417 protein-coding genes, 7 tRNA genes, 3 rRNA genes, 1 other RNA gene, 1 pseudogene and 1 riboswitch (1 of these 430 running past the window's edge) are annotated in these 449286 nt (G+C 60.5%); of the genes and pseudogenes, 241 read left to right on the top strand and 188 right to left on the bottom strand.

Translation table 11 applies throughout. The features are described from left to right. Positions 1 to 431 carry the 5' portion of a TIGR02444 family protein gene (locus tag ABWL43_RS28205; protein ID WP_404485889.1) on the bottom strand. The gene continues 34 nt to the left of window position 1, outside the view, so only the first 431 of its 465 coding nucleotides appear in the window; its start codon is at positions 429 to 431; the stop codon falls past the left edge of the window. A gap of 50 nt (positions 432 to 481) precedes the next feature. Here ABWL43_RS28205 and ABWL43_RS28200 point away from each other — a divergent pair, with 50 nt between their 5' ends. The 3 genes from ABWL43_RS28200 to ABWL43_RS28190 all read left to right on the top strand — a co-directional run bounded on the left by ABWL43_RS28200 (position 482) and on the right by ABWL43_RS28190 (position 3686). Beyond that, entirely contained in the window at positions 482 to 2392 is a 1911-nt protein-coding gene (locus tag ABWL43_RS28200; protein WP_404485886.1) for an ATP-binding cassette domain-containing protein, read from the top strand. Continuing rightward, positions 2392 to 2964, top strand: a complete 573-nt coding sequence (locus tag ABWL43_RS28195) for a mechanosensitive ion channel family protein (protein ID WP_145158036.1) — start codon at positions 2392 to 2394, stop codon at positions 2962 to 2964. Before ABWL43_RS28200 ends, ABWL43_RS28195 begins: the two co-directional genes overlap by 1 nt. Positions 2965 to 3053: 89 nt before the next feature. Further along, positions 3054 to 3686, top strand: a complete 633-nt coding sequence (locus ABWL43_RS28190; protein WP_404485883.1) for a LysE family transporter — start codon at positions 3054 to 3056, stop codon at positions 3684 to 3686. A gap of 154 nt (positions 3687 to 3840) precedes the next feature. On the opposite strand, the gene ABWL43_RS28185 is transcribed toward ABWL43_RS28190, so the two are convergent. The 4 genes from ABWL43_RS28185 to ABWL43_RS28170 are packed head-to-tail and all read right to left on the bottom strand — an operon-like array spanning position 3841 to position 6984. Beyond that, complete coding sequence (locus ABWL43_RS28185) at positions 3841 to 4581, bottom strand: penicillin-binding protein activator LpoB (protein ID WP_145158030.1); 741 nt, start codon at positions 4579 to 4581, stop codon at positions 3841 to 3843. A gap of 3 nt (positions 4582 to 4584) precedes the next feature. Beyond that, on the bottom strand, positions 4585 to 5172 hold the full coding sequence (lpoB, locus tag ABWL43_RS28180; protein WP_106575805.1) for a penicillin-binding protein activator LpoB: 588 nt from the start codon (positions 5170 to 5172) through the stop codon (positions 4585 to 4587). 35 nt (positions 5173 to 5207) lie between these two features. After that, entirely contained in the window at positions 5208 to 5579 is a 372-nt protein-coding gene (locus ABWL43_RS28175; RefSeq protein ID WP_106575804.1) for a YcfL family protein, read from the bottom strand. Positions 5580 to 5589: 10 nt separating this feature from the next. After that, positions 5590 to 6984: a COG3014 family protein gene (locus ABWL43_RS28170; protein WP_404485879.1), complete on the bottom strand. Its 1395-nt coding sequence runs from the start codon at positions 6982 to 6984 to the stop codon at positions 5590 to 5592. 256 nt (positions 6985 to 7240) lie between these two features. Between ABWL43_RS28170 and ABWL43_RS28165 the strand changes: the two genes are divergently transcribed. Beyond that, complete coding sequence (locus ABWL43_RS28165; RefSeq protein ID WP_404485876.1) at positions 7241 to 9136, top strand: FTR1 family protein; 1896 nt, start codon at positions 7241 to 7243, stop codon at positions 9134 to 9136. Between the two features lie 2 nt (positions 9137 to 9138). Next, a complete protein-coding gene (locus ABWL43_RS28160; RefSeq protein ID WP_369301896.1) occupies positions 9139 to 9594 on the top strand; it encodes a YaiI/YqxD family protein in 456 nt (151 codons plus the stop codon). Between the two features lie 229 nt (positions 9595 to 9823). Here ABWL43_RS28160 and elbB read toward each other — a convergent pair whose 3' ends face one another. Further along, positions 9824 to 10489, bottom strand: a complete 666-nt coding sequence (gene elbB / locus ABWL43_RS28155; RefSeq protein WP_145158018.1) for an isoprenoid biosynthesis glyoxalase ElbB — start codon at positions 10487 to 10489, stop codon at positions 9824 to 9826. Positions 10490 to 10605: 116 nt separating this feature from the next. On the opposite strand from elbB, the gene ABWL43_RS28150 reads away from it, so the two are divergent. Beyond that, positions 10606 to 11841: a sterol desaturase family protein gene (locus ABWL43_RS28150; protein WP_404485872.1), complete on the top strand. Its 1236-nt coding sequence runs from the start codon at positions 10606 to 10608 to the stop codon at positions 11839 to 11841. Here ABWL43_RS28150 and ABWL43_RS28145 read toward each other — a convergent pair. Beyond that, a complete protein-coding gene (locus ABWL43_RS28145) occupies positions 11822 to 12469 on the bottom strand; it encodes a DedA family protein (protein ID WP_404488501.1) in 648 nt (215 codons plus the stop codon). The two genes, ABWL43_RS28150 and ABWL43_RS28145, sit on opposite strands and share 20 nt — an antisense overlap. A 208-nt stretch (positions 12470 to 12677) precedes the next feature. Between ABWL43_RS28145 and hemB the strand changes: the two genes are divergently transcribed. Both hemB and ppk1 read left to right on the top strand, forming a co-directional pair. Then, a complete protein-coding gene (hemB, locus tag ABWL43_RS28140) occupies positions 12678 to 13691 on the top strand; it encodes a porphobilinogen synthase (RefSeq protein ID WP_404485870.1) in 1014 nt (337 codons plus the stop codon). Between the two features lie 18 nt (positions 13692 to 13709). Beyond that, positions 13710 to 15932: a polyphosphate kinase 1 gene (gene ppk1, locus ABWL43_RS28135; protein ID WP_106575798.1), complete on the top strand. Its 2223-nt coding sequence runs from the start codon at positions 13710 to 13712 to the stop codon at positions 15930 to 15932. A 138-nt stretch (positions 15933 to 16070) separates the two neighbouring features. On the opposite strand, the gene ppx is transcribed toward ppk1, so the two are convergent. Then, positions 16071 to 17573: an exopolyphosphatase gene (gene ppx / locus ABWL43_RS28130; RefSeq protein WP_106576072.1), complete on the bottom strand. Its 1503-nt coding sequence runs from the start codon at positions 17571 to 17573 to the stop codon at positions 16071 to 16073. A 483-nt stretch (positions 17574 to 18056) separates the two neighbouring features. On the opposite strand from ppx, the gene ABWL43_RS28125 reads away from it, so the two are divergent. From ABWL43_RS28125 to ABWL43_RS28110, 4 genes are all read left to right on the top strand, one after another. Beyond that, positions 18057 to 18704 carry a DUF1120 domain-containing protein gene (locus ABWL43_RS28125; RefSeq protein WP_404485867.1) on the top strand — a complete coding sequence of 216 codons (648 nt, stop codon included), beginning with the start codon at positions 18057 to 18059 and terminating at the stop codon, positions 18702 to 18704. Between the two features lie 123 nt (positions 18705 to 18827). Continuing rightward, a complete protein-coding gene (locus ABWL43_RS28120; RefSeq protein WP_404488499.1) occupies positions 18828 to 19526 on the top strand; it encodes a fimbria/pilus chaperone family protein in 699 nt (232 codons plus the stop codon). Between the two features lie 70 nt (positions 19527 to 19596). Beyond that, positions 19597 to 22035, top strand: coding sequence for a fimbria/pilus outer membrane usher protein (locus tag ABWL43_RS28115; RefSeq protein WP_404485864.1), 2439 nt, complete (start codon positions 19597 to 19599; stop codon positions 22033 to 22035). Continuing rightward, positions 22025 to 22576, top strand: a complete 552-nt coding sequence (locus ABWL43_RS28110; protein WP_404485861.1) for a hypothetical protein — start codon at positions 22025 to 22027, stop codon at positions 22574 to 22576. Before ABWL43_RS28115 ends, ABWL43_RS28110 begins: the two co-directional genes overlap by 11 nt. On the opposite strand, the gene ABWL43_RS28105 is transcribed toward ABWL43_RS28110, so the two are convergent. Genes ABWL43_RS28105 through ABWL43_RS28090 form a run of 4 tightly spaced genes read right to left on the bottom strand, consistent with a single transcriptional unit; the run spans position 22548 to position 25390 of the window. Next, entirely contained in the window at positions 22548 to 23285 is a 738-nt protein-coding gene (locus ABWL43_RS28105; RefSeq protein ID WP_242199663.1) for an amino acid ABC transporter ATP-binding protein, read from the bottom strand. The two genes, ABWL43_RS28110 and ABWL43_RS28105, sit on opposite strands and share 29 nt — an antisense overlap. Continuing rightward, positions 23272 to 23922: an amino acid ABC transporter permease gene (locus tag ABWL43_RS28100; RefSeq protein WP_262207159.1), complete on the bottom strand. Its 651-nt coding sequence runs from the start codon at positions 23920 to 23922 to the stop codon at positions 23272 to 23274. The genes ABWL43_RS28105 and ABWL43_RS28100 overlap by 14 nt, the downstream gene beginning before the upstream one ends. Next, positions 23919 to 24587 carry an amino acid ABC transporter permease gene (locus tag ABWL43_RS28095; RefSeq protein WP_064454658.1) on the bottom strand — a complete coding sequence of 223 codons (669 nt, stop codon included), beginning with the start codon at positions 24585 to 24587 and terminating at the stop codon, positions 23919 to 23921. Before ABWL43_RS28095 ends, ABWL43_RS28100 begins: the two co-directional genes overlap by 4 nt. Positions 24588 to 24604: 17 nt before the next feature. After that, positions 24605 to 25390, bottom strand: a complete 786-nt coding sequence (locus ABWL43_RS28090) for a transporter substrate-binding domain-containing protein (RefSeq protein ID WP_106575791.1) — start codon at positions 25388 to 25390, stop codon at positions 24605 to 24607. Between the two features lie 255 nt (positions 25391 to 25645). On the opposite strand from ABWL43_RS28090, the gene ABWL43_RS28085 reads away from it, so the two are divergent. The 6 genes from ABWL43_RS28085 (at position 25646) to ABWL43_RS28060 (ending at position 32939) form a co-directional block, all read left to right on the top strand. Beyond that, complete coding sequence (locus ABWL43_RS28085; protein WP_404485855.1) at positions 25646 to 26341, top strand: FadR/GntR family transcriptional regulator; 696 nt, start codon at positions 25646 to 25648, stop codon at positions 26339 to 26341. Between the two features lie 121 nt (positions 26342 to 26462). Beyond that, positions 26463 to 26792 (top strand): thioredoxin TrxA, encoded by a 330-nt coding sequence (trxA, locus tag ABWL43_RS28080; RefSeq protein WP_106575789.1) that lies wholly within the window; start codon positions 26463 to 26465, stop codon positions 26790 to 26792. 234 nt (positions 26793 to 27026) lie between these two features. Beyond that, entirely contained in the window at positions 27027 to 28286 is a 1260-nt protein-coding gene (gene rho, locus ABWL43_RS28075; protein WP_003176825.1) for a transcription termination factor Rho, read from the top strand. Positions 28287 to 28441: 155 nt separating this feature from the next. Then, entirely contained in the window at positions 28442 to 30445 is a 2004-nt protein-coding gene (locus ABWL43_RS28070) for an acyltransferase family protein (RefSeq protein WP_404485850.1), read from the top strand. 59 nt (positions 30446 to 30504) lie between these two features. Continuing rightward, positions 30505 to 31971, top strand: a complete 1467-nt coding sequence (gene ubiD / locus ABWL43_RS28065) for a 4-hydroxy-3-polyprenylbenzoate decarboxylase (protein WP_145157988.1) — start codon at positions 30505 to 30507, stop codon at positions 31969 to 31971. After that, the gene (locus ABWL43_RS28060; protein WP_404485847.1) at positions 31971 to 32939 is read left to right on the top strand and encodes a CDP-6-deoxy-delta-3,4-glucoseen reductase; all 969 of its coding nucleotides are present in this window, start codon (positions 31971 to 31973) and stop codon (positions 32937 to 32939) included. The genes ubiD and ABWL43_RS28060 overlap by 1 nt, the downstream gene beginning before the upstream one ends. Here the strand turns inward: ABWL43_RS28060 and ABWL43_RS28055 are convergent. Next, positions 32936 to 33418, bottom strand: coding sequence for a sn-glycerol-3-phosphate transporter (locus tag ABWL43_RS28055; RefSeq protein ID WP_404485844.1), 483 nt, complete (start codon positions 33416 to 33418; stop codon positions 32936 to 32938). The genes ABWL43_RS28060 and ABWL43_RS28055 overlap by 4 nt on opposite strands. 322 nt (positions 33419 to 33740) lie before the next feature. Between ABWL43_RS28055 and ABWL43_RS28050 the strand changes: the two genes are divergently transcribed. Both ABWL43_RS28050 and ABWL43_RS28045 read left to right on the top strand, forming a co-directional pair. Then, complete coding sequence (locus ABWL43_RS28050) at positions 33741 to 36128, top strand: TonB-dependent receptor plug domain-containing protein (protein WP_404485841.1); 2388 nt, start codon at positions 33741 to 33743, stop codon at positions 36126 to 36128. A gap of 40 nt (positions 36129 to 36168) precedes the next feature. Continuing rightward, a complete protein-coding gene (locus ABWL43_RS28045; RefSeq protein ID WP_145157976.1) occupies positions 36169 to 36822 on the top strand; it encodes a gamma-glutamylcyclotransferase in 654 nt (217 codons plus the stop codon). On the opposite strand, the gene glpT is transcribed toward ABWL43_RS28045, so the two are convergent. Beyond that, complete coding sequence (gene glpT, locus ABWL43_RS28040; protein WP_145157973.1) at positions 36819 to 38156, bottom strand: glycerol-3-phosphate transporter; 1338 nt, start codon at positions 38154 to 38156, stop codon at positions 36819 to 36821. The genes ABWL43_RS28045 and glpT overlap by 4 nt on opposite strands. A 293-nt stretch (positions 38157 to 38449) precedes the next feature. Beyond that, on the bottom strand, positions 38450 to 39427 hold the full coding sequence (locus ABWL43_RS28035) for an NADPH:quinone oxidoreductase family protein (protein ID WP_404485838.1): 978 nt from the start codon (positions 39425 to 39427) through the stop codon (positions 38450 to 38452). A 150-nt stretch (positions 39428 to 39577) separates the two neighbouring features. Between ABWL43_RS28035 and ABWL43_RS28030 the strand changes: the two genes are divergently transcribed. Beyond that, positions 39578 to 39985 (top strand): flagellar basal body-associated protein FliL, encoded by a 408-nt coding sequence (locus tag ABWL43_RS28030; protein WP_106575780.1) that lies wholly within the window; start codon positions 39578 to 39580, stop codon positions 39983 to 39985. Positions 39986 to 40167: 182 nt separating this feature from the next. On the opposite strand, the gene ABWL43_RS28025 is transcribed toward ABWL43_RS28030, so the two are convergent. The 4 genes from ABWL43_RS28025 to ABWL43_RS28010 all read right to left on the bottom strand — a co-directional run bounded on the left by ABWL43_RS28025 (position 40168) and on the right by ABWL43_RS28010 (position 45556). Continuing rightward, entirely contained in the window at positions 40168 to 41286 is a 1119-nt protein-coding gene (locus ABWL43_RS28025; RefSeq protein WP_404485835.1) for an ABC transporter permease, read from the bottom strand. Beyond that, on the bottom strand, positions 41286 to 44003 hold the full coding sequence (gene rbbA / locus ABWL43_RS28020) for a ribosome-associated ATPase/putative transporter RbbA (protein WP_404485832.1): 2718 nt from the start codon (positions 44001 to 44003) through the stop codon (positions 41286 to 41288). Before rbbA ends, ABWL43_RS28025 begins: the two co-directional genes overlap by 1 nt. Further along, positions 44000 to 44965, bottom strand: coding sequence for an HlyD family secretion protein (locus tag ABWL43_RS28015; RefSeq protein WP_404485829.1), 966 nt, complete (start codon positions 44963 to 44965; stop codon positions 44000 to 44002). Before ABWL43_RS28015 ends, rbbA begins: the two co-directional genes overlap by 4 nt. Before the next feature lie 141 nt (positions 44966 to 45106). Then, the gene (locus ABWL43_RS28010; RefSeq protein ID WP_404485826.1) at positions 45107 to 45556 is read right to left on the bottom strand and encodes an EVE domain-containing protein; all 450 of its coding nucleotides are present in this window, start codon (positions 45554 to 45556) and stop codon (positions 45107 to 45109) included. 194 nt (positions 45557 to 45750) lie between these two features. On the opposite strand from ABWL43_RS28010, the gene ABWL43_RS28005 reads away from it, so the two are divergent. Next, complete coding sequence (locus tag ABWL43_RS28005) at positions 45751 to 45900, top strand: hypothetical protein (protein WP_242199722.1); 150 nt, start codon at positions 45751 to 45753, stop codon at positions 45898 to 45900. A gap of 6 nt (positions 45901 to 45906) precedes the next feature. Here ABWL43_RS28005 and ABWL43_RS28000 read toward each other — a convergent pair whose 3' ends face one another. From ABWL43_RS28000 to ABWL43_RS27985, 4 genes are all read right to left on the bottom strand, one after another. Continuing rightward, positions 45907 to 46536: a 5-formyltetrahydrofolate cyclo-ligase gene (locus ABWL43_RS28000; RefSeq protein ID WP_145158576.1), complete on the bottom strand. Its 630-nt coding sequence runs from the start codon at positions 46534 to 46536 to the stop codon at positions 45907 to 45909. A gap of 57 nt (positions 46537 to 46593) precedes the next feature. Further along, positions 46594 to 46772: non-coding RNA, 6S RNA (gene ssrS / locus ABWL43_RS27995), on the bottom strand. A gap of 30 nt (positions 46773 to 46802) precedes the next feature. Further along, positions 46803 to 47120, bottom strand: a complete 318-nt coding sequence (locus ABWL43_RS27990; protein ID WP_003213956.1) for a cell division protein ZapA — start codon at positions 47118 to 47120, stop codon at positions 46803 to 46805. Continuing rightward, positions 47117 to 47326: a TIGR02449 family protein gene (locus ABWL43_RS27985; RefSeq protein ID WP_003177365.1), complete on the bottom strand. Its 210-nt coding sequence runs from the start codon at positions 47324 to 47326 to the stop codon at positions 47117 to 47119. The genes ABWL43_RS27990 and ABWL43_RS27985 overlap by 4 nt, the downstream gene beginning before the upstream one ends. A gap of 138 nt (positions 47327 to 47464) precedes the next feature. On the opposite strand from ABWL43_RS27985, the gene ABWL43_RS27980 reads away from it, so the two are divergent. The 9 genes from ABWL43_RS27980 (at position 47465) to gcvH (ending at position 56886) form a co-directional block, all read left to right on the top strand. Next, a complete protein-coding gene (locus ABWL43_RS27980; RefSeq protein ID WP_106575774.1) occupies positions 47465 to 48022 on the top strand; it encodes a YecA family protein in 558 nt (185 codons plus the stop codon). Between the two features lie 20 nt (positions 48023 to 48042). Beyond that, on the top strand, positions 48043 to 49365 hold the full coding sequence (pepP, locus tag ABWL43_RS27975) for a Xaa-Pro aminopeptidase (RefSeq protein ID WP_106575773.1): 1323 nt from the start codon (positions 48043 to 48045) through the stop codon (positions 49363 to 49365). After that, a complete protein-coding gene (gene ubiH, locus ABWL43_RS27970) occupies positions 49362 to 50549 on the top strand; it encodes a 2-octaprenyl-6-methoxyphenyl hydroxylase (protein WP_262207138.1) in 1188 nt (395 codons plus the stop codon). The genes pepP and ubiH overlap by 4 nt, the downstream gene beginning before the upstream one ends. Further along, positions 50542 to 51027, top strand: coding sequence for a DUF4442 domain-containing protein (locus ABWL43_RS27965; protein WP_145157949.1), 486 nt, complete (start codon positions 50542 to 50544; stop codon positions 51025 to 51027). Before ubiH ends, ABWL43_RS27965 begins: the two co-directional genes overlap by 8 nt. 9 nt (positions 51028 to 51036) lie before the next feature. Next, complete coding sequence (locus ABWL43_RS27960) at positions 51037 to 52254, top strand: 2-octaprenyl-3-methyl-6-methoxy-1,4-benzoquinol hydroxylase (protein ID WP_262207257.1); 1218 nt, start codon at positions 51037 to 51039, stop codon at positions 52252 to 52254. Between the two features lie 159 nt (positions 52255 to 52413). Further along, positions 52414 to 53418, top strand: coding sequence for an extracellular solute-binding protein (locus ABWL43_RS27955; protein ID WP_404485819.1), 1005 nt, complete (start codon positions 52414 to 52416; stop codon positions 53416 to 53418). A gap of 176 nt (positions 53419 to 53594) precedes the next feature. After that, positions 53595 to 55211: an iron ABC transporter permease gene (locus ABWL43_RS27950; RefSeq protein ID WP_145157942.1), complete on the top strand. Its 1617-nt coding sequence runs from the start codon at positions 53595 to 53597 to the stop codon at positions 55209 to 55211. A gap of 156 nt (positions 55212 to 55367) precedes the next feature. Further along, a complete protein-coding gene (gcvT, locus tag ABWL43_RS27945; protein WP_262207136.1) occupies positions 55368 to 56450 on the top strand; it encodes a glycine cleavage system aminomethyltransferase GcvT in 1083 nt (360 codons plus the stop codon). A gap of 52 nt (positions 56451 to 56502) precedes the next feature. Next, the gene (gcvH, locus tag ABWL43_RS27940; protein WP_262207134.1) at positions 56503 to 56886 is read left to right on the top strand and encodes a glycine cleavage system protein GcvH; all 384 of its coding nucleotides are present in this window, start codon (positions 56503 to 56505) and stop codon (positions 56884 to 56886) included. Between the two features lie 145 nt (positions 56887 to 57031). On the opposite strand, the gene ABWL43_RS27935 is transcribed toward gcvH, so the two are convergent. From ABWL43_RS27935 to ABWL43_RS27905, 7 genes are all read right to left on the bottom strand, one after another. After that, positions 57032 to 58174 (bottom strand): DegT/DnrJ/EryC1/StrS aminotransferase family protein, encoded by a 1143-nt coding sequence (locus ABWL43_RS27935; RefSeq protein ID WP_145157933.1) that lies wholly within the window; start codon positions 58172 to 58174, stop codon positions 57032 to 57034. 156 nt (positions 58175 to 58330) lie between these two features. Continuing rightward, on the bottom strand, positions 58331 to 58996 hold the full coding sequence (locus ABWL43_RS27930; RefSeq protein WP_404485814.1) for an outer membrane protein: 666 nt from the start codon (positions 58994 to 58996) through the stop codon (positions 58331 to 58333). 176 nt (positions 58997 to 59172) lie between these two features. Further along, positions 59173 to 59487 carry a DUF2388 domain-containing protein gene (locus tag ABWL43_RS27925; protein WP_003176799.1) on the bottom strand — a complete coding sequence of 105 codons (315 nt, stop codon included), beginning with the start codon at positions 59485 to 59487 and terminating at the stop codon, positions 59173 to 59175. A gap of 69 nt (positions 59488 to 59556) precedes the next feature. After that, entirely contained in the window at positions 59557 to 60003 is a 447-nt protein-coding gene (locus ABWL43_RS27920; protein ID WP_242199742.1) for an NfeD family protein, read from the bottom strand. Positions 60004 to 60013: 10 nt separating this feature from the next. Next, the gene (locus tag ABWL43_RS27915) at positions 60014 to 60934 is read right to left on the bottom strand and encodes an SPFH domain-containing protein (protein WP_024077991.1); all 921 of its coding nucleotides are present in this window, start codon (positions 60932 to 60934) and stop codon (positions 60014 to 60016) included. A 77-nt stretch (positions 60935 to 61011) separates the two neighbouring features. Continuing rightward, positions 61012 to 62709 carry a GspE/PulE family protein gene (locus ABWL43_RS27910; protein WP_404485809.1) on the bottom strand — a complete coding sequence of 566 codons (1698 nt, stop codon included), beginning with the start codon at positions 62707 to 62709 and terminating at the stop codon, positions 61012 to 61014. 82 nt (positions 62710 to 62791) lie between these two features. Continuing rightward, a complete protein-coding gene (locus tag ABWL43_RS27905; protein WP_404485806.1) occupies positions 62792 to 63130 on the bottom strand; it encodes a hypothetical protein in 339 nt (112 codons plus the stop codon). 127 nt (positions 63131 to 63257) lie between these two features. On the opposite strand from ABWL43_RS27905, the gene ABWL43_RS27900 reads away from it, so the two are divergent. After that, positions 63258 to 63728 carry an Lrp/AsnC family transcriptional regulator gene (locus ABWL43_RS27900; protein WP_145157919.1) on the top strand — a complete coding sequence of 157 codons (471 nt, stop codon included), beginning with the start codon at positions 63258 to 63260 and terminating at the stop codon, positions 63726 to 63728. A 49-nt stretch (positions 63729 to 63777) separates the two neighbouring features. Here the strand turns inward: ABWL43_RS27900 and ABWL43_RS27895 are convergent, their stop codons facing one another. Beyond that, on the bottom strand, positions 63778 to 65145 hold the full coding sequence (locus ABWL43_RS27895) for an inorganic triphosphatase (protein ID WP_242199752.1): 1368 nt from the start codon (positions 65143 to 65145) through the stop codon (positions 63778 to 63780). Between the two features lie 158 nt (positions 65146 to 65303). Here ABWL43_RS27895 and argE point away from each other — a divergent pair, with 158 nt between their 5' ends. Together argE and argA are read left to right on the top strand one after the other, a co-directional pair. Further along, positions 65304 to 66452, top strand: a complete 1149-nt coding sequence (gene argE / locus ABWL43_RS27890) for an acetylornithine deacetylase (protein WP_404485802.1) — start codon at positions 65304 to 65306, stop codon at positions 66450 to 66452. A gap of 133 nt (positions 66453 to 66585) precedes the next feature. Beyond that, the gene (gene argA / locus ABWL43_RS27885; RefSeq protein WP_119737335.1) at positions 66586 to 67884 is read left to right on the top strand and encodes an amino-acid N-acetyltransferase; all 1299 of its coding nucleotides are present in this window, start codon (positions 66586 to 66588) and stop codon (positions 67882 to 67884) included. A 131-nt stretch (positions 67885 to 68015) separates the two neighbouring features. Here argA and tauA read toward each other — a convergent pair whose 3' ends face one another. Then, a complete protein-coding gene (tauA, locus tag ABWL43_RS27880) occupies positions 68016 to 69002 on the bottom strand; it encodes a taurine ABC transporter substrate-binding protein (protein ID WP_404485799.1) in 987 nt (328 codons plus the stop codon). Between the two features lie 369 nt (positions 69003 to 69371). Here tauA and ABWL43_RS27875 point away from each other — a divergent pair, with 369 nt between their 5' ends. The 8 genes from ABWL43_RS27875 (at position 69372) to ABWL43_RS27840 (ending at position 76624) form a co-directional block, all read left to right on the top strand. Then, entirely contained in the window at positions 69372 to 70730 is a 1359-nt protein-coding gene (locus tag ABWL43_RS27875; protein ID WP_404485796.1) for an OprD family porin, read from the top strand. A 273-nt stretch (positions 70731 to 71003) separates the two neighbouring features. After that, the gene (locus ABWL43_RS27870) at positions 71004 to 71642 is read left to right on the top strand and encodes a peroxiredoxin (protein WP_003195267.1); all 639 of its coding nucleotides are present in this window, start codon (positions 71004 to 71006) and stop codon (positions 71640 to 71642) included. Positions 71643 to 71958: 316 nt separating this feature from the next. Next, positions 71959 to 72552: an NADPH-dependent FMN reductase gene (ssuE, locus tag ABWL43_RS27865; RefSeq protein WP_106575754.1), complete on the top strand. Its 594-nt coding sequence runs from the start codon at positions 71959 to 71961 to the stop codon at positions 72550 to 72552. A 93-nt stretch (positions 72553 to 72645) separates the two neighbouring features. After that, positions 72646 to 73614 (top strand): sulfonate ABC transporter substrate-binding protein, encoded by a 969-nt coding sequence (locus ABWL43_RS27860; protein ID WP_119737339.1) that lies wholly within the window; start codon positions 72646 to 72648, stop codon positions 73612 to 73614. A 25-nt stretch (positions 73615 to 73639) separates the two neighbouring features. Further along, positions 73640 to 74788: an FMNH2-dependent alkanesulfonate monooxygenase gene (ssuD, locus tag ABWL43_RS27855; RefSeq protein ID WP_369301919.1), complete on the top strand. Its 1149-nt coding sequence runs from the start codon at positions 73640 to 73642 to the stop codon at positions 74786 to 74788. Positions 74789 to 74797: 9 nt separating this feature from the next. Next, the gene (gene ssuC / locus ABWL43_RS27850) at positions 74798 to 75586 is read left to right on the top strand and encodes an aliphatic sulfonate ABC transporter permease SsuC (protein ID WP_145157904.1); all 789 of its coding nucleotides are present in this window, start codon (positions 74798 to 74800) and stop codon (positions 75584 to 75586) included. Beyond that, complete coding sequence (gene ssuB, locus ABWL43_RS27845) at positions 75583 to 76389, top strand: aliphatic sulfonates ABC transporter ATP-binding protein (RefSeq protein WP_106575750.1); 807 nt, start codon at positions 75583 to 75585, stop codon at positions 76387 to 76389. Before ssuC ends, ssuB begins: the two co-directional genes overlap by 4 nt. A gap of 19 nt (positions 76390 to 76408) precedes the next feature. Continuing rightward, positions 76409 to 76624 (top strand): molybdopterin-binding protein, encoded by a 216-nt coding sequence (locus tag ABWL43_RS27840; protein WP_003213899.1) that lies wholly within the window; start codon positions 76409 to 76411, stop codon positions 76622 to 76624. A gap of 130 nt (positions 76625 to 76754) precedes the next feature. On the opposite strand, the gene ABWL43_RS27835 is transcribed toward ABWL43_RS27840, so the two are convergent. Further along, on the bottom strand, positions 76755 to 77384 hold the full coding sequence (locus ABWL43_RS27835; protein WP_404485789.1) for a TetR/AcrR family transcriptional regulator: 630 nt from the start codon (positions 77382 to 77384) through the stop codon (positions 76755 to 76757). Between the two features lie 259 nt (positions 77385 to 77643). Beyond that, a complete protein-coding gene (locus ABWL43_RS27830; RefSeq protein WP_145157896.1) occupies positions 77644 to 79020 on the bottom strand; it encodes a glutamine synthetase family protein in 1377 nt (458 codons plus the stop codon). A 278-nt stretch (positions 79021 to 79298) separates the two neighbouring features. Between ABWL43_RS27830 and ABWL43_RS27825 the strand changes: the two genes are divergently transcribed. The 8 genes from ABWL43_RS27825 to ABWL43_RS27790 all read left to right on the top strand — a co-directional run bounded on the left by ABWL43_RS27825 (position 79299) and on the right by ABWL43_RS27790 (position 88551). Then, complete coding sequence (locus tag ABWL43_RS27825; protein ID WP_145157893.1) at positions 79299 to 80078, top strand: gamma-glutamyl-gamma-aminobutyrate hydrolase family protein; 780 nt, start codon at positions 79299 to 79301, stop codon at positions 80076 to 80078. Positions 80079 to 80117: 39 nt separating this feature from the next. Further along, positions 80118 to 81476, top strand: a complete 1359-nt coding sequence (locus ABWL43_RS27820) for a glutamine synthetase family protein (protein WP_017139534.1) — start codon at positions 80118 to 80120, stop codon at positions 81474 to 81476. 59 nt (positions 81477 to 81535) lie between these two features. Then, positions 81536 to 82900, top strand: coding sequence for an aspartate aminotransferase family protein (locus tag ABWL43_RS27815; RefSeq protein WP_404485784.1), 1365 nt, complete (start codon positions 81536 to 81538; stop codon positions 82898 to 82900). A gap of 206 nt (positions 82901 to 83106) precedes the next feature. Next, on the top strand, positions 83107 to 84201 hold the full coding sequence (locus ABWL43_RS27810) for a polyamine ABC transporter substrate-binding protein (protein WP_106576071.1): 1095 nt from the start codon (positions 83107 to 83109) through the stop codon (positions 84199 to 84201). Positions 84202 to 84443: 242 nt separating this feature from the next. Continuing rightward, positions 84444 to 85538 (top strand): polyamine ABC transporter substrate-binding protein, encoded by a 1095-nt coding sequence (locus ABWL43_RS27805; protein ID WP_145157887.1) that lies wholly within the window; start codon positions 84444 to 84446, stop codon positions 85536 to 85538. Positions 85539 to 85610: 72 nt separating this feature from the next. Continuing rightward, positions 85611 to 86753 (top strand): ABC transporter ATP-binding protein, encoded by a 1143-nt coding sequence (locus tag ABWL43_RS27800; protein ID WP_065893882.1) that lies wholly within the window; start codon positions 85611 to 85613, stop codon positions 86751 to 86753. Then, a complete protein-coding gene (locus ABWL43_RS27795; RefSeq protein ID WP_145157884.1) occupies positions 86750 to 87670 on the top strand; it encodes an ABC transporter permease subunit in 921 nt (306 codons plus the stop codon). The genes ABWL43_RS27800 and ABWL43_RS27795 overlap by 4 nt, the downstream gene beginning before the upstream one ends. Continuing rightward, positions 87667 to 88551, top strand: coding sequence for an ABC transporter permease subunit (locus ABWL43_RS27790; protein ID WP_106575745.1), 885 nt, complete (start codon positions 87667 to 87669; stop codon positions 88549 to 88551). Before ABWL43_RS27795 ends, ABWL43_RS27790 begins: the two co-directional genes overlap by 4 nt. Positions 88552 to 88692: 141 nt before the next feature. On the opposite strand, the gene ABWL43_RS27785 is transcribed toward ABWL43_RS27790, so the two are convergent. Further along, positions 88693 to 89334, bottom strand: coding sequence for an HD domain-containing protein (locus tag ABWL43_RS27785; RefSeq protein WP_404485778.1), 642 nt, complete (start codon positions 89332 to 89334; stop codon positions 88693 to 88695). Positions 89335 to 89600: 266 nt separating this feature from the next. Here ABWL43_RS27785 and ABWL43_RS27780 point away from each other — a divergent pair, with 266 nt between their 5' ends. Then, positions 89601 to 90566, top strand: coding sequence for a GlxA family transcriptional regulator (locus tag ABWL43_RS27780; RefSeq protein WP_242199772.1), 966 nt, complete (start codon positions 89601 to 89603; stop codon positions 90564 to 90566). A gap of 137 nt (positions 90567 to 90703) precedes the next feature. Here ABWL43_RS27780 and ABWL43_RS27775 read toward each other — a convergent pair whose 3' ends face one another. Then, the gene (locus ABWL43_RS27775; RefSeq protein ID WP_404485774.1) at positions 90704 to 93058 is read right to left on the bottom strand and encodes a penicillin acylase family protein; all 2355 of its coding nucleotides are present in this window, start codon (positions 93056 to 93058) and stop codon (positions 90704 to 90706) included. A gap of 159 nt (positions 93059 to 93217) precedes the next feature. Here ABWL43_RS27775 and ABWL43_RS27770 point away from each other — a divergent pair, with 159 nt between their 5' ends. Next, the gene (locus ABWL43_RS27770; RefSeq protein WP_242199776.1) at positions 93218 to 94324 is read left to right on the top strand and encodes a GNAT family N-acetyltransferase; all 1107 of its coding nucleotides are present in this window, start codon (positions 93218 to 93220) and stop codon (positions 94322 to 94324) included. After that, positions 94321 to 95199 (top strand): hypothetical protein, encoded by an 879-nt coding sequence (locus ABWL43_RS27765; RefSeq protein ID WP_242199778.1) that lies wholly within the window; start codon positions 94321 to 94323, stop codon positions 95197 to 95199. Before ABWL43_RS27770 ends, ABWL43_RS27765 begins: the two co-directional genes overlap by 4 nt. Here the strand turns inward: ABWL43_RS27765 and ABWL43_RS27760 are convergent. The 6 genes from ABWL43_RS27760 to ABWL43_RS27735 all read right to left on the bottom strand — a co-directional run bounded on the left by ABWL43_RS27760 (position 95177) and on the right by ABWL43_RS27735 (position 100172). Continuing rightward, entirely contained in the window at positions 95177 to 96400 is a 1224-nt protein-coding gene (locus ABWL43_RS27760; protein ID WP_404485771.1) for a DegT/DnrJ/EryC1/StrS family aminotransferase, read from the bottom strand. The two genes, ABWL43_RS27765 and ABWL43_RS27760, sit on opposite strands and share 23 nt — an antisense overlap. Beyond that, positions 96400 to 96810 carry a multidrug efflux SMR transporter gene (locus tag ABWL43_RS27755; RefSeq protein ID WP_145157862.1) on the bottom strand — a complete coding sequence of 137 codons (411 nt, stop codon included), beginning with the start codon at positions 96808 to 96810 and terminating at the stop codon, positions 96400 to 96402. Before ABWL43_RS27755 ends, ABWL43_RS27760 begins: the two co-directional genes overlap by 1 nt. Then, positions 96810 to 97166 (bottom strand): EamA family transporter, encoded by a 357-nt coding sequence (locus tag ABWL43_RS27750; protein ID WP_145157859.1) that lies wholly within the window; start codon positions 97164 to 97166, stop codon positions 96810 to 96812. Before ABWL43_RS27750 ends, ABWL43_RS27755 begins: the two co-directional genes overlap by 1 nt. Positions 97167 to 97444: 278 nt before the next feature. Continuing rightward, positions 97445 to 97717, bottom strand: a complete 273-nt coding sequence (locus tag ABWL43_RS27745) for a colicin immunity domain-containing protein (RefSeq protein WP_404485767.1) — start codon at positions 97715 to 97717, stop codon at positions 97445 to 97447. Then, positions 97714 to 99372, bottom strand: a complete 1659-nt coding sequence (locus ABWL43_RS27740; RefSeq protein WP_404485764.1) for an S-type pyocin domain-containing protein — start codon at positions 99370 to 99372, stop codon at positions 97714 to 97716. The genes ABWL43_RS27745 and ABWL43_RS27740 overlap by 4 nt, the downstream gene beginning before the upstream one ends. 215 nt (positions 99373 to 99587) lie before the next feature. Beyond that, the gene (locus tag ABWL43_RS27735; RefSeq protein WP_404485762.1) at positions 99588 to 100172 is read right to left on the bottom strand and encodes a DUF6436 domain-containing protein; all 585 of its coding nucleotides are present in this window, start codon (positions 100170 to 100172) and stop codon (positions 99588 to 99590) included. A 99-nt stretch (positions 100173 to 100271) separates the two neighbouring features. Here ABWL43_RS27735 and ABWL43_RS27730 point away from each other — a divergent pair, with 99 nt between their 5' ends. Further along, positions 100272 to 101213 (top strand): alpha/beta hydrolase, encoded by a 942-nt coding sequence (locus ABWL43_RS27730; protein ID WP_404488498.1) that lies wholly within the window; start codon positions 100272 to 100274, stop codon positions 101211 to 101213. Positions 101214 to 101317: 104 nt separating this feature from the next. On the opposite strand, the gene ABWL43_RS27725 is transcribed toward ABWL43_RS27730, so the two are convergent. After that, positions 101318 to 102070, bottom strand: a complete 753-nt coding sequence (locus tag ABWL43_RS27725) for a DUF2059 domain-containing protein (RefSeq protein ID WP_106575734.1) — start codon at positions 102068 to 102070, stop codon at positions 101318 to 101320. A 131-nt stretch (positions 102071 to 102201) separates the two neighbouring features. Between ABWL43_RS27725 and ABWL43_RS27720 the strand changes: the two genes are divergently transcribed. Together ABWL43_RS27720 and ABWL43_RS27715 are read left to right on the top strand one after the other, a co-directional pair. Then, positions 102202 to 102834, top strand: a complete 633-nt coding sequence (locus ABWL43_RS27720; RefSeq protein ID WP_145158572.1) for a 2OG-Fe(II) oxygenase — start codon at positions 102202 to 102204, stop codon at positions 102832 to 102834. A 2-nt stretch (positions 102835 to 102836) separates the two neighbouring features. Continuing rightward, positions 102837 to 103319, top strand: coding sequence for a DUF523 domain-containing protein (locus ABWL43_RS27715; protein ID WP_404485759.1), 483 nt, complete (start codon positions 102837 to 102839; stop codon positions 103317 to 103319). Positions 103320 to 103433: 114 nt separating this feature from the next. Here ABWL43_RS27715 and ABWL43_RS27710 read toward each other — a convergent pair whose 3' ends face one another. Further along, positions 103434 to 103928, bottom strand: coding sequence for a transporter substrate-binding domain-containing protein (locus ABWL43_RS27710; RefSeq protein WP_404485756.1), 495 nt, complete (start codon positions 103926 to 103928; stop codon positions 103434 to 103436). A gap of 134 nt (positions 103929 to 104062) precedes the next feature. On the opposite strand from ABWL43_RS27710, the gene ABWL43_RS27705 reads away from it, so the two are divergent. Beyond that, positions 104063 to 104503, top strand: a complete 441-nt coding sequence (locus tag ABWL43_RS27705) for a DUF4399 domain-containing protein (RefSeq protein ID WP_106575730.1) — start codon at positions 104063 to 104065, stop codon at positions 104501 to 104503. Positions 104504 to 104566: 63 nt separating this feature from the next. Here the strand turns inward: ABWL43_RS27705 and serA are convergent, their stop codons facing one another. Continuing rightward, positions 104567 to 105796: a phosphoglycerate dehydrogenase gene (gene serA / locus ABWL43_RS27700; RefSeq protein ID WP_010167810.1), complete on the bottom strand. Its 1230-nt coding sequence runs from the start codon at positions 105794 to 105796 to the stop codon at positions 104567 to 104569. 205 nt (positions 105797 to 106001) lie between these two features. Between serA and ABWL43_RS27695 the strand changes: the two genes are divergently transcribed. The 4 genes from ABWL43_RS27695 (at position 106002) to ABWL43_RS27680 (ending at position 110275) form a co-directional block, all read left to right on the top strand. Further along, positions 106002 to 107396 carry an FAD-binding oxidoreductase gene (locus ABWL43_RS27695; RefSeq protein WP_145157839.1) on the top strand — a complete coding sequence of 465 codons (1395 nt, stop codon included), beginning with the start codon at positions 106002 to 106004 and terminating at the stop codon, positions 107394 to 107396. 22 nt (positions 107397 to 107418) lie between these two features. Further along, positions 107419 to 108084 carry a fumarylacetoacetate hydrolase family protein gene (locus ABWL43_RS27690; RefSeq protein WP_404485753.1) on the top strand — a complete coding sequence of 222 codons (666 nt, stop codon included), beginning with the start codon at positions 107419 to 107421 and terminating at the stop codon, positions 108082 to 108084. Positions 108085 to 108322: 238 nt separating this feature from the next. After that, a complete protein-coding gene (locus tag ABWL43_RS27685) occupies positions 108323 to 109246 on the top strand; it encodes an SdiA-regulated domain-containing protein (RefSeq protein WP_242199792.1) in 924 nt (307 codons plus the stop codon). Positions 109247 to 109366: 120 nt separating this feature from the next. Beyond that, a complete protein-coding gene (locus ABWL43_RS27680; protein WP_404485750.1) occupies positions 109367 to 110275 on the top strand; it encodes an SdiA-regulated domain-containing protein in 909 nt (302 codons plus the stop codon). Here the strand turns inward: ABWL43_RS27680 and ABWL43_RS27675 are convergent, their stop codons facing one another. Then, positions 110276 to 112222, bottom strand: coding sequence for an autotransporter domain-containing protein (locus ABWL43_RS27675; protein ID WP_404485747.1), 1947 nt, complete (start codon positions 112220 to 112222; stop codon positions 110276 to 110278). 367 nt (positions 112223 to 112589) lie between these two features. Continuing rightward, positions 112590 to 113261, bottom strand: coding sequence for a ribose-5-phosphate isomerase RpiA (gene rpiA / locus ABWL43_RS27670; RefSeq protein WP_138813421.1), 672 nt, complete (start codon positions 113259 to 113261; stop codon positions 112590 to 112592). 137 nt (positions 113262 to 113398) lie between these two features. Here rpiA and ilvA point away from each other — a divergent pair, with 137 nt between their 5' ends. Both ilvA and ABWL43_RS27660 read left to right on the top strand, forming a co-directional pair. After that, on the top strand, positions 113399 to 114913 hold the full coding sequence (ilvA, locus tag ABWL43_RS27665) for a threonine ammonia-lyase, biosynthetic (RefSeq protein WP_145157825.1): 1515 nt from the start codon (positions 113399 to 113401) through the stop codon (positions 114911 to 114913). 40 nt (positions 114914 to 114953) lie between these two features. Next, entirely contained in the window at positions 114954 to 115367 is a 414-nt protein-coding gene (locus ABWL43_RS27660) for a DUF2269 family protein (protein ID WP_242199795.1), read from the top strand. A 111-nt stretch (positions 115368 to 115478) separates the two neighbouring features. Here ABWL43_RS27660 and ABWL43_RS27655 read toward each other — a convergent pair whose 3' ends face one another. Then, a complete protein-coding gene (locus tag ABWL43_RS27655) occupies positions 115479 to 116135 on the bottom strand; it encodes an HAD family phosphatase (protein ID WP_145157820.1) in 657 nt (218 codons plus the stop codon). A gap of 143 nt (positions 116136 to 116278) precedes the next feature. On the opposite strand from ABWL43_RS27655, the gene ABWL43_RS27650 reads away from it, so the two are divergent. Then, positions 116279 to 116758 carry an RNA pyrophosphohydrolase gene (locus tag ABWL43_RS27650; RefSeq protein ID WP_003176750.1) on the top strand — a complete coding sequence of 160 codons (480 nt, stop codon included), beginning with the start codon at positions 116279 to 116281 and terminating at the stop codon, positions 116756 to 116758. A gap of 22 nt (positions 116759 to 116780) precedes the next feature. Further along, positions 116781 to 119060 carry a phosphoenolpyruvate--protein phosphotransferase gene (ptsP, locus tag ABWL43_RS27645; RefSeq protein ID WP_145157818.1) on the top strand — a complete coding sequence of 760 codons (2280 nt, stop codon included), beginning with the start codon at positions 116781 to 116783 and terminating at the stop codon, positions 119058 to 119060. Positions 119061 to 119160: 100 nt separating this feature from the next. Here the strand turns inward: ptsP and ABWL43_RS27640 are convergent, their stop codons facing one another. Then, entirely contained in the window at positions 119161 to 119907 is a 747-nt protein-coding gene (locus ABWL43_RS27640) for an NRDE family protein (RefSeq protein ID WP_262206609.1), read from the bottom strand. A 214-nt stretch (positions 119908 to 120121) separates the two neighbouring features. Here ABWL43_RS27640 and lgt point away from each other — a divergent pair, with 214 nt between their 5' ends. Then, positions 120122 to 120934: a prolipoprotein diacylglyceryl transferase gene (gene lgt, locus ABWL43_RS27635; RefSeq protein WP_056857664.1), complete on the top strand. Its 813-nt coding sequence runs from the start codon at positions 120122 to 120124 to the stop codon at positions 120932 to 120934. 54 nt (positions 120935 to 120988) lie between these two features. Continuing rightward, complete coding sequence (locus ABWL43_RS27630) at positions 120989 to 121822, top strand: thymidylate synthase (RefSeq protein ID WP_106575719.1); 834 nt, start codon at positions 120989 to 120991, stop codon at positions 121820 to 121822. Positions 121823 to 121960: 138 nt separating this feature from the next. Here ABWL43_RS27630 and cadR read toward each other — a convergent pair whose 3' ends face one another. After that, positions 121961 to 122410: a Cd(II)/Pb(II)-responsive transcriptional regulator gene (gene cadR / locus ABWL43_RS27625; protein ID WP_145157813.1), complete on the bottom strand. Its 450-nt coding sequence runs from the start codon at positions 122408 to 122410 to the stop codon at positions 121961 to 121963. 85 nt (positions 122411 to 122495) lie between these two features. Here cadR and ABWL43_RS27620 point away from each other — a divergent pair, with 85 nt between their 5' ends. From ABWL43_RS27620 to ABWL43_RS27590, 7 genes are all read left to right on the top strand, one after another. Beyond that, complete coding sequence (locus tag ABWL43_RS27620; protein ID WP_404485741.1) at positions 122496 to 124778, top strand: heavy metal translocating P-type ATPase; 2283 nt, start codon at positions 122496 to 122498, stop codon at positions 124776 to 124778. A 16-nt stretch (positions 124779 to 124794) separates the two neighbouring features. Continuing rightward, on the top strand, positions 124795 to 125658 hold the full coding sequence (locus ABWL43_RS27615) for a LysR family transcriptional regulator (RefSeq protein ID WP_404485739.1): 864 nt from the start codon (positions 124795 to 124797) through the stop codon (positions 125656 to 125658). 237 nt (positions 125659 to 125895) lie between these two features. Next, the gene (locus tag ABWL43_RS27610; protein ID WP_404485736.1) at positions 125896 to 126960 is read left to right on the top strand and encodes a putative 2-aminoethylphosphonate ABC transporter ATP-binding protein; all 1065 of its coding nucleotides are present in this window, start codon (positions 125896 to 125898) and stop codon (positions 126958 to 126960) included. A gap of 1 nt (position 126961) precedes the next feature. Then, a complete protein-coding gene (locus ABWL43_RS27605) occupies positions 126962 to 128668 on the top strand; it encodes a putative 2-aminoethylphosphonate ABC transporter permease subunit (RefSeq protein WP_404485733.1) in 1707 nt (568 codons plus the stop codon). 22 nt (positions 128669 to 128690) lie between these two features. Further along, entirely contained in the window at positions 128691 to 129713 is a 1023-nt protein-coding gene (locus ABWL43_RS27600; RefSeq protein WP_145157799.1) for a putative 2-aminoethylphosphonate ABC transporter substrate-binding protein, read from the top strand. 125 nt (positions 129714 to 129838) lie between these two features. Continuing rightward, a complete protein-coding gene (locus ABWL43_RS27595) occupies positions 129839 to 130972 on the top strand; it encodes a TIGR03364 family FAD-dependent oxidoreductase (protein WP_404485730.1) in 1134 nt (377 codons plus the stop codon). Then, a complete protein-coding gene (locus ABWL43_RS27590; RefSeq protein WP_404485728.1) occupies positions 130972 to 131526 on the top strand; it encodes a phosphonate degradation HD-domain oxygenase in 555 nt (184 codons plus the stop codon). The genes ABWL43_RS27595 and ABWL43_RS27590 overlap by 1 nt, the downstream gene beginning before the upstream one ends. Here the strand turns inward: ABWL43_RS27590 and ABWL43_RS27585 are convergent. Together ABWL43_RS27585 and ABWL43_RS27580 are read right to left on the bottom strand one after the other, a co-directional pair. Continuing rightward, on the bottom strand, positions 131523 to 132890 hold the full coding sequence (locus tag ABWL43_RS27585) for a GTPase/DUF3482 domain-containing protein (protein WP_404485726.1): 1368 nt from the start codon (positions 132888 to 132890) through the stop codon (positions 131523 to 131525). The genes ABWL43_RS27590 and ABWL43_RS27585 overlap by 4 nt on opposite strands. Then, positions 132883 to 134262, bottom strand: coding sequence for a DUF2868 domain-containing protein (locus tag ABWL43_RS27580; protein WP_404485723.1), 1380 nt, complete (start codon positions 134260 to 134262; stop codon positions 132883 to 132885). Before ABWL43_RS27580 ends, ABWL43_RS27585 begins: the two co-directional genes overlap by 8 nt. A gap of 69 nt (positions 134263 to 134331) precedes the next feature. Here ABWL43_RS27580 and ABWL43_RS27575 point away from each other — a divergent pair, with 69 nt between their 5' ends. Then, positions 134332 to 134844: a dihydrofolate reductase gene (locus ABWL43_RS27575; protein ID WP_404485721.1), complete on the top strand. Its 513-nt coding sequence runs from the start codon at positions 134332 to 134334 to the stop codon at positions 134842 to 134844. A gap of 85 nt (positions 134845 to 134929) precedes the next feature. Here the strand turns inward: ABWL43_RS27575 and ABWL43_RS27570 are convergent, their stop codons facing one another. Continuing rightward, positions 134930 to 136321, bottom strand: coding sequence for an L-cystine transporter (locus ABWL43_RS27570; protein WP_145157785.1), 1392 nt, complete (start codon positions 136319 to 136321; stop codon positions 134930 to 134932). A 241-nt stretch (positions 136322 to 136562) separates the two neighbouring features. Between ABWL43_RS27570 and ABWL43_RS27565 the strand changes: the two genes are divergently transcribed. After that, a complete protein-coding gene (locus tag ABWL43_RS27565; protein WP_145157782.1) occupies positions 136563 to 137621 on the top strand; it encodes a haloacid dehalogenase-like hydrolase in 1059 nt (352 codons plus the stop codon). A gap of 759 nt (positions 137622 to 138380) precedes the next feature. Here the strand turns inward: ABWL43_RS27565 and ilvD are convergent. The 3 genes from ilvD to ABWL43_RS27550 form a co-directional block, all read right to left on the bottom strand. Continuing rightward, the gene (gene ilvD / locus ABWL43_RS27560; RefSeq protein WP_124418674.1) at positions 138381 to 140222 is read right to left on the bottom strand and encodes a dihydroxy-acid dehydratase; all 1842 of its coding nucleotides are present in this window, start codon (positions 140220 to 140222) and stop codon (positions 138381 to 138383) included. Positions 140223 to 140481: 259 nt separating this feature from the next. Further along, positions 140482 to 141642, bottom strand: coding sequence for an MFS transporter (locus tag ABWL43_RS27555; RefSeq protein ID WP_145157776.1), 1161 nt, complete (start codon positions 141640 to 141642; stop codon positions 140482 to 140484). A 248-nt stretch (positions 141643 to 141890) separates the two neighbouring features. After that, positions 141891 to 143087: a class I SAM-dependent rRNA methyltransferase gene (locus ABWL43_RS27550; protein WP_003213799.1), complete on the bottom strand. Its 1197-nt coding sequence runs from the start codon at positions 143085 to 143087 to the stop codon at positions 141891 to 141893. Positions 143088 to 143383: 296 nt separating this feature from the next. Between ABWL43_RS27550 and ABWL43_RS27545 the strand changes: the two genes are divergently transcribed. Next, a complete protein-coding gene (locus ABWL43_RS27545) occupies positions 143384 to 144196 on the top strand; it encodes an HDOD domain-containing protein (protein WP_262206628.1) in 813 nt (270 codons plus the stop codon). Positions 144197 to 144217: 21 nt separating this feature from the next. Then, positions 144218 to 145030: a bifunctional DNA-formamidopyrimidine glycosylase/DNA-(apurinic or apyrimidinic site) lyase gene (gene mutM, locus ABWL43_RS27540; RefSeq protein WP_145157771.1), complete on the top strand. Its 813-nt coding sequence runs from the start codon at positions 144218 to 144220 to the stop codon at positions 145028 to 145030. A 123-nt stretch (positions 145031 to 145153) separates the two neighbouring features. Here the strand turns inward: mutM and ABWL43_RS27535 are convergent, their stop codons facing one another. The 5 genes from ABWL43_RS27535 to ABWL43_RS27515 all read right to left on the bottom strand — a co-directional run bounded on the left by ABWL43_RS27535 (position 145154) and on the right by ABWL43_RS27515 (position 150129). Further along, on the bottom strand, positions 145154 to 145405 hold the full coding sequence (locus ABWL43_RS27535) for a YfhL family 4Fe-4S dicluster ferredoxin (RefSeq protein ID WP_003195146.1): 252 nt from the start codon (positions 145403 to 145405) through the stop codon (positions 145154 to 145156). 380 nt (positions 145406 to 145785) lie between these two features. Then, a complete protein-coding gene (gene coaD, locus ABWL43_RS27530; protein WP_003176711.1) occupies positions 145786 to 146265 on the bottom strand; it encodes a pantetheine-phosphate adenylyltransferase in 480 nt (159 codons plus the stop codon). A gap of 114 nt (positions 146266 to 146379) precedes the next feature. After that, positions 146380 to 147975 (bottom strand): GMC family oxidoreductase N-terminal domain-containing protein, encoded by a 1596-nt coding sequence (locus ABWL43_RS27525; protein ID WP_404485713.1) that lies wholly within the window; start codon positions 147973 to 147975, stop codon positions 146380 to 146382. A gap of 152 nt (positions 147976 to 148127) precedes the next feature. After that, on the bottom strand, positions 148128 to 148673 hold the full coding sequence (locus ABWL43_RS27520; RefSeq protein WP_145157765.1) for a twin-arginine translocation pathway signal protein: 546 nt from the start codon (positions 148671 to 148673) through the stop codon (positions 148128 to 148130). 28 nt (positions 148674 to 148701) lie between these two features. Then, positions 148702 to 150129, bottom strand: a complete 1428-nt coding sequence (locus tag ABWL43_RS27515; protein ID WP_404485709.1) for a coniferyl aldehyde dehydrogenase — start codon at positions 150127 to 150129, stop codon at positions 148702 to 148704. Between the two features lie 146 nt (positions 150130 to 150275). Here ABWL43_RS27515 and ABWL43_RS27510 point away from each other — a divergent pair, with 146 nt between their 5' ends. Beyond that, positions 150276 to 150947, top strand: coding sequence for a TetR/AcrR family transcriptional regulator (locus tag ABWL43_RS27510; RefSeq protein WP_025859550.1), 672 nt, complete (start codon positions 150276 to 150278; stop codon positions 150945 to 150947). A 33-nt stretch (positions 150948 to 150980) separates the two neighbouring features. After that, positions 150981 to 151835 (top strand): sulfurtransferase, encoded by an 855-nt coding sequence (locus ABWL43_RS27505; protein WP_404485705.1) that lies wholly within the window; start codon positions 150981 to 150983, stop codon positions 151833 to 151835. Between the two features lie 121 nt (positions 151836 to 151956). Here the strand turns inward: ABWL43_RS27505 and ABWL43_RS27500 are convergent, their stop codons facing one another. The 4 genes from ABWL43_RS27500 to ABWL43_RS27485 all read right to left on the bottom strand — a co-directional run bounded on the left by ABWL43_RS27500 (position 151957) and on the right by ABWL43_RS27485 (position 156588). Further along, the gene (locus tag ABWL43_RS27500) at positions 151957 to 152952 is read right to left on the bottom strand and encodes a hydrolase (RefSeq protein WP_404485702.1); all 996 of its coding nucleotides are present in this window, start codon (positions 152950 to 152952) and stop codon (positions 151957 to 151959) included. Between the two features lie 180 nt (positions 152953 to 153132). Further along, positions 153133 to 153750 (bottom strand): 16S rRNA (guanine(966)-N(2))-methyltransferase RsmD, encoded by a 618-nt coding sequence (gene rsmD, locus ABWL43_RS27495; RefSeq protein ID WP_242199815.1) that lies wholly within the window; start codon positions 153748 to 153750, stop codon positions 153133 to 153135. Then, positions 153750 to 155240 carry a pitrilysin family protein gene (locus ABWL43_RS27490; RefSeq protein ID WP_145157752.1) on the bottom strand — a complete coding sequence of 497 codons (1491 nt, stop codon included), beginning with the start codon at positions 155238 to 155240 and terminating at the stop codon, positions 153750 to 153752. The genes rsmD and ABWL43_RS27490 overlap by 1 nt, the downstream gene beginning before the upstream one ends. Beyond that, the gene (locus ABWL43_RS27485; protein WP_145157749.1) at positions 155233 to 156588 is read right to left on the bottom strand and encodes a pitrilysin family protein; all 1356 of its coding nucleotides are present in this window, start codon (positions 156586 to 156588) and stop codon (positions 155233 to 155235) included. The genes ABWL43_RS27490 and ABWL43_RS27485 overlap by 8 nt, the downstream gene beginning before the upstream one ends. A 338-nt stretch (positions 156589 to 156926) precedes the next feature. Here ABWL43_RS27485 and ftsY point away from each other — a divergent pair, with 338 nt between their 5' ends. The 4 genes from ftsY (at position 156927) to rpoH (ending at position 161034) form a co-directional block, all read left to right on the top strand. Further along, positions 156927 to 158363 (top strand): signal recognition particle-docking protein FtsY, encoded by a 1437-nt coding sequence (gene ftsY, locus ABWL43_RS27480; protein WP_404485697.1) that lies wholly within the window; start codon positions 156927 to 156929, stop codon positions 158361 to 158363. Beyond that, positions 158360 to 159031: a cell division ATP-binding protein FtsE gene (gene ftsE, locus ABWL43_RS27475; protein WP_003213784.1), complete on the top strand. Its 672-nt coding sequence runs from the start codon at positions 158360 to 158362 to the stop codon at positions 159029 to 159031. Before ftsY ends, ftsE begins: the two co-directional genes overlap by 4 nt. Further along, on the top strand, positions 159028 to 160050 hold the full coding sequence (ftsX, locus tag ABWL43_RS27470; protein WP_404485694.1) for a permease-like cell division protein FtsX: 1023 nt from the start codon (positions 159028 to 159030) through the stop codon (positions 160048 to 160050). Before ftsE ends, ftsX begins: the two co-directional genes overlap by 4 nt. A 129-nt stretch (positions 160051 to 160179) precedes the next feature. Beyond that, the gene (rpoH, locus tag ABWL43_RS27465) at positions 160180 to 161034 is read left to right on the top strand and encodes an RNA polymerase sigma factor RpoH (protein ID WP_003176698.1); all 855 of its coding nucleotides are present in this window, start codon (positions 160180 to 160182) and stop codon (positions 161032 to 161034) included. Positions 161035 to 161226: 192 nt separating this feature from the next. Here the strand turns inward: rpoH and mtgA are convergent, their stop codons facing one another. Beyond that, a complete protein-coding gene (mtgA, locus tag ABWL43_RS27460) occupies positions 161227 to 161949 on the bottom strand; it encodes a monofunctional biosynthetic peptidoglycan transglycosylase (protein ID WP_145157741.1) in 723 nt (240 codons plus the stop codon). A gap of 74 nt (positions 161950 to 162023) precedes the next feature. On the opposite strand from mtgA, the gene ABWL43_RS27455 reads away from it, so the two are divergent. From ABWL43_RS27455 to trmB, 4 genes are all read left to right on the top strand, one after another. After that, positions 162024 to 162401 carry a DUF423 domain-containing protein gene (locus ABWL43_RS27455; RefSeq protein WP_106575688.1) on the top strand — a complete coding sequence of 126 codons (378 nt, stop codon included), beginning with the start codon at positions 162024 to 162026 and terminating at the stop codon, positions 162399 to 162401. Positions 162402 to 162472: 71 nt separating this feature from the next. Continuing rightward, positions 162473 to 162673, top strand: coding sequence for a sulfur carrier protein ThiS (gene thiS / locus ABWL43_RS27450; protein WP_015886354.1), 201 nt, complete (start codon positions 162473 to 162475; stop codon positions 162671 to 162673). 65 nt (positions 162674 to 162738) lie between these two features. Beyond that, positions 162739 to 163533, top strand: coding sequence for a thiazole synthase (locus ABWL43_RS27445; RefSeq protein WP_017530960.1), 795 nt, complete (start codon positions 162739 to 162741; stop codon positions 163531 to 163533). Between the two features lie 9 nt (positions 163534 to 163542). After that, positions 163543 to 164268 carry a tRNA (guanosine(46)-N7)-methyltransferase TrmB gene (gene trmB / locus ABWL43_RS27440; protein WP_060753471.1) on the top strand — a complete coding sequence of 242 codons (726 nt, stop codon included), beginning with the start codon at positions 163543 to 163545 and terminating at the stop codon, positions 164266 to 164268. A gap of 139 nt (positions 164269 to 164407) precedes the next feature. Here trmB and ABWL43_RS27435 read toward each other — a convergent pair whose 3' ends face one another. From ABWL43_RS27435 to ABWL43_RS27395, 9 genes are all read right to left on the bottom strand, one after another. After that, entirely contained in the window at positions 164408 to 164731 is a 324-nt protein-coding gene (locus tag ABWL43_RS27435; RefSeq protein WP_016972961.1) for a DUF3392 domain-containing protein, read from the bottom strand. A gap of 17 nt (positions 164732 to 164748) precedes the next feature. Next, positions 164749 to 165951, bottom strand: coding sequence for a radical SAM family heme chaperone HemW (gene hemW / locus ABWL43_RS27430; RefSeq protein ID WP_262206625.1), 1203 nt, complete (start codon positions 165949 to 165951; stop codon positions 164749 to 164751). Continuing rightward, complete coding sequence (gene rdgB, locus ABWL43_RS27425) at positions 165948 to 166544, bottom strand: RdgB/HAM1 family non-canonical purine NTP pyrophosphatase (RefSeq protein ID WP_049711104.1); 597 nt, start codon at positions 166542 to 166544, stop codon at positions 165948 to 165950. The genes hemW and rdgB overlap by 4 nt, the downstream gene beginning before the upstream one ends. Continuing rightward, positions 166541 to 166975 (bottom strand): DUF4426 domain-containing protein, encoded by a 435-nt coding sequence (locus tag ABWL43_RS27420; RefSeq protein ID WP_106575685.1) that lies wholly within the window; start codon positions 166973 to 166975, stop codon positions 166541 to 166543. Before ABWL43_RS27420 ends, rdgB begins: the two co-directional genes overlap by 4 nt. A gap of 21 nt (positions 166976 to 166996) precedes the next feature. Then, the gene (gene metW / locus ABWL43_RS27415; protein ID WP_003213768.1) at positions 166997 to 167617 is read right to left on the bottom strand and encodes a methionine biosynthesis protein MetW; all 621 of its coding nucleotides are present in this window, start codon (positions 167615 to 167617) and stop codon (positions 166997 to 166999) included. 7 nt (positions 167618 to 167624) lie between these two features. Next, positions 167625 to 168764 (bottom strand): homoserine O-acetyltransferase, encoded by a 1140-nt coding sequence (locus ABWL43_RS27410; protein ID WP_145157735.1) that lies wholly within the window; start codon positions 168762 to 168764, stop codon positions 167625 to 167627. A gap of 202 nt (positions 168765 to 168966) precedes the next feature. Then, complete coding sequence (locus ABWL43_RS27405; RefSeq protein WP_145157732.1) at positions 168967 to 169554, bottom strand: YggT family protein; 588 nt, start codon at positions 169552 to 169554, stop codon at positions 168967 to 168969. A gap of 35 nt (positions 169555 to 169589) precedes the next feature. Further along, positions 169590 to 170408, bottom strand: a complete 819-nt coding sequence (gene proC, locus ABWL43_RS27400; RefSeq protein WP_404485687.1) for a pyrroline-5-carboxylate reductase — start codon at positions 170406 to 170408, stop codon at positions 169590 to 169592. A gap of 33 nt (positions 170409 to 170441) precedes the next feature. Then, positions 170442 to 171128, bottom strand: coding sequence for a YggS family pyridoxal phosphate-dependent enzyme (locus ABWL43_RS27395; protein WP_404485684.1), 687 nt, complete (start codon positions 171126 to 171128; stop codon positions 170442 to 170444). A 57-nt stretch (positions 171129 to 171185) separates the two neighbouring features. On the opposite strand from ABWL43_RS27395, the gene ABWL43_RS27390 reads away from it, so the two are divergent. Next, complete coding sequence (locus ABWL43_RS27390; RefSeq protein ID WP_404485681.1) at positions 171186 to 172220, top strand: type IV pilus twitching motility protein PilT; 1035 nt, start codon at positions 171186 to 171188, stop codon at positions 172218 to 172220. A 140-nt stretch (positions 172221 to 172360) separates the two neighbouring features. Here ABWL43_RS27390 and ABWL43_RS27385 read toward each other — a convergent pair whose 3' ends face one another. Continuing rightward, complete coding sequence (locus tag ABWL43_RS27385; RefSeq protein WP_404485678.1) at positions 172361 to 173002, bottom strand: C40 family peptidase; 642 nt, start codon at positions 173000 to 173002, stop codon at positions 172361 to 172363. A gap of 249 nt (positions 173003 to 173251) precedes the next feature. On the opposite strand from ABWL43_RS27385, the gene ABWL43_RS27380 reads away from it, so the two are divergent. After that, complete coding sequence (locus ABWL43_RS27380) at positions 173252 to 173680, top strand: NINE protein (protein WP_404485674.1); 429 nt, start codon at positions 173252 to 173254, stop codon at positions 173678 to 173680. 152 nt (positions 173681 to 173832) lie between these two features. Here ABWL43_RS27380 and ABWL43_RS27375 read toward each other — a convergent pair whose 3' ends face one another. From ABWL43_RS27375 to gshB, 7 genes are all read right to left on the bottom strand, one after another. Continuing rightward, positions 173833 to 175104, bottom strand: a complete 1272-nt coding sequence (locus tag ABWL43_RS27375) for a dihydroorotase (protein ID WP_145157722.1) — start codon at positions 175102 to 175104, stop codon at positions 173833 to 173835. After that, positions 175101 to 176105, bottom strand: a complete 1005-nt coding sequence (locus ABWL43_RS27370; protein ID WP_404485671.1) for an aspartate carbamoyltransferase catalytic subunit — start codon at positions 176103 to 176105, stop codon at positions 175101 to 175103. Before ABWL43_RS27370 ends, ABWL43_RS27375 begins: the two co-directional genes overlap by 4 nt. 24 nt (positions 176106 to 176129) lie before the next feature. Beyond that, positions 176130 to 176636, bottom strand: a complete 507-nt coding sequence (pyrR, locus tag ABWL43_RS27365) for a bifunctional pyr operon transcriptional regulator/uracil phosphoribosyltransferase PyrR (RefSeq protein WP_106575674.1) — start codon at positions 176634 to 176636, stop codon at positions 176130 to 176132. Positions 176637 to 176708: 72 nt separating this feature from the next. Further along, positions 176709 to 177146 carry a Holliday junction resolvase RuvX gene (ruvX, locus tag ABWL43_RS27360; protein ID WP_003195067.1) on the bottom strand — a complete coding sequence of 146 codons (438 nt, stop codon included), beginning with the start codon at positions 177144 to 177146 and terminating at the stop codon, positions 176709 to 176711. Then, entirely contained in the window at positions 177146 to 177715 is a 570-nt protein-coding gene (locus ABWL43_RS27355; protein WP_106575672.1) for a YqgE/AlgH family protein, read from the bottom strand. Before ABWL43_RS27355 ends, ruvX begins: the two co-directional genes overlap by 1 nt. A 260-nt stretch (positions 177716 to 177975) precedes the next feature. Beyond that, entirely contained in the window at positions 177976 to 178881 is a 906-nt protein-coding gene (locus tag ABWL43_RS27350) for an energy transducer TonB (protein WP_106575671.1), read from the bottom strand. A gap of 77 nt (positions 178882 to 178958) precedes the next feature. Next, positions 178959 to 179912, bottom strand: coding sequence for a glutathione synthase (gene gshB / locus ABWL43_RS27345; RefSeq protein ID WP_099550340.1), 954 nt, complete (start codon positions 179910 to 179912; stop codon positions 178959 to 178961). 239 nt (positions 179913 to 180151) lie between these two features. On the opposite strand from gshB, the gene pilG reads away from it, so the two are divergent. The 18 genes from pilG (at position 180152) to madM (ending at position 199436) form a co-directional block, all read left to right on the top strand. Then, positions 180152 to 180559 carry a twitching motility response regulator PilG gene (pilG, locus tag ABWL43_RS27340; protein WP_106575669.1) on the top strand — a complete coding sequence of 136 codons (408 nt, stop codon included), beginning with the start codon at positions 180152 to 180154 and terminating at the stop codon, positions 180557 to 180559. A 46-nt stretch (positions 180560 to 180605) separates the two neighbouring features. Beyond that, positions 180606 to 180971 carry a twitching motility response regulator PilH gene (gene pilH / locus ABWL43_RS27335; protein ID WP_014720320.1) on the top strand — a complete coding sequence of 122 codons (366 nt, stop codon included), beginning with the start codon at positions 180606 to 180608 and terminating at the stop codon, positions 180969 to 180971. Positions 180972 to 180983: 12 nt separating this feature from the next. Then, positions 180984 to 181508, top strand: coding sequence for a chemotaxis protein CheW (locus ABWL43_RS27330; protein ID WP_119737459.1), 525 nt, complete (start codon positions 180984 to 180986; stop codon positions 181506 to 181508). Then, positions 181505 to 183556 (top strand): methyl-accepting chemotaxis protein, encoded by a 2052-nt coding sequence (locus ABWL43_RS27325; RefSeq protein ID WP_404485662.1) that lies wholly within the window; start codon positions 181505 to 181507, stop codon positions 183554 to 183556. Before ABWL43_RS27330 ends, ABWL43_RS27325 begins: the two co-directional genes overlap by 4 nt. 177 nt (positions 183557 to 183733) lie before the next feature. Next, positions 183734 to 189550 carry an Hpt domain-containing protein gene (locus ABWL43_RS27320; protein WP_404485659.1) on the top strand — a complete coding sequence of 1939 codons (5817 nt, stop codon included), beginning with the start codon at positions 183734 to 183736 and terminating at the stop codon, positions 189548 to 189550. Beyond that, entirely contained in the window at positions 189543 to 189998 is a 456-nt protein-coding gene (locus ABWL43_RS27315; RefSeq protein ID WP_053258465.1) for a chemotaxis protein CheW, read from the top strand. The genes ABWL43_RS27320 and ABWL43_RS27315 overlap by 8 nt, the downstream gene beginning before the upstream one ends. Positions 189999 to 190505: 507 nt before the next feature. Beyond that, the gene (locus ABWL43_RS27310; protein ID WP_145157709.1) at positions 190506 to 190754 is read left to right on the top strand and encodes a DUF6124 family protein; all 249 of its coding nucleotides are present in this window, start codon (positions 190506 to 190508) and stop codon (positions 190752 to 190754) included. A gap of 265 nt (positions 190755 to 191019) precedes the next feature. Continuing rightward, positions 191020 to 191649 carry a nucleotidyltransferase domain-containing protein gene (locus tag ABWL43_RS27305; RefSeq protein WP_404485655.1) on the top strand — a complete coding sequence of 210 codons (630 nt, stop codon included), beginning with the start codon at positions 191020 to 191022 and terminating at the stop codon, positions 191647 to 191649. Next, positions 191612 to 192046 (top strand): hypothetical protein, encoded by a 435-nt coding sequence (locus tag ABWL43_RS27300; protein WP_404485652.1) that lies wholly within the window; start codon positions 191612 to 191614, stop codon positions 192044 to 192046. The genes ABWL43_RS27305 and ABWL43_RS27300 overlap by 38 nt, the downstream gene beginning before the upstream one ends. A 260-nt stretch (positions 192047 to 192306) precedes the next feature. Further along, the gene (gene mdcA / locus ABWL43_RS27295) at positions 192307 to 193977 is read left to right on the top strand and encodes a malonate decarboxylase subunit alpha (RefSeq protein ID WP_145157701.1); all 1671 of its coding nucleotides are present in this window, start codon (positions 192307 to 192309) and stop codon (positions 193975 to 193977) included. Beyond that, a complete protein-coding gene (locus ABWL43_RS27290) occupies positions 193978 to 194811 on the top strand; it encodes a triphosphoribosyl-dephospho-CoA synthase (protein WP_404485649.1) in 834 nt (277 codons plus the stop codon). It abuts the gene before it with no gap. Continuing rightward, the gene (locus ABWL43_RS27285) at positions 194811 to 195110 is read left to right on the top strand and encodes a malonate decarboxylase subunit delta (protein WP_056857713.1); all 300 of its coding nucleotides are present in this window, start codon (positions 194811 to 194813) and stop codon (positions 195108 to 195110) included. Before ABWL43_RS27290 ends, ABWL43_RS27285 begins: the two co-directional genes overlap by 1 nt. Further along, positions 195103 to 195945 (top strand): biotin-independent malonate decarboxylase subunit beta, encoded by an 843-nt coding sequence (locus ABWL43_RS27280; protein ID WP_404485645.1) that lies wholly within the window; start codon positions 195103 to 195105, stop codon positions 195943 to 195945. The genes ABWL43_RS27285 and ABWL43_RS27280 overlap by 8 nt, the downstream gene beginning before the upstream one ends. Continuing rightward, positions 195942 to 196712 carry a biotin-independent malonate decarboxylase subunit gamma gene (gene mdcE / locus ABWL43_RS27275; RefSeq protein WP_404485642.1) on the top strand — a complete coding sequence of 257 codons (771 nt, stop codon included), beginning with the start codon at positions 195942 to 195944 and terminating at the stop codon, positions 196710 to 196712. The genes ABWL43_RS27280 and mdcE overlap by 4 nt, the downstream gene beginning before the upstream one ends. After that, positions 196706 to 197302, top strand: a complete 597-nt coding sequence (locus ABWL43_RS27270) for a malonate decarboxylase holo-ACP synthase (protein WP_404485640.1) — start codon at positions 196706 to 196708, stop codon at positions 197300 to 197302. Before mdcE ends, ABWL43_RS27270 begins: the two co-directional genes overlap by 7 nt. Next, positions 197299 to 198198 (top strand): malonate decarboxylase subunit epsilon, encoded by a 900-nt coding sequence (gene mdcH, locus ABWL43_RS27265; protein ID WP_404485638.1) that lies wholly within the window; start codon positions 197299 to 197301, stop codon positions 198196 to 198198. The genes ABWL43_RS27270 and mdcH overlap by 4 nt, the downstream gene beginning before the upstream one ends. Positions 198199 to 198265: 67 nt before the next feature. Next, positions 198266 to 198670, top strand: coding sequence for a malonate transporter subunit MadL (gene madL / locus ABWL43_RS27260; RefSeq protein ID WP_106575654.1), 405 nt, complete (start codon positions 198266 to 198268; stop codon positions 198668 to 198670). A gap of 1 nt (position 198671) precedes the next feature. Then, a complete protein-coding gene (gene madM, locus ABWL43_RS27255; RefSeq protein WP_145157686.1) occupies positions 198672 to 199436 on the top strand; it encodes a malonate transporter subunit MadM in 765 nt (254 codons plus the stop codon). A gap of 102 nt (positions 199437 to 199538) precedes the next feature. On the opposite strand, the gene ABWL43_RS27250 is transcribed toward madM, so the two are convergent. The 3 genes from ABWL43_RS27250 to ABWL43_RS27240 are packed head-to-tail and all read right to left on the bottom strand — an operon-like array spanning position 199539 to position 201599. After that, a complete protein-coding gene (locus ABWL43_RS27250) occupies positions 199539 to 200453 on the bottom strand; it encodes a LysR substrate-binding domain-containing protein (RefSeq protein WP_242199842.1) in 915 nt (304 codons plus the stop codon). A 37-nt stretch (positions 200454 to 200490) separates the two neighbouring features. Next, positions 200491 to 201033: a chromate transporter gene (locus ABWL43_RS27245; protein WP_145157682.1), complete on the bottom strand. Its 543-nt coding sequence runs from the start codon at positions 201031 to 201033 to the stop codon at positions 200491 to 200493. Next, the gene (locus ABWL43_RS27240; RefSeq protein ID WP_404485634.1) at positions 201033 to 201599 is read right to left on the bottom strand and encodes a chromate transporter; all 567 of its coding nucleotides are present in this window, start codon (positions 201597 to 201599) and stop codon (positions 201033 to 201035) included. The genes ABWL43_RS27245 and ABWL43_RS27240 overlap by 1 nt, the downstream gene beginning before the upstream one ends. Before the next feature lie 175 nt (positions 201600 to 201774). On the opposite strand from ABWL43_RS27240, the gene ABWL43_RS27235 reads away from it, so the two are divergent. Beyond that, positions 201775 to 202392 carry a hemolysin III family protein gene (locus ABWL43_RS27235; RefSeq protein WP_124418644.1) on the top strand — a complete coding sequence of 206 codons (618 nt, stop codon included), beginning with the start codon at positions 201775 to 201777 and terminating at the stop codon, positions 202390 to 202392. An 89-nt stretch (positions 202393 to 202481) separates the two neighbouring features. Here ABWL43_RS27235 and ABWL43_RS27230 read toward each other — a convergent pair whose 3' ends face one another. Beyond that, on the bottom strand, positions 202482 to 203384 hold the full coding sequence (locus tag ABWL43_RS27230) for a LysR family transcriptional regulator (protein ID WP_404485631.1): 903 nt from the start codon (positions 203382 to 203384) through the stop codon (positions 202482 to 202484). A 108-nt stretch (positions 203385 to 203492) separates the two neighbouring features. Between ABWL43_RS27230 and ABWL43_RS27225 the strand changes: the two genes are divergently transcribed. Both ABWL43_RS27225 and ABWL43_RS27220 read left to right on the top strand, forming a co-directional pair. Continuing rightward, a complete protein-coding gene (locus tag ABWL43_RS27225) occupies positions 203493 to 204734 on the top strand; it encodes a D-amino acid dehydrogenase (protein WP_404485628.1) in 1242 nt (413 codons plus the stop codon). Positions 204735 to 204762: 28 nt separating this feature from the next. Then, complete coding sequence (locus ABWL43_RS27220) at positions 204763 to 205665, top strand: transporter substrate-binding domain-containing protein (protein ID WP_404485626.1); 903 nt, start codon at positions 204763 to 204765, stop codon at positions 205663 to 205665. A 130-nt stretch (positions 205666 to 205795) separates the two neighbouring features. Here the strand turns inward: ABWL43_RS27220 and ABWL43_RS27215 are convergent, their stop codons facing one another. Continuing rightward, complete coding sequence (locus ABWL43_RS27215; RefSeq protein WP_404485623.1) at positions 205796 to 206515, bottom strand: 16S rRNA (uracil(1498)-N(3))-methyltransferase; 720 nt, start codon at positions 206513 to 206515, stop codon at positions 205796 to 205798. A 32-nt stretch (positions 206516 to 206547) separates the two neighbouring features. Further along, positions 206548 to 207954, bottom strand: coding sequence for an adenosylmethionine--8-amino-7-oxononanoate transaminase (locus ABWL43_RS27210; protein ID WP_145157666.1), 1407 nt, complete (start codon positions 207952 to 207954; stop codon positions 206548 to 206550). 273 nt (positions 207955 to 208227) lie between these two features. Between ABWL43_RS27210 and ABWL43_RS27205 the strand changes: the two genes are divergently transcribed. After that, complete coding sequence (locus ABWL43_RS27205; protein WP_106575643.1) at positions 208228 to 208779, top strand: cytochrome b; 552 nt, start codon at positions 208228 to 208230, stop codon at positions 208777 to 208779. A gap of 32 nt (positions 208780 to 208811) precedes the next feature. Next, positions 208812 to 209408 carry a YceI family protein gene (locus ABWL43_RS27200; RefSeq protein ID WP_106575642.1) on the top strand — a complete coding sequence of 199 codons (597 nt, stop codon included), beginning with the start codon at positions 208812 to 208814 and terminating at the stop codon, positions 209406 to 209408. A 69-nt stretch (positions 209409 to 209477) separates the two neighbouring features. On the opposite strand, the gene ABWL43_RS27195 is transcribed toward ABWL43_RS27200, so the two are convergent. The 4 genes from ABWL43_RS27195 to ahcY form a co-directional block, all read right to left on the bottom strand. Then, positions 209478 to 211364, bottom strand: a complete 1887-nt coding sequence (locus ABWL43_RS27195) for a DEAD/DEAH box helicase (protein WP_145157662.1) — start codon at positions 211362 to 211364, stop codon at positions 209478 to 209480. Between the two features lie 221 nt (positions 211365 to 211585). Next, the gene (locus tag ABWL43_RS27190; RefSeq protein WP_404485617.1) at positions 211586 to 212377 is read right to left on the bottom strand and encodes a substrate-binding periplasmic protein; all 792 of its coding nucleotides are present in this window, start codon (positions 212375 to 212377) and stop codon (positions 211586 to 211588) included. Between the two features lie 130 nt (positions 212378 to 212507). Beyond that, positions 212508 to 213353: a methylenetetrahydrofolate reductase [NAD(P)H] gene (gene metF, locus ABWL43_RS27185; RefSeq protein ID WP_106575639.1), complete on the bottom strand. Its 846-nt coding sequence runs from the start codon at positions 213351 to 213353 to the stop codon at positions 212508 to 212510. Positions 213354 to 213530: 177 nt separating this feature from the next. After that, positions 213531 to 214940: an adenosylhomocysteinase gene (ahcY, locus tag ABWL43_RS27180; RefSeq protein ID WP_145157652.1), complete on the bottom strand. Its 1410-nt coding sequence runs from the start codon at positions 214938 to 214940 to the stop codon at positions 213531 to 213533. Between the two features lie 21 nt (positions 214941 to 214961). Next, positions 214962 to 215068, bottom strand: a riboswitch (S-adenosyl-L-homocysteine riboswitch). Between the two features lie 198 nt (positions 215069 to 215266). Here ahcY and ABWL43_RS27175 point away from each other — a divergent pair. Together ABWL43_RS27175 and ABWL43_RS27170 are read left to right on the top strand one after the other, a co-directional pair. Next, a complete protein-coding gene (locus ABWL43_RS27175) occupies positions 215267 to 215671 on the top strand; it encodes an acyl-CoA thioesterase (protein ID WP_064454506.1) in 405 nt (134 codons plus the stop codon). Between the two features lie 76 nt (positions 215672 to 215747). After that, the gene (locus ABWL43_RS27170; protein ID WP_404485612.1) at positions 215748 to 216632 is read left to right on the top strand and encodes a formate/nitrite transporter family protein; all 885 of its coding nucleotides are present in this window, start codon (positions 215748 to 215750) and stop codon (positions 216630 to 216632) included. An 84-nt stretch (positions 216633 to 216716) separates the two neighbouring features. Here the strand turns inward: ABWL43_RS27170 and ABWL43_RS27165 are convergent, their stop codons facing one another. Together ABWL43_RS27165 and ABWL43_RS27160 are read right to left on the bottom strand one after the other, a co-directional pair. Further along, on the bottom strand, positions 216717 to 217076 hold the full coding sequence (locus tag ABWL43_RS27165) for a hypothetical protein (protein WP_404485609.1): 360 nt from the start codon (positions 217074 to 217076) through the stop codon (positions 216717 to 216719). Then, entirely contained in the window at positions 217076 to 218335 is a 1260-nt protein-coding gene (locus tag ABWL43_RS27160; protein ID WP_242199849.1) for a sodium:proton antiporter, read from the bottom strand. Before ABWL43_RS27160 ends, ABWL43_RS27165 begins: the two co-directional genes overlap by 1 nt. A gap of 195 nt (positions 218336 to 218530) precedes the next feature. On the opposite strand from ABWL43_RS27160, the gene ABWL43_RS27155 reads away from it, so the two are divergent. Further along, the gene (locus tag ABWL43_RS27155) at positions 218531 to 218917 is read left to right on the top strand and encodes an MAPEG family protein (RefSeq protein WP_404485605.1); all 387 of its coding nucleotides are present in this window, start codon (positions 218531 to 218533) and stop codon (positions 218915 to 218917) included. 260 nt (positions 218918 to 219177) lie between these two features. Here ABWL43_RS27155 and ABWL43_RS27150 read toward each other — a convergent pair whose 3' ends face one another. After that, complete coding sequence (locus tag ABWL43_RS27150) at positions 219178 to 220362, bottom strand: murein transglycosylase A (RefSeq protein WP_262206946.1); 1185 nt, start codon at positions 220360 to 220362, stop codon at positions 219178 to 219180. A gap of 127 nt (positions 220363 to 220489) precedes the next feature. Between ABWL43_RS27150 and ABWL43_RS27145 the strand changes: the two genes are divergently transcribed. Continuing rightward, the gene (locus ABWL43_RS27145; protein WP_145157640.1) at positions 220490 to 220939 is read left to right on the top strand and encodes a cytochrome c; all 450 of its coding nucleotides are present in this window, start codon (positions 220490 to 220492) and stop codon (positions 220937 to 220939) included. Positions 220940 to 220945: 6 nt separating this feature from the next. On the opposite strand, the gene ABWL43_RS27140 is transcribed toward ABWL43_RS27145, so the two are convergent. From ABWL43_RS27140 to ABWL43_RS27125, 4 genes are all read right to left on the bottom strand, one after another. Next, positions 220946 to 221341 (bottom strand): DUF1090 domain-containing protein, encoded by a 396-nt coding sequence (locus ABWL43_RS27140; protein WP_145157637.1) that lies wholly within the window; start codon positions 221339 to 221341, stop codon positions 220946 to 220948. Between the two features lie 68 nt (positions 221342 to 221409). After that, complete coding sequence (ligB, locus tag ABWL43_RS27135) at positions 221410 to 223074, bottom strand: NAD-dependent DNA ligase LigB (protein WP_404485600.1); 1665 nt, start codon at positions 223072 to 223074, stop codon at positions 221410 to 221412. Positions 223075 to 223470: 396 nt separating this feature from the next. Then, positions 223471 to 224661 (bottom strand): methionine adenosyltransferase, encoded by a 1191-nt coding sequence (gene metK / locus ABWL43_RS27130; RefSeq protein ID WP_099234792.1) that lies wholly within the window; start codon positions 224659 to 224661, stop codon positions 223471 to 223473. A gap of 19 nt (positions 224662 to 224680) precedes the next feature. Further along, positions 224681 to 225676, bottom strand: coding sequence for an ArsR/SmtB family transcription factor (locus ABWL43_RS27125; RefSeq protein ID WP_404485596.1), 996 nt, complete (start codon positions 225674 to 225676; stop codon positions 224681 to 224683). Between the two features lie 257 nt (positions 225677 to 225933). On the opposite strand from ABWL43_RS27125, the gene tkt reads away from it, so the two are divergent. The 6 genes from tkt (at position 225934) to fba (ending at position 232305) form a co-directional block, all read left to right on the top strand. Then, on the top strand, positions 225934 to 227931 hold the full coding sequence (tkt, locus tag ABWL43_RS27120; RefSeq protein WP_124418633.1) for a transketolase: 1998 nt from the start codon (positions 225934 to 225936) through the stop codon (positions 227929 to 227931). A gap of 137 nt (positions 227932 to 228068) precedes the next feature. Next, on the top strand, positions 228069 to 229124 hold the full coding sequence (epd, locus tag ABWL43_RS27115) for an erythrose-4-phosphate dehydrogenase (RefSeq protein ID WP_145157628.1): 1056 nt from the start codon (positions 228069 to 228071) through the stop codon (positions 229122 to 229124). Positions 229125 to 229141: 17 nt separating this feature from the next. Then, a complete protein-coding gene (locus ABWL43_RS27110; protein WP_106575625.1) occupies positions 229142 to 230305 on the top strand; it encodes a phosphoglycerate kinase in 1164 nt (387 codons plus the stop codon). A 29-nt stretch (positions 230306 to 230334) separates the two neighbouring features. Next, positions 230335 to 230562 carry a hypothetical protein gene (locus ABWL43_RS27105; RefSeq protein ID WP_404485591.1) on the top strand — a complete coding sequence of 76 codons (228 nt, stop codon included), beginning with the start codon at positions 230335 to 230337 and terminating at the stop codon, positions 230560 to 230562. A 62-nt stretch (positions 230563 to 230624) separates the two neighbouring features. Next, positions 230625 to 230957, top strand: coding sequence for an MliC family protein (locus ABWL43_RS27100; protein ID WP_119737525.1), 333 nt, complete (start codon positions 230625 to 230627; stop codon positions 230955 to 230957). 283 nt (positions 230958 to 231240) lie between these two features. After that, a complete protein-coding gene (gene fba, locus ABWL43_RS27095; RefSeq protein WP_003177554.1) occupies positions 231241 to 232305 on the top strand; it encodes a class II fructose-bisphosphate aldolase in 1065 nt (354 codons plus the stop codon). A gap of 226 nt (positions 232306 to 232531) precedes the next feature. Here the strand turns inward: fba and ABWL43_RS27090 are convergent, their stop codons facing one another. Further along, positions 232532 to 233197: a polysaccharide lyase family 7 protein gene (locus ABWL43_RS27090; RefSeq protein ID WP_242200602.1), complete on the bottom strand. Its 666-nt coding sequence runs from the start codon at positions 233195 to 233197 to the stop codon at positions 232532 to 232534. Between the two features lie 309 nt (positions 233198 to 233506). Between ABWL43_RS27090 and ABWL43_RS27085 the strand changes: the two genes are divergently transcribed. From ABWL43_RS27085 to ABWL43_RS27075, 3 genes are read left to right on the top strand one after another with little or no spacing between them, the layout of a single operon-like run. Beyond that, positions 233507 to 235612 carry a putative bifunctional diguanylate cyclase/phosphodiesterase gene (locus ABWL43_RS27085; protein ID WP_404485587.1) on the top strand — a complete coding sequence of 702 codons (2106 nt, stop codon included), beginning with the start codon at positions 233507 to 233509 and terminating at the stop codon, positions 235610 to 235612. Between the two features lie 42 nt (positions 235613 to 235654). Further along, positions 235655 to 236155: a M48 family metallopeptidase gene (locus ABWL43_RS27080; protein WP_094949103.1), complete on the top strand. Its 501-nt coding sequence runs from the start codon at positions 235655 to 235657 to the stop codon at positions 236153 to 236155. 19 nt (positions 236156 to 236174) lie between these two features. After that, positions 236175 to 236471, top strand: a complete 297-nt coding sequence (locus tag ABWL43_RS27075) for a helix-turn-helix domain-containing protein (protein ID WP_106575620.1) — start codon at positions 236175 to 236177, stop codon at positions 236469 to 236471. A 105-nt stretch (positions 236472 to 236576) separates the two neighbouring features. On the opposite strand, the gene ABWL43_RS27070 is transcribed toward ABWL43_RS27075, so the two are convergent. Then, positions 236577 to 237029 carry a GNAT family N-acetyltransferase gene (locus ABWL43_RS27070; RefSeq protein WP_145157608.1) on the bottom strand — a complete coding sequence of 151 codons (453 nt, stop codon included), beginning with the start codon at positions 237027 to 237029 and terminating at the stop codon, positions 236577 to 236579. Between the two features lie 198 nt (positions 237030 to 237227). Here ABWL43_RS27070 and ABWL43_RS27065 point away from each other — a divergent pair, with 198 nt between their 5' ends. Then, positions 237228 to 237965: an ABC transporter substrate-binding protein gene (locus ABWL43_RS27065; RefSeq protein ID WP_242200609.1), complete on the top strand. Its 738-nt coding sequence runs from the start codon at positions 237228 to 237230 to the stop codon at positions 237963 to 237965. A gap of 241 nt (positions 237966 to 238206) precedes the next feature. Here the strand turns inward: ABWL43_RS27065 and yccS are convergent, their stop codons facing one another. The 10 genes from yccS to betI form a co-directional block, all read right to left on the bottom strand. Beyond that, entirely contained in the window at positions 238207 to 240390 is a 2184-nt protein-coding gene (gene yccS / locus ABWL43_RS27060; RefSeq protein ID WP_145157603.1) for a YccS family putative transporter, read from the bottom strand. A gap of 215 nt (positions 240391 to 240605) precedes the next feature. Further along, entirely contained in the window at positions 240606 to 241784 is a 1179-nt protein-coding gene (locus tag ABWL43_RS27055) for an NAD(P)/FAD-dependent oxidoreductase (protein WP_404485582.1), read from the bottom strand. 180 nt (positions 241785 to 241964) lie between these two features. After that, positions 241965 to 243302 carry an ATP-dependent RNA helicase DbpA gene (dbpA, locus tag ABWL43_RS27050; RefSeq protein WP_232626477.1) on the bottom strand — a complete coding sequence of 446 codons (1338 nt, stop codon included), beginning with the start codon at positions 243300 to 243302 and terminating at the stop codon, positions 241965 to 241967. Positions 243303 to 243500: 198 nt separating this feature from the next. Continuing rightward, on the bottom strand, positions 243501 to 244928 hold the full coding sequence (gene mdtD / locus ABWL43_RS27045; RefSeq protein ID WP_404485579.1) for a multidrug transporter subunit MdtD: 1428 nt from the start codon (positions 244926 to 244928) through the stop codon (positions 243501 to 243503). 36 nt (positions 244929 to 244964) lie between these two features. Beyond that, positions 244965 to 245855, bottom strand: coding sequence for an alpha/beta fold hydrolase (locus ABWL43_RS27040; RefSeq protein WP_404485576.1), 891 nt, complete (start codon positions 245853 to 245855; stop codon positions 244965 to 244967). Between the two features lie 297 nt (positions 245856 to 246152). Further along, complete coding sequence (locus tag ABWL43_RS27035) at positions 246153 to 247469, bottom strand: TldD/PmbA family protein (RefSeq protein ID WP_404485574.1); 1317 nt, start codon at positions 247467 to 247469, stop codon at positions 246153 to 246155. Then, on the bottom strand, positions 247469 to 248911 hold the full coding sequence (locus tag ABWL43_RS27030) for a TldD/PmbA family protein (RefSeq protein WP_404485571.1): 1443 nt from the start codon (positions 248909 to 248911) through the stop codon (positions 247469 to 247471). Before ABWL43_RS27030 ends, ABWL43_RS27035 begins: the two co-directional genes overlap by 1 nt. A 195-nt stretch (positions 248912 to 249106) precedes the next feature. After that, positions 249107 to 250810, bottom strand: coding sequence for a choline dehydrogenase (gene betA / locus ABWL43_RS27025; RefSeq protein WP_404485568.1), 1704 nt, complete (start codon positions 250808 to 250810; stop codon positions 249107 to 249109). A 141-nt stretch (positions 250811 to 250951) separates the two neighbouring features. After that, positions 250952 to 252424 (bottom strand): betaine-aldehyde dehydrogenase, encoded by a 1473-nt coding sequence (gene betB, locus ABWL43_RS27020; RefSeq protein ID WP_106575609.1) that lies wholly within the window; start codon positions 252422 to 252424, stop codon positions 250952 to 250954. Positions 252425 to 252534: 110 nt separating this feature from the next. Further along, the gene (gene betI / locus ABWL43_RS27015) at positions 252535 to 253128 is read right to left on the bottom strand and encodes a transcriptional regulator BetI (RefSeq protein ID WP_145157581.1); all 594 of its coding nucleotides are present in this window, start codon (positions 253126 to 253128) and stop codon (positions 252535 to 252537) included. A 334-nt stretch (positions 253129 to 253462) separates the two neighbouring features. Between betI and betT the strand changes: the two genes are divergently transcribed. Next, positions 253463 to 255454: a choline BCCT transporter BetT gene (gene betT, locus ABWL43_RS27010; protein WP_145157579.1), complete on the top strand. Its 1992-nt coding sequence runs from the start codon at positions 253463 to 253465 to the stop codon at positions 255452 to 255454. Positions 255455 to 255642: 188 nt separating this feature from the next. Here betT and choV read toward each other — a convergent pair whose 3' ends face one another. The 3 genes from choV to ABWL43_RS26995 form a co-directional block, all read right to left on the bottom strand. Further along, on the bottom strand, positions 255643 to 256821 hold the full coding sequence (choV, locus tag ABWL43_RS27005) for a choline ABC transporter ATP-binding protein (RefSeq protein WP_106575606.1): 1179 nt from the start codon (positions 256819 to 256821) through the stop codon (positions 255643 to 255645). Next, positions 256818 to 257663, bottom strand: a complete 846-nt coding sequence (choW, locus tag ABWL43_RS27000; protein ID WP_076017809.1) for a choline ABC transporter permease subunit — start codon at positions 257661 to 257663, stop codon at positions 256818 to 256820. The genes choV and choW overlap by 4 nt, the downstream gene beginning before the upstream one ends. Before the next feature lie 66 nt (positions 257664 to 257729). Beyond that, positions 257730 to 258677: a choline ABC transporter substrate-binding protein gene (locus ABWL43_RS26995; RefSeq protein ID WP_145157577.1), complete on the bottom strand. Its 948-nt coding sequence runs from the start codon at positions 258675 to 258677 to the stop codon at positions 257730 to 257732. A gap of 210 nt (positions 258678 to 258887) precedes the next feature. Here ABWL43_RS26995 and ABWL43_RS26990 point away from each other — a divergent pair, with 210 nt between their 5' ends. The 5 genes from ABWL43_RS26990 (at position 258888) to ABWL43_RS26970 (ending at position 263325) form a co-directional block, all read left to right on the top strand. Then, entirely contained in the window at positions 258888 to 259040 is a 153-nt protein-coding gene (locus ABWL43_RS26990; RefSeq protein ID WP_178119641.1) for a hypothetical protein, read from the top strand. A gap of 51 nt (positions 259041 to 259091) precedes the next feature. Continuing rightward, on the top strand, positions 259092 to 260468 hold the full coding sequence (locus tag ABWL43_RS26985; RefSeq protein WP_404485562.1) for an L-serine ammonia-lyase: 1377 nt from the start codon (positions 259092 to 259094) through the stop codon (positions 260466 to 260468). A gap of 100 nt (positions 260469 to 260568) precedes the next feature. Continuing rightward, positions 260569 to 260871 (top strand): transposase, encoded by a 303-nt coding sequence (locus tag ABWL43_RS26980; protein ID WP_014717988.1) that lies wholly within the window; start codon positions 260569 to 260571, stop codon positions 260869 to 260871. Continuing rightward, positions 260868 to 261704, top strand: coding sequence for an IS3 family transposase (locus ABWL43_RS26975; protein ID WP_404488370.1), 837 nt, complete (start codon positions 260868 to 260870; stop codon positions 261702 to 261704). The genes ABWL43_RS26980 and ABWL43_RS26975 overlap by 4 nt, the downstream gene beginning before the upstream one ends. 517 nt (positions 261705 to 262221) lie before the next feature. After that, complete coding sequence (locus tag ABWL43_RS26970) at positions 262222 to 263325, top strand: GlxA family transcriptional regulator (protein WP_005792167.1); 1104 nt, start codon at positions 262222 to 262224, stop codon at positions 263323 to 263325. 95 nt (positions 263326 to 263420) lie between these two features. Here the strand turns inward: ABWL43_RS26970 and ABWL43_RS26965 are convergent, their stop codons facing one another. From ABWL43_RS26965 to ABWL43_RS26940, 6 genes are all read right to left on the bottom strand, one after another. After that, entirely contained in the window at positions 263421 to 263684 is a 264-nt protein-coding gene (locus ABWL43_RS26965) for a hypothetical protein (protein WP_106575603.1), read from the bottom strand. A gap of 367 nt (positions 263685 to 264051) precedes the next feature. Beyond that, positions 264052 to 265212 carry a gamma-butyrobetaine dioxygenase gene (locus ABWL43_RS26960; RefSeq protein WP_404485559.1) on the bottom strand — a complete coding sequence of 387 codons (1161 nt, stop codon included), beginning with the start codon at positions 265210 to 265212 and terminating at the stop codon, positions 264052 to 264054. Positions 265213 to 265221: 9 nt separating this feature from the next. Beyond that, the gene (locus tag ABWL43_RS26955; protein ID WP_404485556.1) at positions 265222 to 265701 is read right to left on the bottom strand and encodes a thioesterase family protein; all 480 of its coding nucleotides are present in this window, start codon (positions 265699 to 265701) and stop codon (positions 265222 to 265224) included. Positions 265702 to 265818: 117 nt separating this feature from the next. After that, on the bottom strand, positions 265819 to 266784 hold the full coding sequence (locus tag ABWL43_RS26950) for an L-carnitine dehydrogenase (protein WP_404485554.1): 966 nt from the start codon (positions 266782 to 266784) through the stop codon (positions 265819 to 265821). A 144-nt stretch (positions 266785 to 266928) separates the two neighbouring features. Then, the gene (locus tag ABWL43_RS26945; RefSeq protein WP_119737554.1) at positions 266929 to 267816 is read right to left on the bottom strand and encodes a 3-keto-5-aminohexanoate cleavage protein; all 888 of its coding nucleotides are present in this window, start codon (positions 267814 to 267816) and stop codon (positions 266929 to 266931) included. Between the two features lie 77 nt (positions 267817 to 267893). Continuing rightward, the gene (locus ABWL43_RS26940; RefSeq protein ID WP_404485551.1) at positions 267894 to 268838 is read right to left on the bottom strand and encodes a choline ABC transporter substrate-binding protein; all 945 of its coding nucleotides are present in this window, start codon (positions 268836 to 268838) and stop codon (positions 267894 to 267896) included. A 194-nt stretch (positions 268839 to 269032) separates the two neighbouring features. On the opposite strand from ABWL43_RS26940, the gene ABWL43_RS26935 reads away from it, so the two are divergent. Then, the gene (locus tag ABWL43_RS26935; RefSeq protein ID WP_106575597.1) at positions 269033 to 269977 is read left to right on the top strand and encodes a GlxA family transcriptional regulator; all 945 of its coding nucleotides are present in this window, start codon (positions 269033 to 269035) and stop codon (positions 269975 to 269977) included. Positions 269978 to 270045: 68 nt separating this feature from the next. Beyond that, on the top strand, positions 270046 to 271212 hold the full coding sequence (locus ABWL43_RS26930; RefSeq protein ID WP_145157558.1) for an AAA family ATPase: 1167 nt from the start codon (positions 270046 to 270048) through the stop codon (positions 271210 to 271212). A 124-nt stretch (positions 271213 to 271336) separates the two neighbouring features. Here ABWL43_RS26930 and ABWL43_RS26925 read toward each other — a convergent pair whose 3' ends face one another. Continuing rightward, entirely contained in the window at positions 271337 to 271753 is a 417-nt protein-coding gene (locus ABWL43_RS26925) for a DUF3010 family protein (protein WP_404485547.1), read from the bottom strand. A gap of 40 nt (positions 271754 to 271793) precedes the next feature. Next, complete coding sequence (locus ABWL43_RS26920) at positions 271794 to 272195, bottom strand: lysozyme inhibitor LprI family protein (protein ID WP_119737558.1); 402 nt, start codon at positions 272193 to 272195, stop codon at positions 271794 to 271796. A gap of 218 nt (positions 272196 to 272413) precedes the next feature. On the opposite strand from ABWL43_RS26920, the gene ABWL43_RS26915 reads away from it, so the two are divergent. The 6 genes from ABWL43_RS26915 to ABWL43_RS26890 all read left to right on the top strand — a co-directional run bounded on the left by ABWL43_RS26915 (position 272414) and on the right by ABWL43_RS26890 (position 280172). Beyond that, positions 272414 to 273391, top strand: a complete 978-nt coding sequence (locus ABWL43_RS26915) for a dipeptidase (RefSeq protein ID WP_404485544.1) — start codon at positions 272414 to 272416, stop codon at positions 273389 to 273391. A 70-nt stretch (positions 273392 to 273461) separates the two neighbouring features. Continuing rightward, positions 273462 to 273992, top strand: a complete 531-nt coding sequence (locus ABWL43_RS26910; RefSeq protein WP_034116150.1) for a DUF5943 domain-containing protein — start codon at positions 273462 to 273464, stop codon at positions 273990 to 273992. Positions 273993 to 274008: 16 nt separating this feature from the next. After that, positions 274009 to 276069, top strand: a complete 2061-nt coding sequence (gene dgcA, locus ABWL43_RS26905; protein ID WP_404485541.1) for a dimethylglycine demethylation protein DgcA — start codon at positions 274009 to 274011, stop codon at positions 276067 to 276069. A gap of 158 nt (positions 276070 to 276227) precedes the next feature. After that, a complete protein-coding gene (gene dgcB / locus ABWL43_RS26900; protein ID WP_404485538.1) occupies positions 276228 to 278171 on the top strand; it encodes a dimethylglycine demethylation protein DgcB in 1944 nt (647 codons plus the stop codon). Beyond that, the gene (locus ABWL43_RS26895; RefSeq protein ID WP_404485536.1) at positions 278171 to 279391 is read left to right on the top strand and encodes an electron transfer flavoprotein subunit alpha/FixB family protein; all 1221 of its coding nucleotides are present in this window, start codon (positions 278171 to 278173) and stop codon (positions 279389 to 279391) included. The genes dgcB and ABWL43_RS26895 overlap by 1 nt, the downstream gene beginning before the upstream one ends. A gap of 10 nt (positions 279392 to 279401) precedes the next feature. Continuing rightward, complete coding sequence (locus ABWL43_RS26890) at positions 279402 to 280172, top strand: electron transfer flavoprotein subunit beta (protein WP_242200652.1); 771 nt, start codon at positions 279402 to 279404, stop codon at positions 280170 to 280172. An 863-nt stretch (positions 280173 to 281035) separates the two neighbouring features. On the opposite strand, the gene gbcA is transcribed toward ABWL43_RS26890, so the two are convergent. Next, positions 281036 to 282331, bottom strand: a complete 1296-nt coding sequence (gbcA, locus tag ABWL43_RS26885) for a glycine-betaine demethylase subunit GbcA (RefSeq protein WP_145157545.1) — start codon at positions 282329 to 282331, stop codon at positions 281036 to 281038. A gap of 283 nt (positions 282332 to 282614) precedes the next feature. On the opposite strand from gbcA, the gene gbcB reads away from it, so the two are divergent. After that, positions 282615 to 283715 carry a glycine-betaine demethylase subunit GbcB gene (gene gbcB / locus ABWL43_RS26880; protein ID WP_106575585.1) on the top strand — a complete coding sequence of 367 codons (1101 nt, stop codon included), beginning with the start codon at positions 282615 to 282617 and terminating at the stop codon, positions 283713 to 283715. A gap of 77 nt (positions 283716 to 283792) precedes the next feature. Here the strand turns inward: gbcB and ABWL43_RS26875 are convergent, their stop codons facing one another. Beyond that, entirely contained in the window at positions 283793 to 284833 is a 1041-nt protein-coding gene (locus tag ABWL43_RS26875) for a low specificity L-threonine aldolase (protein WP_106575584.1), read from the bottom strand. Positions 284834 to 284923: 90 nt separating this feature from the next. On the opposite strand from ABWL43_RS26875, the gene ABWL43_RS26870 reads away from it, so the two are divergent. The 8 genes from ABWL43_RS26870 to fdhA all read left to right on the top strand — a co-directional run bounded on the left by ABWL43_RS26870 (position 284924) and on the right by fdhA (position 294757). Next, complete coding sequence (locus ABWL43_RS26870) at positions 284924 to 285652, top strand: TraX family protein (protein WP_404485531.1); 729 nt, start codon at positions 284924 to 284926, stop codon at positions 285650 to 285652. Between the two features lie 236 nt (positions 285653 to 285888). Continuing rightward, positions 285889 to 287142 (top strand): serine hydroxymethyltransferase, encoded by a 1254-nt coding sequence (glyA, locus tag ABWL43_RS26865; protein WP_404485528.1) that lies wholly within the window; start codon positions 285889 to 285891, stop codon positions 287140 to 287142. Positions 287143 to 287164: 22 nt separating this feature from the next. Further along, on the top strand, positions 287165 to 288415 hold the full coding sequence (locus tag ABWL43_RS26860; protein ID WP_010207084.1) for a sarcosine oxidase subunit beta: 1251 nt from the start codon (positions 287165 to 287167) through the stop codon (positions 288413 to 288415). 14 nt (positions 288416 to 288429) lie between these two features. Continuing rightward, positions 288430 to 288732: a sarcosine oxidase subunit delta gene (locus ABWL43_RS26855; protein WP_074847785.1), complete on the top strand. Its 303-nt coding sequence runs from the start codon at positions 288430 to 288432 to the stop codon at positions 288730 to 288732. Continuing rightward, a complete protein-coding gene (locus tag ABWL43_RS26850) occupies positions 288729 to 291746 on the top strand; it encodes a sarcosine oxidase subunit alpha (protein ID WP_404485525.1) in 3018 nt (1005 codons plus the stop codon). The genes ABWL43_RS26855 and ABWL43_RS26850 overlap by 4 nt, the downstream gene beginning before the upstream one ends. 123 nt (positions 291747 to 291869) lie before the next feature. Further along, the gene (locus tag ABWL43_RS26845) at positions 291870 to 292502 is read left to right on the top strand and encodes a sarcosine oxidase subunit gamma (protein WP_404485522.1); all 633 of its coding nucleotides are present in this window, start codon (positions 291870 to 291872) and stop codon (positions 292500 to 292502) included. Positions 292503 to 292515: 13 nt separating this feature from the next. Then, positions 292516 to 293373 (top strand): formyltetrahydrofolate deformylase, encoded by an 858-nt coding sequence (gene purU, locus ABWL43_RS26840; protein ID WP_242200662.1) that lies wholly within the window; start codon positions 292516 to 292518, stop codon positions 293371 to 293373. 184 nt (positions 293374 to 293557) lie between these two features. Further along, positions 293558 to 294757 carry a formaldehyde dehydrogenase, glutathione-independent gene (gene fdhA / locus ABWL43_RS26835; RefSeq protein ID WP_242200664.1) on the top strand — a complete coding sequence of 400 codons (1200 nt, stop codon included), beginning with the start codon at positions 293558 to 293560 and terminating at the stop codon, positions 294755 to 294757. Between the two features lie 49 nt (positions 294758 to 294806). Here fdhA and ABWL43_RS26830 read toward each other — a convergent pair whose 3' ends face one another. The 7 genes from ABWL43_RS26830 to ABWL43_RS26800 form a co-directional block, all read right to left on the bottom strand. Next, positions 294807 to 295169, bottom strand: a complete 363-nt coding sequence (locus ABWL43_RS26830; protein ID WP_242200667.1) for a hypothetical protein — start codon at positions 295167 to 295169, stop codon at positions 294807 to 294809. After that, complete coding sequence (locus ABWL43_RS26825) at positions 295170 to 296144, bottom strand: hypothetical protein (protein ID WP_242200668.1); 975 nt, start codon at positions 296142 to 296144, stop codon at positions 295170 to 295172. It lies immediately after the preceding gene. Positions 296145 to 296277: 133 nt separating this feature from the next. After that, positions 296278 to 296631 carry a hypothetical protein gene (locus ABWL43_RS26820; protein WP_242200670.1) on the bottom strand — a complete coding sequence of 118 codons (354 nt, stop codon included), beginning with the start codon at positions 296629 to 296631 and terminating at the stop codon, positions 296278 to 296280. Positions 296632 to 296768: 137 nt separating this feature from the next. After that, the gene (locus ABWL43_RS26815; protein ID WP_237235701.1) at positions 296769 to 297029 is read right to left on the bottom strand and encodes a hypothetical protein; all 261 of its coding nucleotides are present in this window, start codon (positions 297027 to 297029) and stop codon (positions 296769 to 296771) included. 297 nt (positions 297030 to 297326) lie between these two features. Further along, positions 297327 to 297728 (bottom strand): DUF3757 domain-containing protein, encoded by a 402-nt coding sequence (locus ABWL43_RS26810; protein ID WP_262209394.1) that lies wholly within the window; start codon positions 297726 to 297728, stop codon positions 297327 to 297329. Positions 297729 to 297975: 247 nt separating this feature from the next. Continuing rightward, positions 297976 to 298653, bottom strand: a complete 678-nt coding sequence (locus ABWL43_RS26805) for an anti-sigma factor domain-containing protein (RefSeq protein ID WP_404485516.1) — start codon at positions 298651 to 298653, stop codon at positions 297976 to 297978. After that, positions 298650 to 299276: a sigma-70 family RNA polymerase sigma factor gene (locus ABWL43_RS26800; protein WP_404485513.1), complete on the bottom strand. Its 627-nt coding sequence runs from the start codon at positions 299274 to 299276 to the stop codon at positions 298650 to 298652. Before ABWL43_RS26800 ends, ABWL43_RS26805 begins: the two co-directional genes overlap by 4 nt. 151 nt (positions 299277 to 299427) lie before the next feature. Here ABWL43_RS26800 and ABWL43_RS26795 point away from each other — a divergent pair, with 151 nt between their 5' ends. Then, positions 299428 to 300000 carry a DUF2780 domain-containing protein gene (locus tag ABWL43_RS26795; RefSeq protein WP_145157529.1) on the top strand — a complete coding sequence of 191 codons (573 nt, stop codon included), beginning with the start codon at positions 299428 to 299430 and terminating at the stop codon, positions 299998 to 300000. On the opposite strand, the gene ABWL43_RS26790 is transcribed toward ABWL43_RS26795, so the two are convergent. Next, positions 299997 to 300884, bottom strand: a complete 888-nt coding sequence (locus tag ABWL43_RS26790) for an acyltransferase (protein WP_404485510.1) — start codon at positions 300882 to 300884, stop codon at positions 299997 to 299999. The genes ABWL43_RS26795 and ABWL43_RS26790 overlap by 4 nt on opposite strands. A gap of 170 nt (positions 300885 to 301054) precedes the next feature. Here ABWL43_RS26790 and ABWL43_RS26785 point away from each other — a divergent pair, with 170 nt between their 5' ends. From ABWL43_RS26785 to creD, 4 genes are read left to right on the top strand one after another with little or no spacing between them, the layout of a single operon-like run. Beyond that, the gene (locus ABWL43_RS26785; protein ID WP_145157525.1) at positions 301055 to 301570 is read left to right on the top strand and encodes an ATP-dependent zinc protease; all 516 of its coding nucleotides are present in this window, start codon (positions 301055 to 301057) and stop codon (positions 301568 to 301570) included. Positions 301571 to 301579: 9 nt separating this feature from the next. Next, complete coding sequence (gene creB / locus ABWL43_RS26780) at positions 301580 to 302248, top strand: two-component system response regulator CreB (protein ID WP_242200680.1); 669 nt, start codon at positions 301580 to 301582, stop codon at positions 302246 to 302248. Continuing rightward, the gene (gene creC, locus ABWL43_RS26775) at positions 302248 to 303687 is read left to right on the top strand and encodes a two-component system sensor histidine kinase CreC (protein WP_404485507.1); all 1440 of its coding nucleotides are present in this window, start codon (positions 302248 to 302250) and stop codon (positions 303685 to 303687) included. The genes creB and creC overlap by 1 nt, the downstream gene beginning before the upstream one ends. 51 nt (positions 303688 to 303738) lie before the next feature. Beyond that, the gene (gene creD / locus ABWL43_RS26770; RefSeq protein ID WP_404485504.1) at positions 303739 to 305112 is read left to right on the top strand and encodes a cell envelope integrity protein CreD; all 1374 of its coding nucleotides are present in this window, start codon (positions 303739 to 303741) and stop codon (positions 305110 to 305112) included. Positions 305113 to 305361: 249 nt separating this feature from the next. On the opposite strand, the gene ABWL43_RS26765 is transcribed toward creD, so the two are convergent. From ABWL43_RS26765 to ABWL43_RS26725, 9 genes are all read right to left on the bottom strand, one after another. Then, a complete protein-coding gene (locus ABWL43_RS26765) occupies positions 305362 to 305991 on the bottom strand; it encodes a glutathione S-transferase (RefSeq protein ID WP_145157517.1) in 630 nt (209 codons plus the stop codon). Positions 305992 to 306147: 156 nt separating this feature from the next. Further along, entirely contained in the window at positions 306148 to 306330 is a 183-nt protein-coding gene (locus ABWL43_RS26760; protein WP_119737602.1) for a hypothetical protein, read from the bottom strand. Continuing rightward, on the bottom strand, positions 306327 to 307430 hold the full coding sequence (locus ABWL43_RS26755; RefSeq protein ID WP_262209374.1) for a PepSY domain-containing protein: 1104 nt from the start codon (positions 307428 to 307430) through the stop codon (positions 306327 to 306329). Before ABWL43_RS26755 ends, ABWL43_RS26760 begins: the two co-directional genes overlap by 4 nt. Before the next feature lie 62 nt (positions 307431 to 307492). After that, a complete protein-coding gene (locus tag ABWL43_RS26750; RefSeq protein WP_404485500.1) occupies positions 307493 to 309922 on the bottom strand; it encodes a TonB-dependent siderophore receptor in 2430 nt (809 codons plus the stop codon). 146 nt (positions 309923 to 310068) lie between these two features. Then, positions 310069 to 312894, bottom strand: a complete 2826-nt coding sequence (locus ABWL43_RS26745; RefSeq protein ID WP_404485497.1) for an acyltransferase domain-containing protein — start codon at positions 312892 to 312894, stop codon at positions 310069 to 310071. Between the two features lie 140 nt (positions 312895 to 313034). After that, complete coding sequence (locus tag ABWL43_RS26740) at positions 313035 to 314030, bottom strand: FecR domain-containing protein (RefSeq protein ID WP_404485494.1); 996 nt, start codon at positions 314028 to 314030, stop codon at positions 313035 to 313037. After that, positions 314027 to 314545, bottom strand: coding sequence for an RNA polymerase sigma factor (locus ABWL43_RS26735; protein ID WP_124418608.1), 519 nt, complete (start codon positions 314543 to 314545; stop codon positions 314027 to 314029). The genes ABWL43_RS26740 and ABWL43_RS26735 overlap by 4 nt, the downstream gene beginning before the upstream one ends. A 100-nt stretch (positions 314546 to 314645) precedes the next feature. Beyond that, complete coding sequence (locus ABWL43_RS26730) at positions 314646 to 315353, bottom strand: PolC-type DNA polymerase III (RefSeq protein ID WP_262209368.1); 708 nt, start codon at positions 315351 to 315353, stop codon at positions 314646 to 314648. Continuing rightward, on the bottom strand, positions 315350 to 317284 hold the full coding sequence (locus tag ABWL43_RS26725; protein ID WP_404485490.1) for a putative nucleotidyltransferase substrate binding domain-containing protein: 1935 nt from the start codon (positions 317282 to 317284) through the stop codon (positions 315350 to 315352). The genes ABWL43_RS26730 and ABWL43_RS26725 overlap by 4 nt, the downstream gene beginning before the upstream one ends. A gap of 246 nt (positions 317285 to 317530) precedes the next feature. On the opposite strand from ABWL43_RS26725, the gene ABWL43_RS26720 reads away from it, so the two are divergent. Then, complete coding sequence (locus tag ABWL43_RS26720; RefSeq protein ID WP_145157501.1) at positions 317531 to 317977, top strand: response regulator; 447 nt, start codon at positions 317531 to 317533, stop codon at positions 317975 to 317977. A gap of 131 nt (positions 317978 to 318108) precedes the next feature. Continuing rightward, positions 318109 to 318477 carry a hypothetical protein gene (locus tag ABWL43_RS26715; protein ID WP_242200702.1) on the top strand — a complete coding sequence of 123 codons (369 nt, stop codon included), beginning with the start codon at positions 318109 to 318111 and terminating at the stop codon, positions 318475 to 318477. A gap of 61 nt (positions 318478 to 318538) precedes the next feature. On the opposite strand, the gene ABWL43_RS26710 is transcribed toward ABWL43_RS26715, so the two are convergent. Next, on the bottom strand, positions 318539 to 320716 hold the full coding sequence (locus ABWL43_RS26710) for a malate synthase G (RefSeq protein ID WP_242200703.1): 2178 nt from the start codon (positions 320714 to 320716) through the stop codon (positions 318539 to 318541). A gap of 388 nt (positions 320717 to 321104) precedes the next feature. Here ABWL43_RS26710 and ABWL43_RS26705 point away from each other — a divergent pair, with 388 nt between their 5' ends. Then, positions 321105 to 321617 (top strand): glycine cleavage system protein R, encoded by a 513-nt coding sequence (locus tag ABWL43_RS26705; RefSeq protein WP_145157496.1) that lies wholly within the window; start codon positions 321105 to 321107, stop codon positions 321615 to 321617. A 222-nt stretch (positions 321618 to 321839) separates the two neighbouring features. Here the strand turns inward: ABWL43_RS26705 and rarD are convergent, their stop codons facing one another. The 5 genes from rarD to ABWL43_RS26680 form a co-directional block, all read right to left on the bottom strand. Next, entirely contained in the window at positions 321840 to 322724 is an 885-nt protein-coding gene (rarD, locus tag ABWL43_RS26700) for an EamA family transporter RarD (RefSeq protein WP_145157495.1), read from the bottom strand. A gap of 194 nt (positions 322725 to 322918) precedes the next feature. Next, complete coding sequence (locus ABWL43_RS26695) at positions 322919 to 323893, bottom strand: serine/threonine protein kinase (protein WP_106575556.1); 975 nt, start codon at positions 323891 to 323893, stop codon at positions 322919 to 322921. 178 nt (positions 323894 to 324071) lie between these two features. Then, a complete protein-coding gene (locus tag ABWL43_RS26690) occupies positions 324072 to 325970 on the bottom strand; it encodes a PhoX family protein (RefSeq protein WP_404485484.1) in 1899 nt (632 codons plus the stop codon). Positions 325971 to 326049: 79 nt separating this feature from the next. After that, positions 326050 to 326814 (bottom strand): TOBE domain-containing protein, encoded by a 765-nt coding sequence (locus ABWL43_RS26685; protein WP_242200711.1) that lies wholly within the window; start codon positions 326812 to 326814, stop codon positions 326050 to 326052. A 57-nt stretch (positions 326815 to 326871) separates the two neighbouring features. Continuing rightward, positions 326872 to 327609, bottom strand: coding sequence for a ComF family protein (locus ABWL43_RS26680; protein ID WP_262209361.1), 738 nt, complete (start codon positions 327607 to 327609; stop codon positions 326872 to 326874). Between the two features lie 92 nt (positions 327610 to 327701). Here ABWL43_RS26680 and bioB point away from each other — a divergent pair, with 92 nt between their 5' ends. The 7 genes from bioB (at position 327702) to ABWL43_RS26645 (ending at position 334833) form a co-directional block, all read left to right on the top strand. Further along, a complete protein-coding gene (gene bioB / locus ABWL43_RS26675) occupies positions 327702 to 328757 on the top strand; it encodes a biotin synthase BioB (protein WP_145157491.1) in 1056 nt (351 codons plus the stop codon). 157 nt (positions 328758 to 328914) lie between these two features. Further along, positions 328915 to 330096 carry an 8-amino-7-oxononanoate synthase gene (gene bioF / locus ABWL43_RS26670; protein WP_404485479.1) on the top strand — a complete coding sequence of 394 codons (1182 nt, stop codon included), beginning with the start codon at positions 328915 to 328917 and terminating at the stop codon, positions 330094 to 330096. Further along, entirely contained in the window at positions 330089 to 330820 is a 732-nt protein-coding gene (locus tag ABWL43_RS26665) for an alpha/beta fold hydrolase (RefSeq protein ID WP_404485475.1), read from the top strand. The genes bioF and ABWL43_RS26665 overlap by 8 nt, the downstream gene beginning before the upstream one ends. Further along, on the top strand, positions 330813 to 331625 hold the full coding sequence (gene bioC, locus ABWL43_RS26660) for a malonyl-ACP O-methyltransferase BioC (protein WP_242200721.1): 813 nt from the start codon (positions 330813 to 330815) through the stop codon (positions 331623 to 331625). The genes ABWL43_RS26665 and bioC overlap by 8 nt, the downstream gene beginning before the upstream one ends. Next, the gene (gene bioD / locus ABWL43_RS26655) at positions 331622 to 332302 is read left to right on the top strand and encodes a dethiobiotin synthase (protein WP_106575548.1); all 681 of its coding nucleotides are present in this window, start codon (positions 331622 to 331624) and stop codon (positions 332300 to 332302) included. The genes bioC and bioD overlap by 4 nt, the downstream gene beginning before the upstream one ends. A gap of 106 nt (positions 332303 to 332408) precedes the next feature. Next, the gene (locus tag ABWL43_RS26650; protein WP_404485471.1) at positions 332409 to 332690 is read left to right on the top strand and encodes a pyrroloquinoline quinone biosynthesis protein PqqE; all 282 of its coding nucleotides are present in this window, start codon (positions 332409 to 332411) and stop codon (positions 332688 to 332690) included. A gap of 337 nt (positions 332691 to 333027) precedes the next feature. Then, complete coding sequence (locus ABWL43_RS26645; protein ID WP_145157486.1) at positions 333028 to 334833, top strand: phenylacyl-CoA dehydrogenase; 1806 nt, start codon at positions 333028 to 333030, stop codon at positions 334831 to 334833. Between the two features lie 76 nt (positions 334834 to 334909). Here the strand turns inward: ABWL43_RS26645 and ABWL43_RS26640 are convergent, their stop codons facing one another. Then, the gene (locus ABWL43_RS26640; RefSeq protein ID WP_404485468.1) at positions 334910 to 336505 is read right to left on the bottom strand and encodes a hypothetical protein; all 1596 of its coding nucleotides are present in this window, start codon (positions 336503 to 336505) and stop codon (positions 334910 to 334912) included. A 314-nt stretch (positions 336506 to 336819) separates the two neighbouring features. Here ABWL43_RS26640 and ABWL43_RS26635 point away from each other — a divergent pair, with 314 nt between their 5' ends. From ABWL43_RS26635 to ABWL43_RS26625, 3 genes are all read left to right on the top strand, one after another. Further along, positions 336820 to 338109 carry a diguanylate cyclase gene (locus ABWL43_RS26635; protein ID WP_262209351.1) on the top strand — a complete coding sequence of 430 codons (1290 nt, stop codon included), beginning with the start codon at positions 336820 to 336822 and terminating at the stop codon, positions 338107 to 338109. Positions 338110 to 338199: 90 nt separating this feature from the next. Continuing rightward, entirely contained in the window at positions 338200 to 339969 is a 1770-nt protein-coding gene (locus ABWL43_RS26630; RefSeq protein ID WP_404485465.1) for an acyl-CoA dehydrogenase C-terminal domain-containing protein, read from the top strand. 259 nt (positions 339970 to 340228) lie between these two features. Beyond that, positions 340229 to 342007, top strand: coding sequence for an acyl-CoA dehydrogenase C-terminal domain-containing protein (locus ABWL43_RS26625; protein ID WP_404485462.1), 1779 nt, complete (start codon positions 340229 to 340231; stop codon positions 342005 to 342007). Positions 342008 to 342233: 226 nt separating this feature from the next. Here ABWL43_RS26625 and ABWL43_RS26620 read toward each other — a convergent pair whose 3' ends face one another. Continuing rightward, complete coding sequence (locus ABWL43_RS26620) at positions 342234 to 343133, bottom strand: LysR family transcriptional regulator (RefSeq protein WP_145157477.1); 900 nt, start codon at positions 343131 to 343133, stop codon at positions 342234 to 342236. 209 nt (positions 343134 to 343342) lie between these two features. On the opposite strand from ABWL43_RS26620, the gene ABWL43_RS26615 reads away from it, so the two are divergent. Together ABWL43_RS26615 and ABWL43_RS26610 are read left to right on the top strand one after the other, a co-directional pair. Continuing rightward, positions 343343 to 344605 carry an aspartate aminotransferase family protein gene (locus ABWL43_RS26615; protein ID WP_404485460.1) on the top strand — a complete coding sequence of 421 codons (1263 nt, stop codon included), beginning with the start codon at positions 343343 to 343345 and terminating at the stop codon, positions 344603 to 344605. A 181-nt stretch (positions 344606 to 344786) separates the two neighbouring features. Beyond that, complete coding sequence (locus tag ABWL43_RS26610) at positions 344787 to 344945, top strand: YqaE/Pmp3 family membrane protein (RefSeq protein WP_010207008.1); 159 nt, start codon at positions 344787 to 344789, stop codon at positions 344943 to 344945. 5 nt (positions 344946 to 344950) lie between these two features. Here the strand turns inward: ABWL43_RS26610 and pqqE are convergent, their stop codons facing one another. The 15 genes from pqqE to rpsU form a co-directional block, all read right to left on the bottom strand. Beyond that, entirely contained in the window at positions 344951 to 346102 is a 1152-nt protein-coding gene (pqqE, locus tag ABWL43_RS26605; protein WP_404485456.1) for a pyrroloquinoline quinone biosynthesis protein PqqE, read from the bottom strand. Further along, a complete protein-coding gene (pqqD, locus tag ABWL43_RS26600; protein WP_017138041.1) occupies positions 346074 to 346349 on the bottom strand; it encodes a pyrroloquinoline quinone biosynthesis peptide chaperone PqqD in 276 nt (91 codons plus the stop codon). The genes pqqE and pqqD overlap by 29 nt, the downstream gene beginning before the upstream one ends. Further along, positions 346346 to 347098, bottom strand: coding sequence for a pyrroloquinoline-quinone synthase PqqC (gene pqqC / locus ABWL43_RS26595; RefSeq protein ID WP_145157473.1), 753 nt, complete (start codon positions 347096 to 347098; stop codon positions 346346 to 346348). Before pqqC ends, pqqD begins: the two co-directional genes overlap by 4 nt. Before the next feature lie 11 nt (positions 347099 to 347109). After that, positions 347110 to 348021 carry a pyrroloquinoline quinone biosynthesis protein PqqB gene (pqqB, locus tag ABWL43_RS26590; protein ID WP_106575537.1) on the bottom strand — a complete coding sequence of 304 codons (912 nt, stop codon included), beginning with the start codon at positions 348019 to 348021 and terminating at the stop codon, positions 347110 to 347112. A 71-nt stretch (positions 348022 to 348092) separates the two neighbouring features. Continuing rightward, positions 348093 to 348167 (bottom strand): pyrroloquinoline quinone precursor peptide PqqA, encoded by a 75-nt coding sequence (gene pqqA, locus ABWL43_RS26585; RefSeq protein ID WP_003194766.1) that lies wholly within the window; start codon positions 348165 to 348167, stop codon positions 348093 to 348095. A gap of 155 nt (positions 348168 to 348322) precedes the next feature. Next, positions 348323 to 350698 carry a pyrroloquinoline quinone biosynthesis protein PqqF gene (gene pqqF / locus ABWL43_RS26580; protein WP_404488495.1) on the bottom strand — a complete coding sequence of 792 codons (2376 nt, stop codon included), beginning with the start codon at positions 350696 to 350698 and terminating at the stop codon, positions 348323 to 348325. 59 nt (positions 350699 to 350757) lie between these two features. Further along, on the bottom strand, positions 350758 to 351552 hold the full coding sequence (locus ABWL43_RS26575; RefSeq protein WP_404485451.1) for a carbon-nitrogen hydrolase family protein: 795 nt from the start codon (positions 351550 to 351552) through the stop codon (positions 350758 to 350760). Between the two features lie 10 nt (positions 351553 to 351562). Next, positions 351563 to 353245 carry an NAD(P)/FAD-dependent oxidoreductase gene (locus tag ABWL43_RS26570; protein WP_119737718.1) on the bottom strand — a complete coding sequence of 561 codons (1683 nt, stop codon included), beginning with the start codon at positions 353243 to 353245 and terminating at the stop codon, positions 351563 to 351565. Positions 353246 to 353412: 167 nt separating this feature from the next. After that, positions 353413 to 353859, bottom strand: a complete 447-nt coding sequence (locus ABWL43_RS26565) for an Lrp/AsnC family transcriptional regulator (protein ID WP_106575534.1) — start codon at positions 353857 to 353859, stop codon at positions 353413 to 353415. Positions 353860 to 353938: 79 nt separating this feature from the next. Further along, the gene (locus tag ABWL43_RS26560; protein WP_404485449.1) at positions 353939 to 354448 is read right to left on the bottom strand and encodes a cupin domain-containing protein; all 510 of its coding nucleotides are present in this window, start codon (positions 354446 to 354448) and stop codon (positions 353939 to 353941) included. Between the two features lie 163 nt (positions 354449 to 354611). Continuing rightward, positions 354612 to 354688 (bottom strand) — tRNA-Ile (locus ABWL43_RS26555). 17 nt (positions 354689 to 354705) lie between these two features. Next, entirely contained in the window at positions 354706 to 358449 is a 3744-nt protein-coding gene (locus tag ABWL43_RS26550) for an EAL domain-containing protein (RefSeq protein ID WP_404485446.1), read from the bottom strand. Positions 358450 to 358584: 135 nt separating this feature from the next. After that, positions 358585 to 360435: an RNA polymerase sigma factor RpoD gene (rpoD, locus tag ABWL43_RS26545; protein ID WP_106575532.1), complete on the bottom strand. Its 1851-nt coding sequence runs from the start codon at positions 360433 to 360435 to the stop codon at positions 358585 to 358587. A 67-nt stretch (positions 360436 to 360502) separates the two neighbouring features. Further along, complete coding sequence (dnaG, locus tag ABWL43_RS26540; RefSeq protein ID WP_262209338.1) at positions 360503 to 362473, bottom strand: DNA primase; 1971 nt, start codon at positions 362471 to 362473, stop codon at positions 360503 to 360505. A 443-nt stretch (positions 362474 to 362916) separates the two neighbouring features. Next, a complete protein-coding gene (gene rpsU, locus ABWL43_RS26535) occupies positions 362917 to 363132 on the bottom strand; it encodes a 30S ribosomal protein S21 (RefSeq protein WP_002551877.1) in 216 nt (71 codons plus the stop codon). 203 nt (positions 363133 to 363335) lie between these two features. Between rpsU and tsaD the strand changes: the two genes are divergently transcribed. Continuing rightward, positions 363336 to 364361, top strand: a complete 1026-nt coding sequence (tsaD, locus tag ABWL43_RS26530; RefSeq protein WP_106575530.1) for a tRNA (adenosine(37)-N6)-threonylcarbamoyltransferase complex transferase subunit TsaD — start codon at positions 363336 to 363338, stop codon at positions 364359 to 364361. 32 nt (positions 364362 to 364393) lie between these two features. On the opposite strand, the gene plsY is transcribed toward tsaD, so the two are convergent. Continuing rightward, the gene (plsY, locus tag ABWL43_RS26525) at positions 364394 to 364963 is read right to left on the bottom strand and encodes a glycerol-3-phosphate 1-O-acyltransferase PlsY (RefSeq protein ID WP_094951989.1); all 570 of its coding nucleotides are present in this window, start codon (positions 364961 to 364963) and stop codon (positions 364394 to 364396) included. A 72-nt stretch (positions 364964 to 365035) separates the two neighbouring features. Between plsY and folB the strand changes: the two genes are divergently transcribed. Both folB and folK read left to right on the top strand, forming a co-directional pair. Further along, a complete protein-coding gene (folB, locus tag ABWL43_RS26520) occupies positions 365036 to 365389 on the top strand; it encodes a dihydroneopterin aldolase (protein ID WP_106575528.1) in 354 nt (117 codons plus the stop codon). After that, positions 365380 to 365898, top strand: a complete 519-nt coding sequence (gene folK, locus ABWL43_RS26515; protein ID WP_145157463.1) for a 2-amino-4-hydroxy-6-hydroxymethyldihydropteridine diphosphokinase — start codon at positions 365380 to 365382, stop codon at positions 365896 to 365898. Before folB ends, folK begins: the two co-directional genes overlap by 10 nt. A 191-nt stretch (positions 365899 to 366089) precedes the next feature. Here folK and ABWL43_RS26510 read toward each other — a convergent pair whose 3' ends face one another. From ABWL43_RS26510 to ABWL43_RS26460, 11 genes are all read right to left on the bottom strand, one after another. After that, positions 366090 to 367319, bottom strand: coding sequence for a multifunctional CCA addition/repair protein (locus ABWL43_RS26510; RefSeq protein ID WP_404485439.1), 1230 nt, complete (start codon positions 367317 to 367319; stop codon positions 366090 to 366092). Positions 367320 to 367382: 63 nt separating this feature from the next. Next, a complete protein-coding gene (locus ABWL43_RS26505; protein ID WP_404485436.1) occupies positions 367383 to 368948 on the bottom strand; it encodes a SpoVR family protein in 1566 nt (521 codons plus the stop codon). Further along, a complete protein-coding gene (locus ABWL43_RS26500) occupies positions 368945 to 370216 on the bottom strand; it encodes a YeaH/YhbH family protein (protein WP_106575524.1) in 1272 nt (423 codons plus the stop codon). The genes ABWL43_RS26505 and ABWL43_RS26500 overlap by 4 nt, the downstream gene beginning before the upstream one ends. 113 nt (positions 370217 to 370329) lie before the next feature. Further along, positions 370330 to 372252: a PrkA family serine protein kinase gene (locus ABWL43_RS26495; protein ID WP_003194732.1), complete on the bottom strand. Its 1923-nt coding sequence runs from the start codon at positions 372250 to 372252 to the stop codon at positions 370330 to 370332. A 285-nt stretch (positions 372253 to 372537) separates the two neighbouring features. Further along, a complete protein-coding gene (gene glpE, locus ABWL43_RS26490; RefSeq protein ID WP_106575523.1) occupies positions 372538 to 372867 on the bottom strand; it encodes a thiosulfate sulfurtransferase GlpE in 330 nt (109 codons plus the stop codon). A 9-nt stretch (positions 372868 to 372876) separates the two neighbouring features. Then, positions 372877 to 373725 (bottom strand): symmetrical bis(5'-nucleosyl)-tetraphosphatase, encoded by an 849-nt coding sequence (locus ABWL43_RS26485; RefSeq protein WP_124418588.1) that lies wholly within the window; start codon positions 373723 to 373725, stop codon positions 372877 to 372879. After that, positions 373725 to 374105, bottom strand: a complete 381-nt coding sequence (apaG, locus tag ABWL43_RS26480; protein WP_106575521.1) for a Co2+/Mg2+ efflux protein ApaG — start codon at positions 374103 to 374105, stop codon at positions 373725 to 373727. Before apaG ends, ABWL43_RS26485 begins: the two co-directional genes overlap by 1 nt. Before the next feature lie 231 nt (positions 374106 to 374336). Continuing rightward, positions 374337 to 375149, bottom strand: coding sequence for a 16S rRNA (adenine(1518)-N(6)/adenine(1519)-N(6))-dimethyltransferase RsmA (gene rsmA, locus ABWL43_RS26475; protein ID WP_145157458.1), 813 nt, complete (start codon positions 375147 to 375149; stop codon positions 374337 to 374339). Continuing rightward, positions 375146 to 376135, bottom strand: a complete 990-nt coding sequence (gene pdxA, locus ABWL43_RS26470; RefSeq protein ID WP_404485429.1) for a 4-hydroxythreonine-4-phosphate dehydrogenase PdxA — start codon at positions 376133 to 376135, stop codon at positions 375146 to 375148. Before pdxA ends, rsmA begins: the two co-directional genes overlap by 4 nt. Next, positions 376132 to 377472 carry a peptidylprolyl isomerase gene (locus ABWL43_RS26465; protein ID WP_119737679.1) on the bottom strand — a complete coding sequence of 447 codons (1341 nt, stop codon included), beginning with the start codon at positions 377470 to 377472 and terminating at the stop codon, positions 376132 to 376134. The genes pdxA and ABWL43_RS26465 overlap by 4 nt, the downstream gene beginning before the upstream one ends. Next, complete coding sequence (locus ABWL43_RS26460) at positions 377447 to 380260, bottom strand: LPS-assembly protein LptD (protein ID WP_404485426.1); 2814 nt, start codon at positions 380258 to 380260, stop codon at positions 377447 to 377449. The genes ABWL43_RS26465 and ABWL43_RS26460 overlap by 26 nt, the downstream gene beginning before the upstream one ends. A 130-nt stretch (positions 380261 to 380390) precedes the next feature. Between ABWL43_RS26460 and ABWL43_RS26455 the strand changes: the two genes are divergently transcribed. The 3 genes from ABWL43_RS26455 to ABWL43_RS26445 are packed head-to-tail and all read left to right on the top strand — an operon-like array spanning position 380391 to position 382856. Further along, complete coding sequence (locus ABWL43_RS26455) at positions 380391 to 381416, top strand: aminoglycoside phosphotransferase family protein (RefSeq protein ID WP_404485423.1); 1026 nt, start codon at positions 380391 to 380393, stop codon at positions 381414 to 381416. Further along, positions 381413 to 382087 (top strand): N-acetylmuramate alpha-1-phosphate uridylyltransferase MurU, encoded by a 675-nt coding sequence (murU, locus tag ABWL43_RS26450; protein ID WP_404485420.1) that lies wholly within the window; start codon positions 381413 to 381415, stop codon positions 382085 to 382087. The genes ABWL43_RS26455 and murU overlap by 4 nt, the downstream gene beginning before the upstream one ends. A 1-nt stretch (position 382088) precedes the next feature. After that, complete coding sequence (locus ABWL43_RS26445; protein WP_404485417.1) at positions 382089 to 382856, top strand: TerB family tellurite resistance protein; 768 nt, start codon at positions 382089 to 382091, stop codon at positions 382854 to 382856. A 56-nt stretch (positions 382857 to 382912) separates the two neighbouring features. Here the strand turns inward: ABWL43_RS26445 and ABWL43_RS26440 are convergent, their stop codons facing one another. Beyond that, complete coding sequence (locus ABWL43_RS26440) at positions 382913 to 383887, bottom strand: alpha/beta hydrolase family protein (RefSeq protein WP_404485414.1); 975 nt, start codon at positions 383885 to 383887, stop codon at positions 382913 to 382915. A 77-nt stretch (positions 383888 to 383964) separates the two neighbouring features. On the opposite strand from ABWL43_RS26440, the gene ABWL43_RS26435 reads away from it, so the two are divergent. From ABWL43_RS26435 to trpE, 10 genes and pseudogenes are all read left to right on the top strand, one after another. After that, positions 383965 to 385959, top strand: coding sequence for an ATP-binding protein (locus ABWL43_RS26435; protein ID WP_404485411.1), 1995 nt, complete (start codon positions 383965 to 383967; stop codon positions 385957 to 385959). Between the two features lie 18 nt (positions 385960 to 385977). Then, the gene (locus tag ABWL43_RS26430) at positions 385978 to 386607 is read left to right on the top strand and encodes a response regulator transcription factor (RefSeq protein ID WP_106575511.1); all 630 of its coding nucleotides are present in this window, start codon (positions 385978 to 385980) and stop codon (positions 386605 to 386607) included. 230 nt (positions 386608 to 386837) lie between these two features. After that, the gene (locus tag ABWL43_RS26425) at positions 386838 to 387950 is read left to right on the top strand and encodes an ABC transporter ATP-binding protein (protein ID WP_404485409.1); all 1113 of its coding nucleotides are present in this window, start codon (positions 386838 to 386840) and stop codon (positions 387948 to 387950) included. A 43-nt stretch (positions 387951 to 387993) separates the two neighbouring features. Then, positions 387994 to 389034: an ABC transporter substrate-binding protein gene (locus ABWL43_RS26420; protein ID WP_106575509.1), complete on the top strand. Its 1041-nt coding sequence runs from the start codon at positions 387994 to 387996 to the stop codon at positions 389032 to 389034. A 213-nt stretch (positions 389035 to 389247) separates the two neighbouring features. Next, positions 389248 to 390495 (top strand): ABC transporter permease, encoded by a 1248-nt coding sequence (locus ABWL43_RS26415; protein ID WP_242201933.1) that lies wholly within the window; start codon positions 389248 to 389250, stop codon positions 390493 to 390495. A gap of 12 nt (positions 390496 to 390507) precedes the next feature. Then, positions 390508 to 391332, top strand: a complete 825-nt coding sequence (locus tag ABWL43_RS26410; protein WP_028618151.1) for an ABC transporter permease — start codon at positions 390508 to 390510, stop codon at positions 391330 to 391332. 196 nt (positions 391333 to 391528) lie between these two features. After that, a pseudogene (locus tag ABWL43_RS26405) lies at positions 391529 to 392676 on the top strand (iron-containing alcohol dehydrogenase). An 84-nt stretch (positions 392677 to 392760) separates the two neighbouring features. Beyond that, the gene (gene rpe, locus ABWL43_RS26400) at positions 392761 to 393435 is read left to right on the top strand and encodes a ribulose-phosphate 3-epimerase (RefSeq protein ID WP_032895049.1); all 675 of its coding nucleotides are present in this window, start codon (positions 392761 to 392763) and stop codon (positions 393433 to 393435) included. After that, positions 393432 to 394250, top strand: coding sequence for a phosphoglycolate phosphatase (locus ABWL43_RS26395; RefSeq protein ID WP_145157430.1), 819 nt, complete (start codon positions 393432 to 393434; stop codon positions 394248 to 394250). The genes rpe and ABWL43_RS26395 overlap by 4 nt, the downstream gene beginning before the upstream one ends. Before the next feature lie 68 nt (positions 394251 to 394318). Further along, positions 394319 to 395800 carry an anthranilate synthase component I gene (gene trpE, locus ABWL43_RS26390; RefSeq protein ID WP_404485402.1) on the top strand — a complete coding sequence of 494 codons (1482 nt, stop codon included), beginning with the start codon at positions 394319 to 394321 and terminating at the stop codon, positions 395798 to 395800. A 134-nt stretch (positions 395801 to 395934) separates the two neighbouring features. On the opposite strand, the gene estP is transcribed toward trpE, so the two are convergent. Then, positions 395935 to 397857 carry an esterase EstP gene (gene estP, locus ABWL43_RS26385; protein WP_404485399.1) on the bottom strand — a complete coding sequence of 641 codons (1923 nt, stop codon included), beginning with the start codon at positions 397855 to 397857 and terminating at the stop codon, positions 395935 to 395937. Between the two features lie 421 nt (positions 397858 to 398278). Here estP and ABWL43_RS26380 point away from each other — a divergent pair, with 421 nt between their 5' ends. The 4 genes from ABWL43_RS26380 (at position 398279) to ABWL43_RS26365 (ending at position 401617) form a co-directional block, all read left to right on the top strand. Next, on the top strand, positions 398279 to 398872 hold the full coding sequence (locus ABWL43_RS26380; protein WP_094951420.1) for an aminodeoxychorismate/anthranilate synthase component II: 594 nt from the start codon (positions 398279 to 398281) through the stop codon (positions 398870 to 398872). A 9-nt stretch (positions 398873 to 398881) separates the two neighbouring features. Beyond that, complete coding sequence (gene trpD / locus ABWL43_RS26375) at positions 398882 to 399931, top strand: anthranilate phosphoribosyltransferase (protein WP_010206948.1); 1050 nt, start codon at positions 398882 to 398884, stop codon at positions 399929 to 399931. Then, a complete protein-coding gene (gene trpC, locus ABWL43_RS26370; RefSeq protein WP_145157423.1) occupies positions 399928 to 400764 on the top strand; it encodes an indole-3-glycerol phosphate synthase TrpC in 837 nt (278 codons plus the stop codon). The genes trpD and trpC overlap by 4 nt, the downstream gene beginning before the upstream one ends. Before the next feature lie 157 nt (positions 400765 to 400921). Then, positions 400922 to 401617 (top strand): biotin/lipoate A/B protein ligase family protein, encoded by a 696-nt coding sequence (locus ABWL43_RS26365; RefSeq protein ID WP_404485395.1) that lies wholly within the window; start codon positions 400922 to 400924, stop codon positions 401615 to 401617. Here the strand turns inward: ABWL43_RS26365 and crp are convergent. Next, entirely contained in the window at positions 401614 to 402258 is a 645-nt protein-coding gene (crp, locus tag ABWL43_RS26360) for a cAMP-activated global transcriptional regulator CRP (protein ID WP_106575498.1), read from the bottom strand. The two genes, ABWL43_RS26365 and crp, sit on opposite strands and share 4 nt — an antisense overlap. A 250-nt stretch (positions 402259 to 402508) precedes the next feature. Between crp and ABWL43_RS26355 the strand changes: the two genes are divergently transcribed. Beyond that, positions 402509 to 402931, top strand: a complete 423-nt coding sequence (locus ABWL43_RS26355; protein WP_005792019.1) for an OsmC family protein — start codon at positions 402509 to 402511, stop codon at positions 402929 to 402931. Positions 402932 to 402997: 66 nt separating this feature from the next. Here ABWL43_RS26355 and coq7 read toward each other — a convergent pair whose 3' ends face one another. From coq7 to hemJ, 6 genes are all read right to left on the bottom strand, one after another. Next, on the bottom strand, positions 402998 to 403645 hold the full coding sequence (gene coq7, locus ABWL43_RS26350) for a 2-polyprenyl-3-methyl-6-methoxy-1,4-benzoquinone monooxygenase (protein WP_262209304.1): 648 nt from the start codon (positions 403643 to 403645) through the stop codon (positions 402998 to 403000). A gap of 117 nt (positions 403646 to 403762) precedes the next feature. Next, positions 403763 to 404101: a histidine triad nucleotide-binding protein gene (locus ABWL43_RS26345; protein WP_106575496.1), complete on the bottom strand. Its 339-nt coding sequence runs from the start codon at positions 404099 to 404101 to the stop codon at positions 403763 to 403765. 45 nt (positions 404102 to 404146) lie between these two features. After that, positions 404147 to 404935: an SDR family oxidoreductase gene (locus ABWL43_RS26340; protein ID WP_145157415.1), complete on the bottom strand. Its 789-nt coding sequence runs from the start codon at positions 404933 to 404935 to the stop codon at positions 404147 to 404149. Positions 404936 to 404997: 62 nt separating this feature from the next. Then, positions 404998 to 405963, bottom strand: coding sequence for a DUF805 domain-containing protein (locus ABWL43_RS26335; protein ID WP_404485390.1), 966 nt, complete (start codon positions 405961 to 405963; stop codon positions 404998 to 405000). A 71-nt stretch (positions 405964 to 406034) separates the two neighbouring features. Beyond that, positions 406035 to 406997, bottom strand: a complete 963-nt coding sequence (locus ABWL43_RS26330) for a nitronate monooxygenase family protein (protein WP_169367715.1) — start codon at positions 406995 to 406997, stop codon at positions 406035 to 406037. 24 nt (positions 406998 to 407021) lie between these two features. Continuing rightward, entirely contained in the window at positions 407022 to 407450 is a 429-nt protein-coding gene (gene hemJ, locus ABWL43_RS26325; RefSeq protein ID WP_119737710.1) for a protoporphyrinogen oxidase HemJ, read from the bottom strand. 136 nt (positions 407451 to 407586) lie between these two features. On the opposite strand from hemJ, the gene argC reads away from it, so the two are divergent. Continuing rightward, positions 407587 to 408621: an N-acetyl-gamma-glutamyl-phosphate reductase gene (argC, locus tag ABWL43_RS26320; RefSeq protein WP_145157408.1), complete on the top strand. Its 1035-nt coding sequence runs from the start codon at positions 407587 to 407589 to the stop codon at positions 408619 to 408621. Between the two features lie 165 nt (positions 408622 to 408786). Further along, positions 408787 to 409137 (top strand): iron-sulfur cluster insertion protein ErpA, encoded by a 351-nt coding sequence (erpA, locus tag ABWL43_RS26315; protein WP_003176443.1) that lies wholly within the window; start codon positions 408787 to 408789, stop codon positions 409135 to 409137. Between the two features lie 63 nt (positions 409138 to 409200). On the opposite strand, the gene ABWL43_RS26310 is transcribed toward erpA, so the two are convergent. After that, positions 409201 to 410292 (bottom strand): anhydro-N-acetylmuramic acid kinase, encoded by a 1092-nt coding sequence (locus ABWL43_RS26310; protein WP_404485386.1) that lies wholly within the window; start codon positions 410290 to 410292, stop codon positions 409201 to 409203. 3 nt (positions 410293 to 410295) lie between these two features. Beyond that, positions 410296 to 411708: a peptidoglycan DD-metalloendopeptidase family protein gene (locus ABWL43_RS26305; RefSeq protein WP_404485383.1), complete on the bottom strand. Its 1413-nt coding sequence runs from the start codon at positions 411706 to 411708 to the stop codon at positions 410296 to 410298. A 209-nt stretch (positions 411709 to 411917) separates the two neighbouring features. Between ABWL43_RS26305 and tyrS the strand changes: the two genes are divergently transcribed. The 48 genes from tyrS (at position 411918) to rpmJ (ending at position 449255) form a co-directional block, all read left to right on the top strand. Beyond that, positions 411918 to 413117 carry a tyrosine--tRNA ligase gene (gene tyrS, locus ABWL43_RS26300; protein WP_404485380.1) on the top strand — a complete coding sequence of 400 codons (1200 nt, stop codon included), beginning with the start codon at positions 411918 to 411920 and terminating at the stop codon, positions 413115 to 413117. A 553-nt stretch (positions 413118 to 413670) separates the two neighbouring features. Further along, positions 413671 to 415207: ribosomal RNA gene (locus ABWL43_RS26295) — 16S ribosomal RNA — on the top strand. Between the two features lie 82 nt (positions 415208 to 415289). Beyond that, positions 415290 to 415366: transfer RNA gene (locus ABWL43_RS26290), tRNA-Ile, on the top strand. A gap of 30 nt (positions 415367 to 415396) precedes the next feature. Then, positions 415397 to 415472, top strand: a tRNA-Ala gene (locus ABWL43_RS26285). A gap of 251 nt (positions 415473 to 415723) precedes the next feature. After that, a 23S ribosomal RNA gene (locus tag ABWL43_RS26280) occupies positions 415724 to 418615 on the top strand. Between the two features lie 170 nt (positions 418616 to 418785). Then, positions 418786 to 418901 (top strand): 5S ribosomal RNA (gene rrf, locus ABWL43_RS26275). The 16S, 23S and 5S rRNA genes sit together here with 2 tRNA genes alongside, the layout of an rRNA operon. Before the next feature lie 232 nt (positions 418902 to 419133). Continuing rightward, complete coding sequence (birA, locus tag ABWL43_RS26270) at positions 419134 to 420093, top strand: bifunctional biotin--[acetyl-CoA-carboxylase] ligase/biotin operon repressor BirA (RefSeq protein ID WP_145162707.1); 960 nt, start codon at positions 419134 to 419136, stop codon at positions 420091 to 420093. After that, positions 420083 to 420832 (top strand): pantothenate kinase, encoded by a 750-nt coding sequence (locus ABWL43_RS26265; RefSeq protein ID WP_404485376.1) that lies wholly within the window; start codon positions 420083 to 420085, stop codon positions 420830 to 420832. Before birA ends, ABWL43_RS26265 begins: the two co-directional genes overlap by 11 nt. Before the next feature lie 8 nt (positions 420833 to 420840). Further along, positions 420841 to 421287, top strand: coding sequence for a hypothetical protein (locus ABWL43_RS26260; RefSeq protein WP_404485373.1), 447 nt, complete (start codon positions 420841 to 420843; stop codon positions 421285 to 421287). Between the two features lie 142 nt (positions 421288 to 421429). Further along, positions 421430 to 421514, top strand: a tRNA-Tyr gene (locus ABWL43_RS26255). Positions 421515 to 421538: 24 nt separating this feature from the next. After that, positions 421539 to 421612 (top strand) — tRNA-Gly (locus tag ABWL43_RS26250). A gap of 26 nt (positions 421613 to 421638) precedes the next feature. Beyond that, positions 421639 to 421714 (top strand) — tRNA-Thr (locus ABWL43_RS26245). A 161-nt stretch (positions 421715 to 421875) separates the two neighbouring features. Next, a tRNA-Trp gene (locus tag ABWL43_RS26240) sits at positions 421876 to 421951 on the top strand. A gap of 45 nt (positions 421952 to 421996) precedes the next feature. Beyond that, the gene (secE, locus tag ABWL43_RS26235; protein WP_003194658.1) at positions 421997 to 422365 is read left to right on the top strand and encodes a preprotein translocase subunit SecE; all 369 of its coding nucleotides are present in this window, start codon (positions 421997 to 421999) and stop codon (positions 422363 to 422365) included. Between the two features lie 9 nt (positions 422366 to 422374). After that, on the top strand, positions 422375 to 422908 hold the full coding sequence (gene nusG / locus ABWL43_RS26230; protein WP_003176436.1) for a transcription termination/antitermination protein NusG: 534 nt from the start codon (positions 422375 to 422377) through the stop codon (positions 422906 to 422908). Between the two features lie 117 nt (positions 422909 to 423025). Further along, positions 423026 to 423457, top strand: coding sequence for a 50S ribosomal protein L11 (gene rplK, locus ABWL43_RS26225; RefSeq protein ID WP_003176435.1), 432 nt, complete (start codon positions 423026 to 423028; stop codon positions 423455 to 423457). Then, the gene (gene rplA, locus ABWL43_RS26220; RefSeq protein ID WP_003232403.1) at positions 423457 to 424152 is read left to right on the top strand and encodes a 50S ribosomal protein L1; all 696 of its coding nucleotides are present in this window, start codon (positions 423457 to 423459) and stop codon (positions 424150 to 424152) included. The genes rplK and rplA overlap by 1 nt, the downstream gene beginning before the upstream one ends. A gap of 199 nt (positions 424153 to 424351) precedes the next feature. After that, positions 424352 to 424852, top strand: coding sequence for a 50S ribosomal protein L10 (gene rplJ, locus ABWL43_RS26215; RefSeq protein WP_010174464.1), 501 nt, complete (start codon positions 424352 to 424354; stop codon positions 424850 to 424852). Positions 424853 to 424930: 78 nt separating this feature from the next. Next, positions 424931 to 425296 carry a 50S ribosomal protein L7/L12 gene (gene rplL / locus ABWL43_RS26210; protein WP_010566858.1) on the top strand — a complete coding sequence of 122 codons (366 nt, stop codon included), beginning with the start codon at positions 424931 to 424933 and terminating at the stop codon, positions 425294 to 425296. A 220-nt stretch (positions 425297 to 425516) separates the two neighbouring features. Continuing rightward, on the top strand, positions 425517 to 429590 hold the full coding sequence (gene rpoB, locus ABWL43_RS26205; RefSeq protein ID WP_053258275.1) for a DNA-directed RNA polymerase subunit beta: 4074 nt from the start codon (positions 425517 to 425519) through the stop codon (positions 429588 to 429590). Positions 429591 to 429654: 64 nt separating this feature from the next. Beyond that, positions 429655 to 433854: a DNA-directed RNA polymerase subunit beta' gene (rpoC, locus tag ABWL43_RS26200; RefSeq protein WP_015886137.1), complete on the top strand. Its 4200-nt coding sequence runs from the start codon at positions 429655 to 429657 to the stop codon at positions 433852 to 433854. A gap of 216 nt (positions 433855 to 434070) precedes the next feature. Beyond that, a complete protein-coding gene (rpsL, locus tag ABWL43_RS26195) occupies positions 434071 to 434442 on the top strand; it encodes a 30S ribosomal protein S12 (RefSeq protein ID WP_002555494.1) in 372 nt (123 codons plus the stop codon). A gap of 118 nt (positions 434443 to 434560) precedes the next feature. Next, entirely contained in the window at positions 434561 to 435031 is a 471-nt protein-coding gene (rpsG, locus tag ABWL43_RS26190) for a 30S ribosomal protein S7 (RefSeq protein WP_002555493.1), read from the top strand. Positions 435032 to 435061: 30 nt separating this feature from the next. After that, the gene (fusA, locus tag ABWL43_RS26185) at positions 435062 to 437167 is read left to right on the top strand and encodes an elongation factor G (RefSeq protein WP_106580215.1); all 2106 of its coding nucleotides are present in this window, start codon (positions 435062 to 435064) and stop codon (positions 437165 to 437167) included. Between the two features lie 30 nt (positions 437168 to 437197). After that, positions 437198 to 438391: an elongation factor Tu gene (gene tuf / locus ABWL43_RS26180; protein WP_003176426.1), complete on the top strand. Its 1194-nt coding sequence runs from the start codon at positions 437198 to 437200 to the stop codon at positions 438389 to 438391. A 159-nt stretch (positions 438392 to 438550) separates the two neighbouring features. Then, a complete protein-coding gene (gene rpsJ, locus ABWL43_RS26175) occupies positions 438551 to 438862 on the top strand; it encodes a 30S ribosomal protein S10 (protein ID WP_003186070.1) in 312 nt (103 codons plus the stop codon). Positions 438863 to 438943: 81 nt separating this feature from the next. After that, positions 438944 to 439579, top strand: coding sequence for a 50S ribosomal protein L3 (rplC, locus tag ABWL43_RS26170; protein ID WP_003194649.1), 636 nt, complete (start codon positions 438944 to 438946; stop codon positions 439577 to 439579). 12 nt (positions 439580 to 439591) lie between these two features. Continuing rightward, positions 439592 to 440194, top strand: a complete 603-nt coding sequence (gene rplD, locus ABWL43_RS26165) for a 50S ribosomal protein L4 (RefSeq protein WP_017135963.1) — start codon at positions 439592 to 439594, stop codon at positions 440192 to 440194. Then, entirely contained in the window at positions 440191 to 440490 is a 300-nt protein-coding gene (rplW, locus tag ABWL43_RS26160; RefSeq protein WP_002555488.1) for a 50S ribosomal protein L23, read from the top strand. Before rplD ends, rplW begins: the two co-directional genes overlap by 4 nt. A gap of 14 nt (positions 440491 to 440504) precedes the next feature. After that, positions 440505 to 441329, top strand: coding sequence for a 50S ribosomal protein L2 (gene rplB, locus ABWL43_RS26155; RefSeq protein ID WP_003210080.1), 825 nt, complete (start codon positions 440505 to 440507; stop codon positions 441327 to 441329). 16 nt (positions 441330 to 441345) lie between these two features. Continuing rightward, the gene (rpsS, locus tag ABWL43_RS26150) at positions 441346 to 441621 is read left to right on the top strand and encodes a 30S ribosomal protein S19 (RefSeq protein WP_002555486.1); all 276 of its coding nucleotides are present in this window, start codon (positions 441346 to 441348) and stop codon (positions 441619 to 441621) included. Between the two features lie 11 nt (positions 441622 to 441632). Continuing rightward, entirely contained in the window at positions 441633 to 441965 is a 333-nt protein-coding gene (rplV, locus tag ABWL43_RS26145; protein ID WP_342125676.1) for a 50S ribosomal protein L22, read from the top strand. Positions 441966 to 441978: 13 nt separating this feature from the next. Further along, a complete protein-coding gene (gene rpsC, locus ABWL43_RS26140) occupies positions 441979 to 442665 on the top strand; it encodes a 30S ribosomal protein S3 (protein ID WP_003176422.1) in 687 nt (228 codons plus the stop codon). A 12-nt stretch (positions 442666 to 442677) separates the two neighbouring features. Continuing rightward, on the top strand, positions 442678 to 443091 hold the full coding sequence (rplP, locus tag ABWL43_RS26135; RefSeq protein WP_003232424.1) for a 50S ribosomal protein L16: 414 nt from the start codon (positions 442678 to 442680) through the stop codon (positions 443089 to 443091). Continuing rightward, entirely contained in the window at positions 443091 to 443282 is a 192-nt protein-coding gene (gene rpmC / locus ABWL43_RS26130) for a 50S ribosomal protein L29 (RefSeq protein WP_002555481.1), read from the top strand. Before rplP ends, rpmC begins: the two co-directional genes overlap by 1 nt. A gap of 2 nt (positions 443283 to 443284) precedes the next feature. Then, positions 443285 to 443551, top strand: a complete 267-nt coding sequence (gene rpsQ, locus ABWL43_RS26125; RefSeq protein ID WP_003176419.1) for a 30S ribosomal protein S17 — start codon at positions 443285 to 443287, stop codon at positions 443549 to 443551. Positions 443552 to 443574: 23 nt separating this feature from the next. Further along, positions 443575 to 443943 (top strand): 50S ribosomal protein L14, encoded by a 369-nt coding sequence (rplN, locus tag ABWL43_RS26120; RefSeq protein WP_002555479.1) that lies wholly within the window; start codon positions 443575 to 443577, stop codon positions 443941 to 443943. Between the two features lie 11 nt (positions 443944 to 443954). Then, positions 443955 to 444269: a 50S ribosomal protein L24 gene (rplX, locus tag ABWL43_RS26115; RefSeq protein ID WP_007896770.1), complete on the top strand. Its 315-nt coding sequence runs from the start codon at positions 443955 to 443957 to the stop codon at positions 444267 to 444269. 22 nt (positions 444270 to 444291) lie between these two features. Further along, on the top strand, positions 444292 to 444831 hold the full coding sequence (rplE, locus tag ABWL43_RS26110) for a 50S ribosomal protein L5 (RefSeq protein WP_003194642.1): 540 nt from the start codon (positions 444292 to 444294) through the stop codon (positions 444829 to 444831). Between the two features lie 13 nt (positions 444832 to 444844). Further along, positions 444845 to 445150 carry a 30S ribosomal protein S14 gene (gene rpsN / locus ABWL43_RS26105; protein WP_003176414.1) on the top strand — a complete coding sequence of 102 codons (306 nt, stop codon included), beginning with the start codon at positions 444845 to 444847 and terminating at the stop codon, positions 445148 to 445150. Positions 445151 to 445358: 208 nt separating this feature from the next. Continuing rightward, the gene (gene rpsH / locus ABWL43_RS26100; protein WP_010566853.1) at positions 445359 to 445751 is read left to right on the top strand and encodes a 30S ribosomal protein S8; all 393 of its coding nucleotides are present in this window, start codon (positions 445359 to 445361) and stop codon (positions 445749 to 445751) included. A 12-nt stretch (positions 445752 to 445763) separates the two neighbouring features. After that, entirely contained in the window at positions 445764 to 446297 is a 534-nt protein-coding gene (rplF, locus tag ABWL43_RS26095) for a 50S ribosomal protein L6 (protein ID WP_003176412.1), read from the top strand. Between the two features lie 10 nt (positions 446298 to 446307). Continuing rightward, the gene (gene rplR / locus ABWL43_RS26090) at positions 446308 to 446658 is read left to right on the top strand and encodes a 50S ribosomal protein L18 (RefSeq protein WP_003186037.1); all 351 of its coding nucleotides are present in this window, start codon (positions 446308 to 446310) and stop codon (positions 446656 to 446658) included. A gap of 3 nt (positions 446659 to 446661) precedes the next feature. Further along, the gene (gene rpsE / locus ABWL43_RS26085) at positions 446662 to 447162 is read left to right on the top strand and encodes a 30S ribosomal protein S5 (RefSeq protein ID WP_003176409.1); all 501 of its coding nucleotides are present in this window, start codon (positions 446662 to 446664) and stop codon (positions 447160 to 447162) included. 2 nt (positions 447163 to 447164) lie between these two features. Next, entirely contained in the window at positions 447165 to 447341 is a 177-nt protein-coding gene (gene rpmD, locus ABWL43_RS26080; RefSeq protein ID WP_003176408.1) for a 50S ribosomal protein L30, read from the top strand. Between the two features lie 3 nt (positions 447342 to 447344). Next, positions 447345 to 447782 (top strand): 50S ribosomal protein L15, encoded by a 438-nt coding sequence (gene rplO / locus ABWL43_RS26075; RefSeq protein WP_003176407.1) that lies wholly within the window; start codon positions 447345 to 447347, stop codon positions 447780 to 447782. After that, on the top strand, positions 447783 to 449111 hold the full coding sequence (gene secY, locus ABWL43_RS26070) for a preprotein translocase subunit SecY (protein ID WP_016969470.1): 1329 nt from the start codon (positions 447783 to 447785) through the stop codon (positions 449109 to 449111). A 27-nt stretch (positions 449112 to 449138) separates the two neighbouring features. Next, positions 449139 to 449255, top strand: coding sequence for a 50S ribosomal protein L36 (gene rpmJ, locus ABWL43_RS26065; RefSeq protein WP_002555468.1), 117 nt, complete (start codon positions 449139 to 449141; stop codon positions 449253 to 449255). Positions 449256 to 449286: the final 31 nt, after the last annotated feature.

Raw genomic sequence — 449286 nt, 5'->3', positions numbered from 1 at the left:
AGCGCGTCGTGGCCAAGGTTGGCGGCTCCGGTCGCCAAGCCTTCAAGCCATCTCGATTGACCCCCTTTCTCGCCAGTCGGCCATGTTTGCGCCAGCACTTGCAGGCGCGTCAGCAACTGCCGTTCAGCTTCCAGCTCCAGGGCCTTGACCCGTTCGCGCAGCGTCGCCAATTGCGCATCCTGCTGCGCCATGGCTCGCCATTGCACGCGTACCTGTCGCAAGGGTTCGACCACGTCTTGCTGCCACGGCTGCGCAATCTGGCGCAACGCCTGCATGCGTTCGGCGGTCGGTGCAACACCGCGCTGCTCCAGCCAGGCGCCGCAGAGCAACAGGCACACATCCGCGCCTTGTGCCTGCAAGCGCAAGCAAGCAGCTTCAATGCCCGGGTGGGCATACGTCGAGAGGGCAAAGCTCCACAGGTCAGCGCACATATTTACACTCAAGCCAGCGGCCAACGAAGCTGGTAGACTCCGCCGCCATTATGATCCGACTTCAAAGCCTAACATTACAGCGTGGCCCGCAACGTCTTCTTGAAGACGCCGAGCTGACCCTGCACGCCGGTCACAAAGCCGGCCTGATCGGTGCCAACGGCGCCGGCAAATCCACGTTGTTCGCCCTGTTGCTCGGTGAGCTGACCCCGGATTCCGGGAACTGCCTGCTGCCGGCCGACTGGCGCATCGCCCATATGCGCCAGGAGATCGACACCCTGGACCGCATCGCGATCGACTACGTGCTCGATGGCGACCTGCGCCTGCGTCAGGTGCAACACGACCTGGCCGAGGCCGAGAAAGCCCAGGATGGCGCCGCCCAGGCCCGTCTGCACTCGGAACTCGACAGTGCCGACGGCTACACCGCCGACGCTCGCGCCCGCAAGATGCTGGCCGGCCTTGGTTTTACCAATGAACAGATGGACCGCCCGGTCGCCGACTTCTCCGGCGGCTGGCGCATGCGCCTGAACCTGGCCCAGGCGCTGATGTGCCCGTCCGACCTGCTGCTGCTCGACGAACCGACCAACCACTTGGACCTCGATGCGATCCTGTGGCTGGAGGATTTCCTCAAGAGCTACCCGGGCACCTTGCTGCTGATTTCCCACGACCGGGATTTCCTCGACGCCGTAGTCGACAATATCGCCCACGTCGAACAGAAGAAAATCACGCTCTACCGTGGCGGCTACACCGCATTCGAACGCGCCCGCGCCGAACGCCTGGCTCAGCAGCAGCAAGCCTTCGAGAAGCAGCAAGCGCAACGTGCGCACATGGAAAGCTACATCGCCCGGTTCAAGGCCCAGGCCACCAAGGCCCGTCAGGCCCAGAGCCGGATCAAGGCATTGGAGCGCATGGAAGAGCTGTCGGCGGCCCACGTCGATTCGCCGTTCGACTTCGTGTTCCGTGAGTCGGTGAAGATCTCCAGCCCGTTGTTGGACCTCTCGGATGCACGCCTGGGTTATGGCGACAAAACCATTCTGGAGAAGGTCAAGCTGCAGCTCACGCCAGGCGCGCGTATCGGTTTGCTCGGCCCCAACGGCGCAGGCAAGTCGACGCTGATCAAGAACCTGTCGGGTGAACTGCAACCCCTGGCCGGCCGCCTGACGCGTGGCGAGAACCTGGTGGTGGGCTACTTCGCTCAGCATCAGCTGGATTCCCTCGATTCCAAGGCCAGCCCGCTGCTGCACCTGCAGCGTCTGGCGCCGACCGAACGTGAGCAAACCTTGCGTGATTTTCTCGGTGGCTTCGACTTCCGTGGCGCACGCATCGATGAGCCGGTGTTGAATTTCTCCGGCGGCGAAAAAGCCCGCCTGGCCTTGGCCCTGATCGCCTGGGACCGGCCAAACCTGCTGCTGCTCGACGAACCGACCAACCACCTGGACCTGGAAATGCGCCTGGCGCTGACCATGGCCCTGCAGGAATTCAGTGGTGCGGTACTGGTGGTGTCTCACGATCGCCACTTGCTCAAGAGCACCACCGACAACTTCCTGCTGGTGGCTGACGGCAAAGTCGAAGAGTTCGACGGCGACCTGGACGATTACGCGCGTTGGCTGACGGACTACCGTCTGCGCAACGCGCCGGCCAGCACTACGCCGGTCAACCCGGACAAGACCGACAAGAAGGCCCAGCGCCAGGCCGCCGCCGCCCTGCGTCAGCAGCTGGCGCCGCACAAGCGCGAAGCCGACAAGCTGGAAGCCGAGCTGGGCAAGGTGCATGAGCGCCTGGCCAGGATCGAAACCAGCCTGGGCGACAGCGCCGTGTACGAGGCGGCGCGCAAGGACGAGTTGCGCGACTTGTTGGCCGAACAAGCCAAACTCAAGGTGCGTGAAGGTCAGTTGGAGGAAACCTGGATGGAAGCCCTCGAACTGCTGGAAACCCTGCAAGCGGAGCTGGAGGCGCTGTCCTGATGGAAGCGCTGCAATTGCCATTGCCGACGCAGTGGGTCGAACCGGTCTGGATCGGTGTGCAAATCCTGCTGATCCTGCTGGCGGGTTACCTCGCCCAGCGCTTCGTCGCCAAGGGCCTGAATCGTCTGGGAGAGCGTTACCCGTTCCCGCCACAACTGCTGATGCCCCTGCGTGGCGGCCTGCGCTGGCTGATCATGGGCAGCGCGTTAATCTTCGTGCTGGGCCGTCTCGGCGTGTCAGCCACGGTGCTGTGGACGGCGCTGTCGGGGTTTGTCGCGGTGGCCGCCGTGGCGTTTTTCGCCATGTGGTCGGTGCTGTCCAACCTGCTGTGCGCGATCTTGATTTTCACCGTCGGGCCGTTCCGCCTGGGTGACATTGTCGAGTTGGTGGATACCGTCGACAAACCGGGCGTCAAAGGCCGGGTCGTGGCGATCAACCTGCTCTACACCACGCTGATCGAAGTGCAGGACGCCGGCACCGACAGTGCGATGGTGCAAGTGCCTAACAGCTTGTTCTTCCAGCGCTCGGTGCGGCGTTGGCCAGGCACCCATGTGTTCCCTGGCGACCGCTAGTATTTACATCCTGTAAAAATATCTAGCCAGCCTTTGCTCGGCGGAGTTAGTTTTAGGCTCAATCGCTAACTCTCCCTCTGAGGTGTGTAATGGCACTCGACACATGGCTGGCCTTTTTTGTGGCCAGCTGGATCATTTCCCTGTCCCCCGGCGCTGGCGCCATCGCGTCGATGTCCAGCGGCCTGCAATACGGTTTCCTGCGCGGCTATTGGAATGCCATTGGCCTGCAACTGGGCCTGGCGATGCAGATTGCCGTGGTCGCGGGCGGCCTGGGTGCCATTCTGGCGGCGTCCTCGAACGCGTTTTATGCGATCAAATGGTTTGGCGTGGCGTACCTGGTGTACCTCGCGGTCAAGCAATGGCGCGCGCTGCCCATGGACATGAGCGAAGACTCGGCCATACGCCCGATCGGCAAGCCGCTGGCGATGATGTTCCGTGGCTTCCTGGTCAATGCCAGCAACCCCAAGGCCCTGGTGTTCATGCTGGCGGTGCTGCCGCAGTTCGTGAACCCGCAGGCGCCACTGCTGATTCAGTACCTGATCCTGGGCGCGACCATGATCAGCGTCGATATGATCGTGATGGCGGGCTATACGGGGCTGGCGTCGAAGGTCTTGCGCCTGCTGCGCACGCCTAAACAGCAAAGACGCATGAACCGCACCTTTGCCGGGTTGTTTGTGGGGGCTGCGGGTTTCCTGGCCAGCTTGCATCGCGCAACGACCTAAACCGCGATTCAACTGAAGGACCCCAATCAAAAATGTGGGAGCGGGCTTGCTCGCGAAAGCGGAGTGTCAGTCACAGGATGTATTGACTGATCTACCGAATTCGCGAGCAAGCCCGCTCCCACAGTGGTTTTGCGTCGTCTGTGAACGCTTTGGCTCAGCGCAGAATCTTCGGCGCTTCATCCCTGGGCAGGTTGTTGCGCAGCGCAGGCTTGCCGGGGTCTTGATACCCGCCGCCCAGTTGCTCTGCCAGTTGCCTGGCCACATCCTCACCCAAGGCTTTCGACACGTCCCTTACCACCCGCGGCCGATTCAGGCTCACGCGCACATCACGGCTGTTCACCAGCTTGGTGTCCTGGCCTTCGCCCATCGCGGTAAACGCCGAGGTGATCTCGAAGGTGCGCGTGTTGATCAGGCTGAAATCCGCCACCAGCGTCAGGCCCAGCACGGCCGAGTAGCTGTTGGTGTGGTCCAGGGCGTTGATGTCCTGGGTGAAGTCGATGTCTGACAGGGTGCCGAACAGCACGTAGTCGGCGCCCTTGAAGTTGCCGGCCTTGATGCGCTTGATCACGTCATACACATCGCCCTTGGCGTCGGCGGTGTAAGGCGTGCCCTGTACCAGTTGGAACTGGTGCGACTTGAGAATCTCGCCCTTGATATCTCCGCTGAATTTACGCAGCTCGGCCTGTTCGATGTAGCTGGTGCGGCTCTCATACTCGCTGTAGCTCGACGCACCGCTGGCCTGATAGGCGCTGGCCTGGAAGTTATTGCTGGCCGAGACCGCGTGGATGTACTCCTCGACGCGCGCCTCGTAGGCAAGGTCAGTCACCGCGATCTTCGGGGCGGCCGAGGCGCCAAAGGCGCACAGCAGGCCGATCATGCCGATCCATGCACGCATTGCTCAGCGCTCCGTGGTTTTGCGGATTTCTTTCTCGTCCATCCATTCGGCCAGGCCGCTCTCGACGTCGATCAGCTGAAGGCTGAATTTGTAGAAGACGTCTTTGTAGTCCGAGCTGCGCTTGACGATGGAGCTGATGGAGCCTTCCAGGCGGTACTTGGCGGCGACCATATTGCCGGTCTTGCTGACGGTGGCTTTTTTGTACAGGCCGCTCTGGTTTTGCAGCTTGAGCTGGTCAACCTGGCTCTGCATATCGGTGTTGTCGCTGGCGAAGCGCGCAGTGCCGGTCTTCATCAGCTGGGTCTTGATCGACGTGGTGATCTCACGGGTGTCGATGTACTCGCTGGTCTTGTTCTTCACGTCATACACCTGCACGACCGGACGGCCCTGCAAGATGCCGGACTGGGCCAGGGAGCGGGTCATGCTTTCGGCGATCATCTGCAGGTCGGTCGAGCCGAACTCGTTGGTGACCAATTCCACGGCCTTAGAGTCGCCGTAGCTGATGTTCTTGCCGCCAAGGACCGGCGAGGTGTTGGAGCAACCGCTGGCCAACAGGGCAACCACGGCGAGAATCGAGACGCGTGCAAACATGGGGAAATCTCTCTGAAAACTGATAGGTGAAGGCTTCAAGGCGTTTTCACTTCAAGACGAAAGTCCGCCGCCTGAGGCAGGTTGGCGATGGCCGGCAGGAAGGTGGCCTGGTTGGCGTACAGGTTCAGCACTTTCCAGGTTTCTTCATCGCCCACCGGGAAACCGTCGGCGCCCAGCCAGGCAAAGCGGTAATACATCATCTGGTTGCTGCTGGTGATGTTGCTCAGCTGCACCTTGGCCGTGAGAAAGCCATTTTCACGGGCCACACGAATGGCACCGACGGCGATGCCTTTGAACGTGCCCATCACCACGATTTTGCTGGCGGCGCTGCCAGGCTCCGGCGGCGGCGGGGTGGCGCAGCCGGCGAGCAGGACCAGCGCCAGGGCGCCGAGAATGAAATGACGCATAGCGTGCTCCTTAAGGTTGTTTGAGGGCGATGGCCTGGTTGGCAGCACTCGGCACCACATGGGCCGCGAGGCCACCGGCGAATACCTGGTTGCCGACCACGCGCAGGGTGATCACCTGATAGCGCTGGTCGGCCTTGACCGTCACCAGCGTGCCGCCCAGGGCGTTGGGCAGGCTGACCTGGTGGTCGCCGTGCTTGAGGCGCAGTCGCGTCACTTGGGTCAGATCCGGCAGCGTGCGCCAGGTGCGCGTGTCGGCGCCTTCGGTCACGGCCGAGGCGATGCCCAGCACCAGGCCCGCCATGGGGTTGGTCTTGTTCAGGTTGTTCTGCGCCACGCCACGGCTGACCGCACGCACGGTGGTGCGCAGAATGATCCCCGGCATGTCGTCACGCAGGGCGCGGCGCGACATGGCCGTGGTGCTGTTGAGTGCGGTGAGGTTCTGTTGCTTGCCGTCCACGCCGATCTGGGCAAAGGTCGCGGTGGAGTTGTCGGCCTTGATCACCGGGAACGACAGCGGGGTGATCACCAGGTTGCCATTGATCGGGATCGGCAATGGCAGGCGGATCGAATCACGCGCCGGTGCCAGGCCGCTCTGGACCACGATCAGCACGTCGGTCTCATCGGCGCCGACCTTGGACTTGTCCAGCTCAAGCAACGCCTGCTCCAGCAGCGGCGTGTTGGGGCGCAGTTCGGCGGCCTTGCGGTAGCCGGGCGCAGCCAGGTCTTTTTCGCCGAGCGCTTCGTAGACAAAGCCTGCCAGGTAATGGCTGAACGCACTCTGGTAGCTGTTTTTCAGGCCGACCACTTCCGGCGCGTCCAGTGCTTCCACCGGGTAGCCGCGCAAGTCTTTGATCTGAGTGGTGACGCCTTGGCGCTCGGCTTCGTTTTCGCGCTTGAGGTATTCCTTGTCGCGCAGGTCGGCGATCACCGCTTCGCGTTCGTGGGTCTTCTTGATCTCGGTGCGGGCACCGTCGAAGTCGTTCACGGCCAGCAGGTTCAAGGCCATCTGGGTGGTGAGCATGACTTTTTCGTAGTCATAACCTTCGTAGCGACGCACTTTGTCGTTGACCAGGAAACTGCCGAACTGGGCGAGGTACTTTTCGCTGTCGAATTTGACCGACTCTTCCCACTTGTAGACTTGCAGGTCGGCGCTGCGCCAGGCGGTCTGGCTGCCGGTGAGGTCGCCCTTGGCGCGCAACAGCTCGCCCTTTTCGAAGAAATAGAGCAGGTCTTTGTCGTCGCCGGTATTGTTTTTTTCCAGCAGGGTCAGGGCACCGTCGACATTGCCGGTGGCCAGCTTCTGGTTGGTGGCTTGCAGCTCCGTGTCGTAGCTGCGAAACATCGAACAACCGGACAGCAAGGTCACCGCCGCGAGTGCGAGCGGGGTTAAGGCGCGAAATGCCATACAAACTTCTTCCCTGAAAATAATCAGCCGATGTGCCTATTCCTCATAAAAACGAGGAATTAAATTCCCTTTCGCAATAACAGGGCGCGGCATTATAAGCGCCATTAATGGCAAAACAATGGCTTTTTGCTCCGTTTTTTGTGCGATTGCCATCATGTCGACGGCGATATTTCCATCTCCTTATCACTGACGTCTTGAGTCAAACCCCTTAACGTTAAACAATGTGTTACTTCGCATTTCCCTTTGAGATTCATTCATGACTGCCCTTTACCGTTTTCTCGCCTGGCTGCTGCTGCCGGCGCTGATGTCGTGCAGCTTTAATCTGTTGGCGGCAACTGCCGAGGGCGCGCCTCAAGCCTTGCATCTGCTCGATTACATCGGTGCCGACTACCCGCCATCGGTGGACGCGGGCACGGTCGTGGATGAATCCGAATACCGCGAACAGGTGGAATTTCTTGGGGTATTGCAGGGCCTGGTAGCGGATTTACCCGAGAAACCCGAACGCGCCGATTTGATAAAGGGCGTCAATGAATTGCTGGCGGCGGTGACCGCGCGTGAAGAGGGCGCGACCGTCGCCCACCAGGCCCGTCAATTGGGTGCCAAGTTGGCAGTGGCGTACGAGGTCAGCCAGGCTCCGGCGATCACCCCAGACCCCACGCGTGGCGCACCGCTCTATGCCCAGCACTGCTCGGTATGCCACGGCACTGCGGGCGCCGGTGATGGCCCGGCCAGCACGGGCATGACGCCGCCGCCCGCAAATCTGCGCGACGCCGCGCGCCTGGACCGCCTGAGCCTCTACGCGATCTACAACACACTCGGTCTGGGCGTCGAGGGCACTGACATGCCGTCTTTCGCTGACCAACTGGATGACCGTCAACGCTGGGACCTGGCGACCTACATCGCCGGTTTCACCGCTGACCCGGCTGCGGCAAGCAGCGAACAACCCTTCAACCTTGCCGACCTAGCCCGCCAGACCCCCAATGAAGTGCTCGCCGCAAACGGCCCGGCCGCCGCTGCGACGTTCCGCGCCCAGCGTGCGCAGCCGCCGCAGGTCAAGCGTGGCCCGGCGCAGTTGCTCGATTACACCGCGACCACGCTGGACAAGAGCCTCGCCGCGTTCCGCAACGGTGATCACGAACAGGCCTACGACTTGTCGGTAGCCGCCTACCTGGAAGGGTTTGAGCTGGTGGAAAGCTCGCTGGACAACGTCGACGCCAACGTGCGCAAGGACACCGAGAAAGCCCTGATGGCCTACCGGCAGTCATTGCAGGACGGCCTGCCGATCGAGCAGGTGCAGCAGCGTCTGGACGTGGCCAAGGGCAAACTCACTGAATCTGCCGGCTTGCTGGGCAGCGATGGCTTGAGCTGGTCGTTGAGTTACATCTCCGGCCTCCTGATTCTGTTGCGTGAAGGTCTGGAAGCGATCCTGGTGCTGGCGGCGATTCTGGCTTTCCTGCGTAACACCGGCCAGCAATCGGCGGTGCGCAGCGTCAACGTCGGTTGGGGCCTGGCGCTGTTGGCCGGCCTGGCGACGTGGGCATTGGCGGCGTATGTGATTGACGTCAGCGGCGCCCAGCGCGAATTGCTTGAAGGCTGCACGGCACTGTTCGCCAGTGTGATGGTGCTGTGGCTTGGCGTGTGGATGCACGACCGACGCCACGCGGCGGCCTGGCAGGATTACATCAAGAGCAGCCTGGTGGGCGGCGGCGGGCGCTTCGGGTTTGCCATGCTGGCGTTCTTCTCGGTGTACCGCGAGCTGTTCGAAGTGATCCTGTTCTACGAAACCCTGTGGCTGCAAGCCGGCCCCGCCGGGCACAACGCGGTGCTGGCCGGTGGCGCCACGGCGCTGGTGCTGCTGGTGGGCCTGGCGTGGGTGATCCTACGCGGCTCGGCGAAGCTGCCCTTGGCGTTGTTCTTCGGCATCAACGCGGCGCTGCTGTGTGCGCTGTCGGTGGTGTTCGCCGGGCATGGCGTGAAGGCCTTGCAGGAAGCCGGCATCTTTGGCACACGGCCGGTGGCGTTCTTTGACTTCGACTGGCTGGGCATCCACGCCGACGCGTATTCGTTGAGTGCGCAGGCCGTGGCGATCCTGGCGATTGTGGTGCTGTACGGCCGCAGCCGCCTGGCAGAAAAACGCCGCGTGGCAGCCTGACCATGCGCGTGTGGATCGATGCAGATGCTTGCCCACGGGCGGCCAAGGACCAGGTGGTGAAATTCGCCCTCAAGCGCCAGTTCGAGGTGGTATTGGTGGCGGGGCAAAGCCAGATCAAACCGAGCTTTGCTTGTGTGAAGTTGATCGTGGTGCCCAGCGGCCCGGATGCGGCGGATGACTACCTGGTGGAGCACGCCGTGCCCGGTGAGCTGGTGATTTGCAGCGATGTGCCCTTGGCCGACCGGCTGGTGAAGAAGGGCATCACGGCCCTTGACCCTCGCGGCAAGGAATTCAGCCCGGCCAACATGAGCGAACGGCTGGCGGTGCGTAACCTGTTCACGGATCTGCGCGAGCAGGGCCAGATGGGCGGAGGCCCGCCGCCCCATGGGGAAAAGGATAAGCAGGCGTTTGCCAATGCGCTGGACAGGATATTGACCAAGTTGATGCGCGAGGCCTGACGTTGGCGAGCGGTGTTCTTGTGGCGAGCGGGCTTGCCCCGCGTTGGGGGGGCGAAGCCGCCCCAAAACTTCACGCCGCAGATTAACTGATTGACCGCGTTGTCTGGATTGGGGCTGCTGCGCAGCCCAACGCGGGGCAAGCCTGCTCGCCACAACAAGCCCTGCTCGCCACGAAGAGACTGCCCGCCACGAAGGGTGGGATAACCACCCTTAAGTGTTCGGGACGCTCTCAATCATTTTCGTGGGTCAATTCCAGCACCCGATCCACGAGTTTGTTGATACCTGAGGCCACCTCACTGATGTTCTTGCCGAGCATGTAGGCCGGGGTGCTCACCAGTTTGCGCGGGGTGTCCTCGACGATGTCTTCCACTGTGCAGTCGCGGTGGGTGGCGCCCATCTTGTCGAGGGCAGCGGCGGTGTCGGCGTCGTTGCCGATGGTGCACGTCACGCCGGGGCCGTAGATTTTCGCGGCCAGTGCCGGCGAAATGCAGATCAGCCCCACCGGCTTGCTCGCTTCGGCGAAGGCTTCCGCCAGCGCCAGCACCTGCGGGTTGACGCTGCAACCCGCACCTTCCACGGCAAAGTTCGACAGGTTCTTCGCCGCGCCAAACCCGCCGGGCACGATCAGCGCATCGAAGTCTTCGGCGCGGGCCTCACGGATATCTTTCACGTCACCCCGAGCAATCCGCGCCGACTCCACCAGCACGTTACGCGACTCGGGCATCTCTTCGCCGGTGAGGTGGTTGATCACGTGATGTTGCGCGATATCCGGCGCAAAACATTGGACCTGGGCGCCTCGCTGGTCCAGGCGCAGCAAGGTGATCACGCTTTCGTGGATCTCTGCGCCGTCGTACACGCCACAGCCGGAAAGGATCACTGCAATCTTTTTGCTCATGAGTATTTCTCCCTATTTCATGGCGTTAAATGTCTACTAATTTGTCATCTGTTGCCAATGGGATCTCGCGCCGCTACACCTAATCTTGATCTAACAAAAACAGACCGGACTAGCCCATGGACTTCGTGCCTTACGCGGTACCGTTTTTCATTGCCTTGATCGTGGTTGAACTGCTGGCCGACCGCTGGCGCGGCGCGCGCAACTATCGGGTGGCCGACGCCATCAACAGCCTCAGCACGGGTGTGCTGTCCACCACCACGGGCTTGCTGACCAAGGGGGTCGGGCTGCTGACTTACGCCTTCGCCCTCAAGCACCTGGCGTTGGTCGAGCTGTCGGCCCAGAGTGTGTGGACCTGGGTGTTCGCCTTTGTGTTCTACGACTTCTGCTACTACTGGCTGCATCGCTGCGGCCATGAGCGCAACATCCTGTGGGCCGCGCACTCGGTGCATCACCAGAGTGAGGACTACAACCTCACCACCGCCTTGCGCCAGACCAGCACCGGCTTCTTGCTGAGCTGGATTTTCTACCTGCCCCTGGCTGTGGTGGGCGTGCCGCTGGTGGTGTTTATCAGCGTGGCCTCGCTCAATCTGCTGTATCAATTCTGGGTGCACACCCGCCACGTGCCCAAGCTTGGCTGGTTCGAATGGTTCTTCGTCACACCGTCCAATCATCGGGCTCACCATGCACAGAACGCTCTTTACATGGATCGCAACTATGGCGGCGTGTTCATTATTTGGGACCGGCTGTTCGGCAGCTTCCAGGAAGAAGACGACAACGAACCGGTGATCTTTGGCGTGACCACGCCCTTGGCCAGTTGGAACCCGCTGTGGGCCAACCTGCAGTTTTATGCACAGTTGTGGAGTGATGCGCGGCGTACCGAGCGCGGGTGGGACAAGCTGCGCATCTGGTTCATGCGCACCGGCTGGCGCCCGGCGGACGTGAAGGCCAAGTACCCGCTGGCCAAGCCCGATTTGAGCCAGTTCCGCAAATTCGAAGTGCCATTGGACGCACGCCAGCAGGTCTACGTTGCCCTGCAATTTGCGGCGTATGTGGGGTTTGGCAGCTATCTGATGAATGCAGGCGAAGGGCTGCCCACGGCGGCGTTGATCCTGGGCTGGAGCGCGATGGCGTTAGGGTTGTTCACGCTGGGCGTGGCGTTGGAGAATCGCCCCTGGGCCCTGAAGGCTGAGCTGGTGCGCCTGGGGCTGAATGTACCGTTGGTATGGCTGGCGCCGCTGGTCGGGCTGTGGCCGGCCAGCAATTTGGGCTGGCTGGGCCTGGTGAGTTACAGCTTGCTCAGCGTGATCGGTCTCTACTGCTGCAGAAACCGGCTTACTCGATTGGCGTCTTAGGCGCGTCGACCTTGGTGGGCTCGGCAAGTCGCTCTGCGGCCAGCCGGGCCTTGGCATCTTCGCAGGCCTGGCGGGCAATGCGCGCGTTCTTGAAGCGGCGACGCAGCCACAGGCCCAAGCCCAGCAACAGCAGTGCGCCCAACACCCACAGCTCATATTTCTTGATGCTGCCGAGCATGCCTTCCAGCACCGCGCCAAAATGATAAGCCGCAGCGCCCAGCGCCGCCGCCCACACCGCAGCGCCAATGCCGTTGAGCAGCAAGTAACGCAAAGGCGGGTAACCGGACAAGCCAATCGCCACCGGCATCACGGTGCGCAGCCCGTAGACGAACCGAAAGCTCAACACCCAGATATCCGGATGCTTGCGGATATGTTCCAGCGCTTTGTCGCCCATCAATTGCCAGCGCGGCTTGCGCGCCAACAGTTTGCGGCCATGCTTGCGCCCCAGGAAGTACCACAGCTGGTCACCGGCATAGCTGCCAAAGAAGGCAACGACCACCACCAGGTTGATATCCATGTATCCACGGAACGCCAGGAAGCCTGCGAGAACCAGAATGGTTTCGCCTTCGAAGAACGTGCCCAGGAAGAGCGCAAAGTAGCCGAAGTCATGCAGAAATTGTTGAAGCATGGTCTGGGGTGCTGGCGAAATGAACGCGCAGCCTACGCCTTCGTGGACATTCATGAAAGTATCGAGATGTGTCACGAAGTGAACAATTCCTACATATGCGACGAATGCGACTGCAGGTCGCATCGATAAGCACAACTGTCATTCCTTCGTCATAATGGCCGCTTATAACTGCAACGCTCGCCCGTAAACACGGGCTCAGGAGTCTGTCGTGAGCTTTACCCCTGCCAATCGCCTGTTCCCTGCTACCCGCCTGCGCCGCAATCGCCGTGATGATTTTTCTCGTCGTCTGGTGCGTGAAAACGTGCTGACGACGAACGATCTGATCTTGCCGGTGTTTGTGCTGGACGGTGAAAACCGTCGGGAAGCAGTGGCATCGATGCCGGGTGTGGAGCGCTTGACCATTGATCAGCTGCTGATCGAAGCGGCGAACTGGGTGGAACTCGGGATTCCGGCGCTGGCGCTGTTTCCAGTGACGCCCTCTGCACTCAAGTCGCTTGACGCTAGCGAAGCCTGGAACCCGCAAGGCATTGCCCAGCGTGCTACCCGCGCGCTGCGCGAGCGTTTCCCGGAGCTGGGTGTGATCACCGACGTGGCGCTGGATCCGTTCACCACCCACGGCCAGGATGGCATTCTTGACGAAGACGGCTATGTTCAAAACGACATTACCGTCGATGCGCTGGTCAAACAGGCGCTGTCCCACGCAGCCGCTGGCGCCCAGGTCGTCGCACCGTCGGACATGATGGACGGTCGCATCCAGGCGATTCGCGAAGCCCTGGAACTGGCCGGCCACGTCAATGTGCGAATCATGGCCTACTCGGCCAAGTACGCCAGCGCCTATTACGGGCCTTTCCGCGATGCGGTGGGCTCGGCACTGAACCTGGGCAAGGCCAACAAGGCCTCGTACCAGATGGACCCGGCCAACAGCCAGGAAGCCCTGCACGAAGTGGCGGCGGATCTGGCTGAAGGCGCCGACATGGTGATGGTCAAGCCAGGGATGCCGTACCTGGACATCCTTTGTCGGGTCAAAGAGGAATTCAAGGTGCCGACCTTTGTCTATCAGGTCAGCGGTGAATACGCGATGCACATGGCCGCGATCCAGAATGGTTGGTTGAGTGAAGCGGTGATCCTCGAATCCCTGACTGCCTTTAAACGTGCCGGCGCTGATGGCATTCTGACCTACTTCGCCGCCCGCGCCGCCCAATTGCTTAGAGAGCAACAATAGCCCTCACAGGAACACTCAATGAATACCGAAGGACTCTCAGAAGTTGCCGTAAAAGACGCTCACCCGGTGGTGGAACAAGTCACCGAAACCCCGCCGGAGCTGGAGCCCGCACCGCCTGCCGTGGTGGCCGAAGCGCCCGCGCCGGCCCCGGTGGTCGCGGTCACCAACCTGGATGACAGCAGCCTGTACATCCACCGCGAGCTGTCACAACTGCAATTCAACATCCGCGTGCTCGAGCAGGCGCTGGATGAGTCCTACCCGCTGCTGGAGCGGCTGAAATTCCTGCTGATTTTCTCCAGCAACCTGGACGAGTTCTTCGAGATCCGCGTCGCCGGCCTCAAGAAACAAATCACCTTCGCCCGCGAACAAGCCGGTGCCGACGGCCTGCAGCCGCATCAGGCCCTGGCGCGCATCAGCGAGCTGGTGCACGGTCATGTCGACCGCCAATACGCGATCCTCAACGACATCCTGTTGCCGGAGCTGGAAAAACATCAGGTCCGCTTCATCCGTCGCCGGCACTGGACCACCAAGATCAAGACCTGGGTGCGCCGTTACTTCCGTGACGAGATTTCACCGATCATCACCCCGATTGGTCTGGACCCGACGCACCCGTTCCCGCTGCTGGTGAACAAGAGCCTGAACTTCATCGTCGAACTGGAAGGCATCGACGCCTTCGGCCGCGATTCAGGCCTGGCGATCATCCCGGCGCCGCGTCTGTTGCCACGGATCATCAAGGTACCGGAAGAGGTGGGGGGTGCTGGCGACAACTATGTATTCCTGTCGTCGATGATCCACGCGCATGCCGATGACCTGTTCCAGGGCATGAAGGTAAAGGGCTGCTACCAGTTCCGCCTGACCCGTAACGCCGACCTGGCGCTGGATTCCGAAGACGTCGAAGACTTGGCCCGCGCCCTGCGCGGTGAGCTGTTCTCGCGCCGCTACGGCGACGCGGTGCGCCTGGAAGTGGCCGACACTTGCCCTAAACACCTGTCGGACTACCTGCTCAAGCAGTTCAACCTGGCCGAGTCCGAGTTGTACCAGGTCAATGGCCCGGTGAACCTGACGCGCCTGTTCAGCATCACCGGTCTTGACAGCCACCCGGAGCTGCAATACACGCCGTTCACTCCGCAGATCCCGAAACTGCTGCAAAACAGCGAGAACATCTTCAGCGTGGTGAGCAAGCAGGACATTCTGCTGCTGCACCCGTTCGAGTCCTTCACCCCGGTGGTCGACCTGCTGCGCCAGGCCGCCAAGGACCCGCATGTTCTGGCTGTGCGCCAGACGCTGTACCGCTCCGGCGCCAACTCGGAAATCGTCGACGCACTGGTAGACGCCGCGCGAAACGGCAAGGAAGTCACCGCGGTGATCGAGTTGCGTGCGCGCTTCGACGAAGAGTCCAACCTGCAACTGGCCAGCCGCCTGCAAGCGGCCGGTGCGGTGGTGATCTACGGCGTGGTCGGTTTCAAGACCCACGCCAAGATGATGCTGATCCTGCGCCGCGAAGCCGGCGAGATTGTGCGTTACGCGCACTTGGGCACTGGCAACTACCACGCCGGCAACGCCAAGCTCTACACCGACTACAGCCTGCTGACCTCCGACGACGCCTTGTGTGAAGACGTCGGCAAGTTGTTCAGCCAGCTGATCGGCATGGGCAAGACCTTGCGCATGAAGAAGCTGCTGCACGCGCCGTTCACGCTCAAAAAGGGCATGCTCGACATGATTGCCCGCGAGACCCAGTTCGCCCTCGACGGCAAACCGGCGCACATCATCGCCAAGTTCAACTCGCTGACCGATCCGAAGATCATCCGCGCGCTGTACAAGGCCAGCCAGTCCGGTGTGCGCATCGACTTGGTGGTGCGTGGCATGTGCTGCCTGCGTCCGGGCATCGCCGGGGTCTCGCATAACATCCACGTGCGATCGATCATCGGCCGCTTCCTGGAGCACACGCGGGTGTTCTACTTCCTCAACGGCGGCGAAGAGCAGATGTTCCTCTCCAGTGCCGACTGGATGGAGCGCAACCTCGATAAGCGTGTGGAGACCTGCTTCCCGGTGGAAGGCAAGAAGCTGATCATGCGCGTTAAGAAAGAGCTGGAAAGCTACCTCACTGACAACACGCACAGCTGGAGCCTGCAGTCGGACGGCCGCTACGTGCGCAACACGCCGACCGGCAACCAGAACCCGCGCAGTGCGCAAGCGACATTGCTGGAGAAGCTGGGTAGCCCGATTCTTGCGGTGAACTAAAGCCAACGCGCTCTGAACATGTGGGAGGGGGCTTGCCCCCGATGAAGGAGTTTCAGTCAACAGATTCATTGACTGGTCCACCGCCATCGGGGGCAAGCCCCCTCCCACATGTGTTTTTGCAGTGTTCTTTAGATCGGCTCAGCGCAGGTTCAGGCTGAACCCCACCCGCGTCAGCCATTCCGCTTCCTGGGCGAAGTCCGCCTGGGTCAGCTGGTTTTCATCCAGCCAGCCTTTGGGGAACACCACGTCCAGGCTGTCGCCGTGGGCGCGCAGGGTTACCTGGGGCATTTCCTGGGTGCCGCGGATGTGGTGGAACAGGATCGCAAAGCGCAGCAGCACGCACAGGCGAATCAGCTTGCTGCCTTCGCTGCCGAAGTCGGCAAACTTGTCCTTGGGAATGTTGCGGCGATGGCCGCGCACCAGCAGGGCGAGCATCTGTTGGTCTTCGCGCGAGAAACCGGCGAGGTCCGAGTGCTCGATCAGGTAGGCGCCATGCTTGTGGTAATGGTAGTGGGCGATGTCCAGGCCCACTTCGTGCACCTTGGCAGCCCAGCCGAGCAGCTCGCGCCACACGCCGTCTGCCAGGTCCCAGTCCTCGGCCACCTGGTCGAAGGCATGCAGGGCCTTGCGCTCCACGCGCGCGGCTTGTTCGAGGTCGACGTGATAACGCTCCATCAACGAGCTGAGGGTGCGTTCACGCACGTCTTCATGGTGATGGCGGCCCAGCAGGTCATAGAGCACGCCTTCGCGCAGGGCGCCGTCGCAGTGGTCCATGCGCTGCAGTTCGAGGGCGTCGAAAATCGCCTCGAGAATCGCTAGGCCGGCCGGGAAAATGGTGCGCCGATCAGGCTTGATGCCGTCGAAGTCGATTTTCTCTGCGTCGCCCAGCTTGAACAGCTTGCGCTTGAGCCAGGCCAGGCCTTCGGCGTTGACCTCACCGGTGCCATGGCCGCCGGCTTTGAGGGCCAGGCCGATGGCGCGGATGGTGCCGGATGAGCCGATGGCTTCATCCCAGGTCAAGCGATGCAGGGCGTGTTCGATGCTCATGATTTCCAGGCGCGCCGCGGTGTAGGCCTGGGCATAGCGCGCCGGGGTGATCTTGCCGTCCTTGAAATAACGCTGGGTATAACTGACGCAACCCATCTGCAGGCTTTCGCGCAGCAGCGGTTCGAAACGCTGGCCGATGATGAATTCGGTGCTGCCGCCGCCGATGTCCGCTACCAAGCGTTTGCCGGGGGTGTCGGCCAGGGTGTGAGAGACGCCGAGGTAGATCAGGCGCGCTTCTTCGCGGCCGGAAATGACTTCTACCGGGTGCCCGAGGATGGCTTCAGCGCGGCGGATGAATTCGCCGCGGTTGCGGGCTTCACGCAAGGCGTTGGTGCCAACGATGCGCACAGCGCCCAAGGGCATGCCGTTGATCAGTTGGGCAAAGCGCTTGAGGCAATCGAGCCCGCGCTGCATGGATTCTTCATTGAGCTGGCGCTCGTCGTCGATCCCGGCAGCCAGTTGCACTTTTTCGCCGAGCCGCTCGAGGATGCGGATTTCGCCGTTCTGGGCCTTGGCCACGACCATGTGAAAGCTGTTGGAGCCCAGGTCGATAGCGGCGATCAAGGACAGATTCTTGGCTTGGGATTGCGGCATGGTTTGGGGGTCTCGGTCGATAACCTGACCATCGTGCCACGATCGAACGCTGGCGCCAACGCGTTGTGCTTCAGTAATTTGCCTGATGCTGTCTGTGGGGAATTCATGTGGGAAATGTAGGCCGGTTTTGTAAGCATGCGACGAATAAGTCAGTCGATGATGTAGGCATTTTGGCTTTTGTAGTGTTTAAGGCGGATTTTGAATTTGCCTACAATGGTTGAGTCGCTGTTCTCTTAGTTTGTTTTGTTATGGACTACCTTGTTATTAACTGAGAGCCACTGTTTATTTTCATCACTCCGACAATAACTGATGTGTTGTCCGATTTTTTAATGAGGTACCAAAGCGACAGACTGTCACTCGGCAATGTTGCCTGGGTGTTATTTATTTATCGTTATGTATGTCCGGGAAGATAAGTGGTTGGGCGATGGATTCGCCAGAACGCGAATAAACAGCGCCTGTTAACTTCGTAGTGACAGGACAAAAATGAAAACAATTGTTGGTTTGACTCTCGGTATCGCCTGCCTGGCTGCAACCCTGACCGCTCAGGCGACCACCAGCGCCCAGCTGGTCGTCAGGGGCACGATTACACCCGCCGCCTGTAACCTCAGCCTGGCCGGCAGCGGCATCATTGATTACGGCACGATTCGTTCCGGCGAATTATCCCAGACCGCGTTCAACACGCGCGAAGAGAAGACCACTTCCCTGGTGGTCAATTGCGGTACAACGCCGGCGAGGTTCGGTCTCTCCTTCACCGACTTGCAGGCGGGCAGCAAAGTGCCAGGTGTCCTGGGCCCAGGCTTTACCGAGGCGCAGAATTTTGGTCTGGGTTCCGTAGGCGCTCGGCGAACCGGTGGCTATTCGGTCACGCTCAGGGATCTGCGTTCTGCCGGTGTGGCGCTGTATCCCATCCTGCGTAATGGCGCCGGCGTTTGGCTGAGCAGCGATGGCAAAGTTGCTCAAGCGCCTGCCCAGTATTCGTGGCGCAATAGCACCACCTTTACGCCGGCCTCTATTAACCAGTTGACCGGCACGCTTGCGGTGAAGGCGGTCATCAACCGGGCGCAGGATCTGGACTTGAGTCGCGATGTCTCCCTTGATGGGCGCGCCACACTGGTATTGAGTTACATCTAAACAGCGCAAAACAGCCAATCAAGAAACTGACACTTTCTGGTTGGCTGTTTTTTTGTGGGCGTTTAACTGCCCATTGTCAACTTTGTCGGTTGTGGGGGACGTCGAGTGCGTGGGTTTTCAATCATAAGTTTTATAGTGTTTTGGAGTGCAAGTGCCTGTGGTTTTTTTACCGGTGTTGCACAGGCGGACGGCATGCTGCCGGAAACAACAGTGGTGATGCTTTATGAGGAAGAGGGCGAAGCCACAATAAACATCAAGAACACCGATGCAGGGCCGGCGTTGCTTCATTCGGTGGTGGAGAACGTGCCCGAGGACCAGCAACTGCTGTTGATCGTCACCCCGCCCATTACGCGAGTGGAAGCGGGCGACACGCAGCTGGTGCGTTTTATCAGCACCCAGAGTGAGCCGCTCAAGACCCAACGCCTCAAGCGCGTGTCGTTCGAGGGCATCCCCCAGGCGCGCACGGCGGGCGGTGCGACCATCGGTATCACCCTTCGGCAGAATTTGCCGCTGATCCTGCACCCCAAAGGTTTGCCTCGGCACTCAACACCCTGGGAGCTGCTGAAGTGGAGGCGGACCGGGCAGGGCCTCACGGTCCATAACGACAGTGCCTATGTGGTGCGCCTGGCGCCGGAGGTGCGGCTGCTTCCACAAGGCGCCCCGGCCACGTTGCCGCGCGTCTACCTTTTGCCCGGTGAAGCATTGACCGCACAGGTTGATGGCCCACTGGACGGTATGGCCGAGGTCGAGATCCAGCCCGCCACGGTCTATGGGTTTTCGGTAGAAAACTACCGCGCCCCGATCCACACCGATGAGGGTTGATCGGCCGATGATGAACCCTTCGAGTCACCGCATTGCGGCATTTTTCGGGCCCGGCAGGCCCACGTTGATCATGGGGTTTGCAGCCCTTTGGAGCTTGCCCGGCGTTGTTTCTGCGCTGGAGCTGGGAGAGGGCTTTGACCTTGCGGCACTGACAACCCACGGTATTGACCCAAAGGTCTCCGACTACTTTCGCAGTGCAGCGCGCTTTCGTGAAGGTGCCCATGTGGTGGGCCTGCGGGTCAATGGAAACCCGCTTGGGCTGGTGGATGCACGTTTCGATCACGAGGGGCGATTGTGTTTTACGCCTGGGCTGCTGGAAAAAGCCGGGCTGGTAAAGCCGCGCGAAATCCTCCACGAAGGCGCTACACCGGACGCGACCTGTCATGACTTTCTCGCTGCTTTCCCGACCACAATGCTGAGGCTGCGTCCCGGTACCGAGGAAGTGACGCTGGTTGTGCCGACCCAGTCATTGCGTGCGCCGCAGTGGGAGGCCGGGCCCTTTTCCACGGGCGGCGCAGCAGCGCTGTTCAACTATGACGTGCTGGGTTTGGACAGCCATTCGCGCAGTGGGCCCAGCCGGTTCATCTCGGCCTACACCGAGGCAGGCTTCAACCTTGAGGATTGGGTGGTTCGCAGTCGCCAGTTCTATGTGTCCGACAACGGCAAGACCCGTACCGAACACCTTTACGCTTTTGCCCAACGGGATGTGACCGCGTTGCAGTCGACTTTCCAGGTCGGCCAGATTTCCAGCCATAACCCGTTGTTTGGCGGGGTCCAGTTGTCCGGGCTGCAGTTTTACCCCGATGGCCAATCCCGTGCCGCTGCGGGCGGCAACAATGCGGTGGTCGAAGGCCTCGCCCAGAGCCAGTCGCGGGTTGAAGTGCGCCAGTCCGGCGCGTTGATCCACAGCACGTTGGTGCCCGAAGGCCCGTTCAGGCTTGCGGGGTTGCCTTTGCTCAATGCCACCAGTGACCTGGACGTCAGCGTGATCGATGTGCGCGGAGTCAGGCGCAGCTTCGTGGTGCCGGCGGCTTCGTTCGCCGGGGCTGGCCCGGCGGCGCCTGGATATTATTTTTCGGTTGGCAAACTGCGCAAAAACACCCTCGAAGAGGGGCCGTCACCGCGGGTCGCCATGGCCAGCGGCACTTGGGGGCTGGGGCGCGATTCGTCGGCGGGCTTTGGTTTGTTGAGCGCCGATGACTATGGGTCGGCGGGCGGCACCCTGAGCAGCGTGTTCATGCAGCGGGTTTCCGTGGGGGCACGTCACAACCTGTCGCGAGACAGCAAAAACGCAGTGTCCGGGTCGCGCAGCAGCGTCTCCGTGAGCAGCCCGGTGCTGGCCAATGTTGACGTCAACCTCAGTGCGACCACCCAGACCCAGGGTTATCGTGAGGTCACTGAAGCCGGCCGCGTCGCCCGGCCCGACGAATTGGGTTCGCGCTTCAAGAACCAGTACACGGCAGGCATGAGCTGGGCCGACCCCATGCTGGGTGTGTTCTCGCTGGGCTATACCCGCAGCGCTCAATTTGACGGGCGAACGAGCGAGCATGTGTTTACCTCGTGGAACAAGTCATTCAGCCGCGCCGATGTCGCGTTGATTGCCGATTCGCAAGTGGGCGGCACGCGGTCGGATCGTGACGTCACGCGTGCAGGCAACCGACGCGAACGGGCGCTGGACAACGACCTGTCCGTGCGGTTGCAGGTCAGCGTGCCATTGGGTGGGGACCGTCGTGTGCACAGTTACACCAGTCGTCGCGGTGATCAGTTAACCGCCGGTACATCGCTCAGCGAGCGGGTCAACGAGTATGTGAATTACGAAGTGGGCGTCGAGCGCGACCTCAAGGCCCGGCAGGCATCGGTGCGCGGGCAGGTGGACCTGCTGCCCCGTTATACCCGGGTCGGCCTGGGTGTCAGCCGCGACCCGCAGGGCACCAGTTACACCGGGCAGTTGCAAGGCGGCGTGGTGGCTCACGCAGGCGGGCTGACCTTTTCGCCTTACCCCGTGCAGGACACCTTCGGCATCGTCTCTGTGGGGGATATCGGCGCGGCAAAAGTCGAGACCCCCCAAGGCCCGGTGTGGACCGATTTCAGCGGGCAAGCCGTGATCGCAGGCCTGCCGGCCTACACCAACAGCCGGGTCGAGGTGCAGACCCCGTCCTTGCCCAGGCGCGTCGACCTGAAAAACGGCACGCAGGTGCTCACGGCGGGCCGTGGATCCTTCAATGCCGTGGATTTCGATGTGGTGAAAGTGCGCCGTATTTTGCTCACTGCAAAGGATCAGCAGGGCCGGCCATTGCCCCAGGGTGCCTCGGTGTTCGGCAGAGGCGATCGCTTCCTGACCAGCGTGGTGGGCGAGGGCATGGTGTTCCTCAATGACGTCAATGAGGCGCAAAGCCTGCGTGTTTCATTGCCGGACGCTTCCACCTGCCTGCTACGCATTGACCTCAAGAGCCAACCCGACAATGACAAGTTCTATGAAACCACCTCGGCGGTGTGCCATGGCCGTTAAGCTTAAAAGCGTGCCCTGGGTCATGCTCTGCGCACTGCTCGCGACGCCTGATGCCCGGGCTGAAAATTGCCGGTTATCGGTGAGCCAGCCGCGCATAGACTACGGCGTTATTCGCAGGGAGGCGCTCGTTGAAAGCCCTTCCATGGCGCTCGGCACTCGCTCGTTGAGCGTGAATGTACTGTGTGCTGAGCCCGCGGCAATCGCGTTGCGTTTTATCGGCGTGGCTACCGATGGCGAGGGCTTTCGTTTTGGGCGCCAGGGGCGTTTGCGCCTGAACCTCAAACACGCCCGTTTAGATGGGCAGGCCGTCGGCTGGGCGCTCGCGCACTCACCCGGCGAGACGGTCAGCGGGCACCTGTTGCCCGGTCAGACGTTGATAGCGCGAGTGGCCGGGGGGCCGAGGGCAGGACGTCAATTCACGGCCCAGGTCGATATCGACACCGACCTGGCTGCCGACGCCTTCCAGGTGCGTAGCGAAACACACCTTGAGGCGCAGGGCAGTTTCGAACTGGTCAGCTCGGCTGTTCCACCGAGCCAATGAAGTTGGCGAATTCCGGCGTTTTGGGGTTGGCGAACAATGTCTTGGGGTCGCCCACCTCATGCACTTTGCCTTGGTGCATGAACACCAGTTTGTCGCCGACTTCCCGGGCGAAGCGCATTTCGTGGGTCACCATGATCAGGGTCATGCCGTCGTTGGCCAGTTGACGCACCACGCTGAGCACTTCATTGACCAGTTCAGGGTCCAGGGCCGAGGTGATTTCGTCGCACAGCAGCACCTTGGGTGACATGGCCAGTGCGCGCGCAATGGCGACGCGTTGCTGCTGGCCACCGGACAGGCGATCCGGAAAGGCGTCGAACTTTTCCCCCAGCCCGACGCGCTCCAGCATCTGCCTGGCGAGCTGTGCGGCTTTGGCCTTGGGCACTTTCTGCACCACTTGCGGCGCGAGCATGACGTTCTCGCCCACCGTCAGGTGCGGGAACAGGTTGAACTGCTGGAACACCATGCCGACTTTCTGCCGCAGGCTGCGCAGGTCGGCGCGCGCGGCATCGAGGTACTCGCCATCGACTTCGATCACACCGTCGTTGATCGATTCCAGGCCATTGAGGGTACGCAGCAAGGTGGACTTGCCCGAGCCGCTGCGGCCGATGATCGCCACCACCTGGCCTTCTTCGACTGTCAGGTCGATGCCCTTGAGTACGTGGTGATCGCCGTAATACTTATGCAGGGCGGAAATTCTAAGCAGAGGCATGCAGTCTCCTTTCCAGGTAGCGGGCACTGAGGGACAAGGGGTAGCAGAGCAGGAAGTAACCGAGGGCCACCAAGCCGTAGACCATGAAGGGTTCGAAGGTGGCGTTGGCGAGCATGCCGCCGGTCTTGGTCAGTTCGGTAAAGCCAATGATCGAGGTCACGGCGGTGCCTTTGACCACCTGCACCGAGAAACCCACGGTGGGTGCCACGGCAATCCGCAGCGCTTGGGGCAGGATCACGTAGCGCAGTTGTTCAAGCGGGTTGAGTGCCAGGCTGGCCGACGCTTCCCATTGCCCGTGGGCGATGGATTCGACGCAGCCGCGCCAGATCTCGGCCAGGTAGGCGCTGGTAAACAGGGTCAGGGCAATGGCCGCCGCCAGCCAGGGCGAAATATCCACGCCCAACAGGGCGATGCCGAAAAACACCAGGAACAGCTGCATCAACAGCGGCGTGCCCTGAAACAGTTCGATATAGGTGCGCGCAATATTGCGCGCGAAGGCTTTGCGGCTGATGCGCATGGTCATCACCAGCAGACCGATCAGGCCGCCGCCGACAAACGCCACCAACGACAGCAACAGGGTCCATTGCAGGCCAACCGCCAGGTTGCGCACGATGTCCCAGAACGAAAAATCACTCATCGGCTGTTCCTCATCACAAACCGCCGGCCGATCCAGTTGAGCAACTGGCGAATCATCAACGCCATGCACAGGTACACCAGCGTGGTCAGCGCGTAGGTTTCAAATGCGCGGAAGTTGCGCGACTGAATAAAGTTGGCGGCAAAGCTCAGCTCTTCGGTGGCGATCTGCGAACACACGGCCGAGCCGAGCATCACGATGATGATCTGGCTGCTCAGGGCCGGCCACACCTTGCCCAGCGCCGGCAGCAGCACCACGTGGCGGAACGCCTCGAAACGCGTCATTGCCAGTGCGGCAGCGGCTTCCAGCTGGCCGCGAGGGATGGCCTGGATGCCGGCGCGGATGATCTCGGTGGAGTAGGCCCCCAGGTTGATCACCATCGCCAGCACGGCGGCTTGCCATTCGGTGATTTTCAGCCCCAGCGAGGGCAGGCCGAAGAAGATGAAGAACAACTGCACCAGAAACGGCGTGTTGCGGATCAACTCGACATACACACCGAAGAACCACGCAAACGGCTGGATCTTCCAGGCCCGCACCACGGCGCCGACGGTGCCCAGGGCCACCCCGAGAATCGCGCCGATGGCCGTCAGCTCAAGCGTGAACAGCGCGCCGCGCAACAGCAGGTCGGTGTTGGCGAGCACAGGCATAAAGTCAAATTGATACGCCATGAATCAGCTCCGTCGCTTCAAAGGTCGGCGGGCAGCGGCTCTTTAAGCCACTGCATCGCATTTTTCTCCAGGCTGCCGTCGGCTTTGGCCGCTACCAGGATCTGGTTGACCTTCTCCAGCAGCGCCGGCTCGTTCTTGTTCACGCCCACGTAGACCGGCGAGTCCTTGAGTTTCACTTTCAGCGCCGGCACGCGTTTCGGGTTGCGCTCGCTGATTGCCACCATCACCACGTTGCCACTGGCGATCAGGTCGACCTGGCCGGCCAGGTAGGCGGCGATGGTCGAGTTGTTGTCTTCGAAGCGCTTGATCGTGGCTTCCTTGGGCGCAACGGCGGTCAACTCGATGTCTTCGATGGCGCCGCGGGTCACGCTGATGGTCTTGCCCTTGAGGTCGTCGGTGGTGCTGATCGGCGCGTCAGGCGGACCAAACACCGCCAGGTAGAAAGGGGCATAGGCCTTGGAGAAATCGATGACTTTTTCCCGCTCGGCGTTCTTGCCCAGGCTGGAAATCACCAGGTCGACCTTGCCGGTGGTGAGGAAAGGAATGCGGTTGGTGCTGTTGACCGGCGTCAGCTCCAGTTTGACCTTGAGCTGGTCAGCCAGCAGCTTGGCGGTGTCGATGTCCAGGCCGCGGGGCTTCATGTCGGGGCCGACCGAGCCGAACGGCGGGAAGTCTTGAGGCACGGCGACCTTGAGGGTGCCACGGGCGACGATGTCGTCCAGACCATTGGCCTGGGCGGGTGCCTGGCTCAGCATCAGGCTGGCAAACAGGGCAGTGAGCAGGGCGCTGTAGCGCTTGGTCATGGCAACTCTCCGAAAAGGGCGAAGGGATTTTCTGATTTTGCTCAGTGCACAGCCCATGCCATCACTGCTGGTATCGCCTGCAGGGCCGGGATTTATTGAGGTGCGGTGGTCTTACTGGTCTGAACAGTGCTTGCGCTTTTCGCACCTTTTTCGAGCGCTGGTAAAAGCCCGCGAGCCCCTTTGGGGCGTGGCTTGCCGCCGGCTGCGAATAGCTTTACAACTAGCGGCTCAGTTGTCTGGAACTATGAGTTTTTTATGAATTCCATCGCCCAAGCCGTACCGGAAGCGGCCCTGCAGGCCATCCGCAAACTGATCAAGGAGCAGGGCTTTGCAGCGGGCGATGCGTTGCCCTCACAGCGCGACCTGGCGGTGCAGTTGGGCGTGAGTCGGGCATCGCTGCGCGAGGCGTTGTCGTCATTGAGTGCCCTGGGCGTGGTCAGCGTGCAGCCGGGCAAGGGTGTGTTTGTGCAAGAGGTGCAGGAGGCGCCGGGTTTTGCCTGGCCTTTCGCCGCCCAGGCCACACCGCTGGATATCTTCCAGCTGCGCTATGCGCTGGAGGGTTTTGCCGCCGGGCTGGCGGCCGTAACGTTGAGCATCGATGAGTTGGACAGCCTGGAAGACAATGTCGAGGCGATGCGCAAGGTGCTCAAGGCCGGCGATTTTGAAGCCGCTGCACGGCTCGACTTCGAATTTCACCAGCGGATTCTGCTGGCCAGTGGTAACCAGGCGATGGTGAGCATTCTGAGTGCCAGAGCCGAGGTGTTTTTGGAGAGCCAGAAACTACCGTTCATCCGGCCGGAACGAGCCATGGAAACCTGGCAGGAGCACCGCAAGATACTGCGTGCACTGGCTCGGCGCGCCAGTGCGCAAGCACAGAAAACCATGCAGGAACACGTACGCAATGCGGCATTGCGCACTGGCATTGCCTTCGTGACTCCCGTGACACCGTAAGTTGAGCTATACCCAAACTCATGCGTCACCATAGCAAGAGTCAATCAGAGGCGGCTTCCTGAACGGGGGAAGGGCGGCTATGATGGGCCACGTTTTTTTTGCTTACAATCCGGAGACATCCATGAGCAACGATCTTATCAAGCACGTCACCGACGCGAACTTTGAGGAACAAGTACTCAAGGCTCAAGGCCCGGTCCTGGTTGACTACTGGGCTGAATGGTGCGGCCCTTGCAAAATGATCGCCCCTGTTCTGGACGACATTGCAACCACCTACGACGGCAAGCTGACCATCGCCAAGCTGAACATCGACGATAACCAGGAGACTCCGGCCAAGCACGGCGTGCGTGGTATCCCGACCCTGATGCTGTTCAAGAACGGCAACGTCGAAGCCACTAAAGTAGGCGCGCTGTCCAAGTCCCAGCTGCAAGCTTTCCTCGACGCGAACATTTAATCGTCGCCAAAAAAGCCCCGCAAATTGCGGGGCTTTTTCGTGAAACAGGGCTAGACGCTCCGAAATTCAGGTGGTACATTCGGCCCCGCACTGGTTTCTCCACTGCCCCCTGCAAGCCGTCGCCGACGCATTCCTTTTCGATTAGTACGCGATCCTGTCGCCTTCTCTGCGGCGCGGCCTCATTAAGCCAAAAGCTTAATTTCCCCCCTCCATAAATGATTACGTCATTCCTATATGAATCTGACTGAACTCAAGCAAAAGCCGATTACCGACCTGCTCCAATTGGCCGAAGAAATGGGCATAGAAAATATGGCCCGTTCGCGCAAGCAGGACGTGATTTTCTCCCTGCTCAAAAAGCACGCGAAAAGCGGCGAGGAAATCTCCGGTGATGGCGTGCTGGAGATTCTCCAGGACGGCTTCGGCTTCCTCCGCTCTGCAGACGCTTCCTATCTTGCCGGCCCAGACGACATCTATGTCTCGCCGAGCCAGATCCGTCGCTTCAACTTGCGCACCGGTGACACCATCGTTGGCAAGATCCGCCCTCCTAAGGAAGGCGAGCGTTATTTCGCCCTGCTCAAGGTCGACACGATCAACTTCGACCGTCCCGAGAACGCGAAAAACAAGATTCTCTTCGAGAACCTGACCCCGCTGTTCCCGACTGTGCGCATGAAGATGGAAGCCGGTAACGGTTCCACCGAAGACTTGACCGGTCGTGTCATCGACCTGTGCGCCCCGATCGGTAAAGGCCAGCGCGGTCTGATCGTCGCACCGCCGAAAGCCGGTAAGACCATCATGCTGCAGAACATTGCAGCGAACATCGCTCGTAACAACCCGGAAGTTCACCTGATCGTGTTGCTGATCGATGAGCGTCCGGAAGAAGTAACCGAAATGCAGCGCACTGTGCGCGGCGAAGTGGTTGCCTCCACGTTCGATGAGCCGCCAACCCGCCACGTGCAGGTTGCCGAAATGGTGATCGAGAAGGCCAAGCGCCTGGTCGAACACAAGAAAGACGTGGTGATCCTGCTCGACTCCATCACCCGTCTGGCCCGTGCCTACAACACCGTGATCCCGAGCTCCGGCAAGGTCCTCACCGGTGGTGTCGATGCCCACGCCCTGGAGAAACCAAAGCGTTTCTTCGGTGCTGCGCGGAACATCGAAGAAGGCGGCTCGCTGACCATTATCGCCACCGCGCTGGTTGAAACCGGCTCGAAAATGGACGAAGTGATCTACGAAGAGTTCAAGGGTACCGGCAACATGGAACTGCCTCTTGACCGTCGTATCGCTGAGAAGCGTGTGTTCCCTGCGATCAACATCAACCGCTCCGGCACCCGCCGCGAAGAGTTGCTGACTGCCGACGACGAACTGCAGCGCATGTGGATCCTGCGCAAGCTGCTGCACCCGATGGACGAAGTAGCCGCCATCGAGTTCCTGATCGACAAGCTGAAAACCACCAAGACCAACGACGAGTTCTTCCTGTCGATGAAGCGTAAGTAACACGACGCTCCAGGTCTGAAAAAATGGCGCCCTTCGGGGCGCCTTTTTTTTGTGTCGAGAAAGGGAGCTTTGCAGGACAATAGTGTCAGTTAAGAAACAAATAGACTGAGTGCGGCTACGCTCATCCCCATTCGAATCAGGCTGACCTACGATTTATGACCGCTCTTGCTTACCGAAGGGACGTTGACGGCCTGCGTGCCATCGCTGTCCTGGCTGTTGTGCTGTTCCATTTTGGAGTTCCAGGCGTCACTGGCGGCTTTGTTGGCGTTGACGTGTTCTTTGTGATTTCAGGGTTCCTGATCACTTCGATCATCTGGCGCGAGCGTGAGGCCGGGCGTTTCAGTTTTCTCGATTTCTGGGCTCGCCGGGCCCGGCGCATCCTGCCGGCACTGGTCGTCATGATGTTCGTGTCATTGGTGGTTGGCTGGTTTTTGATGGCGCCCAAGGACTATTCAGAGCTGGGACGCTCGATTCACAACCAAGTGATCTTCATCTCCAACCTCTTCTTTATGCGTCAGGACGGCTACTTCGATACAGCCTCCGATATGAAGCCGATGCTGCACACGTGGTCGCTTTCGGTTGAAGAGCAGTTCTACATCGGTTTCCCACTCTTGCTGGCGCTGCTGTCGAGCCGGCTCAAGCAATGGCGTGGTGCCTTGTTTGTGCTGATGCTCGCGTCATTTGCTGCCAGCGTATGGGCGGTGTCCCGAGAGCCGGACAAGGCCTTTTTCCTGTTACCAATGCGGGCCTGGGAGTTGCTGGCGGGCTCCATGTTGGCCGTTATGCCGGCGCGGGCGCAGCGCGCAAGCCCGATGCTGGCGCAGACCGTCAGCTTGATCGGCCTGGGAATGATTCTGGTGGCGGTATTGGGCTATGACGCCAGCACCGCCTTTCCAGGGGTTGCAGCGCTGTTGCCGGTAGTGGGTGTGGTGGGGCTTATTTGGGCCAACGGCCAGCACGCCACACTGGTAGGCCGGTTGTTGGGCAGCCGTGTGCTGGTAGGCGTGGGGCTGATTTCCTATTCCTGGTACCTGTGGCACTGGCCGGTGCTGGTGTTTGGCAAGTACGCCAGTATTTTCGGCCTGGCGCCTGTGGAGATTGCGGGGCTGTTTTTCCTGAGCCTGTTGCTGGGCTATGGGTCCTGGCGATTCGTTGAGGGGCCCTTTCGCGAGCGGCGTCTGTTGGCGGGCAATCGGGCAATCCTGGCCGCGGGCGTCATGGCGCTCGTCAGCCTCGGCCTGATCGGCAAGAGCCTGGTGTGGTCGGATGGTTTTGCGTGGCGGCTGCCGCCTCAGGCGCTGCAATTTGCCCAGGCTTACACCTGGAGTCCCACGCTTATGAACTGCTTGTCGGACGACAAGAAAAACAAGCACCGTGAGTTGTGCCATTTCGGTCCGCAGGCGGCCACGGTCAAGGCGCTGGTCTGGGGCGACAGCCATGCCTCGGCGTTGATTCCGGCGTTGAGCGATGCTTCAAAACAGTACGACTTCAGCATCACCCAGGCGGGCTACGCCGGTTGCCTGCCGTTCTACCGCAAAGAAAACACTCCAGGGTGCGGGGCGTTCAACGAGCGCGTTACGCAGTTGCTCAAGCGCGAGCCCTTCAGTGATGTGGTGCTGGTGGCGCGCTGGAGTCTCTACGTGTATGGGCAGCGCTCCGGTGATACCGGTGCGTCGATCCATGACCCGGCGACCGGGAAATATGACCGCGCCGTGGCTGAGCAGCTATTCAGCGACGGTTTGAATACCTTGGTGCAGCAATTACGCGCCGGTGGTCATCGGGTATGGCTGGTCAAGGAAGTGCCGCTGCAGGAATTCAATGTGCCGTACCGGCTTAGCCGTTTGGCCATGTTGGGGCGCCCGACCGACCGCGAAGGCTTGCCCCTGGCCGAACACCAGCAGCGTCAAACCTTTATCAGCAGTGTCTTTGAGCAGATCGCAGCGGCCGATTCAGGTGTTCAACTCCTGGACCCGGCGCCGAAGCTGTGCGACACCAACGGGTGGTGTCGCGTCGAACTCGGCGGCCAGTCGCTGTATACCGATGACAACCACCTCTCAAGCGTGGGCACGCGGTATGTGGAAGGGTTCCTGGAGCCGTTCTTCCGCACCCTTCGCCAGGCCTCGGTGCGAACAGATGTAAGCCGCAATGATGTGCAATAAGCTGCCAGCGCTCGTAAGAGCAGGTAGGATGTACGCCTATTTTACGGGTGGCATGGTTAATGAAATTCAAGGATCTTCGGGATTTCGTGCAGCAGCTTGAGCAGCGCGGAGAGTTGAAACGTATCCAGATGCCGATTTCCCCGGTGCTGGAAATGACTGAGATTTGCGACCGTACCCTGCGTAACAAGGGCCCGGCGCTGCTGTTCGAAAACCCGACCGGCTTTGATATCCCGGTGCTCGGCAACCTGTTCGGCACGCCCGACCGTGTTGCCTTTGGCATGGGCGCCGAGTCGGTCAGCGAGCTGCGCGAGATCGGCAAGCTGCTGGCCTTCCTCAAGGAGCCCGAGCCACCCAAGGGCCTCAAGGATGCCTGGTCGAAGCTGCCGATCTTCCGCAAGATCATCGCCATGGCGCCCAAGGTGGTCAAAGACGCCGTGTGCCAGGAAGTGGTCATCGAAGGCGATGACGTCGACCTCGGCATGCTGCCCGTGCAGACCTGCTGGCCCGGCGACGTCGGCCCGCTGATCACCTGGGGCCTGACCGTCACCAAAGGCCCGAACAAAGACCGCCAGAACCTCGGCATCTACCGTCAGCAAGTGATCGGCCGCAACAAGGTGATCATGCGCTGGCTGAGCCACCGTGGCGGCGCACTGGACTTTCGTGAGTGGTGCGAAAAACACCCCGGCAAGCCGTTCCCGGTTTCCGTGGCCCTGGGCGCTGACCCGGCGACCATTCTCGGCGCCGTCACGCCGGTGCCCGACAGCCTGTCCGAATACGCGTTCGCCGGCCTGCTGCGCGGTAACCGTACCGAACTGGTGAAGTGCCGCGGCAACGACCTGCAAGTGCCGGCCACCGCCGAAATCATCCTTGAAGGCGTGATTCATCCAGGCGAAATGGCCGATGAAGGCCCTTACGGCGACCATACCGGCTACTACAACGAAGTCGACAGCTTCCCGGTGTTCACCGTCGAGCGCATTACCCACCGCATCAAACCGATCTACCACAGCACCTATACCGGCCGGCCGCCGGATGAGCCGGCCATTCTGGGCGTGGCGCTCAACGAAGTGTTTGTGCCGATCCTGCAGAAGCAATTCCCGGAAATCACCGACTTCTACCTGCCGCCGGAAGGCTGCTCGTACCGCATGGCCATCGTGACGATGAAGAAGTCGTACCCGGGCCACGCCAAGCGGGTAATGCTCGGCGTGTGGTCGTTTTTGCGACAGTTCATGTACACCAAGTTCGTTATTGTCACCGACGACGACATCAATGCGCGGGACTGGAACGACGTGATCTGGGCCATCACCACGCGCATGGACCCCAAGCGCGACACGGTGATGATCGACAACACGCCGATCGACTACCTCGACTTCGCATCACCAGTGTCAGGCCTGGGCTCGAAAATGGGCCTGGATGCCACCCACAAATGGCCGGGTGAAACGACGCGCGAATGGGGCCGGGTAATTGTCAAGGATGACGCCGTGACTGCGCGTGTCGATGCAATCTGGAAAGAATTGGGAATAGATTGATGCGTGTAACCCTGCAACCTTCCGGCGCTGTACTGGAACTGGTCCCTGGCGAGCGGATCCTCGAAGGTGCACGCCGCCTGGGCTACGAGTGCCCGCAGGCCTGTCGCAATGGCGTGTGCCATGTGTGCGCGGCGCTGCTGGTGGAAGGGCGGGTGCAGCAAGCCGGCGAGGTGCGCGACCATGGTGAGTTCTACACCTGCATCGCCGAGCCGCTGGAAGATTGCGTTGTGTTGTGGGATGGCGTGCTGGCGCCGGGAGAGTTGCCGTTGCGCAAGTTGTCGTGCCAATTGAGTGAGTGTGTGGAAGTCGGTGGCGATGTATGGCGCGTGCGCCTGCGAGCTCCGGCCGGCAAGCCGGTGCGTTACCACGCCGGGCAATACCTGATGATCGAGCGGGAGAATGGCGAGAAATCGGCGTTTTCTTTGGCCTCGGCGCCCCATGCCGGGCGTGAGCTGGAATTGCATGTGCTGGCCCGTGAGGACAGCGCGCGTAACCTGCTCGAACAGTTGCAGCGTAATCAGATGGCTCGCATCCAATTGCCGTTTGGCGACACTCACCTGGCTGAACTGCCGGACGGGCCGCTGGTACTGATCGCCGCCGGCACCGGCATGGCGCAGATGCACAGCCTGATCGAGCATTGCCGCGCCTCTGGCTTCAAGCACCCGGTACACCTGTACTGGGGCGTGCGTCGCCCGGAAGACTTCTACGAAATCGAGCATTGGGACCAGTGGCTGAAACTGCCCAACCTGTTCCTGCACAAAGTGGTCAGCGACCTCTGTGGCTGGGAAGGCCGTTGCGGGCTCCTGCATGAAGCGGTGTGTGAAGACATCAGCGACCTCAAGGCCGTGCATGTCTACGCCAGTGGCTCGCCGGCGATGATCTACGGCACGCTGGATGCGCTGGTTGAAGCGGGTATGGATGCGCACCAGATGCGCGCCGATGTGTTCGCCTACGCACCGCGCCCTTAAAAGCGCAGGCCGGTGGTGACCATCGCGGCATTAAAGCCCAGTAACACCAGCTCTGCTGCTACCGGCCCATAGTGGGCCCCCACGGACGGGATGATCACCGGCGCAACGCCGAAACGGTTCAACGGGATCTTGTCGCGGTACTCGCCGCGATAGCCCTGCAATAACCCGCCCGTGAGTTTCACATACACCGGATAGTCGGCCATGTCATAGCGCTTGCCTGCATAGGCGTAGTAAGAGCGTTGGCTGAACGAATTGCGAAATGTCGCCGCGCCATACACAAAGCCTGACGCTTCATTGCGCTCCAGGCCGATCAGGTCCTGGTTGTTGTTGTGCTTTGGGTCGGGCGCGAAATGCCGGTTGTAGACGCTGGTCTGCGCGTACCAGAACCCCTTGTTGTCATCAGCCGGCGGTACTTCGGCCGCCAGTGCGGTGGTGGCCTGGGCCAGGAACAACAGGCTGGGCAATCGAAACTTCTTCATGGGTGCGACCTCGATAGGCGGTTGGACGGCTAAGTGGGTCGTGCTGTGCGCTATTTTGAGGGTTTGGCGCGTTGTCAGGCTGAACCGCGGCTGAAATTACCGGGATTGCCGGCCCCAATCCTGATGAACAGGTGCGGCGCTTATGCTTTTGCTTATGCTTTAAAGGTATTTAATTTGTTACATAGATATCATTAAGCTATATCTCAACGGACTACCGACTATCTGCCAATAACCAATAACTGACCGCCACCGCCCGCCAGCCGGATCGATCGTAGGAACTCAGAGCATTGACGTTCTGAAGTTTGATTCTGAGGGGAGCGGTATGGGGAGCTACAAGAAGCACGCGCTGTACACAGCAATTTTGTCGGCCAATTTGCTGACTGCTGTGGGATTCAATCCCGTCATGGCCGCGCAGACAGCGGCCACCGATGCACCAAAACTCGACACCGTCATCGTCACCGGCACTCGCGCCCAAGAGCGCACGGCCAGTGCTTCGCTGTCGCCCATTGATGTGATTTCCGGCGATACCCTGCGCAGCACCGGCTCCGATGAGCTGGGCGCGGTGTTAGCGCGCCTGATTCCGTCGATCAACTTCCCGCGTCCGAGCCTGGTGGACGGCGCCGAACTGGTGCGCCCTGCGCAACTGCGCGGGCTGTCGCCGGATCAGGTGCTGGTGCTGGTCAATGGCAAGCGCCGCCACACCAGCGCCTTCGTCAACCTTGGCGGGGCGGTGGGGCGTGGCTCGGCCCCGGCGGATTTGAATGCGATACCGTTGTCGGCAGTCGACCACATCGAAGTGCTGCGTGACGGCGCGTCAGCGCGTTATGGCTCTGACGCGATCGCCGGCGTGATCAACGTGATCCTCAAGCACGACGACCACGGCGGTTCGATCTCGACCAAGTTCGGCGAGTACAAAAAGGGTGATGGCATCCAGCGCAATGTCAGCGGCAATACCGGGTTTGCCTTGGGCGACAACGGCTTTATCAATGTATCGGGCGAAGGTGCCGACAACGATTACACCAACCGCGCCGGCGACGACTTGCGCCCTGGCAGCATCGGTTCCACCACGTATGGCCAGCGTGTGTTCCGTCAGGGCGAACCGGCCACCAATGAAGGCAAATTCCAGTTCAACTCGGAATATTCCTTCAACGATGCAGCCCAGTTCTACACCTTCGGCGGCTACAGCAAGCGTCGCGGCGAGACGGCGGCGTTCTACCGGGCAAGCAATGCGTCCAATAACATCCCGGCGCTGAACCCTAATGGTTATCTGCCGTTGATCAAAGGCAACCTGGAAGACACCTCATTGGTCGTCGGCCTGCGCGGCTTGCTGGCTTACGACTGGCATTACGACCTGTCGGCCAACTACGGCAAGAACCAGTACGCGCTGAGCACCGAAACCATCAACACCTCACTGGGCCTGGCCACGCCGCGCAAGTTCGATAACGGCACCCTGAGCAATGACCAGAAGCAAGTCAGCCTGGACCTGTCGCGCGAATTCGACGTGGGCTTTCTGCCGTATCCGGTGTCGGTGGCGTTTGGCGGCGAATACCTGCGCCAGGGCTATGAAATCGAAGCCGGAGAGCCCGCGTCCTACTACCAGAGCGGCAGCTCGGGCCTGGGTGGTTTCCGTGATGCCGACGCCGGCAGCAGCGCGCGGCATAGCTGGGCCCAGTACCTGGACCTGGAAACCAACTTCACCGAAAAGCTCAGCGCCTCGGCCGCCGTGCGTCATGAGGACTACAGCGACTTTGGTTCCAACGTCAGCGGTTCGCTGTCGGCCCGTTATGATTTCACCCCGCAAGTGGCCTTGCGTGGCAGCGTCTCGAATGGTTTTCGCGCGCCTTCCCTGGCCCAGCAGAACTTTGCCTACACCTCGTCCCAGTTGATCGGTAACACCATTCAGGAAGCCGGCACGTTCCCGGCCAACACCCAGGTGGCCCGCCTGCTCGGCGCTGAAGACCTGAAAGCCGAGAAGTCGCGCAACTACAGCCTTGGCCTGGTGCTGGAACCTGCCGATGACTTGACCGTGACGCTCGACGTGTACCGGATCGACATCCGTGATCGCATCAGCCTGTCCTCCAACCTCAATCTCAACCCGGCCACCATCGCCTACCTGCAAGCCAATGGGGTTGGCAACATCAACTACACCAGCGCCCGTTACTTCACCAACGCCACCGACACCAGCACCAACGGCGTCGATCTGGTGGCCAACTATCGCTACCAGTTCGATAACGGCATCCGCTGGAACAGCACCGTGGGCTACAACTACAACCACACCAAAGTGACCGACGTGAAGCCTAACCCGGCGATTCTGGACAGCCTGGGCGCCAACCTGGTGCGGGTGGACCGTCGTGAGCGCATCGGTTTGCTCGGCGACACCACGCCTGAGCACAAACTGAGCCTGGGTAACGATTTCACCTATGGCCATTGGGCCCTGCACAGCAACCTGGTTCGCTACGGTGAATTCACCAGTTATCAGGCGGACAAGATCAACGACCAGACCTTCAAGGCTGCCTGGGTGTTGGACCTGTCGGCGGACTACAAGCTCAAGAACTGGACCTTCACCCTGGGCGGCGACAACGTCACCGATAAATACCCGGAAAAGGTCAACGCTTACGCCAGCAGTGGCGGCAACCTCGCCTATAGCACTTTTTCGCCGTACGGTTACAGCGGCGCGTTTTATTACGGTAAAGTTGCTTACAACTGGTAACAGCTTATTTGAGTGATAAAGGAGACCTAAGCGATCCGCCATGACCGTTATTGAAACCGATCTTTTGCAATTGGCTTACCCTCCGCGGCTCGATCTGGGGCCGCAACTGACTCACGAGCAATTAATGAGTTCGATGCAGGCCACCATGGCCAAGCACAAGGGTGGGCCGGTCTGGCTGTTCGCTTATGGTTCGCTGATCTGGCGCCCCGAATGCTCGTCGACCCAGCGCATGCGCGCGCGGGTTCACGGCTATCACCGGGGCTTGTACCTGTGGTCGCACGAGCATCGGGGGACGCCGGAGTTGCCGGGGTTGGTGTTCGGTCTGGATCGCGGCGGCTCATGCAGCGGGTTTGCCTACCGCTTGCCGGAGGATCAGCTGGAGGCCTCGCTTTACGCCTTGTGGCAACGCGAGATGCCTTACCCTTCGTACCGGCCGCACTGGCTCAGCTGCCGTCTAGAAGATGGCAGTCAGGTACAAGCGTTGGGGTTTGTGTTGGAGCGGCATTTGCCCAGCTACGCCGGCAACTTGCCCGATATCGTGCTCAATCACGTGCTGCAAAGCGCTTGCGGGCGTTACGGCACCACGCGCGATTATGTCGAGCAGACCGTTAACGCCCTGCGTAGCCACGCCATGCCAGATAAAAATCTGGAGGCGCGGCTCAAGCGTTGTGCAAAGGATTGCTCAGGCGATTAACGCGCTGCGCTGACGCTGTTGGTGTGCCACAGCGTTGGGATCAGGAATGCAATCGCCAACAGGCACGCGCCCACCAGCAACACAAAACCACCGTCCCAGCCGAAATGGTCCACGGTGTAGCCCATGGCCGCACTCGCTGCCACTGAACCGCCCAGGTAACCAAACAAGCCCGTGAAACCCGCAGCGGTGCCCGCGGCTTTTTTCGGCGCCAGTTCCAGCGCCTGCAGGCCGATCAGCATCACCGGGCCGTAAATCAGGAAGCCGATGGAGAACAGCGCGATCATGTCGATCATCGGGTTGCCTGGCGGGTTGAGCCAGTAAACCAGGGTCGCCACGGTGACCAACGCCATGAACACGATGCCGGTCAGACCGCGGTTGCCACGGAAGATCTTGTCCGACATCCAGCCGCACAGCAGCGTGCCCGGAATACCCGCCCACTCATAGAAGAAGTACGCCCACGAGGTTTTATCCACGTCGAAGTGCTTGGCTTCCTTGAGGTACGTCGGCGCCCAGTCCAATACGCCGTAGCGCAGCAGGTAGACGAACACGTTGGCGAAGGCGATGTACCACAGCATTTTGTTGCGCAGCACGTACTTGACGAAGATTTCCTTGGCGCTGAATTCGTCTTCGTGGCTGGCGTCGTAGCCTTCCGGGTAGTCGTTCTTGTATTCCTCGATTGGCGGCAGGCCGACCGATTGCGGGGTGTCACGCATGGTGATGAAGGCAAACGCCGCCACCAGCAACGCCACGGTCGCCGGCACATAGAACGCCGCGTGCCAGTCGTTGAACCAGGCCATGCCCAGCAGGAACAGCGGGCCGATCAGGCCACCGCCGACGTTGTGCGCCACGTTCCAGACCGACACCACGCCGCCGCGTTCTTTCTGCGACCACCAGTGCACCATGGTGCGTCCGCTCGGCGGCCAGCCCATGCCCTGGGCCCAGCCGTTGATGAACAGCAAAATGAACATCATGGTCACGCTGGACGTTGCCCAAGGCGCGAAACCGAAAATGAACATCACCCCGGCCGATATCAGCAGGCCGAAGGGCAGGAAATAGCGTGGGTTGGAGCGGTCGGACACCAGGCCCATGAGGAACTTGGACAAGCCGTAGGCAATCGCAATCGCCGACATCGCCAGGCCCAGCTCACCACGGGTGTAACCCTCGTCGATCAGGTACGGCATGGCCAGCGAGAAGTTTTTGCGCAGCAGGTAATAACCGGCGTAACCAAAGAAAATACCGGCGAAGATCTGCCAGCGCAGCCGTCGGTAGGTACTGTCTATTTTTTCTTCAGGCAGGGGCGCCTGGTGTGCGGCAGGACGAAAGAAAGCAAACATTCAAGAGCTCCAAATTTCTTGTTTTGACTGCGGATGCGAATGTTACAGTTTCGTTACCGAAAATAGCATCGCCTCTTATCCGCAAACACAGGAAATCGGAGTGATTGCATGTTCTCTTATGAACATGTCGCTAATAGGCAAGTGTGGGTCGTGATTGCGTTCTTCAGAACGATGGGAATCCAAATGTGGGAGCGGGCTTGCTCGCGAAAGCGCTGGGTCAGTCAGAACATTTGTTGATGACAGGCCGCTTTCGCGAGCAAGCCCGCTCCCACATTGACCGCGTTTCAGATCAATCAGCGGGTCTGAACGACGACCTTGCCCACTGCCTTGCGCTGCCCCAGATCATTGATCGCCTGGGCAGCCTGCTCCAGCGGATACACCTGCGACACCAGCGGCTTCAACTTGCCCTCGGCGTACCAGGTGAACAGTTGCTGGAAATTCGCCGCATTGTCCTGCGGCTGGCGCTGGGCAAACGAACCCCAGAACACCCCGACCACCGACGCACCTTTGAGCAGCGCCAGGTTCACCGGCAGCTCGGGAATACGCCCGCTGGCAAAACCCACCACCAACAGGCGGCCGTTCCAGGCGATGCCACGAACGGCCTGGTCAAACAGATCGCCGCCCACCGGGTCGTAGATCACATCGACACCGTTGCCGTCGGTCAGGTGCTTGATCTCATCCTTGAGGCTGGCTTCGCTGTAGTTGATCAACTCGTCTGCACCGGCTGCCTTGGCCACGGCGAGTTTGTCGGCGCTGCTGGCGGCGGCGATCACGCGGGCACCCATGGCCTTGCCGATTTCCACGGCGGCCAGGCCCACGCCGCCAGAGGCGCCGAGCACCAGCAGGGTTTCGCCAGGCTGCAGATTGGCCCGTTGTTTCAAGGCATGCATCGAGGTGCCGTAGGTCATGCTGAATGCGGCGGCGACGTTGAAATCCATGCTCGGCGGGATCGGCAGCACGTTGTAGCCGGGGACCGCGACCTGTTCGGCAAAGCTGCCCCAGCCGGTCAGCGCCATGACCCGGTCGCCGACTTTCAAATGGCTGACCTTCTCGCCCACTTCACTGATCACGCCCGCCGCTTCGCCACCCGGCGAGAACGGGAAGGGCGGCTTGAACTGGTATTTGCCCTCGATGATCAAGGTGTCCGGGAAATTCACCCCGGCCGCGTGCACGTCCAGCAGGATTTCGTTCTTCTTGATCGCCGGGCTTGCGATCTCTTCCAGCACCAGGGTTTCGGCGGGGCCGAAGGCTTTGCACAGCACAGCTTTCATCGGACTATTCCTTTTGGCGTCATGGCCGATAAGTGTAGGAGGGTACGCCCGTGGGTCAACGAGCATGCCCAGGCCTGATAAGTCGCCATAAGCTTGTGCTCAGCCTTGCTAGCGTTATGCTACCCGGCAACCGAATTTGAGGAATGAACTGTGAAAGCGTGGATCCTGTTGATGCTTGCCCTGACCTTGCCGATGGCAGCCCAGGCCGAAGAAGCGAAAGAAGGCGAGGCACCGAAGGTCAGCTATATCAGCCTGACGCCGCCGTTCGTGGGCAACTATGGCCTGGACGGCTCCGCAAAACTCAAGGTGTTCAAGGCCGACATCGCCCTGCGCGTGACCGGGCCTGAAGCCGCCGCTGCGGTCAAAGCCAACGATGCGTTGATCCGGAATCAGTTGGTGGCGTTGTTTACTCAGCAGACCAATGAGGCCATGAGTACCGTTGAGGGCAAAGAAAAGCTGCGCCAGGAAGCCCTCAAGCAAACCCAGCAAGTGATGAACGACGAGACCGGCAAGCCGGTGGTGGAAGACCTGTTGTTCAACAACCTGATCATCCAGTAACGGTTCCATGTGGCGAGCGGGCGTGTCGTGGCGAGCGGGCTTGCCCCGCGTTGGGTGGCGAAGCCGCCCCAATACCATACGCCGCGGTACACCTGAAACAATGTGGTGAATCTGGGGATGGGGCTGCTGCGCAGCCCAACGCGGGGCAAGCCCGCTCGCCACAACAAGCCCGCTCGCCACAATTAAGAGGCCAGGCTCTTTCTGAACCGAGCCAGTGCCACTGCAAAAAACACTAACCCAATCCCCGCCAGCGCCAGCACATCCGGCCACACCACGCTCACGCCTGCGTCCCTGAACAGAATCGCCGCGCTCAAACTCACAAAGTGTGTGGACGGCGATCCCTGCATCACCCATTGCAACCACTCGGGCATGCTGTCCAGCGGCGTGCTGCCGCCCGACAGCAACAGCATCGGGATGATCACCGGAATCGCTAGCAGCCCGAACTGCGGCGTCGAGCGGGCGAGCGTGGCGAGGAATATCCCCAACGCGGTGCTCGCAAACAAATACAGCGCGGTCACAAACAGAAACAGGCTCAAGGAGCCGGCCAACGGCACGCCAAGCAGGCCTTTGACCACCAGTTCCAGCGACAGCCACGTGCACAGCACCACCACCAGCATGTTGCTCCAGATTTTTGCCAGCATGATTTCCAGCGCGGTCAGCGGCAGCACCAGCAAATGGTCGAGGGTGCCGTGCTCGCGTTCGCGCAGCAGCGCGGTGCCGGTCAGCACAATCGCGAGGATGGTGATGTTGTTGACGATCTGGATCACCGCCAGAAACCAGCCGCCTTCCAGGTTGGTATTGAACAGCGCGCGGGTAGTCAGCAGCGCAGGCGCCTTTTGGCTGGCGTCGGTTTGGCCGCTGTAGTTGAGCAATTCGCGCTGGAAAATCCTGCCGATGTAACCTGCGCCCATAAACGCCTGGCTCATCGCCGTGGCATCCACGTTGACCTGCACACCCGGCTGGCGCCCGGCCAGCAGGTCGGCCTGGAAATTGGCCGGCACGTTGATCACGAACGTGTACTCGCCGCTGTCCATGACCCTGTCCAGTTGGTCGTAGGCCAGCGGTGCAGGCGGCTGGAATTCGGGCGGTTGCAACGCCTCGGCCATTTGCCGCGAGAGCGCGCTGTGGTCTTCATCAACAAAGGCCAAGCTGGCGTTGTGCACGCCAATCACCGAACCGGCGGCGGGCATGTAGATCGCGACGGTGAAGGCGTAGGCCAGAAACAGCAGCAATACGCTGTCATGGCGCAGGCTGGTCAATTCCTTGAGGCCCAGGCGCAGGATATGAGCGAGCTTGTGCATCACGCCTCCTGCTTCTTGAGCATGATCAGGCTCAGGCCGGTGAACCCGACGAAAAACCCGAACAGCGCCAGGCATTGCGGCCACAACTGGCGCAGGTCGAGGGCCTTGGTGAAGGTGCCCACGGCGATGTCGAGAAAATGCCCGGCGGGAAACAGCATGCCCATCAGCGCGGCGGCGCCTTCCAGGGATGAGCGCGGCACGATCAGCCCGGAGAACTGGATGGTCGGCAGGCTGGTGATGATCATGGTGCCCAGGATTGCCGCGATCTGCGTGCGTGTGAACGCCGAAATCAGCAAGCCCATGCTGGTGGTGGACAACACATACAACAGGCCGCCGAATGCCAGCGCCAGGCCGCTGCCCTTGAATGGCACGCCGAACAACCAACGGTTCATGACCACCAGCAACGCCAGGTTGACCAGGCTAACGGCCAGGTACGGCGCCTGCTTGCCCAGCAGAAATTCCAGGCGGGTCAGGGGCGTGGCATAGAAGTTGGTGATCGAGCCCAGCTCTTTTTCGCGCACGATGCCCAGTGCGGTGAGCATCGCCGGGATAAACGCCAGGATCAGCGCCATCACGCCGGGGCCGATGGCATTCACGCTGACCACGTCCTGGTTGTAGCGAAAGCGCGTTTCCAGCTTGGCGGCAGCTTGAGTGCTGCGGGGCAGGCTGCTCAGTTCGGCGAGTTGCTGAAGGTTGCCTTGATGGACGGCTTCCACATAGTTACGGCTGGTTTCCGCGCGAAACGGCATGCCGCCGTCGATCCATGCGGCCACGGTGGGTTGGCGGCCGGCGTACAGGTCGCGGCCAAAACCCGGCGGGATTTCCAGGGCCAATTTGATTTCCGAGCGTTGCAGGCGCCGGTGCAGTTCGCTCGCATCGCGAATCGGCGCCTGCTCGGCGAAGTAGCGCGAACTGCGGAAGGCTTCGAGGTAGGCGCGGCTTTGCGGGGTCTGGTCCTGGTCGTAGACGGCGAAGGCGAGGTTTTCCACGTCCAGGGAAATGCCGTAGCCGAAGATCACCATCATGAACATCGCCCCGAGCAGGGCAAAGGCCATGCGCACTTTGTCGCGCAGCAGCTCCTTGCCTTCGCGGCTGGCCACGGCCAATAGCCGAGAAAGACTGAAACCACGCTTGCTCACGGGCGGCGCACTGGTTTCGCTGACGGTGCTGCTCGGTGCTGCGGGTTCGGGAGCGCCTTGAGCTTGCTCCAGGCAGGTGACGAACGCGGCTTCCAGGGTGTCGCCGTGAAATTGCTGTTGCAGGGCGTCGGGTGTGTCGCACGCCAGCACTTTACCCGCGTGCATCAGAGAGATGCGGTCGCAGCGCTGGGCTTCGTTCATGAAATGGGTGGACAGGAAGATCGTCACGCCTTGTTCGCGGGACAGCTCGATCAGCAGCCGCCAGAAGTCATCCCGCGCTGCCGGGTCGACGCCCGAGGTGGGCTCATCGAGGATCAGCACTTCCGGGCGATGCAGCACCGCCACGGCCAATGACAGGCGTTGGCGCAGGCCAAGGGGCAATTCGCCGGAAGGCTGCTCGGCCACCTCGCCGAGGTCGAAGCGCTGAATCAACTCATCGATACGCGGGCCGCTGTCGGCCTTGGGCAAATCGAACAGCTGCGCGTGCAACACCAGGTTCTGGCGCACGCTGAGTTCGCCGTACAGCGAGAAACTTTGCGACATGAACCCAACGCGCTTGCGGGTCGCCAGGTCCTTGGCGTTCACCGGGTTGCCGAGCAGCGTGGCACTGCCCTCGGTGGCCGGCATCAGCCCGGTGAGGACCTTCATCGTGGTGGTTTTGCCGCAGCCGTTGGAACCGAGAAAGCCGAAAATCTCACCGCGGCCAATGGCGAAACTGACCTTGTTTACCGCCGTGAAATCGCCAAATCGCAGGGTCAGCTCGTGGGCTTCGATGGCGATATCGGTGTTGGCGCTTTCGCGCGGCGGGATCACCAACGGCTGATTGTTGTGGGCGCTGTCGCCCTGGAAGTGAGTAAAGGCTTCATCGAGTTTGCCGCTGGGTGTCGCGGCTGCCAATTCGCGGCTCAGGCCATCGGCGATGAGTGTGCCGCGATCGAGCATCAGGCAATGTTCGAACTGCTCGGCTTCTTCCATGTAGGCCGTTGCCACCAGCAGCGTCAGTTGCGGGCGCTCGCGGCGTACGCTGTCGACCAGTTCCCAAAAACGTCGGCGCGACAGCGGGTCGACGCCGGTGGTGGGCTCGTCGAGGATCAACAGGTCCGGGTCGTGGATCAGTGCACAGCACAGGCCGAGTTTCTGTTTCATGCCGCCGGACAACTTGCCGGCCGGGCGCTCGGCGAAGCGTGCAAGGTCGGTGGCCAGCAGCAGGTTATGCATGCGCTGTTCGCAATCGGCTTTCGACAGACCGAACAGCGTGGCGAAGAAGCGGATGTTCTCGCTGATGGACAATTCCGGATACAGGTTGCCGCCCAGGCCTTGGGGCATGAAGGCAATACGCGGGTACAGGCTGTTGCGGTGGCGGCGATCCTCGATGGAGCCGCCGAGCACTTCCAGCTGGCCGTCTTGAAGTTTTTTAACCCCGGCGATCAACCCCAGCAAGCTCGATTTGCCCGCGCCATCCGGACCGATCAGCCCGCAGCGCGTGCCGGCGGGCAGGCTGAAGGCAATGTCGATCAGTGCCTGTTGCTTGCCGTAGCGATGGTTGATGCCCGTGGCGTGCAGCGCCAGGCCGGTCATTGCAGGTTGGCCGGCCAGTCGATATCTGCCGTGCGCACGTAGCCGGCGCCGGGCATGCCCGGTTTGGCTTGCGGTACGGCACTGGGTTGGGTCAGACGCAGCTTGACGCGAAACACCAGCTTCTGGCGTTCGTCGCGGGTTTCCACTTCCTTGGGCGTGAACTGCGATTTAGCCGCGACAAAGCTGATTTTGGCCGGCAGCGGTTGTTGGGGCAGGGCGTCGAGCAGGATGCGCGCGTCACTGCCGACGGTCAGGCGACCGGTGACGGAGGCGGGCAGGTAGAGGTTCATGTACTGGTCGTTCGGATCAATCAGCAGCAACACGCGACCGCCGGCGCCGAGCACTTCACCTGGCTCGGCCAGGCGCAATTGGATAATGCCGTCGATGGGCGCGCGCAGGCTGCTGTCGTCGATTTCGCTGGTGAGCTGCGCAACCTGGGCCTGTGCGGCGCCGATGGCAGCCTTCACCGAGTTGACCTGGGCTTGCGCGGCGATCACCGCGGCATTACCGGTGTTTTGGCGTGCTTGCTGTTGGTCAATCAACTGGCTGCTGGCGAAGCCGCGCTTGTACAGCTCCTGGGTGCGCTTGAGTTCCTGATTGGCCAGCAACTGCTCGCTTTGGCGCAACTGCACATTGGCCTCGGCGGCGGCGAAGTTTTCCCTGGCGCGCAGCACCTCGGCTTCGGCCTGGGCGCGCTGGGCTTCGAGGGTGCGGGTGTCCATGCGCGCGAGCAATTGGCCCTTGAGCACTTTGTCGCCTTCATCCACGCGCACTTCGGCCAGGCGCCCGGGGATCTTCGCGGCGATCTGTACTTCGGTGGATTCCAGGCGGCCATTGCCCATGTTCAAACCTTCGGGCAGGCGGTCCTGGGTTGATCGCCAGTAACCGAAGCCGCCTGCGCCCAGTAACAGGACGATCAGGGCAACGGCGAAAAGGCGCGACATATGATGGTTCGTAGACATGGCTGCATCCTGCGGCATTAGCGTCCTAGTTTGACCGATAGCGCCGGAGCGGCCGTTGATACCGGTCAAATGAAGCGCAAGCCTAACCCGCATGGCACGCAGATGCATGCGCCAGAAGTGTGACCGCAGGGTTCTGCCCTTTCAGCGCAGTGCCAGCACCGCCGCCCACTGCTCGGCGGTCACCGGCATCACCGACAGTCGGCTGCCTTTTTGCACCAAAGGCAATTCGGCGAGGGCGCTTTGTTGTTTCAGATAGCCCAGGCCCAGCACTTTTGCGAAGGTCTCGACGTGGGCCACGTTGATTGCACTCCACGGGTTTTTCTCCGGGCTGGCCTTGGCGTCGAAATAGTGGCTTTGCGGCTCCAGCGCTGTCGGGTCCGGGTAGGCTGCCTCGACGATCTTGCCGATCCCGGCAATGCCGGGCTCGGGGCAGCTGGAATGGTAAAAGAAAAACTCGTCACCGACGGCCATGGCGCGCAGGAAGTTGCGTGCCTGGTAATTGCGCACGCCGTCCCAGCGAGCTTCGCCGAGCGTTTCCAGGCCCTTGATGGACAGTTCGTCGGGCTCGGATTTCATCAGCCAGTAGGCCATTGTTGGGCTCCTGAAAAAGGCATTGGGCAAGTTGTCGGGCAATTCCATGACAAACCGACAGTCGGTTGGCGCCAAGGTTTGCGTGTTGGTTCACGTTACCGCAGAATGCGCGCTTTTAAGCTTGGCGCAGCTGCAACGGACTACTTTGGAACGTTGTTGTCATCGTGTACGAGGTGCCTGAAGGGGGGCAATCGATGCAACGTAAACCGGATTTACTATGGATTTTGGTTATTTTGTTTGGTCTGGGCGTCGTGACCACCGGGTATGCCCAGAGCTTGTGGTCGAACAAGACCGATTCGCCGGTTGAGCTGGCTCAGCAGCAGCCGCAACCGTTCAAGCGTTAATACTGTTTAAGGCGTCGCTGGTTCCAGCGACGTTTGTGCGACATACCACTGCTTATCCGTGACGGTGCCCGCCAGCGGCACATCCCAGCTTGCCTGCGCCAGGCGCTCGACTTTCTGACATTCATGGGCCAGCCCCAGCAGCGCTGGCGCGCGCCAACTCTGGCGCCTGGCGAGGTAGGCCAGGCTGCGGTCGTAAAACCCACCGCCCATGCCCAGACGCCCACCCACATCATCGAACCCCACCAGCGGCAGCAACACCAGGTCGAGTGCCCAGACGCGGCGCTGGCGATTGGCATTCACTTGCGGCTCCAGGATACGAAAACGGTTGGGCGACAACTTATCCCCAGGCCGCACGCGCTGGAACACCATCTTGGTTCGCGGCCAGGCACTGAGCACTGGCAGGTAAGTGGCCTTGCCCCGGCGCTGAGCGGCGCGCAGCAGCAGGCGCGGATCGATTTCACCGTCCGTCGGTAGATATAAGGAAATATGTTTGGCCCGGCGAAACAGCGGGTGCTGTGCCAGTTGCCGATACAGGCCAAGGGCGGCCTTGCGCTGCTCGCTCGGCGTCAGTTCGCGGCGGGCTTTGCGCAACATGCGTCGAAGTTGCGGACGGGAAAGCGGCGCAGGTTCGGTCATGGTTTTTCGGCTCATAAAACAATGCCAGTCCGAGGACTGGCATTGAGTTTGGAATTCAGGCTCCCCGACAGAGCCGCTGTCGACTTAGCCCTTGAACCCGAAAGTTCAAGGTGGAAGATGCAGTAGGCTTTAAGGCTTTCCGTCTAGCGGACATGCACACCAGCCCAACGTGCAACTTCCAGGGTAGTGCGAATCGGCTCAGGGACATCGCCGACTGGCAAACACGCCAGGGAGTGGGGCGAGTATACCTTAAACAGACTCGGCAATCAGCCCTTGGGTGGCTCTGGATCGGTAGAAAGTACCAGATCAACCCGTTCCAGCAGGTCGCGCACTTGCTCGCGCGTCGAACCACTGGCCTGCACGTCAGGCCGTTCCTGCTTATGCAACAAATCGTGGGTAATGTTCAGCGCGGCCATCACGGCGATACGATCGGCGCCGATGACTTTGCCGCTGCTGCGGATTTCACGCATCTTGCCATCCAGGTAGCGGGCAGCACTCACCAGGTTGCTGCGTTCTTCCTGGGGGCAGATGATCGAATATTCTTTGTCGAGGATCTGCACGGTAACGCTATTGCTTGAACTCATGAGTCTTGCTCCAGGGCCTTCAGGCGCGAAATCATCGATTCGACCTTACGCCGGGCGATTTCGTTTTTTTCAATGAGGTGAGCGCGTTCCTCGCGCCAGGTCTTTTCCTGAGCTAATAGGAGTCCGTTTTGACTCTTAAGTTGCTCGACCCGATCAATTAGCAATTCGAGTCTGGCCATCAGCGCTTGCAGGTCGGTGTCTTCCATTGGGTTCCACTGGATTTGTCTGATGAATGGCAACTGCAGGATAAACGATCTGACGCCCTCGATAGTCTTGGTACGTCTGCCGGTGCTAGGATACAGCGCTTCATTCTAGACATTGCGCCGTCTGGCGCCTAGCTCACCATGCCTATTCAGAACTCCCCGTACGACGCTTTTTCCAAACTGCTGAGCACCAGCGGTCATCCTTGCTCGCCTGCCGAACTGCACGGCGTACTGTTGGGCCGCAGCTGCACCGGTGTTGGCTTTGATGCCGACAATTGGCTGGCTGATGTGGCCGAGCTGCTGGAAACCGAGCCGACCGAGAACGTGCGTAACGCGCTGATCGGCCTGCAAGAGATGGTCAAAGGCGAGCTGACCGGTGATGACGTCACCGTGGTCCTGCTGCTGCCGACCGACGACGCGCCGCTCACCGAGCGCGCCGCCGCGCTGGGCCAATGGTGCCAGGGTTTCCTCCACGGTTTCGGCGTGAACGCCGGCGGCCTGGAACTGAGCACCGACGCCAAGGAAGTGCTGCAGGACCTGGCGGCCATTTCCCAGGTGCAAGACGCCCTGGAAGAGTCCGAAGACGGCGAAGGCGATTACATGGAAGTCATGGAATACCTGCGCGTCGCGCCGCTGCTGCTGTTCACCGAGACCAAGAAAGCCGCTGAGCCAGCCGCACCCAAGCCGTCGCTGCACTAAGAAAGGAAGCCCATCTGCCCATGATCCATATCCCGAAAGCGGAATACACCCGTCGCCGCAAGGCGCTCATGGCGCAGATGGAACCCAACAGCATCGCAATTCTGCCGGCCGCCGCCGTGGCGATCCGCAACCGTGATGTCGAGCATGTTTACCGCCAGGACAGCGACTTTCAGTACCTGAGCGGCTTCCCTGAACCGGAAGCGGTGATCGTGCTGATGCCCGGTCGCCAGCACGGCGAGTACGTGCTGTTCTGCCGCGAGCGCAATGCCGAGCGCGAATTGTGGGACGGCCTGCGTGCGGGCACCGAAGGCGCGATCCGTGACTTTGGCGCCGACGATGCCTTCCCCATCACTGACATCGACGACATCCTGCCCGGCCTGATCGAAGGCCGTGACCGGGTGTATTCGGCCATGGGCAGCAACGCCGAATTCGACCGGCACGTGATGGAGTGGATCAACGTGATCCGCTCTAAAGCGCACCTGGGCGCCCAGCCACCGAACGAGTTTGTTGCCCTGGATCACCTGCTTCACGACATGCGCCTGTATAAATCGGCGGCAGAAGTGAAGGTGATGCGCGAGGCCGCGCGAATTTCCTGTGCGGCGCACGTCAAGGCGATGCAGGCCAGCCGCGCCGGGTTATATGAGTTCAGCCTCGAAGCCGAGTTGGATTACGAATTCCGCAAGGGCGGCGCGAAAATGCCGGCCTATGGCTCCATCGTCGCTGCCGGGCGTAACAGCTGCATCCTGCATTACCAGCAGAATGACGCCGTGCTCAAGGACGGCGACCTGGTGCTGATCGACGCCGGTTGCGAGATCGACTGCTACGCCAGCGACATCACCCGCACCTGGCCGGTCAACGGCAGGTTTTCGCCCGAGCAAAAGGCGATCTACGAGATTGTGCTGGCCTCCCAGGAAGCCGCCTTTGCCGAGATCGCGCCGAACAAACATTGGAACCAGGCCCACGAGGCAACGGTGCGCGTCATCACCGCCGGGCTGGTAAAACTGGGACTGCTGCAAGGCGACGTCGACGAGTTGATCGCCAGCGAAGCCTACCGCGCTTTTTATATGCACCGCGCCGGCCATTGGCTGGGCATGGACGTGCATGATGTGGGCGAATACAAAGTGGGCGGCGAATGGCGGGTGCTGGAAGTCGGCATGGCCTTGACCGTGGAACCCGGCATCTATATTTCGCCGGACAACCAGAACGTGGCGAAGAAATGGCGTGGCATTGGCGTACGCATCGAGGACGACGTGGTAGTGACCAAGCAAGGCTGTGAAATTCTGACCGGCGGCGTGCCCAAGACCGTCGCCGACATCGAAGCGCTGATGGCGGCTGCCCGATGAGCCGGGTCAATCTGGCCATCATCGGCGGCGGACTGGTAGGCGCCAGCCTGGCGTTGGCCTTGCAGGCGGGTGCCAAGGCGCGGGGTTGGAAAATCGTGCTGATCGAACCGTTTGCGCCAGGCGACAGTTACCAACCGAGCTACGACGCGCGTTCTTCGGCGCTGTCCTATGGCGCTCGGCAGATTTATCAGCGTTTGGGCCTGTGGCAGGCCATTTCCCGCCGCGCCGAGCCGATCAAACAGATTCACGTGTCGGACCGAGGCCGCTTCTCCACTGCGCGCTTGTCCGCCATGGAGGAGGGCGTGCCGGCCCTCGGCTACGTGGTGGAGAACGCCTGGCTCGGCCAGTGCCTGTGGCAAGGTTTGGACAAAGAAGTGGTCAGTTGGCGCTGCCCGGCCGAAGTCACCCGCATGGAGCCACTGCCCGACGGTTATCGCCTGACGCTCAACGACGAAACCGTGCTGGAATGCGACCTTGCGGTATTGGCCGATGGCGGCCGCTCCGGTTTGCGCGAGCAATTGGGCATCGGCGTCAAAACCCGGCCCTACAACCAGAGCGCGCTGATCGCCAACATCACCCCAAGCGAAGCGCACAACGGCGAGGCGTTCGAGCGCTTTACCGACGAAGGCCCAATGGCCTTGCTGCCGCTGCCGGACAACCGTTGCGCGCTGGTGTGGACGCGCATCGGCATGGACGCCCAGCGCCTGGCCAACCTTGATGAACGCAGTTTCCTGAGTGAATTGCAGGGCGTGTTCGGCTACCGCCTGGGCACGCTGAAACAAGTCGGCGCCCGCCATTTGTACCCGCTGACGCTGGTGGAGGCCGAAGAGCAAGTGCGCTCGCATCTGGCGATCCTCGGTAATGCCGCCCACAGCCTGCACCCGATTGCCGGGCAGGGTTTCAACCTGTCCCTGCGCGACGCGAACGCCTTGGCCGAGGCCTTGCTGGCCGGGCCGGCAGTGCCGGGCGACCTGGCAACGTTGCAGCGCTATCGCGAGCGCCAGCGCCAGGACCAGCAACTGACCGTAGGTTTTTCCGATCAAGTGACCCGACTGTTTGGCAGCGCGCAACCGTTAGTGGCATTGGGCCGTAACCTGGGCCTGCTGGGCCTGGATTTGTTACCGCCCGCCAAACGCTGGTTCGCCCGTCAGGCCATGGGCCTGGGCACACGCCCTGATGCTTAACTGGCTGACCCGGCGCCTGGGCAAGGCGCGGCTGTTGCGCTGGGTGCTGTCCCTGTACCCGCCGTACCTGGGCGCGGGAATTCGGGTGCAGGCACTCAGCGCCGATTTTCGCCACGCCAAGGTGCGCATGGGCCTGGGCTGGTACAACCGCAATTACGTCGGTACGCAATTTGGCGGCAGCCTGTATTCGATGGTCGATCCGTTCTACATGTTGCTGTTGATGGAGAACCTGGGGCGCGACTACATCGTCTGGGACAAAGCTGCGAGCATCGACTTCGTGTCGCCGGGCAAAGGCCCGGTCTACGCTGAGTTTTCCATCGACGAGGCCTTGCTGGACGAGATTCGCCGGCAAACCGAAGGCGGCGAGAAGTATTTGCCCCTCCTCAAAGTACAGATTCATGACGGCTCCGGCACTCTGGTGGCGCGGGTCGACAAAACCCTTTACGTGCGGCGCAAGCCGCCAGCAAAGCAGGCTTAAAGCATGGACATGCGCGCAGATGTGCTGATTGTCGGGGCCGGAATGGTCGGAAGCGCCCTGGCGCTGGCGTTGCAGGGCAGTGGCCTGCAGGTGCTGCTGCTCGATGGCAGCCCGCTGAGCGTCAAACCGTTCGACCAGGATGCGGCCTTCGAACCCCGCGTGAGCGCCTTGTCGGCCGCCAGCCAGCGCATTCTGGAGCGCCTTGGCGTGTGGGATGGCATCGTCGAACGGCGCGCCAGCCCTTACGGTGAAATGCAGGTGTGGGACGGCAGCGGCACCGGGCAGATCCATTTTTCGGCAGCCAGTGTGCATGCCCAAGTGCTCGGGCATATCGTCGAGAACCGGGTGGTTCAGGATGCCTTGCTCGACCGCCTGCACGACTGCGACCTGGGCCTGCTGGCCAACGCGCGCCTGGAGCAGATGCGTCGCTCCGGCGATGACTGGCTGCTGACCCTGGCCGACGGTCGCAAATTGCGTGCGCCGCTGGTGGTGGCCGCCGACGGCGCCAATTCCGCCGTGCGCCGCCTGACCGGCACTGCCACGCGTGAATGGGATTACCTGCACAACGCCATCGTCACCAGCGTGCGCAGCAACCAGCCGCACCAGCGCACGGCGTGGCAACGCTTTACCGATACCGGCCCGCTGGCGTTTTTGCCGCTGGTGCGCGATGGGCAAGAGGATTGGTGCTCGATCGTCTGGTCGACCACGCCGACGGAGTCCGAACGCTTGATGGCGCTGGACGACGAAAGCTTCTGCCGTGAACTGGAGCGCGCGTTTGAAGGGCGCTTGGGCAATGTGATCAGCGCCGACCCGCGCGTATGCGTACCGCTGCGCCAGCGCCATGCCAAGCGCTACGTGGCCGAAGGCCTGGCGTTGATTGGCGATGCCGCCCATGTGATCCATCCATTGGCCGGGCAGGGCGTGAACCTGGGTTTTCTTGACGCGGCGGTGCTGGCCGAGGTGCTGTTGGCTGCGACCGAGCGCGGCGAACGCTTGGCGGATGTGAAGGTGCTGAGCCGCTACGAGCGTAGACGCATGCCGCATAACCTGGCACTGATGGCGGCGATGGAGGGCTTTGAACGCTTGTTCCAGGCTGACCAACTGCCATTGCGCTGGTTGCGTAATGCAGGCTTGAAACTGGTCGACCAGATGCCCGAAGCCAAGGCCGTGTTTGTGCGCCAGGCCCTCGGGCTGACGGGCGACCTGCCAGACCTCGCAAAGCCCTGAATTGAAATATGCCCCCTGTGGGAGGGGGCTTGCCCCCGATGAGGCCAGCCCATTCGGCGCAAATCCCAACTATGCAACATCTGGTAACGCCTCCAGCAAGCGCTACCAAATGTGAGTCCTTATCATTTGCCCTCTTTTTGCAAATGAGAGACCGCACCCATGTTGGCACCCAAACGCCTCCTGACTGCCCTGGCACTCACCCTCATCGGCAGCACCACCGTGCAGGCAGCCGACGAAGTCGTGGTCTACTCCTCGCGCATCGATGAACTGATCAAACCGGTGTTCGACGCCTACACCCAGAAGACCGGCGTGCGGGTGAAGTTCATCACCGACAAGGAAGCGCCCTTGATGCAGCGGATCAAGGCCGAAGGCGAAAACGCCACGGCTGACCTGCTGCTCACCGTTGATGCCGGCAACCTCTGGCAAGCCGAACAAATGGGCATCCTGCAGCCGTTCACCTCTGCGGTGATCGACAAGAATATTCCCCTGCAGTACCGCTCTTCCAACCATGCGTGGACCGGCTTGAGCCTGCGCGCGCGGACCATTGCCTATTCCACCGACCGGGTAAAACCCGGTGACCTGACCACCTACGAAGCGCTGGCCGACAAGCAATGGGAAGGGCGTCTGTGCCTGCGTACGGCGAAGAAGGTCTACAACCAGTCGCTGACCGCCACGCTGATCGAAACCCATGGCGCGGCCAAGACCGAAGAAATCGTCAAGGGCTGGGTCAACAACCTGTCTACCGACGTGTTCTCCGATGACATCGCCGTGCTCGAAGCGATCAACGCCGGGCAGTGCGACGTGGGCATCGTCAACACCTACTACTACGGCCGCCTGCACAAGCAGAAACCGGACCTTGCGGTGAAGCTGTTCTGGCCGAACCAGGGCGACCGCGGCGTGCATGTGAACCTGTCGGGCATCGGCCTGACCAAACATGCGCCGCACCCGGAAGCCGCCAAGGCCTTGGTGGAATGGATGACCACGCCTGAGGCGCAGAAGATCTTTGCCGATGTGAACCAGGAGTTTCCAGCCAACCCCGCCGTGCCGCCATCGGCGGAAGTCGCGACCTGGGGCAAGTTCGTGGCCGATACCCTGCCGGTGGAAGTGGCCGGTAAACGTCAGGCTGAGGCTATTCGCCTGATGGATCGCGCTGGCTGGAACTGAGTAAAGATCTAACTGTGGGAGCGACCTTGTGTGGGAGCTGGCTTGCCTGCGATAGCATCACCTCGGTGTGACTGACACACCGAGGTGCCTGCATTGCGGGCAAGCCCGGCCCCACACAACCCTCTCCCACAGTGTTAGCCGCGACTTCAAAACCATCATTTCCAGAGAGCTTTTCCTTGGCCCACCCCGCCCAACGTCGCTGGTACCTGCCGGTTTTCACCGTCGCCGCCCTGGTGCTGCTGCCGCTGAGCGTGTTGTTGCTGTCCTGGCAGAGCATTGACCAGCAAATCTGGTCGCACCTGTGGGAAACCCAGATGCCCCGCCTGCTGGGCAACACCCTGACCCTGGTGCTGGGCGTTGGTACCGGCGTGACGCTGTTGGGCGTAAGCCTGGCCTGGCTGACCAGCCTCTGCGAATTCCCGGGGCGGCGCTGGCTCGACTGGGCGTTGATGCTGCCCTTCGCAATTCCGGCCTACGTGCTGGCCTTTGTGTTTGTAGGCCTGCTGGATTTCGCGGGGCCGGTGCAAACCCTGCTGCGCGAAGGGTTCGGCAACGGCTTGCGCCTGCCACGCGTGCGCTCTACCAGCGGCGTGATCATCGTGCTGGTGCTGGTGTTCTATCCCTACGTCTACCTGTTGGCGCGTACTGCATTTTTGGCGCAGGGCAAAGGCCTGATGGAAGCGGCGCGGGTGCTCGGTCAATCGCCATGGCAAGCGTTCTGGCGTGTCGCATTGCCCATGGCGCGGCCGGCGATTGGTGCCGGCGTCGCCTTGGCATTGATGGAAACCCTGGCGGACTTCGGCGCTGTCTCGGTGTTCAACTTCGACACCTTCACCACGGCCATCTACAAGACCTGGTACGGCTTTTTCAGCCTTTCCAGCGCCGCCCAACTGGCCAGCCTGTTGCTTCTGGTGGTGATGCTGGTGCTGTACGGCGAACGACGCGCCCGAGGCGCCAGCCGCCCGAGTAATGAGCGGCCACGCGGCAAGGCGTTGTACCACCTGCGCGGTTTCAAGGCGGCGGCAGCCAGCACGTGGTGTGGCTTGGTGTTCGCCTGCGCCTTTGTCATCCCGATGCTGCAACTGGTCGCCTGGTTCTGGCAACGTGGCCGGTTCGACCTGGATGAGCGCTACAGCGGCTTGATCATCCATACCCTCTACCTGGGTGGCATCGCGGCACTGATTACAGTCAGCGTGGCGTTGATATTGGCCTTTGCCAATCGCCTGGCGCCCACGCGGGCGATCCGCTCCGGGATCAGCCTGGGCAATGTCGGCTATGCCTTGCCGGGTTCGGTGCTGGCGGTGTCGATCATGCTGGCGTTCAGCTACCTGGACCGTGAGCTGGTGGTTCCTTTGTCGAGTTGGCTCGGCGGCGCGGGCAAGCCCCTGTTGCTGGGCAGCCTGTCGGCGTTGGTGCTGGCGTATCTGGTGCGTTTCCTGGCAGTGGCCTACGGGCCGTTGGAAAACAGCCTGGCGCGAATCCGTCCCTCGTTGCCGGAAGCAGCGCGCAGCCTCGGCGTGAGTGGACCGCGACTGTTTTGCAAAGTGTATCTGCCGCTGTTGCTGCCGGGGACGTTGAGCGCGGCGCTGCTGGTGTTTGTCGATGTGCTCAAGGAAATGCCTGCGACCCTGCTGATGCGCCCGTTTGGCTGGGACACCCTGGCCGTACGAATTTTTGAAATGACCAGCGAAGGGGAATGGGCGCGAGCCTCATTACCCGCACTCACGTTGGTGTTGGTGGGCCTGTTGCCGGTGATCGGCCTGATTCGACGCTCCGCTCGGCAAATCGGTTAGGTGCCAGTCCTACGGCTTGCGGCTACAATGCGCGGCATTCGGTGCGCTCCGTCCTTCGGATCGAGTCGCTGTATGTCGCTGCAGGCCTTGTAGTCAGAGGTGTTGAGCGCAAACAGCAGCTCTGTGCATCTTCGCCAATCCCGGAAGGAGAAACCCATGGGACAGCGTACGCCTCTGTATGACCTGCATCTCGCCCTCGGCGCGAAAATGGTCGATTTTGGCGGTTGGGATATGCCTCTGCACTACGGCTCGCAAGTTGAAGAACACCATCAGGTGCGACGCGACTGCGGGGTGTTTGACGTATCTCATATGACCGTGATCGATGTCACAGGCCTTCAGGCCAAGGAATGGCTCCAGCACCTGCTGGCCAATGATGTCGATCGTTTGCATGGCTGCGGCCGTGCGCTTTACAGCGCCATGCTCAACGAGCAGGGCGGCGTGGTGGACGACATGATCGTTTACCGCACCGAGACCGGTTATCGGCTGGTGGTCAACGCCGCTACGCGTGATCAGGACATGGCCTGGATGCAAGCACAGCTGGGCGACTACGCGGCGCAGCTGCATGAGCGGCCAGAATTGGCCATGCTCGCCATTCAAGGCCCGCACGCCCGGCAGAAAATCGCCGAGCTGGTCACGCAGGCCCGCGGCACGCTTATCCACCAGCTCAAGCCCTTTGAAGGCCAGGCCGATGGCGATTGGTTTATCGCCCGCACGGGTTACACCGGCGAAGACGGTCTGGAAATTGTCCTGCCGGCCGAGCAGGCTCCGGGCTTTTTCAACGATCTGGTAGGGGCCGGTATTTCACCCATCGGCCTTGGCGCCCGCGATACGCTGCGCCTCGAAGCCGGCATGAACCTGTACGGCCAGGATATTCACCAGGACGTTTCGCCTCTGGCGGCCAATATGGCCTGGAGCATCGCCTGGGAACCGGCTGAGCGTCAGTTCATCGGCCGCACTGCCCTTGAGGCGGAAAAGACCGCAGGTGTGCAGTTCAAATTGGTCGGGCTGGTACTGGAAGAGCGTGGTGTTTTACGCGCTCATCAGGTGGTTCGTATCGCCAATGTTGGCGAAGGGGAGATAACCAGTGGTAGTTTCTCTCCTACGCTGAGCAAATCCATTGCCCTGGCGCGCGTACCGACGGCCACCGCCGATCGGGCCGAAGTGGAAATCCGCGGCAAGTGGTACCCGGTTCGAGTGGTCAAACCGACCTTCGTGCGCCATGGCAAAACCTTGATCTAACTATTTCCGGCAGGCCTGAGGCCGCTGACATTTCTTCTTGAGGACACAGACTATGAGCGATATCCCTGCCGACCTGCGTTTTGCCGAAAGTCACGAGTGGGCCCGTCTGGAAGCCGACGGCACCGTGACCGTCGGTATCTCCGACCATGCTCAGGAAGCTTTGGGTGATGTGGTGTTTGTTGAGTTGGCCGAAGTCGGCGCCAAGTTTGACGCTGAAGGCCAGGCTGGTGTGGTTGAGTCTGTGAAAGCCGCTTCGGATATCTACTCACCGGTTGCTGGCGAAGTGATCGCCGTTAACGAGGAACTGAGTGGCAGCCCTGAACTGCTGAACTCCGACCCGTATGGCGCCTGGATCTTCAAGCTCAAGCCAAGCAACCCGGCTGACCTGGAAAAACTGCTTGATGCTGCTGGCTACAAAGCGGCCATCGGCGAGTAAACGCGAGCCGTTGGAACAGCACAAATCAATGTGGGAGCTGGCTTGCCTGCGATAGCATCACTGCGGTGTGGTTGAATCACCGCGGTGCCGGCATCGCAGGCAAGCCAGCTCCCACAGTTGATTGCGGATAGGTGGCAGTTTGTTTTCAGCTCGCTTTCAGTACCGCTTTTACCGCCGCAACCGACCGCTCGACATCCGCCTCTGTCATCGCCGTGAACATCGGCAACGACACGATCAAACGCCCAACACGCTCAGCCACCGGGAACATGCCCTCCTTGAAACCCTGTGCCCGGTACAAGCTCAGCAGGTGGATTGGCGGGTAGTGATAGCCAATGCCGACGCCGTGGGCCTGCATCTGTTCCATGAACGTAGCGCGGGCAGGCAGACCATCCTGACGCTCCGGCAATACCAGCTGGAACAGGTGCCAGTTGCTGTTTTCGAAATCCGCTGGCGGCAGTTGCGCGCCGTATTGCGCTTCAAAATCGCTGCCGAAGCACTTGAAGTAATGGCGTGCCAGTTTCTGGCGATGCGCAGTGATTTTCTCGATATGCGCGAATTGCCCCAGGCCGATGGCTGCGGCTATGTCGGTCATGTTGAATTTGCCACCCAGCACATCCACGTCCAGGCCGTCGAAGCCGGTGCGGGTAACACCTTGCAGGCGATACTTTTCAGCCAGACGGGCTTCCTCGGCGTTGTTCAACACCAGGCAACCGCCTTCGGAAGACGTGATGTTCTTGTTCGCCTGGAAGCTGAACGAGACGAAGTCGCCGGTCGCGCCGATACGCTCGCCATCCCAGCTGGAGCCCAACGCCTGGGCGGCGTCTTCGACAATGCGCAGGTTGTACTTGTTGGCCAGCGCGTAGAGCATCGGCATATCCAGGGGCAGGCCCGCCAGGTACACCGGAATGATCGCCTTGGTGCGTGGGGTGATCGCGGCTTCTACCTGAGCCAGGTCGATATTGCGGGTGACCGGGTCGATATCCGCAAATACCGGCGTGGCCCCTACTTCCAGAATCACGTTTGCCGTGGCGACCCAGGAAATCGGCGTGGTGATCACTTCATCGCCAGGCCCGATGCCGGCGATGCGCAACGCGATCTCCATGGTGCAGGTGCCGGAATTGAAGGTCCGCACCGGACGGCCGCCAAAGTATTCCGAAAGCTGTGCTTCGAACGCCTGCACTTTCGGCCCGCTGGTGATCCAGCCCGAGCGCAGTACATCGCCGACCGCCGAGATGGTCGCTTCATCAATGGTAGGTTTGGAAAACGGCAGAAAGGGCTGTTGGCTCATAACGACGAAGGCATCCGTTTCAGATAGGCGATGAGTAATAGAGGTATCAGTACCGCATGGTTGCACGGCTCGACTGAATATAGCCTGTCGTCGGTGAACGAATTGTCATGTTGCGCATAAAAAATGCCGCTTATCAGCGGCATTTTCTGTTGCAGGTCAGAATGAAACGCGCGCTTCAAGAAACACATTCTGCTCTTTGAGTTTGCCCTTGAGCTGTTCATCGCGGGCGTTTATCCGGTTAGCGAAGGTGTTGTAGCCGGTTTCGACCTTGCCCATGTCCACGTAACGCCAACCTGTGCCCAAAGTGACCTTTTCGCTGACCTTGGCCTCCAGGCCCAAGCCTGCGCTGTAGGCAAAGTTGTAGTGGCGGTTACTGGCGAACTGGCGAGTCGCATTGCTCTGGTACCCCGCGGCATCGATTTGCGCCATGCCGATACCGGCCATTGCGTAGAACGACAGCCAGTCATTGACCGGGATATTTTTATAGCCGTTGAGCATCACGCGCTGGCTGTCGACCTCCAGGCGGTTAACGTTGGAATTGAAGGGGGCCCAATAGGAGTTGAACGTCGAGCTGCTGCGCGTGGTGTATTCCCCTTCCAGGCGCCAGCCATCGGCAAAGGCGTAACCTAAAGCCAATGACCCAGTGAACGCCTTGTTACTGTCAGGGGCCTCCACGCGATCAGTGACGCGTGGGCTGGTCAATTGCGCACTGGAGAGGTTCTGACGGGCACTGTTGAGTTTTGCCGACCCGTACCAGTTTTCTGCTTGAGCCAAGGGTGCAGCTAACGCAGAGAGAGCCAAAGCGTAAGCAAGTTTTTGCATGGGAGAGGATTCACTTTAACTAAGAGAATCTCAGTGTGGCGCTTGTTACTTTTGTGTTCGGCAGGAGTTTTCCGCTTTCAACGGGAAAAAGCAGAAGGTCTGGGCGGCGGCGGCGATCGTAGAGAAACAGGCATAAAAAATGCCGCTTAAAAAGCGGCATTTTTTATGGGCAGGTATTACTCGGTCACAGCATTTTTCGCGAGGATGGCGTTGGCCAACTCCATGTCCGTGGCCTGCAGGCCAGGGTTGTCGGCGCGAACTTTCTGCATGGCAGCTTCCAGGTACGGGCCGCGGATGCCGCCGTCGCTGGCGACGAAGCTACCGGCGTCGTCTTGGGCGGCGACCACCAGCTTGTGGTCCTTGAAGGTCAGGTACGTCGAGCCAGTCGTGGCGCCCGACGAGATGACATTGCGCCAGAAGCTGTCGGCCATGGCTGAACCGACAGGTAGGGAAAGCACAGCGAGGGTCGCGACAGCATATTTGAGACGCATGGTGGGTGACTCCGGGTGGGTTATCTGAACAGTTTGATTGTAGATAACCCAGGCGAGTTCCATCACTGACTAAACAGTTTCGACCTGTAAAACCACGCCATCCTGACCAATGACACGTACTTGAGCGCCCACGGGGCTGTCCGGCCCGGTTGCCATCCACACGCCATCGCCGACTTTTATCTTGCCTCGGCCATCGACGATAGCTTGATGCACCACAAAGGTGCGCCCTATCAATTCCGAGCCGCGCATATTCAGCCCCGGCTGATCGCTGACTTTGGCGCTGCTGCGCTGGCGCTTCCACCAGTACACCGCTGTGAGGATCGACAACACGGCGAATAGCAGCAGCTGCCATTCCAGCCCGAGCGGTGGGATCAAAAACTTGATCACGCCCACAGCAGCGGCAGCGATCCCCATCCACAGCAGGTAGCCACCGGCGCCGAATACTTCAAGAATCAACAGCACCGTACCCAGTGCCAACCAATCCCAGAACGACAGATGCTGCAGGAAATCCCACATGGCGATCGCCTCAGCCTTTCTTGTTGTCGAACGTTGCCTTGACGATTTCGCCGATCCCACCCACGGCGCCAATCACCTGGCTGGCTTCCAGCGGCATCAGGATGACTTTGCTGTTGTTGGCCGACGCCAGCTTGCCCAATGCATCGATGTATTTCTGCGCCACGAAGTAATTGATGGCCTGCACGTTACCGGTGGCGATTGCTTCGGAAACCACCTGGGTCGCACGGGCCTCTGCTTCTGCCTGGCGTTCACGCGCTTCGGATTCGAGGAAGGCTGCCTGGCGTCCACCTTCGGCTTCAAGGATCTGCGCCTGCTTCTTGCCTTCGGCGGTCAGGATCGCCGATGCCCGCAGGCCTTCGGCCTCCAGGATCTGCGCACGCTTGATCCGCTCGGCTTTCATCTGGCCGGACATGGCGGCCATCAGGTCGGCGGGTGGGCTGATGTCCTTGATCTCGATCCGGGTGATCTTGATGCCCCACGGCGCCGTGGCTTCGTCCACGGTGCGCAGCAGCTTTTCGTTGATGCCGTCACGCTGGCTAAGCATCGCGTCCAGCTCCATGGAGCCGAGCACGGTACGGATATTGGTTTGCAGCAGGTTACGGATGGCATGCTCGAGGTTATTGACCTCGTAGGCGGCCTGGGCGGTGTTGACCACCTGGAAGAAGCACACGGCGTCGATCTGCACGGTGGCGTTGTCGGCGGTGATCACTTCCTGGGGCGGGATATCCAGCACGCTTTCCATCACGTTGATCTTGCGACCGATGCGGTCCATGACCGGGATGATGATGTTGAGGCCAGGTTTAAGGGTGTTGGTGTAGCGGCCGAAACGCTCGACCGTCCACTGGTAACCCTGAGGCACCACCTTGAAGCCCATGAAAAGGATGGCCACGGCCAACCCGACGAAAAGAAGCAGTACGGTTCCGATCTGCATAGCGATTCCCTATCTGATGGTGTCAGTGAAGCGACGTGCGGCCGATTGTAACGGTCTGGTCACGGATAAGGACGGTTTCAGCGGGCAACAAGCAAATCATTTGTTTCTGAATCCCCAGGCGTTACTCGTAATACTTCTGCCATCGTTGTCAGCCCGGCATTCACTTTGTCGATGCCGCTCATCCGCAGGCTACGCATGCCTTGGCTCCGCGATGCGCGACGTAAGGCCTGCACGTCGGCGCCCGGTGTGATCAGCGCCTTGAGCTTCTCGTCCATCACCATGATTTCGTAGAGCCCGGCGCGGCCTCGATAACCGCTATCACGGCAGTCCGCGCAGCCGACCGCTTCATGGGTATTGCCGTGCCCAGTCACCCCACGTTTGCAGTGAGGGCACAAAAGCCGCACCAAGCGCTGCGCCATCACACCTATCAGCGTAGCTTTGATCAAATAATGAGCAATGCCAAGTTCCTGCAAACGGCTGATAGCGCTGGATGCATCGTTGGTGTGCAGGGTCGATAGCACCAGGTGCCCGGTGAGCGCAGCCTGGATGGCCATTTCTGCAGTTTCCTGATCGCGAATCTCACCGATCATGATGATGTCCGGGTCCTGGCGCAGCAGTGCGCGAACACCGCTGGCGAAGGTCAGGTCGATGTTGTGCTGCACCTGCATCTGGTTAAAGGCAGGTTCCACCATCTCTATCGGGTCTTCCACCGTGCACAGGTTGACCTCGCGGGTCGCCAGGTGCTTGAGCGTGGTGTAGAGCGTGCTGGTCTTGCCTGAACCGGTAGGCCCGGTGACCAGGATGATGCCATTGGCCTGGCCGGCCATGGCATGCCAGCGTTGCTGATCATCGGCAGACAAACCCAACTGGTCGAAATCCTTGAGCAAGACGTGCGGGTCGAAAATCCGCATCACCAGTTTTTCGCCAAACGCTGTCGGCAGTGTTGAGAGGCGCAACTCCACTTCGATGCCCGCCGGGCTCTTGGTCTTGACCCGGCCGTCCTGGGGTTTGCGTTTTTCCGCCACATTCATACGGCCCAGACTTTTCAGGCGGCTGACCACCGCCATGGTGACCTGGGGTGGAAACTGATAGACGTCATGCAGCAGCCCGTCGATGCGGAAACGCACGCGGCCCTGGTCGCGACAGGGTTCGATATGGATGTCACTGGCTCGCTGGCCGAAGGCGTACTGCAACAGCCAGTCGACGATGTTGACGATATGCGCGTCATTGGCGTCCGGCTCCTGATCACCGGCGCCGAGGTTGAGCAGTTCGAAGTTGCCAGACACCGCAACTTTTTGATCGGCACCGCTGACGGACTTGGCCAGCCGGTAGAAGTCACCGATACAGCGCTGAATCTCTCGGGGGTTGGCGACCACGCGCCTGATCGAGCGCTTGAGCACCTGTGCCAAACCGGCCTCCCATCCACGGATATGCGGCTGGGCGCTGGCGACGGTGACGGTCTGCGCATCCACCGCCACCGCGACCGCGAGGATGGCGTGGCGTTGCGCGAACGCGTGGGACATCAACGGCACCACCGCCGCCACGTCGATCTTCAGCGGGTCGATACGCAGATAAGGTTGCCCGACATGCCCGGCAAGCCATTGAGTCAACGTTTCGAGGCAAGGCCCTTCAGCCGCGATGCTTTCCAACGGATGTCGAGTGGCGGGTGCTTTCGCTGCCCTTTGGGCCTCGTCCGCTGTAATCAGCCCCTGCTCGACCAATGCAGGTAACAGTTGATGCAGTTCCAATCGATGATCGTGCAAGGCGGCGAGCATGAAGAATTCCTGAGTGACGGCGGGCCTAATCTCAGGCTAGCCATCCTCTGAACGCCCACCGCTCAGGGTGTATTGCAGGTTTTTACTGATTGGCCGCCGCCACCGCTTGAGGCCGCACGGAATCAGCCTGCCACACCTCCAGCGAGCACACGCTGATCAGGTTTCGAATCTTTTCACCGATCACCTGGGCGCGATGCCAGCTCAGGCCGTTCATCACGATATCAATGTTCAGCAGGTCGTCGTCACGGCGCACATTGACCTGTTGCGGCGTCAGGAACTGCAGCGCGAAGTAATTCAGTACCCGGCACAGCAGGTCCGGTTCTGCCTCGGCGGTGATCTGATAATGCGCTTGGCAGTGGGCGCTGTTGACGGCCCATGCATCGAGACGCGTAGCGGGGCAGGTGGTTTCGACGGCGTGCATGCTGACTCTCCAGATTCGACTGGAGAAATTTTTACATTCGCACGCGGAGATTTCTTATCTAAGATGCACCCTATTGGTGAAAAAACGACTCAAGTAATTCAGGCTTAGCGCCTTCATAGGTATTTTTATGCACAGTGAGTTGGACGCCTACGACCGCCGCATTCTGGCCCTGCTGCAAGAGGACGCCTCGCTTTCCAGCGCGCAGATCGCCGAGCAGGTGGGTCTCTCGCAATCGCCATGCTGGCGGCGTATTCAAAGGCTTAAAGAGGAGGGTGTGATTCGCGCGCAGGTCACGCTGCTGGACCGCAAGAAGATCGGCCTCAACACGCAGATTTTTGCCGAGGTCAAGCTCAATGCTCACGGACGGTCCAACTTCACTGAATTCACCGAAGCGATTCGCGGGTTTCCGGAAGTCCTGGAGTGCTATGTGCTGATGGGGGCGGTGGATTTTCTGCTGCGCATCGTTACCTCTGACATCGAGGCGTATGAGCGGTTTTTCTTCGAGAAACTGTCGATGGTGCCGGGGATTCAGGAGGTGAACTCGATTGTGGCCCTGTCGGAGATCAAGTCCACCACCAGCCTGCCAGTGTTGCGCTGACTGTGGGAGCGGGCAAGCCCGCTCCCACATTTGACCGAGTTGCCTGGTATTACAGGCGCAGCAACGTCTTCCATGCACGGTTCTGATACACCGCAATCGCCTGATGCATACGCGCATCCAGCGACTCGTCGGTAATCGGCTGATTAGCCAGTACCGCCAGCTTGTTCAGCTCGCCGTACAAGCGGTCCAGTTCCGGAATATCCACCACCTGACGCGCGTGGTGCAGCCAGGCCTGGATGCGTTCAATGCGCGGCAGCTGCTCGGCCAGGTCTTCCGGTTGTTGCTGGTAACGTTGCAGTTGCAGGGCAACGGCGTCGTCAGCCAACAGGCGCGGCAGCCAGTTGGTGATTTGCGCAGCGCCCTGGCGGTTGCCACGCACGTTGCGGTCGGCGGTCCAGGTGCGGGCCAGCAGCCAGCGCGAGGTGTTCAGCGAGAACAAGCCCCAGCGCACGTCTTGCAGTTCTTCAACAAACTGTTCAGGTGCGGCTTTGCGGATGTCTTCATCGTCGTCACCGGCCTGCACCAGTGGGCGCCAGTCTTCCAGCAATGCATCGAGTGCGCTGCGCAGCTCGCTGGTGGATTGACGCGGGGCGGCCTGACCTAGGCTGCCGATCAGCGCGCGCAGTTCACCGAGGTTTTCGACCCAGTCCTGCAGCAAGCGCCAGTGGCCATTGAAGCGATATTGCTCGGCCAGGCGCTGGCTGCTGCCCAACAGGTGCCACATGATCGCGGCGAAGGCGTCGTCCAGCGGCATTTCGGCGTGGATCTGCGGCGCCGGCAGGCTCAGCGAGTAGCTGCTGGCGTCATACAGACGGTAGCCGCGCTCGGCCTTGCTGATATCGCACGGCATCAGCGCCAGGGTGGCGGCCAGTTCGGCGGCCAGTTCCAGCAGGGCGGCCGGTTCACCTTCGCGCAGTTCCAGTTCCAGCTCGCAGATTTCTTCTTTCTGCTTGCCGACCACGACGTGGCCCAGGTCCAGAGCGGCTTCGATCACGACCTTGGCCTTGCCACGGCCCCAGGCGATTTCGGCACGTTCGCGCACAAAATCGGTGGTGAAAATCGGCTTGAGGGTCTTTTTGTCCAACTCGGCCAGTTGCTCGGGCCAGCATTCGCCGTCGAGCTTCTTCACGTCGAGCTTGGCTTTGGGCAGGTCCCAGTTGTACTCGTTGCGTTCCGACAAGCCGGCGACGCTTTGGCCACGGGTCTTGAGGGTCTGGATGATTTCGTCACCGTCCTTGCGCAAACGCAGGGCGACTTTGGCCTGAGCCAGGTCGCGCTCGGGGGTGTCGAAGTATTGGTTCATCAACTCACGGCGTTCCCAGCCACTTTTGTTGCGTTTTTTCAGTAGCGGGTGCTCACGCAGCGCGGCGAGTGTTTCGCGGCTGACGCGGAGCTTGATTTCGGTTTCTTTCTGCATGGCCGGAAAATCCAGGATCGGGAGCGCAGCCGGGGAAAAGAGTGGCTGCCAAGGTCGTGCAGTGTACAGGACTGAGCCCGGCAACGCGCCGCAACGGTTTATTGTGGCGTGCAGATGGTTCTATAGTGGGGCTCATCCGGGAAGTTGAGAGGCCGCGCATGCCGTTACCGTCCATGAAAGAGCAATTCGCCGCATTGATTGCCGCGCCGTCGGTCAGTTGCACCCAAGCGTCTCTCGACCAGACCAACCGCCCGGTGATCGATCTGCTCGCCGGGTGGCTGGGCGATCTGGGTTTTGCCATCGACATCCAGCAAGTCAGCCCGGGCAAGTTCAACCTGCTCGCCAGCTTCGGCAGTGGCCCTGGAGGTCTGGTGCTGGCCGGGCATAGCGATACCGTTCCCTACGACGCCGCGCTGTGGAAGACCGATCCGCTCAAGTTGACGGAAGTTGACGGCCGTTGGGTAGGACTGGGCAGCTGCGACATGAAAGGCTTTTTTGCGCTGATCATCGAAGCCGTGCTGCCGTTGCTGGACCAGCCGTTCAAACAACCGCTGCTGATCCTCGCCACGTGCGATGAAGAAAGCTCGATGTCCGGCGCCCGCGCACTGGCCGAGGCCGGGCGCCCGTTGGGCCGCGCGGCGGTGATCGGCGAACCGACAGGCCTCAAGCCGATCCGCCTGCACAAAGGCGTGATGATGGAACGCATCGACATCCTTGGGCAAAGCGGCCATTCGTCGGACCCAAGCCTGGGCCACAGTGCTCTGGAAGCCATGCACGATGCCATTGGTGAACTGCGCGGCCTGCGGCTGGCCTGGCAGCGCGAGTACCGCAACCCGCAATTCAGCGTGCCGCAACCGACCATGAACTTCGGTTGTATCCACGGCGGCGACAACCCCAACCGTATCTGCGGCCAATGTTCCCTGGAGTTCGACCTGCGGCCCCTGCCGGGCATGGACCCCAAGGTGCTGCGCGACGCTATCCGGCAAAAGCTCGAACCCCTGGCCGAGCGTCATAAAGTCAAGATCGACTACGCGCCGTTGTTCCCCGAAGTGCCGCCGTTCGAGCAGGCCGAAGACGCCGAGTTGGTGCGGGTGGCGGAACGATTGACCGGTCATCGTGCCGAAGCAGTAGCGTTCGGCACCGAAGCGCCTTATCTTCAGCGCCTTGGTTGTGAAACCCTGGTGCTTGGCCCTGGCGATATTGCCTGCGCCCACCAGCCGGGCGAGTACCTCGAAATGTCACGCTTGACGCCTACAGTGCGTCTATTGCGGGAACTGATCGAGCATTACTGCCTGAAACCTGCATAAATTAACCCCTGCCCATTCGTACATAAGGAGAGCGAGCGTGTCGCCAAGCCTGTTCCGACGATAACCATCAGCCCGCTGTGCGCTTTTATGTTTCATCCTTTTTTGGCTGCTTTTTATTACAGGCCCAGGTTTTATGCCCGAATACGTCAATTGGCTTCGTCACGCTTCGCCCTACATCAACGCTCACCGCGACTGCACCTTTGTGGTCATGCTGCCCGGCGATGGTGTGGAACATCCCAACTTCGGCAACATCGTCCACGACCTGGTGCTGCTCCATAGCCTGGGCGTGCGGTTGGTATTGGTTCACGGGTCGCGCCCACAAATCGAAGCGCGCCTTGAAGCGCGTGGCCTCACCCCGGCTTACCACGAAGGCCTGCGCATCACGGATGCCGCGACGCTGGAGTGCGTGATCGATGCGGTCGGCCACCTGCGCATTGCTATCGAAGCACGCCTGTCGATGGACATGGCCTCCTCGCCGATGCAGGGCTCGCGCCTGCGCGTCGCCAGCGGCAACCTGGTTACGGCACGGCCGATCGGAGTGCTTGAAGGCGTGGATTACCACCACACCGGCGAAGTGCGCCGGGTCGACCGCAAGGGCATCAACCGCCTGCTGGACGAGCGCTCCATCGTGCTGCTGTCGCCGTTGGGTTACTCGCCGACCGGCGAAATCTTCAACCTGGCCTGCGAAGACGTCGCCACCCGTGCCGCCATCGACCTGGGCGCCGACAAGCTGCTGCTGTTTGGCGCCGATCTGGGCCTGATCGACGAACATGGTCGCCTGGTCCGCGAGCTGCGTCCGCAGCAAGTGCCGGCGCACCTGCAGCGCCTGGGCAGCAACTATCAAGCTGAACTGTTGGACGCCGCCGCCGAAGCGTGTCGGGGCGGAGTAGGGCGCAGCCATATCGTCAGCTACGCCGAAGACGGCGCGTTGCTCACCGAGCTGTTCACCCGGGACGGCGGCGGTACGCTGGTGGCCCAGGAGCAATTCGAACAGGTGCGCGAGGCGGCGATTGAGGATGTGGGCGGTTTGCTCGACCTGATCAGCCCGCTAGAAGAGCAGGGTATTCTGGTGCGGCGTTCGCGGGAAGTGCTGGAGCGCGAGATCGAGCAGTTCAGCGTGGTTGAGCGCGAAGGCATGATCATCGCCTGTGCGGCGCTGTATCAGATCGCGGATTCGGATGCAGGGGAACTGGCGTGTCTGGCGGTCAACCCGGAGTATCGTCACGGCGCACGCGGCGACGTGTTGCTGGAGCGCATCGAGACCCGTGCGCGGGCGCAGGGTTTGAAGACGCTGTTTGTGCTCACCACGCGAACCGCACACTGGTTCCGTGAGCGCGGGTTTGTGCCGAGCAGCGTCGACCGCCTGCCGTCAGCGCGGGCGTCGCTGTACAACTATCAGCGTAACTCGAAGATTTTCGAGAAGGCGCTGTAAGCCTGGTCTTCCTGCCTGATAAAGAGCTGGCTCATGTGGGAGCTGGCTTGCCTGCGATGCAGACGACTCGGTTTTTCAGATAAACCGAGGTGATGCTATCGCAGGCAAGCCAGCTCCCACATTTGATTACCTTATTGGCTGATGAATTTATCGGTCACAAAGGCCGAGTAGTCCGGCAACACCGTCTCAACCTTCCCCTGTTCCTTCAAAAACTTCGCCGTTTCCCCAATCGCTTTCGCCGTGCCCCCTTTAAGCAGGGCATCGGTTTGTTGCGCCTGGGCGTCCGGGAAGGTGCTGCCGGCCAACAGCTCAGGAATATCGGCCGCATTTGAACCTGTCAGTTTGGCGATTTTCTGCACCGGCTCCGAATCCACTGTCCAGCCGTCTTTATGGGCGGCGTAGTCGGCGAATGCATCCAGCGTGACCTTGGCAAACTTGGCCACTGCGTCAGGATGTTTTTCCGCGAAATCCTTGCGCGCTACCCACACCTCAAACGTCGGCGCCCCCCACTGGCCCACCTGGGCTGCGTCTGTCAGGGTTTTTCCGGTCTTGCGGATTTCTCCCAGCGCCGGTGACCACACGAACGCGCCGTCGATATCGCCACGTTTCCACGCGGCCGCAATTTCCGCAGGCTGCAGGTTCACTACTTTGACTTGTTTGGTGTCCAGTCCCCAATGTTTCAGCGCGCCGAGCAGGCTGTAATGAGAGGTTGAGACGAAGGGCGTAGCGATGGTTTTACCGATCAGGTCCTGCGGTTTGTCGATGCCACTGCCATTGCGCACAACCAGGGCTTCAGAAGCATTGATCTGCGCCGATACGATAAAGGTCACGATGGGTAGATTGCGTGAAGCCGCCGCTGCGAGGGGGCTGGAACCGAGGTTGCCGATTTGCACATCGCCGGACGCAATCGCGGTTACAACGTCGGGCCCACTGTTGAAACGGCGCCAGGCAATCTTCTCGCCGAGGGCTTTTTCGTAGAGGCCGTCGGCCTGTGGGACTTTGCTGGGGTCGATGCCGGTTTGGTAGCCGATGGTTAAATCGGCCGCTTTGACACCAAAAGAAAGTATTAGTGACACAAAAACTGTAACAAATTGACGGGAGGATGTGCCTTTGGCCATGATGGCGTCGCCTTTTTGATCGTGGGTGACGTATGCAACAGTACGGCCACACTAATCGATCTAAAAAAAGGCTGGTAAATACCCTTTAGGAATTAGCTTATGGAGCGGTTGGTCTACGCTGATCGGCTCGCCTCATGGAAAGGCTTATTCCTGGATCGTATGAAAAAGAATGAAACAATTCTTTTTGGGTGTATGAAAAACTCATTACCCTGCAGGGACCAAATTAACTGCGGTTAGACGAAGGTAGTAGACATACAAAGTTACGATTGACTTGGTAGTCACTATCTGGCGCTAATCGCGCATCTGTGGATCCGGGGCGTCAGACCCAGGACCTAGAAATACAAAAATTAGAAATGAGAGGAGCGGTACATGAAGAAGTCAACATTGGCGTTGGCCGTGGCTGTCGCTGCGATTGCCCAACAGGCAAACTCCGCCGGTTTCATCGATGACAGCAAAGTAACACTGGGTCTGCGTAACTTTTACATCAACACCGACAACCGTGATTTGAAGCCTTCGGCGACCTCGAACACCCGCAGCAAGAACGCTGAATGGGGCCAAGGTTTTGACCTGCGTTTCATCTCCGGCTTCACCGAAGGGACCGTTGGTTTCGGTCTTGACGCTATCGGCCTGTACGGCGTACGTCTGGATTCCAGCCGTGCCGATCACGGTAACTACACTGGCACCGCGTCTGGCGGCACCGTGTTCCCAAGCGATGACAACAAAGCGGTCAACGATTTCGCCAGCCTGGGTGTGACCGGCAAGGTCAAGGTTTCCCAGACCGTGCTGAAAATCGGCACCCTGCAGCCAAACAACCCGGTTATCAAAACCAACGACGGTCGTCTGCTGCCGCAAACGTTCCAAGGTGGCGAGATCTCCTCGAACGAGATCAAGGACCTGACCCTGACTGCCGGTCAGATCGAGCACTCCAAGGGCCGTAACTCCAGCAACAACGAAGGCCTGTCGCTGGCGGGTGCCAACGGTGGCTCGAACTATGACGCTGGCAACTTCGTCAACAAGTTCTACTACGCCGGTGCTGACTACAAAATCACCAAAGATCTGACCGCTTCGTACTACTACGGCGAGCTGAAAGACTTCTACGCGCAGAACTTCCTGGGCTTGGTCCACAACTGGGCTATCGGTCCTGGCGTGTTGAAAAGTGACCTGCGTTACTACCGCAGCCGCGACAACGGCGCCAACGGCAACGAAGCGGGCTACTACACTTCGGGTTACTACTCGGATCACCCGACCAACGCCACCAAGGTTAAAGGCAAGGTCGACAACGATCTGTACAGCTACCTGGCGTTGTACTCGGTTGCCGGTCACACCTTCGGCGGTGGCTACCAGTACACCAAGGGCGACAGCGACTTCCCTTGGCTGAACCAAGGTGATGGCTCTTCGAACAGCACCACCACCGACATGCAAATCCAGAAGTTTGCCCGTGCCGGCGAACGCACCTGGCAAGCTCGCTACGCGTATGACTTCGCCAAGGTTGGCCTGCCAGGCCTGACTGCTGGTGTTGTCTACCTCAAAGGCAGCAACATCCAGACCACCGCCGGTGATAAAACCGAGTGGGAACGCGACCTGACTCTGGCTTACGTTGTTCCAGAAGGCCCGCTGAAAAACCTCGGCGTCGCCTGGAAAAACGCTATGTGGCGTACCGACTTGGTTAACACCCGTGCCCAGGACGAAAACCGCGTAATCGTTAGCTACAGCTACGCGTTCAAGTAAGAGCGTAAAACCTTGCCCGGCGCAACGCCGGGCAGGGTGCTTTACTTTCAAGTCGGGCTCAACCCCCGCAAGCCCTTCCTGAATCCCTTCTTTGTACAGCGTCTCAAGGCCTTCTCGAACCTTGTGACGGATGTTGATCCTCGGTCTTTCCCGCGTCCAATGAATTGATTTTTAATATTCGTTTATCGTCTAAATAAATCGATATTTATTCTTTTTAAATAATCTTCAACCCATGCACAGTGGGCTCCATAAGCACTCACCAGGAGCCACACCATGAGCCTAAGACTGGGCGACATCGCCCCCGACTTCGAACAGGATTCCAGCGCCGGCAAGATTCGTTTCCACGAATGGTTGGGCGATAGCTGGGGCGTGCTGTTTTCCCATCCGGCGGACTTCACCCCGGTGTGCACCACCGAGCTTGGCTTTACCGCCAAGCTCAAGGACGAATTCGCCAAGCGCGGCGTCAAGGCCATTGCCCTGTCGGTCGACCCGGTGGACTCGCACCACAAATGGATCGAAGACATCAACGAAACCCAGAACACGGTCGTCAACTTCCCGATCCTCGCCGACGCCGATCGCAAAGTCTCGGACCTGTATGACCTGATCCACCCGAACGCCAGTGACACCCTCACCGTGCGCTCCTTGTTCGTGATCGACCCGAACAAGAAGATCCGCCTGACGATTACCTACCCGGCCAGCACCGGCCGCAACTTCCACGAAATCCTGCGGGTCATCGACTCGCTGCAGCTGACCGACAACCACAAGGTAGCCACGCCCGCCAACTGGCAGGACGGTGATGAGGTGGTGATCGTGCCGTCGCTCAAGGATGAGGAAGAGATCAAGAAGCGCTTTCCCAAGGGCTATCGCGCCGTGAAGCCGTACCTGCGCCTCACCCCACAGCCCAACCGTTAACACACAACCCAATGTGGGAGCGGGCTTGCTCGCGAAAGCGGTGTGTCATTCAAAGATGCATCAACTGAAAGTCAGCATTCGCGAGCAAGCCCGCTCCCACATTTGAACGCATTTCCAGTCTCACATAGCAGGGGTTTTCAGGCCGTTTCGACGGCCTTTTTTTTCGCCCCAGGATTTATAAAGTGCATATGCATTTATAGAATAAACAAATGAAAAAATAAGATTTATAGATATATAAATCACCTGATATGGTCTGTCCCATCTTGGCGCCATCGCCACACAGCGAACCGCCGACACTTGCTCAAGGAATACCTGCATGCTGGTCGTAACACTTGGAGGCAGTCCCAGCCAGCGTTCCCGCTCCGGGGTCTTGCTGGAAAAAACCCGTCAGTGGCTGCAAGACAAAGGCGTGGAAGTGGTGAGTTATCAGATACGGGACTTCCCGGCCGAAGACTTGCTGCATGCGCGCTTCGACAGCCCAAAGGTCATCGACCTGCTGCAACAGGTCGCCAACGCCGACGGCCTGGTCATTGCCACGCCGGTGTACAAAGCCTCGTTCTCCGGCGCGCTGAAAACCGTGCTGGATCTGCTGCCCGAACGCGCCCTGGCGCACAAGATCGTATTGCCCATGGCCACGGGCGGCAGCATCGCGCACATGCTGGCGGTGGACTACGCACTGAAGCCCGTGCTGTCGGCCCTCAAGGCCCAGGAATTGCTCCACGGCATTTTTGCCGAGGACAGCCAGATCGCTTATGCCGAAGGCAGCGCCCAGGCGCAGCTGGTGCCCGTGCTTGAACAGCGTTTGCACGAGGCCCTGGAGACGTTCTATAGCGCCATGGCCCGTCGCCCGAAACCGCTGGACCCCAATGTGTTGAATGAACGTTTGTTGAGTGCTCGCTGGAGCATTTAAGCCTCACCGGATTTTGTAGTACTCACCTTACTCAGCCGCCAACGGCCAAGCAGGTGCAGCCAACCCCCTCATCGCATTTTTGGAGAGAGCGCCATGCGCACTGTCATCTTGCGTCGTGGTCTGGTCGCACTGTTTGTTGCGGCTGTGTCCTTCGGCGCCATGGTTCAAGCCCAAGCCGCCGAAACCCTGCGGATCGGCTATCAGAAGTACGGCACGCTGGTGCTGCTCAAAGCCAAGGGCACCCTGGAAAAACGCCTGGCCGCCCAAGGCGTGCAGGTGCAATGGACTGAATTCCCCGGTGGCCCGCAACTGCTCGAAGGCCTGAACGTCGGCTCCATCGACTTCGGCGTTACCGGCGAAACCCCGCCGGTCTTCGCCCAGGCGGCCGGTGCCGATCTGCTCTACGTGGCTTACGAGCCGCCGGCGCCGACCAGCGAAGCGATCCTGGTGCCGAAAGACTCGCCGATCAAATCCGTGGCCGAGCTCAAGGGCAAGAAAATCGTGCTCAATAAAGGCTCCAACGTGCACTACCTGCTGGTGCGTGCGCTGGAAGATGCCGGCCTGAAATACACCGACGTGCAGACCGTGTTCCTGCCGCCCGCCGATGCCCGCGCCGCGTTCGAGCGTGGCAGCGTCGACGCCTGGGTGATCTGGGACCCGTACCAGGCTGCCGCCGAGAAACAACTGCAGGCGCGCACCCTGCGTGACGGCACCGGCATCGCCGACAACCACCAGTTCTACCTGGCCACCAAGCCGTACGCCACGCAGCACCCTGAAGTGATCAAGGCGCTGGTGGAAGAAGTGCGCGCAGTGGGCGAATGGTCCAAGGCCAACCCGCAGGAAGTCACCGAGCAAGTCGCACCGCTGCTTGGCCTGCCGGCTGACATCACCCTGACCTCGGTGAAGCGCCAGGGCTACGGCGCGCTGTTCCTGACTCCGGACGTGGTCGCCGCCCAGCAGAAAATCGCCGACAGCTTCTACCAGCTCAAACTGATCCCCAAACCCTTGAACATCAAGGACGTGATCTGGACGCCACCCGCCGCCGTTGCCACAGCGCCGTAATCCGATTTCTTCAGGAGACAACTCCATGAGCCTCAATATTTTCTGGTTCCTGCCTACCCACGGCGACGGCCATTACCTTGGCACCGCCGAAGGCGCTCGCGCCGTCGATCACGGTTATCTGCAGCAAGTGGCCCAAGCCGCTGACCGGCTGGGTTTTGGCGGTGTGCTGATTCCCACCGGCCGCTCCTGCGAAGACTCGTGGCTGGTGGCCGCCTCGCTGATCCCGGTGACTCAGCGTTTGAAATTCCTTGTCGCACTGCGCCCCGGGATCATTTCCCCGACGGTGGCCGCGCGTCAGGCCGCGACCCTGGATCGCCTGTCCGGCGGTCGTGCGCTGTTCAACCTGGTCACCGGCGGTGATCCGGAAGAACTGGCCGGCGACGGCTTGTTCCTCAGCCACGAAGAGCGCTACCAGGCCTCGGTGGAATTCACGCGCATCTGGCGCCGCGTGCTCGAAGGCGAAACCGTGGACTACGACGGCGAGCACATCAGCGTTAAAGGTGCCAAATTGCTCTACCCGCCGATCCAGCAACCGCGTCCGCCGCTGTACTTCGGCGGTTCTTCCGAAGCGGCCCAGGACCTGGCAGCCGAACAGGTTGAAATGGTCCTGACCTGGGGCGAACCACCGGCGGCGGTCGCGGAAAAAATCGAACAGGTGCGCGCCAAGGCCGCGAAGCTCGGGCGCACCGTGCGCTTTGGCATTCGCCTGCATGTGATCGTGCGCGAGACCAACGAGGAAGCATGGAAAGCCGCGGACAAACTGATCTCCCATGTGGATGACGAGACCATCGCCCGTGCCCAGGCTTCTCTCGCACGCTTCGACTCCGTGGGCCAGCAGCGCATGGCCGCCTTGCACGGCGGCAACCGCGACAACCTCGAAGTCAGCCCCAACCTGTGGGCCGGCGTTGGCCTGGTACGCGGCGGCGCAGGCACCGCGCTGGTGGGCGATGGTCCGACCGTCGCGGCACGCGTCAATGAATACGCTGCGTTGGGCATCGACACGTTCATCTTCTCCGGTTATCCACACCTGGAAGAGTCGTATCGGGTTGCCGAACTGCTGTTCCCGCACTTGGATATCGAACGTCCCGAGCTGCCGAAAAGCGCCGGTTACGTCAGCCCGTTCGGCGAGATGGTCGCCAACGACATCCTTCCCAAAGCGGCGTCGCAGAGCTGAGGCGTAGTCATGAACTATGAAAAATTAAGCCATCGTGTCGCGCCTTGGGTGCTGCCGATTCTGTTGCTGGCGGTGTGGCAGCTGTCGGTATCGGCGGGCTGGTTGTCGACGCGCATTCTGCCGGCGCCGAGCGCTGTGATCGAAGCCGGGGTCAACCTGGTGCGCACCGGTGAAATCTGGAAACACCTGGCCATCAGCGGCTGGCGTGCCGGCCTGGGTTTTGTGATCGGTGGCAGCATCGGTCTGGCCCTGGGCTTTATCACCGGCCTGTCGAAATGGGGCGAGCGCCTGCTGGACAGCTCGGTGCAGATGATCCGCAACGTGCCGCACCTGGCACTGATTCCGCTGGTGATCCTGTGGTTTGGCATTGACGAGACCGCGAAGATTTTCCTGGTCGCCCTCGGCACGCTGTTCCCGATTTACCTGAACACCTATCACGGCATCCGCAACGTCGACCCGGCGCTGGTAGAAATGTCGCGCAGCTACGGCTTGTCCGGCTTCAGCCTGTTCCGTCAGGTGATCCTGCCGGGCGCGCTGCCGTCGATCCTGGTGGGCGTGCGCTTCGCCCTGGGCTTTATGTGGTTGACGCTGATCGTGGCGGAAACCATCTCGGCCAGCTCCGGCATCGGTTACCTGGCGATGAATGCGCGTGAATTTCTGCAAACCGACGTGGTGGTGTTGGCCATCGTCATGTACGCCATCCTCGGCAAGCTGGCCGACCTGGCCGCGCGTGGCCTGGAGCGTGTGTGGCTGCGCTGGCACCCGGCCTATCAAGTGAATAAAGGAGGTGCGGCATGACGGCTCAACAACCTCCGCGCCTGCTCAAGGGCATCCCGCTGGCGGTGCGCAAATTGCGCAAGGCCTTTGGTGCGCGGGAAGTACTTAAAGAGATTGATCTGCACATTCCCGCTGGCCAGTTCGTGGCGGTGGTGGGGCGCAGCGGCTGCGGCAAAAGTACCTTGCTGCGCTTGCTGGCTGGCCTGGACAAAGCCAGCGGCGGTGAGCTGCTGGCGGGCTCCGCGCCACTCGGCGATGCAATTGAAGACACGCGGTTGATGTTCCAGGAAGCGCGCCTGCTGCCGTGGAAAAAAATCATCGACAACGTGGGTCTGGGTCTGAAGGGCAACTGGCGTCCCAAGGCGCTTGAAGCGCTGGAAGCGGTTGGCCTGGCCGAGCGTGCCAACGAGTGGCCGGCGGCCTTGTCCGGTGGCCAGAAGCAGCGTGTGGCGCTGGCCCGCGCGTTGATTCACCAGCCGCGCCTGCTGCTGCTGGATGAGCCGCTGGGTGCGCTGGATGCCCTGACCCGTATCGAGATGCAGCAACTGATCGAAAACCTGTGGCAGAAGCACGGCTTCACCGTGTTGCTGGTGACCCACGACGTCAGCGAAGCCGTGGCGATTGCCGACCGGGTGATTCTGATCGAGGACGGCGAGATCGGTCTCGACCTGATCGTCGACCTGCCGCGCCCACGCGCCCGGGGCTCACATCGCCTGGCGGCGCTGGAAGCCGAAGTGCTCAACCGTGTGCTGTCGTTGCCCGGCACGCCGCCGGAACCCGAACCTGTTTCACCGCTGCCTACGCAATTGCGTTGGGCCCAATAACTCATAGAGGAAAACCATCATGACTATCAAAGCCATCAACGTACGTAACCAGTTCAAGGGCACTATCAAGGAAATCGTCGAAGGCGACGTGTTGTCGGAAATCGACGTGCAGACGGCGTCCGGCATCGTGACCTCCGTGATCACTACCCGCTCGGTCAAAGAGCTGGAGTTGGTGATTGGCAGCGAAGTGATTGCCTTTGTTAAGTCCACCGAGGTGTCGATCGCCAAGTTGTGATTGTCGTCGCTCTGGAGGCCGCCTTCGCGAGCAAGCCCGCTCCCACATTTGAATGCATTCCAGCGTTGGAACTCGGTCAAGTGTGGGAGCGGGCTTGCTCGCGAAGAGGCCGGGCCAGTCACCACGAGCCTTACCGCTTGGGTAAATACGCCGGCAAATAAAGCCCGACATACGCATCAAACACCCGCATTCCTTCCTCGGCCATGCGCGGCGTAATCTGCCCGTGCTGATGCACCGAGCGCGCGTAAACGCGGTCGCTCAGTTCCAGCGCCAGGGCAAACACATCCACATCGGTGGGCAACGTCGGCACTTGGAAGTGACGATTGAACACCTCCAGCATCAAATCCCCCAATTCCAGATCATGCTGACGGTCCGCCTGGGTCACTTCGGTCAGCCCGTGCTGGGCCAGGATCAATTGGCGTGCGGCGGCGTCACGGTCGTAGATGCTGAGCATGCGTTGCTCGACGATGCAGGACAGGTCACGCCAATGCTTGAGTAGCTCGTGCTCGATGGGCGCCTGGATCGCCGCCCGGAACGCCGCGTGCACATCGGCGGTCAGGGCTTCCAGCAACGCCGGCACGCTGGCAAAGAAGTGGTACACCGACGACGGTGGAATCTGCGCGCGCTCGGCCACGCTGTAGATCGACAGACTGGCCACGCCTTGGGTCGCCAGCAAGGTGCGGGCGGCGTCGAGGATCGCATCGATCCGGGCCTGGCTGCGGGCGCGGGGTTTGCGAGGAGCGGCGGGGCGGGTAGTCATGGAAGTCTCCTACAAGGCAGAGCGCATTGTACGCAGAGCCAGTGGATGATCCATACCTGGGATGAGGTGGGGGCTGGGGATCAGTCTTGTTGTGGCGAGCAGGCTTGCCCTGCGCTGGGCTGCGAAGCAGCCCCAATAGAAACGCCGAGTTCCTTCAGCAAGAACTCGGCGTCCGGTTTTAGGGCCGCTTCGCAGCCCAACGCAGGGCAAGCCTGCTCGCCACAGAAAGCTTGCCCACCGCATTGAATACCGCAACCGCTTACACGGTATGCAAGTACCAGTTGTACTCAAGGTCGGAGATGGAGTGTTCAAACTCCTCCAGCTCACTTTCCTTACAGGCAACGAAGATATCGATGTACTTGGGATCGATGTACTTGGCCATCACCTCGCTGTCGTCCAACTCGCGCAGGGCATCGCGCAGGTTGTTCGGCAGGCTTTGTTCGTTCTGCTCGTAGCTGTTGCCTTCCACGGGTGCGCTCGGTTCGATCTTGTTGGTCAGACCGTGGTGCACGCCTGCCAGGACCGAAGCCATCAGCAGGTAAGGGTTGGCGTCGGCGCCGGCCACGCGGTGTTCGATACGTACGGCATCGGACGAGCCGGTCGGTACGCGGATCGCCACGGTGCGGTTATCCAGGCCCCAGCACGGCGAGTTCGGCACGTAGAACTGTGCGCCGAAACGACGGTAGGAGTTGACGTTAGGGCACAGGAACGCCATTTGGGCGGGTAGGGTCTCGAGCACACCGCCGATCGCGTGACGCAATGCGGCGTTCTGCTCGGGATCCTCGCTGGCAAAGATGTTCTTGCCGTCCTTGTCCAGGATCGAAATGTGTACGTGTAAGCCGTTGCCTGCCTGGCCCGGGTAAGGCTTGGCCATGAAGGTGGTGTCCATCTCATGGTCGTAGGCGATGTTCTTGATCAGGCGCTTGAGCAGAACTGCGTAGTCGCAGGCCTTGATCGGGTCGGCCACGTGGTGCAGGTTCACTTCGAACTGCGCCGGGGCACTTTCCTTGACGATGGCGTCGGCAGGGATGCCTTGCTCTTTGGCCCCTTCCAGAATGTCCTGGAGGCAGTCGACGTATTCGTCGAGGTCGTCGATCAGGTAGACCTGGGTCGAGTGCGGGCGTTTGCCGGAGATCGGCGAGCGGGGCGGTTGGGGGCGGCCGTTCACGTTCTCCTGGTCGATCAGGTAGAACTCAAGCTCGAAGGCGGCGCAGATGGTCAGACCGAGGTCGTCGAATTTGCTGACAACTTGGCGGAGTACTTCGCGAGGATCGGCGAAGAAAGGTTCACCTTCAAGTTCGTGCATGGTCATCAGCAGTTGCGCGGTGGGGCGCTTTTGCCAGGGTTCATTGCACAGGGTGTCGGGGATCGGATAACAGATTCGGTCAGCATCACCGATGTCCAGACCCAGGCCGGTGCTTTCCACCGTCGAGCCGTTGATATCCAGGGCAAATAAAGAGGCAGGCAGGTTAATGCCCTTCTCGTAAACCTTGTGGAGGCTGGTGCGTTCGATGCGCTTGCCGCGCACCACACCATTCATATCCGCAATTAGAAGGTCTACGTACAGAACCTCAGGATGATCCTTAAGGAACGCGTTCGCTTCGTTAAGCTGAACGGCACGCGGGGGTACCGACATGATGCAACACCTTTGTTGTTAAAAATATCAATCATTGATCTTTTCTGGTTTCAGTCAACCCGAACGGCATGCCGAAGTCAAGCGAGGCCTTTTTTGCCCTAAAAAAGCGCCTTGAGGCCTTTTTTGGGGCTTTTTGGGGCGGTTTTTTGGGTTTGGAGGGCTTGGGACTAGCAGGCTTGAGCGGGCCGTGTTGTATTTTTTACGGGGGTGTTGTGTAAAAAAATGAACAAGGCTAAGCTCGATTCAAACCCATAACAGCAATAATACCGGGGTGCTTCATGTCTCGCCTGCCGTTAATCGGCGTCACCGCCTGCTCCAAACAGGTCGGTCTGCATGCTTATCACATCAGTGGCGACAAATACGTCCGTGCAGTGGCCACCGCTGCCAAGGGCTTGCCATTGATCATTCCATCCTTGGGCGATCTGCTCGACCCGGCCAATATTTTTGACGGCCTGGATGGCATTCTATTTACCGGCTCTCCTTCCAATATCGAACCCTTTCATTACGACGGTCCGGCCAGCGCGCCCGGGACTGCTCATGATTCTGCACGCGACCAGACCACTTTGCCGTTGCTGCGTGCCGCGATTGCGGCAGGCGTGCCGGTGCTGGGCATCTGCCGTGGGTTTCAGGAAATGAACGTGGCATTTGGCGGCAGCCTGCACCAGAAGGTTCATGAAGTGCCGGGCATGATGGATCACCGCGAAGACGACACTCAGCCGCTGGACGTTCAGTACGGCCCGGCGCACGCCGTGGCGATCTCCCCGAATGGGGTATTGGCAAGCCTGGGTTTGCCGCAGACGATCCAGGTCAACTCGATTCACAGCCAGGGCGTTGACCGCCTGGCGCCCGGTTTGCAGGTCGAAGCCACTGCGCCTGATGGGTTGATCGAAGCTTTTTCTTACACCGCGGGCAAGGCTTTTGCTTTAGGAGTGCAATGGCACCCCGAATGGCAGGTAAGCTCTAACCCGCACTACCTCGCGATCTTCCAGGCCTTTGGTTCGGCCTGTCGACAGCGGGCGATGCAACGCGACGCGGATGCTGCGTCAACTTACGCCTGACCTTTAATGGATGTCAGGAAACACAGCCCAGAGGCATTTATGAGTAACAACCTCGACCAGCTCACCGATTGGTTGAAAGACCACAAGATCACAGAAGTCGAATGCATGATTGGCGACCTCACCGGCATCACCCGGGGCAAGATCTCGCCGACCAACAAGTTCATCGCCGAAAAAGGCATGCGCCTGCCCGAGAGCGTTCTGTTGCAGACCGTGACCGGCGACTATGTCGAAGACGACATCTATTACGAATTGCTCGACCCGGCCGACATCGACATGATCTGCCGCCCGGACCAGAACGCCGTGTTCCTGGTGCCCTGGGCCATCGAGCCCACCGCCCAGGTGATTCACGACACCTACGACAAGCAAGGCAACCCGATCGAGCTGTCGCCGCGCAACGTGCTCAAGAAAGTCCTCAAGTTGTACTCCGACAGAGGCTGGCAGCCCATCGTGGCGCCGGAGATGGAGTTCTACCTGACCAAACGCTGCGAAGACCCGGACTTCCCGCTGCAACCGCCGATCGGCCGTTCCGGGCGCCCGGAGACCGGTCGCCAATCCTTCTCTATAGAAGCAGCCAACGAATTCGACCCATTGTTCGAAGACGTCTACGACTGGTGCGAGCTGCAGGAGCTGGACCTCGACACGCTGATCCACGAGGACGGCACGGCGCAGATGGAAATCAACTTCCGTCACGGCGATGCCCTGTCCCTGGCCGACCAGATCCTGGTGTTCAAGCGCACCATGCGTGAAGCCGCGCTCAAGCACAACGTGGCCGCCACCTTCATGGCCAAGCCGATGACCGGTGAGCCCGGCAGCGCGATGCACTTGCACCAGAGCATCATCGACATCGCCACCGGCAAGAACGTCTTCTCCAATGAAGACGGGACCATGAGCCAGCTGTTCCTTAACCACATTGGCGGCCTGCAAAAATTCATCCCTGAATTGCTGCCGCTGTTTGCCCCCAACGTGAACTCGTTCCGCCGCTTCCTGCCCGACACCTCGGCGCCGGTGAACGTGGAGTGGGGCGAAGAGAACCGCACCGTGGGCCTGCGCGTGCCGGATGCCGGCCCGCAGAACCGTCGCGTCGAAAACCGCCTGCCGGGCGCCGACGCCAACCCGTACCTGGCGATTGCCGCCAGCCTGTTGTGCGGCTACATCGGCATGGTCGAAGGCCATAACCCGAGCGCGCCTGTGGTGGGTCGTGGCTACGAGCGGCGCAACCTGCGCCTGCCGTTGACCATCGAAGACGCCCTGGAACGCATGGAAAACAGCAAGACCATCGAGAAATACCTGGGTCAAAAATTCATCACAGGCTACGTCGCGGTCAAGCGGGCCGAGCATGAAAACTTCAAGCGCGTGATCAGTTCATGGGAGCGGGAATTCCTGCTCTTCGCCGTCTGATGCGCCGGGCGCGCCGCAGGATTGGCGCGCCCTCACCTGAAAAAGTCTAGGAGATTGGTATGTCCAGCAACAACCCGCAAACCCGTGAATGGCAAGCCTTGAGCAACGATCACCACCTGGCGCCGTTCAGTGACTTCAAGCAATTGAAAGTGAAAGGCCCACGGATCATCACCAAAGCCCACGGCGTTTACCTGTGGGACAGCGAAGGCAACAAGATCCTCGACGGCATGGCCGGCCTGTGGTGCGTGGCGATCGGTTACGGTCGCGATGAACTGGCTGACGCCGCCGCCAAGCAGATGAAAGAACTGCCGTATTACAACCTGTTCTTCCAGACCGCTCACCCGCCGGTGCTGGAACTGGCCAAAGTGATTTCCGAGATCGCACCGGCCGGCATGAACCACGTGTTCTTTACCGGCTCCGGCTCCGAAGGCAACGACACCATGTTGCGCATGGTCCGTCACTATTGGGCGGTCAAAGGCCAGCCGAACAAGAAGACCATCATCAGCCGCAAGAATGGCTACCACGGTTCCACCGTGGCCGGCGCCAGCCTGGGCGGCATGACCTATATGCATGAACAGGGCGACTTGCCGATTCCGGGCATCACCCACATCGCCCAGCCTTACTGGTATGGCGAAGGCGGCGACATGAGCCCTGAAGCGTTCGGGGTATGGGCCGCCAACCAGTTGGAAGAGAAGATTCTGGAAGTGGGCGTGGACAACGTCGGTGCCTTTATTGCCGAGCCGATCCAGGGCGCCGGTGGCGTGATCGTGCCGCCAGCAACCTACTGGCCGCGCATCAAGGAAATCCTCGCCAAGTACGACATCCTGTTTGTTGCTGACGAAGTGATCTGCGGTTTTGGCCGTACCGGTGAGTGGTTCGGCAGCGACTTCTACGACCTCAAGCCGCACATGATGACCATCGCCAAGGGCCTGACCTCGGGTTACATCCCCATGGGCGGCCTGATCGTGCACGACGACGTGGTCGCCGTGCTCAATGAAGGCGGCGATTTCAACCACGGTTTCACCTATTCCGGTCACCCGGTAGCGGCAGCTGTGGCGCTGGAAAACATCCGCATCCTGCGCGATGAAAAAATCGTTAACCGTGTGCACGAAGAAACGGCACCGTATTTGCAGAAACGTCTGAGGGAACTGGCTGATCACCCGTTGGTGGGTGAAGTTCGCGGAGTCGGCATGCTCGGGGCGATTGAGCTGGTGCAGGACAAGGCCACGCGCAAACGTTACGAAGGCCGTGGTGTGGGCATGATCTGCCGCACGTTCTGCTTCGATAACGGCCTGATCATGCGCGCCGTGGGCGACACCATGATCATTTCGCCGTCGCTGGTGATCAGCAAGGCGGAAATCGACGAACTGGTCACCAAGGCTCGCCAGTGCCTGGACCTGACTTTGGCGGCATTGCAGGGCTAAGTGCTAGGCTCAGGGCGCAGCGGCTTCGGGCGCTGCGTCCGGGCAGTTACAAAAACGCAGTAATAAGGGTGCTTTGGTTGAAAGCCGGCCCCTGAACTTGCCAGACTGTCGCCCTGTTTTGTTGCCCTTTGGAAGGGCCGCTGAACGTGTAAAAAATGTGGCCCAAAAAAGAAAAATTGGAGCATCACCAAATGAAGGCATTAGGTTTGAAGAACGCTGGCAAGACCCTCCTCGCCTTGTCCCTGTTGGGCGCAATGGCGGGCGCGGCCCAGGCAGACGATAAAGTGCTGCACGTCTATAACTGGTCCGACTACATTGCACCGGACACCATCGCCAACTTTGAAAAAGAGTCGGGCATTAAAGTGGTGTACGACGTTTTCGACAGCAACGAGACGCTGGAAGCCAAGTTGTTGGCAGGCAAGTCCGGTTACGACATTGTCGTACCGTCGAACAACTTCCTCGCCAAGCAGATCAAGGCCGGTGTCTATCAGGAGCTGGACAAGTCCAAGCTGTCCAACTACGACAACCTGAACAAATCCCTGCTCAAGGCCGTGTCGGTCAGCGACCCGGACAACAAGCACGCCTTCCCGTACATGTGGGGCTCGATCGGTATCGGCTACAACCCGGAGAAGGTCAAGGCTGCACTGGGCATCGACAAGATCGAATCCTGGGACACCATCCTCAAGCCGGAGAACCTCGCCAAGCTGAAAGGCTGCGGCGTGAGCTTCCTGGATTCGCCAACCGAAATGCTGCCGGTGGCGCTGCATTACCTGGGCCTGCCGACCGACACCCAGAAAAAGGCCGACCTCAAGCAAGCCGAGGACCTGTTCCTCAAGCTGCGCCCATCGATCGGCTACTTCCACTCGTCCAAGTACATCTCGGACCTGGCCAACGGCAACATCTGCGTAGCCGTGGGCTACTCGGGTGACATCCAGCAGGCCAAATCCCGCGCAGCTGAAGCCGGTGGCAAGGTCAAGGTGGCCTACGACATTCCGAAAGAAGGCGCCGGCAGTTTCTATGACATGGTCGCCATCCCTAAAGATGCCGAAAACGTCGACGCTGCCTACAAGTTCATGAACTACCTGCTGGAGCCGAAAGTCATGGCTGCCATCACCAACAGCGTACGTTTCCCGAACGGTAACGAGAAAGCGACCCCACTGGTCGACAAAGACATCACCAGCGACCCGGGCATCTACCCGTCCGCCGATGTGCAAGCCAAGCTCTACGCCATTGCTGACTTGCCGGCTGCAACTCAGCGTGAAATGACCCGCAGCTGGACCAAAATCAAATCGGGTAAATAAGCCTTAAACCCTGTGGGAGGGGGCTTGTGTGGGAGCGGGCTTGCTCGCGAAGGCGGTGTATCAGTTGATACACCTGCTGGCTGACACATCGCCTTCGCGAGCAAGCCCGCTCCCACCTAGACCGACTCCCACAAATTAAATGACAGAAAGTTTTGCCGGATCGGTTTATCGAGGGTAAGTTGCGCGCCGGTTTTGTTGCCGGGCAACAACTTTAAGGCCCAACTATTTAAGAGGACCTCCACTTGCCAATTTCTTTATTTCGCAAAGCCGTGCTGGTGGGTGCAGGTATCACGCTGGCTGTCAGCGTGCAGGCCGCGCCGACTGTGCATATTTATAACTGGTCGGACTACATCGGTCCCGACACCCTGGCCAACTTTGAAAAGGCCAGCGGCATCAAACCCGTGTATGACGTGTTTGATTCCAATGAAACCCTGGAAGGCAAGTTGCTCGCCGGGCGTACCGGTTACGACGTGGTCGTGCCGTCGAACCACTTCCTCGGCAAGCAGATCAAGGCCGGGGCGTTCCAGAAGCTCGACAAGTCATTGCTGACTAATTATGCAAACCTCGACCCGGCGCTGCTCAAGCGTCTGGAAAAGAACGATCCGGGTAACCAGTACGCCGTGCCGTATCTGTGGGGCACCAACGGCATCGGTTACAACGTCGACAAAGTCAAAGAAGTACTGGGCGTCGACCATATCGATTCCTGGGCCGTGCTGTTCGAGCCGGAGAACATGAAGAAGCTGGCCACCTGTGGCGTCTCGTTCATGGACTCGGCCGATGAAATGCTGCCGGCGGTGCTCAACTACATGGGCCTGAACCCCAACAGTACCAACCCGGCCGACTATAAAAAGGCCGAAGAGAAACTGCTGAAAGTGCGTCCTTACGTGACTTACTTCCACTCGTCCAAGTACATCTCGGACCTGGCCAACGGCAACATCTGCGTGGCGGCAGGCTTCTCCGGTGATGTGTTCCAGGCCAAGGCCCGCGCGGCCGAGGCGGGCAAGGGCGTGAAGATCGCCTACGCGATTCCGAAAGAAGGCGGCAACCTGTGGTTTGACGTGCTGGCGATTCCGGCGGACGCGACCAACGTTAAAGAGGCCCACGCCTACATCAACTATTTACTGCAACCTGAGGTGATCGCTCAGGTCAGTGATTACGTCGGTTACGCCAACCCTAACCCCGGGGCGGACAAACTGATGGAGCAATCGATACGCACCGACGCAGCGGTTTACCCACCGCAGGCGGTTCTCGACCGGACGTTTGTCAACTTCGAGTTACCCCCGAACGTGCAGCGTTTAATGACCCGTAGCTGGACCAAGGTCAAGACGGGCAAGTAAGGCTTAAAGCTCAAACTATCCAAGGTTTCGCCCGTATTGGGCGAACCTCAAATTTTGTTGGGAGTTTCGTAAATGGCAGTTGCCTCCGGCGCCTATAAGAAAGCCCTCGAGGGCGACCAGACACCGAAAAAGGTGTTGGTCAAAATCGACCGGGTCACGAAGAAGTTCGACGAGACGATTGCCGTGGACGATGTGTCCCTGGAAATCAAGAAAGGCGAGATCTTCGCCTTGCTCGGCGGTTCGGGTTCGGGCAAATCCACCTTGCTGCGCATGCTCGCAGGCTTCGAGCGCCCAACCGAAGGTCGCATTTACCTCGACGGTGTGGACATCACCGACATGCCGCCGTACGAGCGGCCGATCAACATGATGTTCCAGTCCTACGCCTTGTTCCCGCACATGACGGTCGCGCAGAACATCGCGTTCGGCCTGCAGCAGGACAAGATCCCCAAGGCTGAAGTCGACGCGCGCGTGGCCGAGATGCTCAAGCTGGTGCAGATGAGCCAGTACGCCAAGCGCAAGCCGCATCAACTGTCGGGTGGTCAGCGTCAGCGTGTGGCACTGGCTCGCTCGCTGGCCAAGCGCCCGAAACTGCTGCTGCTCGATGAGCCGATGGGCGCCCTCGACAAGAAGCTGCGTTCGCAGATGCAACTGGAGTTGGTGGAGATCATCGAGCGCGTGGGCGTGACCTGCGTGATGGTGACCCACGACCAGGAAGAGGCCATGACCATGGCCGAGCGCATTGCGATCATGCACCTGGGCTGGATCGCGCAGATCGGCAGCCCGATCGACATCTACGAAACGCCAACCAGCCGCCTGGTGTGCGAGTTCATCGGCAACGTAAACATCTTCGATACCCAAGTGGTGGACGACGCCGAAGGCCACGCGGTGCTCAAGTGCCCGGACCTGGACCGCGACATCTACGTGGGTTACGGCATCGCGACTGCCGTGGAAGACAAGTCGGTGACCTACGCCATCCGCCCTGAAAAGCTGCTGGTGACCACCCAAATGCCGACCTGCGAACACAACTGGTCCAGCGGCAAGGTGCACGACATCGCCTACCTGGGCGGCCACTCGGTGTTCTACGTCGAGCTGCCGAGCGGCAAGCTGGTGCAGTCCTTTGTCGCCAACGCCGAGCGCCGTGGTCAGCGCCCAACCTGGGGTGACCAGGTGTACGTGTGGTGGGAAGACGACAGCGGCGTGGTGCTTCGCTCATGAATATGAAGAAGTTCAAACGCCAGCTGCAACGAATAACACCCGGTGGCCGGCATGTGGTCATCGGGATCCCTTTCCTCTGGCTGTTCCTGTTTTTCGCGCTGCCGTTCTTCATCGTCTTGAAGATCAGCTTTGCCGAAGCCGACGTAGCGATCCCGCCTTACACCGAGATCTACACCTTCGTTGAACAAAAGCTGCAACTGGTGCTCAACCTGGGCAACTACGCGATGCTCGGCGACGACGAGTTGTACATCGCCGCGTACCTGGGCTCGCTGAAGATGGCGTTTTTCAGCACGATTTTGTGCCTGTTGATCGGCTATCCGATGGCCTACGCCATTGCCAGCGCACGCAAAGAGATGCAGACCGTGCTGGTGCTGCTGATCATGATGCCGACCTGGACCGCGATTCTGATCCGCGTGTATGCGTGGATGGGCATCCTCAGCAACAACGGCTTGCTCAACGGTTTCCTGATGTCCATGGGGCTGATCAACGAACCGCTGCAGATCCTCAACACCAACATCGCGGTGTACATCGGCGTGGTCTATTCGTACCTGCCGTTCATGATCCTGCCGCTGTACGCCAACCTGGTCAAACACGACCAGAGCCTGCTGGAAGCCGCGTCCGACCTGGGCTCGAGCACCTTCAACAGCTTCTGGAAAATCACCGTGCCGCTGTCCAAGAACGGCATCATCGCCGGCTGCATGCTGGTGTTCATTCCGGTGGTGGGCGAGTTCGTGATCCCGGAGCTGCTCGGCGGCCCGGAAACGCTGATGATCGGTAAAGTGCTGTGGCAAGAATTCTTCAACAACCGTGACTGGCCGGTGGCGTCTGCCCTGGCGGTGGTGATGCTGGCGATCCTGATCGTGCCGATCATCCTGTTTAACCGCAGCCAAGCCAAAGAGATGGAGGGCAAGATATGAAGCGCTTCAGTTTCTCGAGTTTCATGCTGGTGGCGGGGTTGCTGTTCATCTACCTGCCGATGCTGATCCTGGTGATCTACTCGTTCAACGAATCCAAGCTGGTGACGGTGTGGGGCGGTTGGTCGATCAAGTGGTACGTGGGCCTGCTGGACAACACCCAGTTGATGGGCTCGGTGGCACGCTCCCTGGAAATCGCCTGCTATACGGCGGTGGCCGCCGTGGCGCTGGGTACGTTGGCGGCGTTCGTGCTGACGCGCATCAGCCACTTCAAGGGCCGCACGCTGTTTGGCGGCCTGGTGACGGCGCCGCTGGTCATGCCCGAGGTGATCACCGGTCTGTCGCTGTTGCTGCTGTTCGTGGCCATGGCGCAGATGATCGGCTGGCCCCAGGAGCGTGGCATCGTCACCATCTGGATCGCCCACACCACGTTCTGTGCGGCGTATGTGGCGGTGGTGGTGTCGGCGCGCTTGCGTGAGCTGGACCTGTCGATTGAAGAAGCGGCGATGGACCTGGGGGCGCGGCCCTGGAAGGTGTTCTTTCTGATCACCATCCCGATGATCGCGCCGTCGTTGGCGGCGGGCGGCATGATGTCGTTCGCGCTGTCGCTGGATGACCTGGTACTGGCCAGCTTCGTGTCGGGCCCCGGCTCGACCACCTTGCCGATGGAAGTGTTCTCGGCCGTGCGCCTTGGGGTTAAACCCGAGATCAACGCCGTGGCCAGCCTGATTCTGTTGGCGGTGTCGCTGGTGACCTTCCTGGTGTGGTTCTTCAGCCGCCGTGCCGAAGAGCACCGCAAGAAAGCCATTCAGCAAGCGATTGAAGAAGCGGCAGCGGACGGCTGGCAGCAGCCGGACAAGCGCCGGGCGCCTGCGCCGGTCTAACTGGCGCAGTGGAGTAAAAAATGTGGGAGCTGGCTTGCCTGCGATAGCGGTGTGTCAGTCGACAGATGAGTCGACTGACAGGGCCTCATCGCAGGCAAGCCAGCTCCCACAGTCGTTTTGCAGTGTTTGTAAAATTGGGTTTCAGGCAACCCACGGCGACTTACGAATCACCTCGACAAAATTCATCGGCTTGAACCCCGGCTCCTGATCCACCAGCACGTCGGTCTTCACGTTGCCGAACGTGGTCTGCGGGCGATGGCGCAAGCCGTCGGCAAACGCGCAGATAATGCACTCCTTGAACCCTTCACCGCGTGGATGCGCATGCACCACGGCTTCGCGCTGCACGCTGGAAAACGCGGCGTAGTCCATGCCCAGTACGTCCATCTCGACACCGGCAGTCACCAGCGCCACGGTCGGGCGCAGGTGCTGCGGCACGCCCGGCGTGGTGTGCAGGGCGATGGACAGCCACACCTGCTCGATATCGTCATCGCTCAGCCCGTACGGCTTGAGAAACACGGCGGCGGCGTTGGCGCCGTCCACTTCGAAACGCTCGTTGTCGCTGCGATGGCCTTCAACCAGGCCCAGGTCATGGAACATGGCGCCGACGTAAAGCAGCTCCGGGTTGTAGGCCAGCTGCTTGCGCTCACCGCTCAAGGCGCCGAACAGGAACACGCGGCGAGAGTGGTGGTAGAGCAGGTCGGATTCGACGTCGCGGATGTACTCGGTGGTGGCCTTGGCCAAGGCGCTGTCCGGGATCCGGATGCCGGCGATGGTAGTGCTCATGGTCGTTCTCCTCAACAAAGCGCCGGGGGTGGCGCCGATGAGTCCAGTCTGGTCGCGCCTGCGCGAGGGGGCTATCGCGGTGAGGATGCGATGTCGGCCAAAGTGGCGCTACATCGTGCCAAGGCTGTACACGGTCAACTGTGGGAGCTGGCTTGCCTGCGATGCTGGCGACTCGGTCTGTCAGTTAGACTGAGGTGATGCCATCGCAGGCAAGCCAGCTCCCACAGGGCTTTTGCATTTATTCAGTTAGAAAAGGTGTTTGCAGCATGGGCAAAACCGTCGCCATCCTGATCTTCCCCGGCGTCCAGTCACTGGACGTGACCGGCCCCATGGATGTGTTCTGCGAGGCCAACCGTTTTCTGCCGCCGCAAGACCACTACCAGCTTGAAGTGCTCGGCCTGGGCCACGGCACCCTGGCCGCCTCCAATGGCTTGTCGCTGCAGGCCCACCGGCATTACAGCGAAGCCGTGCAAGGCTACGACTTGCTGCTGGTCGCCGGTGGCCCGCAATTGCCCTTCGAGGATTTCGGTGCGCAGTTTGATGACTGGCTACGCGCCGCCGCCGCCCGGGCGCAGCGTTTCGGCTCGATCTGCAACGGCGCCTTCATGCTGGCGCGAGCCGGATTGCTGGACGGCAAAACCGTCACCACCCACTGGAACGATGCCGCCGACCTGGCGCGCCTGTGCCCCTCGGCCCAGGTCGACGCCGACCGCCTCTACGTGCAGGACGGCAACCTCTACACCTCGGCCGGGGTCACGGCGGGCATCGACTTGTCGCTGTTTCTGCTGGCCCAGGACCACGGTCCGGAAGTCGCGCTGAGCGTGGCCAAACGCCTGGTGGTGTTTACCCAGCGCTCGGGCGGGCAGTCGCAGTTCAGTCCATTCCTGACGCCCCACGCCGAAAGCACTTCGGCGGTGGCGTTGGTGCAGTTGTACGTGCTGGCGAACCTGACCGGTGATTTGACCATCGCCGACCTGGCCAAGGCGGCCAATATGAGCGCGCGCAATTTCTCGCGGGTGTTTGCCCGTGAGGCGCGCATCACCCCGGCCGAGTTCGTCGAGCGGGCACGGGTGGACGCGGCGCGGGTGATGCTCGAAAGCAGCCCTGCGCCGCTGAAGACCGTGGCCTATCAATGCGGGTTTCGCGACGCCCAGCACATGCGCAGCGTGTTCAACCGCCGGCTGGGCGTAACGCCGCAACAGTTCCGACTTAACTTTGCGGCGCCGGTTTGAGTGTGTCGTAGGCTGGCGCAGGCTTGTGTGGGAGCTGGCTTGCCTGCGATAGCATCACCGCCGTCTATCAGTAACACCGAGCGGCTTGCATCGCAGGCAAGCCAGCGCCCACAAAAACCAGCCCACAGTGATCGGTATTACCGCGCTGGCAACAGCTTCAACGTACCCCGGGTATTCGCCGTCACTTCCTCATCGCTGAAATGCGCCTGTTCGTAGCCGCCTTCGATGTAGGTTTGCGCCTGGTCGTCATAGTGCGAGTCAAACGGCACGCCGCTTTGCCCCACCGGGTTGATGGTCAGGGCGTGAGCCGGGTCGGCGAAGTCGATCAGGCGCCGGGTCGATGGGCCGTACGTCACTGGCCAGGGTGCCGGGCCAATCATGGCGGACTGGTTGTTCGGCACTTCGTGGGTGCCGGGTGCGGGGAGCGGGCCGACGTTGAAGATTTTATCCAACGGTTTTTGCTGCCCCAGCGGGTGGCCCTGGGTCAGGGTATGCGCCTTGCCCCATTGCCACTGTGTTGGGTCATCGCCGAAAGTGGCCTTGAGGTGCGCCAGGCTGTTGTCCCAGGCGAGCTTGACGGTGTCCGCACGCGAGCCGTTCCACCATGGCGAGTCCGGCGAGGCGGCCAGGCGTGGCAATGCCGCATCGATCACGCGCGTAGTGAGCAGGGTCTTGAACATGCCGTCGCCGAGTTTCGGGTGAAACGCCGCGTCCGTGAGGTTGAACAGGAACTGGTTGAACAGCGTGGCGCTGGTGGACTCCAGCGGGTAATCACCTTTCCAGGCGGCCAGTTGCTCCACCAGTTGCAACTGCGCCGGGTCTTTGACCACCTCACGCAGCACCGGCAAAAGTGGCGCCAGCAAGCGTGGGCCATAGGCGGTGGTGGTGCCCAGTTGCAAGGCCTGGCTGTTGGTCACGTCCCATTTCACGCTCTTGTCGCTCAACTGCGTGTTCAACTGCTGGCCACGGTCGGCCAGGTTGTAATAACCGGGAATCTCCATACCGGTGGGCGACACTGGCTGGGCATTGGCCGACACCACATAACCGCGCGCCGGGTTTTCCTCCTGCGGGTTGGCGCTGAACGGGTAAAAGCCCAGCTTGTCGGCCTGGGCGGTGCTGCCGTCGAGGATAAACCCGGCATTCACGCCAGCCGGGCGCACCGGCAGTTGCGCCGCCGCCCACCAGCCGATATCGCCTTTGGCGTTGGCCCACACGATATTCAGGCCGGGTGCAGAAACCAGCGCCGCCGCCGCGCGCGCCTTGGCCAGCGTGTCGGCGCGGTTGAGTTGGTAGAAGCCCTCGAGAATCGGGTTTTCGGTGTCCAGGAATGCCCACCACATGGCAATCGGCGTCTTGCCGGCATTTTCGCCGAGCACGTCATTGATGATCGGGCCGTGGGGCGACTGGCGCAGGGTGAGGGTCACCGGTGCCTCGCCCTTCACCGCAATCTGCTGCTCGCTGCTGGTCATGTTGACCCATTGGCCGTGGTACCAGACTTGATTGGGGTTGTCCGGGTTGACCTTTTCGGCGATCAGGTCGAGGTCATCGTTCTGGAACATGGTCAGGCTCCAGCCGAAATCCAGGTTGTGGCCCAGGAACGCCACCGGCACCAGCGCGTTGTGATAACCGTACAGCTCAAAGCCCGGCGCCGACAGCTGCGCCTCGTACCACACCGACGGCACCGAGAAACGAATATGCGGGTCACCCGCCAGCAAGGGCTTGCCACTTTTGGTACGGCTGCCACTGATGGCCCAGGCGTTGCTGCCTTCGAACTGTGGCAGGCCATTGTCGGCCAGGGCTTGCTCGCTCAACGAGGCGATTGCGCCGAGGGTGTTCCAGTCGCTGGCGGCAAGGTTGAGCGCGCCTTTGGGCTGCCAGTCCAGGTCGAAGACTTTCAGGTAGTCGCTGCCCAGCTGGTCGCGTACGTAAGTCAGCAGCGGCTCGGTACGAAACGCGGCGGCAAAGCTGTAGGCCATGTACCCGGCAACGCTGATGGTGTCCTCGGCAGTGAACGGCCGCTTGGCGATGCCCAGCACGTCGAACTCCATCGGGCTGGCGTGGCTGTCCTGATACTGGTTGATGCCGTCCAGGTAGGCTTGCAAGGCCTTCCATGCCTTCGAGTCGTGGTCGATGTGCTCCACGTAACTCAAGGCGCGTTCGCGAATACGCAGGCTGCGGAACAACTTGTCGGTGTCCAGCAGCTTGGGCCCGAGCACCTCGGCCAGTTCGCCTCGGGCCAGGCGCCGCATGATCTCCATCTGGAACAGCCGGTCCTGGGCATGCACGTAACCCAGGGCGCGGTAGAGGTCGGTTTCGTTCTCGGCGCGAATGTGCGGCACACCCCGGTCGTCGTAGCGCACGGTGACTGTGCTTTGCAGGTTGGCCAGCGTTTCGGTGCCCTGGCGGGTGGGTTGCTTGCTGTAGACATACCCGCCAGCGCCGGCCATGAGGGCGGCAATCAGCAGAGCGAGCACGGTCAGGCTGCGTTTCATGGACGGTCCTTGGTCATTCACCTTTCAAGTCAGCGGAGTCTAATAGGTTTTTGACGGGTGCTGAGGGAAATGCTGATGTGCCTTGCCGACAGCCGAGGTTCAAGTGGAGAACACCCCATAGGCAGTATTATCCCACCTGTCATCTTTGAGCTTTTTGTCATGACTTGCGCCACGCAACCACTGTCAGACTCCAGCCGCCCCGAGGCTACCTACGCGTGCTGCCTGGAGGCGCCATCGCTGATCGGGCGCTTTTTGCAGCACCCGCCAGTGGGCTTTGACGTGCACCTGTCCGAACAGGGCCTGCCGTACTTCTTCACCCCCTTCGACCTGCTGACCACCGCCGACGACGCGTTCGTGAAGCGTGTGCGCAACTGGCCTGGTTATACGCTCTGGAATGCGTGGCTGCGGATCGACAGCTGCTTTGTCGGCACCACGGTCAGCGAATACTCGCCGTTCCCCCAGGCCGTTTCGCCTCAGGCTCTGGCGCAGTGGCTGCAACATGAGTGCGCACCCCAGCGCAGACTCACCGTCATCAAAGACGTGCCCTGCAACTCGCCGCTGCTCAGCGACGCGGACAACCGCTACGCGCAGGCTCTGATCGATGACTGCACCCGACGCGGCTTCATCAGCCTGGAAGGCCAGGCGCTGGCGTATGTACCGATCAACTTCAGCACGGTCGACGAATACCTCGCGCGCTTGTCCCACAGCCGTCGGCGCAATATCCGCCGCAAACTGCGCAGCCGTGAGGCGATGCACGTGGAAATCCTGGAAACCGGCGATGAGCGTTTCGACGATGACGCCTGGCTCGCGCAGTTGTACGCGCTGTACCGGGCCGTCTACGACCAGAGCGAGATCCATTTTGACCTGCTCACGCCGGAGTTCTTCCGTGGCGTGCTGCGGGACGCCAGCAGCAGCGGGCGGGTGTTCTGTTACTGGCACTGCGACGAACTGATCGGCTACAACCTGTGCTACGTGGAGGGCGACAAGCTGCTCGACAAGTACATCGGCCTCAACTACCCGCAAGCGCTGGAGTTCAACCTGTACTTTGTCAGCTGGTTTGTGAACCTGGAGTACGCGGTGGCCAATGGGCTGAAGTTTTACGTGGCCGGCTGGACCGACCCACAGGTCAAGGCCAGCCTCGGCGCCGACTTCACCTTCACCCGCCACCTGGTCTGGGTGCGTAACCCGCTGTTGCGCAAACTGGGCAACCGGTTCCGCCATCACTTTGAAAGCGATGCCCAGTGGCAACAGGAGTACACTTCATGAGCCAGGATCGACCGCCGCTGATTCTGGATTTCGACGGCGCCGTCAGTGACATTCCCGGCGCACTGACCCTGCCACTGCAGGCCTGGCAGGAAAAAATCCGCTTCGGCTGCCGTTGGGCGCAGTTCCGGGAGCTGGAGACGGCCCTGCACGCACAGATGCCCGGCGACTATGGCTGTGTGTTTACCGGCAGCGGCGACTATCACCACCTCAGCCAGTTGTTGCTGAACCGACTGCCCAGCCAGCAGAAGTTCCAGCTGATCATTTGCGACAACCATCCGGACAACATGCGCTATCCATTCGGCATTCACTGCGGTTCGTGGGTCTACTGGGCCAGCCGGTTGCCGCAGGTCGAGCACGTGCATGTGCTGGGTATCGGCTCGCAGGATATCGGCCTGGGCCATGCCTGGGAGAATCACTGGTCGCCGCTGCTCAAGCGCAAATTGACCTACTGGAATATCAACGTCGACACGCGCTGGATGAACTGGGTCGGCGCCGGTCGCAGCAATCGCGCGTTCAGTCATCCGGATGAATTGATGCGCGCGTTCCTGGCGCAGTTTGACCGTTCGCTGCCGGTGTACCTGTCGATCGACAAAGACGTGTTGAGCCCCGAGGTGGTCAACACCAATTGGGATCAGGGTGAGTTTCTGGAGCAACACTTGAACGAGCTGATCGACGCCTGCGAGGGGCGGATCATCGGCGCGGACATTACCGGCGATGTGTCGGCCTATCACTATGAAAGCAAGTTCAAGCGCTGGCTAAGCGCCTCCGATGGTCAGGAAGCGTTGCCTGAGGCGCAGGTGCAGATCTGGCAACAGCAGCAGAACGCGTTGAACAGCCGGTTGGTGGCGCGCATCAATCAAGGCTGGCGACGATAGCCTTCAGTTGGGTCAGTATCTTTTCGAAGTGTGCGTCGGTCAGCCAATGGCTGTTGCTGATCGACAGCGTGCGCGTGGCGAAGGCTTGGGCCTGGGTCATGTCGCTGCCAGACTGTAACAGCGGGGCCACGGCCGGGTAGTCCGGCAAGGTGTGGATAAACAGGCGGGTCACACCCAGCCCTGAGGTCCACAGCTGCGTCATCGCCGCATCACGCATGTGTGCCGACGGCATCATCACCATCAGAAACGGCCAGGTGCCTTGCTGCCCCGGCCGGTCCATTACGACTGAGACACCGGGCAAGGCATTCAAGCGTGCGGCGCGTTGCAGTGCCCGGTTGCGGCCTTGTTGCAGGTGATCGGGCAAACGAGCCAGCGCGGCGGCGCCGACCTTCTGGCGATAGGCGCCTAGGCGGTGTAGCGGGATGTCATTGACCGAAAAGTCGTCGCCCACGGCGGCCACTTCATCGCCTTGCGCCAGCGCCGCACGCAACCCTTTGCCGTACACGTAGTACAAACCGCGCGGCTGATAGGCCAGGGCGTAACCCCACAGTTCAGCGGTGCGTTGCAGCTCCCAGCGCAGGCTGAATGGCAGGTCCTGCCGGCATTGCCGGTGCAGCGCCTGATGCAGCACCGGGTCGCGGCTGAACAGCACGCCACCTTCGGCCGTCGTCAGGCCTTTGCCCAGCGCCATGCTGAAAAACCCCACATCACCTTTGAGCCCAACGCTGTGGCCACCGTCGAGCGCGCCCATGGCTTGCGCAGCGTCCTCGATGACCGCCGCGCCGACAGCCCCGGCAATGCGCTTGGCGGTATCGACATCGGCCACACGTCCTGCCAAGTGAGTGACCACCACGGCCAGGGTGTTCTCGTCGCACAACTGCGTCAGTTGCTGTTCATCCAGGTCAATGCTGTCGGGCTGTAGATCGCAAGGCACCACACGCAATGGCGGGCAGTAATAGGCGGCCAGTGCCACCAGCGGGCAGGTGTAGGCGGGCACGATAAGTTGGGTGCGGCCGGGCATGCGTTGCTGCAAGGTGCGCAGCGCGATGATCAGCGCCGCCGTGCCGGAGCAGGGCAGTGCTGGCAGTGGGATAGAGAATTGGCGGGCCAGCAATTCGGCCAGGTTGCCCGAGCGTGCGAGTAAATCTTGCCAGCGCAAAGGAAGCCCCGCAGTTGGCGGGATTTCCCAATGGCGGCTCATCACGCCGGGGCCTGCGACGGCTCGACCTCAAGCTGCTTGCTCTCTTTGTCTTCGCTGCGCGCCAGGCAGAGAATGCCCGCAATAATCAACGCGCCGCCAATGATTTTAGGCAGTGTCAGGGTGTCATCGAACAGCCACACGGAGATCAGCGTCACGCTGATCAGCTCCAGGTGGGAGGCGGCAAACGCCGGGCCCACCGGTGCGTATTTGAGCAGCGTCATCCAGGTGAAGAACGCGCCGATATAGCCGACGAAGGCGCCGTAGATCCACGGCGCGCCGAACACGCGAATCAGCCAGGCTGCATCCATCGTCAGGGGCTCGGCATGCACCGAGGCGAATTTGAAGCTGACCTGCGCCAACGTGTCGAAAATGATCAGCGCGAGAAAACCCAGGATATAGAAACGTTTCATCATTCAAACCCTACGACAGTCACGCCACAGGCGATCAGCATGATGCCGATCAGGCGCCATTTGCTCAGGCGCTCTTTGAACAGAAAACGCCCGGCAATCATGATCACGACAATATTGATCGAACCCAGCATCACACCCACCGACAGCGGCACGAGTGTCAGGAACGCCAGCCACAACACGAATTCGAAGACATAACAGATCACGCCGAGCCAGATCCACGGACGCTTGAGCATGTGCTTCCAGTGAGCCAGCCCGTCATGTTCGGCGCTGGCCGAGGCGGCGGCTTTAAAGGCCAGTTGGCCGGACGTGTCAACGATAACGTTGAGCATCCAGAGGATGATGGTTAACTGGCTCATGTATTCCTATGCTTACAAACTCTGCGAAATCCTACGATACAACAGGCTGTTGATCGGGTGATTGGAGTTTGCCAGTTGAACAGCCTGTGTTCAGTTTGGGGTAGGGCCGCGTAGCCGTGACTGACTATGAGGTTTGGGCCCAGTACGGCGTCTTAGGGATTCTGGAGGAGGTAGGCGGGCGCGGTAGAGTACAAGTCCCAGGACTGGGCCTTGTACTCTTGCGCAGTGATAACTGCTAACCCAAGGGGCCGAGTTGTTTTCTTCAGTGTTAATGGGCGTTATTGAAGATTGAATTCCGCCAGAGTGTTTTTTATTTTTTTGCGAAGTTGCAGCTCATCCAGTTCGTACTCATCGCGGTCACTCTCTGGGTTGTAGCAATCAGCCAATGAAAAAATGGTGGATGATGCCTCGTCGACTTTCTCTCCGTCAGTCGTTAGTAGACCCGCATCTCGCTCTCCTTTCCACATCGTCATGTATGAGGCGGCGAAGGTATCTGCATCTATTGCCGAGTTGACAAAATGCTTGGCGAATTCAATTAAGCTTTTGCTCATCTCAAATTTCCTTTCTCAACATAGTTTATAAATTGTTGGGTGCCTGGCTCAATTTTCCATCCAGATAAAAAATTACCATTTTTATCAAGTATTACGACATTATTAGTTTTAGGGTTGAAATATACCGACGAGCCTTCTGCTAGTAGATAAGTTCCTTTGGGAACAGTTTCCTGGTCCTCCAGATGCCTGTTAATGGCGTCCCTGAATTTGGTCAAGGTATCACTGTTCTTCCTAGTGTCATCAATGCCAAAGTCAGACGCGTGTTTTAGATACTTTTTGTCCAGCTGTTTTCGGGTGAAACGGCCTGCGTCGAGCGATTCACTGAATACGAGATATACAGGCGCAATACCCGACCCCGCAGGAAACACATAAATTGCATCGCGAATATCCAGCGGGTCAACCTCTGGCAGCACTTCGGTCGTCGCCGCAATCGGTGTCAACGTAACACCTGAATAGGCAGGCACATCCATTGGTTGGGCGGGGGATGTGGTCGAGCTGTTGCCGGGTGCCGCAATGGGAAACACCAGTGTTCGAGGTGGTGTGTCGGCTGAGGTGAAGGTGTAGGCGTTGAGCGAAGGGTCCAGTGTCAGCGCTCTTACGGGCACCTTTGCTGCAGCTCGATCGCCGACAGGGGGTGCGATCAGGGAATACTGGGTGCGGTCTCCGTAAATACGATACGGCATATCCACAGTCCCGCCAGCGGCGGCGATTTCCGGTAAGTTGCCCGGCAGTTGCGGTGCCAATCCTGCGGCGGGAATGCTCATTGCCGTTGGGTAAAGGTCGCTGTTACCCAGTGCCGGTGAATACAGCAGTAAGCCAATGCCCACTCCCGTTGCCCGGTCCAGTGCGGTCGCGGCAAGCCCTCTCAGGGCCTGGATCGCCGCTTGAATGGCTGTATCCAGCGTTAGCGAAGAGCCAGCAGTCAATGCAATTGAGCCTGCTGTGGTACTGAGTTGCGCACCTACTGGCAGCGCGGAAACCCTGAACGTGTTTGCCGCCCGGAGGGTCTGTGCCTGTGCTAAAAGTTGAGCTTGCTCGGCAGCTTCAGCAGCCTTGGCTTGTTCGACTTGAGCTGTCAGCCACGCGATCTGTTGCGTCAGGTACGTGATTTCATCATTCAGGAGTTTGGCAGCATAGGCGGCGTGTAAGGAGTTTTGCCAATTTTGGAAGTTTTTGTCTGGGTTGGCAAAAATCATGCTGTCGGAGGTAGCTATTCTCATGAAGTCGCTGACGCGCCGGCTAAAGAAGTTGGAGCGGTAATAGCTGTTTGCAGTGGCTATCTGCGTTGTTATCGCTGCTGATTTTTCAGCAAGCAGTGTTTCTCTGATTGATCGTTCCTGATTTAATGCCTCGATAGCCGTTAAGGCAGTATTCGCCATCTTTTCCCTGATGGCAGAAAGACTGTTATCTATGGATGTGGCCAAAGCCCCCAGTTTGGTTGAATAGAGGGTTTCTTGATTTCTTACTGCGGCCGCTACGAGCGGTGGAAACTTTTCCAGAATGTAGTTACGGGTTGCGGAGCCGATTCTTCGTGCTTCTAGGCTGCCTGAGAAATCGTCATATCCTCCTCCGTTATTTGGGCCAAATGTTTGCTCTCTATAAGCAGTTATTCTTGTTTCTCCTAGGAAAACAGTATCCCCGGGTCTATATGGCATTGATGCATTCCCTCATTTGACGTGCCAGCACGAGCCATTCCATGCTCGTGTGTATAAAGTTAGTTGTTCGCTCTTTAAGAGATGAGCATCTGCACTGTAGTGCAGCCAAGTTTTGAATGCGTCGAGTAATTGTGTGGAGGCGTTTCTATTAACTTTCGTGCGTAGGCCGAGGCGGGGAAGAGGGTTAGTGGATGAATGGCCGGTCGCGTTAAGTCTTAGGGGGCAGAGGGCGCCGCACGCCACTCGCAATAGCAGCCCACCGCCAACGTATGGGTGGCATCGACCTCGCGGCCGGCTTCAAGGGCTTGCAGGATCGGCTCGATAAAACTGTTGCTGGAATTGCACGTGAGCCCTTCGCTGTACGGCCCGAAATACGCAAGTTTGCCGCTTTGGTCCCAGATTCCGACGGCAGGCGTGGCCGGTATCTGCTCGGCACCGGACAGGGCATCGAGGGGTTTCATCTTGCGCAGGTTGTCGGGCAGTTGGCCGTGGCTGCCGGCCTTTTGCAGGGCGTAGAACTCGACGCCTTGGGGCGCGTAGTGCTCGATCAACTCGCCCAGGTGTTGCTGGTTGCCAACGTTGCACGGGCAGGCCGGGTCCCAGAAGTGCACCAGGCGAATCGGGCCTGGGCCGGCAAGTTCGGCGGGCAGGCGCAGTGCGTCGCCGGAAAACACCGCCGTGTGCTCACTGAATGCGCGCAGGTAGCGACCCTGGAACCAGTCATACGCCGCCCACAGCACGCCGGCGCAGATGACCAGGATCAGGCTGGCGAACAAGGCGGAACGGTAGGGCTGTCGCATTCAGATCAATCCTCGAAGGTCGCGTAGCTTGCCATGCTTGTCCTGACAGATGAATATCGCAGCTCGATATTCATCTTCACCGTCAGTCTGGAACCCTTTATGCCTGTGAGCTTTGACCCCGATCATCTGCGCGAAAGCTTGCGGCCACTTGTGGATGCGCAACCGCTCAGCGCCGAGGCGCGGGTCTACCAGCGCTTCTACGGGCTGGACCTGGCCGCGCGCAAAGTACCGGCGGTGAGCCGCCTGGGGCGTTTCGATGTGGATGGCTTCCAAGTGGTGGCGCAGGTGTGGTGGCCACCTCAGCCCGTGGCAACCATGTTCGTGTTCCACGGCTTCTACGACCATATGGGTCTGTACCGCCATGTGGTGGACTGGGCGCTGGACCAAGGCTGCGTGGTGATTGCCTGCGATCTGCCCGGCCATGGCCTGTCCAGCGGCGCACGCGCCAGCATCGATGATTTTGCGGTGTACCAGAACGTGGTGCAGGCGCTGTTTGCCCAGGCCACGGCGCTGCAACTGCCCCAGCCCTGGCATCTGTTCGGGCAAAGCACCGGCGGCGCAGTGGTGGTGGACCATGTGCTCCATCACGGCGCCGACACCCCGGCGCAGGGCAAGACCTTCCTGCTGTCACCCTTGGTGCGCCCGCGTGCGTGGGGTTGGTCGCAGGTCAGCTATTACCTGCTGCGGCCCTTCGTCAAAGGCATCGCGCGGCGGTTCAGCGAGAACACCAACGACCCTGCGTTCAAACCGTTCCTGGAGGCTGACCCGCTGCAGCCGCGCCACTTGCCGACCGCCTGGGTGGGCGCGCTGGCACGCTGGATCAAGCGCATCGAAGCCGCACCGCGCAGCCCACGGCGGCCGGTGATTGTGCAGGGTGAGGAAGACATGACGGTGGACTGGCAGCACAACTTGCAGGTGCTGCGGGGCAAGTTTGATCAGCCTGAAGTGTTGATGATCCCGCGTGGCAGGCATCATTTGGCGAATGAGATTGCGCCGATTCGCGAAGAGTATTTCAGCTTTCTCACGGACCGCCTGAAGTAACACAATCCAAATGTGGGAGCGGGCTTGCCCGCGATAGCGATCTGTCAGTTAGCCTTTGAGGTGCTGTCCCACCGCTATCGCAGGCAAGCCAGCTCCCACAGTTTTTACTGCGACAGGCTTGAGGTGCTCTGGCCGACGGCAAGCCCTGCGCGAATGGCTGCCAACGCCGCCTTGTAATACGCCCGACCTTCCGGCGACTCGGCAAACGTGGCGAATTCTTCCAGTTCCGGGTCAGACAAATCCCGATAGACGTACAGCAACGTATTGTTCAGGTCGTTGCCGATCTGCTGCATCAGCCGCTCACGCTGCCCATTCAACATGCCCTGAGCCTGCCCACCGCCCAACAAACCCGGAATCATCTGGCTCAAGCTGTCGGCGGCCACACCGGCAATCGCCAGGCTGACTTCCGCACCGGCTTCACGGGCAGGCAGCGCCTGGGCCAGGTGGCCGATGATCAGGCTGCGAGTGGCATCGGCTTCGATGTGCGGCAGGCCTTGGGCGTTTTTCGCCAACTGGTCGCGGCGCGTGGCCAGCAACTCGGCGGCGACAATCTTGCGGCCCAATGGTGATTGAAAAAACGCCAGGGCGGGCTTCGGGTCCGCCAGGTTCTTGCGCAATTGCGCCTCGGCACGCTGGTCCACGGCCTGGGCAGCAAAGCGTTTATTGCTGTTGTCCACCAGTGCCTGGTACACCGCCGGCGGCAGGCTGTTGCGGTAGCGTTGCTGAGCGGCACTCAGAGCGTCATTGAAATGCGCACGCTGTTCGGCCCAGCCGGCGACCTTGTACAACTGGTCATGGCCGTCTGCCCAAGCGGGCAAAACGCAGAACATCAGCACGGAAAAAAACAAACGACGCATATGGACTCCTGTCAGTCGGCCACTATTGTCCGTGTCGGGCGTAGGATTTGTCGAGAAATCCTATCGGTCACCTGACTAAAGTGTATTCAGACGCTCGGCGGCTCTGTCGGATTCACAGGCGTATGGATACTATGCGCGCCATGCAAATACCCCTCGATCATCCCCTGCTGCAACGCATTGTCGACGACCTGGCTGAAAAAGGCTGGTCGCAGCAGAACGGCTTCCTGCCCCAGGCTCTGACCCTGGAACTGGCGGCTGAGTGCCGTAAACGTGCGGCTGAGGGGGAATTGGCACCCGCAGCCGTAGGGCGCGGGCCGGCCCAGGAGATTCGCGAGGGTATTCGCGGTGACCGTATCCAATGGTTGGAAGAGGGTGATGCAGCGGTCTGCGAGACCTACATGGGCGTGATGGACAGCCTGCGGTCGGCCATGAACCGCGGGCTGTTCCTGGGCCTGGAAGATTTCGAAAGCCACTTTGCGATGTACCCCCCGGGTGCGTTTTACCTCAAGCACCTGGACCGCTTTCGCGATGATGACCGGCGCATGGTCTCGGCAGTGGTCTACTTGAACGACGCCTGGCTGCCCGAACATGGCGGCCAGCTGCGCATGTACCTCAAGGGCGGCGTCGAATACGACGTGGTGCCCACCGGCGGTAGCCTGGTGGTGTTCCTGTCCGGGGAGGTGCCCCACGAAGTCCTGCCCGCCACGCGCGAACGCCTGTCCCTGACCGGCTGGTTTCGCCGGCGGGGTAACGAGCCGTTTTAAACATGGAAAAGATTCTGATCAGTCGCTGCCTGCTCGGGCACAAAGTGCGCTACGACGGCGGCGCCAGTGGCCCGTTCGATCAATTGGCGGCGTGGCAGGCTGAAGGCCGTGTGGTGGCGATCTGCCCGGAGGTCTCGGGCGGTTTGCCGACGCCCCGGCCCTCTGCCGAAATCCCGGGCGGGCAGGGCATCGATGTGTGGGAGGGCCGTGCCCAGGTGCTGACCGCTGAAGGTGAAGACTTCAGCGCCGCCTTTCTCGATGGCGCCCGCCAAGCCCTGGCGCTGGTGCAACGCCACAATATCCGCGTCGCCATTCTCAAGGCCAATAGCCCGTCCTGCGGCAACGTGCTGACCTATGACGGCACGTTCACTGGCGTAAAGGTCAGCGGCGAAGGCGTGACGGCGGCGTTGCTCAAGCGCCACGGCGTGTTGGTGTTCAGTGAGCTGGAGCTGCCTGAGGCGGCTGCGGCCTTGGCCCAACGCTAAACCCTCCCTTGAATCAACATGTGGGAGCGGGCTTGCTCGCGAAGGCGGTGCGTCAGTCACCGTTTCTGGTACTGACACTCCGTCTTCGCGGGCAAGCCCGCTCCCACAATTGATCTAGGGTGTCTTGAGGACCGGTGTGTCGCCTTCAAACCACTTCTGCGTCAGCGCCTTCAAGCGACCATCCGCTTTCACCTGCTGCAACGCCTTGTCCAGGCTGTTTTTGAACGCCGGGTTGCCCTTTTGGAAGGGAATGGTCAGCTCAGGTGTTTCCTTATAAGGATCGCTGAAGTCGAAACGATCCTGCAGCTCGGCAGTCATAGCGATATGGTTGATGGCTACGTCGTACTTGCCGGTTTCAACGCCTGGCAGCAGGTCGGCGTCATCGGTGGTGATGAATGAGGGGCGCACATCCATTTCCTTCGCCAGCTGCTCGCCCAGTTCCACTTCAAAGCCGGTGAGCTTGTCGCCGTCCTTGAAGTTGAACGGCGGCGTGTTGGCCTCCAGGGCGATGCGCAGTTCGCCACGATCAAACACATCATCAATCAATTCGGCGTGAGCCAAAGGGCTCAGAAGGGGCAGCAAAAGTACAAGGCCAGGCGAAAAGCGCATGGTCGCTCCTGATGAATTCGTCTACGCGAGGGGCCGTTCAGCATCGCTTTGCTATGGTGTTGAGTGCCTTGGACAGCAATTTGTCGCGAAGTTGTCATAACCCTACAGATTTCATAGAAAAACTGGAGAAGCGAATGAAAGCCTTTTTGTCCCGTGCCACCCTGGCCAGCGTTCTGCTGGGTGCTTCGATGTTGGCTACCGCTGCTGACGGTATCCCACGCAGCGCGCCGCCTGAAGGCGCCAAAGTCTTTATCGTGTCGCCAAAAGACGGCGCCACTGTCGATAAAACCTTCACCGTCAAATTCGGCATGGAAGGCCTGAAACTGGCCCCGGCCACCAGCCAGGACCCAGGCACTGGCCACCACCACCTGCTGATCGACCAGAAAGAGCTGCCTGACGCCAGCGTGCCGATCCCGGCCACCGACACCGTGATCCACTACGGCAAGGCCCAGACCGAAACCGAGCTGACCCTCACCCCTGGCAAGCACACCTTGCAGCTGGTAGCCGGCGACAAACTGCACATGCAGTTCAACCCGACTGTAGCCTCGAAAGTCATCACGGTTAACGTCAAGTAAGATTTGTTCAGATGTGAAAAAGGGAGCCCCGAGGGGCTCCCTTTTTTGTGCTGCGTTGAAACCTTAGAACAACACGCGGCTACGAATCGTGCCGTTGATGTGCTGCAGCTTCTCTTGCGCCAGGTCCGAGTACTCGGCGTCGACGTCGATGACCACGTAGCCGACTTTCTCGTTGGTCTGCAGGAACTGACCGGAGATGTTGATGCCGTTTTCTGCGAAGACCTTGTTGATCTCCATCATCACGCCAGGGATGTTCTGGTGGATGTGCAGCAGACGGTGCTTGCCAGGGTGAGCCGGCAGCGCCACTTCCGGGAAGTTGACCGAAGACACCGAGGTACCGTTGTCGCTGTACTTGACCAGTTTCTCCGACACTTCCAGGCCGATGTTGGCTTGGGCTTCAGCGGTGGAACCGCCGATGTGCGGGGTCAGGATCACGTTGTCCAGGCCACGCAGCGGGCTTTCGAAGATGTCGTCGTTGGAGCGTGGCTCCACCGGGAACACGTCGATCGCGGCGCCGATCAGGTGCTTGTCCTTGATCGCGTCAGCCAGGGCGTCCAGCTCAACCACGGTGCCACGTGCTGCGTTGATCAGGATGCCGCCTTTCTTGATGGCGCGGATTTCCTTCTCGCCGATCATCCACTGGGTCTCAGCGGTTTCCGGTACGTGCAGGGTGACGATGTCGGACATGCCCAGCAGCTCGGTCAGGCTCGACACTTGAGTGGCGTTGCCCAGCGGCAGCTTGGTCAGGGTGTCGTAGAAGAACACCTGCATGCCCAGGCCTTCGGCCAGAACCGACAACTGCGTGCCGATCGAGCCATAGCCGACGATACCCAGCTTCTTGCCGCGGATTTCGAAGGAGTTGGCCGCGCTTTTGATCCAGCCGCCACGGTGGCAGGAAGCGTTCTTCTCAGGGATGCCGCGCAGCAACAGGATGGCCTCGGCCAATACCAGCTCCGCAACGGAACGGGTGTTGGAGTACGGTGCGTTGAACACCGCGATGCCGCGCTCGCGCGCTGCGTTGAGGTCGACCTGGTTGGTGCCGATGCAGAAACAGCCGACAGCCACGAGTTTCTTGGCGTGGTCGAAGATCTCTTCGGTCAGCTGAGTGCGGGAGCGAATGCCGATAAAGTGCGCGTCGGCGATCTTTTCCTTTAACTGGGCTTCCGGCAGAGAACTGGTGATGTACTCAATGCTGGAGTACCCAGCGGCCTTCAGTACGTCGACAGCCGATGGGTGGACGCCTTCCAGAAGAAGGAACTTGATCTTGCTCTTATCGAGAGAAGTCTTGCTCATCTGCGTAAACCTGTATCCCGGAGAAAAATGGCAGGGAATCGAGCAGCGCAAGCTGACCCGGACGGCAGGAAAGCCGTCACCGCAGAAACGCCCTTGGGCTCTGTCCTGCGGGGGCGGTATGCTAGCATACGTGCCCCGCTAAACACCCATTCCTGCGACGTGAAGCGTTCTCAGGATGACCATGAATTGTTCGAGAGTTCTGTCGATGACCCATCCTGCCCTGATTGATGAGCTGAAGACCCTGGTTGAGCCTGGCAAAGTGCTGACCGATGCAGACTCCCTGGAGGCTTACGGCAAGGATTGGACCAAGCACTTCGCACCCGCGCCTAGCGCCATTGTGTTCCCCAAGACCACCGAGCAAGTGCAAGCCATCGTGCGTTGGGCCAACGAACACAAGGTTGCGCTGGTGCCTTCCGGCGGCCGCACTGGCCTGTCGGCTGCGGCGGTGGCGGCGAATGGCGAAGTGGTGGTGTCGTTCGACTACATGAACCAGATTCTCGAAGTGAACCTCACCGACCGCACCGCCGTGTGCCAGCCGGGTGTGGTCACTAAGCAATTGCAGAACGTCGCTGAAGAAAAAGGTCTTTATTACCCGGTGGACTTCGCGTCGTCCGGTTCGAGCCAGATTGGCGGCAATATCGGCACCAATGCCGGCGGGATCAAGGTCATTCGCTACGGCATGACCCGTAACTGGGTGGCCGGCATGAAAGTGGTCACCGGCAAGGGTGATGTGCTGGAACTGAACCGCGACCTGATCAAGAACGCCACCGGCTACGACATGCGCCAGCTGTTTATCGGCGCTGAAGGCACTTTGGGCTTTGTGGTTGAAGCCACCATGCGCCTGGACCGTGCGCCGAAAAACCTCACCGCCATGGTGCTCGGTACCACGGATTTCGACTCGATCATGCCGGTGCTGCACGCGTTCCAGAGCAAGCTGGACCTGACCGCCTTCGAATTCTTCTCCGACAAAGCCTTGGCCAAGGTCATGGGCCGTGGCGACGTGCCGGCACCGTTCGAAACCGACTGCCCGTTCTACGCGCTGCTGGAATTCGAAGCCACCACCGAAGAAGTCGCCAACCACGCCCTGGAAACCTTTGAGCATTGCGTCGAGCAAGGCTGGGTACTGGACGGCGTGATGAGCCAGAGCGAAACCCAACTGCACAACCTGTGGAAGCTGCGCGAGTACATCTCCGAGACCATTTCCCACTGGACGCCCTACAAGAACGACATCTCGGTGACTGTCTCCAAAGTGCCGGCGTTTTTGAAAGAAATCGACGCGATCGTCGGCGAACACTATCCCGACTTCGAAATCGTCTGGTTCGGCCATATTGGCGACGGCAACCTGCACCTGAACATCCTCAAGCCGGAAAACCTGAGCAAGGACGAGTTCTTCGCCAAGTGCGCCACCGTCAACAAGTGGGTGTTCGAAACCGTCGAGAAGTACAACGGCTCGATCTCCGCCGAACACGGCGTGGGCATGACCAAGCGTGATTACCTGACATACAGCCGCTCGCCGGTTGAAATCGAATACATGAAGGCAGTCAAAGCGGTGTTCGACCCTAACGGGATCATGAACCCTGGCAAGATCTTCGCTGTTTAATCGCCCCTGTAGGAGTCGTTTCATGAGCTACCAGCACAAGTACGTCGACGGCACCAACATCCACTTTCCCCTGGGCAAAGTGGTGTGCATCGGGCGTAACTACGCCGAACATGCCAAGGAACTGGACAACCCAGTGCCCACCGAACCGTTGCTGTTCATCAAGCCGGGTAGCTGCGTGGTCGCGCTGGAAGGCGGTTTCGCCATCCCGACCGACCGCGGTTCGGTGCACTACGAGGCGGAAATCGCGGTGTTGATCGGCAAGCCCCTGTCGAACAAACCCAGCCGTGAAGAAGTACTCGACGCCATTTCCGGCTTCGCGCCGGCCCTGGATTTGACCTTGCGCGACAAACAGGCCGAGCTGAAAGCCAAAGGCCTGCCCTGGGAAATCGCCAAGTCGTTCGATGGCGCGGCGGTGATTGCACCGTTCGTGGTGGGCAGCACGTTCCCGGACGTGACCGATATCGGTATTCGCCTGACCATCAATGGCGAAGTGCGCCAGGACGGCAACAGCTCGCAGATGCTCAACCCGATTATCCCGATGATCCAGCACATGGCTGGCTGCTTCTCGCTGCAGGCCGGTGACGTGATTCTCACCGGCACGCCGGCCGGTGTGGGGCCGCTGAATGTGGGGGATGAGCTGGTGCTGGAGTTGACGGGTGTGAGCCGTTTCGAAAGCAGCGTTCGCTAAAGACGGCATGCCTTCAAATGTGGGAGCTGGCTTGCCTGCGATAGCATCACCTCAGTGTCACTGACACACCGAGGTGCCTGCATCGCAGGCAAGCCAGCTCCCACATTGGTCTGAGTGGTCCGAAACATCTGGCTTTTGCATTTTTTTCACACACCATCCGGATAATCCACAGCCTCCTGCGCGCGGGCCCGCTGATCCTGTGCTATCACCTAACGCTGACTTTCCGGAAAAGCGCTCAATGGCCGTGACTTTGCCCTCCGCTGCACCCAAGCCCCGTTCCCGTTTTGCCCTGCGCTGGTATTCCTGGCTGTTCCTCGCCGGGGCGATTGTGTATGGCGTTGCCTGGCTCATGCATTGGGATGATCGTGGCGTGCTGTGGGTGGCGGAACGCTTTGAAACGCCGGCTGAGCAGCAGGCCAGCGTCTGGCTGCCGGACTACCATGCGGTCATCGACGGCAAGTTGCTGCCCGGCATGGAGAAGGATGAGGCTTCGGATCTTTCCTACAATCCGCAGACCAAAACCCTGTTTTCCGTGATGGGCAAAAACCCGTTCCTGGTTGAGTTGAGCCTGCAAGGCGATGTGCTGCGCAAGATGCCACTCAACGGCTGGAACAACCCGGAAGGCCTGACGATGATGGAGAACGGCTTGATGGCCATTGTCGATGAGCGCATGCACACGCTCACCGTGGTGAAAGTCGATGCCGGCACCCAGCAACTGAATATCGCTGACTTCAAGAGCTACGACCTGGGCCCGTCCAAGGATCAGAACAAAGCCTTCGAAGGCATCACCTGGGACAAGCGCAATCAACAGCTCGTGCTGGGCGAGGAGCGCCCACCGGCGCTGTTCACCTGGAAAAGCGATGGCACCACGCTGACGGGTGACAAGCAAAAAGTTGCCAGCACCGAGCTGGACATGCGCAACCTTTCGGCCCTTGCCGTCGATCCGCGTACCGGCCACTTGCTGGCATTGTCGGCCGACTCCCACCTGTTGCTGGAGCTGGATGAAAAGGGCGAGCAAGTCAGCTTCATGACCTTGCTCGGCGGCTTCAACGGCCTCAAACGCACCATTCCGCGTGCCGAAGGCGTGACCATGGACGAGAGCGGCACGTTGTACATGGTCAGTGAGCCGAACCTCTTCTACCGTTTCGAGAAACAGAAATAACCCGCGATTACGTCGGACATTTCCCCAATAGCGGCATTCGCCAGACATCCGGCAGCGTTTAAGTTTAAATTCAGACAGGCGTGATATTCATTCGCCACTTTTTGACTTCGAGCTGCCCTGATGCGTCGATTCGCCCGCCCCAAACCCGCGTTTTTTACTGTGCTGCTGATCGCCCTGGTGGCCGCCGGTGTGGTTGCACAGCAATTGCGTCTGTTCGAGCGCGCTTGGTTTAACTGGCAGGCCTGGCGCCAGCCTGCCGATGAGCGCTCCATCGGCCTGGCCGATTATCGCGTCAGCCTGGAAGCCAAGGTGATCGAAGGCCTCGACGATGATGTTTCGGCCCTCACCTATGACCCGGTGCGCAAAAGCCTGTTTACCGTCACCAATAAAAACGCCGAGCTGGTCGAACTGTCCCTGGACGGCAAGATTTTGCGGCGCATTCCACTGGTGGGCTTTGGCGATGCCGAAGCGGTGGAGTTCATCAGCGACAACATCTACGTGATCAGCGATGAGCGTCAGCAGCGGCTGATCAAAGTGCACGTGAACGACGACACCCAGTTCCTCGACGCCGCCGACGCGGAGCAGATGACATTGGGCGTACACATGGGCGGCAACAAGGGTTTCGAGGGCCTGGCCTACGACTCGGTCGGCAAGCGCCTGTTTGTGGCCAAGGAACGTGACCCGATGCTGATTTACGAGGTGCACGGTTTCCCTCATTTCAAGCCGGAAAAAACCTACTCGGTGCACGTCATCAACAACCCCAAGCGCGATGCCGGACTGTTTGTGCGCGATTTGTCGAGCTTGCAATACGACGAGCGCAGCGGCCATCTGCTGGCGCTGTCGGATGAGTCGTTTCTGGTGCTGGAGCTGGACATCGACGGTCGCCCGCTAAGCAGCCTTTCTCTGCTTAACGGGCGCCATGGCCTGCAAAAACGTGTGCCTCAGGCCGAGGGCATCGCCATGGACGACGAAGGCAGCTTGTACCTGGTCAGCGAGCCCAACCTGTTTTACGTGTTCAAGAAACCCTGATCAAAACATCCACTGCACACCCAGCGAATAGCCGGTCTGGCTGCCTTCGGCATGCCCCAGGCGGCTGTTTACCTCGGCGTAAACGCCCAGCTGCGGGGTGATCTCCAGCTGGCTGCCGACTTGGGCGCGGCCAAAGCTTTTGTCCACGGCACCCAGTTTGGCGGTGCGCGCCCGGCCGTCGGCGTGGGCGGTCAATTGCAGGTCGTCGAGACGCCCGTCAGCCAATTCCTTGACCCAGGCGATGTCGCCGTAAGGCAGCAGGCTCAAGCCATAGGGCAGGGCGACGGCACCGCGTACGCGCCAACCGAGGCTGGCTTCCAGGGAGTCGAAGGATTGCTCCTGGTACTCAAGTGCCGTGCGCAGGTTCTGTTTCTCGTGGAATTTATCGATGCGCGCGTGACTGTAATCCAGACCGGCAAACGGCCCACTCTTGACCGCGCCGAAGTCGAAGTCGTAGCCGCCCAGGACGCGCGCGCCCAAGGACAGAGCGTCGGTGTTGCCGCTCAGTTGCTGATTGAGCAAGATCGGGCCGCCATTGGCCTGGATCAACAGGTTGCGCTTGGAATCAAAGCGTGTACGACCGACGCTCAGGTCGCCGGCCAGCCAGCTCGGCCCGCCGTCGTTGAGCAAGGCGTAGACCGCCGCCTGCCAGGTGTCGCTGTCGAGTTTGCCGCGGTGTTCGAGGGTGTCGCGCCCGTTGAGGTAGCTCAGGCTGGCGCCGATGTTCAGGCTGGACGTGAGTTGGTAGTCGCCCAGCGCATGCACGCCCAGGCGCCGCGCCTCGGGGTTGAGCGGGCTGTCGAAGCCGCTGTCCGGGCTGTATTCGCCGTCCACGCCAATTTCGCCATCAAAGCTGCCGGCCTCGCGGCTGGCGGACTGCAAGGTCAGCCAGCGCCGATCATGCAGCCGCACCATGGCCTGGTGCTGGCGCTGCAAATTGTCTTGCATGTTGCGCGCAACGGCGCCGCCCGAGGCGGTCGAGGCCATCAGGTCGGCGTTGGTCAACTCCAGTACCAGGCGGCTGAGCAGGCGCGAATAGTCGCGCAGGCGCTGGTCGATGCGCGCCTGGCCGAAGGCATCGGTGAGCACGGCTTTGTTGTCCTCGGCCGGGTCATGCCAGGTGGAGCCACCCGGAATTTTCGGGTTGTTGGTCTGGGTGTAGCCGTCCAGGTCGCCCAGCTCCCAGTTGGTGGCTTCGATATACAGAATCGGGATGTTCAGCGGCTCGAACGGCTCGCCATCGCTGCAACAGCCGGTGCCCTTGGGGTATTGCGGGTCCAGGCCAGGGTTGGTGAACAGTGGGATGTTCAATTCCTTGGCGATCTGGAATGTGTGTTCACGCAGCGAGGCCAGGGCGGGGTTGGCCGTGCTGTTCTGGCCAGCGTGGGCGTACATCATGTCGCCGGTGATCAGGCTGTCGAGGTTGATCATCGCCAGCATGTTCGCGCGCTGGCTGGCGCTGAGTGAGTCGACAAATGCCTTGGAGCCGCGCAGGCCTTCTTCTTCGGCGCCGAAGCCGACGATTTGCAGGCCGTTTTCCAGTTGTAGGCCGCCCAGGTTCTTCGCCACTTCGGTCAGCACGCTGGCGCCGGAGCCATTGTCGTCCAGGCCTTGCAGGGTCGGGCGGCCGAAGTAGGTGTCAAAATGCGCGCCAATCACCACGTATTGCGCCGTAGTGCCGGCGGCGTAGGCCACCACGTTTTGCGAGGCGCGAGTGCCGTTGTTCCAGGTGAAGTTCTGGCGACTGAGGCTGTAGGCCGAGCCCATCTGGCTTTGCATCCAATCTGCTGCGCCGGCGAAATTGGCGGTGCCGCGATACCGGCCGGGGTAATCGTTGATCAGCTTTTCCAGGGTGGTGTTGGCGTGCTGGCCGTAATCGTAGGCCTGGGTATGTGTCGACAGCAGGCTGCCGACCACGCTGATCGCGAGGGCTAGGGGCTTTATCACAAGGTCGTCCTTGAGGTGATGGGGAAGGTCAAGCCCAGACCCATTGCACAATGCGCGCCTCATTCCTTGAGCGACTGCAAAGTGGCGCATTGTTAAACGCGTGGGTCGCCTGGCTGTAATTTGTAACTGATTTGATACTGAGGAAGGTGCGACATGCCTTGGGGTTGCGCACGATTTTGGCGAGAGGATGCAGCGAAAAGTAGCATTCTTGTTACATAAATATCGAGGTCAGCACATAGCAAATGTGGGAGCGGGCTTGCTCGCGAAGACGGTGTGTCAGGCAACTGATCCAGCGACTGACACACCGCATTCGCGAGCAAGCCCGCTCCCACACAAACCCGGCTCCCACAGGGGGGGTCGCGGTTTTTTAAGCCTTCAGGGTTTTCACGCCTTCAGAGGTGCCCAGCAGCAACACATCAGCCGGACGCGCGGCGAACAACCCATTGGTTACCACGCCGACGATCGCATTGATCTGCGTCTCCAGCTGCACCGGGTTGGTGATCTGCATGTTGAACACATCAATGATGATGTTGCCGTTGTCGGTCAACACGCCTTCGCGGTACACCGGGTCGCCGCCCAGCTTGACCAGCTCGCGGGCCACGTGGCTGCGGGCCATCGGGATCACTTCCACCGGCAGCGGGAATGCGCCGAGTACCGGGACCAGCTTGCTGGCGTCCGCGATGCAGATAAAGGTCTTGGCCACGGCCGCGACGATCTTCTCGCGGGTCAGGGCGGCGCCGCCGCCTTTGATCAGGTTCAGGTGTTCGTCGCTTTCATCGGCGCCGTCGACATAGAACTCCAGGTCGCTCACGGTGTTGAGCTCGTACACCGGAATGCCATGGCCCTTGAGGCGTGCGGCGGTGGCTTCGGAGCTGGCCACGGCGCCGTCGAACGCACCTTTGTGCTGGGCCAGCGCATCGATAAAGCAGTTGGCGGTGGAGCCGGTGCCGACACCGACGATGCTCTTGTCGTCGAGTTTAGGAAGGATTAAATCGACGGCGGCCTGGGCCACTGCCTGTTTGAGTTGATCCTGGGTCATGCGGGCTCCGGAACGGGCGGGGAGTTATCGAGGGCGGCGAGTATAACCCAACAAAACCTCGGGATTCGTGTGGTCGCCCGGCCAAAAGCCGGGTTAGACTCCTTGGCCCTGCCCAACCTGCTCAGTGATTCCCGCCGATGCTTGAACAGTACGTCAAAAAGATCCTCACCTCGCGCGTCTATGACGTTGCCGTAGAAACCCCTTTGCAGACCGCCCGCCAGCTCTCCGAGCGGCTGGGCAACAAGGTCTGGCTCAAGCGTGAAGACTTGCAGCCGGTGTTCTCGTTCAAGATTCGCGGCGCCTACAACAAGTTGACCCAACTGAGCAGCGAGGAACGTGCGCGCGGCGTGGTCACCGCGTCTGCCGGCAACCACGCCCAGGGCCTGGCCCTGGCGGCCAAGGTGCTGGGGGTCAAGGCCACCATCGTGATGCCCAAGACCACCCCGGAAATCAAAGTTGAAGGCGTGCGTTCGCGTGGCGGCAAAGTGGTGCTGCACGGCGATTCCTTCCCGGAAGCCCTGGCCTACTCGCTCAAACTGGTCGACGAAAAAGGCTACGTCTACATTCACCCCTACGATGATCCGCACACCATTGCCGGGCAGGGCACCGTGGCGATGGAGATTCTGCGTCAGCACCCTGGGCCGCTGGACGCGATTTTCGTACCGGTGGGCGGCGGCGGGCTGATCGCCGGTATTGCGGCGTACGTGAAATACCTGCGCCCTGAAATCAAGATCATCGGTGTCGAGCCGGATGACTCCAACTGCCTGCAGGCTGCCATGGCGGCGGGCGAGCGTGTGGTGCTGCCAACCGTCGGCATCTTCGCCGATGGCGTGGCGGTGGCGCAGATCGGCCAGCACACCTTCGACATCTGCAAAGACTATGTGGACGAAGTGATCACCGTCAGCACCGATGAAATCTGCGCGGCGATCAAGGACATCTACGACGACACGCGCTCCATCACCGAGCCTGCTGGCGCGCTTGGCGTGGCGGGTATCAAGAAATACGTGGAAACGCGGGGCATCACCGGGCAAACCCTGGTGGCCATCGACTCCGGCGCCAACGTCAACTTCGACCGCCTGCGCCACGTGGCCGAACGCGCCGAGCTGGGTGAAGGCCGCGAAGCCATCATCGCGGTGACCATTCCCGAGCAACCGGGCAGCTTCAAGGCGTTCTGCGAGGCCGTGGGCAAGCGCCAGATCACCGAATTCAACTACCGCTACCACTCCGGCCGCGAGGCGCACATCTTCGTCGGCGTACAGACGCACCCGGAAAACGACCCGCGCAGCGCGCTGATCGCCAGCCTCACCAGTCAGGGTTTCCCGGTGCTGGACCTGACCGAGAACGAACTGGCCAAGTTGCATATCCGCCACATGGTCGGCGGGCACGCGGCCAAAGTCAGCGATGAGCTGGTGTTCCGTTTCGAGTTCCCGGAGCGTCCGGGCGCGCTGTTCAACTTTCTTAACAAACTGGGCGGGCGCTGGAACATCTCGATGTTCCACTACCGCAACCACGGCGCGGCCGATGGCCGTGTGGTCGCAGGCCTGCAAGTGCCGGCGGACGAGCGCCATCTGGTGCCGGCGGCCTTGGCGCAAATCGGCTACCCGTACTGGGATGAAAGCGAAAACCCGGCCTACCAGCTGTTCCTCGGTTAAGCGACTACGCTGACTGAGCGGCCTTCAAGGAATCAAGACCATGGAAACGCTGACCACCCTCAAGGTGATCCACATCACCGCCACTGTGTTACTGCTGCTCAGCGGCCTGGGCCTTGCGGTACTGGCCTGGCGCAAACGCAGCGTCGGTCCGACCGCTACCGTGCAACGTCCGTGGGCGTTTGTGTGGTTGCTGATGGGGGTGTGCATGGTCAGCATGCCGTTTACCGGCTGGTGGCTGGTGCATATGACCGGCTGGCCGCTGGGGCAAACCTGGATTCTGGGCTCCAGCATCCTCTACACCGTGGCGGCGCTGGCCTGGTTCTGGCTGGTGGCGCGGCTTAATCGCCTGCGTAAAGGCGAGGGCGGTAGCCTGAATTTCACGTTGGTGCTGGCGGTGGTCAGCCTGGTGGGGTTTGTGGCGATTGCCGGGTTGATGGGTGCCAAGCCGGTTTAAGGCTTGAGACCGCGTCGGCTGCATCGGGGGCAAGCCCCCTCCCACACTCGACCGCATTCCAAAGGATCTACTCGGTTAAATGTGGGAGGGGGCTTGCCCCCGATAGGGCCATCAGCTACGCAGCGTAATCACCGGCCAGCCACGCTTCTGGGCCTCAGCCCGCAAATTCGGGTCCGGATCCACCGCCACCGGGTGGGTCACTTGCTCCAGCAACGGCAAATCGTTCATCGAGTCGCTGTAGAAGTAGCTGTCTTCCAGGCTGTACCCGGTTTCTTCCAGCCAACGATTCAGGCGCGTCACCTTGCCTTCACGGAAGCACGGCACATCGGTGCTGCGCCCGGTGTAGCGGCCATTTTCCATCTCGCATTCAGTGGCGATCAGGGTTTCAACGCCCAGGCGTGCGGCAATCGGCGCGGTGACGAAGCGGTTGGTGGCGGTGATGATCACCAGCTTATCGCCCGCAGCGCGGTGTTTGGCCAGCAGTTCCACGGCCTTGGGCAGCATGATCGGCTCGATGCAGTCGCGCATGTAATCGTTGTGCCATTCGTTCAACTGGGCCATCTCGGTGCGGCCGAGGATTTCCAGGCAAAAATTCAGGTACTCGGCGTTATCCAGCGTGCCGGCCAGGTAGTCCTGGTAGAACTCGTCGTTGCGGGCCTTGTAGGCCACCGCGTCGAGAATCCCGCGTTCGCAGAGGTAATCGCCCCAGGCGTGATCGCTGTCACCGCCCAGAAGCGTGTTGTCCAAGTCGAATAAAGCCAGGCGCATTGCAGTTACTCGCTGAAAAGTCTGTAAAAAGGCGTCCAGAATACGGTCTTTTCACAAGAGTGCACATAAGGTAAGAAGCCTCGTTGCCGCTGGAACAACCTTTGTGGAACAATGCGGCGACATGCGTTTGCGAGGTTGTTGCCGTGATCGACCCCGATGGTTTCCGTCCTAATGTCGGGATTATTCTTACGAATGATGCCGGACAGGTGCTATGGGCTCGCCGAATCAACCAAGATGCCTGGCAGTTTCCTCAAGGTGGAATCAACCCCGACGAAACCCCTGAAGACGCCTTGTACCGTGAGTTGAATGAAGAAGTCGGCCTTGAGCGCGAAGATGTGCAAATTCTGGCCTGTACCCGTGGCTGGTTGCGCTATCGTTTGCCGCAACGCCTGGTGCGTACCCACAGCCAACCGCTGTGCATCGGCCAGAAGCAGAAATGGTTTCTCCTGCGCCTGATCTCCAACGAGCAGCGGGTGCGGATGGATTTGACCGGTAAACCGGAGTTCGATGGCTGGCGTTGGGTCAGCTATTGGTACCCGTTGGGCCAGGTGGTGACATTCAAGCGCGAGGTTTATCGTCGCGCTCTCAAAGAGCTTGCCCCGCGCCTTTTAGCGCGCGACTGACGACGGAGTTCGACCCCGAGCCATGCTCAATACGCTGCGCAAGATCGTCCAGGAAGTTAACTCCGCCAAGGATCTCAAGGCGGCGTTGGGGATTATTGTGTTGCGCGTCAAGGAAGCCATGGGCAGCCAGGTCTGCTCGGTTTACCTGCTGGACCCCGAGACCAACCGTTTTGTGCTGATGGCCACCGAGGGCCTGAACAAGCGCTCCATCGGCAAGGTCAGCATGGCGCCCAATGAAGGTCTGGTGGGCTTGGTGGGGACGCGTGAAGAACCCCTGAACCTCGAAAACGCGGCCGATCACCCGCGTTACCGCTACTTTGCCGAAACCGGCGAAGAGCGCTACGCCTCGTTCCTCGGCGCACCGATCATTCACCACCGCCGCGTTGTCGGCGTGTTGGTCATCCAGCAAAAAGAGCGTCGCCAGTTCGACGAAGGTGAAGAAGCCTTCCTCGTGACTATGAGCGCGCAGCTTGCCGGGGTTATTGCCCACGCCGAGGCGACGGGCTCGATTCGCGGCCTGGGCCGTCAGGGCAAGGGCATCCAGGAAGCCAAGTTCGTCGGCGTGCCGGGTTCGCCGGGTGCTGCCGTTGGTACGGCGGTGGTCATGCTGCCACCGGCCGACCTCGATGTGGTGCCGGACAAGACCGTCCACGACATCGACGCCGAAATCAAACTGTTCAAGACCGCCCTGGAAGGCGTGCGCGCCGACATGCGCAACCTGTCGACCAAGCTGGCCACGCAACTGCGTCCCGAAGAGCGCGCGCTGTTCGACGTGTACCAGATGATGCTCGACGACGCGTCGCTGGGTAATGAAGTCAAAACCGTGATCAAGACCGGCCAGTGGGCCCAGGGCGCGCTGCGCCAAGTGGTCACCGATCACGTCAACCGTTTCGAGTTGATGGACGACGCTTACCTGCGCGAGCGTGCCTCGGATGTGCGTGACCTTGGTCGCCGTCTGTTGGCCTACCTGCAGGAAGACCGCACCACCAACCTGGTCTACCCCGACAACACCATCCTGATCAGTGAAGAGCTGACCGCCACCATGCTCGGCGAAGTGCCGGAAGGCAAACTGGTGGGCCTGGTTTCGGTGCTGGGTTCGGGTAACTCCCACGTCGCGATCCTGGCCCGGGCCATGGGCATTCCGACGGTCATGGGCCTGGTGGACCTGCCGTATTCCAAGGTCGACGGCATCGACATGATCGTCGATGGCCATCGCGGCGAAGTCTTCACCAACCCCAGCGAGCTTTTGCGCAAGCAATATGCCGAGGTGGTGGAAGAAGAGAAACAACTGGCGCTGGGCCTGGATTCGCTGCGCGAACTGCCGTGCGTGACCCTTGACGGCCACCGCGTGCCGCTGCTGGTCAACACCGGCCTGCTCGCCGATGTGGCCCGCGCGCAACAGCGCGGCGCCGAAGGGGTAGGGCTGTACCGCACCGAAGTGCCGTTCATGATCAACCAACGGTTCCCGAGCGAGAAGGAGCAGCTGGCGATTTATCGCGAGCAACTGCAAGCCTTCCACCCGTTGCCGGTGACGATGCGCAGCCTGGACATCGGCGGCGATAAGTCACTGTCCTACTTCCCGATCAAGGAGGACAACCCCTTCCTTGGCTGGCGCGGCATTCGCGTGACCCTCGACCACCCTGAAATTTTCCTCGTACAGACCCGCGCCATGCTCAAGGCCAGCGAAGGCCTGAACAACCTGCGCATCCTGTTGCCGATGATCTCCGGCACCCATGAGCTGGAAGAGGCTCTGCATTTGATTCACCGCGCCTGGGGCGAAGTCCGTGACGAGGGCGCCGACGTGCCGATGCCGCCGATTGGCGTGATGATCGAAATTCCAGCGGCGGTGTACCAGGCTAAAGAGCTGGCGCGGCAGGTGGACTTCCTTTCGGTCGGCTCCAACGACTTGACCCAATACCTGCTCGCTGTGGACCGCAACAACCCGCGGGTGGCCGACCTCTACGACTACCTGCACCCAGCCGTGCTGCAAGCCCTGCAACACGTGGTGCGCGACGCCCATGCCGAAGGCAAGCCGGTGAGCATCTGCGGTGAAATGGCCGGCGACCCGGCCGCAGCGGTGCTGTTGATGGCGATGGGCTTTGACAGCCTGTCGATGAACGCCACCAACTTGCCGAAGGTGAAGTGGATGCTGCGCCAGGTGAACCTGAACATGGCCAAGGAATTGCTCGCCGAGCTGATGACCATCGACAACCCGCAAGTTATCCACAGCTCGCTGCAGTTGGCGCTGAAGAACCTGGGGCTGACGCGGATGATCAACCCGGCTTCTGCAAAAACCCTCTAAACCGAGGGGCCGCCATCGCGGGCAAGCCCGGCTCCCACAGGGGAATGCATTCCACACTGTGGGAGCTGGCTTGCCTGCGATGAGGCCGGCCCAAGCACCGCTAAATCCTGAGTTCCACCTCGCCCAGCCTGCCACCCAGCGGCCCAAAGCTGCGCTCGACCATCTGCCGCGTCCCGTCGGCATTCACAATCAATGCCGTGCTCGCCCGCGTCCCATAACTGGGGCTGGCGATGAACACGCTCGACAGCAGACTTTCGGTCGCCAACCCCACGCCGGTGTCCGGCAAGTCGGCAAACGGCGCGGTTTGCGGGTCGCTCAAGATGTCCAGCAAAGCCTCCGGCTGCGGGTTTTCCAGTAATTCGCTAAACGCCGCCTTGGCCTTGAGCAGCTTCGGCCATGGCGTATCCAGCCCGGCGTTGGACAACCCATAAACCCCGGCCTTCAGTTGTGTCGGTGCAGTCTCATTGGCGTTGTAATGCCACAGTTCGTTCTGCGTGCCCACTAACAGGTTAAATCCGGCATATTCAATCGAACGGCCGTTAACGTCGGCTAAGTAGTCGTCAATTGACAGAGAACCGGCGAGGAATCGCGCCACAAGCTCCCCGCGCGACTTACGTGACGGCGGCTGGTGCGGGTCGCGGATATTGGTCAGGGCCGCAAAACGCCCCTCGGCGTTCACCCCAAGCCAGGTGCCACCTGCTTCCTGGTCGCGGCCGGCGTAAATGTGCGGCGCATCCGGCCATTGGGCCAGCGGCAGGCTGGGGCGGGCGTAGAACTCATCACGGTTGGCCGCGACGATCAGCGGCTGGGCGTGGCCCGGCCGCCAGGCGAAAACTATCAGGCACATCAGGCGATCCCTTTTGTGTTTTCCCTCACTCTACCCACACAACGGCGGGCGTTCCATCGTATCGAAGTTGGGCCGCACGCCTTCCATCCGTTAACATGCGTGGCTATTGGGCGCGTGTGAACTTCTTAATTTGAAATAGCGGCTGTAACGCAGGCTTAATCGCACACCGGCATGGTCCGGTGCGTCATGACTAATGATTTAACGAGGAGTCGCAATGCTGCCTTACCCGCAGATCAACCCGGTGGCCGTGGCTATCGGTCCGCTGCAAATCCATTGGTACGGGTTGATGTACCTGATCGGCATCGGCGGTGCCTGGCTGCTGGCTTCCCGGCGCCTGAACCGTTTCGACCCGACCTGGACCAAGGAGAAGCTCTCCGACATGGTGTTCTGGATGTCGATGGGCGTAATCGTCGGCGGGCGGCTCGGGTATGTGCTGTTTTACGACCTGCCAGCCTATATCGCCAACCCGACGCTGATTTTCGAAGTGTGGAAGGGCGGCATGGCGTTCCACGGTGGGTTTGTCGGCGTGATGATCGCCGCGTGGTGGTTTGGCCGCCGCAACGGCAAGTCGTTCTTCCAGCTGATGGACTTCGTCGCGCCGTTCGTGCCGATTGGCCTGGGTGCCGGGCGTATCGGTAACTTCATCAACGCCGAGCTGTGGGGCAAGCCGACCGACGTGCCGTGGGCCATGGTGTTCCCGCCATTCAGCGACCCGGCGCAGTTGCCGCGCCATCCGTCGCAGCTCTACCAGTTCGCCCTGGAAGGTGTGGCACTGTTCCTGATTCTGTACATCTTCTCGCGCAAGCCACGCCCAACCATGGCCGTGTCGGGGATGTTCGCGCTGTTCTACGGGATCTTCCGCTTTATCGTCGAGTTCGTGCGCGTGCCGGATGCACAGCTGGGCTACCTGGCATGGGGCTGGTTGACCATGGGTCAGATTCTCAGCATGCCGATGATTCTGGCGGGCCTGGGCCTGCTGTGGTGGGCTTACAACCGTCCGCAGGGCATCAAGAACGCCGCGCTTTAAATTCGAATGCCGAGGCTTTTGCGTAGCCTCGGCTTCAACGATACGGGTAAAAACATGAAGCAATATCTCGAACTACTGAACGACGTCGTGACCAATGGATTGACCAAGGGCGATCGCACCGGCACCGGCACCAAGGCTGTGTTCGCCCGTCAGTATCGGCATAACTTGGCCGACGGCTTCCCGCTGCTGACCACCAAGAAGCTTCATTTCAAGAGCATCGCCAACGAACTGATCTGGATGTTGAGTGGCAACACCAACATCAAGTGGCTCAACGAAAACGGCGTGAAAATCTGGGACGAATGGGCCACCGAAGACGGCGACCTGGGCCCGGTGTACGGCGAGCAGTGGACCGCCTGGCCGACCAAGGACGGCGGCAAGATCAACCAGATCGACTACATGGTCGACACGTTGAAGAACAACCCCAACAGCCGTCGCATCCTGTTCCACGGCTGGAACGTCGAATACCTGCCGGACGAAACCAAGAGCCCGCAGGAAAACGCGCGCAACGGTAAGCAAGCGCTGCCGCCGTGCCACCTGCTGTACCAGGCGTTTGTGCATGACGGCCATCTGTCGATGCAGTTGTACATCCGCAGCTCCGACGTTTTCCTCGGCCTGCCGTACAACACCGCGGCGCTGGCGTTGCTCACCCACATGCTGGCCCAGCAATGCGACCTGATCCCGCACGAGATCATCGTCACCACTGGCGACACCCACGCGTACAGCAACCACATGGAACAGATCCGCACTCAGCTGGCACGCACGCCGAAAAAGCTGCCGGAACTGGTGATCAAGCGCAAACCTGCGTCGATCTACGACTATAAGTTCGAAGACTTTGAAATCGTCGGCTACGACGCCGACCCAAGCATCAAGGCTGACGTGGCTATTTAAAGACCGCCCTGGTCTTAAAGGATGGGCTTGTGTGGGAGGGGGCTTGCCCCCGATAGCAGTGGTTCAGTCACCCGGTTAGTGACTGACAGACTGCCAGGGGGCAAGCCCCCTCCCACATTAGAACCCTGTTCACTAGAGTTAATGGCCGTGGCTTCTGCCCACATGCGAAGGCTCCGCCTCGCTGGCTGCCACACTCCCGCTGACCTCCAGCCGCTGCAAAATCGCGCATTGATCCATTCCCGGCCCACCGCCGCAGCGTTGGCGCAGGTCCAGCAATTGCTCCTGTAACGCCAGCAGCCCATCGATCCGCGCTTTCACGTGGTGGATATGCTCATCAATCAACGCATTCACGCTTTCGCATTGGTCCTGAGGACTGTCGCGTAGGCCGAGCAGGCTGCGGATTTCTTCGAGGGTCATGTCCAGGCTGCGGCAGTTGCGGATAAAGATCAGCCGCTCGGTGTGCGCCTGGGTGTACACGCGGTAGTTGGCATCGGTGCGCGCCGGGGGCGGCAGCAAGCCTTCCTTCTCGTAATAACGGATGGTTTCCACCTGACAGTCGGTCAGTTTGGCCAATTCACCGATCTTCATCGCAGCAATCTCCAAATGGGTGCTTGACCCTATAGTGGCTACAGGGTCTTTACTTGGCAACAGGCACCTTTACGGACGCGACAGAATGAGCGACTCCATCCACACCCCAAAAAAGCATGATCACAAGCACGATCATGACCATGACCATAGCCACGACCACGGCGCCAAACTGACGCCGGTCAAAAAGCACGACCACGCCAGCCACGGCGACACTTGCTGCTCCAGCAAGGCAGCGCCCGCCGTGGTCACATTGAGCGAAGCGCCGACCGCCGGCTCGCACCTGAGCACCTTTCGCATCGAAGCCATGGACTGCCCCACCGAGCAGACGCTGATCCAGAACAAACTGGGCAAGCTCGCTGGCGTGCAGCAGCTGGAATTCAACCTGATCAACCGTATCCTCGGCGTCACCCATGACCTGCCGAGCACTGCGCCGATCATCGACGCGATCAAATCCATCGGCATGCAGGCCGACCCGATCGAAGAAGGCGCCCCCGCCGCCGCACCGCCGGCCAAGAAACACTGGTGGCCGCTGGCGCTGTCCGGCGTCGGTGCATTGGGCGCTGAAGTGCTGCATTTCACCGGCGTAGCCCCGACGTGGGTGATTGCACTGGTGGCGTTGGTGTCGATTCTCAGCGGCGGCCTCACCACCTACAAAAAAGGCTGGATCGCGCTCAAGAACCTCAATCTGAACATCAACGCGCTGATGAGCATCGCAGTCACCGGCGCGATCCTGATCGGCCAATGGCCGGAAGCAGCGATGGTGATGTTCCTGTTCACCGTCGCCGAGTTGATCGAGGCCAAGTCCCTGGACCGAGCGCGCAATGCCATCAGTGGCCTGATGCAGATGACCCCGGAACAAGCCACGGTGCAGCAAGCCGACGGTGGGTGGGTTGAACAAGAAGTCAAAAGCATCGAACTTGGCGCCATCGTGCGGGTCAAGCCCGGCGAGCGCATCGGCCTGGACGGTGAAGTCACCGCTGGCCAATCCACCATCGACCAAGCGCCGATCACCGGCGAAAGCCTGCCGATTGAAAAGGGCGTGGGCGATAAAGTCTTCGCCGGCACCATCAACCAGGCCGGTTCGCTGGAATACAAAGTCACCGCCGCCGCTAACAACTCAACGCTGGCGCGCATCATTCACGCCGTGGAACAGGCCCAAGGCGCTCGGGCGCCCACCCAGCGCTTTGTCGATACCTTCGCCAAGGTTTACACCCCGGCGGTGTTCTTGTTTGCCCTGGGTGTGGCGATTATCCCGCCACTGTTCATGGCGGGCGTCTGGTTCGACTGGATCTACCGCGCCCTGGTGCTGTTGGTAGTCGCGTGCCCCTGTGCATTGGTGATCTCCACCCCCGTGACCATCGTCAGCGGCCTGGCCGCGGCAGCGCGTAAAGGCATCCTGATCAAAGGCGGTGTGTACCTGGAAGGCGGTTACAAGCTCGACTACCTCGCCCTCGACAAAACCGGCACGATCACCCACGGCAAGCCGGTGCAAACCGATTACCTGGCGCTGTTTCCCAATCTCGAAGACAGTGCGCCGGCCCTGGCTGCCAGCCTGGCCGGGCGCTCCGACCACCCGGTGTCGCTGGCCATCGCCAATGCGGCTGTGGATAAAAACCTGCAGAGCCACGTTGTGGATAACTTCGAGGCCCTGGCCGGGCGTGGTGTGCGCGGCGATATCAACGGCGAAACCTATCACTTGGGTAACCACCGCCTGGTGGAAGACCTTGGCCTGTGTTCACCCGAGCTTGAAGAAAAGCTCTTCGCGCTGGAGAAACAAGGCAAGTCCGTGGTGTTGCTGCTCGACAAGTCCGGCCCGCTGGCGTTGTTCGCCGTGGCCGATACGGTCAAGGACAGCAGCCGCGAAGCCATCCAGCAACTGCACGACCTGGGCATCAAGACCCTGATGCTCACGGGCGACAACACCCACACCGCCCAGGCGATTGCGGCCCAGGTCGGCATCGACCAGGCCCAGGGCGACCTGTTGCCCACCGACAAACTGCAAGCCATCGAAACCCTCTACGGCCAAGGCCACCGCGTGGGCATGGTCGGCGACGGCATCAACGATGCCCCTGCGCTGGCCCGCGCCGAGATCGGTTTTGCCATGGCCGCCGCCGGTACCGACACCGCCATCGAGACCGCCGACGTGGCCTTGATGGACGATGATTTGCGCAAGATCCCGGCTTTCATTCGGCTCTCCCGGCAAACGTCGAGTATCCTCAAGCAGAACATCGCCCTGGCGCTGGTGATCAAGGCGATCTTCCTCGCAGTCACCTTCCTCGGCATGGCGACCATGTGGATGGCGGTGTTCGCCGACATGGGCGTCAGCCTGCTGGTGGTGTTCAATGGCCTGCGCCTGTTGCGCAAATAATTGATGTGAGGGTGGTGTGCTGAGTGCCGAGTTAAAGGCGTTTTTTATGGTCGCCCGCCTGGGCAGCATTACCCAGGCGGCGAAAAAACTCGGGCTGAGCCAGCCCACGGTGACTACCCAGATTCGCAACCTGGAAAGCCAATACGGCGTTGAGCTGTTCTACCGTGGCGGGCGCCGCCTTACCGTCAGCGACGACGGCGCGCGCCTGCTGCCGATGGTCAAGGCGCTGTTGCAGCAGGAAGCCGACATCGAGTTCTTTCTGCGCAACAACGGACAGGTCCAGGGCACGTTACGGATTGCCGCAACGGCGCCGTATTACATCCTCGACCTGGTCAAAGCCTTTCGCGAACGCCTGCCGCAAGTGGAGGTGTCGGTGGAAATCGGCAACTCCCAGCAGGTGCTCGAAGCGCTCGACGATTACCGCGTCGATGTCGCCGCGTCGTCCCAACTGCTGGAAGACCCCCGCCTGATTCGCCGCGTGCTGGGCACCGATCCTTTGGTGTTGGCGGTGCACCGCAATCATCCCCTGGCCACGCTCGATCACGTGCCGCTCAATGCGTTGGCCGGGCATACCTTGCTGATGCGTGAGGCGGGCTCTACCACGCGGCGGCTGACCGAAGAAATGCTGCAGGGCGCCGGTGTGAGTTACGGGCCGTTGCTGGAGATTGGCAGCCGTGAGTCGATCCGCGAGGCGGTGCTGCGCAACATCGGCATCAGCATCATCGCTCGTCAGGAAGTGCCTCATGACCCGCAGTTGCGCGTGCTGACCATCGAGAGCGCGCCGCAGATTGCGGAGTATTTGTACTGCCTCAAGGAACGAAAGTCGGCGCGCCTGCCGGCGGCGTTTCTTGGGTTGGCGCAGGAAATGTCGCCACTCTGAACCTTGCTTGGTGGCCTTTGAATCGCCATCGCAGGCAAGCCAGCTCCCACCTTTGAATGCGTTCACACATCAAAATGTGGGAGCGGGCTTGCCCGCGATGGCGTCAGCCCTGACGACACAGTCTCCAAATCCTACCCAAATCCACCAATACCACTATCACCGCATTTTGCCTTCCTGCCACATCAGGTACGCATTGCCCACCTAGCATGGCCTTCATCCGTTTGATGAGGTGCCTCCATGAACACAGCCCTGACCCACCCCGGCGCGCCGATGACGGTGCGCGGTATCCAGAAACGCTTCGGTGCCTTTACGGCGCTGGACAATGTGTCCCTGGACGTCGCCGCCGGCGAGCTGGTGTGCCTGCTGGGCCCGTCCGGTTGCGGCAAGACCACCTTGCTGCGCTGCATCGCTGGCCTTGAACGCCAGGACAGCGGTGAGCTGCGCCTGGGCAACCGCGACGTTTCCCTACTGCCGCCGCAGGCGCGGGACTACGGCATTCTGTTTCAGTCCTACGCACTGTTTCCCAACCTCACCGTCGAGGCGAATATCGGCTACGGCCTCACCGGCAGCGGCCGCGATGAGGTGCGCAAGCGTGTCGGCCAGATGCTCGAACTGGTCGGCCTGCTGGGCAGCGAAAAGAAATACCCCGGCCAGCTTTCCGGCGGCCAGCAACAACGCGTCGCCCTGGCCCGTGCCCTGGCACCGGCGCCCTCGCTGTTGCTGCTCGACGAACCCATGTCCGCCCTCGACGCCCGCGTGCGCGAGCATTTATGCACCGAGCTGCGTCAGCTGCAGCGGCGCCTGGGTATCACCACGCTGATGGTCACCCACAATCAGGACGAGGCCATGCTGATGGCCGACCGCATTGCCGTGATGAACAACGGCAAGGTCGAGCAATACGCCACGCCCCAGGAAATCTACGACCGCCCGGCCACGCCGTTTGTGGCGGAGTTTGTCGGCCAGGGTAACTGGCTGCCGTTCAGCCGCAACAGTGCAAGCCATGCCCAGGTCGGCGGGCTGAACATGCGCCTGGCCGACGATGCAGGCGTGGCGAAATCCGGGCGCTTGTTCTGCCGCCCGGAAGCCATCAGCGTCAACCCGCCGGTGCATGAAGAAAACCTGTTCCCGGCCAAGGTTCGCGAGATCACGTTTCTTGGCAACCGCTGCCGCATGCGTTTTGAACTGGAACAAGTGCCCGGCCACGCGCTGCTGGCTGAGTTGGCCCCGGAAGCCATGCCACGCCTGGGTGCCCAGGACATCTGGGTCGCCTTGCCACCGCGCAGCCTGCAGGTGTTTGCCTGAGATGGCGGCTGTGATGACCCTGCCGCGCCAGGTATCGCGCGCCGAAAACGGCGACCGTATTTTTGTGCTCGGCGGCAAACTGCTGTGGCTGGTGCTGCTGGGTGTCGCCGTATTGCTGCCATTGCTGGCAATCTTCTGGCGCGGTTTCAGCAGCGAAGCCGGGCAGGGCGGCGGTCTTGCTGCGGCGCGGGAAATGCTCACCAGCGCTAACTTCCACTGGCTGCTGGGCAATAGCCTGAAAGTCTCCCTCAGCGTGGCGGCCATCGTCGTACCGCTGGCCTATCTGTTTGCCTACGCCCTGCAACGCACGCTGATTCCCGGCAAAGCGATGTGGCGTGGCCTGTCACTGCTGCCGTTGATGGCGCCGTCGATGCTGCCGGGGATTGCGCTGGTGTACCTGTTCGGCAACCAAGGCCTGTTGCGCGGTGTGCTCTCGGACAATATCTACGGCTTCTGGGGCATTGTTCTCGGCGAGGTGATCTACACCTTCCCACACGCTTTGATGATCCTGCTGTCAGCACTGTCGCTGGCGGATGCGCGGCTTTTCGATGCGGCATCAAGCATGGGCGCCAGCCCCGCGCGGGCGTTTCGCAGCATCACCTGGCCGGCCACGCGCCAAGCCGTGTTCGCCGCGTTTTGCCTGGTGTTCACCCTGACCATTACCGACTTCGGTGTGCCCGTTGTGGTCGGCGGCGATTATCAGGTGCTGGCGCTGGAAGCCTACAAGGCGGTGGTCGGCCAGCAACAGTTCGGTCGCGGCGCGTTGATCGGCATGGTGTTGCTGCTGCCGGCGCTGTTCAGCTTTGGCGTCGATGCCTGGCTGCGCCGTCGGCAGGGCGATGCCATGAGCGGCCGCGCCCAGGTGTTCCAGCCGGCACCCTCGCGGCTGCGCGATGGTTGCTACCTGGCCATTGTGTTGCTGATCTGCGCGGTGTTGCTGCTGGTATTCGGCATGGCGGTGTATTCCTCGCTGGTGAAGTTCTGGCCGTACAACCTGTCGTTGTCGCTCAACCACTACCAGTTCGAAGACACGGCCGGCGGCGGTTGGCTGGCTTACCGCAACAGCCTGACCATGGCGCTGTGCACGGCGCTGATCGGCAGCGTGTTGATCTTCACCGGCGCCTACCTGATGGAAAAGACCAAAAGCCAGAAGGGCCTGAACCTGGCCCTGCGCATGCTCAGCTTTGTGCCGATGGCCGTGCCGGGCCTGGTGTTGGGCCTGGGCTATGTGTTCTTTTTCAACCTGGGCGGCAACCCGCTGCATGTGTTCTACGGGACGATGACCCTGCTGGTGGTGTGCACAATTGCGCACTATTTGACCACCGCGCAGATGACCGCGACCACGGCGCTGCGCCAGCTCGACTGCGAATTCGAAGCCGCCGCGCTGTCCCTCAAGGCGCCGCTGTACCGCCACTACCTGCGTGTCACCGTGCCGATCTGCCTGCCGGCGCTGCTGGACATCGTGCGCTACCTGTTTGTGTCGGCGATGACCACCGTGTCGGCCGCAATTTTCCTTTACAGCCCCGACACCATCCTCGCCGCCGTCGCCGTATTGAACATGGACGACGCCGGCAACGTGGGCGGTGCGGCGGCCATGTCGACCTTGATTCTGTTCACCTCGGCCGGCGTCTCGCTGCTGCTGGCGTGGGCCTCACGTGGCGCACTGCGTCGCTCTCAAGCCTGGCGCCAGACCGCGCCCGGCCAATAACCATCCTTGAAGGAGGTGCTCCATGTTCAAGCCCCTGGCGCTGGTCGCTGCCGTACTCACCGCATTCAGCCTGAATGCCTTCGCCAAGACCGAGCTGACCGTGTACACGGCCCTAGAAGCCGAGCAGTTGAAGACCTACAAGCAGGCCTTCGAAAAAGCCAATCCCGACGTCGAGATCAAATGGGTGCGCGACTCCACCGGCATCATCACCGCCAAGCTTCTGGCCGAGAAAGACCGCCCGCAAGCCGACGTGGTCTGGGGCCTGGCGGCCTCTAGCCTGGCGATTCTCGATCAGCAAGGCATGCTGGATAACTATGCGCCGAAGGGCCTGGACAAAATCGGCAAAAACTACCGCGACGCTGCCAACCCGCCGGCGTGGGTCGGCATGGACGTGTGGGCCGCAACCATCTGCTTTAACACCATCGAAGCCCAGAAGCAGGGCCTGACCAAGCCGGTGAGCTGGCAAGACCTGACCAAGCCTGAGTACAAGGGCAAGATCGTGATGCCCAACCCGGCCTCCTCCGGCACCGGCTTTTTGGATGTCAGTGCCTGGCTGCAAACCTTCGGCGAGAAGCAGGGCTGGCAGTACATGGACGACCTGCACCAGAACATCGGCCAGTACGTTCACTCCGGTTCCAAGCCGTGCAAGCTGGCGGCCTCTGGTGAATTCCCGATTGGTATTTCCTTCGAGTACCCCGCCGTTCAACTGAAACGCCAGGGCGCACCGCTGGACATCATCCTGCCCAAAGAAGGCCTGGGCTGGGACATTGAAGCGACTGCCGTGATCAAAGGCACCGCCCACGCCGATGCAGCTAAAAAGCTCGCTGACTTCTCCGCCAGTGCAGCGGCGATGGACCTGTACAAAGATAACTTTGCTGTACTTGCTCAGCCCGGTATCGCCAAGCCGCAGACCGAATTGCCGGCCGATTATGAGCAGCGCCTGATCAAGAACGACTTTGCGTGGGCCTCGAAAAACCGCGACAGCATCCTGACTGAATGGCGCAAGCGCTATGACGGCAAGTCGGAGAAGGTGGCCGGTCAGTAAGGTTTTCGTTAGGGCTTATGGCCTCATCGCAGGCAAGCCAGCTCCCACATTTGACGGTGTTCACAAATCAAAATGTGGGAGCTGGCTTGCCGGCGATAACGGCTTCGAATTCAGGACATTTCTTCATGACACAACGCAGCGACCTGCTCATCATCGGCGCCGGCATCCTCGGCCTGTCCCACGCCTACGCCGCCGCCAAACGCGGCCTCAAGGTCAAGGTATTCGAGCGCAGCGCCACGCCGCTGGGCGCCTCTGTGCGCAACTTTGGCCAGGCGCTGGTCACCGGCCAACCGCCGGGGCCGATGCTCGACCTGGCCCTGCAAAGCCGTGATATCTGGGGGCATTGGGCGCAGGTCGCCGGCCTGCAGCTCAAGCGCAAGGGCTCATACCTGTTTGCGCGTACAGAGGCGGAAGAACAGCTGTTGGAAGCTTTTTGCGCCGGTCGTGCGCAGGCTTACGGCTACAACGTCGAACTGCTGCAAGGCGCGGCGATGAAAGATCTATATGGCGGCCAGTTCCGCCATCACCGCGCCGCGCTGCATGGCAAGGACGATCAGCAGTTGTATTCGCGCGAAGCGATTCCGGCGCTGATCAACTACCTTCGCAGCGAATTGAAGGTGGAGTTTCATTTCTCCACGCTGGTGCGCGACGTTGAGCCTGGCCACGTGCACACCACGGCGGGGAGCTTTCGTGGCGAGCAGGTCATCGTGTGCTCCGGCCACGACTACCAAACCCTGCTGGCGGAATCGATCGCCGAACTCAACCCGAGCGTCTGTCGCCTGCAAATGCTGCGCGCCCGCCCAGCCGTCAACCTGAACCTGCAACACGCGTTGCTCACAGGCCTCAGTTGTGTGCATTACGGCGCCTTCGCCGATTTGCCGGAAGCGGCGCCCGTGCAGGCGCAAATCCTGCGCGATGCACCGCATTTGCATGAACACGGCATTCACTTGCTGATCAGCCCGACGCCTTATGGCGAACTGATCATCGGTGATTCCCATGACTACGGCCGCGATGCCTCGCCGTTCAATACCGAGCAGGTCGATGACTGGATGATCGAACTGGCGCAGCAGACCCTGGGTTGCAAGGTTCAGGTGGTGGAGCGCTGGCAGGGCGTGTATGGCGCGCGTGGACCGGGGCCGTTTTCGTTCCTGCGCGTAGCACCGGGCGTGAGCGCGGCGTTGATGCACACCGGCGTGGGCATGAGCGTCGGGCCGGCGATGGCCGAACGAAACATCAGCACAGTGTGGGGTGAGGCGTGATGAACCCGGAACAGGCGATTGCCGAACTCTTCGGCTTGTACGAGCAGCATGGCACGGCGGACTACATCGGCGAGCCGGTGTCGCAGATCGAACACATGTCCCAGGCCGCACAGTTGGCCATGGCTGAGGGCTTTGACGATGAAGTGGTGCTGGCGGCGTTTTTCCACGACATCGGGCACCTCTGTGGCCAGGGCGGCGCGAACATGGGCGGTTACGGCGTGGTCAGCCACGAGCGGCTGGGCGCGGATTATTTGCGCCGCGCAGGGTTCAGCGAACGCGTGGCCAGGCTGGTGGAGTATCACGTGCAGGCCAAGCGTTACCTGACCTTCAGCCAGCCGGCCTATTACGCCCGCTTAAGCGAAGCCAGCCGCCGCACCCTGGGTTACCAGGGCGGCATGATGAGCGCCGAAGAAGCCCAGGCGTTCGAGCAGGACCCGCTTTGTTCGGTGAGCCTGCGCATGCGCCACTGGGATGAGCAGGCCAAAAACATGCACGTGCCGGTGCTGGACCTTGAGATATTGAAGGCCAAGGCCCGGCAACTGCTTGCGGCTTAGCGTTCATCCAGGCGCAGGGCCAGCGCCTCGACCTGTTCCTGGCGCTCGGCCTGGCTGAGTTTGGCGTGAGGGTTGAGGGACGACCATTGCGGGTGAGCGCGGGCTTTATGCAGCGCGTCCGGCAGCTTGCCCTCGCGCCAGGTTTTGTCCTGAGGCGTGTCGACCTTGATGCTGTGCATCGCCGCATGGCCACGCAGGTTCAGGGCCTTGAGCAATTGGCGCTGGCGCAAGGCGAGCAGGCGCAGCACGCTGTCGTCGACGGTCAGCTCGCGATGGCCCTTGATCTTGCCCAGCAGACGGCTGCCGTAGCTGCGCGCGGTTTGCAGCGCACCGCCGGCAATCGCACCGGCAATCGCGGCGACGCCCAGGGTCAGGCCGCCAACCAGCAAATCCACGCCGGCCCCGGCGGCCGCGCCTGCGGCAATCCCGCCGCCGACGCGCACGCCAAGTTGCTTGAGGGTTTCGGGGTTGAACAGGTCATCGCCCCAACGGCCGTCGAGCAGCGGCAAGTCGCTGGCGGTGGCGTCCTGCGGGCGAAAGCCGAAAAGTTTGAGCAGGGCTTCCACGCATTTTTGTTCGCGCTGGCGCACGGCCTTGCGTAAATCGCCGATGGCTTGCTGTTCATCCTCGGTGACCACGCTGCGCCGGCACGCGGCGCAGTCGATCAACAACTCGGCGATCAACCGCGCGGCGCTCTGCTGGCGGGCCTGGCGCTGGGCTTGCTGATCGAGGATCAGCCGTTCCAGCTGCGGCCGCGCATTCTCCAGCAGCAGGGCCAGGCTTTCATACAGGCGGCGCTCCCCGTCTTCCGGCGGCGCGACGCTGTCGAACCGCACCAGCGCATGCAGGCCCAAGCGGGCCAGGGCTTCGCGCCAGTCGGGTTCGCGGTGGTCGCTGCTGCTGACGAAGTTGAGCACCGGCAGCAGCGGCTTGCCGCAACTGGCCAGCACTTGCAGCTCGTCGCGGTACTTGGCCAGCACCGGCTCGCGAGCGTCGATCACATACAGGCCGGCGTCGCAGGCCAGCAGTTGGCGCAAAACCTTGGCCTCCTGTTCGAAACGCTGGCGCGCCTCGCTGCCTTCCAGGAAACGCGCCAGGCGTGCCGGGCCGTCCAAGCGCTCGCCGGGGCGATCCAGGCGCTCCAGGTAGTCGAGCAGGGCGATCGAGTCTTCCAGGCCGGGCGTGTCGTACAGCTCCAGCAAGGCTTCGCCGTCGACCGACAACCGCGCGCCTTCCACATGCCGCGTGGTGCTGGGGCGATGAGAGACTTCGCCGAAGCCGACGTCACGGGTCAGCGTGCGCAAAAGCGACGTCTTGCCGACGTTGGTGTGGCCGACCACGGCCAGTTTCAGCGGTTTAGTCATGACCGGTCTCCAGCCATGTGAGCGGCGCGCAGTCGGCGAAGGGCAGTTCGAGTTGGTGCAACGCGGCGTGCCAATCGCCAAGGCGTTCGGCGTCCAGCGCCTGGCCGGGCGGTGCCTGCAGCAGCCACACGCGGGTGGCCGTGGCGCTGCGTGCCAGTTCGGCGATCAGCGCCAGGCTGCCACGGTCAGGCGAGCGACGAGGGTCGCAGGCGATGGCCAGGCGTGCGGCTGGGAAGCGCGTGAGCTGTTCCAGCAGTTTGTTGCGCGATTCGCGGCTGTCCAGAATGCCGGCGTTTTTGATGCTCGCCGGTAATTTGGGCGGCCAAGGGTGCTGATCGTCGAGTTCGATGGCCACCAGCAGGGCGCCGTCGCTCTGCAGTTCGCTGACGCCACCGCTGACCTGGTGCAGCTGTTCGGGCGCTGCATCGTTGACACCGAGCCGCTCGCTGCTTGGCATCAGGCGTTCGCGCAACGGGCTGTAGCCGGGCAGGTTGAGGTCCAGGCGCAGGGCGGCGCGCCCGCGTTTCCAGCGCCACAGGCACAGCAGCGCGAGGATCAACCGCGGCAGCAGGCCGTAGACCAGCAGCACGCCCACCAGCCAGGCGGCCCAGGCTTGGCGTGCGCTTTCGATATTCAGGGCGGAGTCGCCGCTGGCGCGGATCATGTCGACGGTCGGCACGTTAAAGCCCAGCAGCGCGGGCAGGCTGCCGAGGGCTTGGGTGACGGCGACAAAGGTGTCGGCGCCCAGGATGGTGGTTTCCCACACAAAACCGTAGCGCCGGGTGGCCAGCAGTGTCAGCAAAATCACCATGGCACTGAGCAATGCCAGCAACCACAGGCTGTTGACCAGCACACCCACTGCCCAGCGATTGAGTTTGTGGCGTTGCAGCAACAGCAGCAGTGCCGGCGCCAGCTGAGCCGCCTTGGCATCACGCGCGAGTTTTTCGCTGAGCCACAGCCACAGGCGGCCGAGGCTGGCGCTGTGCTCGCCGGCAAACGCCAGGCCCAAGGCCCAGCTCAGCAGCAGAATCAGGTTCAAGCCGAGCAGACTGCCCAGCGCCCAGAACACATTCACCGGGGTCAGGCCGTTACCCAGCGCGGCAAACGCCAGGCCGGCGCCACTGATCACCGCGACCACGGCCAACAGCACCAGCGCCAAACGGGCGCCTTGCAGCCAGCGGGTGAGGGCGGCGGTCAATCCGTCGCGTTCGGCCAAGTGCAGGGCGCGCGCCTGGATGCGCGTCGGCAAGTCGCCACCGGCCGTGCGGGCCAAGCGGTTGGCTTCCAAGTCTTCGAGTGGGCCGGCGTGTTCTTCACGCAGGCGCACGGTTTCTGTCAGCCAAAGGGTGTGCAGGGGATTCAGAGCAGTCACGCGCCGTCCTGTTGAGCAAGTGAGGTTGGAGCATAACCGCTGACTCGCAGCTCTGGTATTCTCGTCGCCATGAAAAAAACTCTCCCTTTAAGCCTGATCGCAGCCCTCGGTGAAAACCGCGTGATCGGCGTCGACAACAGCATGCCCTGGCATTTGCCGGGGGATTTCAAATATTTCAAGGCCACCACGCTCGGCAAGCCGATCATCATGGGGCGCAAGACCTGGGATTCGCTGGGCCGACCGCTGCCGGGGCGCTTGAATATCGTGGTCAGCCGTCAGACCGATCTGACGCTTGAAGGTGCGGAAGTTTTTCCGTCACTGGCTGCGGCGGTGGAACGGGCCGAGGCCTGGGCGCTGGAGCAGGGCGTGGATGAGCTGATGCTGATCGGCGGTGCGCAGTTGTATGCGCAAGGGTTGGAGCAGGCGGATCGCCTGTATCTGACGCGGGTTGCGTTGAGCCCGGACGGGGACGCGTGGTTTCCCGAGTTTGATCTGAACCAGTGGAAGCTGGTGTCGAATGTCGAGAACCCGGCCGAGGGCGATAAGCCCGCCTACAACTTCGAAGTCTGGGAAAAAGCCTAAAAGCATCGGGGGCAAGCCCCCTCCCACAGTTGACCGAGTGAACGCGATCAAGTGTGGGAGGGGGCTTGCCCCCGATAGCGGTCTATCAGGCTTGCGCTAACTCCGCATGCTCATCGGCATTGAGCAACGCTTTATCCGTCTGCCCCATGATCTGGCTGGTAATCGCACCCGCCGTCATCGAACCGTTCACGTTCAGCGCCGTACGGCCCATGTCGATCAGCGGCTCCACGGAAATCAGCAGCGCCACCAGTGACACCGGCAAGCCCATCGCCGGCAGTACGATCAGCGCGGCAAAGGTCGCGCCGCCGCCAACACCGGCTACACCTGCCGAACTCAAGGTCACGATTGCGACCAGCGTCGCGATCCACAGCGGGTCGAGCGGGTTGATGCCCACGGTCGGTGCAACCATCACCGCGAGCATGGCCGGGTAGAGACCGGCGCAACCGTTCTGGCCGATGGTCGCGCCAAACGAGGCGGCGAAACCGGCAATCGATTGCGGGATACCCAGGCGGCGGGTCTGCGCTTCAATGCTCAGCGGGATGGCGGCTGCGCTGGAGCGGCTGGTGAAGGCAAAGGTCAGCACTGGCCACACCTTGCGGAAGAAGCGCAGCGGGTTGACCCCGGCCAGCGACAGCAGCAGGCCGTGCACCACAAACATCAGGCCCAGCGCCAGGTACGACACCACCACAAAACTGCCGAGTTTGATGATGTCTTGCAGGTTGGAGCCGGCGACCACTTTGGTCATCAGCGCCAGCACGCCGTAGGGCGTCAGCTTCATCACCAGGCGCACCAGGCGCATCACCCAGGCTTGCAGGGTGTCGATGGCGTTGAGCACTTTCTGGCCTTTTTCCACGTCGTCCTTGAGCAGTTGCAGTGCGGCAACCCCGAGAAACGCAGCAAAAATCACCACGCTGATGATCGACGTCGGCTTGGCCCGGGCCAGGTCGGCAAACGGATTGGCTGGCACGAACGACAGCAGCAGCTGCGGGATATTCAGGTCGGCGACCTTGCCTGCGTAATCACTCTGGATCACTTGCAGGCGCGCCATTTCCTGGGTGCCGGCCACCAGGCCTTCGGCGGTAAGGCCGAACAGGTTGGTCAGGCCGATACCGATCAGCGCCGCAATTGCCGTGGTGAACAGCAGCGTACCGATGGTCAGGAAGCTGATCTTGCCCAGGGACGAGGCGTTATGCAGACGCGCCACGGCGCTGAGGATCGAGGCGAATACCAGCGGGATCACGATCATTTGCAGCAACTGCACGTAACCATTGCCGACCAGATCAAACCAGCTGATCGAGGCTTTGAGCACCGGGTTGCCGTCGCCATAAATCGTGTGCAACGCCGCGCCGAACAGCACGCCGAGCACCAGCGCGAACAGGACCTTCTTGGCGAGGCTCCAGTGTGTGCGGCGGGTTTGTGCCAGGCCCAAAAGCAGGGCCACGAACACCAGTACGTTGAGAATCAGGGGCAGATTCATTGAAGCTCCGTTGAGAAGGCAGCCAATCGCGTGAGCCTGCGATTGCGAACCGGAAAGCCTAACAGCTTGAAATATATTGATTTAATACCGATATGGAATGGTGACTGTCGTTTTTGGAATAAGCCTTTGACGCTCAGGCACACGCCCTTGGCGCAATCACGACGCAAGCGGTCGTGCTCGGGCGATAACTGTCACACAGATTTGTTAGCGTCGATGTCTTTCACTCAGGGAGAAATCGCTTATGAAGTTCGCGCCAACACTACTGGCCGCCGCCTTCTGCTTGGGCCTCGCCAGCCAGGCATTTGCCGCCACCGAGTTGAAGCACTGGCCGGCGCCTGCCGCCGAGCAGTTGAACAAGATGATCGCCGCCAACGCCAACAAGGGTAACTTCGCGGTGTTCGACATGGACAACACCAGTTACCGCTACGACCTCGAAGAGTCCCTGCTGCCGTACCTTGAGAACAAAGGCCTGATCACCCGCGACACCATGGACCCGTCCCTCAAGCTGATTCCGTTCAAAGACACCGCCGACCACAAGGAAAGCCTGTTCAGCTACTACTACCGACTCTGCGAAGTGGACGACATGGTCTGCTACCCGTGGGTTGCGCAGATTTTCTCCGGCTTCACCCTCAAGGAACTCAAGGGCTACGTCGACGAGATGATGGCGTCGGGCAAGCCGGTGCCGGTCACCTATTACGACGGTGACGTGGTCAAGACCATGGACGTGCAGCCGCCGAAAGTCTTCACCGGCCAGGCTGAGCTGTTCAACAAACTGATGGAAAACGGCATCGAGGTGTATGTGATGACCGCCGCGTCCGAGGAGTTGGTGCGCATGGTCGCCGCCGATCCGAAGTACGGCTACAACGTCAAACCCGAGAACGTCATCGGCGTGAGCACCTTGCTCAAGGATCGCAAGACCGGCGAGCTGACCACCGCGCGTAAGCAGATCGCCGCCGGCAAGTATGACGAGAAGGCCAACCTCGGCCTGGAACTGACCCCGTACCTGTGGACCCCGGCGACCTGGATGGCCGGCAAGCACGCAGCGATCCTCACCTACATCGATGAGTGGAAAAAACCGGTGATCGTCGGCGGCGACACCCCCACCAGCGACGGCTACATGTTGTTTCACGATGTGGACGTGGCCAAGGGGGGCGTCCACCTGTGGATCAACCGCAAGGATAAATACATGACCCAACTCAACGGCATGATGGCCAAACACGCGGCGGCCCAGGCCAAGGAAGGGCTGCCGGTGACGGCGGACAAGAACTGGGTGATCGTCAAGCCGGACGAGATTCAGTAAGACCGAGCCGCCTGCTTCGCGAGCAAGCCCGCTCCCACATTTTGACCGCATGCTCATGGTGGAACCCGGTCACCTGTGGGAGCGGGCTTGCCCGCGATAGCGGTGTGTCAGGCAGTACAAGAGTCGGCTGGCCCACCGCTATCGCAGGCAAGCCAGCTCCCACATTCGACCGCATTCTTAAGTTGGAACCCGATCCACTGTGGGAGCGGGCTTGCCCGCGAAGGCGGTGCGTCAGGCAGTACATGAGTTGGCGGGCCCACCGCTATCGCAGGCAAGCCAGCTCCCACATTCGACCGCATGCTTAAGTTGGAACCCGATCAACTGTGGGAGCGGGCTTGCCCGCGAAGGCGGTGTGTCAGGCAGTACATGAGTCGTTCGGCCCACCGCTATCGCAGGCAAGCCAGCTCCCACATTCGACCGCATGCTCAGGTTGGAACCCGGCCAACTGTGGGAGCGGGCTTGCCCGCGAAGGCGGTGCGTCAGGCAGTGCATGAGTCGTCGGGCCCACCGCTATCGCAGGCAAGCCAGCTCCCCCATTCGACCGCATGCTTAAGTTGGAGCCCGATCCACTGTGGGAGCGGGCTTGCTCGCGAAGGCGGTGTGTCAGGCAGTACATGAGTCGGCTGGCCCACCGCTATCGCAGGCAAGCCAGCTCCCACATTCGACCGCATGCTCATGTTGGAACTCGGCTTACTGCTGAAGGGTTTACCCAGACAAAAAAATGCCCCGCACGTGGCGGGGCATTTTTATGCGCGGGGCTTACAGGCCGTCGAGCATCGCTTTGTTACGCACAGCGCCTTTGTCGGCGCTGGTGGCCAGCAAGGCGTAAGCCTTCAACGCAGTGGTGACCTTGCGCGGACGCTTCTCGACCGGTTTCCAGCCTTTCTTGTCCTGCTCAACCCGGCGCGCGGCCAGTTCTTCGTCGCTGATCAACAGGTTGATCGAGCGGTTCGGAATGTCGATCAGCACTTTGTCGCCGTCCTGCACCAGGCCAATCGCGCCGCCGGCAGCGGCTTCTGGCGAAGCGTGGCCGATGGACAGGCCCGAGGTGCCGCCGGAGAAACGGCCGTCGGTGAGCAGGGCGCAGGCTTTGCCCAGGCCTTTGGATTTCAGGTACGACGTCGGATAGAGCATCTCTTGCATGCCCGGGCCGCCTTTCGGGCCTTCGTAGCGGATGATCACGATGTCGCCGGCCTTTACTTCGTCGGCGAGGATGCCGCGCACGGCGCTGTCCTGGCTTTCGAAGATCTTGGCGTTGCCTTCGAACACGTGGATCGACTCATCCACACCGGCGGTTTTCACCACGCAGCCATCCAGTGCGATGTTGCCGTACAGCACGGCCAGGCCGCCTTCTTGCGAGTAGGCGTGCTCGACACTGCGGATGCAGCCGTTTTCACGGTCGTCATCGAGGGTGTCCCAGCGGGTGGACTGGCTGAACGCCGTTTGCGTCGGGATGCCGGCCGGGCCTGCCTTGAAGAAGTGATGCACGGCTTCGTCGGTGGTCTGGGTGATGTCCCACTTGGCGATGCCTTCGGCCATGCTCGTGCTGTGCACGGTCGGCAGGTCGGTGTGCAGCAGGCCGCCACGGGCCAGCGAGCCGAGGATCGAGAAGATCCCGCCGGCGCGGTGCACGTCTTCCATGTGGTACTTCTGGATGTTCGGCGCGACCTTGCACAGCTGCGGCACGTGTCGGGACAGACGGTCGATGTCGCGCAGGTCGAAATCGATCTCGGCTTCCTGGGCGGCGGCCAGCAAGTGCAGGATGGTGTTGGTGGAACCGCCCATGGCGATGTCCAGGGTCATGGCGTTTTCGAACGCCTTGAAGTTGGCGATATTGCGCGGCAGCACCGACTCATCGTTGTCGGTGTAGTAACGCTTGCACAGCTCGACGATGGTGCGGCCGGCCTGCAGGAACAGCTGCTCGCGGTCGCTGTGGGTGGCCAGCGTGGAACCGTTGCCCGGCAAGGCCAGGCCCAGGGCTTCGACCAGGCAGTTCATCGAGTTGGCGGTGAACATGCCGGAGCACGAACCGCAGGTAGGGCAGGCGCTGCGCTCGTATTCCGCGACTTTCTCGTCAGACGCGCTGGAATCGGCGGCGATGACCATAGCGTCCACCAGGTCAAGGCCGTGGGAGGCGAGCTTGGTCTTGCCGGCTTCCATCGGGCCGCCGGAGACGAAGATCACCGGGATGTTCAGGCGCAGGGAGGCCATCAGCATGCCGGGAGTGATTTTGTCGCAGTTGGAGATGCACACGATGGCGTCGGCGCAGTGGGCGTTGACCATGTATTCCACGGAGTCGGCGATGATCTCGCGGCTCGGCAGCGAATACAGCATGCCGTCATGGCCCATGGCGATGCCGTCATCCACGGCGATGGTGTTGAATTCTTTGGCCACGCCGCCGGCGCGTTCGATCTCGCGGGCGACCAGTTGGCCCAGGTCCTTGAGGTGGACGTGGCCGGGTACGAACTGGGTGAACGAGTTGGCAATCGCGATGATCGGCTTTTTGAAGTCGTCATCTTTCATCCCCGTGGCACGCCACAGTGCGCGCGCGCCGGCCATGTTGCGGCCGTGGGTGGATGTTTTCGAGCGGTAATCAGGCATGGAGCACTCCGGGCGGCTAATCAAGTACTAAAGGGAAGTGAGCTTCTATTGACGTCTGGAACACTCAGAAAATGGCCGTGTGTCCAAACGTTGCCACTCGCGTCGCGGGATCGCCGCGTGCTTGGGCCTCGAGCTCATAAACCCGCCGGGGGATGACTGGCGATGAATAGCGTCGATTCTACACCGCTGGCGGCCGGAGGGAATGGCCGCCAGCGTGTAGATAGCGCTTACGAGACGTGTGGGTGTGCAAGTTTCATGGTCAGCGGCCGACCCGCGCGTTCGTCATCACGCCCCAAACGCTGAGCACGATGAAGCTGATGGCGATGGTCATCAGCAGGTTGGCCCCGGCTTGGGCGAGGGCGGCGCTGCTGACGGCAGCGGTGATGAACATGATGCTGTTGCCGGCCGAGGCGGCGGTGCCGGCGCTGCTGGAGAACAGCAACATGGCGGCGGAAATCGCGGCGGGGCGAACCAGAGTTACGGCCAGGGCGCTGATCAGCATCGGGATCAGCAGGGTGATGGTGGTGATGGCTCCAAGACCGACGATCAGCATCAGAAGCACGCCTGCGATAAGCAGCAATCCAAGGCCGATGTTGATTTGCCGGGACAGCGAGATGCGTTTTTGAAGATACGACGCCGCCAAACCGCCGAGCAGATAGGCCACGCCATACACCATGAGTACCAGTGCGTACTGGTATTCGGAGAGTTTCAACGAGTCCATGAAAATCAACGGTGTCACGCTGATCAAGGCGAAGTAGCAGGCGAACACCAACGCGGCGATCCACCAGTAACGCAGGAAGTCGCGATTGGTCGCGACATCTTTCAGCGTGCCGATGATCGACACCGGCGTGCGGTGCGGGCTGGCGGACTTGGAGGGCAGTATGCAGAACGCATGGATCAACATCCCCAACGCCATCAGTGCGAATCCATAGAAACTACCCTGCCAATCGAAGGTGGTTTGCAACCAGGAGCCGATCAGCGGTGACAAGGCGACGAACGAGCCGCTCAGGGTCATGTAGTAGAGGCGCACACGGGCTCGATCCTGTTCTTCGAACAGGTCTTCCACTAACGCGTGGCCCAGTACGAAGAAGCCGCAACCCATGGCCTGGACCGAGCGAAACAGCAGGAAGCTCAGGTAGTCCGTCGATAATGCGCAACCTATCGCACCCAGGATCGACAGCGTGATGCAACCGAGCAGGACTTCCTTGCGGCCCCATTTATCCGACAGCGGGCCGGCAACCAATTGGGACACTGAAAACACCAGCGTGAACAGACTGATCGACAGTGCGATTTCTGCGGTAGGTGTGTCGAACCTGGCAGCCAGTGCGGGAAACGAGGGCAGCAGAATGTTGATAGGGAAAAAGCTGATCAGGGAAATGCAGGTGATGAGGATGAAGCGGGAGAGGTAGGGCCCAGACATTGTTTTTGTTTTCCGGAGTAATTCCAGAAACCGATACTAGTCTGCGAAATGTGGAATTCAATCAAAACCGTTGAAGGACGGTTCCCGAATTGTTGTGGTTTGCGGTGATAGGAAAGTTGCCCTGACACACCACAAACCAAAATGTGGGAGCGGGCTTGCTCGCGAATACGTAGTGTCAGTCAACTCATTCATCGACTGACTTGCCGCTTTCGCGAGCAAGCCCGCTCCCACATTTAGCCCGCGTTCAATCAGCTATTGGGCAACAACCGGCACGTAATGCTCTTGATGTAGCGCGTTTCGGCAATCGCCGGGTGCACCGGGTGATCCGGGCCCTGGCCGCCGCGCTCGAGCATCTGGATATTGCGGTCCAGGTGACGGGCGCTGGTCAGCAGGATGTTTTGCAGGTCGTCTTCCGGCAAGTGCATCGAGCAGGATGCGCTGACCAGGATGCCGTCCTTGCTGAGCAGGCGCATGGCTTGCTCGTTCAGGCGGCGATAGGCGCCTTCGCCGTTTTTCATGTCTTTTTTGCGTTTGATGAAAGCCGGTGGGTCGGCCACGATCACGTCGAAGCGTTCTTCGCTGGCTTTCAGCTCTTTGAGGGCTTCGAACACATCGCCTTCGATGCAGGTCATCTTCTCGGCAACGCCGTTCAGCGCAGCGTTGCGTTCCACGCCGTCGAGGGCGAAGGCGGAGGCGTCGACGCAGAACACTTCACTGGCGCCGAAGGCTGCGGCCTGCACGCCCCAGCCACCGATGTAGCTGTAAAGGTCCAGCACGCGTTTGCCTTTGGCATACGGCGCCAGGCGGGCGCGGTTCATGCGGTGGTCGTAGAACCAGCCGGTCTTCTGGCCCTGGATTACCGGGGCTTCGAATTTCACGCCGTTCTCTTCCAGCGCGACCCACTCCGGCACCAGGCCGAACACGGTTTCAACGTAGCGGTTGAGGCCTTCGGCATCGCGCGCGGCGGAGTCGTTCTTGAACAGGATGCCGCTTGGCTTGAGCACTTGGGTCAGGGCGGCGATCACGTCTTCTTTGTGGGCTTCCATGGTCGCCGAAGCGATCTGGACGACCAGGATGTCACCGAAACGGTCAACCACCAGGCCCGGCAGCAGGTCGGAGTCGCCGTACACCAGGCGGTAGAACGGCTTGTCGAACAGGCGGTCACGCAGCGACAGGGCCACATTGATACGGTGCACCAGCAGCGACTTGTCCAATGGCAACTTGATGTCGCGCGACAGCAGACGGGCACAGATCAGGTTGTTCGGGCTCATGGCCACGATGCCCAGGGTCTTGCCGCCGGCCGCTTCCAGGATAGCCTGGTCGCCTGCCTGGAAGCCGTGAAGTGGGGTGGCGGCCACGTCGATTTCGTTGCTGTAGACCCACAGGTGGCCGTTGCGCAAACGACGATCGGCGTTGGCTTTGAGACGCAGGCTTGGCAGGGACATGACGTCGCTCCGGAAAAAAGAGCGGGAGTATACCGTGTTGTGCATGAATTCGCGGCGCCGCCGGACATGTGGGAGCGGGCTTGCTCGCGAAAGCGGTGGATCAGCCACTGTATTCGGTGACTGACACCGAGCGTTCGCGAGCAAGCCCGCTCCCACATTTGATCCGGTTTCAGTTCGGCATTTGGGTGTCGGTCAAGTCTTCATAAGGGTTAGAATCGCCGCCTAGCCCAGAGTGTGTACTTATGTCCCAAGAGCTTTCCGCCGAACAGATCCAACAGGCCCTGCAAGGCATCAGCGTGCCGCCTCAACCGCAAATCATGGTGGATTTGCAGATGGAGCAGTACATGCCCGACCCGGACCTGGAAGTGATCGCGCGGTTGATCTCCCAGGATCCGGGCCTGTCCGGCGCATTGCTGAAGATCGTCAACTCGCCGTATTACGGCCTGAGCAACAAGATTGCCTCGATCCAGCGTGCGGTGAACCTGCTGGGCAGCCGTTCGATCATCAACTTGATCAACGCACAGTCGATCAAAGGCGAGATGAGCGACGACACCATTGTCACCCTCAACCGCTTCTGGGACACCGCCCAGGATGTGGCCATGACCTGCCTGACCCTGGCCAAGCGCACCGGCTCGCAGGCGGTGGACGAGGCTTATGCCCTGGGGCTGTTCCACGATTGCGGCGTGCCGTTGATGCTCAAGCGGTTCCCCAATTACATGACGGTGCTGGAGCAGGCCTACGCCAATGCCGGGCCCGATTGCCGCGTGGTCGACACCGAGAACAACGCGTTCAACACCAACCATGCCGTGGTCGGCTACTACACCGCCAAATCCTGGCGCCTGCCGGAGCATGTGACCGACGCGATCGCCAACCACCACAACGCGTTGGCGATTTTCAGCGATGAGTCGTCGCGCACGCCGCAACTTAAAAACCTGCTGGCCATCCTGAAAATGGCTGAGCACATCTGTTCGTCCTGTCGCGTGCTGGGTAACCAGGCCGTGGACCATGAGTGGAATGCCATCGGCCATCTGGTGCTGGATTACGTGGGCCTGTCGGACTACGACTTCGAAAGCATGAAGTTGTCGATCCGCGAACTGGGCGCGCACTGACCCTTTTTTCACGAGGTACACATGCCCGAGTTACCAGAAGTCGAAACCACCCGGCGCGGGATTGCGCCGCACCTGGAAGGCCAGCGCGTCAGCCGTGTGGTGGTGCGTGAGCGGCGCCTGCGCTGGCCGATCCCGGAAGACCTGGATGTGCGCCTGTCCGGGCAGCGCATCGTGCTGGTGGAGCGGCGGGCCAAGTACCTGTTGATCAATGCCGAAGTGGGCACCTTGATCAGCCACTTGGGCATGTCGGGCAATCTGCGGCTGGTGGAAGCCGGTTCGCCCGCGCTCAAGCATGAGCATGTGGACATCGAGCTGGAGTCGGGAATGGCGCTGCGCTACACCGACCCACGGCGCTTCGGCGCGATGCTCTGGAGCCAGGACCCGCACAACCACGAATTGCTAATTCGCCTGGGGCCGGAGCCGTTGACTGACCTGTTTGACGGCGAGCGGTTGTTCCAGCTGTCCCGCGGCAAGTCCGTGGCGGTGAAGCCGTTCATCATGGACAACGCGGTGGTGGTGGGCGTGGGCAATATCTATGCGACCGAAGCGCTGTTTGCCGCCGGGATTGATCCGCGTCGCGCCGCCGGTGGCATTTCACGCGGGCGTTACTTGAAGCTGGCAATTGAGATCAAGCGTGTGCTGGCCGCCGCCATCGAGCGTGGCGGCACCACATTGCGGGACTTTATCGGCGGTGACGGGCAGCCGGGGTATTTTCAGCAGGAACTGTTCGTCTACGGCCGGGGCGGCGAGGCGTGCAAGGTCTGCGGCAGCGAGTTGCGCAATGTGGTGTTGGGGCAGCGGGCGAGTGTGTTTTGCCCTAAGTGCCAGAGCTGAGTGTTGTGTGAGGGCTGATGCCGCCATCGCAGGCGAGCCAGCTTCCACACTTGACCGTATTCACACGTTTAAATGTGGGAGCTGGCTTGCCTGCGATGAGGTCCGGATGGGCGCCACAGAGTCTCAGGCCTTACCGGTAATCTTCCGGTACTTCTCCATCAACTGCTCTTCAGTCTCAGGGTGTGCTTCATCCAGCGGAATACAATCTACCGGGCACACTTGCTGGCACTGAGGCTCGTCGTAGTGGCCGACGCATTGGGTGCACAGGTTGGGGTCGATCACGTAGATCTCTTCACCCTGGGAAATCGCAGCGTTCGGGCACTCAGGTTCGCAGACGTCGCAGTTGATGCAATCGTCGGTGATGATCAGGGACATGGAAACTCCTGCCAGGGCTGTCAGCCAGGGCATCTGAAAACGAATGCGCGCAATTGTGCCGCATTGGCGCCCGCAGTGCGAGCTGTGGCGATCGCTGGGCTTGTTGTAGGGAGCGCCGCGCCTATTGTGGCGAGCTCCGTGCCTGTTGTGGCGAGCGGGCTTGCCCCGCGTTGGGCTGCGAAGCGGCCCTGAAAACAGGCGGCCGAGTTTTGACTGAAACTGCGCGGTGGCTTTATTGGGGCTGCTTCGCAGCCCAACGCGGGGCAAGCCCGCTCGCCACAATAAGCCCGCTCAGCACAGATAAGCCAGGCTCAGCACAGACAAACCGGGCTCAGCATGAACAAGTCAGGCTCAGCACAGACAAGCCCGCGCTTCAGAAATTATTTCTTGAAGCGCAGTGTCAGCGCATCCGCCACAGCCGGGTGTACGAACTTGGTGATATCTCCGCCCAAAGCGGCGATTTCACGGACCAACGTCGAGGAAATGAACGAGTAACGCTCCGACGGCGTGAGGAACAGGCTTTCCACGTCCGGCGCCAATTGGCGGTTCATGTTGGCCAGCTGGAATTCGTATTCGAAGTCCGACACCGCGCGCAGGCCACGCAGGAACACATTGGCGTTCTGCTCTTTGGCGAAGTGTGCCAGCAGCGTCGAAAAACCCACCACTTCCACGTTAGGCAGATGTTTGGTGACCTCACGCGCCAGCTCCACGCGCTGTTCCAGGGGAAACAGCGGGTTTTTCTTGGGGCTGGCAGCGACCGCGATGATCACATGGTCGAACAGGCGAGAGGCGCGTTCGACCAGATCGCCATGGCCTTTGGTAATCGGGTCGAAGGTACCTGGGTACAACACTCGGTTCATCGCGTCGTCCTGGCGGAGTCCGTTGGGGAACCGGATGGTATCGCAGCCATCCCGGTCGGCCAAGTCAACTTATGCAGAAGAAAGCACTATAGACACCGCGAATAACCTGTTTTTTCACGCTGTTTTCAGACGTTCGGCCAACGCTGTCGCCAGTTGCGCGGTTAATCCATACACCGACAATTGCGGGTTAGCCCCAATGCTGGTGGGGAATAACGAGCCATCGTGGATCGACAGATTGCGCAACTGGTGATGGCGACCGAGGCTGTCAGCCACGGCGTTTTTCGGGTCTTCGCCCATGGCGCAACCGCCCATCACGTGGGCGCTGCCCAGGGTGGTTCGATGCAGTTCCAGGCTCAGGCCGTCGATCAGGCTGCGTGCCTCGGCCAGGGTGCTGACGTAACGCGCGTCGTGATGCAACGGCTTGACCGACTTGGCGCCCGCCGCGAACTGGATCTCGGCCATGCTGTGGAAGGCTCGGCGCAGGCCGTCCCAGGCGTAGGGCGATACTGCGTAATCGAGAACCGGCGTACCGTCACCGCGTAATTCCACCGTGCCGCCAGGGCTGTCGGGATGAAAGCCATCACGTAAAAGGGCAAGCATGGCGTGGGTATGGGGCAACTGGCTCATATCCAGCGCGTTGCCGGTGCCGTAACCGCCGAATAGTGTGCTGGCCAACCCAGGGTGCAAGGGCGGTGCCTCCAGCTTGTAGGACATTTTGCCGGTGGTGCCGTCCAGCCACTGGAAGTGATCGGAATAAATTGACTGCGGCGCGCCGTAGAACGGGTTGATCACCTCGTCAAACTGCCCGGCAGAGAAATTCACCAGATGCAGGAACGTGCGCTTGCCCACGCGCGAATGCGGGTCGGGCGCGTCCGAACGCATCAGCAGCGCCGGGCTGTTGATGCCGCCGCCCGACAGCACGTAATGCCTGGCCTTGACGGTTATCTTGCGACCGGTGGGCGCGACGCAACGCTCGTCCATGGCCATGCATTCCAGGCTGCTGATGGTGTCGCCGCTGTACTTGAGCCGTTCTGCGCGGGCGAGATACAGCAGTTCGCCGCCCTTTTCCAGGGTGGACGGAATGGTAGTCACCAGCATCGACTGCTTGGCGTTGACCGGGCAACCCATGCCGCAATACCCCAGGTTGAAACAGCCGCGCACGTTGCGTGGGATCACGTGCCAGCTGTAACCGAGCTTTTCGCAGCCTTTGCGGATCACATCATTGTTGGCATTCGGTGGCATGGCCCACGGGGCGATGCCCAGGCGCTGTTCCATCTTCTCGAACCACGGCGCCATCTCGGCGCTGCTGTGGCCTTTTACCGCGTACTCACTGGCCCAGTGGGTGAGGGTGGCGTCCGGCGTTCGGAAGCTGGAGGTCCAGTTGATCAATGTGGTGCCGCCCACCGCCCGGCCCTGCAGGATGGTTATCGCGCCGTCTTTGCTCATGCGGCCAATGCCTTCCTGGTACAGGCTGGCGTAGGCCTCGTCTTCGAGCAGCTTGAAGTCGCTGCTGGTCTTGAGCGGGCCCTCTTCGATCAGCAGCACCTTGTAGCCGGCGGCGCTGAGGATTTCGGCAGTGGTGCCACCGCCGGCACCGCTGCCGATGATCACCACATCGGCTTCCAGCGTCAGGTCGCTGTCGAGTGCGGCGCCATTGTGGGTTTTCCAGCCGCGGGCCAGGCCGTCGCGGAACAGATCGGGTACGGGCATAGGTGTGCACTCTTATTTTTTTTGTACGAAGTTGCGACCAGTGTGGGAGCTGGCTTGCCTGCGCTAGCGGTTTGCCTGCCGATCAATTCATCGCTGATACACCGCCATCGCAGGCAAGCCAGCTCCCACATTTTCTAATCGGGTTGTCAGGTTTAGATCTTCGGCGGGCCGGGGTAGCCGCAATGGGCCCAGGATTGCGGGCGGAAGTACCACGCCATGATCACCAGCTTTAGCAGCGAGCCCTGGCCCATGCGCAGCAGGTTCAGGTAGCTGTTTTCCCAGCGGTGCAGGAAGTTGCGGATCTGTTCACTGCTGGCATTTTCCCAACTGCCCCAGATCCCCGTCAGCGGGCCGCGGGTGATGCCCATGCCCAGCACGTCGAACAGTTGCTGGGTCAGCTTGAACATCTCCGGCGACAGGTGCTGCAGGCTGTAGTCGAGTTTTTTCAGGGTGTCTTCAATCCCGGCGACCACGTCCTGGGCGCTGGCCACGCCCTCGAGCAGCACAGGGATCACCGCGCGCAAGAACGGCAAGTCACTGCTGCGCAGCATTGCAAAGCCGCTGGCCGGGGTGCTGCTGGAACAGCCGCTGAGGCTGGCGCCCAGCCCGGCAGTGGCTAGGAACGCGCTGGCACACAGGCCGATTTTCAAGACGCCGCGCCGCGACAGCGCAGGTGTTTCAGTCAGGCTAGGGTTCATTATTATTGTTGTCCCGAGAGTGGCGGAATCAGCGTACAAACAACTTCTGAATCAACTTCTGGATCGACTTGCCATAGGGCGGGTAGATCAATTTCGCCGCGTTCAGGCGCTGTTTCACCAGTACGCCCTTGGCCTTGCTGAATGTGAGGAACCCTTCGTGGCCGTGGTAGTGGCCCATGCCGGAAGGTCCGATGCCGCCGAAGGGCATGTCATCCTGGGCCACATGCAGCAGGGTGTCGTTCAGGCACACGCCGCCGGAGTGGGTTTCATGCAGCACGCGGTTCTGCTCGCCCTTGTTGTAGCCGAAGTAATACAGGGCCAGCGGACGGGGGCGCTGGTTGACGTAGGCAAAGGCCTGATCAATGCCGCGATACGGCACGATCGGCAGCACCGGGCCGAAGATTTCGTCCTGCATCACAGTCATCTCATCGCTGACATTCAACAACAGGCTGTGGGACATGCGCCGTGCCTGGCCTTGGTCGTACAAGGCGATCAGGGTGGCGCCTTTGTCGGTGGCGTCTTTGACGTAGGCATTCAGCCTGGCCTGTTGCCGATCATTAATGATGGCGGTGTAGTCCGGGTTGTCGGTCAGGGTCGGGTAAAACCCGCGAACTGCCTTGCTGTAAGCCTCGACGAACCCCTCGATGCGATCTTCGGGCACCAGCACGTAGTCCGGCGCCACGCAGGTTTGCCCGGCATTCAGGCATTTGCCGAAGGCAATGCGCTCGGCGGCGTCCTTGAGCGGCACATCGGCGGAGACTATTGCCGGCGACTTGCCGCCCAGCTCCAGCGTCACCGGGGTCAGGTGTTCAGCCGCCGCACGCATCACGTGCTTGCCGATGCTGGTGGCGCCGGTGAACAGCAGGTGATCGAAGCGCAATTTGGAAAACGCCATGCCCACTTCGGCCTCGCCCAGCACCACGCACACCAGGTCTTCGGGGAAGATTTTCGCCAGCAGCGCCTTGAGCAGTTCACCCGTAGCGGGCGTGGATTCGCTGAGCTTGAGCATCACCCGGTTACCGGCCGCCAACGCGCCGACCAACGGGCCGATGGCCAAATACAACGGGTAGTTCCACGGCACGATCACGCCGACCACGCCCAGTGGTTGATAGATGACCTTGGCGGATGCCGGTTGGAAGGCGATGCCTACAGCGCGGCGGGAAGGTTTCATCCAGCCTTTGAGGTGTTTGCTGGCGTAGTGAATGCCATGCAGGCTCGGCATCAATTCGGCGAACAGGGTTTCGTCTGCGCTACGGTGGCTGAAGTCCTGGCTGATCGCGTCGATCAGGGCCTGGCGTTCGTCGCTGAGCACATCGCGCAATGCCTTGAGCCATTGTTGGCGCTGCGCCGCCGGTGGCATCGGGTTGGCGGCATAGGCGCGGCGCTGGGCGTCGAAAAGGTCCTGGAGTTGATCCAGCGCCTGGGAATCTTGCAGGTAGGCAACGTTGGCAGACATGGCGCAGTTCCCGATTGTTATAGGTCTGCCTGGATTTTTAGAGTCATTGCTCTAAATTGTCAAATATCATTGCAGCAACATGCGGATTTATCCAGACAAGGATAGGCCGTAAGATGCCCCATCACGTGTTTAGAAGCTGATCCCCTATGGCACCACGAGTAAAGACCAGCGAGCGAATTGTGCAAACCAGCCTGGAGCTTTTTAACCAGCAGGGCGAGCGCAGTGTCAGCACCAACCACATTGCCGCCCACATGGAAATTTCCCCGGGCAACCTGTACTACCACTTCCCCAACAAGCAGGCGATCATCGCCGTGCTGTTTCGCGAATACGAAGCCCTTGTGGACAGTTTCCTGCGCCCGCCCCAGGGCCGCGCCGTCACCGTCGAAGACAAGCGTTTTTACCTGCAGGCCGTGCTGGCGGGCATGTGGCGCTATCGCTTCCTGCACCGCGACCTGGAACACCTGCTGGAAAGCGACCCGGAACTGGCCACCGGCTACCGGCGCTTTTCCCAGCGTTGCCTGATCCAGGGCGGCGCTATCTATCAAGGGTTTGTCGATGCCGGCATCCTCAATATGGACCCGGTGCAAACCGAGGCGCTGACCCTCAATGCCTGGATCATCCTCACCTCGTGGGTGCGATTTCTGTGCACCACCAATGAAAATTCCGCTCACTTGAGCGCCGAGGCGATCAAGCGTGGGGTGTACCAGGTGCTGGTGCTGGAGGCGGGGTTTGTCACGCCCCAGGCCAAAGAGGCGGTAGACGCTTTGTTCAAAGAGTTTTACGTGCCGTTGAATCAGGCACTGGAAGAAGTGAAGTAGGACCTTTCCCGAATCTGTTCACAGGAGTCCGTCATGCCGCTTGCCCAACTGATCAGCCCCCAGCAACTCGCCGAGCGCCAGAAGGCGGCCGGGCTGGTGATCCTGGATTGCCGCTTTGCCCTGGAAGACCCGGACTACGGGCTTTGCAGCTATGCCGAAGGGCATATCGAAGGTGCGCAATATGCCGACCTGGAACGCCACCTCAGCGGTGCGGTGACAAAGGGCGTGACCGGGCGTCATCCGTTGCCGGCGGCGGACACCTTGGCCGCGCAACTGCGGGCCTGGGGCATCAATGCCGACACGGACATCGTGCTGTATGACGACGGCCCCGGCGCCTATGCCGCCCGCGCGTGGTGGTTGCTGGCCTGGCTGGGCAAACGCGATGGCGTGTTTATTCTGGACGCAGGCCTCAAGGCCTGGCACGCGGCCGGTTTCCCGCTGAGCCTGGACGCGCCCGTGGTTGAGCCGGGGACGTTTGCCGGTTCGCCGGACAATCACTTGGTGCTGGACGCCGAACACCTGCAAAAACGCCTCGGCGAACCGGGCATGACCTTGATCGATGCCCGCGCCCAAGCGCGTTTTCGCGGCGACGTGGAGCCTATCGACCCGATTGCCGGGCACATTCCGGGCGCCCAATGTGCGGCGTTCAGCGAAAACCTGGGCAGTGACGGTCGCTTCCTGCCAACTGAGCAGCTCAAACAGCGTTTCGCCGCGCAGTTGCAGGGCCGTTCGCCGGATGAGCTGGTGGCGTATTGCGGTTCGGGTGTGACCGCGTGCCATAACCTGTTCGCCCTGAGCCTGGCGGGTTACCCGCTGGGCAAGCTGTATGCGGGGTCGTGGAGCGAGTGGATTACCGATCCGGCGCGGCAAATCGCAACCGGCGACTAAGCCGCCAGCCCTGCAAACCCAATCAAAATGTGGGAGCGGGCTTGCTCGCGAATGCAGAGTGTCAGTCGATAGATTTGTGACTGATACACCGCCTTCGCGAGCAAGCCCGCTCCCACATTTTTTAACCGCGTTGTGTCAGTAGCCATTGCGGGATTCGGCGTTCGAGGTAGTAACTCGGGCGTCTGAGAGAACCATCGACAAACCCCACATGCCCACCCTTGGCCAGCAGCTCAAACTCGGTGCAGTCCGACAGTTCGCTGGCCTCCGGCAGGCTGTGGGCGAACACAAACGGGTCATCGGCGGCGTGGATGATCAGAGTGGGTGTGCGAATGTCACCCAAGTAATACCGGCTCGACGCGCGACGGTAATAGTCCTCGGCGCTGAGGAAACCGTGCAGCGGCGCCGTCACCCGCCCGTCGAAATCCCAGAACGTACGCATCTTCTCTAGAGAACCCAGTGACTCCAGGGTTTTCAGCCCGTCCGCACGGCCATCCTGTAAAAAGCGCCGTTGCTTGACGCGGATATACGCCAGCATCTCGCGCATAAAGTGCTTCTGATACACCCGCGAAAAGCCCAGCCCGATGCGGTCCGCACACTGATCCAGGCGAAACGGCACCGACACCGCGGCCGCGCCATGCAGCCCCGACGCTTCGCCGGTTTCGCCCAAGTGCTTGAGCAGCACATTGCCGCCCAGCGAATAACCCACGGCATACAGCGGCGCCAACGGTCGCTTGGCGCGCAGATGCGCAATCGCTGCTGCCAGGTCTTCGCTGGCGCCCGAGTGGTAACTGCGCGCCAGCAGGTTGGGCTCACCCGAGCACCCGCGCCAGTTCAACGCGGCGCTTGCCCAGCCCTGGGCGGCGAGGACTTTTTGCAAGCCGGCCACGTAGGGCGAATTGGACGAGCCGGTCAGCCCGTGCAGCACCAGCACCAATGGCGCTTGCGCGTCATGGGGGCCATGCCAGTCAAGATCGAGGAAGTCGCCGTCGTCCAGCCACAAGCGTTCGCGTTGGCGTTCGATATGCGTGGTGGGACGCCACAACGGCCCCCACAGCGTTTGCAGGTGTGGGTTGCCGAGGCCGAAAGCGGGTTTGAACAGGTCGACGGAAGGAGTCATGGACATCTCTGTGCGAGCAGGCTTGTTGTGGCAAGCGAGGCTTCACGTGGCGAGCAGGCTTGCCCTGCGTTGGGCTGCGCAGCAGCCCCGGCTCAGTCACCGCGATCCGACAGAGTGAATGCGGTGACTGTTTTGGGGCCGCTTCGCAGCCCAACGCGGGGCAAGCCCGCTTGCCACACATCAGGCGGCGTTTTCGACCAGGCGGTGCCACAACGCGTAATACACCCGGCCGGACTTCTGCTCGCGGTGCAGGCGCCAGGCGCCCGGCAGGCCGAGGGTAGACGGCGCGGTTTCACTTTCAGTGTAGATCCACGCATCCGCCGCCAGCCACTGACGCTCTTCCAGCAGCGCACACACGGTCGGCAACAGGTTCTGATTGAACGGCGGGTCGAGAAACACCACGTCGTATTCAGTCGCCGCCTGGGTTTCCAGGTAGCGCAGCGCGTCGGCGGTCTGGACCTGGCCGGTGGTGCAGCGCAGGGTGCCCAGGTGTTCCTTGAGGCTGGACACCGCCACATTGCTGGCGTCCAGCGCCTGACCCTGGGCCGCGCCACGGGACAGCGCCTCCAGGAACAGCGCGCCGCTGCCAGCGAACGGGTCCAGCACCTTGGCGCCGCCGATGTACGGCGCAAGCCAGTTGAACAGGGTTTCACGCACGCGATCCGGCGTCGGGCGCAGGCCTACGACGTCGGGGAAGCTCAGCTTGCGGCTGCCCCATTCACCGCCAATGATGCGCAGTTGGCCCACACCGTTATGCACGTTGTGGACGGGTTTTTTCGGGCGAGATGAACTGGCCATTAATGCTCCGGAACCCCGAGCGGCTGCTCGGCAGGTTTATCAGTGGGGGGCGGTAGTGGCTTTTGCGCAATCGTCGGGCCGGCGGTCACGATGACCATCTTGTCGGCGCTCAAGTGTTTATTCATTGCAGCCTTGACCTGCTCTACGGTCAGGGCCTGGGATTGTTTCATGAAATCCTCAAGATAGCTCAGCGGCAGGTTGTAGAAACCCATGGCGCCCAGCTGACCGACGATATCGGCGTTGCTAGCGGTGGACAGCGGGAAGCTGCCGGCCAGCTCACGCTTGGCGTCATCCAGTTCCTTTTGCGTCGGGCCGGTCTTGAGGTAGTCGGCCAGCACGTCTTCAACCAGGCGCAATGTGCCGCCGCTCATTTCGGCGCGGGTCTGCAGGTTGATCATGAACGGGCCGCGCACCTGCATCGGCGAGAAGCCGGAGTACACACCGTAGGTCAGGCCGCGCTTTTCACGCACTTCGCTCATCAAGCGGGTGCCGAAACCACCGCCGCCCAGAATCTGGTTGCCCAGCGACAAGGCCGCGTAGTCCGGATCGGCGCGGTCGATGCCCAATTGCGCGAACAGCAGGTGGGTCTGCTTGGACGGGAATTCGATATGGCTCAAGCCGGCTTGCGGTTCGCTCGGCTGGGCGATCTTCGCCAGGGCCGGGCCTTTAGGCAACGACGCGGAGACCTTGGCCGTCATGGCTTCGGCCTCGGCACGCGTCAGGTCACCGACCACTGCAATCACCGCATTGCCCGCCGCATACGCCTTGGCGTGGAACGCCTGCAATTGCGCGAGGTTAATTTTCGCAATGCTGTCGGGCGTGCCTTCGCTTGGGTGGGCGTAAGGATGGTCACCGTACAGGCGCTTGAACAGCTCAAGGCTGGCCAGCTTGGCCGGGTTCTGCTTCTGGTATTCAAAGCCTGCGAGGATCTGGTTTTTGATCCGCGCCAGGGAATCGGCAGGAAAGGTCGGCTTGCCGATCACATCGTCGAACAGCGCCAGGGCCGCGTCGCGCTTGTCGCTGTCGCTCAGGCTGCGCAGCGAAACCAGCGCCATGTCGCGGTAAGCACCATTGCCGAAGTCGGCGCCCAGGCCTTCAAAGCCGCTGGCGATCTGGCTGACATCCTTGCCCGGTACACCTTCGTTGAGCATCGCATTGGTCAGCAGTGCCAGGCCGGGCGTGTCGCCGTCCTGGCTGCTGCCGGCGGCGAACAGGATGCGCATGTCGAACATCGGCAATTCGTGGGCTTCGACGAACAGCACCTTGGCGCCTTCAGCGGTGGTCCAGGTTTGCACGTCGAGCTTGCGGTTGGTCGGCGCCTTGCCATCCAGTTCCGCCAGCGATTGCAGTTTGTTCGCCGATTCAGCTTTATCCAGGGCCTGGCTGGCGACGGATTCGCTTGGGCGCAGGAAGTACACGGCACTGGCGGCGATCAGGGTGACGACGACCAGGCCAGGAAAGATCAGGCGGCTGCTTTTACGATCACTCATGAGCGGTCTCCTCAGGCAAAACATGGGCGACGCTCAAACGCTCGCGGGTGAAATAAGTCTGTGCAGCTTTCTGGATATCTTCCGGCGTCACGCTTTGCAGGTCGGCCAGTTCGGTGTCCATCAGTTTCCAGGACAGGCCGACGGTTTCCAGGGAGCCGATAGCCGTTGCCTGGCTGGTGATGGAGTCACGCTGGTAAACCACGCCTGCAATCACTTGAGCGCGGATACGCTCCAGTTCTTCGCTGGTCGGCGGCTTGGCTTTCAACTCGTCCAGCAGGCGCCACAGGCCGGCTTCGGCTTGGGCAATGGTCTTTTTCTTCTGCTGGTTCGGCGTGGCGGTCAGGGTGAACAGGCTGTCACCCCGGGTGTAGGCGTCGTAGCTGGTCGAGGCGGCGGACACCAACTCTTCACCACGTTCCAGTTGCTCCGAGATACGCGCGCTGTAGCCGCCGTCGAGCAGGGCCGAGAGCAGGCGCAGGGCTTGTACCGAGCGTTTGTCTTCGGCGGTGGCCAGGCCCGGCACGTTGAAACCAAGGATCACGCTCGGCAGTTGGGTCTGCACGTGCATCGTCAGCAGGCGTTCGCCGGGTTCGGCGAGTTCCAGCGGGATTTTCGCGGGTGGCACGTCACGCTTGGGGATAGGGCCGAAATAACGCTGGGCAAGGTTCTTGACCTCATCCGGGGTCACATCACCGACCACTACCAGCGTGGCGTTGTTTGGCACATACCAGGATTGATACCAGTGACGCAGCTCTTCGACTTTCATGCGTTCCAGGTCCGCCATCCAGCCGATGGTCGGCGTGTGGTAGCCGCTGGCCGGGTAGGCCATGGCCTTGAAGCGCTCGTAGGCCTTGGACATCGGGTTATCGTCGGTGCGCAGGCGGCGCTCTTCCTTGATCACCTCGATCTCGCGGCTGAACTCGTCGGCCGGCAGGCGCAGGCTGGCCATGCGGTCGGCTTCCAGCTCGAAGGCAACGCCCAGGCGATCACGGGCCAGCACTTGGTAGTAGGCGGTGTAGTCGTCGCTGGTGAAGGCGTTTTCTTCGGCGCCCAGGTCGCGCAGGATCAGCGAGGCTTCGCCGGGGCCGACCTTGGCGCTGCCCTTGAACATCATGTGTTCCAGGGCGTGGGACAACCCGGTCTGGCCGGGTGTTTCGTAGCTCGAACCAACCTTGTACCAAACCTGTGAAACCACCACCGGCGCGCGATGATCTTCGCGCACGACCACTTTGAGGCCGTTATCCAGGGTGAATTCGTGGGTGGGTTGTGGGTCGGCAGCCAAGGCTGAAAGGGGCAGACAAACTGTGCTGAGCAGCAGGCCTGCAGCGCGGCGGGCTAGAGCATTCATTCGTTTTTAAACCTGTTGGGCTGCCCGCTTGGTCTTAGCGTCGGCGGGCGAGGAGGTGCTAGGATACTGATCCGATTTAGGGACGGCCACTGCGGCGGCCATCTTGTCCCGGATCCAGTCGTAGAAATGTTGGAATAGAGGGTGGTTTTCCCCGATGATCTTCCACTTTTCGCCGATTTTATCGCTTCAGTCCTTTATTGAAACGATTTGTTGAGGCCTTTATTTACGCCTTGCAGAATGTTGCGCATGAACAAGCGAGCGTTAAAGCAGTCTGTTCTGCATCGAATTTATTTACCGAGGCGCCCTGGCGCATCGCTACTTTGAGATAGCCGTCCTCCATGTTTGGTTCCAACGACGACAAGAAGAGCCCAGCTGCGGCTGGCGAGAAAAAAGGCCTGTTCGGATGGCTGCGCAAAAAGCCGCAGGAAACCGTCGTCGAACAGCCACAGGTTCAGCCTGAGCCGATTCCCGAACCTATAGTTGACGCCGAACCGGTCGCTGAAATCCCGGCACCGGTGGTGTTGCCGATGGCCGAGCCGGTGTTGCAGCCGGTGGTTGAGGAGGTGCCGGAACCCGAGCCTGAGCCTGAACACAAGCCGTGGCTTGAGCTGCCGGTTGCCGAGGAGCCTGTGGCACTGGTCGAGGATGTGCAGGCTGAGCACGTGACGCCGCCGATTCCGGTCGTGGTCGAGCCGGTGGCCGTTGTGGTCGAGGCGCCAGCCGTCATCCAAACGCCTGCGCCGGCAGTGGTTGAGCCAGCGCCAGCTCCTGTCGTCGTTGCCGCGCCTGCCGTGATCGAGCCACCCGTTGCACCGGAGCCCGTCGCCCCTGCCGCTGAAACCAGCAAAACCGGCTTCTTTGCCCGCCTCAAGCAGGGTCTGAGCAAAACCAGCGCGAGCATCGGCGAAGGCATGGCCAGCCTGTTCCTGGGCAAGAAGGTCATCGATGACGAGTTGCTGGAAGATATCGAAACCCGCCTGTTGACCGCCGACGTGGGCGTCGAAGCCACTGCGGTGATCATCCAGAGCCTGACGCAGAAGGTTGCGCGCAAACAGCTGACCGACGCAGACGCGCTCTACAAATCGCTGCAGGCTGAACTGGCTGCGATGCTCAAACCCGTGGAAGCGCCGCTGGTGATCACGCCGAACAAGCCGTTCGTGATCCTGGTGGTCGGTGTCAACGGCGCCGGCAAAACTACTACCATCGGCAAGTTGGCCAAGAAGCTGCAGTCGGAAGGCAAGAAAGTCATGCTCGCCGCCGGCGACACCTTCCGCGCCGCCGCCGTGGAGCAGCTGCAGGTTTGGGGTGAGCGCAACAAAATTCCGGTCATCGCCCAGCACACCGGCGCCGACTCCGCGTCCGTCATCTTCGATGCCGTGCAAGCCGCCAAGGCCCGTAACATCGACGTATTGATTGCCGATACCGCCGGTCGTCTGCACACCAAAGACAACTTGATGGAAGAGTTGAAAAAGGTCCGCCGCGTCATCAGCAAGCTCGATGCCGATGCGCCGCACGAGGTGTTGCTGGTGCTTGACGCCGGCACCGGCCAGAACGCCATCAGCCAGGCCAAACAATTCAACCAGACGGTGCAGCTCACCGGCCTGGCATTGACTAAGCTCGACGGCACGGCCAAGGGCGGCGTGATCTTTGCTCTGGCCAAACAGTTCGGGTTGCCGATTCGTTACATCGGCGTCGGTGAAGGCATCGACGACCTGCGCACCTTTGAAGCCGAACCCTTTGTACAGGCACTTTTCGCCGAGCGGGAGCGTTCATGATTCGATTCGAACAGGTCGGTAAACGCTACGCCAACGGGCATGTGGGCTTGCATGAGCTGAGCTTTCGAGTGCGTCGAGGCGAATTCTTGTTTGTAACCGGTCATTCGGGCGCGGGCAAAAGTACGCTGCTGCGACTGCTGCTGGCCATGGAGCGCCCGACCACCGGCAAGTTGCTGCTGGCGGGCCAGGACCTGGCCACCATCAGCAATGCACAGATTCCGTTCCTGCGCCGTCAGATTGGCGTGGTGTTCCAGAATCACCAGTTGCTGTTTGATCGCACCGTGTTCAACAACATTGCGCTGCCGTTGCAGATTCTCGGGCTGTCCAAGGCCGAAATCGTCAAGCGGGTGGACTCGGCCCTTGAGCGCGTGGCGCTGTCGGACAAGACCGACCTGTATCCGGGCGACCTGTCCACCGGCCAGCAACAGCGCGTCGGCATCGCCCGCGCCATTGTTCACCGCCCGGCCTTGCTGTTGGCGGACGAACCTACCGGTAACCTCGACCCGCGCCTGGCGGCCGAGATCATGGGTGTATTCGAAGATATCAATCGCCTGGGCACCAGCGTGCTGATCGCCAGTCACGACCTGGCGCTGATCGCGCGCATGCGCCACCGCATGTTGACCCTGCAACGCGGCCGCCTGATCGGCGATGGGGAGGCCGGCGTATGAGTGCAACACGCAGCCCTAAAGTGTCCGAGCGTGTGGCGCCTAAAGCCGCCGACCCGCAGCCGCAGAAGAAAAAACGCGACGAAGACGATGGCCCGGATTTCAGCACGCTGCTGCGCGCCTGGATCGAAAGCCATCGCGCCAGCCTGTTCGACAGCCTGCGCCGCCTGGGCAAGCAGCCCATCGGCAGCTTTTTCACCTGCCTGGTGATGGCCGTGGCTCTGAGCCTGCCGATGGGTTTGTCGCTGCTGCTTAATAATGTCGAGCGCCTGGGCGGTTCCTGGCAGCGTGCGGCGCAGATTTCGCTGTACCTGAACCTCGACGCCAGCGCCAAAGACGGCGAGAACTTGCGCGACGACATCAAGAACCTGCCGGGTGTGGCGGACGCCGAGTACATCAGCCGCGATCAGGCCCTTGAGGAGTTCCAGCAGCAATCCGGCCTGGGCGAGGCGCTTAAAGAGTTGCCGCAAAACCCGCTGCCGGGCGTGGTGCTGGTGACGCCTAATGAAGTCGACAAGCCGGCGCTGGAGGCCTTGCGACAAAAACTCGCAGAGATGCCGAAGGTACAACAGGCGCAACTTGATCTAGTCTGGGTAGAGCGCCTTGCCGCGATCCTCAAGCTGGGTGACCGCTTTGTGTTCGGCCTGACGGTGCTGTTGGTGTCTGCATTACTCTTGGTGATAGGTAATACCATTCGTCTTCATATTGAAAACCGTCGCACCGAGATAGAAGTGATTAAACTGGTCGGCGGCACGGACAGCTATGTGCGTCGTCCTTTTCTGTACATGGGCGCGCTTTATGGCTTTGGTGCCGGGATTTTGTCCTGGGGCGTGCTGGCTTTTGGCCTTGACTGGCTGAACGACGCGGTAGTCGGGCTTGCCGGCTTGTACGGCAGCGATTTTGCCCTGGCCGGCGTGCCGGTCGCCGATGGCCTGTCACTCTTGCTTGGCGCGGTATTGTTGGGGTATATCGGTGCGTGGATTGCGGTCGCTCGTCACTTACGTGAGCTGGCGCCGAAGTAGTTAATGTCAGATTAATGTGGTTTCGTTTGTATTGACCGTATCAGTGGTTTAGGGAACTTGTCCTACGGTTCCCGGTCAATTTTCGCAGTGCTGAACTGCACGAGTTATGTGAGTCGGAGGTTTTTTCGTATGACCACTTCTTTGCAACCTGCTTATGCTCTGGTCCCGGGTGCGAACCTGGAGGCCTATGTGCACACGGTCAACAGCATTCCTTTGCTGACGCCCGAGCAGGAGCGTGAACTGGCCGAGAGTCTCTACTATGAGCAGGATTTGGGGGCGGCTCGGCAGATGGTGCTCGCCCACCTGCGTTTTGTCGTACATATCGCCCGTAGCTATAGCGGCTACGGTCTGGCCCAGGCTGACCTGATCCAGGAAGGCAACGTTGGTCTGATGAAGGCTGTAAAACGCTTTAACCCGGAAATGGGTGTGCGTCTGGTGTCGTTTGCTGTGCACTGGATCAAGGCGGAAATTCACGAGTTCATCCTGCGCAACTGGCGCATCGTGAAAGTCGCGACCACCAAGGCCCAGCGCAAGCTGTTCTTCAACCTGCGCAGCCAGAAGAAACGCCTGGCGTGGCTGAACAACGAGGAAGTCCACCGTGTGGCCGAAAGCCTCGGTGTGGAGCCCCGTGAAGTGCGCGAGATGGAAAGCCGCCTGACCGGCCATGACATGGCGTTCGACCCGGCCGCCGAAGCGGACGACGACAGCGCCTTCCAGTCGCCGGCCAACTACCTGGAAGACCACCGGTATGACCCGGCGCGTCAACTGGAAGATGCCGACTGGAGCGACAACTCCAACCATAACCTGCATGAAGCGCTGGAAGTGTTGGACGACCGTAGCCGTGACATCCTCTACCAGCGCTGGCTGGCAGAAGAAAAAGCCACGCTGCACGACCTGGCGCAGAAGTACAACGTGTCGGCCGAGCGGATTCGGCAGCTTGAGAAAAGCGCGATGAACAAGCTGAAACTGTCCATCGCCGCCTAAACGCTGCGAAAGGGCAAAAAAATGCCCCGATCGAGAGATCGGGGCATTTTTGTTTGGAGTCGAAAATCCGATATCCAGTGCGGTTCTCTGTGGGAGCTGGCTTGCCTGCGATGAGGCCCTGTCAGCCAGCCTCTCTGCAAACTGACATTCCGCTATCGCAGGCAAGCCAGCTCCCGCAGGGGTTGTGTTGTGTCAGTCAGCCCAGGGTGCCTTGCGCGAATTGTTCAGTTCGACCAGATAACTATCGCCACCCAACTGGCTCATCTGCTGGCGAATCCACGCCGCCCGTCGCGCCACATAGGCGGTTGGATGACTGGCGCTCCACACCCGAGGGTTGGGCAACACCGCCGCCAAGTAACTGGCCTGCTGGCGGGAAAGCCCCTTGGCGCTCACGCCAAAGTGATGCCGGGCCGCCGCTTCGGCGCCAAACACACCTTCATCCCATTCGACGCTGTTGAGGTACACCTCAAGAATTCGCTGCTTGGGCCACAGCACCTCAGTCAGCGCGGTAAACCAGGCCTCCAGGCCTTTGCGCAAATAGCTGCGGCCGGTCCACAGAAACAGGTTTTTCGACACTTGCTGGCTCAGCGTGCTGGCGCCGCGAATCGAGCCGCCGCGCTCGTTGTGCAGCAGCGCCGCTTGAATCGCGTCAAAGTCAAAGCCCCAATGCTGCGGGAAGCGCTGGTCTTCACCGGCCATCACCGCCACTTTAAGGTCGTCGGAGATCTCGTCCCACGCCACCCACGTGCGTTGCAGGTCAATCGGCTCGCCGTCGACCCAGGACTCGACCTTGCGCTCCACCATCAATGCGGTGAACGGTGGCGGCACGACACGAAACAGCAACACCAGCAGCACACTGCCGATGGCAAACCATTTCACGACTTTGAGAAAACGCTTGAAGAGGAGACGCAGCATAGAGATGGCTTGGCCGAACCCGTTGAGCGGGCCATTATACAGACCCGGCCCTTTGAGTCTGACTGGAGTTCCTCATGCTGCGTAGCTTTCTGATGCTGGCTGCCTTTTTCGGCTTCACCGGCGTTGCCCTCGGTGCTTTTGCGGCTCATGCCCTGAAAAACCGCTTGAGCGCCGAGTACCTGGCGATCTTCCATACCGGCGTGACGTACCAACTGGTGCACGCCCTGGCGCTGTTCGGCGTGGCGCTGCTGGCCGCGCACATTCCTGGCCGGCTGGTCAGCTGGGCGGGCATCTCGTTTACCGTCGGTATCCTGCTGTTTTCCGGCAGCTTGTATGCGCTGACCCTGACCGGTATCAGCAAACTCGGCATCATTACGCCGTTTGGCGGGCTGGCATTCCTGTTGGGCTGGTTCTTTCTTGGCCTGACCGCATGGCGCCTGCAGGTCATCTGACCGAGGGGCTTGGGCCGACAACGCCAATCGGGCTAGAATGCTGGCCCCTAAAAACGATGGCGGCCCGTGGCATGCGCATTCAGTTGAATGGCGAATCCTTTGAACTGCCCGACGGTGAAACCGTTGCGGCCCTGCTGACCCGTCTGGACTTGACCGGGCGTCGCGTCGCAGTGGAGCTCAACCTGGATATCGTCCCGCGTAGCCTGCACGCCGAGACCGCGCTCACCGAAGGTGATCAGGTCGAAGTGGTCCATGCCATCGGCGGCGGCTAGTCGCCCGGCGCGCCAGCGCGCCAACCCGCATTCTGCAGAACCTCATCCCACCTCGAGGATTTCCCATGAGCATCGTTCGTAGCGACAAGCCCTTCGTTCTGGCCGGTCGTACCTACCAGTCCCGTCTGCTGGTCGGCACCGGCAAGTACCGCGACATGGAAGAAACCCGCCTGGCCATCGAAGCCTCGGGCGCCGAGATCGTTACCTTCGCCGTGCGCCGCACCAACCTCGGGCAGATCGAGGGCGAGCCGAACCTGCTCGAAGTGCTGTCGCCGGACCGCTACACCTTCTTGCCGAACACCGCCGGGTGCTACGACGCGATTGAAGCGGTGCGCACGTGCCGACTGGCTCGCGAGCTGCTCGACGGCCACAACCTGGTGAAGCTGGAAGTGCTGGCCGACCAGAAGACCCTGTTCCCCAACGTGATCGAAACCCTGAAAGCCGCCGAAACGCTGGTCAAGGAAGGCTTCGACGTAATGGTTTACACCAGCGATGACCCGATCATTGCCCGCCAGCTGGCAGAAATCGGCTGCATTGCGGTGATGCCGCTGGCCGGTCTGATCGGTTCCGGCCTGGGTATCTGCAACCCGTACAACCTGCAGATCATCCTCGAAGAAGCCAAGATTCCGGTGCTGGTGGACGCGGGCGTAGGCACGGCCTCCGACGCCACCATTGCCATGGAGCTGGGTTGCGATGCGGTGCTGATGAACTCGGCCATCGCGCATGCCCAGCAGCCGATCATGATGGCGCAAGCCATGAACCATGCGATCGTCGCGGGCCGCCTGGCCTACCTCGCCGGCCGTATGCCGAAAAAACTCTATGCCAGCGCCTCTTCGCCGCTGGATGGTCTGATCAAGTAAGAGCTATTGATGACTGAATCAAACGAAACGCCGAACACTGTGGAAGAGGGCGACGAGTCCAAGCACCGCCGTATCAAGAGCTTTGTGATGCGCGCGGGCCGTATGACCGAAGGCCAGCAAAAGGGCCTGGAGCAGGGCACGCCGCTGTTCGTCTTGCCATTGGCCGACGCGCCAGTGGACTACGACCAGGTGTTTGGCCGTTCGGCCCCGCGTTCCCTGGAAATCGGTTTCGGCATGGGCCACTCCCTGCTGGAAATGGCGGCGGCCTCGCCGGAGCAGGACTTCATCGGTGTGGAAGTACACCGTCCGGGTGTCGGCGCGTTGCTCAACGGCGTGCTGACCCAAGGCCTGACCAACCTGCGGGTCTACGACTGCGACGCGATTGAAGTGCTCAACCGCTGCATCGCCGACAACAGCCTCGATCGCCTGATGCTGTTCTTCCCGGACCCGTGGCACAAAGCCCGTCACCACAAGCGTCGCATCGTCCAGGCTTCGTTCGCGGAGCTGGTGCGCAGCAAGCTTAAGGTCGGCGGCATCCTGCACATGGCGACCGACTGGGAACCGTACGCCGAGTACATGCTGGAAGTGATGAACGTCGCCCCTGGCTATCGCAACCTGGCCGAAGACGGCAAATGCGTGCCTCGCCCGGCTGAGCGTCCGATCACCAAGTTCGAACGCCGCGGCGAGCGGTTGGGGCATGGCGTTTGGGATTTGAAGTTCGAGAAGCTGGCTTAATTAGCTGCACATCTGAAATGCAATCCAATGTGGGAGCTGGCTTGCCTGCGATAGCATCACCTAGGTATCACTGATACACCGAGGTGTGTGCATCGCAGGCAAGCCAGCTCCCACATTTGGTTTTGTGTTGGGTTCGGGTTCAGCGACGGTCTGCCACAACCCCAATCAACACCAGCACCACCACCAGCACCGGCGCCAGGCTGTAGTTATTGAACTGGCTCAACCCCCGCACAATCCATGGCGTGGCGTAGATCAACGCCGCACCGCTGCCGATCATGCACACCAGCGCCATCAAGGGGACGCGCAATGCGCCCGCGATGCTGCCCAGGCGGGCCTCGACCCAGCCTTTGATATCGGCGCCGAACAACACCAGCAAGCAGCCGACAAGAGCCAGAGAGATTTCCGACAGGTTGCTACGGCTCCAGCGGGATACGGTGGCGAGCAGGTCGAGTACCAAATCCATTCGAATTCCTTAGAGCGTCAGCTCAAAAACTTCTGCAACAGGTCATTGAGAAAGAGTTGCCCGCGGTCAGTCGCCGCCAGGCGTGACGGTTCGACCTGCATTAAGCCACTTTGTTCTGCCTCACGGCGGCCCTCGTCAAGGCTCGCCAGATCAAGGCCGGTGCGTTCGGCGTAGAGCCTGGCGTCGACGCCTTCGGTGAGCCGCAGCGCGTTCATGAGGAACTCGAATGGAAGCTCTTCATGGGTCAGTTCTTTCGCCCCGGCCTGAAAGCTTTTGGCCGGGTTGAGGTAGTCCTTGGGTGCTCGCGTCTTCCAGGTGCGCACGATGCGCCCGTCCGGGTGGCTGAGCTTGCCGTGGGCGCCGGCGCCGATGCCGATAAAATCGCCAAAGCTCCAGTAATTCAGATTGTGCCGCGCCGGGCGGCCCGGTTGGGCATACGCCGAGACTTCATATTGCGCGTAACCGTGTTCGGCCAGCAGCGCCTGACCGGCCTCCTGAATGTCCCACAGCGTGTCGTCTTCCGGCAGCACGGGCGGCTGGTTCCAGAACACGGTGTTGGGTTCCAGGGTCAGCTGGTACCACGACAAGTGCGTCGGCTTGAGGGCGATGGCCTGGCGCAAGTCGCTCAGGGCGTCGTCCAGGGATTGATCGGGCAAGCCATGCATCAGGTCCAGGTTGAAGTTATCAAACCCGGCCTGGCGCGCCATGCCGGCGGCGCGCACGGCTTCGTCACCGTTGTGAATGCGGCCCAGGGCTTCGAGCTTCTCCTGCTGGAAACTCTGGATGCCGATGGACAGGCGATTGATGCCCAGCGCGCGGTAGGCCACGAACTTCTCTTGCTCGAAGGTCCCGGGGTTGGCTTCCAGGGTGATTTCGATGTCGCCGGCAAACGGGATGCGTGCTTCCACGCCCTTGAGCAAACGGCCCAGTGCAGCGGCGCTGAACAGGCTGGGCGTGCCGCCACCGAAGAAGATCGAGCTGAGTTCACGGCCGTAAACCGCGTGCAGGTCTTGATCAAGGTCAGCCAGCAACGCGTCTACATACTCTTCTTCCGGCAGCACCTTGCTGGCGGTGTGGGAGTTGAAGTCGCAATACGGGCATTTGCGCACACACCACGGAATGTGGATGTACAGCGCCAAGGGCGGCAGGTGCGGCAGGGCCGCCCGAGGCGTTTGCGCGCCGCCGTGGATCAGCGGCTGCGCGGAGGTGTTCTGGGTCATTTCAGGCTCAGGCGTTGGCGCAGCAAATCCATTGCGCGGGCGCGGTGGCTGATCTGGTTCTTGTCGGCCGGGCTCAGTTCGGCGCTGGAAACATTACGCTCCGGCACCCAGAACAGCGGATCGTAGCCAAACCCGTGCTCGCCACTGGCCGCATGCAGGATGCGCCCGTGCCACAGGCCTTCGCAGAGGATCGGCAGCGGGTCATCGGCATGCCGCACCAGCGCCAGCACACAGACGAACTGCGCACCGCGCATCGCGTCCGGCACATCCTTGAGGGCGTCCAGCAACTTGGCGTTGTTGGCCGCGTCGCCCTTGCCGTCGGCATACCGCGCCGAGTAAATGCCAGGTGCTCCGCCCAGGAAGTCCACCGCCAGGCCCGAATCATCCGCCAACGCCGGCAAGCCGGAGATACGCGCGGCGTTGCGGGCTTTGAGGATCGCGTTTTCAACAAACGACAGGCCGGTTTCTTCCGGCTCGACCTGGCTGAACTCGCCGATCGAGCGCAGTTGCACGGAATCACCGAGCATCGCCTGGAGTTCTTTGAGTTTGCCGGCGTTATGGCTGGCCAGTACGAGTTGTGTGAGGTTCATCAGTCGGCCGGAAACAGTTCTTGGTTGAATTGGAAGCCGTGGGCTTTGCCGCCGGTTTCAACATTGATGGTGAAAATCTTGGTTTCCTGCTGTGGCACCGCGTACTGGGCAACGTACAGCGTGGAGCCGTTCTGGATGATTTTCTTGAACGTGAGCATTTCGCTCTTGCCGCCCAGGTCTTTGATCGTGCCGGTGACGGTTGCGTCGATCGGTTCGACACCCTTGTTCACGAACACATTGATCATGCCCAGCTCTTTGCTGCGTACGATCCCGGCTTCCTGAGCCATTTCCGGCGTCAGGAAACTCGTGGTCAGGGTGTTGTAATGCACCGTGATATCGCCGAATTCTTTCTGGCGATTACCATCGATGGCATCCGCTGCCATGGCGCTGACGCCCAGGCACGCGGTGAGTAGAAATACAGCCAAACGACTCATGTTCGTCCTCCTTGAAAATGGTTAGACGGCAATTTGATGGTCTGTGAGGCCAGGACTGCTGACGCGGTAGATCCCGATTTCGCCCAACAGATTGGGCCATAGCTTACTCGCCCAGCCGTGGCGATGCTGTTGATCGACGGCAAGGCGGTTGATGACTTTGGCCTCACGCTCTCCGCACAAGGCTTCGAAGTCTTCGAAGGTGCAGAAGTGGATGTTCGGGGTGTTGTACCACGTGTACGGCAGGAAGTCCGACACCGGCATCCGGCCCTTGGTGGCCAGGTACCAGCGGCAGCGCCAGTGGCCGAAGTTGGGAAAGGTGATGATGCATTGGCGGCCCACACGCAGCATTTCGTCGAGAATGCGGTCCGGGTAGTGCACGGCTTGCAGGGCCTGGGTCATCACCACGATGTCGAAGCTGTTGCTGGCAAAGTTACCCAGGCCCTTGTCCAGGTCCTGCTCGATCACGTTGATGCCCTTGGCCACGCACTGGGCAATGTTGTCCGGGTCATTTTCCAGGCCGTAGCCGGTGACTTGCTTGTTGTCGCGCAGCCAGCTCAGCAGTTCGCCATCACCGCAACCGAGGTCGAGCACGCGGCTGCCGGCGGGGATCCAGTCTTGGATGATTTCCAGGTCGGCTCTCATGGCGTTCTCACAGAGTTATGCGGTTCATGTAATTGCTGAAAGCCTGCAGGTAGCGCGGGATCGGAATCAGGAAGGCGTCATGGCCTTGCGGAGCATCGATCTCCAGGTAGCAGACATCTTTCTTGGCGGCCATCAGCGCATCCACCAGTTCACGGGAGCGGGCCGGCGAGAAGCGCCAGTCGGTGGTGAACGACATCACGCAGAACTTGGCGGTGGCGCCTTCAAAGGTTTTCGCCAGGTCGTCGTTGAAGTTGGCGGCCGGGTCGAAGTAGTCCAGCGCCTTGGTCATCAGCAGGTAAGTGTTGGCGTCGAAACGCCCGGAAAACTCTTCGCCCTGATAGCGCAGGTAACTTTCGACCTGGAACTCGACGCTGTGGAAGTCGTAGTTGAGCTTTTCGCTCTTGAGGCCACGGCCGAATTTCTCGCCCATGGAGTCATCGGACAGGTAAGTGATGTGCCCGACCATCCGTGCCAGCATCAAGCCACGCTTGGGGATCACGCCTGCTTCCTGGAACGAACCGCCGTGGAACTCGGGGTCGGTGAGGATGGCCTGGCGGGCCACTTCGTTGAAGGCAATGTTCTGCGCCGACAGTTTCGGCGCCGAGGCGATGGCCAGGCAATGGCGCACGCGGTCCGGGTAGGTGATGGTCCATTGCAGCGCTTGCATGCCGCCCAGGCTGCCGCCGATCACCGCGGCCCATTGGCCGATGCCCAGCAGGTCCGCCAGACGCGCCTGGCTGTGCACCCAGTCTTCCACGGTCAGCACCGGGAAATCCGCGCCGAACGGTTTGCCGGTTTCCGGGTTGAGGCTGCTCGGGCCGGTGGAACCGTTGCAGCCGCCGAGGTTGTTCAGGCTGACCACAAAGAATTTGTTGGTGTCGATGGGCTTGCCGGGGCCGATGCAGCTGTCCCACCAGCCGGGCTTGCGCTCGTCGGCACTGTGGAAACCGGCGGCGTGATGATGGCCGGACAAGGCGTGGCAGATCAGCACGGCGTTGCTCGCCGTGGCGTTCAGTTGGCCGTAGGTTTCGTAGATCAGGTCATAGGCCGGCAGCGAACGGCCGCAGGCCAGGGCCAGCGGTTCGCTGAAGTGCGCCACTTGGGGCACGACCAGTCCAACAGAATCGGGGGGGAAGGCAGCTGGCATCGACCCTGCTCTCGTTTAAATGAGGCGTAAGTCTAAAGACCGCTGCACCCAGCGGCAAGCAAAGGCCTGCACGGAGTCAATTCAGTACGCGGATACAAAATGTGGGAGCGGGCTTGCTTGCGAATACGGTGTGTCAGTCAGCGAAAATATCGACTGATCGACTGCATTCGCGAGCAAGCCCGCTCCCACACTTATCCGCGTTTCAAATCAGGCCGAACAGTTCTTTAGGCATGAACGCGTAGTAGGCCAGGCGCGGGATCACCCAGCTTTGCAGCAGCTGGATCGCGATAAACGCGAAGATCGGCGAGATATCCAGGCCGCCCAGGTTCGGGATCAACCGACGGAACGGTGCCAGCACCGGCTCGGTGATCTGGGCCACCAGCTCCGCGCCAGGGCTACGGCTGCCGGGTGCGACCCACGAGAGGATCACGCTGATGATCATCGACCAGAAGATGATCTTCAAAAACAGCGAGAAGATACCGATCAGGCCCCATGGCAACAGCAGCGGGGTGAAGGCCTGATAGCCGTTGAGCATCAGGATCACCATAAACAGCAAAATCTGCAGCAGCAGCGCCAGCACCAGCGACGACATGTCCAGGCCGAACAGGCTTGGGATCACGCGGCGCAGCGGTTTGAGCAGCGGTTGGGTGGCTTTCACCACGAACTGGCAGAGCGGGTTGTAGAAGTTCGCCCGCACCAGTTGCAGGATAAAGCGCATCAGCACGATCAGCAGATACAGGCTGCCCAAGGTCTGGATGATGAAAATGGCAGCGTCATTGATTCCGAGCATGTTTGTTTCCTATCGGGTCCAGTTGCAGGGGACGACTATTTGCCCAGTTGCTCGGCCATCTCGGCCGAACGATGTGCCGCAGCACCCAGGGCTTTTTCCACCAGGGCTTCAAAGCCACCGGCCTGGAACGATTCAATGGCCGCTTGCGTGGTGCCACCCGGCGACGTTACGCGGCGGCGCAGTTCGGCGGCGTCCACGTCGCTGTCGACGGCCATGTTCGCGGCGCCCAGCGCGGTTTGCTCAGCCAGTTGCTCAGCCACTTCGTGGGGCAGGCCCAGCTTCACGCCGGCGGCGGTCATGGCTTCGATCAGCAGGAAGAAGTAGGCCGGGCCGCTGCCGGAGACGGCGGTCACCGCATCCAGTTGCTGTTCCTGTTCCAGCCACAGGGCGATGCCCACCGCAGACAGCAGCTCTTGAGCCTGGTCACGTTGTTGGGCGGTTACTTCGGATGTCGCGTACAGGCCGCTCACGCCCTTGCGCAGCAGCGCCGGGGTGTTGGGCATGCAGCGCACGATTGGCTGTTCACCGAGCCAGTTGTTCATGCTGGCGCAGGTGATGCCGGCGGCGATGGAGACCACCAGTTGGTGTGGCTGCAGGCTCGGGCGCAGGCTTTCGCACACGGCCTTCATGGCCTGCGGTTTCACCGCCAGCACGATCACGTCGACGCCCTGGATGGCCTCGGCGTTATCGGCAAAGGTTTCAATGCCGTGCTCGCTGCTGACGCGAGCGCGGGTGTCGGCGCCCGGGTCGCTGGCGCGGATCTGCTGGGCTTGCAGGCCCTTGGCCCGCAGGCCGCCGATCAGACTGGCCGCCATGTTACCGGCGCCGATAAAGGCAATACGCGTGTTGCTCATGACAGGTCCTTATTCAGAGGAAAGTCAGCCATTTCACGGCTGGCCGTAGTCGCGGGCGCCAAACAGGGCGGTACCGATCCGCACCCAGGTGGCACCTTGGGCGATGGCCGACTCGAGGTCGTGGCTCATGCCCATGGAAAGTGTGTCCAGCGCCAGATTCAGGCTGGCTTGCAGGTCTCTCACCGCTGCGAATGCCGCATCTTGCGCGGCGCGATCTTCAGTCGGCTCGGGAATCGCCATCAAGCCGCGCAGTTTCAGGCGCGGCAAGGCGCTGATCGCATGGGCCAAGGCCGGCAAGTCGGCGGGCGTACAGCCGGATTTGCTGGCTTCGCCACTGACGTTGACCTGAATGCAGATGTTCAGCGGCGGTAGGTCGGCCGGGCGTTGTTCGGACAGGCGTTGAGCGATTTTCAAGCGATCCACGGAATGTACCCAAGCGAAGTTCTCGGCGATCGCACGAGTCTTGTTCGATTGAATGGGGCCAATGAAGTGCCAACTCAAGGGCAGGTCGGTTAATTGCGCCTGTTTGCCCAAGGCTTCCTGCAGGTAGTTCTCGCCAAAATCGTGCATCCCGGCGGCGTAGGCCTCGCGCACGGCTTGCGCGGGTTTGGTCTTGCTCACGGCCAGCAGGTGGATGCTGTTTTCGTCACGTTGCACGGCGTGGGCCGCGGCACGGATCCGCTCGCTAACCAGGCCAATGTTGTCTGCTATCGTCGACATTCAAGATGCACCCGTGGATATGGAGTCCGCGGCATTCTACTGGAAATGGAAAGCCCTATGGATATCACTGAATTGCTGACGGCCAGCGTGCGCCGTGGCGCCTCCGACCTGCATTTGTCGGCCGGCCTGGCACCGATGCTGCGTGTCGATGGCGAGGTCTGGCCGCTGGAGGGCCCGGTGCTCACGCCCCCGCAAGTTGCGGAGTTATTGAGCCCTTTGCTCAACCGCTACCAACAAAAGGATTTCGAAACATCTCTTGAAACCGATTTTGCCTTCGAGCTGCCGAGCGTGGCGCGGTTCCGGGTGAATGTATTTCAACAGGATCGCGGCATGGGGGCGGTGTTTCGCACCATTCCCGCCGAGGTGCAGAGCCTTGAAAGCCTCGGGCTGGGGGCGGTGTTCCAGCGTATCGCGCAACTGCCGCGCGGCCTGGTGCTGGTCACCGGGCCGACCGGGTCGGGCAAATCCACCACGCTGGCGGCGATGATCGACTACCTCAACGGCCATCGGCGCCAGCACATCCTCACCCTCGAAGACCCCATCGAATTTATCCACAGGCCGAAAATGGCCTTGATCAACCAGCGTCAGGTGCACCGCGATACCCACAGCTTTTCGGCGGCGCTGCGTTCGGCGCTGCGTGAAGACCCGGATGTGATTCTGGTGGGCGAATTGCGCGACCTTGAGACCATCCGCCTGGCGCTGACCGCCGCTGAGACCGGGCACCTGGTATTTGGCACCTTGCACACCACCTCGGCCGCAAAGAGCGTGGATCGGCTGGTAGACGTGTTCCCGGCAGCGGAAAAGCCCATGGTGCGCTCGATGCTGTCGGAGTCGTTGCAGGCGGTGGTGTCGCAAGTGCTGGTCAAGAAGATTGGCGGTGGGCGGGTGGCGGCTCACGAAATCATGCTGGGTACACCGGCTATTCGTAACCTGATCCGTGAAGACAAAGTGGCGCAGATGGTCTCGGCGATCCAGACAGGTGGCGCGCTGGGGATGAAAACGTTGGACATGAGCTTGAAGGCGTTGGTCAGCGAGGGGCTGATCAGCCGGGAAAATGCGCGGGGGCAGGCGAGGGTGCCTGGGGACATCTGAGGTCTTGCGGGCAATGAAAATCAAATGTGGGAGCGGGCTTGCTCGCGAATGCGCAGTGTCAGTCACCCTCTTAGTTGACTGATCTAACGCATTCGCGAGCAAGCCCGCTCCCACACTGGTTACCGCATATCAGACTGAAATCAGCGCTGCACAACCCGCAGGTTGTTGTTCTGTTCTTTCGGCAGAACCCGTTTGGCAATCACGTAGTTCTTGTCCCAGAACGGCTTTTTCAACGTGTCGATGCTGACCGACTTGCCACGACGCGGTGCGTGGATAAAGCGGTCGTTGCCCAGGTAGATGGCAACGTGATTGACCTGGCGGCTCTTCAACTTGAAGAACAACAGGTCGCCCGGTTTCAGGTCTTTACGATCAACCTTCAGCCCGTGACCGGCGGCCATGGCGTTGGAGGTGCGTGGCAAATCCACCGCTATGACGTCATTAAACGCATATTTCACCAGACCACTGCAGTCGAACCCTTTACTTGGGCTGCTGCCGCCCCAACGATAAGGAGTACCGAGCACATTAACCGCGCGGCTGAGGACGTTGCTGCTTTGTTTGGTGTTAACTGCCATCAGGCCGGGCGTTACTTTACCGTGGTGGGCCTTGCTCAGTTGAGTCGGGCGGTTGACGGTCAGTTTTACCGATTTGGCGGTGCCTGGTGTGCTGTGAACTTTAGGGGTGAAACCGTTAACGTTAGGAAGACGTTGCTCACGATTGGTGGCGTGGGCGGCCAGTGGCATTAATAGGCAGATGGTTAGCCATGTCTTGAAAAATGGTCGCATTAGGCGTGGCTCTTTTAGGTTTGCGCGCAACTTTATAACAGCTTTTTGTGTCGTTCTTAGGCCGTTTGTCGACTGAACCCTGGGGTCAAATTCAGGAAAAGCGCGACGAATTGCCGCTATCGTCCTGCAGAGGTCAGGTGGCATAAGGCTTTGCGGGAGGGAAGATACCATTTGCCGTGTGTCGGGCGCCCGTAAAAAAGTCACAAAGAAAATGAAAAAATTTATCTATCGAGGCAAAAGAGGTACTCCATGAACACCTATCAACAGGATGTGATGCAGCAGGACACCCACAGCAAGGTGATCGGTTACCTGCTGTGGATTTTCGGTTTTACCGGGGCGCACCGCTTCTATTACGGCAAGCCTGTGACCGGGACGATCTGGTTTTTCACCTTTGGTCTTTTCGGGATCGGCTGGCTGATCGACTTGTTCCTGATCCCTGCCATGGACCGTGAAGCAGACCTGCGTTTCACCGCCGGGCCGATCGAATACAACGTGGCCTGGATACTGTTGGCGTTCCTGGGCGTGTTCGGGCTGCACCGCATGTATCAGGGCAAATGGATCACCGGCCTGATCTACCTGCTGACTGGCGGTTTGTTCCTGGTGGGCATGCTGTATGACTTCTGGACGCTGAATACGCAGGTTTCGATCCGCAATGCCGAGCGCAATAGCGGACGCTGAGCGCGCATATAAGTCAATGTGAGCACGGTCAATGTGGGAGCCGGGCTTGCCCGCGATGCAGGCACCTCGGTCTGGCTGAACAACCGAGGTGCCTGCATCGCAGGCAAGCCAGCTCCCACATGTACTGTGCCCATTCCAGGTTTTGCGACTTATCAGGCCTGGTAGCTGATCCGCCCATCGACCAAGGTGTACCGCACCGTCGCCGGCAGGCTATGGCCGATGAACGGGCAGTTTTCGCCCTTGGACAGCCAGTGTTCCCCGGCAACCGTGGAGCTGGCCGGATCAAACAGCACCAGGTCTGCCGCTGAACCCACCGCCACTTTGCCCGCCGGCAGGCGCAAGGCCTCAGCCGGGCCGGCACTCAGGCGCGCCAACAGCGTTGGCAGGTCGAGTAGACCGTCTTGCACCAGGGTCATCGCCAGCGGCAGCAACAGCTCGACACTGCTGATGCCCGGCTCGGTCGCGCCAAACGGCGCCAGCTTGGCATCACGCTCGTGCGGTTGGTGATGGCTGGAGATTGCCGAGACCACACCCGACTTCACGGCCGCGCGCAAACCATCGCGGTCGGCCAACGTGCGCAGGGGTGGCTGCACGTGGTAAAGGCTGGAGAAATCGATCAGCGCTTCATCGGTCAGAATCAGCTGGTACAACGCCACGTCCGCCGTCACCGGCAGGCCGCGCGCTTGCGCCTGGGCGATCAAGGCCACGCCGCGCGCGCTGGTCAACTGGCTGAAGTGCGCCCGCACACCGCTTTGCTCTACCAGCAGCAGATCACGGGCCAGGGCCACGGTTTCAGCGGTTTCGGGAATGCCCGGCAGGCCGAGGAAACTGGCGACGGCGCCTTCATGGGCCAGGCCGCCTTCGGCCAGGTCGCGGTCCTGGGAGTGGAAGATCACCGTCAGGTCGAAGGTGGCTGCGTATTCCAGGGCGCGGCACAGCGTGCGCGTGCTGCGAAAACTGTCCAGCCCGTTGCCGAATGCCACGCAACCGGCGTCGCGCAGGGCAATCAGCTCGGCGAGTTGTTCGCCTTCCAGGCCTTTGCTCAGCGCGCCGATGGGGAACACTTTGCAATTGCCGGCTTCGCGGGCGCGGTCCAGGATCAGCTCGGTCACTGCCGAGGTGTCGAGCACCGGCTTGGTGTGCGGCGGACAGCACAGGCTGGTGACGCCACCGGCAGCGGCGGCGCGGGTTTCACTGGCGATGGTGCCTTTGCGGCTGTAACCCGGTTCGCGCAGGGCGACGTTCAGGTCGACCAAACCAGGCGCGGCCACCAGGCCTTTGGCGTCGATCGTCTCGCTGGCGTTGAAGCCCGCAGGCGCAGCGCCAATGGCGAGGATTTTGCCGGCTTCCAGGTGAAGATCGGTAACTTGATCCAGGCCACTGGCCGGATCGATGACTCGGGCGCCGAGAATGCTGAGCTTCACTGGGCGTTCTCCTGCTCGAATTGACGTTGCGCGGTTTGCCCGCTCATGGCCATGGACAACACCGCCATGCGCACGGCGATGCCGTAGGTCACTTGGTTGAGGATCACCGATTGGCTGCCGTCGGCCACCGCCGACTCAATCTCAACCCCACGGTTGATCGGCCCTGGGTGCATGACGATCGCATCCGGCTTGGCGCCGCCCAACCGCGCAGTGGTCAGGCCGAACAGGCGGTAGAACTCACCTTCGCTCGGCAGCAGGCCACCGGCCATGCGCTCGCGTTGCAGGCGCAACATGATCACCACGTCCACGTCCTTGAGGCCTTCGGTCATGTCGGTGTAGACCTTCACGCCGTACTGCTCGATGCCGATCGGCAGCAGGGTTTTCGGCGCGATCACGCGGATGTCCGGGCAACCCAGGGCTTTGAGCGCCAGCATGTTCGAGCGCGCGACCCGCGAGTGCAGGATGTCGCCGACGATGGCCACCGAGAGGTTTTCAAAACCGCCCTTGTGCCGACGGATCGTCAGCATGTCGAGCATGCCTTGGGTCGGGTGCGCGTGGCGGCCGTCGCCGCCGTTGATGATTGCCACGTTCGGGCACACATGCTCGGCGATGAAATGCGCAGCGCCGGAGTCGCCGTGGCGCACCACGAACATGTCGGCGGCCATGGCTTCAAGGTTGCGCAGGGTGTCGAGCAGGGTCTCGCCCTTGCTCGCCGACGAGGTCGACACGTTCAGTGTGATCACGTCGGCCGACAGCCGCTGGGCCGCCAGTTCAAAGGTGGTGCGGGTGCGGGTGGAGTTCTCGAAGAACACATTGCAGATGGTCTTGCCGCGCAGCAGCGGGACCTTCTTCACCGCGCGGCCACCGACTTCGAGGAACGAGTCGGCGGTGTCGAGGATTTCAGTCAGCAGTTCGCGGGGCAAACCGTCGAGGGACAAGAAGTGTTGCAACTGGCCCTGAGCATTGAGCTGCAGCGGGCGCTTGGCATCTAGAGGCGTCATCGCGGGGACTCTGTACAAGGCGGTTTAAAGGGCAAGGTCTTGCAGTTCGAGTTCGAGCGGCGTGGGACCGGACAATTTTACCCGCTGGTGGGCCTCCAGCGACAGGGTGGCTCCGACCACATCCGGGCTGATCGGCAATTCGCCAGCGTCCAGGTCGAGCAGGCACACCAGCGTCACGCTGGCCGGGCGGCCGTAATCGAACAACTCGTTCATGGCGGCGCGGATGGTGCGACCGCTCATCAGCACGTCGTCGATCAGCACCAGGTGCTGGCCTTCAATCTCGAACGGCAGCGCGGACGGGCGCACTTGTGGGTGCAGGCCGTTCTGGCTGAAGTCGTCGCGGTAGAAAGACACGTCCAGCGTGCCCAGCGGCGAATCGCTGCCCAGTTCTTCCAGCAACGCTTGGGCCACCCACACACCACCGGTGCGAATGCCGATAAAGCGCGGTTCGCTGATGGCACGGTGTTGCAGGTGCGCCTTGAGGCGAATCGCCATCTGGCTGATCAGGTCGGCGGGATTGGGCAGGCTCATGGTGGCTCCTTCAAGGCCTCGCGCAGGCAAGGTCCGGGCTCAAACGTAAAAAGACGCGGCAAGCCGCGTCAGTCAGGATTCAAATAAAGCGGTGTTTTCATCCAGCCAACCCTGCAACAGCAGGGCGGCCGCGATGGCGTCCACCGGGTTGTCGCGGTAGCTGCCTTTCTGCCCGCCACGGTCACGGCGCTCACCCTTGGCTTCAAAGGTGGTCAGGCGCTCGTCGTGGGTATAGAAGGGCAGGTTGTAGCGGCCATTGAGGCGGCGGGCGAACTTTTCGGCGCGCAGGCACATGTCGCTGGGGGTGCCGTCCATGTTCAAGGGCAGGCCGACCACGACGGCGTCGGGCTTCCACTCCTTGATCAGGGCTTCAACCTGGTTCCAGTCCGGCACGCCGTTCTGGGCTTTCAAGGTGCACAGCTCGCGGGCCTGGCCGGTAATCACCTGGCCGACCGCTACGCCGATCTGTTTGGTGCCGTAGTCAAAACCGAGGATCAAACGCAAGGCCATCAGGCGTGCCCCGCCTGGCTGGTCAGCAGGTTGAGGTTGACCCGCAACTTGGCTGCCGCCGCTTCCAGGCGCAGTTCACTGGCTGTGTTGAACAGAATGTCGGCATCGAACGGGCAAGTCAGCCAGGCATTGCTGGCCAGTTCGGCTTCCAGTTGCCCGGCTTCCCAACCGGCGTAGCCGAGGGTGATCACGCTTTGCTCAGGCCCTACGCCGTCGGCGATGGCGAACAACACGTCCTGGGAGGTGGACAACGACACGCCTTCCAGGTCGACCGTGGCCTGGAACTTCGGCCCGGTGGGGTGCAGCACAAAACCGCGATCGGTTTGCACCGGCCCGCCGATGTAGATCGGTACATTTTGGCAGCGCGCCGGCGGGTCGATCTCCGGGCGCAGTTGCTCAAGAATATCGGCCAGGTTCAGCTCTTGCGGGCGGTTCACCACCAACCCCATGGCACCATTGGCCGTGTGCTCGACGATGTAGGTCAAGGTCTGCGCAAAGTTCGGGTCGGCCATATGGGGCATGGCGATCAGGAATTGGTGCTTGAGGTAGGTCGGGCTGACATTTTTCATGTCCGCTAGTGTGGCGTCGGAGGGGCGAACTGACAAGCCGCGGCGGACGCTAATTGTGGCGAGCGGGGCTGTTGTGGCGAGGCGGCTTGTCGTGGCGAGCGGGCTTGCCCCGCGTTGGGGTGCGAAGCGGCCCTGAAATCTGGCGCTGTGGTTTTACAGGCAGAACGCGGTGGCCCTGTTGGGGCCGCTTCGCAGCCCAACGCGGGGCAAGCCCGCTCGCCACGACAAGCCCCGCTGCCGTTGGCAGAGTGCAGGAGCGATCAGTTACTGGACAGCCGATCACCCCGGGCAAACTTCCAGGTGCGGATGATTTCCAGGCGGTCTATGTCGTTCAAGTCGCCGGTAAACGGCGCGAAGGGCGCTGCCAGGCGCACGATGCGCTGGGCGGCCTGGTCCAGCAACGGTTGGCCGGACGACTCCAGCACCTGCACTTCATATAACGAACCGTCGCGGTTGATCGACACCAGTAAGCGCAAATTGCCATAGATCTGCTGGCGCCGGGCTTCGTCCGGGTAGTTGAGGTTACCGATGCGTTCAACCTTCTTGCGCCATTCGTCCTTATACCAGGCGCCTTTGTCGCGCATGGTCGAGGCAGCGTTCAGGCGATAGATGCGCGGGCGCTTGGCGTACAGCTGTTGTTCGTTGGCCAGTTCGGCTTCGAGGCTGGAAATCTGGTCGGAGAGCTGCGAGCTGTCGAAGGTCGGCGCTGGCTTGACTGGCTCAGGCTGCGGCTCGGTCTTGGTTTTCTCGCGCTGGGTCGGGGCTTTTTGCGGTTTCGGCGCAACAGTGGTCACAGCGGCCTTGGGCGCGGCCTGCTTGACCTCAGGCTTGGGCGTCGGCGGCGGGGTGACTTTATTCACCTTGTTGTCCTGGAACGGCGCCACTTCGGTGGTCTTGGGCACGGCCTTTTTGTCGAGCGTGCCGCTGCCTTGCTGATTGTCCTGGGCCAGAAAGTCAGCCTTTTCAGGCTTTTTTTCGCTTTTGAACGTGGCGAGGGTGATTTCCAGGGTTTTGGTGATCTGCTTGGGTTCGGCAAAGGTGAAACCCAGGCCGAGTAACAAAGCGAGGTGGATCAGCGCTGCCAGAAACAGGGTAAATCCGAGCCGATCAGCCGGGCGCACGCCGCTATGGGAGAGTTCGGGGGGCAGATCGGGCGGGAGCGTCATGACAAAAAAACCAACATCGCGCGTTTCACAGGTGCCGCATGATAACGCAATGTTGGTGTGTGTCCGGCTGTTCTATGTCACTTGGCTTGCAGCTTGCGCTCGATGGCCGCCATCAGCATTTCGCCGATGTTCGTGCCAAATGCGTTGTCGATCTCGCGAATGCAGGTCGGGCTGGTGACGTTGATTTCGGTGAGATTCTCACCAATTACGTCCAGTCCTACGAACAGCAGGCCTTTTTCGCGCAGGGTTGGGCCGACTTGGGAAGCGATCCAACGGTCTTTGTCCGACAGTGGACGCGCTTCACCGCGACCGCCGGCTGCCAGGTTACCACGGGTTTCGCCTGCGGCCGGGATACGCGCCAGGCAGTAATCCACCGGCTCACCGTCGATCATCAGGATGCGTTTGTCGCCGTCCTTGATCGCCGGAATGTAAGCCTGGCCCATGATCTGCTGGGTGCCCAGCGCGGTCAGGGTTTCCAGGATCACCGACAGGTTAGGGTCGCCGGCGCGGTGGCGGAAGATCGACGTGCCGCCCATGCCGTCCAGCGGCTTGAGGATCACGTCGCCGTGCTTGGCGGCGAATTCACGCAACACATCGGCGCGGCGGCTCACCACGGTAGGCGGGGTGCACTGCGGGAACAGGGTGGCGAACAGCTTTTCATTGCAATCGCGCAGGCTTTGCGGCTTGTTGACGATCAGCACGCCAGCGCGCTCGGCCTGTTCCAGCAAGTAAGTGGAGTAAACGAATTCCATGTCGAACGGCGGGTCCTTGCGCATCAGGATCACGTCCAGATCGCTCAAGGGGCTGTCGATTTCATCCGCAAGCTCGAACCACTTTTCAGGGTTGGCAAACACCTGCAGCGGGCGCATGCGTGCGCGGGCTTCGCCGTCGCCTTGGTAAAGATCGCGCTGCTCCATATAGAACAGGGTCCAGCCGCGGGCCTGGGCGGCCAGGAGCATGGCCAGCGAGCTGTCCTTTTTATAGGAAATGCTGGCAATAGGGTCCATGACAATGCCGACGCGAACGCTCATGGGGGATTTCCTCTAGCAAATTAGGGCGCATAAAAGTGGCGTCAGAGTGGCGCTGCGGCTGTTGTGGGTCAAGGAAAAACCACCTGGCCGGTTGCTCGATAGATTGCGCCCGGAGACTGTGCTAAAAAGACTCCCACGGTGCAGCAGCCCTTGAATTCCAAGGCTTGCAGCGCTCATCCTGTGCAACATCAGGCAGTACACACCGAAAACCGATTCGCTGTGGCGATGGTAGAGCAGATATGGAACAGCATTCCAACGCCTTGAGAGTGATGGTGATCGACGATTCGAAAACGATCCGCCGCACCGCCGAGACCCTGTTGAAGAACGTGGGGTGCGAAGTCATCACGGCCATCGACGGTTTCGATGCACTGGCCCGGATTGTTGATCATCACCCGCACATTATCTTTGTCGACATCATGATGCCGCGCCTGGATGGCTATCAAACCTGCGCGCTGGTGAAGAACAACCCGGCGTTCAAGTCGATTCCGGTGATCATGCTGTCCTCCAAGGACGGCCTGTTCGACAAGGCCAAGGGGCGCATCGTGGGTGTCGATCAGTTTTTGACCAAGCCTTTCAGCAAGGAAGAACTGCTGAGCGCGATCAAGGCCTACGTGCCCGGCTTCGCCGCAGTAGAACAAGCACACTGACACCGCCTCACAAGGGCCGGCGTCCACCAATGTAGTGGGGAAAACCATGGCACGTGTTCTGATCGTCGACGATTCGCCGACCGAAATGTACAAACTGACCGGCATGCTGGAAAAGCACGGCCACCAGGTCCTCAAAGCCGAAAACGGCGCAGACGGCGTGGCCCTGGCCCGCCAGGAAAAACCCGACGCCGTGCTGATGGACATCGTGATGCCGGGCCTCAATGGCTTCCAGGCTACCCGCCAGCTGTCCAAGGAGCCGGAAACCAACGGCATCCCGATCATCATCATCACCACCAAGGATCAGGAAACCGACAAAATCTGGGGCGCACGCCAGGGCGCCAAGGATTACCTGACCAAACCCGTGGACGAAGAAACCCTGATCGCCACCCTGAACAAGGTGTTGGCCGGCTGACGGCACGCCATCATGACCGAGTCACAAACCGCCTTCGAGCTGCTGCTGGACATCGACCGCCGCTGCCGCCTGCTGGCCGCCGACCTGCCGTCCCAGGAAACCCGCCTGCAACGTTGGAGCGGGATCGGTTTTCGCCTGGGGCCGTATTGGTACGTGGCGCCGATGGGCGAAGTCGCCGAGGTGTTGCATGAACCGCGCTGCACCTTGATGCCCGGGGTCAAGCCCTGGGTCAAAGGCGTGGCCAACCTGCGCGGGCGTTTGCTGCCGGTGATGGACCTGGGCGGGTTCCTCGACCTCGGGCTGTCCAGGGCCCGCAAGCAACGGCGAGTGCTGGTGGTGGAATTCAACGACTTGTTTGTCGGGCTGCTGGTGGACGAGGTGGTGGGCATGCAGCATTTCGCACAAGACGCACTGTTGGCGAGCACCGCGCCCACCGCGCCGTTTATTCAGGGCCAATTCGACAGTGACCAGCTGTGGCAGGTCTTCAGCCCCTTCGCTTTGGCCCAGGCCCCAGGCTTCATGGATGTTGCCGCATGACCACCGCTACCACGCCCAAACCGCAAGCCGCATCGCGCAGCCGTTCGCAGATCATCGTGCTGTTTATCGCGCTGATCGTGTTCATCATGCTGTTGTTCGCCAACTTCGCGTACCTCAATACCCAGTCCACGTACGACAAGCAGTACATCGGCCACGCCGGTGAGCTGCGCGTGCTGTCCCAGCGCATCGCCAAAAACGCCACGGAAGCCGCCGCCGGGAAGGCGGCCGCGTTCAAGCTGCTGGGCGATGCACGCAACGACTTCGCCCAGCGCTGGGGCTATCTGAAAAAAGGCGATACAGAGACCGGCCTGCCGGCTGCACCCAACGCGGTACGCGCCGAAATGCGCGCGGTGCAGACCGATTGGGAAGCACTGCTGAAAAATACCGACGCGATTCTCGCCAGCGAACAGACCGTGTTGTCGTTGCACCAAGTGGCCGCGACGCTTGCCGAAACCGTGCCGCAATTGCAGATGGAATCGGAAAAGGTCGTCGACATTCTGCTGCAACGCGGCGCCCCGGCCAGCCAGGTGGTGTTGGCCCAGCGCCAATCATTGCTGGCCGAACGTATCCTGGGCGCAGTCAACACCGTGTTGGCCGGCGACGAAACCTCGGTGCAGGCCGCCGATGCCTTTGGCCGCGACGCCAACCGTTTTGGCCAAGTGCTTAACGGCATGCTCCAGGGCAACGCCGGCCTGCGCATTGCTCAGGTTGAAGACCACGACGCCCGCGCGCGGTTGGCGGAAATCGCCGAGCTGTTTGAGTTTGTCTCCGGCTCCGTGGATGAAATCCTCGAAACCTCGCCGCAGCTGTTCCAGGTACGCGCCTCGGCGAGCAATATTTTCAACCTGTCGCAAACCCTGCTCGATGAAGCCTCGCACCTGGCCACCGGGTTTGAAAACCTCGCCAGCGGGCGCAGCTTTGACACCATCGGCGGCTACGTATTGGGCTTGTTGGCGCTGACCTCGATCATCCTGATTGGCCTGGTGATGGTGCGCGAGACCAACCGCCAGTTGCATGAAACCGCCGAGAAAAACGAGCGCAACCAGAACGCGATCATGCGTCTGCTCGATGAAATCGAGGACCTGGCCGATGGTGACCTGACGGTGACCGCCTCGGTCACCGAAGACTTCACCGGCACCATCGCCGACTCGATCAATTATTCGGTGGACCAGCTGCGCGATCTGGTAGCGACCATCAACCTCACGGCCGGGCAAGTGGCCGGTGCGGTGCAGGAAACTCAGGCCACCGCCATGCACCTGGCCCAGGCCTCGGAGCATCAGGCCCAGCAAATCGCCGAGGCCTCTACTGCGATCAATCAGATGGCCCAATCCATCGACCAGGTGTCGGCCAACGCCGCCGAGTCCTCGGCGGTGGCGGAGCGCTCGGTGGAAATTGCCAACAAGGGCAATGAGGTGGTGCACAACACCATCCACGGCATGGACAACATTCGCGAGCAGATCCAGGACACCGCCAAGCGCATCAAACGCCTGGGCGAGTCGTCCCAGGAGATTGGCGACATCGTCAGCCTGATCGACGACATTGCCGACCAGACCAACATCCTTGCCCTCAACGCCGCGATCCAGGCGAGCATGGCCGGTGACGCCGGGCGCGGGTTTGCCGTGGTGGCCGACGAAGTGCAGCGGTTGGCCGAGCGCTCATCCGCCGCCACACGCCAAATTGAAACACTGGTGCGGGCGATCCAGACCGACACCAATGAAGCGGTTATTTCCATGGAACAGACCACCACCGAAGTGGTGCGTGGCGCGCGGCTGGCGCAAGACGCCGGGGTGGCGCTGGAAGAGATCGAAGGCGTGTCGAAAACCCTGGCGGCGTTGATCCAGAGTATTTCCAATGCGGCGCAGCAACAGACCTCGTCGGCGGGGCAGATTTCCCTGACGATGAACGTGATCCAGCAGATCACCACGCAAACGTCATCGGGCTCGACCGCCACGGCGGAGAGCATCGGCAACCTGGCGAAGATGGCCAGCCAGTTGCGCCGGTCGGTGTCGGGTTTCACCCTGCCACCGCCAAAACCGGTAGACGATTGAAATGCACGCTAGACAACACCCCAGTCCAACTGTGGGAGCTGGCTTGCCTGCGATAGCGGACTGTCAGTTGATCCATCTGAGGCTGACCCACCGCCATCGCAGGCAAGCCAGCTCCCACAGTGGATCTCCATTGTTCATGGCAACACCAGCAATTCACGAATTCTAAGCGGAGCAGTTATGGTTGATCGGCACGACTACGTGGCCCTCGAATGGGTCAAGGGCGACATTGCCGAAACCCTGAAACAGGCCCGTTCGGCGCTGGACGCGTTTGTCGAAACCCGCGACAGCGACGCCATTGCCGAGTGCCTGGCCGGTATCCACCAAGTGCATGGCGCGCTGCAGATGGTCGAGTTCTACGGCGCAGCGCTGCTGGCCGAAGAGATCGAAGCGCTGGCCCTGGCCCTGCAAGCCGAGCGCGTCAGCCAGCGCGATGAAAGCATCCGCCTGCTGCAACAGGCCCTCGGGCAACTGCCGCTGTACCTCGACCGCGTGCACAGCGCCCGCCGCGACCTGCCGCTGGTGGTGTTGCCGCTGCTCAACGACCTGCGCAGTGCGCGCGGTGAAAGCCTGCTGTCGGAGACCAGCCTGTTCAGCCCGCAGCTGTTGTCGATTGCGCCGTTGCCCGACGAGGCCTTGGCCCAACGCACACTGCCGGACCTTCACGAGCAACTGCGCCAGTGGCATCAACTGCTGCAACAGGCCCTGGCCGGTCTGTTGCGCGAGGACCACGGCCCCAGCAACCTGGAAGACATGGCGCGGGTGTTCGCGCGCCTCGAAGCGTTGTGCCAGGGTGCGCCCTTGCTGCCGTTGTGGCAAGTCACCTCGGCGCTGGTCGAGGGCATGCTCACCGGCGTGATCGCCAACAGCCCGGCGCTGCGCAGCCTGCTCAAGGCCAGCGACAAGCAACTCAAGCGTCTGCTGGTCCAGGGCATCGGCGGCATCAACCAGCCCGCGCCGGATGAACTGCTAAAAAGCTTGCTGTTCTACGTGGCCAAGGTCACCCGGCCGACGCCGCGCATGCAAAGCCTCAAGGAACGCTACGGGCTGGATGAAGCCTTGCCCGACAGCGCCGTGGTCGATGCCGAGCGTGCGCGTTTGGCCGGACCGGACCGCAATGCCATGGGCTCGGTGCTTGGCGCCTTGTGCGAGGAACTGGTGCGGGTCAAGGAGCGCCTCGACCTGTTCGTGCGCAGCGACCGCCAACACACCAACGACCTCGATGCCCTGCTGGCGCCACTGCGCCAGATCGCCGACACCTTGGCGGTGCTGGGCTTTGGCCAGCCGCGTAAGGTCATCATCGATCAACTGGCGGTGGTGCTGAGCCTGGTGCAGGGCCAGCGCGAGCCCAATGACGCGGTGTTGATGGATGTTGCCGGCGCCTTGCTCTACGTCGAGGCCACGCTGGCGGGCATGGCCGGCACCGTCGAGCCGGAGAGCCGCGAAGAAAGCCGCCTGCCCACCACCGACCTGACCCAGATTCATCAATTGGTGATCCGCGAATCCTGCCAATGCCTGCGCCAGGCCAAAGAGCTGGTGATCGATTGCCTTGAGGCCGATTGGGACCGCCAGCGCCTGGAGTCGCTGCCCGAGCTGCTCAGCCAGGTGCGCGGCGCGTTGGCGATGATTCCGCTGCCGCGTGCGGCGAGCCTGATGCGTGGTTGCACCGATTATGTCGATGAACAGTTGATGACCGGCGCTGCGCCACCGCCCGAGGCGCAGCTGGCGCATTTCGCCGACGTGGTCAGCAGCCTGGAATACTACCTGGAACGCATGCTCCAGGACCCCGACGCCGCCGGCGAACGCGTGCTGGAGCTGGCCACCCAAGGCCTGGCTGCACTCGGCTATCTGCCGGTCGAAAAGCCTTGGCGCCAGGCCCTGGCCGCGCCGGATGGCGCCCTGTCGACAGAGATCGCACCGAGCCAGTCCCAATTCGATGCGTTGGCCAACCCCACGTCACGCCTGAATCCGCCTGCCCTGCACCGTCCGGGCAGCCTCTTGCCGCCGCCCGTTGGCGAAGAACCTGTCGACGATGAACTGCGCGAAGTCTTCCTCGAAGAAACCGATGAAGTCCTTGAAGTGCTGCACCGCTACTTGCCCAACAGCGCCGAAAAAACCGCGCAAAGCGAGATGCGGCGTGCCTTCCACACGCTCAAAGGCAGCGGCCGGATGGTCCGCGCCCTGGTACTGGCCGAGCTGGCCTGGGCCGTGGAAAACCTGCTTAACCGTGTGCTCGAACGCAGCGTGGCGCTCGACGCTGACGTGCAACAGGTGCTGGATGAGGCCGTGGCCCTGCTGCCGGAGCTGATCGCCGACTTTGCGGCCGACGACCAACGCCAGCGCGATGAAGTCGACGCCCTGGCGGCCCGTGCCCATGCCTTGGCCAGCGGCACTCAACCGGCCGCAGAGCCCCATGACCCGATGTTGCTGGAGATCTTTCGCAACGAAGCCCAGAGCCACCTGGAAAGCCTCAACCACTTTCTGCAACAGGCCGCCGAGCATATGCCGCTGCAAGTCAGCGATGAACTGCAACGTGCCCTGCACACCCTCAAGGGCAGCGCCTACATGGCCGGCGTGTTGCCGATGGCCGAACTGGCGCGACCGCTCGATCACCTGACCCGCGAATACAAGGCCCACCGTCTGCCGCTGGACCTGGATGAAGTGGAACTGCTGCTGGAAGCCGAAGGCCTGTTCCAGCGCGGGTTGCGTCAGCTGGACAGTGATCCGCTGGTGCCGATCAAGGGCGCGGCAGAGTTGATCAGCCGCACGCAAAGCCTGCTCGACCAGCAGCTGCAAGCCTTGCTCGACGCGCCCAACACCGGGCTGCGCATCAAGCGCGACGCGCAGCTGATCAGCAACTTCCTGGCCCAGGGCATGGACATCCTGCTGGATGCCGAAAGCCTGCTGCGCCGCTGGCAGCAACACCCCGGCGAACGCCAGGAACTGACCGCGCTGCTGGACGAGTTGACCACCCTGGGCGAGGGCGCGCACATCGCCGACCTGCACGCCATCGACGAACTCTGCGAAGCCTTGCTCGACCTCTATGGCGCTGTGGAAGAGAGCAGTCTGGCGGTCAGCGAACGGTTTTTCCATGAGGCCGAACAGGCCCATGAAGCGCTGATCAACATGCTCGACCAACTGGCGGCCGGCCAGGAAATCAGCCCGGCGCCGGCGCGGGTAGACGCCTTGCGCGAGCTGCTGGATGAAGCCCTCGACCCGTCCGCCACCGGCCTGATCAAAAGCGACGGCGGGCGCGCCCCAAGCATCTCCGAACTGGGCGCCGCCACGGCCCGGTTGGGCCAGGACACGGCGATGGACGACGAGATCGTCGAGATTTTCCTGGAAGAGGCAGTGGACATCCTCGACAGCGCCGGGCAGTCGCTGAAACGCTGGCTGCTGGAGCCGGACAGCGCGGCGCCGTTGTCGTCGTTGCAGCGGGATTTGCACACCCTCAAGGGCGGCGCGCGCATGGCCGAAATCGGCCCGATTGGCGACCTCGCCCATGAGCTGGAATGCCTGTACGAAGGCCTGGTGGACCGCCGCTACAGTTACTCGACCGAACTGTCCCAAGTATTGATGGCCAGCCATGAGCGGCTGGCCGTGCAGCTCGATCAACTGCAAGACCACCAACCCCTGAGCGACTCCAGTGACTTGATCGCGCAGTTGCGCGCGTTGCGCCAGAACAACGCGCCTGCCACTGCGCCCACAGAACCTGAAACCGCAGCGGCTGATCCCGAGTTGCTGGATATCTTCCTCGAAGAAGCCGCCGATATTCTCGACAGTTCAAGCAGCGCGTTGCTGCGCTGGCAGGCCGAGCCGAGCAATCGTCAGGAGGTGGAAACCTTGCTGCGCGACTTGCACACCCTCAAGGGCGGCGCGCGCATGGTCGAAATCGGGCCGATTGGCGATTTGGCCCATGAGCTGGAGTTTCTCTACGAAGGCCTGTCTGCCGGTTTGCTTGCGCCGTCGCCGGAATTGTTCGCGTTGCTGCAAGGCTGCCATGACCGCCTGGCGCAGATGATCGACGCGGTGGCGGGCGGTTTGCCGGTGGGGTCGGTGGATAAACTCATCAAGCGCATCAGAAGCCTGGTGCACCCCGGTGATGAGCCGCTGGCGCCCGTAGCCTTGCCGGCCGGCAAGGCCGAAGCGGCGGTGGACCCCGGCGCCGACATGGTGAAAATTTCCGCTGACTTGCTTGATGATCTGGTCAACCTGGCCGGTGAAACCTCAATCTTCCGTGGCCGTATCGAGCAGCAAGTCAACGACGCGCGTATCGCGCTCAACGAAGTCGAAACCACCATCGAGCGCATGCGTGACCAACTGCGCCGCCTCGACACCGAAACCCAGGGCCGCATTCTCAGTCGTCAGCAGGCCGAGGCCGAGCGCCTGGGCTATGAAGAATTCGACCCGCTGGAAATGGACCGTCATTCGCAGCTGCAGCAGTTGTCGCGCGCGCTGTCCGAATCGGCCTCCGACCTGCTGGACCTCAAGGAAACCCTCGACCGTCGCAACGGGGATGCACACAACCTGTTGCAGCAACAGGCACGCATCAACACCGAGCTGCAAGAAGGCCTGATGCGCACGCGCATGGTGCCGTTCGAACGCATGCTGCCGCGCCTCAAGCGCATCGTGCGTCAGGTGGCGGAGGAGTTGGGCAAGGACGTTGAATTCGTGGTCGGCAATGCCGAAGGCGAGATGGACCGCAACGTGCTGGAGCGCATGGTGGCGCCGCTGGAACATATGCTGCGCAATGCCGTCGACCATGGCCTGGAGTCCCGCGAGGCGCGCGTGTTGGCCGGTAAACCCGAGAAGGGCCGTATCAGCCTGGACCTGACCCACGAAGGCGGCGACATCGTCTTCGACATGCGCGACGACGGTGCCGGTGTGCCCCTGGACGCGGTGCGGCGCAAGGCGATCAAGCGCGGCCTGCTCGCGCCTGATCAAGACATGAGCGACCGCGACGTGTTGCAGTTCATCCTGCAGCCGGGCTTTTCCACCGCCGAAAAAATCACCCAGATTTCCGGGCGCGGCGTGGGCATGGACGTGGTGCACGAAGAAGTGCGCCAGCTCGGTGGCTCGATGTTCATCGACTCGACGCCGGGCGCGGGCGTGCACTTTCGCATTCGCCTGCCGTTTACCGTGTCGGTCAATCGCGCGCTGATGGTGCAATGCGCGGACGACCAATATGCGATCCCGCTCAACACCATTGAAGGCCTGGTGCGCGTGTTGCCCCATGAGCTGGCCGGGCACTATCAGCAAGATCCGCCGCGTTACGAATACGCCGGCCAGCGTTATGAATTGTTCTATTTGGGCGACCTGCTGCACACCGTCGCCCGGCCCAGACTGCTCGGCCAATACCAGCCCGTGCCGGTGCTGCTGGTGCAATGCAACGAGCGGCGCGTGGCAGTGCACGTGGACGCCATGGCCGGTACGCGCGAGATCGTGGTCAAGGGCCTGGGGCCACAGTTTGCCGGCGTGCAGGGTTTGTCCGGGGCGACCATTCTGGGCGATGGTCGCGTGGTGCTGATTATCGACTTGCTGGCGCACATCCGCGCCCGCCAACCGGCGTTGCCGGCCCAGTCGGTGGACGCGCCGCTGATCCTCAACGACCCGCTGAAAAAACGCCCGCTGCTGGTGCTGGTGGTAGACGACTCGGTCACCGTGCGCAAAGTCACCAGCCGCCTGCTGGAGCGCAACGGCATGAACGTGCTCACCGCCAAAGACGGCATCGACGCCATCGCGTTGCTCGAAGAACACACCCCGGACCTGATGCTGCTCGACATCGAAATGCCGCGCATGGACGGCTTCGAAGTGGCGATCCAGGTGCGCAACGACCCCCGGCTGATGCGCCTGCCGATCATCATGATCACCTCGCGCACCGGCCAGAAACATCGCGACCGCGCCATGGCCATCGGCGTCAACGACTACCTCGGCAAGCCGTACCAAGAGTCGGTGCTGCTGGAAAGCATCGCCTACTGGAGCAAGTCCCATGCTTGACCACCGCACCAGCCAACTCACCGGCCTGCTGCTGCCCCTGGCCGACCGCCACCTGGTGCTGCCCAACGTCGCCATCGCCGAACTGATCGACTTCCAGCGCGGCGAACCGGCCAGCGACGCACCGCCGTGGTACCTGCGGCAAGTCACATGGCGCGACCGGCAGTTGCCGTTGATCAGCTTTGAAGCCGTGTGCGGCGAGGCCAGCGTGACCGGCGAGCGCTCGCGGATTGTGGTGCTGAACGCGCTGGGCGGGCGGCCGACGTTGAAGTTTATTGCGATGGTGATTCAGGGCATTCCGCGTTCGTACAAGCTGGATAGCCAGTTGAGTTACGTGGACGTGCCGCTGTGCCCGCTGGAACTGGCGGCGGTGCAAGTGGGGGAACATGTGGCGAAGGTGCCTGACCTTATGGGGCTTGAAGCCTTGTTGGTCGAATCCGGCCTGGCCTGACCCTTGTGGCTTGCACCATTTTTCGTGGCGAGCGGGCTTGCCCCGCGTTGGGCTGCGCAGCAGCCCCAAACCTGCCGTCTCTATAAACCTGACACACTGCGTTTACCTTAATGGGGCCGCTTCGCAGCCCAACGCGGGGCAAGCCCGCTCGCCACGGGAAGCGCTTTTGCTTTGAGATTTGTAGGAGGGCCTCGGATTTTTCCCGCAAGATTTCGGGCTGTGCGTGAACTTGTTGTGGGTAGTCATGGAGGCTAGTCTTCGCTCCGTCATCGAAAAAAACGGTGACACGGACGTGCAAGTCCGACGAAACTGTTTAGGCGTAAAAACGCCCAGCCAACCACGGGCGTTTTTTGTGCTCGCTGCTTTATGGCGGCTGCGCGCAGGAGGTCTTCGGACCTGCTGGGTGTCCTAAACAGGCCCGGTCTTGCACACCTGCGCACGGTCGCCACCCTCATTCGCGTGCAAGCGAACGGTGGCGCTCCTTACTGACTGTTTAGGAGTTTCATCATGGTCAAACCTACCCCCAATCCACCTGCTTCCAAGCTTTTCACCGTAGACCCCCATCAGAACACTGAAACCCTGCTGGTCAACGCCAGCGAAACTTTGTCCTCGCTAAACGCCATGACCTGCAATCTGGCCTTCAACCTGGACACCTCCCAGCGCGCAATCATGCTCGGCATTCAGCAAATGGCCGAGTTGAGTCAGTTACTGGTTGATAGAGCGCTGGAACACGTCAGCCCTGCGCCGGTAGGTTGAAGCGGTCCCAAACAGGGACCGATTTTTAACAGACACCACCGAACAAATGTGGGAGCTGGCTTGCCAGCGATGGCGGCGTGTCAGTCGACATCTTAATAGCTGACCCACCGCTATCGCAGGCAAGCCAGCTCCCACCTTTCGATCTTCATTCGGCTCAAATCCAGTATTTGCTGATTGATCATTTCCAATATCCCATCCCCTTAAAACTTGATCGTTCCCAAAAAGGGACCTATCGTTCCCTTTTTGGGACTCTTTGGCCGCTGCCATGCAAACCTTGCCGCTCAGCACTGCACTCTTCACCAACACTCAGCAGAAAGTGCTGGGCCTGCTTTTCGGCAAGCCCGATCAAAGTTTTTTCACCAATGAAATCGCGCGTTGGGCCCAGGTGGGCAAGGGCAGCCTTACCCGCGAGCTGGAGCGTTTGCAGTTGGCGGGTATCTTGAGCATGACGCGCCAAGGCAATCAGACCCATTACCAGGCCAACCCCCAATGCCCGATTTACTCGGAGTTGTTGGCCATCGTGCGCAAGACCCTGAGCCTGGATGAACCCGTGCGCAATGCATTGGCACCGTTCGCCGAGCAGATAACCTGGGCCTTTATCTACGGCTCCATCGCCAAGGGTGAGGCGCACTCATCCAGTGACATAGATCTGATGCTGATCGGCCAAAGCCTCAACTACAGTGAAGTCATGGAGCAGCTCATACCGCTGGAAGAGCAACTGGGTCGCACCATCAACCCAACGCTTTACACCCCTGAAGACTGGATCGGCAAATGGAATGCCGGGAACAGTTTTGTGCAGCGGGTCGTGCAGCAGGACAAGATCAATCTGATCGGGGGCAACCCCCTGGAATCCATGGATGGACAGCAAGGCAAATCTGGAAAATCTGCAACGTAGCGGTGGCTTGAAGGCTGAGCCGCCGGATCGCAAGGAGTGTGACGGGCTGATGCGCTCGGCGCGGGATCGGTTAAGGGATGCGGGTAACCCACAGCTATCGTTCGCCAGTCGTTTCGACTTGGCCTACAACGCCGCCCACGCCATCGCGCTCACGGCCTTGCGCCTGCAAGGGTATCGTTCTGACAAACGCTATCTGGTCTTTCGATGTCTGATTCACTCCGCCGACGTGAGCAGGGTGCAGGTGAGGTTACTGGCGTTATGTCATGAGCGCCGAAACCTGGCGGAATATGAAGGGTATATGGATGAGGATGAGGCATTGCTTGGGCAGTTGATGGATGGCGCGATGTCTCTGCTGAATAGAGTGGAAGATGTGTTGGCTGTGCGTCAGTGGCAATGACGTGATTCTTCGCAACACCGCCAATCAAATGTGGGAGCTGGCTTGCCTGCGATAGCGGTAGATCAGCTGCAGATATGTCGACTGACAGTCCGCAATCGCAGGCAAGCCAGCTCCCCCATTTTTAATCTTTGTTCGGCTTGAGTCCGCGATTGCTGACGATCCGTTACTCCAACCGTAACGATCCGCCGTTGGGCTTGATTGATACCCCCCACGTTCACTCCTAAGGTACAGCCCACGACAGCAAACCCCGTGGAGCGACCATGACAACAACCATCACCCCCGACTCGCGCTGGACGCGGCGGCGCGACGAGAAGCAGCGGCGCCTCGGGCTGGTCAAAAAATACGCAGACGGGGCGGTGTTGCCCAGTGACAGAATCGTCGAGGCCCTGGAGGCGCTGATCCTCCCTGGCGACCGCGTGGTGCTGGAAGGCAACAACCAGAAGCAGGCCGACTTCCTCTCGCGCTCCCTGGCCAAGGCCGACCCGGCCAAGCTCCACGATTTGCACATGATCATGCCCAGTGTCGGCCGTTCCGAGCACTTGGACCTGTTTGAAAAGGGCATCGCCCGCAAGCTCGACTTCTCTTTCGCCGGCACCCAATCCCTGCGCATCAGCCAGCTGCTGGAAGACGGCCTGCTGGAAATCGGCGCGATCCACACCTACATCGAACTCTACGCGCGGCTGGTGGTGGACCTGATTCCCAACGTCGTGCTCTCGGCCGGTTTCATGGCCGACCGCGCCGGTAACATTTACACCGGCGCCAGCACCGAAGACACCCCGGCGTTGATCGAGCCTGCCGCGTTCAGCGATGGCATCGTCATCGTGCAGGTCAACCAGTTGGTGGATGACGTTACCGATTTGCCCCGCGTCGACATCCCCGCAAGCTGGGTGGATTTTGTGGTGGTGGCCGACAAGCCGTTCTACATCGAGCCGCTGTTCACCCGCGACCCGCGCCATATCAAGCCGGTGCATGTGCTGATGGCGATGATGGCGATCCGTGGCATCTACGAAAAACACAATGTGCAGTCGCTCAACCACGGCATTGGGTTCAACACCGCCGCCATCGAATTGATCCTGCCGACTTACGGCGAATCCCTCGGCCTTAAAGGCAAAATCTGCCGCAACTGGACCCTCAACCCACACCCAACCTTGATCCCTGCCATCGAAAGCGGCTGGGTGGAAAGCGTGCATTGCTTTGGCACCGAACTGGGCATGGAAAACTACATCGCCGCGCGGCCTGATGTGTTCTTCACCGGCCGCGACGGCTCGATGCGCTCCAACCGGATGTTCTGCCAGCTCGCCGGCCAATACGCCGTGGACCTGTTTATCGGCGCCACCCTGCAAGTGGATGGCGACGGGCATTCCTCCACCGTGACCCGTGGCCGCCTCGCCGGTTTTGGCGGCGCGCCGAACATGGGCCACGACCCGCGCGGCCGTCGGCATGGCACCCCGGCCTGGCTGGACATGCGCCACGATGACGCGCCGCAAGCCCTGCTCGAACGCGGCAAAAAACTCGTGGTGCAGATGGTCGAAACCTTCCAGGAAGGCGGCAAACCCACTTTCGTCGAGACCCTCGACGCCGTCGAAGTGGCGCGCAAAAGCGGCATGCCGCTGGCGCCGATCATGATCTACGGCGACGACGTCACCCACCTGCTCACCGAAGAAGGCATCGCCTACCTGTACAAGGCGCGCTCGCTGGAAGAGCGCCAAGCGATGATCGCCGCCGTCGCTGGCGTCACCGCCATCGGCCTGCGCCACAACCCCAAGGACACCGCGCGCATGCGCCGCGAAGGCTTGATCGCCTTGCCCGAAGACCTCGGCATTCGCCGCACCGACGCCACCCGCGAGCTGTTGGCCGCCAAGAGCGTGGCCGACCTGGTGGAGTGGTCCGGTGGCTTGTACAACCCGCCCGCCAAATTCAGGAGCTGGTAAATGCGCGCGCTCAAACTGCATGAACTGAGCCTGGCTGATCGCCTGGCAGACATGGCCGTCGACGCGCTGATCGATGAGGCGGACCTGTCGCCCAAACCGGCCTTGGTGGACCGCCGCGGTAACGGTGCCCATAGCGATTTGCACCTGGGCCTGATGCACGCTTCGGCACTGTCGCTGTGGCCGATGTTCAAGGAGATGGCGGAAGCCGCGCTTGAGTTCGGCGAAGTGGGTTTGCCTTTGCGCGAAGCCCTCGGGCGTATCGGCCGGGAAGGCGAGCAGGCGATGCTCACCACCACCAATGGCGTGAACACCCATCGCGGCGCGATCTGGGCGCTCGGTTTGCTCACTGCTGCTGCGGCGCTGGAGCCACGCAGCGTCACGCTGACGGCGGCCAAGTTGGCCCTGCTCAACGACCGCTACGCCCCGCAGCCGCTGAGCCACGGCGCCCAGGTTGCTCAACGCTACGGCGCGCGCGGCGCCCGTGAAGAAGCACAACTGGGCTTCCCGTCCGTGACGCAACGTGGCCTGCCGCAACTGCACAAGAGCCGCCAGCAAAACGCCGGTGAGCAGAACGCACGCCTGGATGCCTTGCTCGCGATCATGACTGACCTGGCCGACACCTGCGTGCTCTACCGCGCCGGCACCGAAGGCCTGCACGCCATGCAACGCGGCGCCCAAGCGGTGCTGGACGCAGGCGGCAGCGCGACCCTCGCCGGTCGCCGCCAATTGCACGAACTCGACGACCAACTGCTGGCCCTGAATGCCTCCCCCGGCGGCGCCGCTGACCTGTTGGCCGCCTGCCTGTTTATCGACCGCCTCGACGGAGCGTTTTGATGGAAACCTTATCCTTTGAATTCCCCGCCGGGCAGCCGCCCAAAGGCCGTGCGCTGGTGGGTTGCGTCGGCTCCGGCGACCTGGAAGTGCTGCTGGAACCTGGCACGCCCGGCACGCTGACCATCCAGGTGCAGACCTCGGTGAATGGCGCCGAACAGCGCTGGCAGCATCTGTTCGAGCGGATCTTTCAGGAGCACACGCCGCCGGCGTTGAAGATCGATATCCACGACTTCGGCGCCACGCCCGGCGTGGTGCGTTTGCGCCTGGAGCAAGGCTTCGAGGAGATCGGCCATGACTGACTTGCTCAACAAACACAGCTTCGTTGAATTGGGTGCCCGGCAGCGGGCCAAGGCCTTGCTCGACGCCGGCACGTACCGCGAACTGATCGACCCCTTCCAACGCGTGATGTCGCCCTGGCTCAGCCGTCAAGGCGTGGTGCCCCAGGCCGATGACGGCGTGGTGATCGCCAAAGGCAGCCTCGCCGGAAAGCCGGTGGTGGTGGCCGCTATCGAAGGCAACTTTCAGGGCGGCAGCCTCGGTGAAGTGGGCGGTGCAAAAATTGCCGGTGCGCTGGAATTGGCGGCTGAAGACAACCGCAAGGGCATCCCGACCGGCGCGGTGCTGTTGCTGGAAACCGGCGGCGTGCGCTTGCAGGAAGCCAACCTCGGCCTGGCGGCGATTGCCGATATCCACGCGGCGATTGTCGACCTGCGTCAGTACCAGCCGGTGATCGGCGTGGTGGCCGGCAGTGTCGGTTGCTTTGGCGGCATGTCCATCGCCGCTGGGCTGTGCAGCTACCTTGTGGTCACTCGCGAAGCACGCCTGGGCCTGAATGGCCCGCAAGTGATCGAGCAGGAGGCAGGCCTGGAAGAATACGACTCCCGCGACCGCCCGTTTATCTGGAGCCTCACCGGCGGCGAGCAACGCTTCAACAGCGGCCTGGCTGACCGTTACGTGGCGGACGATGTGGCGCAGATCCAACAGACGGTTACCGCGCTGTTGCAACAAGGTATGCCCGAACACCCGCGCAGCCGTCAGGTCGATTTCTACCTGACGCGCCTGACCGAGCTGGACGCCACGCCGCAAATTGACGCGGCGACGGTGCGCGACCTGTACCAAGGAGATCGCTCATGAGAGGCCTGCAGTGGTTCAACGCATTGAGTGCCGGCGCCACACCTGTGGACGGTTTGCCGGCCTCGCTGAAAGTCGCCGACGGCGTATTGGGTGAGCAAGCCGTGCGCTTCATCGCCGTGGTCACCGACGCGCACAACCGTTTCCCGCGGGCGCGCAATGGCGAAGTCGGCCTGCTCGAAGGCTGGGGCCTGGCCAAAGCCGTGGACGATGCCATCGCCCGTGGCGACAAGCGCCCGATCATCGCCATCGTCGATGTGCCCAGCCAAGCCTATGGCCGTCGCGAAGAAGCCTTGGGCATCCATCAAGCCCTGGCCGCCGCCGCCGACAGCTACGCCCGCGCTCGGTTGGCCGGGCACCCGGTGATCGCGCTGCTGGTGGGCAAGGCCATGTCCGGCGCGTTCCTCGCCCACGGCTACCAGGCCAACCGCCTGATTGCTCTGCGCGATCCCGGCGTGATGGTGCATGCGATGGGCAAGGCGTCGGCGGCGCGGGTGACCCTGCGCAGTGTCGAAGAGCTGGAAGCCCTGGCCGCCAGCGTGCCGCCGATGGCCTACGACATCGACAGTTATGCCAGCCTTGGTTTGCTCTGGGAGACGCTGTCGGTCAGTCAGATTGAACACCCCACGGCGGACGATGTGGTGCGCGTCAGTGATTGCCTGCTGCACGCCATCGACGATGTCGCGGGCCCCGATTTAAAAGGACGCCTGGGCGCCACCAACCGTGCCGCTTCCAGCCACGTACGCCAACTGCTGCGGGAGCAATGGTGAACGCTCACGATTTGCTCTGGGGCATGGCCCCGGCGCATCTGCCCGCCGACGCGCCGGCTTGGGCGGTGGACGCGATCAACGCCGGCCACCCGGTGGTGGTGCGTCGCGCCATCGCCGAGCCGGGCCGGGTGGCCGTCGGCGTACGCGGGCGTTTGCGTGAGCAGCGGTTTGCGGCCGTGATGCCCATCGCGGCGGTGCAACGGCGAGTAGTGCCCGAGGCGCTGCGCGGTGTGACCTCACCACGGGATTTACCGGCGTTGCGCGCGCTCGATCTATTGCGGCCAGTGTTAGCGCAGGAGACGTGGGGCGTCACGGGCAGCGCGGGTTTTGAGTTGGCCAGTGGAGTTGAAGCACTGCATGCGCAGAGCGACCTGGATTTGATCCTGCGCACGCCCCAGCGTTTGGAGCGCGGTGATGCCGAGGACCTGCTCGCGATATTGGACACGGCGCCGTGTGCCGTGGACCTGCAACTGCAAACCCCGTTTGGCGCCGTCGCCTTGCGCGAGTGGGCGGGAGGCTCGCGCCGAGTACTGCTGAAAACCGTCAGCGGCGCGCACTTGGTAGTTGACCCGTGGCAGGCGGTGGCATGAGCAGCCTTCTGGTATTTCCGGGGCAGGGCGCCCAGCGTACGGGCATGCTCCGCGCGCTGGCGGCCGACGTTCTGGATGAAGCCAGTGATGCCTTGGGTGAAGACGTTCGCCTGCTCGATTCGGCGCAAGCCTTGGTGAGTACGCGTGCTGTTCAACTGTGCCTGCTGATTGTCGGCGTGGCCCATGCCCGTCAGCTGCAACACACGCCGGATTACGTGGCGGGCCTGTCCATCGGCGCCTACCCGGCGGCAGTTATCGCGGGCGCCCTGGCGTTTGCCGACGCGGTAAAACTGGTCAGCTTGCGCGGCGAGCTGATGCAAAACGCTTATCCACAAGGCTTTGGGATGACCGCGCTGATCGGCCCTGAGTTATCCACAGTCGAAAACATACTGAGCGACATCCATAGCCCGCAAACGCCGGTGTATTTGGCCAACATCAACGCCGATAACCAAACCGTGATTGCTGGCAGCGATGCGGCGATGAAGCTCGTCGCAGCGCGCATCAAGGGCAACGGCGTCGCCAAGCGCCTGGCGGTCAGCGTGCCGTCGCATTGCGCGCTGCTGGAGGCGCCTGCCCAGGCGCTGGCGCAAGCATTCGTCACGCTCAAGGCGCCGCGCATTACCTACCTGAGCAGCACCCGCGCGCGGCCGATTCACAACCCCGAGCAACTGCGCGACGACCTGGCCTTCAACATGTGCCGCATCGTCGATTGGCGCGGCACCGTGCAAAGCGCCTACGAGCGTGGTGTGCGCCTGCAAATCGAACTGCCGCCGGGCGCGGTGCTCACTGGCCTGTCACGCCGCGTGTTTGAGCAGGGCACGGTGATTGCCTGCGAAGGCGCGCGCCTGGACACCCTGCAGGCCCTGCTGCAAGAGGAGGAACGCCGCCACCGATAAAGCTCCACCCAAGGCTTTCGAAGCACAAAAACAACAATTTCGATGAAGCACTTTGAGGACAACAACGATGATTATTTATGGTGTGGCCTTGCTGGCGATCTGCATGTTGGCGGGAGTGATCCTTGGCGACATGCTCGGTGTGTTGCTGGGCGTCAAATCCAATGTGGGCGGCGTCGGGATCGCCATGATCCTGTTGATCTGCGCGCGCTTGTGGATGCAAAAACACGGTGGCATGACCAAGGACTGCGAAATGGGCGTGGGCTTTTGGGGCGCCATGTACATTCCGGTGGTGGTGGCGATGGCCGCACAACAAAACGTGGTGACCGCGCTGCACGGCGGCCCGGTCGCTGTGCTGGCCGCCATCGGTTCGGTGGTGGTCTGCGGTTGCACCATTGCTCTGATCAGCCGCACGCACAAGGGTGAACCCTTGCCCGCCGAAGAGCCGCTGATCGCTGCTGCGGGAGGTCGCTGATATGTGGCCTCTGATTGAAAAAGGTTTGGAAAATAACAGCCTGGTCACCGCGTTTGCCTTCGTCGGTGTGGTGATGTGGGTTTCCGTGGTGCTGTCCAAGCGCCTGACGTTCGGGCGCATTCATGGCTCGGCGATTGCCATCGTGATCGGGCTGGTGTTGGCCTGGGTCGGCGGCACACTCACCGGCGGGCAAAAAGGCCTGGCGGACATGGCGCTGTTCTCCGGCATTGGCTTGATGGGCGGCGCGATGCTGCGCGATTTCGCCATTGTTGCCACCGCGTTTGAAGTGCAGGCCACCGAGGCGCGTAAAGCCGGGCTGATCGGTGTGATTGCGTTGCTGCTGGGCACCATCCTGCCGTTTATTGTCGGCGCGAGCATGGCCTGGGCGTTTGGGTATCGCGATGCGATCAGCATGACCACCATCGGCGCGGGCGCCGTGACTTACATCGTTGGCCCTGTGACCGGTGCGGCGATTGGCGCGACCTCGGATGTGATGGCGCTGTCGATTGCGACAGGGTTGATCAAGGCGATTCTGGTGATGGTCGGCACGCCCGTGGCGGCGCGCTGGATGGGCCTGGATAACCCGCGCTCGGCGATGGTGTTTGGTGGGCTGGCCGGCACGGTGAGTGGGGTGACGGCGGGGCTGGCGGCGACGGATCGGCGGTTGGTGCCGTATGGCGCGCTGACTGCCACTTTCCATACCGGGCTTGGGTGTTTGCTTGGGCCGTCGTTGCTGTACTTCATCGTGCGCGGTTTAGTCGGCTAATTGCTGTTGGTGTTGAGGGCCTCATCGCGGGCAAGCCCGCTCCCACATTTTGATGTGTGAATACAGTCAACTGTGGGAGCTGGCTTGCCTGCGATGGCGGTCTCAAGGCTGCCGATTGGCATACATCCGACACTCTGCCAGCAACGCCAGCAAATTCGGGTCGCGCTCCTTGGCCTTTAAAAACACCACGCCAATGTGCTGCTGCAACCGATACCTGGGTTGCAGCGGTATCAGCTTCACGCGGTTCTCATACACCGCCGCAATCCGCCCCGGCAGCAGGGCATAACCCACGCCCGAACTGACCATGCTCAACAGCGTGAAGATGTCATTGACCTGCATCGCCACCTTCGGCTCAAACCCCGCCTGGTTGAACACCCGGTTGCCGTCCTGATGCGTGGCGAAGCCTTGGGTGAGGGTGATGAAGGTCGCGTCGCGCACATCGGCCAGGTCGATTTCCTGCTCGCGGTCCAAGGGTGAGTCGGCCGGGGTGGCGAGGAAGATGTCGTCGGTGAACAGCGCGATCTGTTCGCAGTCCGGGTCGTTGGCACGTTCGTCGAGGGAGATCAGGATCGCGTCTACTTCCATGTTCTTGAGCTTGTAGAGCAGGTCGAAGTTGGAGCCCAGGATCAGGTCGATATTGAGTTCGCTGCGCCTGATTTTCAGGCCCATGATCAGCTGCGGTACGGTTTTGACCGTCAGCGAATACAGCGAGCCGAGCTTGAAGCGCTCAGCCGAGAAACCCGCGGCTTCGCGAGTCAAGCGCACGCTGTCGACCACGTCGGCCACCAGCTTTTGCGCGCGCTCTTCCAGCACGTAGGCGCTTTCCAGCGGGGTGAGGTTGCGCCCTTCGTGTTTGAACAGCGGGCAGCGCAGCGCGTTTTCCAGCGAGTGGATGGCGCGGTGCACGCTGACGTTGCTGGTTTGCAACTCGGCGGCGGCGCGGGCCAGGTTGCCGGTGCGCATGAACGCCAGGAAGATCTCGAGCTTCTTGAGGGTGAATTCTTCGTCGATCAGCATGGCCGTGGCTCTTAGTCGAATGCGGTCGATTGTGCCTCTAAAAGCAGTTCACTCCCAGCCATGCACTGCCCAGGCCCAGCAGCACGCCGCCGATGATCAGCCAGATCGCGTTGAGCCGCGTGTAATACACCACGGCGGCGCTGGCCAGGGTCAGCACCAGGCTGGTCGCGTTGTTTTCCAGGCTGTTCATCAGGATGTAGGTTGAGGCGAGAATCAGGCCGATGGAGATCGGCAGCAGGCTGCGTTTAACCCGTTGCACCCACGGCGTTCGGGTGTGCCGTTCCAGCCAGCCGGCGCCCAGGTAAGCCAGCACCGAACAGGGCACCAGCTTGGCCAACAACGCCACCAGCGCGCCAGGCAAGCCCGCCGCCTGCTGGCCGATAAACACCAGAAACATGCCGTTGGGCCCAGGCAGCGCCTGGGACAAGGCGAAGAAGGCGACAAATTGCGCGTCGGTGATCCAGTGCATATCGACCACGGTGTAGCGATGGATATCGCCGATGGCCACCGTGTTGCCGCCAATCGCCATCAGCGACCACAGCGCGCATTGAATCATCAGGTGCAACAGGACGGTTTGCATCAGCCGGCCACCTTGTTCGAACCGATAAAGCTCAAGGCCAGGGAGCTGGGAATGCAGATCAGCAAGACCATCCACAGCGGCAACACAAAGACGGCCATCAATACGAAGGTCAACACGAAGGCGCAGTAGTTGGCGAGCGTGCGGGGCATGGCCTTGAGCAGGCGCAGCGTGGTGCCGAGCATCAAACCCGTGGCAATCGGCATCACCGCGCCGAAGATCTGCTGCACCACGTCGTGGCTCCACCACTTGGCATAGGCAAATCCGGCAAGCACGGTGATCAACGAGGGGAACAGGTACAGCCCGCACACGGTCACAACCGCACCGGGCAAGCCATGCAGGCGCCGGCCGTAGATGATGCCGACGTTGGCGATATTGGGGCCGGGGAAGAACTGGCCGGTGGTCAGCAGCTCATTGAAGCTTTGCTCACTGACCCAGCGGCGACGGTCGACCATCATCTGCCGCGCCCAGGGCATCACGCCGCCAAAGCCGAACAGACCGACCATGGCAAAATTGTAAAACAGCTGCCATAGGCTGGGGTGAGGCGTGGCGGGTTCTAGCTCGGGCATGGCAATTACCGATAGGACGCTTTTACGTGGGAGCTGGCTTGCCTGCTCCCACAGGATGAAGCGAATCATCTATGGACGCGTGTATTTGGGCAAATGAAGAAAGGGTGTTACCTGATATCGGTAGGGTGGCGTCAGAATGCTCAAGGTGGTAACGGTTATTCGAGGTGAGTGACACATGTATCACGGGGAACGATTTAACGCCTGGAGCCATTTGGTCGGGGCTGTTGCAGCTTTTGTTGGCGCAGTGTGGATGTTGGTGGTGGCAAGCCTGGACGGCAGCCCCTGGAAGATCGTCAGCGTGGCGATTTATGGTTTTACGCTGCTGGTGCTGTACAGCGCGTCCACCGTGTACCACAGCGTGCGCGGGCGACGAAAAGAGATCATGCAGAAGGTCGACCACTTTTCGATCTACCTGTTGATCGCCGGCAGCTACACGCCGTTTTGCCTGGTAACGCTGCGCGGGCCGTGGGGTTGGACACTGTTCGGAATCGTGTGGGGGCTGGCGGTGATCGGCATCCTGCAAGAGATCAAGCCGCGCTCCGAGGCGCGCATTCTGTCGATTGTGATTTACGCGGTGATGGGCTGGATCGTGCTGGTGGCGGTCAAGCCGCTGATTGCTGCGCTGGGCACGGCGGGGTTTGTATGGCTGGCCTCGGGCGGGGTGTTGTACACCGTCGGGATTATTTTTTTTGCCCTGGAAGATCGCCTGCGCCACTCCCATGGGATCTGGCACTTGTTCGTGATCGGCGGCAGCCTGCTGCACTTTGTGGCGATCATGCATTACGTGCTTTGACCTGTGGGAGCTGGCTTGCCTGCGATACAGGCGACTCGGTCTATCAGTTAGACCGAGGCGATGCTATCGCAGGCAAGCCAGCTCCCACATCACAAGCGTTCCAGCAGTTCACACGCGCGCTTGCCGAAAATCTGCAGCAGGTTCGCCAGCATATGCGGCGGCGGTTCATCGGCGCGGGTCAGCGCGTACAGGGTGATTGGCAGCGGCGGGGTGAGCGTGCGGATGCAGGTGGTGGCCGTCGATGCGCCGAGGGCGGTGAAGGGATCGATCACGGTCAGGCCGGCGCCGGACTCCACCATGGCCCGGGCCAGGGAATAGGTCTGGACAGAAATGGTCACTCGTGGCGGCGGGTCGACATTTTCCAGGTAGCTGTCGAGCTTTGCCGCCAAGGGGTCGGCACTGGACAGGCCAATCAACGGCGCACCCGCCAGGTCAGTCAGTGGCAACGGTTTGCTCATTTGGGCCTCAGGCCAGTAACCCTTGGAAGCCAACGCCACCAGCCCCCCATTGGCCAACACTTGCGTGGTCAAACCCGGATGGCCGGAGAAGTTAAGCGTCAGCGCCAGGTCGATCTCACGCATCAACAGCTTCTGCACCAGCTCCCGGCTATGGTCGCTGGACAGCTCGCAGGCGATGTCCGGGTAGGCGCGCCTCCACTCCAGAATCGAAGGCGGTAGCAGTGACAATGCCAGGGCTGGGATCGCACCGATGCGCACACTCTGGCCCGGCTCGCGGCGCAAGCTCTTGGCCAGCCGCCGCACACCTTGCAGGCTCTCGGTAACTTTCTCGACTTCGCTTTCCAGCGCCAGGGCTTCCGGGGTGGGCTGCAGTTTGCCGCGCACGCGCAGAAACAGCGGGAAACCCAGTTGCAGCTCGGCATGCTGCAATACTTTGGTCACCGCCGGTTGCGAGACATGCAGCAACTGCGCGGCGGCGCTGACGGAGCCGGTCTGGCGGATGGCCTGGAAGATTTCGATATGACGCAAGCGCATGGCACGTCCATAACCTTTATTTATAGGTGAGCCATCTTTATTCATTGTCGGTGGCCTGTCACCTGCCCCTAGGCTTGAGGCCTGTCAATTCAATTGCGGGTGAGGGGAATGGCCAAGCGGGTTTGCATCATCGGTGGCGGTGTCATCGGTCTGGCGAGTGCATACGCTTTGGTGCGCGCAGGCCATGAAGTCACGGTGATCGACGCGCGCGACAGCCTGGGCAGCGAAACCAGTTTTGCCAACGGCGGGCAACTGTCTTACCGCTATGTCGCGCCGCTCGCCGACGCCGGCGTGCCCCTGCAAGCGCTGGGCTGGCTGCTGCGTGGGGACTCGCCGTTGACACTGCGCCCGCGTCTCGATCCCCGACAATGGCGCTGGATGGCGTCCTTCCTGGGCGCCTGCCGGGGTTCGGTGAACAAGCGTAACGCCGCTCACCTGCTGCGCCTGGCGTCTTTGAGCCAGGCCACCTTGCAGCAATGGCGCGAGGATGATCGCCTGGACGGCTTCGACTGGCGGCGCAACGGCAAGCTGGTGACCTTTCGCAGTACCCGCACCTTTGAGCTTGCGCGCAGCAAGGTCACCGATTTTCTGCAACAACAGGTGCTGTCGGCCGCCGATTGCGCGCGCCTGGAGCCGGCGCTGGTGGGGGATGGCTTTGTCGGCGGTATTTACACGCCAAATGAAGAGGTCGCAGATTGCCATGCCTTCTGCCAACGACTGGCCGCGCGGCTTGAGGCCTCCGGGCGCTGCTCGTTTTTGCTTGGCCGCAAAGTCACGGGGCTACGTCACGGCGACGGTGCGGTGCAGGCCATCGATTTAGGCGATGAAACGATGCCGGTCGACCAGCTTGTAATCGCTGCCGGGCATCGCAGCGCCGAGTTAGCGTTGCCGGGCCTGGCCCTTGCGCTGTATCCGCTCAAAGGCTACAGCCTGAGCGTGCCGATTGGCGCGCAGCACCAGGCGCCGAATGTGAGCATCACCGACTACGACCGCAAGATCGTCTACGCGCGGATCGGCGAGCAGCTGCGTGTGGCCGCGATGGTCGACATTGTCGGCTTTGACGCCCGCCTTGAGCCCAAGCGCCTGGCGCTGATCAAACGCCAGGCGCTGGAGACCTTTCCCCATGGCGGCGATTACGCCCACGCCGTCGAATGGGCCGGTATGCGCCCGGCCACGCCGACGGGTGTGCCGCTGATTGGCGCGAGTGCTTATCGCAATCTGTGGCTGAACCTGGGCCACGGCGCGCTCGGCTTTACCTTGGCCTGTGGCAGCGGCCAACTGCTGGCCGAGCTGATCGGCCAGCTTGCGCCTTCCATTGATATGCAGGGCCTGGCGCCCCGCGCGGCTTGATTCGTCACACCACCAACGGAGGATAACAATGAAAAAAATCCTGTTGACCGGCTGCACCCTGGGGCTTTTGTTGGGCGCTCAGGTTCAAGCGACTGAAGCACCTCTGGACGGCACGTTGGGCAAGATCGCTAGCGCCAAGTCCATCACGCTGGGCTACCGCGATGCGTCTGTGCCGTTTTCCTACGTAGGTGACCACAGCGGCCAACCCATGGGTTATTCAGTGGAGTTGGCGAGCAAGATCGTCGAGCGCATCCAGCAGAAAACCGGCGTGCCCAACCTTGGCGTGAAGTACACCCTGGTGACGTCCCAGACCCGCATCCCGCTGGTGCAGAACGGCACTGTGGACCTGGAATGCGGCTCCACCGGGGTGACCGCCGAGCGCCAGAAACAGGTGGCGTTTTCGTACGGGTTTATTTACGTGAAGGGCCAGTTGCTGACCGCCAAGGACAGCGGCATCAACGGGTTTGACGACCTCAAGGGCAAGAACGTGGTGACCACCGCCGGCACCACCAATGAGCGGTACCTCAAGCACTACAACGCCGAACACAAAAGCAACCTGTCGGTGATCAGTGCCAAGGACCACGGCGAAGCCTTCAAGATGCTCGAGACCGGCCGCGCGGCGGCGTTTTACATGGACGATGCGCTGCTCTACGGCGAGCGCGCCAAGGCCCGCGACCCGCACCGCTGGGTGGTGGTGGGCAAGGAGCAGTCGCGGGAGATCTACAGCTGCATGGTGCGCAAGGACGACCCGCAGTTTCTGGCGGTGGTCAACGAGACGCTGGCTGACCTTTACCGCTCCGGGGAAATCAACGGGATTTACCAGCGCTGGTTTGAACAGCCGATCCCGCCCAAGGGCTTGAACCTGGAGTTCCCGATGACGGCTGAGTTGAAGGCGATTATTGCCAAGCCGGTCAGTGACCCGGTGGACTGACAACCCAATCCAAAATGTGGGAGCGGGCTTGCTCGCGAATGCGGTGGATCAGTCAGCCTATTTATCAACTGACACACTGCCTTCGCGAGCAAGCCCGCTCCCACATTGGGTTTGGGTTTGCGCAGTGGGGTTAGAAGTCGCCCCACAGTTGCTGGGCGACGGCCAGCGCCACCACTGGCGCCGTCTCAGTGCGCAGCACGCGCGGGCCGAGGCGGGCGGCGTGGAAGCCGGCGCTTTGGGCGGTGTCGACTTCGTTATCGGTCAAGCCACCTTCAGGCCCGATCAAAAACGCCAGGCTGGCAGGCTTGGCATGGCTGATCATCGGCGCGGCCACCGGGTGCAGCACCAGCTTCAACTCCGCCTCGGCCTGCTTCAACCAGTCGGCCAGCAGCAGCGGCGGATGAATCACCGGCACCGTCGAACGCCCGCATTGCTCGCATGCGCTGATCGCCACCTGGCGCCAGTGCAGCAGGCGTTTGTCGGCGCGCTCGTCTTTGAGGCGCACTTCGCAGCGGTCGCTGAAAATCGGCGTGATTGCATTCACGCCCAGCTCGGTGGCTTTCTGAATCGCCCAGTCCATACGCTCGCCCCGAGACAAGCCCTGGCCGAGGTGAATGTGCAGCGGCGATTCGCTCTGGCCTGCGAAGCTTTGCGTGAGCTGCACGCTGACGCGTTTTTTACCGACCTCCAGCAACGTGCCCAAAAACTCCTGGCCGGAGCCGTCGAACAGTTGCACGGCATCGCCTTCGCCCATGCGCAATACACGGCTGATGTAGTGGGCCTGGGCTTCGGGCAGTTCGTGCTCGCCGAGGCTCAGCGGGGTGTCGGTGAAAAAGCGGGACAGTCTCATTTCTGTTCTCTGGAAAATTTAAGTAGGTGCTATCAGCCCGGATCACGGAAGCCTGGGTGGAAGTCTTTTGGCACCGCAACGCTGACTTTATCGTTGGTGGCGATATCGATGCCTTCACTGGCCACTTGCGCCAAAAAGTCGATCTGCTCCGGCGTGATCACATACGGCGGCAGGAAATACACCACGCTGCCCAACGGCCGCAACAGCGCGCCGCGCTCCAGGGCATGTTCGAAGACTTTCAGGCCACGGCGTTCCTGCCACGGGTAGGCAGTCTTGGTGGCTTTGTCCTGGACCATCTCGATGGCCAGCACCATGCCGGTCTGGCGCACTTCGGACACGTGCGGGTGGTCCGCCAGGTGCGCGGTGGCGGTGGCCATGCGCTGGGCCAGCGCCTTGTTGTTTTCGATGACGTTGTCTTCTTCGAAAATATCCAGGGTCGCCAGGGCCGCCGCGCAGGCCAGCGGGTTGCCGGTGTAGCTGTGGGAGTGCAGGAAGGCGCGCAGGGTCGGGTAGTCGTCGTAGAAGGCGTCGTAGACGTCGTCGGTGGTGACCACGGCGGCCAACGGCAGGTAGCCGCCGGTGAGGGCCTTGGACAGGCACAGGAAGTCCGGACGGATGCCGGCCTGCTCACAGGCGAACATCGTGCCGGTACGGCCGAAGCCCACGGCGATTTCGTCGTGGATCAGGTGCACGCCGTAGCGGTCGCAGGCCTCGCGCAGCAGCTTGAGGTACACCGGATGGTACATGCGCATGCCGCCGGCGCCCTGGATCAGCGGTTCGACGATCACGGCGGCCACGGTGTCGTGGTTTTCAGCGAGGGTCTGTTCCATGGCCAGGAACATGTTCCGGGAATGTTCTTCCCAGCTCATGCCTTCGGGGCGCAGGTAGCAGTCCGGGCTCGGCACCTTAATGGTGTCCAGCAGCAAGGCCTTGTAGGTCTCGGTAAACAACGGCACATCGCCCACCGACATCGCGGCGATGGTTTCGCCGTGGTAGCTGTTGGTGAGGGTCACGAAGCGCTTTTTGTTCGGCAGGCCGCGGTTGAGCCAGTAGTGAAAGCTCATCTTCAGCGCCACTTCGATGCACGACGAACCGTTATCGGCGTAGAAGCAGCGGGTCAGGCCTTCGGGCGTCATTTTGACCAGGCGTTCGGACAGCTCGATCACCGGCTGGTGGCTGAACCCGGCGAGGATCACGTGTTCCAGTTGGTCGACCTGATCCTTGATGCGCTGGTTGATGCGCGGGTTGGCGTGGCCGAATACGTTGACCCACCAGGAACTGACCGCATCGAGGTAGCGCTTGCCTTCGAAGTCTTCCAGCCACACGCCTTCACCGCGCTTGATCGGGATCAGCGGCAGTTGCTGGTGGTCTTTCATTTGGGTGCAGGGATGCCAGAGCACCGCGAGGTCGCGTTGCATCCACTGGTTATTCAAGCCCATCGGTTATCTCCTCGAAGCGGTCCTGCGGCCGGCGCAGGCGTAACAATCGCGCAAGCCTATGCAATGCCAGGCGGTGTCACAACCCATTACGGATGAATTGGCAGTAAACGCGGGACGGTCTGTCACGTTTCTCAGGAATAGTCCTTAATCCATTGTTAACGTACTGTGCATAACCTCTTGATCGTATTTCTCGATATTTCAAAGCGAAATTTTCCGCTTTAATTCGATAGGTAAATCGCTAGTCTTGGGCACAGTTCTTACGGGATTTGGGACATGCAGCTACGTAATTCACCGGCCCGCTATGGTTGGGTCAGCATGGTTTTGCACTGGGGCGTGGCCCTGGTGGTGTTTGGTTTGTTCGCGCTGGGCCTGTGGATGGTCGGTCTCGACTACTACAGCGCCTGGCGCAAAGACGCGCCCGACCTGCACAAGAGCATCGGCATCACGCTGTTCGCCATCATGCTCGTGCGCATCGTCTGGCGTTTGGTCAGCCCGCCACCACCGCCGCTGGCCAGCTACAGTCGTTTGACCCGTTTGGGTGCTGCGTTTGGCCATGCGTTCCTGTATCTCGGGCTGTTTGCCGTGATGATTGCCGGTTACCTGATTTCCACCGCAGACGGTGTCGGTATCCCGGTGTTTGGCCTGTTTGAGATTCCTGCCGTGGTTTCCGGGCTACCGGACCAGGCAGACACCGCCGGTGTGGTGCACTTGTACCTTGCCTGGGTGTTGGTGGTCTTTGCCGGTTTGCACGGCGTGGCTGCATTGAAACACCACTTTATCGATCGTGATGCGACCCTCCTGCGAATGCTGGGGCGCAAAGCCTGATGTTCAACCTCGACTCACAAGGAATAGAAAGCATGTTGAAAAAGACACTCGCCGCTCTGGCAATCGGTTCTGCTCTGCTGTCCGCCGGTTCAGCGATGGCCGCTGACTACGTGATCGACAAAGAAGGCCAGCACGCCTTCGTCGACTTCAAGATCAGCCACTTGGGCTACAGCTACATCACCGGTACCTTCAAGGACCTGGACGGCAAGTTCAGCTTCGACGCTGCCAAGCCTGAAGATGCCAAGATCGAAGTGAACGTGCGCACCGCCAGCGTGTTCACCAACCACGCCGAACGTGACAAGCACATCGCCAGCAAAGACTTCCTGGACGTTGCCAAGTTTGCCGACGCCAAGTTCGTGTCCACCAAGGTCACGCCAACCGGCAAGAATGCTGATGGCAAAGTCACTGCTGACGTAGCCGGCGACCTGACCCTGCTGGGCGTGACCAAGCCAGTAGTGGTCAAGGCCACGTTCCTGGGTGAAGGCAAGGATCCATGGGGCGGCTACCGTGCCGGCTTCGAAGGCACCACCACCATCAATCGCCAGGACTTCGGCAAGCAGATGGACCTGGGCCCAGCGTCCAACTCGGTTGAGTTGTACGTGACGTTTGAAGGTGTGAAAGCGAAGTAATTTTCGCCTCGCACACAAAAAATGCCCCGCATCCTTGGATGCGGGGCATTTTTTATGGCGCGTTGAAAATCAGCGGTTGCGGGTCAGCAACGCTGGTTTTTCACCACGAGGACGGCCTGGCAGTTGATCCAACTGCTCGGGTGTCGGGAAGCGGTCAGCCTTCGACTCCTTGTGGATGATTTTCGGCGCCGGGCCACCGCGCGGGTTCTGCACGGCAGGTTCGGACGAGCGTGGCTGGTCGTCACGGGCCGGGCGGCGGTTGTTGCTGCGCGAGTCTTCGCGACGGGCTTGACCGTCACGCGGTGCGCCATTGCGCGGGCCGCTGCGTTTGGCAGGCGGCGTGCCGGTGGTGCCGCCGCTGCTGTTGCGCGGACCATTCTGACGGCCGCCCTGCGGCTGGCCGCCACGTGGAGCACCTGCGCCTGCACCCTGTGCCGGTGCACCTGGACGACGGCCACGGCCCTGGGCCGGTTTGGCCTGAGGCACGTAGTCGACGCGGTTACCGAAGTTATCCACGTCGTCGTCGAGGAACTCGTCCGGGGCGCGGTCGGCGGCGGCGCGTGGCGGCTGGCTTGGCTGGCGCTGTTCGCGGGCCGGGGTGCCTTCACGGGGCTTTTGCTCACGGGCTGGGCGTTCGCCACGGCCGTTGGTGGGCGCTTTTTCCTTGCCGCCCTTGTCCTTGCCTTTGTCGCGACGGCCACCGCCACCACCGCCGCCGTTCGGGCCATCGCCCTTCGGACCGCGCGGGTTGCGTGGGTTACGCACATCCGGACGCTCGCGCACTTCAGGCTTTTCAGCCTCTACGGCGCTGGCATCGAAGCCCATCAGGTCGCCGTCGGCGATTTTCTGCTTGGTCATGCGCTCGATGCTTTTCAGCAGTTTTTCTTCGTCCGGGGCGACCAACGAAATGGCCTCGCCCGAGCGACCGGCACGGCCAGTACGGCCGATACGGTGCACATAGTCTTCGTCAACGTTTGGCAGCTCGAAGTTGACCACGTGTGGCAGTTGGTCGATATCCAGGCCGCGCGCGGCGATGTCGGTGGCGACCAGGATGCGCACTTCACCGGCCTTGAAATCGGCCAGGGCTTTGGTGCGCGCGTTCTGGCTCTTGTTGCCGTGGATGGCGACGGCGGTAAGGCCGTGCTTGTCCAGGTACTCGGCCAGGCGGTTGGCGCCGTGCTTGGTGCGGGTAAACACCAGCACTTGTTCCCAGGCGCCGGCGGTGATCAGGTGGGCCAGCAGCGCACGCTTGTGGCTGGCAGCCAGGCGGAATACGCGTTGCTCGATCCGCTCGACCGTGGTGTTCGGCGGCGTGACTTCGATGCGTTCCGGGTTGTGCAGCAGCTTGCCGGCCAGGGCGGTGATGTCCTGGGAGAACGTTGCCGAGAACAGCAGGTTCTGACGTTTGGCCGGCAGGCGGGCGAGGACCTTTTTCACGTCATGGACAAAGCCCATGTCGAGCATGCGGTCGGCTTCGTCCAGCACGAGGATTTCCACGTGGGACAAGTCAACGCTGCCTTGGCCGCACAGGTCGAGCAAACGACCCGGGCAGGCGACCAGCACGTCAACACCGCGGGACATGGCCTGAACCTGTGGGTTCATGCCGACGCCGCCGAAGATGCAGGCGCTGACGAACTTCAAGTCGCGGGCATACAGCTTGAAGCTGTCGTGCACTTGGGCGGCGAGTTCGCGGGTAGGGGTCAGGACCAGTACGCGCGGTTGGCGCGGGCCGTGACGCTGGGATTTGTCCGGGTGACCGTTGGGGAACAAGCGCTCCAGAATCGGGAGGGCGAAACCACCGGTTTTACCAGTACCTGTCTGAGCCGCAACCATCAGGTCGCGACCTTGCAACACGGCGGGAATGGCCCGCTGTTGCACCGGAGTAGGCTCGGTATAGCCCGCTGCCTCGATGGCGCGGACTAAAGCCTCGGAGAGACCGAGGGAAGCAAAGGACATGAGTAATCCTGTTTTAGTTAGGGCTTGGCCCAAAGGGATAATCTTGCCGGGCGTGAATGGCGCTTAGGGGAGCGCAACCCCGTCCGGTCCTGCTGCGTCTGGCGGGCACTCCACCGGCTCGCGCGGGCTGAAAGCTGCGCAGTAGCTGGGTTAGGTGCCTTTTTCAAGACCTCAGCGGCCGGGCGTGAGCCTGGCGGAAAGGCCGGAGTATAACAGAGCAATCACGGCGCGCTGCTTTCCTGCTGCTCAACGGTGTGTTCAGAGGCCGTAATGGCCTGGATTCCACCGTATTTTGCGCTCAAGGCGGCGTAAGCCGGCTCTTGTTTGAAGCGCTTGAGCTCGGCGGCGAAGCGCTGCACCAGCAAATCCATGCCGGCGCCACGGCGCACCGCGAGAAACTGCGGCTGGCGGCTGACCACCACGGGCGCCTGGCTGACCTTGCCTTCCAGGCCCATGGCCTTGATCACATGCTGGCCCACTCGGCGGTCCGTAATGACCAGATCGATGCGCCCCAGCGACAGCTTGCCGAAGTTGGCCTCATGGCTGGGCGCCGGCTCGCGGTTGAACAAGGTCGACTCGCTGAAATCTTCGCCGTAGAGGTAGCCCGGGGATGTACCGACGGTGAGCCCGCGCAAATCATCGAGGGTTTCGGCCGGATGAGGGCGGTCGTTGGCGTAGAACAGCACGAACTCGACATCCGACAGCGGCTCGCTGGGGTAAAGCAGCAAGGCGTCGCGCTCATGGCTGTGAAAGATGTCCAGCGCGCCATCGGCATTGCCCTGGTCGAGCATCGCCAGGCAGCGCTTCCAGGGCAGGAATTGCCATTGCACGTCCACGCCCAGGCGTTGGAACACGGTCACCGTGGTTTCGTAATCCAGCCCGCGCATGCTGCCCTTGTCGTCGTAGACGTAGGGGGCCCAGGGCTCGGTGACAATGCGCAGTTTCTCACCGAAAGCGGTGAGGCTCAGGCAAGTAAAAAACACAGCAGTCAACAACTTGAGAATGACAGGCATGCCCTGAGGTTACGACGCTCTTGCGCTAAAGAGAAGCGCTGGCACACGCATTCGCGGCCACGTTGATGTAGCGCATTTAAAACAAAAAGGCCCTCGTATTGACGAGGGCCTTTGAGTCACGGAGCAAGCCTCAGCGTGGCAGCTTGAGGTTGTTCCAGATGGCCAGGCTCGGTTCGGCCTGGTTCAGGGTGTAGAAGTGCAACCCTGGCGCGCCACCTTGCAGCAGTTGTTCGCACATCTGGGTGATGACCTGCTCGCCAAACGCCTGGATGCTCTTGACGTCGTCGCCGTAGGCTTCCAGTTGCTTGCGCACCCAGCGCGGAATTTCAGCGCCGCAAGCGTCGGAGAAACGCGCCAGCTTGCTGTAGTTGGTGATCGGCATGATGCCCGGCACGATCGGGATGTTCACACCCATGGCCCGAACACGCTCGACGAAGTAGAAGTAGCTGTCGGCGTTGAAGAAGTACTGGGTGATCGCGCTGTCGGCGCCGGCGTTGGCCTTGCGCACGAAGTTTTGCAGATCGTCTTCGAAATTGCGCGCCTGGGGATGCATCTCCGGGTACGCCGCCACTTCGATATGGAAGTGATCGCCGCTTTCTTCACGGATGAAACTCACCAGGTCATTGGCGTAGCGCAGCTCACCGCTGGCCATGCCCATGCCGGACGGCAAATCGCCACGCAGGGCGACGATGCGCTTGATGCCGGCTTGCTTGTACTGGGTCAGCAGGCCGCGCAGGTCGGCTTTGCTGTCGCCCACGCACGACAAGTGCGGAGCGGCGGGAACTTTGACTTCGCTTTCCAGCTGCAACACGGTGTTGATCGTGCGATCACGGGTCGAACCGCCGGCGCCGTAGGTGCAGGAGAAGAAGTCGGGGTTGTAGCTGGCCAACTGCTTGGCAGTCGCCATCAGTTTTTCATGCCCAGCATCGGTCTTGGTCGGGAAGAACTCGAAGCTGTAGCGACGGTCTTGGGACATGGTAATACCCTTGGAAACTCATAGAACCGGGAAATGTACGCCGTCAATGTGGGAGGGGGCTTGCCCCCGATGACGATGTATCAGTCGACATAGTTGTTAACTGACATTCCGCTATCGGGGGCAAGCCCCCTCCCACATTAGAAGCCCGCTCCACAGGGGGAGCGGGCAGCAGGCATATCAGTAGCGGTAAGCGTGCGGCTTGAACGGACCTTCAACCGTCACGCCGATGTAGTCGGCCTGGGTCTTGGTCAGTTGAGTCACCACGCCGCCGAAGCCGCGGACCATTTCCAGGGCCACTTCTTCGTCGAGTTTCTTGGGCAGTACTTCCACGGTCAGGCGCTCGGCTTTCTGGGCTGGCGACAGGTCGGCGTACTTCTGGCCGAACAGGAAAATCTGCGCCAGAACCTGGTTGGCGAACGAGCCGTCCATGATGCGGCTTGGGTGGCCAGTGGCGTTGCCCAGGTTAACCAGACGGCCTTCAGCCAGCAGGATCAGGTAGTCGTCGTTCTGCGGGTCGAAGTCACCGGCGCCGGTACGGTGAACCTTGTGTACCTGCGGCTTCACTTCTTCCCATGCCCAGTTCTTGCGCATGAAAGCGGTGTCGATTTCGTTGTCAAAGTGACCGATGTTGCACACCACAGCGCGCTTTTTCAGGGCTTTGAGCATGTTCGCGTCGCACACATTCACGTTACCGGTGGTGGTCACGATCAGGTCGATCTTGCCCAGCAGGGCCTTATCGATGCTCGCTTCGGTGCCGTCGTTCTGGCCGTTGATGAACGGCGAAACCACTTCGAAACCGTCCATGCACGCTTGCATGGCGCAGATCGGGTCAACTTCGGAGACTTTAACGATCATGCCTTCCTGACGCAGGGACTGGGACGAACCCTTGCCCACGTCGCCGTAGCCGATCACCAGGGCTTGCTTGCCCGACAGCAGGTGGTCGGTGCCGCGCTTGATGGCATCGTTCAGGCTGTGACGGCAGCCGTACTTGTTGTCGTTCTTGCTCTTGGTCACCGAGTCGTTGACGTTGATGGCCGGGATTTTCAGCTCGCCCTTGGCCAGCATGTCCAGCAGGCGGTGCACGCCGGTGGTGGTTTCTTCGGTCACGCCGTGGACGCGGTCGAGGATCTGCGGGTATTTCTTGTGCAGCAGCTCAGTCAGGTCGCCGCCGTCGTCGAGGATCATGTTGGCGTCCCATGGCTTGCCATCTTTGAGGATGGTTTGCTCCAGGCACCACTCGTACTCTTCTTCGGTTTCGCCTTTCCAGGCATAAACCGCGATGCCGGCAGCAGCGATAGCAGCAGCGGCCTGGTCTTGAGTCGAGAAAATGTTGCAGGACGACCAACGCACTTCGGCACCCAGGGCAACCAGGGTTTCGATCAGCACGGCAGTCTGAATGGTCATGTGGATGCAGCCGAGAATCTTCGCGCCTTTGAGCGGTTGCTCAGCGGCGTATTTGCGACGCAGACCCATCAGGGCAGGCATTTCGGATTCAGCGATAAAGGTTTCGCGACGGCCCCAGGCAGCGAGGGACATGTCGGCGACTTTGTAGTCGGTAAAACCTGCAGGCGAGATTACAGCGCTCATGAAGAGCCTCCATTCGTAGTGTGCGAATGGGCGCCGTTGTGCGTTTAGTATCAAACCCGATAAACCAGGCCTGACAACGCCCCATCCGAGCCTGACAGGTCGAGCCTGCTGCAGCGCCCCTCGGACAGGTGGCGGGAGAACGGTATCAATTACAGATGACCGTTTTGAAGCGGTGGCGATTATAGCTGTGTGCGCCAGACTTCCCAAGCCTTTCTGTCGGGCATATGAAGATCGCTCATGGGCTTGATAGGCAATGGCTCATAGAGCTTGGGCCCGGGCTCTGCCATGATGTTGCCCATCATTTCGCAACGCGCTTTGGAGTGAACATGAACTTCCACACCCGCAAATGGGTAAAACCCGAAGACCTCAACCCCAACGGCACCCTGTTCGGCGGCAGCCTGCTGCGCTGGATCGACGAAGAAGCGGCCATCTACGCGATTGTGCAATTGGGCAACCAGCGGGTGGTGACCAAGTACATCTCCGAAATCAACTTCGTCAGCGCCTCGCGCCAGGGCGACATCATCGAGCTGGGCATCACCGCCACCGAGTTCGGCCGCACCTCGATCACCCTGACCTGCGAAGTGCGCAACAAGATCACGCGCAAAAGCATCCTGACCGTAGAAAAAATGGTCTTCGTCAACCTCGGCGAAGACGGCTTGCCGGCGCCCCACGGTCGCACAGAGATCAAGTACGTGAAGGACCAGTTCCAGGAAGACGGCATCAAGGACTAATCCTGTCGCTGGCCAGTGAACGCTATTGATAGGTCAAAGGTCGTACCTGAACAACGCCCCCCGTTCAGGTATCACCATGGCTACGCAAGCAGACGGCAAGACCCCTAACCTGTCGCAGGAAGAACAGCACGACGTCGACAAGAATCAGCCGCCCCGCGCGGCGGTTCTGCATGAAATCATCCGCACCCAGGGCGATCAGGAACTGGAACGCACCGTGGCCGCATTGTGGTGGTCGGCGCTGGCCGCCGGCTTGACGATGGGCCTGTCGTTGATGGGCATGGGCCTGCTCAATTCGCGGCTACCGGACGGCGAAGGGTTCAAAGTGATCGCCAGTTTCGGGTACTGCGCAGGTTTCCTGGCGGTAATCCTCGCCCGTCAGCAGTTGTTTACCGAAAACACCCTGACGGCCGTGCTGCCGGTGATGAGCAAGCCAACCCTGGCCAACGCCGCACGATTGTTGCGCCTGTGGGCAGTGGTGCTGGTGGGCAACCTGTGCGGCACCTTGCTGGTGGCGTATGTGATGCTGCATTTGCCGATCTTCGACACCAAGACTGACATGGCCTTCCTCGAAATCGGTCGCAAAGTCATGGAAAACGACACCGGTCAGATGTTCGCCAAGGGCATTATTTCCGGCTGGATGATCGCCACCATGGTGTGGATGATCCCGTCCATGGAAAGCGCGAAAATGTTCATCATCATCCTGATCACCTACCTGATGGCGCTGGGTGACTTCACCCATATCGTCGTCGGTTCGGCGGAAGTCTCGTACCTGGTGTTTGCGGGCGAACTGCCGTGGAAGGATTTTTGGCTGGTGTTCGCCGGCCCGACACTGGCCGGCAACATCATCGGCGGCAGTTTCATCTTTGCGCTGATCAGCCACGCACAGATTCGCAGCGAAAACAGTTTACCGGGCGAGACCGCAGACCCGCACCACCCCCAGCAGGTCAACAAAGAGCGGTAAGCCGATTCGTCATAAATGAATGGCAAAGTCGCTGCGCGGCTTTCCATTCATGAAAGAAGGATCTTTATGCGGGCTTCCCCTTTTTTACGGGTGCGCAATGGGTGCGCGCTGATCGTGGCGCTGGGCGTGTTCGGCATGGCGCAGGCCAGGAACGATGCGGCGGATCGCTCGGTGACCATCGAAAAGAATACTCAAGGTGCCCAAGACCGTTTCGCTTAAGGGGCGGATGTTACCTACGACGCCCGTTACGAGCGCAGCGGCAACACCGTACTGGTTTTTCGCGCCCTGGCGTTCAGTCATCCCGAGGCGGTGTGCAGCCCTGCGTAGTTCAAGGCGATGCAGCCGATGATCGAGGCGATGTTCAATGACCTGAAAAGCCAGATCATTCTGCAGACCCTCTGACGGTAATGCGGGCGGCGAAGTCAGTTCGCCGCCCGCGTCCATCAGTGGGTATCGGTCTGCGGAGCCGGTTCATCTTTGGTCACGTGTTTGACCAGCTTGCCGATACTCAAACCCTGCAGCAGGATCGACGACAGCACCACGATGTAGGTGATGCTCAGCAACAAGTCACGCTCCGGCCCCAACGGCAAGGCCAATGCCAGTGCCACCGACACCCCGCCACGCAAGCCGCCCCAGGTAAGGATGCGGATAGTGCCGCGCGGTACCGTGCGCCAGCGGCGCAGCAACAGGATCGCCGGGGCCACGGTCAGCAGGCGTGAAAGCAGGATCGCCACCGCCAGCAAACTGGCTGCCAATACGTGCAGCCAGTTGAACGGCAACAGCAACAGCTCCATGCCGATCAACGCGAACAGCAGGGCGTTGAGCATGTCATCGAGCAATTCCCAGAAACCGTCCAGGTAGCGTCGGGTCATGTCGTTCATCGCCAGCTTGCGGCCCAGGTTGCCGATGATCAGGCCGGCAACCACCATCGCAATCGGTGCCGAGACGTGCAGTTCGGTGGCCAACGCCGAGCCGCCGATCACCAGCGCCAAGGTCAGCATCACTTCAATCTGGTGCTGCTCGATGCTTTTGATCATCAAGTACACCAGGTAGCCGATCAGCCCGCCGAACACCACCCCGCCAATCGCTTCATGAGCGAACAGCATGGCCGTAGCGCCGACGGTTGGCGTTTCACCCAACTGCGCGATGCCCAGCAGCACGGTAAACACCACGACCGCCGTGCCGTCATTGAACAGCGACTCGCCGACAATGGTGGTTTTCAGCGGTTTCGATGCGTTGGCCGTTCGCAGCACGCCCAACACCGCAATCGGGTCGGTGGGCGAGATCAGCGCGCCGAACAGCAGGCAGTAGAGGAAGCTCACGTGCCAGCCGAACAGGGCAAAGATGTAGAACGCCAGGCTGCCGATGACCACGGTGGCAATCAACACGCCGAAGGTTGCCAACAGGCCGATGGGCCAGCGATAACTGCGCAAGTCATTCAGGTTGACGTGCAAGGCGCCGGCGAACAGCAGGAACGAAAGCATCCAGTTCATCAGCAGATCGCCAAAGTCGATCTGGCCGATCAATTGCTGAATACGCTCCTCCAGGCCTGGGTAGCCGATGAAGCTCAGGCCTTGCAGAATCAGTGAGAACAGCAGGGCGGTGACCATCACGCCAATGGTGGGCGGCAGGCCGATAAAACGGAAGTTCACATACGTGAGCAGGGTAGTGAGGCAAATGAAGGCGGCGACAAGTTCAAGCATCCGGGGTCCTTGGAAGGTGAAGTGAGCGTTGGTTAATGGGTGGATGGACCGCAGCAGTGGCGGGATGTTGCAGACCATAGGGCAAAAGGCCGGTAGAACCTTTGGCGGTGGCGCGGTTCATAGCGGTTAAGTGCGGTGTGGCATTTTTAGTGCTAAAACTCTAACCGCTGGCTAAAACTACAAAAGGAATCGGTGATGACGGTGGCTTTCTGGTGTGTGTTGATCGCAATTTTCCTGCCTTATCTGTGCACGGGTGTGGCCAAGTTCAGCGGCGGCAAGTTCGGGCCTCGGCAGAACCATGACCCTCGGGCTTTCCTGGACACCCTCGATGGGTTCGCCAAACGCGCTCACAGTGCGCAACTCAACAGCTTTGAAGTGACGCCGGCATTTGCGGCGGCAGTAATCGTTGCGCACTTGGCCGGCACGGCATCACTGGTGACCATCAATGTGCTGGCGGTGCTGTTTATCACCAGTCGGCTGCTGTACATCATTTGCTACCTGGCAGACTGGGCGATGCTGCGTTCGCTGGTCTGGGCATTGGGCATGGCATTGATCGCGAGTTTCTTTTTTGTCTCGATCTAAGGCCTGATGCGATTTCATCGTGTGAGCTGGCTTGTTGTGGCGAGCGGGCTTGCCCCGCGTTGGGGTGCGAAGCGGCCCTAAAATCGGACACCCAGTTCTTCCTGAAAGAGCTCGGCGCTTCTATTGGGGCTGCTTCGCAGCCCAACGCGGGGCAAGCCCGCTCGCCACACCAAGCCCGCTTGGCCACAAGTCTGCTGGCCGCAAGTCTGCTCGCCACACGGGCCTGTTCAACACCATGAATCGCGTCTATCAGAAAGCACTCAGGTGCCGGCAGGCGCATCCGGCACCTGCGGCAACGCTGCGCCTTTAGGCCACAGCATCCAGATCTGGCCCTGCTGTTTCATATTCCCCGCCAACTCACCCGCTGCATCACCGGTGCCCCAGAACAGGTCTGCGCGCACTTCGCCGGTGATTGCACCGCCGGTGTCCTGTGCGGCCACGGGCCGGGCAATGGGCGAGCCGTCAGGTTGGGTGGTCGACAGCCATAACAGGCTGCCCAGCGGAATCACCTTGCGATCCACCGCCACGCTGTAGCCAGCCGTCAGCGGCACATTCAGTGAGCCGCGCGGGCCTTCATTGCTGTCCGGGCGAGCGCTGAAAAACACGTAGCTGGGGTTGCTCGCCAGCAGTTGTGGAATGCGTTGCGGGTTAGCCTTGGCCCAGGCGCTGATGGCGCCCATGGTCACGTCTTCTTTTTTCAGCTCGCCTTGCTCCACCAGCCAACGCCCGATCGGGCGGTACGGGTAGCCGTTCTGGTCGCCATACCCCACACGCAGTTGGCGCCCGCCGGCGAGTTGAATGCGGCCCGAGCCCTGGATCTGCAAGAACTGCAGGTCCATCGGGTTGGTCAGCCAGGCGATCGGCTTGGCAGTGGAGCCTTGGCCGTTGATGGTGCTGGCGTCGTCATAAGGCTTGAGCACGCGCCCTTCGAGGCGGCCGCGCAGGCGCTTGCCCTTGAGTTCCGGGTAGATGCTTTCCAGGTTGACGATGATCAGGTCATCCGGCACGCCGTACACCGGCACATGGGCGGTGGCGGTTTCGGTCAGGCTGCCGGGGTAGACCGGTTCGTAGTAGCCGGTGATCAGGCCGTTCGGCGTGTTGTCGGCCGAGCGCAGGCCGAACACGTCCAGGCGCTCCTTGAGAAAGCTGCGCACCGCCGGGGCGTTGCCCGGCACGCTGGTCGCTGCTGCGCAGGTCGCGCCCCAGATCGGGTCGGCCTTCAGGCGTTGGCAGGCGCTGCGCCAGGATTCAAACCCGGCGAGCAGGTCGCTGTCGGAAACAGCCGGCAGCGCTTCCCACGGTGCACTCACATACGTGGCGACGGCATGGGGTTTTACGGTTTCATCTTTGCCGGCGTCTTTGTTGCCATCGCAGCCGGCCAGCAGTGCAATGATCGGCAGAGCCCACGCCAGGCGGCGGCTCCAGGGTTTCAAGGTGACATTCATACAAACACTTCCTGAAGCGATTGCCCGCGCCGCAGCACGTTTGGGCAACCCTTATTATTAATAGGGCTATTGGTCTTTACGGGCGGGGCGAGGATACTGGCCGCCGTACCCGTGACCTGAAGCCATCATGACTTTTAAAACACTGACCGTTGTATTGCTGGCCTGCCTGACGTTATCCGCCTGTGGCGGTGTTGATCCGAATTCACCTCTGGGTCAGCGCAAGGCAATCTTCAAGCAAATGCTCAAGACCGGTGAAGACCTGGGCGGCATGTTGCGTGGGCGCATCCCTTTCGATGGCGCGAAGTTCGCCGAAGGCGCGGTCAAGCTTGACGCGTTGTCCCACGAACCGTGGAAGCATTTCCCGAGCGTGCGAGAAGAAGATCACACCAGCGCCAAGGACAGCGTGTGGCAACAGCAGGCACGGTTCCAGGCGTTGGCCCGAAACCTTGAAACGGCCACCGGTGAACTGGTGATCGCCAGCCAGGTGCAGCCTTACAAAGCCAGCAACCTGGGGCCTGCGGTGCAGAAAGTCGAAGATGCTTGCACGGCTTGCCATAAGCAGTTTCGGGATCACTGACCGGGTTTACTGGTCGAGTTCTTCAACAGCGTCCTGCAGCTCTTTGCGTGACTGCGCCAACTTGTCTTTACGCTTGTTGATCTTGTCCGCGTCACCCTTTTTCATCGCCTTGTCGAGGTCGGCCTGACGGCGGCTGACTTCGTGCTTGGCGTCGAGCACCTTGTTTTCGCGTTCTTTTCTCAGGGATGCATCGGTGCAGTTGGCGGTGACTTCGCTCAGGGCTTTTTCAAGGCCAGCCTGTTGTTCGCTGTTGCCGTGTGCCTTGGCTTGCTCGATCTGAGTGCTGATGGCTTGGCGCTTGGCGGCGCAGCCGGTGAGTTCCGGCACCTCTTCGGCGGCCAGCAGCGGTGTCGCCATGAAGCTTGCAACCGTTAACAAGGCAAAAGGGGCAAGAAATTTCATAAAGGCTCCAGGGTGCAATCAAATGGCAGGATGAATTCTGCCGTTGGTTAAAAAGTGGTCGGGCCAGGTTAAAACCCGTCTATCCCCGCCTCGCGGAGTGTCTGAGCCAACGCCTGTACCTGCGGGTCGCGAAAAAAGGCGCTCAATTGCGCTGCGCGGCCCGGGCCGATGCCATCGGTGGCCAGCCAGGCCTGGGTGTCTCTGGCGGCCAGGGTCTGCCAGCCGCCGTCCAGGTCGTTACGTGCCGAGGGCGGTACACCCAAGGCTTTGAGCCATTGTGCAAAGGGACGTTGCCGAGCGTTTTGAATGCTTTCGAGCACCCGCGCGCGGCTGCGTTCGCCTAAGCCGTCAATGTTAGCAAGCTCTGCCGCATCCAGGGTCAACCAATCGAGAATGCCGGCGATTAGACCGGCCTGGATCAATATGTTCCAGGTTTCGCGGCCAATATGCGGCATGGCCAGGCCTTGATTGCCGCTCAGCCAGGTCAGGCGGGCCAGCAATTGCTCCTCGCAACCGGGGTCCAGTTGCCAGCAGCTCAAGGCGTGAAAGTCTCGGGCATCGGGCGCTCGTACTTCCACCCTGTTTTCGTTGCGCAGGATCACGTGCTCCAACCGGGGGATCACATGGCCGGCAAGGCTGATGGACACCTGATCGCCGGGGCGGATATCCAGCACCTGCCAGCGTTTCAGGGAGCCGACGCTCACGCGGTGAATGTGCCGGTCATCCAGTCGCACCGGTTCCAGCTCAAGAATGGGCGTAATGCGCCCGGTGCGGCCGATGTTGAACCGCACATTACGCACCAGCGCGAGCGCCTTGGCGGCCGGGTATTTCCAGGCGACCGCCCAGTAGGGAGCACTGGCTTGCCAGCGTTTGGCGGGCGCATGCACAGCCTGGTGCAATACCACGCCATCGCTGGCAAAAGGCAGCGGGTGGTTGTACCAGTGACTGCGCCAGTGTGAGGCTTCAGCGATGTTTTGAATGCGCTGGCTGTAGCGATGGCTATCGGTGAAGCCCCAGCGTGCCAGGGTGTTCAGGCGCTCGTTGAAGTCGGTCGGGCCGTCGGGCCAGGCCCAGACAAAAAGCCCGATCCCCGCGGCATCGGTGTCGCTCAACTGAAGGCGGTTCATCAGCCCGGCTATCTTGCTGCGAGCATTCAGCCCGCCCTGTGTCGCCTGCACATGAGCGTCGAGGCGCCAATAGAGTTCGCCTTGCAGCACCAGGTCGATGGGCTCCGGCAGTTGCTGGACAATGCCGGGGATCCGGCGTGCGGCAGTCGACCAATCCTGGCCGAGGCGTCCGTCACCTCGGCTGATAAGCCGGCTCAACCTGCCCTGACGATAGACCAGCGTCACCGCAACACCATCGACCTTGGGTTGAATCCATACGTCTTGCCGGGTCCTGAGCCAGTCATCGACCGCCCGCTCATCCAATAACTTTTCAAGGCCGGTATGCGCGACCGGGTGAGGCCGTGTGCCCCGCGAGCTGGCGAGTGGCTTGTCAGCCGTCAGGCTGTTGTTGGGGAAACACGTTCGCCAGTGGTCCAGGCGGTGGCGCGCCTGATCGTAGAGTTCATCGCTGACCGGGGATTGGCCGAGCCGGTGGTAGCTGTCATCCCACAGCGTGATCTGCCTGGCCAGCGCGCCGACCTGTGACCGGGCGTCCTCGGGACAGTCTTCCGCCCACACCAGAAAGGGCAAGGCACTGAGTAACAGAGCAATCAATAAACGCATCATGAGCATCCTTGCTCGGAAGGGGCGCCCAGCCTAAGTGATCCAGGCGGCCACAAAAAAGCCCCGACAGTGCGGGGCTTTTTACCGGGTGTTTCGAATTGCTTGAACAGGCCGCCCAACGCTTTCACTGCGTCGTTTTTATCCATCCTGGCTTCCTGTGTTTGCTGCCTGGCGTCGACTTTGGCTTGGGCGTCGGCCAGTTTGTTACAACTTTTGACCTGCTCTTGTGCGGCGTTAAAAGCCTACACGCTCAGCAAGTCGTTGTTGGCTTGCGGCTGGCAGTCGCCGGGTTTGCCTCCCGGTTGAGTGCTCAGGGCGCCAGACGTGTGATGCCTGTCGCGCAGGCAATAAAAAAGCCCCGCCGGGCGAACCCGGCGGGGCTTTTGGGGGAGCGCGTGCTTACAGGCCGGCGGCAGTGCGCAGGTCGTTGGCGCGGTCGGTTTTTTCCCAGGTGAACGTGGTGAAGGTGTCGTCGCCGACAGTCTTCTGCGCAGGGGTACGGCCGAAGTGGCCGTAGGCTGCGGTTTCCTGGTACATCGGGTGCAGCAGGTCAAGCATGGTGGTGATCGCGTAAGGGCGCAGGTCGAAGATCTCGCGCACCAGCTTGACGATTTTGTCGTCGCTGATCTTGCCGGTGCCAAAGGTGTTCAGCGAGATCGACGTAGGCTGGGCCACACCGATAGCGTAGGAAACCTGAATCTCGCAACGCTCGGCCAAGCCGGCCGCGACGATGTTCTTGGCCACATAACGACCGGCGTAGGCCGCCGAACGGTCAACCTTGGATGGGTCTTTACCCGAGAACGCGCCACCGCCGTGACGGGCCATGCCGCCGTAGCTGTCGACGATGATCTTGCGGCCGGTCAGGCCGCAGTCGCCCACCGGGCCACCGATGATGAACTGGCCAGTCGGGTTGATGTGGAACTGGGTGTCCTTGGTCAGCAGTTCGGCCGGCAGCACGTGCTTGACGATCAGCTCCATCACGCCTTCGCGCAGGTCGGCGTAGGACACGTCCGGGTTGTGCTGGGTCGACAGTACAACGGCGTCGATACCCACCACCTTGCCGCCTTCGTAACGGCAGGTCACCTGGGATTTGGCATCCGGACGCAGCCACGGCAGCAGGCCGTTTTTGCGAGCCTCGGCCTGACGTTGCACGAGCTGGTGCGAGAAGGTGATCGGCGCCGGCATCAGCACCTCGGTTTCGTTGCTGGCGTAGCCGAACATCAGGCCCTGGTCGCCAGCGCCCTGATCTTCAGGCTTGGCGCGGTCCACGCCCTGGTTGATGTCGGGCGACTGCTTGCCGATGATGTTCATCACGCCGCAGGTCGCGCCGTCGAAGCCGACGTCGGAACTGTTGTAGCCAATCTTGGTGATGACGTCACGGACGATCTGTTCCAGATCGACCCACGCGGTGGTGGTGACTTCACCGGCGATGATCGCCACGCCCGTTTTCACCAGAGTCTCGCACGCCACACGGGCGAACTTGTCTTCAGCAATGATGGCGTCCAGCACCGCATCAGAAATCTGGTCGGCGATTTTGTCCGGATGCCCTTCAGACACGGACTCGGAGGTGAAAAGGGAGTATTCGCTCATCTCGATGTTTTCCTGATATTTACCGATGGTGAGTGTCGCCAGCCGGCCGCTGAAAATGGCGGACCTGAATCTGGAAACCATTACGTAAACCTACATAGAGGCTTTCCCCGGGAACGAGTCCCGCAGCGGTGGCCCAACGGGCCAGATCGTCCTGTTCAAAACCCAACCAGAGATCACCGCAGGCCTCCCTGGCCCAATTCTGGTTGTGGCTGCATAAATCTGTGACCAGCAGGCTACCGCCGGGTTGCAGCAAGTTTGCCATCTGCTTGAGGGCGTCGGCGGGGGCGGCGAAATGGTGCAGGACCATGTTCAACACCACGCAATCGGCCCGCAGGGTTGTGTCATTCAACGCGTCCGCCAGCTGCAGGCTGACATTGCCCAGCGCCTCGCGCTCGCACAACTGGCGCGCCAGTTCGAGCATCGCCGGGCTGTTGTCCAGCGCCGTCACCTGCTTGAAGCGGCGCGCCAGCTCCGGCAGGAAACCGCCATCGCCAGGGCCCACTTCCAGCGCCGTGGCCGAATGACTGAAGCCCAGTTTGTCCAACAGCGCCAGTACACTTTCGCGGTATTGCGGCAAGCCGGCGATCAGGTCCTGTTGGGCACGAAACTTCTCGGCGACCCGTGAGAAAAAATCCTGACTGGCGGCGGCGCGTTGCCCGTGAACTTGGCTGATGCGCGACTGCACGTCGCCGGGCAGGCACAAATTGTCCACCTCTTCCAGCAACGCGGCGTGCAGTTTGCCGCCGAGCAGCTCGGTGTGGGGCAGGGCGCGACGGTAAAAAATCGCATTACCTTCGCGGCGGGTGGCCACCAGGTCAGCCTGGGCCAGGACCTTCAGATGGTGGCTCATGCCGGACTGGCCAATGGCGAAGATTTGCGCCAGTTCCAGTACGCCGAAAGAATCGTTGGCCAGCGCGCGCAACACGTTCAGACGTAACGGATCACCAGCGGCCTTGCATAAGGCTGCCAGGTCGTCGCCGTCGTCAGGACGCAGGGAGGGCACAGGTAGGTTCATAAGGCCAGCAGTCTAGTGACGGGTGGATATCCCCGCAAGGCCAATATCAAAAAGTTTTGATATTGGTCGATAATCGGTAGTTATAAGCACCCGCTATAACCTTTAGACGAAGCAGTCAGGCTTTTCTGCAAGCGATTGGCGGGCAAAGCGCAGGAAAAACACCTCAAGTGACTATCTGTGATTGCCCGCAGGCGGTGGCTGAGGGAAAATGCCGATCCTTTTTTCCGTTTCTTTTAAGCAACCCCAGGAGATCAGCGATGCCCAGCCGTCGTGAGCGTGCCAACGCCATTCGTGCCCTCAGCATGGATGCCGTGCAAAAAGCCAACAGCGGCCATCCCGGTGCCCCGATGGGCATGGCGGATATCGCCGAGGTACTTTGGCGTGACTACCTGAAACACAACCCGAGCAACCCGTCGTTCGCCGACCGTGACCGCTTTGTGCTGTCCAACGGCCACGGCTCGATGCTGATCTATTCGCTGCTGCACCTGACCGGCTACGACGTCACCATCGATGACCTCAAGAGCTTCCGCCAGCTGCACAGCCGCACCCCGGGTCACCCGGAATTCGGCTACACCCCAGGCGTCGAGACCACCACCGGTCCCCTGGGCCAAGGCCTGGCCAATGCTGTTGGCTTCGCACTGGCTGAAAAAGTCCTGGGCGCGCAGTTCAACCGCCCTGGTCACAACATCGTCGACCACCACACCTATGTGTTCCTGGGTGATGGCTGCATGATGGAAGGCATTTCCCATGAAGTGGCGTCCCTGGCCGGTACCCTGGGCCTGGGCAAGCTGATTGCCTTCTACGATGACAACGGCATCTCCATCGACGGCGAAGTCGAAGGCTGGTTCACCGATGACACCCCGAAGCGTTTCGAAGCCTACAACTGGCAAGTGATCCGCAACGTCGACGGCCACGATCCGGAAGAGATCAAGACCGCCATCGACACCGCGCGCAAGAGCGAGCAGCCGACCCTCATCTGTTGCAAGACCACCATCGGTTTCGGCTCGCCGAACAAGCAAGGTAAAGAAGACTGCCACGGCGCCCCACTGGGTGACGCGGAAATCGCCCTGACCCGTGAAGCGCTGAAGTGGAACCACGGCCCGTTCGAAATCCCGGCTGACATCTATGCCGAGTGGAACGCCAAGGAAAAAGGCCTGGCGACCGAAGCCGAGTGGGACCAGCGTTTTGCGGCCTACTCCGCCGAATTCCCAGAGTTGGCCAACGAACTGGTGCGTCGCCTGGCCGGTGACCTGCCTGCCGACTTCTCGGAAAAAGCCTCGGCCTACATCGCCGAAGTGGCGGCCAAGGGCGAGACCATCGCCAGCCGTAAAGCCAGCCAGAACACCCTGAACGCCTTTGGCCCGTTGCTGCCGGAGATTCTCGGCGGTTCGGCTGACCTGGCCGGTTCCAACCTGACCCTGTGGAAAGGTTGCAAAGGTGTCTCGGCCGAAGACGCCAGCGGCAACTACATGTACTACGGCGTGCGCGAGTTCGGCATGAGCGCCATCATGAACGGCGTGTCCCTGCACGGCGGCCTGGTGCCTTACGGCGCGACCTTCCTGATGTTCATGGAATACGCGCGCAACGCCGTACGTATGGCCGCGCTGATGAAGAAGCGCGTGATCCATGTGTACACCCACGACTCCATCGGCCTGGGCGAAGACGGCCCGACGCACCAGCCGGTCGAGCAACTGACCAGCCTGCGTACCACGCCGAACCTGGATTGCTGGCGCCCAGCCGACGCGGTCGAATCCGCCGTGGCCTGGAAGCACGCCATCGAGCGTAAGGACGGCCCTTCGGCGCTGATCTTCTCGCGTCAGAACCTGCAGCACCAAGTGCGTACCGACGCGCAGATCGCTGCGATCAGCCGTGGTGGCTACGTGCTCAAGGACTGCGTTGGCGAGCCGGAACTGATCCTGATCTCCACCGGTTCCGAAGTCGGCCTAACCGTTCAGGCCTACGACAAGCTGACTGCCCAGGGCCGCAACGTGCGCGTTGTGTCCATGCCGTGCACCAGCCTGTTCGAAGCCCAGGACGCCGACTACAAGCAATCGGTTCTGCCGTTGCAGGTCAGCGCGCGTATCGCTATCGAAGCGGCTCACGCCGACTACTGGTACAAGTACGTGGGCCTGGAAGGCCGCGTGATCGGCATGACCACCTACGGTGAGTCGGCGCCGGCGCCAGCGTTGTTCGAAGAGTTCGGTTTCACCCTGGAAAACATCCTGGGTCAGGCTGAAGAACTGCTGGAAGACTAAGTCAGTCTGCGTTGTCTGTACTGGCGCTATCGCGGGCAAGCCCGCTCCCACATTCGATCTCGGTCTAAGGTGGGAGCGGGCTTGCCCGCGATGGCGTCAGAACATTCAACACCGAACTAACATTGATCGAGAACCCCATGCCCCAACCGCGTCCCTACAAAGTTGCACTCAACGGCTACGGCCGCATTGGTCGTTGCGTCTTGCGTGCTCTGTTTGAGCGAGGGGCGGCGGCAGGGTTTGAAATTGTTGCGATCAACGATTTGGCCGACATGGCCAGCATCGAATACCTGACACGCTTTGACTCCACCCACGGCCGGTTTCCCGGCGAAGTGCGCGTAGACGGCGACTGTCTGCATATCAATGGCGACTGCGTGAAAGTCCTGCGCAGTGCCACTCCCGAGGGCATCGACTGGGCGGCGCTGGGCGTCGACCTGGTGTTGGAATGCTCCGGTGCTTACCACACCCGTGCCGATGGCCAGCGTTTTCTCGACGCCGGCGCACCGCGTGTGCTGTTTTCCCAGCCGATGGCCAGCGAGGCGGATGTCGACGCCACCATCGTCTATGGCATCAACCAGGATTGCCTGACCGGCAACGAGCTGCTGGTGTCCAACGCCTCCTGCACCACCAACTGCAGCGTGCCGCTGTTGCGCCTGCTGGATCAGGCGATTGGCCTGGATTACGTGTCGATCACCACGATTCACTCGGCGATGAACGACCAGCCGGTCATCGACGCCTATCACCACGAAGACCTGCGCCGCACGCGTTCGGCCTTCCAGTCAGTGATTCCGGTGTCTACCGGCCTGGCGCGAGGTATCGAAAGATTGTTACCGGAACTTGCCGGGCGAATTCAAGCCAAAGCCGTACGGGTGCCGACGGTGAACGTGTCTTGCCTGGACATCACCATGCAGACTGTCAGCGACACTGACGCGACGGAGGTCAACCGGATTCTGCGCGACGCCGCCACCAGCGGCCCGCTCAAGGGTTTGCTGGCCTACACCGAGTTGCCGCATGCCAGTTGCGATTTCAACCATGACCCGCATTCGGCGATTGTCGATGCCAGCCAGACCCGCGTTTCCGGCCCCAGGCTGGTGAACATCCTGGCCTGGTTCGACAACGAATGGGGGTTTGCCAACCGAATGCTGGATGTTGCCGAACATTATCTGCACATCGCCTCCACACAACCTCAACAGTAATTCAGGAACTGCGACCCATGACCGTGTTGAAGATGACCGACCTCGATCTGCAAGGTAAGCGCGTACTGATTCGCGAAGACCTCAACGTCCCAGTCAAGGACGGTGTTGTCACCAGCGATGCGCGAATCCTGGCCTCGCTGCCGACCATCAAGCTGGCCCTGGAAAAAGGCGCGGCCGTGATGGTCTGCTCCCACCTGGGTCGTCCGACCGAAGGTGAGTTCTCCGCCGAAAACAGCCTCAAGCCGGTAGCCGACTACCTGAGCAAGGCCCTGGGCCGCGACGTGCCGCTGGTGGCTGACTACCTGGGCGGCGTTGACGTCAAGCCAGGCGATATCGTGCTGTTCGAAAACGTGCGCTTCAACAAAGGCGAGAAAAAGAACAGCGACGAACTGGCTCAGCAATACGCGGCCCTGTGCGACGTGTTCGTGATGGACGCCTTCGGCACCGCGCACCGTGCCGAGGGTTCGACCCACGGCGTGGCCAAGTTCGCCAAAGTCGCCGCCGCCGGCCCGCTGCTGGCCGCAGAACTGGATGCACTGGGCAAGGCCCTGGGTGCTCCGGCGCAGCCAATGGCGGCCATCGTGGCCGGTTCCAAAGTCTCCACCAAGCTCGACGTGCTCAACAGCCTGAGTCAGATCTGCAACCAGTTGATCGTCGGCGGCGGCATTGCCAACACCTTCCTGGCCGCCGCCGGCCACCCGGTGGGCAAGTCCCTGTACGAGCCGGACCTGCTCGACACCGCGCGTGCCATCGCGGCCAAAGTCAGCGTGCCGCTGCCGGTGGACGTGGTGGTTGCCAAGGAATTCGCTGAGAGCGCCGAAGCCACCGTCAAGCTCATCGCCGATGTGGCAGCCGACGACATGATCCTGGACATCGGCCCGCAAACCGCGGCCAACTTCGCTGAACTGCTGAAGTCGTCCAAGACCATTTTGTGGAACGGTCCGGTTGGCGTGTTCGAGTTCGACCAGTTCGGCAACGGCACCAAAGTACTGGCCCACGCCATTGCTGAAAGCTCGGCTTTCTCCATTGCCGGGGGTGGCGACACCCTGGCGGCCATCGATAAATATGGCGTTGCTGACCAGATCTCCTACATTTCTACCGGTGGCGGCGCGTTCCTCGAATTCGTCGAAGGCAAAGTGCTGCCGGCCGTTGAAGTGCTGGAAACTCGAGCCAAAGGCTAAGGCTCGTGATCCGGAAAAGGAGTATTCCCATGATCAAGTTGTTGGCACTGGTGATCGCAGCGGGCCTGTTGGCCGGCTGCGGCAGCACGCCAAGCGCGAAGCCTGCCGCTGCAGAGCCTGCGCCTACGCAGAAAAAAAGCTGCTACCAGGCTGACTGGCAAGCCGAAACCATGCCGGTGATCAACAAGCGCATCGGCAACGAGCGGCTGGAGCAATACGACGCCGCGCCCAACGGTCAGGAACAGGGTTGCCCTTGACGGGTCTGATCAACTAACCGACAGCTTTGGCGGCCTTTTGGGTCGCCGTTCGAGGATTGGCAATGAAAGGCGTTTTCGCCCTGGCAGCCCTGGCCTTGTTGGCCGGCTGCAGCAGCATGAACATGTTCAACAAGGCAGAGCCGGCCGACAAGTGGACCACCTGGACGTGCGACAGCAAGGCCGAGGTCAACTGGCGCTTTGCCAACCAGGCACGTTCCGAGGTGGATGTACGCCTCGGCGGTTCGGACCAGGTTTATCGTCTTAAGCAGGACGTTGCTGCCTCGGGCGTGCTGTACAGCAACGACCAGTTGGCGTTTCACCAAAAAGGTGAGGAAGGCCTGATCTACTGGGTCGCCACCGATGATTTGATTGGGCGAGGCTGCAAGGCCCAGTAACACAGAACGCGATCTCTCATGTGATGAGATCCAAATGTGGGAGCGGGCTTGCTCGCGAAAGCGGTGGGTCAGGTAAGCATCAGGTAGCTGATACACCGCCTTCGCGAGCAAGCCCGCTCCCACAGTAGATCCGGTTCCAAAGTGACATGGATTTTGAATCGGACACTGCAATAACGATTCAGCAGGCCAAGCCTTAACCCCTTGATCTGCAATAACTTGAATAGCAGCCGCCGCTACGGCAGGCTTGCACGATTAACGACCCACGATCGGGAGAGACAACACAATGGCACTTATCAGCATGCGTCAAATGCTGGACCACGCAGCCGAGTTCGGCTACGGCGTCCCAGCCTTTAACGTCAACAACCTTGAGCAGATGCGCGCCATCATGGAAGCCGCTGACAAGACCGACTCCCCAGTGATCGTTCAGGCTTCGGCCGGTGCCCGCAAATACGCCGGTGCCCCCTTCCTGCGTCACCTGATCCTGGCCGCCATCGAAGAATTCCCGCACATCCCGGTGTGCATGCACCAGGACCACGGCACCAGCCCTGACGTGTGCCAGCGCTCCATCCAACTGGGCTTCAGCTCGGTGATGATGGACGGCTCCCTCGGCGAAGATGGCAAGACCCCAACCGACTACGAGTACAACGTACGCGTGACCCAACAAACCGTGGCCATGGCTCACGCCTGCGGCGTTTCGGTTGAAGGCGAGTTGGGCTGCCTGGGTTCGTTGGAAACCGGCATGGCCGGCGAAGAAGACGGCATCGGCGCCGAAGGCGTGCTGGATCACAGCCAGATGCTGACCGACCCGGAAGAAGCCGCTGACTTCGTGAAAAAGACCCAAGTTGACGCCCTGGCCATCGCCATCGGCACCAGCCACGGCGCTTACAAGTTCACCAAGCCGCCTACCGGCGACGTGCTGGCCATCGACCGCATCAAGGAAATCCACAAACGCATCCCGAACACCCACCTGGTGATGCACGGTTCTTCCTCGGTGCCGCAAGAGTGGCTGGCGATCATCAACCAGTACGGTGGCGACATCAAAGAAACCTACGGCGTGCCGGTTGAAGAAATCGTCGAAGGCATCAAGTACGGCGTGCGCAAGGTCAACATCGACACCGACCTGCGCCTGGCGTCCACCGGCGCAATGCGTCGCCTGATGGCCACCAACCCGAGCGAATTTGACCCACGTAAATTCTTCGGTGCCACCGTGACCGCGATGCGCGACGTGTGTATCGCTCGTTACGAAGCGTTCGGTACGGCCGGTAATGCTTCGAAGATCAAGCCGATCTCCCTCGAAGCGATGTACCAGCGTTACCTGAAAGGTGAGTTGAACGCCAAGGTGAACTGAACCTCACGCGTTTAAACAAAAGCCCGCAGCGATGCGGGCTTTTTTGTGGCCAGGATTTGACCCTTGTGCGTTGCGCCGGGCTTGCTGCGCCATGTCAGTGGCTGAATGGGTTGGCTGACAGTCCGCCATCGCGGGCAAGCCCGGCTCCCACAGGGATCAGCGGCGGGTTTAAACGCGAATTATCCTTGGAGTCGTAGTGCCAGGCCTGCTTGAAATCAGGCGGCGCTCATTCGTGATCAATATCCAGCTTCGCAAACGTCACCCGTGCGCCTTCCTTGCTGTTGCCACTGTTGTCCTGCACATACGCGCCGGCCTTGAAATACAGCGGTTTAGCGCCCCACGCGGCACCAATGCGCTCATTCCACTGGCCGTCAGCGGCCTCGACGGTCAACAGCCCGGCTTTATTGAGGTTGATCACGTAGGTGAAACTCTTCTCCAGCGGCACATTGGAGGCCACGATAATCACGCGGCCGTCATCCTCGTCCGGGCGCATGCGCACTTTGGCGACAATATTGCCGGTCTGGGTCTTTTCCTTGAATTGATATTCGAGCTTGATCAGGGGTTTCTGGCTGTCATAGGCGTGGATCTGACCGATGACCACCTTGCCGCTGGAGGGCACCTGGTTGACGGCCAGGGTGGCGCGCAGAAAGTTGTCGGCGTCGGGGTAGGTCCAGTTGCGCAGACGCCCGTCGGCGTAGGTTTCGCGCAATTCGCTGCGCGGGTAGACGGCGTTTTCTGTGCGCGTGCCGGTCACGGGTGTCCAGAATTGCACGTCGCTGCCTTCGGCCTGGAAATATTGGTCCTTGAAGCCGCTAAGCAGTTTCGGGGTGTCGATGGTCGTGGGCGGCGAGCCGACCGGAATGCTCAGGTTCCAGGTGGAAAGGTCGATCATGGTGTTGGCCTTTTTACAGAGGTGAGGCTTTGGCCCGGGGGCCATTCAGGTTCTTTATAGGCGGTGATCGTCCGGTTGTTAAACAATTGCTGGCAATTTATTGGCGTCAGAGGAATGCCAAAAAGCCATGTTTCCCATGGGGCGCGGGCTGTAGCGCTTGACCGTTAGTCGGCTTCCTGAGCTTTGGCGCAATGATGGCACCCGGGTCACTTCTGCTTTTTTAGAACCGGGGCTAGAGTGAGGCCTCAGTGTTTGTCCGGTTTTTATATCAGAAGTGACCGGTACAGCCCTTCAAGGAAGAGACGTAGCATGGATTGCGCTCCACACCCCGGCGACGGCAGTTCGGTTCTTCTGGTGGTTGATGACTACCCGGAAAACCTTATCAGCATGCGTGCGCTTTTGCAGCGTGAAGATTGGCACGTGATGACCGCCGCTTCCGGGCTGGAAGCGTTGGAGTTACTGCTCGCACACGAAGTCGACCTGGTCTTGCTGGATGTGCGCATGCCCGGCATGGATGGCTTTGAGGTTGCGCGCCTGATGCGTGGCAGCCAACGCACGCGCATGACGCCGATTATCTTCCTGACCGCCCATGCCCAGTCGCCTGCCTCCGTATTGGAAGGCTATGCCAGCGGCGCCATTGATTACCTGTTCAAACCCTTCGACCCACACATTCTCAAGCCCAAGGTGCAGGCGTTGCTGGAACACCAGCGCAACCGCCGTGCCTTGCAGCGCCTGAGCCATGACCTGGAATCCGCGCGCGCCTTTAACGCCTCGGTGCTCGACAACGCCGCCGAGGGCATCCTGGTGGTGGGCGAGGGCAGTGTGATCGAGTACGCCAACCCGGCCATTTCTCGGCTGCTGAATGCGACGATGGCCGAGTTGCAGGGCGAAAGCTTTTTGAGCTTTCTGCAAAAGCCCCATGTGCCGGCCTGGCTGGGGTTTGCGATGTACGAGGCGTATCGCAAGGGTGAGACATGGCGCCAGCACGACGCCATTTTACGCACCAGTCGCGGCCAGCAGGTGCCGGTGGCATTGTCCTGCGCGCCGTTGCCCGCCGAGCAGAAGGCCATGGTCGTGACGGTGCTGGACATGTCCGAGGTGCGCCATCTGCACCAGCAACTGGAGTTCCAGGCGGTGACCGACCCGTTGACCGGCCTGCTGAACCGACGCGGCTTTCACCAGGCAGTGGAAAACACGTTGCTGCGCAGCGAGCGAAACGAGCAGTCGCTGGTGCTGCTCTACCTGGACCTCGACGGCTTCAAGCGGGTCAACGATTCGTTGGGCCACGACGCCGGAGATCGGGTGCTGCGTTGGGTCTCTGAACAAATGCAGGCGTGTCTGCGTTCCTACGACATTCTTGGGCGCATGGGCGGGGATGAGTTCACCGCATTGGTGGAGCTGGAATTCCCGGAACAGGCGGCGAAGATTTCGGAAAAACTGATCGAGCGCGTGTCGGTGTGTCAGCAGGTCGACGGTTTGGATGTGATGCTCGGCGTCAGCATTGGCATTGCGACTTTCCCGGACTGCGGCTCTGACCTCAATGGCCTGCTGCGCGCGGCCGACATCGCCATGTACGAAGCCAAGCGTGCGGGGCGTCAGCAATATCGCTATTACGATCAGGAAATGAACGGCCGCGCCCGCTCGCGTCTGATGCTTGAAGACAGCGTGCGTACCGCGATTCAAAACAAGGATTTCACCTTGGTGTACCAGCCCCAGGTCTCGCTGGAGGACGGGCGCTTGCGTGGCGTCGAAGCGCTGTTGCGCTGGCAGCACCCGAGCGTCGGCGATGTGCCGCCGGGCTTGTTTTTACCGTTGCTCGAAGAGGCGCGGCTGATCAGCCAGTTGAGCGCCTGGATCTACCAGCAGGTCGCCGCCCAACGTCAGGCCTGGCAAACCAGCTTCGATGAAGAACTGGTGCTGAGCGTGAGCCTGAGCAGCAGTCAGTTCAACATGCCCAACCTGGCCGGCCAGCTGCAGCAGGTACTCGAGCGACATGGGTTGCAGGCGCGGCAGCTGGAGGTGGAAATCAGTGAAGACAGCCTGATGAGCAACCTTGATGAAACCAACAAGCAGCTCAGGTTGCTGCGGCGGATCGGCGTGCGTATCGCTCTGGATGACTTTGGCTTGGGCCAGTGTTCCCTGGCCCATCTGCGTGACCTGGAGTTCGACACGTTGAAGCTTGACCCGCAATTGGTGGCGCGTCTGCCGGGTTCGGTGCGGGACGCCGCGATGGCCCGCAGCATCATCCAGTTGTGCGGGCATTTTGATGTGTTGGTGATCGCCGAAGGCGTGGAAACACTCGAGCAGGCGCAGTGGCTGAAGGCCAATGGTTGCTCGTTCGTCCAAGGAGCATGGGCGGCTCAGCCCCTGATTGCTGAGGAAGTGGCCGATTGGTCTCACCCCCGTCTGCTTTGAATTCGCTACACTGGCGCCCATTCGAACCCTGTTGCAGACCCCATGACCGCGCTGAAATACCTCCAGGCTTACCCCGCAGCGCTCCAGGAGCAAGTGCGCCAGATGATCGCCAAGGATCAGTTGGGCGCCTACCTGGAGCAACGCTACCCCGAGCGCCATGCGGTGCAAAGTGACAAGGCGTTGTACAGCTATGCCCTGGCCTTGAAGCAGGAACACCTGCGTAACGCGCCGGCCATCGACAAAGTGCTGTTCGACAACCGCCTGGACCTGACCCACCGCGCCTTGGGCCTGCACACCACGATTTCACGGGTGCAGGGCGGCAATCTCAAATCCAAGAAAGAGATTCGCATCGCGGCGTTGTTCAAAGAGGCGGCGCCGGAATTTCTGCGCATGATCGTGGTGCACGAGCTGGCACACTTTAAGGAATCGGACCACAACAAGGCGTTCTACAAACTCTGCGAATACATGATGCCCGGCTACCATCAGGTGGAATTCGACCTGCGGGTGTACCTCACGTATCGCGACTTGCAGGGCAAGCCCTAACCTCACCAGGCGACCAAGCATGGACGTGAGCAAGACCAAAAGCAGTTTCTACCGCCGCCTGTACGTGGCGTACCTGATCGACAGCGGGCTGGCCAGCAGCGTCCCGGCGTTGACCGACGCCACCGGCATGCCGCGGCGCACGGCGCAGGACACGATTGCGGCATTGGCCGACCTGGATATCCTGTGTGAGTTCGAGCAGGAAGACGGCGCGCGCAATCATGCCGGGCGCTATCGGATTCGTAGCTGGGGGGCGATTGACCGCAAGTGGATCGAGGCGAATCTGGGGGCGATCAAGCAGGTGTTGGGTTATCCCTGACACCTGCTGGTGGTTGGTCTGGCCTCATCGTGGGCAAGCCAGCTCCCACCTGTTGAGTTGTGAACGCTGCCAAAGGTGGGAGCTGGCTTGCCTGCGATGGCGCCCTCACTGACGCCGCATACCAATGTGCGGAATATCGTCCTCCAGGTATTCCTCACCCTCAGCCACAAACCCGTACCGCCCGTAATACCCCTGCAAATGCGCCTGGGCTGACAGAAAGATCGGCGTTTCAGGCCAGATGTCGTCAATGCGCTTGAGGGCTTCTTCCATCATTTGATGGCCCAGCCCGGTGCCGCGTGCCACTGGCGCGACGATCACTCGGCCAATCACCACGTCACCGCCCTGGGATTGCGGGTCCAGCAGCCGCAGGTAGGCCACCAGCTCGTCATCTTTCCAGGCCATCAGGTGGTGGGTATCACCCGAAAGGTCCTGCCCGTCGAGGTCCGGATACACGCACTGCTGTTCAACGACAAAGACCTCGCTGCGCAGGCGCAGAAGGGCGTAGAGCTGGTCCTTGCCCAAGTCTTCCTGGTGTTTGCAGACCCAACTAACCGTCATGGTGTGTTCTCTTGTTAATGGCTGGAGCCGATAATAAGCGTGACGGTCAGAACTGTCTAAATTCAGCATTTTTGTGAATGGCGTCAATTTGCCATCATTCCGTGCGCGCGCGGCCCGGTTCTTTGTGTAATCTGCAATGCAGGCTCATTGATGAGCTACTGTTATCAAGCCACTGCCTGCCCGCCAAGGACTTTAAGCATGCCGCGATTTTCTCGTGCCGTTGCTTTGATAGGAGTGTTGTTGCTGACCACGCCAGCGGTCGCACAACGTCTGCGTTTGGTGGCGGACGCCTGGCCACCGTTTACTGATTCGACATTGATCAACGGTGGGTTGGCCACCGACATTGTCAGCACGGCCCTGGCGCGCGCCGGCTACGCCAGTGATTTTGAGCAGGTACCTTGGGCACGCGCGTTGATGGGCGTGGGTGATGGCCGCTATGACGTGTTGATCAATGCCTGGTACGACGAGGCGCGCACGCAACTGGGGCAGTTTTCCGCTGAGTACCTGCTCAACCGCGTGCGGTTTATCAAGCGCCGGGACGACCCCATTGAGTATCAGAACCTTGAACAGCTGCACGGTGAGCCCATCGCCGTGGTGCGCGGGTATGCCTATTCGGCGGCGTTCGACCAGGATGCGCAGTTGCAGAAAGTGCCGGTGCATAACTTCGCCATGGCCGTGCGCATGCTCGCGGCGCAACGCGTGAGGCTGACGCTGGAAGACGAATATGTCGCCCGCTATTACCTGGCGCGCGAGTCGCCACGGGTGCGCAATGCGGTGGAGTTTTTACCCCAGGCGTTGAGCGAAAACAGCCTGCATATTCTGGTCAGCCTGAAGAACCCCGAGCATGCGCAGATTGTTGCCGGTTTCGACCGGGAAATTGCCAAGATGAAGGTTGATGGCAGTTATGCACGGCTGATGAAGGCGCATGGGATGTGAGTGGGGTGAACGCTTTATTGTGCCAAGCAGGCTTCTCGTGGCAAGCGGTCTTCCTGTAGCAAGCGGGCTTCTTGTGGCGAGCGGGCTTGCCGCGCGTTGGGCTGCGCAGCAGCCCCAATACCTGACACCTTGATTTACCTGATGCACCGTGGCGGTCTTTTCTGGGGCCGCTTCGCGCCCCAACGCGGGGCAAGCCCGCTCGCCACAGGAAGCCCACCCGCCACAGGAAGCACCGCAGCCATTAAGCCGCGCGGGTGTCCTTGATCAGGTGCGCCGCCAGCGTGCGCAAAGGCCCCAGCTGCCGGCAGATCAACGCCAACTGCGTCTGCACCAACCGCTGCCCCTCATCGATCTCATCCGGCATCTGCTCCAGGTCCGCTGCCAGGGCTTCTTCGGCGTCGCTTTGAATTGCGATCGGCTGCTTGTTGGCCAGCCCCGTGGCAATCTCGTCGATGCTCGCTGCCAGGCTGTTGCCGGCGCCGTCGATCAAGTGCTCACGCACTTCGGCCGGCAGCTGGGTTTCGCGGTGTGCGCCCAGCCCCGACAGGTAACTGAGCAAGGTGTGCGACAGCACCAAAAAGCGGAAGCCTACGTCAGCTTCTTTGCGAAAGTGCCCAGGCTCCATCAGCATGTTCGCCAGCGTGGTGGACAGCGCCGCATCGGCGTTGTGCGCGTTGCGCCGGGCCAGGCGGTAGGCCAGGTCGTCGCTCTTGCCGGCGGCGTATTGCTGCATGATCTGGCGCAGGTAGATGCTGTTGCAGGTCAGGGTGTTGGCCAGCACTTTGTTCAGGCGCCGGCCCTGCCAGTCCGGCAGGAACAGGAATACCGCCAGGCCCGCGATCAGGCTGCCAATCAGCGTATCGAACAGCCGTGGCAGGAACAGCCCGTAGCCATCACCCACCTGGTTGAAGCAGAACAACACCATCAAGGTGATTGCCGCCGTGGCCAGGGTGTAGCGGGTAGTGCGGTTGATAAAGAACACCAGGCCGGCGGCGATGGCGAACAGCGACTGCACCAGCGGGCTTGGGAACAGGTCGAACAGTGCCCAGGCCACGGTCAGGCCGATGGCCGTGCCGATGATCCGTTGGCCGAGTTTGCGCCGGGTGGCGCCGTAGTTGGGCTGGCACACGAACAGGGTGGTGAGGATGATCCAATAACCCTGGGAGGCGTGAATCGCATGCAGGGTGCCGTAGCCAATGGTCAGCGCCAGGGCCAGGCGCAAGGCATGGCGGAACAGCAGCGAGGTCGGCGTCAGTTGCGTGCGCAGGCGCGTCCACATTTCCTTGAGGTTGCGTGGCGCACGGTCCAGCAGGTTGCTGTCGGTGGCGTCCGCGAGGGCGTCGGGGTTGCTGGCGTCGCCGAGCAAGCGGTCGAGGGTCGACAGGTTGGCTGCCAGGGCGCGCAACGAGCGCAGCAGACCGCGCCAGGCCGGGTTGCTCTGAATGCGCAGGTGTTCCAGCGAGGCATTCAGGTCGCCCAGCGCTTCTGCAAAGCTGTCGTCATAAATGAACGGCTGGCGCAGCTGGATCGACTCGCCCAGGGTCTGGCAGGCCTTGCCTTGCTGGCGCAGCAGGCGCTGACAGCGGAACAGCACGTCGCTGTGGAAAAAGGCGTCGGCCAGAGCGTTGTACGGGTAATGCGAGGAGCTGGCGCGTTCGTGGATGTCCTGGGCGAGGAAGTACAGCTTCAAGTAGCGGCTGACCTTCGAGCCGGGCCGACCATTGCCCACGCGGTGCAGGATGATTTCCTTCGCCGCATTCAGCGCTGCCACAACGCGCCCGTTTTGCTGGGCGAGTTCCAGGCGGCGCGCTTCCACGTCCAACTGCCGAATCGGTTCGAACAGCGACGATTTGAGCTTGAGATAACGCCCCAACTCGCGAAACAGCCGCGCCAGGCTTTGCTGCACCGGCTGGTTGGAAAACAGCACCTGCCACAGCACCGAGAGCACGCCATACCAGGCAGCACCGGCCACCAGCAGCAGCGGCTCATGCCAGAAATCAGAGACGGCGCCACCGCGCTGGTCCACACCAATCATGGTGTACACCGACAGAATCAGCGTCGCCGAAGCAATCGCGCCATAGCGTTCGCCCAGCGCACCCAGCATGGTCAGGCAGAAACTGGCCAGGGCCAGGGCGATTGCGAACATCCACGGGTAAGGGAACAGCAGTTCCACCGACAGCGCGGCGATGCTGAAGCACACCAGCGTCACCGCCAGAGCGTTGAGGCGGCCTTGCCAACTGTCATCGGTCTCGGCCAGGGCGCTGGCGATAATCCCCAGGAACAGCGGGATCAGCAGCGTCATTTCGTCCTGATACCAGCACAGCGCCATGCTGCCGGTGAGGGCGATGAACACCCGTACGCTGTAGCTGAATTTATCCAGCGCCCACAGGCGCCGCATGGACTGCTTGAACGAGGTCGATGACATGAAGTCTGGAGTCTTCCGGGACGATGCCGCTAAATTGAGCTATCAAGGACGCCACGGCAAGCGTAGCGATCACATCGATGCGCAAAATAACTTCCAGGCACACCACAAGACACATGTGGGAGCTGGCTTGCCTGCGATAGCGATGTTGGATTCACCACCGCTATCGCAGGCAAGCCAGCTCCCACAGGGTTTTGCATTTCAAGGTTTAAGCGGCGTCAGGCGTATTGCGCGGCGGCGTAGCCCGACGCCCAGGCCCACTGGAAGTTGAACCCGCCCAGGTGACCGGTCACATCCAGCACTTCGCCGATGAAGTACAGCCCCGGGCTTTTCAGCGATTCCATGGTCTTGGACGACACTTCGCGCGTGTCAACGCCACCCAGCGTTACCTCGGCCGTGCGATAGCCTTCAGTGCCCGCCGGCACCAGTTGCCAGCTCGACAGCTTTTGCGCGATGTCGGCGATTTCGGCGTGGGTGTACTGCTTCATCGGTTTGGATGCAAACCAGGTGTCGGCCAGCAGGTTGGCCATCTTCTTGGTGAAGATCTCACCCAGCAGGGTTTTCAACTCGCTGTTGGGGCGCTCGACCTGTTGCTGTTGCAGCCAGGCGTGGGCGTCGTGGTCGGGCAGCAGGTTGATTTCCACTGTGTCGCCGGTTTCCCAGTACGAGGAAATCTGCAGGATCGCCGGCCCGCTCAGGCCGCGGTGAGTAAACAGGATGTTCTCGCGAAAACTCTGGTCGTTGCAGCTGACCAGGCAGTCCACCGAGGTGCCGGACAGCTCGGCGCACAAGTCCTTGAGCTGGTCGGTAATGGTAAACGGCACCAACCCAGCGCGGGTCGGCAGCAGTTCGTGGCCGAACTGCTTGGCTACTTGATAACCGAACCCGGTAGCGCCCAGGGTCGGAATCGACAGGCCGCCCGTGGCGATCACCAGGGATTCGCAGCGCAGCTCACCCAGAGTGGTTTGCAACTGATAACCGGCTTCAAGCTTGGCAATCTCCTGAACCGACGTGTCCAGGTGCATGCTCACGCCGGCTTGAATGCATTCATCGAGCAGCATGCCGAGGATGTCGCTGGACTTGTTATCGCAGAACAACTGGCCGAGCTTTTTCTCGTGGTACGGCACGCCGTGCTTGGCCACCAGACCGATGAAGTCCCACTGGGTGTAGCGGGCCAGCGCAGACTTGCAGAAGTGCGCGTTGTGCGAGAGGAAGTTGGCCGGCTCGGTGTACATGTTGGTGAAATTGCAGCGGCCACCGCCGGACATCAGGATCTTTTTGCCGGCCTTGTTCGCGTGGTCGATCAACATCACCTTGCGCCCACGCCCGGCGGCCGTCAGCGCGCACATCAAGCCTGCGGCGCCGGCGCCAATGATCACAACTTCGGTCGAGCGCACAGCAATGTCCTCACAAAAAAATTGATCTGAAATGCAATCAAATGTGGGAGCTGGCTTCTGTGGGAGCCGGGCTTGCCCGCGATGCAGGCACCTCGGTATATCAGTTACACCGAAGTGATGCTATCGCAGGCGAGCCAGCTCCCACATTGATTCGGTTCCCACAGTGGCTACGCGGTGCTGTTACAGGATGCGCACGCGCAACGAACGGCCTTTGATCTTGCCGTCATTCAAACGCTGCAGCGCCTGCTTGGCGATCCCGCGTTCCACGGCCACAAAGGCCTGGAAGTCGAAGATCGCGATCTTGCCGACCTGGGCACCGGGGATGCCGGCGTCACCGGTCAATGCGCCGAGGATGTCGCCCGGGCGAACCTTGTCTTTACGGCCGGCGGCGATGCACAGGGTGCTCATCTGCGGCAGCAACGGGCCGCCGCTTTGTGGCTTGAGGTTGTCCAGCTGGTCCCAGTTCAGCGGCGACTTCTGCAGTTGCTCGATGGCCTGGGCGCGGTGCGCTTCGGACGGCGCCACCAGGCTGATGGCGATGCCGGTTTCGCCAGCGCGGCCGGTACGGCCTACACGGTGAATGTGGATTTCCGAGTCGCGGGCCAATTCGACGTTGATCACCATGTCCAGCGAGTCAATGTCCAGGCCACGCGCGGCCACGTCGGTGGCGACCAGCACCGAGGTGCTGCGGTTGGCGAACATCGCCAGTACCTGGTCACGGTCGCGCTGTTCCAGGTCGCCATGCAGGCCGACGGCGGAAATGCCCTTGGCCGTCAGGTGATCCACGGTTTCCTGCACTTGCTGCTTGGTAAAGCAGAACGCCACGCACGAGGCCGGGCGGAAATGCGCCAGCACCTTGGTCACGGCGTCCATGCGCTCTTCCGGCGAGATCTCGTAGAAACGCTGCTCGATCTGGTCGTCGGAGTGGAACGCTTCGGCCTTCACTTGCTGCGGCGCGCGCATGAACTTGGAGGCCAGCTGCTTGATGCTCACCGGGTAGGTGGCCGAGAACAGCAGGGTCTGGCGGCGTGGCGGGGTCTTGCTGATGATGTCTTCGATGGCGTCGTAGAAGCCCATGTCGAGCATGCGGTCAGCTTCGTCGAGAATCAGTGTGTTCAAACCGTCCAGCACCAGCGAACCCTTGCGCAGGTGCTGCTGGATACGGCCCGGGGTGCCGACGATCACGTGGGCGCCGTGTTCCAGCGAGGCAATCTGCGGGCCGAGGGACACGCCGCCGCACAGGGTCAGCACCTTGATGTTGTCTTCGGCACGCGCCAGGCGACGGATTTCCTTGGCCACCTGGTCGGCCAGCTCACGCGTCGGGCACATCACCAGCGCCTGGCAGCCGAAGTAGCGCGGGTTGATCGGGTTCAACAGACCGATGCCGAAGGCGGCAGTTTTGCCGCTGCCGGTCTTGGCCTGGGCAATCAGGTCCAGCCCCTTGAGGATCACCGGCAAGCTTTGCGCCTGGATCTGCGTCATCTCGACATAACCCAGCGAGTCGAGGTTAGCCAGCATGGCGGCGGAGAGCGGCAAAGTATTAAAAGCGGTGGCGATGGTAGTCACGGGACTGGCTCTGCAAAACAAAATGTCGCGCAGTGTAACAGCCCGCTACGGATTTCTTCGCAAGTTCTAGACGAGGGGAGGCGGGCAGCGGCAAGTTACGCGCTGCAAGCCGCAGGCTTGAGGCTTCCAGCTTGAAGCGTGCCGCTGCTGCTAATGCTCAATGTCGTGCTCGGGGCTGACCACGCGTTTGCCGTCTTTTGGCGACAGTTGCAGGAAGATCGCCGCCGCCAGCATCGCCATGATGCCCACGGTGAGAAAGGTCAGCTGGAACGCGCCGAGCACGCTTTCCACCCCGTCGTTGCCCGCTTCGGCAGTAAAACCGCCGAGCAGCGCACCGGCGCACGCTACCCCAAGGCTCAGGGACAGTTGCGCCACCACCGAAAGCAAACTGTTGCCGCTGCTGGCCTGGGCGTCATCGAGGTCGATCAGGGTGACGGTGTTCATCGCGGTGAACTGCAAGGAGTTGATCGCGCCCAGCACCGCCAGCATTCCCAGTAGAAGCGGATAGGGCGTCTGCTCGCTGACCAGGCCCATGCTCGCCAGCATGATGCCCAGCGCCAGGGTGTTGCCGGTCAGCACGATGCGATAGCCCAGGCGCTCGATCAACGGCCGGGCGATGGACTTGGCAAACATCGCCGCCGCCGCCAGCGGCAACATGCTCATCCCGGCTTCCGAGGGCGAATAACCCAGCGCCACCTGCAACAGCAGCGGTACCAGGAACGGCAGCGCGCCGCTGCCGAGCCGCGCAAACAGGTTGCCGAGAATGCCCACGGCAAAGGTGCGCGTCTTGAACAGCACCGGCGAGAACAGCGGGTTGTCGATATGCCCGGCGCGCAGCCAGTACGCCGCCAGGCACGCCAGCCCGCCAAACAGCAGCAACATCACGCGCAAATGCGGCAAGTGCAGTTCGCCCAGGCCTTCCATGGCGATGGTGATCAGCACCATCGCCGCGCCAAACAGCACGAACCCCACGCTGTCGAAACGCGTGCGCTCGCTGCCGCGCAGGTCGGGGATGAGTTTCCACACGGCGTAACAACCGATCATGCCCACCGGCAGGTTGATCAGGAAGATCCAGTGCCAGGTCAGGTATTGCACCATCCAGCCGCCCATGGTCGGGCCGAGCAACGGGCCGAGCAGGCCGGGAATGGTAATGAAGCCCATGATCCGCACCAGCTCGGAGCGCGGATAAGCGCGTAAGACCACCAACCGCCCCACCGGCAGCATCAGCGCGCCGCCCAAGCCCTGGATGACCCGCGCGCCTACCAGCATGGTCAAGCTGCTGGACAGGGCGCACAGCAACGAGCCAATGCTGAACAGCATGATCGCGCCAAAGAAGATTCTCTTGGTGCCGAAGCGGTCGGCCACCCAACCCGAGGCCGGGATCAGCAAGGCGACGGTGAGCATGTAAGCAATCACCACGCCTTGCATGCGCAGCGGGTTTTCCGCGAGGTCCCGGGCCATGGCCGGCAGTGCGGTGTTGAGAATCGTCCCATCCAGCGACTGCATGAAGAAGGCAATCGCCACCACCCAGGGGAGCCAGCGGGCGGTCTTGGCGTCGAGAGGGGCGCGATTGGGCATGAGCTACCTTTTTGTTAGCAGGCTATGTGTCGGCGATTATGCGCCATCCGTCGCTCCTTTTCCCACTGGCGGTTCGTCTAAATCTGACAATGTCGCGTGCGCTCCGACCAGGTAATCCAGCAGCGCCCGGTGTACCGCCAGCGCAGCCTCGCGTGATTCAAGGTCGAGCAAGTGGCCGGTGTGTTCGGCGACGGCGAAGGTGCTGCGACCCACGTATTTTTTGAACAGTTGGGCCTCCGCGGCCGGGGTGTACTCATCCAGCGCGCCGTTGATGAAATGCACCGGCGTTTCGATCTGCGTGAGCGCCGGCAGGTAGTTGCCATCGCCCAGGCCCAGCACCTGGTGGATATGAAAGCGCGCCTGGCGGTACTCGGTGGTGGCCATGTTCGACAGGTGCCGGTGGTTATTGCGCTTGAGGCGCGGTGACAGGTACTTGCCAACGGTCTCGTTGAGCAGGTGGCCGACAGCGGATTTGTCATCCGCTTCGATCAGCACGCGCACGCGCTCCACATAGTCGAGCATGGCCTGGTTGAGGTTGGGCGCCAGGGCCATCACCACCGAGCTTTCGATAGAGGGCGGGTTGTGCGCCAGGGTCAGCAGCGTGGAGATGCCGCCCCAGGAGGCCGACACCAGGTGGCTGACCTGGAAGCGTTCCACCAGGGCACGCAGGATTTGGACTTCGTCGTCCTTGGTGACCAGGTCAAGGTTGCTGTTGTACTCGCGCGAAAGGCCGGAGAACGGCAGATCGAACAGTAGCACATTGAAGTGTTCCGCCAGGCACTTGCTGGTGCGGGCGAAGGAGCGGGTGGTGGACAGTGCCCCATTGACCATCAGGACGGTTTTCTTTTCCGAATCGTTACCGAGCTGCTCAACGTGAACGTTGTAGTGTTTGAACAGCCCTTCTATGACAAAACTTCCATGGTCCATGTCAACGCTCCAGCTTGCCCAATCCAGGCAAGGTCATGCATCACGTGCGCACACGTGGGGTTAGTGGCGGGGTGCCACTAACCGTTATAACGAGGTTTTTTACGGGCGACAACATGCCGCACGGGGAGAAGTATGAGATGGGATTTTTCGGTAGGAAGGAGCTAAACGAGGGTGTAAGGAACGAGCACAGAACAGTGTGGGAGCTGGCTTGCCTGCGATGCAGTCACCTCGGTGTATCAGTGACACCGCAGTGATGCTATCGCAGGCAAGCCAGCTCCCACAGGGGAGTCGCAGTGCTTATAAGGTGAGAGTCAGGCGTTTGACCAACGCGCCTGGCAACAAGTTGGACGCGGTATTGCGCTGGCTATACGTACTGGCCGACAACAGCAACTCACGCTCAGCGGTCAGCGCCTCGAGCTGCGAGCCGAGCAAACTGTAGACGCTGTCATCAAAGCGCATGGTGCTGACCGGCGCCTTGATCTCGCCGTCTTCCACCCAGAACGTGGCAAAGCGCGTCATGCCGGTCAGGCGGGCGGCCGGTAAATCCGAATAGTTCAGGTACCACAGGTTGCTGATGTACAGCCCGGTGCCCAACTGCTTGAGGATATCGGCCTGGGCGAGGCCGCCCGCCGCCATCTGCAAGGCGCTGGGCGACTCGTCGCTGCTGGCGCCGTTGGTGCTCAGGCCGTATTCGGCGGCGCTGCGCGAGTTGATCAACTGGCCCTCGGCCTTGCCCCCGTTGATCAGCGTCACATCCCCGCGCGGGTAGCCTTCGGTGGAGAACGCCTGGCTCAGCGAGCCGCTGATCTGCTCATCGACTTTGACCAATGGGCTCAACGACTGCTCACCGGCATACAGCTTTTGCAACGAGCTGGCTTTGCTGGCGATAGCCTGAGCGGAAAACCCGCCCCAGGTGATGATGCTGATGATTTCTTCCAGCGCCGCGGGAGCCAGGTAGGCGCGGTATTGGCCCGGCGGCAAGCTGTGCAGCGGGCGCCCGAGGAATTCCAGCTGCTCGCGAGCCTGCTGCAAGCGTGCGCTGAATTCGGCGCTGTCCCAGGTGTGCCCGGCGTAGCTGGCTTTGACCGCTTCGCCGTTGGCGTGGAACAGGCTGAAATCGAAGTTGAAGCTGTTGGCCTGATGCCAGCCAAACGCGCCGTCCGAACTGGCGAACCCTCGGGTGATCGGGCCAGCAGCGTAAAAGCCGACCAGGTCCACGCCTTCTGCGGCCTGGCTGATGTCTTCCAGCACTTGGGCCAGTTCCGGCAGCGGTCGTAGCTGCTCGTTATGGCTTTGCCAGGCATTGTGGTTCAGCAGCAGGTACGGGTCCTGTGGCAGCAAAGGCAAGGTTTCGCGCAACTGTTGCAGGCCATCGGCGAGGCGCTGGCGGTCCAGTTCCGGCTCACCGGCCAAGGTAATGCCGAGGTCGGCGTGGCGGCCGTCGTTGATCAGCTTGAGGTTGAGGCTGGCCTGTTGCACCTGGCCGGCCTGGCGCACCTGGGCGTGGTTGAAGCGTACGAACTCGGATGATTCGTCTGCGTAGCCGAGGTGAAATTGTTCCTTATCGGTGATGGCCTGCTTGAGCCAGTCCACCAGTGCCTTGAAGTTGTTCATCAGGCATCTCCCCCAAATACGTCGACATCACTGAACACACACGCCGGTGACGCATGACCCACGCGAATCACCTGGTTGGGCTCGCCTTTTCCGCAGTTCGGCGTGCCCAACACCTTGAACGTGCTGGCGTCGCCGACGGCGCTGAGCTTGCGCCAGAACTGCGCGGAAATCGCACGGTAGTTGGGGTTCTTCACCACGCCTTTAAGCTTGCCGTTTTCGATCAGTTGGCCCCACTCGCAGCCGAACTGGAATTTATTGCGCGCATCATCAATGGACCATGAGCGGTTGGTGCTCATCAGAATGCCGTGCTCGATGCCGCTGATCAGCTCGGCCTGGGTTTTGTCGCCGGCCTCGATGTTCAAGTTGGCCATGCGGTCGATCGGCGCGCGGTTCCAGCTGCACGCGCGGCTGTTGGCGACGCCGCCGAGCCCCGAGCGAAATTGCGACAGCGCGCCGCCCAGTGGCTTGAGCAGCAAACCGTCGCAGATCAGAAACTGCTTGGTGGCGCGGGTGCCGTCGTCGTCATGGCTGTAGCTGGCGAGCTGCTCGGGGATGTCCGGGTCGAAGGTCACGTTGAGCAGGGGCGAGCCGTATTGCAGGTGGCCAAAATCGCTGGCCTTCACAAAGCTGGTGCCGGCGTAATTGCGCTCATCACCCAGGATGCGGTCCAGCTCCAGCGGGTGGCCGATGGACTCGTGGATCTGCAGGATCATCTGGTCGGGCATCAGCAGCAGGTCGCGCGGGCCGTTGGGTGTGTTGGGCGCGAGCAGCAGTTGCAGGGCTTCGTCGGCCACCTGGCGGGCGGTGCCGGCCAGGCCGAAGCGGCGAATCACGTTCGCACTGCCTTGCTGGCCGAAGTTGGTGCCGCCCAGGGTGCGGGTCTGGCTGTCGTTGCCGTCAAACGCGGTGACGCTCAGGCCCGGGTAGACGAAACGCTGAGCCTGGCGCAGTTCGGCACCGGCGCTGTTGAGGTAGATCTGCTCCACGCGGGTGGTGCCCAGGCTGACTTCCCAGCTGACCAGGCGCTCGTCCTTGGGCACGCTGGCAGACTCATCGCCCAACAGTTGGTAGCAGTCGCTCAAGGACGGGAAGGGCTGGTCGAGGTCCGGTGACAGGTAGTCGGCGACGTCACTGGAGACCGGCTGCGTGTGCAGGTCGAGCAGGGCGTGGGGCAAGATCCGCCGGGCTTGCTGTTCAGCGCGCTCAAGGGCGGCTTGCAGGCCGGCAAGCGAGATGTCGTTGGTAGCGGCGTAGGCTTCCACGCCGTTGAGACGCACGGTGAGCATGGCGCCCTCGTCGTGGTTCAGGTGTGGCGGCTCGGCAACGTTCTTGCGGACCGACAGGTTTTGGCCGGATTCGCGGACGTAACGCAGCGAGAAAAATTCGGCGCGGGTGCGCAGGGCACTGAAGTGCTTTTTGAGAGTGGCGTGGTAATCGAACATGGGGCCTTCCTTGTGGGCGGCTCATCGCGGGCAGGCAACAGAGTAGGCCTGGGCTGGGAGCTGATCAAGGAAAGAGGTTTTGCAGCGTCTGGTCGGGCCCTATCGGGGGCAAGCCCCCTCCCACATTTTGACCCTGTGCACCCGATCAAGTGTGGGAGGGGGCTTGCCCCCGATAGGAGCGCCGCGGTGTATCAGTTACTGCGCGGTCGGGCCGACTTCACGCATCGGCTTGCCACGCACCGGCGCATCGCCTGCGACGTAGTAGTCGGCGGTGCTGCGCGGCAGCGGTTGGCGGCCACGGATCTTGTCGGCGATTTTCTCGGCGATCATGATCGTCGGCGCGTTCAGGTTGCCGGTGGTGATGATCGGCATGATCGACGCATCCACAACGCGCAGACCCTGCATGCCATGCACTCGGCCTTCGCCATCCACTACAGCCATCTCGTCGGTGCCCATCTTGCACGAGCAGGATGGGTGGAACGCGGTCTCGGCGTGCTCGCGGATGAACTTGTCGAGTTGCTCATCGGTTTGCACTTCAATACCCGGGCTTATTTCGCGGCCACGGTAGGGGTCCAGCGCCGGCTGCTGCATGATTTCACGGGTCAGGCGGATGCCGTCACGGAATTCCTGCCAGTCCTGCTCGGTGGCCATGTAGTTGAAGAGGATGCTCGGGTAGTCCCGTGGGTTCTTCGACTTCAATTGCACGCGGCCACGGCTCGGCGAACGCATGGAACCCATGTGTGCCTGGAAACCGTGCTCTTTCACACCGTTGCTGCCGTTGTAGTTAATCGCCACCGGCAGGAAGTGGTACTGGATGTTCGGCCATTCGAATTCCGGACGCGAACGGATAAAACCGCCGGCTTCGAACTGGTTGCTGGCGCCGATGCCGGTGCCGTTGAACAGCCACTCGGCACCAATCGCAGGCTGGTTGTACCAGAGCAGCGACGGGTACAGCGACACCGGTTGGGTGCAGGCGTATTGCAGGTACAGCTCAAGGTGGTCCTGCAGGTTTTCGCCGACGCCTGGCAGGTCATGAACCACCGGGATGTCGAGGCTTTCGAGCAGTTTGGCCGGGCCCACACCGGAGCGTTGCAGCAGTTGCGGCGAAGCGATTGCGCCGCTGCATACCAATACTTCTTTGCGCGCGCGGGCTTCAACGCGCTCTTCGGCAGCGCCGATCAGGTAACGCACGCCAACGGCACGCTTGCCTTCAAACAACACTTTGTCGGTGAGGGCGTGGGTGACGATGGTCAGGGTCGAACGCTTTTTAGCCGTGTCCAGGTAACCGCGTGCGGTGCTGGCGCGACGGCCATTTTTCGTGACAGTACGGTCCATCGGGCCGAAGCCTTCTTGCTGGTAGCCGTTCAAGTCGTCGGTGCGCGGGTAGCCGGCCTGCACGCCGGCTTCAACCATGGCGTGGAACAGCGGGTTGTTGCCGGCTTTGGGCGTGGTCACGCTGACCGGGCCTTCGCCACCGTGGTAGTCGTTCGGGCCGATGTCGCGGGTTTCGGCTTTACGGAAATACGGCAGGCAGTCGAGGTAAGTCCAGTTTTCCAGACCTGGCAGCTTCGACCAGTTGTCGTAGTCCATCGCGTTGCCACGGATGTAGCACATGCCGTTGATCAGCGAGGAGCCGCCCAGGCCCTTGCCGCGACCGCATTCCATCCGGCGACCGTCCATGTGCGGCTCTGGATCGGTTTCGTAGGCCCAGTTGTAGCGGCGGCCTTGCAGCGGGAACGCCAGCGCGGCCGGCATTTGGGTACGGAAGTCAAAATGGTAATCCGGGCCGCCGGCTTCCAGCAGCAGGACGGTGACGCCTTCGTCTTCGGTCAGACGGGTCGCCAGGGTGTTACCGGCGGAGCCGGCACCCACAATGATGTAATCGTATTCTTGGGACATTGGATGCACCCTCTTTGAAGTGTGGTCAGGTCGGGCCTCATCGGGGGTAAGCCCCTCCCACAATTTGAATTGTGAATACCTTCAAATGTGGGAGGGGGCTTGCCCCGATGGCGGCCTCAAAGGCAACACAAAGCTCGGGATTTAGAACACCGAGGCGTAGTCGCCCAGCTCAACCTGTACCGATTTGATGCGGGTGAAGTTGTTCAGCGAGCTGATGCCGTTCTCACGGCCCACACCGGATTGCTTGTAGCCACCGACCGGCATCTTGGCGTCGGATTCGCCCCAGGCGTTGATCCAGCAGATACCCGCTTCCAGCTGATGAATTACGCGGTGAGCGCGGTTCAGGTCTTTGGTCACAAGGCCAGCAGCCAGGCCGAAGTCGGTGTCGTTGGCACGGCGGATCACTTCTTCTTCGGTCTCGTAAGTGAGGATGCTCATCACTGGGCCGAAGATTTCTTCACGGACGATGGTCATCTCGTCGGTGCAGTCGGTGAACACGGTCGGGGCCACGTAGGCGCCTTTGGCGAAGTTGCCATCGGTCAGACGGTCGCCGCCGCACAGGACGCGGGCGCCTTCTTCCTTACCTTTGGCGATGTAGCCGAGCACGCTTTCCATGTGGGCGAAGCTGACCAGCGGGCCGAAGTTGGTGTTCTCGTCTTGCGGGTCGCCAATGCGGATGCGCGCAACACGCTCAACAATCTTGGCTTCGAAGGCCGCCTGCAGGTGCTTAGGCACGAACACGCGAGTGCCATTGGTGCAGACCTGGCCGGAGCTGTAGAAGTTGGCCATCATCGCGATGTCGGCCGCGCGATCCAGGTCGGCGTCTTCGAACACGATCAGCGGCGACTTGCCGCCCAGTTCCATGGTGACTTCTTTGAGCGAAGAGCTCGAAGCGCTGGCCATGACCTTCTTGCCGGTGTCGGTGCCGCCGGTGAACGAGACTTTCTCGATGCGCGGGTGCTCGGTCAGCCAGGTGCCTACTTCACGGCCGCTGCCGGTCAGGACGTTGAACACGCCAGCCGGCACGCCAGCTTCGGTGTAGATCTCGGCCAGTTTCAGGGTGGTCAGCGAGGTGACTTCGCTTGGCTTGAAGATCATCGCGTTACCCGCCGCCAGGGCCGGTGCGGATTTCCACAGTGCGATCTGGATCGGGTAGTTCCACGCGCCGATACCGGCCACCACGCCGAGCGGCTCGCGGCGGGTGTAGACGAACGACGTGTCGCGCAGTGGGATCTGCTCGCCTTCGATGGCCGGCACCAGGCCTGCGTAGTATTCCAGCACGTCGGCGCCGGTGACGATGTCGACGTATTGGGTTTCGGAGAAGGCTTTACCGGTGTCCAGGGTTTCCAGGGCGGCCAGCTCATCGTTGCGCTCGCGCAGGATGTCGACGGCACGGCGCAGGATGCGCGAACGCTCCATGGCGGTCATCGCGGCCCAGATTTTCTGGCCTTTTTCGGCGCTGACCACGGCACGTTCAACGTCTTCCTTGGTAGCACGTTGCACTTGGGCGAGAACTTCACCGTTAGCCGGGTTGATGGCTTCGAAGGTGGCATCGCTGCCAGCGTCGCTGTAGCCGCCGTCAATGTAGAGTTTTTGCAGTTCGAAACGGGCCATAAAGTCCTCGCAAGTGCATAAGTGGTTGGCGTTACCCACCGCCGGTGAGCCATGGGGTTTCTGGCAACACTGAGCGGCAGACGTTCAGGGGTTGAGCGGTTATGTGTGCTCTAACTCACCTGCTTGGCCAATTGGAAATCCATGTATTCGTAAGCGATCCGTTGCGCCTGCTCCGTGTCGAAAGCGTCTCCCGACAGGGCGCCGCGCAACCACAAACCGTCGATCAGGGCCGCCAGTCCTCTGGCTGCTTTGCGTGCGTGAGGCAGCGGCAGCACTCGGCGGAACTGGCAGCACAGGTTGGAATACAGACGTTGATCGTTGATCCGCTGCAACCTGTGCAATGACGGGTGATGCATGCTGGTGGCCCAGAAGGCCAGCCAGGTTTTCATTGCCGGTCCGTTGACCTGGCTGGCGTCGAAGTTGCCCTCGATGATCACCCGAAGGTGCGCCCGTGGGCTGTCGTCCTTCAGCGCTTGCCTGCGTTCGTGGACGTTCTCGATCAGCACATTCATCAAGTACCGCATCGTCGCGGCGATCAGGCCGTTCTTGTCCTGAAAGTAGTGACTGATGATGCCGTTCGAGACGCCGGCCAAACGGGCGATCAGCGCAATGCTGGCATCTCCCATTCCGACCTGATCGATGGCCGTCAAGGTGGCTTCGATCAACTGCTGGCGGCGTATGGGTTGCATACCGACCTTGGGCATGTAGCACCTCTCCTTAGGCCTGCCGTTGGGCGATAAACGTCCGTCGGCTTGAAGGCCAGTCTATTTTGTTTTGATTGAACGTTCAATCAACAAAGAATAAGATCTGCGACAAATGGTCGCGACCTGCAGATATTTCCTACCTGTGAGCCACTGCCTCTGACACCTGCAAAAACCCTTGAAACAGGCCGTATCAGGGCCTGGCCACTGCTTCGGCGCGGCTCAAGAATTTTCGGGGTGTCTTTATAACACCCGTCCGTCGACTGCCGAAAAATCGATGTCCCGGGATAACCGTTGCCTTGTGTTTCTCTCTCGCACTGCCCGGAGCATCTGCGCCATGAGTTCTGCCTCTCTTATAAAGACCCCGCCGGAAAAGGTCCGGGTCAACGGTTGGGTGTTCTACACCTCCACCGCGCTCATTCTGTTGTTGACCGCCATTCTGATCATCGCCCCGCAGGAGGCCGGGCGCATGCTCGGCGTAGCACAGGCGTGGCTGTCGAAAAGCTTCGGCTGGTACTACATGGTGGTCATCGCTGCCTACCTGGTGTTTGTGGTCGGCCTGGCGTTTTCGTCCTACGGCAAGTTGAAACTGGGCAGCAAGGACGACACCCCGGACTTCAGCTACGGCGCCTGGGCCGGCATGCTGTTCTCGTCGGGCATCGGCATCTCGCTGTTGTACTTCGGTGCCTCGGAGCCGTTGGACCACTACTTCAACCCGCCCGAAGGCGCGGCTGCCAGCAATAGCGCGGCACGCCAGGCGCTGCAACTGACGTTCCTGCACTGGGGCCTGCACGGCTGGGCGATCTATGCCTTGGTCGGCCTGGCCGTGGCGTACTTCGCGTATCGCCATAACCAGCCGCTGGCCTTGCGTTCGGCGTTGTACCCGCTGGTGGGCGAGCGTTGGGTGAAGGGCGCGGCCGGCCACGCGGTGGACGGCTTCGGCATGTTCGTGACCCTGCTGGGCCTGGTGACCAACCTGGGAATTGGCGCGATGCAGGTGTCGTCGGGGCTTGAAAACCTGTTCGGCATGGCGCACAGCAACACCAACCTGTTGATCGTGATCATCGTGATGAGCACCGTGGCGACCATCGCCGCCGTGTCGGGTGTGGAGAACGGCATTCGCCGCCTGTCCAACCTCAACATCGTGCTGTTCAGCGGCTTGCTGATCTTTGTGCTGCTGTTTGGCCCGACCCTGCACCTGCTCAATGGCTTGGTGCAGAACACCGGTGACTACCTCAACGGTATCGTGCTGAAAACTTTCGACCTGTATGTGTACGAAGGCGACGCCGACAAGACCGAGCGCTGGATGGGCCTGTGGACGCTGTTCTACTGGGCCTGGTGGATTTCCTGGGCGCCATTCGTGGGCATGTTCATCGCGCGTATTTCCCGTGGTCGTACCGTGCGTGAACTGGTGGCCGGCGTGCTGCTGATCCCGCTGGGGTTCACCTTGGCGTGGTTGTCGATCTTCGGTAACTCGGCGCTGGACCTGGTGCTCAACCACGGTGCGGTGGAGTTGGGCAAGACGGCGCTGGAACAACCGTCGATGGCCATCTACCAATTGCTGGAGCATTACCCGGCGTCGAAAATCGTGATCGGCGTGTCGATCTTCGTGGGCTTTGTGTTGTTCCTGACCCCGGCGGATTCCGGCGCGGTGATGATGGCCAACCTGTCGTGCAAAGGCGGCAATGTGGACGAAGATGCGCCGCACTGGCTGCGGATCTTCTGGTCGGTCGTGATCACTCTGGTGACCATCGGCCTGCTGTTTGCCGGCAACTTCGAAGCCATGCAAACCATGGTGGTGCTGGCGGGGCTGCCGTTCTCGGTGGTGCTGATTCTGTTCATGTTCGGTTTGCACAAGGCCATGCGCCAGGACGTGGCCATCGAACAGGAGCAAGCGCAATTGGCTGAGCGTGGCCGCCGTGGTTTCAGCGAGCGTTTGACCGCGCTGGACCTGCAACCGAGCCAGGCCACCGTGCAGCGCTTTATGGACAAGCATGTCACGCCGGCCTTGGAAGAGGCGGCGACGGCGTTGCGTGAGCAAGGGCTGGAAGTGCAGACCTTGTTGGGCAAATCCAAGCGTTGCATCGGTGTGCGCATCGAGATGGAAGAGGGCAACCCGTTTGTCTATGAGGTGAGCCTGGATGCTTATTCGTCGGCACCGAGCGACTTGCCTGAAGAAGAGCGCACGCGTTACTACCGGGCCGAGGTCTACCTGCACAACGGACCTCAAGAGTACGACCTGATGGGCTTCACCCAGGAACAGATCACCCGGGACGTGCTCGATCAGTTTGAAAGCCATCGGCAGCTCCTTGGCCGTGTCTATAGCTGATAGTTGAAGACGGGTGGTGTCCTCACCGACACCACTGAGTCCAAATATGTAAACAGAACTAAATGTGGGAGGGGGCTTGCCCCCGATAGCAATGTGTCAGTCAGTACTTCTGTTACTGATACACCGCAATCGGGGGCAAGCCCCCTCCCACATTGACCCAGTTTCTACATTGAGATGTGCAGTGTTTGTCAGCCCAGGTTCTTGCCTAGCAGGGCATGGTAAAGCTCGCTGTCCCCCAAAATCCCCACCACCTGGTTGTTGTTATGCAGCACCAGCTTGTTGCCGGTGTGATAACGAATCTGCAATGCATCGCGCATGCCGATATTGGAATCCACCAGCGTCGGTACCCGGCCCAACCCTTCCACGGCTTGCCCCGGTGCCCAGTTCTGCAGGTTCATCACCGCGCCATTCTGGCGGGCGCCCTGGATCGTGTTGCCTTCGGCCAGGTCCAGCCAGGAATCGCCGCCCGGGTCGAGGCACACCGAGCCGTTGACCCGCGTGCAATTGTCCAGCGTGCGCATCAGGCTACGGCCGCACAGCACGTTCAGCGGGTTGGTGTGGGCCACGAAGGTACGCACATAGTCGTCCGCCGGGTTCAGCACGATCTCTTCCGGCACGCTGTACTGGATGATCTTGCCGTCTTTCATGATCGCGATGCGGCTACCCAATTTGAGCGCCTCATCCAGGTCGTGGCTCACAAACACAATGGTCTTGCTCAGCTTGCGTTGCAGCTCCAGCAGTTCATCCTGCAGGCCCTGGCGGATCAGCGGGTCGAGGGCGGAGAAGGGTTCGTCCATCAGCAGGATATCGGCGTCCATCGCCAACGCGCGGGCCAGCCCGACGCGCTGTTGCATGCCGCCGGACAACTCGTCGGGCTTCTTGTTGCGCCATTGGGCCAGGCCCACCAGTTCGAGCTTTTCATCCACCAGCGCGCGGCGTTCTTTCTCCGGACGGCCCTGCATCTCAAGGCCGAAGCTGATGTTTTCACGCACCGTCAGCCACGGCATCAATGCGAATTTCTGGAACACCATGGCGATGCGCTTGGTGCGCATCATTTTCAGCTCGGCAGGCGTGCATGAAGCGATGTCGATCTGGCGACCTTCATGCTCCACAAACAGCTGGCCACGGCTGACGGTGTTGAGGCCGTTGATGCAGCGCAGCAAGCTCGACTTGCCGGAGCCGGACAGGCCCATCAGCACGCAGATCTCGCCTTTCTCGATGTCCAGGCTGGCTTTTTCAACGCCGACAATCTGCCCGGTCTTTTTCAGGATTTCGTTGCGGTGCATGCCCTGGTCGAGCAGCTTGAGGGCTTCGCGCGGGTCTTTGGAGAAGATCACATCGACATTGTCGAATCGGATAATGCTCATGCATCACCCCCTACTTTGGCGTCGGGTTGTTTGCAGATGCGGTCGAGCATGATGGCCAGCAACACGATTGCCAAGCCGGCTTCAAAGCCCAGGGCGATGTCGGCGGTGTTGAGTGCGTTGACCACCGGCTTGCCGAGGCCGTCAGCGCCCACCAGGGCCGCGATCACCACCATCGACAACGACAGCATGATGCATTGGGTAATGCCGGCGGCAATGCTCGGCATGGCGTGGGGCAGTTCAATGCGTGAGAGCAACTGACGGCGCGAGCAGCCAAAGGCCTTGCCGGCGTCCATCAATTCTTGCGGCACATCACGGATGCCCAGGTAGGTCAGGCGGATCGGCGCGGCAATCGCGAACACCACCGTGGAAATCAGCCCAGGCACCACACCCAGCCCGAAGAGGGTCAGGGTAGGGATGAGGTAGACGAAGGTCGGCACGGTCTGCATCAGATCGAGCACCGGCCGCATCAGGGTGTAGAACATCGGTTTGTGCGCGGCAACAATGCCCAGCGGCACGCCGATGACCACGCAGACCAGGGTGGCGAACAGCACCTGCGCGAGGGTTTCCATGGTTTCCTGCCAGTACCCCAGGTTCAGGATCAGCAGGAAGGAGGCGATGACAAACACCGTCAGGCCCCATTTGCGTTGGATGAAGTGAGCGAGTAGCGCAATCAGACCGATCAATGCCAGCGGATTGAACCAGGTCAGCGCAAACGTCACGCCGTGGATCATCGTTTCCAGGGTCGATGCGATTGCGTCGAAGTAGTTGGCACCGTGTTGGGTCAACCATTCGACGAAGGCAGCGATGTACTGGCCTAGTGGGATTTTATGTTCAGTCAGCATGGTAGTGAATGTCCACATGCGAAGGGGAAAACATCCCGGGCCAGCGCACCGGCCCGGGGTCAGCGATTACTTGTCGAGGTAAGCTTTGACGGCCTCCAAACCGGGTTTGCCATCCACGGTGGTCACACCGGCCAGCCAGGTGTCGAGCACTTGCGGGTTCTTCTTCAGCCAGGCTTTGGCTGCGGCGTCAGGCTTCATCTTGTCGTCAAGGACGTTACCCATCAGGGTGCTTTCCATGTTCAAGGTGAACGACAGGTTTTTCAGCAATTGACCAACGTTGCTGCATTCCTGGGTGTAGCCCTTGCGAACGTTGGTGTAGATGGTGGCCTGGCCGTAGTTGGGGCCGAACGAGTCGTCACCGCCGGTCAGGTACTTCATCTTGAAGCGGGTGTTCATTGGGTGCGGTTCCCAGCCCAGGAACACGATGGCCTGGTCACGCTTGGAGGCGCGTTCCACTTGCGAGAGCATCCCGGCTTCGCTGGACTCGACCACTTTGAAGCCGGCGGTTTTCAGGCCGAAGGCGTCTTTGTCGATGAGGGTCTGGATGGTGCGGTTGCCGTCGTTACCCGGCTCGATCCCGTAGATCTTGCCGCCCAGTTCATCCTTGAATTTGACGATGTCGGCGAAGTCTTTCAGGCCCTTGTTGTACAGCGCCTCCGGAACCGCCAGGGTGTACTTGGCGTTTTCCAGGTTGGCGCGCACGGTTTCCACGGTGCCGGCATCACGGTACTGCTTGATGTCGTTTTCCATGGTCGGCATCCAGTTGCCGAGGAAGATGTCCATGTTCTTGCCGTCGGCCAGTGACTTGTAAGTCACCGGTACCGAAATCATCGTGGTGCGCGGCTTGTAGCCCAGGCCCTTGAGGACTTCGCTGGTGGTCGCGGTCGTGACGGTGATGTCGGTCCAGCCGACATCGGAGAAGTTGACGGTCTTGCACTGTTCCGGTTCTGCAGCGTGTGCCACAACTGGCAGACTCAGCATGGCGGCCAACAACAACGAGGGTGAACCTTTCATCGGGGTAGACTCCTGTGTCTTTTCTGGCGGCATTCGCCGCGCTTTATATGTGTTGCGGTTGGGGCGTGCATCGAGGCGACGGCACGGTGCCTTGCAAACGAGTCGAGACTGATCATGTACCAGTGAAAATCTGACGCCTACAGGGGGCGTCGTATCCAGTACAGGGATGGTCGTATCCAGTGTCGGTGACGTCGCTTACAGATTTTTCCAATGGCAAAACCGCAGTTTTTACCGATCTGCACCGCTAAAAACGGCCAAAACGCCCGATCGCACGAGGGCGGCGTTGGTGAGCATGGTTACGTCGGTGTGAGACGCCGTGAGGGCAAGCAAAAGCTTGATGATGCCGCCATCTGGGCGATCTGAGCGTAGCACCTCGTTCAAGCCTGGCCGTGCTTATCGAGGAGTTCTACCGCAATGGCTATCAGTGTTTTCGACCTGTTCAAGATCGGCATCGGGCCTTCTAGTTCTCACACCGTCGGCCCCATGCGCGCCGCGGCGTTGTTCGTCCAGGCATTACGTGAACGTGAACTGTTGGAACAGGTCAGGCGCGTTGAAGTTCAGCTGTACGGCTCCTTGTCGGCCACCGGCATCGGCCACGGCAGCGACACCGCCACCATCATGGGCCTGATGGGCGAGTGGCCGGACGCAATCGACCCGGCGCACATCGGCCTGCGTATTCATACCCTGCGCGAGACCGACACGCTCTTGCTCGACGGCCGCCTGCCGGTGCCCTTCGTCTGGGCGCGCGACATGCGCCTGCTCGACGAAAACCTGCCGTTTCACCCTAACGCCATGACCCTTGTGGTGTTCGGCGATAACGGTGAGCTGCACCGCGACACTTACTATTCGGTGGGTGGCGGTTTTGTGGTGGACCAGGCCCAGGCGCAAAGCGGCGTCGCGGATATGGACCGCACCGAGCTGCCGTATGATTTTTCCAGCGCTGTAGAGCTGTTGCAGCTGTGCAAAACCCATAACCTGCGCGTGGCCGAGTTGATGCTGGCCAACGAAAAGACCTGGCGCGGCGAAGAAGAAATCCGCAGCGGCCTGATGAAACTCTGGCGCGCCATGCAGGATTGCGTGGAGCAGGGCCTCAAGCACGAAGGCATCCTGCCCGGCGGCTTGAACGTGCGGCGCCGCGCCGCCAAGTTGCACCGCAGCTTGCAGGAGTTGAACAAGCCCAATGTGATTGGCTCGACCTTGAGCGCGATGGAGTGGGTCAACCTGTTCGCCCTGGCGGTGAATGAGGAAAACGCAGCGGGTGGGCGCATGGTCACCGCACCGACCAATGGCGCGGCGGGGATCATCCCGGCGGTGCTGCACTACTTCATGAAATTCAGCGACGAGGTGACCGAAGCCAACGTGGTCGACTATTTGCTCAGCGCGGCGGCCGTGGGAATTTTGTGCAAAAAGAACGCCTCGATTTCCGGCGCCGAAGTCGGCTGCCAGGGTGAAGTGGGTTCGGCGTGCGCCATGGCCGCGGCGGGGCTGGCGGAAATCCTTGGCGCCACGCCGGAACAATTGTGCAACGCCGCCGAAATCGGCCTGGAACACAACCTCGGCCTGACCTGCGACCCGGTGGGCGGGCTGGTGCAAGTGCCGTGCATCGAGCGCAACGCGATTGCCGCGGTAAAAGCCATCAACGCGGCGCAGATGGCGCTGCGTGGCGATGGCCAGCACTTTATCTCCCTGGACCGGGTGATCCGCACCATGCGCGATACCGGCGCGGACATGCACGACAAGTACAAGGAAACCTCGCGGGGCGGGTTGGCGGTGAGTGCTGTCGAGTGCTGAGACCGAGTTGCGGCTAATCGGGGGCAAACTGAACTGGCCTAATGATTTTGGACACTTCAATCGGGCGCTATGATGGCGCTCAAATCTGAGGTGTTTGGCTATGCGTAAATCTTATTCGAGTGAGTTCAAGCTCAAGGCCGCCAGCATGGTGCTGGATGAAGGTCAGCCTGTTACCGAGGTCTGTGCCAGCCTGGATATTGGCCCTACGGCCCTGCGTCGCTGGGTCGATCAAGTGCAAAAAGAACGCTTGGGTTCTACTCCGGTGGGGGCCAAGGCGATTACCGCTGATCAACGAGAAATCCAGAGGCTCAAAGCTCTGCTCAGGGAGAAAGACCTGGACATTGAAATCCTAAAAAAGGCCAGTGCTCTCCTGCTTTTGGACGCCAAAGATCATTCACGCTGATCGAGGAGCTGGACGAGCAGTACGGCGTTAGAAGGTGTTGCCGCGCGTTCGGGGTCAACCGCAGTAGCTTTTACGCCTGGCGCCAGCGCCAAGGAAAAGAAAATCCTGAGCGAGAGAAACTCAAAGCCGCGCTGGTCAGGCATCACAAGGCGTCGAGAGAATCGGCGGGCGCACGTACTTTGGCCAAAGAGCTGCAAGCTAGAGGGCATCGTGTCGGTCGGTACATGGTTCGCAGTCTGATGCGCGAAGCAGGCATCGCCAGTCGTCAGCGCAGGCGTCATAAATACAAGTCGCCGGGTGTAGAGGCCTTGGTGGCACCGCATGTGCTCAAGCGGAAATTTGATGTGACGGCGGTTAATCAGGTGTGGTGTGGCGACGTGACTTACATCAAGGTCGGCAAGCGATGGTTGTACTTCGCCGTCGTTCTGGATTTGTACGCTCGTAGGATCGTTGGCTGGTCGTTCTCGATGATTTCTGATGCCAACCTGACCTGCGAAGCGCTACGTATGGCGGTGGAGCTACGCGGCCATCCTCAGGATGTGTTGTTTCATTCTGACCAAGGTTGTCAGTACACCAGTCATAAATTCCGAAATGAGCTGCTGAAACAGGGGTTTAGGCAGAGTATGAGCCGTAAAGGCGAGTGTTGGGACAACGCCCCGATGGAGCGTTTCTTTGGTAGCTTGAAATCAGAGTGGGTGCCTGAAAAGGGCTACAAACTGGAGCATGAGGCCCGGGCAGACGTGCAGCGCTATGTCTCGCGCTACAACATCAGCAGACCTCACAGCTACAACGACTACCGGTCGCCGGTCGCGCAAGAGCGATTGACGGCGTAAACCTTAATCGGTGTCCAAGATTACTTGACCAGTTCAAACCCCCTCCCACACTTGAAGGTATTCACAATTCAAAAGGTGGGAGGGGGCTTGCCCCCGATAGCGGTAGTCCGTCCAACACTGCTCATAAAGTGAACACCCGGACCCAAAAGCGCCACCTTTTAGCGCGTCGCAAACAGACAAGTAGCCCTCAGACGATTCCTCGCCCGACCACCCGTCACCTGTGCGTGCGGTGACAGACTTTTCCCACGCGCTCAAAGCGCCTTCCCACAAGTGCTACCGATCTGCTCACACCCCGTGAGCAGGCTCACTCCAGCGGCCTTTTCGGGGCCTATCCCGCACTCCTTACGCGGGCTTATATAGACGCGTCATCAGGTCGTTTTCAGGAGTTATTGAATGGCCATTCAATTTTAGGCATGGCATTTGCTCTATCAATTCAAAGCCTCTCCTTTCCAGGGTGAGCGCAATAACAAGAGCCTCGCCTGAGGCCATCACCCGCTTTGTGTGAGGAGATACCGCGATGACGTCGTTCAACTCCGGGGCTCAACCCCAGAACCGTGCGCCTCAATCCATCGGCTTTTTGCTGCTGGACAATTTCACGCTGATTTCCCTGGCCTCGGCAGTGGAACCGCTGCGCATGGCCAACCAGCTGTCCGGCCGCGAGCTGTATCGCTGGACAACCCTGAGTGTCGACGGCAACCAGGTGTGGGCCAGCGACGGTCTGCAAATCACCCCCGATGCCTCCATGCACAAAGCCCCGGCCCTGGACACTGTGATCGTGTGCGGCGGCGTGGGAATCCAGCGTACCGTTACCCGTGAGCACGTGTCGTGGCTGCAAAGCCAGGCGCGTCAGTCGCGTCGTCTTGGCGCGGTGTGCACCGGCAGTTGGGCCCTGGCCTGCGCCGGTTTGCTCGACGGTTTTGATTGCAGCGTGCACTGGGAATGCCTGGCGTCGATGCAGGAAGCCTTCCCGCGCGTGGCCATGAGCACGCGCCTGTTTACCCTCGACCGCAATCGCTTCACCAGCTCCGGCGGCACCGCGCCGCTGGACATGATGCTGCACCTGATCAGCCGCGACCACGGCCGTGAATTGTCGGCAGCGATTTCCGAAATGTTTGTGTACGAACGCATCCGTAACGAACAGGATCACCAGCGCGTGCCGCTCAAGCACATGCTCGGCACCAACCAGCCGAAGCTGCAGGAAATCGTCGCGCTGATGGAAGCCAACCTCGAAGAGCCGATCGACCTGGACGAGCTGGCGGTGTACGTCGCCGTGTCGCGTCGTCAGCTGGAGCGGTTGTTCCAGAAATACCTGCACTGCTCGCCGTCGCGCTATTACCTGAAGCTGCGCCTGATCCGTGCACGGCAGTTGCTCAAGCAAACGCCGATGTCGATCATCGAAGTGGCCTCGGTGTGCGGGTTTGTGTCCACGCCGCACTTCTCCAAGTGCTACCGCGAATACTTCGGCATTCCGCCGCGCGATGAGCGCGTAGGGTCCAACACTACCCAACAAGTGGCGATGATGCCGATTCCGCAGGCGCTGGTGTTGTCACCGTTGTCCGGGCCGATGTCGGCGTTGAGCCAGGCTCGGAACGAGTCGACTTTCGCGAGTGTAAGGCTCTAGACCGAGTCGCCTGCATCGCAGGCAAGCCAGCTCCCACCTTTTGATGTGTGAATACATTCAAATGTGGGAGCGGGCTCGCCCGCGATAGCGATCTGTCAGGCGCCGGAGTTCTGCTTGAACTGCACCAACGCCGGCAACAGCTGCTTGTCGATCGCCTGGCGCACAGCCGGCAAGATCGTCGCACTGCCGGTGTACATCTGTTCCACCATGCCCTTGAGCGCCTTGGCCCGCGCAGCGCTCAAACCACGTACCGCGCACTCGCAAGCCTGCTCGGCGGTGGCACCGCTGGAGACTTCAAAACCCAGCGAGCGCAGTTGGCCCAGCAGGTCATCCTGGTCAATCAAATCCGCGTGCATCATGACGTTCATCCTGGTGTAGGGAGCGGGGACTGACTGGGATTCTGGTAGGCCCCCGGCCGGTCGGCAAGGGCAGAATTGACGAATGGCTCATATGGCTATGAGCAGGTCGTTTTCGGGTCATTTACCGACAGAAGTAATAGGCACACTGAATGCCAGGCACGCAGCTTGAAGGTTTGGTCACCCTCGGGATGTCACGCTCACACCAAGCACTCTGCCCCGGTCTTGTCACGGCTTGATCGGGGCTTTTTTTGCCTGGGTTTTGTGGTGACTGCACTGGCCTCATCGCAGGCAAGCCAGCTCCCACCTTTTGAGTTGTGAACGCCGTCAAATGTGGGAGCGGGCTTGCCCGCGATGGCCGCACCTCGGTCTACCTTTGCAACACCAATATCCTGGACAACAACTCATCCCGATCGATGTAACACCCCTGGAAATGCCGCGCCCCGGAAGCCGGGTCAAACGCATTGCGCGCATGCAAGGTGCGGCGGTTATCAAAGCACCACAACTCCCCCGGATTCAGCCGTTTGACCAGCCTGAAACGGTCCTCGCGGGTCATCGCAATAAAGCGCCGATACGCGCGATACAACAACGGCATCTGCTCCACCGGCGCCTCGAACGGCCCGCGCAAAAAGTTGGCCATGCGGATCTCCGCCACGTCTCCCAAGGCATCCAGCGCAATGATCGGCGCCAGGCGGCGATAGTCGCTGTGACGGTCTTTATTGCGAAACTCCACGGGGATTTCACACAACGCACGAAACGCTTCGGGGTCTTCGCTGCGCAGTGCATGAGCGATGGCGAACCCGTCGACAAAAATGCTCTCGCCGCCGGTGGCCTCGTTCACCAGGCAATGCAGAAATTGCAGCCCCGGTTGCAGCTCCCGCGTGGGCAAATCGCTGTGCAACGGCAGGTTGAAAGCGGTGTAGGCATTGCTGTCGGCATTGGCTTTGGACTGCACGTTGAACAGCACGCCAAAATTGCTCTCGCGGATAAACGAAATGCGCTTGGCGATCAGCGCCAGCGAGCCAGGTTCGGTGGGCACGCCACGGATTTGCGTGAGGCCCGCGTCACGCAAGGCCAGCAACCATTGCAGCAGGATGTTCGGGTCTTGCATCACGCCCGCGTAGTCGAAAACGGGCAACGCGAAGGTGCTGTCCCATCGCTGCGATGCTGGTTTGGCCGCACGCCGTTCGGCGCGTGATTCGTCGTCATAGGCATGGGCGCGCAACCAGCCCGGATCGTAGTGGCTGCGATGGCCGCCGCTCCATTGCACGCTCAGGCATCCCTGATCGATCTGCGCGCTGACGGCAGTCAGGTGTTCGTCCACATCGACAATCTCGAACACCTGCTCGCGGGTCACGCTGTACACGCATTGCGCGCACGGGCAGTTGTCGCGCAGCCACTGATGATGAAACGGGCTCACCCGGCCATCGGCCCATCGCACGCGTAGCTGATCGGTCAGCACCTGCACCTCGGCGAGGTCGCTGATGGTTGGGTAAGTACGAAAATCGGCAACAGCGGCGGCGGTTTGCATGGGGGCTCCTTATTGTTTTTTGGGCGGCAATCCAATCACGCGGCCGAGGAGGGCGGGGCGTGGCAACTCGGCCTGCTGCGCGCTGATCGCGATGAGTTTTTCCAGAGTGGCCTCGGTGAACGGCGCCGAATGCGGACCGGCGAGGTTGACGTGCAGCAGCATCTGTTCGTTGCCGGCCAGTTCCTTCTCCTCTGCGACCAGGTGCAGGCTGTGATAGAGGTGCAGGCGCTTGGCATCGTGGGCGATCAGCTGAGTGCGCACCTCGACCTCGGCACCGAGTTTCACCTCATGCAGGTAGTTCAGGTGCAGTTCCAATGTGAACAGTGAATGGCCGCTGGCCTCACGGTTTTCACTGTCCAAACCCAGGGTGTCCATCAGTGCGTCGGTGGCGTAGCTGAAAATCAGCAGGTAGAACGCATCGCGCAGGTGGCCGTTGTAATCCACCCAGTCGGGCTGGATTTTGGTGGTGTAGGTGGTCAGTGCAGGCATGTCTGGGATTCCAGGTCATTACTCGGTCAACTGTGGGAGCTGGCTTGCCTGCGATGGCGGCGGTGAGTCGTACACCGCTGTCGCAGGCAAGCCAGCCCCCACAGAAATCAACAGCAGTTACTCGGCGAAGCTCATACCGTGCTTGGCTTTGGTGGTCTTCACCGCCTCCAGCACCGCCAACAGGCAATCATCACGATAGCGCTCCAGCGCCGAAATGCTGTGTGTGCCCAACTGATCGCTGGTGCCATCGACCACATCGTCGATCAACTTGTCGGTCAACTCCGGTGCCGGCAAATACGTCCACGGCAATTGCAGCGCCGGGCCGAACTGCGCCATGAAGTGGCGCATACCGGCATCGCCGCCCGCCAGGGTGTAAGTGAGGAAGGTGCCCATGAACGACCAGCGCAAGCCGGCGCCAAAGCGGATCGCATCGTCGATTTCGCCAGTGGTCGCCACGCCGTCATTCACCAGGTGCAGCGCCTCACGCCACAACGCTTCGAGCAAGCGGTCAGCGATAAACCCCGGCACTTCCTTACGCACATGCAGCGGGCGCATGCCAAGGGATTCATACACCGTGATCGCCGCCTGTATCGCTTCGGGCGCGGTGTTTTGGCCGCCCACCACTTCCACCAGCGGCAGCAGGTAAACCGGGTTGAACGGGTGGCCGACCACGCAGCGTTCCGGGTGGGTGGAACCTTCGTAGAACTCACTCGGCAACAGACCCGAAGTACTCGACCCAATCAGTGCATTCGGCTTGGCCGCGGCGCTGATTTTGCTGTGCAGTTCCAGTTTCAGTTCCAGGCGTTCCGGGGCGCTTTCCTGAATGAAGTCGGCGTCTTTCACGCACGCTTCAATGGTGTCGACAAAGCGCAGGCGGTCTTGGGATGCACCCGGTGCCAGGCCTTGTTTCTCCAAGGCGCCCCAGGCATTGGCGACGCGTTTGCGCAGGGCCACTTCGGCACCGGGCGCCGGGTCCCAGGCGACCACATCCAGGCCGTGGGCGAGGGCGCGGGATACCCAACCGCTGCCGATAACGCCGCTGCCGAGGGCGGCGAAGGTTTTGATTTCGGTGATAAAGCGCATGTCGACGTTCCCTGAATAATTCGGTGATCAATGTGGGAGCTGGCTTGCCTGCGATTGCGGTGTGTCAGTTGGAGTATTCGGTGCTGGTGTACCGCTATCGCGGGCAAGCCCGGCTCCCACAGGGTGCAGTAGTGTTTGGAAAAATTAGCCGCGCTTGGTCAGGCCCATCTTGATTCGGCCTTGCGCCGGGGTCATGACCCGCGCGCCCAGGCGGCTGAGGATTTCACTGGCGCGTTCCACCAACTGGCCGTTGGTGGCGAGCACGCCCTTGTCCAGCCACAGGTTGTCTTCCAGGCCGACCCGCACGTTGCCGCCCAGCAGCACCGCTTGGGCCGCCATCGGCATTTGCATGCGGCCGATACCGAAGCCGGCCCACACCGCGTCGGCGGGCAGGTTGTCGACCATGGCTTTCATGGTGGTGGTGTCGGCCGGCGCGCCCCAGGGGATACCCAGGCAGAGTTGGAACAGCGGGTTGTCGAGCAGGCCTTCCTTGATCATCTGCTTGGCGAACCACAGGTGGCCGGTGTCGAAGATTTCCAGCTCAGCCTTAACGCCCAGCTCCTGGATGCGCTTGGCGCCAGCACGCAGCTGGGCCGGGGTGGACACGTAAATGGTGTCGCCATCGCCAAAGTTCAGGGTGCCGCAGTCCAGGGTGCAGATTTCCGGCAGCAGCTCTTCAACGTGCGCCAGGCGCGTCAGCGGGCCGACCAGGTCGGTGTTGGGGCCGAACTCCATCGGGTTCTCGCCACCGCCGATTTCCAGGTCGCCGCCCATGCCGGCGGTGAGGTTGACGATGATGTCGATGTCGGCCTCGCGGATGCGCTCCATCACTTCGCGGTACAGCGCGACGTCGCGGCTGAACTTGCCGGTTTGCGGATCACGCACGTGGCAGTGCACCACGGTGGCGCCCGCCTTGGCGGCTTCCACGGCGGCGGCGGCGATTTGTTTGGGAGTGACCGGCACGTGTGGGCTTCTGCCGGTCGTGTCGCCAGCACCGGTGAGTGCGCAGGTGATGATGACGTCGTGGTTCATGAGTCGGTTCCTTACAGGCGGGCGTAGTGATGCCGCTCGCAGCCCACAGCGGCTGCGACACGGTGATTCGAATAGGGTTATTGGCTGGTCAGTTGCAGGTTGGCCGCGGCGGGCTTGCCGTCGAAGGTGGTCACGCCTTCAAGCCAGCGCTGCTGGTCTTGCGGGTGGTCCTTGAGCCACTGCTTGGCGGACTCAATGGCGTCCTTGTGATCCAGCAACGGCTGCATCATCCGGCTCTCGTCGGCGGCGGTGAAGGTCAGGTTGGTCAGCAGCTTGTGCACGTTCGGGCACTGTTCGGCGTAGGTCGGCGACGTGACGCTCCACACCGTGGCCATGCCTTCGTTCGGGCCCAGGGCGTCGTCGCTGCCGGTGAGGTAAGTCATCGCGACGTTGACGTTCATCGGGTGTGGCGCCCAGCCAAAGAACACCACGGCTTCCTTGCGGCGTACCGCGCGGTCGACGGCGGCGAGCATGCCGGCTTCGCTGGATTCCACCAGCTGGAATTTGCCCAGGCCGAACTGGTTCTTGGCAATCATCGCCTTGATCTGGGTGTTGGCGCCTGAACCTGGCTCGATGCCGTAGATCTTGCCGCCCAGTTCTTTCTCGAACCTGGCGATGTCGGCGAAGGTTTTCAGGCCCTTGTCCGCCAGGTAAGTCGGCACGGCGAGGGTGGCGCGCGCGTCTTCCAGGCTGGGTTTCTCGAGGACTTTGACTTGCTTGGCGTCGACGAATGGCGTGATGGTCTGGGTCATCAGCGGGTTCCAGTAACCCAGGAACAGGTCCAGGCGTTGGTCGCGAATGCCGGCGAAGATGATTTGCTGGGACGCGCTGGTCTGTTTGGTCTTGTAGCCGAGGCCGTCGAGCAACACTTGGGTCATGGCGCTGGTGGCGATCACGTCGGTCCAGTTCACCACGCCCATGCGCACGTTTTGGCAAGACGCCGCATCGGCTGCCATCACGTTGGTGCTCAAAATGGCGCTGGCGCTGAGTGCAAGCACGCAGCGGCTGATCAGTCGGTTCATGGTGGATCCCTCGGCAGGTCGTTATTGTGGGTTCCGGCGTCTTTGTGCGCCGTGGGATCAAGTTACGCAGCTTGAGGGGCGGCAAAGCGCACGGCGGCGACCAGCTCTTGCACTGCAGCGACCTGTGCCCTTGAATGGCCGGTTGAACTGGCGTATCACAGTGACCACGCTGCCCGTCCTACGAGAGCGCCACCATGTCCCAGGATTTCTACTTTCTGCTGATGCCGGGTTTCTCGGCCATCGGCTTTATCTCTGCGCTGGAACCGCTGCGCGTGGCCAACCGCTTTCGCGGCGAGCTGTACCGCTGGCACGTGCTGAGCGCCGACGGCGGCGCGGTGTTGGCGAGCAATGGCATGTCGGTCAACGCCGACGCCGCATTGGAGCCGCTGAAAAAAGGCGCGACGCTGATGGTGGTCGCCGGCTTCGAACCCTTGAAGTTCACCACGCCCGCGCTGGAGCACTGGCTGCGCCGCCTCGACCACGACGGCGTCACCCTTGGCGCCATCGACACGGGCGCCTGTGTGCTCGCTGAGGCCGGCTTGCTCGATGGCCACCGCCTCACGCTGCACTGGGAAGCCATCGATGCGTTCAAGGAGTCTTATCCACAGCTCACCGTGACCCAGGAGCTGTTCGAAATCGACCGCCGTCGCATCACCTGCGCGGGCGGCACGGCGTCCATCGACCTGATGCTCGACCTGATCGCCCAGGCCCACGGCCCGGACCTGGCGATTCAGGTTTCCGAACAATTCGTGCTCGGCCGCATCCGCCCACGCAAAGACCACCAGCGCATGCAGATCGCCACGCGCTACGGCATCAACAACAAGAAGCTGGTGCAAGTGATCGGTGAAATGGAACAACACACCGAGCCGCCGCTGACCACCCTGGCATTGGCCGAGGCGATCAAAGTCACCCGGCGCCAGTTGGAGCGGTTGTTTCGTCTGCATCTGAACGACACGCCAAGCAATTTCTACCTCGGCCTGCGCCTGGAAAAAGCCCGGCAGCTATTGCGCCAGAGCGACATGAGTGTGTTGGAGGTGAGTATTGCGTGCGGGTTTGAGTCGCCGTCGTATTTCACGCGCAGCTATCGGGCGCGGTTTGCCAAGTGCCCAAGGGAGGATCGGCGACGGGAGGTGGTTTGACGGGTAATTATAGTTAATTATACTCGCTACTATAATTTATAGTCCTTTCCATAATTGAGTATAAAAGCATGTCGAAGAACAGCGGCTTCGTATTCCGCCGCCCCGCCCTGGCAGGCAGCATTGCCGACGGTTTGGTGGGGGCCGGTATTCAGGATTTTACCTCTGGTCTGTTTCTCGCGGCGCCGCGCCGCACCGGCAAAAGCACTTTTTTGCGTGAAGACCTGATCCCCGAGTGCCAACTGCGGGGTTGGCTGACGGTGTATGTCGATCTCTGGGCCGACAAAGAGAAAGATCCGGCGGAGTTGATCGCCAGCGCCATTGCCGCTGCGCTGGTGCCTTATGAAAAGGGCATTCGCAAACTCGCCAAGAACATTGGCATCGAGAAACTAAGCTTTCTGCGCACCCTGTCCTGGGACTTCACCAAGCCACAATTGCCCGTCGGTGCAACACTGACCCAAGCCTTGGAGCTGCTCCACAGCGCCGCGGAAAAACCCGTGGTGCTGGTGATTGACGAAGCGCAGCATGCTTTAACCACCGAGTCCGGTATCAACGCGATGTTCGCGTTGAAAGCTGCCCGGGATCAGCTCAACCAAGGCCGTGACGAAGAGGGCAGCGGCTTGCGCCTGGTGTTCACCGGGTCCAACCGCGACAAGCTGGCGCATTTGGTGTTGGGCAAAAGCCAGCCGTTCTTCGGCTCCAGCATCACGCCGTTTCCCTTGCTCGGCAAAGCGTTCACCCAAGCCTACACTGCGCACCTCAACGCGCATTTGGCCAGCACCAATCAATTCGACGCGGCGGATATCGACGAAGCCTTCGAGCTGGTAGGCCGTCGCCCCGAGATGCTGCGCACCATTATTGGCGAAGTGGCGCTGGAGCTGGGCGAAGCGAGCAACTTAGGCCAGTTGCTGCACAGTCGTGCTGAATTCCTGCGCGCGGGCGTGTGGACGGAGTTCGAAAGCGCCTGGAACAACCTCACCATCCCCCAGCGCGCCGTGCTGGAGGTGATGGTGGAGCGTTCGCAGAACAACGAACCCTTTGCGCCGTTCACCGACAGCACGCTGATGGCGGTGAGCAAAGCGCTGGAAGACATGGGCAGCGATGTGGTGCCGGGCACCCAGACCATTCAGGCGTGCATCGATGCGTTGCGCGACAAGGAGCTGGTGTGGAAGTCGAGCCGGGGCGGCTATGCCCTGGAAGACAAATCCTTCGGGGATTGGCTGCTGCACAAGCGCTGAAGCGCACCACAAAACCAATGTGGGAGGGGGCTTGCCCCCGATAGCGGTGGGTCAGCAGCCTATAAGTGACTGAAACACCGACATCGGGGGCAAGCCCCCTCCCACATTTGATAGGCGTCGTGGTTTATTTCTTTACCAGCGCCGAACACGCGGCCTTGAAGGCCTCGTGCTGATACTTGTTCAGCGAAGCCGGCAACTCAAAGCCGTGCTTCTTGTTCTGCGCATTGATGGTCTGCGGCGACAGCAACGTCACCTCAACCCCCTCCAGCAGCTGAAACACGCCTTCAATCTTGAACGTGGTCGGGCCACCGGCGAACTCGCCTTTCTTGCTGCGCTTCTTGATCGCGATGCGGGTGATGGCGTTTGCCTGCACAAACGCCTTCACCTGCGCGGCGAAGGCTTTGACGTTGGCTGCCTCATCGTCGTCTTCCAGGGCGATTTTCTTGGTGGCCAGGGCGACGTGGGTCAGCGCCTGGTTGTCCAGGGAGGCGACAGCGATGATGGCTTCGCTGCCTTTGATTTCGATGCCGCAAATAGTCATGAATGGCCTTGATACAGAGGAAAGTGGCAGAGATTGTCGCTTATTCCTGCCCGATCGACTCCAAAAACTCCGACCGCTCATCACTCATCCGCGCCAGGCAGTCATTGAGTTGAATCGCGTATTCCTTGCTGCCGTTGACTGCCGGGAAGGTGTCCACTGCGCAATCGGCGTCACGCAGTTTTTCCCACTTTTGCTGAGCATCCTTCAGACGAGCGGTAATGTCGGCCAGTTGCGACTTGTTGCTGCCATAGGTCGAACCCATGCGTTCCAGCAGGCCTTGATAGTTGTCTTTGAGCAATTGTTCAGCGGTGGTTTTGTTGTAAGTGGCGCATTCCAGGGTTTGTTTGTCGTTTTCGATGCCATCGCAGGGCGTGTTGTCGGTGTCTTCGGCCGCGTGGACGCCGGTTGCGATGAGTGCCAAAGCCAGGAAAATCGATTTCATTGCGCCGTCTCATATCAGGTGATGCGGAATTCTGGCTCAAGCGTAAGACAAAGAACAGTCGTCAGTCAGACGTGTCATGTAGGCCTTTGTCGCGGATTGACGCTTTCGGCAATTCCCCTGTCGTTTTTGCACCCGGTTCGTTCAGCCCCTGGGCATATGCTGGCCCCAAAGCGCCGGCAGACGATTCGGCGCATGAATCGCCAATAAGGGGACGCCTGATGAGCCCAGCGCAATTGCACGCCGACAGCATCGTTATCGACGGGCTGATCATTGCCAAGTGGAACCGCGACCTGTTCGAGGACATGCGCAAAGGTGGGCTGACCGCCGCCAACTGCACCGTGTCGGTGTGGGAAGGCTTCCAGGCCACGATCAATAACATCGTGGCCAGCCAGACCCTGATCCGTGAGAACAGCGACTTGGTGATCCCGGTGAAAACCACCGCCGACATCCGCAAAGCCAAGGAACAGGGCAAAACCGGCATCATCTTCGGCTTCCAGAACGCCCATGCGTTCGAAGACCAGTTGGGCTACGTCGAGATCTTCAAGCAGCTCGGGGTGGGCGTGGTGCAGATGTGCTACAACACCCAAAACCTGGTCGGCACCGGCTGCTACGAGCGCGATGGCGGCCTATCGGGTTTTGGCCGTGAAGTCGTCGGCGAGATGAACCGCGTCGGCATCATGTGCGACCTGTCCCACGTCGGCTCCAAGACCAGCGAAGAAGTCATCCTCGAATCGAAAAAGCCGGTGTGCTACTCCCACTGCCTGCCGTCCGGCCTGAAAGAGCACCCGCGCAACAAGTCCGATGAAGAGCTGAAGTTCATCGCCGACCACGGCGGTTTTGTCGGCGTGACCATGTTCGCGCCATTCCTGGCCAAGGGCATCGATTCGACCATCGACGACTACGCCGAAGCCATCGAATACACCATGAACATCGTCGGCGAAGACGCCATCGGCATCGGTACCGACTTCACCCAGGGCCATGGCCAGGATTTCTTTGACATGCTGACCCATGACAAGGGCTACGCCCGCCGCCTGACCAGCTTCGGCAAGATCATCAACCCGCTGGGCATCCGCACCGTGGGCGAGTTCCCCAACCTCACCGAGACCCTGCTCAAGCGCGGCCACAGCGAGCGTGTGGTACGCAAGATCATGGGCGAAAACTGGGTCAACGTCCTCAAGGACGTCTGGGGCGAATAAGCCAACCTCTCTTTTCCTCCGGCCATCTGTGCCGGGGGCATCAAAACGAATTTTCTGGAGTTAAGTTTCCATGGCCAAGATCGCCCCGCAATTGCCAATCGAAGTCGACAGCGAAACCGGTGTCTGGACCTCCGACGCCCTGCCGATGCTGTACGTGCCGCGCCATTTCTTCGTCAATAACCACATGGGTATCGAGGAAGTGCTGGGCGCAGATGCCTACGCCGAAATCCTCTACAAGGCCGGCTACAAATCCGCCTGGCACTGGTGTGAAAAAGAAGCTGAATGCCACGGCCTGGAAGGCGTCGCGGTGTTCGAGCACTACATGAAGCGCCTGTCGCAACGCGGCTGGGGCCTGTTCAAGATCCAGGACATCGACCTCGACAAAGGCACCGCCAGCGTCAAGCTCGAGCACTCGGCATTTGTCTACGTGTACGGCAAGGTCGGGCGCAAGGTCGACTACATGTTCACCGGCTGGTTTGCCGGCGCCATGGACCAGATTCTGCAGGCGCGTGGCAGTCAGATCCGCACCGTGGCCGAGCAAGTGTACGGAGGCTCCGAAGAGGGCCACGACGACGGCCTGTTCACCGTCAAGCCGTTGTAAGTCGAGGAACCGTGCCATGGCTTTCGAAGCAATGTTCGCGCCGATCCAGATCGGCAAACTGACCATCCGCAACCGCGTGCTCAGTACCGCCCACGCCGAGGTGTATGCCACCGACGGCGGCATGACCACCGACCGCTATGTGAAGTATTACGAAGAGAAAGCCAAGGGCGGGATCGGCCTGGCGATCTGCGGCGGTTCTTCCAGTGTGGCCATCGACAGCCCGCAAGGCTGGTGGAAATCGGTGAACCTGGCCGACGACCGGATCATCCCGCACTTCCAGAACCTGGCCGATGCCATGCACAAACATGGCGCCAAGATCATGATCCAGATTACCCACATGGGCCGTCGCTCGCGCTGGGATGGCGAGCATTGGCCCACATTGCTGTCGCCGTCGGGCATCCGCGAGCCGGTGCACCGCGCCACCTGCAAAACCATCGAGCCGGAAGAAATCTGGCGGGTGATCGGCAACTACGCCAGCGCGGCGGCGCGCGCCAAGGCCGGAGGCCTGGATGGCGTGGAGTTGTCGGCGGTTCACCAGCACATGATCGACCAGTTCTGGAGCCCACGGGTCAACAAACGCACCGACGAATGGGGCGGCAGCTTTGAAAACCGCATGCGTTTTGGCCTTGAGGTATTGAAGGCTGTGCGGGCTGAGGTCGGCCCGGATTTCTGCGTGGGCATCCGCCTGTGCGGCGATGAATTTCACCCGGACGGCCTGTCCCACGAGGACATGAAACAGATCGCCAAGTATTACGACGACACCGGCATGTTGGACTTTATCGGCGTGGTCGGCTCGGGTTGCGACACCCACAACACCCTGGCCAACGTGATCCCGAACATGAGTTATCCACCGGAGCCCTTTTTGCACCTGGCGGCCGGGATCAAGGAAGTGGTCAAGGCCCCGGTGCTGCACGCGCAGAACATCAAGGACCCGAACCAGGCCACGCGCATTCTGGAAGGCGGCTACGTGGACATGGTCGGCATGACCCGTGCGCACATCGCCGACCCGCACCTGATCGCCAAGATCAAGATGGGCCAGATCGACCAGATCAAACAGTGCGTCGGCGCCAACTACTGCATCGACCGCCAGTACCAAGGGCTGGATGTGCTGTGCATCCAGAACGCCGCGACTTCGCGTGAATACATGGGCGTGCCGCACATCATCGAGAAGTCCACCGGGCCCAAACGCAAAGTCGTGGTGGTCGGTGCCGGCCCTGCCGGGATGGAAGCCGCACGCGTCGCCGCCGAGCGTGGCCATGACGTGACGCTGTTCGAGAAGAAAGACTTTATCGGCGGGCAAATCACCACCGCTTCCAAAGCACCGCAGCGCGACCAGATTGCCGGTATTACGCGTTGGTTCCAGCTGGAGCTGGCGCGCTTGAACGTCGACCTGCGCCTGGGCGTGGCGGCAAACGCCGATGCGATCCTCGACTTGCGCCCGGACGTGGTGGTGCTGGCCGTCGGCGGGCATCCGTTCCTGGAGCAGAACGAACATTGGGGCGCGGCCGAAGGCCTGGTGGTCAGCAGTTGGGACGTGCTCGACGGCAAGGTCGCGCCGGGCAAGAACGTGCTGGTGTACGACACCATTTGCGAATTCACCGGCATGTCGGTGGCGGACTTCCTGGCCGACAAAGGCTGCCAGGTCGAGATCGTCACCGACGACATCAAGCCGGGTGTGGCCGTGGGCGGTACGTCGTTCCCGACCTACTACCGCAGCATGTACCCGAAAGAAGTGATCATGACCGGCGACATGATGCTGGAAAAGGTCTACCGCGAAGGCGACAAGCTGGTGGCGGTGCTGGAGAACGAATACACCGGCGCCAAGGAAGAACGCGTGGTCGATCAAGTGGTGGTCGAGAACGGCGTGCGTCCGGATGAAGAGATCTACTACGCGCTCAAGCAGGGTTCGCGCAACAAAGGCCAGATGGACATCGAAGCGCTGTTCGCGATCCAGCCGCAGCCGTGCCTGAGCGAGCCGGGCGAGGGGTACTTGCTGTTCCGCATCGGTGACTGTGTGGCGCAGCGTAATACCCACGCCGCGATCTATGACGCCCTGCGCCTGTGCAAGGATTTCTGACGAGGTGAACTCGGTCAAAAAGGCGGGAGGGGGCTTGCCCCCGATGGCGGCGGGTCAGGTGATACAGCTGTAGCTGACCCACCGCTTTCGGGGGCAAGCCCCCTCCCACATTCAGGCCAGTTTCACAGTAGATATGTGCGGTTTGTGGGAGCTTCACCATGTTGAACACCTTGCTGCCTGTTCTTTTGTTCGCGGCGCTGGGCCTGGCTTTGCTGGGCGCCCTGCGCCGGGTGAACATGTGGCGCCGCGGCCGCGCCTCCAAGGTCGACCTGCTCGGCGGTCTGCTGGCCATGCCCAAGCGTTACATGGTCGACCTGCACCACGTGGTCGCCCGCGACAAATACATCGCCAACACCCACGTCGCCACCGCCCTGGGCTTTGTGCTGTCGGCGTTGCTGGCGATTCTGGTGCACGGTTTCGCCCTGCATAACCGCATCCTCGGCTACGCCTTGCTGCTGGCGTCGGTGCTGATGTTTGTCGGCGCCACGTTCGTCTACCTGCGCCGTCGCAACCCGCCGTCGCGCCTGTCGAAAGGCCCGTGGATGCGCCTGCCGAAAAGCCTGATGGCGTTCTCGGTGAGCTTCTTCCTGGTGACGTTGCCGGTGGCCGGGATTCTGCCGGCCGACTTCGGTGGCTGGCTGCTGGCGGCATTGCTGAGCCTGGGCGTGCTGTGGGGCGTGTCGGAAATGTTCTTCGGCATGACCTGGGGCGGCCCGATGAAACACGCCTTCGCCGGTGCGCTGCACTTGGCCTGGCACCGCCGCGCCGAACGTTTTGGTGGCGGCCGTTCCACCGGCTTGAAGCCGCTGGACTTGAGCGATAAAACCGCGCCGCTGGGCGTGGAAAAACCCAAGGATTTCACCTGGAACCAACTGCTCGGCTTCGATGCCTGCGTGCAGTGCGGCAAGTGTGAAGCCGCCTGCCCGGCGTTCGCCGCCGGCCAGCCGCTGAACCCGAAGAAGTTGATTCAGGACATGGTCGTCGGCCTGGCCGGTGGCACCGATGCCAAGTTCGCCGGCAGCCCGTATCCCGGCAAACCGGTGGGCGAACATGCCGGTAACCCGCACCAGCCGATCGTCAACGGCCTGGTGGATGCCGAAACCCTGTGGTCGTGCACCACCTGCCGCGCCTGCGTGGAAGAGTGCCCGATGATGATCGAGCACGTGGACGCCATCGTCGACATGCGCCGCCACCTCACCCTGGAAAAAGGCGCCACGCCGAACAAGGGCGCCGAAGTCCTGGAAAACCTGATCGCCACCGACAACCCCGGCGGTTTTGCACCGGGTGGCCGCCTGAACTGGGCGGCGGATTTGAACCTGCCGCTGTTCAGTGAAAAAGGCAGCGCCGACGTGTTGTTCTGGGTCGGCGACGGCGCCTTCGACATGCGCAACCAACGCACCCTGCGCGCCTTCGTCAAAGTGCTGAAAGCGGCCAAGGTCGACTTCGCGGTGCTCGGCCTGGAAGAGCGCGACAGCGGCGATGTCGCGCGGCGCCTGGGCGATGAAGCCACCTTCCAGTTGCTGGCCACGCGCAATATCCAGACCCTGGAAAAATACTGCTTCAAGCGCATCGTCACCTGCGACCCGCACAGCTTCCACGTACTGAAAAACGAGTACGGCGCCTTCAACGGCAACTACCGGGTGCAGCACCACAGCACCTTCATGGCCGAACTGATCGGCGACGGCGCGTTGAACCTGGGCCAGCACAAAGGCGACAGCGTGACCTATCACGACCCTTGTTACCTGGGCCGCTACAACGGCGAATACGAGGCGCCGCGCCAAGTGCTGCGCGCGCTGGGCATCGAGGTCAAGGAGATGCAACGCTCGGGCTTCCGTTCACGCTGCTGCGGGGGCGGTGGCGGTGCGCCGATCACCGACATTCCCGGCAAGCAACGCATTCCCGATATGCGCATGGAAGACATCCGCGAAACCGGCGCCGAGCTGGTGGCTGTGGGTTGCCCGCAGTGCACGGCGATGCTCGAAGGTGTGGTTGAACCGCGCCCGTTGATCAAAGACATCGCCGAACTGGTGGCTGACGCTTTGCTCGAAGACGCCGCCCCGGCAAAAGCCCCGATTAAGCGTGAACCTGCGGAGGTGCACTGATGAGCGACATTATCCGCCGCGACCCACGGGCCGAATGGATTGCCCGCAACCGCCTGCACCCGCTGCATGCGGCGATGCAGCCGCTGCAACACAGCTGGATGGGACCCAACGGCGTCATCCGCAAGAACATGCATGGGGTCGGTTTTATCGGCCCCAACGGCATCAAACGCATTGACCGCAGCGGTGCCCAGCAGGGCGGCGCGGCCAAGCGCACAGCGGCGGTGCAAGTGCAGTTGCCGCTGCATCAGGTACCGGCGCCGGCGTTTTATATCAGCGTGGTGCCGGACATGGTCGGCGGCCGCCTGAGCAGCCACGACCGCGACGTGCTCGGCCTGGCGCGGCAACTCGCCGGCAGCGACGGCGCTGTGCTGGCGGTGGTGTTTGGCGACCACAAGGAAAGCGCGTTTGCCACGGCCGGCGTTGATCGCCTGCTGGTGTTGGAAGGTCACGAATTCGACGGTTATTCACCGGAGCAACGCGTCCAGGGTCTGCGGGCTGTGGATAACCAGTTCAACCCGCGCCACTGGCTGCTGCCGGACAGCCGCAGTGGCGGTGGCGAGTTGGGCCGGCGTTTTGCCGCCAGCCTCAAGGAGCGCCCGGCCACGCGGGTCTGGCAGATCAAGGGCGAAGAATGCATCGGCCGCGCGGGTGCGGGCCAGGAAGACTTGGCCCGGCCATTGCCGCGCCTGATCCTGGCGGCCGTGGAGTGCGCCGAACCGGTCAGCGAAACACGTCACGAGGCATTGCCCGTGGAGTTATCCACACCCTTGGCGCGCAGCTTGCCGCGTATCGAAGACCTCGGTGCGGTGGCGGTGGACCCCGGCGCGATTCCCATGGCCGAAGCGGAGTTTATTTTCTCCGGCGGCAATGGCGTGAAGGACTGGGCACTGTTCCACCGGACCGCCGCAGCCCTGGGCGCCACCGAAGGCGCCTCGCGGGTGGCGGTGGACGATGGCTTTATGGCGCGTGATCGCCAGGTCGGCGCCAGTGGCACCTGGGTCACGGCGCGGGTTTACGTGGCCGTGGGCATTTCCGGGGCGATCCAGCACCTGCAAGGCATTGGCGCCTGCGACAAGGTGGTGGCGATCAACCTCGATCCGGGCTGCGACATGATCAAGCGTGCCGACCTGTCGGTGATCGGCGAGAGCGCCGCGATTCTGCAAGCCTTGATCGCTGCGGTCGAGGCCTACCGCAATGGCGCCAAGCGCGATGCGGCTTAAGGACATGACCATGACAACACCTGTAATCAGCTTGGTATCCATCGGCGCCCACCCCACTTCCGGCCGGCCACGCCGCGCGGAGCAGGATGCCCGCGCCGTCGAGTTGGGCCTGCAAATGGCTGGGGATAAGTTGCAGGTGCTGCACGCCGGCAACATTCACGAGCCGACGTTGCGCAGTTACCTGGGCATGGGTTTGCCGCAATTGCATGTGCTTGAGCAGCCGGACGGCGCTGACGCCTTGCCGGCCCTCAGCGATTACCTGCGCGGTGCCGGTGCCCAGGTGGTGCTCACCGGCAGCCAGGCGGAAACCGGCGAGGGCTCGGGCATGTTGCCGTTTCTGCTGGCCGAGCAACTGGGCTGGCCGCTGATTGTCGGTCTGGCGCAGGTGGAGTCCATCGACGGCGGCATCGCCCACGTGCTGCAAGCCTTGCCGCGCGGGCAGCGGCGGCGCTTGAAGGTGCGCCTGCCGTTTCTGGCCACGGTGGATAACGCCGCGCCCAAGCCACGGCAAAGCGCCTACGGCCCTGGGCAGCGCGGAGAATTGGCCGCCCATGAAGTCGAGATTGAGCAGGATGAGTTATTCACAGGTGCGGTGCTGCAGCCGGCCAAGCCGCGGCCCAAGCGCCTTAAGGTGATCAAGGCCAAAAGCGGCGCCGACCGTATGAAGGCTGCTACGGCCAAGGCCAGCGGCGGCGGGGGGCAAGTGCTCAAGGGGCTTAGTCCCGAGGCGGGTGCCGAGGCCATTCTCAAGCTGCTGATTGAGGAAGGCGTGGTGCGCTGATGCCCTGTGGGAGCTGGTTTGTGTGGGAGCTGGCTTGCCTGCGATAGCCTCACTTCGGTCTGACTGATAAACCGAGTTGCCTGCATCGCGGGCAAGCCCGGCTCCCACATTGATCTGTGGGCTTACCCACAATCCCTGTTGACCCGTCTGTGGATAACCTGTTCGCGGCTGTCCACAGCCCCGGTAAATCAAGCCCTGCAGCCCCCTGTACGAAAAACAACCAGGCTAACCAGCGGTTTTTCCTGGGGTTTTTCTATGAATAACTTCTTTCGCCGGTACCGACTTGCCCCCAAAGTCTGTTGGCGCTTCTGTGGATAAGATGTTCGCTACCGGCTGCAGGCCACGCAGATAAAGGCTTTCATTGGTGTGATCAAAATTTGATCAATTCGCGTTGTTTGCCCAATTAAAACCTTGAAACCCGCGATTTATGAAGGGTTGACGCGGTTTTCCACAGCATCGGTAAAGTTGCCCCCAAAGTCTGTTGGTGCTTCTGTGGATAAGGTGTTCGCGTACTGCCACAGGCCACGTATTTAGGGGCTTTCAGAGAGTTGATCAATAAGTGATCAAACGATTGCGAAAGCGCACGGCTGGAATAAGTCACGGATTTTCTTCATTTATTTTCAGAAGACCGCGCACTTGCCCACAATTGCTGTGGGTGGCTTTGTGGATAAGTTGTTGGGCGAAGGCTGGAGGGCAAGGCGGGAAAGGGTTGCAAGGGAGTTGATCAATTCTTGAGCAGTGTGGAAACCTGATGTGGGAGCGGGCTTGCTCGCGAAGGCGGTGTGTCAGTCACCCGATGGGCTGGCTGATCCACCGCCTTCGCGGGCAAGCCCGCTCCCACATTTTGATCGGTCGCGTGTCAGTTACTCGTGTGCGGCCACGCCCTTGAGGTATGGCGCCGGCGCAGCGCCCAGGTTGCTCAGCAAGCGCTCGCTGTACCAATCCACAAAATTCACCACACCAAACTCATACGTCTTGGAGTAAGGCCCTGGCTGATAGGCGGTGGAGTTGATCCCGCGCTGGTTTTCTTCGGCCAGGCGACGGTCCTGGTCGTTGGTGGCGTCCCACACTTTGCGCATGCGCTCCACGTCGTAGTCCACGCCTTCGACGGCGTCCTTGTGCACGATCCACTTGGTGGTGACCATGGTTTCCTGGGCGCTGATCGGCCACACGGTGAACACGATGATGTGATCGCCCATGCAGTGGTTCCACGAGTGCGGCAGGTGCAGGATGCGCATCGAGCCCAGGTCCGGGTTCTTGATGCGGCCCATCAGCTTGTTGCAGCCTTGCTTGCCGTCCAGGGTCATCGACACGGTGCCCTTGAGCAGCGGCATGCGCACGATGCGGTTACGCAGGCCGAAGCTGGCGTGGGCGTAAGGGATCTTCTCGGCATCCCAGGCGGCGGCGGAAGCGGCGACGTGGTCCTTGAAGGCCTGGTCGGCGCGCGGGTCGGTGACGTCGTCCCACTCCAGTAGGGTTTTCAACAGTTCCGGGTGCGATGCGTTGCAGTGGTAGCACTCGCGGTTGTTTTCCAGCACCAGCTTCCAGTTGGCTTTTTCGAACAAGGTGGTCTGGATCGCCACCTTGGTGTTTTCCATGTCGTAGGGTTCCATGTAGTGGTTCAGCGTCGACAGGAAGTCGTCGATGGCCGGCGGGTTCTCGGCCAGGCTGATGAAGATGTAGCCGCCGGCGGTCTTCACGTTCACGGGTTTCAAGCCGTACTGCTTCATGTCGAAGTCGGCGCCCATCTCGGTGCCGGCGAACAGCAGGCGGCCGTCGAGCTCGTAGGTCCACTGGTGGTAGTGACAGACGAGTTTGGCGACCTTGCCCTTGTCGCTGGTGCACAGGCGCGAGCCACGGTGACGGCACACGTTGTGAAAGGCATGCACCACGCCCTCGGCGCCACGGATCACGATGATCGGGTTCTTGCCCACTTGCAGGGTCAGGTAGTTGCCCTTGGTGGGAATCTCGCAGGTCATGCCGGCGATCAACCACTCTTTCTGGAAGATCTCCTGCATGTCGATATCAAACAGCCGCTCGTCAGAGTAAAACGGCTGCGGCAGCGAAAAAGTGCGCTCGCGCTCTTGCAGCATTTGCGCGGTGGCCTTGCGTGCGGGTTCCAGCGGATCGCCCAAGCTTAAGGTTGCGGTGACGTCCATCGTGTGTGTCCTCAGGGCCATTCTGTGTGGCCGGCGAATAGTGGCTGATCAGGTTTTGCAGCAAGGCGTAAAGAAAGCGTCGTTGTTGGGAGCGAGTGTGGGCCCGGCAAAGGCCAGAACCTTGTCCATTAGCGACATGGCCCACTCTGATCCCGACGCGCAACCCCCGTGGTATGGGGGCTGGTCGCGATAAGTATGTGAATGTCGCAGATAGGTAAATGGACGTTTCTCGCGTTACGCAGAATCGCCACCATCAGGCCGATATACGGCTGCGGAGAACAGCATGTCCAACAGCTTCCTGAATCCGGTCACCACCCAGACCTGGGCCAATGGTCGGCACATTGTCCGTTGCGTCAAAGTCATCCAGGAAACCTGGGACGTGCGCACCTTCTGCTTCATGGCCGACCAGCCGATCCTGTTCTTTTTCAAGCCGGGGCAGTTCGTCACCCTGGAGCTGGAAATCGACGGCCAGCCGATCATGCGCTCCTACACCATCTCCAGTTCACCGTCGGTGCCGTACAGCTTTTCGGTGACGATCAAACGCGTGCCGGGCGGCAAGGTTTCCAACTGGCTGCACGACACGCTGCACGAAGGCCAGGAGCTGGCGGTGCACGGGCCGGTGGGGCTGTTCAATGCCATCGACTTCAGCAACCCCAAGGTTCTCTACCTCAGCGGCGGTGTCGGCATCACGCCGGTGATGTCCATGGCGCGTTGGTATTACGACACCAACGCCAATGTCGACATGACCTTTATCCACAGCGCGCGCTCGCCCAAAGACATCATTTATCACCGCGAGCTGGAACACATGGCGTCGCGGATCGACAACTTCAGCCTGCACCTGATCTGTGAAAAACACGGCCTGGGCGAGCCCTGGGCCGGTTATCGCGGCTACCTGAACCACAAGATGCTCGAACTGATGGTGCCGGACTTCCTCGAGCGCGAAGTGTTCTGCTGTGGCCCTACGCCTTACATGAACGCGGTGAAGCGCCTGCTGGAAGTGGCGGGCTTTGACATGACGCGTTACCACGAAGAGTCCTTTGGCGCGACACCGCCGGAAGCGCGCGCCGATGCGGTGGAACAAGCCGAACAGGCCGCCGACGCACCGGAAATCGACTTGGCCGACCTGCATCAGGTGGAATTCATTGCGTCGGGCAAGAGCATTCGTGTGGCGCCGGGCGAAACCGTCCACGCCGCTGCGGCCAAGCTTGGTTTGCTGATTCCCAAAGCCTGCGGCATGGGCATCTGCGGCACCTGCAAGGTGATGAAGCTGGGCGGGGAGGTCGAGATGGACCACAACGGCGGGATTACCGAGGAAGACGAGGCCGAAGGCTACATCCTGTCGTGCTGCAGCGTGCCGAAGGGTGATGTGCGGATCGAGTTCTGATAGGCCAAACCCTCAAGCGGGCAGGGTCAAATGTGGGAGGGGGCAAGCCCCCTCCCACATTTTGTTCAGTGGTGAATTCAGGCGCCCATCACTTCGCGGATATCGGCCGCCAATTCGCGCACGCGCTCTTCCTCGGTATCCCAGGCACACATGAACCGCGCGCCGCCTTTGCCGATGAAGGTGTAAAAGCGCCAGCCCTTGGCCGTCAAGGCCTCGATGGCCGCTTCCGAGAGTTGCAGGAACACGCCGTTGGCTTGCACCGGGAACATCAATTCCACACCAGGAATGTCCGCCACCAGGCTGCTCAGCAATTGCGCGCAGTGGTTGGCGTGGCGTGCGTGTTTGAGCCAGGCGTCGTTTTCCAGCAGGCCCACCCAGGGGGCCGAGAGAAAGCGCATCTTTGATGCAAGCTGGCCGGCCTGTTTGCAGCGGTAGTCGAAGTCTTCGGCCAGCTTGTGGTTGAAGAACAGGATGGCTTCACCCACCGCCATGCCGTTTTTCGTGCCGCCAAAGCACAGCACGTCCACGCCGGCTTTCCAGGTCAGGTCGGCCGGGGAACAGCCGAGAAACGCGCAGGCGTTGGAAAAGCGTGCGCCGTCCATGTGCAGGTTCAGGCCCAGCTCCTTGCAGGTGGCACTGATCGCGCGGATTTCTTGCGGGGTGTACACGCTGCCGACTTCAGTGGCTTGGGTCAGGGTGACCACGCGTGGTTTGGGGTAGTGAATGTCCTGGCGCTTGAGCGCGATCTCGCGGATTGATTCCGGGGTCAGCTTGCCGTTTTCGGTGCGGGCGGTGAGCAGCTTGGAGCCGTTGGAGAAAAACTCCGGCGCGCCGCATTCGTCGGTTTCGACGTGGGCGGTTTCCGAGCAAATCACGCTATGGTAGCTCTGGCACAGCGAGGACAGCGCCAGCGAGTTGGCGGCGGTGCCGTTGAAGGCGAAGAACACTTCGCAGTCGGTCTCGAACAGATTGCGGAAACCGTCGGCGGCGCGATGGGTCCATTCATCATCGCCGTAGGCGCGCTGATGGCCCTGGTTGGCGAGTTCCATGGCGGCCCAGGCTTCCGGGCAGATGCCGGAATAGTTGTCGCTGGCGAATTGTTGGCTCTTGTCGGTCATGGCCCATTCCTGTGGTCGATGTTGGTGCGCACTGTAACCAAGAACGTTGGGCGGGCGCACGCACTGTAAATGCAAAGTCACTGGGGAATTATGCACGGTACTGAAACGATTCCTGCCAAGCAGGCGCGCGATGGCGCCTTGGACCTGCTCAAGTGGCTGGCGCTGCTGAGCATGGTGCTCGATCACCTGCGCTATGTCGGTCTGAGCCTGGATGGTCTGTACGTGCCGGGGCGCCTGGCATTCCCCTGGTTTTGCCTGGCGATTGCGGCCAATTTGCATCGGGTGAGAAACGCGCCCGTGACCGGCCAGTGGCGCTACCTGGGCTGGCTGTTGCTGTTCAGTGTGATCAGTGAAGTGCCGTATCGACTGTTTATCGACGATGCCGATACCTTGAACGTGTTGCCGACTCTGGCGCTGGGCCTGCTGGTTGCCCGAGGATGGCAGCAGAAGGCGCTTGTTGATCGAGGATTGGCGCTGATCGCCCTGGCCTTGGGCGCTGTGTTTACCACGCAGTTGATGTTCGGTTTTTTCGGTGTCTTGCTGCCGCTGGCGATGCTGATGGTGTTTCGTCGACCTTGGTATTTCAGCGCGTTGCCAGGGTTGGTCTGTGTGGCCGCCAATCAATGGCAGATTTTGCTCAACAGCGGCACGCCCGTGGCGCTTTTGGGATTGGCCGCTTGCCTGATCGCGCCGTTGGCCGGTTTGGTCTTGTTGCGACAGGCCAAAAACGTCTCGCCTCCGGCCATGCGCCGTTGGGCGTATACCCTTTATCCCCTGCATTTCCTGCTGCTGCTACTCGTGCGCCAGACCCTCGCCTGACCCCTGTGGGAGGGGGCTTGCCCCCGATGGCAGTGTGTCTGCCGACACATGTGCAAGCTGATCCACCGCTATCGGGGGCAAGCCCCCTCCCACATTTGTCCTGCGTTGTTGCCGCTATGTCGTAAACGCACCTTTGCGTGGCGTCCGTAGGCATTTGACCTGTCTGCGCCAGCCCTACCATCGCATCAAAGGGCCCCGCACGGGCCTCAACAATACGAAAGGCTGGGAGAGACGCGATGTTCAGCAAAAAAGACCAGATCCAGGGATATGACGACGCCTTGCTGGCGGCGATGAATGCCGAGGAGCAGCGTCAGGAAGATCATATCGAGCTGATCGCGTCAGAGAACTACACCAGCAAACGCGTGATGGAAGCTCAGGGCAGCGGCCTCACCAACAAATACGCCGAAGGCTACCCCGGCAAGCGCTACTACGGTGGCTGCGAGCACGTGGACAAGGTTGAAGCCCTGGCCATCGAACGCGCCAAGCAGCTGTTCGGCGCCGATTACGCCAACGTGCAGCCGCACTCCGGCTCGTCCGCCAACAGCGCGGTGTACCTGGCGCTGCTGAACGCCGGCGACACCATCCTCGGCATGAGCCTGGCCCATGGCGGTCACTTGACCCACGGCGCCAAAGTGTCGTCCTCGGGCAAGCTGTACAACGCGGTGCAATATGGCATCAACACCGACACCGGTCTTATCGACTACGACGAAGTCGAGCGCCTGGCGGTGGAGCACAAGCCGAAAATGGTCGTGGCCGGTTTCTCCGCTTACTCCAAAACCCTGGATTTCCCACGTTTCCGCGCGATTGCCGACAAGGTTGGCGCGCTGCTGTTTGTCGACATGGCCCACGTCGCCGGCCTGGTGGCCGCTGGTTTGTACCCGAACCCGCTGCCGTATGCCGACGTGGTTACCACCACTACCCACAAGACCCTGCGCGGTCCGCGTGGCGGTTTGATTTTGGCCCGTGCCAACGAAGAGATTGAGAAAAAACTCAACGCCGCCGTCTTCCCCGGCGCCCAGGGCGGCCCGCTGATGCATGTGATCGCCGGCAAGGCGGTGTGCTTCAAGGAAGCGGCGGAGCCTGGCTTCAAGGTCTACCAGCAACAAGTGATCGAAAACGCCCAGGCCATGGCCAGTGTGTTTATCAAGCGCGGCTACGACGTGGTGTCCGGCGGCACCGACAACCACCTGTTCCTGGTCAGCCTGATCCGTCAGGGCCTCACCGGCAAAGAGGCGGACGCCGCCCTTGGTCGCGCCTACATCACGGTCAACAAGAACGCCGTGCCGAATGACCCGCAGTCGCCGTTCGTGACCTCGGGCCTGCGCATCGGCACCCCGGCGGTGACCACGCGTGGCTTCAAAGTGCCGCAATGCATTGAGCTGGCCGGCTGGATCTGCGACATCCTCGACAACCTCGGCGACGCCGACGTCGAGGCCAACGTGGCCAAGCACGTGTCTGCCCTGTGCGCTGATTTCCCGGTTTATCGCTGAGCGCGGTTTTGGAGTAATGACTATGCAACGCTACTCGGGCTTCGGCCTCTTCAAACACTCACTCAGCCACCACGAAAACTGGCAGAAGATGTGGCGCACGCCCACGCCGAAAAAGGTCTACGACGTGGTCATCGTCGGCGGTGGCGGGCATGGTCTGGCGACCGCCTACTACCTGGCCAAAGAACACGGCATCACCAACGTGGCTGTGGTCGAGAAAGGCTGGCTGGGCGGCGGTAACACCGCGCGCAACACCACCATCGTACGTTCCAACTACCTGTGGGACGAGTCGGCGCACCTGTACGAACACGCGATGAAACTGTGGGAAGGCCTGTCCCAGGACCTGAACTACAACGTGATGTTCTCCCAGCGTGGCGTCTACAACCTGTGCCACACCCTGCAAGACATCCGTGATTCCGAGCGCCGCGTCAGCGCCAACCGCCTCAACGGCGTGGACGGCGAACTGCTCAACGCCAAACAAGTGGCCGACGAGATCCCGTACCTCGACTGCTCGAAAAACACCCGCTACCCGGTACTCGGCGCCACCGTGCAACGGCGCGGCGGCGTGGCCCGTCACGACGCCGTGGCCTGGGGCTTTGCCCGCGCGGCTGACGCACTCGGTGTGGACTTGATCCAGCAGACCGAAGTGATCGGCTTTCGCAAAGAAAACGGCGTGTGCATCGGCGTCGAAACCAACAAGGGTTTCATCGGCGCCAAGCGCGTCGGCGTGGTGACGGCCGGTAACTCCGGGCACATGGCTTCGCTGGCGGGTTTTCGCCTGCCGATCGAATCCCACCCGCTGCAAGCGCTCGTTTCCGAGCCGATCAAGCCGATTATCGACAGCGTGATCATGTCCAACGCCGTGCACGGTTACATCAGCCAGTCCGACAAGGGCGACCTGGTGATCGGCGCCGGCATCGACGGCTACAACGGCTACGGCCAGCGCGGCTCGTACCCGGTGATCGAACACACCATCCAGGCCATCGTCGAGATGTTCCCGGTGCTGTCGCGCGTGCGCATGAACCGTCAGTGGGGCGGCATCGTCGACACCACGCCGGACGCCTGCCCGATCATCTCCAAGACGCCGGTGCCGAACATGTTCTTCAACTGCGGTTGGGGCACCGGTGGCTTCAAGGCCACGCCGGGCTCAGGCAACGTGTTTGCCGCAAGCCTGGCCAAGGGTGAAATGCACCCGCTGGCCGCGCCTTTCTCCATCGACCGTTTCCACAACGGTGCGTTGATCGACGAACACGGCGCTGCGGCCGTCGCCCACTAACAGGAGAAATTCCTATGTTGCATATCTTCTGTCCTCACTGTGGCGAACTGCGCTCCGAAGAGGAATTCCACGCGTCCGGCCAAGCGCACATCCCGCGCCCGCTGGACCCGAACGCCTGCACCGATGAGCAGTGGGGCGACTACATGTTCTTCCGCGATAACCCGCGTGGCCTGCACCACGAGCTGTGGATTCACGCCGCCGGTTGCCGCCAGTATTTCAACGCCACGCGCGACACCGTGACCTACGAAATTCTTGAAACCTACAAGATAGGCACCCAGCCGCAATTCACCGCCAAGGCTTCTGGAGAGAAGGTATGAGCCAGATCAATCGCCTGTCCAACGGTGGTCGCATCGACCGTAATAAAGTCCTGACGTTTACCTTCAACGGCCAGAGCTACAAAGGTTTTGAGGGCGACACGTTGGCCGCCGCCTTGCTGGCCAATGGCGTCGACATCATCGGCCGCAGCTTCAAGTACTCGCGCCCGCGCGGCATCTTTGCCGCCGGCGCCGAAGAGCCGAACGCGGTGCTGCAGATCGGCGCCACCGAAGCCACGCAAATCCCTAACGTGCGCGCCACGCAACAGGCGCTGTACCAAGGCCTGGTCGCCACCAGCACCAACGGCTGGCCGAGCGTGAACAACGACATGATGGGCATTCTCGGCAAGGTCGGCGGCAAGCTGATGCCGCCGGGTTTCTACTACAAAACCTTCATGTACCCGCAATCGTTCTGGATGACCTACGAGAAGTACATCCGCAAGGCCGCAGGTCTTGGTCGCTCGCCGACCGAGAACGACCCGGACACCTACGACAACTTCAACCGTCACTGCGACGTGTTGGTGGTTGGCGCCGGCCCTGCTGGCCTGGCCGCCGCACTGGCTGCCGCGCGCAGCGGTGCCCGTGTGATCCTCGCCGATGAGCAGGAAGAATTCGGCGGCTCGCTGCTGGATTCCCGTGAAAGCCTCGACGGCAAACCCGCCACCGAATGGGTTGCCAGCGTGATCGCTGAGCTCAAAGCCCTGCCGGACGTGGTGCTGCTGCCTCGCGCCACCGTCAACGGTTACCACGACCACAACTTCCTGACCATTCACGAACGCCTCACCGATCACCTCGGTGACCGTGCGCCGATTGGCGTGGTGCGTCAGCGCATCCACCGTGTGCGTGCCAAGCGTGTGGTGCTGGCAACCGGTGCCTGCGAGCGCCCGTTGGTGTACGGCAACAACGACGTGCCTGGCAACATGCTCGCTGGCGCGGTCTCGACTTACGTGCGCCGTTACGGCGTGGCTCCGGGCAAAAAACTGGTGCTGTCGACCAACAACGACCACGCCTACCGCGTAGCGCTGGACTGGTTCGACGCCGGCCTCACCGTCGTGGCTGTGGCCGATGCGCGCCACAACCCTCGCGGTGCGCTGGTGGAAGAAGCCCGCGCCAAAGGCATTCGCATCCTCACCGGCAGCGCCGTGATCGAAGCGCGTGGCAGCAAGCACGTGACCGGCGCCCGCGTGGCGGCCATCGACGTCAAAGCGCATAAAGTCACCAGCCCCGGCGAGTGGCTGGAGTGCGACCTGGTCGCCAGCTCCGGCGGTTACAGCCCGGTGGTTCACCTGGCTTCGCACTTGGGCGGCAAGCCGACCTGGCGTGAAGACATCCTCGGTTTCGTACCGGGTGAAGCGCCGCAAAAACGCGTGTGCGTGGGTGGCATCAATGGCGTCTACGGCCTGGGCGATTCCCTGGCGGATGGTTTTGAAGGCGGCGTGCGCGCGGCCAGCGAAGCCGGTTTTTCGCCGGTGGAAGGCACGCTGCCCAAAGCCTTGAGCCGTCTGGAAGAGCCGACACTGGCACTGTTCCAGGTGCCTCACGAGAAAGCCACTGCACGGGCGCCGAAGCAATTTGTCGACCTGCAAAACGACGTGACCGCCGCCGCCATCGAACTGGCGACCCGCGAAGGGTTCGAGTCGGTCGAGCACGTCAAACGCTACACCGCGCTGGGCTTCGGCACCGACCAGGGCAAGCTGGGTAACGTCAACGGCCTGGCCATCGCGGCCCGTTCGCTGAACGTGACCATCCCGCAGATGGGCACCACGATGTTCCGCCCCAACTACACGCCGGTCACCTTCGGCGCCGTTGCGGGCCGCCACTGTGGGCACATCTTCGAGCCGGTGCGTTACACCGCGCTGCAGGCCTGGCACGTGAAAAACGGCGCCGAGTTTGAAGACGTCGGCCAGTGGAAACGCCCGTGGTACTTCCCGCGCAACGGCGAAGACCTGCACGCTGCGGTCAAACGCGAATGCCTGGCCGTACGCGACAGCGTCGGCCTGCTGGATGCGTCCACCCTGGGCAAGATCGACATTCAAGGCCCGGACGCCCGCGAGTTTCTCAACCGCATCTACACCAACGCCTGGACCAAGCTCGACGTGGGCAAGGCGCGCTACGGCCTGATGTGCAAGGAAGACGGCATGGTCTTCGACGACGGCGTGACCGCCTGCCTCGCTGACAACCACTTCCTGATGACCACCACCACCGGCGGCGCCGCTCGCGTATTGCAGTGGCTGGAAATCTACCAACAGACCGAGTGGCCGGACCTCAAGGTGTACTTCACCTCTGTCACCGACCATTGGGCAACCATGACCTTGTCCGGCCCCAACAGCCGCAAGCTGCTGGCCGAAGTGACGGATATCGACCTGGACAAGGACGGCTTCCCGTTCATGACCTGGAAAGAAGGCTTGGTGGGCGGCGTGCCGGCGCGGGTGTTCCGTATCTCGTTTACCGGTGAGCTGTCGTTTGAGGTCAACGTGCAGGCCGACTACGCCATGGGCGTGCTCGAACAGATCGTCGAGGCCGGCAAGAAGTACAACCTGACGCCGTACGGCACCGAGACCATGCACGTGCTGCGGGCCGAGAAGGGTTTCATCATCGTCGGCCAGGACACCGACGGCTCGATGACCCCGGACGACCTGAACATGGGCTGGTGCGTAGGCCGTACCAAACCGTTCTCGTGGATCGGCTGGCGCGGGATGAACCGTGAAGACTGCGTACGCGAAGAGCGTAAGCAATTGGTGGGCTTGAAGCCGATTGATCCGACCGTGTGGCTGCCGGAAGGCGCGCAGCTGGTGTTCGATCCAAAGCAGACGATCCCGATGAAGATGGTCGGTCACGTCACCTCAAGCTATGCGCATAACTCGCTGGGTTACTCGTTTGCGATGGCGGTGGTGAAGGGCGGTTTGAAGCGCATCGGCGAGCGGGTGTTCTCACCGCAGGCCGATGGCAGCGTGATCGAGGCGGAGATTGTGTCCTCGGTGTTCTTTGACCCGAAAGGTGAGCGGCAGAACATCTGATAGACCGAGGCGCCTGTATCGGGGGCAAGCCCCCTCCCACATATTGAAATGCATTCCCCTGTGGGAGGGGGCTTGCCCCCGATGAGGCCATTAGCCGCACAACAGAATTCAGATAGGTGCTTTATGACAGCAGCCAATGTTTACCAACAACGCCCCACCACCGGTGCCAAGGCCGAGTCGTCGCTGCACCATGCCGACCTCGCCAGCCTGGTCGGCAAGGGCCGCAAGAATGCCGGCGTGACCGTGCGTGAAAAGAAACTGCTCGGCCACCTGACCCTTCGTGGCGATGGCCACGATGCGGCCTTCGCTGCCGGCGTGCACAAAGCCCTCGGCATCGAACTGCCTGGCGCCCTGCAAGTCATCATCAACGGCGAAACCAGCCTGCAATGGCTCGGCCCGGATGAGTGGCTGCTGGTGGTGCCAAGCGGTGAAGAATTCGCCGCCGAGCAAAACCTGCGGGCTGCCCTGGGCGACCTGCATATTCAGGTCGTCAACGTCAGCGGCGGCCAGCAGATCCTCGAACTCAGCGGCCCGAATGTGCGCGACGTGCTGATGAAGTCCACCAGCTACGACGTGCACACCAACAACTTCCCGGTGGGCAAGGCGGTGGGCACGGTGTTCGCCAAGTCGCAACTGGTGATCCGCCACACGGCCGAAGACACCTGGGAACTGGTGATTCGTCGCAGCTTCTCGGACTACTGGTGGTTGTGGCTGCAGGATGCGTCCGCCGAATTCGGCCTGAGTGTTCAAGCCTGAGGAGTTACACACGATGAGCCGCGCACCTGATACATGGATTTTGACCGCCGACTGCCCCAGCGTGCTCGGCACGGTGGACGCGGTCACCCGCTACCTGTTCGAACAGGGCTGCTACGTCACCGAGCACCATTCGTTCGATGACCGCCTCTCGGGCCGGTTTTTTATTCGTGTGGAATTCCGCCAGCCCGACGGTTTTGACGAGCAAGCCTTCCGCGACGGCCTGGCCTCGCGCGGTGAAGCCTTTGGCATGATCTTCGAACTGACGGCGCCTAACTACCGGCCAAAAGTGGTGATCATGGTCTCCAAGGCCGATCACTGCCTCAACGACCTGCTGTACCGCCAGCGAATCGGCCAACTGTCGATGGACGTGGTCGCGGTGGTGTCCAACCACCCCGATCTCAAGCCGTTGGCCGACTGGCACCAGATTCCCTACTACCATTTCCCCCTCGACCCCAACGACAAACCGTCCCAGGAGCGTCAGGTGTGGCAAGTGATTGAAGAGACCGGCGCCGAACTGGTGATTCTTGCGCGCTACATGCAAGTGCTGTCGCCGGAACTGTGCCGCAAGCTGGATGGCAAGGCCATCAACATTCATCACTCGTTGCTGCCGGGGTTCAAGGGCGCCAAGCCGTATCACCAGGCCTACAACAAGGGCGTGAAGCTGGTCGGCGCTACTGCGCATTACATCAACAATGACCTGGACGAGGGCCCGATCATTGCCCAAGGCGTGGAGGTGGTGGACCACAGCCACTATCCCGAGGATTTGATTGCCAAGGGGCGGGATATCGAAGGGCTGACATTGGCCCGGGCGGTGGGGTATCACATTGAGCGACGGGTGTTTTTGAACGCCAATAGAACGGTGGTGCTCTGACTGAAGCCATCGGGGGCAAGCCCCCTCCCACAGTTGACTGCATTCACACATCAAAGGTGGGAGGGGGCTTGCCCCCGATGAGGCCCTAACAAACAACGCAAAAACAGCATCTGTAACCCGAGCACTTAAACGCGCTGCCTGCCTGGGCAACGCGGTTCCATAAAAACAACAGCGAGGTGAAAGCATGTCTGGTAATCGTGGTGTCGTGTATCTCGGCAACGGCAAGGTCGAAGTACAGAAAATCGACTATCCCAAAATGCAGGACCCCCGTGGCAGGAAGATTGAGCACGGCGTCATCCTGCGCGTGGTCTCCACCAACATCTGCGGCTCCGACCAACACATGGTGCGCGGCCGTACCACCGCCCAGACCGGCCTGGTCCTGGGGCATGAAATCACTGGCGAAGTGATCGAAAAGGGCAGCGACGTCGAAAACCTGAAAATCGGCGACCTGGTCTCGGTGCCGTTCAACGTGGCGTGCGGCCGCTGCCGCTCCTGCAAGGAACAACACACCGGCGTGTGCCTGACCGTTAACCCGGCCCGTGCCGGTGGCGCGTACGGTTATGTCGACATGGGCGACTGGACCGGCGGCCAGGCCGAATACGTGCTGGTGCCGTACGCCGACTTCAACCTGCTGAAACTGCCGGACCGCGACAAGGCCATGGAGAAAATCCGCGACCTGACCTGCCTCTCCGACATCCTGCCCACTGGCTACCACGGCGCCGTCACCGCTGGCGTTGGTCCGGGCAGCACGGTGTATATCGCCGGCGCCGGCCCGGTTGGCCTGGCCGCAGCCGCTTCGGCACGGTTGCTGGGCGCCGCTGTGGTGATCATCGGCGACGTCAACCCGATCCGCCTGGCCCATGCCAAGGCCCAGGGTTTTGAAATTGCCGACCTGTCCAAAGACACGCCTCTGCACGAACAGATCGCCGCATTGTTGGGCGAGCCGGAAGTTGACTGCGCCGTCGATGCCGTAGGCTTCGAAGCCCGTGGCCACGGCCATGAAGGCGCCAAGGCAGAAGCGCCGGCCACCGTGCTCAACTCGCTGATGGGCGTGGTCCGCGTGGCGGGCAAAATCGGCATTCCTGGCCTGTACGTCACCGAAGACCCAGGCGCTGTCGACGCCGCCGCGAAAATGGGCAGCCTGAGCATTCGCTTCGGTTTGGGCTGGGCTAAATCCCACAGCTTCCACACCGGCCAAACCCCGGTGATGAAGTACAACCGCCAGCTGATGCAGGCGATCATGTGGGACCGTATCAACATTGCCGAAATCGTTGGCGTGCAGGTCATCAGCCTGGATGACGCGCCGCGTGGGTACGGCGAGTTCGATGCGGGTGTGCCGAAGAAGTTTGTGATTGATCCGCATAAGATGTTTAGCGCGGCGTAAGGTTGAGCGTCAGTATGAGGGCGCCTCTGTGCGCCCTTGTATTAGGTGGTCAGTAAAAATACAAAAAATACGAGCTGATCATCATGGTTGTAGCGGAAGTTAAAAGGATGAGTGATGGTATGACCATCCAATATTTGAGTGCGCGTGGGATTTTCTCAACGTCTTCGACGAGTGCCAAGCGCCGCCATTGAAATATTCCTGGGATAACAATGACCGTCGCCATGGCCAATACGCGCTGCGGCCTCCCATCGAACGGGGTATTGCGAAAAGTATTCCTGTTTCCGGTGATGTAAGTGCTGCATTGCATATAGCGTTCTGCGGCATCCAATTTTTCAAACATGACATAGGTGATGAGCGGAAAGCTGAGTAACATAATGGCGCCCGCGCACATGCCGATATATTCCAAGGCCATTTAATCCTTTACCGTCCTATAGAGGAGTTTACCCGCGCCTTCGCCCATTGCGCTTCCTAGCTTGCCGCCTGCGAGCCCAATTGCGGCGCCCCCGACGATTGCGCAAGCCAATGCGCCGGCGCCCGCTGTAGGTATGCCAAAAACGAGCATACAAGCGCCAGTACCGACCTGGGCCCCAATTATCCCGCCTGCTGATGCGCCGCCAACGCCAAGCACTAACTTCCCTCCTTCGACATATTTTGCTTGGGTGCATTCTTGCTCACGTCCTGTCGAGCATGCCTCCGCAATTTCCAGCGCTGCCGCCCCTCCATCTAGCGCAATACCAATATAGGCGCCCTTCTTCAAGATCTGCGAGGCTTTAGCTATACGCTTGACTCTTTCTTCATACCCACGAATCTCCCCATGCTGCCAGTAACTTTTGCTGGAAATGCCCAACATCTTTTTAATCGAACCTTCGTTTTTCAAACCTGTTCCAAACCGGGCCATCCCGGATAGTTGCCCATCGAGCTTCGCAAACAGCGCCCGACGTTTGATCAGAAACTCATCTCTCGCAGCTGGGGTGCCCTTGGTTAAGTACTGCTTATGCAAATCGTCGATTTCCTTGAGGGTTGTCTCGATTTGCGCCAAGTGCTTGCTCCAGGCGCTACTGGCACTGCCAATGCCCAGGGACGCATGGGCCATGATGGCCTGCAACTGATCGTAGTTTTTGATCAGGAATTGATCCGTCGCGGAGTGGGCGAACAATGCCTGTTTAATGTTCTGCGCCGAGCGCATCAGTTGGGCTTCTTCCGTCGTGCAAGACGCGGTACGCGCATCGGGAATGATCACCAACTGCCCTGGCAATACCACGACGTTGCGGATGTGTTGGTTGAGGGTGTCGAACTTGGTTTGAATGTGAGGGTTGAGCGAAAGGTCGAGTTTAAGTAGCGGATAAGGCTGCGGCCGTTCATTAATAAATGCGTAAGGTCCCTGCATAGCGTGCACCTCCAAGTGACTGAGGCGCACGACTATAAGAAGCTGCTACAGGTGAGGTAAGACGCGTGCAGGGGCGTTTTTGACGTTTCAGAAAGGGACTACGCAAGTCCCGGCAGACGCTGACAAGTGTGAGTCATTCAAGCTTGGTAAGTCGCAGGTACGGATCCGCCACTTCGCCGTTTTTTATCACCCGCTTGCCGCCATAGTCGCAGTGAGTTTTACCGTCGCGCTCGTTGATTTCCTCGGGTTTGAGTTCGTACTCCGGGGCCAGGTAGTCGTCGCTGGTACCGGCGGTTTGGCCGGTCCATGTGTTGCCGTTGGCAGACGCGGTGTATTGATAACCTTCGCCATACGGCGCAGGGAGGTCGGGGTCTGTGTAGGGTGTGGAGTTGATATCGGCAGTGGCGGGGCATTGGCCAATGTCGGCGGCCGGCGCAGGGGGTTGCGGCGTGCTGAATACGCTGAAGATGGAGATCAATCCGATCATGGTGGTTACAGCTCCTGAGTAGGGATGCCCGATAGGGGTAGCCTTGGGTGAGCTGCAGCGATGGTTGGGTTCCGAGTTAAGGTTGTTTCGCGTGTAGGAAAGGGCAACTGGGCGCTGCCCTTCTTTGCATCGGGTATTTAAGCCTGCAAGCGCCGGCTGATCACATCCAGCAGATCACAGCCATCGCGCAATGGAATGGCGCAAAGCAAGGCGAAGTCCTGGAGGACAAGGTTGTCGGTGTTCAGGCCCTCACGAAACGCGAGGTTTTCCATGACTTGAGTCACCGCGCGGATGCGGTAGACGGCGGCGTCGTGGAGTACGTCGAGCGGGACTTGGGTGTCGATAAGCAGGGAAGGGGTGGTGCTGTCGTGGCCGGTGAGCGGCATGTATCGGTTCATGTTTTAAAACCCATTCAAGTAGAGGTGGGCTACACACTTATTCGTCGCCAAACGAATGGGTGGCAGCTGTACGCAGGTTGGCGAACCGGGAATGGAACCGGCAGACCCGAAGGTCTCCCGCGCACAGCCACCATGAAAGCAGCTATTGCGGACGCAAAAGAACCTGCAAAAAAGCAGAAGCTTTTGCACCATTCACCCGAGTCGCCAAACCCGTGTCGCCATGTGGACGACCGCCGAACTATAAGCGCCATCCATCGCCAGGAGCAAGTCGCCTGGGCGATGATGATCACCTGTGGGTCACCGATGGGTGAATGAGCATTTGGTGGCGTCAGCGTCTTCGCAATAGGTGCCTTTCCATTCACCTGTAGGCGTGAGGTTCCATTCAGTGACGGATTTGAGCGTGACCGAAAGCTGTGCGTCGTTACCCATTGGCCCCTTGTAGGTGCAGGTGACGGCTTTGTGTTGTGCATCGTATCGGGCATCGTGGAACGTCGAGTCACTGAGGTAGGAGGCGGTCGCTGACGGGTTTTTGCCGGTCCAGGTAAGCCCGCCCGGCGGTGAGGCTGCATAGCTATAACCGCCACCGGCCATCGCGGTTTGATGGATGCTCTGGATCGGTGGGCAGGTTGCGGTCGCTGCGATGGCATTTGCTACCAGCCCTGTCATTGCAGACAAACCTGCAAGCAGTGCGCGCTTCATGGTGAGCTTCCTGGAGGGGCCGGAGGCTCATGCTGCGGGCGATCGTGAGGCCTGGCTACTGGTATAAATGACAGTTTTTTAGTGTTTTTTCTTATTGCTGAGGTGATGGTTATTTCAATGTCGCCCAGCCGATGAAGATCAAATGTGGGAGCTGGCTTGCCTGCGATTGCGGTCGGCCAGCCAACCTGTCTCTGGCTGACCCACCGCTATCGCAGGCAAGCCAGCTCCCACAGGGATTTATGGGGTGTCAGCGCGAGGCGAGTGCGCCTTGGTACAGGACCGGTCCGGTTGGTTGGCCGGACGGTGAACCGCCTTGTGGTTCCAGGCTGACCGCGAGGGTCACGGGGGCCGTCAACAGCGCCTGCTGTTCCTTGCTCAACTGGATTCGGCCCTTGCCGGCACTAGGCACCAAACCCAGGGAAATCGGCTTTCCGCCAGCCGGGATGACCCACAATTCCAGGGCGCGCGTCGGCTCAACAGCGGCCAACGTCAGCGGCTCCACTTGCAGGTGATCGCCAAATGCCTGGATCTGCATTGCCGGTTGCTGGTTGGCCGCAACCAGCGTGGCGTTGTACTCGGCGCCGATGTCACGTTGATAAAGCACGCCGACCAACACGGCGGCGACGACCGCGCACGCAGCCGCCAGCAGGCGAAAGCTCATCCAGAACGGTTTCTTCGCCGGCACATGCAGCACTTGCGGCTCGATCCGTGCCTTGATGCCTGCCCACACATGATTCGGCACCGGCCGTTCGGGCAGTGCGCCGGTCAGGCTGGCGAGCGCATCCTGCCAATGGCCGAGTTCGACGCGCAGCGCGGCGTCTTCCAGTAACAGGGCGTCGAAGCGCCGACGGGCGGTAGCCGGCATCAGGCCGATCGCGTAGTCGGCGGCGAGGGCGCGGCGCAGGGCGGTGGTTTGGTAGTTCATGATTCAAGGCACCTGCGCAGGCGCTCCATGCCACGGCGAATCCAGGATTTGACCGAGCCCAGGGGCGCCGCCAAGTGGTCGGCCAGTTCCGAGCACGACAGGCCCTGGAAGTAAGCCACGGTGATCGATTGGCGCTGCATGCCATCGAGGGTGTCGAGGCAGCGGGTGAGGGCGCGGGCTTCGCGCTCGTTGTCGAGCTGCTCGTGGGCGCTGGGGCTGTCGTCGAGCAGGGCCTCCTGCTGGCCGTCGGCCAAGGGCTGTTCGCGGTGCTTGCGCAGCTGGTCGATGGCCAGGTTACGGGTGATGTTCACCATCCAGGTCATCGGCGCCGCCAGGTGTGCCTCGTAGCGCGAAGCGTTGTACCAGATGCGCACAAAGGCTTCCTGCAGCACTTCTTCAGCCAGGTCCTTGCGCCCCATGAACCGGAATGCAACACCGTGCAGGCGTGGCGAGACACTGCGGTAGAGAGTCTCGAACGCCTGGCGGTTGCCCAGGGCGCACTGCGCCAGCAGGGGCTGCAGCGGGTCAGCATCGTTGGTGGAAATAGGGCTTCTCCAGGCTCTCGAACGAGGGCGACGGGACTGCGCACGGTAGGCAGAGGGTAGTCCAGCTTGAGCATTCATTCCATCCGACTCCGAGCGGTGCATGCTGGGTATACGCGCGGGAGGGTGATTTGGATGCAACTTTTTCTGAACTAATCTTCAGGTGGGAACAATCCTTCGGGACCGTCAGTCCAACGCCTGCTTTTAGCTCCTACATTCAGAGGTTGTCTTGATGAAGATTTCACGCGGTTTTGCCCTGTCCTGCCTGATGACCGTGGCCGCCAGCCCGGTGTTTGCCGCAGGTTTCAGCCTCGGTGACGTGGCCAACGCCGTTTCCAGCGCCCAGGGCAGCAACAACAAGGCGGCTGCTGCAGCGCCAAGTTCCCAGACCGCAGGCCTGCTGAGCGCCCTGACTTCGCAACTGAACGTCACCCCTGAACAAGCCGTCGGCGGTACCGGCGCCATGCTGGGCCTGGCCAAGAACCAATTGAGCAGCACCGACTATTCGCAATTGGGCAAAAGCGTGCCCGGCCTGGATAAGCTCGCGGGGAACAATTCCCTGGGCAGCCTCGGCGCCTTGAGCGGGATGCTCGGCCAGAGCGGCGGCAGCAAAACCAGCGGCCTGGACAGCGTGCTGGGTAACGTGAAGAACACCAACGACCTGAACACCGCCTTCAGCGCGCTGGGCATGGATAACAGCATGATCGGCAAGTTTGCGCCGGTGATCCTGCAATACCTGGGTGGTCAGGGCGCCAACGAATCGGTGTTGGGCAAACTGGCCTCGGCCTGGGGTACTGGCAGCTAAATAGACTCCGCGCGCAGTTGGGCGATGCGCGCGTCCTTCTCCCTCCAGAGCTGGTTCACCCAGTTCTGGACGGTCTGGCGAAAGGCCGGATCATTCTCGTAATCGCCCTGCCATAGCGCCGGGTCGAGTTCCCGGGTGCGAATGTCGATGATCACTTTGGGCACCGCGCCGCTGATCAAATCCCAAAACCCCGGAATCTTTTGCTGCGGATAGACCACGGTCACGTCGAGCACGGCATCCAGTTGTTCACCCAGCGCTGCCAACACAAACGCCACGCCGCCCGCCTTGGGTTTGAGCAACCGGGCATACGGTGAATCCTGCTGCTTGTGTTTGGCCGCGTTGAACCGCGTGCCTTCCAGGTAATTCACCACGGTCACTGGCTGGCGCTTGAACAGCTCGCAGGCTTCTTTGGTGATTTTCAGGTCCTGGCCTGCCAGCTCCGGGTGCTTGGCCAGGAACGCCTTGGTGTAGCGCTTCATGAAGGGGTAATCCAGCGCCCACCACGCCAGGCCGAGGAAGGGCACCCAGATCAGCTCTTTTTTCAGAAAGAATTTGAAGAACGGCGTGCGCCGGTTGAGCGCCTGGATCAGCGCCGGAATGTCCACCCAGGACTGATGGTTGCTGATCACCAGGTAAGAAGTGTCGCCGCGCAGGTCGCCGCCGCCGCGAATCTCCCAGTGGGTCGGGATGCATAGCGAGAAGATCAGCTTGTCGATTTCAGCCCAGGTCTCGGCGATCCACATCACTGCCCACGAGGCATAGTCGCGATAGCGCCCGGGCGCCACCAGCTTGAGCAGGGCAAACAGCATCAACGGCCCGAACAGCACCAGGGTGTTGAGCAATAGCAGCAGTGTGACGAAACAGCCGGTGAGCAGGCGGCGCATAAGTAACTCTTGGAATCCTGTGGGCGGGCCATGATAAGCAAGCTGAGTCTAGAGGCCAAATCGCAAATCGCTGGACGAATGTTTCACAATGTTCCCGGTATGGTTGAGAACTAACTAAGTGCTGCCTTTGCGGTCTAGAATCCGCCTACTTCTTTCGAGGAAATCACTTCGTGAAATTGCTCCTTGCCGCGTTCGCCCTCGTTCTTCCTGTTGTGGCTGCCCAGCCTGTCCTGGCCGCCGAACCGACCCTTTACGGTCGCTACGAATACATCCAGTTGCCGGAGATCGGCGAAACCTTCAAGGCCAAGATGGACACCGGCGCGCTGACCGCCTCGCTGTCGGCCCGAGACATCGAGACCTTCACCCGCGATGGCGACGATTGGGTGCGCTTCCGCCTCGGCGGCAAGGACGCTTCCAACAAAGTCTACGAACACAAAGTCTCGCGCATCAGCAAGATCAAGAGCCGCGCCGACGAAGACGATGACAAGGACGAAGCCACCGTGGCCAAGCGCCCGGTGATCGACCTGGAAATGTGCCTGGGCAACGTCAAGCGCACCGTTGAGGTCAACCTCACTGACCGCAGCAGCTTCAACTACCCGCTGCTGATCGGCGCCAAGGCCCTGCGTGAATTCGGCGCAGCGGTGAACCCGGCGCGTCGTTACACTGCCGACAAACCGGACTGCTGACGGACCCACATGCCGCATATCCTGATTGTCGAAGACGAAGCGGCGATAGCCGACACGCTGATTTTCGCCCTGCAAGGCGAGGGCTTCACCACCACCTGGCTGAGCCTTGGCCAGGAGGCGCTGGCCCATCAGCGCCAGTCGCCCGCTGACTTGATCATCCTCGACATCGGCCTGCCAGACATCAGCGGCTTTGAAACCTGCAAGCAATTGCGCCGTTTCAGTGAAGTGCCGGTGATGTTTCTCAGCGCCCGTGACGGCGAGATTGATCGGGTGGTGGGCCTGGAGATCGGTGCTGACGATTATGTGGTCAAGCCGTTCAGCCCGCGGGAAGTGGCGGCGCGGGTGCGGGCCATCCTCAAGCGCGTCAGTCCAGGCGCCGCGCCTGCCGTGTTCCAGGTTGACCTGGAACGCATGCAAATCCATTACCGCGGTCAGCCCCTGAGCCTGACGCGTCATGAGTTTCGCTTGCTGCAAAGTCTGCTCGAGCAACCCGAACGCGTGTTCAGCCGCGAGCAACTGCTCGACGCGGTGGGCGTGCCTGCCGACGCTGGCTACGAACGCAATATCGACAGCCATATCAAAAGCCTGCGCAGCAAACTGCGAAGCGTGGCCGCCGACGCCGAGCCGATCCAGACCCACCGTGGCCTGGGTTACAGCTACAGCCCGAGCCATAGCTGATGCGCCTGGGGCTGCGGATTTTTCTGGTGTACGCGCTGTTTATCGGCCTGACCGGCTATTTTGTGCTCAACACCGTGATGAAAGAGATCCGCCCTGGCGTGCGCCAATCCACCGAAGAAACCCTGGTGGACACGGCCAACCTGCTGGCCGAAATCCTGCGGCTGGACGTGAAGAACGGCACCCTCGGCCAAAGCCACTGGCCGGAGCTGCTCAAGGCCTACGGTAGCCGCCAGCCGGGCGCGACGATCTGGGGCCTGCCGAAAAACCAGGTCAACCACCGTATCTACGTGACGGACGCCAAGGGCATTGTGTTGCTCGACTCCACGGGCGAGGCGGTCGGCCAGGACTATTCCAAATGGAACGACGTGTACCTGACCCTGCGCGGCGAATATGGCGCGCGCTCGACCAAAAGCGAACTGGATGACCCTAACTCGTCGGTGATGCACGTGGGCGCGCCGATCCGAGACAACGGCCAGATCATCGGCGTGGTCACTGTGGCCAAGCCCAACAGCTCGTTGCAGCCCTATGTCGACCGTACCGAGCACCGCCTGCTGTGGTACGGCGCCGGGTTGGTGATCCTCGGCCTGCTGCTTGGCGCACTGTTGTCGTGGTGGCTGAGCGTGGCGCTGCATCGGCTGACGGCGTATGCCCAGGCTGTGAGCGAAGGTCGGCGCGCCGAGTTGCCGCATTACCGCGGCGGCGAGCTCAAGCAGCTGTCCACCGCCGTTGAGCACATGCGCACACAGCTGGAGGGCAAGGCCTACGTCGAGCGTTACGTGCACACCCTGACCCACGAACTGAAAAGCCCACTGGCGGCAATTCGTGGTGCGGCGGAGCTGTTGCAGGGCGACATGAGCCGTGAGCAACAGCAGCGCTTCGTCGGCAATATCGACAGTGAAAGCGCGCGCTTGCAACAGTTGATCGAGCGCCTGCTGAACCTGGCCCAAGTGGAGCAGCGCCAAGGTTTGGAAGAGCAAGTCAGCATGCCGTTGGCGACCCTGGTCGACGAGGTGCTCAAGGCCCAGTGCGCGCGCATTGAAGGCGCCGGCTTGCACGTCGAACAGGCGATTGGCGCGGATGTGAAGGTATTTGGCGAGCCGTTCCTGCTGCGCCAGGCCTTGGGTAATCTGCTCGATAACGCCCTGGACTTCACGCCGCCCGGTGGCACGTTGAGGTTCAGCGTACGCACGCAGCACAACGACGTGCAGGTCAGCCTGTTCAACCAGGCTGCGGCCATTCCCGACTATGCCTTGCCGCGCCTGAGTGAGCGTTTCTACTCGCTGCCACGCCCGGCGAGCGGGCGCAAAAGCACCGGCCTGGGCCTCAACTTTGTTGAAGAAGTGATGAAGCTGCACGGCGGCGCGTTGCAGATCGGCAATGTGCAAGGCGGGGTGCAAGTAGTGCTGCATCTCCACACAGTCTCCACATTGCCCACATAAATCTCCCATCTGCGCGGTTCACGCTCTGCCCATCAAAACAGGGAGAGCCCCATGAACCGCAACCTGCTTTTCAAACTTGGCGCGATTGCGCTACTGATTCTGCTGTTGCTGATTCCGTTGCTGATGATCAACGGCATCATTGCTGACCGCCAATACGCCCGCGACAGCGTGCTGATGGATATCGCCCGTAGCTCCAGTTACAGCCAGCACCTCAACGGCCCGGTGATGGTGGTGCCTTATCGCAAGACCGTGCGCGAGTGGAAACTCAATGAAAAGCTCAATAAACGCTACGAGGAAACCCGTGAAGAGCGCGGTCGTCTGTATTTCCTGCCGGACCGCTTTGAGCTCGATGGCAAGGTGCAAACCGAGCTGCGGTCGCGGGGTATTTACCAGGCGCGACTGTTCCATGCCGACACCCGCATCAGCGGGCGTTTCGAGCTGCCTGCGCAGCTGGGCATCACGCAAGACTTTGCCGATTACCGCTTTGATCCAGCGTTTCTGGCGGTGGGCATCAGCGATATTCGCGGCATTGAAAACGCACTGAAACTGGAACTGGGCGACCAACGCCTGGACTTCTCGCCGGGTACTCAAGTGGACTGGCTGGGGGAGGGCGTGCACGTGGCATTGCCGGAACAGGACAGCAAGAAACCGGCCGTGCTGGACTTCGCTTTTGACCTGCGCCTGCAAGGCACCGAACAACTGCAAGTGGTGCCGGTGGGCAAGGTCAGTGAGGTCTCGCTCGCATCGAACTGGCCCCACCCAAGCTTCATCGGCAACTTCCTGCCGGCTCAACGGGCCGTCACCGACAAAGGCTTCACGGCCAACTGGCAGACCACATTTTTCTCCACCAACCTGGAGCAAGCCCTGCAAACCTGCCTGGACGGGCGAAGCTGTGATGGTTTCAGCAACCGCAGCTTTGGCGTGAACTTCATTGACCCGGTGGACCAGTACCTCAAGAGCGACCGCGCGATCAAATACGCGCTGCTGTTTATCGCCCTGACGTTTGCCGGCTTCTTCCTGTTCGAAGTGCTCAAGAGCCTGGCGGTGCACCCGATTCAATACGCGCTGGTGGGCGTTGCCCTGGCGTTCTTTTACCTGCTGTTGTTGTCGTTGTCCGAGCACATCGGCTTTGGCCCGGCGTACCTGTTGTCGGCGAGCGCCTGTGTGTTGTTGATCGGCTTTTACGTGTGCCATGTGCTGCGCAGCATTGCCCATGGGCTGGGCTTTTCGGCGGGGCTGGCGGCGCTGTATGGCCTGTTGTACGGGCTGCTCAGTGCCGAGGATTACGCGCTGCTGATGGGCTCGCTGTTGCTGTTCGGGCTGCTGGGCACAGTGATGGTGCTGACGCGCAAACTCGATTGGTATGGCGTGGGCAAGCGCAAGGTGGCCGAGCCGCTGCAGTTTGACCTGGAGGCCGTGCAATGATCGGGTTACGGGAAGATCAGCAGGTAAAGACGCAATTGGTGGCGAGGATTAACCTGCTGTTCCCTGTTGTCGTTGTGGCGAGCGGGCTTGCCCCGCGTTGGGCTGCGCAGCAGCCCCAGAGCCCATCACAGAGGAGTGCCTGATGGACCGCAGTCTGATTGATTGGGGCGGCTTCGCCACCCAACGCGGGGCAAGCCCGCTCGCCACGACAAGCCCGCTGGCCACACAAAGCGGGCTCACTGCACAAGCTCAGATCGGCGGCTGGGTCTGCAGCATCGACGGCCGCTGGCTGACCTTGGCGTACCAATCGGCAAGCTGGGGATTCGCAGCGCGCCATTGCAGGTCTGGGTGGCGGAAGTCGAGGTAGCCCAAGGCGCAGGCCACGCTGATCGACGCAATGTCGAAGTGGCTGGCCAGCTCGGCAATCGCATTGGCTTCCAACTCCGCGAGGGTGCGACGGATCTTGTTGCGCTGCTCATCCAGCCATTGGTCCCAGTGCTTTTCTGCCGGGCGCATGGCGGTTTCGTAACGCACCAGCACGGCGGCGTCCATGATGCCGTCGGCCATTGAGGCCAGGGTCAGGCGGCGCCAGCGTGCCGAGCCGTCGCGAGGAATCAGCGGGTTGCCGACATGCTGGTGGTCGAGGTAATCGAGGATCACCCGGCTGTCGTGCAGGGCGCTGCCGTCGGCCAGGCGCAGGGCCGGGATCTTGCCCACGGGGTTTTCGTGCACCAGCTGCGCGTCCGGGTTGACCGGTGTCGGCATGCAGCCTTGCAGGGCCACGCGGTCCTGCTGGCCGGTTTCGATCAGCAGCACGCGGACTTTACGAACAAAGGGTGAGGCAGGGTTGTGGAACAAGGTCATGCTGGGCGTGGACATGGGCATTCCTCGAAATGGGCAGTGGCTAGCCTAGAGGGTTGCGCGGTGGCTGGCGAGGGGGCTTTGGGTGTTTTTGAGGGCCTCATCGCAGGCACGCCAGCTCCCACAGGGGCAATGCATTTCAAGGTGGGAGCTGGCTTGCCAGCGATAGCGCCCTCAGCCGCGCCGCTTGAATAACGCCCAAACACCAATGACTGCAGGAATCCCCAAACCGACCCAGCTCAATGAGTCCCACAGCCCATCGCCGAGCAACGCGGCAAACAACCCGGCCGCGCTGAGCACGCCAATTCCCAGCGGAATGCCAAACACCTTCCAGAAGTTCGACTGCCGCGGCTTCATACCCTGGCCGCCTTGCGCCGCACGATCCACAGGTAAACGCCGCTGCCCAGCACGATGATGGTCAGCACATCGAGCACTGCCCAGAGAACCTTCATCGGCATGCCGCCGTAGTCACCAAAGTGCAATGGCTGCGACATGCCCATGGCGTCCATGTACCACGGCCGCTCAGCGATAGCGGTGACGGCCAGGGTGCTGGCGTCGATCAGCACCGGCGTGAGCAGGTGCGAGGTCAGGTGCGTGCTGCCCTTCATGAACACCGCGTAATGGTGCTCACTGGAAAAACGCGTGCCGGGGAAGGCGATAAAGTCCGGCTCCATGCCGGGCGCGGCCTTGGCGGCAATGCTCAGCAGCTCGGTGGCTGGCGCGCGTTGGGTCAGTGGCGGCGCGTTTTTGTAGGGTTCGATCATCGCGCTGAGGCTGTCCTGGCGCCAGGCGGCGATGATCAGGTCGGCGCAGGCGCTGATCACACCGGTCACGCCCACCACCAGCGCCCAGGTCAACGTGACCACGCCGATCAGGTTGTGCAGGTCGAGCCAACGCAAGCGCGTGGACTTGTCCTGGCGCACGGTGGCGAACTTCAAGCGGCGCATGAACGGCAGGTACAGCACCGTGCCCGAGACAATCGCCAGCACAAACAAAAGGCCCATGAAGGCCAGCAGCAACTTGCCCGGCAGGCCGGCGAACATGTCCACATGCAGGCGCAGCAGGAACAGCGTCAGCCCGCCATTGGCCGCTGGGGTTTCGACGGCTTCACCGGTGCGCGCATCGAGCATGAAAGTGTGCGACGAGTTGGGTTCGGTGCCAGCCGTGGCGGCCATGATTGCGATCACGCCGTTCTTGTCGTCTTCGTCCCACGCCAGGTATTGCATCGCCTCACCTGGGCGATGCGCCTGGGCTTTGGCCACCAGTTGCTCAAGGTTCAGCTGCGGGGTGTCAGCGGGCATCTGCGCCAGTTCAGGCTCATTGCCCAGCAGGTGATCGATCTCATGGTGAAACACCAACGGCAGGCCGGTGAGGGCGAGCAGCAGCAGGAAGACTGTGCAGATCAGGCTGGTCCAGGTGTGGATGAAGGACCAGCGGCGGATGGTTTTGCTTTTCATTTTCTAGCCTTCAGACACACCGAAGCCGCCCCGGGGGACGGCCTGGTTATTAGCTCAGCCAATTACCACTGGTAGGTAGCGCTGGCGACTACGCTGCGCTGGTCACCGAAGTAGCAGTAGTTGCCGTCGCAGGTGGAAAGGTAGTCTTTGTTGAACAGGTTGGTGGCGTTCAATTTAACCGATGCGCCTTTCAGGCTGTTATCCAGACGGCCCAGGTCGTAATGCACCGAACCATCGAACACGGTGTAGGCGTTGGCCTTGCCCAACCAGGTGTTGGCCTGGTCGCCATAGGTGTTGCCAGTGTAGCGGGCACCAAAACCGATACCGAAACCGTCAAGTACGCCGCTGTGCCAGGTGTAGTCAGTCCACAGCGAGGCTTGCTGGTTTGGCATCAATGTCAGGCGGTTGCCTTTGTAGATGCCTTTTTGCACCTCGGATTTTGCCAGGGTGTAGGCGGCGATGACCTTGAGGTTCTCGTTCACGTCAGACACGGCTTCCAGTTCCAGGCCCTTGACCTTCACTTCGCCGGTCTGGCTGTTGATTTGCTGGCCGCCTGAGCCGAGGGTGGTCACCTGCACGTTCTTCTGGGTCAGGTCATAGACCGCCGCGCTCAGCAACGTGTTGGAGCCGGGCGGCTGGTACTTCACCCCCATTTCCCACTGTTTGCCTTCGGTCGGTTTGAACGTCTTGAGCGCATTTGTATCTGCGTTGCTCGCCGGCTGGAACGACTCGGCGTAAGACAGGTACGGTACGAAACCCGAATCGAACACATAGCTCAGCGCCGCGTTGCCACTGAAGTGTTTGATGCGGTCGGTGTTGGTCGCATCGTTGTCGTTGAAGTAGGTGGTGCCTTGATGCACCCAGTCTTCACGCCCGCCCAGGGTCAGGCGCCACTTGTCCAGAGCCATCTGGTCCTGCACGTAGAGGCCGGTTTGCACGGTTTTCTGGTTGTAGTCGTAAAACGGTCGGACGTCCGTCGGGCGCAGCGTCGGCTGGGTGTTGATCGGGTTGAAGATGTTGATACCCGACGCTGTACCGTATATCGCGCGGTAAGAGGTATCCGTACGCTGGTGATCCAGGCCCAGCAGCAGCGTGTGGGTAATGTCGCCCGTTGCGAAGTCAGCCTGGAAGTTGTTGTCGAGCGCCAACTGGCCGATGTTTTCGTCAACGTTGGTGGTCGACCGGCTGATATCGCCCGCTGCATCGGCCGGGGAGTAGGCAAAGGAACCCACGGTCAGTTGCTGGAAATCCAGCTCCGACTTGGTGTAACGCAGGTTCTGCTTGAACTGCCAGGTGTCGTTGAAACGGTGCTCGAACGCATAGCCCAGTGCGTAGTAGGTACGGTCGTAGAACTCGTAGTCCGGATCGCCGAGGTTCTTGTGGTGGGAAACGTCGCCCAGCGGCGATTTGATCTTGGTGCCCTGGATCGGCATGAACTGGCTGGTGGTGCCGGTATCGTCGCGGGTGAACTGCGAGAGCAGGGTCAGTTTGGTGTCGGTATCAATATTCCAGGTCAGGCTCGGCGCGATGTTGTAGCGCTTGTTGTCGATGTGATCGACCTGGGTGCCGGCATCGCGTACCACGCCGCTGACGCCGTACAGGAACTGGCCTTCATCATCGATTTTGCCGGTGCTGTCGAAGTTGATCTGGCGGTAGTTGTCACTGCCGTATTGCAACTGGATAGCATGGCTCGATTCCTCGCTGGGACGGCGGCTGACCATGTCCAGCAGGCCGCCCGGTGGTGTCTGGCCATAGATCGACGAGGCGGGGCCACGCAGCAGAGCGAGACGGTCAAGGTTCCAGGTTTCGGCTTTTGGGTTGGCGTACACGCCGCGCGGCAATGGCAGGCCGTCGAGGAATTGCGTCGGTTCGAATCCGCGCACGCGCATCCAGTCGTAACGGGTGTCGCTGCCGTAGCTGGACGATACGATGCCAGGCATGTATTTGACGGCATCATCGAGGTTCTGGACGTTGCGGTCCTGCATCTGCTCGCGGGTCGCAACAGAGATCGAGCGTGGTGCTTCAACCAGTGCGGTGTCGGTCTTGGTGCCGGCCGCAGTGCGCGTCGCCAGGTAGCCAGTCACCGGGCCCCATGCACTTTCAGTGTTGCCTTGAGCAATGATGCTGGTCTCAGCCAACGCCACAACGCCTTCCGGAATCGCCACCAGCGTAAACGTGCCCGCGCTGCTTTGCTCCAGTTGCAGCCCGGTGCCACGCAACGCCTCTCGCAGCGCGCCCTGCGCATCGAACTGGCCTTTGACCGGTGCTGAGGTCTTGCCCGACGCCAATGCTGGGTTGAGGGTCAGCGCAAGGCCGGCCTGGCTGGCGATCTGGTTGAGCGTGCTGGCCAACGGCGCAGCCGGCAGGTTGTAGGCGCGCACGCTGGAAGCCTGTTCGGCGGCGATCAGCGTGGTGCTCGCCAGCGGGGCGCTGAGGGCAATGGCCACGGCTAACAGGCTGGGGCGCAACAAGGTGTCTAGCGTGCGGGACATAGGGCGGCTCCTGAATGGAAACATTTCTCAATTGCCTAGGTGCCGGACGAGAATCAAAAAGTGATAGGGCCAAGCGAAAATAAATCTGCGAATGTGCGCAACTGTTCGTACGGCATGGCCCTCAAGGCTCAGGGTGCCTGGGTTTTTCAGCCGACCGCCCACTGCAGTTTGTCGGCCAGGGCGTCGGGGTAGTGATCGGTCTGGGTGATTGCCGCGCGTGTGGCTGCGCCATGACCGAAGGCCTCGATCAACACGTCAACCTGTGTGGCCAGCAAGTCGCTCAGCGAATCAAGCCGTGCCTCAAGGGCGCGGTAGCGGGCGATGTCCATAAGGCCCTCGCTGATGAACCAGGCAGCATGCTTGTTCAGGTAGTCCAACACGTAGAGGCCGCACAGCGCGTTGCCCAGTTCCTTGGCCAACCCTCGGGGCAGCAAGCTGCCGGCGCGGATTGCGCTTTGGATGGCAAGGCGCTGGGCGTAGGCCTCTCCTGCGCGGGCAACGACCATCAACTGCGCGTTCCAGACCTGCATGTCGTCCTCTCCCTCGCCACGGTGCCGGGCAACATGGTCGGCCACCTGCTTGAGCAGACGGTACTCCAGGGTGTGAGCCATGGCTTGCCAGTATTCGGTGTCATCCAGCCCGGCCTGGGGGTTGGGCGGTGTGGGTTCACTCAAGGGTTGGCCGATCAGTACCTTGGCGGCGTCCAGCAGGATCATGCGGTTATTGCCACCGGCGTCCTGGTAGATTTTGGCCATGCCTTCGTAGTCGGCGAAGCGATTGAGGTTGAGCGCACCGGCCACCCCGCAGCGCAACCGACACTCTGTCGCCAGCGCCTCGGCGGCGGGTGCACACAGCGCCTTGGTCAGCGCCAGGGTTTGGCTGATGGCGGCCCACGGTGTCCACGTCACGTCGCCTGTGCCGGTGGTGTGCAGTGACGCCTGACTGGCCGTGCCTTCAATCCACAGGCGGGCGGAGTCGTTGGCAAAGCACTTCATGACATAGGCCGTGGCCAGGCAACCGAACAGCGCGCGACGTTGGGTACGAAACGCCAGCAGGCCGGTGCCGTTGCCGATCCGCGCCTGGGTCGTGCGTCGGTTGGCATGGGTCAAGGCCAGGGTTGAACAGGCAAGCATCACCGAACTCAAGCCGACGCCGACCATCGCCCACACATTCTTGGGCGCAAACAGTGAGCGAATCAGGCGACGATCCGTACTGCCCAGTGGGTCGTGGAACTGGTTGGACGCGTCGATCGAAGCGCCATCGCGCAGCCACGCGTCGAAGGGCAGGCGCACGTTGTCAAAACTCGCCAGGCCGTAATCCAGCGGCACTGCGCGGATTTCCGCCGGTGACGACATGGAAACTCCCGGGCGCGGGCCGTTGGCGTCACTCAATGGCAGCATGAACGCGAATACGCCACAGGGCTGGCCCTGAACGATCAATTGGGCAAACACCACGCCCAGCTTGTCCAGGTTGCTGATCCCGACGTTGGCGAATTTAAGCGCGGCCTTGTTCGGTGTGTTGAGCACGAAGGTGCGTGTGTCGGCGTCGAATACGGCCTCGACACACGCGCCCATGTGGGAGTTGCTGCGACCTATCTCGGTCAGCGCGTAAACCCCCAGACGCTCACCGGCCTCCAGCTTGCGTCGCCACTGAGTGGCGCTCGGGTGATCCTGCTCGAACGCCAGCAGCGTACCGATACACAACCCCTGCTGAATCACGCAGCCCATGAACAGCGAGGGATCATTGAGCGCCGCGTGGGTGGCCTCGGCCATCAATAACTGCGGCTGCGCAAAGCCATGGATACCGTCGGGCAGCTGGCGCATCAGGTGCTGCAGGCGTTGGTAGGTGTGCCGATGACCCTCATGAAAACTCTGGTTGGCGCGAGGATGGAGTTCGGGGTCGCTGAAAATCTTCGCCATCTGCGCGTGAACTTCGGCATCGACTGGCCCGTTGGCCAGCTGGCGCAAGGCAACCACGGCCTTGTGTGCTTCGGGCGCATTGACCAGCAAATGGCGCAGGGTTTCGATAGGTTGCGCCAGCGGCGCGTAGGTCTGTGCAGGGTGCAGGCTTTTGCGTATGCACACCGACAGGCCGCTGTTCACCCCAAGGTCGATAAACACAGTGTGTTTGTCCGTCGGCAGTTGCGCCAACGTGTGGGGCAGGTTGGTGGGTTGCGTGACGCCCAGGGTAAACATGTGATGCAAATCGTCCTCGGGTTCGTAGCGACGCCCCAGCACGGTTGAGTAGATCGGTGTTTTGAAGGGTTTGGGTGCCAGCGGCTGCAGGTTTTCGTGAAGTCGCCGGGCGACTTCCGTGTGAGGCGGATAGTGCGACGCGTAAGCGATCGAGACCGGGCGCAAGGGGGGCGCGCTGTCATCGTGGTGAGCAAGCAAGTGCTCCAGGTCTGCGGTCTCGCCGCTGATGATGCATTGGGCTGGCGCGTTGACGGAGCCCAGCACCAGATTCGACTCGGGGTAGCGGTCCAGCAGCGCTTGCGTGTCCTGCGCTGAAAGGTTGACCAGCAACATGCTGCCTCGCCCCTCCTCGCTGCGGTAGGCGGCGTTGAGGGCGCATACCGCGCGGGCACCCTGGGCAATGTCGAGCACGCCACCACACACCCGGGCAGCAATTTCGCCGAAGCTTTGCGCAACAATCAGGGAGGGAACAATGCCCGTTGCCTGCAGCAACTGGTTAAGCACCACCGCAGCGCCATACAGCGCCAGTTGCGCCACACCCGAAGGCAGCGGCAGGGCGTGATCGCGGGTCAACAGAACCTGGGTGATCAACCCCGGATGGGGATCAGGTTCGTGCGCCGCCGCCTCGGTTTCGATGATTGCCAGAATCGTGTCAATTCGGTCCCTGGTTTCGGGCACATGCTGATACAGCTCTGCCAGAGCGCCGCACGGATCGCTCCCTTGGCCAGGAAAGGCGAAGACATAGTTCTGACTGTAGATGTTGAGTTGGGTTGACATGGGTCCATCCTCGTTAGCCGAACAGGATCGCTTCACCAGCAGAGTGCTGGAAAAAACGAAGGCTCATTGGATGGCAAAAAAAAGGGCGACGTACCTGTGAGAAATGACAGTTTTTTGTAACGTTTCGAGATAGGTTCGATTCAATTATTGCTAACCGAACCGCCTTGCGCCGGCCTTGCGACCACCTGGGTCCACCACGGTGTGTGCTGCTCGATCTGTACCGGCAGCGTCGGCAGCAGCGCGTTCAGCGCCAGCGTCGTGTCGTGCAGCGGGAAGCTGCCGGTGATGCGCAGATCGGCCACAGTTTTATCCACACCCAGATAGCCGCTGCGGTAGCGGCTGAGTTCCTCGACCACATCGCCCAGGCGGGCGTTGTCGACCACCAGCATGCCGCGCGTCCAGGCGTCGGCGGCGGCAGAGACGGCACGCGCAGGGTCGAGGCTGTCGCTGCGCATCAGCACTTGCTGGCCTTCCTTGAAGATCTGTTCCTTGTGCAGCGCCTGGGGCTGGGCAGCCACGGCGGACTGCAGCACGCTCAGGCGTGTGGCGTGGTCTTCGCGCTTGACGATAAACCGCGTCCCCAGCGCTCGCAGGCTGCCATCGCGGGTTTGTACATAAAACGGGCGTGCATCGTTGTGGCCGGTTTCGACCAGAATTTCGCCTTCCTGCAACACGATCAGCCGGCGTTTTTCGTCGAAACGCACGTCGATGGCCGTGTGGGTATTGAGGTTGATCAGCGTGCCGTCCGCCAGTTTCAGCGTGCGTTGCTCGCCCGTGGCGGTGCGTTGGTCGGCCAGCCAATAATGGATCGGCACATAACGCTCACCGGCAAACAAGGCCAGGGCGCAGAGCAGCGCGATGCTTGCCACGCCGCGTCCAAGCTTGCGCACGCGCTGGCGAATGCCTTCGCGCGACTGCAGCAGCGCCGCGCGCGCGGGCCCTGAGGCCACGCTGAAGCGCTGGTCGAGCATGCCCAGCTGGCGCCAGGCGCGCGCATGTTCTTCATCGCTGGCCAGCCATTTGGCGAATTCTTCCTGTGCAACGAAGCTGCCGTCACCTGAATCCAGAGACAGTTGCCACGCAATCGCGGCATCCAGCACGCGCGCCGAGACCGGCTTGGCGCTGACCACGCTCACAGCGGCTCGCCATACAGTGCGATGTAACACTGGCGAATGCCTTGGGCCAGGTACTGGCGCACGCGGGGCACCGACACCCCAAGACGCTGCGCAATGTCGGCGTGGCCCAGGCCGTCGAGGCGGTTATAGAGGAAGGCGGCGCGGGCCTTGCTCGACAGTTTGCCGAGCAAGCGGTCGATGGCCTTGAGGTCTTCGAGGATCAGTTGCTGCTCTTCCGGCGACGGGTGTTCGCTTTCCGGGATCAGCATCAGTTCAGTGAGGTAGGCCTGTTCCAGGGCCGCACGCCGGAAGTAGTCGAACAGCAGTCCCTTGGCGATAGCCACCAGAAACGCCCGTGGCTCGCGGGGTTCGCGCAACTCGTCACGGCCCAGCAGGCGCATGAACGTGTCCTGGCTCAGGTCTTCGGCGCGGCTCGGGCAGGCCACGTTGCGCCGCAGCCACGCCAACAGCCAGCCACGATGGTCGCGATACAACGCGCCAACAAGCTCAGTGTGTGGGGTCTGGACCGACGACAAGGCATCACCGAATAAACAAGGGGTTTAAACTAACGAGAATTATTCGCGATTGTGTCAGAGGCAAGGAACGCGCGCAATTGGCGTCTGTCGGGCGGTGCTATTAAAACGATGGCGCTTGTTTGCGCCGTTTCCATTGGCTCACGCGCGTTTGAAGCGCCTGCGGGGAGTCGATGTGCTGCGCACGCGCACGGCTCAACAGGATGAGCATCAACTCTGCCGTGGCCAGGGCGTCGGCGCTGGCGTGATGGCGCTCACCGACCTGCAGCATGAAGTGGTTGATCCAGTCGTCCAGCCCGGCTTCACGGATATTCGCGTCGGGGCACAGCAGCGGGGCGATGTCGGCGACGTCGAGGAACGGGTGCGCCAGGCGATAGCCCAGGCTGTCCTTGAGTGCGCGGCTCAGCATGTGTTGATCGAAGGGGGCATGGAACGCCAGCAGCGGGCTGTCGCCAACAAACGCCATGAAGTCCAGCAGCGCCTCGACCGGGTCGGTGCCGGCAGCGATGGCGCTGGGGCCCAGGCCGTGAATCAGCACGCTGGGGCTGAGCTTCGTTTCGGCACGGTGCAAGGTGCGCTCGAACATTTGCGAGAAATCCACCGCACCGTCCTCAATCACCACCGCGCCAATGGACAGCACGTGGTCGCGGTTGAGGTTCAGGCCGCTGGTTTCCAGGTCGACCACTACCCAGCGCTGGTTGCGCAAGGCGCCATCCCCCAGCACGGCAGGTGCGGGCAGCTGCGCCAAGCGCCTCTGCTGGGTCGCGTCGAGCCCGGGCTTTTTCGCACGCAGCCAGCTGAACAAACTCACAGTTGGTACCGAAAGGTCAGGCTGCTTTGCAGGCGCTGCGCCTGACGCAGGGATTCACGCAGGATGCGTCGGTCCAGGTGGTTGAGGCTGTCGGGGTCGACGCGGTTGGAATACGGCTGGTTCTCGCGGGTTTGCAGTTGGTGCTGCTGCATGCGGGTTTGCTGGATGAAGTGGTAGGCCTCTTCGTACGCGGCGCCGTCCAATCGCTCGATGACTTCTTTGTCCACCAACTGGCGCAGCCGCTCCAGGGTGTTGTTGGCGTGGATGCCATTGGCCAGGGCCAGCAGGCGCGCGCCATCGACAAAGGGCGTAAGGCCTTGCATCTTGAGGTCGAGGGTGGCCTTTTCGCCGCCTTTGCGCGTCAGCACAAAATCGCGGAAACGCCCCACCGGCGGGCGCTGACGCAAGGCGTTTTCGGCCAGCATGCGTTGGAACAGCCGGTTGTCCGCGACTTGATCGAGAATGCCCTGGCGCAGTTGCTCGCAGCCCTGTTCATCGCCCCACACCACGCGCAAATCGAAATAGATGCTCGACCCCAGCAGGTTCTCCGGCGTGGCCTCACGGATTAACGCCCCGAAGCGTCGCGCCCATTCGGCCCGCGACAGGCACAGTTCGGGGTTGCCGGCCATGATGTTGCCCTTGCACAGGCTGAAACCGCACAACGCCAGGCTCTGGTTGATCTGCTGTGCCAAGGGCAACAAGCGGCCGCGAATCTCGGCGGCTTCGGCGGCATCCTTGGCGTCGAACAGGATGCCGTTGTCCTGGTCGGTATACAGCGTCTGCTCGCGGCGGCCCTCGCTGCCAAAACACAACCAACTGAACGGCACGCCGGGGTCGCCCTTGTCGGCCAGGGTCAGTTCGATCACCCGGCACACGGTGTGATCGTTGAGCAGCGTAATAATGTGGGTGATCTGGGTGGACGACGCGCCATGGGCGAGCATGCGTTCGACCAATTGGCCGATCTCACCGCGAATCGCCACCAGGTTTTCCACGCGTGGTGCATTGCGGATGGTGCGCGCCAGGTGCACCAGGTCCACCCGCTGCAGAGAAAACAGGTCGCGCTCGGACACCACGCCACACAGGCGCTGGTCTTTGACCAGGCACACATGGGCGATGTGCCGTTCGGTCATGGCAATCGCGGCATCGAAGGCGCTGTGGTCCGGGCTCAAATAGAACGGCGCCTGGGTCATATGGCATTCGATGACCTGATTGAAGTCACTGATGCCATCGGCCACTACCTGACGCAGGTCGCGCAAGGTGAAAATCCCCAGAGGCGCCTTGTGTGCGTCGACGATCACGATGCTGCCCACTTGCTGCTCATGCATCAGTGTGACCGCCTCGCGCAGCGGCGTGCTCGGGCTGCAAGTGACCGGATGGCGCATGGCCAATTCGCCCAGACGCGTGTTTAACGAATATTGAGTGCCGAGGGTTTCCACGGCTTTTTGCTGCACCTGCTGGTTCACTTGGTCCAGCAGGCTGCTGACGCCGCGCAGGGCGAAGTCGCGAAACGGGCTCGAAAGCGCGAACAGCTTTATAAAGGCCGGCTTGTTCAGTTGCAGGCAGAAGGTGTCTTCGGCGGCCTTGTGCTCGGTGCGGGTCGCGCGTTCGCCCAGCAGCGCAGCGAGGGGGAAACACTCGCCGGTGGTGATTTCGAAGGTGGTTTGCGTCGCATCTTGATTGAGCAGCGGGCGCTCGCCGACCACGCGGCCTTGCTTGACGATGAAAAAGTGCTCCACCGGCCCGCCCGACGGCTTGAGGATGCTGTCGCCTTGGCCGTAGAAGCGCAGTTGGCACTGTTCGACCAGATACGCCAGGTGTGCGCTTTCCATCTGGTTGAACGGGGGAAAGCGTTGCAGGAATTGCAGGGTGCCGTGGATGTTCTGCAACACGGCGGTTTTTCCCGCCTGCGTGAAAGCATCAGCTTTACTCATAACAGTGACCGCAGTTTCTTGTCGTTATCGTCCTTTATGGTCGGCCCCCGTGCCCTGGGTGCCCATTGGACGTAAGTCTAGGTAGCGGTCAAATCATTGGCGACTAGGGAAAAACCTTACATGGCTACCGTGCAAACCCCGTAGAACGCCCACTAGTCAAACTTTCCGACGAAGTGCACATTGTTCGCCCTTCCGCAGATGTCTGACGAGTGTGCTGGGAGATTGATGAAAACTGCTGAGAAACGTATGCCCGACCACGATATTTTGAGTGATGCAGAGCGCGAGGCACTGAGCGCTGTGATGCTGGAGCCTGATTTACCGCCACAACGTGTGTTGATCGTCGACGACGACAAAGATGCACGCGAATTGCTGGCGGAGATTCTGGGCCTGGACGGCATTCGCTGCATGACCGCCGACAGTGGAGAGGCGGCGTGGGATTTGTTGAGCTCCAGCAGCTCCATCGGTTTGCTGATTACCGACCTGCGTATGGCGCCGAGCAATGGCCTGGAATTGATTCGCCAAGTGCGCAGCTCTCCTCGGGCGGCGCTACCGATCATCATCATGTCCGGGGACGCTGAAGCGCCGGATGTCATCGATGCAATGCACTTGAGTGTGGTGGACTTTTTGCTCAAGCCTATCGACAGCGTGAAGTTGGCGAAGATGGTCAAGCGCGAGTTGGGAATGGCGCAGTAACTTCCACTGGTCGGTATCAGATAAGCACTGTCAATTCTGACAGTAGGCAAGCAATAGGTGGGGCTGTTTACTGGATGAGTGCGCGGCGGTCGGGAATGGTCGCCCCCTTCACTCACCACCAGGAGTCAGTCATGAAAATCGCTGGCAAGATTAAAGCGGACATTTTCCACAACGGTAAGCTTTTACGCACCACCAGCTCCACGAGCGTTTCGGGTGACAGTAATCACTTTCAAAGTACAGATTCTGCGACCCGTACTTCAGTCTCGATGTCATTTGTTCCCGCCATCGAGGATGGCACCACGACGTACAAGTTCGAAGAGGCTGATTCCAGATTCGGATGCAGCATGGGCGATATGCTTCTGCCTGTTGCCGGAACGGTCGAAGTGACGTCCGCCAACTCAACCGACAACTTAAAGTATTCGTTCAGTGGGAAGTTTAACGATGGAAGGCGCGACCTGGAGATCAAGGGGACGGCTGAGTTGAACTACCTCTATCCGTGACTTGATTGCTCTTGCAGGATCAGTCCCTGATCTTTTGATCAGGGACGTCTCCATTCGCTAGTTACACACCCATTTTGGCTTTGAACTCACGGCGCCGACGGTGCAACACCGGCTCGGTGTAACCATTGGGTTGCTTGGTCCCTTCAATCACCAACTCCACCGCTGCCTGGAACGCGATGTTGCTGTCGAAATCCGGCGCCAAGGGGCGATACAGCGCATCCCCCGCATTTTGACGGTCTACCACCGGCGCCATGCGCTTGAGGCTTTCCATCACTTGGGCTTCGTTGACGATGCCATGGCGCAGCCAGTTGGCGATGTGCTGGCTGGAGATGCGCAGGGTGGCGCGGTCTTCCATCAGGCCGACGTCATTGATGTCTGGCACTTTCGAGCAGCCGACGCCTTGATCGATCCAGCGCACGACATAACCAAGGATGCCTTGGGCATTGTTGTCCAGCTCGTTGCGGATTTCTTCGTCGGACCAATCGGTGTTGCTGGCCAGAGGAATGGTCAGGATATCGTCCACCGACGCGCGCTCGCGTTTGGCCAGTTCGGCCTGACGCGCGAACACATCAACCTTGTGGTAATGCAGCGCGTGCAGTGCAGCCGCCGTGGGCGAAGGTACCCAAGCGGTGTTGGCGCCGGCCAGTGGGTGAGCGATTTTCTGTTCAAGCATCGCCGCCATCAGGTCGGGCATCGCCCACATGCCTTTGCCGATCTGCGCACGCCCTTGCAGGCCGGTGCTCAGGCCGATATCGACGTTCCAGTTCTCGTAAGCGCCGATCCATTTCTCGGCCTTCATGGCCGCCTTGCGCACCATCGCACCGGCTTCCATGGAGGTGTGGATTTCGTCGCCAGTGCGGTCGAGGAAGCCGGTGTTGATAAACACCACACGCTCGCTGGCAGCCTTGATGCAGGCCTTGAGGTTGATCGTGGTGCGGCGCTCCTCGTCCATGATCCCGACTTTGAGCGTGTTGCGCGGCAGGTTCAGCACGTCTTCGATACGGCCAAACAGCTCGTTGGTGAACGCAGCTTCTTCCGGGCCGTGCATTTTCGGTTTAACGATGTACACGGAGCCGGTGCGGCTGTTCTTGCGGCTGCTGGTGCCGTTGAGGCTGTGGATTGCCGCCAGGCTGGTGAGCAGACCGTCGAGAATGCCTTCCGGTACTTCGTTGCCGTCTTTGTCGAGGATCGCGTCGATGGTCATCAAGTGGCCAACGTTGCGCACGAACAGCAGCGAACGGCCGTGCAAGGTCACGTCCTGGCCATCCACGCCGGTGTAGACGCGGTCGGGGTTCATGGTGCGAGTGAAGGTCTTGCCGCCCTTGGCCACTTCTTCGGCCAGGTCGCCCTTCATCAGGCCGAGCCAGTTGCGGTAGATCACCACTTTGTCATCGGCATCGACGGCGGCGACGGAGTCTTCGCAGTCCATGATGGTGGTCAGCGCGGCTTCCATCAGCACGTCTTTGACGCCGGCCGCATCGGTCTGGCCGACAGGCGTGCTGGCGTCGATCTGGATCTCGAAATGCAGGCCGTTGTGTTTCAGCAAAATGGCGATCGGCTGGTCCGCCGGCCCCTGGAAACCGATCAGTTGTGCATCATCGCGCAGGCCGCTGTTGCTGCCGCCTTTGAGGCTGACGATGAGCTTGCCATCAGCGATCTTGTAGCCGGTGGAATCGACATGGCTGCCGGCGCTGAGCGGCGCGGCTTCGTCGAGAAAAGCACGGGCGAAGGCAATCACTTTGTCGCCGCGCACTTTGTTGTAGCCCTTACCCTTCTCGGCGCCGTCGGCTTCGCTGATGGCGTCGGTGCCATACAGCGCGTCATACAGCGAGCCCCAGCGCGCGTTGGATGCGTTGAGGGCGAAACGGGCGTTCATCACCGGCACAACCAGCTGAGGGCCGGCCATGCGGGCGATTTCGTCATCGACATTTTGGGTCGAAGCCTGGAAGTCTGCGGCTTCTGGCAGCAGGTATCCGATGTCTTGCAGGAAGGCTTTGTAGGCCACCGGGTCGTGGGCCTGGCCGGCGTGGGTCTGGTGCCAGGTATCGATCCGCGCCTGGAAATCGTCGCGTTTGGCGAGTAGGGCTTTGTTCTTCGGTGCCAGGTCGTGAATGACCTTGTCGGCGCCGGCCCAGAACTGGTCGGCAGTGATGCCGGTACCGGGAATGGCTTCGTTGTTCACGAAGTCGAACAGGACTTTGGCGACCTGCAGGCCACCGACTTGAACGTGTTCAGTCATTGCTTGCCTCACTCTGCGGAGCTTATGCGCTTTTCAGCTTTTCAATTTACCAATGAAGCCTCTGGCCATTTAAACCACGAACCCGATCCCCCAGTACATGCCGTTAAGGCGGCTGGGCTGGCGGGTTGTCGCGATACGTTGGTGCCTTGGCAGACATCGACCTAACGTTATGTAGTGCGCGGTTTTGCATACTACATGATGAGTTGCGGTTGTGAAAATTTGACTAAATACGTCGTTTAGCGACCCACTTTGGTCGTGCGGTCACAGTGGGGTATTGGATGTTCTCAAAAAACTATCAGATTGTTCCAGATAAATATAAAAATGGTACACGATTTGTTTTCGAGGGCGCCTGCGTCCACCTTGTAGATTGAATTCAGAGGGCTTCGCCATGGACCATCTTGTACTCACTATTATTGCCGCCGACAAACCCGGCCTGGTTGAACGCATTGCGCAGAATATTGCCGCCCACGATGGCAACTGGCTGGAGAGCCGAATGGCGCACATGGCCGGGCAGTTTGCCGGGATCCTGCGGGTCAGTGTTCCCGCCGAAAGTCGTCAGGGTTTGGTGAATGCGCTGGAGGACTTATCCACACACGGCATTCGCGTGCTGGTGGGTGAGGGCAGTTCAGGGCAGACCGCGGCGTCCAAGGCGATCCTGATGACGCTGGTGGGCAACGACCGTTCGGGCATCGTGCGCGAAATCACGGCGCTGTTGAGCAAGCAGGGGGTGAACCTTGAAAGCCTGAGCACGGATGTGCGCCCGGCGCCCATGAGCGGTGATCCGTTGTTTACCGCCGAGGCATTGCTGCAGGTGCCGACAGCGTTATCCCTGGATACCTTGCAACTGTCCCTGGAAACCCTGGCGGATGACTTGATGGTCGAGTTGCACCACGAAGAATAACGGCCCACAGGGTTATGCATGGAAATCTTGCATGGGCCTGTGGATAACCTGTAGAGACCCGGCGCCAGGCCACGCCGGCCGGGCTTCTTTTCGAGTTGAGCAAAAAACGAGCAGTTTCAAGGGCTTGTGCACAAATGGCGGGGATCAGGTTGTGGATAACCTTGGGGTGGATGTCTGCAAGCCAGGCCCGCTGTGGCTTGCAGAGGTTCGTACGTTATTTGATCAGCGTTTGCGGAGGGTCAGCCAGGCGTCCAGGCTGTAGACCACCAGGCCGGCCCAGATAAACGCGAACGCGATCAGCGTGCTGGTGGCCAAGTGTTCGCCGAACAGGAACACCGCTTCCAACAGCACCAGAGTGGGCGCCACATACTGCAAAAAACCCAGGGCGGTGTAGGGCAAATGCCGCGCAGCAGCGTTGAAACACACCAGCGGGATCAGCGTGACCGGGCCGGCCGCCACCAGCCACCAGGCTTCGGAAGTGCCCCAAAATTCAAGCTGTGCGCTGTGCGCCGACGGGTTGAACAGCAGCCAGGCGACAGCGATCGGCACCAGCATCCAGGTTTCCACCACCAACCCCGGTAGCGCCTTGACGGGCGCCTGCTTGCGGATCAGCCCGTAAAAGCCAAAGGTCAGCGCCAGCACCAGCGACACCCACGGCAAACTGCCCACCTGCCATACCTGCTGCGCCACACCCACCGCCGCCAGCCCGACGGCCATCCACTGCAAGCGCCGCAGGCGTTCGCCGAGAATCAGCATGCCCAGCAGCACATTCACCAGCGGGTTGATGTAATAACCCAGGCTCGCTTCGAGCATGCGCCCGCTGTTGACCGACCACACATACGTCAGCCAGTTGGCGGCAATCAACGCACCGCTCAGTGCCAGAATCGCCAGGCGCTTGGGGTTATCGCGCAGTTCACGAAACCAGCCCGGGTGTTTCCACACCATCAACAGCAAACCGCCAAACAGCGCCGACCACAGCACGCGGTGCACAATGATTTCGGCGGCGGGAACGCTGGCGATGGCTTTGAAATAGATCGGGAACAGGCCCCAGATGACATAGGCGCTCAGGCCCAGGATGTAACCCTTGCGGGGGTTGGCGGGTTGCATTGCAGAATCCTTGCATAGGCAGCTGACAAAGGCGCAATTGTAAGGATTTTTGTCAGGCGATGGGGCGCTGCTTTTCTGTGTGAGCTTGCCTGCCTGCGATGACATCACCTCGATGTGACTGATACACCGAGGTGCCTGCATCGCAGCGATGCGGCGACCCGACAAGCCAGCTTCCACGAGGCCTAGCGGCAGGTTCAGAACAGTTTCAGCGGTTCTTCATTGAGCGCCGACAGTTGTTCACGCAACGCCAATACCTGGTCGCCCCAATAGCGTTCGCTGCCGAACCACGGGAAGCTGTGAGGGAACGCCGGGTCATCCCAGCGCCGCGCCAGCCAGGCGCTGTAGTGCATCAGGCGCAAGGCGCGCAGCGGTTCGATCAGCGCCAGCTCGCGCGGGTCGAAGTCGTGGAATTCCTGATAACCGTCCATCAATTCCGACAGCTGGCCCAGGCATTCCTGCCGATCACCGGCGAGCATCATCCACAAATCCTGTACGGCCGGGCCCATGCGGCAGTCATCCAGGTCGACGATATGGAACATCTCGTCGCGGCACATCATGTTGCCGGGGTGGCAGTCGCCGTGCATGCGGATGTTCTTGTGCGGCGTGGCTTTGTAGACCTCTTCCACGCGCTTGAGCAGGTCGCGGGCCACGGACTCGTAGGCTGGCAGCAGGCTTTTCGGAATGAAGTTGCCTTCCAGCAAGGTCGTGAGGGAGTCGTGACCGAAGTTCTTCACCCCCAACGCCTCGCGGTGTTCGAACGGGCGCGTTGAGCCGACGGCGTGCAAACGGCCGAGCAGCTGACCCAGGCGATACAGCTGATCAAGATTGCCCGGCTCCGGTGCACGGCCACCGCGGCGCGGAAACAGGGTGAAGCGGAAACCCGCGTGTTCGAACAGGCTTTCGCCGTTGTGGATCAACGGGGCGACCACCGGTACTTCGCACTCGGCCAATTCGAAGGTGAAACGGTGTTCTTCAAGGATCGCTTCGTTGGTCCAGCGCTGTGGCCGATAGAACTTGGCGATCAGCGGTTCAGAGTCTTCGATACCCACTTGGTAGACGCGGTTTTCGTAGCTGTTGAGCGCCAGAATGCGAGCATCGCTGAGGAAGCCGATACTTTCGACAGCGTCGAGAACCAGGTCGGGGGTGAGTGTTTCAAACGGATGGGCCATGCGAACTCCTGCGCGCAGCAGGGCGCCGCGTCCGGCCCGGTATGGTAACGCACACGGCGATAGATAGGTGGTGTCTGTACTGGCCTCATCGGGGGCAAGTCCTCTCCCACAGCAGACCGCGTTTAACCTGTAGGAACGCGGTCAAGTGTGGGAGGGGGCTTGCCCCCGATTGGGCCTATCAGGCGCCGACAATCCCACCATCATCGCGCCGAATCGCCATCACCGACGAACGCGGCTTGCCGTTCGGCAGATGCTCCGGCCAGGTCGAACCGCCGGTTTCACCCGGGTGCTGAATGCCCACAAACAGCGTCTTCTGATCCGGCGAAAAACTGATGCCGGTGACCTCGCACGCCACTGGCCCGACCATGAACCGGCGGATTTCCCCGGTGCTCGGGTCGGCGCAGAGCATCTGATTGTTGCCCATGCCGGCGAAGTCACCCGCGTTGCTGTAGTCGCCATCGGTGAGAATCCACAGGCGCCCGGCCTTGTCGAAACCCAGGCCGTCGGGGCTGTTGAACATGTTTTGCGGGTTGATATTGGACGAGCCGCCCTTCGGCGTGCCGGCATGCACACCGGGGTTGCCGGCCACTACAAACAGGTCCCAGGAGAACGTGTTGGAGCCATGGTTATCGGCATCGGCTTTCCAGCGCAGGATCTGGCCGTAGACATTTTTCTCACGCGGGTTCGGGCCGCCTACCGGCTGACCTTCCTCACCACGCTTGGCGTTGTTGGTGAGGGTGCAATAAACCTGGCCGTCGGTGGGGCTGACCACGATCCATTCCGGGCGGTCCATGCGCGTGGCCTTGACCACGCTGGCGGCCAGGCGCGCGTGGATCAGCACTTCGGCCTGGCTGGCGAAACCGGTGCTGGCGTCGATGCCGTTTTTGCCATGGCTGAGTTCGACCCATTGGCCGGTGCCCTTGGGGTGGTCGGCGTTGCCGTCGCCTGCGTCGAAGACCGCCACATACAAGGTGCCGTGGTCGAGCAGGTCTTTGTTGGCCTTGGGGTTCTTGTGGTTGATCTTGTCGCGGCTGACGAACTTGTAGATAAACTCGCCGCGCTCGTCATCGCCCATGTACACCACGGCGCGGCCATCGCGGGTTTCAGCCAGGGCGGCATTTTCGTGCTTGAAGCGGCCCAGGGCGGTGCGTTTGGTCGGCGTGGATTGCGGGTCGAACGGGTCGATTTCTACCACCCAACCATGGCGATTGAGTTCATTGGGGTTCTTGGCCATGTCGAAACGCGGGTCGTGTTGATGCCAGTTGATCTCTTTGCTGGCTGCCACCACGCCATAGCGTTTTTGCCCGGCGTCGAAGGCCTGTTGTGGGTTGCTGCTGCCAAAGCAGTCGGTGAAGTTCTCTTCGCACGTCAGATAGGTGCCCCACGGGGTCTTGCCGTTGGCGCAGTTCTGGAAGGTGCCGAGGACTTTTTTACCGGTTTTGTCGGCGCGGGTTTTCAGCCAGTCGTGACCCGCCGCCGGACCGCTCAGGCGGATCGGCGAGTTGCCGTGGATGCGCCGGTTGTAGCGCGAGTCCTGCACGAACTGCCAGGTGTCGCCCGTGCGCCGCACTTCGATCACCGACACGCCTTCACTGGCCTGAGCCTTGTGCACGTCTTCGGCCGATTGCGGTGCGCCGCCGTGGGCGTAGAGGTAACGGTAATTGGTGTATTCGTTGTTGATCGCCATCAGCGCGCGGTTGTCGTCACCGGGGAAGGCGAACAGGCTCATCCCGTCGTTGTTGTCACCGAACTGTTGCTCCTGGGCCTTGGCGGTGCCGTTGCCAGAGGGGTCGAACGCCGGCGCGTTTTTGTGCAATGGCTGGCCCCAGCTTATCAGCACCGAAGCACTGTAGCCGGGTGGCAGGCTGATGGCGTCGCGGGTGTCGGCGGCGATGCTGGGGAAGCCCAGCAACGGGCTGCTGAACGCGGCGTTGACAGCCAGGGCGCTGCGGCTCAGCAGGTTGCCGCCGAGGAACATCGCGGCGCCGCACAAGGCCCCCGCGCCGATGAAACGGCGGCGGGTGAGGCCGACCATCTGTTCGAGGTCGGTGGCTTGGTTGTCTTCTAATAGGCTCATTTCAGGCTCCCTGCGGTTTTTGCAGACACCTTAAGGAGCGCGCGTGACGAAATTGTTGCAGTTTGAAGTAGCCCTCGCGCTACACCGGCGTGCCGAGCAACACGTTGCTGGGCGAGAACTGCACCTGAATTGGCTGGCCCTCGGCGGCCTTCAGTGCCTTGAGCGCGGCGGGCTGCGCCAGGGCGCATAAAACCTGGCCGTTGGGCAGGGTGATGCGCACCTCGCTGGGGCCATCCTCGGCGTCGAGAATCGTCTCGATCACACCGCTCATGCAATTGTGTCCAGGTGTTGCTGCTTGCTCCAGGCCGAGCAACTCCAGCCAGCCGGCCTTGATCAAGGCGACCACCTCCACGCCGGTCTCCAGTTCCAGGCGCTGCGTGCTGTCGTGGGTGATCTGCGCGCTCAGGCTCAAGTCGCCCGACAGTTGCAGGCGGATCATGTCATTGCGGCCATGGCTTTCAATGGCGATGACCTGGCCGTGCAATTGGTTGCGCGCGCTGGTGCGCAGCATCAGCCGGCCGAGCAGGTTGAAGTCGCTCGCGTCTTCATCCGAGCCCAGCACCTGGGCCTGCAACACTTGCAAACGCTGGTAAAGGCGCAGCACGCGCTCACCCTCGGCCGTCAGCCTGGCACCGCCGCCGCCTTTGCCGCCGACGCTGCGTTCCACCAGCGGTTTTTGCGCCAGATTGTTCAGCTCGTCGATGGCATCCCAGGCGGCCTTGTAACTCAAACCGGCGCTTTTGGCCGCACGGGTGATCGAGCCTTGCTCGGCGATGTGCGCCAGCAAGGCGATGCGCTGGGGGCGGCGGATGATGTGTTGGCTGAGCGAGGTCGGCAGAGACATGTGGATACGCTTCTATAAGGTCAGCGGACGTTGCAGGCGTGGCGCACGCGAGTCAAGTCATGCCCCGGGTTTAGGTGTGCGTGCCAGGCAGTACACATCGACTTGCCGCGCCCCCGCGTCCATCAACAACCGCGCCAGGCTGTGGGCGGTGGCGCCGGTGGTCAGTACGTCGTCGACCAGCGCCAGGTGGCGGCCTTGCACCTGGGCGTCGGGAGCCAGTGCAAACGCGGCGAGCAGGTTGCGTTTGCGGGTTTTGGCGTCGAGGGCTTGTTGCGCGACGGTTTCATGGGGGCGTAACAACAGGTGGTCATCGTGCGGGATATCAAGCTGTTCACTCAGCCAGCGTGACAGCATCAGCGCCTGGTTGAAGCCGCGTTCGCGCAGGCGTTTACGCGCCAGGGGCACGGGCAGCAGGCAGTCGGGGCGCTCGAGTTCGGCGTTGTCAAAACGGTGTTGCAGGTGATGCCCCAGCAGGCGCGCGAGCAGGTGGCCGAGGGGCCAGCGTGACTGATGCTTGAAGCGGCTGATCAGGGTGTCGACGGGAAAGCTGAAGGACCACGGTGCGACGACGTGTTTAAACGCAGGCGGGTTTTTCAGGCATTGGCCGCAGATCAAACCGCTGGTTGGCAGCGGCAAGGCGCACACCTCGCATTGCGCCAGCAACCATGGCAGCTCTGTTTCGCAGACGTTGCACACACAATCGGCCGATTCTGTGGCCTCATCGCAAATTAAACAGGTCTGGTTGTTTTTTAGCCAGATGTAAACCTCGCGTTTGTATCCTGGTTGACAGTGCATGAATCTTCCTTAAATATGCCGAGCATCCGTGTCGTGACTGTGGGTATTGCCCTTCCCGCAGCGAAAGCCCAAGCATAATCAAGGAATCGCCCATGAGCGCCAGCACCACTGCCACCCTGCGTCACGATTGGTCCTTAGCCGAAGTCAAAGCGCTGTTTGTGCAGCCTTTCAATGACCTGTTGTTCCAGGCGCAGACCGTGCACCGCGCGCATTTCGACGCCAACCGCGTGCAGGTGTCGACGTTGCTGTCGATCAAAACCGGCGCCTGCCCGGAAGATTGCAAATATTGTCCGCAGTCGGGCCACTACAACACTGGCCTGGAAAAAGAAAAGCTGATGGAAGTGCAGAAGGTCCTCGAAGAGGCCGCCCGCGCCAAAGCCATCGGTTCGACCCGCTTCTGCATGGGCGCCGCGTGGAAACACCCGTCGGCCAAAGACATGCCGTACGTGCTCGAAATGGTCAAAGGCGTGAAGGCCATGGGCCTGGAAACCTGCATGACGCTCGGCCGTCTCGACCAGGACCAGACCGAGGCCCTGGCCCAGGCCGGCCTCGACTACTACAACCACAACCTCGACACCTCGCCTGAGTTCTACGGTTCGATCATCACCACGCGCACTTACAGCGAGCGCCTGCAAACCCTGGCCTATGTGCGCGATTCGGGCATGAAGATCTGCTCGGGTGGCATCCTCGGCATGGGCGAGTCCCTCGACGACCGCGCCAACCTGCTGATCCAGCTGGCCAACCTGCCGGAGCATCCGGAGTCGGTGCCGATCAACATGCTGGTGAAGGTGGCCGGTACGCCGCTGGAAAACGCCGATGACATCGACCCGTTCGACTTCATCCGCATGCTCGCCGTGGCGCGCATCCTGATGCCGCAGTCGCACGTGCGCCTGTCGGCCGGCCGTGAAGCCATGAACGAGCAGATGCAGGCCCTGGCGTTCTTCGCCGGCGCCAACTCGATCTTCTACGGCGACAAGCTGCTGACCACCGCCAACCCGCAGGCTGACAAGGACATGCAGCTGTTTGCGCGCCTGGGCATCCTGCCGGAAGCCCGTGAAGAGCATGCCGATGAAGTGCATCAGGCGGCGATCGAGCAGGCGCTGGTGGAACAGAAGAGCAGCGAGCAGTTTTATAACGCCGTGGTTTGACGCCGATCCCCCTATTTGGAATGCATTCCAAATGTGGGAGCGGGCTTGCTCGCGAATGCGGTGGATCAGTGAAAGATAGGTTGACTGACGCACCGCATTCGCGAGCAAGCCCGCTCCCACATTTTTGACCGAGTTGAACCGCTAATCCGAGGCCTGCATGTCTTTTGATCTCGCCGCGCGTCTCGCTGCCCGTCGTGCCGAACACCTTTACCGTCAACGCCCTTTGCTCCAGAGCCCGCAAGGCCCTGAAGTCGTGGTGGACGGCCAACCGTTGCTGGCGTTCTGCAACAACGATTACCTGGGCCTGGCCAATCACCCGCACGTGATCGAAGCCTGGCGCGCCGGTGCGTCCCGTTGGGGCGTGGGCGGTGGCGCGTCCCACTTGGTGGTTGGCCATGCCACACCGCACCATGAACTGGAAGAAGCCCTGGCCGACCTGACCGGGCGCCCGCGCGCGTTGCTGTTCACCACCGGCTACATGGCCAACCTCGGCGCCGTCACGGCGCTGGTGGGGCAGGGCGACACGGTGCTGCAAGACCGTCTCAACCATGCCTCGTTGCTGGATGCCGGTTTGCTCAGCGGTGCGCGGTTCAACCGCTACTTGCACAACGACGCCGCCAGCCTGGCCAAGCGGTTGGAGAAGGCTACCGGCAACACGCTGGTGGTCACCGACGGCGTTTTCAGCATGGACGGCGATCTGGCCGACCTGCCCGCGCTGGCCCGTGAAACCAAGGCCAAAGGCGCCTGGTTGATGGTGGATGATGCTCACGGCTTCGGCCCGCTGGGTGCCACTGGCGGCGGGATCGTCGAGCATTTCGGCTTGAGCCAGGAGGATGTGCCGGTGCTGGTCGGCACGCTGGGCAAAGCCTTTGGCACCGCCGGAGCGTTTGTGGCGGGCAGCGAAGAGCTGATCGAAAGCCTGATCCAGTTCGCCCGGCCTTACATCTACACCACCAGCCAACCGCCGGCGTTGGCCTGCGCAACCTTGAAAAGCCTAGAGCTGCTGCGCACCGAGCATTGGCGACGCGAGCATCTCAATGGCCTGATCCGCCAGTTCCGTCAGGGCGCCGAACAGCTTGGCCTGGACTTGATGGACAGCTTCACGCCGATCCAGCCGATCCTGATTGGCGACAGTGCCCGCGCCGTGCGCCTGTCGCAGCTGCTGCGCGAGCGCGGCCTGATGGTCACCGCGATCCGCCCACCCACCGTGCCTGCCGGCGGCGCGCGTTTGCGCGTGACGTTGACGGCGGCCCACAGCGCGGCGCAGGTGCAGCTATTGTTAAACGCATTGGAAGAGTGTTTCCGCTTGTTAGGCGCCATGGAGCCCGACCATGCGTGATCGACTGATAGTGCTGCCCGGCTGGGGCCTTGGCGTATCGCCACTGGAGCCCTTGGCCGCAGCCTTGCGCGGCCTCGACGAACACCTGCAGGTGCAGATCGAGCCATTGCCGACGCTGCAATCGAGTGACTTGGGTGAATGGCTCGACGAACTCGACGCCACGCTGCCCGACAACGCCTGGCTGGGTGGTTGGTCCCTGGGCGGCATGCTCGCGTCGGAGCTGGCGGCGCGCCGCGGCGAACGTTGCTGCGGCTTGCTGACGTTGGCGAGCAATCCGTGTTTTGTCGCGCATGCCGGCTGGCCCAGCGCGATGCCGGCTGAGACGTTCGATGCGTTTCTCGCCGGCTGCCATGCCGACTCCCAGGTCACCCTCAAACGCTTCGGCCTGCTGTGTGCCAAGGGTGCGCAAGACCCGCGCGGGCTCTCGCGTTTGTTGGTCAGCGGCGCGCCGAATACGCCTTCCAGCGAATTGATGACCGGCCTTGAGTTGCTGGCTCAACTAGATACCCGCGAAGCCTTGCTCGGCTATCGCGGCCCACAGTTGCATCTGTTCGCCGGTTTGGATGGTCTGGTGCCCGCCCAAGCGGCTGGCGACTTGCTGGCGCTGCTCCCCGATGTAGAAATCGGCCTGATTGAACAGGCCGGTCACGCTTTTCTTCTGGAAGACCCTCACGGTGTAGCGGGGGCCATCCAGGCTTTTTTGCACGAGTGCGTTGATGACTGATTTATCCCACCCAACACTGCCGGGCGCCTTGCCGGACAAGCGCCAGGTGGCGGCGTCTTTCTCCCGCGCCGCCGCCAGTTACGACAGCGTGGCCGCGTTGCAGCGCGCAGTGGGTTACGAGCTGTTGGCTCGCCTGCCAACGGGCGCCGCGCCGCAACGCTGGCTGGACCTGGGCTCGGGCACCGGTTTTTTCAGCCGCGTGCTGGGCGAGCGATTGCCCGCCAGCCAGGGCGTGGCGGTGGATATTGCCGAAGGCATGCTCAACCACGCGCGGCCATTGGGCGGCGCCGAGCACTTTATTGCCGGTGATGCTGAACGCCTGCCGTTGCAGGGCAACAGTTGCGGGCTGATCTTCTCCAGCCTGGCGGTGCAGTGGTGTGCAAATTTTGACGCCGTGCTCCGCGAGGCTTATCGCGTGCTGCAACCCGGCGGGGTGTTGGCGTTTGCCAGCTTGTGCGTGGGCACGCTGAGTGAGCTGCGCGAAAGCTGGCGGGCCGCGGATGGCCTGGTGCACGTCAATCGCTTCCGCACTTTTGAGGCTTATCAACAGCTGTGCGCCGCCAGCGGCTTGCGGGTGGTGAGCCTGGAGCGCCGGCCGCACGTGCTGCATTACCCGGATGTGCGCAGTCTGACCCATGAACTCAAAGCATTGGGCGCGCATAACCTGAACCCGGGCCGCCCGGGAGGGTTGACGGGGCGCGCGAGGATTGTTGCACTGGTGGGCGCTTACGAGCAGTTCCGTCAGGCCCAAGGCCTGCCCGCCACGTACCAAGTGGTGTATGCCGTACTGGAGAAACCTCTATGAGCGCCGCTTACTTCATCACCGGCACCGACACCGATGTCGGCAAGACCACCATCGCCGCCGGCCTGCTGCACGCCGCAAGGCTCGCGGGTAAAAGCACCGCTGCTGGCAAGCCCGTGGCTTCGGGCTGCCAGGTCACCCCCAAAGGATTACGCAATGCCGATGCCTTGGCGCTGTTGGCTGAGTGTTCGTTGCCGTTGAGCTATGCCGAGGTCAACCCGGTGGCGTTCGAGCCCGCGATTGCACCGCACCTGGCGGCGCGGGAGGCGGGCGTGGCGTTGACGGTGCAATCGCTGTTGAAACCGATGCAGCAGATTCTGGCGCGGCAGGCGGATTTCACCTTGATTGAAGGCGCGGGCGGCTGGCGGGTGCCCTTGGCTGATCAGGACAACCTGTCGGACCTGGCCAAGGCGCTCAAGCTGCCGGTGATCCTGGTGGTGGGCGTGCGTCTGGGCTGTATCAGCCATGCGTTGCTCACTGCGGAAGCCATAGCGCGAGACGGTTTGCCGTTGGCAGGCTGGGTGGCGAATATCATCGACCCCAAGACCTCTCGTCTGGAAGAGAACCTCGCCACCCTGGCTGAGCGGTTACCTGCGCCTTGCCTTGGGCGCGTGCCAAAACTCAAGCAAGCCAGCGCCGAAGCCGTCGCCGAATACCTGGAACTGGACCTGCTTGACTGATTTTGGCTATCGCTAAGGCATTATGCCATTAGTGTTTTTGACGGGCGTTTTGCCGGGATGTCTGCTTCAATTCAGGTTCACGATTCTCTAAAGGCAGGCTTACGCCATGGAAATCTCTGGAAGCAGCGCGTTTTATTCGGGGCTGAGCACGATTAAGGCCGGGCAGAACCGCGTCGACCAGGCCGCCGGCAAGATTGCCAGCGCCGCGACGACCCAGCCATCGGACGCACAAAGCGACCGCCTACAAGCCAACGACCGTGCCCAGCCATCCAACTCGGCGAGCAACATGGTTGAAATGGCTCAAGGCAAGTTTCAAGTGGAGCTGGGCGTCAAAGTCGCCAAGGCTTCGGATGAAATGCTGGGCACGCTGATCGATACCTACGCTTAACTCCCCTCTTTCCAGGCATGCCGGCTCTTGTGTGGGAGCTGGCTTGCCTGCGACAGCTTCTATTCGGTCCCCCTGGTACACCGCGGCGTCTGTATCGCAGGCAAGCCCGCTTCCACATGGGCCCTGCTTCGTCTGACTGAACTTTTACACCGCTCAATCATGTGGCGCCTTGCCGCAGGCCTTGCCGTGCCTGATGTTGATCCGCGTCATGACAAATGGCAGCGGGACGATGCTTGACAACCCCAGGTCGTAAACGTATGTTTCAAACACCTGTTTGACCGCCACAACGCATCCACGCGGTTGTTCATCCCAGATACATCAGCAGAGGTTTATCGCTATGCCTGACTACAAGGCCCCCTTGCGTGATATTCGCTTCGTTCGTGACGAACTGCTCGGTTATGAAGCGCACTATCAGAGCCTGCCGGCTTGCCAGGACGCTACCCCGGACATGGTTGACGCCATCCTCGAAGAAGGCGCCAAGTTCTGTGAGCAAGTGCTGGCACCGTTGAACCGCGTGGGCGACATCGAAGGCTGTACCTGGAGCGAGTCAGGCGTTAAGACCCCGACGGGTTTCAAAGAAGCCTATAAACAATTCGTTGAAGGCGGCTGGCCAAGCCTGGCCCACGACGTGGAGCACGGCGGCCAAGGCCTGCCGGAGTCCCTGGGCCTTGCAGTCAGCGAAATGGTTGGCACTGCCAACTGGTCGTGGGGCATGTACCCGGGCCTGTCGCACGGTGCGATGAACACCATCTCCGAGCACGGCACCCCAGAGCAGCAAAATGCCTACCTGACCAAACTGGTCTCGGGCGAGTGGACCGGCACCATGTGCCTGACCGAACCCCATTGCGGTACCGACCTGGGCATGTTGCGCACCAAGGCTGAGCCTCAGGCCGACGGTTCCTACAAAGTCTCTGGCACCAAGATCTTCATCTCGGCCGGTGAACACGACATGGCCGACAACATCGTCCACATCGTGCTGGCCCGCCTGCCGGACGCACCGGCTGGCACCAAAGGCATTTCGCTGTTTATCGTGCCCAAATTCCTGCCAAACGCAGACGGCTCGATTGGCCAGCGCAACGCGGTGTCCTGTGGTTCCCTGGAACACAAGATGGGTATCCACGGCAACGCCACCTGCGTGATGAACTTCGACGCGGCCACCGGTTTCCTGATCGGCCCGGCGAACAAAGGCCTGAACTGCATGTTCACCTTTATGAACACCGCACGCCTGGGCACTGCGCTGCAAGGCCTGTCCCACGCTGAAATCGGTTTCCAGGGCGGCCTGAAATACGCCCGCGATCGCCTGCAAATGCGTTCGCTGACCGGCCCGAAAGCACCGGACAAAGCCGCTGACCCGATCATCGTGCACCCTGACGTGCGCCGCATGCTGCTGACCATGAAAGCCTTCGCCGAAGGCAACCGTGCGATGGTGTACTTCACCGCCAAGCAAGTGGACATCGTCAAATACGGCACCGACGACGAAGCGAAAAAGCAGGCCGATGCCCTGCTGGCATTCATGACCCCGATCGCCAAGGCGTTCATGACCGAAGTCGGTTTTGAAGCCGCCAACCACGGCGTGCAAATCTACGGCGGCCACGGCTTCATTGCCGAGTGGGGCATGGAGCAGAACGTTCGCGACAGCCGCATTTCGATGCTGTACGAAGGCACCACCGGTATCCAGGCGCTGGACCTGCTCGGCCGTAAGGTGCTGATGACTCAAGGCGAAGCGCTCAAGGGCTTCACCAAGATCGTGCACAAGTTCTGCCAGGCCAACGAAGGCAACGAAGCGGTTAAAGAGTTCGTCGCACCGCTGGCTGCACTGAACAAGGAATGGGGCGAGTTGACCATGAAGGTCGGCATGGCCGCGATGAAAGACCGTGAAGAAGTCGGTGCCGCTTCGGTGGATTACCTGATGTACTCCGGTTACGCGTGCCTGGCTTACTTCTGGGCCGACATGGCGCGCCTGGCTGCCGAGAAACTGGCTGCCGGCACCAGCGAAGAGGCCTTCTACACCGCCAAGCTGCAGACTGCGCGCTTCTACTTCCAGCGCATTCTGCCGCGTACCCGTACCCACGTTGCAACCATGCTGTCGGGCGCCAACAACCTGATGGACATGAAAGAAGAGAACTTCGACCTGGGCTACTAAGCCTCGGCGGGTTCATGAAAAAGCCGCCGCTCTTTCGGGAGCGGCGGCTTTTTTGTGGGGGCCAGCAACGTGGCGCTTAAGGTGTCGGGATATAAGGCGCGCCGTCGCAGTAGGTGTTGCCCGGCAAAACGCCCCTGACTGGAATGTCCGTCGGTGGCGACTGAAGCAATTGCCCGGCGGCATTCTGCGTCGTGTAGCTGAGGTACATGACGCCCCTGCCGATCACCCGCATGGTGGCCGAATACTGCAGGTACACGGTTTGCCCGGTGGTGGAAGCCGCGGCAGCCCACACAATCGGGACAGTCAGTGGGGGCGTAATGGGGTTCGAACCGTCATCCTGACGGCTCATTACGCACGTCAATGTCCCCGCCGTGTTGGCACGCAGGAGCGCAGAGGGCGGGATAAATACACCGATAGACCGGTTTAGAAAGGTCAGGCTCGACGGCTGCGGCGAGGCGCAAGTGAGATTGCCGCCGATAAGGTTGAGCACCTGCGGCTGCGCCAGCGTCATCAACGGCGAGAAGTTCAAGATGAGATTTCTGGTAGGCCCCTCCACGAAGGTGGTCCCCCTGGTGATGCGGAATTTTATCTGGGCGGGCGTGTTGTTGCTGGCGGCGCCCGGAAGGATGGCCAGTAATTGGGCCGTCGTGATCACAAGGCGCAGCGGCAGTGGTTGGCCCACGTAAACCACAGGCGGCGCCAAGACGGTATTCGTGCCCACGACAACGGCCACAGCGTCGTTGATCTGCAAATTGGTGACACTGTCCAGCCAAACCTCCATCCCGCCTAGCCCGCTCAGGTCGATATCGGCCTGAGTCACCGTGTTGTCGGGCGCAATCGCCTGTGTCACGCGCGGAGCGGCAATGTTTGAAGGGGTCAATTGCAGCGCGACCCTGAGTTCCAGAATCAACGAATCACGTGAGCGGTTGCCTAGCCGGTCCAGGAAGCGGTAGGTCAGTTGCATGAGGCCGTTGCCGCGCTCGCGAATCACGGAGGCCGGTACTGAAATCAGGCGCGGGGCCGGATAGTCGGGCAAGGTAACAGGGCCCGGAGGTGCGAAAGGAAACTGCATGTGCCGGTCGGTAATGCCGTAGTAGGGAATGACCCTCAGCTCAACCTGGGCGTTGATCTCTGTGTGCTCGGGAATCCGGAACACGACCGGGTCATTGCTGGCCAGATACTCATCGGTAATCGTCGCAGTTGCCAGGTTCAATGGCAGCAGCGGGGCTGGCGGTGTGATGGTCAGGTAACCAAAAGGTGGCGTTTTATGCACCCGCAGCGGGGTGCTGGCGGTGGCGCGCAGAACGTTGTCACCGGCTTCCAGGATGTAGGTCAGCAGATAATCGCCTTCACTGCCCACGAAGCGGCGCGGCACTGGCATTTCAATGTCTGCTGTGGGGTAAGACGGCAACTGGAGGTAAGCGATGACTTGGTGTTCATTCGGCGGGGGCAGCTCGGCATACACCCGGATAATGGGCTGGGCCCCGGCAGGCCCCGGTTGCGGCAACGCTGGAATCCGGATTCGCAGGTCACGTTCAGCCGCCGTCAGCGGCACCATGCCGCCGGTTCCGGGCAGAGCATCCACCACAATCAAGGGCGGCAGCGAGGGTATGGCGTTACGAATCAGGAACTGAGAGCTGGTGCTCACCAGTTCGGATACCAAGGTTTCCATGAGGGTCACTCCCATCGTGTTTAAGGGACACTCCCTGTCCCGAATACTCGCTGGGCGGTATTGAGTGGTACGCGCAAGTAAACATGCCAATCCTGCCGGCGACTACTGTCATAACTGACAGTACGGAATGGCCTGCGCATTGCATCCGTCTGTTTTTTGCGCAATGACCTATAAAAAAACGCAGCGTGGCGCTCAGGGATTAGGCCGAGCGGCCGTTAAAGTGATGGCAATGTGATACGCATCACATTGAATGTGCTTAACTGTGATCAGTGAAGGCACTGTGCCATCTTTTTGAGTGGGTCGGAGCTTTACCCTTGTCACGCGCGTCCGCTGTACGTTTCAGTCATTTCCTACCTTCACTGCTGTTACTGCTGGCGGGGCTATCGGCTGCGTACGTGAAGGACCTCAATGTGTTCTTCACCTCGCTGTTCAACGTGCTGCCGACCTTGGTGCTGCTGCTCGGCGGTTCGTATTGCGCGGTGTATCGGCGCCAGCGTGAACTGTTCCTGATGATCACGGTGTACGTCGTTTATTTCCTGCTGGACACCCAGACCGACTACTACCGCGACAATGGCCGAGTCCGGGAAGACGCGGCGGTGGTGTTCCATCTGTGCTGCCTGTTGCTGCCGCTGCTGTTCAGCATCTACGCGCTGTGGCAGGAAAAAACCCACCTGTTTCGCGACTTCGTGGCCCGTTGCGCCGTGCTCTTCGCCGTCGGCAGCGTGGCGCTGGCGCTTGAGCAAAGCTTCCCGCAAGCGCTGTTGAGCTGGCTGGCAGAGATTCGCTGGCCGGCTTTGCACGGCAGCTGGATGAGCCTGATCCAGCTGTCGTACCCGATGTTCCTGATTGGATTTGTCACCCTGGCGGCGCAGTACTGGTATCAGCCGCGCCCGTTGCATGCCGCGCAACTGGTTGGCTTGCTCGGGCTGTTCTGGATGTTGCCGCAGACCTTCATCCTGCCGTTCACCCTGAACATCATGTGCAGCCAGGTGATGCTGATGATCGCTGCGGGCGTGGCACATGAGGCGTATCAAATGGCCTTCCGTGACGAGCTGACCGGCTTGCCGGGCCGCCGCGCGCTCAACGAACGCATGCAGCGCCTTGGGCGCAACTACGTGCTGGCGATGAGTGACGTCGATCACTTCAAGCGTTTCAACGACACCCACGGCCATGATGTCGGCGACCAGGTATTGCGCCTAGTCGCCAGCAAGCTCTCCAAGGTCAATGGCGGCGGGCGTGCCTACCGTTACGGCGGCGAGGAGTTTGCGGTGGTCTTCGCCGGCAAGACGCTGGATGAGTGCATGCCGTACCTCGAAGAAATTCGCGAGATCATCGCCCACTACGACATCAAGCTGCGCAACCCCGACCGCCCTCATGACGACCAGCAGGGCCGCCAACGCCGCGCGGGCAGCGGCGCGTCGAGCGTGTCGGTAACCGTCAGCATCGGTGTGGCCGAACGCCAGGCCGAACAGCGCACCCCGGAAGAAGTGCTCAAATCCGCCGACCAGGCGCTTTATGCCGCCAAGGGCGCCGGACGTAACTGTGTGGTCGCGGCCGGGCAAACCCGGCGAGGCGCGGTGCGTATGGCGAGTGCTGCCGGTTGAGTGATGGCGGTGTATTCAGCGGTTCTACAGTGATTGTTTGCGGCGGTGGCCGGCAGTAGGTTGAAACCATCTGCTGCCGGAGACATCGCCATGCCTGAGTACAAAGCTCCCCTGCGCGACATGCGCTTTCTGATCGACAACGTGTTTGATTTTCACGGTCACTACGCGGCCCTCGGCGCCACAGACGCCAGCCCGGACATGGTCAGTGCGATCCTCGAAGAAGGCGCCAAATTCTGCGAAAACGTGCTCGCGCCGCTTAATCGCAGCGGCGATGAGGAAGGCTGCCATTTCGACAACGGCGTGGTCACCACGCCCAAGGGCTTCAAGCAAGCTTTCGCCCAGTACGTGGAAGGCGGCTGGCATGGCGTGGCAGCGGACCCAGCCTACGGTGGGCAAGGCCTGCCGCACTCGTTGGGGCTGGTGTTGAGCGAAATGATCGGCTCCAGCAACACGTCCTGGGGCATGTACCCGGGGCTGACCCACGGCGCCATGTCGGCGATCCACGCCCACGGCACCGAGGAGCAGAAAGACACCTACCTGACCAAACTCACCGCCGGCGAATGGACCGGCACCATGTGCCTGACCGAAGCCCACTGCGGCACCGACCTGGGGCTGATCAAGACCCGCGCCGTGCCCCAGGCCGACGGCAGTTACGCGGTCACCGGCAGCAAGATCTTCATCTCGGCCGGCGAGCATGACCTGAGTGCGAACATCATCCACTTGGTGCTGGCCAAACTGCCGGATGCGCCGGCGGGCACCAAAGGTATCTCGCTGTTTATCGTGCCCAAGTTCCATGCCGATTCGGGTGAGCGCAACGCGGTGCACTGCGGCTCCATCGAGCACAAGATGGGCATCAAGGCCTCGGCCACGTGCGTGCTCAATTTCGACGGTGCCAAGGGGTTCTTGATTGGCGAGGCGAATAAAGGCCTCAACTGCATGTTCACCATGATGAACCACGCACGGCTGGGGACCGGCATGCAGGGCCTGTGCAATGGCGAGGCGAGCTTCCAGGGCGCAATCAAGTACGCCAATGATCGCCTGCAAATGCGCTCGCTGACCGGCGCCAAGGCCCCGGAAAAGGCCGCCGACCCCATCATCGTGCACGCTGATGTACGCCGCATGCTGCTGACCATGAAAGCCTTCAACGAAGGCAACCGCGCGCTGACGTATTTCACCGCGCAATTGCTCGACACCGCGCACCTGAGCAACGACGCGGGTCAGCGCCAGGACGCTGAAGACCTGTTGGCGTTCCTCACGCCGATCTGCAAAGCCTTTATGACCGACACGGGCCTGGAGGTGACCAACCACGGCATGCAGGTATTCGGTGGCCACGGTTATATTCGTGAATGGGGCATGGAACAGTTGGCACGCGATGCGCGGATCGCGCCGATCTATGAAGGCACCAATGGCATCCAGGCGCTCGACCTGCTGGGGCGCAAGGTGCTCGGTAGCCAGGGCAAGCTGCTGCGTGGTTTTACCAAAATCGTGCATAAATTCTGCGCGGCAAATGCCGAACACCCGCAGCTCAAGGCCCACGTGGCGCAACTCGATCAACTGAACCAGCAATGGGGCGAGCTGACAATGAAGGTCGGCATGGCCGCCATGAAAAACCCCGACGAAGTGGGCGCCGCGGCGGTGGATTACTTGATGTACAGCGGTTACATCATCCTCGCCTACCTGTGGTTGCGTATGGCGATAGCGGCTCAGGCACACGACGACGCCGAGTTTGCCCAGGCAAAGCTTTCGACCTGCGACTTCTACTTCAAGCGCTTGCTGCCGCGTACGGCCACGCACCGGGCCGCGGTGGAGGCGGGCAGCGAGTGCCTGATGAGCTTGCCTGCTGAGTTGTTTGCCCTGTAGGCGGCTGATGCTTCTGCGGGTAACTGTGTGCGGGCTTGTGTGGAGCTGGCTTGCCTGCGATGCAGTCACCTCGGTAGGTCAGTGAAGCTGCAGTGATGCCATCGCAGGCAAGCCAGCTCCTACATTAGATCTGTGTGTGACTTATAAATACTTAATAGTCACGAACGGACCCTATGTGTCTGAAAAGTTGTTCGGGTACACTCGGAGCCTGTAAAACCGATCCTACCGACTTACTTTTCACGTTCTCACGAGGTTTGCCATGGCTGATTACAAAGCGCCGCTGCGTGATATGCGCTTCGTCCTCAACGAAGTCTTTGAGGTCGCCACCACTTGGGCCCAATTGCCGGCATTGGCAGACATCGTGGATGCCGAAACCGTCGAGGCGATCCTTGAGGAAGCCGGCAAGGTCACCGCCAAATCCATCGCACCGCTGAGCCGCAATGGCGACGAGCAAGGCTGCCGTTGGGCCGATACCGTGGTCAGCACACCGGATGGTTTCCCCCAGGCCTACAAAACCTACGCCGAAGGTGGCTGGGTGGGTGTAGGCGGCGACCCTGTCTTTGGCGGCATGGGCATGCCCAAGGCGGTGTCGGCCCAGGTTGAGGAAATGATCAACTCGTCGAGCCTGGCATTCGGCCTGTACCCGATGCTCACCTCTGGCGCCTGTGTGTCGATCAACACTCACGCCAGTGAAGCACTCAAGGCCAACTACTTGCCGAAGATGTATTCCGGCGAGTGGGCCGGCTCCATGTGCCTGACTGAAGCGCACGCGGGCACCGACCTGGGGATTATCCGCACCAAGGCTGAGCCGCAGGCGGACGGTTCCTACACGATCAGCGGCACCAAAATTTTCATCACCGGTGGCGAACACGACCTCACCGAAAACATCATCCATCTGGTGCTCGCCAAGCTGCCGGATGCGCCGGCCGGTCCGAAAGGTATCTCGCTGTTTCTGGTGCCCAAGTTCATGGTCAATGCCGACGGCAGCCTGGGCGCGCGTAACCCGGTGAGCTGTGGCTCGATCGAACACAAGATGGGCATTCAGGCGTCTGCGACCTGCGTGATGAACTTCGACGAAGCCGTGGGTTACCTGGTGGGCGAGCCCAACCGTGGGTTAGCGGCGATGTTCACCATGATGAACTACGAGCGTCTGGGGGTGGGTATCCAGGGCCTGGCCTCCGGCGAGCGCTCCTATCAGAACGCGATTGAATATGCGCGTGATCGCCTGCAAAGCCGCGCACCGACCGGCGCCCAGGCTAAAGACAAAGTGGCCGACCCGATCATCGTGCATCCGGACGTGCGCCGCATGCTGCTGACCATGAAGGCTGCGAATGAAGGCGGTCGCGCGTTCTCCACGTACGTGGCAACGCAATTGGACATCGCCAAGTTCAGCGAGGATGCCGCCGCCCGTGAGCGTGCGGACAATCTGGTGGCACTGCTCACACCCGTCGCCAAGGCGTTCCTCAGCGATCTGGGCCTGGAAACCACCGTGCTCGGCCAGCAAGTGTTTGGCGGCCACGGCTACATTCGCGAGTGGGGCCAGGAGCAACTGGTGCGTGATGTGCGCATCACGCAGATTTACGAAGGCACCAACGGCATTCAGGCGCTGGACTTGATGGGGCGCAAGATTGTCGGCAGCAACGGCGCGTTCTATACCCTGTTCGCTGACGAGATCCGTCAGTTCATTGCCACAGCGGACGCCCAACTGGCTGAGTTCACCCGACCGCTGAGCGCGGCGGTGGATAACCTGGATGAGTTGACCGCCTGGGTGCTGGACCGCGCCAAGACCAACCCGAATGAAATCGGTGCAGCGTCGGTGGAATACCTGCACGCCTTTGGCTACATGGCGTACGCCTACATGTGGGCCCGCATGGCGAAGGCCGCGTGGGGCAAAGAGTCTGAGGAAGACTTCTACGCGAGCAAGCTGGGCACGGCGCGTTTCTACTTTGCGCGCCTGCTGCCACGTATCCATTCGCTGAGTGCGTCGGTAAAAGCCGGTAGCGAATCGCTGTTTTTGCTGGATGAGGCACTGTTCTAAGGGCTTGGAGGGCGTGTAAGCATTCTCTTACATGACGTGCTGCTATTCGTCCTCTATCGCCAAATTGGATCCACGGATAATCTACTTCACATGGACGTCGCGCAGGAAGCGCAAAGCAACAACACGGACACGTAGGATTCTGCCAGGACGGCGGAGTGAAATGGATGTCAGGGAAACAGTCTGCAAAACCCCGCTTCGGCGGGGTTTTCTTTTGCCCGCGAAAAAGTCAGGCAGGCGCCTGCGGGGCATTCATCACGTCTTCCAGCAGCGTGCGCAATAACGCCACCGTTGCTTGCTGGCGCTGTACATCGCGGCACACCAAGCCCACTTTCAGCGCCACCCGGGGTTCGCTCAAGGGTTTCCACAACAGCGCCTTGCTGTTGTGCTCATCCTGGGAGCGCCCGGGCAGTACCGTGGCCAGCTTGGTATGGGGCAGGCTGTCGAGAATGCCGACCATGGTATTCAGTTCGGCCTGCACCTGTGGCCGGCGCCCGAGGTTGGCGAGCTGGCCCTGCCAGATCTGCCGCACCTGAAACTCCTCTCCCAGTAGCAACATCGGTAATTCGGCCGCCTGTTTCAGCGAGACCTTCTTGAATTCGCGCAAGGGGTGGTCCTCCGGGATCACGACCTTTAATTCGTCTTCATACAACAGCACGCCGTGCAGCCCCGGCTGACGCGGCGGCAGGTAGCTGATGCCGATGTCCAGCGAGCCGTTGAGCAAGCGCCGTTCAATCTCCAGGCCGGTCAATTCGTAGATCTGCACCACCAGATGCGGCTGGGCCTTGCGCACGCGCTCAAGCATTTGCGGGACCAGGCTGGTGTGCACCGTTTGCAGCACGCCGATGGCCAGCGTGCGCATGGCCTGGCCCTTGAAGTTGCGCAGGGCTTCGACGGCCTGTTGCATACCGTCGATCAGCGGCAATGCGTGGTTGTACAAGGTATGCGCGGCCAGCGTCGGCAGCAGGCGCTTGCTGCTGCGCTCGAACAGGCTCACATCCAGGTTCTGCTCCAGCTGGCGAATCTGTTGCGACAGGGCCGGTTGGGAGATCGACAGACGCTCCGCAGCGCGGCCAACGTGGCCTTCCTCATACACCGCGACGAAATAACGCAGTTGCTTGAAATCCATAAGGCTTACTTATCGAAAAAGCTGGAAAATCGAAATGGCCGGTGGGCCCCGAGACGCCTAGTCTAGCGCCTATTCGCAAGGCTTACAGGGCCGGATCTGGCAATGAATAGCGTTTATGTTGATGGCGTTTACATAGGCAAGACAAAAAACCTCGAGTCAGTCTTTGCACAGGATTGCGACCAAGGTCAGGTTGCCATTGGGGGTGAGGTGTGAATCTGTTTCGTCGCCCTGCACCGAGCCTGGACGATCTGATCCTCGACGCGCCGCACGAGGATCTGCCCAGCGATGCCCTGATGCCCACCGTCGTAAGGCCTGCGCAGGTCTTCGTGCGTGGCCAGGGCTCCTGGCTCTGGGACAGCGACAACCGTGCATACCTTGATTTCAGTCAGGGCAGCGCCGCCAACAGCCTGGGCCACAGCCCGCAGGTGCTGATCAAGGCCCTTGCCGATCAGACTCAGGCGCTGATCAACCCCGGCAATGGCTTGCACAATCGCCCCCAACTGAACCTCGTCGACCGGTTGTGCCATCACACGCGCAGTGATCAGGGATACCTGCTTAATAGCGGCGCTGAAGCCTGCGAAGCTGCGATCAAGCTGGCGCGCAAATGGGGCCAACAGCACCGCGGCGGCGCGTACCACATCATCAGCGCCAGCAACGGTTGCCATGGCCGCAGTTTCGCGGCGATGGCGGCTTCGACCGGGGCGGGCGGCAACCGTTTTGAACCGCAATTGCCGGGCTTTAGCCATGTGCCTTTCAACGACCTGCCTGCGTTGCACGCGGCGGTCGATGCACAGACGGTGGCCATCATGCTGGAGCCGATTCAGGGCGCAGCCGGCGTGATCCCCGCCACCGAGCACTACCTGAAAGGTGTTGAACGCCTGTGCCGCGAGCTGGGCATCCTGCTGATTCTTGATGAAGTGCACACCGGCATCGGCCGCTGCGGCACCTTGCTCGTCGAACAACAGTACGGCGTGCGCGCCGACATCATCACCCTTGGCAAAGGCCTGGGCGGCGGCGTGCCGTTGGCGGCCCTGCTGGCGCGTGGCAAGGCCTGTTGCTTCGAGCTGGGCGAGCTGGATGGCACCCACCATGGCAACGCGTTGATGGCAGCGGCCGGGGAGGCGGTACTAAAAACGGTACTGGAGCCGGGCTTTCTGGAGCAGGTGCGCGAGTCCGGCCTTTACCTTGGCGAAGGCCTCGCCCGCCTGGCTTATCGCTACGATCACGGCCAATTGCGCGGCCATGGCCTGATGTGGGGCCTGACATTGTCGGATGATTCTGCAGATGCCGTCGTAAAAGCAGCACTGCACGAAGGTTTGATCCTTAACGCCGCGCAACCCAACGGCCTGCGCTTCACCCCAGCCTTGACGGTCAGCAAAAGCAATATCGACGAAATGCTTTTGCGCCTGGCTCGCGCCTTCTCCCGAGTGCGCACCGCGCAGTTGCAATGCCGCAAGGGCATCGCCGTTTAACCCACATTTCAGAACCGTCTCGCGGCCTACGCGGCGCCCTCAGCCTGATTCTTTTGGCTGGGGGCGTTTTTTTGTCCGCGCACTTCAAGCTGGCCCAGTGCCAGATCCCACTGAACCCTCACGAGTGCCCAAGGTCGATTAGCTACACGGCTCACACGAGCCGATTATCTGGAGCTGACCCATGGACATCATTCGCATCATCATCGCCATTCTGCTGCCGCCACTGGGTGTGTTCCTGCAAGTGGGTTTTGCCGGCGCGTTCTGGCTAAACATCCTGCTGACCCTGTGCGGTTACTTCCCGGGCATCATTCACGCCGTGTACATCATCGCCAAACGCTAAAACTGTCAGCCTTTTGCAATGAGCCGCGAGTTGCGCTCGTTGCGAAAGGCCAATTGCTCGATGGTCTGGGTGGCGTGTTCGGCTTCTTCCCGCGCTTGCAGGATGATGCCGTGCTGCTCGGACTTGCTGCACACCGGGTCGGCGTTGCTCGCGTCGCCCGTGAGCATGAACGCCTGGCAGCGGCAGCCGCCGAAGTCCTTTTCCTTTTCATCGCATGAACGGCACGGCTCGGGCATCCAGTCGTAGCCGCGAAAGCGGTTGAAGCCAAACGAGTCGTACCAGATGTGCTGCATGCTGTGGTCGCGCACGTTGGGAAATTGCACCGGCATCTGTCGGGCACCGTGGCAGGGCAGGGCAGTGCCGTCCGGTGTTACGGTCAGAAAAATACTGCCCCAGCCGTTCATGCAGGCTTTTGGGCGTTCCTCGTAGTAGTCCGGTGTAACGAAGATCAGCTTGCACGGGTGGCCTTCGGCTTCGAGCTTGGCGCGGTATTCGTTGGTGATGCGTTCGGCGCGCACCAGCTGTTCTTTTGTCGGCAACAACCCCACACGATTGAGCTGCGCCCAACCGTAGAACTGGCAGGTAGCGAGCTCGACGAAGTCTGCTTCCAGCGCGATGCACAGCTCGATAATGCGGTCGATCTTGTCGATATTGTGCCGATGCGTGACGAAGTTCAGCACCATCGGATAGCCATGCGCCTTCACCGCCCGGGCCATTTCCAGCTTTTGCGCGAAGGCTTTTTTCGAGCCGGCCAGCAGATTGTTCACCTGCTCGTCGCTGGCCTGGAAGCTGATCTGAATATGGTCCAGGCCGGCCTTCTTGAAGTCGCTGATTTTCTGCTCAGTGAGACCGATGCCGGAGGTGATCAGGTTGGTGTAGAAACCCAGCTTGCGCGCCTCGGCGATCAGTTCGGCAAGGTCCTGGCGCACCAGCGGTTCACCGCCGGAAAGCCCCAGTTGCGCGGCGCCCATTTCCCGCGCTTCGCGAAACACTTTGATCCATTGCTCGGTGCTCAGCTCTTTACCCTGCTCGGCGAAATCCAGCGGGTTTGAGCAGTACGGGCACTGCAACGGGCAACGGTAAGTCAGCTCGGCGAGCAGCCACAGCGGCAGGCCAACGGGTGGCTTTTCAGGCAAGTTCGATCCAGTGCTCAGCACGGGCGACCTCCATGAAATCCTCGATGTCTTGACCGAGTTCAGGTACGCCGGGGAATTGTTTATCCAGCTCGGCGATGATGGCAGCCACGTCGCGTTCGCCATCGATCAGACCACCGATCAGCGCGGCGCTGTCGTTGAGCTTGATCATGCCTTCGGGGTAGAGCAATACGTGGCCTTTTTGCGCGGGCTCGTACTGGTAGCGATAGCCCTGGCGCCAGGTCGGTGTTCTGCTGCGATCAAAGCTCATAGGGTGATCCCTTTATGCCATACACGCTGATCAGTCACGCTGTGATATGGCGGGCGGTTCAGTTCATAGGCCATGCTCATGGCATCCAGCATGCTCCACAAGATGTCGAGTTTGAACTGGAGAATTTCCAGCATGCGCTCCTGACCTTCGCGAGTGGTGTAGTGCTGCAACGTGATCGCCAAGCCGTGTTCCACATCGCGACGTGCCTGGCCCAGGCGGGTACGGAAATACTCATAACCGGCCGGGTCGATCCACGGATAGTGCTGCGGCCAGCTGTCGAGGCGCGACTGGTGGATCTGCGGCGCGAACAGCTCGGTCAGCGAGCTGCTGGCGGCTTCTTGCCAGCTGGCACGGCGGGCAAAGTTGACGTAGGCATCCACGGCAAAACGCACGCCGGGCAGCACCAGTTCCTGAGACCGCAGTTGGTCCGGGTCCAGGCCAACGGCCTGGCCCAGACGCAACCAGGCTTCAATACCGCCGTCTTCACCGGGAGCACCGTCGTGGTCGAGCAGGCGCTGGATCCACTCGCGGCGGATCTCGCGGTCCGGGCAATTGGCCAGGATCGCGGCGTCTTTCAGCGGGATATTCACCTGGTAGTAGAAACGGTTGGCGACCCAACCCTGGATCTGCTCGCGGGTGGCGCGGCCTTCATACATCGCCACGTGGTACGGGTGATGGATATGGTAAAAGGCGCCTTTGGCCCGCAAGGCATGCTCGAACTCGGCGGGCGTCAGCGGTGTGTCAGTCATGTGGTCTGCTCCTACAATTCAATGCTCATGCCGTCGTAAGCCACTTCAACATTACGCCGTGCCAGCTCGGCCCGTTCGGGGGAGTCTTCATCGAGGATCGGGTTGGTGTTGTTGATGTGGATCAGCACCTTGCGCTGCTCGGGCAACTGCTCCAGCACTTCGAGCATGCCGCCGGGGCCGTTCTGAGCCAGGTGGCCCATCTCGCGACCAGTGCGGGTGCCGACGCCACGGCGCTGCATTTCATCGTCGTCCCACATCGTGCCATCCACCAGCAGGCAATCGCTGCCGGCCATGATCTCCAGCAACGGCGCGTCGACCTTGCCCAGCCCAGGGGCGTAAAACAGTTTGCCGCCGGTGCGCAGGTCTTCGACGATCAGGCCGATGTTGTCGCCTGGGTGCGGGTCGAAGCGGTGCGGCGAGTAGGGCGGCGCGGCGCTGCGCAATGGCAGCGGCGTGAAACGCAGGTTGGGGCAGGCCGGAATGGTGAAGCTGGCGTCCAGCTCGATGCGGTTCCAGGCCAGGCCGCCGTTCCAGTGCGTGAGCATGGTGAACAGCGGGAAACCAGTACTCAAATCTTCATGGACCATGTCGGTGCACCACACCTGGTGCGGGCAGCCTTCGCGCAGGCTCAACAGGCCGGTGGTGTGGTCGATCTGGCTGTCCATCAGGATGATCGCGCTGATACCGGTATCGCGCAGCGCACGGCCGGGTTGCATCGGGGCGAAGCCTTGCAGTTGCGCGCGGATATCCGGCGAAGCGTTGCACAGTACCCAATTCACGCCATCGTCGGAAATCGCGATGGACGACTGAGTGCGCGCCTGGGCCCGCAGGCTGCCGTCACGAAAACCTGCGCAGTTCACGCAGTTGCAGTTCCACTGCGGGAAGCCACCGCCGGCGGCGGAACCTAGAATCTGGACAAACATGATTGCTCCATCACGCAAAGCTCAAAACAAAAACGCCCCGGGCGAACCGAGGCGTTGTATTACTCAGCCAATCAACGGCTGGCGAAGTACATGGTGACTTCGAAACCGATACGCAGATCAGTGTAAGCAGGTTTGGACCAGGTCATATTCATACTCCTACGAAGGGATGGGACGTTCACTACTCATACATATAGTCCACCTCCAATCGGAGATGTTCAGAGGTGTGCGGATGAATGTTACGCAATTCTTTTCAAGTTAGCGCTGTCTTGGTGGCAAAAGCCTTTTGCAGGGCCAGCAATGATCAGCCTGCCGTTTGCCAGGAACCGTTGATGGGCGGGCCGTTGGTCACACAGCGCCAACCGCCTGCAGCGTCATTGAGTTGCCCTGCGGCACGCTGCAGATCCTCGCGCGTGCAGGTTTGTATCAACTGCTGAAGTGGCGCCAGATAACCCGACGAATGGCCAGCCAGATGCGCCTGCCAGAGCAACTCGGCGGCTTGGGCGACCTGTAATGCCTGGGCCGTGAATTGCTCTGCCAGGGTTTGGTTGCCCAGTTCGGCGCTGTTGTCGATCAATGCCGGAAGCTGCACCAGGAAGGTCTGCACGTGCTCGAAGATCCCGGCCAGGGATACGCTGGGTGATTGCACGCCAAACAGCAGGCCGGTTTGCCCGTTGATCTGTCGGATGCCGCTGAACACGGCGTAGCCGATTTGCAGTTCGACGCGCAGTTTTTGGTAAAACGGCCCCTGGAGCAGATGCCCGAGCAGTCGCCATGCCGCTTCATCGGCCAGGGATTGGCTTGGCGTAGGGCAAAACAGCAGCAACGCGGCTTCGCGGGAGTCGGTGTTCACTTCGTGCCAGAGCCGCTGGCCGTCGAGGGTTTTCGGCGTGTGTTCGAAGCTTCCCGGCTGGCCTGGCAATCGCGCGGCTGCGGTTTTGATCGCCGCTTCACTGGCAGCGGGCAAACCTGTGCCCAGGCCCTGCCAACGCGCGGTGGTCCATGACGATGGCGTCTCGCCGGCCCCGGAAGCGATGCCGGCACAGCACACAGGCAACGCCTTGAGCAGCTCCCGAATGGCAATCATCGGCGTTTGTGCGGGTGACGGCAGCGGCCCATCGGACTGGCTGAGGTTAAGCGCCAGCGCCTCGACCACAGCCGCGATTGGTTCGTGAAGGCCGACTATTTTCACGCGCCATTCATTGCCGAGGGTTTCGAAGGCCAATTCGACGCCCGCCTGACGGGCCTGCTCACGCAACGGCTGCAACGCATGTTCCAGGCCTGCGGGTACCAACGAATCAAAGCGCCATTGCAGGTACAGCGCGCCTTCGTTGGTGTCATCCGCCAAGGCCTGGCTGAACGTCAGCGCCGACACTTCCCGTCGTCCCCGCGAGCGATCCTGGGCGAACGTGCGCAAGCCACGGTGGGCGCTGGTTTGGCCGCGAATCAGGCCGGCGCGCGCTTGCTTGACCGCTGGGCGCAGGAAGGGGTTGTTGGGCGGCAGTTGCCAGGCATGCTCGGAGGGCGGCAGGTGCAGTGAATCGAGCAGATTTTTCAGGGCCGCCACGCCCTGTTCCGATAGATCCTCGCTGTCGTTGCGGGCCAGCGCCAGGGCGCCCTGGATTTGTTGCTGGCGAGCGTTCAGCAAGGCGAACTCTTCTCGCAATGGCGTCCAGTCGCTCTGTGCGAAAAAGCTCAACCAGTCGTGCAATAACGCTTCGACCTGAGTAGCCGACCCGTCTTGAGCGAAGAGGGAAAAGTCGATATCCAGCAGCGCTTGCCCGGCGAAGTGATACAGCACGGACGCGTGCAGTGCGTGGGCCAGGTTTCGCGTCTGCAGCTCGGCCAGTAAGCCGCCGGGCGCCGGGGCGTTGAGCCAGGTGCAGAGAAAATCCAACGCTTCACGGGGCACATCACAGGCAATGACGTGGTGCCGATGATTATTGGCGGTGTATTGATAACTCACTGCTTGATCGGGCAACAGCGCAGGCGGCTCGGCCTGTGGGTGCAAAGGCCCGCAAGCCAGTGCCTCGCTGAATCGCTGCGCCAAGGCTTCCAGCTCGTCCAGCGGCTGCGGGCCGGCCAGGCTCAACGTCATCTGCCCGCTCTGATAAAAGTGCGTGTGAAATTCGCGCAGTGCTTGCTGAAATGCCTCACGCTCCACCGGCAGGCTGTCCCGGTTGCCGGCGTGAAAACCGCGCAGTGGATGATCGGCGGCCAAGCCCTCCAGCAGCGCGACCTGCTGCTGAGCCTGGGCATCCTGGGACCATGCAACGAACTCTGCGTGCAACACTTCGCGCTCACGCAACTGGTCTTCAATCGCCAGGCGCGGGTGAGCCAGCATGTCCGCCAGGCGCTCAAGCCCGTCGGCAAAGGTCGCCAGCGGCAATTCAAAGAAGAAGTCCGTCGTACGCTCCCGGGTACTCGCGTTGACCTGCCCGCCATGGCGCTGCACGTAGGCCATCAGCCCTTCATTTGCGGGAAAACGCTGCGTGCCGAGAAACAACAAATGCTCAAGAAAGTGCGCCAGCCCCGGCCAGGCCAAGGGCACGTCATGGCTGCCGGCAGCCACGCGCAGCACCGCAGCGCAACGCTTCAGACGTGGCGCATGGCGCAGGGTAACCCGCAGGCCATTGGCCAGGGTCAGGTGAAGGTGATGAGGGTGGGCCGGCGCAGGCATGGGCACTTCCGAAACGTAGGAGGTGGCCATGTTATCAAACCGCTGGCGAACCGGCTGGGTCAGGGCTTGTGCAGTGCGCCGTACAACTCGGGGCGACGGTCTTGCAGGTAGTGGTTGGCGGCGCGGGCGTCGAGGATGGACTGGCGGTCCAGCGCCCCGACGATCAATGTCTCATCCAGCCCGGCCTGGGCGATGCGCTGCCCATTCGGCGCGGCGATGCTGCTTTGCCCGCAATATTGAATCTCGCCTTCCTGCCCGCAGTAGTTGGCGTACGCCACATAACACTGGTTTTCAAAGGCCCGCGCCCGCACGGTGACGTCGGCGACAAAGTCGAACGGCACCATATTGGCAGTCGGCACCAGGATCAACTCGGCACCGGCCAGCGCCAGGCGACGGGTATTTTCCGGAAATTCCAGGTCGTAGCAGATCAAGAAGCCAAGCTTCCAGCCGTTCAATTCCACCAACGGGAAATCATCTTCCCCAGCACTGAACATCGAGTGGTCCAGGTCGCCAAACAAGTGAGTCTTGCGGTAGTTGCACAGGCGCTGGCCGTGGGCGTCGATCAACTGCACGGCGTTGTAGATCCGCCCGTCCTCGGCCCGCTCCGGGTAGCCGTACAGAATCGCCAACCCGGCGCTTTTGGCGAGTGTGGCAATCGCTTGCGCGGACGGCCCATCCTGAGGTTCGGCAAGGGCGCCGACCGCTTCGGCGCCGATGTTGTAGCCGCTGAGAAACATCTCCGGCAGCACCAGCACATCGGCATCCGAGGCCTCATGCGCCAGTGGGTGCAGGCGCTTGAGGTTACCGGCCACATCCAGTGGCAGCGGCGGGCATTGGTACAGGGCAACGCGCATGCTCAACTCCTTAATCGGCCAGGGCAATCGGGCCGATTTCGTCAAAGACATCACCTGGGCCCGGGTTCTCCGGATGCGTGCTGCCGCCGAAGTGGGTCATGATGCCCCACACCGCGTTCAGCGAGGTTTGCACCGCGCCTTCGACCCAGGCCGGCGTCCAGGACACGTCGTCACCGGCGATGAAAATTCCACGTTGTTCAGCGGGCATGTCCTTCTGCATGAAGTGCGCATACATCCGCTGGTTGTAGCGATAGTGGCCGGGCAGCGCGCCTTTGAAAGCCCCGAGGAAATGCGGGTCGGCTTCCCACGACACAGTGATCGGGTCGCCGATGATGCGCGCCTTGATATCGACTTTCGGGTAGATCTTTTTCAGGGCGTCGAGGGCCAGTTTCACTCGCTTGTCGATGGGCTGCGGGAGCATTTTCAACGCGTCGCTCATCCACGAGTACGACAGGCAAATCACGCCCGGCTTGTCGTCGCCGTTGTCGAACAGGTAAGTGCCACGGGTCAGGCGATCAGTGAGGGTCATGCTCATCAGGTCGCGGCCAGTTTCCGGGTCTTTGTCTTTCCAGAACGGGCGGTCGACCATCACGAAGGTTTTCGACGACTGCATGTAACGGGTGCGGTCCAGGGCCATCCACATTTTTTGCGAGAACAGGGTCTCGTCGCATTCGATCTGGGTGGTCAGCAACCAGCTTTGGCAGGTGGTCAGCACGGCGGCGTATTCACGGGTGTCGCCGTAGTTGTCGGTCACGGCGAAGCGGCCATCGGCGGCGTGGGCGATGCGGCTCACACCGGCCCGTGGCGCGCCGCGATGCAACGAGCTGAGGCTGGTGCCGGCCGGCCAGTGCGCACAACGCTCCGGCACGTGGCGCCAGATGCCCATGGGCACTTGCGCCACGCCGCCGACGACCAGGTGCTGGTGGTCGTCGCAGTTGGTCATCACCACGCGGAAAATTTCGAGCATCGAGTTGGGGAAATCCGAGTCCCAGCCACCGGTGCCGAAACCTACCTGGCCAAACACTTCGCGGTGCGCAAACGAGAGTTTGGCAAAGGCCTTGGACGTGGCGACGAAGTCATAAAAGGTGCGGTCGTCCCACAGCGGCACCAGCTTATTCCACAACGCTTTGAGGCGCGGCACGTCGCGGTCGCGGATGGCTTGCTGGATATCACCGAACTGCGAACCGGCTTCCAGCGCATCGGCCCAGGCGTCGGCAACTTCCTGGAACAGCACCGGCAAGTCCGAGAGCTTTTGCGCGTAGTGTGTCTGGCCTTCGAGGTCGATCACCGTGCTGCCGGAGGCCGGCGTCAGCGGGTTGGGGAAGGGTTTGGTCTCCAGCCCGAGCTTGTCCACATAGTGGTAGAACGCGGTCGACGACACCGGAAAACGCATGCCGCCCAGCTCGGCGATGATGCCCTCGGCCCCTTCAAACGCCTGGGAGCGCAAGCGGCCGCCCATTTTCGAGGCTTCATACACCACCGGCTTGAGGCCCAGCTTCATCAGCTCGTAAGCGGCCACCAGGCCCGCGATCCCCGCACCGACAATCGCCACTTCGGCGCCATGGTTGGCGGCCGGAATGCTGCCCAGGCCGGCCGGATGCTCAATCCAGTCATCAAAGGCAAACGGAAAGTCCGGGCCAAAGATGGTGATGGGCTTTTTACCGTCGGCGGGGTGGCGATGGGTCTTGCTGATGGTGCTGGACGGAATGCTCATGGCTGACCTTACTGGCGACTCGGCGGGATGTGGCCCGTTGAGTATAGGAAAAGATGGCAGCCAGTTTAGGGAGCGTAGCGTTCGTTAATAAGACGCAAAGTGTCGTCGTATTGGATTGTTTTCAGTCAGAGTGACGAAGAGGGTGGTCAGACTGGCTGGCCACGGTCCAATTTGTTACTGAGGATGATCGACGTGGTGGTTTTTTCCACGCCGTCGACACTGCCGATCTGGTCCAGCAATTGATCCAGTTGCTCCGGTGAATCGGTGCGCAGCCAGGCCACGTAATCAAATTCGCCACTCACCGCACACAGCTGCTGCACCTGCGCCATTGCACTCAACCGACGCAACACTTCCTTGCCCGAGCGCGCTTGCACGGTGATCCCGACATACGCCTGCAAACCACCATCGACCACACGCTGCCCGAGGCGCACGCCATAGCCGGTAATCACCTGGGTTTTCTCCAGGCGCGCCAGACGCGACGTCACCGTGGTGCGCGCAATGCCCAACTGCCGGGCAAGCATGGCCACGCTTTCGCGGGCGTTGATTTGCAAGGCGGCGATCAGTTGGCGATCGATTTCATCGAGGACGGGCAAGGGCAGGGCTCCAGTGCGGGCGGCAATGGGTCGCCATGTTACAGGCTTGCGCCCGTCTGGAGCGCTGCGATCTGCGAGATTAAGGCGCCTTGCAGACTTTCGCGGCGGCGGGATCGTTCGGGATAAACGAGTCCGGCGCGCCAGGCTTGAGCACCACGTAGCCACGGCGCCATGGCTGGTCGTCGATCAGCTTCCAACGATGGCCGGTGCCGGTGTTGTCTTCGGCGACCAGCACTTCACCGGGGTGCAGGGTGAACGTCTCGCCGCCTCGGGTGGCGAAGGCCAAGGTGCCGGAGAGTGTCATGACGTACTGCGGCTCGGGATCGTTATGCCAATCGTAAGAAGCGTGCGCCGGGGTTGTCTTGAAATGAATGGCAGTGACGTCGTTGCGCATGCTCGGGTCGATGGTGCCCTCCAAAACGTGCGAGGCGTTGTCTGCGCCTGTGCAGAGCTTGTACGCCTTGATGGTGGCCGGCGCGGGCGATGCTGCGTGTGCGTTGCCGAGGGTTGCAAGGGTGATGGCGAGAGCGCCTGCGGTGCGCAGGCTGAGGGTAAAAAAGGCGCGGGGTGAACGGTTGGCCTGAGGCATGGAGCCGGGTTCCTCGTACTGGTTGAGTGGCCGGCCATGGTCTGTGCCGCAGCAGTTGAGGACAATTAACAAATCTTTCATTGCTGACAAAGGCGTGGGAGTCAGCGTCGCCTTTTCCATACGCCAGACACGCGAAAGCCGCGCAGTGCGCGGCTTTTTTGTTTGGTGGGCCCACACGGACTTGAACCGTGGACCAAAGGATTATGAGTCCTCTGCTCTGACCAACTGAGCTATAGGCCCTTGTAACAGGTCGCGGATTATAACGATGGTTTCCCCGCTGTGCCATCCGAAAAGTCTGAAACCCTCAGATGAAGAAAAGCCTCGGCAAAAAGCTCGGGCGGCAGGGGCAGGCTGACGATGTAGCCTTGCATCTGTTCACAGCCTTCGGCGGCAAGAAAGGCTTGTTGCGCGGGGTTTTCCACGCCTTCGGCGATGATGGTGAATTGCATGCTGTGGCCCAGGGCGATGATGGCGCGCACGATGGCGGCGTCGTGCGGATCGTCGGGCAAGCCGCGCACGAAGGACTGGTCGATCTTGAGAAAATCCAGCGGCAAGCGCTTGAGGTAGCTGAGGGATGAATAGCCGGTGCCGAAATCGTCAATCGCCAGCTGCACGCCCAGGCGTTTGAGTTGGTGCAGCACTTCCAGGGCTTCCTCGGCCTGGCTCATGATGAAGTTTTCGGTGATCTCCAATTGCAGGCAGCCGGGCTCCAGACGGTAGTCGCGCAGCAGCTGTTCAATGCGCGCGAGCAGGTTGGGGTGGCGCAGTTGTGCGCCGGCGAGGTTGACCGACAGTGGGCCGAAATCCTCATAAACCGTTTGCCAGGCGTGCAGTTGTTGGCAGGCCTGTTCCAGTACCCAATCGCCGATCTGCAGGATCATGCCGTTTTCTTCGGCGAGGGGGATGAAATGCTCAGGCGGCACGTCGCCAAAGGTTGGATGGCGCCAGCGGATCAGGGCTTCGGCGCCGATCAGTTCGTGGGTCGCCAGGCTCAGCTTGGGTTGGTAATACAGGCTCAGTTCGTCACGTTCGATGGCGCGGCGCAGTTCGTGTTCCAGGGCCACGCGCTCGTTGGCTTGGGCGGTGAGGTCACGGGTGTAGCTTTCGACGCGGTTGCGGCCCTTGGCCTTGGAGCGGTACATCGCCGCGTCGGCGTTTTTCACCAGGGTGGCGACGTCAGTGCCGTCCTGTGGGTACAGGCTGGTGCCGATACTCGCGCTGATAAAGAACTCGTGCTCGCCGGCCTGGAACGGCGGGGTGAAGCAGGCGAGCAGCTTGTTGGCCAGGTGCGCGGCATCGCTGGCGTGTTGCAGGCCGGGCAGCAGGATGATGAATTCGTCGCCGCCCAGGCGTGCCACGGTGTCGACATCGCGCAGTTGCTCCTTGAGGCGCACGGCGATGTCCTTGAGCAGCAGGTCGCCGATGGGGTGGCCAAGGCTGTCGTTGATGTGTTTGAAACGGTCCAGGTCCAGAAACAGCACGGCGCCTTGGTTGCCGCTTTCCTGCTGGCCATTCAGTGCGGCCTGCAACCGGCTTTCGAACAGGGTGCGGTTGGGCAAGCCGGTCAGTGGGTCATGGTGTGCCTGGTAGTCGAGGCGCGCCTGGGCGTGCTTGAGGCTGGAGATGTCGGCAAACACGGCGACAAAGTGGGTGATCAATTGCTCACGGTTGCGCACGGCACTGATGGTCAGCCAACTGGGGTACAGCTCGCCGTTCTTGCGGCGGTTGGAAATCTCGCCCTGCCAGTGCCCGTGGGCGGTCAACTGGTGCCACATGGCTGCATAGAAGGCGCTGTCGTGCAGGCCGGAGGCGAGCAGGCGCGGCGTGCTGCCAAGGGCTTCGGCTTCGCTGTAACCGGTGATTTCGCTGAACGCGCGGTTGACGGCACTGATGTTCTGCCGGGTGTCGGTGATCAACACACCTTCGGCAGTGCTCTCAAACACCGTGGCGGCCTGTTGCAGTTTTTCCTGCATGAATTGGCGTTCGGTGATGTCTCGCGCAATGGTCAACATGCAATCTTCATCGCCGATCGGCAGTGGGCGACTGGACACTTCGCAGAGGCGAATCTGCCCGTCGTTGCGGCGTATATGGCAGACGAAATCGCGCACAAACCCGTCGCGCTGCATCAGCTCCAACATGTGTTTGCGTTCGTTGAGGTCGACCCAGATACCCAGGTCCAGGGTTGACTGGTCGAGCGAGGTCACACTGGTGAAACCGGTAATACGGCTGAAGCCCTCATTCACTTCAATCAGCAGCCCGTCACGTTGACGGCTCAGCAGCAGGCCATCGGGTGAGGCGTGGAAGGCTTTGGCGAATTTCTCTTCGGACGTTTGCAGCTGTTGCTGGGTTTCTTTGAGCTGGGTGATATCGCGCACCACCACCACCAGGGCTTCGGTGGTGTCGAGTTGGAACGGTTGCGCCGAGATCAGCCCGGTAAACGCCTGGCCGTTGCTGCGTCGGAACGACATTTCGAGGTTGCGGATGCTGGTGGTCTGCACGCGTTGCAACAGGTCGGGCCCGACGCCCTGAATGCCCCAGATATTCAGTTCTGTGGCGGTCTTGCCCACCACTTGCTCGGCGCTCAGGCCGATCTGGTCTTCGAACGCCTTGTTGACCTCCAGCAGGCAGCCATCGGACATCCGCGCAATCACCAGGATGTCCGGGCATTGCTGGAACACCGAGGCAAATTTCTGCTCGGAAAGCTGCAGGGCTTCTTCGGTGCGCTTGGCTTCGCTGATATCGATCATCAAGCCGCGCAGCACCGGCTCATGCCCGTGTTCGATAAGGCTGACAATGTCACGTACCCACAGGCAGCGCCCGTCCGCCGTGATGACTCGGTAATCGAGGCTGTGGTCGCGGTTGGCGCGGGTTTCCCGGTAGCAGTAAGCCTCGGCGCGCGTCAGGTCGGCGGGGTGGATGATGTTGCGCCAGAACCCAGGAATCAGCCAATGCGCGCGGGGGTAGCCGAGCAGCTCTTCGGCATGCGGCGACACATAGCTGTAGGTGAAGTCCGTGATGCTGGCTTCCCAAGCGATGGCGGACAGGCTCTCCACCAGGCCGCGGTAGTGGTATTCGCTGCTGCGCAGTTCTTGCTCAAGGGCAACCCGCCGGGATATTTCCGAACTGAGCCGACGATTGATCCGAATCACGATGGCCAGCACGGTACTCAACAGCAGCACGGCTGGCAGGCCGTACATCAGCAGGTCGGCCCAGAACATGCGGTGATCGGTGAAGCTGCCTACCCAGTGTTGCTGGATGGCGTCGGTTTCGTCCGAACTGAGGTCGGCGAGCACCTTGTCCAGGATACCCACCAGCATTTTCTCATCGCGCGGTACGGCCATTGCCAGTTGATAGCGGTAGGGCGTTTCACCGCTGACGTATAAGCCATCGAGTTTGAGTTGGCGCAGGCTCCAGACGCTGGAGGCAAGGTCACCGACGACGGCATCCACTTCATCGGTGGCCAGGGCTTGCAGCGTCGAGCTGACGTTGGGCATGGCCACCAGGTTGAGGTCGGGATGGTGGGTGCGCAGCAATTCGTGGGGCGCGTAGTTCTCCACCACGGCGATCTTCAGCCCGTAAAGGTCCTTGAGGTTGCGCGGTTTGGCGCCGCCTTCGTGGGCGAGGATGACAATGGGAAAGTCCAGATAAGGCCGTGTGAAGGCCAGGAAGCCCTGGCGCTCCGGGGTGGACATGATGCCGGGCAGCAGGTCGAGCTGGTTGTTTTTGGCCTGTTCGAGCACGGCGGTCCAGTTGGCGGGCTCGATCAGGTTGATCCTGACGCCCAGGCGGTCCTGGATCAGGCGTATGTAGTCGGCGGCAAGGCCCTGATAACGGCCATTTTCGTCACGGTATTCGAAGGGTGGCCAAGAGGTGTCCACTCCCAGTCGCAGCTCCTGATGGTCCGCCAGCCAGCCACGCTCTTCATCGGTGAGAGTCAACGCGCCAGCCGTTGCGGTCCAGGTGAGCAGCGACAGCAGTATCACGGTCGGCAGTCTGGGCATAACGGTCTCGTTATGGCACGGGGAATATTTCGAGTGTAGACGGGCATTGCGGGGGAGGGGGGGCGCGCGGCAGTTAATCTGTAGAAAGTGATCTGCACAAAGCAAAACCCCCGGCCTGGGCCGGGGGTTCTGGTATCACTCGTCGAGGAAGGAGCGCAGATGCTCGCTTCGCGTCGGGTGGCGCAGCTTGCGCAGTGCCTTGGCTTCGATCTGCCGGATCCGCTCACGGGTCACGTCAAACTGCTTACCGACTTCCTCAAGGGTGTGGTCGGTATTCATGTCGATGCCGAAACGCATGCGCAGTACCTTGGCTTCACGGGCAGTGAGGCCGGACAGTACGTCGCGAGTCGCTTCTTTCAGGCTCTCAACAGTGGCGACATCGATTGGCGACTGCATGGTCGAGTCTTCGATGAAGTCACCCAGATGGGAGTCTTCGTCATCACCAATCGGCGTTTCCATAGAGATCGGCTCTTTAGCGATCTTCAATACCTTGCGGATTTTATCCTCAGGCATTTCCATGCGTTCGCCCAGCTCTTCCGGGGTCGGTTCGCGACCCATTTCCTGCAACATCTGCCGGGAAATACGGTTGAGCTTGTTGATCGTCTCGATCATGTGCACCGGAATACGGATGGTGCGGGCCTGGTCGGCGATCGAGCGAGTGATCGCCTGACGGATCCACCAGGTGGCATAAGTCGAGAACTTGTAGCCGCGACGGTATTCGAACTTGTCCACAGCCTTCATCAAGCCGATGTTGCCTTCCTGGATCAGATCGAGGAACTGCAGGCCACGGTTGGTGTACTTCTTGGCGATGGAGATCACCAGACGCAAGTTCGCTTCAACCATCTCTTTCTTCGCGCGGCGGGCTTTGGCCTCACCGATCGACATGCGACGGTTGATGTCCTTGATTTCGGCAATCGTCAGACCGGTTTCAGTCTCAAGCGCAGTCAGCTTCTGCTGGCAACGGATGATATCGGGCTGCAGACGACCAATGGCTTCGGCGTATTTCGCCTTGCCTTTGGCCAGTGCGTCGGTCCAGCTTTCGTCAACTTCGTTGCCCGGGAACTGGCGCAGGAAGTCAGCACGCGGCATGCGCGCATCACGTACGCAGAGCTGCATGATTGCGCGCTCTTGGGCACGCAGGCGCTCAAGGGCACTGCGAACACGTTCAACCAGGCCTTCGAATTGCTTCGGCACCAGCTTGATCGGCATGAACAGCTCAGCCAGGGCGATCAGCTCGGCAATGGCCTGCTTGTTGCCGCGACCGTGCTTTTTCAGCGCCTTACGGGTGATTTCCATTTGATCGGAAACCGCACCGAAACGCTGGGCCGCGATGATCGGGTCCGGACCGCTTTCAACTTCATCTTCGTCGTCGCTGCTGGCTTCAGCATCGTCGTCTTCGGAATCGTCGTCGGCTTTCGCGGCTTTCGCATCGACAGGCGGCGGTACTTCGGCAGCAGGCGGCGCAATGCCATCGTCCGGGTCGATATAACCGCTCAGAACGTCGGACAGACGGCCACCTTCGGTGGTAACGCGGGTGTACTCGGAGAGAATGTGGTCAACCGTGCCAGGGAAGTGCGCAATTGCGCCCATCACTTCACGGATGCCCTCTTCGATACGCTTGGCGATTTCAATTTCGCCTTCGCGTGTCAGCAACTCGACCGTACCCATTTCACGCATGTACATGCGCACAGGGTCCGTCGTGCGACCGATATCGGTCTCCACTGCTGCCAACGCTGCTGCTGCCTCTTCGGCCGCAGCCTCGTCAGTATCGGCGTCGGCCAGCATAAGGGAATCCTTATCTGGCGCAGTTTCGAATACGTTGATCCCCATGTCGTTAATCATGCGGATGATGTCTTCCACCTGCTCTGGATCTGAAATATCCTCAGGCAGGTGGTCGTTGACCTCGGCGTAAGTCAGGTAACCCTGCTCACGACCCAGTGTGATCAACTCTTTGATACGAGACTGCTGTTGCGCTTTTCCGGACATAACACCCTATCCACTGAAGGTCTTGGCGGGCAAAAAACAAGCCGAGGATTATACCCGAGCTATGACCTCACACGCCAGCTGAGGTCGGGTTTGATGCGGAAACATTCTGTTTTAAGAGGTCGCGCATCTGTTTTGCTATCTGAATCTGCTCTTCAGCCGATAATCCCGGCTGCCTTGCTCTCTTGATGAGTTCATCGAGGGTCTGCGTGTGCTGACCCGCGGATAACCTAGTAATGGTGTCTAAAAACTGTTGTTCAAGGTTATCGCCGTCAATTAGCCACTCCTTTTCTGCGAGTGCTTTCAAGAGGCGGCCTTGTTCGGTGCCATGCCAGCGAGCCATCAACTGAATTGAGTTTAGCTTAGGATTTTTCTGTACCGCCTCGATCAAGGCGATCAGTACCTGAGCGTAAGTGTTGCTCTCGTTGGCAAAATGATCGGCGCTCTCAACTTTCTTCGCCAATTGCGGGTAGTGGATCAGCGTACGCAACGCAATCAGCGTAGGGGCTTCCACCGCCACCGGCGTGCGTGGCGCGTAGGCCTCATCACGATCGCCGCGCTTGCCGTTCTTGCTCCAGGGTTTCTTGTCCCATTTCTTGCCGCCGGCGCCGGGTTTCTTCGGTGTCCACTCCTGCTGGGGCGCGTAGGCCTCCTGCGGTTGGTGAAAGTCCGAGTAGTCCGGCATGGCGTCGTAATCCATGCCTGGGTCGTAAGCCGGCGGTGCGTCTTGCGGCGCGTTGTGCACCAGCTGGCTGACGGCCTCGCCGCTCAAACCGGTGATTTCCAGCAGGCGCATGCGCATCAGTGACTTCAGGTTGGCGCCCGGTACTTTGTCGATCAACGGTGCCGCGAGCGTGGCCATGTGGGCCTTGCCTTCAAGGGACCGCGGATCGGCTTCTTCGGTCAATTGCTGGAAGAAATAGTCGGCCAGCGGCTGCGCATGTTGATTGATGCGCGCGCGGAACGCATCGGTGCCTTCGGAGCGCACCAGGGTGTCCGGGTCTTCACCTTCGGGCAAAAACAGGAAACGTGCACGGCGGCCATCCTGCAGGCTCGACAGCGTGGCTTCGAGCGCGCGCCAGGCGGCGTTGCGGCCGGCCTGATCGCCGTCGAAGCAGAACAGCACGCTGGGCACCACGCGAAACAGGCGCTTCATGTGTTCTTCGCTGGTGGCGGTGCCCAGGGTGGCTACGGCATTGCGCAGTCCTTGCTGGGCGAGGGCGATCACGTCCATGTAGCCCTCAACCACGATGATTTCATCGAGGTTGCGGTTGTTTTTACGCGCTTCGAACAGACCGTAGAGTTCCTGACCCTTGTGAAACACCGGGGTTTCCGGGGAGTTCAGGTACTTGGGTTTGTCGTCGCCGAGCACTCGGCCGCCGAACGCGATGATCCGGCCACGGCTGTCGCGGATCGGAAACATCACGCGGTCGCGGAAGCGGTCATAGCGCTTGCCGGTCTCGGCGTTTTCCACCAGCAGGCCGGCGTCGATCATGGCTTTCTGCTGCAGGGTGTCGCTGCTCAGGTGCTTGTAGAGGTTATCCCAGCCTGGCGGCGCGAAACCCAGGCCGAAGTCCCGGGCAATTTCACCGGTAAGGCCGCGACCCTTGAGGTATTCGACAGCGGCCTTGCGCTGCGGATGGCTTTTGAGCGCCTGGCGGTAGAAGTCGGCAGCGGCCGTCAGCAGCGGGTACAGCGGCGAGTCGGTGGGCTGCCGCGGTTTGTGCGTGCGGCCACTTTCTTCGCGGGGGATTTCCATGCCGGCGGCTTTGGCCAGGTCCTCGATAGCCTGGGGGAAGTCCAGGTTGTCGTGGTCCATGAGAAAGCCGAGGGCATTGCCGCCCGCGCCGCAGCCGAAGCAGTAGTAGAACTGCTTGTCGGGGCTGACGCTGAACGAGGGAGTCTTTTCTTTGTGGAACGGGCAGCAGGCGGTGTAGTTCTTGCCGGCTTTTTTCAGTTGCACACGCGAGCTGACAACATCGACGATGTCGGTGCGGTTCAGAAGGTCGTCAATAAAGCTCTGGGGAATTAGCCCGGCCATGGCGTTCTCGTCATCACTGCGTATCAATGAGGCCCGCGAAGTGTTCAGGCGCACACATTGTGCGGCTCGATCAACTGTCGTCTGGTTGGGCTGTCAGGGAGTGTATCTGCCGAACATTCACTGACGTTAATTTCTATCAGTGTTCGGCCTGGAAATGTTGCCCGGGCGTCCGGTGTTGGCCAATGGCGGGCCTCGGAAACGCATCGTTGGGCACAGCCGACACGGTTGATCGTCTGTTTGAAGAATGAGTGTGCTCGTCAGTAGCCTTGTTAGGCTCGTCAGAAGAGACGCGCACCGCTGGCAAAAGAGCCAGTCCTGACGTGTGAAGCAGTGTCTCGGTCGCGTGTGCGGCGTCGACGGTGAAGCATCAAGCGATATCCGCAAATGCCAATAGCCCGGCTGAGGGCCGGGCTTGGCAGAAGCTTGCTACGTAAGTCTGTGTATTAGTACAGACGAACGGCGCGGCGCTGCTCGCGCTGAACTTTCTTAGCGTGACGCTTAACAGCGGCTGCTGCTTTGCGCTTACGCTCAGAAGTTGGCTTCTCATAAAATTCGCGGCTACGAACTTCAGCCAGAACACCGGCTTTTTCGCAGGAGCGCTTGAAACGACGCAGAGCTACGTCGAAGGGTTCGTTCTCTTTTACTTTGACGGCTGGCATCCAGAGCTACCTTCTTTCATTACCGGGAATCAACGTTCTCGTCGCAAAAAATTCGCGGCTGAGGTCGTCGGTTTTTAAGGGTTGCGGATGTTAACCCCTCATTGCCCGGAATGCAAAGCCTCTGATCGAAAACCGCTAGTCGGGAGGGGGAGTGGCGACTATTATGCGCGCCTTCGAATTCAGCCTCTACAAGGCGCAAACCCATGCTAGTACTGGGACTTGAAACCTCCTGCGACGAAACCGGTGTCGCACTTTACGACAGTGAACGCGGGCTTTTGGCCGATGCACTGTTCAGCCAGATCGACCTGCACCGCGCCTATGGCGGTGTGGTGCCGGAGCTCGCCAGCCGCGATCACGTCAAGCGCATGCTGCCGTTGATTCGCCAGGTGTTGGACGAGGCCGGCTGCGTGCCGACCGAGATCGACGCGATTGCCTACACCGCCGGCCCCGGATTGGTCGGAGCCCTGCTGGTTGGGGCTTCTTGCGCCCAGGCGCTGGCGTTTGCCTGGGGCATTCCGGCCCTCGGCGTGCACCACATGGAAGGCCATTTACTGGCACCCATGCTGGAAAAAACACCGCCACAGTTCCCGTTCGTCGCTTTGTTGGTTTCCGGTGGGCATACGCAGCTGGTTCAGGTCGATGCGATTGGCCAATACACGCTGTTGGGTGAGTCTCTGGACGATGCCGCCGGTGAAGCGTTCGACAAGACCGCGAAGATGATGGGCCTCAATTATCCGGGCGGTCCGGAAATCGCACGTCTCGCCGAAAAAGGCGTGCCGGGCCGTTACACCTTCCCGCGTCCAATGTGCGATCGCCCGGGCCTGATGTTCAGCTTCAGCGGCTTGAAAACCTCCGCACTCAACACCTGGCAGCAAAGCGTCAGCGCCGGGGACGACAGTGAGCAAGCCCGTTGCGACATCGCACTGGCGTTCCAGCAGGCCGTGGTGGAGACTTTGACCATCAAGTGCAAGCGCGCCCTGAAACAGGCGGGCATGAAGCGCCTGGTGATCGCCGGCGGCGTCAGTGCCAACAAAGCGTTGCGCACCTCGTTGGAAAAAATGCTCGGCGACATGCAGGGCGACGTGTTTTATGCGCGCCCTGAGTTCTGCACCGACAACGGTGCAATGATCGCCTACGCCGGTTGCCAGCGTCTGCAGGCCGGCCAGCATGAAAGCCTGGCGATCAGCGTGCAGGCACGCTGGCCGATGGAGCAACTTTCACCGCTGTAAGGGCTCACGTGAGCCGGGCTCATCGAACGTATTTAAAAATGCCGTTCGCGCCCGGCAAAGAGGTCGCGTAAATTGCCGCGGTGGCGCCAGACGATCAGCAGTGTCAGCACGCTCATCGGCAACAGCGCTGCAGGCGCCTGCCAGGCCAGCAATGGCAGGGTGAGCGGCGTGGCGATCAATGCGGCCAATGAGCTGGTGCGGGTCAGGTAGAACGTCAACAGCCAGGCCAGCACGGCCAACAGCGCTGCTGGAGGGTAAATCCCCAGCAGCATGCCGGCCGCCGTGGCGACACCCTTGCCGCCGCGAAAGCGGAAGTACAGCGGAAACAGATGGCCGAGCACAGCGCACACGCCCACCCAGGCCTGCTGTTGCAGGGTGAGGCCGGCGAGGCTGGCGATGAGTACGGGCAACAGGCCCTTGCAGATATCGCCCAGCAGCGTCAGCACGGCGAGTTTTTTGCCGGCCAGGCGCAACATGTTGGTGGCACCGGCATTGCCTGAGCCACTCATTCGCGGATCGGGATTTCCCGTCAGGCGGCTGAGCAAAATGGCGAAGGACAGCGAGCCGAGCAGGTAGGCGAGAATCGCCAGTGACCAAAACATGCTAACTATTCCGGGCGAGGACGCCCTGATTCTAACGGGGCAACGCGCCCTTGTCGTGCTGCGGAGAAGAGCTTGGACAGAGTGTTTATCGAAGGCCTGGAAGTCGACACCGTGATCGGGGCCTACGACTGGGAGCGCGGCATCAAGCAATGCCTGCGCCTGGACCTGAGCTTCGCCTGGGACAATCGCCCTGCCGCTGCGGGTGACGACCTGACCCTGGCGCTCGATTACGCCAGCGTATCCGCGCGTATTCAGGCCTTTGCCGAGCAGTCCCAGTACCAACTGGTAGAAACCTTCGCCGAACGCCTGGCCGAAGTGCTGATGAGCGAATTCCAGATTCCCTGGTTGCGCCTCAAGCTGACCAAGCCGGGTGCCGTGCCGGCAGCCAAAGGCGTGGGCGTGGAGATCGAGCGCGGATGTCGCTAACTCAGGTTTACCTTGGCCTTGGCAGCAATATCGAGCGCGAGCGCCATCTGCGCGCTGGCCTGGATACGCTGGCGAGCTTCTTGACGGATATGCGCTGCTCGCCCGTGTTCGAAAGCCAGCCGGTGGGGATCAAAAGCGGGCCGTTTTTCAACCTGGTGGTGTCGGCCTATACCGATTTGCCGTTGATGGAGCTGGATCGCCGGTTGAAATTCATCGAGGCCGACAATGGCCGCTACGCGCCGGACCGCAAAGGGCTGCCGCTGGATATCGATGTGCTGCTGTATGGCGAATTGGTCGGGAATTTCGACGGCTTGATCCTGCCGCGCGCAGAAATCCTCAAAAACGCCTTTGTGCTGTGGCCCCTGTCGTTGATGGCGCCGGATCGCGTGCATCCCGAGGTGGGCAAGACATTGGCCGAGCTGTGGCGCGATGCGCAGATCGACCAGGTGCTGGCACCTGTCGCGTTTGAATGGCAAAACCAGCAACTCACCCCGACGAATCTTCTGTAACGCCTGCCTGCCCGGATTCAACGGTGGACGCTGACTCGCAAATCCCCCGTGGCGAGCGGGCTTGCCCCGCGTTGGGCTGCGTAGCAGCCCCAAAACAGGCGCTGAGTTTTACCAGGAAAACCTCGGCGTCTTTACTGGGGCCGCTGCGCAGCCCAACGCGGGGCAAGCCCGCTCGCCACAAAGCTTGCTCGCTACACGTTGTGGTGTTCCTTGTAGGCTTTCAGCGCCTTGAGCCGCTCGCGCTTGAGCGCCTCGCCCAGCTCGGGGCCTTTGAAGCCTTTCTCCAGCAACGGCGCCACCGCTACTTCGCGCGCAACCTTGGCCGCGCCGCGTAAATAATCCGCCTGTGGATAACTTCGTTGCTCAAGGCCTTTGCGCCCGCGTGCATCCATTTCACAGCTCACCACAAATTCCTCAAAGCGCTGCGGCCGGCGATACACGTCAAAACTCTGCAGCAGCTCCAGCAATGTCGAGGCTTTCAGTTCCAGGGCGCGGTGGCCATGGGTGTGATATTGGCCTACCAGCAGCGCCAGCTCCTGGCAGTCCCTTGGAACCTTGAAGCGTTCGTTGACCGCCTTGATCAGCGTCAAGCCTGTCTTTTCATGAGCAATATGCTGCGGCAACTTATCCACAGCCGTCAGGCCCTTGCCCACGTCATGCAGCAGGCAGGCCCAGCGTACCGTGAGGGGTTGTTTGTGCAGGGCGGCCTGTTGCAGCACGCTCAGGGTGTGCAGGCCGGTGTCGATCTCGGGGTGATGGGCCTCCGGCTGCGGCACGCCGAACAGCGCGTCCACTTCCGGCATCAGGGTTTTCAGCGCATGGCAGTCGCGCAGCACCTGGATGAACACCTGAGGTTGATCTTCCATCAAGGCCCGGGAGATTTCCTTCCAGCTTCGCTCGGGCGTCAGGGCTTCCAACTCGCCGGACTCACTGAGTTGGCGCATCAGTCCGAGCGTGTCGGGCGCTACCGTGAAACCCAGGGAGGCATAACGCGCTGCGAAGCGCGCAACACGCAGTACACGCAAGGGGTCTTCGGCGAACGCCGGGGAAACATGACGCAGAATGCGCGCCTGCAGGTCGCGCTGGCCGTGGTAAGGATCGGTCAGGTTGCCGTCGCCGTCCTCCGCCATCGCGTTGATGGTCAGATCGCGACGCATCAGGTCTTCTTCCAGTGTGACCTCGGGGCTGGCATGAAACACAAAGCCACCATAACCCCGGCCACTCTTGCGCTCGGTGCGGGCCAGGGCGTACTCATCGCCGTTTTTCGGGTCCAGGAACACCGGGAAGTCAGCACCCACCGGCTTGTAGCCCTTGGCGAGCATTTCTTCAGTGGTTGCGCCGACGACCACGCGGTCGATGTCGGTGACCTCGATGCCGAGCAAACGATCACGCACCGCGCCGCCAACTGTGTAGATTTTCATGAAAAAGCCTCCATTAGCGGCACAGGATACCGCCTGCGCCTGACCAATGGAGGCTTTGCTGTGTCAGAGATGAACGACGGCGAGGTCCAGGCGGCCGTAGTCGTTGTCGCCGTGATCACTGCGCGGTGGCACATGGTGAGTCTTCATCACCTGGTCGCCCTGCAGGGTTTCCAGATGAATATCGAAGCCCCACAACCGATGCAGGTGCTTGAGCACTTCCTCAGTGGATTCGCCCAAGGGTTTGCGGTCGTGCTGCTGGTGACGCAGGGTCAACGAGCGGTCGCCGCGCACATCGATGCTGTAGATCTGCACGTTAGGCTCGCGGTTGCCCAGGTTGTATTGCGCCGCCAATGTCTCGCGGATGGTGCGGTAGCCGGGCTCGTCGTGAATTGCCGGCACCAGCAGGTCGTCCTTGAGGTCGTCATCCATGATGCTGAACAGTTTGAGGTCGCGAATTACCTGGGGTGAAAGGTACTGCAGGATGAAGCTCTCGTCCTTGAAGCTGCTCATGGCGAACTTGATGGTCGACAACCAATCGCTGCCGGCGATTTCCGGGAACCAGCGGCGATCCTCTTCGGTGGGGTGTTCGCACATGCGCCGGATGTCGCGGTACATGGCAAAGCCCAGCGCGTAGGGGTTGATGCCGCTGTAGTACGGGCTGTCGAAGCCGGGTTGGAACACCACGCTGGTATGGGAAGTGAGGAACTCCATCATAAAGCCGTCGGTGACTAGGCCCTCGTCGTACAGGTCATTCATCAACGTGTAGTGCCAGAACGTCGCCCAGCCTTCGTTCATCACTTGGGTTTGGCGCTGTGGATAAAAATACTGGGCGATCTTGCGCACGATACGTACGATTTCGCGCTGCCATGGCTCCAGCAGTGGCGCGTGTTTTTCCAGGAAATACAGGATGTTTTCCTGAGGTTCGGCGGGGAAGCGCGCATTGTCTTTATCGCTGTTTTTCCCGGTTTTCTTCGGAATGGTGCGCCACAGGTCGTTGATCTGCTTCTGCAGGTGCTCCTCGCGCTCCTTCTGGCGCAGGCGCTCTTCCTCGGCGGAAATCGGGTACGGGCGCTTGTAGCGGTCAACGCCGTAGTTCATCAGCGCATGGCAGGAGTCGAGCAGGTCCTCAACCGCGTCGATGCCGTGGCGTTCCTCGCATTGCATGATGTACTGCTTGGCGAACACCAGGTAATCGATGATCGAACTGGCATCGGTCCAGGTGCGGAACAGGTAGTTGCCCTTGAAAAAGCTGTTGTGCCCGTAGCACGCGTGGGCGACCACCAACGCCTGCATGCAGATGGTGTTTTCTTCCATCAGGTAGGCGATGCACGGGTCGGAGTTGATGACGATCTCGTAGGCCAGGCCCATCTGGCCGCGTGTGTAGGACTTCTCCGTACTCAGGAAGTGTTTGCCGTAGGACCAATGGTGATAACCCAACGGCATGCCGACCGAGGCGTAGGCATCCATCATCTGTTCGGCGGTGATCACTTCGATCTGGTTGGGGTAGGTGTCCAGGGCATAACCTGCCGCGATGCGGCTGATTTCCCGGTCATAGGCCTGGATCAGTTCAAAGGTCCACTCGGAGCCGGTGGAAATGGGTTGGCGCTTATGCTCTTTTTTGGCGGTCATGTCACTAACCTGCGCTGGAAGAGTTCACGGAAGACCGGGTAGATATCGCCGGCCGAGACCAGTTGCTGTTGGGCGAACGTGTCGGCAAAGGCTTCACCGATACGCTCATATTCGAACCACAGGGCCTGGTGCTCACGGGGAGTAATTTCGACGTACGTGTAGTACTGCACAAACGGCATGATCTGGTTGATCAGGATATCGCGGCAGATCGGCGAGTCGTCGTTCCAGTTGTCGCCGTCGGACGCCTGAGCTGCGTAGATATTCCATTCATTGGCCGGGTAACGCTCGGCCATGATCTCCTGCATCAGTTTCAACGCACTGGATACGATGGTGCCGCCGGTCTCCCGCGAGTAGAAAAACTCCTCTTCGTCGACTTCCCGGGCGCTGGTGTGATGGCGGATGAACACCACGTCGATCTTGTCGTAGTTCCGCTTCAGAAACAGATACAGCAGGATGAAAAAGCGCTTGGCGATGTCCTTGGTCGCCTGGGTCATCGAGCCGGACACGTCCATCAGGCAAAACATCACGGCCTTGGAGCTGGGGTTGGGTTGTTTGACCAGCAGGTTGTATTTCAAGTCGAAGGTGTCGAGAAACGGCACGCGGTGAATGCGCGCGCTGAGCTTCTCGATTTCTGCCTCGATTGCCTGGATATCGCCGAAGTTGTCTGGCTCTTCGCGTTTTAAGCGCGCCAACTCTTCCTTCGCCTGTTTCAATTTGGCGCGGCTGCTGCCTGACAGCGCGATACGCCGGGCATGGGCCGAGCGTAGCGTGCGGATGATGTTGATCCTGGAAGGGTTACCTTCGTTGCTGATGCCGGCGCGCACGGTCTTGAAGGTGTCGGTGCCGGTCAGGTTGCGTTTGACCAGGTTGGGCAGCTCCAGGTCTTCGAACATGAACTCCAGGAATTCCTCCTGGGTGATCTGGAACACAAACTCGTCCATGCCTTCGCCGGAATTGCCCGCTTTACCTGGGCCTTTACCGCCGCCGCCACCTTGGGGGCGCTGGATATGTTCGCCGGTGGTGAACTCCTTGTTGCCCGGGTGCACGACGGTCTGTTTGCCGCCGCGACCGTGGTGCAGCACCGGTTCGTCAATGTCGCGTCCAGGAATACTGATTTGCTCGCCATGCTCCATGTCGGTGATGGAGCGGCGGCTGACGGCCTCTTCAACGGCCTTTTTGATGTGGTCACGGTAACGCCGCAGGAAACGCTGGCGGTTTACCGTGCTCTTGTTCTTGCCATTGAGGCGTCGGTCGATCACATAGCTCATGGGGAGCCCTCCGGGCAGCTTCACGTTACAAGCTTCAAGCCGCGAGCTGGAAGCTTAGAGACAAGCGGTCAGCTGCCAGGCCAAAGGCCCGGCAGTACACGCCTGTCGCTGCCTTACTGTGATTTACGAACCCGCAGGTACCACTCGGAGAGCAGCCGTACCTGTTTGTCGGTGTAGCCACGCTCGACCATTCGAGTGACGAAGTCGTTGTGTTTTTGCTGGTCCTCCTTGCTGGCCTTGGCGTTGAAGCTGATAACCGGCAGCAGATCCTCGGTGTTCGAGAACATTTTCTTCTCGATGACCACCCGCAGCTTCTCGTAGCTGAGCCAGGTTGGGTTCTTGCCGTTGTTGTTGGCGCGGGCGCGCAGCACGAAGTTGACGATTTCGTTGCGGAAATCCTTCGGATTGCTGATGCCGGCGGGTTTTTCAATCTTCTCCAGTTCCTCGTTGAGGGCCACACGGTTGAGGATTTCGCCGGTTTCCGGATCGCGGTATTCCTGGTCCTGAATCCAGAAGTCCGCATACAGCACGTAACGGTCGAAGATGTTCTGGCCGTACTCGCTGTAGGACTCCAGGTAGGCGGTCTGGATTTCCTTGCCGATGAACTCGATGTAGCGCGGCGCCAGGTATTCCTTGAGGAAGCGCAGGTAGCGCTCGCGGGTTTCGGCCTGGAACTGTTCCTGTTCGATCTGCTGTTCCAGCACGTACAGCAGGTGCACCGGGTTGGCGGCGATTTCGTGCGGGTCGAAGTTGAAGACCTTGGACAGGATCTTGAACGCGAAACGAGTGGAAAGGCCGTTCATGCCTTCATCCACGCCCGCGGTGTCGCGGTATTCCTGGATCGACTTGGCCTTGGGATCGGTGTCCTTGAGGTTTTCGCCGTCGTACACGCGCATCTTCGAATAGATGTTCGAGTTCTCCGGCTCCTTGAGGCGCGACAGCACGGTGAACTGGGCGAGCATCTTCAAGGTATCGGGCGCGCAATGCGCCTTGGCCAGCGAGCTGTTGAACAACAGCTTGTCGTAGATCTTGATCTCATCGCTGACGCGCAGGCAGTAGGGCACCTTGACGATGTAGATCCGGTCGATGAAGGCTTCGTTGTTCTTGTTGTTGCGGAAGGTGTGCCATTCCGATTCGTTGGAGTGGGCCAGCAGGATCCCGGTGAACGGAATCGCGCCCAGGCCTTCGGTACTGTTGTAGTTGCCTTCCTGGGTGGCGGTCAGCAGTGGGTGCAGCACCTTGATCGGCGCCTTGAACATCTCCACGAATTCCATCAGGCCCTGGTTGGCCCGGCACAGCGCGCCCGAGTAGCTGTAGGCGTCGGCGTCGTTCTGCGGGAATTCCTCGAGTTTGCGGATATCGACCTTACCCACCAGCGCCGAGATGTCCTGGTTGTTCTCATCGCCCGGTTCGGTTTTTGCCACGCCGATCTGGTTGAGGATCGACGGGTAGAGTTTCACCACGCGGAACTGGCTGATGTCACCGCCAAACTCGGCCAGGCGCTTGGTGGCCCAGGGCGACATGATGGTGTTGAGGTAGCGCCGTGGAATGCCGAAGTCTTCTTCGAGGATCGCGCCATCTTCCGTGGCGTTGAACAGGCCCAAAGGCGACTCGAACACCGGCGAGCCCTTGATCGCGTAGAAGGGCACCTTCTCGATCAGCTGTTTGAGCTTTTCAGCCAGAGATGATTTACCGCCGCCGACGGGGCCGAGCAGGTAGAGGATTTGTTTCTTCTCTTCCAGGCCTTGGGCGGCGTGGCGGAAGTAGGAGACGATCTGGTCGATGCATTCTTCCATGCCGTGGAAGTCTTCAAAGGCCGGATAGCGGCGGATCACCTTGTTGGAAAATATTCGCGACAGACGCGAATTATTCGCGGTTTCCACCAGCTCCGGCTCACCAATCGCCAATAGCAGACGTTCGGCGGCAGACGCGTAGGTACTGCGGTCCTGTTTGCACAGCTCGAGATACTCTTGCAGCGTGAGTTCTTCCTGCTGTGTGGACGCGAAGCGTTGTTGGAAGTGGCTAAAGATACTCATGACGTCGTCACCTCGCTCGATACGTGGAGCCGACGCCGGGTCAATCAGTCGATGCTGGCAGTCATTGGTGATCAACCAATGGCCGTTTTCCCCCCAAACACCCTGAAACGTTACCGATGACCCGCACGCCGGTGTACCGGCTCTCCCCTGATTCGGATGGCCTGCGCTTAAGGATAGTTCGGAATCCGGGAGGTCAAGGCGGGATACGTAATTAGTTTGGCTGCGCCGTTCGTCAGAAACGGCGCGAGCCCAAGCTTCACGCGGGGTAGCGGGGTGTGAAAAAAATTATTGCGAATCGCCTGAGGCAATTTCTGCAGGATAGGTCGCACGCCACAGCTCAAAGCCGCCGTCCAGGCTATACACGTCAGAGAAACCCTGGCTGATCAGGTAGGCGGCCGCGCTCTGGCTGGAGTTGCCGTGGTAACAGGCGACGATCACCGGCGCGTCGAGGTCGGCGGCACGGATGAAGTCGGCAATGTTGGTGTTATCCAAATGTTGCGCACCGCTGATATGCGCGGCCGCATACGTCGGCTGATCGCGGATGTCGACCACCACCGCGCCTTGCTCGCGCAGCGCCTGGGCTTGTTCGGGAGGGATACGTTTGAATTCGCTCATGGCGGGCTCCTATGGCTTGGCGGCCGGCTGTGTCACAGAAAGGGGGGATTCGCACTGGCAGCTCAGGCGCTCGCCGGTGTCGATGTTCATCAGGGTCATGGCGCCGCCCCACACGCAGCCGGTGTCGAGGGCGAACACGCCGGGTTCATCACATTTGCCTTCAAGGGCTGCCCAGTGGCCGAAGATGATCTTCGTGTCACGGGTCTTGCGCTCCTTGTGGGCGAACCAGGGTTTGTAGCCGGGCAGGGCGGTGTCGGCGCCTTCCTTGCTCTTGAGGTCCAGCTTGCCTTCGGCGGTGCAGAAGCGCATGCGGGTGAAGTAGTTGGTGATTACGCGCAGGCGGGCCACGCCGGTAAGGTCGTTGTCCCACTTGACCGGCTCATTGCCGTACATGCCGTCGAGAAAGGCGGTGTAGAGGTTGTCATCGGCCAGGGCGCTCTCGACTTCGGCGGCGCACTTAAGGGCTTTTTTCACCGTCCACTGGGGCGGGATGCCCGCATGGACCAAAGCCATGTTGCGGCCTTCGTCGTAATGCATAAGCTTTTGCCGACGCAGCCACTCCAGCAGCTCGGTACGATCCGGCGCTTCGAGGATCTCGCGCAGCGTGTCGCCCTTTTTCAAGCGCTCGATGTTATTGCCGGCCGCCAGCAGGTGCAGGTCGTGGTTGCCCAGTACGCATACCAGCGAATCACGCAGGCTATATAAGTAGCGCAGGGTTTGCAGGGATTCGGGCCCGCGATTGACCAGGTCACCCACCAACCACAGGCGGTCGCTCGCCGGGTTGAAGGCAACTCGCTCCAGCAGGCACTTGAGGGGTTCCAGGCAGCCTTGCAGGTCGCCGACCGCGTACGTCGTCATCAGTGCAGGGCTCCCGGCACGGCGAGGCGGAAGGGCGCGATGACAGCGTCGAACAGTTTGCCGTCAGTGGCTTTCATCTGATAAGTGCCCTGCATGGTGCCGACTTTGGAGGTCATCACCGTGCCACTGCTATACGTATGGCTGGCGCCAATGTCGATCAACGGCTGCTGGCCAACCACGCCGGCGCCGCGCACTTCCTCGACCTGGCCGTCACCGTCGGTGATCACCCAATGGCGCGACAGCAGCTTGGCCGGCACCTGCCCGTTGTTCTTCACCGTGATGGTGTAGGCAAAGGCGAAACGGTTGTGTTCGGGTTGCGATTGGTCCGCCAGGAAGCGGGTGACGACGCTGACGTCGATCTGGTAGCGAGGATCGGACATGCAAGAGGCCTTAAAAGCAAAAGCGGAGGACAGCAGGTGCGGATCAGTCTAGGCCATGAGGAGGGCACTAGGCCAGACATGTGTCGGGCAGCCGGCAAGCGTTATCGGTATAACGCTGAGCAAATGTGGGAGCGGGCTTGCCCGCGAATGCGCAGTGTCAGTCACTGAATGTGTAACTGATGCACCGCCATCGCGGGCAAGCCCGCTCCCACATTTGTATCGAGTTACAGCTTATTCCACGGTCGGCGCGGGCTGGATCGCAAGCTGATCAGCCAGACGCACAAACGCAGCCAGGTCCAGTTGCTCGGGGCGCAGGCTGCCATCGACGCCGGCGGCTTCGATTTCGGCGTTGCTGAGCAGTGCCTTGAGCGTGTTGCGCAGGGTCTTGCGGCGTTGGTTGAACGCCTCGCGTACCACGCGCTCCAGCAGTTTGTGATCCTTGGCCGGGTGCGGCAGCACGGCGTGAGGCACCAGGCGCACAATGGCCGAGTCGACCTTCGGCGGCGGGTTGAACGCGCCAGGGCCGACATTGAACAGGTGCTCAACGCGGCAATGGTACTGAACCATGATCGACAGACGGCCCCAATCACCACCGCCAGGGCCGGCCGCCAAACGCTCAACCACTTCTTTTTGCAGCATGAAGTGCATGTCGCGGATGATCCCTGCGTTGTTCAGCAGGTGAAAAATCAGCGGCGTGGAGATGTTGTACGGCAGGTTGCCCACTACCCGCAGGCTGTTGGGGGCGGCATTAAGGCTGTTGAAGTCGAACTTCAGCGCGTCGCCCTGGTGCAGATTGAAATTGGGTTTGTCAGCAAACTGCTGGTTGAGGATCGGGATCAAGTCCTTGTCCAGCTCCACCACGTCCAGTTGCCCGCCACTGGCCAACAGGCCTTGGGTCAAGGCGCCCTGGCCCGGGCCGATTTCCAGCAGGCGGTCTTCCGGCTTGGCGTGGATGGAGCGCAGGATGCGGTCGATTACGCCAGCGTCGTGCAGGAAGTTTTGCCCGAAGCGCTTGCGCGCCCGGTGTTGGTAATGCTCAGTCATATACGGGTCTCGGCCATCTGATAGGCGGTTTCCAGGGCCACGTGCAGGCTGCCGGTATCGATCTTGCCGCTGCCCGCCAGGTCCAGGGCAGTGCCATGGTCGACGGAGGTACGGATGATCGGCAGGCCCAGTGTCACGTTGACTGCGGCGCCGAAGCCTTTGTATTTCAGCACGGGCAGTCCCTGGTCATGGTACATCGCCAGCACTGCATCGCAGTGCTCCAGATACTTGGGGGTAAACAGAGTGTCTGCAGGCAGCGGCCCACGCAGGTCCATGCCTTCTTGGCGCAGACGCTCTAATGTCGGTTCGATGATGTCGATTTCTTCATGGCCCAAATGGCCGCCTTCACCGGCGTGCGGGTTGAGCCCGCAGACCAGGATGCGCGGTTGGGCAATGCCGAATTTCTGTTGCAGGTCGGCGTGCAGGATGCGCGTGACGCGCTCCAGGCGCTCGGCGGTGATCGCATCGGCGATATCACGCAACGGCAAATGCGTCGTCACCAGTGCAACGCGCAGGCCGCGTGTGGCCAGCATCATCACCACTTGAGCGGTATGGGTCAGCTCGGCGAGGAATTCGGTGTGGCCGGAAAAGGCAATACCGGATTCGTTGATCACGCCTTTGTGTACCGGCGCGGTGATCATGCCGGCGAAGTCGCCGTCGATGCAGCCTTGACCGGCGCGCGTCAGGGTTTCCAGTACAAAGGCCGCATTGGCCTTGTTCAGTTGCCCGGCAACCACCTTGGCTGCAAGCGGCGTGTCCCAAACGTACAGGCTGCCCGCAGGTGCCGGCAGGTCGGGCCAGTTGCCCGGCGACACGTCCAGCAGATTGACGGCCACACCCAGTTGCGCGGCCCGCTCAAGGAGCAGGTCGCGGCTGGTAATGGCTATCAGGGGGTGTGGCTGAGGGTGCGAGGCGAGCAGCAGGCACAGGTCAGGACCAATGCCGGCCGGCTCGCCGGGTGTTACCGCGAAACGCTGGGGTTTCACTGTGCTGCCTGGTCGGTGCCTGTTTGCTCGGCGCCTGGCAGCTTGTTTTCCACGTAAGCTTCGTCACGGATCTGACGCAACCAGGTTTGCAGCTCTTCATCGTATTTGCGGTTACGCAACACGGTCAGTGCTTGCTGCTCGCGGGCCTGCGTGGTGTTGTCAGTGGCGCGACGGCCAAGGACTTCCAGTACATGCCAGCCATATTGGGTCTTGAACGGCTTGGACAGAACGCCTTGCGGGGTCTTGGCCATCACGTCCTGGAACTCAGGCACCAGCGCTTTCGGGTCGATCCAGTTCAGGTCGCCACCGTTGAGGGCCGAACCCGGGTCTTCCGAGAAGCTCTTGGCCAATGTAGCGAAGTCTTCACCGCCTTCGATGCGGTCATAGATCTTCTGGGCCAGTTCCTTGGTTTGCGCTTCGGTACGGATTTCGCTTGGTTTGACCAAGATGTGACGAACATGCACTTCGTCTTTCAGCGAGGTCTCGCCGCCGCGCTTGCCGAGCAACTTGAGGATGATAAAGCCGCCTGGCGTACGTGCTGGCTGGGTAATGTCACCCACGTTCATCGCGCTCAGCTCACGGTCGAACGGAGGTGGCAGTTGAGCAGCTTTACGCCAGCCCATGTCACCGCCGTCCAGAGCGTTGTCACTGCCGGACACGGCAATCGCCGTCTGGGCAAAGTCAGCGCCGGCTTTCAAGCGGTCATAAACAGCCTGGGTTTTTGCGGCGGCAGCATTGAGCTGTTCGGCGTTGGCGCTGTCTGGCGTCGGGATCAGGATGTTGGCCAGGTGCAGTTCTTCGGAAAGCTGCATCTTGCCCAAGTCCGATGCCAGGAAGTTCTTCACTTCCTGCTCGGACACCTGAACCCGCTCGGCCACACGGCGCTGACGCACACGGCTGATGATCATTTCACGGCGGATCTGGTCACGGGCGTCCTCATAGGACAAACCGTCGTGAGCCAGCGCCGCGCGGAACTGGTCAACGCTCATGTTGTTGCGTTGAGCGATAGTACCGACCGCCTGGTTCAGCTCTTCGTCCGAAATACGGATGCCGGAACGATCGCCGATCTGCAGTTGCAGGTTTTCGACAATCAGGCGCTCCAGAACCTGCGGGTCCAGCACGCTGGTAGGCGGTACGCCGCCGCCACGCTTGGCGATGGTTTGCTGAACTTCCTTGACCCGTTGGTCGAGTTGGCTCTGCATGATCACGTCGTTATCGACGATGGCCACAACCTTGTCCAGCGGCTGGACCGCAGCGTGTGCCGAAGCGGTCCCCAGGAACAGTGCGCCCAGCACGAGTGGGCGCAGACAATCAGAAAGCTTGATCTTCACGTTCACGATAACCTTGAATGCCTTTGTCGAGGAAGCTCTCTACCTTGGCGCCGGTCAGGCCGCCGAGTCCTTTAAGGACGATCTGGAAGAAGAGCCCGTGGTCACCCTTTTCGTTCAGCGGGGCGATCTGGCTGTATTCGTCGTTGGAAACCCAGTAACGGTTGATGACGCGCAGTTTCCAGCAGCAGTTGTCGTACTCGAAACCACCAAAGGCTTCCAGGGTACGGTTGCGTGCATAGTCATACTGCCAACGGGTGATCAGGTTCCACTGAGGAATGATCGGCCACATCATCGAGAAATCGTGTTGCTGGATTTTGTAGTAATCCTTGATGAAGTTTGGCTGCCCCTCGGTGCCGTAGTCGCCACCAAACTGCCATTTGCCGGTCAGCTGGTTGTAGACCACTTGGTCGTTGCGGTAGCGGTAACCGACGTTGATGATCTTGTTCGGATTGTCTTCTGGCTGGTAGTGAAGCATCGCGCTGCCGGAACGAGCGCTGTGCTCCTCGGTATCCCAGTTGTAGTCAGCGGTTGCGCGCCAGTCGCGGTTGTAGCGGTATTCGTATTCCAGGGCAATAGGGGAAACGTCAGACTGTGCATCTGCACGGTCGGACGCAAGGATGCCTGGAAGTTGAACCTGGCGATCCTTGAAGTACACCGCCTGGCCCACGGACACGCGCTGACGCTCGAAACCGTTGTCTTCGATCCAGCGACTGGTTAAGCCCAGCGACAGCTTGTTCTCGTCGCCGATCCGGTCGGAGCCGCTGAAGCGGTTATCGCGAAACAGCGAGGCGTAGCTGAACGAGTATTCACTGGTGTCAAATACCGGGATATCGCTCTGGTCCTTGTTAGGCACATAGAGATAGTAGGCACGTGGTTCCAGGGTCTGGCGATAGTCTTTGCCGAACCAGTTCGTGTTGCGGTCGAAGTACAGGCCGCTGTCGATACTGGCAATTGGAATGGCGCGGTCTTGAGAGCTCTTGAATTCACCGCCGGCGTATTGAGTGCCCGCTGCAACGGCCGCAGCCTGTTGCGCGATGATCTGGTCTTTGCCTGTGCTGTCCAGGTCAAGATCGTACTTGGTGTAGACATACTTGAGCTTCGGCGTAATAAAGCCGTAGGTCCAGTTCATCGGGTATTCAACAGCCGGCGCAACGTTCAGACGAGTACCGTTTGCACGGGTCAGGCCTGTGACGTATGTGTCGAGTCGATTCGAAACCAGGCCATCTTCATCGGTGAAGGTGCCCTTTTCCAGGCTACGTTCAAACCGGACAGCTTCAGTCTCGTAGGTGAAGTTCACGCCACCCGGGTGGTATGGCAGCATTCCGTTGAAGGTGATCTGCGGCAACCGGTCATACGGGGTGATCTGAGAGATCGTCGCCAACTGGTAGGCCTGAAGGTTCAGGCGCGCCTGGAAATCGTCGCCGCGATAAGCCACGGAACCCTGCTGGTTGACGAAGTCTCGCGGCTGAACACCTTCTTGGTAGGTCTTCAGATCCTGGAAGAAGTAAGGGTCGCTGATGTTGGTGTAGTCGACCTGCGTCGCTACACGTGAATCCAGACCGCCCTTGTGCTGCCAATTGACCATGTAACGGTCTTTTTCGTAGTCGCTCTGACCTTTACGCTCGTCGCTGTCGTCATTCAGGTACGCGCCGCCGAACTGACCTTCGCTGGACTTGGTGAGGTAGCGGAATTCGCCTTCCACCATCATGCCGCGCTTGGTCATGTACTGCGGGTACAACGTGGCGTCGTAGTTCGGTGCCAGGTTGAAGTAGTACGGCGTAACCAGAGTAAAGCCGGTTTCGCTGCCGGTGCTGAAGCTTGGCGGCAGGAAGCCGGATTGACGACGGTCGTCGATCGGGAAGTAGATATACGGGGTGTACAGGATCGGAATGTTCTTGACCCGCAACGTCGCGTTGGTCGCCGTACCGAAACCGGTGGCCGGGTTCAACGTGATGTTGTTGCCTTTGAGTTGCCAGGCGTTGCTGTCCGGCTCGCAGGTGGTGTACGTACCGTCCTTGAGACGGATGATCGCGTTCTCGGCACGCTTGGCGTACAGCGCGTTACCGCGGATACGCGACTTGTGCAGCACGTATTCGGCGTTGTCGATCTGGGCGGCGCCGGTGTCGAGCTGGACCTGGGCATGGTCGCCCACGATCAGGGCGCCGTTGTCGCGCAGACGCACGTCGCCGTTCAGCTCGCCACGGTTCTCGGCCTGATACAGGCTGGCTTCCTGAGCCTCCAGCTGCATGCTGCCCTGACGCATGACGACGTCACCGGCCAGGGTCGCGACCTGTTGTTCCTGCTCGTAACGCGAGGCCTTGGCGCCGATGAAGGTCGGCGCATCGCTCTTGTTCGTCTTGTCGTTCATACCAGGACGAACCGGTTCGATGTACGCGCCGGAGCAATAAGGACCGGTTTCAGCCAGTTGGGCTGCGGTCAGCTTCTCGCGAGGCACCCAGTCCAGGTGGCTGTAGTCGGCGCTGCGCGAACGCAGGCCACGGCCCTTGGCTTCGGTGACCAGAGCGGTCTTCGGTTCGGCCTCGGCGCTTCCGCCAGCATTGGCTTGCGCCGTGCTGCCGGCCGAGCTGACGGCTGCGCCGTCATGCACCGGGCGTGGTGGCAACGGGGCTGCGGCGGTTTTTGGCGCGCAATCCCAGGCACCCGAAGCAGAGACTGAGCAGTCATACTGTTCCGCGGCGACCACGAATGAGGTGGCGAAAGGTTGCATGGCCAGCAGACTGCCGGTTACCAGCAACGGAAATTTTCTACGAAACGCGGGGGATTTCAATGCCATCTTATTAGTCCGGGCTTCCTGCGTGCCATCTGCCCGCGGTGTGGGCCGCACGCCTCTCGATGGTCTGAAAAAGATGCGTGATAATAAAGCATGACCCGCTTGACGGCTAGCGCCGTCGGAGACCCTTGTAATGCCCGAGCAAGATCTACGTTTACAACAGCTGAAAGTCTGGCTGGATGAGCAGTTGCCGATCCTTTTCAACGCTCAGGACTGGGGCGCCGTACCCCCGGCCACATTGACCGCGGCCAGCAGCGACGCGAGTTTCAGGCGTTACTTCCGGTGGGAAGGCGGTGGGCAAAGTTTCGTCGTTATGGACGCGCCACCCCCCCAGGAAAACTGCAAACCTTTCGTCGATATCGCTGATTTGCTGGCGAAATCAGGAATAAATGTGCCAAAAATTTATGCAGAAGATTTGCCGCGCGGCTTTCTTTTGCTCAATGACCTGGGCAAAAAAACCTATCTGGACGTGATTGACGAGCAAAACGCCGATCAATTGTTCACCGATGCCATCGACGCGTTGCTGGCTTTTCAGCAATTGCCGATGGACGCGCCGCTGCCCAGCTATGACGTCGCCTTGTTGCGCCGAGAGCTGGAACTGTTTCCGGAATGGTACGTTCGCCGGCACTTGGGTATCGAGTTGGATACCCAGCAACAGGCCTTGTGGCAGCGCGTCAGCGATCACTTGATCGACAGCGCCCTGGCCCAGCCTAAAGTGCTGGTGCATCGCGACTATATGCCGCGCAACCTGATGATCAGCGAACCGAACCCCGGTGTGCTGGATTTCCAGGACGCCGTCTACGGCCCGGTCACCTACGACATCACGTGCCTGTTCAAGGATGCCTTCCTCAGTTGGCCGAAAGCGCGCGTACGCGCGTGGCAGCGGGGCTATTGGGAACGTGCCGGGCAACTGGGCATTCCCGTGCAGGCCGATTTCGAAGAATTCCAGCGTGCCAGTGACTTGATGGGCGTGCAGCGTCACCTCAAGGTGATCGGTATTTTCGCGCGTATCTGCCATCGCGACGGCAAGCCACGCTACCTGGCGGACGTGCCGCGCTTCTTTGCTTATATAGAAGCGGTGCTGGCAGACCGTCCTGAGCTGGGCGAGTTGGGCGAACTGCTCGCCAGCCTGCGCCAACCTGTCGAGGCGAGCGTATGAAAGCCATGATCCTGGCGGCCGGCAAGGGTGAGCGCATGCGCCCACTGACCTTGCACACGCCCAAACCCCTGGTGCAGGCGGGCGGCAAGCGGCTGATCGAGTATCACCTTGAGGCGCTGGCCAAGGCCGGCTTCAGCGAAATCGTGATCAACCATGCGTGGCTCGGCCAGCAGATCGAAAGCTACCTGGGCGATGGTGCGCAGTTTGGCCTGCGCATCCAGTATTCGGCCGAAGGCGAGCCGCTGGAAACCGGCGGCGGGATTTTCCAGGCATTGCCGTTGCTGGGGGACGAGCCCTTCCTGGTGGTCAATGGCGATATCTGGACCGACTACGACTTCACCCAATTGCGCCGGCCACTTCAGGGCCTGGCGCACCTGGTGGTGGTGGATAACCCGGCGCATCACCCCTCCGGCGGCGATTTCTACCTGGATCAAGGGTTGCTTCATGATGCGGCGCCCGGTGCCGATAACCTGACCTTCAGTGGCATTTCAGTGCTCGACCCTCAATTGTTCGCGGGTTGCAGTGCCGGTGCCTTCAAGCTGGCGCCGCTGCTGCGGGCGGCCATGGCCAAAGGTCTGGTAACGGGGGAACACATGACGGGACGCTGGATTGATGTCGGCACGCTGGAGCGTCTGGCGCAGGTTGAAACCTTGCTGACTGCGGGGCAATAAGATGTTGTGGCCAGGGACACTGATCGGTGCCGGGGCTGGCTTTGCCATTGCCAGTATTCCGGGGGCCTTGTTGGGGGCATTGCTGGGGCAGGCGCTGGATCGCCGTCTTCAACTGCAAAGTTGGGCGCAACTGCGCGAGCGGCTGGGCGGACGCCCGGCGTTGCGCAATGACGAACTGCTGTTCGTGCTGTTGGGGCGCCTGGCCAAGAGCAATGGCCGCGTGGTGGATGGGCATATCCAGCAGGCGCGCCAGGAGATGCGTGCGCTGGACATGACCGAGTCGGCCCAGCGCCGGGCGATCAGCGCGTTCAATCGGGGCAAGTCCGGTTCCGACCGGGTGCGCAATTACCTGCGCGTGCTCAAGTCCCAGCCCCATGCCGCAGAGGGCTTACTGCGCGCCTGTTGGCGCATGGCCTGGGCGGACGGCAAGGTGGATAACGCCGAGCGCGACTTGATCGACCTGTGGGGCAAATGGCTCGGCTGGACGCCGCAACAGTTGCAGGCGCTGGCTGCCGATTACGTGCAGGAGCGCAAGCCGTTGGCCAATCGCGCGGGGGCTTATCAGGACGCGATGCGAATTTTGGGGGTCACCTCCACCAGCGAGCCGAGTGTGATCAAACGCGCCTATCGCCGCCTGCTCAGTCGCCACCACCCGGACAAGATTGCCGGCACTGGCGCCAGCGCCGCACAGGTGCGCGAAGCGACCGAGCGAACCCGTGAGTTGCATAACGCTTATGCGTTGATTCGCGAGCGTCGGGATTTTCGCTAGCCAGCACAAATCCTGAGTTGCCAACTCCCACAGTTGATTGGGTTATCAGATCAAGGTTACTCAGCCGCAGTCTGCGGGCTCAACCACCCGCGGATCCGCCGATACAACTGCTCCTGCTCAGCCGAACTGTTGCCGGGCAAGGTCTTGAGTGACACCTGTTTATAGCCGTCATTCTTGCCGCGCTTGGCGGCCTGGACGCGTGCCAGTGCGTTTTTGCGCGCCTGGGCGTCGTCCTGATAGAAAACATCCGCCGTCGGCACCTTCAGCGCCGGGGCCAGTTGTTGCAGGTCTGGCTGCCTGGCCGTCGGCGTCTTGCCTGCCACCATCACCAACTTTTGCACCTGGGCCGGTTGTTTCTCGCTCAGGTAACGCGCCGCCCACCAGGCGCCCGTGCCATGGCCAAGCAGTACCACGCTGCGCGCGCTCTGGGTCTGGGCAAAGGCAACGGCGGCATCGATACGGTCGAAAATGCGTTTGGCGTCGGTCTTGTCTTGTTCATCGGCGCCCGGCACTACCGCAGGATCAGTGCCTTCGGCTTCGGCGCTGGCGGCTTGTTCGATGGGTTTGGCCGCGGTGCTGCCGTCTTTGCTGCTGGTATCGACGGCGGCCTTGGGCGATTCCAGGACGCGCGGCGGCAAGGTGTCGACGTTCACGTCCGGCAGTGACAGGCTCAGCGTGCCCCAGTTGGCGTCGGGTAATTTGCGCCGCAACGGTGCGATTGCTTGCGGCCAGTCGGCGCTTTCCCCGGCGCCCGGCACGATAATCACCACGCCTTCGGGCTCGGCGCTGTTGGCCGGCTTCCACAGGGCCAGGAATGAATCGCTGCCGGCCTGCAATTGTTGCTGTTCCTGTTGCGGCACCTGACGCTCCAGGGCGCTGGCTTCTTCCTGGCTGCGTTCGGGCAGGGGTTGGCGTTCAACCGGTTTTTCGGCGGCGGGTGCAGGCGCGTCGGCGGCCTGAATAGAAAAGGCGCTGGTAAATAGCAGCGACAGGCACAATGCTGGCAGTGCCGAACGGTGGATAAAGGGCATCGTTAATTCCCGGCCAGAAGTGATTCCAGCAGCCTAATGGGTTGGTCAGTATTTGTCAGTGATGTGAGACGTGGATCATGGGTTTTCGCTGTCTGCTGGTTATCGGCGGTTTGTGCTTGGCCTTGATGGCGAACGCTGCGCCCGCGCCTGCCTTACCGCAGGCGCCGCTCAATGCGCAGCAGCGTGAGTGGCTGGCCCAGCATCCGGAGCTGCGCGTGGGCCTGGTATTGCAGGCGCCGTACGCGCAATACGATCGGCGCCTGCAGCGCTTGTCCGGGGCCAATGTCGAGTTGATGCAGTGGCTGGCCAAGGCGCTGAACATCGAGCTGACCTGGCGCAACTTCCCCAGCCAGGAGCAATTGGACGCTGCGGTGCGCGACGGCGAGGTGGATATCGCCCCTGGCCTTCAGCAAACACCGGCCGGCTTGCGCCTCTGGTTATTCAGCGACCCTTACATGCGCGTGCCCCAGCATATCGTCGGCATCCGCGAAGGCGGCGGCGCGGTGGAGCTGGAAAAACTCGACGAGCGTTCTCGCGTTGCCGTACGCATGCCCAGCACGCTGGCCGATTACCTGCGCAGCAACTATCCCAACCTCAACCTGCAAGGCGTGCCCATGGAGCGCCAGGCCCTGCAATTGCTGGTGAGCCAGCAGGCGCGTTATGCCGTGGTGGATGAGGCGCAATTGAGCCGTTTGTCCGGTGAGGCCGAGTTTGCCGGGCTGACGGTGGTCGGCGATATCGGCCTGCCGCAATTGCTGCGCGTGGCCACCCGCCGCGAATGGCCGGAACTGGCCGGCATCATGCAAAGCGCGTTGCGCGCGATACCAGCCCGAGACCTCGACCAATTGCACAGCCGCTGGCTGCAACCTAAATACCCGCAGCTGACGCAATCGCCGGGCCTGTGGCAAAACCTCAGCCTGCTGTTGGCGATGTTTTTGCTCGCCAGCCTCGCAGTGGTGTTCTGGCAACGCCGTCACCAGCGCGTGCTCGAACACAACCTGCTGGCTGCCCGTGAAGAGAGTGCCGCACGCGCTGCCGGCGCCGAAGCCTTGCGGCTGACGCAGTTCTCCATCGATCAAAGCACCGTCGGCATCCTGTGGGTCAATTGGGACAGCCACGTGCGTTACGCCAACCGCGCCGCCGAAACCATGTTGGGCTATGGGCCGGGCGCGTTGATCGAGCGACCGCTGATCGATTTCGACCCGACCCTGAACATGGACCGCTGGCTCAATGTGTGGAAACGCGCGCGTGCCAGCGAAGAAGGCCCGCAAACCTTCGCGGCCAATTGCGTGCGCGCCGACGGCAGCATCCTGCCGGCCGACGTGTCGCTGAGTTTCCTGCGCTTTGCCGATGCCGAATACCTGGTGGTCTACCTGAATGACGTCACCGAGCGCCGCCGTTATGTGGCCGCCCTGCAGCAAAGCGAAACACAACTGCGCGAGCTGTCGGCCCACCTGGAAACCGTGCGCGAAGAAGAAAAGGCGCGCATCGCCCGTGAGGTGCACGACGAACTCGGGCAGATGCTCACGGTACTCAAGCTGGAAACCTCGATGTGCGAGCTGGCCTATGCCCAACTGGACCCAGGCCTGAACGAGCGCTTGAACAGCATGAAGCGCCTGATCGCCCAGCTGTTTCAGCTTGTGCGCGATGTGGCGACCGCGCTGCGCCCGCCGATTCTTGACGCCGGCATCGCCTCGGCCATCGAATGGCAAGCCCGGCGCTTCGAGGCCCGCACCCACATCCCCTGCCTGGTACAAGTCCCGGAAAACCTGCCGGCCCTGAGCGATGCAAAGGCCATCGGCCTGTTCCGCATCCTGCAGGAGGCGCTGACCAATGTGATGCGCCATGCCCAGGCGCATACTGTCGAGCTGACCTTGAGCGTGGAGGGCGCCGACCTGCGGCTGACCATCAGCGATGACGGCGTCGGGTTCGTCGAAACCCAGGGCCGCCCGGTGTCCTTTGGCGTCGTCGGCATGCGCGAGCGCGTATTGATGATGGGCGGGCAACTGAGCCTGCACAGCGAACCGGGGGAGGGCACCACCTTGAGCGTCACGGTGCCGTTGGATGCATAACCACAAGAGGAAGCCCCTGTGATTCGCGTATTGGTAGCCGAAGACCACACCATTGTCCGTGAAGGCATCAAGCAATTGATCGGCCTGGCCAAAGACCTGCTGGTGGTCGGCGAGGCCAGCAACGGCGAGCAATTGCTGGAGACCTTGCGCCATGTCGCGTGCGAGGTGGTGTTGCTGGATATCTCGATGCCCGGCGTGAATGGCCTGGAAGCGATCGCGCGCATCCGCGCGTTGCACAATCCGCCGGCGATTCTGGTGCTGTCGATGCACGATGAAGCACAGATGGCCGCCCGCGCCTTGAAGGTCGGCGCGGCTGGGTACGCCACCAAGGACAGCGACCCGGCGCTGCTGCTGACGGCGATTCGCAAGGTCGCGGCGGGCGGGCGTTACATCGACCCGGACCTGGCCGACCGCATGGTCTTTGAGGTCGGCCTTACCGACGCGCGGCCGCTGCATTCGCTGCTGTCGGAGCGTGAGTTCTCGGTGTTCGAGCGCCTGGCCCAGGGCGCCAACGTCAATGACATCGCCCAGCAACTAGCGCTGAGCAGCAAGACCATCAGCACGCACAAGGCGCGTTTGATGCAAAAGCTCAACATCACCTCGCTGGCCGAGCTGGTGAAATACGCCATGGAGCACAAACTTCTGTAAGCACCGGCAAACCGGCTCCAACGGGGGCGCGTGTCTGTTTACGACATGGGCTTTGCCGGCAGACGCTGATGATTGCCGCTGCACTGTTCTGTGCCCGCCATCCGTGTAGGGCAATCCCTACCCCGAACCTTCCATCCTGCTGATGCAAATCTCTCCTGGCCCCCGATTTCCGGGGCCTCGCGCCTGGACTACGCTTGTGCCACAGCCGTCCAAAACAAAAAGGTGTGGGTATGAGCGAGGTGGATTCAAATGATGTGCTGGTCAGCTTTCGTGGCGTGCAGAAGAGCTACGACGGCGAGAACCTGATCGTCAAAGACCTCAACCTGGAGATTCGCAAGGGCGAGTTCCTCACCCTGCTCGGGCCGTCCGGTTCGGGCAAGACCACCAGCCTGATGATGCTCGCCGGTTTCGAGACGCCCACCGCCGGGGAAATCCTGTTGGCCGGGCGCGCCATCAACCACGTGCCGCCGCACAAGCGCGACATCGGCATGGTGTTCCAGAACTACGCGTTGTTTCCGCACATGACCGTCGCCGAGAACCTGGCGTTCCCGCTGTCGGTGCGTGGCCTGAGCAAGACCGACGTCAGCGAGCGGGTCAAGCGCGTGCTGAGCATGGTCCAGCTCGATGCCTTCGCCCAGCGTTACCCGGCGCAACTCTCCGGCGGCCAGCAACAGCGCGTGGCCTTGGCGCGAGCGCTGGTGTTCGAACCCCAGCTGGTGCTGATGGACGAACCCCTCGGCGCCCTCGACAAGCAACTGCGCGAACACATGCAGATGGAGATCAAGCACCTGCACCAGCGCCTGGGCGTCACCGTGGTGTACGTGACCCACGACCAGGGCGAAGCGCTGACCATGTCCGACCGCGTGGCGGTGTTTCACCAGGGCGAGATCCAGCAGATTGCCGCGCCGCGCACCTTGTACGAAGAACCGAAAAACACCTTCGTCGCCAACTTCATTGGCGAGAACAATCGCCTCAATGGCCGCCTGCACAGCCATACGGGCGAGCGTTGCGTGGTGGAGCTGGCGCGCGGTGAAAAGGTCGAGGCGCTGGCGGTGAATGTCGGCCAGCTCGGCGGTCCGGTGACGTTATCGGTACGCCCGGAGCGCGTCAGCCTCAATGGCTGCAGCGAGTCCTGCGTGAACCGCTTCTCCGGGCGCGTGGCGGAATTTATCTACCTGGGCGACCACGTGCGCGTGCGCCTGGAAGTCTGCGGCAAGACCGACTTTTTTGTGAAACAACCGATTGCCGAGCTGGACCCAGCCCTGGCGGTCGGCGACGTGGTACCGATTGGCTGGCAAGTCGAGCACGTTCGCGCACTCGACCCACTTCTAGAGGCGAATTAATCGCCCCATGGCTTCACCAACCCTGCACGTGGAGAGAACAACAATGTTGAGATCCCTTAAATATTCCGCCCTGGTCATCGGCTTGATGGGCGCGACACAGGCCATGGCAGGCCCGGACCTGACAGTCGTGTCCTTTGGTGGCGCGAACAAGGCGGCCCAGGTCAAAGCCTTTTACGCACCGTGGGAAAGCGCGGGCAACGGCAAGATCGTCGCCGGTGAGTACAACGGCGAAATGGCCAAGGTCAAGGCCATGGTCGACACCAAGAGCGTGTCCTGGGACCTGGTGGAAGTGGAATCGCCGGAACTGTCCCGTGGCTGCGATGAAGACATGTTCGAGCCGCTTGACCCGAAACTGTTCGGCAACAGCGCCGACTACGTGAAGGGCGCGATCCAGCCGTGCGGTGTGGGCTTCTTTGTGTGGTCCACGGTGCTGGCCTACAACGCCGACAAACTGGCCACCGCCCCGACCAGTTGGGCGGATTTCTGGGACACCAAGAAATTCCCGGGCAAACGCGGCCTGCGCAAGGGCGCCAAGTACACCCTGGAATTCGCCTTGATGGCAGACGGCGTGGCGCCCAAAGACGTTTACAAAGTGCTGGCCGGTAAAGACGGCCAGGACCGCGCGTTCAAAAAGCTCGACGAGCTCAAGCCGTCGATCCAGTGGTGGGAAGCCGGCGCACAGCCGCCGCAGTACCTCGCCTCGGGTGACGTGGTGATGAGCTCGGCCTACAACGGCCGCATTGCTGCCGTGCAAAAAGAAAGCAACCTCAAAGTGGTGTGGAACGGCGGCATCTACGACTTCGATGCCTGGGCCATTCCCAAGGGCCTGGCCAAGGACCGCGCCGAAGCGGCGAAGAAGTTCATCGCCTTCTCGGTACAGCCGCAGCAGCAGAAGACCTACTCGGAAAACATCGCCTACGGCCCGGCCAACACCCAGGCCGTGCCGTTGCTGGCCAAGGATGTGCTGAAGGACATGCCGACCACGCCGGAAAACATCGCCAACCAGGTGCAGATCGACGTGAGCTTCTGGGCGGATAACGGCGAGCAGCTTGAGCAGCGCTTCAATTCGTGGGCGGCCAAGTAACGGCCTTCAGTCGAGCCTGTTCCCTGTGGCGAGCGGGCTTGTGCCGCGTTGGGCCGCGCAGCGGCCCCATTGAATTCACCGAGTTCGTTCAGCCAGAACGCGGCGGTTGGTTTGGGGCTGCTCTGCAGCCCAACGCGGGGCAAGCCCGCTTGCCACAGCGTAGGCCCAGGCCACATAGGTTTGTGGTCATTTTTCAGTATTCCGGAGTCAGCCATGGCCATCGCCGTTCCCTCCAACGAGGTCAACAGCCCCACCCTCAAGCAGCGCCTGGCGCGTGCCGAGCGGCTCAACCGCTGGAAGGCCCAGGCCTTGATTGCGCCGCTGGTGTTGTTTTTGCTGCTGGTGTTCCTGGTGCCGATTGTTGCGCTGCTCTACAAAAGCGTCGGCAACCCGGAAGTGGTGGGCGGTTTGCCGCGTACCGTGGTGGCGGTCAAGACCTGGGACGGTCGTGGCCTGCCAGGTGAGCCGGTCTACCAGGCGCTCAGCGAAGACCTGGGCGAAGCGCGCAAAAACCAGACCTTGGGCGATCTGTCCAAACGCTTGAACATGGAACTGGCCGGCTACCGTAGCCTGCTGACCAAAACCGCGCGGGCGCTGCCGTTTACCGAAGCGCCCGGCTCTTATAAAGAAGCGCTGGAAAGCCTCGACGAACGCTGGGGCGACCCGGCGTACTGGCAGGCGATCCGGCGCAACACCAGCAGCCTCACGCCGTACTACCTGCTGGCGGCGGTCGATCACCGCATCGACGACCTCGGCGAAGTGGCCCCGGCCACGCCTGATCAGGCGATCTATCTGGATATCTTTGCCCGCACGTTCTGGATGGGCCTGGTGATCACCTTCGTCTGCCTGCTGCTGGCGTATCCATTGGCCTACCTGCTGGCCAACCTGCCGGCCCGCAAAAGCAACCTGCTGATGATCCTGGTGCTGCTGCCGTTCTGGACCTCGATTCTGGTGCGGGTGGCGGCGTGGATCGTGTTGCTGCAGTCCGGCGGCCTGATCAACAGCGCACTGATGGGCATGGGCCTGATCGATCAGCCTCTGGAGTTGGTGTTCAACCGCACCGGGGTCTACATCTCGATGGTGCACATCCTGTTGCCGTTCATGATTCTGCCGATCTACAGCGTGATGAAAGGTATCTCGCCCACCTACATGCGCGCGGCGATTTCCCTGGGCTGCCACCCGTTCGCGAGCTTCTGGCGCGTGTACTTCCCGCAGACCTACGCCGGGGTGGGTGCCGGTTGCCTGCTGGTGTTCATCCTGGCGATTGGTTACTACATCACTCCGGCGCTGCTCGGCAGCCCGAACGACCAGATGGTCAGCTACTTCGTTGCGTTCTACACCAACACCAGCATCAACTGGGGCATGGCCACGGCCTTGGGCGGCTTGCTGCTGCTGGCGACTGTGGTGCTATACCTGATCTATAACCGGTTGGTGGGCGCCAGTCGCCTGCGCCTGAGCTGAGGAGACCTTGCGATGCTGAGCCCTTATATGTCACCGGTGGAGCGGGTGTGGTTCTACAGCTTGCGGATCTTGTGCGGCTTGATCCTGCTGTTCCTGATTTTGCCGGTGCTGGTGATTATCCCGCTGTCGTTCAACAGCGGCAGTTTCCTGGTGTACCCGCTGCAAGGCTTCTCGCTGCACTGGTATCAGGATTTCTTCGCCTCGGCCGAATGGATGCGCGCGCTGAAGAACAGCATCATCGTCGCCCCGGCCGCCACGGTGCTGGCCATGGTCTTCGGCACCCTGGCGGCGATTGGCCTGACGCGCGGCAACTTCCCCGGCAAGGCGCTGGTGATGGCCCTGGTGATTTCACCGATGGTGGTGCCGGTGGTGATTATCGGTGTGGCCAGTTACTTGTTCTTTGCGCCGTTGGGGCTGGGCAACAGCTTCTTCTCGTTGATCGTGGTGCACGCGGTGCTGGGCGTGCCATTTGTGATCATCACCGTGTCGGCGACGTTGCAGGGTTTCAACCATAACCTGGTGCGGGCGGCAGCCAGCCTGGGCGCTTCGCCGCTGACCGCGTTCCGCCGGGTGACCTTGCCGCTGATCGCGCCGGGGGTGATATCGGGGGCGCTGTTTGCCTTTTCCACCTCGTTTGATGAAGTGGTGGTGACGCTGTTTCTCGCCGGCCCCGAGCAAGCCACCCTGCCTCGGCAGATGTTCAGCGGCATCCGCGAAAACCTCAGCCCGACGATTGCGGCGGCGGCCACGCTGCTGATTGCCTTCTCGGTGCTGTTGTTGCTGACGCTTGAATGGCTGCGCGGCCGCAGCGAGAAACTGCGCACCGCCCAAGTGTAACGGTCGGAACCGGATCAACTGTGGGAGCTGGCTTGCCTGCGATAGCATCACCTCGGTTTGCCTGTCACACCGAGTCGCCCGCATCGCAGGCAAGCCAGCTCCCACATTGATCGTGCCATTCAGTGGGTGAATAGTTCACAACCGAAAATCCCCAGCTACTCTTGTGCCAGCCCATCATTAATAAGAGGCCGCGCACATGAGTACTTCCTCATTCAAGATCGCCCACAAACTGCTGACCGGCGCCGGCGCCATCGAACAGCTGGCCTTTGAACTCACGCGCCTGGATGTGGATAACCCGCTTATTGTCACCGACGCCGCGCTGGTCAAATCCGGCACCGTGGCGCTGGCGCTCGAACACTTGGGCGAGCGTACCTATGAAATTTTCGACCGCGTGCTGCCCGACCCGGAAATCGCCATCGTCGAAGACTGCATGCGCGTGTACCGCGAAGGTGGGCATGACGGCTTGATCGGCGTGGGCGGCGGCAGTGCCATCGACATTGCCAAGAGCGTCGCGGCCTATGCCGGTTACCACGGCGCGCTGGCGGATTTGTTCGGCGTCGACCAGGTGCCGCGCAAGGGCCCGCCGCTGATCGCCATCCCGACCACGGCCGGCACCGGCTCGGAGGTGACCAATGTGGCGATCCTCTCCGACAAGGCTGCACAGCTGAAAAAGGGCATCGTCAGCGATTACCTGCTGCCGGAGTCGCGCTGATCAGCCCGCAAATGACCCTCACGTGCCCGCGCAGTGTCACCGCCGCCAGTGGCGTGGATGCGTTGGTGCATGCCATCGAATCCTACCTGTCGCTGAATGCTTCGCCGATCACCGATGCCCTGGCGATTGGCGCGATCAAGCTGATCGCCAACGCGCTGCCCAAAGCCTACGCCAACCCGGCCAATCTGCAGGCCCGCGACGACATGGCCACCGCCAGCCTGATGGCCGGCATGGCGTTCGGCAATGCCGGAGTGGGCGCGGTGCACGCCTTGGCGTACCCGCTGGGCGGGCGTTTCAATATCGCCCATGGCGTGAGCAACGCGCTGTTGCTGCCCTACGTGATGCACTGGAACAAGCTGGCGTGTGTGGAGCGCATGCAGGACATTGCCCAGGCCATGGGCGTGAATGTCAGCGGCTTGAGTGTCAACGACGCCGCCGACCAGGCCGTCGAGGCGATGACGCGACTGTGCGCCGCAGTGGAGATCCCGGCAGGCCTGCGCAGCTTCGGGGTGCCCGAGGACGCAATCCCGGCCATGGCCACGGAAGCGGCGGGTATTGAACGCCTGATGCGCAACAACCCGCGCAAGCTCAGCGCGGCGGATATCGAGAAAATCTACCGGGCTGCGTATTAACCGTTGAGTTAGGTCACGGTGCGCGCAGCAAAGCATGAGGTATACAATGCGCGCCATCGTGATTTAGCTCAAAAAAGGTGCGTCATGCAGCCCTTCGTTATCGCTCCATCGATTCTCTCCGCCGATTTCGCCCGCCTGGGTGAAGAAGTGGACAAGGTGTTGGCCGCCGGCGCCGACTTCGTGCACTTCGATGTCATGGACAATCACTACGTGCCCAACCTGACCATCGGCCCGATGGTCTGCGCGGCGCTGCGCAAGTACGGCATCACCGCGCCCATCGATGCGCACCTGATGGTCAGCCCGGTGGACCGTATTGTCGGTGACTTCATCGAGGCCGGCGCGACCTACATCACCTTCCACCCGGAAGCCACGCTGCACGTCGACCGCACCCTGCAACTGATCCGCGAAGGCGGCTGCAAGGCGGGCCTGGTGTTCAACCCGGCCACGCCGTTGAGCGTGCTCGAGTACGTGATGGACAAGGTCGACATGGTCCTGCTGATGAGCGTCAACCCAGGCTTTGGCGGGCAGAAATTCATCCCCGGCACCCTGAACAAACTGCGTGAAGCCCGCGCGCTGATCGATGCGTCGGGCCGTGACATCCGCCTGGAAATCGACGGTGGGGTCAACGTCAACAATATCCGCGAAATCGCCGCCGCCGGCGCCGACACCTTTGTGGCCGGCTCGGCGATCTTCAATGCCCCGGACTACCAGGCCGTCATCGACCAGATGCGTGCCGAGCTGGCGCTGGCGCGTCCATGAGCGGCTTTGAGCAGCTGTTCCCCGGCAAACTGCCACGGCTGGTGATGTTCGATCTGGACGGTACGTTGATCGATTCGGTGCCTGACCTGGCAGCGGCGGTGGACCAGATGCTGCTCAAGCTGGGGCGCAAGCCTGCAGGGATCGAGTCGGTACGCATGTGGGTCGGCAACGGCGCGCAGATGCTGGTGCGCCGGGCCTTGGCCAACAACATCGATGCCGAAGGTGTCGATGAAGTGGAGGCCGAACACGCCCTGGAATTGTTCAACGCGGCCTATGAAAACGGCCACGAGCTGACCGTGGTTTACCCCGGCGTACGCGACACGCTCAAGTGGCTGCACAAGCAGGGCGTGGAAATGGCCCTGATCACCAACAAGCCGGAGCGTTTTGTCGCGCCGCTGCTGGATCACATGAAGATTGGCCGTTACTTCCGTTGGATCATCGGTGGCGATACGTTGCCGCAGAAGAAACCCGACCCGGCGGCGCTGTTCTTCGTGATGAAAATGGCCAATATCCCGGCCTCCCAGTCGTTGTTTGTCGGTGACTCGCGCAGTGATGTGCTGGCCGCCAAAGCCGCAGGCGTGCAGTGTGTGGCGCTCAGTTATGGCTATAACCATGGCCGACCGATTGCCGAAGAAGCGCCGGCGCTGGTGATTGATGACCTGCGGCTGCTAATCCCCGGTTGCTTGGGAGCGGGCGCTGAGATAACGTTGCCCGACATCGAACCAACCCCTTCTGGAAACGCCATCGTGGTGGTCACTCGCAAACTCTGGATGAAAGTCATCAAGGCCCTGGCCCGCTGGCGTTGGCGCGCCTGACTGATCCTGGCCGCGCTGCGGCACGTTTGCACACCTGACCGTTTGACCCTCAAGCCACGAGGCACCTCATGATCCGCGAAGAATTCCTGCGTTTGGCCGCTGCCGGCTATAACCGTATCCCGTTGGCCTGCGAAACCCTGGCCGACTTCGATACGCCGCTGTCGATCTACTTGAAACTGGCCGACGAGCCCAACTCCTACCTGCTGGAATCGGTACAGGGCGGGGAGAAGTGGGGCCGTTACTCGATCATCGGCCTGCCGTGCCGCACGGTGCTGCGGGTGCACGACCATCATGTGAGCATCACGCTTGATGGCGTCGAGATCGAAAGCCACGACGTTGAAGACCCGCTGGCCTTCGTCGAAGCCTTCAAGGCGCGCTACAACGTGCCGACCATCGTTGGATTGCCGCGCTTCAACGGCGGCCTGGTGGGCTATTTCGGCTACGACTGCGTGCGCTACGTGGAAAAACGCCTGGGCAAATGCCCGAACCCGGACCCGCTGGGCGTGCCGGACATTCTGCTGATGGTCTCCGACGCGGTGGTGGTGTTCGACAACCTCGCCGGCAAAATGCACGCGATTGTGCTGGCGGACCCTTCCCAGGCCGACGCCTTCGAGCAAGGCCAGGCCAGCCTTGAAGCGCTGCTGGAAAAACTGCGCCAGCCAATCACCCCGCGCCGTGGCCTGGACCTCAGCCGTCCACCGGCTGCCGACCCGGTGTTCCGCTCCAGCTTTACTCAGGATGACTACGAGCGCGCGGTGGATACCATCAAGGAATACATCCTCGCCGGTGACTGCATGCAGGTGGTGCCGTCGCAACGCATGTCCATCGACTTCAAGGCCGCACCGATTGACCTGTACCGCGCGCTGCGCTGCTTCAACCCGACGCCGTACATGTACTTCTTCAATTTCGGCGACTTCCACGTGGTGGGCAGTTCGCCGGAAGTGCTGGTGCGCGTCGAAGACAACCTGATCACCGTGCGCCCGATTGCCGGCACACGCCCACGTGGCGCGACCGAAGAGGCCGACCTGGCGCTGGAAGAAGACCTGCTGAGCGACGACAAGGAAATCGCCGAGCACTTGATGCTCATCGACCTGGGCCGCAATGACACCGGCCGCGTTTCGGAAATCGGCTCGGTGAAGCTCACCGAGAAGATGGTCATCGAGCGCTATTCCAACGTGATGCACATTGTCTCCAACGTGACCGGCGAGCTGAAGGAAGGCTTAACCGCCATGGACGCGCTGCGCGCGATTCTGCCGGCGGGCACCTTGTCGGGCGCGCCGAAGATTCGCGCGATGGAAATCATCGACGAACTGGAGCCAGTCAAGCGTGGTGTGTACGGTGGCGCCGTGGGGTATTTTGCCTGGAACGGCAACATGGACACCGCGATTGCGATCCGTACGGCGGTGATCAAGGACGGTGAGCTGCACGTGCAGGCCGGTGGCGGAATTGTGGCTGACTCGGTGCCGGCGCTGGAATGGGAAGAAACCCTGAACAAGCGCCGCGCGATGTTCCGTGCGGTGGCGTTGGCCGAGCAAACCCCGCAAAACTAAAGCCAGATAGAGATCCAACTGTGGGAGCTGGCTTGCCTGCGATAGCATCACCTGGGTGTACCTGATACACCGAGGTGTCTGCATCGCAGGCAAGCCAGCTCCCACAGTTGTTTTGTGATGTGCTCTAGACCGTTTTAGAAATCCAGGCTCACCCCGACACTCACCCCTTGCTGGGTCAAGTTGTCATCCTTCCTCACGTTATACGCCGCCCGTAACGCCAGCTCTTGAGTCAGTTTGTGGCTGACGCCGAGGCTTAAGCGATCCGAATTGCTGCGCGGCGTGTAGCCGTCCAGCTTGAAATCGATCCCTGGCACGCTGTTGAGCGACATCTTCACCTTCTGGGTATCGTTTTCGAATTCATGCTCGTGGGCTACTTCGCCAAACACCTGGGTTTGCGGCGTGACACGGAAGCTGCCCTGCAAGCCGACGCCCAGGCGCTTGGAGTCGCGTTGTTGATCGTCAAAGGTCAGTGCGGTGGAGCGGCTGTCCTTTTCCGAATAGCCATCGACCTCGACCCGCGCATAGTCGGCGCTGACGAACGGCGACAGGTGCCAGTCGCTGCCGGCGCCGGCAATGTCGTAACCCACTCGGCCGCTGAGGGCCCAGAGCCAGCCGTCGGTGTCGCCTTTTTCCGAGCCTTCGCTGACGCCCAGGGCGAACTTGCGCTTGAGGCTGTCGAAGTCCAGTTTGCCGCCGGTCAACGCGGCATCGGCCCACCAATGGTTTTGCTGGTATTGGGCGAAGGCGGTGCCCATGTAGCTGTTGAGCTTGTAGTCCGAATCGCTGGCGCCGGCTTCAAGCGTCTGCCGATACAGGCCGGCTGCCACGCCTACGCGCCAGTTTTCGTCGAGCCGGTAGCTGCCCCCGACATTCAGGTTGTAGCCACTGCCGTCGCCGCTGGCCGAGCTGTTTTGATCATCGAAGTTCAGGCGCTGGCCGCCACCGGCCACGATGGCGCGCCATTGGCCCACGGCTTGCCAGTTGCCGTTGTCCGCCTGCCATTGGTTGCGCAGTTCGTCCTGGTGGGCGCGCAACGTGCCTTGGGCCATCTCCGGCAGCAAGGTCAGTTCCCACGGCGCCGCAAGCAGTGAATAGGCGTAGTCGGCGATCAAGCGTTGCCCGGCGATGGTGGGGTGGACCGAGTCGTTGTAGATCAGCTTGGTCGGGTCCGGGTTGGTGCCGCCAATGCCGTAGGTCGGGTTGGCGGTGCAACTGTTGCCACTGAAGCAGGTGCCGGTGAGGTTTTGTCCGGTGGCCAGGCCAAAGCGGGCCGGGCTGGCGAAGGCTTCATTGAGCAGCAGCGGAATATTCAGCGGGATGATCTGCGCATCGATCTGAGACAGGCGCTGCACCAGTGACTGGTTGAAGAGAGTGCTCAGGGCCGAACTCGACGCCTGCAGCGGCGTGCCGTTGATGGCCGGAGTCAGGCCCAGGTCGGGCAGCATCCACACCATGATGTAGCGCGCGCCGGCTTGTTGCAGGGCTTGGGCGCTGTCGGCCAGGCGCCCGCCGGCGGCAACGGCCTGGCCTGGGCTGAGGACGCGGCCTTGCAGGAAGTCATTGCCGCCACCGGACAGGAAATACAGCGCGTTGGGGTCGGCCCGCCCGCCGTTTGCCGGGAGATAACCCTGGCGACTGCGAAGCACCGTACCGCCACCCGGGTTGCCAGGCGGAATCGCCGCGTTGGAGACCGAGGTAATGGAATCCAGGATGTTGTCGGTACGGTAGCCGCCGACTGCCCAGTTGTTGCCGTCGGGCAAGCCTTGCGCCGCGCGAACCGGCGAGGTGGAGGCATTCAAGTCGTTTGGCGCGACGCCCAGCCGGGAGCCGAGCAAGGTCGACGAAACCAGGCCGTAATCGCCCTGGAAGGTCGGCCCGGTGCGGTTGGTAAAGCGTAACGTGGCGCCATTCGAGCCATCGGGGAACTGACCGGCATCGGCCAGGCTGTCGCCGAAAACGACCATGGTTGAATACGGTGAGGAGGCTGCGAACGCCTGCGCGCAGGCCAGTGACAAGAGGCAGCCGGCAAGCGGTGCGAAAAACGGAGGTCTGAACATGCAAAATTCCATTTAGTTGTTTTTGTATCGGAAGCGAAACACTAGCAATGTAGTGAGGGTTTTCCGTGAAGAAAACAGTTTTTTCCTATAAAGATTTCGTCGTGATTACCCCGTATTCGCGGCTCCATATTGCACCGCTGGCGAGGCTACGTTACTGTGCCTGAACGTATGAACGAGACCCTCCCCGTGTTGATTATCAGCAAACTCTTGATGCGAGTAGTCAAGGCACACGCCCGTTGGCGTTGGCGCGCCTGACATTTTTCTCTGCCGGCTCGGCCGGACCTGTACCGATTTGCCTTCTTCACCCGTTGTTTGACGCCCCTTGCCGGCTCACCCTGGCAACCGGAACGTGCGTCTGGCAGCGGGTCACTCCTGGAAGGCGGTCATTCGAAATCAGTGAATTCAAGAGGTTTGAACCCACATGTTGCTGATGATTGATAACTACGACTCCTTTACCTACAACGTTGTGCAGTACCTGGGCGAGCTCGGTGCCGAGGTCAAGGTGGTGCGCAATGATGAACTGACGGTCGCCGAAATCGCCGCGCTGAACCCGGAGCGCATCGTGGTTTCGCCAGGCCCCTGCACGCCGACCGAAGCCGGTGTGTCCCTGGAAGCAATCAAATATTTCGCCGGCAAGTTGCCGATCCTGGGCGTGTGCCTGGGCCACCAGTCCATTGGCCAGGCCTTTGGCGGTGATGTGGTTCGCGCGCGCCAGGTAATGCACGGCAAAACCAGCCCGGTGTTCCATAAAGACCTGGGCGTATTCCACGGCCTGAACCTGCCGGTGACGGTCACCCGTTACCACTCGCTGGTGGTCAAGCGTGAGACCCTGCCTGAGTGCCTGGAGCTGACCGCCTGGACCCAGCTGGAAGACGGTTCGGTCGATGAGATCATGGGCCTGCGCCACAAGACACTGAATATCGAAGGGGTGCAATTTCACCCCGAGTCGATCCTGACCGAGCAGGGCTACGAGCTGTTCGCTAACTTTCTCAAGCAGAGCGGCGGCACGCGCTAAGGACTTTTCATGGATATCAAGACTGCCCTGAGCCGTATCGTCGGCCATCTGGACCTGAGCACCGCTGAAATGAGCGATGTGATGCGCGAGATCATGACCGGTCAATGCACCGACGCGCAGATCGGCGCGTTCATGATGGCGATGCGCATGAAGAGCGAAAGCATCGACGAAATCGTCGGCGCCGTGTCGGTGATGCGTGAGCTGGCCGACAAGGTCGAACTCAAGACCCTCGACGGCGTGGTCGACGTGGTCGGCACCGGCGGTGACGGTGCAAATATCTTCAACGTATCGACGGCTTCCTCCTTTGTGGTCGCGGCGGCCGGTTGCACCGTGGCCAAGCACGGTAACCGCGCGGTCTCTGGCAAGAGCGGCAGCGCCGACTTGCTGGAAGCGGCCGGGATCTACCTGAACCTGACGCCGGTACAAGTGGCGCGCTGCATCGACAGCGTCGGCATTGGCTTCATGTTTGCCCAATCCCACCACGGTGCGATGAAACACGCCGCCGGCCCGCGCAAGGACCTTGGCCTGCGCACCCTGTTCAACATGCTCGGCCCGCTTACGAATCCGGCCGGTGTGAAACATCAGGTGGTGGGTGTGTTCAGTCAGGCGCTGTGCCGCCCGTTGGCCGAGGTGTTGCAACGCCTGGGCAGCAAGCACGTGCTGGTGGTGCATTCCAAAGACGGTTTGGACGAGTTCAGCCTGGCCGCCCCGACCTTTGTAGCGGAACTGAAGAACGACCAAGTCACCGAGTACTGGGTCGAGCCCGAAGACCTCGGCATGAAAAGCCAGAGCCTGCATGGCCTGGCGGTGGAAAGCCCGGCCGCCTCGCTTGAACTGATTCGGGATGCCCTGGGGCGTCGCAAAACGGAAAACGGCCAGAAAGCAGCCGAAATGATCGTGCTCAATGCCGGCGCGGCACTGTATGCCGCCGATCACGCCTACAGTCTCAAAGAGGGCGTGGCCCTCGCACATGATGCATTGCACACCGGGCTCGCTCGCGAGAAGCTCGAAGAACTGGGTGCCTTTACTGCGGTGTTCAAGATGGAGAATGAAGGATGAGTGTGCCGACCGTTCTGGAAAAAATCCTGGCCCGCAAGGCGGAAGAAGTCGCCGAGCGTCGCGCCCGCGTCAGCCTGGCCGAGTTGGAAGCTCAAGCGAAGATCGCCGATGCGCCGCGTGGTTTTGCCAACGCCCTGATAAAGCAGGCCAAGGACAAGCAGCCCGCGGTCATTGCCGAGATCAAAAAAGCCTCACCCAGCAAGGGCGTGATCCGCGAGCTCTTTAATCCTGAAGACATTGCCAAGAGCTACGAGAAGGGCGGCGCAACCTGCCTGTCGGTACTGACCGATATCGACTTCTTCCAAGGTTGCGACCTGTTCCTGCAACAGGCCCGCGCGGCGTGCAAGTTGCCGGTGATCCGCAAGGATTTCATGGTTGACCCGTACCAGATCGTCGAGGCCCGTGCCTTGGGCGCCGACTGCGTGCTGCTGATCGTCTCTGCACTGGATGACGTGAAGATGGCTGAGTTGGCGGCCGTGGCCAAAAGCGTTGGCCTGGATGTGCTGGTAGAAGTCCACGACGGCAATGAGCTGGAACGTGCACTGAAAACCCTCGATACGCCGTTGGTGGGGGTCAATAACCGTAACTTGCACACGTTCGAGGTCAGCCTGGAAAACACGCTGGACCTGCTGCCGCGTATCCCGCGTGACCGTCTGGTGATCACCGAGAGTGGCATCCTCAACCGCGCCGATGTGGAGCTGATGGAAATCAGCGGGGTGTACTCGTTCCTGGTGGGCGAGACCTTTATGCGCGCCGAGAACCCGGGGGCGGAGCTGCAGCGTTTGTTCTTCCCGGAGCGCGGTGTGGCGGTTAGCGGTTCCACATTAGACTGATTTGGAATGCGGTCAAAAATGTGGGAGCGGGCTTGTGTGGGAGCTGGCTTGCCTGCGATAGCATCACCAGGGTGTAACTGATACGCCGCGGTGCCTGTCTCGCAGGCAAGCCAGCTCCCACATTAGTTTTGTGTCTATTCAGAGAAGTAGGTGTTTGATGATTCAACCCCTATCGATGACCGTAGAAGCAGGCCTCGCTGCCGAACAAGACCTGTTGGCGGCCGTTTGCGCTGGCGAGCGAGCGTTCGGGCTGCTGTTCTGGCAGCCCAGCGACCAGGCACTGGTCATGCCGCGCCGCTTGAGCCGCTTGCCCGCGTTTGAAGCCGCGAGCCACGTATCAGCCGATGCCGGTTGGCCGGTGCTGCTGCGCGAAACCGGCGGTGAGCCGGTGCCGCAGTCTGGCGCTACCGTCAATATCGCCCTGGTTTACGCGCCGCCGCGCAGCGAAGGCGATCAAGGGCGCATCGAAACCGGTTACCAGCGTTTGTGCCAGCCGATCTGCGACTTATTGATTGAGTTGGGCGGTGACGCGTCCGTCGGTGAAGTCGACGGAGCGTTTTGCGACGGTCGTTACAACGTCAATCTCAAAGGTCGCAAAATGGTGGGCACCGCCCAGCGCTGGCGACAGAGCGGCGGCCGCCCGGTGGGGTTGGTGCACGGCGCCCTGTTGCTGGATGACGATCGCGAAGAATTGATTGCAGCGGTCAACCGTTTCAATGAAGCCTGCGGCCTCGACCAGCGCGTACGTGCCGACAGCCATATCGCACTGCATGAAGCCTTTCCCGCGCCGGATGCGATCAGCCGGCTGGATACCTTGTACCGTCAAATGCTGGCCGGCTTCCTGCCGGGTTAACGCGTACCGAACACCACCATGGTCTTGCCTTTGACGTGCACCAGGTTGCGCTCTTCCAGGTCCTTGAGTACGCGACCGACCATTTCCCGTGAGCAGCCGACAATGCGCCCGATTTCCTGGCGCGTGACTTTGATCTGCATGCCGTCCGGATGGGTCATGGCATCCGGTTGCTTGCACAGCTCCAGCAGGCAGCGGGCCACGCGGCCGGTGACGTCAAAGAACGCCAGGTCACCGACTTTGCGCGTGGTGTCGCGCAGGCGCTGGGCAATCTGGCCGCTCAGGGCGTAAAGGATGTCGGGATCATGCTGGGCCAATTCGCGGAATTTCGCGTAACTGATTTCGGCAACGTCGCATTCAATTTTGGCGCGCACCCAGGCGCTGCGTTCCTGCTCTTTGCCGGCTTGTTCGAACAGCCCCAACTCCCCGAAGAAATCGCCGGTATTGAGGTAGGCGATGATCATCTCGCGACCGTCTTCATCCTCGATCAGGATGGTGACCGAGCCTTTGATGATGAAGAACAGTGTTTCGGAACGTTCGCCCGCGCAGATGATGTTGTGCTTGGCCGGATAACGCCGGCGCTGGCAATGCATCAGCAGCTTGTCGAGATTCTTGATCTTGGGTGTGGGAGTAAGAGCAACCATGGTTGTATCCCGGAAAGACTGCACGGTGTGGTTGGATTTATTTTTTTATCCAGCGATGTCGGCATTGATACACGCTGTACAAAGGATGGCAATGCGCCATTGAATTGGCGCCAGCTTACCAGACACATTCTGCCTCGATTAAGGAATTTACCGAGCAAACGCTGTCATTGATCGCTTTGCAGGCAGGACGCTGCGGTTCCAGGGCCCTGTGCTAAGCTGGCGACCCTTTTTTAGCAGTGGAGTCTGGGCGATGAAGGCACGCATCCAATGGGCGGGCGAAGCCATGTTCCTCGGTGAGTCGGGCAGTGGCCATGTGGTGGTCATGGATGGCCCGCCGGAAGCCGGCGGCCGTAACCTGGGCGTACGTCCGATGGAAATGCTCCTGCTGGGTGTCGGCGGTTGCAGCAATTTCGACGTGGTCAGCATCCTGAAGAAATCCCGCCAGGCCGTGGAAAGCTGCGAAGCCTTCCTGGAAGCCGAGCGCGCCACTGAAGACCCGAAGGTGTTCACCAAGATCCACATGCATTTCGTGGTGAAGGGCCGGGCGCTGAAAGAAGCGCAGGTCAAGCGTGCCATCGAGCTGTCGGCCGAGAAGTATTGCTCGGCGTCGATCATGCTGGGCGCGGCCGGTGTGGCAATCACTCATGATTATGAAATCATCGAGTTGGGTTGATCGCCAAACGGCAAAAGAAAAGGGCGCCTGTGTGGCGCCCTTTTTTGTGACTCAGATTCAATGCACTTAGATGCGATAGGTGCTCTTGGTCATGACTTTGGCCAACAGGCTCATGCCAAACCGCACCGGTGCCGGGAAGCGGAACCCCCCCGCATCCAGTGCGCTTTCTGCGTGGTGTTCTTCATCGATGCGCATCTGCTCGAGGATGGCCCGGGACTTTTCATCCTCGGCCGGCAGCTGTTCCAGGTGTTCATCCAAATGCTTGCACACCTGATGTTCCGTCGCAGCGACAAAGCCCAGGCTGACCTTGTCACTGATCAGGCCGGCAGCGGCGCCGATACCAAACGACAAACCGTAAAACAGTGGGTTCAGCACGCTCGTATGGCTGCCCAACTGACGAATGCGCTGCTCACACCAGGCCAGGTGGTCGATTTCTTCCTCGGCGGCATGTTCCATCGCCGCACGCACCTGCGGCAGCTTGGCGGTCAGCGCCTGGCCCTGGTACAGCGCCTGGGCACAGACTTCGCCGGTATGGTTGATGCGCATCAGGCCGACGACGTGGCGGGTGTCGGTCTTGCTCATCTGCGAATCCGGCTGCACGATTGCGGGCGATGGGCGGTACGGTTGGCCGCTGAACGGCAACAGCGTGCGCATGGCCATGTCGGCTTGCAGCAACAGACGATCAATCGGCGAGTAGTGACGTTGGGTAGTCATGCTGACCTCCGGGAAGAATCTCGGCGGCCAGTTTACCGCAAGAGAGGGCGAAGCGTTTGCGCTGAGTCAAGGGCATGAAGTCGCAGCCCTGGGCCGCGACCTCTGCAGGAAGGCTGATCAGCCCGGTGGCCAGTTCATCTGGCGCTGCCCCAGCACGTGCATATGAATGTGATAAACGGTCTGCCCGCCTTCTTCATTGCAGTTCATCACCACGCGAAAGCCTTTCTCGCAGCCCTGTTCCACAGCCAGACGCTGAGCGGTAAACAGAATATGGCCAGCCAGGGCTTTATCGTCTTCGGTGAGGTCATTGAGGGTGCGGATCGGCTTTTTTGGAATGACCAGAAAATGCACGGGCGCCATCGGGGCAATGTCGTGGAAAGCGAGGACCTGGTCATCTTCATAGATGATCTTCGCCGGTATTTCCCTGTTGATGATCTTGGTGAACAGAGTATCCACAGCTGTTTCTCCATTGTGAAAGTGCAGGGGAGTGTACCCAGGCCGTCAACGTGGGCAATAGGCCTTGTTGATGGCGCCGGCAATCTTGCGCGTCAGCCAGCGGGGGCTCAGGCGTGGGCTGAACGCCAGCCAACGGTTACGCCGCCCGGGAATGATGATGGCTTTGTTTCTTTCCAAGGCCCGCACGGTATAGAGCGCGACTTCTTCCGGGCTCATCAGTTGTTGGCTGCGGTCGAGTTTGGCGGTGTCCATTTGCGCGGTACCAAAAAAGGCTGTGCGCGTAGGGCCGGGGCACAGCACCGAGACCTTGATGCCACAGGTCTTCAATTCTTCGCGCAGCCCTTCGGAGAAGTGCAGCACATACGCCTTGCTGGCGTAATAGCTGCTCATCCAGGGGCCCGGCTGAAACGCGGCGACCGAAGCAACGTTAAGAATCTGCCCGCCGCCATGCAGCGCCATGGCATTGCCCAGGGCATGGCACATACGGGTCAGGGCCAGGATGTTGACTTCGATCAGGTCTTGTTCGGTCATCCAGTCCTGGGCCAGGAATGGTCCGCTGGTGCCGATGCCGGCGCAGTTGACCAGCAGATCGATCTGCCGCTCGCCCTCTTCAAGCTCCAGCAGGAACCCGGACAGGCGCAGCGGTTCGCCCAGATCGCAGGCGCGAAACAACACCTCGACGCCGAAGCGTTGAGTCAATTCGATTGCAATGCTTTCCAACTGATCACGCTGGCGGGCCACCAGAATCAAGCTGCGGCCGCGACGGGCCAATGCTTCGGCCAAGGCCAGGCCAATGCCGCTGGAGGCACCGGTGATCAGAGCGTAACGGGTCATGCCTTTCTCCATCGCAACGCCGCCGGGCCTGTGACAGAGGCATCACAGGCGCCGGGCGTTTCTCACTGTTCTGGAGAGTCTACAGGTTCGGCTGCGTCGTCAGCACTTTGCGCGCCGTCTTCTTCATTAACGATGACGCTTTGATCGGTGTCGTCATCGGCATTGATGGAGCTGCTTTCGTAGCTATTGCTCATGTTGGCTTCGAGCTGATTCAGGTAGCCGTTCATGCCCAGTGTGACCAGGATGGCGAGCATCACCGGAATGAACGCCAGCCACAAGGTCGCCAGCAACTTCACCGCAGTGGAGTTGCGTGGTGGCGGAGGGCCGTATTGGTTGGCACCTGGATTACCGGGCAGCACCAGCAGCAACAGCGGGAAAATGCTGTTCACAAATGGCACCAGGTTCAGGAAATACAGCCAGCCAGACCAGCCCAGATCGTGCAGGCGTTGCACGCCGATTTGCACGCTGACCCAGACCAGCGCAACAAACAACGCGAAACCCAGCAGCGCGCCGAGAATAGCGCCGGCTGTTGGCGAAGCGGTGGCCACGGCGAAACTGGCGGTGCTGATGATGCCCGCGGCGACCAGCATGGCGAGGGTCAATACCAGCGTCCAGGCCAGGTAGCGCAGGCGACCGATACGCCCGTGAATGGTGAAAACCTTGAGCGTTGCGAATGCCTCGGTGTTGTACCCCACGGCTGCACGGGGTGGCGCGTAAGGCGAGGCGGCGGCGCGCGAAAAATCAGCGGCGCTGGTCTGCGTTTCGTGGGTTTCGGCAAGGCTGAACGCCACGGGTTGTTCATCTTCGATGCGGGCATCAACACCGGCGTTTTTCAGCGCAGTCAGGTAGGTCTCGGCATCGGCGCGCGACAGGTCACGCTTGAGCGCAACCGGGCGTCCGGTAAAGAGCTTTTCGATCGACTCGACATCGCTCTTGAACAACTCGGCCAGGTTGAGTTTGGCCGTGGTGCTTTCGACACCCGGGAGCAAGGCTCCGTCAAACACGATCTTGAAACGGTTGTCGCTCATGCGGGCATCCTTGTCACTGGTAAAGGAGGGGAGTTGCCGGCCCGCTTCAATCGGCAGGCCTGGCGAGTGTATCAGCGTGGCCAGCGCAGTTGTGTCGCCTGTTCGCGGGCCTTGCGGTATTCGGCATCCAGGCGGGCAATCAGTTCATCGACGCCGGGCAGATCATCAATCTCACCGACGCCCTGGCCCGCAGACCACACTGTTTTCCATGCCTTGGCCTCGTCGCTCAACGGCTTGAGCTTGGAGCCGAAGTTGACTTCGCCTTTGCCCTGTAAGGCTGCGAGGTCGAAACCGGCGTTTTCCAGGCTCTGGCGCATAAAGCTGGCGGGCACGCCGGACACAGCGGGAGTGTGCACGATGTCGGCAGCACGCGATGTGAGCAGCATCTCTTTATACGCATCCGGGGCATGGCTTTCAGTGGTGCCGATAAAGCGTGTACCGAAGTAAGCGAGGTCTGCGCCTAACAGCTGGGCGGCGAGGATCTCGTGGCCATGGTTGAGGCAGCCGGCCAACAGCAGGGTTTTGTCGAAGAACTGTCGAATCTCGGCGATCAGCGCGAACGGACTCCAGGTGCCGGCATGGCCGCCGGCGCCTGCAGCCACCGCGATCAGGCCGTCGACACCGGCCTCTGCGGCTTTCTCGGCGTGGCGCCGGGTGGTGACGTCGTGAAACACCAGACCACCGTAGCTGTGCACGGCATCGACCAGTTCTTTCACCGCACCCAGGCTGGTGATGACGATCGGCACTTTGTGCGCCACACAGATCGCCAGATCGGCCTCAAGGCGAGGGTTGCTGTTGTGCACGATCAGGTTGACGGCATACGGCGCGGGGTTATCCAGCTGCGCCAGGCCTGCTTCGATTTCTTCCAGCCAGGCCTTGAAGCCGCTGCTTTCACGTTGGTTCAGTGCCGGGAAACTCCCGACCACGCCATTGCGACAGCAGGCCAGTACCAGTTGCGGGTTGGAAATCAGGAACATCGGCGCAGCCACCACGGGCAGGCGCAGACGTTGTTCAAGCAAAGCGGGCAGCGACATTGGAGGTACCCCGAGTGATTGAAGTTAGAACGGTTTGACCACGACCAAAATTACGATAGCCAGCAATATCAGAACCGGTACTTCATTGAACCAGCGATAAAAGACATGGCTGCGGGTGTTTTCGCCACGGGCAAAGCGTTTTACCTGTGCGCCGCACATATGGTGGTAACCGATGAGCAGCACCACCAGAGTCAGTTTGGCGTGGATCCAGGCACCGGATTGAAAGATCGCAGGGTTGAGGTAGATCAGCCAGCCGCCGAATATCAGCGTGGCGATCATCGCCGGGCCCATGATGCCGCGGTAGAGCTTGCGCTCCATGACGCTGAAGCGTTCCTTGCTGACGGTGTCTTCACTTTGGGCGTGATAGACGAACAGGCGGGGCAGGTAGAACAGCCCGGCAAACCAGCAGACGATGGCGACGATGTGGAAGGCTTTGATCCATAGATAGAGCATTTCTAGTTATTCCCAGGTTCACGGTAACTGAAGATAGTAGTGGCTCATGCGCCCGTACGTCACGTTGACGGTTGTCGCAGGACGATGTGGCCCCTATTATCGACGGCTTTCCAGTGGGTTCGTTGAGGGCAGGTTTATGGTCAAGGTCGGTATCGTCGGCGGCACGGGTTACACCGGTGTCGAATTGCTGCGTCTGTTGGCTCAGCATCCGCAAGCTGAGGTGGTGGTTATCACTTCCCGATCCGAGGCGGGGCTGGCCGTGGCCGATATGTACCCCAACCTGCGAGGCCACTACGACGGCCTGGCGTTCAGCGTGCCGGACATCAAGACCCTTGGCGCCTGTGACGTGGTGTTTTTCGCGACGCCTCACGGGGTGGCGCATGCACTGGCCGGTGAACTGCTGGCGGCGGGTACCAAGGTCATTGACCTGTCGGCCGATTTCCGTCTGCAGGATGCTGACGAATGGGCCAAGTGGTACGGCCAGCCGCACGGCGCGCCTCAATTGCTGGAAGAGGCGGTATACGGCCTGCCTGAAGTCAATCGCGAGCAGATCAAGCAAGCACGCCTGATCGCGGTGCCGGGTTGCTATCCGACTGCCACGCAGTTGGGTTTCCTGCCATTGCTCGAAGCCGGGCTGGCGGACACTTCGCGCCTGATCGCAGACTGCAAGTCGGGTGTGAGCGGCGCAGGTCGCGGGGCAGCTGTAGGTTCGCTGTACTCCGAAACGTCGGAAAGCATGAAGGCCTATGCGGTAAAAGGGCACCGCCACTTGCCGGAAATTCGTCAAGGGCTGCGGCGTGCTGCTGGCAAGGATGTCGGTCTGACGTTCGTGCCGCACCTGACGCCGATGATTCGTGGCATTCACTCCACGCTGTACGCAACCGTGGTCGATCGTTCGGTAGATCTGCAGGCGCTGTTTGAAAAGCGTTATGCCAACGAACCGTTCGTCGATGTAATGCCAGCTGGCAGCCATCCGGAAACCCGCAGCGTGCGCGGTGCCAACGTCTGCCGTATCGCCGTGCACCGTCCGCAGGATGGTGACCTGGTGGTGGTGTTGTCGGTCATCGACAATCTGGTCAAGGGCGCCTCGGGCCAGGCGGTGCAGAACCTGAACATCCTGTTTGGCCTGGATGAGAAGCTGGGCCTGTCCCACGCGGGCATGCTGCCGTAAGGCTTGACTGCTGGTGTGCAAAAGGCCCGTTGATCGGGCCTTTTGTGTTTTTTATGGCGGCAACGCAGATTGATATACCGTAACAATAGTTGACCGCTTTTCTAGGAGAAGCGGATAATGCCCGCCATTACGCATATGGCGGCGGTACGCCGGGAGATTATCAGCATGAGCGTTGAGTCCTTCACCCCCACGGCTTTGCAATTCACCCACGGTGCTGCGCACAAGGTGAAGAGCCTGGTCGATGAAGAGGGTAATGATCGCTTGAAGCTGCGCGTATTTGTTACGGGCGGCGGTTGTTCAGGGTTTCAGTACGGTTTTACCTTCGATGAAGATGTGGCCGATGATGACACTATCGTCGAGCGCGAAGGCGTCAGCCTGGTCGTGGACCCGATGAGCTTCCAATACCTGGCAGGTGCCGAGGTGGATTATCAGGAAGGTCTGGAAGGTTCGCGTTTCGTGATCAAGAACCCGAATGCCACCACGACGTGTGGGTGCGGGTCTTCGTTCTCGATCTGATCCACGGCAGATAAAAAACGCCGCTTGGCTTTGAAAGCCAAGCGGCGTTTTGCTGTCTGGGAGTTAGGCCGGGTAAATCGCGCCCAGTACCCGCAGCCCACGTGCGCCGGTGACGCTGGGGCGGTTGGCGGCAATGCCTTCAAGGCAGCAATGGGCCAGCCAGGCGAAGGCCATGGCTTCGACCCAGTCGGGATCGACGCCATAAGTGGCGGTGCTGCTGACTTGGGTGGACGGCAGCAGCGCCGCCAGACGGTTCATCAGTGTGGCGTTATGCGCGCCGCCACCACAGACCAGTAGCGTTTCAGTCTCGGACTGTGCAGTTTGCAAGGATTCAACGATGGTCAGCGCCGTCAGTTCAAGCAGGGTTGCCTGTACGTCCTGAGGCTTAAACGCGGGCAGTGTGCCAAGGTGGTGCTGCAGCCAGCTCAGGTTGAAGACTTCGCGTCCGGTACTTTTCGGGCCTTGGGTGAGGAAGAAGGGGTCGCTGAGTAGGCGGCTGAGCAACTGAGGCTCAACCTTGCCACTGGCGGCCCACTGGCCGTCACGGTCAAAGTGCTCGCCGCGCTGTTGGTGAATCCAGGCATCCAGCAAGACGTTTCCGGGGCCGCAGTCGAAGCCGGCTACCGGTTTGCCGGTCTCGATCAGGCTGAGGTTGCTGAACCCGCCAACGTTTAATACGGCACGGTTGCCGGTACGCTCACCGAACAACGCCTCATGAAAGGCCGGCACGAGCGGCGCGCCCTGGCCGCCGGCGGCGACGTCGCGGCTGCGGAAGTCGCTGACCACGGTGATGGCTGTCAGCTCGGTGAGCAGCGCAGGGTTACCGATCTGCACGGTAAAGCCGCGGGCCGGCTCGTGGCGGATCGTCTGCCCGTGGCTGCCAATGGCGCGAATGTCTTCGGGCTTGAGGTTCTGCTGTTGCAGCAAGGCATGGATGCCTTGGGCGGCGAGCGTTACCCAGTGTTGCTGGGCAATCGCTGAACGGGCGATCTCGTCCGGGCCGCTGGCGCACAGGCTTAGCAGCTCGGCGCGCAGGGTCTCGGGCATCGGGATGTAGTGCGTGGCGATCAAGTTGATCGCCGGGTCTTGTTCGATCAGGGCGATATCCAGGCCATCAAGGCTGGTCCCGGACATCACACCTATATAGCGCGGCATACCTTAGCGCTTCGCCGAGGCCAGCAGGGTAGAGCGCTCCTGGTCCATGCGGGCCATCAACGGCTGGCTTTGCTGCAGGAAGCGTGCGCGCTCGGCTTTGGCGATCGGGTCGGCCATTGGCAGCTTCTGGCCCAATGGATCGACGTGAACGCCGTTCACCTGGAATTCATAGTGTAAGTGCGGGCCAGTGGACAGGCCTGTGGTGCCGATGTAGCCGATCACCTGGCCTTGCTTGACGTTGCTGCCTGTGGATACGCCTTTGGCGAACCCTTGCATGTGGCCATACAGCGTGCGGTAGGTGTTGCCGTGCTGGATGATCACGGTATTGCCGTAGCCACCGCGACGCCCAGCCAGCAGCACCTTGCCATCGCCGGCTGCTTTGATCGGCGTGCCACGCGGGGCGGCATAGTCGACGCCTTTGTGAGCGCGGATCTTGTTGAGGATCGGGTGTTTGCGGCCCATGGAGAAACGCGAGCTGATGCGGGCGAAGTCTACCGGCGTACGGATGAAGGCCTTGCGCATGCTGTTGCCATCAGCGGTGTAGTAGCTGGTATTGCCTTGTTTGTTGGTATAGCGAACGGCGGTGTAGGTCTTGCCGCGGTTGGTGAAACGCGCCGAAAGGATGGCGCCGGTGCCGACCACTTTGCCGTTGGCGACTTTCTGCTCGTAGATCACGTCGAATTCGTCGCCTTGGCGAATGTCCTGAGCGAAGTCGATGTCGTAGCCAAACACGCTGGCCATGTCCATGGTCATGCTGTGGGACAAGCCCGCGCGGGCGGCCGATTGCGACAGCGAACTGTTGATCACGCCATGTATGTAGGCCGAGCGCATCACCGGTTTGGTGGTGATGCGGTTGAAGGCAAAGCCTTTGGCGCCTTTGGTCAGCGTGATGCTTTCGAGGTCGCTGACATTGCTGTGCAGGTTGTTCAGCTGGCCGTTGGGTGCCAACTCGAACTGAAGCTTCTGCCCGTGCTTGAGCTGAGTGAATTGCTTGGCTTGTTTATCGCTGGCCAGCACCTCATTAACAGTAGAGGCGGGCAGGCCCACTTTCTCGAACAGCGTTGAAAGAGTGTCGCCTTTGGCCACGATCACTTCGCGGTGCAGGGGATTCTTGGCCGCGACGGCCGCAGGCGGCTCTTGAGTGGCGTGTTGAGTGTCTTCGGGAGTGCTTTCTATCTGCGCAAAGGGTGATTCAGTGGGTGCATTTGTGGCTTGTTGCGCGTCGGCAGCGTCTTGATCTTGTGTCAGTTGTTCAACTGGACTTTCCAGGTCAAGGCTCAGGGATGTTCGTTTGGCTTCTACGTCACTGGAAGGGAATACCAGGAGTGCCAGGCTGAGAAGAGCGGCGATACCACTTGCGGCGAGCAGGTGGGTCTTCGGGTAAAGCGGCGGCGCTTTAGACGGTTCTGTGGTCATAAGTAATTTTGACTTTGAAGATGAAATGGAAAAGATGAATGACATGATGAAGATGAAATAACTGTATAAAATATAACCAAATCATCTGTGGCGCAAGCTTGCGAATGCTGGGCTTGCTGAACGGTGTCCGTGCGCAGGGCAAAACTTGTAATTAGTCCCTGATCTTGTATGGTTGGTTCCCTTTTGAATCTGAGCCTTGCGGGTCTGTTATGAAGTCGGTTGAAGAGCAGCTAGCGCTGATAAAACGTGGTGCGGAAGAACTGTTGGTCGAGGCCGAGCTGATCGAAAAGCTCAAGCGTGGCCAACCCCTGCGTATTAAGGCTGGCTTCGATCCAACGGCGCCGGATCTGCACCTGGGTCACACCGTGCTTATTAATAAGCTGCGTCAGTTCCAGGAGCTGGGGCATCAAGTCATCTTCCTTATAGGTGACTTCACCGGGATGATCGGTGATCCAAGCGGCAAGAGCGCGACGCGCCCGCCGCTGACCCGTGAGCAGGTTCTCGATAATGCCGAGACCTACAAGACTCAGGTGTTCAAGATTCTTGATCCGGCCAAGACCGAAGTGGCCTTCAACTCCACCTGGATGGACCAGATGGGGCCGGCTGACTTTATCCGCCTGACATCCCAGTACACCGTGGCACGCATGCTTGAGCGCGATGACTTCGACAAGCGCTACTCCACTAATCAGCCGATCGCGATTCACGAGTTCCTGTACCCGCTGGTTCAAGGGTATGACTCGGTGGCGTTGCGCGCGGACGTTGAGTTGGGGGGTACTGATCAGAAGTTCAACCTGCTGATGGGGCGTGAGCTGCAACGTGCGTATGGGCAAGAGGCGCAGTGCATTCTGACCATGCCGTTGCTGGAGGGGTTGGATGGCGTCAAGAAGATGTCCAAGTCCTTGGGTAACTATGTAGGTATCCAGGAAGCGCCGGGTGTGATGTACGGCAAGCTGGTTTCGATTCCGGATGCGTTGATGTGGCGTTACTTCGAGCTGTTGAGTTTCCGCTCGATGGACGAGATCAATGCGCTGCGTGCTGACGTCGAGGCGGGTGCCAATCCGCGTGACGTGAAGATCAAGTTGGCCGAAGAGATTGTGGCGCGCTTTCATGGTGAAGAGGCTGCGGCAAGTGCTCACCGTGCGGCAGGCAATCGCATGAAGGATGGCGAGTTACCGGATGATCTGCCGGAGATCGAGCTGACTGCTGCTGAAGCTATGCCGATCGCTGCTGTCCTTAATAGGGCTGGCCTGGTGAAGAACTCGGCGGTTGCGCGTGACCTGCTGGGTTCCGGCGGCGTGCGTATAGATGGTGAGGTTGTTGATCGCACCTTTATATACGAGCTGGGCGCTACCCACGTTTGCCAGGCAGGTAAGAAGGCATTTGCGCGTATTACGCTTAAATCCGAATAAACCTGAAATTAAGTGTTGACGGCGTTTTATATCTGTCTATAATTCGCCCCACTTCCGGCGCAGTCGAAACGGAAAACTCCTTGGTAAACAAAGAGTTGCGCGAGATTCGACAGCGAGTTGCTTCAGTTCATCGAAGCCCAGAAGGAGTTGGTAGAGTGGTGTTGTTTGGCTCTATTAACGTTTCGATCTTCTCGATCGAAAGCGGAGAAAAAGAGGTGTTGACAGCAGCGTGTAACGCTGTAGAATTCGCCTCCCGCTAACGAGAGATCGGAAGCGCAAGTGGTTGAAGTTGTTGAAGAAATCTTCGAAAACTTCTGAAAATAATCACTTGACAGCAAATGAGGCTGCTGTAGAATGCGCGCCTCGGTTGAGACGAAAGATCTTAACCAACCGCTCTTTAACAACTGAATCAAGCAATTCGTGTGGGTGCTTGTGGAGTCAGACTGATAGTCAACAAGATTATCAGCATCACAAGTTACTCCGCGAGAAATCAAAGATGTAACCAACGATTGCTGAGCCAAGTTTAGGGTTTCTTAAAAACCCAAAGATGTTTGAACTGAAGAGTTTGATCATGGCTCAGATTGAACGCTGGCGGCAGGCCTAACACATGCAAGTCGAGCGGTAGAGAGAAGCTTGCTTCTCTTGAGAGCGGCGGACGGGTGAGTAATGCCTAGGAATCTGCCTGGTAGTGGGGGATAACGTTCGGAAACGGACGCTAATACCGCATACGTCCTACGGGAGAAAGCAGGGGACCTTCGGGCCTTGCGCTATCAGATGAGCCTAGGTCGGATTAGCTAGTTGGTGAGGTAATGGCTCACCAAGGCGACGATCCGTAACTGGTCTGAGAGGATGATCAGTCACACTGGAACTGAGACACGGTCCAGACTCCTACGGGAGGCAGCAGTGGGGAATATTGGACAATGGGCGAAAGCCTGATCCAGCCATGCCGCGTGTGTGAAGAAGGTCTTCGGATTGTAAAGCACTTTAAGTTGGGAGGAAGGGCATTAACCTAATACGTTAGTGTTTTGACGTTACCGACAGAATAAGCACCGGCTAACTCTGTGCCAGCAGCCGCGGTAATACAGAGGGTGCAAGCGTTAATCGGAATTACTGGGCGTAAAGCGCGCGTAGGTGGTTTGTTAAGTTGGATGTGAAATCCCCGGGCTCAACCTGGGAACTGCATTCAAAACTGACTGACTAGAGTATGGTAGAGGGTGGTGGAATTTCCTGTGTAGCGGTGAAATGCGTAGATATAGGAAGGAACACCAGTGGCGAAGGCGACCACCTGGACTAATACTGACACTGAGGTGCGAAAGCGTGGGGAGCAAACAGGATTAGATACCCTGGTAGTCCACGCCGTAAACGATGTCAACTAGCCGTTGGAAGCCTTGAGCTTTTAGTGGCGCAGCTAACGCATTAAGTTGACCGCCTGGGGAGTACGGCCGCAAGGTTAAAACTCAAATGAATTGACGGGGGCCCGCACAAGCGGTGGAGCATGTGGTTTAATTCGAAGCAACGCGAAGAACCTTACCAGGCCTTGACATCCAATGAACTTTCTAGAGATAGATTGGTGCCTTCGGGAACATTGAGACAGGTGCTGCATGGCTGTCGTCAGCTCGTGTCGTGAGATGTTGGGTTAAGTCCCGTAACGAGCGCAACCCTTGTCCTTAGTTACCAGCACGTAATGGTGGGCACTCTAAGGAGACTGCCGGTGACAAACCGGAGGAAGGTGGGGATGACGTCAAGTCATCATGGCCCTTACGGCCTGGGCTACACACGTGCTACAATGGTCGGTACAGAGGGTTGCCAAGCCGCGAGGTGGAGCTAATCCCATAAAACCGATCGTAGTCCGGATCGCAGTCTGCAACTCGACTGCGTGAAGTCGGAATCGCTAGTAATCGCGAATCAGAATGTCGCGGTGAATACGTTCCCGGGCCTTGTACACACCGCCCGTCACACCATGGGAGTGGGTTGCACCAGAAGTAGCTAGTCTAACCTTCGGGAGGACGGTTACCACGGTGTGATTCATGACTGGGGTGAAGTCGTAACAAGGTAGCCGTAGGGGAACCTGCGGCTGGATCACCTCCTTAATCGACGACATCAGCTGCTCCATAAGCTCCCACACGAATTGCTTGATTCATTGAAGAAGACGATAAGAAGCAGCCCGAAATTGGGTCTGTAGCTCAGTTGGTTAGAGCGCACCCCTGATAAGGGTGAGGTCGGCAGTTCGAATCTGCCCAGACCCACCAATTTTGTGTGGGAAACGCCTGTAGAAATACGGGGCCATAGCTCAGCTGGGAGAGCGCCTGCCTTGCACGCAGGAGGTCAACGGTTCGATCCCGTTTGGCTCCACCACTACTGCTTCTGAAAGTTTTGAAAGCTTAGAAATGAGCATTCCATCCAGGCGATGGTGAATGTTGATTTCTAGTCTTTGATTAGATCGTTCTTTAAAAATTTGGGTATGTGATAGAAAGATAGACTGAACGTTACTTTCACTGGTAACGGATCAGGCTAAGGTAAAATTTGTGAGTTACTCGTAATTGAGTATTATCGAATTTTCGGCGAATGTTGTCTTCACAGTATAACCAGATTGCTTGGGGTTATATGGTCAAGTGAAGAAGCGCATACGGTGGATGCCTTGGCAGTCAGAGGCGATGAAAGACGTGGTAGCCTGCGAAAAGCTTCGGGGAGTCGGCAAACAGACTTTGATCCGGAGATGTCTGAATGGGGGAACCCAGCCATCATAAGATGGTTACCTTACACTGAATACATAGGTGTAAGGGGCGAACCAGGGGAACTGAAACATCTAAGTACCCTGAGGAAAAGAAATCAACCGAGATTCCCTTAGTAGTGGCGAGCGAACGGGGACTAGCCCTTAAGTGGCTTTGAGATTAGCGGAACGCTCTGGAAAGTGCGGCCATAGTGGGTGATAGCCCTGTACGCGAAAGTCTCTTAGTCATGAAATCGAGTAGGACGGAGCACGAGAAACTTTGTCTGAATATGGGGGGACCATCCTCCAAGGCTAAATACTACTGACTGACCGATAGTGAACTAGTACCGTGAGGGAAAGGCGAAAAGAACCCCGGAGAGGGGAGTGAAATAGATCCTGAAACCGTATGCGTACAAGCAGTGGGAGCAGACTTTGTTCTGTGACTGCGTACCTTTTGTATAATGGGTCAGCGACTTATTTTCAGTGGCGAGCTTAACCGAATAGGGGAGGCGTAGCGAAAGCGAGTCTTAATAGGGCGTCTAGTCGCTGGGAATAGACCCGAAACCGGGCGATCTATCCATGGGCAGGTTGAAGGTTGGGTAACACTAACTGGAGGACCGAACCGACTACCGTTGAAAAGTTAGCGGATGACCTGTGGATCGGAGTGAAAGGCTAATCAAGCTCGGAGATAGCTGGTTCTCCTCGAAAGCTATTTAGGTAGCGCCTCATGTATCACTGTAGGGGGTAGAGCACTGTTTCGGCTAGGGGGTCATCCCGACTTACCAAACCGATGCAAACTCCGAATACCTACAAGTGCCGAGCATGGGAGACACACGGCGGGTGCTAACGTCCGTCGTGAAAAGGGAAACAACCCAGACCGTCAGCTAAGGTCCCAAAGTTATGGTTAAGTGGGAAACGATGTGGGAAGGCTTAGACAGCTAGGAGGTTGGCTTAGAAGCAGCCACCCTTTAAAGAAAGCGTAATAGCTCACTAGTCGAGTCGGCCTGCGCGGAAGATGTAACGGGGCTCAAACCATACACCGAAGCTACGGGTATCACGTAAGTGATGCGGTAGAGGAGCGTTCTGTAAGCCTGTGAAGGTGAGTTGAGAAGCTTGCTGGAGGTATCAGAAGTGCGAATGCTGACATGAGTAACGACAATGGGTGTGAAAAACACCCACGCCGAAAGACCAAGGTTTCCTGCGCAACGTTAATCGACGCAGGGTTAGTCGGTCCCTAAGGCGAGGCTGAAAAGCGTAGTCGATGGAAAACAGGTTAATATTCCTGTACTTCTGGTTATTGCGATGGAGGGACGGAGAAGGCTAGGCCAGCTTGGCGTTGGTTGTCCAAGTTTAAGGTGGTAGGCTGGAATCTTAGGTAAATCCGGGATTCTAAGGCCGAGAGCTGATGACGAGTTAACTTTTAGTTAACGAAGTGGTTGATGCCATGCTTCCAAGAAAAGCTTCTAAGCTTCAGGTAACCAGGAACCGTACCCCAAACCGACACAGGTGGTTGGGTAGAGAATACCAAGGCGCTTGAGAGAACTCGGGTGAAGGAACTAGGCAAAATGGCACCGTAACTTCGGGAGAAGGTGCGCCGGTGAGGGTGAAGGACTTGCTCCGTAAGCTCATGCCGGTCGAAGATACCAGGCCGCTGCGACTGTTTATTAAAAACACAGCACTCTGCAAACACGAAAGTGGACGTATAGGGTGTGACGCCTGCCCGGTGCCGGAAGGTTAATTGATGGGGTTAGCTAACGCGAAGCTCTTGATCGAAGCCCCGGTAAACGGCGGCCGTAACTATAACGGTCCTAAGGTAGCGAAATTCCTTGTCGGGTAAGTTCCGACCTGCACGAATGGCGTAACGATGGCGGCGCTGTCTCCACCCGAGACTCAGTGAAATTGAAATCGCTGTGAAGATGCAGTGTATCCGCGGCTAGACGGAAAGACCCCGTGAACCTTTACTATAGCTTTGCACTGGACTTTGAATTTGCTTGTGTAGGATAGGTGGGAGGCTTTGAAGCGTGGACGCCAGTCTGCGTGGAGCCAACCTTGAAATACCACCCTGGCAACTTTGAGGTTCTAACTCAGGTCCGTTATCCGGATCGAGGACAGTGTATGGTGGGTAGTTTGACTGGGGCGGTCTCCTCCTAAAGAGTAACGGAGGAGTACGAAGGTGCGCTCAGACCGGTCGGAAATCGGTCGTAGAGTATAAAGGCAAAAGCGCGCTTGACTGCGAGACAGACACGTCGAGCAGGTACGAAAGTAGGTCTTAGTGATCCGGTGGTTCTGTATGGAAGGGCCATCGCTCAACGGATAAAAGGTACTCCGGGGATAACAGGCTGATACCGCCCAAGAGTTCATATCGACGGCGGTGTTTGGCACCTCGATGTCGGCTCATCACATCCTGGGGCTGAAGCCGGTCCCAAGGGTATGGCTGTTCGCCATTTAAAGTGGTACGCGAGCTGGGTTTAGAACGTCGTGAGACAGTTCGGTCCCTATCTGCCGTGGACGTTTGAGATTTGAGAGGGGCTGCTCCTAGTACGAGAGGACCGGAGTGGACGAACCTCTGGTGTTCCGGTTGTCACGCCAGTGGCATTGCCGGGTAGCTATGTTCGGAATAGATAACCGCTGAAAGCATCTAAGCGGGAAACTAGCCTCAAGATGAGATCTCACTGGAACCTTGAGTTCCCTGAAGGGCCGTCGAAGACTACGACGTTGATAGGTTGGGTGTGTAAGCGCTGTGAGGCGTTGAGCTAACCAATACTAATTGCCCGTGAGGCTTGACCATATAACACCCAAGCAATTTGCTTGCTTCGAGCTGAAAAGCCAAAGAGCACCAGATTGCGGTGTGTGAAGACGAAATGAACCGAAAGTTCGAATCTCACAAAACACCGAAAGCTGTCACATACCCAATTTGCTGAAGCGAGACCACATGGTCACGACTCAGTACCCGAATTTCTTGACGACCATAGAGCATTGGAACCACCTGATCCCATCCCGAACTCAGCAGTGAAACGATGCATCGCCGATGGTAGTGTGGGGTTTCCCCATGTGAGAGTAGGTCATCGTCAAGATTAAATTCCAGAGCCCCTGTTTGCTAACGCAAACAGGGGCTTTGTTTTGGGCAGTCGAAAAGCGCAAGTGTAAAGGCTCGCGATGCGCGTCAACGATAATGTGTGCTTTCCTGGTAGGCGCAGCCTCCAGTCTTCCCGCTACCTCCGGGCTATGGGCGCTAAATCCCGGCCTTTCTATGCAATGGCCTTACGCATGGCTATCATGCGTGCCTCATTGTGAGGCGATACTTGCATGCTGACGTTGTTAGAACTTCTGAAAGATGGCCGATTCCATTCCGGAGAAGCGCTGGGTGCCGCCCTGGGTGTCAGCCGCAGTGCTGTTTGGAAGCAGCTCCAGCACCTTGAGGCAGAGCTGAATTTGCCCATTCATAAAATTCGCGGCAAAGGGTATCAACTGGCTTCGCCACTGGTGTTCCTGAGCAAAGAAGAAATTGCGGTGAATGCCGCTTCTTTGGCATGGCCCGTTCACATCTCTGACTCTATCGATTCCACTAATGCTGAAGCGTTGCGTCTTGTCGACGCCGGCGTTGCTGCGCCATTTCTGGTGCTTGCTGAGCAGCAGACGGCCGGCAGGGGGAGGCGAGGCCGCACGTGGGTTAGTCCATTCGCTCAGAATGTCTACTACAGCCTTGTATTGCGCATCGAAGGTGGGCTGCGGCAGCTGGAGGGTCTTAGCCTTGTAGTGGGATTGGCGGTCATGCAGGCGCTGCGTGATTCAGGTGTACAGGGCGCGGCACTGAAGTGGCCAAACGACGTCCTCGTAGGGCGCAAGAAAATTGCCGGCATCTTGCTTGAGTTAGTAGGTGACCCTGCAGACATCTGCCACGTGGTTCTCGGCATAGGCATTAACGTGAACATGCGGCAGGCTGCTGAGGTAGATCAGCAGTGGACCTCGGTGCAATTGGAAACAGGCTCGCCCGTCGATCGTAATTACCTGGTTGCACGGCTAAGTCTACAGCTGCAAAGTCACCTGGAGCGCCACAAGGCCTTTGGCTTTACTGCGCTGCAGGAGGAGTGGGAGCGAAATCATTTGTGGCAGGGTCGGGCTGTGACTCTCATTGCGGGCGTCAATCAGATTGATGGGGTTGTGCTGGGAATTGATCACCAGGGCGCGCTGCGTCTGAACGTCGATGGTGTCGAGAAAATATATAGCGGTGGTGAGTTAAGCCTGAGGCTGCGCGATGATTCTTGAGCTCGACTGTGGAAATAGCTTTATTAAGTGGCGGGTACTCGAGGCGCAGAGCGCTGGCGCCTGCGCAGAGGGTGTTGTCGGTTCAGATCTCGCATTAATAGAAAGTCTGACCGCCATTCCGGGTCTGCTGCTGACACGATGCCGTCTGGTGAGCGTTCGTGCTTCAGAGGAAACTGGAAAGTTGGTTGAAGCATTGCAGGAGGCTTTTGGTGTCACAGTGTCTTGCGCTGCCTCAGCAAGAGAAATGGCGGGAGTGCGCAACGGTTATGAAGAATACGAGCGCCTCGGTCTTGATCGCTGGTTGGCAATGCTTGGCGGTTTCAAGTTGGCGCCGGGTGCTTGCTTGGTGCTCGACTTCGGTACCGCAGCGACTGCGGACTTTATCGCTGCTGATGGTGAGCATCTAGGAGGCTTTATATGCCCTGGAATGCCTCTGATGCGCAGTCAGTTGCGAACACATACCCGCAAGATCCGCTACGACGATGCAGCGGCCGAGCAGGCCATGGAGCGTCTTTCCCCAGGTCGAACCACTGTTGAGGCCGTTGAGCGTGGCTGCGCCCTCATGCTTCGAGGGTTTGTATTGACCCAGCTTGAGTTGGCTCGGCGCTATTGGGGGGATGATTTCACAGTCTTCCTGACGGGTGGGGATGCTGACCTGGTCTCGGATGCCGTACCGCAGGCTCGTTTTGTACCGGATCTCGTTTTTGTGGGGCTGGCGATGGCGTGCCCTTTGTCCTGAGGTTTTTTATGCGTTGGCTGTTTTTGCTCTTGCTCGTTCTCAATGCCTTCTATTACATCTGGCATCAACAAGAGGCGCCGTTGCGCGCCAAGGACGTTACGCCTCTGAGCCTCTATCGCGGCTCTCAGCAAGACATCCGGCTATTGAGTGAGTCTTCTGATTCGGTTGTCCGCCGTGATCGGGCAAACGCCCCTGAGTCACAAAATACATGCTTATACATAGGCGGCTTTGCTGATCAGCGACAAGCGCAGTTGCTTGAGCAGCGTCTGATGAGTCTGGATATAAAGGTCAAGGTGCAACTGCTCAATGTGCCGGGCACTACCGGCTATTGGCTCCGTGTGTCCCCTGAAAGCAGGCGACTGGCCGATGATCTGCCCTTTGAAAACCTTGCTAAGGAATTCAATGAGTTAAAACATAAAATAATGTTGTGCGAAGGCGTTGCAACTGTCGAATAGTTTGCATAGAATGGCGCCCGCTTCGCAGTGAAGACCTTTACGGTCTACAGCGTGAAGCGAAGGTCAACGCAGCTAACCTCATATTTTTAATGAGAAAATGCTTGACAGAAGGCCGGCGTGATGTAGAATGCCGGCTCGCTTAGGAGGGGTTCCCGAGCGGCCAAAGGGATCAGACTGTAAATCTGACGTCTACGACTTCGAAGGTTCGAATCCTTCCCCCTCCACCATTTTTAGCGTGAGCTGCAAGCTCCGCGGGTATAGTTTAGTGGTAGAACCTCAGCCTTCCAAGCTGATGATGCGGGTTCGATTCCCGCTACCCGCTCCAAGTTTGCAGGTTGTGCACGGTGTTTTGCTCTTGTAGCTCAGTTGGTAGAGCACACCCTTGGTAAGGGTGAGGTCAGCGGTTCAAATCCGCTCAAGAGCTCCATATAACAAGGCAGATATGAAAATATCTGCCTTTGTTTTAACAGCTATCTCGGCTTGATGGTGTTTTGCCTGGCTTTGATGTTGGGTGGTTTCAAGTCTCTTGGGGTTGGTTGTTGTAAAGTCTTTTTCAGGCCTGCATAATGGTCGGCCTGATTTTGTTTTAGGTCAGTAGCTCAATTGGCAGAGCGACGGTCTCCAAAACCGTAGGTTGGGGGTTCGATTCCCTCCTGACCTGCCAGATTCACGTGGTGTGTCTGGCTTTCTTTTCACAGGATCTTCATAGATGACTCCTAAGGCTGAAGCTCAAAGCTCTCGTTTCGATCTGGTCAAGTGGCTTGCTGTGGTCGCATTGGTGGTCGTAGGCGTTGTTGGCAATCAGTACTATTCTGCTTCGCCGATCCTGTACCGCGTACTTGCTTTGCTTGCCCTTGCTGCTGTAGCTGCCTTTGTAGGCCTGCAGACTGCCAAAGGCAAGTCTTTCGCAGTCCTGGTAAAGGAAGCTCGCACAGAAATCCGTAAAGTCGTTTGGCCGACTCGCCAAGAAACCACGCAGACCACGTTGATTGTTGTGGCTGTTGTTCTGGTTATGGCGTTGCTGTTGTGGGGGCTTGATTCCCTGCTCGGCTGGCTTGTTTCCTTGATTGTTGGCTAAGGGTGTCCCGTGGCTAAGCGTTGGTACGTTGTGCATGCTTACTCGGGTTACGAGAAGCATGTCATGCGCTCTTTGCTAGAGCGCGTAAAGCTGGCAGGCATGGAAGATGGCTTCGGCGAAATTCTGGTTCCCACTGAAGAAGTGGTTGAAATGCGGAATGGCCAAAAGCGTAAAAGCGAACGCAAGTTCTTCCCTGGCTACGTGCTGGTTCAGATGGACATGAATGAAGGTACTTGGCACTTGGTCAAGGACACTCCTCGTGTCATGGGTTTCATCGGCGGTACTGCTGATAAGCCTGCTCCGATCACTGACAAAGAGGCGGAAGCGATTCTGCGTCGTGTTGCTGACGGCAGCGACAAACCTAAGCCGAAGACGTTGTTCGAGCCGGGTGAGGTTGTTCGTGTCACAGATGGTCCGTTTGCTGATTTCAACGGCACCGTCGAAGAAGTTAACTACGAAAAGAGCCGGATCCAAGTGGCAGTGCTCATTTTCGGTCGTTCTACTCCGGTAGAGCTGGAGTTCAGCCAGGTCGAAAAGGTCTAGCTGAGCAAGCATCCCAACCCCGCAGCCCTAGGCTGTGGGGTTTTGTCGTCACTGGGATAAACGCGCAAGTAACCGGGGAGCCTTTCGAGGCGTTTGAACCCGTAATTGGAGTGCCTCATGGCCAAGAAGATTACCGCTTACATCAAGCTGCAAGTGAAGGCCGCTCAGGCCAACCCAAGTCCACCTGTCGGCCCAGCTCTGGGTCAGCACGGCGTGAACATCATGGAATTCTGCAAGGCCTTCAACGCCCGTACTCAGGGTCTTGAGCCAGGTCTGCCGACTCCAGTGATCATCACTGTATACAGCGACCGTAGCTTCACTTTCGAAACCAAGTCGACCCCGGCTTCGGTTTTGCTGAAGAAGGCTGCAGGTCTGACTAGCGGTTCCGCTCGTCCTAACACCGTTAAGGTTGGCACCGTAACTCGTGCTCAGCTGGAAGAAATCGCGAAAACCAAAAACGCGGATCTGACTGCAGCTGATATGGATGCAGCCGTGCGTACCATCGCCGGCTCTGCTCGTAGCATGGGCCTTAACGTGGAGGGTGTGTAATGGCTAAGCTGACCAAGCGCCAAAAGGCTATCGCCGGCAAAATCGAAGCAGGCAAGGCCTACAACTTTGTAGACGCTGCTGCCCTGCTGACCGAGCTGTCGACTGTCAAGTTCAGCGAGTCCGTTGACGTTGCTGTAAACCTGGGTGTTGACCCACGTAAATCCGACCAGGTCGTTCGTAGCGCTACTGTGCTGCCACACGGTACTGGCAAGACTGTACGTGTTGCTGTCTTCACCCAAGGCCCGGCAGCTGAAGCTGCTCTGGCCGCCGGCGCTGATCGCGTTGGCATGGACGACCTGGCTGCCGAAATGAAAGGCGGCGACCTGAACTACGACGTAGTTATTGCCTCCCCGGATGCAATGCGCGTTGTAGGTCAGTTGGGTCAGATCCTCGGTCCACGTGGTCTGATGCCTAACCCTAAAGTCGGCACCGTAACGCCAGACGTAGCTACCGCGGTTAAAAACGCCAAGGCTGGTCAGGTTCGTTATCGCACCGACAAAAACGGCATCATTCACACCTCCGTTGGCAAAGTCGGCTTCGATGCCGTCAAGCTGAAGGAAAACGTTGAAGCCCTGATCGCTGATCTGAAGCGTATCAAGCCAGCTTCCTCGAAAGGTATCTACGTCAAGCGCGTTACCCTGAGCACCACTATGGGCCCAGGTCTGGTCATCGACCAAGGCTCGCTGGACGTATAAGACACAAGTTGGCGCGAGAGATCGCGCTGATTGAAAAAATTGGGGTCCCTGCCTGGCGGGGGCTATCCAAGACCGTAGGCGGCGCAAGTCTTAAACCACAAGCCTACGCAGATGGTGCTCCCGGTTCCTTACCGAATCAGACACCAAAACGACATCCGGCTTCGGCCAGATGAAACGGTAACAAGCAGGAGTTAAACCCGTGGCAATTAATCTCGAAGACAAGAAGGCCATCGTCGCTGAAGTCAACGAGGCTGCCAAAGCTGCTCTGTCCGCTGTCGTGGCTGATGCCCGTGGTGTGACAGTAGGCGCTATGACCGGACTCCGTAAAGAGGCTCGTGAAGCTGGCGTATACGTACGTGTTGTACGTAACACCCTGCTCAAGCGCGCTGTTGCTGACACTGAATACAGTGTTCTCAACGACGTGTTCACCGGCCCGACTCTGATCGCGTTCTCCAAAGAACATCCAGGCGCTGCTGCCCGTTTGTTCAAAGAATTCGCCAAGAGTCAGGATAAGTTCGAGATCAAGGCAGCTGCGTTCGAGGGCAAGTTCCTCGCAGCTAACCAAATCGACGTACTGGCAACACTGCCGACCCGTAACGAAGCTATTTCGCAGCTGATGAGCGTGATTCAAGGCGCTACCAGCAAGCTGGCTCGTACTCTGGCTGCAGTTCGCGAGCAAAAAGAAGCTGCCGCAGCCTAAGGCTGAGCACCTCCTTTCGCGTATTTTTGTTTATTTCGATGGCCGCGTAGGCCGTCCCCCAATTCAGGAAATACAGTAATGTCTATCTCCCAAGAAGATATCCTCAACGCCGTAGCTGAAATGTCGGTTCTGCAGGTTGTTGAGCTGATCAAAGCTTTCGAAGAAAAATTCGGCGTTTCCGCTGCCGCTGCTTCCGCTGGCCCAGCTGTTGCTGCTGTTGCTGCTGAAGAGCAAACCGAATTCAACGTCATGCTGCTGGAAGCTGGCGAGAAGAAAGTAAACGTGATCAAGGCAGTTCGTGAACTGACCGGTCTGGGCCTGAAAGAAGCCAAGGCTGTAGTTGACGGCGCTCCTGCCCAGGTTCTGGAAGCAGTGTCCAAAGACGCCGCTGACAAAGCCAAAGCAGTGCTGGAAGAAGCAGGCGCTAAAGTCGAGCTGAAGTAAGCATCGACCTTGCGTCTCCAGCCCAAGCGTTAAGCTGAAGGCTGATGGCTGGTGGCTCTTGCCACCGGCCTTTTTCCGTTCTTGGCTGTCGACTCGGTCGCCGCCACTAACGCGCTGTAGCCACCCGATGCGGTGGTGCAAACCATGGGGTTTGCGAGATTTTCTGGCTGCTCCCGTCGGGAGGGGCCAAACAAGCAGGTGACCAAGCTGGGGAACGCTGATGGCTTACTCATATACTGAGAAAAAACGTATCCGCAAGGACTTTAGCAAGTTGCCGGACGTCATGGATGTCCCGTACCTTCTGGCTATCCAGCTGGATTCGTATCGTGAATTCTTGCAAGCGGGAGCGACTAAAGATCAGTTCCGCGACGTGGGCCTGCATGCGGCCTTCAAATCCGTTTTCCCGATCATCAGCTACTCCGGCAATGCTGCGCTGGAGTACGTCGGTTATCGCCTGGGCGAACCGGCATTTGATGTCAAAGAATGCGTGTTGCGCGGTGTTACGTACGCCGTACCTTTGCGGGTAAAAGTCCGTCTGATCATTTTCGACAAAGAATCGTCGAACAAAGCGATCAAGGACATCAAAGAGCAAGAAGTCTACATGGGCGAAATCCCATTGATGACTGAAAACGGTACCTTCGTTATCAACGGTACCGAGCGCGTTATCGTTTCCCAGCTGCACCGTTCCCCGGGCGTGTTCTTCGACCACGACCGCGGCAAGACGCACAGCTCCGGTAAGCTCCTGTACTCCGCGCGGATCATTCCGTACCGCGGTTCGTGGTTGGACTTCGAGTTCGACCCGAAAGACTGCGTGTTCGTGCGTATCGACCGTCGTCGCAAGCTGCCGGCCTCGGTACTGCTGCGCGCGCTCGGCTATACCACCGAGCAGGTGCTGGATGCCTTCTACACCACCAACGTGTTCAGCCTGAAGGATGAAACCCTCAGCCTGGAACTGATTGCTTCGCGTCTGCGTGGTGAAATTGCTGTCCTGGATATCCAGGATGAAAACGGCAAGGTCATCGTTGAAGCCGGCCGCCGTATTACTGCGCGCCACATCAACCAGATCGAAAAAGCCGGTATCAAGTCGCTGGACGTGCCTTTGGACTACGTCCTGGGTCGCACCACCGCCAAGGTCATCGTTCACCCGGCGACAGGCGAAATCCTGGCTGAGTGCAACACCGAGCTGAACACCGAGATCCTGGCGAAAATCGCCAAGGCTCAGGTTGTTCGCATCGAGACTCTGTACACCAACGATATCGACTGCGGTCCGTTCATCTCCGACACACTGAAGATCGACTCCACCAGCAACCAATTGGAAGCGCTGGTCGAGATCTATCGCATGATGCGTCCTGGTGAGCCACCAACCAAAGACGCTGCCGAGACCCTGTTCAACAACCTGTTCTTCAGCCCTGAGCGCTATGACCTGTCTGCGGTCGGCCGGATGAAGTTCAACCGTCGTATCGGTCGTACCGAGATCGAAGGTTCGGGCGTGTTGTGCAAGGAAGACATCGTCGCGGTACTGAAGACTCTGGTCGACATCCGTAACGGTAAAGGCATCGTCGATGACATCGACCACCTGGGTAACCGTCGTGTTCGCTGCGTAGGCGAAATGGCCGAGAACCAGTTCCGCGTTGGCTTGGTACGTGTAGAACGTGCGGTCAAAGAGCGTCTGTCGATGGCTGAAAGCGAAGGCCTGATGCCGCAAGACCTGATCAACGCCAAGCCAGTGGCTGCGGCGGTGAAAGAGTTCTTCGGTTCCAGCCAGCTCTCGCAGTTCATGGACCAGAACAACCCGCTCTCCGAGATCACCCACAAGCGCCGTGTTTCCGCACTGGGCCCGGGCGGTCTGACCCGTGAGCGTGCAGGCTTTGAAGTTCGTGACGTTCACCCGACGCACTACGGTCGTGTTTGCCCGATCGAAACGCCGGAAGGTCCGAACATCGGTCTGATCAACTCCCTGGCCGCTTATGCGCGCACTAACCAGTACGGCTTCCTCGAGAGCCCGTACCGCGTAGTGAAAGACGCTCTGGTCACCGACGAGATCGTGTTCCTGTCCGCCATCGAAGAAGCTGATCACGTGATCGCTCAGGCTTCGGCCACGATGAACGACAAGAAAGTCCTGATCGACGAGCTGGTAGCTGTTCGTCACTTGAACGAGTTCACCGTTAAGGCGCCGGAAGACGTCACCTTGATGGACGTTTCGCCCAAGCAGGTAGTTTCTGTTGCAGCGTCGCTGATCCCGTTCCTGGAGCACGATGACGCCAACCGTGCGTTGATGGGTTCCAACATGCAGCGTCAAGCTGTACCGACTCTGCGTGCTGACAAGCCGCTGGTAGGTACCGGCATGGAGCGTAACGTAGCGCGTGACTCCGGCGTTTGCGTCGTGGCTCGTCGTGGCGGCGTGATCGACTCTGTTGATGCCAGCCGTATCGTGGTTCGTGTTGCCGATGACGAAGTTGAAACTGGCGAAGCCGGTGTCGACATCTACAACCTGACCAAATACACCCGCTCGAACCAGAACACCTGCATTAACCAGCGTCCGCTGGTGAGCAAGGGTGATCGCGTTCAGCGTAGCGACATCATGGCCGACGGCCCGTCCACCGACATGGGTGAGCTGGCACTGGGTCAGAACATGCGCATCGCGTTCATGGCATGGAACGGCTTCAACTTCGAAGACTCCATCTGCCTGTCCGAGCGTGTTGTTCAAGAAGACCGCTTCACCACGATCCACATCCAGGAACTGACCTGTGTGGCACGTGACACCAAGCTTGGGCCAGAGGAAATCACTGCAGACATCCCGAACGTGGGTGAAGCTGCACTGAACAAGCTGGACGAAGCCGGTATCGTTTACGTAGGTGCTGAAGTTGGCGCAGGCGACATCCTGGTCGGTAAGGTCACTCCGAAAGGCGAGACCCAACTGACGCCGGAAGAGAAGCTGTTGCGTGCCATCTTCGGTGAAAAAGCCAGCGACGTTAAAGACACTTCCCTGCGCGTACCTACCGGTACCAAGGGTACTGTCATCGACGTACAGGTCTTCACGCGTGACGGCGTTGAGCGTGATGCTCGTGCACTGTCCATCGAGAAGACTCAACTCGACGAGATCCGCAAGGACCTGAACGAAGAGTTCCGTATCGTTGAAGGCGCGACCTTCGAACGTCTGCGTTCCGCTCTGGTAGGCCACAAGGCTGAAGGCGGCGCAGGTCTGAAGAAAGGTCAGGACATCACCGACGAAATCCTCGACGGTCTTGAGCACGGCCAGTGGTTCAAACTGCGCATGGCTGAAGATGCTCTGAACGAGCAGCTCGAGAAGGCCCAGGCCTACATCGTTGATCGTCGCCGTCTGCTGGACGACAAGTTCGAAGACAAGAAGCGCAAACTGCAGCAGGGCGATGACCTGGCTCCAGGCGTGCTGAAAATCGTCAAGGTTTACCTGGCAATCCGTCGCCGCATCCAGCCGGGCGACAAGATGGCCGGTCGTCACGGTAACAAAGGTGTGGTCTCCGTGATCATGCCGGTTGAAGACATGCCGCACGATGCCAATGGCACCCCGGTCGACGTCGTCCTCAACCCGTTGGGCGTACCTTCGCGTATGAACGTTGGTCAGATCCTTGAAACCCACCTGGGCCTCGCGGCCAAAGGTCTGGGCGAGAAGATCAACCGTATGATCGAAGAGCAGCGCAAGGTCGCAGACCTGCGTAAGTTCCTGCACGAGATCTACAACGAGATCGGCGGTCGCAACGAAGAGCTGGACACCTTCTCCGACCAGGAAATCCTGGATCTGGCGAAGAACCTGCGCGGCGGCGTTCCAATGGCTACCCCGGTGTTCGACGGTGCCAAGGAAAGCGAAATCAAGGCCATGCTGAAACTGGCAGACCTGCCAGAAAGCGGCCAGATGCAGCTGTTCGACGGCCGTACCGGCAACAAGTTTGAGCGCCCGGTTACTGTTGGCTACATGTACATGCTGAAGCTGAACCACTTGGTAGACGACAAGATGCACGCTCGTTCTACCGGTTCGTACAGCCTGGTTACCCAGCAGCCGCTGGGTGGTAAGGCTCAGTTCGGTGGTCAGCGTTTCGGGGAGATGGAGGTCTGGGCACTGGAAGCATACGGTGCTGCTTACACTCTGCAAGAAATGCTCACAGTGAAGTCGGACGATGTGAACGGTCGGACCAAGATGTACAAAAACATCGTGGACGGCGATCACCGTATGGAGCCGGGCATGCCCGAGTCCTTCAACGTGTTGATCAAAGAAATTCGTTCCCTCGGCATCGATATCGATCTGGAAACCGAATAACACGTGACGCGAATCGAGAGCGGGGCTGTTTAGCCCGCTCTCTGCTCCGCCAGGAGGAAAGGCCTTGAAAGACCTACTGAATTTGCTGAAAAACCAGGGTCAAGTCGAAGAGTTCGACGCCATCCGTATTGGATTGGCATCGCCTGAGATGATCCGTTCGTGGTCGTTCGGTGAAGTTAAAAAGCCGGAAACCATCAACTACCGTACGTTCAAACCTGAGCGTGACGGCCTGTTCTGCGCCAAGATCTTTGGCCCGGTAAAGGATTACGAGTGCCTGTGCGGTAAGTACAAGCGCTTGAAGCACCGTGGTGTGATCTGCGAGAAGTGCGGCGTTGAAGTCGCGCTGGCTAAAGTTCGTCGTGAGCGCATGGCGCACATCGAACTGGCTTCGCCGGTTGCCCACATCTGGTTCCTGAAATCGCTGCCGTCCCGTATCGGCTTGCTGATGGACATGACCCTGCGTGATATCGAACGCGTTCTCTACTTCGAGAGCTATGTCGTTATCGATCCAGGCATGACCACCCTTGAAAAAGGTCAGCTGCTGAACGACGAGCAGTACTTCGAAGCGCTGGAAGAGTTCGGCGACGATTTCGATGCCCGCATGGGTGCCGAAGCTGTCCGTGAACTGCTGCACGCTATCGATCTGGAGCACGAGATTGGCCGCCTGCGTGAAGAAATTCCGCAAACCAACTCCGAAACCAAAATCAAGAAACTGTCCAAGCGTCTGAAGTTGATGGAAGCCTTCCAGGGTTCCGGCAACTTGCCAGAGTGGATGGTGCTGACCGTTCTGCCGGTTCTGCCGCCAGACCTGCGTCCGCTGGTACCGTTGGATGGCGGTCGCTTCGCGACTTCCGACCTTAACGACCTGTACCGCCGTGTGATCAACCGTAACAACCGCTTGAAGCGTCTGCTCGATCTGTCCGCTCCGGACATCATCGTGCGCAACGAAAAGCGTATGTTGCAAGAAGCTGTCGATGCCTTGCTCGACAACGGTCGTCGTGGCCGCGCTATCACCGGTTCGAACAAGCGTCCTCTGAAATCCCTGGCTGACATGATCAAGGGTAAGCAAGGTCGTTTCCGTCAGAACTTGCTCGGTAAGCGTGTTGACTACTCCGGTCGTTCGGTAATTACCGTAGGCCCGACCCTGCGTCTGCACCAGTGCGGTCTGCCTAAGAAGATGGCACTTGAGCTGTTCAAGCCATTTATCTTCGGCAAGCTGGAAATGCGCGGTCTCGCGACCACCATCAAAGCGGCCAAGAAAATGGTCGAGCGCGAATTGCCAGAGGTTTGGGACGTTCTCGCTGAAGTGATTCGCGAACACCCGGTTCTCCTCAACCGTGCACCGACCCTTCACCGTCTGGGTATCCAGGCGTTTGAACCGGTACTGATCGAAGGTAAGGCTATCCAGCTGCACCCTCTGGTCTGTGCTGCGTACAACGCCGACTTCGACGGCGACCAAATGGCCGTGCACGTACCGCTGACACTGGAAGCTCAGTTGGAAGCGCGTGCGTTGATGATGTCGACCAACAACATTCTGTCGCCAGCCAACGGTGAGCCAATCATCGTTCCGTCGCAGGACGTTGTATTGGGTCTGTACTACATGACCCGTGAAGCGATCAACGCCAAAGGCGAAGGTCGTGTGTTCGCTGACCTGCAAGAAGTTGACCGTGTGTTCCGTGCCGGCGAAGCCGCACTGCATGCCAAGGTAAAAGTGCGGATCAACGAAACCGTCAACGACCGTGACGGCGGCAGCGTGACCAACACCCGTATCGTCGACACCACTGTCGGCCGTGCGCTGTTGTATCAAGTTGTGCCAAAAGGTCTGTCGTATGACGTCGTCAACCTGCCGATGAAGAAAAAGGCGATCTCCAAGCTGATCAACCAGTGCTACCGCGTGGTTGGTTTGAAAGAGACCGTGATCTTCGCTGACCAGTTGATGTACACCGGTTTTGCTTACTCGACTATTTCCGGCGTTTCTATCGGTGTTAACGACTTCGTTATCCCGGATGAAAAAGCTCAGATCATCGGTGCTGCGACCGATGAAGTGAAAGAAATCGAGAGCCAGTACGCCTCCGGCCTGGTAACCCAGGGCGAGAAGTACAACAAAGTGATCGACCTTTGGTCCAAGGCCAACGACGAAGTGTCGAAGGCGATGATGGCTAACCTCTCGAAAGAGAAGGTTATCGACCGTCATGGCGTAGAAGTCGATCAAGAGTCGTTCAACTCGATGTACATGATGGCCGACTCGGGCGCACGGGGTTCTGCTGCGCAGATCCGTCAGCTCGCCGGTATGCGTGGCCTGATGGCCAAGCCGGACGGTTCCATCATCGAGACGCCGATTACTGCGAACTTCCGTGAAGGTTTGAGCGTACTTCAGTACTTCATCTCCACTCACGGTGCTCGTAAGGGTCTTGCGGATACCGCGTTGAAAACCGCTAACTCCGGTTACCTGACACGTCGTCTGGTAGACGTCGCACAAGACTTGGTTGTGACTGAAGTTGACTGCGGCACCGAACACGGTCTGCTGATGACTCCGCACATCGAAGGCGGCGACGTTGTAGAGCCGTTGGGTGAGCGCGTACTGGGTCGAGTAATCGCCCGTGACGTATTCAAGCCAGGTACCGAGGAAATTATCGTTCCTGCCGGCACCCTGGTAGACGAGAAGTGGGTCGAGTTCATCGAACTCAACAGCATCGACGAAGTGATTGTTCGCTCGCCGATCAGCTGCGAAACCCGCTACGGCATTTGTGCCAAGTGCTACGGCCGTGACTTGGCTCGTGGTCACCAGGTGAACATCGGTGAAGCGGTCGGCGTTATCGCTGCCCAGTCCATCGGTGAGCCGGGTACCCAGCTGACCATGCGTACGTTCCACATTGGTGGTGCGGCAAGCCGGACCTCCGCAGCCGACAGCGTTCAGGTGAAGAATGGCGGTACCGTCCGTCTGCACAACCTGAAACACGTTGAGCGAGTGGATGGTCACCTGGTTGCTGTGTCCCGTTCCGGTGAGCTGGCAATCGCTGATGACTACGGTCGTGAGCGTGAGCGTTACAAGCTGCCGTACGGTGCTGTGATCTCGGTTAAAGAAGGTGACAAGGTCGACGCTGGCGCAATCGTGGCCAAGTGGGATCCGCACACTCACCCAATCGTTACCGAAATGAAAGGTACCGTGACCTACGTGGGCATGGAAGAAGGCATCACGATCAAGCGTCAGACTGACGAATTGACCGGTATGACCAACATTGAAGTACTCGACGCCAAAGACCGTCCAGCTGCAGGCAAAGATATCCGTCCTGCTGTGAAGATGGTTGATGACAACGGCAAGGACTTGTTGCTGCCAGGCACTGACGTAATCGCTCAGTACTTCCTGCCAGCCAACGCCCTGGTCGGTGTAGCGGATGGTGCGAAGATCGCGATCGGTGATGTTATCGCGCGTATCCCGCAAGAAACTTCGAAGACCCGTGACATCACCGGTGGTCTGCCGCGTGTTGCCGACTTGTTCGAAGCTCGTCGTCCGAAAGAAGCGTCGATTCTGGCTGAAGTCAGCGGCACCATCGCGTTCGGTAAAGAGACCAAGGGCAAGCGCCGTCTGGTCATTACCCCGAACGACGGTAGCGATCCGTATGAAGAGCTGATTCCGAAGTGGCGTCACCTGAACGTCTTCGAAGGCGAACAGGTAAACCGCGGCGAAGTTATCTCCGACGGCCCGAGCGATCCACACGACATCCTGCGTCTGCTGGGTGTGAGTGCGCTGGCCAAGTACATCGTTAACGAGATCCAGGACGTTTACCGTCTGCAAGGCGTGAAGATCAACGATAAGCACATCGAGACCATCCTGCGTCAGATGCTGCGTAAAGTTGAAATCGCTGAATCCGGCGATTCCAGTTTCATCAAGGGCGACCAGATGGAACTGACTCACGTACTGGTAGAAAACGAACGTCTGGGCGCGGAAGACAAATTTGTCTCCAAGTTCACTCGTGTGTTGCTGGGTATCACCAAGGCGTCGTTGTCCACTGAGTCGTTCATCTCGGCGGCCTCCTTCCAGGAGACCACTCGCGTACTGACCGAAGCAGCGGTAACCGGCAAGCGCGATTACCTGCGCGGCCTGAAAGAAAACGTGGTCGTGGGTCGTTTGATCCCGGCAGGTACCGGTTTGGCTTACCACAGCGAGCGCAAGCGCCGCCGTGATGCTGACAAACCGCTGCGCGTAAGCGCCAGTGAAGTGGAAGCTGCACTGACCGAAGCGCTGAACTCAAGCGGTAACTGAGTTCTGCGGTAAATAAGTCTGGGCCCTGGCAGCCCCATTCGTCGGATCGAGGCAATTTTGCCCCGCTTCGATGAGAGGGGAGGTCGGGGCCTTGCCTTGACTGGGGACAAGATCCTCTTTAGACTCTTGTACCCCTAAATTTGGCGGGAATTCGTTCCTGCCATTTTGCTTTTCTTGCAAGACAATAGCGTCGCAAGACAACAGTGGAGCTAGTAGATGGCAACTATCAACCAGCTGGTACGTCAGCCGCGTAAGCGTATCGTCGAGAAATCCGACGTACCTGCGCTGCAGAACTGCCCGCAACGTCGTGGCGTATGCACTCGCGTGTATACCACTACGCCGAAAAAACCTAACTCGGCACTGCGTAAAGTATGCCGTGTGCGCCTGACCAACGGTTTCGAGGTTTCCTCGTACATCGGCGGTGAAGGCCACAACCTGCAAGAGCACAGCGTGGTACTGATCCGCGGCGGTCGTGTAAAAGACTTGCCAGGTGTTCGTTACCACACCGTACGCGGCTCCTTGGATACTTCCGGCGTTAAAGGTCGTAACCAGGGTCGTTCGAAGTACGGTACCAAGAAGCCTAAGTAGTAGCGGCTTTTTGTAAAACTGAATCATCTTATTTTCTGAGTCGATAAGAGTAAGGTCGGAGGCGTCCCGTAAGGGCACTGATTCCGAGCGAACCTGAAGACCGTTTGAGGGCTTATCCATGCCAAGAAGACGCGTAGCAGCCAAGCGCGAAGTGCTTGACGATCCAAAATACGGAAGCCAAATTCTGGCCAAGTTCATGAACCACGTGATGGAAAGCGGCAAGAAAGCCGTTGCCGAGCGTATCGTTTATGGCGCGCTGGAAAAGGTTAAAGAACGCAAGAACAGCGACCCCCTGGAAATCTTCGAGAAAGCTCTCGACGCCATCGCTCCGCTGGTCGAAGTGAAGTCGCGCCGTGTAGGCGGTGCTACTTACCAGGTTCCGGTCGAAGTTCGTCCGTCCCGTCGTAACGCTCTGGCAATGCGCTGGTTGGTAGACTTCGCCCGTAAGCGCGGCGAGAAGTCTATGGCTCTGCGTTTGGCTGGCGAACTGTTGGACGCTGCTGAAGGTAAAGGTGCTGCTGTTAAGAAGCGTGAAGACGTGCACCGTATGGCTGAAGCTAACAAAGCTTTCTCGCACTACCGCTTCTAATCTTAGCTTCACTAATTTTGCGAGGGCTTTATGGCTCGTACTACTCCGATTAGCCGCTACCGTAACATCGGTATCGTTGCTCACGTGGATGCTGGTAAAACCACCACCACCGAGCGCGTACTGTTTTACACCGGCAAAAGTCACAAAATGGGCGAGGTGCATGACGGCGCCGCGACCACAGACTGGATGGTTCAGGAGCAGGAGCGTGGTATTACCATTACTTCTGCTGCTATTACCGCCTTCTGGAAAGGTTCCGAGAAGCAGTACAAAGACGAGCACCGCTTCAACGTAATCGATACCCCAGGCCACGTAGACTTCACCATTGAAGTTGAACGTTCCCTGCGTGTACTCGACGGCGCTGTCGTTGTGTTCTGCGGTACCTCGGGTGTTGAGCCTCAGTCGGAAACCGTATGGCGTCAAGCCAACAAATACGGCGTTCCTCGTCTTGTTTACGTAAACAAGATGGACCGTGCTGGTGCTAACTTCCTGCGCGTGATCGGTCAGATCAAGCAGCGTCTGGGTCATACTCCGGTGCCAATCCAATTGGCTATCGGTTCCGAAGACAACTTCCAGGGTCAGATCGACCTGATCAACATGGAAGCTGTTTACTGGAATGATTCCGACAAAGGTATGGTTCCTGTTCGTAAGCCTATCCCTGCAGAACTGCAGGAGCTGGCTGACGAGTGGCGCAACAACATGGTTGAGGCTGCTGCCGAAGCCAGCGAAGAGCTGATGAACAAGTACCTCGAAGGTGAAGAACTCACCAACGCGGAAATCAAGGCCGCTCTGCGTCAGCGTACTATCGCTGGTGAGATCGTCTTGGCTGTTTGCGGTTCTTCGTTCAAGAACAAGGGCGTTCCCCTGGTTCTCGATGCTGTGATCGACTACCTGCCTGCTCCAACCGACATTCCTGCTATCAAGGGTACCAATCCTGATAACGAGGAAGAGGAAATGGAGCGTCATGCAGACGACAGCGAGCCGTTCTCGGCCCTGGCGTTCAAGATCGCTACCGACCCATTCGTGGGTACCTTGACCTTCGTCCGCGTTTACTCGGGCGTGTTGGCATCCGGTGACGGCGTGATCAACTCGGTTAAAGGTAAGAAAGAGCGCGTGGGTCGTATGGTGCAAATGCACGCAAACGCCCGTGAAGAGATCAAGGAAGTACGCGCTGGTGACATCGCGGCCCTGATCGGCATGAAGGACGTCACCACGGGTGAGACTTTGTGCGACGCTGCTAAGCCAATCATCCTGGTTCGCATGGACTTCCCGGAGCCGGTTATTTCGGTTGCCGTAGAGCCTAAGACCAAGGATGACCAGGAAAAAATGGGTATCGCTCTGGGCAAACTTGCTCAGGAAGATCCATCTTTCCGCGTCAAGACTGATGAAGAGACTGGTCAAACGATCATCTCCGGCATGGGCGAGCTGCACCTGGACATCCTGGTTGACCGGATGCGCCGTGAGTTCAACGTCGAAGCCAACATCGGTAAGCCTCAGGTTTCCTATCGTGAGCGCATCACGAAGAACTGTGAAATCGAAGGCAAGTTCGTTCGTCAGTCCGGCGGTCGTGGTCAGTTCGGTCACTGCTGGATCCGTTTTGCTCCTGCTGACGAAGGTCAAGAAGGTCTGCAATTCGTGAACGAAGTAGTTGGTGGTGTTGTTCCTAAGGAATACATCCCGGCTATCCAGAAGGGTATCGAAGAGCAGATGAAGAACGGTGTTGTTGCCGGCTATCCGCTGATCGGCCTGAAAGCAACCGTTTTTGACGGTTCTTACCACGACGTCGACTCCAACGAGATGGCGTTTAAGGTGGCTGCTTCCATGGCAACCAAGCAACTGGCCCAGAAGGGCGGTGGTGAGTTGCTTGAGCCAATCATGGCGGTAGAAGTTGTTACACCTGAAGACTATATGGGTGATGTCATGGGCGACCTTAACCGTCGTCGCGGCATGATCTTGGGTATGGAAGACACGGTTTCCGGCAAAGTGATTCGCGCCGAGGTTCCGTTGGGTGAGATGTTCGGTTATGCGACCGACGTTCGCTCCATGTCTCAGGGTCGCGCAAGCTACTCTATGGAATTCAAAAAATACAACACAGCTCCGGCGCACATCGCTGAAACTGTATCCAAAAAACAAGGCTGATTCAGTCCTTTAGGCAAGGAGTTAATTGTCGTGGCTAAAGAAAAATTTGATCGTTCCCTACCGCACGTCAACGTTGGCACCATCGGTCACGTTGACCACGGTAAAACCACTCTGACTGCTGCTCTGACTCGCGTTTGCTCCGAAGTATTCGGTTCCGCAATCGTTGATTTCGATAAAATCGACAGCGCACCAGAAGAGAAAGCTCGTGGTATCACCATCAACACCGCGCACGTTGAATACAACTCGCTGATCCGTCACTACGCTCACGTTGACTGCCCAGGTCACGCTGACTATGTGAAGAACATGATCACCGGTGCTGCCCAGATGGACGGCGCAATCCTGGTTTGCTCGGCCGCTGATGGTCCGATGCCACAAACCCGTGAGCACATCCTGCTGTCCCGTCAGGTAGGCGTTCCGTACATCGTGGTTTACCTGAACAAGGCTGACCTGGTAGACGACGCTGAGCTGCTGGAACTGGTTGAGATGGAAGTGCGCGATCTGCTGAGCACTTACGACTTCCCAGGCGACGACACTCCGATCATCATCGGTTCTGCTCGTATGGCTCTGGAAGGCAAAGACGATAACGAAATGGGCACCACGTCCGTTCGTAAACTGGTTGAAACTCTGGACAGCTACATCCCAGATCCAGTTCGTGTTATCGACAAGCCGTTCCTGATGCCAATCGAAGACGTATTCTCGATCTCCGGTCGCGGTACTGTTGTAACTGGTCGTATCGAGCGCGGTATCGTTAAGGTTCAAGATCCACTGGAAATCGTTGGTCTGCGTGACACTACCGTCACCACCTGCACCGGTGTTGAAATGTTCCGTAAACTGCTCGACGAAGGTCGTGCTGGCGAGAACTGCGGCGTTCTGCTGCGTGGTACCAAGCGTGACGACGTTGAGCGTGGCCAGGTTCTGGTTAAGCCAGGTTCGGTTAAGCCGCACACCAAGTTCGAAGCTGAAGTGTACGTGCTGAGCAAAGAAGAAGGCGGTCGTCACACTCCGTTCTTCAAAGGCTACCGTCCACAGTTCTACTTCCGTACTACTGACGTGACTGGTAACTGCGAACTGCCGGAAGGCGTTGAAATGGTTATGCCAGGCGACAACATCAAAATGGTTGTTACCCTGATCAAAACCATCGCAATGGAAGACGGTCTGCGCTTCGCTATCCGTGAAGGCGGCCGTACCGTTGGTGCTGGCGTTGTAGCTAAAATCATCGAGTAATTATCTCTTCTGAGATAGCCTTGATGTTTTGAAGAGGCCCCCGCTCAGCGGGGGCCTTTTTTATTGGGTTGACACCTATCTGGGCCGTCTATAGAATTGCGCCTCCTTTTAACGGGCGTATTGCGCTCGCTGGGAATAGCAGCCGGAGTCTGAAATCCAATGCAAAATCAGCAAATCCGTATCAGGTTGAAGGCTTTTGACCATCGCCTGATCGACCAATCCACCCAGGAAATCGTGGAAACCGCGAAACGTACTGGTGCTCAAGTGCGTGGTCCAATTCCACTGCCTACCCGTAAAGAGCGGTTCACCGTTCTGGTCTCCCCGCACGTCAACAAAGACGCGCGTGACCAGTACGAGATCCGTACTCATAAGCGCGTACTGGACATCGTCCAGCCAACGGATAAAACCGTTGATGCACTTATGAAGCTCGATCTGGCGGCCGGTGTGGAAGTACAGATCAGCCTCGGCTAAGACTTGGGTCTTAGTCGTGTAACGCTCTGAAATGGGCGGCCATAGCGGGTGAAAGCCCCGTACACTCATGAGGTTTACAACATGACTATTGGTGTAGTCGGTCGTAAATGCGGTATGACCCGTATTTTCACCGAAGAAGGTGTCTCCATTCCGGTCACGGTCATTGAGATCGAACCGAATCGCGTCACCCAGTTCAAAACTGAAGAAACCGATGGCTATCGTGCAGTGCAAGTCACTGTCGGCGAGCGTCGTGCTTCGCGCGTGACTGCTGCTCAAGCAGGTCACTTCGCTAAAGCAAACGTTGCAGCTGGTCGCACTGTTATGGAGTTCCGTCTCGAAGACGGCGACTACCAGGCTGGCGATCTGATCAACGCTGAAATCTTCGCCGCTGGTCAACTGGTTGATGTAACCGGTCAGTCCAAAGGTAAAGGCTTCCAGGGTACGATCAAGCGTTGGAATTTCCGTGGTCAAGACAACACTCACGGTAACTCCGTTTCCCACCGCGTCCCGGGCTCTATTGGCCAGTGCCAGACTCCTGGTCGTGTATTCAAGGGCAAAAAAATGTCCGGTCATATGGGCGCTGAGCGCGTGACCGTGCAGTCCCTCGAAGTAGTGCGCGTCGACGCTGAACGCAATCTGTTGTTGGTCAAGGGTGCTGTTCCTGGCGCTACTGGCGGCAACCTGGTTGTACGTCCAGCGGCCAAGGCTCGCGGTTAAGGGGAAGCTGACATGCAATTAAATGTAAATGACGCTCAAGCGATCGAAGTTTCCGAACTGACATTTGGCGGCGAATTCAACGAGACGCTGGTTCACCAAGCAGTCGTGGCCTACATGGCCGGCGGCCGTCAAGGTAGCAAGCAGCAAAAGACCCGTTCCGACGTACGTGGTGGCGGTAAGCGCCCTTGGCGTCAGAAAGGTACTGGCCGTGCTCGTGCCGGTACTATCCGTAGCCCAATCTGGCGTGGCGGCGGTACCACTTTCGCAGCTCGTCCTCAGGATCACACTCAGAAGCTCAACAAGAAGATGTACCGCGCAGCACTGCGCTCCATCCTTGCTGAACTCGTGCGTACTGATCGTCTGGTCGTGGTTCAGGACTTCGCTGTTGAAAGTCCAAAAACCAAAGATCTGCTGGGCAAACTGAACAACATGAGCCTGACCGACGTTTTGATCGTGTCTGAAGCTGTTGATCAGAACCTGTACCTGGCTGCTCGTAACCTGCCACACGTTGATGTACGTGACGTGCAAGGTTCCGATCCAGTTAGTCTGATCGCATACGACAAGGTGTTGATCACCGTGTCGGCCGTGAAGAAATTCGAGGAGCTGCTGGGATGAACCAGGAACGCGTATTTAAAGTTCTGCTTGGCCCGCACGTTTCCGAAAAGGCTACGGTTCTGGCTGACAAGAAAGGCCAGTTCGTTTTCAAGGTTGCAACTGACGCAACCAAGCTGGAAATCAAGAAGGCCGTCGAAAGCCTGTTCAGCGTGAAAGTTGAGCGTGTTACTACCCTGAATGTTCTGGGTAAGAGCAAGCGCACTGCTCGCGGTCTGGGCAAGCGTAATGACTGGAAGAAGGCAGTTATCTCCCTTCAGCCAGGCCAAGATCTCGATTTCAGCAGCAGTGCTGAGTAAGGAAGGGGTGCATCATGGCAATCGTTAAATGCAAACCGACTTCCCCTGGCCGCCGTTTTGTGGTCAAGGTGGTCAACCAGGAGCTGCATAAAGGCGCTCCTCACGCACCGCTGCTCGAGAAGAAATCGAAGACTGGTGGTCGTAACAACAATGGTCGTATTACCACTCGTCACATCGGTGGTGGCCATAAGCAGCATTATCGTCTGGTCGACTTCCGTCGCAACGACAAAGATGGCATCGCTGCCACTGTCGAGCGTATCGAATACGATCCAAACCGTACTGCTCACATCGCTCTGCTGCTGTACGCAGATGGCGAGCGTCGCTACATCATCGCCCCTAAAGGCGTGAGCGCTGGCGACCAGCTGATCGCAGGTGCTTTGGCACCGATCAAGCCGGGCAACGCTCTGCAACTGCGCAACATTCCAGTTGGTAGCACCGTACACGGCATCGAATTGAAGCCAGGTAAAGGCGCGCAAATCGCTCGTTCCGCTGGTGCTTCGGCTCAGCTGATCGCTCGTGAAGGTGTCTACGTGACCCTGCGTCTGCGTTCTGGTGAGATGCGTAAAGTGCTGGCTGAATGCCGCGCGACCCTGGGTGAAGTCTCGAACTCCGAGCACAGCCTGCGTTCGCTGGGTAAAGCTGGTGCCAAACGCTGGCGTGGCGTTCGCCCAACCGTTCGTGGTGTTGCCATGAACCCGGTTGACCACCCACACGGTGGTGGTGAAGGTCGTACCTCTGGTGGTCGTCATCCGGTATCGCCATGGGGCTTCCCGACTAAGGGCGCGAAGACTCGTGGTAATAAGCGTACCGACAAAATGATCGTCCGTCGTCGCAAGTAAATAGAGGGATACGACAGTGCCACGTTCTCTGAAAAAAGGTCCTTTTATTGATCTTCACCTACTGAAGAAGATCGAAGTGGCGGCGGAAAAGAACGATCGCAAACCAGTTAAGACCTGGTCGCGTCGTTCGATGATCCTGCCACAAATGGTCGGTTTGACCATCGCAGTACACAACGGTCGTCAACACGTCCCAGTTCTCGTTAACGAAGACATGGTCGGCCACAAACTAGGCGAGTTTGCCGGTACCCGCACTTATCGTGGGCACGTGGCAGACAAGAAAGCCAAGCGTTAAGGGGTAAGGAAATGGAAGTAGCCGCTAAGTTGTCGGGCGCTCGAATCTCCGCCCAGAAAGCCCGCTTGGTCGCCGACCAGATCCGCGGGAAGAAGGTGGGCGAAGCGCTCAGCCTGTTGGCTTTCAGCAGTAAGAAAGCCGCCGAGATCATGAAGAAAGTGCTGGAGTCGGCCGTAGCCAACGCCGAGCATAACGAAGGCGCAGACGTTGATGACCTGAAGGTCAGCACCGTTTTCGTCAACGAAGGGCGTTCGCTGAAGCGCATCATGCCACGTGCCAAAGGCCGTGCTGATCGCATCGTCAAGCGGTCTTGCCATATCACTGTCAAGGTTGCTGACAAGTAACGGAGTCGAAGAGATGGGTCAGAAAGTACATCCCATTGGCATTCGCCTGGGAATCGTCAAGGAGCACACCTCCGTCTGGTACGCAGACGGTCGGACTTATGCGGACTATTTGTTCGCTGATCTGAAGGTGCGTGAGTATCTCCAAGACAAACTAAAAAGCGCGTCCGTAAGCCGTATCGATATCCATCGTCCGGCACAAACTGCACGTATCACCATCCACACCGCTCGTCCAGGTATCGTTATCGGGAAGAAAGGTGAAGATGTTGAGAAACTGCGTCAGGACCTGACCAAGCAAATGGGTGTGCCTGTGCACATCAATATCGAAGAGATCCGCAAGCCGGAGCTCGACGGTATGCTGGTTGCGCAGAGCGTAGCTCAGCAGCTGGAGCGTCGCGTAATGTTCCGTCGCGCTATGAAGCGCGCCGTGCAGAACGCCATGCGCATTGGTGCCAAAGGCATCAAAATCCAAGTGAGCGGTCGTCTCGGCGGTGCTGAAATCGCACGTACTGAATGGTATCGCGAAGGTCGTGTGCCACTGCACACCCTGCGTGCCGACATCGACTATGCCAACTACGAAGCTCACACCACTTACGGTGTGATCGGTGTAAAGGTTTGGATCTTCAAAGGCGAAGTAATTGGTGGTCGCCAAGAAGAACTGAAACCACAAGCACCAGCGCCTCGTAAAAAAGCTGCTAAGTAAGGGGTACGCCAAATGTTGCAACCTAAGCGTACGAAGTTCCGCAAGCAGATGACAGGCCACAACCGTGGTCTGGCACAGCGCGGTAGCAAAGTCAGCTTCGGCGAGTTCGCGCTGAAGTCTGTAGCTCGTGGTCGTCTCACCGCTCGTCAGATCGAGTCAGCGCGTCGTGCTCTGACCCGTCACGTAAAACGTGGCGGCAAGATCTGGATCCGTGTATTCCCGGACAAGCCGATCTCCAAAAAGCCTCTCGAGGTTCGGATGGGTAAAGGTAAGGGTAACGTGGAATACTGGGTAGCCCAGATTCAGCCAGGCAAAGTCCTGTATGAAATCGAGGGTGTAACTGAAGAGCTGGCGCGTGAGGCTTTTGCCCTGGCTGCTGCAAAGCTGCCGCTCGCCACCGCCTTTGTTAAACGGACGGTGATGTGATGAAAGCGAATGAACTTCGTGAAAAATCCGCACAGCAGCTGAACGAGCAACTGCTCGGCTTGCTGCGCGACCAGTTCAATCTGCGTATGCAGAAAGCAACTGGCCAGTTGGGGCAGTCTCATCTGCTCTCGCAAGTTAAGCGTGACATCGCTCGCGTGAAGACTGTGCTCAACCAGCAGGCAGGTAAGTGATCATGGCTGAAGCCGAAAAGACTGTCCGTACGCTGACTGGCCGTGTTGTCAGCGACAAGATGGACAAAACCATCACCGTTTTGATCGAGCGTCGCGTTAAGCACCCGATCTACGGTAAATATGTTAAGCGTTCGACTAAGCTGCACGCGCACGACGAAACCAATCAGTGCCACATCGGCGACAAAGTCACTATTCGTGAAACTCGTCCGCTGGCCAAGACCAAGTCTTGGGCACTGGTTGATGTTCTCGAACGCGCTGTGGAAGTCTAAGGACTAGGGGTCGGAGAAATTATATGATTCAGACTCAATCCATGCTCGATGTGGCCGATAACAGCGGCGCTCGCCGTGTTATGTGCATCAAGGTGCTGGGTGGCTCCCATCGTCGTTACGCTGGTATCGGTGACATCATCAAAGTTACCGTCAAGGAAGCAATTCCTCGCGGTAAAGTGAAAAAAGGCCAAGTGATGACTGCTGTTGTAGTCCGCACTCGTCACGGCGTACGCCGTGCAGATGGCTCCATTATCCGCTTTGATGGCAACGCTGCTGTTCTTCTGAACAACAAGCAAGAGCCGATCGGCACCCGTATCTTTGGGCCAGTGACCCGTGAACTTCGTACTGAGAAGTTCATGAAGATCGTCTCGCTCGCCCCAGAAGTGCTGTAAGGAGATCCGACATGCAAAAGATTCGTCGTGACGACGAGATCATCGTGATCGCCGGCAAAGACAAAGGTAAGCGCGGTAAGGTGCTGAAGGTTCTTGCTGATGACCGTCTGGTCGTTGGTGGTCTGAACCTGGTCAAGCGTCATACCAAGCCTAACCCCATGTCGGGCGTACAAGGCGGTATCGTCGAGAAAGAAGCGCCACTGCACGCTTCTAACGTCGCCATCTTCAACGGCGAAACCAACAAGGCTGATCGTGTTGGTTTCAAAGTAGAAGACGGTAAGAAAATTCGTGTCTTCAAGTCGACCCAAAAAGCGGTTGATGCTTGAACACTGCTAGGTAGATAAGACCATGGCACGACTACAAGAGATTTACCGGAAGGAAATTGCCCCCAAGCTTAAGGAAGAACTTAAGCTCGGGAACGTGATGGAAGTTCCGCGCGTTACCAAAATCACCCTGAACATGGGTCTGGGCGAAGCGATCGGCGACAAAAAAGTCATCGAGCACGCTGTTGCTGACCTGGAAAAGATCACCGGTCAAAAAGTCGTTGTGACTTACGCTCGGAAATCCATCGCTGGCTTTAAAGTCCGTGAAGGTTGGCCGATCGGCGTCAAAGTGACTCTGCGCCGTGAGCGTATGTACGAATTCCTGGATCGTCTGCTGTCGATCTCCCTGCCTCGGGTTCGCGACTTCCGCGGCCTGAATGCCAAGTCCTTCGATGGTCGTGGTAACTACAGCATGGGCGTGAAAGAGCAGATCATCTTCCCGGAAATCGACTACGACAAGATCGATGCTCTCCGCGGTCTGGACATCACCCTGACCACCACTGCCAAGAACGATGATGAAGGTCGCGCCCTGTTGCGTGCTTTCAAATTCCCGTTCCGCAACTGATTGGAGTAGGACCATGGCCAAGATGAGCATGAAAAACCGCGAGCTGAAGCGTCAGCTCACGGTTGCCAAGTACGCCAAGAAGCGTGCAGCACTGAAAGCAATCATCGTTGATCTGAACGCAAGTCCAGAAGCACGTTGGGAAGCTACAGTTGCTCTGCAGAAGCAGCCACGTGACGCAAGCGCTTCGCGCATGCGTAACCGCTGCCGCCTGACCGGTCGTCCACACGGCGTTTACCGCAAGTTCGGCCTCGGCCGTAACAAACTGCGTGAAGCGGCAATGCGTGGTGACGTACCAGGTCTGGTTAAAGCCAGCTGGTAAGTACTTTCGAAGTCCGGGTGGTCTGCGTCGCAAGATACTGACCACCGGTGACCTTGAATCTGGAACAAGCCCCTTTTGGGGCTTGTTTCATTTCCGGAGTGTGTCTAGAATACCCGGCTCGCCTGAGCCCGTGTTTTCTATGCTCGGAGATTCTCGGCGACATATGTAGCCGCAAGGCTAATTTTTTTGTATTAGGAGCGTCTAGCCCATGAGTATGCAGGACCCGTTAGCGGACATGCTAACTCGTATCCGTAATGCCCAGATGGCTGAAAAGTCCGTCGTAAGCATGCCATCTTCCAAGTTGAAGGTAGCTGTTGCCAAAGTCCTGAAAGACGAAGGCTACATTGCGGGTTATCAGATCAGCAGCGAAACAAAACCACTGCTGTCCATCGAGCTGAAGTACTTCGAAGGCCGTTCGGTCATCGAGGAAGTGAAGCGCGTTAGCCGTCCAGGCCTGCGTCAGTACAAGTCCGCTGAAGATCTGCCGAAAGTTCGTGGCGGTCTGGGCGTGTCTATCGTCTCCACCAACAAAGGTGTGATGACGGATCGTGCTGCGCGCGCTGCCGGTGTCGGCGGCGAAGTTCTTTGCACTGTGTTCTAAGGGGGGATAAGCATGTCTCGCGTCGCTAAGAACCCCGTTAAGCTGCCAGCCGGTGTCGAAGTAAAATTCGCAGGCCAACAGCTTTCGGTGAAGGGTGCCAAGGGCACTCTTGAACTGAACATCCATTCGTCCGTTGAGATCGTTGAAGAAGCTGGTGAGCTGCGTTTCGCTGCTCGCAATGGCGATCAACAAACTCGCGCAATGGCCGGTACCACGCGTGCGTTGGTAAACAACATGGTCCAAGGCGTAAGCCAAGGCTTCGAGCGTAAGCTCCAGCTGGTCGGTGTTGGTTACAAAGCGCAAGCAAAAGGCACGGTTTTGAACCTGGCCCTTGGCTTCTCGCACCCAGTGGATTACGAACTGCCGGAAGGCATCACCGCTGAGACCCCTAGCCAGACCGATATCCTGATCAAGGGTATTGATAAGCAGCTGGTAGGTCAGGTGGCCGCTGAGATCCGCGACTTCCGTCCACCAGAGCCGTACAAAGGCAAAGGTGTGCGCTACGCGGACGAAGTCGTCCGTCGTAAAGAAGCCAAGAAGAAGTAGGGCATAGCAAATGACCGACAAAAAAGTTACTCGACTGCGTCGCGCTCGCAAAGCACGCCTGAAAATGCACGAACTCGAAGTCGTGCGTCTCTGCGTGTTCCGCTCGTCGCAGCACATCTACGCCCAGGTCATCTCGGCCGACGGCAACAAAGTCCTGGCAAGCGCCTCGACTTTGGATAAAGAACTGCGTGATGGTGCCACTGGCAACATCGACGCGGCCACAAAGGTTGGCCAGCTGGTCGCTACGCGTGCTAAGGCCGCTGGCGTCTCGCAAGTGGCTTTCGACCGCTCTGGCTTCAAGTACCACGGTCGCGTGAAAGCGCTGGCTGATGCTGCTCGTGAAGCTGGGCTGGAGTTCTAAGTTATGTCAAATAACGACCAAAAGCGCGACGAAGGCTACATTGAGAAGCTGGTTCAAGTTAACCGCGTAGCCAAAACCGTTAAAGGCGGCCGTATCTTCACTTTCACCGCGTTGACCGTGGTTGGTGATGGTAAAGGGCGCGTTGGCTTCGGCCGTGGCAAGTCACGTGAAGTGCCTGCTGCGATCCAGAAGGCAATGGAAGCTGCTCGTCGCAACATGATCCAAGTTGATCTGAACGGCACCACTCTGCAGTACGCAATGAAGTCCGCTCACGGCGCTTCGAAGGTGTACATGCAGCCTGCTTCTGAAGGTACCGGTATCATCGCTGGCGGCGCTATGCGTGCTGTCCTCGAAGTTGCTGGCGTTCAGAACGTTCTGGCCAAGTGCTACGGCTCGACTAACCCGGTAAACGTGGTTCACGCCACTTTCAAAGGTTTGAAAGCTATGCAATCTCCTGAGTCCATCGCTGCCAAGCGTGGTTTGACTGTCAAGGAGATCTTCTGATCATGGCTACCGTTAAAGTAACGCTGATCAAAAGCATGACCGGCCGCATTCCTAACCACAAGCTGTGCGTTAAGGGTTTGGGTCTGCGTCGCATCGGTCACACTGTAGAAGTCCAGGATACTCCCGAGAATCGCGGGATGATCAACAAGGCTTACTACATGCTGCGTGTAGAGGGTTAATCGATGAAACTCAATGATCTGAGTCCAGCGCCGGGTTCCCGTCGCGAAAAGCATCGTCCGGGCCGTGGTATCGGTAGCGGTTTGGGTAAGACTGGTGGCCGTGGCCACAAAGGTCAAACCTCCCGCTCCGGTGGCACCATCGCTCCAGGCTTTGAAGGCGGCCAACAGCCGCTGCATCGTCGCCTGCCTAAGTTCGGTTTCGTTTCCCTGAAGGCTATGGACCGCGCAGAAGTGCGTCTGTCCGAGCTGGCTAAAGTGGAAGGCGACATCGTTACTGTGCAGACCCTGAAAGATGCCAACGTGATCAACGTCAACGTACAGCGTGTGAAAATCATGCTGTCCGGTGAAGTGACTCGCGCTGTCACTATCGGCAAGGGAATCGGCGCCACCAAAGGTGCGCGTTCGGCTATCGAAGCAGCTGGCGGCAAGTTCGAGGAATAAATGGCTAAGCAAGGTGCTCTCTCAGCGCTCGGCAAAGGCGGTATGTCTGAACTTTGGGCTCGTCTGCGTTTTCTGTTCCTGGCGATTATCGTCTACCGAATAGGCGCACACATCCCGGTTCCAGGTATCAACCCGGACCGACTCGCAGACCTGTTTCGACAGAATGAGGGGACCATTCTTAGCTTGTTCAACATGTTTTCCGGCGGCGCGCTGGAACGGATGAGCATCTTTGCACTGGGGATCATGCCGTACATTTCGGCATCGATCATCATGCAACTGATGACCGCCGTCAGCCCGCAGTTGGAGCAGTTGAAGAAGGAAGGTGAAGCTGGCCGTCGCAAGATTAGCCAGTACACCCGCTACGGCACTGTCGTCCTCGCCCTGGTTCAAGCTATCGGCATGTCCGTTGGCCTGGCAGGGCAGGGCGTTGCGTTCACTGGTGACTTTGGCTTCTATTTCGTCGCGGTATCCACTTTTGTGGCTGGTGCGATGTTCATGATGTGGCTGGGTGAGCAGATTACTGAGCGTGGTGTTGGTAACGGTATCTCGATGTTGATTTTCGCAGGTATCGTCGCCGGTCTTCCGAGAGCAATTGGGCAGTCTTTCGAGTCTGCACGTCAGGGTGATATCAATATCTTCGCCCTGGTTGCTATCGGTTTGCTGGCAGTAGCGATTATCGGTTTTGTGGTGTTCATTGAGCGTGGCCAGCGTCGTATTGCTGTTCACTACGCCAAGCGTCAGCAGGGCCGTAAGGTCTTCGCTGCGCAGACCAGCCACTTGCCGCTGAAAGTGAATATGGCCGGTGTTATTCCGGCAATTTTCGCGAGCAGCATTTTGCTGTTTCCGGCTTCGTTGGGTACCTGGTTTGGTCAGTCTGAAAACATGGGCTGGCTGCAGGACCTCTCTCAGTCGATCGCTCCTGGTCAGCCGTTGAATATTCTGCTGTTTAGTGCAGGGATTATTTTCTTCTGCTTCTTCTATACGGCGTTGATGTTCAATCCGAAAGACGTAGCGGAAAACCTGAAGAAGTCCGGTGCCTTTATTCCGGGTATTCGTCCAGGTGAGCAGTCTGCGCGCTACATTGATGGCGTTCTGACTCGTTTGACCCTGTTCGGTGCTCTATATATGACGGCCGTGTGCTTGTTGCCCCAGTTCCTGGTGGTTGCAGCAAACGTTCCGTTCTACCTTGGCGGGACCTCGTTGCTGATCGTGGTCGTGGTTGTGATGGACTTCATGTCCCAAGTACAATCGCACCTCGTTTCGCACCAGTACGAATCCCTGATGAAGAAAGCCAACCTGAAGGGTTACGGCAGCGGCATGTTGCGCTGAGTACCCATAAGGTTCGAGGAGTTGGTGATGAAAGTTCGTGCATCGGTGAAAAAGCTGTGCCGTAACTGCAAGATTATTCGCCGCGAAGGTGTTGTTCGAGTAATTTGCAGCGCGGAACCGCGTCACAAACAGCGCCAAGGCTGAGTGTGATCCGCTTGAAGCCCGGCAGCTAGTG

This window comes from Pseudomonas sp. HT11 (assembly GCF_044875395.1).
Lineage (GTDB): Bacteria > Pseudomonadota > Gammaproteobacteria > Pseudomonadales > Pseudomonadaceae > Aquipseudomonas.
Note: the sequence above shows the minus strand (reverse complement) of the source record. Positions and strands in the feature narration are given on the sequence as shown.

What these genes read in the sequence shown, in the direction of transcription:
- ABWL43_RS28200 (WP_404485886.1), top strand. Translation starts at nt 482, where the DNA reads ATGATCCGACTTCAAAGCCTAACATTACAGCGTGGCCCGCAACGTCTT.
- ABWL43_RS28195 (WP_145158036.1), top strand. Translation starts at nt 2,392, where the DNA reads ATGGAAGCGCTGCAATTGCCATTGCCGACGCAGTGGGTCGAACCGGTC.
- ABWL43_RS28190 (WP_404485883.1), top strand. Translation starts at nt 3,054, where the DNA reads ATGGCACTCGACACATGGCTGGCCTTTTTTGTGGCCAGCTGGATCATT.
- ABWL43_RS28185 (WP_145158030.1), bottom strand. Translation starts at nt 4,581, where the DNA reads ATGCGTGCATGGATCGGCATGATCGGCCTGCTGTGCGCCTTTGGCGCC.
- lpoB (WP_106575805.1), bottom strand. Translation starts at nt 5,172, where the DNA reads ATGTTTGCACGCGTCTCGATTCTCGCCGTGGTTGCCCTGTTGGCCAGC.
- ABWL43_RS28175 (WP_106575804.1), bottom strand. Translation starts at nt 5,579, where the DNA reads ATGCGTCATTTCATTCTCGGCGCCCTGGCGCTGGTCCTGCTCGCCGGC.
- ABWL43_RS28170 (WP_404485879.1), bottom strand. Translation starts at nt 6,984, where the DNA reads ATGGCATTTCGCGCCTTAACCCCGCTCGCACTCGCGGCGGTGACCTTG.
- ABWL43_RS28165 (WP_404485876.1), top strand. Translation starts at nt 7,241, where the DNA reads ATGACTGCCCTTTACCGTTTTCTCGCCTGGCTGCTGCTGCCGGCGCTG.
- ABWL43_RS28160 (WP_369301896.1), top strand. Translation starts at nt 9,139, where the DNA reads ATGCGCGTGTGGATCGATGCAGATGCTTGCCCACGGGCGGCCAAGGAC.
- elbB (WP_145158018.1), bottom strand. Translation starts at nt 10,489, where the DNA reads ATGAGCAAAAAGATTGCAGTGATCCTTTCCGGCTGTGGCGTGTACGAC.
- ABWL43_RS28150 (WP_404485872.1), top strand. Translation starts at nt 10,606, where the DNA reads ATGGACTTCGTGCCTTACGCGGTACCGTTTTTCATTGCCTTGATCGTG.
- ABWL43_RS28145 (WP_404488501.1), bottom strand. Translation starts at nt 12,469, where the DNA reads ATGCTTCAACAATTTCTGCATGACTTCGGCTACTTTGCGCTCTTCCTG.
- ppk1 (WP_106575798.1), top strand. Translation starts at nt 13,710, where the DNA reads ATGAATACCGAAGGACTCTCAGAAGTTGCCGTAAAAGACGCTCACCCG.
- ppx (WP_106576072.1), bottom strand. Translation starts at nt 17,573, where the DNA reads ATGCCGCAATCCCAAGCCAAGAATCTGTCCTTGATCGCCGCTATCGAC.
- ABWL43_RS28125 (WP_404485867.1), top strand. Translation starts at nt 18,057, where the DNA reads ATGAAAACAATTGTTGGTTTGACTCTCGGTATCGCCTGCCTGGCTGCA.
- ABWL43_RS28115 (WP_404485864.1), top strand. Translation starts at nt 19,597, where the DNA reads ATGGGGTTTGCAGCCCTTTGGAGCTTGCCCGGCGTTGTTTCTGCGCTG.
- ABWL43_RS28110 (WP_404485861.1), top strand. Translation starts at nt 22,025, where the DNA reads ATGGCCGTTAAGCTTAAAAGCGTGCCCTGGGTCATGCTCTGCGCACTG.
- ABWL43_RS28105 (WP_242199663.1), bottom strand. Translation starts at nt 23,285, where the DNA reads ATGCCTCTGCTTAGAATTTCCGCCCTGCATAAGTATTACGGCGATCAC.
- ABWL43_RS28100 (WP_262207159.1), bottom strand. Translation starts at nt 23,922, where the DNA reads ATGAGTGATTTTTCGTTCTGGGACATCGTGCGCAACCTGGCGGTTGGC.
- ABWL43_RS28095 (WP_064454658.1), bottom strand. Translation starts at nt 24,587, where the DNA reads ATGGCGTATCAATTTGACTTTATGCCTGTGCTCGCCAACACCGACCTG.
- ABWL43_RS28090 (WP_106575791.1), bottom strand. Translation starts at nt 25,390, where the DNA reads ATGACCAAGCGCTACAGCGCCCTGCTCACTGCCCTGTTTGCCAGCCTG.
- ABWL43_RS28085 (WP_404485855.1), top strand. Translation starts at nt 25,646, where the DNA reads ATGAATTCCATCGCCCAAGCCGTACCGGAAGCGGCCCTGCAGGCCATC.
- trxA (WP_106575789.1), top strand. Translation starts at nt 26,463, where the DNA reads ATGAGCAACGATCTTATCAAGCACGTCACCGACGCGAACTTTGAGGAA.
- rho (WP_003176825.1), top strand. Translation starts at nt 27,027, where the DNA reads ATGAATCTGACTGAACTCAAGCAAAAGCCGATTACCGACCTGCTCCAA.
- ABWL43_RS28070 (WP_404485850.1), top strand. Translation starts at nt 28,442, where the DNA reads ATGACCGCTCTTGCTTACCGAAGGGACGTTGACGGCCTGCGTGCCATC.
- ubiD (WP_145157988.1), top strand. Translation starts at nt 30,505, where the DNA reads ATGAAATTCAAGGATCTTCGGGATTTCGTGCAGCAGCTTGAGCAGCGC.
- ABWL43_RS28060 (WP_404485847.1), top strand. Translation starts at nt 31,971, where the DNA reads ATGCGTGTAACCCTGCAACCTTCCGGCGCTGTACTGGAACTGGTCCCT.
- ABWL43_RS28055 (WP_404485844.1), bottom strand. Translation starts at nt 33,418, where the DNA reads ATGAAGAAGTTTCGATTGCCCAGCCTGTTGTTCCTGGCCCAGGCCACC.
- ABWL43_RS28050 (WP_404485841.1), top strand. Translation starts at nt 33,741, where the DNA reads ATGGGGAGCTACAAGAAGCACGCGCTGTACACAGCAATTTTGTCGGCC.
- ABWL43_RS28045 (WP_145157976.1), top strand. Translation starts at nt 36,169, where the DNA reads ATGACCGTTATTGAAACCGATCTTTTGCAATTGGCTTACCCTCCGCGG.
- glpT (WP_145157973.1), bottom strand. Translation starts at nt 38,156, where the DNA reads ATGTTTGCTTTCTTTCGTCCTGCCGCACACCAGGCGCCCCTGCCTGAA.
- ABWL43_RS28035 (WP_404485838.1), bottom strand. Translation starts at nt 39,427, where the DNA reads ATGAAAGCTGTGCTGTGCAAAGCCTTCGGCCCCGCCGAAACCCTGGTG.
- ABWL43_RS28025 (WP_404485835.1), bottom strand. Translation starts at nt 41,286, where the DNA reads ATGCACAAGCTCGCTCATATCCTGCGCCTGGGCCTCAAGGAATTGACC.
- rbbA (WP_404485832.1), bottom strand. Translation starts at nt 44,003, where the DNA reads ATGACCGGCCTGGCGCTGCACGCCACGGGCATCAACCATCGCTACGGC.
- ABWL43_RS28015 (WP_404485829.1), bottom strand. Translation starts at nt 44,965, where the DNA reads ATGTCTACGAACCATCATATGTCGCGCCTTTTCGCCGTTGCCCTGATC.
- ABWL43_RS28010 (WP_404485826.1), bottom strand. Translation starts at nt 45,556, where the DNA reads ATGGCCTACTGGCTGATGAAATCCGAGCCCGACGAACTGTCCATCAAG.
- ABWL43_RS28005 (WP_242199722.1), top strand. Translation starts at nt 45,751, where the DNA reads ATGCAACGTAAACCGGATTTACTATGGATTTTGGTTATTTTGTTTGGT.
- ABWL43_RS28000 (WP_145158576.1), bottom strand. Translation starts at nt 46,536, where the DNA reads ATGACCGAACCTGCGCCGCTTTCCCGTCCGCAACTTCGACGCATGTTG.
- ABWL43_RS27990 (WP_003213956.1), bottom strand. Translation starts at nt 47,120, where the DNA reads ATGAGTTCAAGCAATAGCGTTACCGTGCAGATCCTCGACAAAGAATAT.
- ABWL43_RS27985 (WP_003177365.1), bottom strand. Translation starts at nt 47,326, where the DNA reads ATGGAAGACACCGACCTGCAAGCGCTGATGGCCAGACTCGAATTGCTA.
- ABWL43_RS27980 (WP_106575774.1), top strand. Translation starts at nt 47,465, where the DNA reads ATGCCTATTCAGAACTCCCCGTACGACGCTTTTTCCAAACTGCTGAGC.
- pepP (WP_106575773.1), top strand. Translation starts at nt 48,043, where the DNA reads ATGATCCATATCCCGAAAGCGGAATACACCCGTCGCCGCAAGGCGCTC.
- ubiH (WP_262207138.1), top strand. Translation starts at nt 49,362, where the DNA reads ATGAGCCGGGTCAATCTGGCCATCATCGGCGGCGGACTGGTAGGCGCC.
- ABWL43_RS27965 (WP_145157949.1), top strand. Translation starts at nt 50,542, where the DNA reads ATGCTTAACTGGCTGACCCGGCGCCTGGGCAAGGCGCGGCTGTTGCGC.
- ABWL43_RS27960 (WP_262207257.1), top strand. Translation starts at nt 51,037, where the DNA reads ATGCGCGCAGATGTGCTGATTGTCGGGGCCGGAATGGTCGGAAGCGCC.
- ABWL43_RS27955 (WP_404485819.1), top strand. Translation starts at nt 52,414, where the DNA reads ATGTTGGCACCCAAACGCCTCCTGACTGCCCTGGCACTCACCCTCATC.
- gcvT (WP_262207136.1), top strand. Translation starts at nt 55,368, where the DNA reads ATGGGACAGCGTACGCCTCTGTATGACCTGCATCTCGCCCTCGGCGCG.
- gcvH (WP_262207134.1), top strand. Translation starts at nt 56,503, where the DNA reads ATGAGCGATATCCCTGCCGACCTGCGTTTTGCCGAAAGTCACGAGTGG.
- ABWL43_RS27935 (WP_145157933.1), bottom strand. Translation starts at nt 58,174, where the DNA reads ATGAGCCAACAGCCCTTTCTGCCGTTTTCCAAACCTACCATTGATGAA.
- ABWL43_RS27930 (WP_404485814.1), bottom strand. Translation starts at nt 58,996, where the DNA reads ATGCAAAAACTTGCTTACGCTTTGGCTCTCTCTGCGTTAGCTGCACCC.
- ABWL43_RS27925 (WP_003176799.1), bottom strand. Translation starts at nt 59,487, where the DNA reads ATGCGTCTCAAATATGCTGTCGCGACCCTCGCTGTGCTTTCCCTACCT.
- ABWL43_RS27920 (WP_242199742.1), bottom strand. Translation starts at nt 60,003, where the DNA reads ATGTGGGATTTCCTGCAGCATCTGTCGTTCTGGGATTGGTTGGCACTG.
- ABWL43_RS27915 (WP_024077991.1), bottom strand. Translation starts at nt 60,934, where the DNA reads ATGCAGATCGGAACCGTACTGCTTCTTTTCGTCGGGTTGGCCGTGGCC.
- ABWL43_RS27910 (WP_404485809.1), bottom strand. Translation starts at nt 62,709, where the DNA reads ATGCTCGCCGCCTTGCACGATCATCGATTGGAACTGCATCAACTGTTA.
- ABWL43_RS27905 (WP_404485806.1), bottom strand. Translation starts at nt 63,130, where the DNA reads ATGCACGCCGTCGAAACCACCTGCCCCGCTACGCGTCTCGATGCATGG.
- ABWL43_RS27900 (WP_145157919.1), top strand. Translation starts at nt 63,258, where the DNA reads ATGCACAGTGAGTTGGACGCCTACGACCGCCGCATTCTGGCCCTGCTG.
- ABWL43_RS27895 (WP_242199752.1), bottom strand. Translation starts at nt 65,145, where the DNA reads ATGCAGAAAGAAACCGAAATCAAGCTCCGCGTCAGCCGCGAAACACTC.
- argE (WP_404485802.1), top strand. Translation starts at nt 65,304, where the DNA reads ATGCCGTTACCGTCCATGAAAGAGCAATTCGCCGCATTGATTGCCGCG.
- argA (WP_119737335.1), top strand. Translation starts at nt 66,586, where the DNA reads ATGCCCGAATACGTCAATTGGCTTCGTCACGCTTCGCCCTACATCAAC.
- tauA (WP_404485799.1), bottom strand. Translation starts at nt 69,002, where the DNA reads ATGGCCAAAGGCACATCCTCCCGTCAATTTGTTACAGTTTTTGTGTCA.
- ABWL43_RS27875 (WP_404485796.1), top strand. Translation starts at nt 69,372, where the DNA reads ATGAAGAAGTCAACATTGGCGTTGGCCGTGGCTGTCGCTGCGATTGCC.
- ABWL43_RS27870 (WP_003195267.1), top strand. Translation starts at nt 71,004, where the DNA reads ATGAGCCTAAGACTGGGCGACATCGCCCCCGACTTCGAACAGGATTCC.
- ssuE (WP_106575754.1), top strand. Translation starts at nt 71,959, where the DNA reads ATGCTGGTCGTAACACTTGGAGGCAGTCCCAGCCAGCGTTCCCGCTCC.
- ABWL43_RS27860 (WP_119737339.1), top strand. Translation starts at nt 72,646, where the DNA reads ATGCGCACTGTCATCTTGCGTCGTGGTCTGGTCGCACTGTTTGTTGCG.
- ssuD (WP_369301919.1), top strand. Translation starts at nt 73,640, where the DNA reads ATGAGCCTCAATATTTTCTGGTTCCTGCCTACCCACGGCGACGGCCAT.
- ssuC (WP_145157904.1), top strand. Translation starts at nt 74,798, where the DNA reads ATGAACTATGAAAAATTAAGCCATCGTGTCGCGCCTTGGGTGCTGCCG.
- ssuB (WP_106575750.1), top strand. Translation starts at nt 75,583, where the DNA reads ATGACGGCTCAACAACCTCCGCGCCTGCTCAAGGGCATCCCGCTGGCG.
- ABWL43_RS27840 (WP_003213899.1), top strand. Translation starts at nt 76,409, where the DNA reads ATGACTATCAAAGCCATCAACGTACGTAACCAGTTCAAGGGCACTATC.
- ABWL43_RS27835 (WP_404485789.1), bottom strand. Translation starts at nt 77,384, where the DNA reads ATGACTACCCGCCCCGCCGCTCCTCGCAAACCCCGCGCCCGCAGCCAG.
- ABWL43_RS27830 (WP_145157896.1), bottom strand. Translation starts at nt 79,020, where the DNA reads ATGTCGGTACCCCCGCGTGCCGTTCAGCTTAACGAAGCGAACGCGTTC.
- ABWL43_RS27825 (WP_145157893.1), top strand. Translation starts at nt 79,299, where the DNA reads ATGTCTCGCCTGCCGTTAATCGGCGTCACCGCCTGCTCCAAACAGGTC.
- ABWL43_RS27820 (WP_017139534.1), top strand. Translation starts at nt 80,118, where the DNA reads ATGAGTAACAACCTCGACCAGCTCACCGATTGGTTGAAAGACCACAAG.
- ABWL43_RS27815 (WP_404485784.1), top strand. Translation starts at nt 81,536, where the DNA reads ATGTCCAGCAACAACCCGCAAACCCGTGAATGGCAAGCCTTGAGCAAC.
- ABWL43_RS27800 (WP_065893882.1), top strand. Translation starts at nt 85,611, where the DNA reads ATGGCAGTTGCCTCCGGCGCCTATAAGAAAGCCCTCGAGGGCGACCAG.
- ABWL43_RS27795 (WP_145157884.1), top strand. Translation starts at nt 86,750, where the DNA reads ATGAATATGAAGAAGTTCAAACGCCAGCTGCAACGAATAACACCCGGT.
- ABWL43_RS27790 (WP_106575745.1), top strand. Translation starts at nt 87,667, where the DNA reads ATGAAGCGCTTCAGTTTCTCGAGTTTCATGCTGGTGGCGGGGTTGCTG.
- ABWL43_RS27785 (WP_404485778.1), bottom strand. Translation starts at nt 89,334, where the DNA reads ATGAGCACTACCATCGCCGGCATCCGGATCCCGGACAGCGCCTTGGCC.
- ABWL43_RS27780 (WP_242199772.1), top strand. Translation starts at nt 89,601, where the DNA reads ATGGGCAAAACCGTCGCCATCCTGATCTTCCCCGGCGTCCAGTCACTG.
- ABWL43_RS27775 (WP_404485774.1), bottom strand. Translation starts at nt 93,058, where the DNA reads ATGAAACGCAGCCTGACCGTGCTCGCTCTGCTGATTGCCGCCCTCATG.
- ABWL43_RS27770 (WP_242199776.1), top strand. Translation starts at nt 93,218, where the DNA reads ATGACTTGCGCCACGCAACCACTGTCAGACTCCAGCCGCCCCGAGGCT.
- ABWL43_RS27765 (WP_242199778.1), top strand. Translation starts at nt 94,321, where the DNA reads ATGAGCCAGGATCGACCGCCGCTGATTCTGGATTTCGACGGCGCCGTC.
- ABWL43_RS27760 (WP_404485771.1), bottom strand. Translation starts at nt 96,400, where the DNA reads ATGAGCCGCCATTGGGAAATCCCGCCAACTGCGGGGCTTCCTTTGCGC.
- ABWL43_RS27755 (WP_145157862.1), bottom strand. Translation starts at nt 96,810, where the DNA reads ATGAAACGTTTCTATATCCTGGGTTTTCTCGCGCTGATCATTTTCGAC.
- ABWL43_RS27750 (WP_145157859.1), bottom strand. Translation starts at nt 97,166, where the DNA reads ATGAGCCAGTTAACCATCATCCTCTGGATGCTCAACGTTATCGTTGAC.
- ABWL43_RS27745 (WP_404485767.1), bottom strand. Translation starts at nt 97,717, where the DNA reads ATGAGCAAAAGCTTAATTGAATTCGCCAAGCATTTTGTCAACTCGGCA.
- ABWL43_RS27740 (WP_404485764.1), bottom strand. Translation starts at nt 99,372, where the DNA reads ATGCCATATAGACCCGGGGATACTGTTTTCCTAGGAGAAACAAGAATA.
- ABWL43_RS27735 (WP_404485762.1), bottom strand. Translation starts at nt 100,172, where the DNA reads ATGCGACAGCCCTACCGTTCCGCCTTGTTCGCCAGCCTGATCCTGGTC.
- ABWL43_RS27730 (WP_404488498.1), top strand. Translation starts at nt 100,272, where the DNA reads ATGCCTGTGAGCTTTGACCCCGATCATCTGCGCGAAAGCTTGCGGCCA.
- ABWL43_RS27725 (WP_106575734.1), bottom strand. Translation starts at nt 102,070, where the DNA reads ATGCGTCGTTTGTTTTTTTCCGTGCTGATGTTCTGCGTTTTGCCCGCT.
- ABWL43_RS27720 (WP_145158572.1), top strand. Translation starts at nt 102,202, where the DNA reads ATGCGCGCCATGCAAATACCCCTCGATCATCCCCTGCTGCAACGCATT.
- ABWL43_RS27715 (WP_404485759.1), top strand. Translation starts at nt 102,837, where the DNA reads ATGGAAAAGATTCTGATCAGTCGCTGCCTGCTCGGGCACAAAGTGCGC.
- ABWL43_RS27710 (WP_404485756.1), bottom strand. Translation starts at nt 103,928, where the DNA reads ATGCGCTTTTCGCCTGGCCTTGTACTTTTGCTGCCCCTTCTGAGCCCT.
- ABWL43_RS27705 (WP_106575730.1), top strand. Translation starts at nt 104,063, where the DNA reads ATGAAAGCCTTTTTGTCCCGTGCCACCCTGGCCAGCGTTCTGCTGGGT.
- serA (WP_010167810.1), bottom strand. Translation starts at nt 105,796, where the DNA reads ATGAGCAAGACTTCTCTCGATAAGAGCAAGATCAAGTTCCTTCTTCTG.
- ABWL43_RS27695 (WP_145157839.1), top strand. Translation starts at nt 106,002, where the DNA reads ATGACCCATCCTGCCCTGATTGATGAGCTGAAGACCCTGGTTGAGCCT.
- ABWL43_RS27690 (WP_404485753.1), top strand. Translation starts at nt 107,419, where the DNA reads ATGAGCTACCAGCACAAGTACGTCGACGGCACCAACATCCACTTTCCC.
- ABWL43_RS27685 (WP_242199792.1), top strand. Translation starts at nt 108,323, where the DNA reads ATGGCCGTGACTTTGCCCTCCGCTGCACCCAAGCCCCGTTCCCGTTTT.
- ABWL43_RS27680 (WP_404485750.1), top strand. Translation starts at nt 109,367, where the DNA reads ATGCGTCGATTCGCCCGCCCCAAACCCGCGTTTTTTACTGTGCTGCTG.
- rpiA (WP_138813421.1), bottom strand. Translation starts at nt 113,261, where the DNA reads ATGACCCAGGATCAACTCAAACAGGCAGTGGCCCAGGCCGCCGTCGAT.
- ilvA (WP_145157825.1), top strand. Translation starts at nt 113,399, where the DNA reads ATGCTTGAACAGTACGTCAAAAAGATCCTCACCTCGCGCGTCTATGAC.
- ABWL43_RS27660 (WP_242199795.1), top strand. Translation starts at nt 114,954, where the DNA reads ATGGAAACGCTGACCACCCTCAAGGTGATCCACATCACCGCCACTGTG.
- ABWL43_RS27655 (WP_145157820.1), bottom strand. Translation starts at nt 116,135, where the DNA reads ATGCGCCTGGCTTTATTCGACTTGGACAACACGCTTCTGGGCGGTGAC.
- ptsP (WP_145157818.1), top strand. Translation starts at nt 116,781, where the DNA reads ATGCTCAATACGCTGCGCAAGATCGTCCAGGAAGTTAACTCCGCCAAG.
- ABWL43_RS27640 (WP_262206609.1), bottom strand. Translation starts at nt 119,907, where the DNA reads ATGTGCCTGATAGTTTTCGCCTGGCGGCCGGGCCACGCCCAGCCGCTG.
- lgt (WP_056857664.1), top strand. Translation starts at nt 120,122, where the DNA reads ATGCTGCCTTACCCGCAGATCAACCCGGTGGCCGTGGCTATCGGTCCG.
- ABWL43_RS27630 (WP_106575719.1), top strand. Translation starts at nt 120,989, where the DNA reads ATGAAGCAATATCTCGAACTACTGAACGACGTCGTGACCAATGGATTG.
- cadR (WP_145157813.1), bottom strand. Translation starts at nt 122,410, where the DNA reads ATGAAGATCGGTGAATTGGCCAAACTGACCGACTGTCAGGTGGAAACC.
- ABWL43_RS27620 (WP_404485741.1), top strand. Translation starts at nt 122,496, where the DNA reads ATGAGCGACTCCATCCACACCCCAAAAAAGCATGATCACAAGCACGAT.
- ABWL43_RS27610 (WP_404485736.1), top strand. Translation starts at nt 125,896, where the DNA reads ATGAACACAGCCCTGACCCACCCCGGCGCGCCGATGACGGTGCGCGGT.
- ABWL43_RS27605 (WP_404485733.1), top strand. Translation starts at nt 126,962, where the DNA reads ATGGCGGCTGTGATGACCCTGCCGCGCCAGGTATCGCGCGCCGAAAAC.
- ABWL43_RS27600 (WP_145157799.1), top strand. Translation starts at nt 128,691, where the DNA reads ATGTTCAAGCCCCTGGCGCTGGTCGCTGCCGTACTCACCGCATTCAGC.
- ABWL43_RS27595 (WP_404485730.1), top strand. Translation starts at nt 129,839, where the DNA reads ATGACACAACGCAGCGACCTGCTCATCATCGGCGCCGGCATCCTCGGC.
- ABWL43_RS27590 (WP_404485728.1), top strand. Translation starts at nt 130,972, where the DNA reads ATGAACCCGGAACAGGCGATTGCCGAACTCTTCGGCTTGTACGAGCAG.
- ABWL43_RS27585 (WP_404485726.1), bottom strand. Translation starts at nt 132,890, where the DNA reads ATGACTAAACCGCTGAAACTGGCCGTGGTCGGCCACACCAACGTCGGC.
- ABWL43_RS27575 (WP_404485721.1), top strand. Translation starts at nt 134,332, where the DNA reads ATGAAAAAAACTCTCCCTTTAAGCCTGATCGCAGCCCTCGGTGAAAAC.
- ABWL43_RS27570 (WP_145157785.1), bottom strand. Translation starts at nt 136,321, where the DNA reads ATGAATCTGCCCCTGATTCTCAACGTACTGGTGTTCGTGGCCCTGCTT.
- ABWL43_RS27565 (WP_145157782.1), top strand. Translation starts at nt 136,563, where the DNA reads ATGAAGTTCGCGCCAACACTACTGGCCGCCGCCTTCTGCTTGGGCCTC.
- ilvD (WP_124418674.1), bottom strand. Translation starts at nt 140,222, where the DNA reads ATGCCTGATTACCGCTCGAAAACATCCACCCACGGCCGCAACATGGCC.
- ABWL43_RS27555 (WP_145157776.1), bottom strand. Translation starts at nt 141,642, where the DNA reads ATGTCTGGGCCCTACCTCTCCCGCTTCATCCTCATCACCTGCATTTCC.
- ABWL43_RS27550 (WP_003213799.1), bottom strand. Translation starts at nt 143,087, where the DNA reads ATGTCCCTGCCAAGCCTGCGTCTCAAAGCCAACGCCGATCGTCGTTTG.
- mutM (WP_145157771.1), top strand. Translation starts at nt 144,218, where the DNA reads ATGCCCGAGTTACCAGAAGTCGAAACCACCCGGCGCGGGATTGCGCCG.
- ABWL43_RS27535 (WP_003195146.1), bottom strand. Translation starts at nt 145,405, where the DNA reads ATGTCCCTGATCATCACCGACGATTGCATCAACTGCGACGTCTGCGAA.
- coaD (WP_003176711.1), bottom strand. Translation starts at nt 146,265, where the DNA reads ATGAACCGAGTGTTGTACCCAGGTACCTTCGACCCGATTACCAAAGGC.
- ABWL43_RS27525 (WP_404485713.1), bottom strand. Translation starts at nt 147,975, where the DNA reads ATGCCCGTACCCGATCTGTTCCGCGACGGCCTGGCCCGCGGCTGGAAA.
- ABWL43_RS27520 (WP_145157765.1), bottom strand. Translation starts at nt 148,673, where the DNA reads ATGAACCCTAGCCTGACTGAAACACCTGCGCTGTCGCGGCGCGGCGTC.
- ABWL43_RS27515 (WP_404485709.1), bottom strand. Translation starts at nt 150,129, where the DNA reads ATGTCTGCCAACGTTGCCTACCTGCAAGATTCCCAGGCGCTGGATCAA.
- ABWL43_RS27510 (WP_025859550.1), top strand. Translation starts at nt 150,276, where the DNA reads ATGGCACCACGAGTAAAGACCAGCGAGCGAATTGTGCAAACCAGCCTG.
- ABWL43_RS27505 (WP_404485705.1), top strand. Translation starts at nt 150,981, where the DNA reads ATGCCGCTTGCCCAACTGATCAGCCCCCAGCAACTCGCCGAGCGCCAG.
- ABWL43_RS27500 (WP_404485702.1), bottom strand. Translation starts at nt 152,952, where the DNA reads ATGACTCCTTCCGTCGACCTGTTCAAACCCGCTTTCGGCCTCGGCAAC.
- rsmD (WP_242199815.1), bottom strand. Translation starts at nt 153,750, where the DNA reads ATGGCCAGTTCATCTCGCCCGAAAAAACCCGTCCACAACGTGCATAAC.
- ABWL43_RS27490 (WP_145157752.1), bottom strand. Translation starts at nt 155,240, where the DNA reads ATGAGTGATCGTAAAAGCAGCCGCCTGATCTTTCCTGGCCTGGTCGTC.
- ABWL43_RS27485 (WP_145157749.1), bottom strand. Translation starts at nt 156,588, where the DNA reads ATGAATGCTCTAGCCCGCCGCGCTGCAGGCCTGCTGCTCAGCACAGTT.
- ftsY (WP_404485697.1), top strand. Translation starts at nt 156,927, where the DNA reads ATGTTTGGTTCCAACGACGACAAGAAGAGCCCAGCTGCGGCTGGCGAG.
- ftsE (WP_003213784.1), top strand. Translation starts at nt 158,360, where the DNA reads ATGATTCGATTCGAACAGGTCGGTAAACGCTACGCCAACGGGCATGTG.
- ftsX (WP_404485694.1), top strand. Translation starts at nt 159,028, where the DNA reads ATGAGTGCAACACGCAGCCCTAAAGTGTCCGAGCGTGTGGCGCCTAAA.
- rpoH (WP_003176698.1), top strand. Translation starts at nt 160,180, where the DNA reads ATGACCACTTCTTTGCAACCTGCTTATGCTCTGGTCCCGGGTGCGAAC.
- mtgA (WP_145157741.1), bottom strand. Translation starts at nt 161,949, where the DNA reads ATGCTGCGTCTCCTCTTCAAGCGTTTTCTCAAAGTCGTGAAATGGTTT.
- ABWL43_RS27455 (WP_106575688.1), top strand. Translation starts at nt 162,024, where the DNA reads ATGCTGCGTAGCTTTCTGATGCTGGCTGCCTTTTTCGGCTTCACCGGC.
- thiS (WP_015886354.1), top strand. Translation starts at nt 162,473, where the DNA reads ATGCGCATTCAGTTGAATGGCGAATCCTTTGAACTGCCCGACGGTGAA.
- ABWL43_RS27445 (WP_017530960.1), top strand. Translation starts at nt 162,739, where the DNA reads ATGAGCATCGTTCGTAGCGACAAGCCCTTCGTTCTGGCCGGTCGTACC.
- trmB (WP_060753471.1), top strand. Translation starts at nt 163,543, where the DNA reads ATGACTGAATCAAACGAAACGCCGAACACTGTGGAAGAGGGCGACGAG.
- ABWL43_RS27435 (WP_016972961.1), bottom strand. Translation starts at nt 164,731, where the DNA reads ATGGATTTGGTACTCGACCTGCTCGCCACCGTATCCCGCTGGAGCCGT.
- hemW (WP_262206625.1), bottom strand. Translation starts at nt 165,951, where the DNA reads ATGACCCAGAACACCTCCGCGCAGCCGCTGATCCACGGCGGCGCGCAA.
- ABWL43_RS27420 (WP_106575685.1), bottom strand. Translation starts at nt 166,975, where the DNA reads ATGAGTCGTTTGGCTGTATTTCTACTCACCGCGTGCCTGGGCGTCAGC.
- metW (WP_003213768.1), bottom strand. Translation starts at nt 167,617, where the DNA reads ATGAGAGCCGACCTGGAAATCATCCAAGACTGGATCCCCGCCGGCAGC.
- ABWL43_RS27410 (WP_145157735.1), bottom strand. Translation starts at nt 168,764, where the DNA reads ATGCCAGCTGCCTTCCCCCCCGATTCTGTTGGACTGGTCGTGCCCCAA.
- ABWL43_RS27405 (WP_145157732.1), bottom strand. Translation starts at nt 169,554, where the DNA reads ATGCTCGGAATCAATGACGCTGCCATTTTCATCATCCAGACCTTGGGC.
- proC (WP_404485687.1), bottom strand. Translation starts at nt 170,408, where the DNA reads ATGAGCAACACGCGTATTGCCTTTATCGGCGCCGGTAACATGGCGGCC.
- ABWL43_RS27395 (WP_404485684.1), bottom strand. Translation starts at nt 171,128, where the DNA reads ATGTCGACGATAGCAGACAACATTGGCCTGGTTAGCGAGCGGATCCGT.
- ABWL43_RS27390 (WP_404485681.1), top strand. Translation starts at nt 171,186, where the DNA reads ATGGATATCACTGAATTGCTGACGGCCAGCGTGCGCCGTGGCGCCTCC.
- ABWL43_RS27385 (WP_404485678.1), bottom strand. Translation starts at nt 173,002, where the DNA reads ATGCGACCATTTTTCAAGACATGGCTAACCATCTGCCTATTAATGCCA.
- ABWL43_RS27380 (WP_404485674.1), top strand. Translation starts at nt 173,252, where the DNA reads ATGAACACCTATCAACAGGATGTGATGCAGCAGGACACCCACAGCAAG.
- ABWL43_RS27370 (WP_404485671.1), bottom strand. Translation starts at nt 176,105, where the DNA reads ATGACGCCTCTAGATGCCAAGCGCCCGCTGCAGCTCAATGCTCAGGGC.
- pyrR (WP_106575674.1), bottom strand. Translation starts at nt 176,636, where the DNA reads ATGAGCCTGCCCAATCCCGCCGACCTGATCAGCCAGATGGCGATTCGC.
- ruvX (WP_003195067.1), bottom strand. Translation starts at nt 177,146, where the DNA reads ATGGCCTTGCGTTTGATCCTCGGTTTTGACTACGGCACCAAACAGATC.
- ABWL43_RS27355 (WP_106575672.1), bottom strand. Translation starts at nt 177,715, where the DNA reads ATGAAAAATGTCAGCCCGACCTACCTCAAGCACCAATTCCTGATCGCC.
- ABWL43_RS27350 (WP_106575671.1), bottom strand. Translation starts at nt 178,881, where the DNA reads ATGACGCTCCCGCCCGATCTGCCCCCCGAACTCTCCCATAGCGGCGTG.
- gshB (WP_099550340.1), bottom strand. Translation starts at nt 179,912, where the DNA reads ATGAGCGTTCGCGTCGGCATTGTCATGGACCCTATTGCCAGCATTTCC.
- pilG (WP_106575669.1), top strand. Translation starts at nt 180,152, where the DNA reads ATGGAACAGCATTCCAACGCCTTGAGAGTGATGGTGATCGACGATTCG.
- pilH (WP_014720320.1), top strand. Translation starts at nt 180,606, where the DNA reads ATGGCACGTGTTCTGATCGTCGACGATTCGCCGACCGAAATGTACAAA.
- ABWL43_RS27330 (WP_119737459.1), top strand. Translation starts at nt 180,984, where the DNA reads ATGACCGAGTCACAAACCGCCTTCGAGCTGCTGCTGGACATCGACCGC.
- ABWL43_RS27325 (WP_404485662.1), top strand. Translation starts at nt 181,505, where the DNA reads ATGACCACCGCTACCACGCCCAAACCGCAAGCCGCATCGCGCAGCCGT.
- ABWL43_RS27320 (WP_404485659.1), top strand. Translation starts at nt 183,734, where the DNA reads ATGGTTGATCGGCACGACTACGTGGCCCTCGAATGGGTCAAGGGCGAC.
- ABWL43_RS27315 (WP_053258465.1), top strand. Translation starts at nt 189,543, where the DNA reads ATGCTTGACCACCGCACCAGCCAACTCACCGGCCTGCTGCTGCCCCTG.
- ABWL43_RS27310 (WP_145157709.1), top strand. Translation starts at nt 190,506, where the DNA reads ATGGTCAAACCTACCCCCAATCCACCTGCTTCCAAGCTTTTCACCGTA.
- ABWL43_RS27305 (WP_404485655.1), top strand. Translation starts at nt 191,020, where the DNA reads ATGCAAACCTTGCCGCTCAGCACTGCACTCTTCACCAACACTCAGCAG.
- ABWL43_RS27300 (WP_404485652.1), top strand. Translation starts at nt 191,612, where the DNA reads ATGGACAGCAAGGCAAATCTGGAAAATCTGCAACGTAGCGGTGGCTTG.
- mdcA (WP_145157701.1), top strand. Translation starts at nt 192,307, where the DNA reads ATGACAACAACCATCACCCCCGACTCGCGCTGGACGCGGCGGCGCGAC.
- ABWL43_RS27290 (WP_404485649.1), top strand. Translation starts at nt 193,978, where the DNA reads ATGCGCGCGCTCAAACTGCATGAACTGAGCCTGGCTGATCGCCTGGCA.
- ABWL43_RS27285 (WP_056857713.1), top strand. Translation starts at nt 194,811, where the DNA reads ATGGAAACCTTATCCTTTGAATTCCCCGCCGGGCAGCCGCCCAAAGGC.
- ABWL43_RS27280 (WP_404485645.1), top strand. Translation starts at nt 195,103, where the DNA reads ATGACTGACTTGCTCAACAAACACAGCTTCGTTGAATTGGGTGCCCGG.
- mdcE (WP_404485642.1), top strand. Translation starts at nt 195,942, where the DNA reads ATGAGAGGCCTGCAGTGGTTCAACGCATTGAGTGCCGGCGCCACACCT.
- ABWL43_RS27270 (WP_404485640.1), top strand. Translation starts at nt 196,706, where the DNA reads ATGGTGAACGCTCACGATTTGCTCTGGGGCATGGCCCCGGCGCATCTG.
- mdcH (WP_404485638.1), top strand. Translation starts at nt 197,299, where the DNA reads ATGAGCAGCCTTCTGGTATTTCCGGGGCAGGGCGCCCAGCGTACGGGC.
- madL (WP_106575654.1), top strand. Translation starts at nt 198,266, where the DNA reads ATGATTATTTATGGTGTGGCCTTGCTGGCGATCTGCATGTTGGCGGGA.
- madM (WP_145157686.1), top strand. Translation starts at nt 198,672, where the DNA reads ATGTGGCCTCTGATTGAAAAAGGTTTGGAAAATAACAGCCTGGTCACC.
- ABWL43_RS27250 (WP_242199842.1), bottom strand. Translation starts at nt 200,453, where the DNA reads ATGCTGATCGACGAAGAATTCACCCTCAAGAAGCTCGAGATCTTCCTG.
- ABWL43_RS27245 (WP_145157682.1), bottom strand. Translation starts at nt 201,033, where the DNA reads ATGCAAACCGTCCTGTTGCACCTGATGATTCAATGCGCGCTGTGGTCG.
- ABWL43_RS27240 (WP_404485634.1), bottom strand. Translation starts at nt 201,599, where the DNA reads ATGCCCGAGCTAGAACCCGCCACGCCTCACCCCAGCCTATGGCAGCTG.
- ABWL43_RS27235 (WP_124418644.1), top strand. Translation starts at nt 201,775, where the DNA reads ATGTATCACGGGGAACGATTTAACGCCTGGAGCCATTTGGTCGGGGCT.
- ABWL43_RS27230 (WP_404485631.1), bottom strand. Translation starts at nt 203,384, where the DNA reads ATGCGCTTGCGTCATATCGAAATCTTCCAGGCCATCCGCCAGACCGGC.
- ABWL43_RS27225 (WP_404485628.1), top strand. Translation starts at nt 203,493, where the DNA reads ATGGCCAAGCGGGTTTGCATCATCGGTGGCGGTGTCATCGGTCTGGCG.
- ABWL43_RS27220 (WP_404485626.1), top strand. Translation starts at nt 204,763, where the DNA reads ATGAAAAAAATCCTGTTGACCGGCTGCACCCTGGGGCTTTTGTTGGGC.
- ABWL43_RS27215 (WP_404485623.1), bottom strand. Translation starts at nt 206,515, where the DNA reads ATGAGACTGTCCCGCTTTTTCACCGACACCCCGCTGAGCCTCGGCGAG.
- ABWL43_RS27210 (WP_145157666.1), bottom strand. Translation starts at nt 207,954, where the DNA reads ATGGGCTTGAATAACCAGTGGATGCAACGCGACCTCGCGGTGCTCTGG.
- ABWL43_RS27205 (WP_106575643.1), top strand. Translation starts at nt 208,228, where the DNA reads ATGCAGCTACGTAATTCACCGGCCCGCTATGGTTGGGTCAGCATGGTT.
- ABWL43_RS27200 (WP_106575642.1), top strand. Translation starts at nt 208,812, where the DNA reads ATGTTGAAAAAGACACTCGCCGCTCTGGCAATCGGTTCTGCTCTGCTG.
- ABWL43_RS27195 (WP_145157662.1), bottom strand. Translation starts at nt 211,364, where the DNA reads ATGTCCTTTGCTTCCCTCGGTCTCTCCGAGGCTTTAGTCCGCGCCATC.
- ABWL43_RS27190 (WP_404485617.1), bottom strand. Translation starts at nt 212,377, where the DNA reads ATGCCTGTCATTCTCAAGTTGTTGACTGCTGTGTTTTTTACTTGCCTG.
- metF (WP_106575639.1), bottom strand. Translation starts at nt 213,353, where the DNA reads ATGTCCCAAGACCGTCGCTACAGCTTCGAGTTCTTCCCGACCAAGACC.
- ahcY (WP_145157652.1), bottom strand. Translation starts at nt 214,940, where the DNA reads ATGAGCGCTGTAATCTCGCCTGCAGGTTTTACCGACTACAAAGTCGCC.
- ABWL43_RS27175 (WP_064454506.1), top strand. Translation starts at nt 215,267, where the DNA reads ATGAACTTCCACACCCGCAAATGGGTAAAACCCGAAGACCTCAACCCC.
- ABWL43_RS27170 (WP_404485612.1), top strand. Translation starts at nt 215,748, where the DNA reads ATGGCTACGCAAGCAGACGGCAAGACCCCTAACCTGTCGCAGGAAGAA.
- ABWL43_RS27165 (WP_404485609.1), bottom strand. Translation starts at nt 217,076, where the DNA reads ATGGACGCGGGCGGCGAACTGACTTCGCCGCCCGCATTACCGTCAGAG.
- ABWL43_RS27160 (WP_242199849.1), bottom strand. Translation starts at nt 218,335, where the DNA reads ATGCTTGAACTTGTCGCCGCCTTCATTTGCCTCACTACCCTGCTCACG.
- ABWL43_RS27155 (WP_404485605.1), top strand. Translation starts at nt 218,531, where the DNA reads ATGACGGTGGCTTTCTGGTGTGTGTTGATCGCAATTTTCCTGCCTTAT.
- ABWL43_RS27150 (WP_262206946.1), bottom strand. Translation starts at nt 220,362, where the DNA reads ATGAATGTCACCTTGAAACCCTGGAGCCGCCGCCTGGCGTGGGCTCTG.
- ABWL43_RS27145 (WP_145157640.1), top strand. Translation starts at nt 220,490, where the DNA reads ATGACTTTTAAAACACTGACCGTTGTATTGCTGGCCTGCCTGACGTTA.
- ABWL43_RS27140 (WP_145157637.1), bottom strand. Translation starts at nt 221,341, where the DNA reads ATGAAATTTCTTGCCCCTTTTGCCTTGTTAACGGTTGCAAGCTTCATG.
- ligB (WP_404485600.1), bottom strand. Translation starts at nt 223,074, where the DNA reads ATGATGCGTTTATTGATTGCTCTGTTACTCAGTGCCTTGCCCTTTCTG.
- metK (WP_099234792.1), bottom strand. Translation starts at nt 224,661, where the DNA reads ATGAGCGAATACTCCCTTTTCACCTCCGAGTCCGTGTCTGAAGGGCAT.
- ABWL43_RS27125 (WP_404485596.1), bottom strand. Translation starts at nt 225,676, where the DNA reads ATGAACCTACCTGTGCCCTCCCTGCGTCCTGACGACGGCGACGACCTG.
- tkt (WP_124418633.1), top strand. Translation starts at nt 225,934, where the DNA reads ATGCCCAGCCGTCGTGAGCGTGCCAACGCCATTCGTGCCCTCAGCATG.
- epd (WP_145157628.1), top strand. Translation starts at nt 228,069, where the DNA reads ATGCCCCAACCGCGTCCCTACAAAGTTGCACTCAACGGCTACGGCCGC.
- ABWL43_RS27110 (WP_106575625.1), top strand. Translation starts at nt 229,142, where the DNA reads ATGACCGTGTTGAAGATGACCGACCTCGATCTGCAAGGTAAGCGCGTA.
- ABWL43_RS27105 (WP_404485591.1), top strand. Translation starts at nt 230,335, where the DNA reads ATGATCAAGTTGTTGGCACTGGTGATCGCAGCGGGCCTGTTGGCCGGC.
- ABWL43_RS27100 (WP_119737525.1), top strand. Translation starts at nt 230,625, where the DNA reads ATGAAAGGCGTTTTCGCCCTGGCAGCCCTGGCCTTGTTGGCCGGCTGC.
- fba (WP_003177554.1), top strand. Translation starts at nt 231,241, where the DNA reads ATGGCACTTATCAGCATGCGTCAAATGCTGGACCACGCAGCCGAGTTC.
- ABWL43_RS27090 (WP_242200602.1), bottom strand. Translation starts at nt 233,197, where the DNA reads ATGATCGACCTTTCCACCTGGAACCTGAGCATTCCGGTCGGCTCGCCG.
- ABWL43_RS27085 (WP_404485587.1), top strand. Translation starts at nt 233,507, where the DNA reads ATGGATTGCGCTCCACACCCCGGCGACGGCAGTTCGGTTCTTCTGGTG.
- ABWL43_RS27080 (WP_094949103.1), top strand. Translation starts at nt 235,655, where the DNA reads ATGACCGCGCTGAAATACCTCCAGGCTTACCCCGCAGCGCTCCAGGAG.
- ABWL43_RS27075 (WP_106575620.1), top strand. Translation starts at nt 236,175, where the DNA reads ATGGACGTGAGCAAGACCAAAAGCAGTTTCTACCGCCGCCTGTACGTG.
- ABWL43_RS27070 (WP_145157608.1), bottom strand. Translation starts at nt 237,029, where the DNA reads ATGACGGTTAGTTGGGTCTGCAAACACCAGGAAGACTTGGGCAAGGAC.
- ABWL43_RS27065 (WP_242200609.1), top strand. Translation starts at nt 237,228, where the DNA reads ATGCCGCGATTTTCTCGTGCCGTTGCTTTGATAGGAGTGTTGTTGCTG.
- yccS (WP_145157603.1), bottom strand. Translation starts at nt 240,390, where the DNA reads ATGTCATCGACCTCGTTCAAGCAGTCCATGCGGCGCCTGTGGGCGCTG.
- dbpA (WP_232626477.1), bottom strand. Translation starts at nt 243,302, where the DNA reads ATGCTGGCTAACCTCGACTCGCTGGGTTATGTCGAGATGACGCAGATC.
- mdtD (WP_404485579.1), bottom strand. Translation starts at nt 244,928, where the DNA reads ATGCCCAATCGCGCCCCTCTCGACGCCAAGACCGCCCGCTGGCTCCCC.
- ABWL43_RS27040 (WP_404485576.1), bottom strand. Translation starts at nt 245,855, where the DNA reads ATGGACCATGGAAGTTTTGTCATAGAAGGGCTGTTCAAACACTACAAC.
- ABWL43_RS27035 (WP_404485574.1), bottom strand. Translation starts at nt 247,469, where the DNA reads ATGAACAACTTCAAGGCACTGGTGGACTGGCTCAAGCAGGCCATCACC.
- ABWL43_RS27030 (WP_404485571.1), bottom strand. Translation starts at nt 248,911, where the DNA reads ATGTTCGATTACCACGCCACTCTCAAAAAGCACTTCAGTGCCCTGCGC.
- betA (WP_404485568.1), bottom strand. Translation starts at nt 250,810, where the DNA reads ATGTCCCAAGAATACGATTACATCATTGTGGGTGCCGGCTCCGCCGGT.
- betB (WP_106575609.1), bottom strand. Translation starts at nt 252,424, where the DNA reads ATGGCCCGTTTCGAACTGCAAAAACTCTACATTGACGGCGGCTACAGC.
- betI (WP_145157581.1), bottom strand. Translation starts at nt 253,128, where the DNA reads ATGCCCAAGGTCGGTATGCAACCCATACGCCGCCAGCAGTTGATCGAA.
- betT (WP_145157579.1), top strand. Translation starts at nt 253,463, where the DNA reads ATGAGTTCTGCCTCTCTTATAAAGACCCCGCCGGAAAAGGTCCGGGTC.
- choV (WP_106575606.1), bottom strand. Translation starts at nt 256,821, where the DNA reads ATGAGCATTATCCGATTCGACAATGTCGATGTGATCTTCTCCAAAGAC.
- choW (WP_076017809.1), bottom strand. Translation starts at nt 257,663, where the DNA reads ATGCTGACTGAACATAAAATCCCACTAGGCCAGTACATCGCTGCCTTC.
- ABWL43_RS26995 (WP_145157577.1), bottom strand. Translation starts at nt 258,677, where the DNA reads ATGAAAGGTTCACCCTCGTTGTTGTTGGCCGCCATGCTGAGTCTGCCA.
- ABWL43_RS26990 (WP_178119641.1), top strand. Translation starts at nt 258,888, where the DNA reads ATGGCAAAACCGCAGTTTTTACCGATCTGCACCGCTAAAAACGGCCAA.
- ABWL43_RS26985 (WP_404485562.1), top strand. Translation starts at nt 259,092, where the DNA reads ATGGCTATCAGTGTTTTCGACCTGTTCAAGATCGGCATCGGGCCTTCT.
- ABWL43_RS26980 (WP_014717988.1), top strand. Translation starts at nt 260,569, where the DNA reads ATGCGTAAATCTTATTCGAGTGAGTTCAAGCTCAAGGCCGCCAGCATG.
- ABWL43_RS26970 (WP_005792167.1), top strand. Translation starts at nt 262,222, where the DNA reads ATGACGTCGTTCAACTCCGGGGCTCAACCCCAGAACCGTGCGCCTCAA.
- ABWL43_RS26965 (WP_106575603.1), bottom strand. Translation starts at nt 263,684, where the DNA reads ATGATGCACGCGGATTTGATTGACCAGGATGACCTGCTGGGCCAACTG.
- ABWL43_RS26960 (WP_404485559.1), bottom strand. Translation starts at nt 265,212, where the DNA reads ATGCAAACCGCCGCCGCTGTTGCCGATTTTCGTACTTACCCAACCATC.
- ABWL43_RS26955 (WP_404485556.1), bottom strand. Translation starts at nt 265,701, where the DNA reads ATGCCTGCACTGACCACCTACACCACCAAAATCCAGCCCGACTGGGTG.
- ABWL43_RS26950 (WP_404485554.1), bottom strand. Translation starts at nt 266,784, where the DNA reads ATGCGCTTTATCACCGAAATCAAAACCTTCGCCGCCCTCGGCAGCGGC.
- ABWL43_RS26945 (WP_119737554.1), bottom strand. Translation starts at nt 267,816, where the DNA reads ATGAACCACGACGTCATCATCACCTGCGCACTCACCGGTGCTGGCGAC.
- ABWL43_RS26940 (WP_404485551.1), bottom strand. Translation starts at nt 268,838, where the DNA reads ATGAACCGACTGATCAGCCGCTGCGTGCTTGCACTCAGCGCCAGCGCC.
- ABWL43_RS26935 (WP_106575597.1), top strand. Translation starts at nt 269,033, where the DNA reads ATGTCCCAGGATTTCTACTTTCTGCTGATGCCGGGTTTCTCGGCCATC.
- ABWL43_RS26930 (WP_145157558.1), top strand. Translation starts at nt 270,046, where the DNA reads ATGTCGAAGAACAGCGGCTTCGTATTCCGCCGCCCCGCCCTGGCAGGC.
- ABWL43_RS26925 (WP_404485547.1), bottom strand. Translation starts at nt 271,753, where the DNA reads ATGACTATTTGCGGCATCGAAATCAAAGGCAGCGAAGCCATCATCGCT.
- ABWL43_RS26920 (WP_119737558.1), bottom strand. Translation starts at nt 272,195, where the DNA reads ATGAAATCGATTTTCCTGGCTTTGGCACTCATCGCAACCGGCGTCCAC.
- ABWL43_RS26915 (WP_404485544.1), top strand. Translation starts at nt 272,414, where the DNA reads ATGAGCCCAGCGCAATTGCACGCCGACAGCATCGTTATCGACGGGCTG.
- ABWL43_RS26910 (WP_034116150.1), top strand. Translation starts at nt 273,462, where the DNA reads ATGGCCAAGATCGCCCCGCAATTGCCAATCGAAGTCGACAGCGAAACC.
- dgcA (WP_404485541.1), top strand. Translation starts at nt 274,009, where the DNA reads ATGGCTTTCGAAGCAATGTTCGCGCCGATCCAGATCGGCAAACTGACC.
- dgcB (WP_404485538.1), top strand. Translation starts at nt 276,228, where the DNA reads ATGTTGAACACCTTGCTGCCTGTTCTTTTGTTCGCGGCGCTGGGCCTG.
- ABWL43_RS26895 (WP_404485536.1), top strand. Translation starts at nt 278,171, where the DNA reads ATGAGCGACATTATCCGCCGCGACCCACGGGCCGAATGGATTGCCCGC.
- ABWL43_RS26890 (WP_242200652.1), top strand. Translation starts at nt 279,402, where the DNA reads ATGACAACACCTGTAATCAGCTTGGTATCCATCGGCGCCCACCCCACT.
- gbcA (WP_145157545.1), bottom strand. Translation starts at nt 282,331, where the DNA reads ATGGACGTCACCGCAACCTTAAGCTTGGGCGATCCGCTGGAACCCGCA.
- gbcB (WP_106575585.1), top strand. Translation starts at nt 282,615, where the DNA reads ATGTCCAACAGCTTCCTGAATCCGGTCACCACCCAGACCTGGGCCAAT.
- ABWL43_RS26875 (WP_106575584.1), bottom strand. Translation starts at nt 284,833, where the DNA reads ATGACCGACAAGAGCCAACAATTCGCCAGCGACAACTATTCCGGCATC.
- ABWL43_RS26870 (WP_404485531.1), top strand. Translation starts at nt 284,924, where the DNA reads ATGCACGGTACTGAAACGATTCCTGCCAAGCAGGCGCGCGATGGCGCC.
- glyA (WP_404485528.1), top strand. Translation starts at nt 285,889, where the DNA reads ATGTTCAGCAAAAAAGACCAGATCCAGGGATATGACGACGCCTTGCTG.
- ABWL43_RS26860 (WP_010207084.1), top strand. Translation starts at nt 287,165, where the DNA reads ATGCAACGCTACTCGGGCTTCGGCCTCTTCAAACACTCACTCAGCCAC.
- ABWL43_RS26855 (WP_074847785.1), top strand. Translation starts at nt 288,430, where the DNA reads ATGTTGCATATCTTCTGTCCTCACTGTGGCGAACTGCGCTCCGAAGAG.
- ABWL43_RS26850 (WP_404485525.1), top strand. Translation starts at nt 288,729, where the DNA reads ATGAGCCAGATCAATCGCCTGTCCAACGGTGGTCGCATCGACCGTAAT.
- ABWL43_RS26845 (WP_404485522.1), top strand. Translation starts at nt 291,870, where the DNA reads ATGACAGCAGCCAATGTTTACCAACAACGCCCCACCACCGGTGCCAAG.
- purU (WP_242200662.1), top strand. Translation starts at nt 292,516, where the DNA reads ATGAGCCGCGCACCTGATACATGGATTTTGACCGCCGACTGCCCCAGC.
- fdhA (WP_242200664.1), top strand. Translation starts at nt 293,558, where the DNA reads ATGTCTGGTAATCGTGGTGTCGTGTATCTCGGCAACGGCAAGGTCGAA.
- ABWL43_RS26830 (WP_242200667.1), bottom strand. Translation starts at nt 295,169, where the DNA reads ATGGCCTTGGAATATATCGGCATGTGCGCGGGCGCCATTATGTTACTC.
- ABWL43_RS26825 (WP_242200668.1), bottom strand. Translation starts at nt 296,144, where the DNA reads ATGCAGGGACCTTACGCATTTATTAATGAACGGCCGCAGCCTTATCCG.
- ABWL43_RS26820 (WP_242200670.1), bottom strand. Translation starts at nt 296,631, where the DNA reads ATGATCGGATTGATCTCCATCTTCAGCGTATTCAGCACGCCGCAACCC.
- ABWL43_RS26815 (WP_237235701.1), bottom strand. Translation starts at nt 297,029, where the DNA reads ATGAACCGATACATGCCGCTCACCGGCCACGACAGCACCACCCCTTCC.
- ABWL43_RS26810 (WP_262209394.1), bottom strand. Translation starts at nt 297,728, where the DNA reads ATGAAGCGCGCACTGCTTGCAGGTTTGTCTGCAATGACAGGGCTGGTA.
- ABWL43_RS26805 (WP_404485516.1), bottom strand. Translation starts at nt 298,653, where the DNA reads ATGAACTACCAAACCACCGCCCTGCGCCGCGCCCTCGCCGCCGACTAC.
- ABWL43_RS26800 (WP_404485513.1), bottom strand. Translation starts at nt 299,276, where the DNA reads ATGAATGCTCAAGCTGGACTACCCTCTGCCTACCGTGCGCAGTCCCGT.
- ABWL43_RS26795 (WP_145157529.1), top strand. Translation starts at nt 299,428, where the DNA reads ATGAAGATTTCACGCGGTTTTGCCCTGTCCTGCCTGATGACCGTGGCC.
- ABWL43_RS26790 (WP_404485510.1), bottom strand. Translation starts at nt 300,884, where the DNA reads ATGCGCCGCCTGCTCACCGGCTGTTTCGTCACACTGCTGCTATTGCTC.
- creB (WP_242200680.1), top strand. Translation starts at nt 301,580, where the DNA reads ATGCCGCATATCCTGATTGTCGAAGACGAAGCGGCGATAGCCGACACG.
- creC (WP_404485507.1), top strand. Translation starts at nt 302,248, where the DNA reads ATGCGCCTGGGGCTGCGGATTTTTCTGGTGTACGCGCTGTTTATCGGC.
- creD (WP_404485504.1), top strand. Translation starts at nt 303,739, where the DNA reads ATGAACCGCAACCTGCTTTTCAAACTTGGCGCGATTGCGCTACTGATT.
- ABWL43_RS26765 (WP_145157517.1), bottom strand. Translation starts at nt 305,991, where the DNA reads ATGTCCACGCCCAGCATGACCTTGTTCCACAACCCTGCCTCACCCTTT.
- ABWL43_RS26760 (WP_119737602.1), bottom strand. Translation starts at nt 306,330, where the DNA reads ATGAAGCCGCGGCAGTCGAACTTCTGGAAGGTGTTTGGCATTCCGCTG.
- ABWL43_RS26755 (WP_262209374.1), bottom strand. Translation starts at nt 307,430, where the DNA reads ATGAAAAGCAAAACCATCCGCCGCTGGTCCTTCATCCACACCTGGACC.
- ABWL43_RS26750 (WP_404485500.1), bottom strand. Translation starts at nt 309,922, where the DNA reads ATGTCCCGCACGCTAGACACCTTGTTGCGCCCCAGCCTGTTAGCCGTG.
- ABWL43_RS26745 (WP_404485497.1), bottom strand. Translation starts at nt 312,894, where the DNA reads ATGTCAACCCAACTCAACATCTACAGTCAGAACTATGTCTTCGCCTTT.
- ABWL43_RS26725 (WP_404485490.1), bottom strand. Translation starts at nt 317,284, where the DNA reads ATGAGTAAAGCTGATGCTTTCACGCAGGCGGGAAAAACCGCCGTGTTG.
- ABWL43_RS26720 (WP_145157501.1), top strand. Translation starts at nt 317,531, where the DNA reads ATGCCCGACCACGATATTTTGAGTGATGCAGAGCGCGAGGCACTGAGC.
- ABWL43_RS26715 (WP_242200702.1), top strand. Translation starts at nt 318,109, where the DNA reads ATGAAAATCGCTGGCAAGATTAAAGCGGACATTTTCCACAACGGTAAG.
- ABWL43_RS26710 (WP_242200703.1), bottom strand. Translation starts at nt 320,716, where the DNA reads ATGACTGAACACGTTCAAGTCGGTGGCCTGCAGGTCGCCAAAGTCCTG.
- ABWL43_RS26705 (WP_145157496.1), top strand. Translation starts at nt 321,105, where the DNA reads ATGGACCATCTTGTACTCACTATTATTGCCGCCGACAAACCCGGCCTG.
- rarD (WP_145157495.1), bottom strand. Translation starts at nt 322,724, where the DNA reads ATGCAACCCGCCAACCCCCGCAAGGGTTACATCCTGGGCCTGAGCGCC.
- ABWL43_RS26695 (WP_106575556.1), bottom strand. Translation starts at nt 323,893, where the DNA reads ATGGCCCATCCGTTTGAAACACTCACCCCCGACCTGGTTCTCGACGCT.
- ABWL43_RS26690 (WP_404485484.1), bottom strand. Translation starts at nt 325,970, where the DNA reads ATGAGCCTATTAGAAGACAACCAAGCCACCGACCTCGAACAGATGGTC.
- ABWL43_RS26685 (WP_242200711.1), bottom strand. Translation starts at nt 326,814, where the DNA reads ATGTCTCTGCCGACCTCGCTCAGCCAACACATCATCCGCCGCCCCCAG.
- ABWL43_RS26680 (WP_262209361.1), bottom strand. Translation starts at nt 327,609, where the DNA reads ATGCACTGTCAACCAGGATACAAACGCGAGGTTTACATCTGGCTAAAA.
- bioB (WP_145157491.1), top strand. Translation starts at nt 327,702, where the DNA reads ATGAGCGCCAGCACCACTGCCACCCTGCGTCACGATTGGTCCTTAGCC.
- bioF (WP_404485479.1), top strand. Translation starts at nt 328,915, where the DNA reads ATGTCTTTTGATCTCGCCGCGCGTCTCGCTGCCCGTCGTGCCGAACAC.
- ABWL43_RS26665 (WP_404485475.1), top strand. Translation starts at nt 330,089, where the DNA reads ATGCGTGATCGACTGATAGTGCTGCCCGGCTGGGGCCTTGGCGTATCG.
- bioC (WP_242200721.1), top strand. Translation starts at nt 330,813, where the DNA reads ATGACTGATTTATCCCACCCAACACTGCCGGGCGCCTTGCCGGACAAG.
- bioD (WP_106575548.1), top strand. Translation starts at nt 331,622, where the DNA reads ATGAGCGCCGCTTACTTCATCACCGGCACCGACACCGATGTCGGCAAG.
- ABWL43_RS26650 (WP_404485471.1), top strand. Translation starts at nt 332,409, where the DNA reads ATGGAAATCTCTGGAAGCAGCGCGTTTTATTCGGGGCTGAGCACGATT.
- ABWL43_RS26645 (WP_145157486.1), top strand. Translation starts at nt 333,028, where the DNA reads ATGCCTGACTACAAGGCCCCCTTGCGTGATATTCGCTTCGTTCGTGAC.
- ABWL43_RS26640 (WP_404485468.1), bottom strand. Translation starts at nt 336,505, where the DNA reads ATGGAAACCTTGGTATCCGAACTGGTGAGCACCAGCTCTCAGTTCCTG.
- ABWL43_RS26630 (WP_404485465.1), top strand. Translation starts at nt 338,200, where the DNA reads ATGCCTGAGTACAAAGCTCCCCTGCGCGACATGCGCTTTCTGATCGAC.
- ABWL43_RS26625 (WP_404485462.1), top strand. Translation starts at nt 340,229, where the DNA reads ATGGCTGATTACAAAGCGCCGCTGCGTGATATGCGCTTCGTCCTCAAC.
- ABWL43_RS26620 (WP_145157477.1), bottom strand. Translation starts at nt 343,133, where the DNA reads ATGGATTTCAAGCAACTGCGTTATTTCGTCGCGGTGTATGAGGAAGGC.
- ABWL43_RS26610 (WP_010207008.1), top strand. Translation starts at nt 344,787, where the DNA reads ATGGACATCATTCGCATCATCATCGCCATTCTGCTGCCGCCACTGGGT.
- pqqD (WP_017138041.1), bottom strand. Translation starts at nt 346,349, where the DNA reads ATGAGCTTTGATCGCAGCAGAACACCGACCTGGCGCCAGGGCTATCGC.
- pqqC (WP_145157473.1), bottom strand. Translation starts at nt 347,098, where the DNA reads ATGACTGACACACCGCTGACGCCCGCCGAGTTCGAGCATGCCTTGCGG.
- pqqB (WP_106575537.1), bottom strand. Translation starts at nt 348,021, where the DNA reads ATGTTTGTCCAGATTCTAGGTTCCGCCGCCGGCGGTGGCTTCCCGCAG.
- pqqF (WP_404488495.1), bottom strand. Translation starts at nt 350,698, where the DNA reads ATGCCTGCGCCGGCCCACCCTCATCACCTTCACCTGACCCTGGCCAAT.
- ABWL43_RS26575 (WP_404485451.1), bottom strand. Translation starts at nt 351,552, where the DNA reads ATGCGCGTTGCCCTGTACCAATGCCCGCCGCTGCCACTGGATGTGGCC.
- ABWL43_RS26560 (WP_404485449.1), bottom strand. Translation starts at nt 354,448, where the DNA reads ATGCCTCAGGCCAACCGTTCACCCCGCGCCTTTTTTACCCTCAGCCTG.
- ABWL43_RS26550 (WP_404485446.1), bottom strand. Translation starts at nt 358,449, where the DNA reads ATGCCCAGACTGCCGACCGTGATACTGCTGTCGCTGCTCACCTGGACC.
- rpoD (WP_106575532.1), bottom strand. Translation starts at nt 360,435, where the DNA reads ATGTCCGGAAAAGCGCAACAGCAGTCTCGTATCAAAGAGTTGATCACA.
- dnaG (WP_262209338.1), bottom strand. Translation starts at nt 362,473, where the DNA reads ATGGCCGGGCTAATTCCCCAGAGCTTTATTGACGACCTTCTGAACCGC.
- rpsU (WP_002551877.1), bottom strand. Translation starts at nt 363,132, where the DNA reads ATGCCAGCCGTCAAAGTAAAAGAGAACGAACCCTTCGACGTAGCTCTG.
- tsaD (WP_106575530.1), top strand. Translation starts at nt 363,336, where the DNA reads ATGCTAGTACTGGGACTTGAAACCTCCTGCGACGAAACCGGTGTCGCA.
- plsY (WP_094951989.1), bottom strand. Translation starts at nt 364,963, where the DNA reads ATGTTTTGGTCACTGGCGATTCTCGCCTACCTGCTCGGCTCGCTGTCC.
- folK (WP_145157463.1), top strand. Translation starts at nt 365,380, where the DNA reads ATGTCGCTAACTCAGGTTTACCTTGGCCTTGGCAGCAATATCGAGCGC.
- ABWL43_RS26510 (WP_404485439.1), bottom strand. Translation starts at nt 367,319, where the DNA reads ATGAAAATCTACACAGTTGGCGGCGCGGTGCGTGATCGTTTGCTCGGC.
- ABWL43_RS26505 (WP_404485436.1), bottom strand. Translation starts at nt 368,948, where the DNA reads ATGACCGCCAAAAAAGAGCATAAGCGCCAACCCATTTCCACCGGCTCC.
- ABWL43_RS26500 (WP_106575524.1), bottom strand. Translation starts at nt 370,216, where the DNA reads ATGAGCTATGTGATCGACCGACGCCTCAATGGCAAGAACAAGAGCACG.
- ABWL43_RS26495 (WP_003194732.1), bottom strand. Translation starts at nt 372,252, where the DNA reads ATGAGTATCTTTAGCCACTTCCAACAACGCTTCGCGTCCACACAGCAG.
- glpE (WP_106575523.1), bottom strand. Translation starts at nt 372,867, where the DNA reads ATGAGCGAATTCAAACGTATCCCTCCCGAACAAGCCCAGGCGCTGCGC.
- ABWL43_RS26485 (WP_124418588.1), bottom strand. Translation starts at nt 373,725, where the DNA reads ATGACGACGTACGCGGTCGGCGACCTGCAAGGCTGCCTGGAACCCCTC.
- apaG (WP_106575521.1), bottom strand. Translation starts at nt 374,105, where the DNA reads ATGTCCGATCCTCGCTACCAGATCGACGTCAGCGTCGTCACCCGCTTC.
- rsmA (WP_145157458.1), bottom strand. Translation starts at nt 375,149, where the DNA reads ATGACTGAGCATTACCAACACCGGGCGCGCAAGCGCTTCGGGCAAAAC.
- ABWL43_RS26460 (WP_404485426.1), bottom strand. Translation starts at nt 380,260, where the DNA reads ATGGCATTGAAATCCCCCGCGTTTCGTAGAAAATTTCCGTTGCTGGTA.
- ABWL43_RS26455 (WP_404485423.1), top strand. Translation starts at nt 380,391, where the DNA reads ATGCCCGAGCAAGATCTACGTTTACAACAGCTGAAAGTCTGGCTGGAT.
- murU (WP_404485420.1), top strand. Translation starts at nt 381,413, where the DNA reads ATGAAAGCCATGATCCTGGCGGCCGGCAAGGGTGAGCGCATGCGCCCA.
- ABWL43_RS26445 (WP_404485417.1), top strand. Translation starts at nt 382,089, where the DNA reads ATGTTGTGGCCAGGGACACTGATCGGTGCCGGGGCTGGCTTTGCCATT.
- ABWL43_RS26440 (WP_404485414.1), bottom strand. Translation starts at nt 383,887, where the DNA reads ATGCCCTTTATCCACCGTTCGGCACTGCCAGCATTGTGCCTGTCGCTG.
- ABWL43_RS26435 (WP_404485411.1), top strand. Translation starts at nt 383,965, where the DNA reads ATGGGTTTTCGCTGTCTGCTGGTTATCGGCGGTTTGTGCTTGGCCTTG.
- ABWL43_RS26425 (WP_404485409.1), top strand. Translation starts at nt 386,838, where the DNA reads ATGAGCGAGGTGGATTCAAATGATGTGCTGGTCAGCTTTCGTGGCGTG.
- ABWL43_RS26420 (WP_106575509.1), top strand. Translation starts at nt 387,994, where the DNA reads ATGTTGAGATCCCTTAAATATTCCGCCCTGGTCATCGGCTTGATGGGC.
- ABWL43_RS26415 (WP_242201933.1), top strand. Translation starts at nt 389,248, where the DNA reads ATGGCCATCGCCGTTCCCTCCAACGAGGTCAACAGCCCCACCCTCAAG.
- ABWL43_RS26410 (WP_028618151.1), top strand. Translation starts at nt 390,508, where the DNA reads ATGCTGAGCCCTTATATGTCACCGGTGGAGCGGGTGTGGTTCTACAGC.
- rpe (WP_032895049.1), top strand. Translation starts at nt 392,761, where the DNA reads ATGCAGCCCTTCGTTATCGCTCCATCGATTCTCTCCGCCGATTTCGCC.
- ABWL43_RS26395 (WP_145157430.1), top strand. Translation starts at nt 393,432, where the DNA reads ATGAGCGGCTTTGAGCAGCTGTTCCCCGGCAAACTGCCACGGCTGGTG.
- trpE (WP_404485402.1), top strand. Translation starts at nt 394,319, where the DNA reads ATGATCCGCGAAGAATTCCTGCGTTTGGCCGCTGCCGGCTATAACCGT.
- estP (WP_404485399.1), bottom strand. Translation starts at nt 397,857, where the DNA reads ATGTTCAGACCTCCGTTTTTCGCACCGCTTGCCGGCTGCCTCTTGTCA.
- ABWL43_RS26380 (WP_094951420.1), top strand. Translation starts at nt 398,279, where the DNA reads ATGTTGCTGATGATTGATAACTACGACTCCTTTACCTACAACGTTGTG.
- trpD (WP_010206948.1), top strand. Translation starts at nt 398,882, where the DNA reads ATGGATATCAAGACTGCCCTGAGCCGTATCGTCGGCCATCTGGACCTG.
- trpC (WP_145157423.1), top strand. Translation starts at nt 399,928, where the DNA reads ATGAGTGTGCCGACCGTTCTGGAAAAAATCCTGGCCCGCAAGGCGGAA.
- ABWL43_RS26365 (WP_404485395.1), top strand. Translation starts at nt 400,922, where the DNA reads ATGATTCAACCCCTATCGATGACCGTAGAAGCAGGCCTCGCTGCCGAA.
- crp (WP_106575498.1), bottom strand. Translation starts at nt 402,258, where the DNA reads ATGGTTGCTCTTACTCCCACACCCAAGATCAAGAATCTCGACAAGCTG.
- ABWL43_RS26355 (WP_005792019.1), top strand. Translation starts at nt 402,509, where the DNA reads ATGAAGGCACGCATCCAATGGGCGGGCGAAGCCATGTTCCTCGGTGAG.
- coq7 (WP_262209304.1), bottom strand. Translation starts at nt 403,645, where the DNA reads ATGACTACCCAACGTCACTACTCGCCGATTGATCGTCTGTTGCTGCAA.
- ABWL43_RS26340 (WP_145157415.1), bottom strand. Translation starts at nt 404,935, where the DNA reads ATGACCCGTTACGCTCTGATCACCGGTGCCTCCAGCGGCATTGGCCTG.
- ABWL43_RS26335 (WP_404485390.1), bottom strand. Translation starts at nt 405,963, where the DNA reads ATGAGCGACAACCGTTTCAAGATCGTGTTTGACGGAGCCTTGCTCCCG.
- ABWL43_RS26330 (WP_169367715.1), bottom strand. Translation starts at nt 406,997, where the DNA reads ATGTCGCTGCCCGCTTTGCTTGAACAACGTCTGCGCCTGCCCGTGGTG.
- hemJ (WP_119737710.1), bottom strand. Translation starts at nt 407,450, where the DNA reads ATGCTCTATCTATGGATCAAAGCCTTCCACATCGTCGCCATCGTCTGC.
- argC (WP_145157408.1), top strand. Translation starts at nt 407,587, where the DNA reads ATGGTCAAGGTCGGTATCGTCGGCGGCACGGGTTACACCGGTGTCGAA.
- erpA (WP_003176443.1), top strand. Translation starts at nt 408,787, where the DNA reads ATGAGCGTTGAGTCCTTCACCCCCACGGCTTTGCAATTCACCCACGGT.
- ABWL43_RS26310 (WP_404485386.1), bottom strand. Translation starts at nt 410,292, where the DNA reads ATGCCGCGCTATATAGGTGTGATGTCCGGGACCAGCCTTGATGGCCTG.
- ABWL43_RS26305 (WP_404485383.1), bottom strand. Translation starts at nt 411,708, where the DNA reads ATGACCACAGAACCGTCTAAAGCGCCGCCGCTTTACCCGAAGACCCAC.
- tyrS (WP_404485380.1), top strand. Translation starts at nt 411,918, where the DNA reads ATGAAGTCGGTTGAAGAGCAGCTAGCGCTGATAAAACGTGGTGCGGAA.
- birA (WP_145162707.1), top strand. Translation starts at nt 419,134, where the DNA reads ATGCTGACGTTGTTAGAACTTCTGAAAGATGGCCGATTCCATTCCGGA.
- ABWL43_RS26265 (WP_404485376.1), top strand. Translation starts at nt 420,083, where the DNA reads ATGATTCTTGAGCTCGACTGTGGAAATAGCTTTATTAAGTGGCGGGTA.
- ABWL43_RS26260 (WP_404485373.1), top strand. Translation starts at nt 420,841, where the DNA reads ATGCGTTGGCTGTTTTTGCTCTTGCTCGTTCTCAATGCCTTCTATTAC.
- secE (WP_003194658.1), top strand. Translation starts at nt 421,997, where the DNA reads ATGACTCCTAAGGCTGAAGCTCAAAGCTCTCGTTTCGATCTGGTCAAG.
- rplK (WP_003176435.1), top strand. Translation starts at nt 423,026, where the DNA reads ATGGCCAAGAAGATTACCGCTTACATCAAGCTGCAAGTGAAGGCCGCT.
- rplA (WP_003232403.1), top strand. Translation starts at nt 423,457, where the DNA reads ATGGCTAAGCTGACCAAGCGCCAAAAGGCTATCGCCGGCAAAATCGAA.
- rplL (WP_010566858.1), top strand. Translation starts at nt 424,931, where the DNA reads ATGTCTATCTCCCAAGAAGATATCCTCAACGCCGTAGCTGAAATGTCG.
- rpoB (WP_053258275.1), top strand. Translation starts at nt 425,517, where the DNA reads ATGGCTTACTCATATACTGAGAAAAAACGTATCCGCAAGGACTTTAGC.
- rpsL (WP_002555494.1), top strand. Translation starts at nt 434,071, where the DNA reads ATGGCAACTATCAACCAGCTGGTACGTCAGCCGCGTAAGCGTATCGTC.
- rpsG (WP_002555493.1), top strand. Translation starts at nt 434,561, where the DNA reads ATGCCAAGAAGACGCGTAGCAGCCAAGCGCGAAGTGCTTGACGATCCA.
- fusA (WP_106580215.1), top strand. Translation starts at nt 435,062, where the DNA reads ATGGCTCGTACTACTCCGATTAGCCGCTACCGTAACATCGGTATCGTT.
- rpsJ (WP_003186070.1), top strand. Translation starts at nt 438,551, where the DNA reads ATGCAAAATCAGCAAATCCGTATCAGGTTGAAGGCTTTTGACCATCGC.
- rplC (WP_003194649.1), top strand. Translation starts at nt 438,944, where the DNA reads ATGACTATTGGTGTAGTCGGTCGTAAATGCGGTATGACCCGTATTTTC.
- rplD (WP_017135963.1), top strand. Translation starts at nt 439,592, where the DNA reads ATGCAATTAAATGTAAATGACGCTCAAGCGATCGAAGTTTCCGAACTG.
- rplW (WP_002555488.1), top strand. Translation starts at nt 440,191, where the DNA reads ATGAACCAGGAACGCGTATTTAAAGTTCTGCTTGGCCCGCACGTTTCC.
- rplB (WP_003210080.1), top strand. Translation starts at nt 440,505, where the DNA reads ATGGCAATCGTTAAATGCAAACCGACTTCCCCTGGCCGCCGTTTTGTG.
- rplV (WP_342125676.1), top strand. Translation starts at nt 441,633, where the DNA reads ATGGAAGTAGCCGCTAAGTTGTCGGGCGCTCGAATCTCCGCCCAGAAA.
- rpsC (WP_003176422.1), top strand. Translation starts at nt 441,979, where the DNA reads ATGGGTCAGAAAGTACATCCCATTGGCATTCGCCTGGGAATCGTCAAG.
- rplP (WP_003232424.1), top strand. Translation starts at nt 442,678, where the DNA reads ATGTTGCAACCTAAGCGTACGAAGTTCCGCAAGCAGATGACAGGCCAC.
- rpmC (WP_002555481.1), top strand. Translation starts at nt 443,091, where the DNA reads ATGAAAGCGAATGAACTTCGTGAAAAATCCGCACAGCAGCTGAACGAG.
- rpsQ (WP_003176419.1), top strand. Translation starts at nt 443,285, where the DNA reads ATGGCTGAAGCCGAAAAGACTGTCCGTACGCTGACTGGCCGTGTTGTC.
- rplN (WP_002555479.1), top strand. Translation starts at nt 443,575, where the DNA reads ATGATTCAGACTCAATCCATGCTCGATGTGGCCGATAACAGCGGCGCT.
- rplX (WP_007896770.1), top strand. Translation starts at nt 443,955, where the DNA reads ATGCAAAAGATTCGTCGTGACGACGAGATCATCGTGATCGCCGGCAAA.
- rplE (WP_003194642.1), top strand. Translation starts at nt 444,292, where the DNA reads ATGGCACGACTACAAGAGATTTACCGGAAGGAAATTGCCCCCAAGCTT.
- rpsN (WP_003176414.1), top strand. Translation starts at nt 444,845, where the DNA reads ATGGCCAAGATGAGCATGAAAAACCGCGAGCTGAAGCGTCAGCTCACG.
- rpsH (WP_010566853.1), top strand. Translation starts at nt 445,359, where the DNA reads ATGAGTATGCAGGACCCGTTAGCGGACATGCTAACTCGTATCCGTAAT.
- rplF (WP_003176412.1), top strand. Translation starts at nt 445,764, where the DNA reads ATGTCTCGCGTCGCTAAGAACCCCGTTAAGCTGCCAGCCGGTGTCGAA.
- rplR (WP_003186037.1), top strand. Translation starts at nt 446,308, where the DNA reads ATGACCGACAAAAAAGTTACTCGACTGCGTCGCGCTCGCAAAGCACGC.
- rpsE (WP_003176409.1), top strand. Translation starts at nt 446,662, where the DNA reads ATGTCAAATAACGACCAAAAGCGCGACGAAGGCTACATTGAGAAGCTG.
- rpmD (WP_003176408.1), top strand. Translation starts at nt 447,165, where the DNA reads ATGGCTACCGTTAAAGTAACGCTGATCAAAAGCATGACCGGCCGCATT.
- rplO (WP_003176407.1), top strand. Translation starts at nt 447,345, where the DNA reads ATGAAACTCAATGATCTGAGTCCAGCGCCGGGTTCCCGTCGCGAAAAG.
- secY (WP_016969470.1), top strand. Translation starts at nt 447,783, where the DNA reads ATGGCTAAGCAAGGTGCTCTCTCAGCGCTCGGCAAAGGCGGTATGTCT.
- rpmJ (WP_002555468.1), top strand. Translation starts at nt 449,139, where the DNA reads ATGAAAGTTCGTGCATCGGTGAAAAAGCTGTGCCGTAACTGCAAGATT.